Below are 461,373 nucleotides of genomic sequence, written 5' to 3' on the forward strand. Positions count from 1 at the left end.
GTCATCGGAGGCACTGACTTGGTCGATCAGCCACTCATAACGAGCAAGCAGCGAGGACGCCAGATCTGGCGTATCAGCGGAAGTCACATCCGGGTTCCCGGTTTGTAAAAATAAATCCGTGCCCGGATACCGTGCATGTACACGACGGGCGTAGTCCAGGTCTGTCTCATCGAAGATCACGATCTTCAGACTGTGACTTCGTTCTACCGATCCAGCGGCCAGCCGTTCGATCAGATCATCCAGCACGGCCCAATCGGTGTCCATGCCGGAGCTTGGTGGCTTGGGCGAGACGGTGACTTCGTCAATGTTCGCCAGCCAAGGCTGCCAGCGGGAGCCCTGTGTCTCCACCGCAGTGCGGATGCCGTTCTCCCGCAGCAGGGCAACCAATCCGCCCAGCGAAGCGAGCAGGGCGGGATTACCGCCGGAGATGGTGACATGGGAGAAACGGGTGCCGCCAACGCGGCGCAATTCTTCCCATACATCCTCTGGCGTAATCATTCGAATCTGGTCCTTGCCGCTGCCGTCCCAGGTAAAGGCCGAGTCGCACCAGGAGCAGCGATAATCGCAGCCCGCGGTACGAACAAACATCGTTTTTTGCCCGATAACCATGCCTTCGCCCTGAACTGTCGGTCCAAAAATCTCCATCACGGGAATACGAGCTTCTTTGCGAGCTCCCGTCTCATTCACCTGTTGTGTCACACTACTCATCGATCATCCACTCCCGTCTCGCTTCCGCGTAACTGGTTGGTGTCTCGAAGAGTAGGACAAACTCCGTCCGCCCACCATCGGTCAGCCCGGCATAAGGCTCCGTCTGGAGCGCATGTTCCATCTGTTCGAACAGCCAAACGACCATATTTTCAGCCGTTGTATTCATTAAAGGAAGTGTCTCGTTGAGGTACTGATGATCCAGATATCCCTCAATCTGAGTTTTCCATATATCCTTGATATGTCCAAAATCAACCGTCAGCCCGGTTTCACCCGGATAACCGCTGATGCCAAAAATAACTTTATACGTATGACCGTGCAAGTTCTTGCACTTGCCTTCATAACAATGTAGATGATGTGCCGCGTCAAAAGTAAACTCTTTGCTGACGAGCACACGTTTGCGGTGATAGCGCAGCTGGGTGGGCAGAATATCTTCTCCGATGCGTTGCAAATGCTCTACAATACGGAACGTTCCGGGTTCTCTCATCGCACATCCGCTCCCGCAGATTCAGCAGCAGTACGCTGTTGCACATAGCGATCCAGTCCGGCTTTGCGCAGTTTGCAAGCAGGGCATTCTCCGCATCCATCGCCGATCACGCCGTTATAGCAGGTTAAGGTACGCTCGCGCACATAATCAAAGGCACCGAGATCATCGGCCATCTTCCACGTTTGGGCTTTATCCAGCCACATGAGCGGGGTATGAATGACAAATGGATAGTCCATCGACAGGTTAAGGGTCACATTCATCGATTTCACAAATGAATCCCGGCAATCCGGATATCCGCTGAAATCCGTCTCACATACACCTGTAACCAGGTGGCGTGCTCCTTTTTGCTTTGCCATAATGGCTGCAAAACTGAGGAACAGCAGATTCCGTCCATCCACAAAGGTACTCGGCAGTTCGCCTTCTTCATGGGTAATCTCCACATCTGTGCGAGTGAGTGCATTGGGTGCAAGCTGGTTTAACAGGCTCATATCCAGTACCGTTTGCTGTACGCCCAGATCACGTGCGATATCCGCTGCGCATTCAATCTCCAACTTGTGACGCTGACCATAATCAAACGTAACGACCTCGACTTCGGCAAACTGTTGCTTGGCCCAGAACAGACACGTGGTACTATCCTGACCGCCGCTGAATACAACGACTGCTTTTTCTTCGTTCAACATAAAAAAACCTCTCCATCTTCTTGAGATCAAACCATGCACGTATGCATAGAGTGTCGGAAGAACAGAGAAGTTCATGAACTGGCATCCATCAAAAAACACACCTTCTCGATAACCGCTTCAAAAAAAGCAGGCATGAGTAAGTGTCCTTAGTTTTTTACGTACATTCCGTTAAGCAACGTGTACGCAAGACTTATACTGACCATCAGATGGTCAAGTCTTATAGAGGGAGTTCGCGAACCTCTCCCATGCCGTAGGCATGGATTTTCTTCTTCAATTGTCTGAACCATTATAACATGAAACCGCGTGGTGACCACCCCACCTGAGCATAGTGGCAGCTGGTCACACTGCCCCATCATGTAACAGCTTATTTGATAAGTACATTACCGAAAGGAATAACTTCTTTCAGAATTCGTTTGAACAGTCCCTCATCGTTGAGATCCTGTTCCAAGCGGTGATTCTCACGCCCTGCCTGAAAGAGTACTGAGCCATGTCCCGTCATCTTCCAATGATAGTTCATATGCTGACTGGCAAGGTTGTTACCATAAACGGTTAGTTCCAGATGTGCATTTTCGGGATAGGCAATAATGCTGCCAGCATCTACATAAAGCGGGGCAGTCGGATGCAGTTCCTGCTGGCAGACCTGACCTTGGGTTAGCAATCCGATTTTGCCTTTGCCGGAAAATTTCATTTTCACTGCATCACGGGTGATGAGCATATTTTTAATTTTCTGAATTTTGGTATGCATGGTTACACCATCAGAGTAGAAGAAGAGGTGGCGGAAGTCATAGAGCAGGTCACTGTCCTCCGTGAGCTCTACTTCTTTCATGGTGAATCCGGGAGGCAGGGCGGCCACAAATTGGCAAGGTCCGGTAATTTCGGATTTAATCAGCTTTTTTTTGCGATATATGCCCGTGATATTCATGAATTTATCATTGCGACTACCACTTGGACCGCGGAAGGCCACAATTTGCTGCGGATGCAAAATATGAAGGCGGTCATCTTTAATCAGCGAGAATGTGACGACTTGTCCAGCTCCGCCTGCTTCAGCGTTGTTCAGGTGTATGTTCATGCAGTTGCTCCTGTTCTTTTATACTCGGCCCGAACGGCGACGCATTCCCCAGCGCATCACACGAATCAGAATAAAGTAACCTAATATGAGAGAAACGACAGTGATGATCATCGTCTGAATTCGTTTGGTGGTAGCTGCTTTGGCATTCTGGTCATCCTGCAATTTACTTACCATCTCAGTAAGTTTCTGGTTCTGAGCCAGTAGCTGTTCGTTCTGGGTCTTGAATGCTTCGACATTAGCCTGGGCTTGTCCCAACTGGGCGGACGTTTGATTTAGTTGCTCCATCGTTTGCTTATAGCTTTCCTGCAGAGCGTTCACTTCTCCGGGCAGTTCGGAGACTCGCTCCCATCCGCTGTATATATCCGTGAAAATATTGGCACTGGCTGCACTTACTGTGGAAGCTATTGAAACGGTAAATAGAATGCATGTGGTGAATAACACCCGAATGAAATAACCCTGAATGGATTTTGGCATTGTTAACACCTCTTTCTTCGGTAAATAATATAGATCGCCGAATTCGTCGTCTATTGTTGAAATACGCTCTTACATTATACGTCAAAACCGGGACGATGGGTTCAACATGATATCGTTTTATTACCCGAAATATTTAAAATTATTTATAGTAAGAGCTGTTTAGCTTATAAAACTGTGGGGTAATAGTACGATAGGCAAGCACACCGGACCGTTCTTACAGATCTTTTACTTCAGTTCCGGGTGCATGCTATTCACAAATACGCAATTTAATGAACGATACTAATATATCCGATTGAATATAAGATCGTGAACATGAAGGAGTAGAAACATATGTATACAGCAGATCAGAACACATCAACCAAAACCATTATGATCACTGTTAACGGAGAGCCAGTGGGACGGAAGCTGGTCATTGACAGTGTCACCTATGCTCCGGTAACCGAAGCAGATGGTACACATTTTTTACACAAAATGGGAATCGATCATCCTACGGTTTAATTTAGGCCTTGTCATAGAGAAGTGATTGAAAAGCTTGGCATAACGCCAGGCTTTTTCGTCGTTTATTGTCGTATTGAGACGGATTTAGGGGTATAAAACTAATATATTGGAAAAATTTAATACGAACATGCGTTCCGTGACAATATAGTGTCCATTCACCCTGATAACTTAGAAGATAATACATATAAATCGGGGGAGAGACTACCAGTGAACTCAGTCTTTGAAGTATCTTATTCGTGGAATAAAGAGGCCATACCGACAGGGGGAGCCGACCCCGTATATATGATGGTAGAGTGGCGTAACGGTGCCCCTGCCAAAAGACTTAGGAAAATAGCACCCAAAATTGTATCAAGAGATTTGGAACTTTTGCTCAAACCGGAATTTGGAGTACAGCTAAAAGGCATTTATGGATGTCGTTCCAAAGAAACGGATATTGGCTGGTTACTGAGGCTTGGCGATATGTACAAGGGGGAAAGCAAACAAATTTTGCTTGAATTCGTCATGGGACCCCGTGTATCTGGAAAAGCAGCCGTATGTTCAGCCTACTGGAGCACAAGGAAGTTGAAACAAAGTCAACGCGTATTGTTACGAAGAGAACAGCTGTATATTCAATACACCAGTCATCTCGGCATGCTGCGACAGCCGGAAGATCCAAAGGTAGAGAAGACGATCAAATTAAGTGAAACCGTACCGCTGATCAAACAAGCCCTGCGCGCTTATGAAAGAGGCCGGGTTCAAGAGGGAAGCAATATGTTGCGTCGTCATGCCGATGCGCTGTTAATTGAAGCTGCGAGGAAGCAGGATCTGGATTATTACGCGGAAGCCGAGATCATTGAAAAGCTTCGTTATCACTATGAGATCACGTTTACAACCGGATATCATGATCGTAAAAAAAAGATATTAGGCGAATAGGGTTGATTTCAGATGGTAACGGTATAGAGAGAACGAGTCTACATATATTTTGAAGGTGAAGTTTAGGAGAAGGTCGAATGTATGTATCAATATCATATTAAACAATGGATGGAGTTGTATCAAATTTATTGAAACAACATCGTGGAGGGTCCGGCAAAATGACAGACCGACTAATCCGATTAATGCGCATTATAACGCTGGTGCAGGCCAAGCCTGGTATTTTGGCACGTGAGCTCGCCCAGCGATGCGAGACGACGGAAAGGACGATATACCGCGATATGGAGGCCCTCAGTGCAATGCATATCCCAATCGCCAATATGGGACACGGGCAAGGGTACATGTTCATCAGCCATTTTGCCATGTATCCGCTAAATTGGTCTGATGAAGAAGCCCAAGCTTTCATGCATCTTGCTGAAGTTATGGAGAACATTCGTCCTTTGCTGAAACCTGCTTTTGAGAGCGCTTATGAGAAAGTGGTTGCTTCGAGTCAGAAAAACAAAACAGAACGAGTGGAATGGTCGGAGCAGATTAGTGGGTTGTTTAGAATGGGGTTGCCTGCATGGCAAAATGAGAGCAACGATCTACAGAATCAATCCCTGATTACTTTGCTTCAGGCTGGCATTTCACAGAACACCATTGAAGGGGAGTATCTGTCTCAAGGTAAAAAAGGGATCGTACGTATAGATCCTTACTGTCTTATCCCTCGTGAATACAGATTTGAGCTGTTAGCGTATTGTCACCTGTCGGAGAAACTTCGAATATTTCAGGTGAGCCGGCTGCAAAAGATACGGATATTGCCACGCACGTTTCGCAAAGAGGATTATCTGATCCAATCGCACTTCCGTATTCCTTGGGCATACGAGGGAAGTACGGAGTGGACAGCGTTCAAAATTCGATTTGCACCCCATGCTGTGGAGCGTGTGATGCAGGAGCAATTCTTTATACGCCCCATCTTGACCATAGAGCCAGAAGGTAGCCTGTTATTTGAAGCCATATTAAGTGATGTTGAGGAATTTCTCGTATGGATTTCTAAATATGGACCTGATGCGGAGATCCTTGAACCTGAGATCTGCCGCATCAAGATGAAAGAACGCCTGAACTGTTGGCAACAAATGTACGATAGAAGTTGAGATTTGCATGCAATCTGAATCAAAAACACGGATGCTAGAACACAGAAGCTAGAAATCCAATAAATTCCATGCTGTAGACGGCTACTCTTTGGTTTTGAAAAGGGTCGCCAGATTGCCAAAAGGTGATTCTTTCTCTTCATCTTCTGTGGAGCTGGAATAGACGACCTTGGATGCAATGCCCTCATCATCCGCTGCACAGTTGTTTTCCAGCGTGAATCGGTCAAATTGATGCATGAACACCTTGGCTGTATTGATGGCATCATCCAATGCGCGGTGCTGGGTACCATCGAATTCGATGCCACAGATTTCAAGAGCCTGCGCGAGTCCGAGTTGACGGAACTTGCCTTCTTTGCGAACGGTGCGGGACCATTGCTGCTGGAGATCGTTATGATTGGTGATCCAGGCTACATCGAGCTCATGGGTACGACAATGAGAGATTAATTTGCTGCGGTCGTCGGGTCCCCAGGAACACATGTAATAGGATTCGGTTCCCATCCAGGCGATGAATTGATTCAGTGCTGCCGGAAAAAGAGGTGCTGCATCAATATCTTTCTGCGTGATACCTGTAAACTGAATCGTGTCGGTGGACAGAACGGACTTGTTGGAAGGACGAACATACGTATGGAATGTATCTGTAACGGTCAATCCATCCGCATTTTCCGTAACTTTGACGGCGCCGATATCGATAATTTCAGAAGAATAGCGAGTATTACGGCTTACTGTGAATTCAAGATCATATATAATATATGGCATAGGACAAGCTCCTTTATCGATTAATACCAAGGGTATATTTCTATTCCTCTATATTACAGGGAACGCGCTGTCATGTCAGCCATCGTTACGGAATTCATTGTACTTTATGTTAACTCGGTATGGTTGACAATTTCTTGTAAATGAACTAATGTGATCAAAAATGATAACAGCGTTATAACGAGGACATGATTGTGTTGGTCAGCTTCAACAGAGAGGGAACAGTGTGGTGCAAGGTTCCTGTGGCTGCTTCGTAATTCCTACCTCGCGAGCTGCGGAAGAGAATACCCGTCCAGGGTTGCAACCTCCGCCGGAAGGGCCCGTTATGCCCTGTAGGACTGCATGTCACAGATCGCATAGATTGCGAGCGAACGATATAAATTGCAGTTAAACAAGGGTGGTACCACGACACATTCGTCCCTTGACGGATGTGTCTTTTTGCTGTTTATACTCAAGATCATAAATATGAGGAAGATTAGGAGTGTGTTCAGATGCGTCAAAGTGAAATGCTTGTTCCAACATTACGTGAAGCGCCAGCGGAGGCAGATGCAGCGGGACATCGCTGGTTACTACGTTCCGGTATGATTCGCCAACTGGCGGCGGGGATCTACAGTTACCTGCCCCTCGGACGGCGCATATTGTTGAACGTTGAACGGATCGTTCGTGAAGAGATGGATCGTGCCGGATGTCAGGAAGTGTTGCTACCGATTATGCAGCCTGCTGAGCTGTGGGAAGAATCCGGAAGATACACACAGTATGGTCCTGAATTGATGCGTCTGAAGGATCGTCATGCACGGGAATTTGCTCTTGGACCAACACATGAGGAAGTCGTAACTGCGTTAGCGCGGGACGAGGTGAGTTCGTACCGTAAGCTGCCATTCACCCTATATCAGATTGGAACCAAGTTCCGGGACGAGCGCCGTCCTCGATTTGGATTGCTGCGCGGTCGTGAGTTCATCATGAAGGATGCGTACTCTTTTGCTTCGGATTGGGAAGAGCTCGATCGTACGTATCAGGCGATGAACACAGCGTATAGCCGCATTCTGGAACGTTGTGGTCTCGACTATATCCGTGTTGAGGCGGACGCGGGAACGATTGGCGGTCAAGGGGAAACGCATGAGTTCATGGCTCTTGCTGACGTGGGTGAGGACACGATTGTAACCTGCAAACATTGTGGATATGCTGCAAATCTGGAGAAAGCTGATTATCAGACTTCCGTAGATATTGGGAAAAAAGAAGGAAGCTCTGAAGTTTCGGCTGTTTCTGTGAACGCAGACTCTGCGTTTCAACTGGAAGAGCAACCAGGAGTGGAAAGCGTAGTACGAATTTCGACACCTGGTGTTCGTACGATTGCAGAGTTAAGTTCCTTTGTGGGCGAAGGTGCTGAACATATGATCAAAACGTTGCTTTATGTGGCAGATGGTGAGCTCATCGCTGCCCTTGTACGTGGAGATCATGAACTGAATGACATCGCATTGAAGCAGGTGTTGGGTGCAAAGGAACTGATCCTTGCAGACGATGCAGCCATTGCGGCACATCCGAGTCTGAAGGTAGGTTTTCTGGGTCCGATTGGACTGAATCTGCCGATGGTGGTGGACGCTGACGTGGCAGGGATGAAGAGCGCAATTACAGGAGCCAATGAAGTGGATATGCATGTTTCTGGCGTACGCCCAGGCATTGATTTTGCATTGGAGCGAGTAGAGCGCATTCGTTTTGCTGCCGAAGGGGATGCTTGCCCAACGTGTGCATCGCCGCTTGTGTTTACCAAAGGTATTGAGGTTGGACATATTTTCAAATTGGGAACGAAATACAGTGATGCCATGGGTGCTTCATTCCTGGATCGCAATGGTCGCCAGTGCGCGCCGGTCATGGGATGTTACGGAATTGGCGTATCCCGCCTGATGGCCGCGATAGCTGAACAATATGCAGGAGATGAAGGCATTCGCTGGCCGGCCGCTGTTGCGCCATATGATGTGCATCTGATTACAGTGAGCTGGAAGGATGAGCAGCAACGTCAGCTTACCCTCGAACTGGAACAACAATTAGTCGATGGCGGTTACACTGTACTGGTCGATGACCGGGATGAACGTCCGGGTGTGAAATTCAAGGATGCCGAGCTAATCGGATTGCCTGTGCAGATCGTCATTGGCAGAGGTGCAGCTGAAGGACAGGTTGAATTGGGATCACACGCGCTTGCGGCATTGGGTGAATTGAAACGAATCGGGTTGACTGCACAGGAGGCTGTGCTTTATGTGAAGGAACAGCTTACTTCCTAGATTTAGAGATTCGCTAATTGTATGAGTTCATATAATAGTACCGAATATGATGCGGTAGCTGATTTTGATTGCTGAAATTCCAATGAGAGCATGAAAAAGAGGGCTATAGGCATACAAATGGGTAGGATTTTATGAGTAAAATCATACGAAATAACTAAATTTGGATAGTTGTATTCAGTATACAAATGATTTTAAAATTAAGGGTATGTGGATGATCGTACTCGGGCAGATTTATGTGCAAGTATGCAATTTTGAGAAGACAGAGATGTCGAAATTAAATGTACAATAACCGCATGAACACGGTGATTCCAGAGAATTTTATATAGTTCGTTGTCGAAGGCGCGTGATAAAGTTGGTCCATGAAGCCCTCACTGGGATTTATTTTTTTCTCAGATGATTGCCAAGATCAGCAGGATATGTCCACATGGAATATTCATGTACCTGATGTGGATTGCCGTGTAAGAATAACATACAAAAGGGTGTCCCCTTAACCAGTAATCTGGCCTGAGGGACACCCTTTTTGTTATGACAAGATGGATCCATTATGCTGCTGCTCTGTATTGAACTTAAGAAGCTGCAGGCAATTTCAGTTGTTGACCTGGATAAATCCAGTGTGGATTTTTGATATTGTTCAGCTTTTGCAATGCCTGCCAAGTTGTGCCGTATTGTTTGGAGATGGAGTACAGGGAATCTCCGGATTTCACAACATGCAGTTTGGCTGGAGCTGGTTTGCTTGATGTTGGTTTAACTGGTTTTTCCGGTTTTGGTGTTTCTGGTTTTGGCGTAGTTGGAGCTGGTGTTTCGGTTGCAGGAGTTTCCGGCTCTACTGCAGGTTTCTTCGCTTCACTGATCCGACCATCTGTTTTGATGTCTACAGCGCCAAGCTTTTGCATGTAGTTGATCAACGCTTCATCCAATGCGCCGTACATACCTGTTGTAGCATATTTGGTGAACATGGTGTATTCGTCACCGCCAACAGCAGTGAAATCATTGGTTGCCAGCGTGTATGTTGCTTCCGGATCAAGGGCTTTATCGCCAACGATTACGGAATGTACACGGCTACCTTCAGCAGCGGAAGTATCGATTTTGAACTTGATTCCAGATACTTGCGGGAATCCACCGCTTGGTTCCGGATAGGAAGCTACACCGACTTCAAGGGCTGCCAGAATATCGGACCCTTTCACTTCAAGCGTTACAACTTGGTTACCAAAAGGAAGCACTGTGATGATATCACCTTTGGTTACGATACCTTTTTCAATGGAAGCACGGATACCACCACCGTTAGTCAGTGCGATATCTGCGTTGCTGATATCACGAATTGCATCTGCAAGCAGGTCACCCAGGTTGGTTTCACCTGCACGTACCTGTTCACGTTTACCATCCAGCAGAATAGCTGTGTTGGCTACTTCTTCTTTCAAGATAGGCTCTTGTTCTTTTTGAATGGAGTTCACGAGAGTCGCAACTTTCTCATTCGGTTTGATGTCTTTTGCTTCAGTTTCATCAATCAATGTTGCTTGTTTCTTCGTTACTTTACCACCATCTACCCACAGATCGATGACACCTACATAGTTGGTGTATTCTCCTGCACTTGCGATCAATGTTCCGTTATCGGATACAAGGCCATCTTGCAGTATTGTGTGACTGTGCCCATCGATGAATACGTCGATGCCAGGAACTTCTTTAACGACTTTAAAGCTAGTATCGGTGCTGGACGCGTCTTGTCCAAGGTGTCCCAGAACAACAACAACATCTACTTTGCTGCGGATTTCGTTCACCAGAACTTTAGCTTCCGCAGATGGATCTGTAATATCAAGACCTTCTACGTTTTTCGGATTCGTTTTGTACAACGTTTCCGGTGTAGTCAAAGCGATGATACCAATCTTCACGCCATCGACTTCCTTAATGAGATAAGGATCGAAGAGACGTGTTCCGTCTTTTTTCTTCACGTTGGCACTCAGCATTGGGAAGTTCATCATGTCTGCCAGTTCGATCAGGCGATCCGAACCATAGTTGAATTCGTGGTTACCCGGTACGATGGCTTGGTATCCCATTTCATTCATGACTTTCACGATGCTCTCACCATTCACAAGAGTGGCAAATGTTGTACCATGCACAGCATCTCCAGCATCGAGCAAGAGCGTGTTCGGGTTTTCGCTACGATATTTGTCAGCGATTCCAGCTACTTTGGCAAAACCCATAGCAGGTGAAGATTCAACTGCACGGGCATGCGTATCATTCGTATGTAGAATGGTAATGTGTTTGCCTGTGCCCGGAGTGGTGTCCGTTGCAGCCGCGGCAATACCTACACTGCCAAACAGCAAACAGACCGTTAGCAGAAGTGAAACATAATTTTTCCAGATTTTCATATGAATCCGAAACCTCCCAAAATAATAATCTACTTGAGCGTTTACACAGCTCAAATAGTATTTTAACAGACTATTATTAGGAAATCTCGCGATTTACGTAAAAATAAGTAACCTGAAAGTGACATGTGATTCTGCTAATGGAAAATAGAGAAAAAATAATCCTGCGAAAGAACATATGTTCTTAAATGGTGTAAAAAAAATGCTGCGCTTCACGCGGCAGTCCGGTACGTAAACAGAATTTCTCCAGAGATTCATCCGGTTCAGGCATCACTCCGGACGTTAACAACTGAATGGCAAAACGATTGGCCTGTCTTTCCAGCTTGCCTGGTGCAAAATAGGAGTGCTCCTCCAGAAAGAAACGATTGATTCCTTTGTGAAGCCGATCATGGCCAAGCTCATGGGCGCACACGAACCGCTGCCATTCCGGCGGCAAATCATTGTGTATGACGATAAACCTGCGCCGGAGCTTGCGAAAGTACAGCCCTTTGGTGGATTTCCCCAAATTGGTGAAACGAATCTGTATTCCAACCGCGCGGGCAATGCTGAACGGGCAGTTGGTCCGGTGTTTTCGAATCAGCTTTGTTACGATGTCATCCATATGATCTCACCTGCTGCCTCATTAAATTCAGTTCGTCATGCCTCATGGGCGCTTGTCCGATTTATCTGTCTTCTTGCGTTTGTTCATCTGTTTGGCTTCCCAGAACAGACCTGTCAACACATCCTTGATTCGTTTCTTGTCATCTTCATCGAGTGGAATGCCGTCAAACATCAGATCATCATCGTCCTCCAGCATCTTTTTGAAATCACGACGGTCTTTGTATGTAGCCCATTCCGGTACGTCCTGAAGTTCAGTGGAACTCCCTGGTTCAATATAGCCGGCTTGCTTCATCATCTCTGTATAGGGAACCGAGAGTGCATCTGCAATCTTGCGAATGGTTGCAGGTTTGGGCACACCCCGTACCCCATTCTCAATGCGTGAAATCTGTGAGTTGCTTATTCCGGCTGCTTCGGCGAGCTGATTGATGCTGTATCCTTGTTGCTCGCGCAGTTGTTTCATATAAGGACCAAAAGCGTGCTCCACAATTTATGCCAACTCCTTCGATTCGTACAAGTGCTTGAAATTATAAATTAAGAGAGCTCGTGCTGCACAGATCACTTCGATGACAGAACAACCTTCCGATCGCTGTTATCCCCGAATTTCCTGAATGTATATCTTCATAGGTAGAATTTCGGGGATAAAGGCGAACGCTTCGCTTCTTCAGGTTCTTTCTGTCCTCTCCGTTAACGTGCATATTTAATCCAAATCTTAACTTATAAAATCAAAGGACTTATACGGAAGTTCATTAATTAAACAGTACTATAACGTATATATACCATTAGGTAAAGAGATATGAAACAATTATGCCAAAAGGCATAGGAAATGAGAGCGAAGGTTTTATTTTATCGTCAAAATGAACCAAAATGGAGGTTTACTCCGATCTCCAGAAAGTGGTATCCTCAAATAGAAATACGAACAGTATGCGAACAAAATGTAAACTTGATACAGCTTAGAGTTTGGGGAATTAACCTATGAACAATGGAATTCCCCGGATTATAGCGGTTTGGAGTGATTCCAAAAGGCAACAGGGGAAATATGAAGAAATGTCGTTATTTTTTTAGAAAACTGGACAACTCTATGATTAAGAGCATTTTGCTATCGTGCAAAGAACGATGGCAAAACAATATGATGTGAACGATATAGTTACACGAAAACGTAGAGGGCAGAAATAACCTGAATAAGCGAAGCTAAAAACTTTCTGAAAGAAAGCTGCATCCGAAGAATACGCTTCGCCTTTATCCCCAGATGAAGTGAATCAAAAAATAAGGGGATAACAGTGAGTCGGAAGGTTGTTCTGTCATCGGAGTGATCAAGCGAAACTATTAGAAATTTATTTTATAAAGAATACTAAAGGAGGAAGATAAATATGGAATTGATGCTGCCCGAATTGGACCGACGTAAAACGCAAACAGCTGTTGAGGCTGCGCTGGAAAAATACCGCATTTATAAGACCATTGCATTTGAAGAACGAGAGGTTATGGTGACGGCAAGTTATGCCGAGCGTTTCCACGGTGCAACCAATGTGACAGGGGATTCCACGGCCAGAACGGCGATCTATAATGTGGACGTGCAGCGCGCGCGTCAGGCATACTGCGATACGATTGATTTTGTTGTGTCCCGGTTGAGTGAGAAAGAACGTGTACTCGTATGTGAACGGTACTTGAAAGACGATGATGTGTTCGACTATAAAGTGTATAACCATGTGTTTGATCCGCCTGTCAGCAAGGATACGTATACGAAGATTCGTACGCGTGCTTTCTACAAAATGGCGCTAGCTCTGTCGGACCGCGGACTGATTAATATGGAGCCTTTGTCCGTGTCCCGTAAAGAGAGGCAGAAGCTGGGCTAAGCGAAACGAGTAAGAAGTTGATCCTTTAATATCCAAGGTGGATTGGTTACAATAGTTGAACAAACCACAGTTGGCATCAGTCAAAGGAGAGAAGTCTGTCATGTCGGAAGAACTCGGAATGCAGGAAATGGTCACGCTGAAGACCATCGCGGAAACGCTCAATACGTCCAATGATCTGAGTCTAATGCTTGATACGGTGGTCGGCAAATTACTGGAGTTGACCGGATTAACTGCCGGCTGGGTGTTTCTCATCAATGAACGCGGAGACTATACCTGTGTTTCGGATTATAACCTGCCCCCTGCATTACTGCGGGACGATAAAGAGCCCATGCGAACGGGTACCTGCTGGTGTGTGAACCGCTTCAAGGATGGTCGATTGAATTATGCGGTCAACATCATTAACTGTAAGCGGTTGGAGGATGCGGTGGAATTCAAATGGGGAGATACCCATGATATTACCCATCATGCGACCGTTCCGCTAAGGTCAGGTGAGAAGATGCTGGGCCTGCTCAATGTTGCTGCGCCATCTAAGGAACATTTCAGCGACAGCGAACTGGCACTGTTGCAGGCCGTGGCATACCAGATCGGTAGCGCAATGGAGCGGATGCGATTGTATCGTGCGGAGCAGCGACGAGCTGATCTGTATGCCAAGCTGGGGGAGTTCAGCACGGCTTTGGGTCTCGCAGTCAACGAATGCAGCAATTCAGAGGCTCTGTCTGTAAAAGTTGTGCAACTGCTTGGGCAGCATTATGACTGGCCTTTGACAGCAATTATTCAGCAGAAAAATGGCGTATATACGGTGCAGGCAGCTTATGCAGGTGGCATCGTTCAAGCGTTATCAAGTGCGATTCTATCTTCGGAAGCGGCAAACCACATGAATCGTGTGATCAATAGTCACAGGGCTGCGTCCCTGTCTGCGATAGAAATGACTGAGATTTTCACGGTGTGCGAGCCGGAGAAAACGATAAATCTCCTTACTTCGGGGATTGCTGCTCCCCTTCCATACCATGCGCTTGGGGAACCGGGAATTCTGCTGATCGGACTTGGAACATCAGGTCCTGCGCAGGCAGACGCTGAAGTGCTGGAGGCATTGGCTGAGCATATTACGGCCTCTTGGGAGAGTCTCAAGCTGGCGGAGAATCGCCGCGAACTGGCACGACTGGAAGAGAGGAATCGGCTGGCTCGCGATCTGCATGATTCGGTCAATCAGATTTTATTTTCACTATCGTTAACTGCTAAAGGTGTGGAAAGTATGTTAACCGGCTCCGAACAGTTACACCCGGCAGTAGAAGCGATGAAGGATATTCGGACCTTGTCTCAGGAGGCTCTTAAGGAAATGCGCGCATTGATTATGCAGCTCCGTCCCGCGGGGCTGGAAGCAGGGCTGCTCCATGCGCTACAGGAATACGGCACCAGCCAGGGTCTTCAAGTGGTGATGAATCGGACGGGAATGCGGTCTTTACCGCGTAATATAGAAGAAGCAATGTGGCGAATCGGGCAGGAAGCGCTGAATAATGTACGGAAACACGCTGGTGTTCGTTCTGCTGAGGTCACCCTCAAGTTAAGTGAACATGAAGCGATGCTCACCGTCACAGACAAGGGAACAGGCGGAGCGAACAGGCGTAAAGCACCGTCTGGAAGTTCACTTGGTCTGTCCATTATGAAGGAACGGGCTGAATCACTTGGAGGCAGGTTAGAAATAGTTAGTTCTTCCCGAAAGGGAACGACAGTAACGGCAGTCATTCCACTTCCGTTCGAATCTGTATAAAGTCAGGGGGAAGAGAGATGCCGATTACGATTTTGCTCGCAGATGATCATGCGATGGTGAGACGCGGGCTGCACGTTTTTTTGACCACGCAGCAAGATATGAAGGTTGTCGGTGAAGCATCAAATGGGCAGGAAGCATTGGAGCAGGCGGAAGCGTTAAAACCCGACGTGGTATTAATGGATATGCATATGCCGGTCATGGACGGGATCGAAACAGCCAGACGGTTGCGTGCATTAATGCCAGAAACGCGAATCATTGTGCTCACCTCGTTTTCGGATCAGGATCATGTCGTTCCTGCTGTTCGCGCAGGGGTGAAAGGATATCTGCTCAAGGATATAGAACCGGAGGATCTGGCTGTGGCTATTCGTAATGTGCATGCAGGTCAGGTGGAATTGCATCCTGCCGCAGCAGGTCAATTGATGCATGTGATGGCTTCATCCGATTGGTCCATAAATGAACAACGACCACAGCATATACCGACAGATCGGTCAGTAGACAATCAACATCAGGAGCCAAAGCAGAAGGGGAAATCAACTGAAGCGTCTCTTGGCGGACTGGATATGCTCACTCGCCGTGAACAAGAGGTCTTGGGGCTGATTGCTCAAGGGCTGAGTAACAAGGAAATTGCGGTTCAATTGGTCATCACAGAAAAAACGGTCAAAACACATGTCAGTCACCTGCTGGACAAACTGGGGCTGGCGGATCGGACGCAAGCGGCCCTTCATGCCGTGAGAAACGGCTGGGTCGTCTGACCAATTCCGACATATCCTCATACTTAAGTCGTATAAACTCAACCTAAAGGTTGAGTTTTTTGGTATTTCAAGTTAAGTCTATCTGCTGACGATTTGGCTGTCGAAGAAAGGTAAGATAAAGATAGCAAAAGTCAGATCGGTTGAAGGAAACGTGAAAGTAAAAACAATAAAAAAACCAAGGAGAGTGACATGAATGAATATTGTTATTTTGGCAGGTAGCAATCGGAATAATGCAACCAGTACACGTTTGGGAGAATACGCAGTGGAGATTATTCGTGGACAGGGACATCAGGCCAGCCTGTTTGATCTGTATCAGACGCCCCTCCCATTCTACGCACCCGATGAAAAACAGGCGGATCATGAACATCTGGCAGACCTGAATACACGTATGCTCGCGGCAGATGCCATCATCCTATCTACGCCAGAGTACCATGGCAGTATTAGCGGTGTGCTCAAAAATGCACTGGATCACCTGAGCCAGGCTCATTTCAGTGGCAAGCCCGTCCTGTCCATCAGCTCCTCTGGTGGAGCGGTGGGGGTAAGTTCGCTTTTACAATTACAAGCGATTGTTCGCAATCTGCATGGTATCAATGCCCAAGAGTGGATCTCCATTGGGGGTGCGCAGCGCAGACGATTCGAAGCGACATTTGACGGATACGAAGAGTACGAAGGCAGTCAGGATATAGAGGACCGGGTGCAGCGGGTTATTGGATCGTTTTTGAATCTGGCCCAGACGTTAACGAATGCGCGGAACTCATCGATGAGTTAAGAACGAACGAAGAGGAAATTGGGAAAAGGAAAAGAGGTTGAACATCATGATTACAGGCATATTTGAAACACATTTGAACGTAACAGATCTGGAGAGATCCCATCATTTCTATGAAACGGTCCTGGGTTTACCCCATGCTTATGGGCAGAAAGAACGTGGGAACTCCTTCTATTGGATCGGTGGAAAAGGCAATGCCATGCTGGGATTGTGGCAAAAGGAACCTTCCGAGGTGAAGCGTCAGCACTTTGCTTTCCATGTATCTCTGGAGGATATGAAACATGCGGTGGCTCACTTGGAGAACAAAGGGATCAAGACACAGAATTTCCTGGATGATGATATCGGTGAATTGTACGTCTTCAGCTGGATGCCTGCAGTATCTGTGTATTTTACCGATCCGGATGGTCATTCGCTTGAATTCATCGCCATGCTCCCGGATGAAGCGAAACCTGAGCTTGGCATGGTGCCATGGAGTCAGTGGGAGGAGATGCAGGAGAAGACCGTATGATGATCGAAGAATTACAGTTATATACAGCACGGCTGGAGGACCTCAAGCATTTTTATCGCGATACGTTGGGAATGGAGGTATCCAGTGAGACTGATCAGGCCTTCAACCTACAGGTTGGAAGGACTAAGATGATTTTCAATCCGTGTGAAACAGATCGTGAGCCCTTCTATCATGTGGCCTGGATGATTCCGACGAATCGGTTCAAGGAAGCGAAGCAGTGGGCTGCATCACGTGTTGTTTTAAGCAGGGAAGAAGATCGGGATGAGACGTATTCTGCTACTTGGAACTCTGATTCTCTCTATTTCGAAGATCCGGCAGGCAATATTATCGAGCTAATTGCTCATCATCGTATTAAGAACGAGAGTGATCATGACTTCTCTGCTAAAGACATATTACAGGTGTGTGAGGTTGGATTGGTGACGGATGATGTTCTGTCTACGGTGAATAAGCTTCAGCAGATTGGACTCGCGCGCTGGGGTGAGGTTAGTGAAACCTTTGCCCCTGTAGGGGATGTGCATGGTCTGTTTATTGTGGTGAAGAAGGATCGGACGTGGTTTTTCTCTACGCAAAAAGCGCAGATCTATCCGCTGGAAGTGTCCATTCGTGACGTGGGCAGGCTTCGAATAGGCTAAACTTTGCATTCCAGGGCAAAACGGGCATATGTGGAGCAATTCCATCATGTTATAGAAGTAAACGCTTTATTTATTAATTTCAGGGTAGTTCCTGTGATGGGCTTACATAATATGAAGGGTGGTGGCAAGCTTGGATCGACGTTTGTTGGAAGAAGGACTAGCGATTATCGTTTCCAGTCGGGAGCGTACAGGAGATCTGTGGCATGCTCATTATGGGGCGGGTGCGATTGCGGCATATTTTTGGGTGCGGGAAAATCGTCTCACTGCCCTTGCCGCCGGCAGTGTTACCGCCGAAGCAAAAGCCATGCTTCGCCAACATGGAATCAGCCCTGGTCAGACCTCTCCGATTGGTGAAATGATGCCCAGGGAAGATGCCGAAGCGCGTATTACGGACGCATTGGATCGAACCATTGGAGAGTTGCACTGGGTTGGACATCAGGCCATTTACGGGGCAATCAGTCTGAAAGCCATTCGCGAACTGGATGGATGGGGTACTGCGGAGGAGATTGGTCAGCTGGTTGAATTGATCGATTCATTCGATCGAACCATCCCAGGAAGATCCTGGATGAACACAACCGTGAAAGAAATTCGTAGTCTGAAGCCTGAGAAGAGCGATGGTTTCCCCGAGATTGAAGATCCAACGCAGTTGTCACGTCTGATTCTGGATGAGCTTGGTGCGTTCCAGACCATATATCATGCGGAAGCGCATCATGACCTGATCGGCCATATGCTGACCTACGGACATGCGCTTAATATATTATATGAACTGGGTTATCCGGCATTGTTCCATAAAGGCATTCCGCCTTTCCTTACTATGGTGAAGGCGCTACGTTTAAGCCGAGATGTGAACAGCGAACAGAAGATGCCAACACTGCAATCACCTGTAGACCTACTGCCATTATCGCGGGCGGAACGTTCGGTAGCACTGCCCCATGAACTGGAGTACTGGCTCACCGATAGACGTTCCCGTGACTGGTACGGAGGTCATGTGTTCAAATTCCCGTTCAGCTTCTATCATCATGCCAAGAACGGGGATCCTGTACCGGAAACATGGGAGAACTTTCGTTATATCATCGCGTGAGATAAAACATACAATATGAATGGAACCAATATATAACCAACGATATGGAGCAAAAATGAAGAGCACTTGCCAAAGCTGGCAGGTGCTTGTTTTATGGATGTTCTAGATTCGTTCAGATTTAAACCGACAATTAACCACCATGGAGACGACCACATTCATGCGTAATTCATCCCGATTACCATCAGCGTGAGTGGGCAAAGGCGGTAAAATGGTATTATCGGATCAGCCGCAAGGAAGACAAACCGACAGCTCATACGCTAAAGTACAGACCGGCTATGGAGCCGGTTTTTTTAATTCGGTGATTGCATCCTTGCCCTGATCGGGTACTAAAGACTAAACAGATAACAGGAGGCTACGTGATATGAAAACAGTATTGTATGTTCCACTGGATGATCGTCCAGCGAATCTGGATGATGTGATTGTGCAAGGGAAAGCAGCCGGTATCCATATCGTTACACCGAACCTGAGTGATCTTAAGAATCGTCTGGACTCGGAGAAAACCGTAGATGGCACAACGTTGCTCGGCACCTCCACGCCGGTGTATGGTAAACCGTCCAACATTCATGATTTTATTCTGAAACATGCTGCCAAAGTTGATGGATTTATTATTTCATCCGATATGCTCTCCTATGGGGGTCTGATTGGCAGTCGTCAACTTCGAGAAGATGGGGGAGGTTCCTATCCGGAATACGATGAGGAAACTACTCGTTTGCTGGATGTGATCCGCGTGATCAAGCAGAAATATCCACGCAAACCCGTATTCGTAATGGATACCATCATGCGGTTGGCTACAACCTCGTTTGCAGATGCCTTGGCGCTCGATGCCTATAATGAATCCCGTGCGTTGATGCAGCAGCCACGTCAGACTTACACCGAGTTTGAGGATATTATTCAAGGTTATAACCAATCCCCCGATGGAGTGGAATATGGGGCAACGACCTATTTTGATAAAGAACAGTATTACAACACAAGACAACATAAATTCAAAACAAATCTGTACATTCTGGATCAGCTGGCTCGCACAGGTTATATCGATTTCCTTGCAGTTGGTGTTGACGACGCTAACACCCAGGGGGTTCAGATCAATGAAATCAAATATGTAGAAGCGCGGATCAATGAATGGCTGGGTGGAACCAATGGACAAAATCCGGATCGTGCTATCATCTTGCCGGATGCAGATGGTCTGGGGCACGCTTTGGTTGCTCGCATGGCGAACCAGTTGTTCCGAGGTGGTGCGAAGACACGTTACGGAGTGAAATATTTTGGTCCTCACGGAAACTCCATCATTAACACGTATGAATACATGGATGTACACGAGAATGTGGTTCGTCATGTGGATATTGTAGGTGGTGTGCTTGTGGCGGATTCGGCATATCCCGAACCGGAGGTGGTAACGGATGCGAGTGCTGGCTTGGAAAATGAACAGCTGGTGGCTGTATCAGCCGAGCAAGTTGTCCCATTTGACATGGCCTCCGAACTGGATCGTATGACGAAGGGTCATCCGGGAAATTCCGGAGAGAACACAGGCATCGACATTGAGATTATTGCCATTACGGCTCTGGATCAGGTGCAAGCTGCGTTGGAGCAATTGACGCTGAATGGGGAGCAAGGTTTGCCTTCGGTATTGATTGATTTTGTGGGTAAAGGACCAGCCAATGTTGATGTTGCTGAAGCGTTGCTAAACAGTCCATATACCGGACGCGTGCTGGGATATAGTGCCTGGAATACGCCAGGTAACAAGATCGGTATGGCCGTAGGCATGGGGCAGTCGAGGTACGCGTTGATCACAACAGAGAAGCATGAGCACAAATTGCGAGATGCGATGAATGCACATGGCTCGTTGTTGTTTAAGCGTTTTCTGAAGGATTACTACTACAAAGCGGTAGCGATTGCGGACATCCGCACATATTCCCGAGCCCATGCGCTGTATACCAACGTGGCTACCCTGTCGGATCAGAATATGTTGCTGTTCAACTCAGAGGAAGACTATGCCCATTTGCAAACATTGCTCCGTGATTTAATGCAGACTTATACTACGGCGCTTGCGAATAAAACTGCCTTCCAGACAGGCAATGTGGCGATCAAAGAGATCTGTGATGGCGAATTGTCTTATGCGACGTATGGCAGTGCGCTGCTGGAATATGCGAACCCTGATTTTATCTGGGGCCGTGCATTTGAGATTACGTTGAACCCCCAAGTTAGACTGAACTAAACTGCTATCTCACCATGGGCTCCTCATGTTTAGGGTGATCACTGGTATGACTGTATTGCTTAATCTCGCCGTTGTTAAAAATGATATATTGGTACTTCGCTTCGGGTTCATCCGCGAATGTTACGGAGGCACCGTAAGGTGCTTCAGAGCTCTTTGAAGAGTACGTACCTTGTACTTCGATAAACTGTTCAAGTGAATAACCCTTCTGATCAATCAGGTAAGTGGTTACCTGTTGTTCAGCATCATTTTTCTTGAGCGAATTACCAAGCAGTCCGAAATAAGCCCAGCAGGATATCCCGAGTATAAATGCTAAGATGACAAGTGAAGTGATCTTGAATGTTTTACTCATAGATATTCCTCCTTCTTGTACGTAAGCGACAATGGATTTGATAATGAAATATTAATATATTTGGATAAATTTATCAATTCATTGATCTTAATCTTAATGCTTACTTAGGTATCCTTTAAAATGATGATTCCAGAATCGTCTTTTTTCCACCCGAACGACTCCCTTAATCGCACCGAAGTCGTACGGAACACCATCCGCGCTAGGGATGAGAGGGTGTAAGATTGTATTATCGGATTAATAGCAAGGGACGCACCGAAAGCACATACGCTAATGTATAGACCGGCCAGCTGGCCGGTCTTTTTGATGCGGTGAATGTAGTCCCGGCACTGGTTCGATAGCAATACAGACTCTGAGTTAAAAGGGGGAGTCTACTGCTGCTGCACTGTCGCTGCAAGGTGTGGGCAGATCTCAAACTTGCAGCCAAAGGGGGCGAAATGAATGTGTCTATGAGAAATGAGATTAACACTGACATGAGCACCAGTAAATTGAGTACGCTCATTAAAAAAACGCTGAAACAGAAGCTCGCGGTACTTGTTCCAGATTGGGGCGGTCGTGTGCTGGATGTACCTGGGCCAGGCGAAGTGTTTGCTGGGCCTTGTGCAGTCGTTGCGTTTGCCGAAGAGGTGCCGAAGTCTGCTTGGGCGGGATATCGACGGATTATTAAAATCTCACCCTACGCTCGCCCGGAAGATGGTGGCGCTGAACAAGTGGAAGCTTGGTCAGCTGATCTAATCGAAGGGTTGCACCAGGTAAGACTGGTGGATGAAGCAGGTGAGGCCTTCACTTGCATCTATTTGGGTTCTTCAGATAGTGACCGGGTGGATGCAGGGTCTGGAATGTTTACGCGCAGTCTGCGGTTCGGAGTGTATGTTCCCGAAGACTCGGGAGCTGCTCTCGTTGAATCAGAGGATGCGTGGTTAGCTGCGCTTCAAGGCTGGACACAGCAGGAACTTGGCTCGAACTGGTCGGTATATGGGGATATCTGGCCTGGTGGGTACGAGAAGCCGTCTGTGTTATGGCGATTGGCCGGATGCAGCACTTCTGTGGCGGGGACTTCAGCATTGGAGGTTCGACAACAGTGGATTGGGCATGTGCTCACCGATCATTCGGTGTTAACACGCCAGACCGTTACTCGGTTGGTCCAGCAACTTGCAGTGCAATCTCGTCTTGCCATCACTGAAACGGGTGGCGAAGAGCACAAAAGTAACACACGGTATGTGACGGTGGATGAGGTAACGGCAGATCTGCAGACGGATGCGTATCTGAACGGTCAGATTCGCCTGACGTTGCAACAGCGGATTCGTCGTCCGGGTACGAATGTACCCTTCATCCGTGAGATTCACCATAGCAAAGGCATGGAGTAAATGTTAGCCCAGAGGAACTTCAGTTTAAAGGTTGGTTCCAGATTATAGCTTTGAGTAGATTGGTTTAGCTTCAACATTATAGCTTTAAATTCATAGGTTCATAGGATCGAAAATTCATAGGTCAACCTTAAAGATCAACGATTCACGAAATCAGTAGTCCAACAATGAGGTGAGATGGCAATGGCAAGTTCAGTGAAAAAAAGCAAACAGACAGCCCCGCGGTATACACGGGCAGAACTGATGAATCATGCAGAAGCCCTCTTTGCCGTTAAGGCAGAGGTGCTGTACGGTGCGCTGTACGAAGCAGTGCAAGAGACGTTTTCCATTGAAGAAACGCAGGAACGAATTAACCAATTTATGAAAGCGAAGGTGAAGGGATAATGGCAGGTGGAACTTGGGAGCAAACGAATCGTCCGGTCCTTCCGGGCTTATATATGAATTTTCAGGCGGCAGCATCTTCGGCCATTCAAGCGGGTACGCGGGGAACGGTCGTTGTGCCGATCAAGGCCAACTGGGGTCCGGCAGGGACTTTTGTTGAGGTAGGGAGTGAAGCGGCAATTGAACGTATCTATGCGGCAAATGTGCTGGACAACGGTACGGCTTATACGTCCTTGAAGCTCGCCCTGTTGGGTGGACCGAAGAAGTTGCTCGCTTATCGTGTAGCAAGTGCTGCGGCCAAAGCAGCCACGCTTACTTTGAAGGACAGCAGTGATGCCAATGTGCTGCAGCTGGATGCGAAGTATCCGGGGGATCGTGCAAATGGATTCTACGTCACCATCCAGCCAGGCGTGATTGATAATACGAAGCATGAAGTGCGTCTCTTTGAAGGTAACCGGATGTTGTATGCGCTCCTGACAGCGGATATTACAGCAGCGTCTCTGGCGAAAGAGATTAATGCCGATGAACGAAATGTCTGGGTAACGGCGCAGGCGATTGGCGATGGTACAGGCGCGGTTGCTACTGTTGCGGGCGCGGCATTCAAAGGCGGCGTAAGTGGTAACGATGACCTGACCAATGCAGAGTACATTGCTGTACAGGGTGCGCTGGAAGGGGAGCAATTCGACGTCTTGGCTTTGGATCAGGCGGCTGATGCACCCCTGCTTGCGAGTTTTGCGGCATGGGTGAAACGTGTACGTAGTGAAGGCAAACCGGTGATGGCCGTATTTGGCGGTTCCGTAGCGGACGACACCTCAGCTACAGCAGCGCAAAAAGCGGCAGCACGTTCGCTTGCGCTGAACCATGAAGGTGTGATTAATGTTGGTACAGGCGTTCGCCTTGGAGATGCATTCTACAGCTCGGCGGAAACGTCTGCCTATGTTGCAGGTCTGATCGCCGGACAACGTCTGAACCAATCCACAACCTATGCAGCTACTCCGTTCGATGATGTGACACGTCGCTGGACGCGTGCAGAACAGGAGCAGGCGGTACAGAATGGCGTATTTATTTTCTTCCATGATGGACGTCAGGTGAAAGCACTTCGCGGTGTAAACACACTGGTAACGCCAGCCGCTGGACAGAATAATGCTTGGAAAAAAATCCGTTCCATTCGTGTGTTGGACGCCATTAACACAGATTTGCAGCGTTCTGCGGAAGATACGTATATCGGTAAGGTAAACAATACCGAAGAGGGTCGTCAGGCGCTGATTAGTGCCATGAAGGCCTATTTGGCGTTGCTTGCACAGAGCAATGTGATTGAAGCTGACGGTTATGATGTCATTCTTGACCCGGCGTATTATGGAGCAGCACCAGTTCTCAAACCGGAAGCGGATCAAGTATTCCTGCAATGGAATGTGAAGCTGACGGATGTGATGGAGCAGTTGTTTGGTACATTTTACGTGCAATAAGGTTGTGTGAAAGGAAAGAACGATATTTTATAATTTCAAGGAGGAAAATATATGTTGGATGCGTCAAGAGTGATTCTCGGTACCCATGGTCAGCTGCATATCGATGGTGTGTGGCAGACAAACATTAACAAGTTGGAAGCGAGTGTGGAGATTGAAAAGCGTGAGCTGAACCTGGTCGGTAACGACTGGAAGGTGCACAAAAACGGCGCGAAAAAAGGAACAGGCACGATGACGGGTTACAAAGTCACTTCCGATATGATCCAGCGCGGCTTCACCAAATTCGAGATCATTTCCAAGCTGAATGACCCTGAATCGTATGGACATGAGAGTGTTTTGCTGAAAGGTTGCATGGTGGACAAAATCCAACTTGCCAACTGGACAGCGGGTGAGGAAGTACCGGAGGAAACAGGCTTTACGTTTGAAGGATTTGAATTGCTGAATCCGATTGTGGCGAACTAAAGGTTGAAATAGGCACGTTATTGAGCTGGTTTGCTCAAGCGTGATTGCATAGTTACTTCATATCATATGGACACCAATGCAGGCCGAGATGATCTCGGTCTCTTTGTTGTCTCTACAGGCTTGGAAGCTGGCATAGCTAAACCCATTTTTGAAATAAGAAGGAGATAACGCCCGATGAGTATGAATGAAAATATGTCCGAAGAACAGATTTTGGATCAGTTGTTTGAAGCAGCAGAACGTTTGCCAGAGGAAAATGTGCGCATTCAGCGTCTGGATCTGCTGTTGACCTTGCGTGGACTGACGTCCTCCAAAGTGGATCACATTCGCGAACGCTGTACGATTCGAAAAACGACCAAAGGCCGCACTGAGGAAAAGGTGGATACCGAAACGTTTAACGCACTACTCATTTCCGAAGCAACGGTGAAATTGAAGGTCCGTAGCCTGGAATTGTCCGGTTGGGGAGACACCCGTATTACCGGCCGCATGAAGCTATCTGGTGGAGAACAGGCGGTTCGGCGCATGCTGCTCGCGGGTGAATTGGATGCCGTAGGGGATAAAGTGCTGGAGCTGTCCGGCTTCGGTGTGGAGATTGAAGACCTAAAAAACTGATTCACTCCGGCGGGATGACCACGTTTCTGTATCACATGTGGGTACGTCATCATCTCCGGCCCGGAGAGTTCTGGTCTTTGCCACGCGGGGAGCGCTCGCTGTTAATTGCGTTCTCGGAAGAGGAAATGTCAGCGATAACTTCGCAAATGAATCGATAACGATATAGGGCAGGAGGTGAAAAAATGGCAGAAATGATTGTAGGTCTATCCAAATCCAATGCGGAAATGCGGACAACCCTTCGTTATCTGGATCAGATCCAGCGCTCGACGGAACGTCTGGGCAGAGTTCGTTATCAGAGTCTGATCAAGGTAAACAATGAGCTGAGAACGACAGGACGCAGGTTAGAACATATTTATAGTATGGCTGTGCGAATCAGCAGGCTGCGAATCACACCGACAATTGGGTTGATTGATAAGCTGAGTCCAGCGTTGGATCGCGCATGGGCGAAACTGAACAGTTTCAGGGACCAGATGGTTACGGCTTCGGGAACAGTATCCCTTGAAGTTCGGCAGAAGATTGAAGTGGCGATGGGTAAGATAAATCCGGCGAGTGTGTCGTCCACGTCAGTTGTGATCGGGAGTCATAATACAACGATTTATAATGTGGCTAAAGAAGAAGATAAAAAGTGGTGGGAAAAAGCACTGGAATGGACCAGTACTGGATTAGATATTGCAAATAACTTAACTGATTTGATTGGGAAGGGAAAGAAAGCTTGGTCTGATCGAAAGTCTAAAAAGGATAAGGCTTCTAATCCCAGTAAGAGTACAGAAGTGGCGGAGGGCAAGAAAGGTAAAAGCCAAACTCGTAACAGTTCAAGATCTGGTAATTCTAATCCGAGTGAAACTCCCTCACGGAGAGTAGGTGGACGACGCGGTGGAAGGAATCGATCATCAACAGCAACTCCTGTCCCAACGCCAAGTCCTATCATTACAGATACTTCAGATCGTTCTTTTAATGAAGCCAGAAATGCAAGCAACAGGAGAAGTGGTGGTGGCAGGAGATCCAATCTCATCACTGGCATCATGTCCAGTTCACCAACGGCAATGTCTAATCTTTTTTCAGGTGATGGGATGCTTGGTAAATTGGGTGGTGGCTTTGCCAAAGGAGCCAAAAGGTTGCTTGGACCCATCAGCATGCTTGCTGATGTGGCGAACGTAGCGACAGCACCTCCAGAAGAGCGTGGCCGAGCGGTGGGTTCGATGATTGGCGGTACAGCAGGTACTGCGATTGGTAGCGCCATCGGTAGCGTTCTTTTGCCCGGCATCGGAACATGGGTTGGTGGTGCAGTAGGTGGTTGGGCTGGAAGTGCAGCAGGTGGTTGGATCGGTGATCATGCTAAAGATATTGGAAACTTTATGTCTAGTGCTACCGAGGGTGTAGGGGATGCTTTGTCGGGTGCAGCTGATTATGTTTCTGAGAAAACAAAAAAAATCACCGATGGCATATCCGGCTTCTTTGGGTTTGGTTCCAAAAAAGAAGAAAAGACGGTCTCGGCAGCAACGGTGGCTGCACCGTCGCAAGTACCAACAGGCCCGCAGATGGCACCTGCCTATATGCCACCGGCACTGACCATGACAGGCCCAACGGCTTATATGAACAGCAAAGTCGGTCAGCCTACATCTGCTGGATTCATGGGAACAAGCATGATGCAGAGCCAAGCGATGGCGCTTGGTAACGGTGCGCAAACGAATGGGAAATCGTCCACGATGACGGTACAGATATCCGAAGAGCAGATGAACAGTCTGTCCGGTTACTTGAAGGATTTCAAAACCGAAACTACCAATCAGATTGCGATCAATATTCCACCAGGTGCGGTGCAGGTGACCGTGCGCGAAAATGCGATTGATTATGACGCAGTTTCTCACCAGGTGGGGCAACGGATCTCTAACGAGTTCCGCCGTGCGATGCAAAATCGCAAAACAATTATGGCCTAAGCAGAAAGGAGGCCGCAGATATGTCAGTACTTGAAGATAAAGTTGGTCCTAACAAAATGTCATTTACGTTGAAGGACGGCAACACTCCATTTCAATTCCCAGTGAACCCTGAAGAAGTTAATATTTCCAGGTCTAAGGGATATGAAACGGTCAATATGTTGGAGCATGGCGAGTTTGATTTTGCACAAGGGGAGAAGGTGAAGGAGATCACCTTCTCTTCTTTTTTTCCCAAAAGATTTGATCCGTCCTATTGCATGGATGAAAAATCTTTTCTAGATCCACGTGTGGCGATGAATGTGCTGAACACCTTTCTGATCTCCAAAAAGCCGCTGCGTTTCATCATTTCAGAGACGGGCGTGAACGTACCTGTTTTTATTGTTTCGCTTAATTCGAGCTTTCGTGGGGGGGAGACAGGGGATATTTATTTTGACCTGACCCTGCGAACATGGCGGGATTCTAAGGTGGAAAAGGTGGGCTCTGCGGCATCCGGGAGCAAGTCAGGCTCTCGTACCGATTTGAAAAAGAGTAGCAAGACCTACACCGTCAAATCTGGCGACTCCCTGTCCAAAATAGCAAAGCTGGAGCTGGGCAGCAGTTCCAAATGGAACGAGATCTACAAGCTGAACGCGAAGATCATCGGGAGTGATCCAAACCGGATCAAGCCCGGGCAAAAGCTGGTGATGCCATGACCTACAAGGTCATTGTCGACGACAAATATGACATCACCAAGCTGGTGGAGACCATTACGCTGAAGGACTCGCTGGACCAGATTGCGTATCAGGCCAACATCCGGCTGGCGGTGTCTGCGTCTTCCGGTCTGCCTTCGATCTCACCAGGCATGGCGGTGCGAATTAGCGGGGTTCCTTTTGGTGAAAAATCCATGGTTCATCTGTTGCATCCTGCGGTCATCTGGGAGGTGGAGAGTTCCAATAGCGGCACCAAGCGGCTGTCTCTCACGGTGTATGACCGGATGATTTATCTGGAAAAGTCGGAGGATGAGTTCCTGCTGCCGAAGGATCAGACCGCTACGCAGCGACTAAAAACCTACGCCAAAGAGTGGAAGATTCCATACGCTACATTGCCAGAAACCAAGACAAAGCTGGGAAAAGCTGTGTATCGGTCACAGACGATCTTTTCGATGATGTTTGCTGATCTGAAAGAAACGGCAAAGTCCGGCGGGGACATGTACCATCCACGGATGATGCCCGGTGGGTTGCAGCTCTTCAAGGTCGGAAGTAATGCAAAGGTGTATGAGCTGGATCGACTGATTGATCTAACCCAGATGCGTACGCTCGAAGGGGCGGTTACCAAAGTTAAAGTCATGGCAGCTTCGGAGTCCACGAGTGGCAAAGAGGTCCCTTCCAAAGTGCTCGCGATTGAGCAGAATGGTGTGGAAGAACTGGGCACATTGCAAAAGCTGATCGAAGACGATCAGGTGAAATCAACAACCGCCGCGAAAAAACTGGCGAAAAGTCATCTGACGGGTATTCAGGAGACCTTTACGATATCCGCACCGGATGTGAATACGATTCGCGCCGGGGACGCAGTGTTGTTGAAAGGATTGAAGCTAATCGTGATGTCGGTCAGCCGTGATCTGTCTGCCGGACCTGGAACGATGACGTTGGAGCTGGGGACGGTTGAGCTGGTGAAAAGGAGGTATTACCTTGAATAAAGATGATCCGTATGGGCATTTTGCCGACGTCATGCGGGGTGCGATGAGTACACATTCCCGTCAGGCCGTGAGTGGGCTGGGAGCAGTACTGGGTACGATGACCTCATCCGGCGTGAAGCTGGATGATTTCAAGCACGAAGTGCAGGATTATCTCGTGGCCGAGTTGCCGGGCACGCTTGGACTGCCGGAGCGCGAGGCTGCTGGCGCGATCTCCGGTATACCTGACGTGGCAAACGGCGGAACGACGGGCACGGGACGGTTTCTTTTGCAAGAAGAGGAAGTGGAAGAAACGGTGTTGTCTCTTGGCAAAGGTCTGAAAGCGGGAGATCGTGTGCTGGCGATGCGCGTGAATGGCGGTAACGACATTGTGGTGCTGTGTAAGGTGGTGAGTGCACATGCCTAGTTTGTTTCCGGAAACGGGTGTGGTCTGGGGAGATGAGGAGGATCTGTCGGGGGCGGCTTCGGATGAGGTACGCTTTGGATGGAGCTGGCGATTTGATTACGATGCAGGGGATTTTGTACTGACCCCAAGTGGCAAAGTAGCCGCGGCTGGTGGGCATGAAGCCTGGGTGCAATGGTGCATTAAGGCAGTGAAAACGCCACGTTACAGACATGTGATCTATTCCCGAAACTATGGTTCGGAGCTGGAGGATCTGGTGGGTCAGGGTGATAGCCGAGGTGTGATGGAAAGTGAGATTACCCGGATGGTGACGGAAACGTTGCTGGCTGATCCACGCACGGAATCGGTAGACCAGTTCACGTTTGATTGGAATCGGGAGCAGTGCATGTTCTCGTGTCGGGTGGCGAGTGTGCAGGAAGAGATGTTTATTCTGGAAAGTGAGGTGATCTGACGGGATGGCTGAGATTCCGCGTTATTTGGAGGACCAGACGGAGGAACAGATTATGCAGCGTATGCTGGATCGTCTGCCCGCGGATCTGGATAAATCGGAGGGTTCGTTCTTGTGGGATGCGGAGGCTCCGGTTGCGTTTATGCTGTCTGAGGCAGCTTTGTGGGCGCAGGAATTACTGCGGCGAGGGTTTGCAAGTACGGCTGCGAGTAGTGATCCGAATTTTCGTTCGGAAGAGCTGGATCTACGGGCAGGAGAGCACGGCATCACACGGCGAGCTGCAGTGGCGGCACAAGGTGCAGTGAGGTTCATGGGTACGCCGGGGAAAGTGGTGCCTGCGGGAACAGTCGTGGCTACGCTCGCAGATGAAGTGTCTGCTGAAGCTTCGCTCGAATATGAGACAGTGGGACGATTGGAACTGGATGCAGAGGGCTCCGGGATGGTAGGCGTGCGAGCGCTTGTTGCTGGGAAAGAGAGCAATGTACCTGCGGGCACGGTAACTGTGTTGTCTACACCTGTAAGTGGCGTGACTTCTGTCACGAACATTGAGGTGATCAAAGGCGGTGCGGATATTGAGGCCGATACGGCGTTGTTGGAACGCTTTTATGCCAAAGTCCGCAACCAAGGGACAAGCGGCAACAAAGCACAATATGTGCAATGGGCCAGTGAAGTGCCGGGTGTTGGTGCAACGCGTGTTATTCCTTTATGGCAAGGGCCAGGCACGGTGGGATTGTATCTGTTAGACACGGAAAAGCGCGCTGCGGGCACCGATCTGGTGACGGCGGTACAGAAGTATGTTGACCCAACGCAGGATGGACAAGGTGAAGGTGTTGCGCCCGCGGGGCCAGTGGTATCCGTTATGCCAGCCGAGGAAGTGCCGATGAATATTCAGGTGAAGCTGACGCTGGCAAGTGATGCGACACTCGCCGATGTACGAGCATTGATCGAAAGCGGGGTGACCGCGTATCTGAAGCAGTTGGCTTTTGCCGATCCACTCGTTCGTTACACTCGCATTGCCGCGATTCTGCTGGACATTCCGCCGATTATCGACTATTCGGAGCTTACCGTGAACGGTGTGAGCGACCAGAATATAGAGATGACCGCGAGCCAGGTGGCCGTGCTGGGGACGGTGGATGTGCATGAGTAGTGTTGGGCAGATGGTGGATGAGGAAGTAGTTAGGGAGTGCGGAGACCAAGAAAGATTGGGAGAAGTGCGCCTATACGGATTGGAGCTGGTGAGCGAGACGCTCCCTGTTGATGTGCAAGGAAGGGAGGGGACAGGGCATGAGTGCTCCTTCTATTGTAGATGTTGGACTGACGAGTGAGAAAGGGCGGGAGCTGTTCTCGTATTTGCCCAGGTATTATGAGACTTCTCGTGTAATGCAGGCCGATATGCAGACCAAGGGCAGCGAGATGGATCTGCTGTATCAGGCGCTGGATGAGACGCTGGAGCAGTTTTTTGTCCGCACGGCCACGTGGGGGCTGGACTTTTGGGAGCAGGAGCTAGGTATTGAGACGGACCGTCTCAAACCTGTAGAGCAGCGGCGTGCCGTGGTGGAATCGAAACTGCGCGGTGCCGGCAAGTTCTCTGGAAGATTGGTTGCGAATGTGGCTGAGGCGTATGCCGGGGGCAAGGTGGATGTGACTTTTCAACCGGAAGTGTGGAGTTTTACGGTGAGCTTTGTGGACACGATGGGCATTCCGCCCAATATCGACGATCTCAAACGTGCGATTGAAGAATTGAAACCGGCCCATATGGTTGTGGAGTATGAATATCGTTATCTGGTCTGGGATGATCTGGACGACAAACAGATGACATGGGACGAACTCGATGCCGCGTCCTTGATGTGGAATGAACTGGAGGTGTGGGCGTAATGCCACAGGAAACAGAACGATTGAAATTGCCACTTCCCTTGGGGAACGAGAATGTGACCCGGGAGAGTATTAATGGGATTTTTGAAAAGATTGATGCAGGTGTGGCGACACAGGCAGATTTGGATGCGCTGCGTGAAGCGGTGAGTCAGATGGGTATTCCCGATGCGTCATTGACGCAGAAAGGGAAGGTGCAACTTGGAAGTTCCACAACGAGCAATAGTGAATCACACGCAGCAACATCAAAGGCAGTTAATGATGCTAGGCAAGCGGCCATAGCTGCAAGTGTGCCACGCACTGGAGGATCTATGACGGGGCGTTTGACTATGAATGCATGGGGAACTTTTTCTGGCTCAACAAACGGTTCAACATTGTACGGAAGTAATTGCTATCTTGACGGTAATACGTTCAAGTACGAGAACACTCATTCCAACTTAGGGGCTCGCGGTATCTATATGAGATATTCAGGTGGAGGTTCTCAACCAGAAGTGTACATGTTCGATACTGGCCCCATCTCGACAACTGCTGGAGCAACATTCACGCCGACATTGAATCGTATTGTTAATGCGGGTGAATCGTTTCAAAGACATAAAGTGACCAATGATAATGGTGTAGTACTAAATATATCTAATCAAAATATAAACAACCTCGTAGTAACAGGGTTCTATGCAGGAGAAAACATCGAAAACGCACCAACGACTGCTGTAGGTGCATGGTGGTACATTGAAGTAATTGCAATGAGCGGGACACACATTAAACAAATTGCAATGGATCTTTTCAATAACACCTATCAACAACGTACCAACAACGGTAGTGGATGGTCTGCTTGGAGTCCTGATGTTTTTCAATCTGGCGTTGACGCGAAGCAAGGCATAGTAAATGCCATCAACGCCAAGGGTGGAAGTGCTTCGACCAATGATACATGGGCACAGTTGGCAACTAAGATCAACTCCATACAACAAGGTAACTACCAAGCTGGAGTACCGGGTTCTTCGGGAGGTTTCACGGTTCCAGGAGCGGCAAACAATCATATTGTCGCCACACTTGCAACCTTTAGTGCGGGCACTAAATTGATATCACTTGTGCCCAAGAACACGAATGGCTGGCTTTCGTATATAGCATTAGCTGATCCGAGTAGGTCTTATGGAGCGCAATTTGCTTTGCGGGACAACGGAGGAAGAACATGGATTGTGGGAGAAGCGGTACACAGCACATCAGTGCTAAGAAAGAGCTTATTATATTGTACTATTGATCTTGTTGCTAAGACTCAGGTAGCTCAACTTACTTTGGAGAATAACTTATATGCAAACAGTAGTCGATCTTGGACGTATGTTGCTCCTACTCCTCCTGTTAATTTTAACGCAGCAGGTCAGCTAACGTTGGTACTGTTATGTTACTCCAACGAAGCATCATCCGTTTCTCAAAACAACTATCTTTTTGGTCACTCAGTAATTTCCATATAAATTTCAAAAATAGGAGGTAAGTATTTATGGAAATAGGAGCTAAAGTTTATTACGAAAAGTCTACGGGCAACGTCGCTCATTTTATTGGAGAAAGATTCGGAAAAGTATCAGAAACAACAAAAGAACAAGACTTCGCTTCTTACGTTGCGTTAGCGAATAGAGTCCCTGATTCCATTGGCATGATCCAGTTGACTTATGGCTCTCATTACGGAGATTACGAAGCAGGTGGTATTGTCACTCAGGTTGACCTGGAAACAAAGGAGCCGTTGTTTACCTATCCAAAGTCAGTTGATCCAGAAACACCAGAACCCCGCCCTGCACTATCCGAACAGGTTGGTTCTCTGGGTGGTCAAATGGCTGAAATTAAGCTTCAAGACATCGAGAATCAAACTGTAATAAACAGTCTAGGCGGTGAACTGGCTGTTGTGAGAATGCAGAGTATTCAGCAACAACAGACAATCACATCGTTAGGTGCAGAATTGGCAATCGCCAAACTGGAAATCATCCAACTGAAGGGAGGTGAACCGTGACCACAAATCAACTAACAACCGCCATCACTAACACACTCACACAGCACTTTCCCAACATCCAAATCCATCCGTCAACGGGCAACACTAGTCCTATCCCGGACAGCCAAGGCATCACCTACCGCCTGCTATCCGCGCAACTCACTCGGGAACGAAGTGATCGTTTCGTGCAATCGCATACTTTTGAAATTCGCTGGCTTGACGCAGACAACATCCCGGCAACCCTGCCGGACAATCTTTTTGAAGCATTGGAAACCATCGACGTGGAGGGCACACCTTATCGGGCAACAGAACTGCGTTGGGAGAACGAGAACAATACTCCGCGAATGCTGGTGTATTACACGATGCTAACCACCAAAGTGTCGGAGTCCGCCATGACCATGCAGCAGCTGGAACAGCGACCTACCGAACTTAAAGCTGCTAACCAATAAACTTATAAAATGAGGGGTCTAGATGAAAGGAATAGGAGGCGCATTGGCGATGTTCACCAAAAAAGAAGCAAGTCATAAGAACGTGCAATCGGAACAGAGCAACCATCCGAAGTACAGCAAAGCACAGTTCGCCGAATCCCGGCAACTCAGCCGGATGGAGAAAGACATTTTGGTAGCGGTGCTGCTGGAACAAGAGACTTACACCATGGAAGAAGCACAGCAACACATCCAACAATTCATGAATGGGGAGGCACAATAATGGCTGGAGGAACATGGACGACACAAAACAAGGTACGCCCCGGCGTATACATGAATTTTGCATCAGAGGGCTCATTACCCGGTACGGTAGGAGAGCGGGGAACGGTGGCTTTGGCACTTCCATTGTCATGGGGACAAGCAGGCACAATCCTGACGGTACAAGCAGGTGAAGATGTACAAGACAAATTAGGCTATGACTGGACAGCACCGCAAATGCTACTGATCCGCGAGGCATTGAAACGAGCGCAGACATTGCTTCTGTATCGACTCAATGCAGGGACCAAAGCCAAGGCAACCTTGGACAAATTGACAGTGACAGCTCAACACGGTGGTGTGCGTGGTAATGACCTGGCAGTTGTAATCTCCGCAAATATTAATGAACCGGACCAACTGGATGTCTCCACTTTGCTTGCGGGTAAAGAAGTGGACAAACAAACTTTATCCACCATCGAAGCTCTGGAATCCAACGCATACGTTACATTTACTGGTGAAGGGACACTCACAGCTACAGCTTCACTTCCACTAACAGGTGGATTGGATGGTACGGCAACGAACCAGGAGAATTCCGATTTCCTGACCAAGCTGGAAGTACTGGATTTTAACACGGTCGGTCTGGTCTCAGACGATGCCACACTCAAGTCAGTCTACACAGCCTACATCAAGCGTTTGCGTGATACCGAGGGCAAGAAAGTGCAACTGGTTCTGTCCGATTATCCTGCTGCAGATCATGAAGGCATTATCAGTGTCAAAAATGGTGTTGTGCTCGCAGACGGTACCGTTCTTACGCCGAAACAAACTGTAGCATGGACTGCTGGTGCAACAGCGGGTGCTAACCTGAATGAATCCCTGACGTTCCGTGCGTATGACGATGCCGTGGATGTGAACGGACGATTGACACACAGCGAGACAGAAGCAGCATTGCGTAATGGTGAGTTTGTGTTTACGGCGAGCAGCAACCGTGCGGTGGTGGAGCAGGATGTGAATACATTCCGTTCCATCACACCGGATAAGGCACGTCATTTTGCCAAAAACCGTGTTGTCCGCCTTCTCGATGGTATCGCTAATGATATGAAACGTATTTTTGAGTCCTATTACATCGGCAAAGTGAACAACAACGAAGATGGGCGCAGCCTGTTCCGTTCCCAATGTGTCACTTATCTGAAGCAGCTTCAAGATATTGGGGCTATTCAAAATTTTGATTCTAAAACAGACATCACTGTTGCTCCGGGGAATGAGACTGACAGTATTCTGATCGAGATTCAGGTCCAACCTGTGGATTCCGTTGAAAAAGTATATATGAAAGTGAAGGTGGTTTAAGATGGCATTTTTGAAAGCAAGCGACACAATCTCCGGCCAGGAGGGCCGCGCATACGCAACGATTAACGGACAGACGGAAGAAATGTTCTATGTGAAGACGCTGGAAGCAACAGTGGAGAAACAAAAAGCAGAGGTCAAAACCTTGGGTCGCCGCGGTGTACAGCACAAAGCAACCGGTTGGTCCGGTTCGGGTTCCATGACGATCTTTTATACCACTTCCCGTTTCCGCGAGCTGATGCTCCAGTACATGCAGAACGGTGTGGATACGTACTTCGACATTGAAGTGACCAACGAAGATCCTTCCTCTACGATTGGCAAACAGACGGTGACCCTCAAAGGCGTCAACCTCGACAGTGTGATCATGGCATCCCTGGATACCGAGGCGGAGGCGTTGGAGGAAGAAGTGAGCTTTACCTTTGAAGATGTCGATATGCCGGTATCGTTCAATCTGCCGAAGTAATGTAGCGTGGAAAGCATAGTGATTTAAGATATAAAGAGTATAACTTAGCAGCGGGTTTGTAAAAGAAACCTGTTCAACTTGCCTGTGTTACGGGCTATTTGGCGTGTCATAATTCTGCTCTTCGCCGCTTCTTGCGGCGGGGAGCCTAACTTTAGAGGAGGAACAATACATGAGTGGATTGAGTATGTTTTTTGCCCAAAATGCAGCAACGGATACAACGGAGGAGTTTATCGTATCCCCCCGTTTCAAGGATGAGAAGGGCGAACCGGTTGCCTGGAAACTGCGCAGTATGACCGAGGATGAAAACCAGGAATGCCGTAAAGCAGCTACCCGCAAAATCAAGGGTAAGAACGGTGTCTACACACCCGACATCGATGCGAATGATTACATGGCTCGCCTGATGAGTGCAAGTGTCGTGTATCCCGATTTGAAAAACGCAGAACTCCAACGTTCATATGGCGTAATGGGGGCGGAATCGCTTTTGCGGAAAATGCTATTGCCTGGGGAATTTGCTTCGCTCGGTGAACAAGTTCAGAAGCTGAACGGCTTCAATCAGGACATGAACGAACTGGTGGATGACGTAAAAAACTAATTAAAGAGGGCGATTCCGAAGCCAATCTGGCTTATTACGCTCTCCATGAACTTAACATTTTGCCGCATGAGCTAATGGCCTTCTCCATGCGAGAACGAGCTGCCATCTATGCGATGATCTCCATCCGGGTGGATGAAGAGAAGAAAGAAAGGTCCAAGAGCCGTGCCCGGAAGAAATAAAAAGGAAAGGAGGGAGAAATGAATGTCCGATACAAGTATCAATGTAATCAATCCTCCGTCCATGAATACCCTGATCAATAATCTAAATCTGGTTCAAGTAAGAACTACTGAGATCCTTAATAATTTCAACCAGATTAACCGGATTAATCTGAACCAATTTAACCAGACGAACACGACCAACCATTTTAATCAAATAAATCAACAACTAAATGTAACGATTAATTTAATGGAAAAGTTGGAGGATAAAGCAAAGGATACTGGCAAGTCATTAAGCGATAACTTGAACGAGCTCTCCAAGTGGTTTCAAATGATAAAGTCAGCTGGAAGTGTCGTGGTAAAGGCGGCTGCTGAGGAAGAAGACTTCAAGTACCGTTATATGGTTGCAGCTGAAGACCCCGTTCTCGGGGAAGGATTATATAATAAGTTTCGAGATCAAGCCTCCAGGAGTGGTCAAGACGTCAATAATTCGCTCAAGTCTTCTCTAGGGTTTGTGCCGTTGGCACAGAATACAGGGCAGGTAGATCAGTTAAATGAAATGACTCAACGATTAAGTATGTTGTCACCAGATAATAAAAGTCTGTCAGATGCGTCTGGTGCAATTGTTAGTGCCATGAATGGCGATAACGGAGATTTGGCTAGTCAATTTAACATCCCAGAAAGTGCATTGACCGGGGCTGGATTAGGCGAATTTATTCAGACTAAAGACCTTGACGGTTTTATACAGGGTTTGCAGACGGTTCTTGAAATGCAAGGTTACACACAAGAAGCCTTTGATACGATGCTGGATTCTCCATTGCAAAAATGGACGGCTCTCGTGAATCAGTTCAATGGAATACTATCTGAAATCGGGACAAGAGCTTTGGAAGTTTTATCTCCTGTGCTTGACCGATTAAACGAAGCCATAAGCTCAGGTCAGTTCAGTGCTTTCATCGAATGGATTGGTGGGGCCTTCGCAATTATTGCTCAAGTGGTGGCATTTATCGTGGATGGGTTCATCAATTTTGCTACAGTTGTGCAAGAAAATTGGGCTATCATAGCACCTATTTTGACTGCTATTGCTATGGTGCTGCTTTACAACATGATTATCTCACTTGGCATTGTGATCGCTGAAGTGTTTTTGCTTGCTGTAGCATGGTTGGCTGTAAACTGGCCTATATTGCTGATCATCGCAGCAATTGCTGCAATGATTATGATTTTCCAAATGTTCGGAGCAACCGGTACCGATATTCTCGGGGCTATTATTGGTACATTTATGATGCTTGGCGAGATCATCAGAGTGGTAATTGCTACCGTGTGGAACATATTTGCTTCATTGGCAGATTTCTTGATTAACCTGTTTATTGATCCTGTCTACGCAATTCAAAAGTTGTTCTATGACCTAGGCATGTTTGTTTTACAAACTCTTTACAATGTTATGGTAGGTATCGAGGATTTTCTTAAAAGAGCTGTAGGGGCCATTAGCGATGTTGCTTCATTTATCAATGATACCTTTGGTACGAACCTGAGTGTGATGTCCGAATCGGATATTAACATTGGCAGCAAGAGCATTAAGAGTTGGATGGACACTCTGAAGTCTATGGAGCCACAGAGCGACAAAAATGTATTTGAGTCTATGCGAATGGACGGAGAATATAATCCCAGTGTATATGGGGAGGGTCAGATAAAGGCTGAGGAGTGGGTTTCTAAGTTCTCTTCCAACCCGACGGATGACTCCAAGGATAAAGGTCTACCAGGTAACTTTGGCAAAGACTTCACACCCGAAACTCCCAAAACCCCTTCTATGCCATCGATGCCAACTGCACCAGCTCCCACCGTTGTTCCCAACAACAATATGAGTAACATCAACAAAATCAACAATATCGGACAGGTGGACAAGATCGGTGACGTGGACGGCACAGTGGATGTGACGAGCGAGGACCTGAAACTGATGCGCGAGCTTGCCGAGATGCAGGCGATTCAGCGATTCGTCAGTCTGACGCCAACCGTTCAGGTTACCACGGGGGATATCAACAGCGGACATGACGTGGACAGCATCATCAGCAAAATCACCGATGGACTGAACAGTCAGATCGTCTCCAGTGCCCAGGGGGTGTATGGATAAGTGGAATATTATATTCAACTAAGCTTCAATAACCGCTCCGAATACATGTTTTTCCCGGTGACACCAGAGAGCATTGAGTTTTCGGATTCGGGAGACGGCAGTACGTTTAACGTTAGCGCTTTGGGTGAAATTAACGTGATCAAGTCGCCGAAGCTGCGCGAAGTCAGTTTCAGCGGAATTTTTCCGGCAGACTACAGCCCGTATCATCTGAACTACGATGCAAGACATCCGGCAATTCAGAAGCAGTTTTACCGTGATCCCTATGAATATGTGAAAAAGATCATCCGTTGGATGCAGACGGGCAGACCCGTCAGACTGTTCTTTTCCAGTGCAAGGTACACCATTAATATGGCGGTTTCCATTGAGAGCTTCGACTGGAAGGAGACAGCGGGTACGGTGGGGGATATCCAGTATGATATCAAGCTGAAGCAGTTCATTTTCTATTCCGCCAAAAAAGTAGTGCCACTCAAGGAAAGCAAGGATACGGCTGCTTCGAAAACAAAAACCAAAGCCTCCCGGCCCAATGAAAAAATCCAACCCAAGACTGTCACACTCAAAGCCGGAGACTCCTTGTGGTCTGTAGCTAAAGCCCATCTGGGAGATGGCTCTCGCTGGAAAGAGCTGCAAAAGCTGAATAGCATCAAAGATGCACAACTGAAGAAGCTGCCGATTGGACTTGTGATCAAGCTTCCGTGAAAGGAGAGGGAATATGCAAGAGCAGATCAGGCTGGATGATAAGCTGGCAAATATGAAGGAACGGTTATTGCTGGATGACAAGCAGGGCAACATCTGGGACATTAGCGAAATTGCTGGCGATATTACGTACAAAACCTCCCGCATCGGCAAGCCTTCTTCTCTGGAATTCACGTTGATCAAGGGCAGTCTGTACCAGAATAAGAAATTCACCTATGAGAATGGATATGTCGTGAAATATATCAGCAACGAGGTAGGCATATTTTACGGATATATCTTCTCGGTGGATAGTGGCAAGGACGAAAGTGTCAATATCAAAGCCTATGACCAGACTCGTTATCTGACCGCGAATCAGACGTACAAGTTCGTGAACGCCACCGCTACGGATGTGATCAAACGAATTGCTACTGACTTTCAGTTGAAGGTGGGCGATTTGATTCAGCCAAAATATGTTATTCCGCGTATGTTGTTTGATAACAAAAAGCTGATTGACATGATCTGTGAGGCTTTGGACCGAACGTTGATCTATGGCGGAAAAAACTACATCTTCTACGATGATTTCGGCAAGCTTGTGCTTCGGGATGTGGAAGAGATGCCTTACGGCTTTGTTATTGGGGATAACAGTCTGCTCACGGATTACAGCTATACGCGGTCGATTGACGACCAGACGTATAACAAGATCAAGCTGTATCGGGATAACAAGGATACGGGAAAAAGAGAAACGTTTGTTCATCAGGATTCAGGCAGCATCCGTCAATGGGGGCTGCTTTTTTTGTACCAAAAAGCGGATGATGGCCTGAACGAAGGTCAGATTGATGAAATGCTCAAGACCCTGATGACCCTCCGTAACCGCGAGACGCAGACGATGAAAGTGGACGCGCTTGGTGATTTCAAGGTGAGGGCAGGCAGTTTTGTCAACATCCAGATCAATGAACTCAAGATTAATCAATATTTTCTGGTAGACGAATGTACGCATAAGGTACAGGGGGGCGTGCATACGATGTCACTGGATTTGAAGGTGGTGTAATGATAAATGATGCTGGACGTGATTAAAAAGGCGGCGGTGGCCGCTGTAGATGCCAAGTCTCCCGTTCAGGTAATGTACGGAAGTGTGACAAACACCCAGCCTCTGGAGATCACCGTTGAACAACGGCTGGCATTGGCTGAGCCTTTTCTTGTACTGCCGGAATCCGTAGTGAACAAAGCTTGGACCGTGGGTGACCATGTCTTGTTGTTACGTGTTCAAGGTGGAGACAGCTTTGTTGTGCTGGATCGGCTGGTGAATCCATGATTCCACAGGGGGCGCAGATTAGCGCAGAAGATCAGGAAGAAGCTGCTGTGCTTCCAAGTCTGACGTATGTGTTTCAAGCTTCAGGACAGCGAATTGGAAGACTGCAACTGGATGGAAAAGATGCGGTAAAACAGGCGGTGTACAAAGCGTTGTCTACACGCCGCTACGAGCATCTAATCTATTCTTCGGATTACGGCATGGAATGGTCTTGGGAAGGAATGGCCGGGAGATCCATGGTTGAATCGGAACTGGAACGCTGGATTCGTGAAGCATTGCTTCCGGATGATCGTATATCGGATGTAACGGAGTTCGATTTTGTCCACGAGGCTGACGGGGTACGGGTTTCTTTTACTGTGGAAACGGATTTTGGCAGCTTTAGGGAAGAGACGGAGGTGAACATGAATGTATGAAGAGCAGACGTTTGAAGTCATTTTAAATCGAATGCTGGACAGAGTGCCGGATGGTGTGGATAAACGTGAAGGCAGCATTATCTATGATGCGCTTGCGCCAGCGGCAGTGGAAATGGCTCAGATGTATATCGAGCTGGATGTGAACTCCAACCTGAAGTTTGCGGATACAGCATCTGGAGAGTATCTGGATCGTGCGGTGGCTTGGTCTGGCATTAGTCGGAAAGCGGCCACGAAGGCACGTTGGGTTGGTAGTTTTCGGGATAACGAAGGGAAGCCTGTTGAGGTTCCTTTGGAGAGTCGTTTTTCCACGGGGGATCGCGTGTACGTTATTGTGGAGCGCATCGCGGCAGGGCGATATGTGTTGGAATGTGAAGTCGCGGGAGCGGAAGGTAATGAATATACGGGGGCGCTGCTGCCCATCGATTATATTGCCCGCCTGACGACAGCTGAATTGACACAGTTGCTGGTTCCTGGCGAAGACGAGGAAACGGACCAAGCCTTGGTTGATCGATATCAGGATAAAGTTTCCCGTCCGGTTACGAGTGCCAACAAATATCAGTATGAGTTATGGGCACGGGAAAACTCTGGTGTTGGCAAAGCCAAAGCTTTTCCACTATGGGATGGTCCGGGTACAGTCAAAGTAGCATTGCTGAATAACGAAATGCAAACACCTGCTGAGGCGGTCATTAAGGCGGTGCAAGAGTATATCGATCCAACCCAGGATGGAATGGGAGAAGGCGCATCTCCAATCGGACCTGTGGTCACAGTGGTGGGGGCGGAAGAAATACCCATCGATGTCGAGGTACAGGTTACGCTTGCTTCCGGTTCAACGTATGAGGGCGTGAAGACACTGATTGAAACGGGAGTTACGGCGTATCTGAAAGAACTGGCCTTTGCCGATCCGTTGGTTCGTTGGACACGTATTGCCAATGTCATTCTGGATATCCCACCCGTGATCGATTATAGCGATCTGCTGGTGAATGGTGGTATGTCCAATCTGGAGATCGCCCCTGGCGCAGTAGCCGTTCTCGGGACGGTGAAGGTGACATGAGTAAAGCGGACGTATTAATGACTCTTTTGCCCCCGTTGTATGAAAATGTGCTGGAGATGCAGCTTCTTACGGAGACCGAAGGTGTTGAGCTGGACAAGCTTACGGTGGGTTTGGAAAGTGTGCTGGATCAATTCTACCCGGAGTCTGCGACCTGGTCATTGGAACGTTATGAGCGGGATTTGCAGATTCCGACAAATCAAGCCAAGCCGGATGATCAGCGAAGATCCGTAATCATTTCCAAAATGCGCGGCAGCGGCAAAGTCTCTGGTTCCATGCTCAAGAACGTGGCTCAGGCCTACGAAAGTGGCGGGATTGATGTATCCGTGTCGCCAGAGGAATACTTGATCCGAATCCGTTTCAGCGATACTTGGGGCTTGCCGCCCAATCTGGACGATCTGAAGGCAGCGATTGAGGATATTAAACCAGCACACATGACCGTGGAATACCGTCTACGGTATTTGACGATTGCGGAGGTTGAAAGCATGACGCTGGAGGAGATTGAACAGACTCGACAGGATAAATTTGCAGGAGGTGGAGCTTAAATGAATGAACCAAAAACACCGAATTTGGGATTGAATAAGATTGACCGATCCTCGCCATCGACGACCTATTTTGATCTGGACAAGTATCTGGATCAGAACTGGGAGAAGGTCGATGAGGGTGTAGCCACAAAGGTTGATTTGGAAAAAATGAACCAATTGATAAACGAAATGGATATTCCGGATGCATCCCTTCTCCGTAAGGGGAAGGTTCAACTCTCCAGTGCGGTTGATGGTACATCCGAGGAACTAGCAGCAACACCAAGAGCTGTTAAGACAGTTAATGATGCACTTACTGCACATACGGCGGATTATATTCAACACCTTGCGGACTATGTGCGACAAACCGGGTATGCGATTACAGAAGGAGTTGCCAATGCTTACACAGTGACAACAGATCCCACACCAACTAGATATGTGGATGGCATGGGAATTGTGATTCGAGTCCACAAATCAAACACAGGGGCATCTACTCTGAAATGGGGATCACTTAAAACGGTTCCAATTCTAGACAGTAAAGGCAGTGAACTAACAACTGGAAAGCTTCCCGAAGGTGGGATGTTTACCCTCCGTTACAATGAGGAGGCTATAAATTTTCAATTACAGGGTGAGGAAGGGGTGTCAGAAGAGTTCGGAGATGGCAGCGACGGGGTACTAAATACTACCAGTAATGTCATTATTCCAGTAGCCCAACAGGACGTAACAACTGTTATAAAAAACTATAAAAGCCTAACAATTAACGCGGGACATACTATGTCACTGGCGTCTAGATGTAGGGGGCTAATTATATATGTAGATGGGGATGTTGTAATTAATGGAACTATAGACGTCACTGGTAAAAGTGCCTTTGTAAATCCAAACAGCGTTGAGCCAATTCTTATTCCAATCACAATAAAGAAGATGATGGCTTGGGACGCAACAAATAAAATATTCACAGTTCCAAGGGGGGGGAGCGGTGGAAGAGGTGGTAGTGGAGGAGGAGGTTACCAAGGCACTTATCCAATTTCTGGTGGGGATGGTGGTGGAGGTAACTGGTTTGGTGGTGGCCAGGGAGGCGGAGGCGGAGGCGGCACCGCATCGGTAACCTCTGGAGCAGGAACTAACGCTACGACATCGACTGGTGGCATGGGAGGTGGAGGTTCTTCAGGTCCTGGAGCAGGAGGAGGAGGAGGAGGTACTCAAACTAACATAGCTACTACTTCTTCAGGTTACCCCGGGGGAATTGGTGCGGGTGGTGGTGGGGCTGCTGGGTACAGAGCCAATATAGGGTTTGTTGCAAAAGGGGGCACTGGTGGTAGTGGAATCAACGGAGGAGGAGGAGGAGGAGGAGGAGCTGCTGTAGTTGGCGCTGCTTCAGATGCCACCGCAGGCGACGGTCAAGATGGAAAGAATATTGGTGGTGGATTGGTTGTCCTAGTCGCTAAAGGAGACATAACAATAGGTTCCAATGGTAAAATACTTGCTAACGGATTAAATAGTGGTTCAAACGGCGGTTATTCTTACTTGCACGGAGTCGACACCTATGCAGGAGCCGGCGGTGGAGGCGGCGGTGGTGGCGCTGGTGGTGGTGTAATTGCCTTATTGTACCGTGGCACATATAGGACATCAGGAACTTTGCAAGTAAACGGGACGGCTGGAGGAATTGGTGGAAGTTACACCGGAGGAAGCGGCTCGGCTGGAGGCATTGGTTCAATATTAACTAAAAAAGTTTAGGGAGGATAAACCGTGTTGAGAGTAATTTTGATAGACAATCCACACGACAGCAGAACCGGGGTTCTCAAAGATCAATTATGGCAGCTTGGATTGACAGATGAGACACATGTGATACCGTTTGATGAAGCGGCGAAAGTTCTCCCAATACAGTCAGCTCCGTGTGTTTTTTTGGTAGGGACTGAGGATTTGTTTGATACAGTTACTGGTGAAACAGTTAAGGATTATGTTGATTTTTTGCGAAATAAACATAAAACAGAGGCCAATATTTCATACCTTGGTGAACTTGCAATTAAAGCTAGAAAGGTGGGTATTCGGTGAGGGATTTTGAGTTTTGGAAAATGGCTTATGAAAATGAAAGGGGCGAAATGCCTAATGATCTTAAATGGGCCATGAAAATGGGGAAATCTCGGTTGAAGAATATAAAGAAATTTTTGGCGAGAATTCTTATTTCTTAGCGTAATTCTTGAAAGGTCGAAATGAGTCAACCTCTTAATTATAAATGTCTGAAAAAGGAGGTGAAACCATGGAACGATGGGATACCCTATGGAAATGGGGAATTGCACTCATGAGCAGCTCAGTAACCTACTTCTTCGGAGGCTGGTCAGGCGTGCTCGGCGTATTGCTTGTATTCGTCATCCTCGACTACCTAACTGGGATTGCGGCAGCGGGCATGAGTGGCAAGTTAGAAAGTAATGTTGGCATGTTCGGCATCGCGCGAAAGGTATTTATATTTGCAATGGTATCGGTGGCTCATCTGGTGGACGGTGTTCTGGGAGACGGACATTTGTTCAGGGATGCGGTCGCCTTTTTTTATATCGCAAATGAGTTGTTGTCCATTATCGAAAACGGGGGCAAGTTAGGTGCTCCAATCCCGCCGGTGATTCGGCAAGCCATTGAAGTGCTCAAGGGTAAAGGGGGGACCGGGGAACTCCCCGGTAACTTCTCCCCGAGTGCCAAAGACTCTTTTTCACAGGCAGATCCGGATGACATAGATTCAAAGGCTGAAGATAGTAAGAAGTAATGCGACTATAGCAAGCTAGCACTTGAAACTACACATAACTCAACATATAAGGGACACGCACACAAGCAACCCCTGATCCAACTGCATTAACTATATACAAACGGCAAATTGCCGCACAAAGGGTGTGAGAAATATGCAAACGAGAAGTCCAGGCAACACACAGGGCATTGACGTCTCCCGATACCAGGGCAATATTGACTGGGCGAAGGTGAAGGCAAGCGGCATGACATTTGTATTCATCAAGGCAACCGAGGGACAGACGTATACCGATCCGAATTATCAGAAAAATGTAACTGGCGCACTGGCGGCGGGCATGCTGGTCGGAACATATCACTTCTTCCGCGCGACATCTACCGATGGTGCCAAGGCAGAAGCTGCACATTACGCCAATACACTTAACAAAGTTGGAGGCGCCAAGGCGCTACAACTGCCACCTGTTATGGACTACGAGAACAACCCCGGCAACCTGAGCAAAGCGCAGATGAATACAGTTGCCAAAGCTTTTTTAACCGAATTACAACGTCTGACAGGTGTAAAACCGATCATATACACGGGCAATTCATTTGCCGGGAATTTTGACACATCACTCAGCTCATACGATCTGTGGATCGCGCGTTACAGCAACACCCGTGTACCGGACGACCAGCCGGCATGGAAGCGTTGGACGTTCTGGCAGTATACGGATTCAGGCAAGGTGAATGGCATTAGCGGCAACGTGGATATGAATGAATTCGAGGGAACAGCGGCACAGCTCAGAGCAAGGTACGCAGCTGCCACTCCGAAACCACCGGAGCCATCCAATCCGACCAATCCAAGTAATCCGAATCCACCAACCGTACCACCGAAAGGGGGCGAACCGATGACAGCCGAAGAGAAAGCAGCGTTTGATGCGCTCAAATCCCAGGTCGACAAACTGCAGGCGCGTCAGCAAATGGAAGTTCCAGTATGGGCGAAAGCAGCTGTGGATGCAGCACTTGCATATGACACCAAAAATCCATTGTTCAGCATCGATAATGGGGCGAGTTATGATTTTTACCGTTTTATTACCGTGATGCATCGCAGAGGTTTGTTTAAAAAGTGAGCTGATTCTTAGCAAATGACAGGTTGATCTTATCTGAATGTGGATTGAGAAGAGAAGGGACATGGGACGCTTTTTGTCGAACCATGTTCCTTTTTTGTTTTTTGTGTAAGTAATACTAACGCATATAATAAAGTTGAAGACTTATGTCTGTAAATCTCTTGTCTAATTGATTAATGTGATGTAAAGTAAGTTACACGAAATTGTTTTTCACTACGGTTTATTTACATAATCCTCCTCATCATGACAAAACCATAACATACGAAGTTATTGTAATGTCTCCCGTTGTACAATCCAACATCTCAAGATGACTCGCTCATACGTTTTACACATCCAATCTGCAAGAGAAAGCCACCGTATTAAACAACTTACACGATTCATCAAACAACCTAGCCTATGTTGAGTTTCTTTCGTCCGTCCGTATCTTCGATCTACCAACTTAAACTTGCACTTTCCAGTCCGTACCCATTCGCTGTTGCTTATTGACCTAAGTTCAAATAAAACGCAACACCTCCATAGGATCCATCTCAGAAGATACATAGTTGAACGGTTTCTTTTTCTATAAAAGTAATCAAACAACGTCCTCAATCCATGTGCACGATCTGAAATTTACCTGTATTCCATACGTATCCCATGCTGTTTTTACATTTCATATACATGCCTTACTTTTCCCGGAATTTTAATTCAGGTATCGCAGGCATCCAAAGCCTTTTATATGATACAGAGCACCAAACCGATTGCCAACATTGGAGATCTTTCATGCCAGCATCACACACATTATGAGACAGGGAAGGGTGTTGTACGTATGCGAATGAGAAAAAAATGGATGTCCGGTGTTCTAACGATGGCTTTGAGTACCGTATTGGTGTTGTCAGGTTGCTCCAGTAACGAGAGTGGAGAGGCTACGCCTGCTCCGGCGGAAGGAACCGACCCTCCAACCGAAACGGTAGCGCAGGATACGATGATTATGGGGCGTGGTGGGGATTCCGTAGCACTCGATCCGGCGATTGTGACAGATGGGGAGTCACTCAAGATTGGGCATCAGGTGTTTGATTCGTTGCTGGACTACAAGGAAGGCGGAACAGAGGTCGTTCCTGGACTAGCAGAGAGCTGGGAGATTTCGGCGGATGGGCTCAAGTATGTATTTAAGTTGAAGTCCGGTGTGAAATTCCATGATGGAACTGACTTCAACGCAGAGGCTGTTGTGTTCAACTTCAACCGCTGGAGCGATCCGGCGAGTGAATATAAATTTGAAGGAGATTCCTTCGATTATTACGATTCCATGTTTGGTCCAGAGGACGGACGTGTGATCAAGGAAGTGACGGCGACGGACGAGACTACGGTGGAGTTCACATTGAACCAGTCACAAGCGCCTTTCCTGCAAAATATTGCGATGACGCCATTTGGCATTGCCAGCCCAACCGCGATTCAGGAGAAAAAAGAAAACTTTAAGAGCGAGCCTGTGGGCACCGGCCCATTTGTATTCAAAGAGTGGAAGCGTAACGACTCCATTACCCTGGAGAAAAACGCGGATTATTGGAAAGAAGGACTGCCGAAGCTGAACAAAGTGATCGTGCGTTCGATTCCGGATAATACGGCTCGCTTCAATGCCCTGCAAAACGGCGAGATTGATGTCATGGAAGACCTGAACCCGGACGATCTGTCCATCCTTGAAGGCAACAGCGAGTTGCAGAAGATCGAGCGTCCACCGTTCAATGTGGCGTATATCGGCTTTAACTTCAAGAAGAAACCATTTGATAATGTCAAAGTCAGACAAGCCCTCAATCATGCGGTGAACAAGCAGGCCCTTATTGATGCGTTCTTTGCGGGACAAGCTGAGCCTGCCGTGAACCCGATGCCGCCAACGCTGTGGGGGTACAACGATACCATTGAGGATTACCCATATGATCTGGAAAAAGCAAAAGCTTTACTGGCCGAAGCTGGCTTCCCAGACGGATTGCCTGAACCGGTAACTTTCTATGCAATGCCAGTATCCCGTCCGTATATGCCAGATGGCAAGAAAGTAGCGGAAGCGATCCAGGCTGATTTTGAGAAAATTGGTGTGACTACGAACATCGAATCTCCCGAGTGGGCGACGTATCTGGATGATGCCAAAGCCGGGGAGAAAGACGATATCTACATGCTCGGCTGGACGGGTGACAACGGGGATCCGGATAACTTCCTCTACACGTTGCTGGACAAAGACGCCATTCCGGGTAACAACCGCAGCTTCTATGTCAACGAAGAGTTGCATGTGTTGCTGACGGATGCGCAGAAAGAAACGGATCAGGACAAACGTGCCGAACTGTACAAGCAAGCGCAGGTAATTATCAAGGAAGATGCACCGTGGATCCCACTCGTGCACACCACGCCAATTCTGGCGGGTAAATCGAACCTGAAAGGTTTCGTACCATCCCCACTAGGCAGTGAATCCTATGCCAGTGCCTACTTTGAGTAACGTAGAGGTAAGTTGAATCTGAATATGCATCTAACGCATTAACCATTCTTTCTTTTAAAGCGCTGGTGAGACGCAATGCTTGGCAGAACCCACATCCGGACGTAACTATCCAAAGCATGCGTGTCTGCCAGCGCTTTTTATTTTTGCACGATATGTCGAAGGCAGGTGAACAGGATTGAACAGCTATATTGTCAAACGTGTGCTTGTGTTGCTGCCCGTGCTGCTGGGTATGACTCTGATTGTCTTTTCCATCATCCACGCGATTCCGGGTGACCCGGCCGAGACCATACTTGGGCAAAAGGCAACCGAACAATCCAAGCAGGCCCTTCGTGACCAGCTCGGTCTGGATAAACCATGGTTCCAGCAATATTTCGCCTACTTGGGCGATTTACTTAAAGGAGACCTGGGAACGTCCATCCGCACCAAGGTGCCTATTGCCCAGGAAATTGTGCCTTATCTGACAGCAACCCTTGAATTAACGATGGCAAGTATGTTGTTTGCTGTCATTATTGGGGTGAATGCCGGGATTGTCAGTGCGTGGAAGCATAACTCCTGGTTTGATTATTGCTGCATGGTCATTGCTTTGGTGGGGGTATCCATGCCGATCTTCTGGCTCGGTCTGATGGAACAATGGTTGTTTGCAAACAAGTTACAGTGGCTGCCATCTATTGGACGCATGAACGCACGCGATCCGGTGGAAGCCATTACAGGCTTGTATGTGTTGGATACGATGATTGCTGGACAATGGAATCAGTTGTGGACTGTAACGAAACATTTGATTCTGCCAAGTGTTGCACTGGGCACGATTCCGATGGCTGTTATTGCCCGGATGACTCGTTCCAGCATGCTGGAAGTGATGAGTTCCGATTACATTCGTACAGCAAAGGCGAAGGGACTGGGTCCGTTTTTTGTCGTATATGGACATGCGCTCAAAAATGCGTTTATTCCCGTGCTAACGGTTATCGGTATCCAGACCGGATCGTTGCTTGGGGGTGCGGTGTTGACCGAAACGATCTTTGCCTGGCCGGGCGTGGGACGTTATATATATGAAGCGATTAGTTCGCGGGACTATCCGGTGATCCAGAGTGGCATTCTGATCGTGGCGTTCTTTTTCGTGGTGATTAATCTGATTGTGGACTTGCTCTACGCCGTGTTCGATCCTCGAATTAGTTATAAATAGGGCATTTATCATTCATTCATATCCGAGAAGGGAGACGCCTCATGGCCAAATTATCGACCAACACCGGACCATCCATTAATGCTGCGACAGCGAGCACAGCCGGTCCATGGCGGGAAGCGTGGAGAACGTTTCGGAAAAATAGGCTTGCGCTTGCGGGCCTGATTATCATTGTATTTTTCATCATTTTGGCCTTTCTAGCCCCATACATCGCTCCTTACGATTATAAGGAACAGGTGCTAGTGGATCGGCTCCAGGCTCCTTCGGCAGAGCATTGGTTTGGTACGGATGATCTGGGACGTGACGTGTTTTCCAGAGTGCTGCATGGAGCACGTATTTCATTGTGGGTGGGCTTCTTTTCCGTCATTGGATCCATTATCGCGGGTACGTTGCTTGGTCTGATTGCCGGATTTTATGGAAAATGGGCGGACATGCTCATCTCACGTCTATTTGATATTTTGCTCGCATTTCCCGGAATTTTGCTAGCCATCGCCATTGTGGCGATATTGGGCCCGTCGTTGCAAAATGCACTGCTCGCTATTGCTATCGTGAACATACCTACCTACGGAAGATTGGTGCGTTCAAGGGTACTCAGCTTGAGACAGGAGGAATTCATAACGTCAGCACGGACACTGGGAGCGGGCAACGGGCGAATCTTGTTTCGTCACATCTTGCCCAACAGCCTTACTCCGCTGATCGTGCAGGGTACACTCGGAATTGGAACGGCGATCATCGAGGCTGCTGCGCTCGGATTTCTGGGCATGGGAGCGCAACCACCCGACCCGGAATGGGGCAAAATGCTGTCGGACTCCCGTCAGTTTATACAAAAAGCACCATGGACACTGATCTTCCCCGGCGTTTCCATTATGTTGACCGTGCTCGGCTTCAACCTGATGGGCGATGGACTGCGCGATACCCTTGATCCGAAAATGGCGAAAAAGTAATGTTTTTAAATTTGACCGTAAATGTCTTTCCCCAAGCCGGTTCGAACTTTGGTTCGAGTCGGCTTTTGTTTTACTAGCGTGATTACGTTAAAATATGGAGGTATGTTCCAAAACGAAAGGGTTGTTCGATCTTTTTGTTAAAATAACCGCCTTCGTATTGACACCCAATTTTCCCATATGTTATATAAAAGGAAGGGATTAGCACTCCGATCACTAGAGTGCTAACAAATGATGTTTTTACTACACGACTACATATGGAATGATTCTGTTTTTGACAAGTAGGTAAAGTTCACCTTGGGATATGACATGCGCGTGAAGTGGCTAGAAAAATTTTTCTGAAATCGAAATGTGTTCGGTGAATTATTTCCATTTGAAAATGTCTCGTATCATTAAGTTGTTTGTCGGAACACCTCGGTAGTGAAGGGGACGGAATCGATTCTGAAGAAGCGGTAGCGTTCGCCTTTGTCTCTGAATTTCTACAAATAAAAAATAGTTCAAGAAATTTCATAGACAACAGCGATCAAAAGAACGATCCGTAACCGGAACGGCCATTAGAGAGCGACAATAACTGAGGTGCTGAGTTGTGAAATGGGAATTTAATAATTAGGGGAACAATCGATAGGAAGGTTTTCTAGTGACCTAACCTTTTGCATGTGAAATTCAGAGGTTTACTTTCTATTTTCAATCAAATCATTCGATATCCAAATTTGAAAGGAGTCCACCCAATCATGGCTAAGAAAGAATTCCAGGCAGAATCCAAACGTTTGCTGGATATGATGATCAACTCCATTTACACCCAAAGAGAAATCTTTTTGAGAGAATTGATCTCCAACTCCAGTGACGCCATTGATAAAATTTATTACAGAGCACTTACGGACGATACGCTCGTTTTCAACAAAGAGGACTACTTCATCAAGCTCACGATCGACAAAGAAAACCGCACACTTACACTGACAGATACCGGTATTGGTATGACGCAGGAAGAGTTGGAGAACAATCTGGGGGTTATCGCGAAGAGTGGTTCCCTGGCGTTCAAGAAGCAAAATGAAGCTAAAGACGGTCACAACATCATCGGACAATTCGGGGTAGGTTTCTACTCGGCATTCATGGTGGCGGACAAGCTGACCGTAACAAGTAAAACGCTAGGCAGCGACGAGGCTTGGAAATGGGAGTCCGAAGGCGCGGACGGTTACACGATTACACCAGCTGAGAAGGATTCCGTAGGTACTGAGATCGTCCTGACGATCAAAGAAAATACCGAAGAAGATTCGTATGACGAGTTTTTGGAAGAGTACCGCCTGAGATCCATCATCAAGAAATACTCCGACTTCATTCGCTACCCGATCAAGATGGATGTAACGGGTCAACGTCCGAAAGAGGGCACGGAGAACGAATTCGAGGAATACCAAGAAGAACAAACCGTGAACAGCATGGTGCCGATCTGGCGTAAAAATAAAAGCGAACTGACCGAAGAAGACTACAATAACTTCTATATGGAAAAACGCTACGGTTTTGACAAACCGCTCAAACACCTGCACATCAGCGCAGATGGCGCAGTGGTATATAATGCGATCCTGTTTATTCCAGAGAACACACCGTTTGACTACTATACGAAAGAGTATGAAAAAGGCCTTGAGCTGTACTCCAACGGGGTATTGATCATGGATAAATGCGGAGATCTGTTGCCGGATTACTTCGGATTTGTTAAAGGTATGGTTGATTCCGAAGATCTGTCCCTGAACATCTCCCGTGAGATGTTGCAACATGACCGTCAGCTGAGCCTGATCGCGAAGAACATCAAGAACAAAATTAAGAGCCAACTGCAAAGCCTGTTGAAGGACGAGCGTGAGAACTACGAGAAGTTCTACCAAGCGTTTGGCCGTCAGTTGAAATATGGCGTATACAGCGACTATGGTGTGAACAAGGATACATTGCAGGATCTGCTGTTGTTCACGTCTTCCAAAGAGAGCAAGCTGGTGAGCCTGGACGAATACGTCTCCAGAATGCCGGAAGATCAGAAGTACATTTACTATGCATCCGGTGAGTCTATTAGCCGTATTGAGAAGCTGCCGCAGATCGAGGGTGTTCTTGAGAAAGGGTACGAAGTATTGTACTTTACCGATGACATCGACGAATTCGCAATCAAGATGATCACGAACTACAAGGAGAAAGAATTCAAATCCATCTCCAGTGGTGACCTGGGCATCGAAGATAGCGCGGATAAAGAAGAAACGGATGCTCAGGACAACGACAACAAAGAGTTGTTTGAAGCGATGCAAGTTCAATTGGCGGGTAAAGTCAAAGCCGTTAAAGCTTCCAAACGTCTCAGAAGCCACCCGGTATGCTTGTCCACCGAAGGTGAGTTGACGATTGAAATGGAGAAAATCCTGAAAGCTATGCCAAACAGCGAAAATGTACAGGCTGATAAAGTGTTGGAGATCAACGTGAATCACGATGTATTCAAATCGTTGAAAGACGCTTTTGCACAGGATCAGGAAAAGCTGAACCTCTACACTAGCCTGCTGTACCATCAAGCATTGCTGATCGAGGGATTGCCAATTCAAGATCCAGTAGAGTTCACCAACGATATCTGTAAGGTTATGGTGTAACATCGTTGCACCCACTATCTCCACCCCGACAGGGCATTTCCGTCCTGTCGGTTTTTTGTCTTTTTACCCACAACGGGGAGGGCGCGGGGGAGGCAGACTATCATTGTAGTGATGGATGAACATTTTAATGGATTTTTTAGCCTTTCATAATTTTGAAGATTTACCCTTTTACTAGGGAGTGTAATTTCATTTAGATTGGGTGTGAATCAAACAGCAAAAGTAGTGAAGGGGACGGAATAGATTCTGAAGAAGCGAAGCGTTCGCCTGAAAGCTTTCTGTAAGAAAGCTGCATCGGAAGCATATGCTATTTCCGAATTTCTCCCTTTTTAAAGGGAATCAAAGAAATTTGGGAATAACAGCGATCATAAGAACGATCCGTAACCGGAACGGCCACCTGGCACAGTTATTACTTATGATTGTTCTGCCATGGGAGCGAGCATATGTGAATAATGAGTTCAATATGAATCATTATCATTTAGATGCACGGATGATAGTCTGACAGGGTATAATAAGAGAAGATGACTGTTCATTACAAGTTGATGTAAGAAGAGATGACAATCGCAGACAGGTTTTACTTTTCGAAACCACAGATGTTGTGTATAATCACTCAAAATAGAGACAGTCGGCTAGGAGTGATCCCCATGCAATGGAACGATCTGAGAGAACATAGACAATATCCCGAATTAACCAAATTGGATGGATCTCGTGCAGCGTATGAACGGGACTATTCCAGACTCATTCATTCACCAACCTTCCGTCGGTTACAGGGCAAATCGCAGGTGTTTGGCGCAGGAACGGGTGATTATTATCGTACTCGCTTGACCCATTCCCTGGAGGTGGCACAGATTGCACGAGAAGCGGCCAGAAGTCTGATTCGTCGTTTTCCCGAGGTAGACTGGGACCAGGCGGATAGCCCCGGCCTTATTATTGATTCAGAAGTGGTGGAGTGCGCTGCAATCGCACATGACTTCGGTCATCCGCCTTTTGGACATAAAGGTGAAGAAGTATTGGATGGCATTCTCGATGACCTCATTAACACCGAGGCTAAGAAAATCATGAAGAAAAGCCGCGGCGCCAAAGTTCCCAAGGTGGAGTCTGAGGTGCGTGCCGAGCTTAAACGGAAATACGAGCATTTTGAAGGCAATGCGCACAACTTCCGCCTCATTATGCACTTGGAGAAACGTGAAGATATCGACGGGCTGAACCTGTCTGATGCAGTATTGCTGGGAATTAACAAATATCCCTACCCTGGGACGGAGAGCAAGAAAGGCATGTATCATCATGAGTGGCAATATATTCGTGAGATCCGTGATCGCTGGAACGTGCCGGCAGGCAAGAAGACGCTGGAAGCGCAGCTGATGGACCTTTGCGACGATATCGCGTACTCCTCGCATGACCTGGAGGATGGCATCAAAGCCGGCAAAATTGAGGTGCATGAGCATTTCCTACAAGATCCGCATGTGAATCGACTGATTGTGGATAAGATTACGACGTTGGAGGATCTGTTCTGGAACGGATGGACCCGAGAAGCCATTGGGCAAAAGGTAGAAGAGGTACTCGCTTCCTTCCTGCGCATCTGGAATGAGAAGATGCCGTTCTGCGAGCATGATTACTCGCGTACCCGCCGTGAAGTAAAAGCCTATTGGGTGAGCTTTTTTGTAGGCAGTCTGGGCGTTATTGACGACGGCGACTGGAAGAAGGTAACCTTTGTCCGTGAAGGGGCTGAAGACCTCGATATGCTGCGTACGGTGAGCGTGCTCAAGAGCTTTGCCTGGGTGACGATGATTCGTGACTTGCGTGTGCAGCGGCTACAGAAGCGCAGTGAGTGGATGATTAAGCGGTTATGGGATGCATTCCTCGATCCGGAAACGTCCAAATCGATTATTCCATCCGACTGGCTGCAACGGTATGAGAAGGATCAAGCCAAATCCCAGCCGATCTGGACTTGGGAACACATGGTGATCGATTATATTGCAGGAATGACGGATGCATTTGCCGAGAAAATATACAATGAACTCTACGGTCTGAAGGTGGGTTCCATCTACGATCTGGATTAGAGTTAACCAAGATAAAGGGAGATGAGACGCTTGGCTACAAGAATGAGTGAGAAGTTCAGTCTGGGCGTACTTGACCTTGTTCCAAGGTTAAATGATGCAACAGCGGAACAGGCGCTTCAGCAATCGGTGACACTTGCGCAACATGCTGAGGCGTGGGGATACGCCCGATACTGGACGTCAGAGCATCATGATATGGCTGAACTGGCCTCAGCTTCTCCCGAAGTGCTGCTCTCACACATCGGAGCAAGGACAACAACGATTCAACTTGGCTCTGGTGCGGTCCTGTTGCCGCATTACAGCCCGCTCAAGGTGGCGGAGTCGTTCCGTCTCCTAGCTGCGCTCTATCCGGGGCGCATTGAGCTGGGGCTTGGACGCGCTCCTGGTGGTGGACCCCATGCGACGATGGCACTCAGTGGCAATTACTTGCAGCATGTGTCCAAGCTGCCTGAATCGCTCGCAGCACTGACGGAACTGCTCGAAGACCGCTACATGTACGAAGATCATCCCGTGACGGCTCGTCCGATTCCCAAGCTTCCGTTATCGCTTTGGATGTTGGGGACGAACGTGAAGAGCGCAGAGTTTGCGGCACGGTTTGGCATGGGGTATGTCTTTGGACAATTCATGAGTGATGCCGATGGAACAGAGGCTGTAAAGCGATACCGTGAAGGGTTCATACCCAGTGCAACCATGAAGGAGCCTGAGGTTATGGTGGCCGTTAGCGTATTGTGTGCCGAGTCAGAGACGGATGCTTTGGCTTGGAGTCGTGACATGGCGGAGAGACGCAAGGCGGATGGAAAAGAACGTTCATCCGAGCAGAGTTCAGGTGCGGTCTCGGCCAAGAACACGAATGATGAAGCGGTGCGGCACTATGCAGGTACACCTGAGCAGGTATGGGATCAATTGCAACAGGTCAGCCGTAGACTGGATACGCAGCGTTTGCTGCTGGTTACGACTGGGCCGGATTACGAGCGCAGGCTAGATTCTTATCGATTACTGGCTGAAGCATGAATCCGAACAAATCGAAGAGCTGCAGAACGGGAATTTGCCGTATGCTGCAGCTCTTTTTTTGACTTTGTTAAAATTCAACAATCTTTTACAAAATAAAGCATCTCTCTAACAAAATAATGTTATAATACTTTACGTCTATTTTCCTATCGATATAATATAGATAAGTACTTTTGACAAGGGGTCAAAAGAAGGGAAAAACAATGACAAAACACCTGAATTCGGGATGGCCGAAGAGGTCGAGGGGGAAATCATATGTTCAGCAGATTCAAGATCAAGAGTATCGGTCTGCGTATCAGCATCGCGTTCTACTTGTTAATCCTCTGTTTAATTGTTTTGAGTGTCACGATTGTCACCCGGATGAATTCAATTGAATCCAACACCAACGAAATTACGAACAATTGGATGCCATCAATCCAGCAAATTAACCGGTTAAACTATACTACAGAGCATGTCCTGTCACTAAGTTATCGTCACTTTGACGCGGATGAATCGGACAAGGCATTCTTGTCAGAAGAGCGTACCAAGTATATTCGTGAAACGACGCAGGCGATTAAAATTTATGATCAGCAGGAGAAGTCTCCCGATGAACTCGAACACTGGACTGCGTTCAAGAACAAATGGGAAGCATATCTCAAGATTAATACGCAATCGATCAAGCTGAGTGATGAGGGTCAGACACAACTGGCGAAGGAAGTATCTGAAAAAGGTGCCGATTCCTTTGACGCCATGCAAGTCGATCTGGATTATCTTGTGGAATACAATCAGGAACAGTCCAATCTTGCTGCCGCTCAAACGATCAGATCTGTGCAGGATGGCAGATTGTTCATCATTTTCGGAGTTCTCATCATGATTGTTATTACAGCGATTAGTATTCCAATTATTCGTTCACAGGTCGTAAAGCCACTGCTACGTGTCATTAGTGCGGTGAAACTGATTGCAGAAGGCCAATTGAATGTTCAGGATATACATACCAAACATGAGGATGAAGTCGGTGTTCTGGCCAAAGCGGTCAATGACATGAAAGGTAACCTGACTTCGATGGTGCTGAGCGTCAGACGAATTGCGGAAGCTGTCAATCGGCAGAGCGGTGAACTGGCAATCTCCTCGGAAGAGGTTAAGATTGGTAGTCGCCAGATTGCTGTGACGATGGAAGAGTCGGCTAAGGCCGCGGAAAGCCAAGCAGAGACAGCCGTGGAATCAGCCCGTACGGTTGAAGTTTTGAATGATCACATCCAGAAGCATACGGAACAAGGCAGTCAGTTGCGCGTCATGTCCGATCTTGTACTGGAGCAAGGTCTTAATGGTCGCAAAGCGATGGAACAGTCCGTGCAGCAGATGCAACAGATTTCTGGTTCGGTCTCGGCTTCCATGAACAAGATGGAACGTTTGAATCGTAAAAATGAAGATATTTCCAAGCTGGTTCAGGTCATTCACGACATAGCACGCCAAACCAACCTGCTGGCATTGAATGCCTCTATTGAGGCAGCGCGTGCGGGAGAGAGTGGACGCGGATTCGCCGTAGTGGCATCAGAAGTGCGGAAATTATCTGAAGCTGTGCAGACTTCGGTCGAAGAGATTACGGCGATTACCGAGGACATTCAACAGGATTCACAAGGGGTAGTTGCAGAATTGCGCACGGGTGTTCAGGAGACCGAACTGGGTCAGGAACATGTGCTTGCTTCAGGTCAACTGTTCCGTACAATTAATGAATCGGTGGAAGGCATGGTTGGTGTCATCAGCACCATGACGGATGGTCTCACAGGCATGCAGGAAGCAAGCGGACGCATGAATGATTTCAGTCAGCAGATTTCCGCTGTTTCGGAACAATCGGCAGCCAGTGTGGAGGAAGTTTCGGCATCGGCAGAAGAGCAGGTCAGTTCCATGGAAACGATTAGCGGCAATATTCAAAGTCTGAAAGAATTGTCTGAAGACCTGCTTACATCCATTGAAAAATTAAAAATATAACCTTCTTCTTTTAATAGAAGAAACTGGACTTACACAGGCAGCAATTCGTGAAAATTTAGCATAATTTTGAGCTGTTGGTCTATAACGAAAGTTGACAAAAAGGTATCAATTTCCAATGCTGTAATCTCAAATAAAGTAAGGTGTTCCCGAATAATGGGAATGCCTTATTTTTTTTCTTTCTAATAGATATAAGCAGGGAAAAGACAGTTGTCTAGGAGCCTAACATTGTATACAATGACTACCTGAAGCTAAGTTACAGCCAATATTCGCTATGTCTTCAATAGGCTAGTATTTATATAGAAGTGCGTGTTCAAAAAGGTTGGTTTTCAGTACCGAGAAGATGGGATGAAGCTAGAAATGGAGTAGTGGAGCGTAGGAGGAGACTACGTGAGCAACGGACATTTCGGCTGAGTTCCATATTCAATGCTGATGATGCCACTAGGCATCCTTCGTAATCAAAAGCGAACTTTTTGAACAACCTCTAGAAGAAACATGAGTTTTGCAGGAAGGAGAGGATAACTTTGTCTGAAAAATTACCTGGTATTCACCCTGTTTCTGGGAAATACATCTACACCTTTGCTTGCCATGAGAACGAGCGCGAATTATGCACGCTGGAGCTGGACACACTGCTCGAACCGAGTTCGGAGATTCGCTCAGACGGGGGTTCGTATGTGTGGTCCGAACGATGTATTCCACCTGGACGTAGCCCTTTTATCCACGGCAGATTGGACGTGATCGGCGAAGGGGACACTGTGACGGATCTGCTTCCTCTTGCCAAAGATATTCACCTGCTGCCAGATGAGACATTTAAGGTAGTCTGTCTGAAAGAAGGCGATCATGCCCCTGATTATGAACAGTCTCGTCAACTGGAAAAAGAAGTCGGTATGTGCATTAAAGGCAAGGCACAGATGAAGCAACCTAAGGTGACTTTCGGCCTAATCCAAACAGGAGAAAAATGGATCTTGGGCCAGTGGACAGAAGCGGATCGATCTTGGCAAATTCATAGGCAGAAGCCGCAAAACTACTCGACTGGATTGGGCATCACGCTCGCCAGAGCATTGGTTAATATTGCTGTTCCGAAGGTGGAAAACCATTATTTGCTTGATCCGTGCTGTGGTATGGGAACGGTTGTAATTGAAGCTTTATCCATGGGAATTGATGCAAAAGGTAACGATCTGAATCCTCTGGCTGTCCGAGGTGCACGTATCAACCTACCGCATTATGGATATGATTCGGATCGAATCACACTGGGAGACATGAATGAACTGGAAGGTATGTATGATGCAGCAATTCTGGACATGCCCTATAATCTCTGCTCTGTACTTCCGGATGTTGAGCAACGAGCCATGCTGGAGAGTTTGCGCAGATTGGCAAAACGGGCGGTGATTGTTTCCACAGAGTGGGTAGAAGAGCACTTCTTGGAAGCAGGATGGACCGTAAAAGAGTACCGAACAGTACACAAAGGCACGTTTATACGTCATATTTGGCTATGTATGTAAGCGTAAAAAACAAAAGCTCTACCTCTAGGGAAACTTACCAGAGGTAGAGCTTTTTACTGTGTACATTTCAATTGTACTAACCGTTTACACGAGAACGTAGAGGACAGAAATAACCTGAAGAAGTGGAGCTAAAAGCTTTCTGTAAGAAAGCTGCATCGGAAGCATACTCTTCACCTTTATTCACAGATTTTAACCTTTCTAAAAGTGAATTAAAAAAATCTGGGAATAACAGTGATCGGAAGGTTGTTCTGTCATCGAAGTTGCAAGTGTAAGTTTCTTTAGTTCCATTGATATCGTTGATCTGATTTGCACAATATTGCATGGGAACGGGTGTTTGTGTTAATATTTATGACTATAATCCACAAGGTTCACCGGCAGGGTATCGCCAGCGACGTAAGCTTCCAAATTTTTGACGAAAATATCAACTGCTCGATCCGCGTATTGCTCTGTACTTCCTGCAATATGTGGCGTAATTAACACGTTATCCAAGCCCCATAGCGGATGGTCTGCAGGAAGAGGTTCTTCTTCGAATACGTCCAATGCTGCGAAGGCGACCTGGCCGTTTTGGAGTGCATTCAGTAACGCTTCCGTTTTCACACTGGGGCCACGGCCCACATTGACGAAGCAGGCACCGGATCGGAACTGCTCAAATGCAGTTTGATCATATATATGTTTGGTTTCATCGGTTAGCGGTAAAATGTTAATTACATAATCACCCTGGCTCAAGGCTTCATGTAAACCAGTCATGTCGTACATTTGATCCACATTGGGGACATCCTTACCTGAGCGGCGAACTCCGATCGTGCGCATGCCCAGTGCTTTGAGAATGCGGGCTGTTTCGGTTCCGATCTCACCCACACCAACAATGACCGCTGTTTTGCCATGCAGTTCCGGCAGTGGTTTGGCAGGAGCTTTCCATTCGGCCTGCTGTTGATGCAGCATAGCTTGTTTCAGCCAGCGACTGTGGGATAACATCATGCCCAGAATAATTTCGGTGATTGGAATCGCGTGAACTCCATTTGCACTGGTGACTTGAACATTCTTTTGTTGCAAATCTGCGAAGGGGAGACTGTCCACACCTGCGGACCAGACCTGGACCCATTTCAACAGGCTGTCCTGTTTCAATGCATGTTCAGTGACGAGTGGTGACCAGCCGAAAATAATCTCAGCTTCTTTCAACTCAGCGGGGTCCAATTCCTTAGCTTTTCCAAATTTCAGGGTGTATCCCGGTGCAGCATTCTGAATGCGTTGTTGCTGTTCTTCGGATAGAGATGGAAAACATACAATTTTACCCATAATGTGTGGTCCTCCTGAGATAAATAGTTTGATGAGTTTGATAATTGAAGTGTATCAGATTTAATGTTGGATGTGCATTAAGGTGGAAAATGCAGGAATCTAGCCTTATTTGCAAATTCTGATCTTTGTGTCACTCTATACTTACCCAACTTGAAACAATATGTATAGTTATGAAATAATAGAGCGAACTTTAGAGAGGTGTATGCAATGAATAACCAATCATATCAGGATCATGCATCCCGGCGGGAAAGATTGTTTGTAGCGATTCGTCTTCCTGTAGCTGTTCAGCAGTCTCTTCAGATGGATGCGAGGCTTGTACAGAACAAGCTTGATTTTCGTAAATGGACAGATCATAGAGATTTTCATATAACCTTGCAATTTCTGGGGGATACCTTCGTTAGTGACATTGGACATCTTCGAAAAGTATTGCGCGCAGCAGTAGTTGGATTCCAGGCTTTCGAACTTCAGCCATCGGGCTGGGGCACATTTGGGCTTGAAGAAGCCCCTAAAGTGCTCTGGAAAGGTGTTAGCGTAGAGGTCAATCAATTGCTTTCGTTACAAAAAGAGATCGTGAAGGCTACTTCAACCCTTGGGTATGAAGCTGAGTTAAGACCATTTGCTCCGCACATTACAATCGGCAGAAAGTTTATGGGTCAGCTTCCAGGTAATGAGAATAAAGGGGTGTCAGGAGTGCTTCCGGAACATTCCACAGGTGCTAATTCATGGATGGTGGAGGACGTTGTACTTTATGTGACAAGGCTTGAACAATCGCCAATGTATGAGGTCGTGGATACGTTCTCTTTTTCCTGAAAATCATTTTTATGCCATAAAATCACATTGACATAACGTTTATCCCTATGTAATATTAGCCATCGTTATTCAAATTCTTTTTTTTGGGTTACTTAGATTAGGGAATTGTTTCGACAGGAGGAATCTTCGAATGAACATTATAAGCAAGAATCGTTGGGTAGCACCGATGTTATCAGTGCTGCTTGTATGTATAGTGGGGGTAAATGTCGTTCAGGCGACGGGGAAGTGGAATGAAGCTAGTGATAGTAAACAGATGACCGAACTTGCGGCTTCTGTGCAAAATAACCAATCATCTACGCAAGAAGAGAGGCGCATGATGGAAGATGGGACAAGTCTGTCCTCTAATCTGTCTACCCAAACCGTAGCGTGGACTGAAACTCTGCCAGCCAAGAACTGGCTAACGACTGCTCAAGAAGAGCAGGAACTGCAAGAAGCCAAGGCCAAGAACAAAGCTAGAGCAGTAGCTGCGGCCAAAGCTAAAAAAGAAGCTGCACTGAAATTGGCCAAAGTGGAACGAGCCAAGGCGGTAGCTGCTGTAACAACCCCCCCAAAAAAACTATACTTTACGCGGACCGAACTTTTGAACCAGGAAGACTCGAAACTTGCAACCTGGTCATACAGTGTGTCCGATAAAGAACTGCATCTGCTGCAAAAAATTGTCATGGCAGAGGCAGAAGGTGAACCGTACGAAGGCAAAGTGGCAGTTGCCAATGTTGTCTTAAACCGGCTGCGGTCAGCCAATTTTCCCGATACCATTTACAAGGTGATCCATCAGAAATCCCAGTTCAGTCCTGTAGCGAACGGACGGTTGAAACGTGTGGTTCCCAACGAGGACAGTATCAAAGCAGTAAATGCTGCGCTGAATGGGAAGAAGGAAGTTGCCGATGATACGTACTATTTCTTGTCATTGACGCTTGCCGACGATCTGACAGTTGCTCGCTCGAAGAAAAAAGTAAAAACGATCGGTCATCATACTTTTTACAAGTAATCGACCCGTAAATTCTGCAAACAGGCAGGGTAGTCAACTGTGTGTGTATCACACGGACCTTGAAAAAGCCTGAATCGTAGTTTTATTTCGTTATTTTCAAATATCGTTATACTCTAAATTACCCTTTTTTCTGCCAAATCATACGGTGGATCCAGTGAAAATAAAAGAAGGTTCCCTTCCAAAATTACGGAAGGGAACCTTCTTTGTATATAGGGAGTATTTGTCTTGTCCCCTATAACACCTCGTGAGAGCTATTCTATAGGTCCATAGAGGCATCAGAATGGCATTCTGGTACCTGACAAGGATGTGGCAGTAATTCCGGCTGTGAAGCGCTCTACGGGCGTTGTTGTGACTTCGGATGTTGTTGGGAATAATAAGTCATGAACAGCTTGTGCACAACACGTTGGATCGTAGGCCGAACGGTTACCTGAATTGTGCGCTACGTTCAGCGGGCTTTCAGCTTGAGAGGATGCCTGCACACATAATTGTCTGAAACGATTGGTGATTACGTTGGCAGAGTGAATGACCTGGCCGTATCCGGCTTGTACAAAGTATTCACAGTTCTCTTCCTCTTGACCCGCCAGCGGAGGGATGAACAGCATCGGTAGACCCTTGGCTAGTGCCTCAGTGCATGTCATGCCACCTGGCTTCGTGATCAGCACATCGGATACATCCATCAGTTTGCTTACTTCCCGCGTATATCCCAGAATGCGAATATTAGGGTGCTGGAAGCAAGACATTTCCTTCATTTTCGCGATCATTTTCTCGTTGCTTCCTAGACAGAATACCAATTGAACACGATCTGCCCAGGACGTGAGAGCTTTCATATGATCCTCATCAAACGAAAGTCCCCAGCCTCCACCCATGAGCAGCGCGGTAGGCATGTTCTGAAGCCCCATCTCTTCTCGTAGCTTCACCTTGTCGCCAGCTTCCCAGAAGTCTGGATGCACAGGGATTCCTGTGATCTGAATGTGGGAGGGATCGACACCCCGGATCTCAAGCAATGCTTTGACCTGAGGGGTAGAGACCAGATATTTGTTCACTTCCGGGTTAATCCATGTTCCATGCACATCATAATCCGTCACGACGGTATAGAGCGGGATATTCAGACCCTGCCGTTTAAGCCGGGAGATCACTGCATTTGGAAAAGGATGAGTACAGATCACCGCATCCGGTTTCAGCTGGGATACGACTTGTGCCGTTTGTGTATAGAAAATCCGGTGCAACGCCAGCTTGGTAAAGCCGTTTAATGATTTGTTATACTGTGTGCGATACAACAGGCTGACCAGTTTGGGTTGAACCGATAGTGTCTTTCGATATGCAGAAAAGATTAGCGGAGCCACTGTCGGATTTAAAAATTTGCCTAGTTCAATGACACGACTGTGAACATGTGGACTGACTTTTTTGATGCCATGTGCCAGCGCATGAGCGGCCTGAGTGTGACCGGTACCGAAACCTTCCGATAATAAGAGCACTCTTGGTTTTCGCATGAGTTCACCTTTATTCATAAGTTTTAATTCAAAATGAAGATATTCATTGTTTATTCTAGCTATGGAATGCGTTACTACATAAATATACATTGAAGCGCAAAATCATGTTTCTTCTATGAATATTTACACCTTATATCTTACAATGAGACAACCTAAACTTCATTATATATACGTATTATTTGAGTCATCTTACACTATAGACGACGACAGAAGGAGTTTCCACTGCATTTAGGTTAAAAAATATTAACACAATTTTTTAATTGTTAGGGTTGCAATCTGTTTTCGAAGGTGGTATTGTAGTTTTTGACCGAATGACTGAATTGTATTTTTGGTCATTTATATAGAACGTTTAAACAATGAATCAGCATAAAGGAGGGATACGATGGCTCCGATTGACAGGAGACAGCAGGTTATTCATGCAGCAGCCCAGTCGTTTGCCATGTTTGGATACAAAGCAACCACGATGGATCAGGTCGCCAAGATTGCGAACGTTGGCAAAGGAACGATCTATACGTTTTTCACGAATAAAGAACAATTGTTTGATCAGATCTTGGTAGAAGTGATTCAGGAAATGAAGAACATCGCGCATCGTGAAGTACATCAGGAAAGTGCATTTTTCGATAATCTGTTTCGAGTACTGGATGCCTTGTTGGAGTTTCGTCGTGATCACGATCTGCTCGTTAAGTTATCTCAGGAACTGAAGGACTTTGGTACACTGCAGGCCAAGGAAGGTTTGGACAAAGTGGAGAAAGTGATCTCCGACTTTCTGGCTAAGGAACTTGAGAAAGCAAAAGACAATGGAGAGATTCGAGATTGTGATCCGCAAGTCGTCGCATTTATGATGATTCGCCTGTACATTGCACTCACCTCAGACTGGAGCAAGCAACATCAACCGCTGAGCAAAGAGGAAATCAAGACTTACTTTCGCCTTTTCTTAATGGAAGGAATTGCTGCTGTAACGTAATCCGAATTTAATCTACTATAATATAAGGATTTTCACGCGTATCAAGCAGGGAGGCTTGTCGGAAGACAGGTTGTTTTTTTGCTCTAAATTGACCGTTTGAGGAAAGTGGTCATTTCGTGTTTCAGTATATTTTCTGGAATGTGACATTGTATTTCATTATGGTTATTCCTGCTCACAGAGCAGAGAGATTAAGGGGAGAAAATGACATGAAATCTTTATCCGTGTTTTTCAAGGATGTGGGATCGGCCGTGAGAAACCCGAAGGTGTTGATCCCTGTTATTGCAATTATGTTTATACCGATCCTGTATAGTGGCATCTATCTGGCAGCCTATTGGGACCCGTATGGTCATGTGGATGAGATGCCGGTTGCCGTTGTCAATCTGGATAAAGGTGCTGAGCTGGAGGGCAAATCCCTCCATGTAGGTAGTGATCTGGTGGATGAGCTGAAGAAAAATGCAGATTTCAAATGGGATTTTGTCAGTGCCAGTCAAGCTAAAGAAGGCATGAGTAATGACAAATATTATATGCAAATTACAATTCCGGAGAACTTTTCATCCCAAGCAACAACGTTGCTCGATGACAAGCCAGAGCCGGCTGATCTGATCTATGAACCCAATGGCAATTATAGCTTTGTGGGTGCACAGATCGGTAAGACTGCCATTAAAGATCTGAAAGCGAAGGTCTCGGCCAAAGTTACGGAATCCTATGCAGAGACATTGCTCGATAAGTTCTCCGAGGTATCTGATGGTTTAGCGGAGGCAGGCGACGGAGCAGGGGAACTGAATACGGGTGCAGGTAAACTGGATGATGGTGCAGTGAAGCTGAAGGATAATTTGGCGAAGCTCGCATCTGGAACGCTTGAACTTCAGGAAGGACTTTCTCCATTAAGTGATGGCGTTAATGCATTGCATACGGGGGCGACCAAGCTTGAGAGTGGAACATCGAACCTCGTCTCCGGTTTGCAACAGCTTCAGGCAGCCGCTTCGAGCCAGCTTCAGAGCGGAGCTGATCAGTTGACGGATGGCAGTGCCAAGCTGGAAACGGGACTGCAGTCCTCACTGGATGGCACAGGTAAGCTGCAAGTTGGCTTGCAATCGTCCGAACAGGGCAGTGCCAAGCTGTCCGAAGGGCTGCAAACGGCCGTTCAGGGCAGCGGTACACTGGCAACAGGCCTGCAATCGGCTGTAGATGGCAGCTCCAAGGTTGCTGATGGCGCACAGGGCGTAGAAGCCGGATTGAAACAGCTCGCTGCATCGAACCCGGAACTGGCTGAAAATGCGGATGTACAGAAACTGCTTGCGGCAAGTGAAGCTGTTGCTGATGGCAGTGCGCAATTGCATGAGAGCGAGCAGAAGCTGGCACAGGGTGCAGATCAGTTGCATCAGGGTAACCAGCAACTGGCTGCGGGTGCAGCCGAGCTTCATGGAGGTCAGGAGCAACTTCTAGCTGGTGCGAACCAGCTGCTGGATGGCCAGAAGCAATTACTGGCTGGTGCCGGACAGCTTAGTCAAGGAGGCGCGAAGCTCTCTGATGGCCTGAAGCAGTTTAGCGGCAAACTGGGCGATGCTGCAAGTGGCGGTACATTGCTTGCGGATGGTGCCAAGCAGCTGGATACAGGTACAACAGCTTTGCAAACGGGTGTAGGTAAACTCAGTGGTGGCGTTAGTTCACTAACCGATGGTTCCAAGCAACTGGGTGATGGCGCAGGCAAACTGGCTGACGGCCTTACTGAATTAAAAGATGGTTCTAGTGAACTGGCCACCAAGTTGAATGATGCCGCACAGAAAACATCCGAAGTTAAGAAAACGGATGATGTGGTGAACATGTTTGCTGAACCTGTCAACTCTTCGGAGAACACAGCAGAGAACGTGAGCAATTATGGTACAGGATTGACACCATTCTTCCTGTCCATCGGTCTGTTCGTGGGATCGTTAATTTCGACAATAGTATTGAAAATGCGGGAAACGTCCGTACCTGGTGCAACAGGCTGGAATCGTTTTGTTAGCCGGACACTGGTATTTGGCTCCGTGAGCATTTTCCAATCGGTTATCGTGGCCAGCTTCATGTTATACGGTCTTGGACTGGAGACGCACAGCGTCGGGTTGTTCTATCTGTTCACCATTATTACGGGGCTGACCTTCATGTTTATTGTTCAGGCACTTGTAACTTGGCTGGATCTGCCTGGACGTTATGTTGTCATTCTGCTGCTGGTCTTCCAGCTTGCGGCTAGCGCAGGTACTTTCCCTGTAGAACTGATTCCATCATGGCTTCAAGCATTTAGTCCTTGGTTGCCAATGACACACAGCATTATGGGCTTCAAGGCTGTTGTATCGAGTGGCAATCTGGATGTGATGTGGCATCAGGCAGGAATTCTTAGTATCTATGCGGGTGTATCCATCGTGTTGACGCTGGCCTACTTCCTCTGGAATGGCAGACGTCCGAAAAAAGAAGTCGAACGGGCTGATTCTGGTCAAGTTGTGACGGCATAAGTCCAACCGGATCTTCAGCAACGTGAGATTTACGAAAAAAAACTTTATTTTCATGTAGCGAAATTATGCAATATAGTAGTCAAATAGTGCAAATAGCCTGCGGCCCCAAAATGGGGTTGCAGGCTATTTTGTATACAAATGCATAGAGAAGCAAAGATTCGCTGGATCAAGCGGTGACAATTTGGTGGAATAATGGATAAACACAGGCTGCATATGGAACGATTTTCTTCTGTCAGCAATTTAATTCAGTTGTACTCTGGCTTAAAAAGTGTATAATTATTCGAAAAAGAGATGAATTTAAACGTCATTACAGTAAAGCTGTACTGCAAAACATTTCTTATCAGAGGTATTAAAAAGTTTAAATTGCGCTGATGTTAGGTCGGTGTTAAAATAATAGAACTATATCAAAAAACGTCGCTCCTTATCAGTAGCCGTGCCAGCGGCTGCGTGTTGATTTATACATGCTGTTTGCCGGATCGTCCGGATCAGCTCATCTCATTTAATGGCTTCTGCCCAATAGCAGGCACATACTTTTGACAGTCTCATGCTGTCGCCTCTTCTATCTAGCAGGCTCTATCGCAAGCGAAAGGCCAGCTCCTCCCGTTTCATTGTTGCCTGTTGCCTATGTTCTTGATCTTTCCGAAATACTTCATTATAGAAAGGTTGCGTTCCATGAGACACATCGGATTACCTCCAAAACAGGGTCTGTATGACCCGCAGTTCGAAAAAGACGCATGCGGAATGGGTTTTGTTGCCAACATCAAAGGAGTACCTTCACACGATATCGTTAGTCAGGCACTGACTATGCTTAGTAACATGGAGCACCGTGGAGGACAGGGAAGTGAACCGAATTCCGGTGACGGAGCAGGTATCCTGATTCAGATTCCACATCGTTTTTTTGCACAGGAAGCGGAACGCCTTGGTTTTGTATTGCCTGAACAGGGATTCTATGGCGTAGGGATGTTGTTCCTTTCCCAGGACCCTGCCATTCGCAGTGCGCATGAAGAGAGCCTTAAGAAGATTATTGAAGAAGAAGGTCAGACGTTCCTGGGTTTCCGGGATGTTCCTACTTTTGATGAAATGCTGGGCCGTTCTGCACTTGCAGCGAAACCTTATGTACGTCAGGTGTTCATTGGAAGATCCACAGATGTGAAGGATGAGCTTGGATTCGAGCGTAAGTTGTATGTTATTCGCAGACGCGCTGAGCTGGCTATTCGTTATTCGGCAGATGAAGCAGAAGGTGGTTCATTCTACCTTCCGAGCATGTCTTGTCGCAAAATTGTATATAAAGGCATGCTGACAACTGAGCAAGTTGGCGGGTTCTATCTGGATCTACAGGAAGAACTCGTGGAATCGGCCATTGGACTTGTGCATTCCCGTTTCAGTACCAACACCTTCCCAAGCTGGGAACGTGCCCACCCGTATCGTTTCATGATCCACAACGGTGAGATCAACACGATGCGTGGTAACGTGAACTGGATGCATGCTAGGCAGTCCTTGTTCGAGAGCGAGTTGTTCGGTAACGACATCGCAAAAGTAAAACCGGTCATCAATCCGGACGGTTCGGATACAGCCATGTTCGATAACACGCTGGAGTTCCTGTATCTGAGCGGTCGTTCCCTGCCACACGTGGCGATGATGATGGTTCCTGAACCTTGGAGCACAGATGAGGGCATGGACCCTGCCAAAAAGGCATTTTATGAATATCACAGCACAATGATGGAGCCTTGGGATGGACCAGCAGCAATGGCCTTTACAGATGGTTTGCAAATTGGTGCAACACTCGACCGTAATGGATTGCGTCCAGCTCGTTATTATGTAACCAAGGATGACCGTATTATCTTGTCCTCTGAAGTTGGGGTATTGGATATCGCACCGGAAGAGATCCTGTACAAAGACCGTCTGCGTCCAGGTCGGATGTTGCTCGTGGATACACAACAAGGCCGCATCATTGCGGATGAGGAAGTAAAAGCAATCATTGCAGCCGAGAATCCGTATCAGGATTGGCTTGATGAGCATTTGATGGATCTGAGCGAGTTGCCGGAAGCACCGGAACTTCCTGATCCAAAACATGATAACGTGACCCAGCTTCAGCTGGCATATGGTTATACATTTGAAGAGCTTCGTAAAATCCTGGAGCCTATGGCAACAACAGGTATGGAAGCTACCGGTTCGATGGGGTATGATGCACCGCTGGCTGTCCTTTCGGATCGTCCACAGCGTCTGTACAACTACTTTAAACAGATGTTCGCGCAGGTAACCAACCCGCCAATCGATGCAATCCGTGAAGAGATTGTAACGTCTACGGCAACAACCATTGGTCCTGAGCGTAACTTGCTGAACCCTGAACCGGAGAGCTGTCGCCAGATTCGTCTGGATACACCGGTATTGTCCAATGAAGACTTTGCGAAGATTCGCCATGTGCGTCGCCCAGGCTTCCGCTCCATGACGATTCCGATCTTCTTCACCGCTGCGGAAGGAGCAGAAGGACTTCGCAAAGCGATGGAACTTCTCTTCGAAGCTGCAGACCGTGTCATCGACAAAGGTCATAACATTCTGATCCTGTCTGACCGTGGTGTGGACGCTGAGAATGCTGCCATTCCTGCATTGCTTGCTGTAGCAGGTCTGCATCACCATCTGATTCGTCAGGGAACCAGAACAAAAGTCAGCATTATGCTCGAATCCGCAGAGCCGCGTGATATTCACCACTACGCATTGCTGCTGGGTTACGGTGTAAGTGCGGTGAACCCTTATCTGGCCTTTGAAACGTTGGATGACATGATTCAGCAAGGGTTGCTGCGTGGTATCTCGCATGAGAAAGCAGTGAAAAACTACATTAAAGCAGCTACCAAAGGCGTTACTAAAGTGTTGTCCAAAATGGGGATTTCTACGATTCAATCGTATCGTGGAGCTCAAATCTTCGAAGCAGTGGGTCTGAAATCGGACTTCGTTGACCGTTACTTTACCTGGACACCTTCCCGGATCGGCGGAATTGGGTTGGAAGAAGTGGCAGCCGAAGCGTTGACACATCATAACCGTGCCTTTACGGAAAAAGACGGTAACGATAAAGTATTGGATTCCGGTGGCGATTATCAATGGCGTAACGACGGAGAAGAGCATCTGTTCAATCCGCAAACCATTCATACCCTGCAACACGCAGTACGTACTGGTGATTACAAGCTGTATAAAAAATATTCCAAGCTCGTGCAAGGTGAGAATGATCAACTGTTGACTATTCGCTCCATGCTGAAGCTGAAACCGGTTGGAGCTTCCATTCCACTCGAAGAAGTTGAATCTGTAGAAGATATCATGCGTCGTTTCAAAACGGGTGCGATGTCCTTCGGTTCGATCAGTAAAGAAGCACATGAAGATCTTGCCATTGCTATGAACCGTGTTGGTGGTAAATCGAATACCGGTGAAGGTGGAGAAGATCCGGCTCGCTTCATTAAAGATAGTAACGGGGATTCCCGTCGCAGTGCGATCAAACAGGTAGCATCCGGACGTTTCGGTGTTACATCCAACTATTTGGTTAATGCCGACGAGATTCAGATCAAAATGGCTCAGGGAGCAAAACCTGGTGAAGGTGGACAGCTGCCAGGACGTAAAGTATATCCTTGGGTTGCTGAAGTTCGTGGATCAACACCAGGCGTAGGTCTGATCTCACCACCACCACATCACGATATCTACTCGATTGAGGATTTGGCGGAGCTAATCTATGACTTGAAAAATGCCAATCCGCGTGCTGAGATCAACGTGAAGCTTGTATCGGAAGTGGGCGTAGGTACCATTGCAGCGGGTGTAGCCAAAGGCCGTGCTGATATTATCCTCGTCAGCGGTTATGACGGTGGTACAGGTGCATCACCGCAAGGTTCGATTCGCCACGCAGGTATGCCTTGGGAACTGGGTCTTGCAGAGACGCATCAAACGTTGATGCTGAACAACCTGCGTGACCGCGTCGTCCTCGAAACAGACGGCAAAATGTTGAACGGACGTGACCTTGCGATTGCAGCCTTGCTTGGAGCCGAAGAGTATGGTTTCTCTACAGCACCACTCGTTGCACTTGGTTGTATCATGATGCGTGTCTGTCAAATGGATACCTGCCCAGTTGGTGTAGCGACACAGAATCCGGAGTTGCGTAAAAATTATATGGGTGATCCAGCTCATGTGGTTAACTTCATGCGATTTGTTGCAGAAGATATGCGTGAGATTATGGCTGATCTTGGTTTCCGTACCATTCAGGAAATGGTCGGACGTACAGATTGCCTCGAAACGGTAGAAGCCGTAGATCACTGGAAGAAAAAAGGTGTGGATCTGTCTGTATTGCTGCACGTGCCTGAAATGCCGGAAGGCTCTACACGTTACCGCACACAGCATCAGAACCACCAATTGGAAGAAACGCTGGATATGCAGCAATTGCTGCCACTTGCACACTCTGCGATTGAATCCGGTCAACCGGTTGAAGCGGTACTTCCAATTACGAACGTTAACCGTGCAGTAGGTACCATTTTGGGTAGTGAGATCACACGCAAATATGGACTCGCAGGATTGCCTGAAGATACGGTTAAATTCAAATTTGTTGGCTCTGCTGGACAAAGCTTTGGGGCCTTTGTACCTAAAGGTATGACCTTGACTGTTGAAGGGGACTCCAATGACTACGTGGGTAAAGGACTGTCCGGTGGTAAACTGATCGTGATGCCTTCTCCGAAAGCAACATTCGAGGCGGAAGACAACATCATCATCGGTAACACGGCTCTCTACGGCGCAACAAGTGGTGAAGCGTATATCCGTGGTATTGCGGGTGAGCGATTTGCTGTACGTAACTCGGGCGCCAAAGTCGTCGTTGAAGGTGTCGGCGACCATGGTTGTGAGTATATGACGGGTGGACGTGTCGTTGTACTCGGCGATACAGGTCGTAACTTTGCAGCAGGGATGTCCGGAGGTATTGCCTACGTGTATGATCCGGAAGGCACATTCCTGAAACGTTGTAATCTGGAAATGGTTCTTTTGGAGCGTATCGAAGATGTGGCTGAAAGTGCAGATCTTCGAGGCATGATTCAACGTCACGTTGCCAACACGGGAAGTGCTGCGGGTCAGCGCATTCTGGATAACTGGCAAGATGCGGTGAATCAGTTCGTTCGGGTTATTCCGAAGGACTTCAAACGCATGACAGAGCAGATTGAACGGATTCAGGCGACTGGTTTGACTGGAGAAGCAGCATTGCTCGCAGCATTTGAAGCGAACATGCGTGAACTTGCACGTGCTGGAGGCTAATAACTTCCTTGTTCAAGTGTAAGTGCATGAACAGGTTGTATTAAGAATAATAGGAGCAATATGGTTGCCATTTTGGCGCCATATTGCTCCTATTTGGCTTTCGACAAAATTAGAACCCGTTCAAAAAACGTTATCGCCATGAGACGACAACATTGAGGAAGTTTCTCAAGTATAATAAGGCTAGTTTTGGAGTGCAGGGAAAGTATAAAGATAAGAGAGGTTAGAGGAATGAATATGAAGCATCCAAACAGGGGCGATCGTAAGCCGACAGGTAAACAAGTCGAAGCAACCCAGATGGACATCATGAAGGTGTTACTGCAATGCGGAATCGACCCGGAGCGTTGGAACCAATTCGTATCCTCCGTCAACAACAAGCGTCCTTGACACAATAGACAACCATAGAATGGAGGGAATTCAAGACACAAAAAAAGCCCAGCAGCCGGAGAGTGCATCTCTCGGGAACTGGGTCCTCTTTTCGGGTTTAGTCCATGCTGCGTTCCATTCGGACAAAAGCAATAAAACGACGTGCCTCTTCTTCCGTTAAGGACTTACCATCAATCATCAGATCAAAGCGCTCCAGCACTTCCTTGTCCGATAACTCCAGAGTGTCAACGAATTCACGTACGTCTTCATCCATCTCGACATCACTTTGCTTCGTACGTCCAATGAGATAATCAATGGACACGTCAAAGATGTCGGCAAGTCTCGTTAACACTTCGAAATCCGGTTTACGTCGGTTCTTCTCGTAGTGGGAGAGAGCAGCTCTTGTAATATGAATGGAGCTCGCAAGTTCTTCTTGAGTAAGTCCCCGCTGTTCCCTTAATTCAGCAATGCGATTTCCGTAGCTCATAAGCTATTTCCCCCTGAACGACATCAAATATATATTGAAACAATCCTGAGCCAAGTTTTTGATCAGGGCAGCTTTCCTGCAAAAGAGTAACTCCTCATGTGTTTCCTTTAACCCATTTCCATTTGTAAATAGGTCTGTCTAAGGACATCTCAAATTGTCGTAAATCAAAAGAACCATGTCCAAATACCGCTTGACATGATACGTATTGTATCGTAAATTGGACGTATGGAGTTACAAAATGTATCATTTGGAATATTTTAAGTATCTCCTTGTTGCCTCCACCATATACCTGTGAGAAGGAAGTAGAGGCAGTCCATGTAGGCTAATCCATTCTAAAGGAATGAAACCATGAATTCAATAATTCAAGAATGGGCTGATATGAAATTAAATGTCCATATGTACATTCAGGAGTTTCATGGGAAAATGATAGACCGCAAAAGACGTCCCGTTCTGTTACTTGGAATGGACACGCAAGCGATTACCTTCCTGAGCGACCTGAACTTGCCAGTATCATCAGAAATGCTCATTGGTTTGGATGTTGAAGATCATCATGTATGTGTAAGACTTCACGCAAGGTTGCAATGGAAACAGCCCTTCGGAGAGCTCACAATGTATCATTCAAACTTGCATATTCAGCACGAACAGAAACTATATATAACTGGACAGTTAAACGCAATGATTACTGAAGTTCAGTTTCCAACGGTTTCCCGTTTTCAGTATGAAAAGGCGACAGAGCAAAGGGCTCTGCAAAAAACCTATCATTACATTAATTTCACCATATAATTCCAAGTCGAATCTTAACATTTTCTGAATAAAACATGTACTTAACGCCATTTTACTATATTTCATAGCGTTATGCATTAGTTCTTTAACACCAAAAGCATTTGCGCAATGAATAAAAGGGCGAGGGGGATCATACTATTTCAGGAAGTTTGGATATGGTTGAAATGCACTGCCACATATTATCCGGTCTGGATGATGGTCCTGTTCGAATGGAGCAGTCCGTTGCGATGGCTGAGAAGGCGGCAGCCTCAGGAATTACCTCCATTATTGCTACTCCGCATCACCTGAACGGGCAATACAACAATGAACCGATGGTGGTCAATCAGGCCGTGAACCTGCTTCACGCAGAACTTCGCAAACGTAACATTCGCCTGGAGATCCGTCCCGGACAGGAGATCAGGGTGCATGACAACCTGATTGGAGACTTATATGCAGGAAAGTGCTGCACACTCGCCGGAAGCCGTTACATGTTGCTGGAACTGCCCTTTGGTCATATTCCCTCACAGTTCCCCAGGATACTGCATGAATTACGAATAGCGGGAATTACCCCTATTATTGCTCATCCGGAACGCAATCGTGTCATTTTGAAGAAGCCAAAGCTGTTGGCTGATTATTTGAGTCAAGGTGGGTTATGTCAGCTCACGGCTCAATCTTTCACAGGGCTTTTCGGTCGAAAAGTTCGGCAGTGGTGTTTTCATTTTTGCAAAGAAAACGGGTTTCATTTCATTTCATCAGATGCACATGATACGTGCAAAAGGACGTTTGCCATAAGTGAAGGAGAGCGGGTCATCGAGCGTCGATTCGGACCTGAAGCCGTCAAAAAGCTGGCAGAGAATGCATCCCACATTCTATCGAATTCGAACCTGGTCACAGAACGCTGGAAACCTCGCAAATGGCTACTGTCCATCTGGTAGTTACATAGGTTTGATCACAACATATAGGAGGAATGAAAGTGGAACTTAAAGGATATTTTCGACTCTTACAAAAGAAACTGTGGTTGATTGTTGCAATAGCTTTAATAGCCGGTGTGGGTGCAGGGGTCAAAAGCATTTTCTTCACTCAGCCCATCTATGAGGCAAGTTCTAAACTGATCGTGAACCAGACCTCTACCGTTCAAGGTCAAGCGATGATGGACTTCAGCATGATTCAAACGAATATCAAACTCATTAACTCGTACAGAGAAATTATTAAATCTTCCGCCATTATGGATAAAGTCGCTACTACGTATCCGGACCTAGGCTTAACCTCTGCACAGCTCATGAATAGCACCTCCGTCTCTACAGCCAGCGAATCCCAAGTGATGAGCATAACTGTACAAGGGACTACCTACGAAAAAGCCGCAAAAACGGTCAATGCCATCTCCAACGTGTTCCAATCTCAAATCCCCCTGATCATGAAAATCGATAATGTGGCTATCCTCAGTGAAGCAAAAGTGGATAGTAACGTACCTCCAATCAATATGAAAACCACATTAAGCATCATTGTCAGCCTGTTCGCAGGTCTTGTGCTTGCGATTGCACTCGTATTTCTACTGGACTATCTGGACGATACATTCAAATCCGAAACTGAACTGGAAAAAGAGCTGGGGCTGCCTGTGCTTACCGTGATATCCAAAATGAAAAAAGATGATCTGAAAAATACGAAAAATTACGTATCTCAACAGAAAGTGGGGGATGGCAAATATGTCGCGGCTAACCAATGAAAATAACAGTCTGGTGACCTATTTTAACTCCAAATCTCAAATTTCGGAAGGATACCGTAAATTACGGACCAACATCCAATTTTCTTCGATCGATAGTCATATCAAAAAAATCATGGTGGCTTCGGCCGAAGCCGGCGAAGGAAAGACCACAACCATTAGCAACCTGGCGGTGACCTATGCCCAGGAAGGCAAGAAAGTTCTGCTGATCGATGCGGATCTGCGTAATCCTTCTTTGCACAAGGTGTTTTCCGTACCCAATCATGTCGGTCTCAGCAGCGTACTGTCCAACCAGTACAGTGTGGAAGAGGTGCTCAGAGAAAGTTATATCGACAATCTTCAGTTGTTCACGTCTGGCCCAATTCCGCCGAACCCATCCGAGATGATCGGCTCCAACCGGATGAAAAAGCTGATTGAAGAGTTAGAGGACCAATATGATGTGATCATGTTTGATACGCCTCCGGTGCTCGCTGTAACGGATGCACTCATTGTGAGTTCGCTGTGTGATGGTGTGCTGCTGGTCGTGAACTCAGGCAAGGTCAAGAAGGAATTGGTGAAGAAGACCAAGGCTGCTCTGGAGCATGTGAATGCACGAATTTTGGGCGCCATCTTGAACAATATCAAAAACGCCGCAGTTCCGGTGGGCTACGGAGAGAAGTAAAACTTCTATCGTATCTTCCCAATTAAACAGGTAATGTCTACTGCACCTCTATCACCGTAGGCACTCGGTCATGCTGTGGGTTCAATGAACCTTAGACGTTAATCGTCAAAGGTATGACGTGAGGACGGGTTAGATGCCCTGGTTCAACTTTTATCAAACTAAAAAAAGAGGATAGGGTGGTATTTATGAAAAAAGTGAGAAAAGCGATCATTCCTGCAGCTGGATTGGGTACACGTTTTTTGCCAGCCACAAAAGCGATGCCCAAAGAAATGCTCCCTATTGTGGACAAACCAACTATACAGTATATCGTTGAGGAAGCCATTGCCTCTGGAATTGAAGACATTATCATTGTAACCGGTAAAGGGAAACGGGCGATTGAAGATCATTTCGATAATGCCTTTGAACTGGAACACAATTTGCTGGAAAAAGGGAAACTGGGCTTGCTTGAAGAGGTACGTAAATCTTCTAATGTGGATATCCACTACATAAGACAAAAAGAGGCCAAAGGACTTGGTCATGCTGTCTGGTGTGCACGTAACTTTATCGGTGACGAACCTTTTGCCGTGTTGCTCGGAGATGATATCGTCGTATCGGAAGTGCCATGCACCAAACAATTGATCGATCAATATGATCAGGTTCAACATTCCATTGTTGGCGTACAGACCGTACTTGCTGAACAAACAGACAGATACGGCATAGTAGACCCGCTACAATCGGATGGCCGTTTGACAGAGGTTCTCAGGTTCGTAGAGAAACCTGCCCAAGGCACAGCGCCTTCCAACCTGGCGATTATGGGGAGATACGTACTGAGTCCAGAGATTTTCGAACATCTGGAGCAACAGGAGATTGGTCAAGGGGGAGAGATTCAATTAACAGACGCGATTCAGCGTCTAAATGAGACACAAGGAGTGTATGCTTACGATTTCGAGGGTGTACGTTATGACGTGGGCGAGAAACTGGGATTCATTTTGACGACCATCGACTTCGCTCTGCAAAAGCAGGAACTTAGAATTCCAATGCTGCAAGCTCTGCAACAGATTCTGGAAAAAGAGTCGGTAGAACATGTAGCCGGGGGGGAGTTTGAATGAGTCCATCTCCCCAAACGAAGGAAGCGGAGATCGTTATGGACCCAAGTCTGGGGTACAATGCATCAACGATGGCAGGACAAAATGCAGATAAAGTGTATCTATTTATGAAAAGAATGCTCGATTTGCTGGGTTCTTTCATAGGTTTGATCATTTTGTGCCCCTTGTTTGCAGTCATCGGATTACTGATCAAAATCGAGGCCCCGCAGGGGTCTGTTTTTTTTCGTCAGGTGCGGGTCGGACAGAATGGGAAAGAGTTTCATATGTACAAATTCAGGTCCATGGTGGCGAATGCAGAAGATCTGCTGGAACAGTTGATTGATCAGAATGAAGTGAACGGGAACATGTTCAAAATGAAAAATGATCCCCGCATTACCCGGATCGGCAAGTTTATTCGCAAAACCAGTCTGGATGAGTTGCCACAGTTGTGGAACGTGTTCCGAGGAGAGATGAGTCTCGTTGGACCCAGACCAGCTCTGCCCAGAGAAGTGGAGAACTACACTTCCTATGACAGACAGCGCCTGCAGATGATTCCCGGATGTACAGGGTTATGGCAAGTCAGCGGTCGAAATAGTGTCGGTTTTGATGAAATGGTAGAGCTGGATCTGACGTATGCCCGTGAGCGCAATATGATGGTGGATATCAAAATTATCTTCAGAACGTTCAGGGTGCTGGTTGGTTCGAAGGATGCGTTTTGAAACACGATTCTGGCTTTGAGGTGGCATAGCAGATATGCAAAAAACAGACTATTTTGCTTCTTCCAGAGGGAATACGTTATATATCATTCTTTCCTCATTGATCATTATTGGCATGGCAGTATACTTACCGATCATTTCAATTATGGCATTGGCGCTACTGATTCTGTTTGGGATATACATGAAACATCCAAGTTGGGTCTATATGATCGTGATCGGTACATTCTCGCTATCCATGGACAAAATCTTCAGAATGCAAATGATGGGTTTTGACGCTTCTTCCTTTTACAAACTGTTGATCCTGTTTTTCATACTCCCTATCTTTTTGAGATATGGACTGAAGAAACAATTCATTTATCCAGCTTTGGCTGTAGGGTATCTCTTTGTTCAGAGTTACTTTTTATCCGTGATGCCAGGCAAGATGAGCCCACTGGATCCCTTTAAAGCTTTTTTGGGATTAGTGGTGCCCTTCCTGTTACTAATGGTGAATTTTCCGAAGGATGTTAGCAAAAGGATCATCAGAGTTCTGGCCTGGCTTCCGGTGTTTAGTTTGATTGGTGGTCTCATCCTGCAGCAAACGGGTATGTTATCCATCACCAATCTGGAGGGTTCAGGCGTCAGTCGTTTACAGGGAGCCAATATTGCGGCACATTTGGGGATGCTTTGTTTTATTTCCATCTGTGTTTGTCTGATGGAGATTCGATACAAAAATCAGGTGATCTTGAATTATGCTCTTACGCTAACTCATTTTATTATTTTGATTCAAACGGGAACCCGCGGCCCTTTACTTGCGCTGATTCCCATCGTGTGTATGTATTTATTTGACCATGTTAGGAAATTTGTGAAGGGCAGAACGAGTGCTCTTCTTCCTGTTGTTTTATTTCTGGCTGCCGTCTCCGTGATGGTTGTTTTACAGTGGGACAATTATGAATTGAGGCAAGAGAGCAAGGGATTATCAGGTAGAGATTCTGCGTGGGCCTTCTTTATCAAAAAAGCGAATGAGTACCCCATTTTTGGTCAGGGACTGGGTTCCGCCTTGGTTGCCAATGATGGTAGTATCTTTTCAGGCTTTACTGTTCCCCATAATGAATACATCCGCTTTTATTATGATGGAGGACTGGTGGGGGCTTTGCTGATTTTTGGAGCCTTATTATTTGTATACAAAAAGGTGTACAGCAAGTTGAATCGCCTCGTGAAACCTTATTTTGTTGGCATGATTGTGGGCTTCTCCATTTACTCTTTTGTCGACAATACATTGTCCACCATTCATTTAATTGCTCCTTTTTGTGTGTATCTTAATGCGTTATATCAGATCAGTGATGAGAAACGTGTTGTCCCTGATCATCCTCAGGAGTTCGTCCATCGAAAGGAGATCGTGCAATGAAAGTCTGTCTAGTAAGTTCCACAGGAGGCCATCTGAATCAATTGTTAAATCTAATCCCTGCGGTGGAAGATCATGATTACTTTTTGGTAACGGAAAAAAGCGAAGCGAGCAGTAAACTGAATCTTTCCAATCGAACCTATTTCCTGTCTCAGCAGGAGCGAAAGAATATCCTGTTCCTGTTTATTGTGCTGCGCAATATCATAGCTTCGTTGTTCATTTTGCTGAAAGAACGCCCGAAAGTTCTGATCACCACTGGAGCGGGAGCGGTATATCCCTTATGTTTACTTGGGAAATTGATGGGAGCTAAGCTTGTTTTTGTGGAAAGTTACGCCAAAATATATTCGCCAACCCTGACGGGGAGAATGATATACAAATTTGCCGATGAATTTTATATCCAATGGGAGACACTCCAAGAGGCTTATCCGAACGCGAAGTATAGGGGGGCTTTATTTTGATCTTTGTCGTGCTTGGAACACAGCGATTCCAGTTTAACCGACTACTGAAAGCCGTCGACAATCTCATCCAGGAGGGGCAGATGCCTTCGGAGGTTCTTGTGCAATCCGGTTACAGTGAATATAAGCCGCTTCATTATCAACAAAAGCCTTTTTTTAATCAGGAAGAGATGAATGAGCATATTGAGAAAAGTGAATTTGTCCTGGCCCATGCGGGAGTAGGGGTCATTACCAGTGCACTGCAGATGAACAAAAAGGTAATCGTGATGCCAAGGCGGAAGGATCATGGGGAGCATGTGGATAATCATCAACTGGAGATCGCAAAGGTGTTTCAAGATAAAGGGTATATTTCGGTAGCTCAGAACGAGGACGAACTCCACGCATTAATAGCCAATATTGATAAACTCGACTTTCAACCCTATGTGAAAAGTAACTCGCAGTTGCTCTCCTCTATTAAGGGTTATATTAATTCTCTATGATGGGATGGGTTCGTTACGATTCAAAAGGAGTGGAATGATGAAACCTAAGGTGCTGGTCATCGGTTCTTCTACGAAGGACATGGGCGGAATTGTAAGTGTCATTGTAAATATTGAGAATTCATTGATCGCCGAGCAGTACCATTTACAGCGGATTGAAACCTACATTACGGGTAGTGTGCTCGCACGACTAATCATCTTCATCAAAGGATTTCTTCAATTTCTCGTGAAGCTCGTTACATTCAAACCGGACATGATTCATATTCATATGTCTTACAATGGGAGTTTTTATCGTAAGGCGTTGTTCATTTTTGTTGGCCGTAAAATATTCAGGGTGCCAGTGATTGTGCATATTCATGCTTCCAGCTTCGATGTGTTCTATAATCGGCATCCGTTGCAACAGAAGCTATGCAAGTATGTATTGAATCAAGTGGATAAATTAATTGTACTGTCGTATACATGGAAGAGCTTTTTTTCCCGGATCGTGCCTGAATCCAAAATCGAAGTGCTCTATAATGGGGTATTCATTAAAGAACCTCCGGTTAGAGAAGAACGTCAGGTTCCACGATGCTTGTTCATGGGCCGTCTTGGCAAGAGAAAAGGTGTGTATGATCTCCTGTTAGCTATTCAACTATTGAAGAAACGAGGGGTCGAAGCAGTATTTACACTGGCTGGCGATGGGGAAGTTAATGAAGTTCGCGCGCTGGTTGAGCGTTATGGCATCACCGAATATGTGGAAGTGCCAGGGTGGATTAGAGGCGAGGAGAAGGAACGTTTGCTTCACCATGCGGATCTGCTGGTTCTACCTTCCTATCATGAAGGGCTTCCGATGGCCATTCTGGAGGCTATGAATGAAGGTTTGCCGATTGTTTCTACTCGGGTGGGTGGCATACCTGAAGTCATTACAGATGAGCTAAATGGTTTTCTTGTTGAACCAGGGGATGTAGCAGAGATGGTTCATGTGCTAGAAAGACTTATTCTGGATAAGGAACTGAGAGTGCAAATGGGATTGAACAATAAGGAACTGGTCACATCCAAGTTCAACATGAACAGTCTCATTGAAAATTTATCGTCCATCTATGACAAGGTGCACATGAAAGTGTCCTAGTTTCAAGGGAAAGGTGGTTCTATGGAAGCATTGGTAAGCTGTATTATAACAACGCATAATCGCGCTGAATTGTTGAAAAAGGCCATGGCAAGTGTGCTGGAGCAGACCTATCCCTTTCTGGAAATTATTATTGTAGATGATGGCTCACAGGATCATACCGAAGAGGTATGCAGAGCATGGACCAAGGAAGATCACAGAATACAATATATCCAGGTTCCTTATGCTCAAGGTGCCAATCATGCTCGAAATTTAGGGATACAACGTGCCAATGGGAAATATATTGCGTTTCTGGACGATGATGATCAGTGGCTGCCTGATAAAATTCAATCCCAGACTCGAGCCCTGGAGCAAAATAAAGGCCTCTTCTGTTTTTGCAGTAAAGTCCTTGTCTATGTGGATCAGGATCACAAGGTGACTCGCAGGAAGGTATCGGTTGAATCGCGTGATCTCGTATTCTATGCGGATTTGCTGACCTACAACTGGATCGGTGAAACCTCCAAAATCATGGTGCAGACCCAGTTGGCACGCTCCGTCATGTTTGATGAACAATTAACCTCGGCACAAGACTATGATTTTTATCTTCGTATTCTGCAAAGAGGATATCATGCAATCAATATCAGGGAACCTCTTGTGCATATCTATATCCATCAGGGGCCACGCATCTCGACTTCATCCAAGAAAAAGTTTCAGGGACAACGCAAAGTACTGATTAAGTATTACAAGGATATGAGCGAGGAACAAAAGCGGCGTCAGCTTCATCATTATCGCATGATGGAGTGGTCCAAGAATCCGAAGCGAAATGTTCTTTTTCTCAAAAATACGTTGGCTCTTTATCCATGGTGGAAAAACTTCACCTTGTTCAAGCGTAATATCCGGACCATATTGGTCGGTTACCGTTTGAGAAAACAGTTCCGAAGCGAAACGTTGAGCAAAGAAGAGTATAAAGGAACAGCCTAAAGCAGAGGTGTAGTCATGCGTGAACCTGTAGTTTACATGTTGCCCAAAATGATCAAGACGAACAAATTCAATGAATTATTATCGCAGTCCATAGAAGATCAGGGATGGGATGTGAAGCATTTTTCCAAAAAAGACTTAAAACATGTCCGTAAGAATGATGTACTTCATTTTCACTGGCCGAGTTTTTATTACAAAGGAAGCAACGCGTTCTCGACATTCATCAAGTCCATATTTTTCATTCTCATGATTATGTATGTACGACTAAAGGGTGCGAAGTTGTTCTGGACGGTTCATAACATATGGCCGCATAACAGTGGTAGAACGTGGCATGATTACTGGATGAGAACGTTTCTGGTGCGGAATTGTACCAAACTGATCGTGATGGGCAAACCGCTCATTCGCAGCGTAAGTGAGACGTTTCATGTGCCTGAGCACAAGATTGAAGTTATCCCTCATGGACATTATCAGGGGGTATATGGACGAACAGGGCAGAACATCAGAGACCTCTTTAACATCCCGGCAAATGACTATGTCTTTGCTTTTTTTGGTCAGGTTTCGCCGTATAAAGGGGTGGATGATCTAATCAAGGCGTTCAACCGTCTGGATTGGAAGGATTCTCATCTGTTGATTGCTGGCAAGAAGGCAGCTGACTATGATCTGGAGGATTCAATACGTCATTCGGATCGCATTCACACGTATTTCAATTTTATTCAGGATGGGGAGTACTCGGATTATTTTGAAGCCATTGATTCGATGATTCTTCCGTATAAAAATATTGCGACATCAGGCAGTGCAATTCTGGCACTGTCTTTTGGTAAACCTGTCGTTGCCCCAAGAATGGGGCTTATGGAAGAGTACTTGCCCGAGAACTGTGCAGTATTATATGACCCTTCGGATCAAGAGGGACTGGAAGAAGCTATGAAAAAGATCCGTGCCAAGGATGACGAGTTCAGGGAAGGAAATGGATTCCAATCCATGCTAGATAAGTTGGAATGGTCAGGGATCGCGAAGCGAACGATTTCGCTCTATACGATCTAAATCAATGAGGATGCGGGGACGATCGAATGAAAGCCACTGTAGCCATTTGCACGTATAACAGAGCCTATGATCTGAGTGAATCCATTCATAGTGCCATCAGACAACATGTTGAATATGACGTTGAAATTATCGTGATCGATAACAATTCAACCGATGGTACAGCTCAGCTTGTGCAGGAGATTCAGGCGAGCGAAGGCGTAAATAACGTCAAGTATGTTCTGGAGAAAAAGCCGGGCTTATCGGCGGCAAGGAATCGAGCCATCCGTGAAGCACGCGGCGAGTACATCCTTTTTCTAGACGATGATGCTATCGCATCTCCGCTATGGATTCAACATATCGTTGACGTATTCGAAAGTGACTCTTCCATCGGATGTGTGGGGGGCAAGATTGAACCTCTCTGGGAGAGCCAGAAGCCAGAATGGATTCCTAGCGAGAACCTGTCGCTGTATACCATTCTGGATTATGCAGACCATGTGGTTGAGATGCCTAATCCATCGATACCGTTCGGTGCGAATGTAGCGTTTCGTACACAGCTCTTTCAGGACATCGCGCCTTTTCGTGAGGACCTGGGAAGAGTGGGGAAGAACCTGTTATCCAATGAAGAGAGTGAACTGATCGCGCGGATCAGAGTCCAGCATAAAGTGTTCTATACGCCCTTCGGCTCCGTTCAGCACAAGGTATCCAAAGAACGAACGACCAAGAACTGGTTTTTGCGACGTGTCTTCTGGCAAGGGGTCAGTGATGCTGTTCGCAAAAAAGACAAGGGTACGATTCGAACGGTAAAACACGCTATTCGTTTGGGGCAAGGGGTTATTCGAGCCTTATTATGCATATACAGTCCGAAGCGTTTCACCCGGCAACTGGCTCAAATCTGCTACCGGAACGGTCTGATCATCGGGATACTCAGATATAACAGTAAGGAATGAGGAATAGTTCATGTCACAACTCGCGCTCCCAAAACTCTTAAAAAGCAATAGTCTGTTACAGACCATTGTGCATACCAGTGGAACAAACGTCATTATTATGGTCTTTACCACGATTACTTCGATCATTACTTCTCGGATGTTTGGTGTTGAAGGTAAGGGAGCTTTTTCGGCGATCTTGTTCTGGCCGACATTTCTCATTGGTCTGGTAAGTTGGGGACTTCCAACCTCGATTATCTATAACCTGAAAAGGGAAGCTGCAGAGAAAAGCGCTGAATATTTACGACTTAGCTTCATGGTCCAAATTCCGATTAGCTTTATTCTTGGAGCGATTGCCTGGATCTATATGCCTTCCTGGATGGCGGATTACCCGCCAGAGGTCATTACGATTGCCCGCTGGTTTACCGTCACCAGTATTCCGGTACTGATCCTGATTAATCTGTTATCTGCCCTGTCGCAGAGTCGTGACAGATTCCAGGTCTATAACGGGATACGGTTATATAATCCGGTGTTGAAAGTGATTGTCATGATCTCTTTATGGTTGCTTGGTGCGATGAGCATTGGAATGGCTTCTTTTGTGTCCATAGCAAGTTCAGTGATCGTTGTCGCATGGGCAGCATATACGCTCAGAGATAGCCTGAAGTTTAAGTGGTTCACCAAGGCTATTGATCGAAAGGCAGCCCAAAATCTGTTTGGTTACGGCAGTCGGGTATTTGGTGTGGAACTCCTCGGTACCCTCTACACCCAGTTTGACAAGATTATTATATTGGCCCTGCTTACGCCTAGAGATTTCGGACTCTATTCCGTCGTCTTTGCGTTATCTCGCATCTATAATGCGGTGCAAAATGCAATAAGCAGTGTTGTATTCCCCAAGGTCACCGGATTACCACAGGAACAGGTCATTCGTACCGTGGGGCGAGCATTCCGACTCTCTTTAATTATCATGACAATCATCGTCGTGCCAACCATGTTTGTAGGGAATTGGCTGATGGGTGTTTTGTTCGGTAATGAGTTTTTGGAGGCGAGTCAGGCATTTTATATTTTGGCTTTTGAATGTATTATTGGCGGCGGTTCCTGGATTCTCGCTTCTGCATTCAATGCTTTGGGAAGACCGGGGCTGGTTATGATCAGACAACTCATTGCGTTGTCAGTCACGATTGGTCTGTTTTTTGTGCTTACTCCCCTATGGGGATTAAACGGTATCGCCATTGCCCTGCTCATCGGCTCGATCGTGCGCATGATGGTCACCGTTGCAGCGATGAAGATCGCGTTTAAAGTCAAGTTTAGTGGCATGTTTTTCGACAAAAAGGATATTTCTTTCCTAACTGAACGGTTGAATAAAAAAAGAAGAGTCACCCAAGGAGGAGATGGAGATGCTGGGCACTAACAATATTCATCCCATGGAAGAGTTGAAGGGACACTTACTTCAGATTCTGAAGGTCATTCCCCCGCGTACCGATATCTATTATCTGGATTACCCGGTTCACAGCAATGGTGGAGACTTGTTGATTATGAAAGGTACGGAAGCTTTCTTCCGAGACAATCATATTAATGTACTTGCCAGATACAGCATTCTGGATTGCCCTTTGTCCCTTAAGGTACCAGAAGGTATCACGATCGTGCTGCACGGTGGGGGCAACTTTGGTGATCTGTACCCGGCTCATCAGAAATTGAGAGAACGAATGATTGCCCAGCATCCGAATCACCGGATTGTTATTCTGCCTCAGACGATGTTTTACAAAAGTGATATTGAATTGAAAAAGACAGCACAGGTATTCAATCGTCATAAGGATGTACACTTTTTTGTCCGGGATACATTATCTTATGAGATTGCCAGTAAAGAGTTTCAACAAACGAACGTATACCTTTCTCCAGACATGGCGCATCAGTTGTGGCCTCTCAAATCCAAAAGCCAACCTGTTGCCGATATGCTCTATTTCTTCCGGAAAGATATTGAGAAAACTCAGAATCAGGTACATTACGAATCCATCAGTGGGCCTAAGGCCACATTCAAAGACTGGGAGACATTGTATAACCGGGTAGATCGGAAGATCATTCGCATGATCTCATCCCGGTTGAAATCAGGGAAAGGTAACGCTCTCTCCCGCTGGTTGTGGTACAAATACTCTGATCGGATGGTACATACGGCCGTAAAGGAATTCAATAAATACAAAACCATCACGACATCTCGTCTGCACGGACATATTCTGGCTTGTCTCCTGGATCAACCGAATATCTTGCTGGACAATTCGTATGGCAAGAACTCGAATTATTATACAGCCTGGACGCGGAACAATCCGGTGGGCAGACTGGAAGCTGGTCAGACCAGCACATATAACCAAGCAGCTAAGGCAGGTAAAGGGTCTGGGGCGGTTGTGCTCTCGGATGGAGCAGCCCTATGAGAAGTATTTTGTTATCCGGTGGTTCGGGCAAGCGTCTCTGGCCTTTATCCAACGATTCAAGATCCAAGCAATTCCTTAAAGTGCTCCATGGACCCGAGGGCAACCCGGAATCGATGGTGCAACGGGTATGGCGGCAACTGAATTCTGCCGGACTTGCATCACAGGCGTTGATTGCAACCAGTCTGCCACAGGTCGAGATTCTGACTTCACAGCTTGGAGACGATGTGAAACTGGTAGTGGAGCCTGAGCGCAGAGATACGTTCCCTGCTATTGCACTCGCAGCTTCCTATCTGTATTCGGTGGAGAGTGTGAGTCTGAGTGAAACGGTTGCTGTACTGCCTGTAGATCCTTTTGTCGAAAAGGAGTTCTTCGAGGTTCTGACCACCTTGCCTGAGATGCTCGATAAGTCAGGTGCGGATCTGGCTTTAATGGGAGTGGTGCCGACCTACCCGTCAGAGAAGTACGGATATATCATTCCGCAATCCTCATCTTCCAGTGGAAGTGGCAACGAATACGTTCATGTAGCGAAGTTCCAGGAGAAACCCTGCGAATCCGATGCAACCCTCATGATTGAGCAGGCTGCATTATGGAATTGCGGGGTTTTTGCTTTTAAGCTGGAGTATTTGATCAATTTGCTCATTGAGATGGAGCTACCCATACAGTACGACGAGATGCTGAAACAATATGGACGATTGCAAAAAATCAGTTTTGATTACCAGGTTGTCGAGAAGGCAAATCAGGTTATTGCCATTCCTTACAATGGATTCTGGAAAGATCTTGGAACCTGGAACACCCTTACCGAAGAGATGGGAACTCCTGTTGTAGGTAAAGGCTGGATTACGGATGATTCTCACGATACTCACCTGATCAATGAATTGAATATTCCGGTTGCCGTCTTGGGGCTGTCAGGTGTGGTGGTTGCTGTAAGTCCGGATGGCATTCTGGTCAGTGACAAAGAAGCGAGTCCGCGGATTAAAGAGATCGTGAAAAACGAGGATCAACGTCCTATGTATGAGGAGCGCCGATGGGGGTGCTACCGGGTGCTGGATTATACGAGAAATGAAGCCGGCGGTGAGGTGCTTACCAAACGAATCTGCATCAGTGCTGGGAAGAACCTGAGCTATCAATATCATCTGCTTCGCAATGAGGTATGGACGGTTGTATCGGGTTCAGGGGAATTGATTCTGGATGGCAAGCGGCGAACGATAAGCCAGGGAGATACAGTAATTATCGATAAAAGCATGCTTCATTCGGTCAGAGCGGTTACTGAACTGGAGATCATCGAAGTGCAGATCGGAAGTCAGCTGATTGAAGAAGATATCGTTAGAGTATCCACCGAATGGCAGGACATTGTTCAGACTTATATGAAGCACGTTTAACCAAGACTTTATGATATGGGGGAGATGTTGGAATGAATATTACGGTGATTGGAACAGGTTATGTAGGTTTGGTATCGGGCGTATGTTTTTCGGAACTGGGAAATAACGTGATATGCGTCGACAATAATGTAGAAAAAGTGACTATGCTGACGGATGGTCATGTTCCAATCTATGAACCGGGACTCAAGGAAGTCATGACTTCCAATATGGAAGCGGGCAGGCTGACATTTACCACCAACATTCAGGATGCCATCCATCGTTCAGATATCATTATCATCGCGGTAGGAACACCATCACTGCCGAATGGCGAAGCGAATCTGAGTTATATTGAGCTTGTTGCGCGAGAAATTGGTTCTTTTATGGATAATTATAAAATAATAATGACTAAAAGCACTGTTCCTGTCGGAACCAATGATCGCATTCAGGAATGGATCAGCAGTTTGACGAGTCATCCGTTCGATATGGCATCGGTACCTGAGTTCCTTCGGGAAGGCACGGCTGTGAAGGATACATTGTATCCTGACCGAATTGTAATTGGAACAAACAGCGAGAGAGCGGTCACCACGTTGAAGGAGCTGCATCAGCCACTAACCGATCAGATTATTGTAACGGATATTCGTTCGGCTGAGATGATTAAGTATGCATCTAACGCTTTCCTGGCAACCAAGATTTCCTTTATCAACGAGATTTCTAATATCTGTGAAAAGGTAGGAGCGGATGTTAGTCGCGTTGCTGAAGGCATGGGGTATGACAGACGAATCGGTGCATCGTTTCTCAAGGCAGGCATTGGTTATGGAGGTTCCTGTTTCCCAAAGGATACACAAGCTCTGATTCAAATTGCAGGTAATGTAGATTATGACTTCAAACTGCTGAAATCGGTGGTGGAAGTGAACAAGGATCAACGTTTTAATGTGATTCGTAAACTGGAAGAGGCATTAGACGAACTGGATGGCAAACAAATTGCAGTCTGGGGTCTTGCTTTCAAACCGGACACGGATGATGTACGTGATGCACCAGCGGTTGAAATCATTCAGCGTCTGCTTGATCAGGGAGCAACGGTTAAAGCTTACGACCCCATTGCTACGGAAAATTTCCGAAAGGAGGTTGATTCACCGGCAATTACATGGACCTCTAGTGCAATGGAAGCCGCCGAGGGTGCTGATGCACTCTGTGTCCTCACTGAATGGAAGGAGTTTATGGAGGTAGATCTGACCGAACTGGCAGCCCATATGAAGCAACCGATTTTAATCGATGGAAGAAATATTTATGAAGAAGACCAGATCAAGGATACCGCTTTTCAATATTACTCTGTAGGTCGTCCAGGGTTAACGAATATCGATGGAAGAAAAACCGCAGTTCTGTAACCGGAGGCATGAACATGAAACTCAAACTGGGGATCAAAATTTCGTTGGCAGTTCTCATCCTTATGATAGCCATTGTACTTGGTTACGCAATCTATCTGTACCTTCATGTGAAATCAGCTGCAGAGAACATCTATGAGCCCCGGGACCCTATCAAACAGGTATCTATTGTGGATAACAGAGGAGGAAGGTTCCCGATTGACATGGAGAATCAGGAACCTTTCAACGCCTTGATTCTGGGTGTTGATGAGCGAGCTAATGATCGTGGACGCTCGGACACCATGATCGTGCTCAGTGTGAATCCAGCTCAAAAATCGGTACTCATGTTCAATATCCCTCGCGATACGCACACGAGCATCGTGGGGCATGGAACAGAGGATAAAATCAACCATGCCTATGCTTTTGGCGGTGTGAACATGTCTGTGCAAACGGTTGAACAATTCCTCGGAGTACCCATAGACTATTATTTGAAGGTGGATATGGAAGGATTCGCTAAGGTCATCGATTTGGTTGGTGGGGTAGATGTCCACAATCCTTTTGCCTTTGAATATGAAGGTCATCGATTTGAGAAGGGCACCGTCCACTTGGATGGTGCGACTGCACTGGGATTTTCACGCATGCGTTATGATGATCCCAAGGGTGATCTTGGACGAAATGACCGGCAGCGTGAAATTATCAAACAGGTATTGAAAAACACTGTTCAGATATCTACTGTATTTCAGTTGGAGTCATTACTTGGAGAAGTGAGCGAACATGTCAAAACAGACGTTTCCTTTGATGAGATGAAGCAAATGATCAGTAATTATCGCAACGTGCTGGAACATGTAGAATCGGTTGAGATTAAAGGTACAGGTAAGAAAATCGACGGAGTATACTACTATATGGTGGAACAGTCTGAGAAGAATCGGATACATCAGTTGATCAAAGAACACTCCGGTTAAATGGATAAGGGGTGAACCACATGCGTATGTTCAGGCTGCCTAAATTGGTATTGATCGTCATTTTAATGTATACACTTATGATTCCGACAAACCAAAATGTTGTTCAGTCTGCTGAAAGTTATCAATGGGATCAAATACCCATTGGCGGTGGAGGTTACGTTACAGCGGTTGTTGTTCACCCAACAGAGCCTAACTTAGTCTATGCTCGTACGGATATTGGCGGTGTCTATCGGCTCGACCCCGTATATAACAGGTGGATTCCTTTGTTGGATCATATTGAACCTGACGAAAGTAATCTATATGGCATTGATGGCATCGCACTGGATCATCAGAATCCGGATATCGTCTATGTTGCTGCCGGAAAGTATGCGAATGGAAGTCCCAGTGACATCCTAAAGTCGACAGATCGAGGCGAGACATGGACACGAACGGGATTGAATCTTCGTAATGTTTCGAATGGCAATATTCATAGGGCAATGGGGGAGAGTATTGCTGTCAACCCATCAAACTCGAACTATCTGCATGTGGGCACAAGATATGATGGATTATATACATCCAGTAATGGTGGAGATACATGGAGCCATGTGCGTGAGGTCCCCTATGGACTCTCAGGGCAGGGGATTCGGAGCGTTGCATATGGAGTTAACCCTGCAGCCAAGCATGAGCAAGTTGTGTATGCGGGGGTAAGAGGTATAGGAATCTTTTCCAAAATGAAACGAAGCAATGGTCAGATGACCTGGGAATTGATCAGGAATAGCCCAGAGAGTACAGCACGGATGACGGTATCCAAAAGTGGGATTTTGTATGTGACTACGGATAACCGTGGAGTTCTGAAATACAATGGAAAGCAATGGACCAATATTACCCCGAGTTCTCAATATTCATCCTACTATGGTATAAGTATTGATTCCTCCAATGATAATCACATTTTGGTTGCTGTTCGTACGGGCGGCAGTAACTTACCCTTATATCGCTCCACCAATAGTGGTCAAACCTGGACCAACGTGAACAAAACGTTAAACGACAGACCCCCATGGTGGACATCCAACATGTTCTTTTCGGCGACATCAAGTGTTGTGTTTGATCCCCATCATCCCGGAAGAGTATATGCTTCCGATTGGTCAGGGGTATTTAAGACAGATAACATTACACAGGCGATGACGCAATGGGATGCGATTACAGATGGACATGAGGAAGTCGTTGCCCTATCAGCTACGACACCACCTCAAGGGGCTTCTTTCTTTAGTGGTGTGGCTGATCAGATTGGGTTCAGGCATTCGGATGTGTTCAATACACCGATTAGAAAGCTTCCGCTTTCAGGCATGCAGGAAGTCGTGAGCATCGATTATCACGAGGCAGACCCCAATCAGATTATTTATTTGGGAAGTAATGATTGGTATGGAACCATTACAAGGCTATTTTTGTCATCCGATAACGGGCTGACGACTACCTCTGTGAATGTGCCGCCTGGCTCCCAATTGGGACGTGTAGCATATTCGGCTGCGAATCCAAATTTGATTATTTATTTACCACAAACCGGTAACGCAGTGAGAAGCACGAATAAGGGCGTAACCTGGCAAAGTATGAATGGACTTCCACCCAATAATACTGGAGGAGATTCCATATTCACGTATAACCAGACGTTAGCCGCTGATCGAACAAATGGAAATAAGTTTTATGTGTATTCCGCTGGACATTTATATCGAACAACTACCGGCGGGGCTAACTGGATCAAGGCGAATACAGCTGCATTGCCGCAGAGTGAGAAAATCAAGGTGGAGGCTGCACCAGGCATGGAAAATGTAGTCTGGGTGAGTCTGGGGGGAGCAGGCTTATATGCTTCCAATACTTCCGGGGCTACGTTCACCAAAATACAAAATGTACAATCGTCTGAGCTATTTGCTTTTGGAAAAGGGAAATCAGGAGCGGCTAATCCTGCTGTCTTTATCTATGGCACGGTCAATCAGGTCAAAGGATTCTTCCGTTCCGATAATATGGGACTCACCTGGAATAACATCACACCTGCGACCGGCATCGGTCTCGGTAATGAGCCCCAAGTGATGGAGGCTGATCGTCAGACATATGGGAAGGTCTATGTAGGTACGAATGGCCGTGGATTATTTACAGGCTCTTTTGTTCAATAATCTGTACCTGGCACTATAAGAAGTATAGAAAGAGATATGAAAGTGGTGATTACAATCCTAATAGAGGAGGGCTCCCGGCGACAGAATCATAAGCGGAGAAGATACGGATACGTGATCTCCGTGCTTCTGATTATGTCGTGGATTTTGTTCATCTGGTCCATGTCCGCACAATCCTATCAGCAACAGACCATTCAGCCTTGGCTCCATCAATGGTCTGAGAAAATACAGTGGGTGTTATTGCTGCCTGATATCCAGTTCACTTATGGTGAGCATCATTATTCATTAAACCAACGACCCTATGACTTTGCCGAGTTCGTATTTCGTAAAAGTGCGCATGTATTTGTCTATGCTGTCTTGGCTGTACTCGTCTATTGTGGGATGCGATATCAGAGAAGCGGCATGAATACATCTATAGGAGTTGCATTGGCTACTGTTATCGTGATCGCATCCATCGATGAATATATCCAACGTTTCAGTCCCAATCGGACGGCTTCCATTCGAGATGTGGGAGTTGATCTGGTCGGTGGTTTCTGTGGTGTGATGTTATGGATAGCGGGCGTAGCGATCTATCAGAAATTAAGATCATTTAGACGCTCTCATCGCTAAAGAACGTGATTTCCCAGGAAATTAGATGCATCGTTCAGCTTCTACTTGTCTACCATTCATCATAAATATGGATGGAGGACAAGGAGGACTGGACATGCTGCGAAGAAGAAACAGGAATGCTTTGCTCAAGAAAATCGGGTTCATAGCGATTATACTGATCCTGCTATGGTTGATCGGTAGAACCATTCCGTATTTGTTTCGGGCAGATACACCGGATGAAGCTGCGGCTGTTGCCGAAGAATTTTACAAATATGAGCAGACGGGTGACTTCGGCAGTTCATGGGAACTGTTTCATCCCCTGATGAAAGAGCGGTTTCCAAAGAGTGCTTACGTACAGAACAGAGCACATATATTCATGCAGCACTTTGGCGTGGAAACTTTTGAGCTGGAGATGGAGCAGCCGGAGCGTGAGTTCGATGTCACGGTGGTGGATGGTGTGAAGCCATTCTCAGAAGCTTACAGAATCCGGGTCACTCAGAAGTACTCAGGTACCTTTGGACAATTCGATATTGTGCAGACCTGTTATCTGGTAGAGGATGGGGATGAATGGACCTTACTCTGGTATTATCCGAATCAGAAGAATGAGGGTGCCTCACAGGATAACAACAGTGAATAATCATACATCAGTGTCAAAGCAACTGGAACTCCGTCATAATGATATTCACCCATACGTTGCACCGAATTGTATCATTTACCTAACATGAGGCTCCATAAATGCGAGACTTTTGTCGCATTTATGGAGATTTTTTTGTATTTTACTCGATTTTATGGCTGTGAAGCCTTGACATTAGTCCCGGTGTCAAGTAAATTACGAGGTAGATACAAAATGTATCAATTTTCAGCGTCTAACGACAAATAACAGGGACTTCTAAGCTCCTTGTGAGGGGAAGGAATATCATTGATCGAAACGGGCCGCTTTTACTGTGTCAGTTGTGGGATGATTGTGTCGGTCGCTAGAAGCTCTGTCGAAATGAAGGAAGAGGGCTATGGAGGCAATCACGTATTTCGCACCGGATTCTATCGGAGTGAAATGCCGCTTGGATGCTGTGAAGCGTGTGTAGTTGAAGTGAAACGTCAGGGGAAAACCCAGTTTGCGGGACAATATACTAAAGATTATGATACACTATGTGCATATGAGAAACGGGCATGAGCTATATGCTCGTCCATGAAGGAGGGGATTGAATGCAGCAGGAGCCGGTCGTCCGGATTCAGGGCGTCAGCAAGATCATATCCTCCCGATCATTGGTCAGCGACCTGACTCTGGATATTTCTCCGGGGCAGGTTTTTGGTTTTTTAGGACCTAATGGCGCGGGAAAAACAACGACGATTCGAATGATGGTTGGACTGATGTCCATCAGTAAAGGTGATATTTTCATCTCGGGACACAGTGTGAAGAATGAGTTTGAGCAGGCGGTAGCGCAGGTCGGAGCCATTGTGGAAAATCCGGAGATGTACAAGTTTCTGACTGGATACCAGAATCTCGTTCACTTTGCCCGCATGTCGCCGGGAGTGACGAAAGAACGTATTGCGGAAACAATTGAGCGTGTGGGGCTTACGGCCCGTATTCACGATAAGGTTAAAACCTACTCACTGGGCATGCGCCAGCGTCTGGGTGTCGCGCAAGCGATATTACATAAACCGAAGCTGCTTGTACTGGATGAGCCGACCAATGGTCTGGACCCACAGGGTATACGGGAACTGAGAGATTATTTGCGTCAGCTCACCCAAGAGGAAGGCATTACGGTCTTCGTATCCAGTCATCTGCTGTCGGAGATGGAACTGATGTGTGATACCGTAGCCATCATCCAGAACGGCAAGTTGATTGATGTAAGAAACCTTCGGGCTGAAGCTGGTTCGGATGCATTAATCGAAGTTGCCTTTGAGCTGAATGATGCAGACCGCGCTGTCGATCTGATTCAGGATGCTACAGTACAGGGCAATGTCCTGGTAGCACGGGTGTCTCGTGAGCAGATTCCGGATATCAATGCCAAGCTGGTTAGCGAAGGGTTTCAGGTATACGGTATTCGTAACGTGACTCACACCCTGGAAGAACAATTCTTGCAAGTCACTGGGGGTGGAGGCATTGGGTAGTTTCGGTAATCTGATATTGAATGAAAACATGAAAATTTTCCGTCGTCCTCGTACCTGGATCATGTTATCGATTCTGGCACTGATCTCGCTGTTAATGCCAGTGTTACTGCGAGAAGGCATGGGGTCCAATGAAGTCTTGTACTGGGAAGCGGCTGTGACGACCATCCAGATCACGTTTTTCCTGAACACGATCTTCTGTGTTGTGATTGCAGCGGAATCGGTCGCAGGCGAATTCACCTGGGGAACCATTAAGCTATTGCTGATCCGTCCATGGTCACGAAGCAAAGTTCTCGCTTCCAAATACCTGACCGTCATTGGCTTCAGTATTGTCAGTACATTGCTGGTCATCGCGATGGCCATGCTAACGTCCTATATTCTTTTCTCGCATGATGCTCCGGGAGGAAGCAATAGTCCGGCTACGAATGCTCTGACGCTATGGGGATATCTGTACGTCGATCTGTTCATTACGCTTGCGATTGCCTTCATGGTGTCCTCCGTCTTTCGTTCAGGCGCACTTGCGATTGGATTATCCCTGTTCATTATGTTCTCACAAAGTATATTCTCACTCATATTCAATCCGGACCGTTATGAGTGGGCCAAGTATGTTTTATTCAACAACATGGATCTTAGCAAATACATGACTTCCGGAGCGGAATTTACGCTCATGGGTGGTCCGAGTGCAGGAATGACACTTGGTTTCTCCATTGCAGTCCTGGCAGTGTATTATGTTATTTTCATGGTGATTTCCTGGGTTGTATTCAGCAAAAGAGATGTGGCAGGCTAACGCCTGCTTCTTTTTTTTGCTCCAATGCTGTTTTGGGAAGAAAAAAGTGTATATTCAGCATCGGCTGTGGCATGACTGTCATTTAAGGGTACTTATAAATGACTAGATATACATATCAACGCCGCAGTCACTTTGGCAACGCAGCGCATGGAGGGATCACGTTTCTTGATAAACAACAAGTTCTACCGCATCTGCACAGCGATTATTCTGCTGCTGCTCATCGTGTATCTGGGGGATAAAGTGAACTTTATTTTCAGCCCCCTGACCTCACTGATTCACATCATCATCATTCCGCTGCTGATTGCTGGTTTCTTCTATTATCTGCTGCGCCCGCTCGTCGATTACATGGAAAGGCATAAGATCAAGCGTGCATTGTCAGTTCTGATTATTTATGTCGTGACTGCATTAATACTTGCTGGTTTCAGTGTGTTGGTATGGCCTTCATTGAGAGAACAACTGATGAATTTTGTGGAGAATGCTCCAGCGTTGGTTACTTCGCTCAGCGACCAGTTGAATGCACTTGAAAAGAGTAATTTCGTTTCCAGATATCTGCCTGACGATTCCAATCTATTCTCACGACTTTCTGATATTCTAAGCCAAGGGATCACTCAGGTAACCGATTATGTCTCCGGGTTATTCTCCGTGGTATCCAATCTGGTTATTATTCTGGCTACGTTCCCGATCATGTTGTATTACATGCTTAAGGAAGGCAGCAAGTTTGGAACGAATCTGACCTTATTGTTGCCAAGACATTATCGGAAGGATGGGGAAGAAACCGTCCATGAGATCGATGAGGCACTAAGCAACTATATCGTCGGCCGGGTTATCGTTAATGTAGCCCTGGGGATTCTGATGTACATCGGTTTTCTCATCTTAGGTTTGCCGTATGCGTTGCTGCTGACCGTTGTATCGATTATTCTGAACTTTATTCCTTATGTGGGAGCTTTGCTGGCAGCTATCCCGGTTGTCATTGTCGCGTTTATCGAATCACCTTCGATGGCGATCTGGTCCCTGGTCATTATTGTAATCGCACAGCAAATTCAGGATAACCTGATCTCACCTTACGTCTACGGCAAGCAGCTTGATATTCATCCACTGACTACCGTTATTCTTTTGCTTGTAGGTGCCGATCTGGGAAATATCTTGGGTATGATTATCGTGATTCCGCTATATATGATTCTGAAAATTATAGTTCGCAGAATCCATTATCGGATTGTCGAAGATAAGACTGAAACTTAAATGGAATTAGAAATATAACTCTGTTATGTGTCTCCACTAATGTTTGCTCTTGAATCACATCGATAAGCTCAACAGGATAAGCCGCATATCCATGGTGAAGGGTTGGTAACTTGCCCTCGCGATGAATATGCGGCTTATTTTTTATTTTCAGAATTATTGCTCACTCATGTTATACCTGTTATACTTGATATATAACAGATAATAAAAAGAAGGTGAACCCTTGATTATTCAACTGGATATGCAATCCGAACTTCCCATCTATTCGCAACTTGTTTATCAAATTATTGAAGGCATTGCTAGTGGTGAGTTACAGCTAGGTGAGGCGCTACCCTCGGTTCGGAATTTGGCAGCAGATATTGGTGTTAACCTTCACACGGTCAACAAGGCTTATACACTACTCAAGCAAGATGGATACATTCTTGTTCATAGACAAAAGGGAGTCGTGGTAAACCCTGATGGAATGCCTGATTTAACGGATGATTTTTTGAAAAAGCAGCAAAGCGAATTAAGACCGATTATTGCCGAAGCGATATGTCGTGGAATGACCAAAGAAGAGCTAACTGCGGTATTAGACCAAATGTATGATGATGTAAAGATGGGTCACAACAGAGAATAAAGAATCAAGGGAGTGTGTTATGTATGCAACTATTTAGTATATTACCTATCATCTTAATCTTTGCTCCATTAGCCTTACTTCTATCCTTTACACCTTATTTGACAAGGGAAACAATTAGCTTTGGGGTTACGGTAAGTGAATATAATTACCACACACCCATCTTACGTAAGCTACGGAGTACGTTTGCTACAGTAAGTTTGATCGGGAACGGGTTGGTTATCCTTGTCTGTCTGTATTTACTTCGATCTGCTAATGAAGAGTCAACCGCAATAATCACCGGTGTTTGCACAATGATATTCATTGTGTACTGGTCAGCACTGCACATCTTATTTCATTTCAAGATGAAAAAGATAAAGGGAACACTTACAACTGTAGAAACACCTCAAAGGGTTAAAATCGATACTACCTTCCGCCAAAATAAGCTCACCTATTCCAACTATTGGTTTCTCATTCATATTGCTATTATTGTAGCCATTGCGATCATTTCGATCCTGAATTATAAGGCACTCCCTAACATCATTCCAATGAAATATGATTTTCAGGGCAATGTCACTTCCAGTGTGCCTAAAACCTACCTTTCGGTACTGGCTATTAATCTTGTACAGCTAGGAATTATTGGACTTATGATGTTGGTGAACTGGAGTATTAAAACAAGCAAACAACAGCTTACTACGTCTAATCCTGCCAAATTTGCTGCTGAAAATATTCAATTCCGCCGTAAATGGTCCCTATTTACGATCATAACAGGGTTCCTTCTTACCATTTTATTTGCCTTCATTCAGATCAATATGTTCGTCCCTAATCTGGTCTTGTTAACAGCGATTAGCTTTATCACCCCCGTGGCGATCGTATTAGGCGCTATATTGCTGTCTCTCACAGGCAGACAAGGCGGTGGGAAAATTCGTAATCATCAAGAGGATCGCGAACGATCCAAGGAGCAGCCTGTGAATGACGATGAATATTGGAAGCTTGGTTTTATTTACTTCAATGCCAATGATCCTTCTTTTACCGTAGAAAAACGTTATGGAATAGGCTGGACGATTAACTTCGCTCGTCCGCTATCTTGGGTCCTGTTGTTATTCATCATTGCTATTGTTGTTATAAGTATAGTCCTGAGCCAATAAATGCTCATAGATCTATGCATATCATAAAAATAATTAGGAGGATTTATGATGATGAACAATTGGAAAAAGCTATTACTGTCTCTTACTTTCGTATGTCTCATCCTTCCGGTGACAGCCATCTCAGCAGCTGCTGAGAAACCCGCTGGTAGTGAAAATCTAGTTCCTATTCGTGAGATTGCAGAAAAGAATGGGGCAGAGGTATCTTGGCAACAACAAACAGGAGAAATCACAATACGAAAAAATGAGCTTACGATTGTAGTTAAGGTAGGAGAGAAACAGGCGATGGTGAACGGGCAGGTCATATCCTTAGACAATCCTGTTCAGTTAACGAAAGGAGTTACCTTTATGGATGAGGGATTTCTTACTGATACGCTGAAAGCAACACCGGAGGACATATTCATTTCACTTATAAGTGAGGGCGATGGCAAGGAGGCTGCCAAGTATGTTCATACCTCTGTGAGTGGAGTGTTGTCACCCACGTTGTTGAGTCAGCTATGGGGAGCTTTAGAAGGACAAAATGGCAAAATTACAAGTGAAGCCATAGCTAAACACGTAGAAAATAACACAGTACATCGTAATGTCACCTATACTTTTAAGACAGAGCTTACTCGTATAAATATTACAGTCAGAATGAATGATGACGGACTTGTGGATGATTTGTATATTGCTGCCGCCACGCCAGATGTGTATCAAAAACCAAGCTACGACGACCCATCTGCCTATACAGAACAAGATATTACCGTTGGTCAGGGTGATTTAGCTTTGCCAGGGACATTAACTTTGCCCAAGGGAGAGGGATCTTTCCCGGTTGTCATTCTGGTACACGGATCTGGGCCTAGCAATCAAGATGCTGCCATTGGTGGTACAAAGCCGTTTCGCGATCTTGCGGTAGGTTTGGCTTCACAAGGAGTTGCTGTATTAAGATACGATAAGGTCACGTATGAGCATACCTATAAGGTGGCTTCACAGCCTAAATTCACATTAAAACAAGAGAGCGTAGATCAGGTAAACGATGCGGTGGAATTGCTTAAAAAGAATGCACATATTGATTCTACAGCGATTTTTGTAGCTGGACATAGTCAAGGCGGGTTTGCAATGCCGTTAATCATTGCTGAGGATAAACAACATGATATTGCAGGAAGTATTCTACTTGCTGCACCAAGTAGTAGCTTTGTGGATGTGCTTACCGAGCAGCAGGACGAATTGGTAGAGCGGATGAAGCAGCTTGGATTGGACACGGAGATCATTCAAGGGCAAGCTGATTTTTATAAAAATGTGGCTGCGATGGTTAAAGATCCAAAATATTCTGTAGATCATCTTCCTGAGGCGTTTCCACTTCAACCTGCTTATTGGTGGTTTGAGCAGAGAGATTATGTGCCTGCGGAACTGGCTAAAACACAAAATACACCTATGCTTGTTATACAAGGCGAAAACGATGTGCAGGTGTCTATGAATCAATTCCAAACCTGGAAATCGTCTCTTCAAGGTCATTCCAATGTAACGTACAATAGCTATCCAAAGGTAAATCATCTGTTATCCAGCTATGATGGACTTTCGATTGGTCAAGAGTACGCTGAGCCATCTAATGTCTCTAAAGCCATTATCGATGATATTGCAAAGTGGGTATTAAACCTTGATTGATACCTTGGGAAAGTGACATATTGAGCGAGAAATAATAAGAAGAGCACTTACCGATGTAGGCAAGTGCTCTTCTTATTGCATAAAAAGTTACTTTATTTAGCCAAATTAGGAGACTCTTTCTCGTCTTCATCGGTGTAGTCAGACATGGTCAGTGGTTCCTTGGGAACAACAGCAACTTTGTAGAACCGATTTTTGTCTTTTTCCAGCAAAACAAAGATTAGATTATCGAACTCATATTCTTCCTGTTCGTTCATCTCGGGACGATGGCTGTAGAGCCACCCACCAATGGTGTCCCACTCATCTGCATCCAGGCTGGACATAAACATGTCGTTCACCTTCGATAAGGAAACCTTGCCATCCATAATGACATAATTCTCATTGATGACTTGAATATCTTCCACTTCGTCTGCGTCGAACTCGTCGCGAATCTCACCAACAATCTGTTCAAGTACATCCTCGATGGTTACAATTCCGGAAGTTCCTCCATATTCGTCGACAAGTACGGCGATATGTACGCCATCCTTCTGCATTTTCTTGAGCAAGTCCTTCACAGGAGTTGTTTCGTGAACAGCCGATACAGGCTGAATCAGGGAGGACAGATCGACAGGTTCATCGTTTCCGTAAAGCTCCAGGAAGAATTGCTTTGTATTAATGATTCCGATGATATCGTCTTTACTCTCATTGACTACTGGAAAACGGGTATATTGTTCTTCACGAATGATCTCCAGATTTTCCTCGTTCGTTCTATTCACATAAAGGCAGACCATATCGGTCCGAGGTACCATGATTTCTTTGGCTAACATCTCATCAAAAGCAAAGATCCGGCTTACATAACCGAACTCGGCTTGGTTGATTTTACCACTTTCAAAGCTTTCATTAATAATGATCTGCAACTCTTCTTCGGAGTGAGCATCTTCATGTTCAGAAGCAGGTTTGATTCCGAACAGTTTCACCAGTTGGTTCGCTGAGCCGTTTAGCAGCCAGATAAAAGGATACATAATTCGGTTAAACCAGATGATAGGTGTAGACGTCAGCAGTGCAACAGTCTCGGCTTTCCGGATTGCAATCGTTTTTGGAGCGAGTTCACCAACCACAACATGCAGATACGTGATGGAAGCAAACGCGATAACAAATGATAAGAATGAAGAAACCGCCTCAGGAATTTGCATGCTTTCGAACACAGGGTGGAGAATCTTCTCTACCGTTGGTTCACCCAGCCAGCCCAGTCCCAGAGATGTAATCGTGATTCCAAGCTGGCAGGCAGACAAATATCCGTCCAGATTGGCAACGGCTTGTTTCACAGCCAGCGCACGCTTGTTTCCTTCTGCAATCATTTGATCGATCCGGCTTGGACGAACTCGTACCAGAGCGAACTCCACTGCAACAAAAAACGCCGAAAGTCCTATCAAAAAAGCAACCAATACTAAATTTAACGCATACCTCTCACTTTCCATTCACTGCTCTTCTCCTTTAGGTAATAAGTTTTTAACGAGTATTATATCTAATTTTACGTAAGAAGACCACCTTCTCATGAATAAAAGAGGGAGAGTCTGGAAGCAAAATTGAGCAGATTGGCGTCACAATGCGGTTCTGTTCGATCATTAATCTGATATGTAGAAGGTAACACAGTCAAAATATACAATCGATGAGCAGAAGTTCGGATTACCAGAATCAAGTATTTCGTATGCTTATGTAAAGTTTTATCTAAGTAAACGTTACGAACAGGGGTTACATTGGGTATCTATGATTAGCTGCAGGCTTAATCGTCAAAGCTGTGTAAGTGAGAGATTGGCAAGGTGATGAAGCTTGCCAACTGAGGAGGAAGCCGAATGTTCTGGCTGGTCATTATATTAGTCGTATTTATTTTTCAGGCAGCCACGATTCTTTTGCTGGAATTTCGGAATCCGGCCAAAGCTGTGGCTTGGCTGTTTATTTTGTTCTGTGTGCCGCTGGTCGGTTTTGTGGTGTACTATTTCGTGGCCCAGGACTATAACAAACGCAAAAAACTTCGCAAGGGCGGATCACGGATCTTTCGGGAAATGAGGGGAACGATCTGGGAACAAGCCCACATCATTGGAGATGTTGAAGAGATGCCTGGCAATCGTTACAACCATCAGCATCGATTGTTTAACCTGCTATCCCATCTGTCGGAGAGCCCCATTACGGGTTGTAATCACAGCACAGTGCTTACGAATGGGGAAGAGGCATTTGCAGCGATGCTGAGGGAAATGGAAAAAGCAAAGCATCATTTGCATGTGGAATTTTACATTTTCCGTGATGATGTGATCAGTACGAAGTTTCAGGATGTCATGATTCGCAAGGCACAGGAGGGCGTGAAGGTTCGGTTTATCTGTGACGGTCTTGGCAGTCACAAGATGAGCTGGAGTTTTATCCGCAAACTGCAGGATGCAGGTGTGGAGTTTCATTATTTTCTGCCTCCACTAATTGCAACAATTGACCGAAGAGTTAACTACCGGAATCACCGCAAAATTGTCGTTGTGGATGGACAGGTTGGCTTTGTGGGCGGCATTAATGTAGGCGATGATTACCTAGGACAATATCCTGAGATCGGTTTCTGGCGGGATACACATGTGCAGATTGAGGGAGATGCCGTGTACTTCCTGCAAAGTACGTTCCTGAACGACTGGAAATTGGCTTCGGGTGAGCGAATTACCGAACCTCAGCTTGCGGAATTGTTTCCACCTCATATCTGTAGTGGAGAAGAACGAATTCAGATTCTGGCCAGTGGCCCGGATCAGGACTGGGATGCCATTCAGGAGATGTGTTTTGGTGCCATTTCGGTAGCCTGTGACCGGATTTACATTACCACACCATACTTTATCCCGGATCCTGCGCTGTATGAGGCACTCAAAACGGCTGCTGTCAGTGGGGTCGATGTGAGAATTATCATTCCTTATCAATCCGATTCCAAGCTCGTGCATCTGGCGTCACTTTCATACGTGGAGGAGCTGTTGCGAGCAGGTGTGCAGTTTTTCCAATATCGCAAAGGTTTTGTACATGCCAAAGTGATGATTGTAGATGAGTTGCTCGCAACGGTAGGTACGGCCAATATGGACATGCGTAGTTTTTTCTGTAATTTCGAAATGACGGCCGTATTGTTTGAAAGCACTCCGATTGACCGTTTGGTTGCTGACTTTGAACGGGATCTCGGGGAATGTAGTCAGATCGATGTGCGGGTATTTCAGAAGCGTTCGCGGTGGCAAAAAGGCGCAGAAATGCTTTCTCGGATGCTTTCTCCGCTTCTTTAGCCGATTTAGGGCAGATTTCTGAAGATAAGTTCACTTTTTGTGAATTTATCTTCTTTTTGCTAAGTATTTTGCTCAAATTTGATCTTTTATGATATAATAGATATATAAATCATGTCTTGGCGAAGGAGGGGAGTCTGCGGGAAAACAGGCTCCCTTTTGCTCTCTTTTGAAAGTGTAAACCGGAATTAAGACAATCTTGAATCCATTTCATATAGCCTTTAGATGCTTGTGCTCGTACTGACAGGGTACGTATAGAATCGATCTTTGTGAACACGCACTTCTATATGTAGGTTCCCCCGTGGAGTATTTAAATGATTTATGAAATGGATTCACATACTGATCCAACGGGGGGGATACCATGTCCAATGTAACGGTTAAAGAACTGACATCCAAGCCTGACCGGGGCGTCAAAAGCTCGGTGTTTACATTAAAGCTGCTGCAACGTATTGTGATGATTCTGATCGGTGCTGCACTGATGGCTGTATCGCTTGAAGTGTTTCTCGTGCCAAATGGTGTTATTGATGGTGGGATTACAGGTATTTCAATTATGGTGTCGGAGCTTACACATCTGCCACTGGGAATATTCCTGACTTTGCTCAACTTGCCGTTCCTGATTCTGGGTTACAAGCAGATTGGTAAAACGTTCGCGTTATCCACGCTGCTGGGGATCGTGGTCATGTCCATCGGGACTTCATTATTGCATCATGTTCCTGCACTAACACCAGGGGAGCCACTGCTCGGAGCTGTATTTGGCGGATTGATCCTGGGTGTAGGGGTTGGACTCGTTATCCGGTCTGGTGGTTCACTGGACGGTACAGAGATTGTGGCGATCCTGCTTAGTGAGAAATCACCGTTGTCTGTAGGACAGATCGTATTGTTCATTAACGTATTTATTTTCGCAGGTGCAGGATTTGTATTCGGCTGGCCGAATGCCCTGTATTCCATGATTGCATATTATATTGCGATGAAGATGATTGATATTGTGAATGAAGGACTTGACCAGTCCAAGTCGGTATGGATCATTAGTGAGAAATATCGTGATATCGGTTCAGCTCTGACAGACCGTCTCGGTCGCGGGGTGACTTTCCTGGATGGAGAGGGTGGATTCAGCGGGGACGAGAAGAAGATCATCTTTGTCGTAATCACCCGTCTGGAAGAAGCGAAGCTCAAGACCATCGTTGAAGATTGGGACCCGCAAGCCTTTGTGGCTATCGGTAACATTCATGATGTGAAGGGCGGACGTTTTAAGAAAAAAGGTATCCATTAGCGATGTATATACGCATGAATGATAATAGCCGACACCCTTGTGATGAGGGAGTCGGCTATTTTTTCTTCAAGTGCTTGAGAATGAGCTCAACCGGTTGGGGTTCAACGGCTGCAATCAGATCACCGATGTCATTCAGGCGCTCAACAATGTTCATCAGATGGTAATCCTGGATGGAGACATTGTTTCGAACCTCATCCCAGGTTAGTGGAGTAGAGACGGTGGCTCCTGATTTGGCACGTGGTGTATAGGGAGCCGCAAGGGTCTTGCCCCCATAATGCTGGAGGTAGTCAAAATAAATCCGGTCTCCACGGTCCTTTTTGAGTCGTTCCAGTGTGAATAGATCCGGGTGCTTCTGAGTGACATATTTACCAACAAAATACCCGATATCCCGCAATTCGTCAAAGGATATCCCTTGCACTATCGGAACAATGATCTGAACGCCTGTGGCGCCTGAAGTTTTGGGGATGGACCTCAGACCAAGAGAAGTCAGGGTCTCGCCAACGATGAGTGCAGCTTCCATAATCCGTGGCTCATGCTCCTGAGAGGGGTCCAGATCAATCATCCATTCACAGGGCAGAGTGCTTCCAATCGCATGCAGGGAGGGGTGGAATTCAAGTGCAGCCAGATTGCCGAGCCATAACAATTCGGGGAGTCCATTCATGACCACATAGCGGATACCGTCGTGTACTTGAGTCCGAACATAATCCGGGACAGGCTCAGGGGCATTCTTTTGATAGAAAAATGTCCCTCCAGCTCCGTGAGGATACCTTATGGTTGTAAGCAATCGATTGCTTGTATATGTGAGCAGATACGGAGCCAGGGCGGCCAGCTTTTGCAGATAGATGGCTTTCGTAACACCCGCATCCGGCCACAACAGCTTGTCCGGGTTCGTGACCGTTAGCTCAGTTCCATCTATTATGATGGTTCCTTGGATCTTTGGGGCCATAACAGTACACCTCCTATTGTCTAATCAATCGTTGGAATCATGGGCTGAAACACGCGTGCAGCGATCTTTTCATCATTGAAGAAGCTGGTTCGCCAGACAATCCTCGCGGGTTACATCTGCGAAGGTCTGGATACTGGGATGACGCAATGTGCGATGATGAGTCAGTTCCATATATTGAACTTTGACACCTAATCGTGGTTCCACCCAGGTGGTCTCTGCACTACGCTCGGGTACATTGTGGAACGGCCTATCCTGCCTGACCAGAGGCTCCACTTGATGTGTAAGTTCCCGCCAAGTATTGGAGTTCAGCTTGCCAGTCCCGACATGACCAATATAGACAAAGTTAGGCCCATCATATACACCAATCGCGACGGCATTCACGATACCGCTCCGGTAAGTGACTCCTCCGATCATGGCATATACATCATGCATGATTTTGACCTTCTGCCAGCGCTGATCCTTACCCTGAATGCCGTAGCTGCTGGTGAGATCCTTACAGACGATACCTTCCATCTGGTGCTGTCTAATGACCGTAAGCAGGGAAGCAGCATCAAGCGTATTGGTGACCTCCTGAACATGGGGAGCGGTGTTGAGAACCTCGTGCAACAGGCGTTGTCGATCTGCCAATGGCTGATCCGTCACCCATTGTCCCTCATAGAAGAGGATATCAAATACCATATAAGTAACCGGAATCTGATGTATGGCCTGGGCGATACCTTCGGGCCTGCTCATGCGATCCCGCCGCAGAACGTGATAAAACGAAGGTTTTCCGGTGTCCGGGTCCAGCGCAATCACTTCTCCATCCAAGATATAGGAGGAGCCTGAACATAAATTGCGTGGTGTTACTAGCTCGGGATACTGTGCGGTTCGATCATGCAATCTGCGATTCACCAGACGCAGCTCCTGCCCGTCCTCATAGGCAAGCATACGGACTCCGTCCCATTTGACCTGGGCAATCCATTGCGGTCCTGTGGGCAAGGTGGCCCGGGATATGGGTTCGAACGGAATCAACGGTTTGAACATGGAGAACTCCTTTCACGTACCAACCCCTTGGCACAGGTTAATTTGGAATCTTGTTGTATTTTTGAAAACGGGACTTCATATGATGCACCAGAATGAGCAATAACGGAAGCGCTATGCCACAGGTCAGATCCCAGTCAATCCAATAGGGAATGATGACCTTGAGGTAAAAGTTCTCGTCCGGAGCGATCAGAATGGACATGGCGAGAATAAGCATGGAACCCGGCAGAATCAGTGAACGATAACTGGACAAGCGAAATAGGTGAGCCGTGCCAAGGACAAAACTGTAGAAGAACAGTGCGGCTTTGAAGAAAACGGCAATAATCCAGACCGATGCCATGAAGGCTTCAATCCGTTGCAGGAAGTTTCCGATATTGATCTTCTGTGAAAGGTTGAATGAGGCGAACCAGTGATGCTGTGTCATCCATGGTCCCATGACGAGCAGACACATACTCAGCGTCAGTGTAAGTAACAATCCGCCAATCGTGCCCGCTAACAGGATGTCCTTCTCCAGATGGGGTTCCTTTTTCGTGTAGGGGAAGAGCATCATGAAGATGCACAGCTCGCAGTAGGGATATGTGAGTACAGCTACAAAACCTTTGAGTGGATTAAGAAATCCTTGTGCAAGTACCGGTTGGATATTGGCCAAATGTACATGGGGGATTAGACACACCGTCAGAATAAGCAGAAACAACACGACCAGAGGAAGAAAGACTTCGGCACTCTTACCGATGCTCTCCAGACCCGATAGAAGCCCCCAGACAAGCGCACACATAAAAGCCAAATGCAGAACCAATAATGGAGATTCAGGCAAGATCTGAGTAGCCATAAAATCGCCAATCTCTCTGATGAACGTTGAGGTACTGATCAGGAAATAAAAAAGGTAAAAAGAGCTAAACAAGGCCCCAATCCAAGGTCCCAGTGTGCGAAGGGCATTCTGAATCAGACTTAATCGGGGATGCAGTTTGTAGGTAACAAGCATAATGATGAGTATGCCGAAGCCACCTGCGACTCCTAACAAGGCGGATAACCAGGCATCCTGCTGTGCGTAGGATGTAATCATGGAAGGAAAGACCAGAATTTGTTCCCCAATCGTGCACAGAAACATTAGTGAAGCGAGCTGCCTAACAGTTAAGCGCCCCTTTTCAATCATAAGGTATCTCCTTAACGTATCTCGTCTGTGTATATGGATAGGATGCGCCAATTGTTCCAGTTATATAAATAGGCAACCAAAAAGCCCGGATAGCTGACCTCTCTCTGTGATGAAGAGAACTCAGTTACCCGGGCTTGCTTATGTGACCCGTGAGCGATTGAAATTGAATGATGCAGAATGCGGGATGTTAGTTAAATTAAAGTACTGCGCAAACAAAGTCAGTTTGCGGTGGTCAGACGGATACGGATATTCTGTGGGTCTACCGTAAACCAGCTGTCCTCCACTTGTGTAACAGCTGCGCCGGATTGACGCAATTGTTCAAGTGCCTGTTGCACTTCTTCCTTCGTGGCGTAAACAATGGTGAAGTAGTCAATTCCTGTAGCGTTATCGGGATTAATAGGCGCGTGTACTCCTGCCCAGATATTGAGTCCCAGATGGTGATGATATCCGCCGGCAGAAACAAATAAAGCGGACATGTTGGCGAAGTTACCTACGATATCAAAACCAAGAGTGCCGGTGTAGAAGTTGCGCGCTTCTTCCAGGCTGCGGACGTGGAAATGCACGTGACCAATGACTGTGCCAGCAGGCAGACCCTGCCAAGGTTCATTCTCCGATATGGCAAAGAGGCTTTCTACATCAACAGGATCACTTGCCATCACGTAATTATTGTCGCTATCCCGTTTCCAGGTGTCACGTGCACGGTCAGCATAGATCTCAATCCCGTTCAGATCGGGATCGGAGATATAGAAGGCTTCACTGACCAGATGATCGCCTTGGCCGATTTCGATACCGGATGCGGCCAGATTACGCAGAGCAAGACCCAGGGACTTGCGGTCAGGTAGCAGGATGGCGAAATGATACAAGCCTGCGTGTGAGCGTTCAGGCAAGGTAATTCCATCCGTCAGCTCTTCCAATCGCAACAGGGACTGTTTGCCGTCCGCTGTTAATGTAGCTACTTTGCCGCTCTGCTCCAACAATTTTAGTCCGACCACATCAGTATAGAACTGAATCGAACGGTCGAGATTCTTAATTCGTAGACTCACTTCGCCCAGATGGGTTGTGGCAGGGATTTGATACGTCGTATTCATAATGGTTTCCTCCTGATTGTTTGATCATTAGATAATTGGGCTAATCGTTTGATTGCGTATATGCGTTGAATCGAATGATTGAATTGTACTCGTCACTTGGCTGAAGTAGAAAATGTAGGATAACTGTATATTCATAAATAAGTTACTTTTCATAAGTAAATATAAAATATAAATTACCTTTCGTCAATCGTATTTTATGATGATAGCTGGAGTTTTATCGGCAAGAATAGTTTCAATAATTCCGTCAAATAAAAAAATCCGACTGAAAAGCCGGATCTGAGTTGAACGTATTACATGGGCATAGGCATATAACGGAATCATTCTTGCCTGGGCGACAATTAACCCTTTGGTTTGGGTGTGGCCTTTTTTCTTTTCGCTGGAGCAGGTGCATCGGTTTCTCCACCCGCAACAGCTTGAGCGGACGTTTTCCGTGGTGCACGTTTCTTAGGCTTGGCGGTTGTTGTCCCAGGGTCAACTGGAATGGGTTTTACAGCCTCGATGCTTGCCTGTAAAGCAGCCATCAAATCCATCACATTGGCTTCAGGTTTGGCTGGAGCAATCTTGATTTCTTCGCCTGCCACTTTGTGCTGGATCAGATCCAGCAGTTTGCTGCGATAGTCATCGTTGTATTTACCAGGTTCAAAAGGCGTAGAAAGTTGATCAATCAGCAGCTTTGCCATCGTGAGTTCCTTCTCATTCACGTTCTGCACTTCTGGCAGGTTGGGCACCTGGGAGACAGGACGAATCTCGTCCGGATAGAAAATCGTCTCCATCGACAGGCAATCTTCCAGCACACGTATGGCAGCGAGACTGCTTTTCGAGCGGATGGAAATTTTGGCGATGCCAATTTTGCCGGTATCCCGCATCGCATTCATCAACAGCTGGTAGGCGTTACCCCCAGCCTGATCGGGCGATAGGTAATATGTTTTCTGAAAATAGATGGGATCAATCTCAGTCAAGTCAACAAAATCCAAAATGGTAATGGTTTTGCTGGTGGAGTCATTTAGCGCTTCCAATTCATCTTTCTCGAAGAGTACGAACTTTCCTTTTTCATATTCATAGCCTTTGGTGATTTCCTCCCACTTCACGTCCACTTCACAGGATGGACATTGGCGAACATAAGCGAGCGGGCTGCCGCAGACTTTATGGATGTAGCGCATGGAGATGTCTTTGTCTTCGGTAGCCGAGAACATTTTGACAGGCACATGCACAAGGCCAAAACTGATTGCGCCTTTCCAGACGGTATGCATAAGTCGGCTCCTTTCGAAAGGGTACATTTTTATTCAATAGTATGGGCATCTGGTGCGAGGGATAATCGTCTTATAAACGAATGAATTCGTATGGTTAAGCGAGACTCGGGGATCATAAGAGAAGTGATCTTGTAATTGAATAAGCCGGGAGGTGCCGAAATGAGTAACAGACGGGATGAAGAGGAAGCGCACAAGCATGCTTTTACTCCGTATCCTCTTGCTGATGCCGAAAGCGCTGAAGAATTTTATACACCAGCTACAGCTGTGAATTGGGAAGCAGTCACTTCTGAAGAATTACCCCTTGATCGGGAGTCATTCATGCTCGACATTGACCGGATGGTGAATGAAGGGTTAGGTGGAGGACAGGTTACGGAAGATAACGGTCATATTGGTGAAAGTACAACAGATAGCATGGTTCGTGAATCACATGATGATCCGGAAGGGGAGTATGAATAAGATGATGGATGCAAAGCGTGCCAAAGCGATCTATGATTCCAAGGATACCATTGCTGTAACATTGGAAGGGGATCCGGTGTGGATTGAGAATGTGGATGAAGCCAATGGCATGGCGACCGTTCAGGTTGGCAGCAGGCCGGGAAATACCCAGACGGTACGTGTGGATCGGTTGGAGGAGTAGTTACAAGTAGCGTGTAGTTATTGTGGAATCGGTGAGTGAATAAAAGCTAAAATATGTGCGTAGGACGGCCGGTACCGAGAGGTGCCGGTTTTTTGTTTTTCCTAGTGGGTGTCTGAAAACTCCGAAGGAAGCAAGTTTCCAGACCCGTCTAATAATGCACGTTTATATTTGCGCTTGTTCCTTCGATGTTGCGGGGGAAGAAAGGGACCGATATAATAAGGTTCAAAGTGAACTCAGGCGGCTGGACCGCCAAAGGTGGGGCGTATATTGAATCAGACGCACGAGCAGTGGGTGTATCAATCCCATGGCATTGCAGATACAGAAGCGCTCGCGTCCGCACTCGCCAGACAGGCAAACGCCGGCATGGTGATTGCGCTGGATGGTGATCTGGGCGCGGGGAAAACGGCATTTTCACAGAAATTTGCTTGGCATTTGGGTGTACGTGATGTGGTGAGCAGTCCCACATTTACGCTAATCAAGGAATATGAAGGGCGCCTGCCCTTGTATCACATGGATGTATATCGCATTTCGCTGGAAGAAGCGGATGAGCTTGGACTTGATGAATATTTCTATGGAGCCGGAGTCAGTCTGGTGGAGTGGTCAAGCATCATTCCCGAATTGCTGCCGCAAGAGCACTTGCATGTACAGATTGAGACAACGGGCCTAGAGGATCGAACGATTACACTGGATGGGTACGGCGAGACTTATGCAGCCATGTGCCGACAGTTCAGACAGAATGGAGTCAAATGATGATGGAAGATTTACAAAAAGAGCCGCGTCAGCGGTTTTTGGCGTTGGATACATCCACCGCAGTGATGGCAGCTGCGATGATGGAAGATCATGCGCTTCTGGAAGAACGCAATGAACGGGCAGAGCGCAATCATTCGGTACACGTTGTACCCGTAATGGAGCAGCTGCTGGCCGCCAGCAACACAGAGCCTGGTCAGCTGGACGGTATTGCCGTCGGCGTTGGCCCAGGCTCATACACGGGCATCCGCATTGCGGTGACCGCGGCGAAGACACTGGCCTGGGCGTGGGACATCCCCGTAGCCGGGGTGTCCAGCCTTCAGGCTATCGCCTGGGGCGGCTGGCACAGCGGCCTCGCCGCCAGGGCAGCAGCTGCGGCAGAGGATGCCGCAGCAGGGGCTGGCGGAACGCCATCCGCGGACCAGGGCAGCACAGGTGCTGCCCCTGTCCACTGGATCGTTCCGCTTGTGGATGCACGGCGCGGTCAGGCATGCACCGCGCTGTTTGCCTCCGCCGGGAGCGATGCGCCCCGGCGTCTGGCGCCTGATGCCATCCGCAAGATGGACGGATGGCTGGAAGCCCTCGCCGCCCGCATGGCGGAGGCGGCGCCGGAAGAGCGGCCCGTAGCCGTCTGGATCGTCGGCGAGACGGGCCCCCATGCTGCGGCAGCGGCGGAGCTTCGCTGCCCCGCAGGAACGGCGCTCCAGCTCGTACCTTATGAGCTGGAAGGCCGCTGGGTTGGGCGCCTTGGCGCCGCCGCGCTGCTTGCAGGTCAGCGTGATGACGTGCATGCGCTGGTGCCGAATTACACCCAGTTGTCTGAAGCGGAAGCCAATCTGCTGCGCAAAGGCTAAAAGAGGTTGTTCAAAAAGTCCGCTTTTGATTACGAAGGATACCTGGTGGCATCATCAGCATCGAATATGGAATTCAGCCGAAATGTCCGTTGCTCACGTAGTTTTCCCTACGCTCCGCTACTCCATTTCTAGCTTCATCCCATCTTCTCGGTACTGAAAACCGGTCTTTTTGAACACGCACTAAAGGGGGAGGGGAAGCAGATGGACAACGTGGTGAATAATAAGCAGGAAGCAGCGCTTCAGTTCAGGTTCATGACACTCGCGGATATTCCCGATGTGATGGAGATCGAACATGAGGCCTTTACCCTGCCCTGGACGGAAGAAGCATTTCAAAATGAATTGACGCACAATCATTTTGCTAAATATATGGTGATGGAATTAGAAGGAAAAGCCATTGGCTATGCAGGTATGTGGACAATCATGGATGAAGCCCATATTACCAATATTGCAGTTAGAGGCGCGTATCGTGGACGCAAGCTTGGTGAAAAGTTACTGGATGAAATCATGAGTACAGCGGCTTATCTCGGCATGGAACGAATGACGCTGGAGGTTAGAGTCTCGAACATTATTGCTCAGCGTTTGTATCAGAAAAAAGGGTTTGAATCGGCGGGTCTTCGTAAAGGATATTACTCCGATAATGGGGAAGATGCGATGATTATGTGGGCGAACTTGCCGTCTGCAGGCCGGAGCGGCGAAGAGGAAGGAAGCGTACTGGATTCATGAACGAACTCAATGAAAAAACAAATTCTGCACCATCCTATATATTGGCGGTGGAGACAAGCTGTGATGAAACAGCGGTAGCGGTAGTCAAGGATGGACGGGAAGTGCTGTCCAATCTGATCTCAAGTCAGATCGAGACCCATAAGGCATTCGGCGGCGTTGTACCTGAAGTGGCCTCACGCAAACACGTTGAAGTCATTACGCTGATGCTAGAACAAGCGATCGAGCAGTCCGGCATTCGTCCGCGTGATCTGAGTGCGATTGCTGTGACGCAAGGTCCGGGACTGGTGGGGGCATTGCTGGTAGGAATCGTTGCGGCCAAAACGCTGGCGATGGCACTGGGCAAACCGCTCATTGGCACACATCATATTGCTGGGCATATCTATGCCAACCGACTTACTCATGAACTGAAATATCCGGCAATGGCACTGGTCGTATCAGGTGGACATACAGAACTCGTGCATATGGAATCCGAGGGCAAGTTCAAACTGATTGGTCGTACTCGTGATGATGCTGTAGGTGAGGCGTATGACAAAGTAGCACGTGCATTGGGCTGTCCTTATCCAGGAGGTCCGCATGTTGACCGGATGGCATCTGAAGCGGAGAATGTAGTGCCGTTGCCACGGGTATGGCTGGAAGCGGGTTCGTACGATTTCAGTCTCAGTGGTCTGAAGTCTGCTGTACTGAATGCGCTCAATCAGGCCAAAATGCGCGGAGAAACGTTGGAGCCATCTGCGGTTGCACGTGGTTTCCAGGAAGCTGTCGTAGAAGTGTTGGTGGAGAAAGCCGTAAGAGCAGTTCGTGAGTATGGTTCACGTCAACTGTTATTATGCGGTGGCGTCGCAGCTAACCGGGGGTTGCGCTCGGCATTACAGGAGCGTTGCGCAAAGGAAGGGCTTGAACTGTTAATCCCGCCAATGGAATATTGTACGGATAATGCGGCCATGATTGGAGCGGCTGCGTATCTGAAATGGCAACGGGGAGAAATTGCTGAGTTTGATGCCAAAGCAGACCCTGGACTTTCTCTGGAGCAATGGTCCGTTCAGTCCTTATAGAGGTTGTTCAAAAAGCCCGCTTTTGATTACGAATGATGCCTAGCGGCATCATCAGCATCGAATATGGAATTCAGCCGAGATGTCCGTTGCTCACGTAGTTTTGACTACGCTCCGCTACTCCATTTCTAGCTTCATCCCATCTTCTCGGTACTGAAAACCGATCTTTTTGAACACGCACTTATAGTTTATATAGACAGGCAGTTTGAGATTAAGAGTTGACAGCCTGGATGTGAAGAATGTATATTAGTTACAAATTTAAACAGGAATTTATCTTCCTGAACTGATAAACGCGATGAACAGGAATAGTAAGGTCAATCCCGGTCTTAGAGAGCTGCGGTATGGTGCAACGCAGTCGAAGGAAACCTGAAACTCACCTGGAAGCGGAACGATGGAACACGGTGACTCCCCGGGAGAATCCGAAGGCCGATCATGGCCCAAAGTACATGGTTACGGGTTGCCTCCGTGAATGGGCCGTTGTCGGTAGGGCCGTTATTACAAGGATCGACTGACGATAACTGAGGGGGCTTCCAGGCTGCTTCAAGTAATCCGGATGTGCGAAAGCATTCAGGGGTTGTCTTGAATGAACAGGAAGGAAGTCAACAAGAGTGGTACCGCGAAGGTGAACAGCCTGTCGTCTCTTGCATTATTGCATGAGGTGGCAGGCTTTTTTGATTTTCAAAATAAGGATGAATGAAATTAGGTCATATGATAAATGTGATGAACGGGAGCAGTAGAATGATAAAGCGCTCAGAGAGCTGCGGGGTGGTGCGACGCAGTGGCTGGAATCATTCGAATCTCGCCCGGGAACAGAGCTGTGGAAGCGTAGGGACGATATCAATTGCCCAGTTGTCCTGATGGACAACGACATGTGTTACACAGCAACGGTTAACCCCCGTTATAGGGTGTTTCTCCGAATTCCAGTGGTGTCGTGCGTGCATGCACAATCCAGCGGATCTCGGAGACGACGAGGTGGATGGAGTCCGGCGTAAGTCTGGCCCATCAAGCGAGAGTGGTACCGCGGAGGGGATAATAACCCGCCGTCTCTTATATGAGATGGCGGGTTATTTGTGTTTGCTGCCGGCAGCAGGGTGGGCAAGGGAATGAACCATATGGAGATTGAAGAATCAGAAGGTCAGGGTGTAAGTCGACGTACACTCTGTTGTAATGAAGCTACAAACAACATACGCGTTTACAAAAAAATATATAACAACAGGGACGGCGATCAGCGGGTGTTTTGTGGCTCGTGGATCGTAACGAACATGATCTTAAAAATTTGATGGAGGTTGATGGATATGACAACAACTAATAACAAACGCATGATTGAGATTTTTGATACAACGCTGCGTGATGGAGAACAGGCACCAGGGGCAAGTCTGCAACCCGAGCAAAAGATCGAACTGGCACACCAACTGGCTTCTCTGGGCATCGACGTCATTGAGCCTGGATTCCCGATCTCCAGTCCGGGTGAGTTCGCGGCGGTTCAGGCGATTTCGAGACAGTTGCAGAACGTGGAGATCTGTGGATTCGCGCGGGCGGTCAAAGGCGATATTGATGCAGCCGTTCAAGCAACGGCGGATGCAGCACGGCGCCGAATTCACCTGTTTATCTCTTCCTCGGATATTCATATTGAGCATCAGCTGCGTCGTCCGCGCAGTGAAGTGGTGGCTACGGCCCGTGAGATGGTGTCTTATGCACGACAGTTCACGGACATCGTAGAGTTCACCGCGATGGATGCGGCACGGACGAAGATGGATGATCTGATTGAGATGGTCGAAGTAGCGATTGAAGCAGGAGCCAGCATTATCAATCTGCCAGATACCGTGGGTTATGCTCTGCCACATGAGTATGGAGAGATGTTCCGCCGGGTACGTGAGGGTGCAAGAGGCGGCGATCAGGTTCGTTATAGTGCCCACTGTCATAATGATCTGGGCCTGGCAGTAGCCAATAGCCTAGCTGCGATTGCCAATGGTGCTTCCCAGATTGAAGTGACCATCAATGGAATTGGAGAGCGGACGGGGAACTGTGCACTGGAAGAGCTGATTATGGCGCTGGAGACTCGAGGAGATGTAATTGGTGCAACGACCAATATTAAGCTGAACCAACTGTATGAGACATCTCGTCAGATCAGCCGTGCGATGCACTTCCCGATTGCATACAACAAGCCGGTGGTGGGACGTAATGCATTCCAGCATGAATCCGGCATTCATCAGGATGGTCTGCTGAAGAATCGGAGCACCTATGAGATTATGGACCCGGAAGCGCTGGGTATCCCACGCAGCATGATTATTCTGGGCAAACACTCTGGTCGTCACGCCCTGAAGGATCGGGTTCGCAAATACGGTTTTGAGCCGGATGAGCAACAGATGGAGCAATTGTATGAGGTGTTCAAAGAAACCGCAGACCAGCAGAAGGTGGTCAGTGACGACCAGTTATTGCAGATGGTTAGCCAGACCATGAATATTCCTGCACAGGACTATGAACTGGTTGAATTGCAGGTGACGGCGGGCAGCATGACGGATCGAATGGCCGCCGTTCGCATTCGCACAAGCGCTGGAGAGCAGTCCTACTCTGCCGTTGGCGGAGGACCCGTGGATGCAACCATTCGTGCGATTGGTCAGAGCATTTCCGATGATATTGCGTTTGTCGATATGGAGATGCATGCCTTGAGTGGCGGAGAAGGTGCAAGCGCAGAGGCGGTAGTTACTGTGGAGCGTGCAGGACGTGAGTTCCCGGGAACGGCAACACATAATGATATCGTCATGGCTGCCGGCCTTGCTTATGTAGCGGCTTGTAATGCTGCTGGGCTTAAGGCCGAGTCTTCCGAACAGCATGAACAAGTACATGCGTAGATCATCTTGGTCAGATCGCATTTGCAGCAGCAATAGGAGCAATCCCGTTTCGATGTAAATGTGCATGGCATATAGGTAGTAAGCAACGGGCAGGCCTTGAACGACAGAGGTCTGCTTTTGTCTTATTATGGAGGAACATTGAAGAGTGGACGAATACATTTGTCAAGGTGTGACTATAGTTATCCACATATCCAGTGTAAAATGTGGGTAACTATCATAAAGTCAAACCAGGGATGTTTTCGAAACGAAAAGGGTTTAGGGGATAGAATGGCTCATTGCTATCCACAAAGTTGTGGATAAAGTGGATAACTTGGTGGATAAATATGGTTTTTGTGTGAAAAAGTCTATTCTACCGCTGTATAATTAAGCTTATTAATGTGCTTGCTATCTTGCTTTCTTGTGGATAAGTTTGAGTGGAGAGTGCACAAAAATATTTCTCTTTATTCGAGTAAATTTGACAAAACACAAAACATTCTCTTGAACCTCCGCATACGTTAGTCCTTACTTAATGAACATAAGGAGCATCGCTTCAATCTATTCAATCTCGACCCAAAAAGCTGATCCCCATAAGGAATCAGCTAGTGGTACGACTATACTTTTCAGAACAGAATCAGTCAGGGCTAAGCCCGTACTATTCCATGGCTAGTTCTTCCCATTCTTCGTACGCCTTGCTGAGTTGTGTCTTATGTTCCTCCGACTGTTGCTGGAGTTCTTGCAGCTTCATATAATCCTGATAGATTTCAGGCAGAGCCATCTGTGCCTCAAGTTCGGTAATCTTCGTTTCCAGGTCCGCAATCTGCTGTTCCAGAGCTTCCTGCTTGCGTTGACGGTTACGCTCTTCACGCTTCGCCTGTTTTTCCGCTTCGAATGAAGCAGCTCCTGATTTTTCGGTTGTGGCTGTATTCGAATCGGACTTGGACGAGTTCTTGGATGAAGCCTGACGTGCCTCAGCAGCTTCGCGTGCGATGTCCTCAAGCTCCTGTTTCTTCTCCACATAATCATCATAATTTCCGAGGTAGTGTTCCGTCCCACCTGGATGAAGCTCGACAATGCGCTCAGCCATTTTGTTGAGGAAGTACCGGTCATGGGAGATGAACAGCAGAGTGCCTTCATAATCCATTAACGCCGCTTCCAGCACTTCTTTGGCAAACAGGTCGAGATGGTTCGTAGGCTCATCCAGAATGAGCATGTTCGCTTCCTTCAGCATCAGCTTGGAGAGAGACACACGTGCTTTCTCGCCGCCGCTGAGGGAGGAAATCTTCTTGAGCACATCGTCACCGCTGAACAAAAAGTTCCCCAGTACGGTCCGAATGCGTGCTTCTTCCATCCCAGGATAGGCACTCCACAGTTCTTCCAGAACCGTATTGGACGGATTGAGCCCAGTCTGCTCTTGATCATAATAGCCAATCTGCACTTTCGTTCCCCATTGGATATCCCCGGTTACCGGACGCAAACTTCCCGTAAGACACTTCAGCATGGTGGATTTACCAATACCGTTTGGACCAATCAGAGCAACTGTTTCCCCGCGCCGCAGATCGAAGGATACATTGCGGAACAATGGAGAAGCCTCGTCATAAGCGACAGACAGCTGATCCACACGAAGTACTTCTTTGCCGGACATAACGGCGGTTTCGAAGGAGAAATGGGCTTTTTTCAGATCACCCATCGGTTTATCGAGGCGCTCCATTTTGTCGAGGGCCTTGCGGCGGCTTTGCGCCCGCTTGGTCGTCGAGGCACGCACGATATTTTTCTGGACAAAATCCTCCATCTTGGAAATTTCACCCTGTTGTTTCTCATATTGCTTCATCTGAATTTCATACTCGGCAGCTTTGAGTTCCATATAACGACTGTAATTGCCCGTGTATTTTTTGGAGCGGTGACGTTCGATCTCCACGATGGTCGTTACGAGTCGATCCAGGAAGTACCGGTCATGGGATACCACGAGCAGTGCGCCTGAATACCCTCTCAGATAATCTTCCAACCATGTAAGAGTGGCGATATCGAGATAGTTGGTAGGCTCGTCCAGCATGAGCAAATCAGGTGCCTGAAGCAAAATACGAGCAAGCGCAAGGCGTGTCTTCTGCCCGCCACTAAGTGTGGCAATAGGGGTATCTGGCGAAAATTCACCGAATCCCATCCCGTGCAGTACACTGCGAATGCGAGTTTCCATCTCGTAGCCGCCATGGTCCTTGAACCAGTCGGAGCGTTTCGCATAACGTTCCAGCAGGTCCGCGTATTTTTTCTCGTCTTCCATCTGGGCAGGGTCGGCAATGTCGCGTTCCATCTGACGCAAATCGGCTTCAGCCTGTGTCAGGTGAGCGAACACGTTCATCATTTCTTCCCAGATGTTACGGTCGGATTGCAGTCCGCTGTTCTGAGCGAGGTAACCAAGCGTCGTTTCTTTGGATTTGAAAATCTGTCCTCCGTCATAAGACATTTCACCCGCCACAATTTTGAGCAAAGTGGATTTCCCTGCACCGTTTACACCAACGAGTCCGATGCGCTCGCGTTCTAATATTTGTAAGTTCACGCCGTCCAGGATTGGATCGACACCAAAACGTTTGATAATTCCGGATACTTGCAGCAGCATAAAATTAAGTTCCTCCATAGGTCCAGTTCTTGATTTGACAACTACATCTCAGTTTACATGAAATACAGAGCAATTGCACCGATTGGGAACGCATGGGGCATGTAGTCTTTTTGATCAATCAATGATAAACTGAAAGAAGGCATGTTATTACATGAGGATTTTGCAGAAAATGAATCATTTTAACCATTTCAACAAGATGACATCTGGTCATAACATATAAAATGTTTTTAATGAGAGCTTTTTTCTACCTTCCCTATCAACAGGAGGTTATTCAAGGATATGCAGGATCATGCGGAACTGAAAAGCCAGCTTCGTTCCAGACTGAGACAGAGCCGTGATCTTATGGATGCGAGCATGCGTCAGCAGGCAATGACTAAGATTAACGTTGGATTGAAGCGGGAGTTGGAGCGCCTTAGACAGGCCAAGCGTAAGGTCGTGAACAGACCACTCGTCATATTCAGTTATTTGTCCTATGGAAGCGAAGCATCCACAGCTTTTTTGTTTGAAGAGGGCTGGAAGCATGGAGATGTGATGTTAGCACCGAAAGTATTGGCGAATCCACCCCGAATGGAACTACGGCAAGTAACCGGAGAACAGGATCTGGAGCCAGGCATATGGGGGATATCAGAACCCAAGGATTCCTGTGAAGTTCTTTCACCTGAAGATTGGCCGGATATCGATCTCGTTCTGGTACCTGGGCTTGGTTATGATCTACATGGAGGGCGTATTGGTTATGGTGGCGGTTATTATGATCGTTTTGCCGAGACGCTTGTAGCAACATGTGCGATGACGGGCAAGAAACCATTGATGGCTGCGATGGTGTTGCCGGGTCAGCTACAGGAGGAGATCCCGATGGACCTGCTCGATCTGCGGATTGATCTGTTGATAACAACCGAAGGTATATTACATATCGAATAAAGGGTTGTGATGTGATTGAGTTCAGAAGTGAACAACGGCCAGGCTTCCGGTGGTAAACTGACCCATTTTAATGAACAGGGGCGGGCCCGGATGGTTGATATCTCAGGTAAGGAAATTACCGTACGTACGGCTGTGGCTGTAACCAAAGTGACGATGAATCCAGATACACTGGAAGCGATTCGGGAGGGCCGAATCGGCAAAGGTGATGTTCTGGCTGTGGCTCAGATTGCCGGGATTCAAGGCGCGAAGAAAACGTCGGACTGGATTCCGATGTGCCATCCGCTGGCACTGACGGGTGTGGATATTCGTTTTCATGATAACGGAGTGGATGAATTACACATTGAAGTTACTGTCAAAACCGAAGGCAAAACGGGTGTTGAGATGGAGGCGCTCACGGCTGCCTCAGCTGCAGCACTGACGGTCTATGACATGTGCAAGGCCATGCAAAAAGATATGATTATCGGTCCAACCATGCTGAATTCCAAGAGTGGTGGCAAAAACGGTGATTACAGCCGATAGGCAATATTTATTTTCATAGAGGAGAAGGGTGATCTTTATGGTGTGGAGAACAGCAATCCTGACAGCCAGTGACAAAGGAGCCCGCGGGGAACGTGAGGATACGAGTGCACAAGTCATTCGGGAGCTGGTGGAAGAAGAGCTGGGTGGTCAAATCGTGGAGTACCGTATCGTTCCGGATGAACCCGATGAGATTATTGCGGCTTTGATTGAGATGACGGATTATTTTCACGCCGATTTGGTGCTGACTACCGGTGGCACGGAGCTGGCCATTCGTGATATTACTCCGGAAGCGACCCGGCGCGTAATTGAGCGGGAAGTTCCCGGGATGGCAGAGGCCATGCGGTACAGTGTAATGAGCAAAAACCGTTCTGCAATGCTGTTCCGTGGGGTATGTGGCATTCGTGGACGCACGCTGATTGTTAATCTGCCAGGTACACCAAAGGGTGTGCATGAACATCTGGCTGCCATTATGGATCAGCTTCCGGAAGCGCTGCTGATGGTTACGGGTCAGTTCAAGCAATAATCGAGCACGGACTCTGGGGCAAGATATCCGATTAGCCATGAACCGGTGTTAGATTGTTCTAGTGACATCTCTTATCTTATTTGTGAATTTTGCGGGTTATGTAAGTGGTTACATCTATGGTATGATGGGCTTAAATTAAGAACGCAGCAGAGACATCTATGAACATCTGGCCGAGTATGCGCATCTTCAAAGCTTGAGACGAGGAGGAATATCAATGTTTAGTTCCATTGGGCCAACGGGCTTTATTTTGCTGGCCGTGATTGCATTGTTGTTGTTTGGACCCAACAAACTTCCGGAACTGGGACGTGCAGTTGGGCGTACCTTCCGTGAATTCAAAGAGGGCGCTCGCGAGATTATCTCTGAGGATGACTCATCCAATCGCAAAGAGCAGGAGAAAGCGAAACCGCTGGCGGCTGAGAGCACACCTGCAGACAAGCCTGCTGATAAACGCCTGCCGGAATAATCTTGACGGCAATGAAAGAGAAATCCCTTCCTGCCGGAAGGGTTTTGTATTTTAAGCTGGCAATAATGGGGGGCAGGCATGACGCAGCAAATGGAAGAAATGTCGATTACGGAACATCTGAGCGAGCTGCGGAAGCGGCTGATTTATGTACTAAGCATTTTTGTGCTGGGACTGATTGCAGGATTTTTTGTGGCGGACCCGGTATACCAATATCTGACCAAGGCAGAGTCGGCAAAAGGTTTTGTATTACATGCCTTCTCGTTCTGGGACGGGATTGGCATCTATATGAAGATTGCAGGGTTGTTCTCACTTATTATTACGCTGCCGTTTACGGTGTATCAGATCTGGAAGTTTGTTAGTCCAGGGCTAAAGCCGCGCGAGCGAAAAGCAACGCTGAAGTATGTGCCCTATGTGTTTCTTTTATTTCTGACAGGTATGGCTTTCTCGTATTATGTTATTTTTCCAATGGCACTCGCCTTCACGACAGCGATTACGGAGAAGATGGGGCTTGTGGAGACCTACGGGATGAAACAGTATTTCAGCTTCCTGTTTGGCATTGTGTTGCCTGTGTCCCTATTATTTGAACTTCCTTTACTTATTATGTTTCTGACAGGACTGCGGATACTGAATCCAATTCGTCTTCGCAAGATGCGCAGAGTCTCTTATTTTGTCTTGATCTTCATTGCAGTGGTCATTACACCGCCAGACTTCATATCCGATCTTCTGGTGATGATTCCCTTGCTCCTGTTATATGAGATCAGCGTTCTTCTATCCGCAATCGTATATCGCAAGCAGCTTGCGGCCGATCAAGAGATCGAATCCCGCTACGTTCGTGCAGAGGATAAGAAACATGCGGGCTGAATGAGGATAAGCTGTAATGTGCCCGGAAAAGACGGTCTGTTCTTATCCGGGCTATTTCTGTAGACTGCCGACCACCACGACAGGACAAGCAGGCATATTATGTTCAACAATGGATACAATGGGAAAGGGACTGTCTGCTAACGTTGCAGAAGGGCACAAGAATTTCGTAGAATAAGAGTAGCGAGTTGCAACATTTATCCAGGCACACCGGGTGTTATTTGGTTGTGTTGGTGTAAATTCAACGTAAATTCTCGCAGGAATTCGTCAAAAGGACTTGAAATCATGCTTCAAGTTGAGTATCATAAAGTTGGTTGTTAGCACTGAACACTGTCGAGTGCTAATACATATGGCTACAACCTACAATGTAACGTTATATAATTTCAAAAGGAGGCTATTTTTCATGATCAGACCTTTAGGTGAACGCGTATTGGTAGAACCACTGGAGCAAGAACAAACAACTTCTTTCGGGATCGTACTCCCGGACTCCGCCAAAGAAAAACCGCAAGAGGGTAGAATCATTGCAGTTGGTGCAGGAGTATTGAAAGACGGCGTACGTGTGGCTCTGGAAGTGAAAGAAGGAGATCGCGTTATTTTCTCCAAATATGCCGGTACAGAAATCAAATTCGAAGGTAAAGAATATTTGATTATGAAAGAAAGCGATATTCACGCGATTCTCGACTAATTCAAATTTAATCGGATAACCGAACCATATAGCACTACCATTTTCCAACAAAAACTAGGGAGGTTTTCTTAACATGGCTAAAGACATTAAATTCAGTGAAGACGCTCGTCGCTCTATGCTTCGTGGTGTGGACGCATTGGCTAATGCAGTAAAAGTAACACTCGGTCCTAAAGGCCGTAACGTGGTTCTGGAGAAAAAATTCGGAAGCCCGCTCATCACTAACGATGGTGTAACCATTGCTAAAGAAATCGAACTGGAAGATGCATTCGAGAACATGGGTGCACAACTGGTTAAAGAAGTAGCAACGAAAACCAACGATGTTGCCGGTGACGGTACTACAACAGCAACTGTATTGGCGCAAGCGCTGATCACAGAAGGTCTGAAAAACGTAACTGCAGGCGCTAGCCCCATCGGTATCCGTAAAGGTATCGACAAAGCGGTTAAAGCTGCGGTTGCTGAATTGCAATCCATCTCCAAACCAATTGATTCCAAACAATCCATCGCACAAGTTGCAGCAATCTCTGCAGCTGACGAAGAAGTAGGCGAACTGATCGCTGAAGCTATGGAAAAAGTAGGTAAAGATGGCGTAATCACAGTAGAAGAATCCAAAGGATTCGCTACTGAGCTTGAAGTGGTTGAAGGTATGCAATTCGACCGTGGATACATCTCTCCTTACATGATCACAGATACGGACAAAATGGAAGCTGTTTTGGACAACCCGTACATCTTGATCACAGACAAAAAAATCTCCAGCACGCAAGACATCTTGCCATTGCTTGAGAAAATCGTTCAACAAGGTAAACCGCTGGTATTGATCGCTGAAGATATCGAAGGCGAAGCACTGGCTATGCTGGTTGTGAACAAATTGCGTGGTACTTTCAATGCTGTAGCTGTTAAAGCTCCAGGATTCGGTGACCGTCGTAAAGCAATGCTGCAAGACATCGCTGCCCTCACTGGTGGCCAATTGATCACGGAAGAACTGGGTCTGGACCTGAAATCCGCTGTTGTGGAACAATTGGGTACAGCTCGTCAAATCCGTGTAACAAAAGAAAACACAATCATCGTTGACGGTGCTGGTAACAAATCCGATATCGATGCACGTGTTAGCCAAATCCGTACACAACTGGAAGAAACAACTTCCGAGTTCGACAAAGAGAAACTGCAAGAGCGTCTGGCTAAATTGTCCGGCGGTGTAGCAGTAATCAAAGTTGGTGCGGCTACTGAAACAGAATTGAAAGAACGCAAACTTCGCATCGAAGATGCCCTGAACGCAACTCGCGCTGCGGTTGAAGAAGGTATCGTATCCGGTGGTGGTACAGCGCTCATGAACGTATATAGCGCGGTTGCGGCTGTAGCTCTGTCCGGTGACGAGCAAACAGGCGTAAACATCGTCCTGCGTGCTCTGGAAGCACCAATCCGCACAATCGCAGCTAACGCTGGCGAAGAAGGTTCCGTAATCGTGGAACGTCTGAAAAAAGAACAAACAGGAATCGGCTTCAACGCTGCAACTGGCGAGTGGGTTAACATGATCGAAGCGGGTATCGTTGACCCTGCGAAAGTAACTCGTTATGCATTGCAAAACGCTGCTTCCGTAGCAGCAATGTTCCTGACTACTGAAGCAGTTATCGCTGACAAACCAGAACCTGCAGGTGCTGGTGGCGGAATGCCTGACATGGGCGGTATGGGTGGAATGGGCGGCATGATGTAATAAAGGTGTAAAAACCTTTAAAGCATTATGTGCCTAGCAGAGTGAATTCTCGTTGCGATGCGACGAAAATTTGTGAAGCAGTCACTGATACAAATTATAAATGAATCAAAAACCACTTCTTAATTTATATTAAGGAGTGGTTTTTTGTGTTGTTGAATACTATCATAATTCAAGTTCACTAATTTTGGAGAGTTCCCATTTTTTCTTTCTTAGAGTTACCTGATATGTCTTCTTCCTATTGCAAAGGGAATATTTGCAGTTGTATGATGAAGGTTAGTATTAAGAGATACGGAGGCCAGATATCATGAAACATGTTAGAAAAATGATAGTGGCAGTTTTGGTGTCTGCTGCTGTTATTATCTTAATTTATAATTTCACTTCCAATTCTAAAGGAAGATTCGTAAAAGAAAATGAACCTAGAAATACTCCATCAACTACATTAAGAGTAATTAATAATGAAGATTTCGCAGGTACTGCTAACACGCATCGGTTTGATATTCCAGCAGGATTTGGATATGTAAAAGCAAGTTTTAAAAACACGGGTTCGAAACACTTCACGTTTACGATCAATGAAGGATCTACTAGTGGAACCGCAATAACGTCGGGCAGTGTCCCAGCAGATGGAAAAGAGCATACATATTATAGCGACAAAGCGTTGTCGACTGGTTGGTATTATGTGAGCACCTCTTCTGCACAAGGGATGTCTGGCGTATTGGATGTTTCTCTGGGAACTGATGCTAATAAATGATTCGAGAATCCGCTCTAAATGCAGATTTTAAGCCCTGAGATTGAAACCTTGTTTCTATGATTTCGTATGTACAGTGATACATAGACAGGTTATGAGTAACGACTTGAGGAGGAAATGAATTGAGAAAGGGTACGAAGTGGGTATTATGGATTCTGGGCTTGATGCTCGCTGCAATTTTTATCAACTTTTTTATGAATCTATATAGCTTTGCTTATGCGCTGATTACCGTGCTTTTACTTGCCTTTATGGGGTGGGGATTCTTAGCAAAGTTAAAGAATGACGTTCGTCAGCATGAAGATCATCATAGAAGAGAGCATCAGTCTGCGAACGATGACATCGATAGATACACCAGGTAATAACTAACTAACGAACAAAAGAACATAGCATACTTAGAATCAAAGTTAAGTTACATGCAACCTACGCTGCAATAATTAATGGCTCCCGAGAGGTAGTCTTTTTAATGTTGATTTTTTCAAAAAAGTAGTGTGGTTTTCTTCTATTGCTAAACAGACAGTTGTTAAGTAAAATAAATATATGAATAAGTGCTCATATATTAGTATATAGACGATATTGGAGATGATACATATGTACGATGTATTGGTTATCGGAGCTGGACAAGCAGGTTTGGCAGCAGGTTACTATCTTCAGCGGTCGGGGTTAACCTTTTTAATCGTTGACGCTGCCTCATCAGTCGGGCAATCTTGGCGTAAACGGTACGATTCCTTACGTCTTTTTACCCCACGAATGTATGATGGGTTACCTGGAATGCCGCTTAGTGGAAATGAAAGTGGCCTGCCAAGCAAAGATGAAATTGCAGATTATTTTGAAAGTTACGCCAAGCAAATGCATCTTCCTATAAAGTTAAACTGTTTAATCTCTCGTCTCTCGAAGCAAGATGAGGTGTACTATGCTGAAACCAATAATGGAATGATCGAAGCGCGCAATATTATCGTTGCGACGGGACCTTTCCAGACGAAGAATGTTCCTCAGTTTGCGAAATCATTATCCGAGCAAGTGATTCAGCTTCATTCTTCAGAGTATAAAAAAATCTCTCAATTGCTTCCTGGAACAACAGTAGTTGTAGGCGGAGGCAATTCAGGTGCTCAAATCGCCGTAGTGTTAGCAGCAGATGATAAACAAACCGTATACATATCCATAGCTCAAAATATAACCTTTAGGCCTTTGCATATCATGAAACGAAGTATATTCTGGTATTTTGAAAAGCTCGGAGTATTACGTGCAAGTGCAGATCGTATGGTTGGAAAATGGTTGCGAAATCAGCCTGAGTACGTCTATGGTTATGAGTTAAAAGAATTGATGACCCAGGGAAAAGTTAACATGCGCCCACGTGCTGTAAATGCGATAGATGACCGTATCCTATATGAGGATGGTAGTGAGACACGAATAGACAATATTATCTGGGCGACTGGGTTTAAGCGAAATGACAGTTGGATCGATATCGATACTGCTTTTGATTCCAAAGGTGTAATTTTACACGAGACAGGAGTCTCACCCGTTGTTGGACTGTACTTTGTAGGTCTACCTTGGCAAACATCACGAGGTTCTGCATTGTTGGGATGGGTCAAGTACGATGCTCAGAGAATCGTTAGTCATATCAAAGGTAAGTCACATTAAACTATATAAAGCGATTGGAAGGGTTATTCTGTCATCGTAGTGTCTGTGTAAATAACTTTAGTTCAACTTATATAGATTAGATATCAGGAATGATTAGCAAATATCACAACTCACATTTTTGGGTATATTCCTAAAAGGAGGGATATTATGAAATTATTTAAACTGCCATTGATTCTTTGTGTTATAGTGCTTGTATCTATTGTCTCAGCTTGTGGTGCGGATGATATAATCCGCGGAAAGAGCGATAACTGGAATATATCTCTTCAGAGATCGACAGGGATCTATACTATAACCTACATCGGTGATGAAAAGCGTATAAAGGATTTTGTGTTTGACCTTACTGGCAACAATTTATCACAACAGGGGAAATCACTTGAAGAAGAAGGGGTACCGTTCACGATGTCGGGAACAATTACGGAGACGGAGAAAATGAAAAATCCGATTACCTTTAAAATGAGTTGGAACAATCAAAGCGAGATTGTAACTTTTGAATAACTCTCGCATGGTGGAGGTGTTCATCATTGGTTTGGTGGCAACTACACTCCTATAGTACATACCACACGTTATGCCGTTCCTTCATGGAGCGGCCTAACGTGTGGTATCTTATTTCGCAACAGTTATTTCAAACGTCGAGTGATCATGATCCTGTACGCTGAAGCGATATTCCAATCCATTTCGAACTGTCGCCCCATCAAAATCAGACTGATTCACATCGCGATCCAATAGACCGATATCCTGGATGACATCTTGTGCATCGTTATACGTGTACTCACTATTGGTTGTGAGAATGAGTGTGGCGATAGCAGTCAAAAAAATTCCACCCGTTGGTTCGCTCGTATCACCAGTTCCATATAACCTGATTTCCTGTATGCTCTCATCTGCATTCACTACACCAACCAAGCGCAATTCGTCATTGAAAACATACTCGAAAGTGTCAGTGTCCTGCGCTGAAGAGTTTTTCATATCCAAGCGGGTAATACTCAAACCATTCAGTCGATATTTACCAACGGCGCCATTAAACTTGTTTTTAAATTCATCGGTAGTCATGTGGAGGCCAGAAAGTTTAATCTGGGGTGAAGGGGTCTGATCTATTGCAGGCTGAGTTGAGTTTGATGATAAAGTCAGCATGCCATACAACCCTATTGAAGCAATCGCAAAACAGGCCGTCGTTAGAAAAATGTATCTGATCGGCAACCTATTACCCTTTCTCATGGGTAGGATCATCCATACAAGAAATACCAAGAAAGAAAGTAAGCCAAGAATAAAGATTATTGTAAAAAGATATTGCAAAATCTCACCTCGTAATAGAGTAATAGCTGGTAAAAATCTTTCTTGCACCTCATTCATTATAATGTTCCGTTGAAAAACTTCAAACTCATACTACTCACCACTCCACAAAAAAAGCACTGCCGGCGTACTGCCAGCAGTGCTTGCTTGATGTTATACGGGTCTTACCGTAAAGGTGAAATGATACGCGCGGTTGGCTGGCAAGGTGTATTCAGCATGTGTGCGAGCACCCCAGCTGTCATCTCCACCGACACCCATTTGTTTGTAATTGATACGCGCCACAGTCTGTGTGCTCTCAGGTAATTTGTACACATGGTCGTTTGCTTCCAATTCCTCAGGTGTCCACGGTAACGCATTGATTTCATATGGTATGGTGGCTTCTACGTGCAGACCACTTTGACCATCCGCTGATGTAACTTCAGCAAAGCGTACATCCGTTTTGTTACCACACTCTTGTGGTTTCAGGTATGGAACGAATTGATCTCGAACCGCACCTGTGTAATAGCCGAGACGTGCACTGGTCAGACGGTCTGCGTAGTTGTCGTGCGGCCCTCTGCCGTACCAAGATATGGTATCCAAGCTGTTATTCAGCTGCAGCAGCATACCGAATTCCGGTAGATCGGGTAGGCCTTCGCCTGGAATAAGGGTTTGACTGATTTCCAATACGCCATCCGGATCAATTCGGTATGTGATGGACAGCGTACATCCCGGATGTTGATCCCACGTATAATCGGTCGTCACGAGAATGCCTTGTTCGTCTGCATGGTGCTCGAAACGAATTAGTCTGCTGGTAGCGTGAGCATCTCTCCAGAACGCAGAACGCTCATTCAAGCGGTTCCCCATATCGTTGTCTGTCATGGCTCTCCAGAAATTCGGGCGGACAGGTGCGAGCAATTGCTCCTGATTATTGATCTGATAGGACGTGAGCGTGCCAGTAGCTGGATTGAAGCTCAACGTGACTTGGCCTGCAGCCACTTGCAATTCATCTTGTAGATCCTGTACCTGCGGAGCATTGCCTTGTCCTTGATACACCGGTTGGATTGGACGCAATCGTGGAGATACCACGAACTGATCCCAGGCAATCTCATGACCTGTTCCTGCCCATTTGGTTGCAACTTTCGTAACCAAGGATATAGTCAGCACCGCTTCCTTGAGCAAATCAGACGATGGCGTGTATGGGATACGGACTTCAGCCGATTCGCCAGGAGGTAACGCGATATCGAGCGTGCCGTTCTCTACGGATACACCATCGTGTGTTACTGTCCACACGAGTGAATATTCGCTCAGATCCGTGAACAGGAACTGGTTTCGGATGCGTAGCAGGCCATCTTTTATATCAACGGCTTCCATACGAACGTTCTGATAACATTTCTTCACTTCTTCCAGCTTCGGTGTAACTGTCTTATCGGCCAGAATCAGTCCGTTTCCGCAGAAATTGCCATCATGAGGGGATTCACCGAAATCACCGCCATAAGCGAAATATTCGACACCGTCTGCCGTAGTGGTACGAATGGACTGATCGACCCAGTCCCAGATGAATGCACCCTGCAACACATCATATTTATCGAACAAATCCCAATACAGATGCAGACCACCGCAGGAGTTACCCATGGCATGGCTGTATTCGCAGATAATATAAGGTTTCTTCGGTCCTGGCATGCGAGCATAATTCTCCACATTTTCAGGGCTGATATACATTGTCGATTCAATGTCGCTTGCTGAATCAGAAGGGCGATAATGGAAGGTCCCTTCATAATGAACGAGACGGGTTGGATCGACTTGTTTCAGATAATCGTACATCGCGATGAAGTTATCACCGCCGAAGGACTCATTACCGAGAGACCAGATAATCACGGACGCATGGTTTTTGTCCCGCTGGAACATCGAGTTACAGCGATCGATTACGTTGTTACGCCATTCCGGCTTGCTCGCGGGAATGTTGTCCTCATTCATTTCCTTTTGCCCATAGTACCACGTGCCGTGAGTCTCCAGATTCGTCTCATCAATAACATAGAGGCCGTATTCATCACAGAGTTCGTACCAGAGTGACTGATTCGGATAATGGGATGTGCGCACGGCGTTAACGTTATAGGACTTCATCAGCTCGATGTCACGGATCATGTCTTCCCGCCCAATAGCCCGACCGGTATCCGGAGAAAACTCATGACGATTCACACCTTTGAATACAATGCGTTTGCCGTTGATTTGCATCAGGCCGTCCTTCAGTTCAAACTTGCGGAATCCGATCCGGCTGCGGACCGCTTCCAGTGTTTCGCCTGATTCGTCCTGAATGGACAGCACAAGTGTATATAGATGAGGGGACTCGGCGCTCCATAGAAGCGGATTGATAACCTCTGCTGACAAATTAAATGAAAGTTCATCCTCGCCCTGGAACGTAACGGCCGCAGTAAGTGGCTGTTTCAATACAGTCTGTTGCTGTGCATCATAGAGCTGGGCTTGGACGGACAATCCGGCAGTGGTCTGCGCGGCATTATGATTAAATAATTTCAAATCCAGCAGTAACTCCGCATCCTGATACGCGTCATCCAGTTCGGTACGAACAAAGAAATCGGCGATCTGAACGGGTGAAGGTGAATGCAAGTATACACCACGGAATATGCCGCTTAACCGCCAGAAATCCTGATTCTCCAGCCAGCTCGCATCACACCAACGATATACCTCCACAGCGAGCTTGTTCTCACCTTCCGTTAGATACGAAGTGATATCGAATTCTGCCGGTGTGAAAGTGTCCTCGCTATAACCGACGAGCTCCCCGTTGACCCATACATAAAAGGCGGATTCAACGCCCTCAAAGTGCAGCAGGACAGGCCGGTCTTTCCAGTCTGTAGGCACAGTAAACGTACGGATATACGAACCCACTGGATTATAAGTTGTTGGTGCAAATGGGGGCTTCAGTTCAGGCTCACGCTCGACCCACGGATACGTCATATTCGTATATTGGGGATAATCGTAACCTTGTAGCTGCCAGTTGGAAGGAACGGCGATCTCGTCCCAGTCACTGGCATCATAGTTGTTCTCATAAAAGGATGAAATCCGTTGCTCCGGTGTCTCCGCAAAGGCAAACTTCCACTGACCATTCAGTGATTCGTACCATGGCGATGCGCTGGAATCATTGGACAATGCTTCTGCTATAGATGGAAACGCTACCATAGAAGCATGTGCGGGTAGACGGCCTACTTGAAAAGTCTCGGGATTATTGTTCCATTCCGGGTATCCATTTGCCGGAGGGGTGTGTACCAGTTTCTTTCGCATAACAGCAACTCCTTCTGAAATGTTATAATATTGTCATTATAGAATTGAATTGAGACTTAGAAAATAAAGAATATTGCCCACATATATAACAATATGAAACTAACGACAGAGAGAGTGGTGTACTGGATGGATACCCGGATTTTTTTTGGTAAAACAGAAGAAGCTGCTCGCCTGCCGATCTATATGACCACGGTTGGATACTGGGAACACCAATATGAAACCGAGCGTCCAGAGGGATTCCCGGATTATCAGATCCACCAGATCATTCATGGTCAGGGGAGACTGATTATACAAGACGAAGAGTACATCGTCGGACCGGGGGATGTTTTCGTTCTGTACCCTGATGTCCCACATCGATATATGCCCATCAGTGACCGCTGGGAGCTGGCTTGGGTCTCGTTTCAGGGGAGAGAAGCCAGTCAGCTATTATCTTATGCGGGGATTACCGGTTCACGGGTATGCAGACTCAGGACAGCCACGCTGTTGCATGGCCTGGAGCAACTTCTGGTTAGAGGTGAGAGTGGGGGGGATACGGATTATGCAGATTACGATGTGGAGTGTTCCAAACAATTATATGCTCTGCTGCTGGATCTGAAGCCACTGCTCATCGTATCTGCCAATTATAATGATGAACTGGAGCGCTTGAAGCCTGTGCTGCGTTATATCGCAGAGCATCTGGATCGTTCACTGTCGCTGAAGGAACTGGCCGCTGTGGCTGTGGTGTCTCCTCAATATTTGTGCAGACTGTTTCAGAAGGCGCTCCATACCAGACCTGTATTTTACGTAAACCAGGAACGAATCAATCGGAGCAAACAGCTCATGTTCAGTGAGAGAGAACTCCGAATCTATGAAGTTGCTGATCGGGTGGGCTACGAGAACGCCAGTTATTTCTGTGCGATGTTCAAAAGGCATACAGGCATGAGTCCGGAGCGTTTTCGCAAACTGCACGGACTGAGTTGAAAATTGAGTAATTTTGATCTGATACTCATCCCAATTTCAGTTTCCATTAAGGTTGTGAAGGTAAGATAAGTCTTGTAAACCCCTTCTCGTGTTAAATAGATGTGTGACTGGCCCTATCGGATTGTCCTCCGGTAGGGCACTTTTTTTCTTCCTTTCTGCGGTTGATGGTATGATAGATGAATACATAATGTGTAACCAACTCTAGTGATCGGAGGATGGAATTGTGGATCACAGCCTGCACCCGTTGTTTAAGCCTATTCAGATAAATGGAACGTACCCTGACAGTTATTATGTTGAGAAAATACCTGCTGCCGGCTTGATGGCTTATGTGGCCTGTTATTGGGAATCAGGATCTCTTCCGAACACGCATGCAGATGTTACTTGGGGAGAAGGTCGAGAGCCATCGGTGATGACTGTCCCTGCACGGGTATTGCCGGATGGTTGCACGGATATGCTGATTACATACGACCCGGTCTGTTCAGAGCACTCCTATGCTTACTGCGGCAATTATACACAGCCGTTCGCTGTACCTGAGCGATCCGATGATGGTTCGCCTGCTGGAGATTACACCTTTGGCGTCCGATTCTTTCCAGGTGGAGCGCATGTCTTCCATGGCATGCCTCTGGAATGGTTTACAGATAAGCGAATTGCCCTTCAGGAATGTTGGCCGGAGAAGCTGAACGAGCTTCAGGAACGGATGGCCGAAACGAATCGTTTTGCAGAGCGGGTAGAAGTTATGAACGCGTACTTGAGTCCGTTGTCCATGCAGGCAAGCACATCTGAGAACGATCTGATGAAAAACGTGCTGCACCGCATCTTTATAGATGGGGGACGTATGACTGTCCAGGAGCTGGCGATGCGTGAAGTGATCAGTGAGCGGCAGCTGCATCGCAAGTTCTCGGAGTGGGTCGGAATCAGTCCCAAACGGTTCAGTGAGGTGGTTCGTTTTCATCGTGTGCTGAATGATATCCATCAGGGGAACACGGCAGACTGGGCAATGCTTGCCCAGAATCATGGGTTCTTTGACCAAGCCCATCTGATTCGGCAATTTCGCAAGTTTTATGGAGAGACTCCGTTGACGGCAGCCAAGGAGCATGGCAGGATGTTGTCCGATTTGTACAATAGATCTGTAGAACCTTCGGTTATACTTAAATCGTGAGAATAAAAGATAAGGGAGACATCATATATGAATGGAACATTGCAGATTCGGGATCATTTGTTAAATGAATTGGAAACAGGAGTGCGGACGGGGGCTTCGTTAATTCGCTTAATCCGTTCGGAGGATTGGTCGTATCGTCCACAGGAGAATATGCGTTCATTGGTGGAGCTTGTGCATCACTTTATCCAGATCACGGCATCGGATCTTGCCATTATGCAGGAGAAAGGTGAAGCAGAGGTTGGTCTGGTGGAGAACAGTTTGTCTGAAATCGAGGATATCGAAAAGCTGGAAGCAACGTTGTGGAGCAATTTCGAATCCTACAAAGCATATATCACAGGATTGAGTGAAGAAGATTATTTAAACCGCTCTACCAAAGCTTTCTATATGGAACATGGTCATTTGCAGGCGCAATGGCAGATTGAAACGTTAACGCATGTGTTCCATCACCGTTCGCAGCTGTATAACTACCTCAAGCAGCAGGGTCATGAACTGAACTTTTTCATGCTGTACGCCTAAAGCAATTCCTTGAAAAGGGGGACACAATATGTGTCGCCTTTTTTGTTTTGCATGGATATCTAACCCATTTGACAGAACACGATAAGCATCGTTATAATTGAGAATTATTATCATTTAAAACGAACGGATGGATTTCAAAGGGGTTATGCAATGAATATAGACAGGTATATTGAGCTATGGAATCAGGCGGCGGTTCAGGTCGTGGATGTGCAGCATCATATGTTGGGATACGGGCAGGACCCTATGATACATGAATTGCCGACCAGTGGACTAATCTACACGGTTCGTGGCGGTGGCTTGATTTACGTGGATTACAACCAGTACAGAACAGATCGCTATCATCTGATTCATGGCGGAAAGGGGAGCCTTCTGCAGATTGATGTTCTTGAAGAACAATTGGAGTATTATCTGATTTTGTATCAAGCACACATCTTGTTATCTGCTGGAACAGCTGCTCGACTACTACCGGATGGGAGCCCGTTGTTAGAGAGTCACTATGACCTGAAGCCCACTCACCCAGTGTTGTTACAGGATAAAATAAGTCAACTTAGACAGATGTGGACATCTCCACACCGTTTGCAGGAAATGCAGGTACGTTCCATCTTTTTGCAGATCATGATGGAGATTCTGGAACAACTGCAGTCCGCAGAAGTCTCGTCTGAACCTCCTGATCTGGTGGCACAGGCGATGAGCTACATTCAGGAACACTATCACCTTCCAATCACCATCGATTCGCTGGCTGCCAAGCTGGAATGCAGCCCAAGACATCTGGGACGCTTGTTCCGCAATAGCGAGATTGGTCAGAGCCCATCGGATTATCTTGTGCAATTCCGGATGAGCAAAGCAAGTGAATTGCTTGTGCAGACCGATCTTGCGCTGAAGGATGTGGCGAGTAGCATCGGTTACGAGGATGTATATCATTTTAGCCGTATGTTCAAAAAGTACTGTGGTTTATCTCCGATTCACTATCGTAATCAGTATCTTCAATCGCCAACAGGTCTGAATACGACATCAGCTATGTCCGATATATCCATTGTTGAGTCGCTAATACCCCGTTATATTGATAATGGTTCTCAAAACAAACAAGTAAGCGGGGGTTCTTTCATGATGTACAATTGGTCCAGACGTTCAACGGTGATGATGCTGTTGCTGAGTTTTAGTCTTTTAATGAGTGCGTGCGCGAGTCCATCTCCATCTACCAATGCTCCGGCAGTATCAAGTGGAAGTGAACAGGCAACCGCAGATACTACTTCTTCCCGCACGATCAATCATGATCTGGGAAGCACGAAGGTACCGGTTGAGCCCACACGGATCGTGGTGTTGGAGCAAGGATTTACACAGACCATTGCAGCGCTTGAAGTGAAGCCTGTTGGGGTTGCTGATGATAACAAACCTGAGCGTTTCCCCAAGGACACGCTTGCTTATATTGAGGGATATACCTCGGTGGGTACCCGTTCTGAGCCGAATCTGGAAGTGATTCGTACGCTCAAACCAGATCTGATTATTGCGGATACGAGCCGTCATGGCAATGTATATGATGAATTGTCGGCCATTGCACCAACGATTGTATTCAAGAATGATACAGCCAACTACGAGGATATCTTGGTGTCGACTGAGAAGATCGGTGAAGCGTTGGGCAAAACAGAGGCTACCACCGCCTTGCTGGAAGAGCATCAGAAGCGATTGGATGAGTTGAAGCAAACCATCAATCCTCAGCAGTCGGTTCTGATCGTGGCTGCGGATGAAGATGAGACGCAATCGTTTCAGGTTCGGACAGATCAGGCCTTTCATTCTTCTTTCTTGTCTGCGGCAGGTCTGAATTATGCCCTGAAGGATGAGAAAGAAGTTAATCAATTGATGACGACAGAGCAGCTGCTTACCATCAATTCGGATCAGATGCTGATTCTGATTAATGAAGATGGGCCCTCCGTGCTCGAAGGTCAGAAGGATAATCTGCTCTGGAATCAGTTGAAGGCAGTACAGAATGGTAATGCTCATGAAGTGGAATTGGCAACGTGGTCAAGACAACGTAGTATACCTGCATTGAACAATATTATGGATGAAGCGGCTGCATATTTTAGATGAATAGAACGCTGACTGCGGCCTTGGTTGGCATAATCGGATTGATTGTGCTTTTTCTGGGCTCGCTGATGATCGGTACTTCCTGGATACCCTTATCCACTGTGCTGGATTATATGTTCGACTATTCTCCAACGGTCAAAGAACATGTCATTCTGCATGTATTGCGAATGCCACGTGCCTTGGCTGTGCTGTGCATTGGCGCCAACCTGAGTATTGCTGGTTGCATTATGCAGGTGCTGACCCGTAATCCGCTTGCATCTCCGAGTATATTCGGGATCAATGCAGGCGCCTCCTTTATGATCGTCCTGTGCACGATTGTTTTCCCAACGGTTAGTGGCCTGGCGCTGGCAGGTGCAGGCTTTGCAGGGGGATTACTGACGGTGAGCATTGTCCTGTTGATGAGCTTTGCCATGCGCGGAGGCCAAGCCGAAGTACGGATGGCACTGATCGGTGTGGTGGTACAGGCATTGTTATCTTCATTTACGCAAGGACTGTTGATCTTCAATGAGGAGTCCGCCGGTAAAATCATCTTCTGGCTCGCCGGTTCGGCTGCTGGCGTCAAATGGGAAGAGATTAACCTTTTGCTGATATTCAGTTTAACGGGTCTTTTCATGGCTTTGTTGATTAGTAAATCATTATCCTTATTGAATCTCGGCGAAGACATCGCCCGCGGATTGGGACAGAAGATCTGGACTGTTCGGATAGTGGGCAGTGTAATTGTGATCATTCTGGCAGGCATATCCGTGTCAGTTGTGGGGCCAATCGGTTTCGTGGGATTAATCGTGCCACATATAACCCGATATCTGTTGGGTACAGACTATCGGTTGCTGATCCCTTTCTCCGCCTTATTCGGAGCGATCCTGTTAACCATAGCAGATATTGCTTCCCGCTTTGTTCATTTTCCATCAGAGACACCTGTAGGCATTATTACGGCCCTGGTTGGAGCACCTTATTTCGTATATCTCGCAAGGCGACAGAGCAGGAGTGCATCATGAAGAGCATACTAAGGAATAGGAATCTTATGGTGCTTGTGGCGCTTGTTATTCTATTGGGTCTTCTCATGATGGCGAATATTCAGGCAGGAGCGGTAGGGATTAGCTGGCGGGAGATTTGGGCTTCCTTTACAGGTGAGGGAGATCCGGATCTTACTTATATCATACTGAATTATCGTCTTCCTCGTATTGTACTGGCCATGCTTGTTGGCTGTGGTCTGGCTGTTTCGGGTCTGGTCTCCCAGAGCATTCTTCGCAACCCGTTAGCCGCACCAGATACGCTGGGAATTTCGGCGGGGGCTGCCTTGGGAGCCGTATCTACGGTATTGTTATTACCTGTTGAGATGCAGAGTGCATGGCTCACTTCACTGGCTGCATTTGTTGGTGGAGGAGCAGGGGCGCTGCTTGTATATGTATTCTCTTACCGAAATGGGGTAGATCCGGTACGACTGGCTCTGGTTGGTGTAGCGGTTAGCGCTTGTGGGAGCACCTTGGTGCAACTACTGATTACACGATCATCGGCGAACACCAACACCGTCTTGCTCTGGCTCAACGGTTCATTATGGGGACGTAACTGGGATCAAGTATTGCAATTAGTACCCATTATTGTTCTGGTTATTCCTGTGGTCTGGATGCTGGGCAAAGTTATGGATCTCTTCGGCCTGGGCGAACAGTCTGTCAAAGGTTTGGGTCTGCGTGTGGAGAGGATGCGTGCTGTACTGCTTCTGTTGGCCGTTCTTCTCGCAAGCGGTTCGGTTGCTGTGGTTGGTATGATTGGATTCGTTGGTCTGGTCAGTCCGCATATCGCTCGCCGTCTGGTCTCGGGAGGACATCGGTATTATGTACCTGTAGCCGGGCTCGTAGGGGCAATCATGATGTTACTGGGGGATTATATTGGACGTGTGTTGGCCCCACCACTGGAATTCCCCGTCGGATTGGTAACATCGATCATCGGTGCACCTTACTTTCTATTTTTACTGTGGCGCCAATATCGGACTAAAAGCAGACCGGATAAGAACATCTAATCGGTCATCATAGGTTTTCGTATTTTATAGGGTTGGACTGGCTCCATCGGACGTTCCGGTGGGGCTTTTTGCGTACAGTTGTCTATCAATCTATGCTGTCTATTAAAAATGGACGTTATAACACGGTCATTTCACCGTGACTTTACTAGTTTCTGAACATAGAATACCGTATCAAAGCAAAAGGAGGTGATTTCAATGGCCATCCTTTTACCATTACAGTATTACAATCTTCCAGCTGGCGTAGGCAAGTCCTACTACGAAAACCTGTCTGGAGGAACCAATGCCAGCGTTACAGTAAACAACTACGGACCTTTCCCAGTATCTCTCGTAATCACTCGTGTTAATGCACCAGTAGTCACTTACGTGGTTCCAGTAAACAGCAGTCTTACAATTACTGCAAGTGCAGTCCTGGTTTTTGCATTACAAGCCAACCTTGGAGGCGCAGCTTCCGGAACAGTTCAATTCGCCGTAGCAGATTTCTAATTGGTGTAATACAGTAGATGGGCCTCTGCCGGACATGATGTCGGCAGGGGTCTTTCTTTTTTTGGTGGAACCTTCTGGATTGAAAGTGATATTATACTAGGGTCTTTATACATATTTGTTTATCCTGACGGTCATTCGATTAATTTAAGGTATAGGCGGCACGCAGATTTGTGTTGGCATACAGGAGGTTAGTGGATGATGAACAGAACAATCTTATTTGAAACTGAACGGTTGGAATGTGCGTCGTGGAACGAAGGGGATCGTGCGCTGGCGTTTGCGCTGTGGGGCGATCATGAGGTTGCCAAGTGGATTAGCAGTAAGGGATTTCTAAGCGAGGATGAAGTAGAAGCACGATTAACACAGGAAATTCAAAGGCAAAAGGAAGCGGGGGTGCAATATTGGCCCCTTTTTGAGAAAGAGTCCGAGGTGTTTGTGGGCTGTTGTGGCCTGCGTCCGTATTCTTCAGAAGAGGATATGTATGAACTGGGATTCCATCTAACCCGGGATCACTGGGGCAAAGGGTATGCCCAGGAAGCAGCGCATGCGGTGATTGCGTATGCCTTTGACGAAATGAAGGCGAAGGCACTGTTTGCCGGGCATCATCCAGATAATGAAGTGTCACGTCACATCTTGATCAAGCTGGGATTCAAATATACAGGTGACGAACGGTATGAACCGACTGGAAAGATGCATCCGACCTATGTACTGAAAAAATCATAAATATGCTTCGAATAGGAACAGGCCACATCGTATCCGCTTAACGTGAAATAGATCGAAAGAGGTACGTTGTCCATACCTGCTCAACCCGCTTTTCATGCTTTTTTTATTCTGTTTTCAGCTTCTATTAAGGTAGCCGAGGTATGATAACTCTTGTAAACCCCTTCTCGTGTTAAATAGATGTGTGACTGACCCTGCCGGGCGCCGGTGGGGTATTTTTTTGTTTTATTTTCAAATAAACAAAACTAAACAAAAATAAATAAAAGATTATTTCTGTGTTTGTTATTGACTATCAAAGATAAACAAAGGTATAATTAATGTGAAAAAAAGAACTTACTATGTACGTGGCAAGCCATATTATTTTCAATATAAGGAGAGATTGATCATGAACGTGACCCTTACGAATGAAACAACGCAGGCTGCAGGTTTCCATATTCCATTTATCCGTGAGATGGCCGAAATTACACAACATATGTGGAAAAATGGCTGGGATGAGCGCAATGGCGGTAATGTCAGCTATCTGCTGGAGGAAGAGGAAGTTGCCCAATATATCGATATCCATCATGTGATTCGCAAGATCAAACCGGCATTTTCGGTGCATGAGCTGGCAGGCAAGTATTTTATCGTGACCGCATCGGGCAAATATTTCAAAAATGTACTCGCTGATCCGGAGAGTAATCTAGGGTTGCTGCGTGTATCGCAGGATGGACAGGAGCTGGAAGTACTCTGGGGATTGAAGTCCGGGGCGAATCCAACAAGTGAGTTGCCTACACATTTCATGAGCCATATCGAACGTTTGAAATTGGACCCGAACCACCGGGTTGTCATGCACAACCATGCCACTCATGTATTGGCTATGACGTTTATCCACGAATTGGATGAAGCAAAATTCACGAAGACCCTCTGGCAGATGTGCACGGAGTGTGTGGTTGTATTCCCGGATGGGATCGGTATTATTCCATGGATGATTCCTGGATCGAACGAGATTGGCCGCGAAACGGCTGAGAAAATGAAAGAATATCACGCGGTCATCTGGCCACAACATGGCATCTTCGGAACAGGTACAACGATTGACGAGGCTTTTGGTCTGATTGAGACGATTGAGAAGGCAGCCCAAGTGTATATGCTGGTTGCCGGTCACGAGATCCGGCAGAGAATTACGGACGAACAGCTGATCACACTGGCGCAAGCGTTCGGTGTTACCCCTCGTCCCGGCATTTTGGGCAGTTAAGGAAAGCTGTATTGCAATATAGTCAACGCATAGATCGAGGAAGTGGTCTTTGGTTCATTGAACCGAAGGCCATTTCCTTTTTTTTGACGAACAATCGTCATTTTGGTTCAAAAAAGTTCAAATTGCTGAACAAGAATGGCTTTGTTATCGATTATTGAATCGTAGAATGCATTATCACGCGCTGGCGAATTTCGGGTGAAATGACGTATTGTCAATGGCTCTGCGATTTTGCATAATAACAATGCTTCACAGATGAGAGACGGAAGGAAGTTATGATCATGCTTGGCAAAATGAAGAGAATCTTAATAGGCAAGCCCATGAAATCGGCTGAACTGGATGGAGAAAAATTGGGGAAATGGAAGGCACTCGCCATCCTGTCCTCGGATGCCCTATCGTCCGTTGCCTACGGTACGGAACAGATTTTGCTGGTGCTCGTTGCGGCCGGATTCGCCGCCCTATGGTACTCCGTTCCGATTTCCATCGCCGTGCTGGGATTACTCGTCATTTTAATTTTTTCCTATCGCCAGACGATATTTGCTTATCCAACAGGGGGCGGCGCTTATATCGTAGCCAAGGATAATCTGGGTACAACATCCAGTCTGATTGCCGGAGGATCTCTGCTGGTGGATTATATTCTGACCGTTGCTGTGAGTTCGTCCGCAGGCACGGATGCGATTACATCGGCTTTTCCAATGCTGCATGACTACAGTGTCGTGATTGCACTCATTATGATTGTTTTTCTAACGATTATGAATTTGCGGGGAGTGACGGAGTCAGCGTCTGTGCTGGCGATCCCCATCTATCTATTTATCTTCTCGATTGCGGTTCTGATCATCTCGGGCGGAATCAAATTTCTTGCCGGGGGGATGGAAGCAGCTGCACCTGAATTCGGAACAAGTCTATCCCATGTGAGTATGTTTCTGTTACTGAAGGCATTCAGCTCTGGATGTTCGGCCTTGACTGGCGTAGAAGCGGTAAGTAACGCGATCCCGAACTTCAAGCAACCTGCCGAGAAAAATGCTGCCGGTACGTTACTGCTCATGGGTTGTATATTGGGGGCCATGTTCATTGGCATCACCTTACTGGCTTATGGGTACGGAGTGAAGCCTGATCCCAAAGCAACGGTCATTTCCCAGATTGCTGAGGCGACGTTTGGCAGGGGCACGATGTATTTTATCATCCAGGGTGTAACGGCACTGATCCTGTTCCTCGCAGCCAACACAGCTTATTCGGCTTTTCCACTGTTATCCTTCATGATGGCAAAGGATAAATACATGCCGCATGCATTTATGGTCAGAGGAGACCGCCTTGGCTTCTCGAACGGCATTATTTTTCTCAGTGTGATGTCTGCGCTGCTGGTGGTCGGGTTCAAAGGAAATACGGAAAGCCTGATTCCGCTCTATGCGGTAGGGGTGTTCATTCCATTTACCCTGTCTCAGCTCGGCATGATGATTCGCTGGATCAAAGTGAAGCCGTCGGGCTGGCAGATGAAACTGCTGGTCAATACAGTCGGTATGCTGACTACGCTATCGATTACCCTGATCTTTATTTTCACCAAGTTCACGCAGACATGGGTCATCTTTATCTTTTTGCCGCTCGTTGTCTATGTGTTCATGCGTATTCACCGTCACTATTGCAATATTGCAGATGAACTGCGGATTGATATTCAGGTCGATAAGCCGGCCAAAAAAGGCAATACCATTGTCATTCCAGTTGCAGGCATTACCCGGGTCGTCATGAATACGATCAGTTACGCCCAGACGATGTCGGATCATGTGGTCGCACTGTACATTGGATTCGATGATGAGGCGATACGCAAGATGGAGCAGAAGTGGGAAGAATGGAATCCAGGCGTTCGTCTGGTTGTGATCAAATCGAGGTACCGTAGCATTATGGGGCCGCTCAAGAAATTCATTGATACCGTAGAGTGGAAAACGGCGGAGACCGATCATATCACCATTCTGATTCCGCAATTCATCACCAAGCACTGGTGGCAAAATGTACTGCACAACCAGACCAGCTTTATGATCCGGGCTTATCTGATTAATTACAAAGACGTGATTGTCACCACAGTACCATATCATCTTAATCGTTAACTCGAACGGTTAATCGCTTCACCTCGTTTGGAAGATTTACAGATTAATGTAAAATGAGTCACTTTCATTAATAGGAAAACGTTCATATTCCATTTACACATCGAACCGCAGGGACATCTCCAAACAGGGGAGTTCTTGCGGTTTTTTGTCGTGAAATCCGGTCTGGATTTCGCTTTCGAATTGATGCACATTTGCGTAAACACCCTTGTCCATGATTAACGTTACGTTGATTCAGAACGGATTTTGCTGTGACATTCGACTCTTACACTAGATAACGTGGTGCTGAAGTGGATGTAACATCTCACACACACTGAATGCGTGAAACAAGGGGGAAGAAAATCCGATGAGTGAGCTTGATAACCGGATCAGCTTGCCCGCCGCCAAACGGCGCGTATCCGGTACGAGTGAGCGCCGGACAGTCTCGCTGCGTGTGCAGCGAATGCGGGAGAATATGCTGGCCTATGGTTTCCTGGCACCATCGCTGCTTTTGTTTGCAGTGTTTCTGTTTTACCCGATGTTTAAGTCCGTGTACCTGAGTCTGCATTCCACAGATCCGACGGGACAGATTGCGGCTTACGTAGGGCTGGATAACTTCAAGGCGGTGTTCCAATCAGGACTGTTTATGCAAGGGATGAAAGTGACATTATTATTTGTCCTGTTTACAGTGCCTACGGGTATGCTGGCTGCTCTGATTCTGGCTGCACTGACCCACAACCGGTTCAAGGGAATGCGTGTGTTCCAATTTGTATTCTCGCTGCCCGTGGTGTTATCCGTCGGTTCGTCAGCGGTGATCTGGAAGTTTCTATTCCATCCGACCCTGGGCATGCTGAATTATCTGCTTGGCAAAGTAGGCATCGATCCAATTCCCTGGCTCACCAGCCCGGATTGGGCATTGATCTCGATCTCCATCATGACAATCTGGATGAACCTCGGATTCAACTACATTATTCTATCCAGTGGTTTGGCAGGCATCCCGGATGAGATCTACGAGAGCGCCAAGATTGACGGTGCAGGACCCTTGCTGACGTTTCGCAAAATCTCGATGCCCCTACTGTCACCAACGTTATTTTTTGTTACGGTCGTATCGATCATTGGTGCTTTTCAATCGTTCGGTCAGATCAACATTCTAACCCGGGGTGGCCCGATGGACAGTACGAATGTTTTCGTCTATTCCATCTATCAGGAAGCTTTCGTTAATTTCCGCTTTGGTACAGGTAGTGCACAGGCACTGATCCTGTTCGTGGTGATTATGCTGCTGACCCTGATCCAGTTCAAATGGGTAGAAAGGAAAGTGCATTACCAATGAGTGCGACATGGACCAAAACGCTGTTGTATGTATTACTGACGATCTGTGCAGCACTTGTGCTGTATCCGGTGATGTACACCTTTTTCATGGCCGTCATGACGCCGGAAGATGCGAGCGCTTATCCGCCGCATATCATTCCAAATTCAATCGATCTGTCCAACTTTAGCGAAGTGTTCGATATTGTTCCGATCGGTCGATTTATCGGCAATACCTTTCTTGTCGCAGGACTGACGACGCTTGGTCAATTGATTACAGCGAGTATGGCAGCCTATGCTTTTGCGAAAATGCAGTTCAAAGGCAAAAACGTCATCTTCAGTATGTTTGTCGCAACGATGATGATTCCATGGGAAGTAACGATGATCCCAAATTACCTCACGGTTCGCAGCTGGGGCTGGCTGGATAGTTATCAAGGACTGACGGTGCCGTTTCTGGCAACGGCGTTTGGTACATTCCTGCTAAGACAGTTCTTCATGCAGCTACCCAAGGAATTGTTCGAGGCGGCGAGGATCGACGGTTGTGGTCATATTCGCTATTTCATATCGCACGTCTTGCCTTTGTCCCGTCCGGCACTTGGTACACTGGCAATCTATTCATTCTTAAGCATGTACAATTCGTATCTCTGGCCGTTGCTGGTGACAAACACACCGGAAATGAGAACCGCGCAGATCGGAATCTCGATGCTGGAGTTCCAGGAATCAACAGCATGGAATCTGGTATTTGCCGGAACAGCAATGGTGATTCTACCATCCTTACTGCTATTGATCTTCGGATTGAAACAGCTTGTCCGCGGAATGGCCGCAGGCGCGCTGAAGGGGTAAGGAAGAAAGTTTTACAACTATTTAATTGAAGTGGAAGCTCTGAAGGTTTTGATCTAAAGATTTTGATTTAGAGGTTTCGAATTAAACATTGTATCTTCGTACAAGGTCTACGGTTTTAGATACCAGGAGCGAATAAAATGAGGCTCGCCTTTCAATAAGTCTTTGAATAGCTGCAAAAGTAGTGAAGGAGAAGAATCGATTCTGAAGAAGCGAAGCGTTCGCCTTTATCACCGGATTTTCCCCTTGAAAGGGGGAATGAAAAAAATCCGGGGGTAACAGCGATCAAAAGAACGATTCATATCCGGAACGGCCACCTTGCAGCACCTACAGCACTTATTATTACGCGAGCCATATAAAAGGAGAGCGATTTCGGTTGAAAAAAAGAGGAACATTTGCATTAATGCTGGCTGCACTCATGTTGGTCATCTCCGCTTGCGGAACGAAAGCAGAAACGAGCAGCCCGGCAAGTGGAGCTCCAGCAGAAGCCGCCGCCGCTGAAACAACACAATTGACGTGGTGGCATTCCATGTCTGGCGCAGGGGAGAAAGCCATTAATCAACTCGCTTCCGACTTTAACGCTAGTCATCCAGAGATTCAGGTGAAACCCATCTATCAAGGGAAGTACGATGAAAGTCTGAACAAACTCAAAGCATCCATGGGCTCAGACAGTGGTCCTGACATTATCCAGGTCTACGAGATCGGTAGCAAGTTCATGATCGATTCGGGCATGATTACGCCAGTACAACAGTTCATCGACAAGGACCAATTCGACCTGTCCCAACTGGAGCCGAACATCATCCGATACTACACCATCGATGGCAAATTGAACGCGATGCCATTCAACACATCGAACCCGATTCTGTACTATAACAAGGATATGTTCAAAGCAGCAGGTCTGGACCCGGAGAACCCGCCGAAGACATATGAAGAGTTTGAACAAGCAGCAAAAGCATTGGCGAAAGACGGTAAGCCAGGTGCATCCATGGCGATCTACGGCTGGTTTATGGAACAGTTCTTTGCAAACCAGAATGCAGATTATGTAAACAATGGAAACGGAAGAACCGAAGCAGCCACGGAGTCTCTGTTGAACTCCGAAGCTGGAGTGAAGACATTAACGTGGTGGAAAAAGATGATCGACGAGAAAACCCTCTCCAATCTGGGACGTAGCACAGACGATACAACAGCGGCATTTACAGCTCAGCAAATCGGTATGACCCTCGATTCCACGGCTGGCCTGCGTAAAATCGTAGAAGGTTCAGGTGGCAAGTTTGAACTGGGAACAGGCTTCCTGCCTCGTCCAGCGGATGCCAAAGAAGGCGGCGTTGTGGTGGGTGGAGCGAGCTTGTACATCATGAATAACAAATCCGAAGCACAACAGCAAGCAGCATGGGAGTTCATCAAGTACTTGGCTACACCAGAGGTACAAGCGAACTGGAGCGTTGCGACAGGATACTTCCCTATTACGACAGCAGCCTACGAAGAGCAAGTATTAAAGGATAATATGACGAAGTACCCGCAATTCCAGACAGCAGTCGACCAATTGCACGCTTCCGCGGATTCGACAGCAACATCCGGGGCATTAATGGGTGTATTCCCAGAAGCCAGACAACTTGTCGAAGGAGCGATTGAAACGGTCCTGAATGGACAAGGTACACCACAGGAAGCGCTGGATGCAGCAGCCAAACAAATTACAGACAAGATTGCGCAATATAATAGCACGGTGAAGAAATAATTTTAGGTTAATCTCAAAATAAAGATGCGGCGATCAATCCTGATCGTCGTATTGTTATGCCTGTGTCTTGAAATTCTATAAGACTTAAGTCTGATTTTTCTTAAAAAGGGATAGATAGATGTTGTCATTAAATGTCGAAATAATAAACAATTCATATCTATTATGTTAATTTATCTAACCTAAATAGTTTAATGTGCACATAAACATGACTCAAAAAGATCAAAAAGACATGATTTTGATCATAAATTAGTCCTATTTATCTTTAAAGAAGAGAAAATGATTTCTTCCTGTAATGTATATGTTCTATTTTCTTTCATAATGAAGAAATATTGTTTACACGAGTCTGTTATTCAGTTATCTTATATTTGAACTAATGTACAAGCTGTCTGAACAAATGATTGCCAAGTTGAAAACATGGGGGTAGGAAAAAGATGCAAAGTAAGCAAATAAAGAGTTGGCTCAGATTATTCTTAGCTGTGGTCCTGCTGATTACGGGTGCCATACCTGCTGGCTTATTCAACAACAAAGTTGCAGCGGCGGATGAGCCGCTAACAGTTGCAGAGGCGCTCGCTCTTGGTTCGGATGATTCAACCGCCACGGTTGAAGGTTATGTTGTCGGGACCTACAGCAACGGTCCAAGTGTAAATCTGAATCCACCCTTTACTGTAGACACTAATTTTGCAATTGCTGATAGTCCAACCGAAACAAATCTTAGTAAGATGATGCCTGTTCAAGTACCCACAACTGCTCCTCGCAGCACGTTCGGACTACAAAGCAATTCCTCCTTATATCAATCCAAAGTACGTATTAACAACGGTACGTTATCTCAATATTTCACTTCTAAAGGTATACGATCCGTTACATCAACAACTTTTCAACTGATTGATGAGACACCGGAAACGGAAGTGGCTAATGTCACAGCTAATCCGTCCCCAGGGGCCGTTCCGTCAGGAACACAGGTTACTTTGGGAACAACTACAGTCGGTGCAGCCGTATACTACAAGTTAAATGATGAAAATGCGTTTCTTCCTTACACAGTTCCCATCACGGTTAATGATGCTATGCACATCGAAGCTTATGCACACAAAGAAGGCTTGCTGGATAGTGCAATTGCTTTATTTAATTATACGATCGTTGACAATACTCCAATTTCAATATCTGATGCCAGAAACAAGCCTGAAAACTCTCCGGTTACCGTTCAAGGGATTGTAACCTACCGAGAGGAATCCGGAGGAATGGCGAATCTATATATTCAGGATGAGAATGCTGGAATCGTCATTCGTGGTACAGATTCAACTGTTGAGCCAGGTGACCGGATTGAAGCGTATGGTCCGCTCACCATTTATAACGGTCTACTCCAGGTAGAGAAGGATAAAGCAGGATTTCCAGGCGGTTATATTAAGATCTTGGATAAAACACAAGAAATTCCTGAACCGCTTACGTTGACATCCAAAGACTTTGCGTCTGCTGAAGACGGAGGCAAGGGTTCGGGCGGCATCTATGAAGGGATGCTTGTCGAAGTCAATGGGGTCACGGTGACAAGAAGTAGCAGTTCCACCTTTTTTGCGACAGATGTGGATGGTCGAGAGATCACGATCTATGCCAAAAATAGCCCCACTGCACTGGCAACAGGCAAAACATATGAAAAAGTGACAGGCGTCCTGACTTATCACACAAGCTATGGTCTCGAATTAATCCCACGCACAGCAGCGGATGTTGTCGAGAATCTGCTTTCTGTTACAGCTAGTGTTCCTTCAGGGGGGATTGTAAAAGGATCTACGGTGACTTTATCCTCACCAATGGCGGGAGCAGAAATTTATTATACGGTTAATGGCACTAACCCTACACCAACATCTACGCGGTACACTGTGCCGATTACAGTAGATGAGGATACTGCTATTAAAGCTATTGCAGTGTCTGGTGGAGATACAAGTAATGTATATACCTATACTTACAAGGTTCTTCAGGAACTGAACAATCTTAGAATCCACGATATTCAAGGGGCCACCCATAACTCCTTATACGATGGTTTGGCTGTGCAAAATGTGGAAGGTATTGTGACTCATGTTGTAAATGCAACTTCCTTCTACATGCAGGAGATTCCTGGCATGGAAGATAACGATGACAGAACATCTGAAGGTATTCTGGTCTATAAGTCTTCTCATGGAATGACAGTAGGTAACAAGGTGAGCGTATCTGGACAGGTGAAAGAATATGCAACAGCAACAACGGAGCTGGCGATAACGGAAATTGTAGCTACAATAATTACGGTTGAAGACAGTAATAAAGATCTGCCTGAACCTGTGGTTTTGGGTGCTAATGGTCGCATGATTCCTACCGTAATTGATTCCGATCAATTCGGCGAGTTTAATCCGGATAAGGATGCCATTGACTTTTATGAGAGTCTAGAAGGGATGAGGGTACAACTCGATAATGCTACCATTATCGGTCCGTATTCCAGTGAACCGGGTCTCGCTGTTGTTGTAGATAATGGTCCGAACAATCCGTTGCGCACTCCTGCGGGCGGTGTCATTCTGACAGGGGATGGTGCAGAGCCGTTTGAGAGTTCACTTAATCCGCAACGGCTGTTCATCAATAAGAAACCATCCCAAGCTGTCAAAACGGGAGACAAGCTAGGTGGCTCCGTTAAAGGGGTTATGACATACTCCAATGGGAACTTTAAAGTGATTCCTGAAGGTAATCTTCCAGCAATCACACCGAGTCCCCTTGAACAAGCAATAACAAAAATTCAACCCACCGATGACAAATTGACGATTGCAACTTTCAATGTAGAGAATTTCAGTCAAAAGGATGCGGCTAGAGCTGTTAAAATTGGCGGCATTGTCGTCAATAATCTGAAAAATCCAGATATTATCGGCATTATGGAAGTGCAAGATAATGATGGAGCAACAGACAGTGGAGCAACAGCTGCAGATGCTAGTTTCCAAACCCTAATTGATGCCATTGCAACTAAAGGTGGTCCTGCGTATAAATACACAGATATCGCTCCGGAAAATAACAAGGATGGCGGAGCACCAGGTGCCAATATTCGTGTAGGGTTTCTGTATAATGAATCACGTGTGTCCCTGAAGGAAGGGATTAAAGGAAGTGCTACAACAACAATTCAGGTAGGCGCTGACGGGAGCTTATCCAATAATCCGGGGCGTATTGCACCAGGGGACGAGGCGTTCGCCAGCTCTCGCAAACCGCTGGCCGCTGAATTCGAATTCAATGGTGAACGTGTAGTGGTGATTGCCAACCACTTCAATTCCAAAGGTGGAGACCTGAAACCATTTGGAAGTATACAGCCTGCGACTCGAAGCAGTGAAGTTCAACGTGCGAAGCAAGCTTCATTGGTGAATGGGTTTGTGAAAGAGTTACTGAATAAAGACCCTGAGGTCAATGTCGCTGTTCTCGGTGATTTTAATGACTTCCAATTCTCAAATACCTTGAACATTGTTGAAGGTAATGAACTGGATAATCTGGTAAATGAACTGCCAGAAAATCAGCGGTATTCCTACATCTATGATGGAAACTCTCAGACACTGGATCACATTTTGGTGAGTAAAAACCTGACTGAGACGGCAGCCATTGAAGTGGTACATGTGAATGCCGATTTTGAGACAGCAGATGGACGAGTGAGCGACCATGATCCACTGCTTGCACAATTAAGTATTGGAGATCCAGTGGAAGAAGGGGACTTCAACCTGCGCGTACTGCACACGAATGATACGCATGCACATCTGGATAACATCCCGCGCCGAGTAACGGCAATTAAGGAAGCACGCAATGATAATACCCTGGTGCTGGATGCAGGGGACGTATTCTCTGGTACGTTGTACTTCAATCTGTTTAATGGTCTGGCTGATCTGGAGTTCATGAACATGATCGGATATGATGCGATGACCTTTGGTAACCATGAGTTTGATAAAGGTCCAAGCGTACTGAAAGCATTTATTGAAAAAGCGGAGTTCCCGTTCGTGAGTGCCAACATTGATTATTCAAAGGATGCGAGCTTGAGTGGCTTTTACAACAATAGTATAGGTGATCCGGGTGAGAAAGCTGAGATCTATCCGGCGATTATTACGGAAGTGAATGGTGAGCTAGTAGGTATTTTCGGACTGACGACACCGGACACGGTATCTCTTTCTTCACCGGGAGATGACTTGAAGTTTGTAGATTATAAGGCAAGTGCACAAGCAACTGTAGAGATGCTACAAAATGAAGGTATCAATAAAATCATTGCTTTGACTCACCTTGGCTACTCAGAGGATCTCAAATTGGCTGAAGCCGTAGAAGGGATCGATATTGTGGTAGGTGGTCATTCACACACCATTCTGAAGGAACCGATTGTTGTGGGTAGCCTGGATGAGCCAACATTGGTTGTGCAAACCGGGGAATATGACGTTTCTCTTGGTCAATTGGATGTTACGTTTGATGAAGCGGGTATATTGAAGAAGTGGAACGGCAAATTGCTGAGTTTGGATGCGAAAGATGCTGCCAACCAATTCATCTATGCTGATGATGTGGAAGCCGCAAACAAGCTGAAAGAATATGCTCCTCAGTTGGAACAGTTCAAGAAAACGATTATCGGTAAAACGAATGTCTTCCTGGATGGAGAACGTGGCACTGTGCGGAAACAGGAAACCAATTTAGGAAACTTGATGACAGACGGTATGCTGGAGAAAGTGAAATCCATTGTGCAGGAAAACGACGTCAAAGGATACGTGGCGATCCAGAACGGCGGTGGCATTCGTGCTTCATTCCAGACAGGTGATATTACGCTGGGCAATCTCCTGACTGTGATGCCATTCGCTAATAATCTATCTGCGTTGAAAATGACAGGCAAGGAAATCACAGCCGCGCTGGAAAATGGCGTTAGTGGTGTGGAAACGGGAGAAGGGCGCTTCCCGCAAGTGGCAGGCATGCGTTTCTACTACGATTCCACGAAACCAGGCGAAAAAATTGATGCCACGACCAATACCGTGACCCAAGTGGGTCAACGTGTGGTCAAAGTTCAGATTAAGAATGCAGATGGTACGTACTCGGATATCGATCCGAACGGATACTATATCGTCGCTACCAATTCATTCATGGCTAACGGTGGAGACTTCTATCGTGCTATGAGAACGGCAAAAGATGATAATCGATTCTACGAATTGAATCTGGTCGATTATGAAATCTTCCATGAACATTTGGACCGTGTAGGTACAGTCGATCAAAAGACGGAAGGACGTAGTACGGATCTGAAGGGAGCGCCACTTCCTGGGGATGGAAATGGAAGTAACCCTGGTAATGGTGGCGGCAATGGAAGTAATCCGGGCAGTGGTAACAGTGGTGGAGGTTCTACAACACCTACTACGCCTGTAACTCCAACAACACCCACTACACCAACCAATCCTACGAACCCAACTACGCCAACCGTTCCTGGTAATGGAGGTACTAATCCAACCACTCCGGTCGTAGACCTGAAAGATATCGGGAATCACTGGGCAGCTGCTGCCATTGAGCAGGCCATTTCCCGGGGAATTGTGAACGGGTATCAGGATGGTAATTTCCGTCCGAATGCACCAGCCACACGCGCCGAATTCATTGTGATGTTGGGAAGAGCATTTGAACTTCCAGCCAGCAACAAGGCATTGACATTTAAGGATGCTGCTGGGATACCTGCATGGGCGCAATCCTTTATTGCTCAGGCAGTGGATCAAGGCATCATTAGTGGATATACGGATGATACGTTCCGTTCATCGGGCAAAGTATCGCGGGTAGAGATGACAGTTATGCTTGTCAGAGCTCTCGGCCTCCCGGTACAGTCGAATCCCGCACTGAGTTTCGCGGACGCCGATAAAGTACCGGCGTGGGCTGTTCCATATATCGCTGCTGCATATGATGCAGGACTGGTGAAGGGAACAGGGAAAAATATGTTTAATCCACTCGCCGAAGCAACCCGTGCTGAAGTGGTGACCCTGCTATTGTCGGCAAGCGAGTTGCAAAAGCAATAATACGCATGATACAGACGTAGTAGAACGGCTTGCAGACTTCCATCTGCAAGCTGTTTTTTTTCTAATTTATGCCTGTTAATTTTCACCAAGTGAAGGTATAGTAGACAGGATTATATTATAGGAGTGTTGACGAAATGCAAGAACAACCCGTTTTAATCGCACTATTTGCCATAGCGGCAGGAATTTTTAGTTTACTCGGTGGTATCAACAATTGGGATTGGTTTATGAAGAGCTTTAGAGCAGGAATTTTTGTGAAGACTATTGGACGACAGGGCGCAAGAGTGGTGTATGGTATTCTCGGTGTTGTCATGATTGTCATTGGTGTACTACTATTGCTGATCGGATAGTTGTTGGAAATAATCGAACTCACCAAGTACTATCTACATAGAGTGTTCATGAGCGAAGTAAGAGGATATGTGCGTAGCGTTGAATGGGAAAAAGCATGTGAATGATTAAGGTAGCAGTATGACCAAGATTGAATAGCAAATCAAATTGGCATGCCTGAAAAAATCATAGCCAAAGGAAAAAGACCACCGAAAAATTTCGGTGGTCTTTTTACCAAATTCAGGTGTATTCATCTCAATCTGGTTTAATTATCTTTTAAATCTTCAACGGAGTTGATATCCATGTAAGTTGGAACAACCAGACCTTGTTTGACTCCGGTCATGCTTACAGCAATATCTTCAATCTGGTCACCATACGTCTCCCAATAGTCCCCATGTGTAAGCGGGAGCCAAACGGCTGGAGAAGCATCGATATCACCTGCCGCCAAGCCTGCCCACATTGGACCAGCTTCGACTTGCAGTGCTTTGACTGTGTAACCCAGATCCGCCTCAAGCACATACTTCATCAGGTTGGTACTCGCAATTTCAGAGTCCCATGCCACATAACCAAGACGTAGATTATCACCACTAACAGGAGTTAACCCGGTAGTCCATTCTTTAATCTGGTCAGGATGTTTTTCTGCATAAGTCTTGGCTGCTTCTTCAGGCGAAACGCCCTTTTGAATGTCAGTCATGATCTCACTCATCTGATCCGCAGTCCAATTAAAACGAGAGAAGAACTCATAGGCAACAGGATGATCTTCCTTGATTCCCTTACGTCCCACCGTGTGAACTTCCTCTGCATCGCCGAAAATTAAGTCGGGATCATCCAGATACTTCAGATCATACTGATTGAACATCCAGTGGGGAGTCCAACCCGTAACGATGATGGGCTCCTCATTTTTATAAGCTTTGTCCAGCGATGCAGTCATCGCGGCTCCAGAGCCTTCGATTAGATTCCAGTTAGACAATTCATAATGCTCAATCGCATTTGCCGTAGCTTTCATCAGACCTGCACCTGGATCAATACCAACGATTTGGTGATTAACCTCTTCGCCCACATTGGCACTTGCCGATGGAGCGGAAGAAGCGGCACCTGTCTCCAGATCTGCAATCGAGTTTACTTCAGTCATGTAACTAGGAACCACGAGTCCTGTACGTACACCCGTCATGTTGGCACCCAGATCGTCCACCTGGTCTTTGTAACGTTCCCAGTAGTCAGCATGTGTCAATGGCAGCCAAGCTGCTGGAGAGGCATCTACGTCGCCTGAGGCAACACCCGTCCACATGGGTCCAGCTTCTACTTGCAGAGCGTTAACTTTATAGCCCAGGTTGTTTTCCATCACATATTTCAGCAAGTTCGTACTTGCGATTTCGGAATCCCAAGCCACATAGCTCAGTTTGAAGTCATCGCCGTTGACCGGAGTCAGACCTTTGGTCCACTCATCAATCTGATCGGCATGTTTCTCCGCATAAGCTTTAGCTGCTTCTTCCGGGGATGTACCCTCTTGGATAGCAGTCATCATCTCACCCATTTCATCCGAGGTCCATTGGAAACGGGACAGGAATTCAAAAGCAACAGGGTGATCTTCTTTCAAACCTTTGCGGGCGATGGTGTGAATTTCTTCAGCATCACCGAAAGATTTCTCTGGATCTTCCAGATATTTCAGATCGTATTTGTTGAACATCCAGTGTGGAGTCCAACCTGTAATGATGATTGGATCTTCATTTTTCATGGCTTTGTCCAGTGTGGCAGTCATGGCTGCACCTGAGCCTTCAATGAGAGTCCAGTCAGTCAGGTTATAGTCTTCGATCGCTTTAGCTGCGGACTTCATGATACCAGCCCCTGGATCGATACCAATAATCTGATAGTTCACTTCTTTACCTACAGCATTGGCTGCTGAGTTGTTGCCGCCAGCGGAAGTCGTGCCACCAACGAAGTATTGCGAGAAACCAGCTACTAACACAAGGAATGTTGCAGCAGCAGTGATCCACGCTTTTTGCTTTGTTGTAATGCGAGAGGTCTTTTTGCGACCAGGCATAAATAGATTTTGTGTAAAACGGTCCAGTACAATTGCGAGTACAACAACAGCGAGACCGGCTTCGAAACCTTTACCGATTTGCAGCTGCGTTACTGCACGATATACTTCCGCACCAATACCTTGTGCACCGATCATGGATGCAATAACAACCATGGACAGTGACAACATGATCGTCTGGTTAATACCGGACATCACGGTAGGCAAAGCGAGTGGAAGTTGTACTTTGAACAGTTTTTGCATGGAAGTCGATCCGAATGCATCAGCTGCTTCAACCAATTCGCCAGATACCTGTCTGATACCCAGGTGAGTCAGACGAATCGTTGGTGGAATCGCAAATATAACGGATGCGATAACACCTGGAACGACACCAAGGCTAAAGAATGTAACCGCAGGTAGCAAGTAGACAAATGCAGGCATCGTCTGCATGAAGTCAAGTAGCGGTGTGACGATACGCGCCGCAGTTTTACTGTATGCGAGCCAGATTCCGACAGGCACACCAAGCAGGATCGAAACCAAACCTGAAGTGATAACCAGGCCGAGTGTGTCCATGGATTGGGACCAGTACCCCAAGTTATCAACGAGCAAGAACCCGATAACCGTGAATAATGTCAGTGGGAGTCGACCTACAAGGAACGCAAGAACACCCAATATGGCAATGAACAGAAGCGGATGGGGCAACATGAACAGCCCAGAGAAGAATCCGACTACTGCCTGAATAACAACAGAGATTACATTAAACAATCCGGAGAGCGAGGAGCTCATCCAGTCAACGATGGATTCAATCCACGATGCTAGTGGTATTTTGGGAATCATTCACAAGTTCCTCCTTTACTGCAACTTCACCGCTAAGTGCACCCAGCAGGGCACCGCGGACGATAACACCTTGCAGACGGCCATTCTCACCAACAACAGCGAGCGGCACATGGGCAGAACTTACAATCTCGAACAATTCATGAATCAAGGTCTCAGGCGACACCGTCGGCCCATCCGTGATCAGAATATCGTTCAATACTTTGTTTTCGCGCATGGCACGAGTTGCATCTTCAGCTGTAATGACACCAAGCAATTTTTTCGAACGGTCAATGACAAACAGGTTGGAAATACCACGTTCGCGCATTAATTCGAGGGCAACACGAGGACCACGATCAAGCGTAATTGTTTCAGGGCGACGCATTACGTGAGATGCTGTAAGGACCTTGGACAGATCCACGTCTTCGACGAAGCGGGCCACATATGAGTTGGCCGGTTGAATCATGATTTCTTCCGGTGTACCGATCTGCACGACTGCGCCGTCTTTCATGAGGGCAATACGATCGCCGATGCGCAGCGCTTCGTCCAAGTCATGGGTAATGAAAATAATCGTCTTTTTCATTTTATCTTGAAGCTCGATCAGCTCATCCTGCATATCACGGCGAATCAATGGATCAAGGGCACTGAAGGCTTCATCCATTAATAGTACTTCCGGGTCATTGGCAAGTGCACGGGCCAAGCCGACACGTTGCTGCATCCCGCCACTGAGTTCATCTGGCATTTTGTCTTCCCAGCCTTTAAGGCCAACCAGCTCAAGTGAGGTTTTCGCCTTCTCACGGCGTACTTCTTTGTCTACTTTCTGTACTTCCAATCCATACTCCACATTATCAAGAACGGTACGGTGCGGGAATAACGCAAACTTCTGGAAGACCATGCTGATCGTTTTCCGGCGCACTTCGCGCAATTGTTCTTTGTTCATCTTACGTAGATCCTTACCATGGACCAGAATTTCTCCGGATGTTGGTTCAATCAGACGATTGAACATCCGTACTAATGTGGATTTACCACTCCCGGACAGCCCCATAATAACGAAAATCTCGCCTTCCTTAATCTCCATGTTGACCCGGTTGACACCAACCGTTATCTGTTTTTCTTTGGCCAACTTTTCTTTTCCCCAACCTTGCTCCAGTAATTGCAGACCTTGCTCGGTTTGGGGTCCAAACAATTTACTTACGTTTTTCACTTCAAGTATGGTCATGTTTTCACCCCTTCTGATGTGTTGTGCACTTCGAACGGCTTTCAGCATCCATAAGCCCATACACTTATGCGCCCAGCCACGAAATCCGGTAGTTGTTGCTTCGCTTCCCGTCTTTCTGGGTAACGTTTTGTATTCTAACAATACTTACCCCGTATAGCAACCGAATAAACAGTACATAATGTTTGTACAGTAAAAACTGTACAAAGTTTTCCTCCCATATGCTCCGTCGTTCTCCTTATTCTGTCTAATAAGGTTCCTTTACATTTGATATCGCTTTTCCTACAATAGAAAATGAGCTGAATTGAAGCTGATTTTTTTGGTTAAAAGATAGTCATAGGCAAAAGTAGCCTGGTAAAGTTCCCATTTTCATACATTGGGTGAAAGAAAGCCCTCTGGCATATAGGATGTCCGGCCGGATGCTTTCCCATGTAAGCAGGACTTTTAAAGTGTTGCAATATTTTTGCCAAGACTGTGGAATGTTCAGAATGGAGGTTGCAAGCATGGGCTTGGACCATTTACAAGAGGAACAGCAGGCAACCGTACTGAGGATTCGTAAACGCGTCATTGAAGCCATTGGACGTAATATGGATCTTTACGGCGTTACGCTGTCTACGGGACACTTATATGGATTGCTATTTTTTGCAGACAAGCCAATGACCCTTGACGATATGGGACGGGAAATGGAAATGAGCAAAACGAGTATGAGTACAGGTGTACGAACACTGCTGGATTTGAAAATGGTAAACAAAGTATGGAGCAAGGGCTCCAGGAAAGACCTATATGAAGTAGAATATGACTGGCATCAGACATTTACGGATTATTTTGCGATTAAGTGGAGAAAAGCTGTGGAGAGTAACCTTCAGATTCTACGCAAATCGATTGAGGAACTGAATCGGTTAGTCGAAGATCTGGATGAGCAGGCAGACGCTGAACTTATCCACATTCTGATGGAAGACAAACATAAGGTTTTGCAAGCGGAAGCATACTACAAATGGTTGGATCGGTTGATTGATACCATGGAAGATGAAGAGATATACAAGCTGGTTCCGAAGGAAGAGATCAAGGAACATTCATAATTACATGCAAAGGGCCCTTTCCGTTAGAGGAGAGGGCCTTTTGGTTTGTACAATATCTTAATGAAATATAATGAAGGAACACGATGGGAAAAATAACACTGCACATCGGGCAATTCGTTTCGAGCTGATATTCACATCTAATGTCCGATCAGACCTGCCTGAGGAAAGACCACAGACTGCTGAGCAATCTGCTCCAGTTCGTTCAGAATCTGCAACCGGCCCGCCGGGGTCCAGCATAACAGCTGCCAATTCGAGATATCGTGAACGTCACCATGCAACACGGCAGGGCAGCGATTCCAGGATGCCGTTTGCTTCATACGGCGGAATACCTTTTCACTGGCAGGCTGAAGCGAAGCCCGATGGATCAATAGATAATCCGTGTCCAACACGGGGATATTATCCGCAACATACTCATTTCTGGAACTTTCGGGAGATACAAGCTGGGCAGGATGGAGTCCCAATTCAGCATACAACAAGTGTTTTAATGGATGCTCGCCAGTCCCCTGTAATCGAATGAATTGATTCGTAATCTCCATCAGAGCGATACGTTTTTGTCCGAAATAAGGTTGTAGGCTTAGGCCTGCTTCAAGCTTGCGGAACGCAAGTTCCTTGAAATTCAGCAACGCTTGCTTCTCGCGTCCGACCAGTTCGGCTATGCGAATATGGTTCTCTTTCCAGTCCTCAGTGGATTCTAAGATGATGGTTGGTGCAATACTTTTCAGGCGATCATAATAAGGCTTGTGGTAAAAGTCACCGATGATCAAGTCTGGCTTCGCCTGCCGAAGTTGATCTAATTGTCTGGTTAATCGGCGTTCTTGTTCATAATCATCGGATTCTCGGTCAAGAACTCCTTCCAGTACAGCTACAGGGCGCAGTCCAAGCGAGGCCAGATTCTCGTGGAATCCCATGATGGATGCTGTAGCTACGCGAAGTTGATCTCTTTTCATATATACGCTGGGAGCAATGCCCAAGGTTTGTTTGAATTTGCGGCTAAAATAATACTCGTTGCCATACCCGACAGATACCGCGACGTCTTTGAGGACACATGGTTCCTCTGTCAGCTGTTTTTTGGCTTCGTCTATACGTAAACGGTTCAGATAATCGGTCGGCGACATGCCCTTGGCTTTCTTGAAACTGCGAGAATAGGAGCTGGGTGTGAGTCCAGCAATCTTGGCAAGCTGATCCATGCTGATTCCTTCACTCATGTAACGTCGCATATACATAATACTGCGCTCCAAGGCAGGGTCCACTTTCTCATGATTGGCTTCCAGCCGGTTCTCTGAGAGAAACTGCAGCAGTTCATGCAGCTGGCTATGTATGCTGATAAAGTGATCCGGTTGAAGACCGCGATAGGTTTCATACAATTGTTCCAAGCGTAATACAGCCTGCTGCTCATGACGAACCAGCAACCTGCCTGTCTGCCAATCCAGCGGGAAGGCAGGTGAAGAGGTCATTTTCCATTCGCCGCGCACTTGCTGCAAACGAACCGTATCCATGCTTAGCAATATAAATTCGGTCACTTTCGAGCGTGCAGCGGCCTCGATGGTTGTACCTGACTTCAACACGAACAAGCTGCCCGCTTGCGCCGTATAGACTGTATCATTCAGGACCAGAACACCGTCTCCTTGCAAAATAAGACAGAGCATGGGCCGGGACACCGTCTTGCCTTGCACACGGAAATTCTCCCCACGACGCACACGGCACATGGAGGAGAGGAGCGGTAGAGATGAGGTTTCAGCAATGAAGGGAAACTGTTCAGTCATACGGACCATCCTTTTGTCTTATTTTCTTAATGATAACAATTATCATTCTCATATGGAAGATATTTTTGAAAAATAGTTTTCGACAACCAAAAAAGGACTACCAAGAGCCCGTATGGCTGCAAGGTAATCCTTTTTGTTATGGATAAGTCCGTTGAATGGGCTACACGCCTGAATCAACAGGATATGTTAGTACGGTGTCACCAATAGAATATTGTCGAGGAAAACGTCACTCATTACTTTTTTCCCTGTTCCACCCGTTTGCACATGATACAAGCGATACTGATCTTTGGCATTGATGTAGAACAAGCCGGCAACATCATCTCTGATATGGAATGCATCCCATTCGTCACTGGTAAGTTTCGTTACCTTGAGAGCTGTATTGACCGAATAGAGACCGTTGTTGCCCGAGATGTATGCAGCTGTAGCTGTACCATTGGTCAATTGATTTGCAACATACGTTACATTGTTCAGGTTCAGATTGGCGGACTTGGTCACTTTGTTGCCGGAGACCGTTTTGGCATAAGCCTTTTTGTCTGCATCAATAAGGACAACCTTGTCTGTACCTAAGGCACTTACTTCCCGGACGCTCTTGTTATGAAGCTGAAGCGTTTTGGCTGAAGTCGTTAACGCAAACGCTTTGCCTTTGGCGTAATTGTAATCCTTATTAATGTCGAGATCGATTCCTTTGTTATACACGTAAAGATTATTTCCCCAACCACCGGAATATACAGCATTCACATCCAGTTTGGCTTTGGGATTAACAGCAGTTGCCTTGCCAGTGTTGTAGTTCACTTTATACATGACAACAGCATTGGTGGAATAGAAGTCCTCGTAGGGGTCTGTATTTACCATCAGTTGCAGTTCGTTTTTGGCTTGATTCGTAAAATAACGTCCTTCCACTGCGCCTGCGGCAATCCGCTGCACAGCTCCAGAACCGTTGGACGTTTTGGACACGGACCACGTGTTTCCATTAACCAGCGCATTATAGTAAGCACGCCCTTTGGCTACTAGGAGAAATGGAAAATCAGTGTCTGCTTTGTCAGCAATCTTGGTGACAGCTGAAGCGTCACTGTTGCCATTAGCGCGATAAATTGTACCTGTAGCATCCAGATAATAGATGAATCCGTTATCCGTGTAATAGCTCAGTACATCTGTAGCAAATGTCTCTGCCGCATCGCTGGACCCGTCATTCGGAACCCGGAGCAATGTTGTGGAAGAAGCAGTCTGCGTGTAGTAGAGATAAGAGCCTGCTGCGTGCAAGTCCACCCCTTGGAAATCAATTAATACTTCTGTCGTATTGCTGCCATCAGCCGATACTTTGTACAGGATGCCATCGGACTCATAATACACTGTGGATTGGCTGAGTGAAGCTGCCTGGGCTGCGGTTCCGCCTCCCAATGTCATTGCTGCAATGAGTGTAAATAACAGTAATGTACAGATGGTGCGTTGTAAGTATGTATACCCTGTTTTCATTTTTTCATCGTCCCCTTCGTTCTATATGTATGTAATTAACGCCTTATGTTATATCGGTAAACTATGGAAGATATGTTAGATCTCGAACATGAAAAAAAGAAGAGAATGAAATTGAATTTCATACATTTTCAAACCTGAAATCGAATTGCGCATGATGCTGCCAATCCCGCCTCAAAGCATTCTCCGCCTGACTTGATCGTGATAACATTACACTCAACCAGAGCAGAGGAGTGAGCGATCATGATATTGAATATGGCGATCATCGGATTTGGGAACGCAGTGGTGAACTATCATTTGCCTTATCTGGACAAGAAAGAAAACATCAAGGTGAAGACGATATACCGTCGGGAGGAAGATCGGGTTGGCGATACAGAGCGTGAATCACTCTATCCCGAGATTACTTTTTCAACGAATATCGAAGACATATTGCAGGATAATGAGATTGAATTGATTGTTGTTGCCACCCATGTGGATAGCCATGTAGAGTACGCCAGGCTGGCATTGGAACACGGGAAACATGTGCTGGTGGAGAAACCTTTTGCCTCTACTTCTGCGGAAGCCAAAGATATCTTTGAACTAGCCAATCGTAAACATCTCATCGCCATGGCGAATCAAAATCGCAGATTTGATGGTGACTTTCTGACATTGAGAAAAGTGATTGAGAGCGGCAAACTGGGGAATATTGTTGAAATCCAGTCCCACTATGATTATTTTCACCCACAGTACGCCAGAAGCGGATTTGGATTGCTGCATGGTTTGGCCGTGCATACCATCGATCAGTTAATCTCCATATATGGTGTAGCCGACCGAATTGATTATGATGTTCGGAGTTTGATCGCGCCGGGTGAATCTGATGATTATATCGATATTGATTTTCGTTATGGACGAATGAAGGCTACGATTAAATGCAGCCTGCTTGTGAAGATCGAGCATCCGAAATTCATTGTGCATGGGGATCGGGGAAGCTTCGTCAAATATAGCAGCGGACATCAAACGAAAAGTGGAGATGGACGAACCAAGGTATCCATTGAAGCTGAATCAGAGGATAACTGGGGTACGATTAGTTATGTGGATGAAAAGGGAACATCACAAACAGAGAAAGTTCCTTCGGAAGCAACGGACTATGGCATTTTATATGATCGCCTGCTTCATGCCATTCAACATAACGGTGATAAACCGGTCAAGGATAAAGAGGTTTTATATGTATTGGATATTTTACATGACGGAATCGAAGCGGCGAAGAAAGCCAACTGACAAATCAACGACAGGAGCGAAACAATATGATGAATATAGCAACGATTGGTACAGGGTCCATTGTGGATGCCATTTTGTCGGCGATAAATGAACTGGAAGATGTCACTTGTACAGCGATGTACTCCCGGAAGAGAGAAACAGCACAGGAGCTTGCGGGTAAATATGGGGTAAGTACGATCTATACGGATCTGGAATCCCTATTTTCAGATGCGAATGTAGATCTCATATATATTGCTTCACCAAACAGCATGCACTACGAACAGGCCTATCAGGCACTTCAACATGGCAAGCATGTCGTCTGTGAAAAACCGTTCACGTCCACGCTTCAGGAAGCAGAGACGCTGATTGCACTTGCGAAAGAAAAGAATCTGTTGCTGTTTGAAGCCATCTCCAACATTCATCTGCCCAATATTAAAGTCATACAGGAGCAACTACCGAAGCTTGGTCCGATCAAACTCATCCAGTGTAACTACAGTCAATACTCGCGCAAATACAATGATCTGCTTGCAGGGCAAACACCCAATGTATTTAATCCACAATTCTCTGGTGGGGCGCTGATGGATATCAATATTTATAATCTTCATTTGGTTATGAATCTGTTCGGTAGCCCGAATGCCGTATCCTATACTGCTAACCAGCATGCAAACGGTATTGATACATCAGGAGTTGTGGTTCTCAAGTATCCGGAATTTATTGCGGAATGTGTAGGTGCCAAAGACACGAGCAGCATGAACTTTGTGCTCATTCAGGGAGAGAAAGGTTATCTTCAGGTTGTGGGAGGAGCTAACGGTTGCCGGGAGATCAAGCTTCAGATCGGGAATGAGCCTGCTGAGGAATATAATGCGCAGACCAAATCCAATTGGCTGTACTATGAGTGGGAAGCGTTTAGGGACATCCATGCAAGTGGTGACCACAAGCGGTGTTACGAACTACTCGAACACAGCCAGTCTGTGATGAGTGTACTCATGAGTGCGCGTAAGGATGCTGGGATTGTATTTGCAGCGGACCAGCGTTAATTGTTAATACGCATCGCTAATGCTCCCCATGTACAACATGTCGAAAATATAAAGTACCGAGACCATTGAAGACATTTTGGACAGTCGTAATTGTTCGTTGTATCCATAAGCCAGTAGCGTTTCATCGCAATGTCTGGACAGGGTTGAATGGTTGTTGCCCGTAACCGCAATGACTTTCATTTGTTTGTTGCTGAGCACTTTGGCAGCTTCAATCATGGATTGATTCTCACCTGTGTGCGAGATAACAAAAGACAGCGTCAGGCTGTTGGGATTCATCGTGTTCAAGTAATGCATGTTGGGACTATTGTGAGCAATCGCAGATATGCCGAGTTCATTCCACTTGGCACAAGCCTGTTGAGCCAGATAATAATTCATATCACTGCCATAGATATCGATACGTCCGGATTCTTTGACCCAGTTAGCGATTCGTAGCAAAACAGGAGCATTTAACATCCGGCGCGTATCATCCAGCGCCTGCTGATACAGGTAAGGAACCGAGTCGATGGCAGCCAGCACGTTGCCTTGTTCTGCAATAGCATGATCCTGCGTCTGCAACGCGGAAGGTATCTGTTGGTATTCAAGAGCAAGCTTGAGCTGAAAGTCTGGGTACCCCTTGGTACCCAGCTTTTTGCATAGGCGAACAATGGTAGATGAGCTTGTATAGGTCTGCTGCGCCAGTTCATGGGCTGTAGAATCAAATACAACTTCGGGGTTGTTCAGGATATAGTTCACAATATGCTTCTCCTGTGCCGTTAATTGGGAAGCATATTTTAATTTTTGAAGTAGTTTGGATTCCATGCGGTTGTTCCATTCCTCTCTATAATTATCCCAGTATACATGTCTCCACATCATAACCTGCGTTTGTTTATTTCTCAATCTGCATCACTCAGATCTGACTTCCGCCAGTTGTTGACGACTATTCCATAGCGTGACGAGACGAAGCAGAAGCAAACTTCAAATGCATGACGAAAAAAGATGGATCTCTCCGTCAATAGTCCCGGATGAAGGGTGCGCACTTCCCCTCAATTCCACTTCAAATCGGGTCTAAGGTTTGTTTTCACTATGGCCTGTACCATGTATCCTTATTTTAAGGGTAGAACATCCGTTTCATTGCTCTTTATAACGTGGTAATGAAAGTTAAGGCCTTACGTCTCATGAATGTCTGAAATATTCATCTAACGCCGGTCTTGGTTATCCAGGGCCGGCTTGACGTGATGTTTTGGCGTGCCTGTCACGGGAACGTCGGTTTTTAACGATTACATAATGAATTCGTCTAACACATCCATATGAATACATCGTATGGGTACATATTGTGTTTGGACGTAGAGGAAGGTGAGTGAGTCATGACAGCATCCAATGAGTATCGTTTTCAAGTGAACCTGAGTGGTATGATCCAGATTTTATCCAACCATCTATATAGTAGTCCGAAAGTGTTCTTGCGCGAGCTGATGCAGAATGCGACTGATGCGATTACCGCAAGAACGGAGGCGGAGCCAGGATATCAGGGTGAAGTTCGTGTTGAACTGACAGGAACAGGGGAGCAACTGACCATGATGGTGGAGGACAACGGCATCGGCTTGACTGAAGCTGACATCCATGAATTTTTGGCCATGATTGGACAATCCTCGAAGCGGGGGCAGCAAGCGCTACTGGATGGAGAGACTTCGTTTATCGGACGTTTCGGAATCGGGTTGTTATCTTGTTTCATGGTAAGTCACGAAATTGTCATGCTGACGCAATCCGCGAAGGGTGGCCCTTCGATGGAGTGGCGTGGCAAGCCGGATGGCACCTATACGATTCGGCAGTTGGACACACAGTTGTCCCCGGGCACCAAAGTATATTTGCGCTGCACACCAGACGCGGCTCACTACTTTGAAGCGGATTATGTGAAAGAGGCCTTGTTCTATTACGGAGCGTTATTGCCGTATCCGGTCACGCTGCATCATGACGGTGTGCAACATGTGGTGAATAACGAGACGCCGATCTGGCTGATGGACCCTGCACTCGCACGTTCACGCAGAGCAGAGGTCTTAGCTTTTGGTGAACGTCTGCTTGGCGAGAAGTTCCAGGACTTCATTCCGTTGACGACGGCTTCAGGCCGTACGGGAGGTATTGCTTTTGTACTGCCACACGCGGTTAATCTGAATGCGAAGCGTTCCCATCGGGTGTACCTGAAGCGAATGCTGATTTCGGAGAAAGCAGAGAACATTTTGCCAGAGTGGGCTTTCTTCGTGAAATGTCTGATCTGGACAGATGAGCTTCAACCGACGGCATCACGGGAACATTTTTATGAAAATGAAAAGCTGGAGGAAGTTCGCTCCGAACTCGGAGACGCACTTCGCAAGGGACTGGCTAACATGGCCGAGAGTCAGACGGAACGGCTACAGAAGCTGATTCGCCTGCATGCCTTGTCCATGAAGGCACTGGCTGTGCAGGATCAAGCATTCTACGCAATGATTCACCGCTGGTTGCCATTTGAGAGCACGAGAGGCCACCGGGAGCTGGGTGAGCTGATCGATGAAGGAGAGACATTGTATTTCACGTCCTCTGTCGATGAGTACCGTCAGATTCATCATGTGGCATCGGCACAATCGATGCTGGTGATTAACGGCGGCTACATCTATGACAGCGAGTTGATGATGACACTGCCGATGACCGTGCACAACCTACACACGGAACGGCTAGAGCCGGATCAGGTCTCGATGAGCTTCACGGATGTGCCACCGGCTGAACGTAATCAGTATTATGATGCGTTGCGACTTGCCGATTCCGCTCTGCAGCGCTTCCGCTGTCGAGCTGAGGTGAAAGGTTTCAAGCCATCGGATCTGCCGGTATTGTTCACTCTTTCACAGGAATCCTCAACACTCCGTGCGCTGGAAAAAGCAAGCGAAGAGAGCACGGAATTGTTCTCTTCCCTCCTGGGCTCCTTATCCTCCGGGATCAGTTCGGCGGGATATTCAACCTTGTACCTGAATGTGAACAACCCGATTATTCAGCGTGTGCTAACGTCACCGGATGACCAAATGACGCCGATTGCCATTGAGATGTTGTACGTCAATGCACTGATGATGGGGCATTATGCGATGAACCGGCAGGAACTGGAAGTGCTGAATCAGGGCATTGTTCGTTTTATTGATTGGGGTTTGCGTGGGAATACAGATCGTAAGGGGGATGCCTGATGAAGACAGAGATGGATTTTGAGGAATTGATGGACGAGGCCTACGGCTTGCCTAATGGTCCGGCGAAGCTGGGTATGCTAGAGGAAGCGGCAAGAGTCGCCGATGTGAATGGCATGGAAGAAGAGGCATACGAAGCAAGATCAGAGATTGTGGAGACAGCGACATTCTGCGGTTATCCGATGAAAGCACTGATTGCTTTTTCCTGGCAGCTGGGCAAGTTCGATCAACAGCCGGAAGAATATGATGAAGAAACGTTAATGTGGTCGTATAAATGGATTTTAGGCAAACTATCCAGTTTCCCGGAAGTATCACGCGATAAAATGATGGAGCTGCTTGAGGACTTCGGACAGCGATTCAAGTCATTTGGCTACAGCGAACGTTCGTATTGGTATTATCGATTCCGCATCTCCATGGATCTTGGGGAGCTGGAGGAGGCAGGAAGCAGTTATGCCAAGTTCAGAACGATGGATCGAGACTTTATGAGTGACTGTGAAGCCTGTGAACAGGACGAGATGATGCGTTATTTTATCCTTACTGGTGACGACGAGAAGGTGCTTGAAATGGCAAAACCGATCCTGAAAGGCCGAATGAGCTGTGCGGAGATTCCGCATCTTACCTTGTCGGAGATCTTGATGCCACTCTACCGATTGGGTCGGACTGCGGAAGCAGACAAGCATCAACAAAAGGGCTACCGGTTGATCAAGGGACAAAATGATTTTGTGAGAAGCTTTGCCGAGCAGATGGATTATCTTGCACGTACCAATCCGGCGAAGGGGATTGATGTGCTGGAAGAAAGTCTGGTGTTCGCGATGGATAATGAAGATCCATTTGCCAAAATGTTGTTCTACGGCAGAACGGCACCATTGTTACGCCGCTGGGCGGACGAATCCCCGGAATACCGATTACGTCTTCCTGCGTCCTTCCCATATGAAGGAGATCCAGGAGATTTGCGTAAACTGGCGGATTATTTTGCGGAATATGCCCGAGCAGCGGCAGACAAGTACGACCAGCGTAATGGCAATCGTCATGTCTCTTCGTTGCTCGGATAGAAACGGATATAACCCCGTAACAGATAGATTTATAAGTTGTGAAAAGTAAAAAAACAGGCTTGTTCGAGAAGGTTTTTACCCTTCCGAACAAGCCTGTTTTTTCTTGCATCATAAGCATGATAATTCTAATCGATATGAAGATGTTTTATTTTTATTGTGCTGAAGTCGCAGAAGGGACCGGCGCTGGTACAGGAACCGGCGCAGTTTCAGATGTCTCATCTGCAGGCTCAGCGCCTTCGGCAGGTTCTGCTTGTGGTTGTTGAGCTGCCATCAGTTCAGCGACGATTCGATCTGTTGGTTGTGTAAGCAGCGCATACATAATCGCAGCCTCTTCCTGACGAATCAGAGGTTTGCGGGAAAGGAAATCAACAGAACCGTCCTCCAGTACCTTTACCTCAGGTCCGTGGATACCGAGCGTATACATCATCTGAATGGCTGGTACAGCCCATGCATCTGTGTGCCCCGCAAGTTTCACATCATTGAACAGTTCGCTAGGATATTGCAGTTGCATAATTCTCCACATCATGACCATTGCTTCCTGTCGGATAATCACTTGATCCGGTTTAAACTGCTGTTCGTCCGTGCCAGTAATCATACCCAATTCATATCCGAGTTGAATATATCCGGCTGCTGCATGATCTGCCCAGTCGGTTCCAGCAGGAGGCGTTGTTTTGCTGGGCTTCAATCCACTCAGTTTAAGAATGTTCTCAATAAATTCAGCTCGTGTCACAGCCGTTTTCGGTTGGAAAGACTTGTTAGCACCATTTTCATAATATCCAAGAGATTGTATTGCATAGATTGCTTCAGCATAAGGACTGTTCTCACGAACATCCCGGAAGCCTTGAGGGATCTGTCCTTTTTTCTCATAACCGATTGGGTTGAGATAAGGTTCTTTCATATAGATGGTTCCATCAGCATTTTTCTTGAATGCCGTGAATTGACCGGTCAATTCATCTTTGAAGAGATTATCTTCCACTTGAATCAGGTTGCGTTGACCTAGGAACGCATCCGAAATACTTAATTGTCCAGGCTCTGTGCCGCTATTTTTCAGGGAACTAACGATCGTGCTAATTCGCAGATCCGCGTACAATCCGGTGAGGCGTTGTAACTCTTCGGTGGATTGTGGCGTGTATTCTTTGAATTGGATCGGCTCTGCATATTGCGGGAAGAAGTTCTGGATAAAGGCCGGATAGAACAGATTACGAAGTGCTCCATTCTGATTATAGGTAAGGAAGACGCCTGTATTTTGCTCGGGAATAAGGAAGAGATAAGAGCTGAATCCAGTCAGGTCGCCTCCTTTTGTAATAATTTTTGGACTACTTCCTGCTCCGGGAAGCTGAAATGCAGCTTCAAATCCATACGTGGTGTTTGGTAACAGTGGATGAATGGAGGAACGGTATTGTTCCATACTTTTCACTGTGGATTCTTTGAAAATCCGCTTGTTGTCCTTCACGCCATCATTCAGGAACGCAATCATGAATTTCCCGATGTCCTCAGCGGTAGACAACATACCACCTTGAGGCATTGGTGTTGGAGAGATGGTATACAGATCAAGCGGATTGTGTGCCGCATCATAGCCTGTAGCTAGCTGCTTTTGGAACTTGTCGTTCAGCATGAAGCTGCTGTTATCCATGCCTAGCGGTTTGAAGATATGTTGTTGCATATAAGATTCAAAGGGCTCGCCACTCACATTCTCGACAATCATGCCGAGTAGCAAAAACGAGAAGTTATCGTACATGTAGGCGCTACCAGGCTCTCGAACGACAGGAGGCATGTGTTGCTGGGCGTAATCCTCCATCGCTATGTACTTGTCAAAATCAGTATGGATGTCTTCCTGCTGTGGATCACGGATCTCAAATCCGGTCGTGTGTGTGAGCAGGTTCTCTACAGTTACAGGTTTGTCAAAAGGATTATCAAATTCGAGCCCTTTCACATAGGTCTGAAAGTCAGCTTGCAGATCAACCTTGCCTTGCTCCACCAGCTGCATTACAGCTGCTGACGTGAACGTTTTGGAGACAGAGGCTACACGGAAGGCCGTATTTTTCGGATCGATAGCTGTTTTACTCTCCACATCGGAGAAGCCATATCCTTTTTCCGCCAGAACTTTGCCATCTTTCACAACAACAACGGAGGCTCCAACATAATGGGCTTTTGCCTCAGGTGAATCGAAGAATGAATCCAGAAATGCTGTAGCCGATTCAGTTGTCAGCGCTTTCGTCTTTCCTTGTTCAGAAGCGACTGGAGTCGCGGTCTCCGCCTGAACTGCGGGTACCCACAGACTGAGAGACAGAACCACAGCCATAAAAGCTCCTGTTAGGGAGGTGAACCTGAAACGGGTCTTTCGTTTGGATAAATGCATGCAAACACTCCTTTATGAAAATATTTACAAAAAAAGTTACTCGAATCAATTTCATAACTCACTAAAAATGGAATTGTGTAACTAAATATAGACAAATCAAACCGTTTTTGATCTATATCTAGCCTTCATTGAAGCAGCTAAAGGTATTATGAAATTGATTCACTTACCCATGTATTACTGATTACTCGCACGATAGGTTTCACGATAATAGATTCCGATGTTGGCAATCCAGATAATAGAGAGCATTACAATTGGGAATGGAGCAAAGGTAAAGAGCATCGAATATAGAACCATAGAGACCATTCCGACACCAAGAAGTACATTCATCATCTGAAAAGAACGATAGGCTGCGCGATACACAAGCCATTTCTCGCCTTCATCCAGCTTCTCAAAATGATCCTTCTTCATATTGCGCGAGTTCAGATCCAGAGTACGTTCAGGATAATAACGGTTGTATCGCTTCACAGTCAGAGTTTGCACTACCACGACGATGATAATAGAGATACACGAAGCAACGAGATTCACGAGGTTAAACAGTTCTGGATAATTCGGCATGTTTCTGTTGGATGCGTACAAGGACAAGGCCAGTGCTGCCCAGGTAAACGCAACAATAACACTGAATCCGCTGAGAATCATCGCTTTTCCGAGGGAGCGCTCTGCGGGAGAGATGAGTGAATCAGACTCTCCATAAGTTTCTTCTTCCATCGGAGGAACAGATGGCGTGCGGGAGAGACTGAATATGTTCCACAACATCATAACTACCACAAGAGCCGCAAGGATTGCGAATAAAAGATCATAGTCATAGTACACGGATAGAGTCCAGTTCAGATCAGAAGGGACTTTGCGGACCCCGTTAGCTCCGATAAAACCAACTACAGCGCCACCTGCTGCATACAAGGGAAGACGCAACCGCTTTTTAATGGATGAGGATGATGAATTTTTCAATCTAATCTCCACCTTTCAACTCAAAGATTTTTTCGACTGGTTCACGAAAGACGTGGGCTATTTTTAATGCCAGAACAACCGACGGAGAATAGTCTCCGCGTTCAATCAGGGCAATGGTTTGACGGGATGCGCCAATGAGCTTGGCTAGTTCCGCTTGGGACAGCCGGTCTCTGGCTCGTAACTCCCGAACGTGATTGTGTAATTCTTCCACTTACTCACCTCCATGAACCTAATGTACATGATATTTAACTAAATGTAAACTATAATATACAAAATGTTTATGATAATTTACTTTAAAGTAATGATAATGGGCATAAAAAAGAGAGCCTGCTGGGCTCCCTTGCATGATTATTTTGTTGCCGGAGAAGTGAAATCAAGATGCATCTGCACATGGCAGATGTTCATTCTGTTCCTCTGTCTTGCGAAGTAACATTCGGAAAAAGACGAGCGCTCCAAGCCCCATGAGTACATACAGACCAGCCATCGCATATGAAGGCAGAAAGGCACCAATGGTTAACCCGAGACTTCCGAGGAGGGCAGCTGCGTTATAGCTCAACCCGTCAGCAGTCATGTAGGCAGCACGGTCCGAATCGGGAATCATACCCGCGAGCATGACTAGACGAACAGGAGCGTACATCAATTCTCCAATGGTCAGCAGTATAGCGGATGAGATAAATGCAGACCTGAAATATCTGAGCCGAACAGTTGGGCGGTGAATTCACTTTTTAAACGAACAGCGATGTATTTATCCAACTGGAATTCCAGGGAGACAGAAAGTACTGTAGCCATGAAAAATACCATAAAACGTTTGTCTTGAAAGACCGCCCAGTATGTGTTCAGTATGTTCTTCTGGATTGGAGCATCTGCCTCCATTAGTCTGGTGGATGGACCGGAACCCTTGGAATGCTTTGTACTACTAATTGCACGTTTATCCATTGTTTCACGAACCATAAAGACCAAAATAAAAAGAGAAACCATACTTTCTAGGCATACCAGACTGAACAATAGAAAACGAAATGATTCGAAAAATAGTCCGCCCATCAGTGCGCCAAAGGTTACAGCAACGTTTGTTGTCCAATATTGCAATCCGTATACATAATGGCGTTCATGTTCACTGCTTACATCGACAATCATGGCATTAGCAATGGGGACGGTGATCCCTGAACTGAGACTGCTGAGCAGAAACATGACACAAGTGACGATGATCGAATCCATCCACGGCGAGTTGGCGCTGGCCAAGCATAGTAGAGCCACGACCTGCAGACTTTGTGCGATCACCATTAATTTCTTTCGTCCAATTCGGTCAGACCAATATCCTGCCCACAACCCCACAATCATGGAAACCACAATATTGACCATCAGCAATAACCCCGCCAAGCCTGCGCCAATCTGAACACTCAGATAGATCGCCATGAATGGAATGATGGACTTCTGGGTTAGATCGGTGAAAAAATCAGTAATGATGCGTATCCTGATGTTCAGGTGCAAATCGGCGTATTTCATAAGTCGTTCTTCTTCCTTCCCGCTGGTCATGTTGATGTTACTGAGTATAATGGAGAAAAACCTGAAGAAAAACTGTAGAAGCAACCGAATGGATTTCGTATTTTAGTAGATGGAGCAAAGTACTTAAAAGATAGAAGTTAGAACATAGAAGAAGGGAGGACATATATGGACGTATCAGAACATTACATTCAATTGCGATTGAACTTTCTGCATGTGCATGAGAAACAAGAAGTACATACAACGGTAGGTGAACTCGCCGATCATTTATGTTGTACCATGCGTAACATGAACCTCATTATGAACAAATTCAAGGAGAACGGATGGGTCATGTGGAACCCGCAGCGCGGCAGAGGCAAAAAATCGATACTTGTCTTTTGCGTACCGCTGCTTGAAGTGGCTCGTGAACGATTTGACCATCTCCTGAATGGGAACAGGATCGAGGACGCCTATGAACTGGCCTCCACCTTACCAATTACGATGCGAGAACATCTGATGCAGCAAATGCAGCATCAATTCGGTCTGCATTCGAACGAGGGAGCCAGAGGGCGAATGGATACATTACGGATTCCGCAGAATACACCGTTTAAGACACTGGACCCAACGCAGACGGCGATGTGGGGAGAAGTTTTCATCATTGCAGAGGTGTTCGATCGTTTGGTTCGCTATAATGCTGAACGCCAAGTCTGCGAGCCGAGTCTGGCTATGGCATGGGAGAGTCATGCGGATGGAAGGGAATGGACCTTTTATCTGCACAAAGGCATACCTTTTCATCATGGAAGGATTCTCGATGCAGAGGACGTCAAGTTTACCTTTGATCGTATTATCTCTGACAGGAGTAATCCTTCCAGGCCGCTGTTTGGTTCGATTGAGAGCATAGAGGCGTATGACCAGTTGACTGTACGTTTTGTGTTGAATAAGCCAAACTTCATGTTCCCGGATCTGATGAGCAGTATGTGTGCATCTATCCTGCCTAGAGATGTGGAGATGAACCCGCTTCATCCGATTGGAACAGGACCTTATCGATTGACTCGTCATAATTCGAAACTGCTTGTGCTTGAGGTGTTCCTTGCCTATTTCAGAGGACGGGCTTATGTGGATCGTGTTGAAGTGTGGCAGCTCCCTCACTCAGCAAAGGCGGAGTCCATCATCAAGCATGATTTATTTCCGGATACACAACCTCGTGCCGTACAGCATGAGATGCAGGGCGGTGTGTATATGACGTTTAATATGCAAAAGAAAGGGCCACAGCATGATGTGAATTTTCGCCTGGCTGTCCAACTGCTATTGAATGCACATGAGTTGTCGGAAGCGCTTGGGAGCACAAACACGCAGGCTGCCTATAGTCTGATTCGAGAACGAGTTCAGAACCAGCATCTAACGGAGAGCCCGGATCAAGGGGAGCCGTGGAAACAGCAATCGGAAAGATTGGATCAACCAGAAGGTTCCCCAAAATCAGCAACTTTAATAGAGTCTTCACTGGCGCAGGCCTCAGCATTATTACGTCGTAGCTCTTACCAGGGGCAGATATTAGATCTGTGGGTGGAAGAAGGAGAGAAGATGGAGGCAGACATGATCTGGTTTGCAGAGAGATGTGAACAGATTGGCTTACATATATGCATTATTCCGGGAGACCCGGTCCATGCAGTCTATCAAGATGGATTCAGGGATTGTGATCTGATCTATACAGGAGAAGTGTTCGATGATCATGTCGTGCTGAGTCTGGTGACGATGTATACATTCCAGAACACGTTATTCCTGATTGCGATGAATGATTACTGGAGACATGAACTGGAACAGGAATGCGGACGAGTGGTCATGATCCAGGAACCAGCGGAGCGGTTGAATAGATTGATTCAGCTGGAAGATCGACTTATTCAGGAGGCGTTGCTTCTGCCTACGTACAGCTTCAAGGAAGAACATGCGCATCATTCTTCTCTGCGTGGTTATCACGTTGCGGGGCATGGTCTGCCTGATCTGCGCCGATTGTGGGTGAAGAGAAGACCTGGTACCGCTGAAGAGGATACGAGTTATCCGGTGTATATTCCGTTGTGGTAGGAACGAGTACCACAACGGAAATACACCAGGAATTGTCTATATAAATTGAACTAAACATTTATACAAAACGGAGAGGGCAGAAATAACTTGAGGAAGCAGAGCGTTCGCATTTATCCCCGGATTTCCCCTTTATGAAAAGGAATCAAAAAAATCTGGGGATAACAGCGATCAGAAGGTTGTTCTGTCATCGGAGTGACCCGTGTAAATATTCATTAGTTCAATTTATATAGGTTCAGATCATTTACGAAACTCTGATGAATTCAATAGGCTTCGTACCCGGCTCAAGCAACAAAGGAATGGAGATGGATTGAGCAACTTCTGATGATTCATTCAGGTTGAACGTATACGTAATCTTCAGACCGAATAACACAAATTCGACCGAAAACGTATCTTTTCCAGTGTATTCCATAGGCATTTCGATGGCGTTAAAAGTTGCCTGCAACCCGTTCGTTGTTTCCTGAATGGACATTTCGCCATAACCAGGATGCGTGTAAATACCCGCATAAGCGGTGAGAGCACGATCGCACGGAGCGACTTGAGGTTCTTCAACGGTTTCCTCAACGTCAGTTTCTGGTTGAATAGATAATTCCGAAGAATTCTCCGGATTAGTCTCTGTTTCTGCCGGTTCTTTCCCCATTAATTTGCTCATTCTGGAACTCCAATTGACGGGTTCCAATCCAAGCAGTCGGTCCATGATATGAAAAGCAACTGTATATGGAATAACACTTCCGTTGGTATTGCTCAGTACTACGATCCCGATCTGCTCCTCTGGCAAAAAGGCAACCTGTGACGTAAAGCCGTCAATCCCCCCGCCATGATGAATCATGGCATGTCCACGATACGGCTCGATCATCCAACCCAGACCGTATGTACCCACAGGTAGCTCTTTGCTGTTGAATGCTGAATCACAAGCCATCTGAGGACTGTGCATAACCTTCATTTGTTCCTTGGAGATCAATGATTGTCCTTTCCACTGTCCTGAATGCAATTGGAACTGAAGCCATGCGATCATGTCGACCAGATTACTGTTAATAGAGCCGGCAGGGCCAACAGCGTCAATAGCTCGAAATGGTATTCTTGTATGCTGACCTTCCTGTTCCATATAAGGACAGGCATAGTCAGTCTGAAGCTGCATCTCATCGACAGAGAACAGGCTTGAGTTCATACCTAGCGGGTCAAATATAGATTTTTGAACAACTTCTTCCCACGAATTTTCTTTCAATTGTCCAACCAGATAACCTGCCGTCATGTACATCAGATTCTGATACTGCCATTTGTTTCGGAAATCCTGATTCGGCTCCAGGTACTGTAATGTACGAACAAGCTCTTCTCTTGTACGTGGGGAGTTGTACCATACCAACTCATGTCTTGGAAGGCCGGAGCGATGACACAACATGTCGCGAATGGTGAGACGTTCTGTTGCGACCGGATCGAACATTCGGAAGTCTTTCATATATGTCTTCACAGGTGCATCCCAGTCGAGTATCCCCTGATCCACCAGCATGGCAGCAGTTGTTGCCGTAAAGGCTTTGGTACATGAACCGATGGCAAACAGTGTATTGGCGGTAACTTCAAGTTTAGACTCCAGATCACGGTACCCGTAGCCTTTTTGCCAGATGACCTCATCCTTATGTATTACAGCCACTGCAGTGCCGACACCTTTCCATAGTTGAAGTTGCTCGGTGATGAATTCGTCCAGTCCTTCCAGTGAAGCGCGAAGCTGAGTTATCGTCATACCTTCCCCTCCCGATATTCAATGAATTGGATCGTTTCCTACAATCCACTATGCCTTTTCTGGATAAAGTTAACATCCTCCCCAAGACTGATTTTGCGTAGCAATGCCGTATTAACTGACTTCACTGCATGCTTGTCAAACTAGTCCGCATATATCGAACAAGTCCCTCATAACATGTACTAATCAAGTAGGGGTTCTGCTGCAAGCACAATCCTGAAGTGAAAACATGTGCTAAAGGGGATGATGTCATGCGCCGAATATCATGGATGCTTGCCATGGTATTGGTCTTATCGGTCTTGCTTGCCGCCTGCGGGAAGAAGGATGCGGCAGCTGTGGTCAAAGATCTGAACGAAGTCGTAGGAGAGATGGAAAGTTACCAGGGGGCAGGCGTGATGACGCTGCATACCGGAGATTCGCCGCAGCAGTACAAGGTCGAGGTATGGCATCAGAAGCCTTCCTATTATCGTATTGCGTTAACCAATGCCAAAAAGGATGTAACACAGATTGTCTTGCGTAACGATGAGGGTGTGTTTGTTCTGACGCCTAGCCAGAACAAGAGCTTCCGTTTCCAGAGCGACTGGCCAGATAACCAAGGACAGGTATATCTCTACGAAACATTGATTCGGAGCATTACTGGGGATACGACCCGTCAGTTTGCGGATGAGAAGGAGAGCTATGTTTTTGATGTAGCTGCCAATTATAATACACATGCACTCGTCAGACAGAAAATCTGGCTGAACAAATCGGATTACGCACCGAAACAGGTGGAGGTATCCGACTCCAATGCCAATGTGGTCGTGGATGTGAAGTTTGATTCCTTCAAATTCGGTGCTGCATTTGAGAAAGACGCCTTTGACATGCAACGTAACATGACAGCCAATACAGAAGAAGGCGGCAAAACAGGAACGGACTCTGGTGTGGCTCCTGCGGAGCAAACAGGTAATGAGGGCGGTAAAGAACCTGCCAATCCTCAGACTGCGCCAGAAACAGACGGCGCTGTCACTGATGGACAGTCGGGTGTAGGTGTTGACACAGAGCAGCAAGGTACAGAGGGTGCTGCAACAGGTCAGGAAGGCGAAGAGCCAACACTTGCAGAACCGGAAGGGGCAGACAGCTTCGGGGTGATTCAGCCGACCTATGCGCCGGAAGGCGTGCAGCTCAAGGATGATCAGATTCTGGAGGAAGCAGGAGACTATTCCGTCATGCTTCGTTATGAAGGAACATACAATTACACGATATTCGAAGCCAGACCGCAGGATCGTGCTGTGTCGCTTGCCCCATCCCGTGTACTGGATCTAGGATTCACACTAGGGATGGTCAGCGGAGATGCACTGCAGACACTGACATGGACGACAGATGGTATAGAATATCGGATCACCAGTGCCGACCTGCCTGATAACGAAATGGTACGTATTGCAACATCGATGCAAGAAGAGTCAGGCAAATGATTTTTGAACAAATGAACGAATAGTAGCATAAACATAAGGAATGCTAAGAAGCATCGGAGACCCGTTCTCCGGTGCTTTGCTTTGATGAGAGACATGTGTACATCTGGAACTGATTTTCTTACTCGGAGCACCCAATAATACAAAACGCGCTTCTACGCAGAGGGAACCGGGTAAATAATCGATATAAGCAGATTTTTGTTAGGGTGAAAAGTGAAATTTTGCCTTGCAAATCTCGTTTATCGATCTTCTTCTGTGTTCGCATTTGTTCCTCAAACGGCGCACCTTGCACCTGTTTTTGAATGCGAAACTTCGGTTCATTTGACAGTCACATGCTAGAGCATTACGATGGAGTCTGACGTGAGCCGGATTAAGATGATTAGAGAAGGTGACTTAACGTGCAAGGACAATATCGGCCGACCCAAGCGGAAATCAATTTGGATCATTTGTGTACTAACGTAGAAGCTTTCCGCGAGGCATTGCCTCAGGGCATGAAATTCCTCGCTTGTGTGAAGGCCAATGCCTATGGACACGGAGCGGTGGAGACGGCTAGAGAACTGGAACGAGTGGGTGTGGATTACTTAAGTGTTGCTTTTCTTGACGAAGCTCTGGAACTGCGACAATATGGGATTACGATTCCAATTCTGGTATTGGGTTATACACCGCCTGAAGGGATCGCTGTTGCTTGGAAACATGATGTGACCATCACGCTGTTTAGCAGGGAAGTGCTTGATGCCATTCGACATCTGGATGCGAGCACATTCGCTAACCAACTGAAGGTTCATATCAAAATCGACAGCGGCATGGGCCGATTAGGTCTGTTGCCTGGCGATGAGGCATTGGCTTTCATAGAGGAAGTGGCCTCGCTTGATCAGGTGATGTTGGAAGGCATGTTTACCCATTTTGCCAAAGCGGATGAAGAAGACAAAACCTATACACTGGAGCAGTATCGACGGTTCCAAAGCGTGGTTCATGCGCTCAGGGATCAGGGATGTGTCATCCCGATTATACATACGGCGAACAGCGCCGCTGCCATTGATACACCGGAATTATCCTATGACATGGTACGTGTAGGAATCAGCCTGTACGGATTGTATCCTTCGGCTCAGGTGAATCATCAGGTGGTGAAGCTGTCCCCGGTATTGACGCTGAAGACGAAGGCGGTTCTGGTCAAAACACTGCCACCCCATTGGGGGATCAGTTACGGAACCCGATATGTTACACAAGGGCACGAACGAATAGCGACCCTGCCGATCGGCTATGCAGACGGATTCTCAAGAATGCTGACAGGTAAAGCACAAGTGCTTGTGCGCGGTCGCCGCGTTCCTGTCGTTGGTACGATCTGCATGGATCAGTGTATGGTGTCGTTACAATCTTTCGCGGAAGAAGCGGAAGAAATTCAAGTCGGCGAAGAGGTTGTCCTCATCGGTCATCAGTCTGGTGGCGTTATAACCGCAGACGAGGTGGCAATCCAGCTCGGTACGATTGCTTATGAAGTGATCTGCATGATGGCGCACCGCATTCCACGGGTCTATACCCGTGACAGCGCAGTAGTCGCCAGAATCAATCCACTTTTGACATCCTGACAAGTAAACTGGACGTCATTACCAATAAACTTTTTTCAGAACAGAAGGAAAACTGTCGGAGCATCTCGAATTATGTATGACGATAGGATTTAAATCCTGAAATGAGATGTTTGGTCTGTACGAATATTGTTCCCCGTGTTTATAATGGAGTACAGCATACTTGATATACTCGGGGCATATATATTCCTTTGTATAAAAGTTCTGGAAAAACGTAATACTGGTTCACAATGGCGAAAGGTTTGTGGGGGTGGAAGAAAGGTGGCCAACTTGCAGAACACCAAGCGGATCATGATCAGTTTACCTGATTATCTTTTGCAGGAAGTGGATGGCATCGTAGCGCTGGAGAATTCCAACCGCAGCGAATTGATTAGGCAGGCTATGAAGCTGTATTTGACGGAGCGTAAGAAACGTTACATCCGTGAAACGATGCAGCGCGGGTACATGGAGATGGCAAAAATTAATCTGACCATGGCATCCGAAGCCTTTCATGCGGAGGAAGATGCGGACAGCACTCTGGACCGCTTAGTTAGCGGGGTGTAGACATTGATCGTAAAACGTGGTGACGTTTTTTTTGCGGATCTTTCTCCCGTTGTCGGTTCCGAGCAAGGCGGAGTCAGGCCGGTTCTGGTGATCCAGAATGATATCGGCAACCGGTTCAGTCCAACTTGTATTGTGGCGGCTATTACCGCCCAGATCCAGAAGGCAAAGCTGCCAACGCATGTGGAAATTGATGCGGCGGCACACGGCTTTGACCGGGACTCGGTTATTTTGCTCGAACAAATACGGACGATTGATAAGCAAAGGCTGACTGACAAGATTACCCATCTGGACGAGGAGACCATGAAATTGGTCAACGAAGCCTTACAGATCAGTCTTGGTTTAATCGATTTTTAAGGCAGCAATCAGCGTCTTGTACGCTGTCCTGCCGTCCGTTGGCAATGGATGTTCCTGTAAGGGAACACACTAATTTCAGACTGTAACCAAAAGAGCGTATGGCATCCTTCGGGCTGTTGTACGCTCTTTTGATTAAAGCATGATGAAAGCGTAGAACATTGGCGATCTTTTCGTTATAATGGAACCTGAGAAACCGTTTACCCGAAAGACCTATATATAGAGGTGGAGGAGACATATGAGTATTTATATCAATCAAGAGAAACTTCAGTTTCATTTACAGACCCGTGAGGCCAGTTACGTATTTCAGGTACTGCCTTCAGGATATTTGGTGCATTTGTATTATGGCAAAAAATTACGCGACACCGATCTGAGCTGGTTGCATGTACGGACAGAACGAGCATCTTTCAGTCCGAACCCGGTACCAGAGGACCGTACGATTTCATTTGATACATTGGCAGTGGAACTACCCGTGTATGGCACAAGTGATTTCCGTAATCCGGCTATCCAACTGGAACTTGAGAATGGCTCGACGGTTTCGGAGTTTACGTATACAGGCCATCGATTGGTCAAAGGAAAGATAGCGCTTACTGGTTTGCCAGCAACGTATGTTGAATCCGATGAAGAAGCAGAGACGCTGGTTATTGAGTTGGAAGACCGCGTTGCAGGCATCAAAATCGAGCTTTCCTATACAGCCTTTACGGCATTTAATGCAATTACACGCTCGATGCGTATCGTTAATGAGAGCGCTACCTCAGTGAATGTGGTGCGTGCGCTCAGTTCTTCTGTCGATTTCCCGCATGCAGATTATGAATTGTTGCAATTGTCAGGAGCTTGGACACGGGAACGTGATATCGTTCGCAGACCGCTTGCTTCAGGCTTGCAAGGGATTGAGAGCCGTCGTGGTTCAAGTAGTCACCAGCAGAATCCATTTATTGCGCTGATGACACCAGGCACGGATGAAGATCAGGGCGAAGTCTACGGATTCAGTCTCGTCTATAGCGGTAGCTTCACTGCACAGGCTGAAGTGGACCAGTTCCACACCACACGTGTATCGCTCGGGATCAACCCGTTCGAGTTCAGCTGGAAGCTGGAGCCACAAGAAGCGTTCCAGACACCGGAGACGGTTATGGTTTACTCAGGTGCAGGGCTGGATGGTATGTCTCAGTCCTACCACGAATTGTATCGGGAGCGTCTTGCGCGTGGTAAGTTCCGCAATGCGGAACGTCCGGTTCTGGTCAATAACTGGGAAGCGACTTATTTTGGATTCAATGCGGACAAGATTGAACAGATCGCTCGCGCCGGACAGAAGCTGGGTATTGAGTTGTTTGTCTTGGATGATGGCTGGTTTGGACACCGGGACAGCGACAATTCCTCGTTGGGCGACTGGATTGTAGATAAGAACAAACTGCCACAGGGACTGGATGATCTGGCTAACCGGGTAACAGGTCTGGACATGCAGTTCGGATTGTGGTTTGAGCCTGAGATGATCTCACCAGACAGTGAGCTGTACCGTGCACACCCAGACTGGTGTCTCCATGTGCCTGATCGTCGCCGGACAGAAGGACGTCAGCAACTGGTACTCGACTTCTCTCGTCAGGATGTACGTGATGAGATTGTACGCATGTTAACAGACGTACTTGGTTCTGCACCAATCACTTATGTGAAATGGGACATGAACCGCAATATGACGGAAGTGGGTTCTGCATTGCTTCCGGCAGATAGACAGCGTGAGACCGCGCATCGTTACATGCTGGGGTTGTATGACGTTATGGAACGAATCACTTCGGCATTCCCGAACATTCTGTTCGAGAGCTGTTCAGGTGGTGGTGGCCGCTTCGATCCAGGTATGCTGTATTACATGCCGCAGACATGGACAAGTGATAACACGGATGCGATCTCCCGTTTGCGGATTCAATATGGTACCAGTCTTGTGTATCCGGTGAGTTCCATGGGATCGCATATCTCAGCGGTACCGAATCATCAGGTCAACCGGATAACTTCACTTGAAATCCGGGGACATGTTGCGATGTCAGGCAACTTCGGGTACGAGCTGGACCTGACGAAATTCACGGAGGAAGAGAACGACATCGTGAAAGCGCAGGTTGAACTGTACAAAGAGATCCGTGGAACGGTTCAATATGGAACATTCCGCCGTTTGCTCAGTCCATTTGAAGGCAATGAGACAGCGTGGATGTTTATTGCACCAGACGGAAGCGAAGCCGTTGTATTCTACTTCCGCGTGCTCTCTGAGCCTAATGCGCCACTTCAGCGCCTGAAGCTGAAAGGATTGGACCCTAATGCGGATTACCGTCTGAAAGGCGGCTCTGAGACCTTTACCGGCGATGCCTTGATGTATGGTGGTATTTCGGTAGGCAGTGCATCAGGAGACTATCTGAGCGAAATGTTCCGGTTCGAGCGCGTCTAGATAAGTGAACTACATTTTATTTACACGGATACTACGATGACAGAACAACCTTCCAATCGCTGTTATCCCCAGATTTTTTGATTCCCTTTTCTCAAAGGGGAAATCCGGAGATAAAGGCGAACGCTTCGCTTTTTCAGGCTTTTTCTGTCCTCTCCGTCATCGTGTAAATGAGCAGTTTCACTTATTAGATTGCTATTGTATTTAAAATTTTGAATAAGGAAAGACCGAGGAGCGTCGTGTTGACGTTTTTCGGTCTTTTTTTGCCGTAATGGGGAAGGCTGGAGGATGACATCATTCTGTCAGAACTTGTATGCTTGCGGATTGATGGAAATCTGGACGGGATTTTGTGATAATATAGGGTAGAGTGGATGAAACAAATGGTTTAACTATACTGTAATTACAGCAGCAAAGCTGCCCTGAAATGATTGTAACGAACGATTCAGGAAGGAAAGAGGGATTTATTTTGTCTGAACAGGAAACGGTTCTGGAACCCAATGAAGAAACAATAAAGGCAGAACGCCATGAACGAATCATCAAACAGGTAGCCAAGGAACTGTCACTGTCCTTGAAGCAGGTCCGCACGACGTCGGAGCTTCTGGACGAAGGCAATACGATTCCATTTATCGCCCGCTACCGTAAAGAAATGACTGGAGAGCTGGATGAGAACCAGCTGCGATCGATTGAAGAACGCATTGTCTATCTGCGCAATCTTGAGGATCGCAAATTGGAAGTCATCCGTATTATAGAGGAACAGGGCAAACTGACCGGAGAACTGAAGAAGTCCATTACTCAGGCTGTGAAGCTACAGGAAGTGGAGGACTTGTATCGTCCTTACCGTCAGAAGCGGAAAACGCGTGCCAGTGTGGCCAAGGAAAAAGGTCTTGAACCCCTTGCTGGTTGGATCTGGGGTCAACCGAAACAAGGAGATGCACTCCAGGAAGCTGCGCAATATATCAACGCTGAACTGGGTGTAGAAGACGCGGAGTCGGCGCTTCAGGGAGCCAAAGATATCCTCGCGGAGAACATTGCAGATGATGCTGCCATTCGTGCCTGGATTCGTCGGTACACACTTGATCACGGGATGCTGACTTCGGAAGCGAAGGATGCTCAAGAGGAGTCCGTGTACGAGAATTATTATGATTACCGAGAATTAGCTAAAAAGATGCCTCCGCACCGTATTCTCGCGATTAATCGCGGTGAACGTGAGAGTATTCTGAAAGTCGGCCTGGACGTACAGGCAGAACCGGCCCATCGCCATATGGTAGGACAGATCATTCGTGGTGCTTCTGCCGTGCAGGATATTCTGCGTGATGTGATTGAGGATGCCTACAAGCGGCTTATTGCGCCTTCCATCGAGCGTGAAGTTCGTGGAGAACTCACGGAAAAGGGTGAAAATCAGGCCATATCGGTATTCTCGGCCAATCTGCGTAACCTGTTGCTTCAACCGCCGATTCATGGCAAACGTGTGCTGGGTGTCGATCCGGCCTATCGTACTGGTTGTAAACTGGCTGTAGTAGATGATACGGGCAAGTTGCTGGAAGTGGCTGTGACCTATCCAACGCCACCCCACAACAAGAAACGTGAAGCTGCGGAAGTATTCCACCGCATGATCAAGCAATATGATATCGGACTAATTGTTATTGGTAATGGTACCGGATCGCGTGAAACGGAGCAGTTTGTGGCCGAGATCATTCAGGAGAACGGTGATGAAAGTCTCGTATATCTGATTGTTAACGAAGCTGGTGCAAGTGTGTATTCTGCATCCAAGCTGGCCCAGGACGAATTCCCGGACCTCGATGTAGCCGAGCGCAGTGCAGCTTCCATTGCTCGCCGGGTACAAGACCCTTTGGCGGAACTGGTTAAGATTGATCCAAAAGCCATTGGCGTGGGTCAATATCAGCATGACGTTTCCCAGAAGATTCTGGAAGAAAGCCTGAAGGCTGTCGTGGAATCCGCAGTTAACCATGTGGGTGTGGATGTTAATACGGCTTCACCTTCGTTGTTGTCCTATGTTGCCGGAGTTAACGCTACGATTGCCAAAAACATCGTGAAGTACCGCGAAGAGAATGGCCGGTTCACGAACCGTCGTCAGCTTCAGAAGGTACCGCGTCTGGGTGCCAAAACCTATGAGCAGTGCGTAGGCTTCATGCGTATTGGCGAGGGCGAGAATCCATTGGATCGTACACCGATTCACCCTGAGTCCTACAAGGTAGTGGATCAGCTGTTCAAGGAGCTTCAGGTTGCACTGGACAAGCTGGGCAGCAAGGAACTGTCGGTGTTGCTGTCGGAGCAACAGCCAGAGCAATTGGCCGTGAAACTGGACGTAGGTGTGCCTACATTGCGTGATATTTTGGATAGCTTGCAGCGTCCGGGTCGTGACCCGCGTGAAGAGATGCCGTTGCCGATCTTCCGTACGGATGTATTGAAGATTGAGGATCTGGTGGAAGGCATGGAGCTGCAAGGTACAGTTCGGAACGTAATTGATTTTGGTGCCTTTGTTGATATTGGAATTAAGAGTGATGGGCTTGTCCATATCTCACAGCTCAGCAACGGGTATGTTAAACATCCGATGGACGTTGTGTCTGTCGGGGATAATGTAACGGTCTGGGTTATGAGTGTGGATACCAAAAAAGGCCGTGTCGGCCTGACGATGAAGAAGCCTGCTGCGCAACAGTCTTCTTAAATAGTAGGATTGGAGAACAGCCTTCCCTAACCAGGAAGGCTGTTTGTTGTGGACAGTAATAGTTCCGTTATCCGTTCTAATTCCTCTAGTAAGTACGGTGGGCAATATGTGCATTTTCTTAAAGTGCGTGTTCAAAAGGCCATCCTTCGTAATCCAAAGCAGACTTTTATGAACAACCTCTTAAAGTTCATTCTCCGCGCTGCGCGGTGTGCCACTTGCTGGTTTGTTACGATAAAAGAACCAGCATTCGTTCAGCAGCTTGATTTGCCGGCTGTCCTTTTTGTGAAATGCACGCATCAGTTGATTGCAAAGCCATTGAGGCAAGGGTATCTCCTCCTCTTGCATAATTCATCTGTACGTTAGCATATGTGGTAATAGCCTGGACTGTGCGGGATAAGTGGCAGACCCCGGCAAATCAATATCTCAATACCAAAAAGCACAAATCCCAATTCAGGGAGATGCGCTTTTCGTTCTCATCATTATAAAATGATAACTGCAGTGAATTAGAGAGCTTCCATCTCTTCTTCATACCATTGTTCCAATTGGGCCTGAAGCGCCCGGATTTCGGTAAGCAGAGAAATCAAGGGATAATGGTTTTCACGCAGTGCTGCAAAAGACTCTTCAAGTGCATTGATATAATCAAGGCCACCGATAATGGTGAGATTTTCGTTCAGGAGATCCAGGTTGTCACATTCGGCAATCGCCCAAGGCAGGACAGGGACATCTGCTGCAGTGAGTTTATCGATTTCCTTGTGCAGGCGCAGATTGAGCGCACTGAGTTGATAGGCGTAATCCGCCGGCATTTCCACAAACTGCAATTGTTGTTCCTGCTGCAAGATGACATAGCGCATTGTAGGCATAACGAGTAATAATCTCCCCTCATACATTCTACTTGACAGTGTAGCCTACGAAACGGTTAAAATTCAAGTATATTGCCAGAAAAACCAATACTCCGAGGGGGTGCAAGGAGAGGATACCGATGGAAAATGAGGAGTTGCAACAATGGATCGAACAGATATCACTGGATCATTTCGGAGTGCCGTTCACCCATGAGGCGTTGTTTAACAGTCGCCTGACCACCACAGGTGGGCGTTATATGCTCAAAAGTCACCGGATTGAGATCAATCCGCATCAGCTCGAAGCCTACGGGCGAGATGAAGTTGAGAAAATCATCAAGCATGAGCTGTGCCACTATCATCTGCATATTCGTGGGCGTGGTTATCAGCATCGCGACCCGGAATTCAAAGCTTTATTGCAGAAGGTGGGAGGCTCACGGTTCTGCCAATCCCTGCCTGATGGCAAAGGCAGAAAACCTCTGCCGTATCGTTATAAGCTGGTGTGCAAGAGCTGTGGCACGGAATATTTGCGCAAGCGGAAAATAGATCCGAAGCGTTACCGCTGTGGTCGTTGTGCGGGAAAACTGGGCCTTCAGAATATCTGATGTGTGCATCAATCAATGCGCTGAAGAAAGTGATGGAAGGCATGTTGACTTGGATTATTAATCATGATAAATTAAGTTAATCAAGATTAATTTTCCCTGATAGCTCAGTTGGTAGAGCACTCGACTGTTAATCGAGTTGTCACAGGTTCGAGCCCTGTTCGGGGAGCCATTTCTTGGAGAGATACCCAAGTGGCTATAAGGGGACCCTCTGCTAAGGGGTTAGACTGCGTAAGCGGTGCGAGGGTTCGAATCCCTCTCTCTCCGTTCTGAATTAAACTTCTCTGCAAAGGGATGAGAACCCTAGAGGTTCGTCGGAGCATAAGCTTCGTTAGCAATACTTCGCAGTCTCGAACGAAGTGAGAGTACCCCTCTCTCTCCGTTCTGATTAAACAATAAAATCCTCTTCACATTAGACTGGTTAACGGTCAGTGTGAAGAGGATTTTTTGCGTTTTATTCTTCTTCGTTTATCCCAAGCTGCATCTCCACCTACAGACTACAGTGAGATACCCAACACCTCGTATAAACCTTTCTTGCCAGCTTCCTTTACTTCGACAGAGCGACTTCCTGTTTTTTGACGAATCCAGTCCAGTTCCAGTAATCGATGTCTGAGTTGTTCCCCAAGCATACCTGAGAGATGATGACGGCGTTCGCTCCAATCCAGACATTTACGAGCGATGGCCCGGCGTGACTCCGGCTTCACTTGAAGTTCAATGCCGAACGTAGTGAACCACTGCTTTCCTTTCTCTGTAACTTGATAATCCTTGCTATGTGCCTCTTTGGGGTCTGAAAGATAACCCTTCTGTACTAAGGCCTCACAGAGCGAGATTCCTAATTTCCCGGCCAGATGACCATAACAGGTCCGTGCATAACTCAGTTGTTGAAGCTGATCGGATTGTTTGAGAGAGCGTATCTGCACAGGCGGGGCAATACTGGCCATGGTTTCAATCAGATTAGCAATTTCTTTGCTTGCCAGACGGTAGTATCGGTGGCGTCCTTGTTGTTCGACTTCGAGAAATCCTCCCTCTACGAGTTTGGCGAGATGGCTGCTTGCCGTCTGGGGAGTGACGCCTGCCATATGAGCAAGTTCTCCTGCGGGCAACGCCCGCCCATCCAGCAAAGATGACAGAAAAATAGCGCGGCTTGGATCAGCGATTAACGATGCAATAACGGTAATATTCGGATATACATTCATACTTCGATCATATCTGAACTATTACTGTATTACAATTCTGTTGTATCGTCCCATACGGGTCAGATTGAGCTTATAAACCAATGGAATTGGAACAGGAGAGGTAAGGATGAAAAAGATAACGAAACAGGACTTTGCTATAGAGCAGTTGTCCGAGAGTTCAGAAGTGATACAACATGAAATGCTTAATCCAAGTATTTTATATTATGGTACGCCCGTATTGCTGTTAAGCACATTAAACGAGGAGGGGTCAACCAACCTGTCTCCACTGTCTTCATCTTGGGCATTGGGGGATTGTTTGGTTCTTGGTCTAGGTGTACAGGGCAAAGCCTATGAAAATCTGAGTCGACATCCGGAGTGTGTAATTAATCTGCCGGATGCGACCATGTGGAAACAGGTTGAGGCATTGGGTCGTTATACGGGAGTTACCCCTGTTCCTGAGGAGAAAAGGCAGATGGGCTATACGTTTTGCCAGGATAAATTCATTGCGGCTGGACTGACATCTCAAGCATCGGTTCAGGTGGCTCCAGATAAAATAGCTGAATGTCCGCTCCAGATTGAAGCCGCTGTTCAACACATCCGTATTCCTGAACACACACCGTTCATGGCGATTGTAGAAGTGAAAGTGGTGAAGGTGCATGCGCACACAAGACTAATATCTGGACTGAACAAGATCAATCCGGAGGAATGGCATCCGCTGATATATAATTTCAGACATTATTACGGATTAGGAGAGAGACAAGGGGAAAATTTCCGGGCAGAGAATTGACCAGAGTAGAGGCTTTTATTGTATAAGATGAATTAATCATTTACACGATAACGGAGAGGACAGAAAAAACCTGAAAAAGCAAAGCGATCGCCTTTATCACCGGATTTTCCCTTGAGAAAAGGGAATCGAAAAAATCTGGGGATAACAGCGATTGGAAGGTTGTTCTGTCATCGTAGTGCCAGTGTAAATAATCTTTAGTTCAACTTATATAGTCAGGGAAAGATTGGGTAATAGTAAAGATAGACACATGTAAGCATATACATAATGAAAGAGGTGATGTGCATGGAAGTGGAATATTTGATGCGTGTACTCATAGCTGGAATATGTGGTGTGCTAATCGGATATGAGCGCAAGAATCGAATGAAAGAGGCGGGAATCCGTACTCATTTTGTGGTCGCCGTTGGCGCTGCCCTGATGATGATTGTGTCCAAGTACGGATTCCAGGATCAGGCAGGCTGGGACAATCTGTCCCTTGATCCATCAAGGATCGCTGCACAGGTTGTTAGCGGTGTGGGGTTCATTGGCGCTGGCATGATCTTCACGCAGCGGCATACGGTCAGAGGATTGACCACAGCGGCAGGCATATGGGCTACGGCAGGCATGGGACTTGCGGTGGGTTCAGGTCTGTATTGGACAGGTGCAGGCGTGACGCTGCTTATTGTCGTGGCACAGATGCTACTACATAGACCTACGCGCTGGCTGGTTTCGGCACGAACAGAGACGTTAACCATCCATCTGCAAAAGGAGGGAGAGGCCCTGAAGACTGTTCTGGCACTGCTGGGACAGGAAAAGATCTCGGTCATCGGATTTAAAACAGAACAGCAAAAAAGCACAGACTCCGAAGAAGAGACTGTGCTTGAGTTCACATTGCAACTACCGGGTTCATACCGGGGAGAGCAATTGATTATTTTGTTACAGGATGTGCCTCACGTTCGATCTGCTGAGTTGAAATGAAGCGAACCTGCATGGATCAAAAGACGACCCATCCATCCAGATTCAAATGTTAATTCCGTACAGGTTCGATTACTGACCTTCTCCAACAATGGTTTCCGGTCGAGACACGGGTTTGCCTTCAAGCAGGCACTCAATGGCATGTGCGACACCGTGCTCCACATTAGTCAGCGTTATGGCTTTGGCTAATGCCTGGATTTCGGGTTCGCCATTACCCATGGCGATGCCGAGTCCTGCCATTTTTAACATGGAGACATCGTTGAAGTTATCCCCGATCGCTGCTGTATCTTCCATGGAGATGTTCAGGTGAGCCGCCAGTTTGGTGAGGGCATTACCTTTGGATACGTCCGGGTGCTGCATTTCGAAGTTGTGCTCAAAGGATACAACCATGGCTACATCGGATCGGGAAGCGAAGTGTTCTCGTCCTGTCTTTACTTTGTCCGGATTCATGGAGAAGGCCATAATATTGTAGATGCAGGCTTCTGCCGGAATTTCGATGTGGTTATTTACGCGGTGGTAGTCTTTTTTGTCATAGTGTTTCTTGATGGCCCGAATCATGCGTGCAATGTCTTCACCAGGGTTCGAACCAAGAACGCGTTCCATTTCGGCGAGCAAGGTCTCGTGACTGCTAAGCGGGGCATAGATACCTTGCTGCGTGGAAGCCTCATAATAGAAATCATGATCTTCCAGCCACTGCATGACGGAAGCTGCTGTGTCACGTTCAAGTGGAAGATGGAATAGACGTTCACCGTCTGCATCATGAATCGTGGCTCCGTTGGAGCCGATAATTGGGGTTTTGATTCCGCCTTCGCGGCTGATGGTCACAACATCGGAGTAGACACGTCCTGTAGCGATTGTAACCTTCATACCGGATTGCTGTGCTTTTTGAATGGCTGCGGCATTCTCCGGGCTAATCTGGCTGTCTCTGTTCAATAAAGTTCCATCTAAATCTGTGGCAAATAATTTCATATATTTACAACTCCTTATCATTTGTAGGTTCGGGAATGAGAATCTCAACTTGTTGTTCGGCTAGAAAAACAAGCCATTCTTTGGTTGGCCATTGATCCGTAATCAATACATCCACCAATGACCAGTCGGCAAAACGATAACCATAACGTCTATCAAACTTGGATTGATCTGCAAGAACAACGACTTTCTTGGCAGCTTTCATCATTTGGTGTTTAATTTTCCCTTCCTCTTCGGAAGCACTGAAGCCATCCATGGTGATACCGCCAATTCCGATAAAGGCTTTATCTACATAATAGTGGGAGAGAGTCTCGATAACAGAGGTACCGTAGACATAACGTTGTTCCTTATCCACTTTGCCGCCGAGTAAACGAATCTGGACAGCTGTGTGATTGGAGAGAAGATCAGCGGAATGAATCGAATTAGTAATGACGGTACAGGATTTGCCGTTCAAGTTCTCGGCACAGGCCTGCACAGTCGTGGAAGAATCCAGAATAATGATCTCGCCTTGTCTTACAATGGCCGCAGCGAGTTTGCCGATGGCTCTTTTTTCCTCAGATACATCGAGTAAACGGTCTTTGTAGGATCTGAATTCTTGCGGAGGAGGGGGAAGAATCGCACCGCCACGTGTTCGAATAATGGCATCCTGTTCCTCAAGCTTGATCAGATCCCTGCGTGCAGTATCCCGTGATACATCAAACAAGGTGACAATATCATCGGCTGAGATGCGATTGTGTTTGCGTAGATGTTCAACAATGAGCTGCATTCGTTCTTCTTGAAACAAACATGTCACCTCCGGTTGTATGGATGACCGTACTTATACTGATACTTTAATTATAAGTATTCTTAATGTGCTTTGCAATATTATAAGTGAACATAAGTTTTTATAAGTGTTTTAATGGATGATTTACATTTTTCCTGCACAGTGATGACATTGGCATGAATAGGGAAGGTGGTGATTAATGGGTTTCTGAAGAGAAGTATGCAACGGACAAAAAAGGCTTGGGAAATAAATTTTAAAAAAAGTGTTGCAAGTATAAAATGTCCTGTGGTATACTCATTCTTGTCGCCAAGAAAGACAACTTGTTATTAAGGCCCGTTGGTCAAGGGGTTAAGACACCTCCCTTTCACGGAGGTAACAGGGGTTCGAATCCCCTACGGGTCATATCTTCACCACCTCATGAGATTTATATTTTCGATGAGAAATCCTCAAAGTCATTGCTCTTAGAGACAAGAATGAAGCGTGGCACATCCGGTGAAGTTTACAGCAAGAGCCATTAGCTCAGTTGGTAGAGCACCTGACTTTTAATCAGGGTGTCGAAGGTTCGAGCCCTTCATGGCTCACCATTTTTTACAATTGAATATGCGGTCGTGGTGGAATGGCAGACACGCTATCTTGAGGGGGTAGTGGGTGTATACCCGTGGAGGTTCGAGTCCTCTCGACCGCATCACAGCAACAACGTTATAAGATAGACTCTCATGATCATTCGTGGGAGTCTATCTTTGTGTTATATGATATGCCTCATCATATTCGGGGGATTTAAAGGCTGAGCATTCAGGAATAATGTGGTATAATTTAAGCAGATGAGTTGATTATTACGGTTGGAAGGCGGTTCTTGTATGCAGTCGATCTATGAGCGAATTGAACACCTGATTGCCGAACGAGGAATGACCAAGAAGGCTTTCTGCCAACAGCTGAAGATTAGCACAGGCAATCTGGGTGATTGGAAACGTGGCAAGTCTATTCCGAGTACGAATAAGTTAATTGAAATTGCTTCGTTTTTTGATGTGAGTCTCGACTGGCTCATGATTGGGCGTCCATCGAAGGAAGCGATGGTGCGGGAAAAACGGGAGGATTATTTTTTTGACGTGTTGCGGCAATTGAATTGCCAGGAAAGCGAATTATCGACTGTGGAACAGTCTTTTATCAGTGAATATATCGAGTTTACCCGTTACCGTAAATCCAAGGAAAGCAAAGATGCAGGAGATTATCGCTATAAGCTGGAGAATAATTCAGGGAATAAGATAGAGAATAAGTCTGAGGAAAACGAAGCGTAAACGATATGAGCATCCATAGACTGGATGTACAAAAACCTCTGGACTAATCCGAAAAATAAAGTGTACCCTTTGTAAAGGACATTTTGAAAAAAAACTAGGCAACTTGTTGAAGCTGCTGTCTGTATTTTACAGGCGGCAGCTTTTTCAAATTCTATTGCCCTCGATAATGATTATAGTACGTCATATAACTCTTAATTTCTCGTTTTACTTCTTCTAATGTTTCGCATTCTTTGATATTCGTTTCATCCTTAAAATGCCCAAAGAATGATTCTTGGGGAGCGTTATCCCAACAGTTTCCTCGTCGTGACATGGATTGAGTTAACCCCATTTTTTTCACTACGGATTGGAATTGTGGGTTCGTATAATGAAAGCCTTGATCGGAATGGATTAAGGCATCTTTTGTTATATGTAATCGCCTGTTAACTGACAGCGATTACATTTGGGTTTCGCTTTAGCTGTTCTTGTTCTTTCTTAGTCAGTAATCTTTTTGTCATAAGAGTTCCGCTCCAACCTCTTTTTTCATTATAATCAAAATCCCCTATAAGATGGACTTTTTTCAAAGTGTCCATTCTTATAGGGGATTTTAAACCTTCGCTTATAAAAGCTTTTTTTTCATATCACATAGTTAAATCTAAATGAAGATCTCTAGATTAGCAGAAATTTTTTTGGATAACGAAATTAAAAGCTCCCGCTCCTGTTCCGAAAGATCTTGAGAAGCGACTTTCTCCATTTCCGTCCAAACAGCAGTAGCCTTATCCACAAGTTCTCGGCCAACTTCAGTTAGTTTAACAAGCGTGACACGACCATCCTTGGGCGAACGAGAACGAGTGACTAGCCCTGATTCCTCCAATCGCCGAACTGATTTGGCAATCGTAGAATGATCAAGTCGCATAGTCCGTCCAAGACTTTGCTGCGATTGCCCATCTTGCTCCCCTAACTGCATCAACATAATTTCTTGACCTGGAAACAAACCAGCCTGACGCAACAAATGTGCGGCCAAACCACGGTGTGATCTAGCCATAGAGAAAATTGCGAAATTTATGATAAATTGCTGAATGACTTGCATATCCTTTTCAACTTTAGATGAATTGGAGATATGCTGGTTCTTTTTTTCAAAGTTACTCATCTTTCTTATCACCTTTCCGCACTTACTTATTACCAAGCGTAGTGAATTAATCTACACTTCTAAAGGAGCGGAGTTGTAAATAAAAAAATGCGCCCATACTATAGCTTCAAATGCTGTAGTATGGTGCCGCACAATATGAAACTATAGTCACTGTTTATTTCATGGTTGGATAATCGGTATAGCCGTGACTGTCACCGCCATAAAAAGTTTTAGGGTCGGCTTCATTTAGGGATGCTCCTGATTTCAAACGCTCCACTAGATCAGGATTGGCCAGGGCCAAGGTTCCTACCGATACAATATCGGCCAAGTTATCTTTCAAGTCTCTATCCAGTTCTTCTAAAGGACGTCCCGGTCGATTGACGATAAGTACAGTTGGCCAAGCCAAACGTATATTCTTAAGCGTCTCTTCATCCCCGCCGTGTAGAATATGAAGGTAGGCTAAGTTAAGTTTCGCCAGCTCGGAAATCAAGTATTCATATACTTTGGGACCGTCTGTGCCTTCGATAAGATCCCCTAGAGGAACCCCAGGTGATAGTCGGATTGCTGTACGACTGGCTCCAATTTCCTCAGCTACTGCTTTCGCCACTTCGATGGCAAATTTAGCGCGATTTTCAATAGAACCTCCATAAGAATCGGTGCGTACGTTTGCATTCTCAGAAATAAACTGATGTATAAGATACCCGTTTGCCCCATGAATCTCTACACCATCAGCTCCGGCTTCTATGGCAGCTGCGGCGGCTTTGCGGAAATCCCCAATGGTTTCTTGAATTTCTTCCAAACCTAACTCACGCGGAACAGGAACATCTTGCATGCCTTTTGCAGTATACATTTGTGTCTTTGGGGCAATTGCTGAAGGTGCAACTGGCTGACGGTGATGAGGTGTATTTTCTGGATGTGACATGCGGCCTGCATGCATAAGCTGAATGAACAAATGCCCTCCTGCTTGATGAACACGATCAGTGATTTGTTTCCAGCCTTTAATGTGCTCATCCATATAAATACCTGGTGAAGATAGGTAACCTTGCCCATCCTCTGATGGCTGAACTCCTTCACTGATTAAAAGCCCCATTGAAGCACGTTGTTCATAATACTCTGCACTATGTGTTCCAGGAGTGCCATCATAAAGAGCGCGTGATCTAGTCATTGGGGCGAGTGCCAAACGATGTTGCAAATTTAAGTTTCCTACTGTAACTGATTTCCAAATTGTATTCATATAAAAACTCCTCATAATTTTCTGATTAAATGTTTCCGGCAACATAAATTTAACAGACAGTATTTTGATTGTCAACACATTTACTTTTAACTAACAAGACTTGTTAAAGCAGCAAAAAAACAACTGGCTTAGTTTCAAATTTCTCAAAACCAACAATAAATTTTGGCTTAGTAAAAACTCTTTTGAAAAATGCGTTGACGAAAGCATATCTCATTAGATATATTCATGTTGCCGGAAACGTATTTGTAGTGAAAAGATTCTCTGCATAAAATGGAGATTCTAAAATACTTCAATGACAAGAAGCGCTGGCGACTCGTTATGATAAGTTGACGTGTGGGTTCAAGTTGTTTTTTGATACTAGCATCCATTATGCTGACTTGCTAAAGTTTTAATACAAGCCTAAGAAAGGCTTTTGTGAAGGTGGATACGATGAATAGTGAGTTAAGTGTTGCTTTGTATGTTCTTGTTCTTCTAGGTACAAATAAAGAAAGATTAACAAGTTCTCAAATTTCTGAATGTATTCAGGTACATCCAGCTAGAATACGTCATATCCTCAGTAAATTTAAGAAAAGTGGATACCTTGAGACAAAAGAAGGTAGCGATGGTGGTTATCTTCTATCACAAAATCCACAGGAAATTAATCTAAAAGATCTATATACGATGATTTCATCGAAACCACTTCATATTTCGAAGCGATCACTAAATTCTAAGGAAAGTTTTCCTGCAAAAGTGGACAATCAGTTGGAGTTTATTTTTAAAGCTTGTGAATTAAAGCTTTTACAACAACTTCAGGAGATCACCCTCGCAGATATGATAGATTCAATCAACAATGCTTCAGGTTAACAATGAATCCAGAAAGCAATAAATTCAACATTGGTGAGCCCATGGAGAGGAACATAATATTTATGGAGAAAGTCTACACGCTGTATACTGACGTAATTTATTCTCTGAAAATGGTTAATAATCAACTTAATACTAATCTTGACAAAAAAGGAAAAACCAATTGGACCAGATGTCAAATTTTAAGATATCTAACGGATATGAGTGAATGTACTCAAACATCGTTACAGAGAGCTATTAATATAGATCATGCAGCAATAACCAGACATCTTCAAATACTCGAAGTAAACGGGGATATATTTCGAAAACGTAACCCCGATAATCTTCGGGAAAATATAATTCAGATTACTGAGCAGAGTCTTTCAACCTATAACTCTTATTCTATTAGTCACATGGATTTGTATGAGGAAATATTCAAGGAACTCGACTCGAAAATGCTTGTGACACTTTTAGATAATCTGAAGAAGTTGGACAATAATTTAGAATCTATATAATTATCTTGTTTACATTAACAATTTTAGCCTTAATCCTTACGAGGGTTTAAGGCTTTTCATTTATGTCCCTGTTTAACCCAAAAGAAAAGATGACATCGAATCATGTAGTACATATTGTTTTTATTGACACTAATATAGTCTAATGTTAGGATGTTTTTACCCTAATATTAGGATGAATAATGTTAGGGTAAAAGGGGGGAGTAATGAATATTTTATCAATTGTTCTTCAAGTTATATTGGGGTTAGGATTTCTAATGTTTGGATTTATGAAGTTTGGGTCAAAGCAAATGGTGGAAGGATTTAAGCATTATATGATCGAAGTCATTTCAGCGGTATTCATTATTGCAGGTATTTGGAGTAAGAGTTTAGCTGCATGGGGAGGTTTACTCATCGTAGTGACAATGCTAGGTGCCATAATTACTCATATTAAAATAAAAGATCAAATGAAACAAATGCTAATGCCTATTATTTGATTAATTCTTGGATTAGCAGTATTACTAATAAATTTCGAATCTTTGTTTGCATGAATGCTTAGTTAATCTAAGGAGAAATTAAAATAGGAATTCAAATTATTCAAACTGGCTCTGGTGTGTATCATGCTGAGGCTTTAAAGGAACCAACAGAAGCCTCTCAAATCTGGTTTGAACCACACTTAAGCCAAGCAGTAAAACGTGCACCTATCTATTTACAATACGAATCTAATCATTTTTCCTTAATAGATAAAGATGGTGTAACAATTAAAAGACTTTTAGGAAACCATTCACCAATGCAACTCGTGACGGATGCCCAAATGTGGGATGTAATCATTCCACAGGGAAAAGTATATACCCATAGTCTTTCGTTAAATCGTACATTGGCTGGTTTAGTCATCAGAGGGGATGGAACTCTTTCATCAGACACGATTGAAGCAAATTTTGTAGTTATCTAGCGGGAGATCTGGTGAATGCTTCATGGAGATGAACAAAGTCAGATAGATTTACGGTTATTTCGTGTGGAGGTGAAGGCAAGTAAATAAGAAAAGCTTCCCATGAAATTACGTTAGCCGACGTCTATGTTGCTGTCAAAAAGTGAATACACGGAAGTCTATGAGAATGTCAATTGCATTGAGGCGCAGGTCCGCGCCGCTTAATCATATAAACCGAGAAAATCAAAAAAACAAGGAGTGAGAGCTATGCTACAACCAATGGAGCAATTTTCGATGTACTCTTATCCGGGAATCGTCGCGTCGATCACTTCCCGTCATGATGGTAAACAAAATTTGATGTCAGCAGGATGGCACACATTAATATCGTATCAACCGGCGATATATGGGATTTCAATTCGAAAAGAAACATATTCATACAACTTAATTTTAGAAAGTGGATCTTTCGGAATCAATTTTCTTCCTTCGAGCCGTTCCAACTGGATTCAAGCCGGAGGTACGTTTTCTGGTAACCAGAAGGATAAACTAAAAGAATTTGATATTTCATATCGTGATGGAAAGAAATTGGATATCCCTATTCTCACAGATGCGTACGGTGCATACGAATGCAAAATCCTAGATATCCACTCCTATGGCAGCCACGAATTTATTACTGGTGAAATTGTGCAATCCTATCGCGATGACTCTCTATTCCAAGAGGATGGAATTCCTGATTTGACCAAGCTGCAAATACCACTGTACTTAGGAAGATCAACTTATTTGACGGTTGACGATACATTAAAATCCACAGATCATCCTTTTTATCTAGAGAAAAATGAATAACGAGTCTTTGAAGTCATTATGAAAAGTTGTAGGGCAAAGCTGGTATACTCATCGCTAATGTTGGTCATTTAGGAGGTCCACTGAATGTTTCAAGGAGATGAACAAAGTGAAATTGATTTACAGCTTTTCCGTGTGTGGGTGAAGGCAAGTAAAAGTGTTTTTGGCCATGTCGTAAAAGATATAGAACGATATGGAATTAGTAATATATAAGTGAGAAATTTTCTATCCCTAGTGGGAGTATCACATATGTTGTAGATAAGCTTGAAAAGAAAAAATTAGTGAAAAGGGAGCCAAGTCTAACAGACCGTCGATCTTCAAATGTAGTCCTAACTGACAAGGGCCAAAATTTATTTAAAGAAATCTTTCCTCAACACATTGAAGTCATATCTGAAAATTTGTCTTCTATAAGTAATGAGGAAAAAATACAGTTAACGGATCTTCTCAAAAGACTTGGGCTAGGTGCTAGTAATATTATGTAGGTATCATTTATTAAAAAACACACCAAAATTTTAAAAATAAGCCGTGGGAATCAGGAAGGATATACTCCTGGCAGTCCACGGCTGTTTGTGATTTTCTTACAAAAACACACAAAAAATTAGCTGGCGAGTATATGAAGCAGAGGTGGTCAAGATAGTGATCCTTACCCTAATTATATACAACTTTTCTGTTCCAAATCGGTCAAACAGCTTCCTGCATCCACAATTCAGTGGAACAAAGTGTGGAGTATAGCAAAATTAAATCAGTCAGCCCTCTTCTTTACCTTTATGTGGATATAGCTGATGCAGCTAGAATTTTCTTGAAGAAATCGGTAGGGATCAAACAGGCAGTACTCAGATATTGGGTTTGGTAGAGACGGGCTGTTTCAGGGTGGTACCAGACTAGAGGAGCATAGCCAGCATGCACAGGTATTTGCTGTATTGATATAGGTCATGAGTGAAATTCAAGCACGGAACTTATGGGTGGACTGGTCAAAGTAAATGAAAAAAAAGTTGAGTACAGGGGCATCAATCTCAAGGTAGAGACACCTGGAGGGGGAAATGTTAATTAACTTTATTACTGCGGCCGCCTAAATTGAACCTGCAATTAACTTGGTATTGAAAAAGATACTTGACATAGCAGACTAGTTGTAACTATAATGATTACAACATATGAGTTGTAACTTTTTTAGTTACAATAAATTTATCTGAAAAGGAGTTACCTAAATGAAAATAGAAGTTTGGTCGGATTTTGCATGTCCCTTTTGTTTTATCGGGAAACAAAGGTTCGAAAGAGCACTAGAACAATTTGCTAACAAGGAAGACGTCAAAGTTGTTTTCAAAACTTTCGAATTAGATCCCAAAGCTCCAAAAAGCGTAGATCATGATGTACATGACATGTTGGTCGGCAAATATGGAATGAGCCGTGAGCAAGCCATCACCATGAATAACAATATCGGCAAGGAAGCCGAAGATGCTGGACTTGCGTTTCATTTTGATTCGATTCAACTGACCAATACGTTTGATGCCCACCGAATAGCGAAATACGCATCAGAGCATGGAAAAGTGAGAATAATACAAGACTTTTTTAAGGCATACTTTACGGAAGGTCGGCATTTAGGGGATCATGAAACCTTAATTGAATTAGCTGTACAAGCAGGGTTTAACGAGGACGAGATTCGCCATGTTCTTAACGGAGATGAGTATGCTAAAGAGGTTCGTATGGATGAGGAGGAAGCACAACGACTTGGCGCAACGGGTGTTCCTTTCTTTGTGATTGATCGGAAGTATGCTTTATCTGGAGCACAATCAAGCGATAAATTCCTGCAAACTCTGACAACAGCTTGGAAGGATTCCCAGCCGTTGCAATTGTTAAATGATACCGCTGTGGATTCAGAATCCACAGATACATGCAGTGATGGAGCATGCAGCATCAAGTAATGTAGCGATCAGTTGTGTGTTTGCAGGTCCAGATCATTTCAATATCGGAACAACATATTATTAAAAAAAACGATTTAAAAGGAGTCAATAATTATGTCTAATTTGTCGATTGAAGTATTTACAGGTTCCTCCCAAGCTTTTAACGTTAACTCGGCTATCGTATATGGAGAAAAGGATGCGGTTCTAGTCGATGCTCAATTTTTGCTTAGCGATGCGCACCGTCTTACGGCCAGATTGCTTGAATTAGGAAAAAACTTGACGCACATCTACGTAACCCACTTTCATCCAGATCACTATTTCGGTCTGCAGGTTGTAAAATCGGTGTACCCTCAAGCTCAGGTACTGGCGTTGGCAGAAACAGTTGAGGACATCAAAAATACATTTGCCAAAAAAATTGCTCAATGGAAGCCTACAGTTGGAAACAACGTTCCAGACGTACCAGTAATCCCAGATGTTCTGGATCAGGATATCATCGAACTCGAGGGACATGAACTGAAGATCAAGGGTCGCCTGCAAGGGGACACACCAAATAACAGTTATGTATGGATTCCTTCGATTAAAGCGCTCATTACCGGAGATATTGTTTATAATGATACCTTTGTATGGACGCTTGAAACCAATACAGAATCCCGTCAGGCATGGCATCAGACTTTGGATGAATTGCAGTCGCTGAATCCTGAAATCGTGGTCGCAGGCCATCAGGCTTACAATACGGAAAATACCCCTGAAGCCATCGCACACACTCGTCGCTACCTCGTTGCTTTTGATGAAGTGCTGAGCGAATCACCGACAACAGATCAAATTATTGCTAAAGTGAAATCTCGCTTCCCAGAGCTGAATACTGTCGAAATTGGCTTAATCCTTGCCGCCAAAGCTTTCGGGGTGAACCATGCCGAGTAATCTGGGAATCATAAGAAGCACGTATGAAGGAGATTCTAAAGAAAACGGTGTGAAGTACCAGACCTATTTGGCGGAATATGCGGAATGGACAGAAGCTGCAGGTTTTCCTTACGCTGGAACATATATCGGATATGATGAAATCTTTAAAAATGTTTTCTCCCGTCTGGGAACGGAATGGGACGGATATAAAGCAGAAGTCAGCGAGTTTTATGAAGATGGAGATACCATTGTTGCGGTAGGTGTGTATTCAGGAACTTACAAACAGACGGGTAAATACTTCGAAGCAGATTTTGTGCATATATGGAAGCTTGAAGATCAAAAGATTTTGAAATTTAAGCAATATGTTGATAGTTACCTAGTACAGCGTGCCATGGTGTCTGAATAATTGGTTCATAAATGCAAATAGGCAGAGGATGAATATATCGTTGAAATCATGGTTGGTTTATTATCGTAATCGAAAAAGAGAGGAAGATTTATAAATGTTAAGCAAAAAATCATCAATTGGAGCTCTTTTGTTATTGTGTTTTATGTTAGTACTGAGTGCATGTTCTACAACAGCAAGTGGGACGAATAGTGCCACAGATACTTCGTCGAATACCGATACAACCAGTACGGCAAGTGAAGAAACGGAAAAGTCGTCAGTCGATCTCAAGATCACAACATTTAACCCAGGAGCAAACAGCGTATTCGCAGTCTCCTCAAGCCTGATTGAAGGACCGAATGAAGTGGTGCTCGTTGATGCCCAGTTCCAAAAAAATGATGCACAGCAAGTAGTCCAAATGATTCGTGACACCGGAAAGACACTGACTACAGTTTATGTAAGCCACAAAGACCCGGATTTCTACTTTGGTCTGTCGGAGATCAAAGCAGCATTTCCTGATGTGAAAATAGTCGCTCCCCCGGCCACTGTAGAAGGGATCACAGAAACAATTCAGGTAAAGAATGATTATTGGAATCCAATCTTGAAGGAAAATGCACCGACCGCGCAAATCATTCCCGATGTTCTTGATGGCGATAATCTGACAGTTGATGGGGAAGCAATACAAGTAATCGGTCTCGATGGTCCAGATCCTTCTCATACTGTCCTTTGGGTTCCGTCGAAAAAGACGATCCTGGGTGGTGTTCCGATCTTCGAAAACCAGCATGTGTGGATGGCAGATAACCAGACTCCAGAGAGTCGCGACGAGTGGCGTGAAATTCTGGACCAGATCCTTGCCCTGAATCCAGAGCGGGTTATACCTGGTCATTACCTCGGTGAGAGCGCTGGAGATACATCCAGCATAACATTCACCAAGGACTACATTGCTAAATTCGAAGCTGAAACAGAGAAAACCAAGGATTCCAAAGAACTGATTGCGGCGATGCAAGCAGCATATCCAGATTTCAATAATATTAGTGTCCTGGAAACGAGTGCCCAGGTCATTAAAGGTGAGATTTCCTGGCCATAATTTAACGTGAACTCCGAGAATTAGATTTGGAGGTTTACATCATTGGTTACATCATTAAAACGCCCGGGTTAATACCGAAGCCACTGAAGAACTTTGCTTTTTTCAAGTAGTGGATAACGTTTAGCCAAAAAAGAAGACATTTACACCCAAGTATTGGGTGTTATGTCTTCTTTTTTGGCATTATTTGTTTGTGTTCTCTATTCTCCTTACTCTGCTAACTTCAATATTCGTTTTAAGTTCACAGCAAATATGGCCATTGCACCTTGTAATTGCATGCCAAGTAAACCCGAAGATAGGGCTATATCGTAGCCGTGTCCATGTTTGAGTTCACTGTTTTTTGCTTCAATTTTGTAACGTTCTCTAGATTTCTCTTTGAAATATTCCGTTTCTTGAAATGCCATTTGTTTGGCATGTTCTTCAGATTTTATCGAAACGGAATACGTCTTGCTTTTCGCACCTTCTTTGTAGCAACCTTCCTTCAATGGACAACGTACACATCGCTTTACATCAAAATAATAAGTATGTGTTTGGTTTTACCAATACTTTTCTTGCCTTGCCGAGCCTTGCGGACGGCCATATGCCCAGCTGGACACACGTACCGCCCTGCATCCTTGTTAAACAGGAATTCTTCTTCCTTTTTACGGTTGCCTTGCGTAATCAGTGGATTCAATTTCGCTACAAGTTCAATCTCATTTTTATGGGTGTAAATAATATTATCCCTCTCGGAATAAGCTGCGTCTCCAATGACGGTCTTCACCTGTAAATCGAGTGAATGAGCGAGATCATCATCATACACTCCCGCGAGATCGGTACCTTTAGGGAAAAACTCTCTAAGCAACCCGTTCGCATTCTCGTTGGATCCGCGTTGCCAGGATGAATACGGATCAGCAAAATAAACGTGCAGGTTATGGGTGGTTTCTAGATTGGCATAGTGTGCAAACTCCTTGCCTCGGTCAGCCGTGGCTGCTGTGAGAAAGGTTACCGTGGGATACTGTGAGATCGCTACACCGAGCGCAATCTCCATCGACAAAGCGGTGCGATCGGGCATGAGAACAGCGGTATATAGACGCGTTTTGCGTTCAATCAACGTCGCTACGCGGCCTTTACTATTCCCACGACCCGATACAACGGTATCCAGTTCCCAGTGCTCAAACGTTTCACGGGAACGACTTCTTTCGGGTGATCTGTAATAGTTTTTCCAATGGCGAATTTACCGCGCGTTTCTACGGGTTTCTGACGCTTCCCTTTGTGCCAAAGAACCTGTTATACGCCTCGAACCAGGCGCCCAGCTTAGATCCAGCAATAAATGGTTTTGAAAGAGACTGTACGCCGCCCTTCGGTGATTTGTTCCGGAGACCACTTTGCCTCCAGTTTTTCCAGTGAACCAGCCAAGGCGTCTGACCTATTCCCTGGAAAGACCGAAGCCTTACGACACGCTTCTCATAAGCATTCTGATCTTGTTCTGCCTGGTAAGGATGTGATGAAGCCACACGATCTAACTCACGACAAATCGTTGATGGATGCCTACCTACCCAGTTCTTTCGCAATCGATCTTGAGCTTTTACCTTTGTCTGTGGAGGATCTCTAACTTACTGGTTTCGATTATGCTAAGATGTCTGTAGCTCATGGTTGGATTCTCCTTGTGTGAATGGTGTTGTGGTGACTTCATTCTACACGAATCCGGCCATGGGCCATTTTTTATTTATTTCCAGTAGGTGTCGCACTTCATATTACAATTCGTCTCATTATCAACAAAATACCCTATAAGGTGGACTTTTTTCAAAGTGTCCATCTTATAGGGTACATTTTATAATCCGAACACACTCGGAGACAGTTCAGAGGTTTTTTTGTGTTAACTTATGCTCCATATCTTTATTTACGAAAGACGAGGGTTTCTTTGCCTAGCAGATGGGGGCGGAGTGTATTCCAGATCTGAAGACATTGCTCCTGAAGCTCCCAAGCTGCCATGCCAAGGAGTCGAACGCCGATGCCGCCGGTTGCCAACAAACTCGCCCCTGCGAGCATTCGTCCATCTGGTGGCAGAGCGGATCTGACCTGTTCCAGCTCCGCAGTGCCCAGTCCTGGGGCAATCATCCACAATGCAGCCGTGTGAGTATAGTGAAGGAGGGATGCTGAGTGTTTGGGGTCATCGGTTTCCGGTTCGAGTCCGAATCGATCCCAGACAGCCAGTTTCTCGCCTTGCCATATCTCCGTCAAGCTGCGGTAACGCTCAAATTGGAATGCTTCTCCCCGATGAATCCGTCCGGCAGACCAGATGTCTGCATAGGCCAGAATCGCCTGGTCTTCCAGCTCAAAGGTTACAGCGAGGGATGATGAACTGCCTTTGAAGGGAATCACACATTCAGGAAAGTATTCCAGTGTGGCCCCTTTTCCCAACCGAAAGTGATGATTAACGGATGAAGGAATGGAAGGTGTAGGATGAAGTCTGGTAGCAGATGTGCTGCTCAGCATGACATGGGTGCCTTCCCCTAATTCCCACTGGGAATGATAATGATCCCCGTTAAGGACTCCGGGAGAGACGTCTGACGTGTACACACATAATTCGGTTCCACCTCCGGGAGGTCGAAAGGATCGGCTAAACCGGAGAGGCGCACTGTAATAACGATCGGTCATGACAGTGCGCTCACCTTGAAAGGCAAAGGTGGCTCGAAGCTCGCTGCGGCGCGTGACGGGCTCACTTGCACTTTCGTTCCGATTCATCTCTGTTCCCGTAGGAACGGAAGATGAATTAATGCGAGTGAGTGCCATGCTCATGGCTGTGTGAATGCAGATGTGCAGCGGAAGCATCGTCATCCATATATTGATGTTCAAGCCAGTGGACAATCTCGGATACACCTTCACCGCTCATTAGATTAGACATGACATAAGGACGGCCTTCGCGTACCCGCTCGGTATCATTTTTCATCACTTCCAGGCTTGCTCCAACGTAAGGGGCGAGGTCGGTTTTGTTAATTAACAGCAGATCTGAACGCGTGATGCCGGGACCGCCTTTGCGAGGAAGTTTCTCTCCTTGGGCAACGTCGATAATGTAGATGAACACATCAGCCAGTTCCGGACTGAATGCAGCAGAGAGATTATCGCCGCCGCTCTCGATGAAGATCAGTTGCAGATCCGGGAAGCGTTCAATCAACTCGTCAACTGCTTCAAAATTCATGGAGGCATCCTCACGAATAGCCGTGTGCGGGCATCCGCCTGTCTCAACGCCGATAATACGCTCTGGTGCCAATGCATTCTGACGCAGCAAAATCTCGGCATCTTCTTTGGTGTAAATGTCATTTGTGATGACAGCAAGGCTATAACGTGTACGCAGTGCCTTGGACAGCTTCTCCACAAGGGCTGTTTTACCTGAACCTACCGGTCCACCAATGCCAATTCGCATCGGACGACTCCGATCAAATTCGTTGCGTTTCCACTCCGGATGATGCGTATGATTAGCTCCTCCACACATAACAATTCCTCCTAGGTTAGATAAAAGTTGTAGTTAAGACATAAACAGCCGCGCGGGTAAAGTCTCGTGTCGCATGGCATAGATTTCCTGGGCGATTCCGAAGCTGTGCATGTCTTCCGGTTCATTTTCCCGAATGAGAGCCCATTCCGCTTCAATATCATCAAGCAGTTTCTGAATCAACATCTGCGCTTCGGTCTGTCCGATGGGCAGCAGGCGAAGTGCGCTGTTCACATAAGCGTTCACTGAGGTATACAGATGCCCGGTAACGGCTTCGTCCAATCCAATCTCCAATTGATAGTTGATATAACCATGAATGGTCGTGATGCCACCATACGCGCCGTATTCCCGTATGGCCTCATCGATCAGGGAAAAGTCCATCCATGGATAGAGTGAACGGGCGAGCTTGAGCAATCGCTTGCCCATCTTGTGGCCGCTTTCCCTGAGTTCCCGAGGGGAGCGCTGGGCATGCACGCGTTTGTCGTATAGAGCGAGTAGAGCGGCATCTTGCTGTTTTATCGCTTGATAGACGCCTTTGATGGCAAGACCATCTAGTCGCACGAGACTGGAATGAAGCTGGCTGCGAATAAACTGTTCAAGCTGTGCGGTATTCCGCACGGTGCCATCATGCGTGTAAGCTTCCAGACCGAAGGAATGGGAGAAACCACCGATGGGCAGGGCCGAATCCAGCAGCTGAACGTAACGGAGTAACTTCGTTCCACTGTTCATCATGAGTGCCCCCTTATCAGCTAATCCGTATTCCTATCAAAACATAAAGTACCGCTGTGCCATAGGCAACTCGTCTGCGGGTTCGCATGTGAGCAGTTCGCCGTCGGCGCGTACCTCATAGGTTTCGGGATCGACTTCAATAACGGGGGTGACATCGTTATGAATCATGTCTTTTTTGCTGACCGAGCGGCAGCCTTTGACCGGTTCAACCCGTTTCTTCAGGCCCAATGTCTCTTTGATCCCTGCATCTGCCGCGGCTTGGGAGACAAAGGTGATTGATCCGCTGGCGATGGCGCTACCATAGGCTCCGAACATGGGCCTGCCGAATACGGGCTGAGGTGTCGGGATGGACGCATTGGGATCACCCATCTGGGCGAATGTAATCATGCCACCTTTGATGACGATCTCGGGTTTAACACCGAAGTAAGCCGGTTTCCATACCACCAGATCTGCCAGTTTGCCAACTTCCACCGAACCGACGAGATGACCGATTCCATGTGCGATAGCTGGATTAATGGTGTATTTGGCTATATATCGCTTGATCCGATCGTTATCGGACGGTGAATCCGGGTTGAGTTCGAGTTTGCCGCGCTGTTTTTTCATTTTGTCAGCTGTCTGCCAGGTACGGATAATGACTTCACCCACGCGTCCCATGGCCTGTGAATCGGAACTGATGATGCTGAACACGCCAAGATCATGCAAAATGTCTTCGGCTGCGATTGTCTCTGGACGAATCCGGGAATCGGCAAAAGCCACATCTTCCGGGATGGAAGGGTCCAGATGGTGACAGACCATCAACATATCAAGGTGTTCTTCCACGGTGTTGCGTGTGTACGGTCGTGTTGGATTGGTTGATGAGGGGATGACGTAGGACTCCCCAGCGGCACGGATAATATCCGGTGCGTGTCCGCCACCAGCGCCTTCCGTGTGGTACGTGTGGATCGTCCGGCCGTTGATCGCTGCTAGTGTGTTTTCGAGAAATCCGGTTTCGTTCAGTGTATCGGTATGGATAGCGACTTGAACATCATGTTCCCCGGCGGCAGTCAGGCAGGCGTCGATCGCGCTCGGGGTAGTACCCCAATCTTCATGCAACTTCAGGCCGATTACACCCGCTTCAATCTGTTCGATTAAAGGTGCGGTACTGGAACTGTTGCCTTTGCCGAGGTAACCGATGTTCATGGGAAAAGCCTCTGCCGATTCTAACATCCGGTGGATGTGCCAGGCTCCTGGTGTACAAGTGGTAGCTTTGGTTCCCGTTGCCGGTCCTGTTCCACCGCCGATCATGGTCGTGACCCCGGAGGATAACGCAGTCTGAATCTGCTGTGGACAGATGAAATGAATATGGGTATCGATGCCTCCAGCAGTTACAATCATGCCTTCACCGGCGATGATTTCGGTGGAAGCACCGATGACAAGTGCGGGATGCACACCATCCATTGTGTCCGGGTTACCGGATTTGCCAATGGCGCAGATGTGACCATCCCGAATGCCGATATCTGCTTTTACAATGCCCCAATGATCGATAATGATGGCGTTGGTGATAACAGTATCAGGGGTACCGTCACTACGGAGGGCAGAGGTAGATTGGCCCATCCCGTCGCGGATAACCTTACCACCCCCGAATTTGCTCTCGTCTCCGTAGACGGCATAATCATGTTCAATCTCTGCCCATAGTTCGGTATCCGCAAGTCTGACAGCATCACCGGTTGTGGGTCCGAACATCGATGCGTATTGTTCACGGCTCATTCGTTTCATGAAGGTTCACCCCCATCTTGTATGGGAGGAGAGAACGTCTTCAGGAATGTCTCCAGTTTCTGTGGATCAGGAGCTTGATCCGCAGAACCTTCGGTTAATCCGTTGAACCCGTGAATCTGGCGTTTGCCGCCAAAGGTCGTGAGTTCAACCGGCTTCTCTTCACCGGGTTCGAAGCGGACTGCGGTACCTGCCGGAATGTGCAGGCGATGTCCGAAAGCTGACGTGCGATCAAAGTCCAGTGCCGCATTAACTTCATAGAAGTGAACGTGAGATCCGACCTGGACGGGGCGGTCGCCGCGGTTAAGGACAATCAGGCGTAGGGTTGAACGATCCGGATGACAGATGATGTCGTCATCTGGCTTCAAACGGTATTCACCAGGAATCATGGTTTCTCCTGCCTTTCTCAGCGTATAGGTTCATGTACGGTAACCAGTTTCGTACCGTCAGGAAATGTGGCTTCTACCTGTACTTCAGGAATCATATCGGGAACGCCATCCATGCAGTCTTCGCGTGTCAGGATGGTACCTCCGTATCTCATTAATTCGGCAACACTCATTCCATCCCGTGCTCGTTCCATCAATTCGGAGGTCAACAAGGCGATGGCTTCGGGAACATTCAACTTAAGTCCGCGTGCTCTTCGTTCACGGGAGAGGTTAGCGGCCACGGTAATCAGGAGTTTTTCCTTTTCCTGCTCAGTCCAGTGCAAGGCAATCCGACCTTTCGCTTAAAATGTCTGATATGTTCATGGATCATATTATATGTTAAATATACTCACACAGGGTGAATCCTTTGTCAATAAGCTTCCGGGCTTATTAGCAGTATGCATGAAACGAGTAGGCATGAAATAAAATTATGTAAGCTATATTGACATGAAGAGTGTGACGCTCCATAATTTGGATCAACGAACATTTCGGACATAAATGACCTTAATGTTCGTCAATAGACTAAAAAAAGGGAGTGTAGGCTATTGAAGAAGAGGTCGGTCAAGTTATGGAGTATTTTGCTCGGTGCGGTCATTGTGATGACAGGATGTGTGGAGGGAGCTGCGCCGCCTGAAGCGTCGGGTTCAGGTGGTACAGGAGAGCCGGCGGCATCCGGTGAACCGATTAAAGTTGGCATCCTACATTCCCTCAGCGGAACGATGGCGATCAGTGAGGTGTCTGTTAAAGATGCCGAGATGCTTGCCATTGAAGAGATCAACGCCGCGGGCGGAGTTCTGGGTAAACAGATCGAGCCTGTAGTTGAGGATGGCGCTTCAGATTGGCCTACTTTTGCGGAGAAGGCTGGAAAGCTGCTACAACAAGATAAGGTCGCTGCGGTATTTGGCGGATGGACCTCTGCTAGTCGGAAGGCTATGCTCCCAGTGTTTGAACAGAACAAAGGTCTATTGTTTTATCCAGTGCAATATGAAGGATTGGAATCATCGCCAAATATTTTTTATACAGGAGCAACAACGAATCAGCAGATCGTTCCATCCGTAACCTGGTTGCTGGAGAACAGGGGTAAGACGTTTTATCTGCTCGGTTCAGATTATGTATTCCCGAAAACGGCCAATCAGGTCATTAAGGCGCAACTCGCAGCAGAAGGCGGCGAAGTGGTGGGTGAGGAATATACACCGCTGGGACATACCGATTATAGTACCATCATTAGCAAAATCAAGGCTGCAAAGCCGGATATTGTATACAATACGCTGAACGGAGACAGTAATGTAGCTTTCTTCAAACAATTGAAGGATGCTGGAATCTCCTCGGATCAGATGACAACCTTGTCGGTCAGTGTAGCGGAGGAAGAAATCCGTGGCATTGGTGCAGACGTATTGAAGGGGCATCTGGCTTCATGGAATTATTATCAGACAACGGATACGCCTGAGAATGCAACATTTGTTGCCAAGTATAAAGAAAAATATGGCGCTGATAGAGTGACAGCAGATCCAATTGAAGCGGGATATGTAGCAGTTTATCTCTGGAAGGCGGCGGTGGAAAAAGCAGGATCAACCGACGTGGAGAAGGTGAAAGCGGCTGCCAAGGGTCTGGAGTTTGATGCTCCCGAAGGTAAGGTAACTGTGGATGGAGAGAATCAACATATCTACAAAACGGTGCGGATCGGTGAGGTGCAGGAAGACGGGCAGTTCAAGGAATTGTGGAATTCTGGTGAACCTGTCAAGCCGGACCCTTATCTGAAAACGTATGAATGGGGAGCTTCCCTCAGCGCTAAATAACATAGAAACCTCGGAATAAAACAGGCAACTAGCTTCAAAGCAGCCAATTCATAGACGAGGGTGTGACAACACATCCTCTCACCACATTGCGGTAAAGCGTTACTGTGACGTTTAATATATTCTGCCGCAAATTGAAGTCATGTGAAATATCGAGAGTCACGGTATGGAGGAGGGGATAGCGATGGATATGTTTATCCTGCAGATGTTCAACGGTCTGAGTATCAGTTCAATTCTGTTGTTGATTGCATTGGGGCTTGCAGTAACATTTGGGCTGATGAATGTGATCAACATGGCTCACGGTGAACTGATCATGATCGGTGCGTATGCAACGTATGTAACACAAAATCTGTTTATGTCCTATGCTCCCGCGGCGTGGTTCGGTGCTTACTTTGTTGTGGCTCTGCCGATTGCGTTCATTGTAGCTGCTCTGATTGGCTGGTTGCTTGAAGTGGTGTTGATCAGGCATCTGTATGGCAGGCCGTTGGACAGTCTGCTTGCGACGTGGGGTGTAGGCATGATGCTGCAACAACTGGCCCGTACGATATTCGGAGCGTCGAATGTGGGGGTATCCAGTCCAGCCTGGCTCAATGGTGGATTGGCGATCTCGGGTGGCATTGTATTTCCGTATAAACGAATTTTCATTATCGCACTGGTTGCGGTTGTGCTGCTGTGCATGTACCTCTATATCTATCGAACATCTTCCGGAAGACGAATGAGGGCTGTAATGCAGAATCGGAGCATGGCGGGCTGTCTGGGCATTTCGACACGACGGGTAGATGGCATGACCTTTGCGATTGGTTCGGGAATCGCTGGAATCGCTGGTTGTGCGTTAACGCTCATTGGTCCCATTGGTCCTTCGCTTGGTACGTATTATATTGTGGATGCGTTCATGGTGGTTGTCCTGGGTGGTGTGGGGAAATTGGTCGGAACCGTGTGCGGTGCACTGGGGATCGGTATGTTCAACATGTTGTTCGAAACCTATACCTCGGCTTCCATTGGAAAGGTGCTCGTGTTCGTATGTATCGTTGCTTTTCTGCAATGGAAACCACGCGGCTTGGTCGCGATACGCACACGGAGTCTCGATTAACGTGAAGAAGGGGGTTAGTTCATGTCGGCATTACTCAAGACTGGCAGTCTGAAAATGAGGATTATCTGGGCGGTTGTACTGATCATGATGTGTCTCGCTCCACTGATCTCCACGGAGTTTCGTCTGAGTCTGTTAGCCAAGTTTTTGGCGCTGGCGATCCTGGCCATTGGTCTCGATCTGATCTGGGGATATGGAGGTGTACTGAGTCTAGGCCATGGTGTGTTCTTCGGTCTGGGTGGGTACGCGATGGCGATGTATTTGAAACTTCAGGCTAGCGGTGCAACACTTCCGGACTTCATGGGATGGAGTGGTCTCAGCGGCCTGCCGTGGTTCTGGGAACCGTTTCGCTCTTTCCCGGTGGCGGTGTTATTGGGGATAGCCCTTCCCGCATTGCTCGCCTTTGCTCTGGGCTGGTTTACATTCCGTAACCGGATTACCGGTGTATATTTTACGATCCTGACGCAAGCCCTGGTTCTCATTACGGTGACATTGTTTGTGGGCAAACAGGAATGGACGGGCGGAACGAATGGCATTACCGGGTATAATTCGATCTTTGGATTTACACTTCATTCCGCAGGAACAACGATTGCTCTCTATTATATAACGCTTGCTGTTCTGGTGATTGCTTATGTGCTGTGTCGTCGAATGGTGAACAGCCGGTTCGGTCAGGTGCTGGAAGCTGCGCGGGATGGAGAGAATCGGGTGCGATTTCTCGGATATGATCCGGCAGGATATAAAACACTGGCTTTTGCTTTTTCCGGTGCGCTTGCAGGCATCGCGGGCATGTTGTTTGTTCTTCAGGTCGGTATTATCTCGCCATCGATGATGGGGATTGTGCCTTCTATTGAGATGGTCCTGTGGGTTGCGCTGGGTGGTCGAGGTACGCTTATTGGAGCGGTCATCGGAGCAGTGGTGCTGAATGCAGCCAAAACAGGCATAAGCGAGGCTTACCCTGAAGGGTGGCTGTTCGTCATTGGTGGGCTCTTTGTAACGGTAGTCTTGTTCATGCCAAACGGAATTGTAGGTGTATATCGTCATATCGTTCGTTTGCTGAAGCGGAGAGGAGAGAGTGCACATGTCCAAGTCACGCGGGAAAAACCTGAAGTCTACTGAGGAGTCAACGGTGTTGGTAGCGGAGGATATAACGGTAGCCTTTGGTGGGTTCGTTGCTGTCAAAGGCATGAATCTGAAGCTGCATGAGCATGACCTGCATTTTCTGATTGGACCGAATGGTGCAGGGAAAACGACGATGCTGGATGTGATATGTGGCAAAACCAAACCCATGTCCGGCTCGGTAAAGATGGCGGATGGTACGGAATTGACCCGAATAAGGGAGCACCAGATTGTTCGTAAAGGGGTAGGACGCAAATTCCAGGCGCCATCGATCTTTGCGGGTCTGACGGTGCAGGAGAATCTGACATTGGCGGCGGAGACTCGTCGTTCCCCTTTGCAAGCCATCGGTATTCGACGATATGGGAAGATGAGTGCTGCCATGGAGCATATTAGCCTCCAGATTGGTCTGCAAGACCGCATTAACGCCCGTGCAGGAGCATTATCCCACGGGGAGAAGCAGTGGCTGGAGATCGGCATGTTGCTCTTGCAGGAGCCTCGTGTGTTGTTGCTGGACGAACCAGCCGCAGGCATGACGGATGAAGAAACACACAAGACGGGGCGACTTCTGCAAGAGATTGCGCGTGAGCGCTCAGTTGTGGTGGTGGAGCATGATATGGAGTTTGTACGAGAGTTCGCAGCCAAGGTGACCGTGATGCATGAAGGTAAACTGTTGAAGGAAGGTACGATGGCGGAAGTACAGGCGGATCCGAAAGTGGCAGAAGTGTATCTGGGCAAAAGGAGGGATGACCATGCTGTCGCTGCAACGAATTGAATCCGGCTATGGGGAAAGTAATGTGCTTCGAGGTGTGAGCCTGGACGTACAGCCTGGACAGGTGGTGTGTCTGATGGGCCGTAACGGTGTGGGTAAAACAACGTTGATGAAAACATTGATGGGGCTGCTCAAAATACGCAAGGGCAGTATTCAGTGGCAAAATCAGGAGTTGTCCACGTTGGACACAGCCAAGCGGGCAAGGGCAGGCATCGGTTATGTACCGCAGGGGCGGGAGATTTTCCCGCAGCTTACGGTGAAAGAAAATTTGTTGCTCGGTCTGGAGACAAGTGCACCGGGAGTAAAAACGTTCCCGGAGGATGTACTGGCGATGTTTCCTGTGCTTGCTACGATGTATGGACGGCAGGGTGGAGATCTGAGTGGTGGACAGCAGCAGCAGTTGGCATTCGCCCGGGCGCTGGCTTCGCGTCCGGGGTTATTGCTACTGGATGAGCCGACAGAAGGCATTCAGCCTTCCATCGTGGAGGACATTCGGCAGGTTATTTTACAGCTCAAGGCAAAAGGGAATCTGTCGGTTCTACTGGTGGAGCAGAGTATTGATTTTGTGCGCAGTGCCGCAGATTATATCTATATCATGGACAAAGGTGCCATTACCCTGCACGGGACACCGCAAGAACTGGATATGTCGCAATTTGAACATCATCTATCCGTGTAGTTGTAGTTAGCGTGTCAAGTGGATTGAGTATTCAGGAGCGCTTGTCCAGGATATTCGAGTATTTCGGATATAACCGCCGGATGCATTCCGGGCAGATGTCATGGGTGAATTCGGCGTGGGTATGCTTCTCCAGATAACTTTCCACGGAGTTCCAATGTTCCTCTTCGTCCTTGATTTGTTTGCAGACAGCGCAAATAGGCAGTAATCCGCGCAAGGTGCGCACGTCAGACAGAGCCTTCTTCAATTGGCGTTCTGTCTTTTTCTGTTCGGTAATATCCATGTGGGCAATCAAAGCGAGATCGGTATTCAGGTTTGAGTTAGTGTGAGATAGAGGGGTGAGTTCCACACGAAACCACCTCTCTTCGTTGTATACCGTATACACGCAGATGTCATATGTATGATTTCGACTAAAGGGTGTTCCGCGTTCTTTCAAATTCTGTGCGACAAGTGCCATATTGGCGTTCTTGCCTTGTAATGCCCAGGCTTCCAACAGATGCAGGTAATGTCTATGAGTACTGTTCGCATCCGGGTTGGGTAATAGTTGACCGAGTTCCTGTTGCCAGGCGCGGTTACAACTGTGGATAATCCAATCGTGATCAACGATGATGAGCTGGTGAGTTATGGATTGGAACGACAGCCTCTCCAGATCGGATGTAACATGTCTCATGGATGGGGTCCTCCTTTGGCAAAAATCTTATCTCAGTTCATCTGGAATATCCAAAATATCAGCGACCAGGTGTCTGAATCGGGTTGCTTTGCGTGTGCCGTGAATGAGATTGGATAAACGATAGGGTGGGATGCCGTGCTGTTCACAAAAAGTCTTCTGGTCCACTTGAAGTTCGGTTAGCCGTCGTTTGATGGCCCATCCGAACGGAGTCACTGGTTTTTTCTTGTTCAAAAGGGTTCACCCCTGGTTAGAATGTAGTATTCAGTCGCCCTTTCTTCATGTAGAATATATAGAAATGCGAGCTGTATATTTTATTATATACGTAAATCCGTCATCTAACAATTAAAAAAGACGGAAAAAAGTGTATTTTGTGATGTAAAATGGCGTAAATACGTTAAAAAAACCAATAAAATGACAAAAAACACGTCGGCAAGGAGGTTGCCGCGTGTTTTTTTGTTTGTCTGAATGAAGGGGAGTAGGTGTAGGTGGACAAGGATTAGGCCCTGTAGGCATGAAGTCCAGCTCCAAGCATATGGAAACTGGGGAAAAACGATTTCATGGACATCGAGGTTGGCTGTGCCAGTCCATCCGCAGCCGAGGCGCTGACGGTGTTCCATTCATTCTCCAGATCTGCGGCCAGGCGTACCGTCAGTTCTTTGATTGTATCGGTGTCCAGAGGAATGACTTTGGAGGCTTCGGTTATGCAGGCATTCATGGCTGAATGCAGATAACCAAGAACTGCCGCCTCGACAGGGATATCGAGGTGGTGGTTAATCCAGGCGTGAACAGTGGAGAGGCAGCCAACCGAATCATATTTGGCGAAGATCTGTTCAAGCTGGCTGAAATCAATCCAGGGGTGCAGAGCGCGTGCAAGTCTGATCAATCGTTTACCCATGGTAGCAGCTTGTTCTCTGAGATCTCCAGGAGTTCGCTGAACATGGACGAGCTTGTCGATCAGGGCTATCCGCCATGTATCCTTGTGATCTGCTGCGGTATAGATGCCTTTGATAGCCATGCCTTCAAGACGAACGATGCTGGGGTGCAACTGACAACGCATGAATGATTCGAGATCTTCAGCATTACGAATGGTACCCTCCTTGATATGGATATCCATGCCGAAGGAATGGGTAAACCCTCCAACCTGAATAGAGGAATCAAGCAGTTTAACATAATCGAGCAGCTTATTCCCACGGTTCACGATCATTCGCCTCCTGTGTTCGTTAAATGTAACTTTAAGTAACATTTATATTCCTTTTTTTTTGCTTTATGTTTGAAAATCCGAATTATATGATAGTTATCATCCCATAAATGTCCGCTTTTTGTCAATAGTGTCATTGAAATTCAGCAAATTAAATCTGTAATTCAATATTTGTGTTATTTTATATAACATTTAAAGTTAATTGTTTGCGAAATGTAGGGAGGGCTACGTATAAATGAATCAACAAGATCGGCTCTAACCGGAAAAGAGGGGATCGAATCTAATAATATGCAGTTCATGGGTAAAGATGACGAGAATATGCGATTTTTGATGAAAATGCCTATCTGAAAAAGAAGTAATAGAAAACACTTTACTTTTAGATCAGAACCCGGTATAATCAATTCTGTTGCCGATTATTTACGACATGCGGTCGTGGTGGAATGGCAGACACGCTATCTTGAGGGGGTAGTGGGCGTATGCCCGTGGAGGTTCGAGTCCTCTCGACCGCATCATATGAACGATGAAGAAGAAGCTTTCCGTTATTGGAAAGCTTCTTTTTTTGTCTTTTTTCGAACAGTATGACATTTGGGTTGAAAAAAAGGCCATCCATTACCGGGGGCAATGGTGCTCTACCTTCCGGCTACGGGTGGCCTGTGTATTATTTTTGGAGTAAGTTCTTGATATCTTCTTCAATCTTGTCAGGTGTTGTTTTGGGAGCATAACGTTTCAGTACCTGTCCGTTCTGATCCACAAGGAATTTGGTGAAATTCCATTTGATTGCTTTAGAGCCGAGCAAGCCAGGAGCTTCTGTGCTAAGGTGTTGGAAAAGTGGGTGAGCGCTTGAGCCGTTCACATCAATTTTCTCAAACATGGGGAAGCTCACGCCATAATTCATCTGACAGAACTCGGCAATATCGTCGGAAGAACCTTTTTCCTGTGCAAACTGGTTGCTTGGGAAACCAAGAACTTCAAATGGAGCATCTTGAAACTTGTCTTGCAGTTCTTGCAGACCTTTGAATTGAGGGGTAAGGCCGCATGAGCTTGCCGTATTCACAATCAGGAGCACTTTGTCACGGTAGTCGGACATTTCAACTTCTTGACCGCGAAGGGTATTCACTTTGTAATCGTAGACTGTCATCTAAATCGCCTCCATTGATATACTCTTATATCTTCTATTATATTGGTTGCAATTAAATATTGCAAAACTAATATAGTGTTAAAAGAATCAAAACAGACAAGTTGTGCAGAATACGTGAATGAATTGCGAAGTGATTTTCGTCAGAGTGAGAATTAGATAGCCTTGAAGAGATGGATAGAGTATAACCTTATTGTAAGCGTTATTATGGATGATTATTGGCAAAAATCTGCCGATTCGGTGATCTCTGCGGACTTTACACCGTCATGGCGGGGGTGTATGATTCATAACGTAATTTCAATTTAAACTAAATTGTACTTGAAAAACGAAACAAACGATAATATCGCTCGATCTTACCTTGAGATATACGAACGATGTTTTAATCGCTGAGTTTCCATTCATTGATGAATGGGAAACGGGGGAACCAACGGAATGCGCTGTCCAGGACAGTGGGCATTCATGGGGTGAATTTTCCGGTGACAGCCGGAAATAGGGCGACTCTCGCGCCCGAATCCGTCAGCTAACCTCGTAAGCGTTAAAGGGAGAGGCAACAAGCCGTACGCTGGTTCATGGTGTTTTCGCCATGGGTTATTTAAGAAGCGTTCGGGAGGCCTTGGTCCCCCACGCTTCTTTTTTGTTGTCTTTTCACGCCAAGGGAGGAACGAATGATGGATACTGAGATGATCTTAGTGACTGCTCCAAATGAAGCAGGACGCAAATTTATCAAATTGCTGATGTACAAAAAAATGCCGTTTGCCGTTCTAACCAACAGTGCAGGAGAAGAGCGGAGACTCCGCAGAATCGGGGTAGAGCATGTTATTCGAATGAATACGGCTGCAGCTCAAAAATGGTTTTTGCCGCAGGGTAGCGTAGGCAATGTGTTTATTTTCGAGAACAGTCTGAATCTGACCTGTCGTTATTTGCAGATCTGCCGTTCATGGACATCTAAATCCCTGTGTGTCATTACGGAGCAGAGTAATCCAAAGGGCATCTATCGGGGGATGGGCGCAGACCGGATTGTATATTCGCTCAATGGGGAAGTCGGCTTTCTCCTCAATGGTTGATGCCATAGCTTGTGATTGCTCAGGTGTAAGGTGCCTGTTATAATTGAATGTATTAGAATCAATTTCAGAATTCACTCAAGGTATTATGAAATTGATTCATCGATAAACGGAAATTTGAGGAGACTCATGCATAATGGTGGGTCTTCTTTTTTATGCTTACAAGGAGGAATTGGCGTGCCGGATGTAGGTGGATTAAAGTGGTTGTTTTTTGATGTTGGAGATACGCTGGTGGATGAATGGGAGCCGGTTGATGATATTATCGGACAATTCGTCCGTGAAGCTTGTGCTTTGGGGTATCCGGTGACAATTGAGGCGGTACGCGAACTGTTCGCGAACTGTTACCGGAAATATGAGCAATGGCCCATGAGAGTGGCTATTCGCACATTCATTGAAGACGAGAAGCACCAGAAACAGATTCAGGACAAGCTGAAGTTTCAAAAAGATCTTGAACGTCCTTTTCCTTCAGCGGATTCCGTTCTTCAGCAGTTGTCACGGTATTATCGTATTGGCATTATTGCCAATCAGAGTCCCGGAACGGAAGAGAGACTGGAGAGTTACGGATTACGGAAGTATGTTGACGTTCTGGCCTGTTCGGCTGAAGAAGGGGTGTCCAAGCCAGACCCTGAGCTATACGCTGTGGCCTTGAAACAGGCAGGCTGTGAACCGGAGGAGGCTGTCATGGTCGGGGATCGGATTGATAATGACATTATTCCTGCCCGGAAGCTGGGCATGCGCACGATTCGAATTATGCAGGGTTATGGGAGATTCCAGCCGGAACGATCGGATGACGAACGTGCGGATTGGACCGTTGATTCATTGGATCAGCTCCTGCCTTTACTGATACCAAACCAGGATTAGATGATTGCGTATGAGAGGTTCTACTCTAAATGAAAACACGTTGCTGTACAGCAACAATAAAAGGCTGATCACTTGGGTATAGCATACCGGAGTCGATCAGCCTTTTAATTATTTAGTCGATTAGAACCAGATTAGAACAACCGGATTGTCTGAATGATCAGATATACATTCAGCACAACGATAACAGCGGCAATGACCCATGAGATGATTTTGAGCCATAACTTGTTGGCGAATGCACCCATGCTTTTTTTATCACTCGTGAACATCACCAGAGGGATTACAGCAAAAGGTAATTGAAGAGACAGCACAACCTGGCTCAAAATGAGCAATTCTTCTGTGCCATGTTCGCCTGCAATCGCTGTAACAATTACCGCCGGAATGATGGCAATCAGACGTGTAACCAGTCTGCGCAGCCATGCTGGAATTCGAATGTTCAGAAAACCTTCCATAACAATCTGCCCAGCGAGTGTACCTGTAAGGGTAGAGTTCTGACCTGATGCTAACAGCGCCACACCGAACAGAATACTTGCAACCGTTGTACCCAATAGAGGTGTCAGCAGATGGTAGGCATCAGCGATCTCGGCAACCTGCGTCATACCAGCACTGTGGAATACAGCTGCAGATACAATCAGGATGGCTGCATTAATGAATAGGGCCAGTGTCAGTGCGATTGTAGAGTCCATGGTCGAGTACCGAATGGCTTCTTTTTTGCCCTGTGCTGTCTGTTCAATCTGACGGGTCTGCACAATGGAAGAATGCAGGTACAGATTATGCGGCATCACGGTTGCTCCAATAATACCAATAGCGATATAGAGCATGGCCGGGTTTTGCAAAATCTCAACATTCGGTACAAAACCATGGAGCACACCGCCCATATCTGGTTTCGCCAGGAAGAGGTCAATCCCGAAGCAGAGGGCAATGGTTGCCATCAGCACAATGACGAGTGTTTCCAAAGCGCGGAAGCCTTTGTTTTGCAGTACAAGAATCAGTAGTACATCGACTGCGGTGATGATCACGCCGTATAACATGGGAATGTTAAATAACAGCTTTAACGCGATGGCAGAACCTATAACCTCAGCCAGATCGGTGGCTGCAATGGCAAGCTCACACAGAATCCATAACATCATGACGACAGGCATGCTAAAACGTTCGCGACAGGCTTGAGCCAGATCTCGTCCAGTGACGATGCCGAGCTTGCCAGCCAGCGATTGAAGTACAACGGCCATCAGGTTCGAGAGTAGGATGACGGATAACAAGGTATACCCGAACTGCGAGCCGCCTGCGATATCTGTTGCCCAGTTGCCGGGGTCCATGTAGCCTACGGCAACGAGGTATCCAGGGCCTACAAAGGCGAGGAATTTCTTCCACCATGCAGCATTCTGTGGAACTTTCATGGAGTTATGCGCTTCTCCGAGTGAAGGCGCCATGCCCGCAGTAGATAATGATTCTCTTGAAGGGGCGTTGAACGGATTTTTTTTACTCATACGATAATCACCTGACTTTGAAATATTGATGCGGAATGAACCGCTTATGATATATCTAAATTTTTATGTTTATTGTTACATTGTACCCCTTCAATTATTTTTGTCTAGTGCAACTTTTATGTATCAGCACAAAATTTCTGCTGCAGCTTGAAGATGCCCCTTCGTATATTACCCAACCTTAGAGAAAATACAGCCATGAAGTTGAAATGCATGAAAATAATAAAGATGTAAAAGCTGATAAAGATCCAAAATGCGTTTCAAAATGAGCCAGAAGTTTAAATTGAAAGGAAGGCAGTTAAAAATTATATTGATGAGGGAGAGATTCTTAATGGAAGCTTTATATACAGCAGTAGCGACAGTTAAAGGTGGACGTACAGGTTCGGTGACTTCTTCAGATGGCGTGCTCAAGCATGATCTGAAAATGCCCAAAGAGCTTGGTGGTTCCGGTGGTGAAGGTACCAACCCTGAGCAACTCTTTGCAGCTGGATATGGCGCCTGTTATGAAAGTGCTCTTGCCAATGTAGCACGCAAAGCGGGCGTGAAATTGGAGAATGTGGTAGTAACAAGTAACGTATCCATTGGTAAAGACCCTGCGGATGACGGTTTCCAATTATCTGTTCGTCTGGACGTGAGTATGCCTGGTGTGGATCACAGTCAAGCCGAAGATCTGGCCCGCAAGGCGCATGATTTCTGTCCGTATTCCAAAGCAACACGCGGCAACATTGATGTTGTATTAAACGTAGTCTGAGATTTGACTTCCTGTAAGTAACGGGGAACATATAGAGCAGGGTATCCTGGATACCTGATGTTCAAGTACAAAGCCCTGCTGGCAATCGGCAGGGTTTTGTGTTGATTAAATATTGGACATGATGCAGGATATTCCATGCCAGATCGCGTACTATTTTACATAATTGCACTCCCACTTCATGCTACACATTCCATAAAGGGGGAACGAAGATGAGTATTGAAGAGATGATCGAGCGGCGATTTGTATGTACGAAATGCAGGAGCACAGATTGTAACATTAAGGAAATTTCCATGTCAGGAGCAGGCCTGAGCAAGGTGTTCGATATTCAGCATAACCACTACCTGTTTGTGGGCTGTGCTTCCTGCGGGTATGTTGAAGTTTTTGATCCAGATGTCTTGAAAGGTAAAAAACAAGGGCAGGTAGGGACGATTCTGGATATTCTGTTTGGCGGGTAGACATGCGCGAGTTGACATTGACCTGAATTTTCTTTAATATAACTTAGTACTGAGTAGTGTCATTGCATGAACCAAATTTGAATTAAACAGGTGATATCCATGTCTTATAGACCGCGTATTGCAGATTTAGAATTAGCTTATGGTAACAAGGAAGACGGATTGTATGAATTCAAAATGAATTTGGTAGACGGTACAAAATGCCGTGTATTCTACTCCCGTTCCCCGGAATGGAAGATGACCAATATCAGCCGTCTGCAGAAAACCCCTTGTCCAGTATGTCGCAAAGATTTCATTTGCAAATGTATGGACCAGTGGGCAAGTGACCTGCATCAACAGATGATCGACGACCAATGGATGGAAAAGGCAGTTACGGAGTAATTGTCGGACAGATACGAGCGTGGGCACAATGCCTGCGCTCTTTTTCTTTATATTTTCCATTAATGCGTGTTCAAAAAGAGCGGTTTTCAGTACGAGAAGATGGGATGAAGCTAGAAATGGAGTAGCGGAGCGTAGGGAAAACTACGTGAGCAACGGACATTTCGGCTGAATTCCATATTCGATGCTGATGATGCCACCAGGCATCCTTCGTAATCAAAAGCGGACTTTTTGAACTACCTCTAGAAGAAATAAATTTAGAATTAGTGAACAAGATGGCCCATATTGGGTAAGTTACTCTAACCGCAACAATAGGAGGCAGCCAATATGACAGCAAACCAAACGGATGTGCATCAGGGACATCCCATCGTACTGGTGGATGGCGTCTGTCACTTCTGCCAGGGCTTAACCAAGTGGATTATTAAGCGTGACCCGGAAGGGAAATATCATTTTGCTTCGCTCCAATCGGATGTAGCCAAGGAATTGCTGGAGAAAGGCAATTTGTCGACAGATAGTATGGACACCTTTGTTCTGATTGAAAATGGAACATACTATACACGTTCAACCGCCGCACTGCGATTGGCTAAAGGTCTGAAGTTTCCTTATCCATTGTTATATGTGTTTATGATCATACCGAAATTTATTCGTAATGCAGTCTACAACTGGGTTGCACGCAACCGCTATCGTTGGTTTGGCAAAGATGAAGCGTGCATGTTGCCTACACCGGAGATCAAAGATCGGTTTTTGTGATTAATAACGGGAATTATTGGGTAATCACTACAGATCATATCTATTTTGGGAGGACAACAACTTGAAGAAGTGGACTACAATATTTATCGGGGCATTATTAGCAGTGAGCTTGGCAGCATGCAGTAACGACACAGATAATACGGCAACGCCGCCAGCGACTAACAACGAAACGTCTAACGAGGGCAATACACCTGCAGAGCAGGAAACAAAGATCCCTACCCTGGACGAGTTGATTACCAAAACCAATGCAGCTACGAAAGAAATGAAAAGCTTCACAACTGAAGCCAACATTGATCAGAATCTGAATCTGGATGCTGGTGAACAGTCCCAGGATCAACAGGTTAAAACATCGCTCAAGATGGATATTATCAAAGATCCAATGATGATCTATCAAGAGATGAATATGGAAATGTCGGGACAGGAAGCGCAGAACGTAAAGCAGTATATTACTTCGGATAAAATCTACTCTCAAGTTGGGGAGCAATGGGTTGCGATTCCTGAGGCTCAAACGAGTGAACTGATTGAGCAGATGAAAGCAAGCATGAATCCCGAAGGTGAATTGGAGCAATTCAAAAAGATCGAAGAAGATACTGAAGTGACCGAAGAAGGCGACAATTATGTGATTAACGCTGACGTATCCGGTGATAACGTGAAGGAACTGGCCAAAGCCGTGATGGAGCAAAACGGATCGGATGCCCAGATGCAAGCCATGCTTGATCAGATGAATATCACCAGCATGAAGATGAAATATATGATCAACAAAGAAACCTACCTGCCTGCAAGTACGGACGTCAACATGGTCATGGAGATGGAACAGAATGGACAGAAAATGACGATGGACATGAAGATGACGAGTACATTTTCTAACCACGATCAAGTGGAAGAGATCAAGATTCCACAAGAAGCATTGGATAGTGCAAAATAATTTGGTTATGCCAAATGTGCTGAAGATGATTTAATGCGGTAAGCGAGCATCAATGTATGCCGTTTGCAGGGCACCTCTGAACTAGATCTGTGTGAGCCGTGAGGTTTACCGGATTGGGTTCAGGGGTGCTTTTCTTTTTAATGGAGATTATGGTCAGGGTTCAAGGTGTTATAGTATAGTCATATTTAATTAGAGAGGGGGATATAAAAGATGATTGAATATGCACACATCCACCATGTTAGTCTGGCTGTTCGTGATCTGGAAATCGCGAAGAAGTTCTACTCGGGGTTACTGGGCATGCAGGAGATTGAACGCCCAGCCTTCCGCTCCACGGGTACATGGTACGCTATCGGCAGCCAGCAGCTTCATCTGCTTCAGCACCCGGAAGGTCACACGCTACGCGAGGCTGGTATTGATACAACAGACGGCCACTTTGCGATCTGGGTCACCAGTTATTCAGGGACTATAGCCTGGCTGGAGCAGCAGGGAATTGAGTATGAAGCGAGACCTGAGAGTGTAGCTGGATTCGCACAGATTTTTGTACTTGATCCTGACCGTAACATTATTGAGTTCGATTCACCCTATCACTCTTAAGGGAAAAATGGTTAGAATAAATCCCTTGCTCCACCAGAAATTGTATGCTATATTATCCATACATTCATAGCACGTGACGGAAGCACCGTCCATATACTGCATGTTCATGCGGTTACTGGACGGTGCTTTTTTGTGCTTTTTTTGCAGGGAGGGAAGGAGAAATTGATTGTACTAAAGGCAGTATTGGTTTCCAAAGACAGAGATTATATCAGTGCCTGGCTTGATTATGTACAGGGAAGTTCGTCAGGTTTCCAAGTGCGTTTTACGGCCTTCTCCCAATGGGATTCGTTCAGAGATCACATGAACGAGCAGCAGGAAGGTCGGGAGATGCCGGATCTGGTCGTTGCGGAACCGGAATTCCTGAACAACTGGTTGAGTAACGGCGGAGAAGCATCGGGTGTACCTTGGCTAATGCTGAGTGAAGGGATGGACGAGGTGGACGAGGCGAAGCGGCTGATGAAATACCAACCCTTGCCTACGTTACTGGAAGCTGTGATGAATGCTTGCCGGCAGCCGCGCCGCAAGAAGATGCATCGTCCGGGGCAGGAAACCCTCTCTATTGGTGTATTGTCCGCTTCGGGTGGAAGTGGTAAAACGGCAGTGGCCCTGCACATGGCGAAGCAGTTGGGGCTCGCAGGTTATGCTGTCCTCTATCTGAATCTGGAGACGCTGGATAGCACGCTCCCGTTTCTGGAGAAGGGATTTTCTAGAAGTGGGCAACGCCACCCGGATGCGGAGACGGGGTTGTCACGCCTGCTTTACGATCTGAAGGTGGGCAGAAAGGAATCGGGCAAGCAGCTACAGGTGCAAGCCAAGGCTGTGGATGGATATGTGATCCGGCATGAAGCGTTGAAGTCTGATGTATTCTGGCCATTATCGAATCGGAAAGAACTGTTGCAGATGACTCGTGAGGATACGTCGAATCTGCTTCGTTATTTAACGGATTGCGGACAATATGATGTGCTGGTTCTTGATGGCGATTCCGGTTGGGATGGGCGCAGTGAAGGGGTGCTGGGTGCAGCAGACGCATTTGTCTGGCTGGTTGAGGATGATATATCTGCCATGCATCGATGGGGACAATGGTTACAGCATGCTGAGCGTACGAAGCCGGATCTGTACGAAAGTGTGCTGAACGGTTCACGCTTTGTGGTTAACAAATATCGGGACAATGTCGTCAATGCACTTCCACGGCCTGATCTGCATCTGGATGCGGTGTTGCCCTATATTCCTTCATGGAAGCAACTTAGTCAGGAGGAAGTCATGCTTAGTTCTCCGATCTTCCAGCGCGAAGTGAAAAGATTATGTGCCATGCTGGTACAAGATGGCGAAGAAGAATTGAAGCAGACGGGGCGAATTCAGAAGCAGGATCGGTGGGCGTTATGACGGAGTCATCCAATCGAATACTGGATCGTGAAGAACAGTTTCAGATCATGCGCAGGGAGGTCAGGGCAGGCCTGGATTTAACCTCTTCGGCTGGAGACGATGAACTGTGGCAGGGGATAGAATGTAAAGTTCTCACTGATCCGAAGCTGGATGATCTGACCTCCGGAGAACGTCATACGCTGGTACAGCGATTGTTTGACTCCTTTCGTGGATTGGATATTCTGCAGCCGCTCGTGGATCATCCCGATATTACGGAGATTATGATCAATAGTCATAAGGAGATTTTTGTGGAGCAGGAAGGTGAAGTCAGCCAGATCACCCTAGAATTTGAGTCCAGGGAACGGCTCGAGGATATCATTCAGATGATTGTGTCCGGAGTAAACCGGATTGTGAATGAGTCTTCTCCAATCGTGGATGCCCGGTTAAAGGATGGTTCGCGGGTCAATATCGTGTTGCCTCCCATTGCCTTGAAAGGCCCTACGATGACGATTCGTAAATTTCCGAGTGAGCCGATGAAGATGTCTGATCTGATTGATAAGGGAGCCTTGCATGAAGAAGCCGCAGAACTGCTGCAACAGTTGGTACGGAGCAAATACAACATCTTCATTGGAGGTGGGACTGGCTCGGGGAAAACGACCTTTCTGAACGCCTTATCCCAATTCATCCCTGCCGATGAGCGGATTATAACGATTGAGGATTCGGCTGAACTGCAGATTGTAACGGTACCGAATCTGGTGTCACTGGAGACACGGAATGCGAATACCGAGGGCAAAGGGCAAATCTCCATTCGTGATCTGATCAAGTCTTCCTTACGGATGCGTCCGAACCGGATTGTCATTGGCGAAGTAAGGGGCGCGGAAGCGTTGGATATGTTACAGGCCATGAACACAGGGCACGATGGGAGCTTGTCTACAGGGCATGCGAATACCATTTCGGATATGATCAGCAGACTCGAAACGATGGTGCTCAGCGGTGCGGATCTTCCCATTGCGGTTGTACGACAACAGATTAGTTCCGCAATCGATATATTTGTACATTTATCCCGGTTAAGGGACCGCTCACGGCGGGTGACAGAAATCAGTGAAGTGATCGGTATGCAGAACGGTGAGGTTTTGCTGAATCCACTGTTTCGTTTCCAGGAACAAGAAGAGCGTGAAGGCAAAATTATTGGCGGGTTAGTACAGGTTGGAAAGTTGAATCAGGTGGATAAAATTCAGATGGCTGGGCTCGGGGACTGGCTGGATGAATACATAGAACAATATAGTGTTGAATCAGATTCATCAGATAACAACGTGAATTAAAGCCATTGGAAGGTGATTACTGTTGGGTGAAGCCAGACAGATGTTGACGGATTACACCGTATATACGCTTTCCCGGAGACAACGAATGGTCTGTATGCTGATTAGTGGTCTGCTGTTTTTTGGCATCGGAATTCTGTTCTACCATCATTGGTTGGCTGGAGCGATCTTGGCTGCGGGTTGCATATGGGTACCAAAACATTGGACTAAAGTGCTGTTGGAACGAAAAAGAATGACACTCAGTTTACATTTTAAGCAAGCGTTATATGCATTGTCTTCGGCACTGGCCGCAGGAAAATCGGTGGAAAATGGATTCAAGGAATCCGTAGAGGATCTGCGGATGTTGAACCCGGAAGCGGATACCGATCTGATTCGTGAGTTCACGATATTGCGGACACGGATGGAGTATGGACAACCAATCGAAGAGGCACTACAGGATTTTTCGGATCGGGCGCAGATTGAAGATATTACGAATTTTGCAGATGTGTTCATTACGTGCAAACGAACTGGCGGGGATCTGGTTGAGGTTGTGCGTCGTACCTCTGCGGTGATTGGTGAGAAGCTGGACATTCAGCAGGATATTATGGTCGCGGTATCGCAGAAAAAGTTCGAATCAAAGGTGATGTTTGCCGCTCCATTTATTTTTCTGATATTCCTCAATCTGACCGCCAAGGATTTTATGGAGCCACTATATAGCGGGATGGGGTATCTCATCTCTAGTGGTGCATTGGCAGTACTGGCCTGCTGTTATCTATGGGTTACTCGAATTATGGATATCAAAGTATAAGGAGCTGAAACGATGCTGCTTCCCGTTATAGTTGCAGGGATGCTCGGAGCGGGATGGCTGGTGCTGGATCGAACCCGGGGACAGACCTACCGGCATCTGCGCAAGCTGAATATGGAAGGATTACGACTGAAGAAATTGCATGGCCCGTTCCTATTTGTACTGGACAAGTTCGAGATTGGACGCAGATTGCCTGTGCTCATGTTTCGGATGCAACATGCCATTCAGAAAATGTATGGCATACAGCACAGTGGAGAGAAAACGATGCTTTATTGCGCTGAAATGTTGACTTATACGTGGCTCATGTTGCTGGTAGGTTGTCTGTTAACACTCGTTGGAGATATGGGTATCGGAGGCATGGTGGGTGGACTCGCGTTGGGTATAGCTTTACCTTTTGCACTTTATAAAGACCTCAATACCAAGGTTCAGCGGAGAGATCAGGACATCCTCATGGAGCTGCCCGAGCTGCTGAACCGAATTGTTCTGCTGGTGGGCGCTGGGGAGACCGTTCAGCGTGCCATCGTTCACTGTGTGACAAGCCAAGGGGAACGGGATCATCCGCTGTACAACGAACTCAGAAAGACCGTGGGGGATTGGAATAACGGTTATTCGTTTCAACAATCATTTGAACAGTTCAGCCGCCGTTGTGGTGTGCAGGAAGTGACGATTTTTACGACGACGGTCCTGCTAAATTTCCGGCGTGGGGGAGGTGACTTTGTATTGGCGCTGCGGGATCTGTCACATGTGTTGTGGGAGAAACGCAAGGCTGTTAGTCGGGCGAAGGGAGAACAGGCTTCTTCTAAACTGGTGTTTCCGATGGTGCTAATCTTTTTTACGATTGTAGTCATGATCGGGGCACCTGCTTTTATGATGATGAATATGTAGGAGGAATTGGGATGATGGAAGTATTGAAAAACAAGGTGAACGCATTTTGGAAGGAAGAGGACGGACTCGGCACGTTGGAGCTGATTCTGATTATCGGCGTTATTATCATTATTGCTTTGATATTTAAAGACCAAATAACGGCACTAATCAAGTCTCTTCTTAGCAAAGTGGATACAAAAAGTAATGAATTTTTCCCGGGTTAACAGGCTGAAGAAGGAAGAAGGGAGCTTCACCGTTGAAGCCTCCCTGATCTTCCCTGTCGTACTGTTTATTCTTGTATTGTTGCTCTTCTTTACCATGTACATGTATCAAAAGACATTTCTGAATCAACACGCCTATGCAGCTTCCGAACGTGCAGCATATAGCTGGGACAACAGCAACAAGCAGGCGATGACGGGTGAATTTGTCGCTGGAGAACATGACAATCTGTACTGGAGACTGACGGATGATCGTATGCTTGGAGCGCTGTTTGGCTGGGCGGGAGCGGATAATCAGGTTAGTGTTTCTATACCTGCTGGTGAAGGCGGAAGTCTCTCGGAACAGAAATTAGCACAAGCGGTGCAACATATGCCCTCAGCTATGAAAGGAACAATTGAGTATCAGAATTCTCTGATTCAGCGGAAAGTAACAACCAAGCTGGACCAGGTAATTTCTTTGCCTCTTCCTTCTTTTTTGTTCGATTCAGGTAACCGTGTACTGACTCAAGGATCATCCGCAGTTGTTGAACCGGTGGAATTCATTCGAACGGTCGATCTGGTCCGTTATTATGCAGCCAAGTTTAAAGGCAAAGGCGGAGAAGCCGCGAGTACTGCTGCGGAAGCGGGACAGGTTGTGCAGCATTTTGGCAAAAGCAAAAAGTGAGAAAAGGAGGAGGGCAGAGCTGTTTAGAAAAAAAGACGGTGAGTTGGGGGCCGTAACCCTTTTTTTAATATTAATATTGGCTGGAGTTTATATGTTTGTAGCTATATTCATTGATTACGCTCGTATTGCGGCATTCAAGGTGCAGACTGAACGAATGACACATGCTGCAATGAGGTCCGTTATGTCCGCCTATGACACATCACTCCGAGAGTATGGTTTATTTGGGTATGGCGACAGTAGTGGGGATGCGATTATGGCCAAAGTGCTGAACGATAGTGTGAAGCCTTCATCCGTAAAAGATGGATTCCCTATTCTGGATATCCAGTGGGATACAACTTCGCTGAGCATGGAGCGTGAACTGGGCAGATACGATATTTTCAATCGCCAGATTCAGGAGGATATGAAGTATCGGGCTCCGGTTGATTTTACCCTTGAAGTGATCAATCGGTTCAAACCGATGTCGGACGAGATGAAGGAAGCAGCGCACACGGTAGACTTGCTGAAAAAATTACAAAAGTTATATGACAAACGTGAAGAATTGCTGGACGAAGCCATTGTCAATCAGACGGAGTCCGCGGAGAAGCTGAAGAATCTTCCAAAGTTGATCATGGATCCGCCTTCACAGCCGATCTATGAAGAAATGCTGGAAGAAACACCAGAGACAGCTGCTGAGGCAGCGGCACGTTATGCAGATTATCTGAACAAGCAACGGGCAGATGAGGGTTTGCCGTTCAGAGAGCAACAATACATATTGGAACTGGCTCGTTATCGGACTGGTGTGAGTAATGTGGTGACAGGCATCAGCATGATCATTCAGCCCGCTTTACAGGCCCATCAAACGAAGCTGGAGGAAGCACAGTCCAAGATCGAAGAAGCACGGAAGATTAATGAGGAAATGAAACGTGTGATTGCGGAGGGGGAGAACCGTTCACAGAATGCCAGCTACGACAACGTGGGCAATTCGAATCTGCCTGGGACGAGTCCTGCATCTACTGGATCAGGCAGTGAAGCCAAAAGCACACGTTCTCTTGCTTCGGAGCTTGTGAGGGCAGATAGCCTATTTGATCAGTTGAAGGCACGTGTGGTTTCACAGAATTCGGACTTCGGCAACGTCAGAAGAGACAACATGGAGTTGAATAATCAGCTTCGCAGCGTTACGGGCATGAGTGGGGTTCCGATTAAACCCGCGGTCAGACAGGCAAGTCAGATTACGGAACGATACATGGACACCTATGTGCGTAACGGTCCTGCCAACCTCATCCAACAGAGTAAGCAACAGCTGGAGAGTGGTCGTGGGTCGGATGCCCAGCGCAAAGCGAATGACAAAGAATCCAAAGGCAAATTGAAGGAAGTCAAACGAATCTTGTCGCAGATTCAGAATGGAAGTTCCGGATCTATGGACGCTTTCAAGCAGTTGGAGGAATATTACAACACTAATATTGCTTTTAACGAGGCTAGTCGTGAGGATGCCAAAAAGGCAGAGATTGCGGATGATCCCTATGACTCTGGTAGCGAAGCCATGAAGGGTATGGACAGTTTGTTTGGCGGGATGTCCGGTCTACTGGACAGTCTTGGCGACGAATTATTTCAGAATGAATATGCTTTAGCCTATTTCAACTCCATGGATTTTGGGCAGCTATTTACCTGGACTGAAGGTGGAGATGCTGGTGATGTTTTTAAACTGGAGAATCAGGAACTAGAGTATATCGTTTACGGGTTTCATAACCCTTCGGGCAACATCGCTGCGGCATATGCAGAGATCTTTGGGATGCGACTGGCTATTCGGACAGCAGAAGGGTTAATTGAGCACAGTAAGCTAGGAAATCCTCTTCTCGTGTTATCTGCGGCAATCTTATACGGGATTACAAACGCTATCGCGGATATGGTGAAACTGGCGAAAGAGGGCAGTGTGGAATTGTCCAAGTATATCAAAGTCAAACTGCCGTACAGGGACCATCTCCGATTGTTTCTCTTGATGCATAGTAACAATGAACGCAAAATGTCCAGAATGCTGGCTCTGATCCGATTGAATACCGGTGTGAATCCAGATGAGAAACAGACATATGCTTCGGGTAACATGCGCAGTAGCATCAAGTTGTGGTTTTTGCCTGGGGTGGTTAGAAGCATAGGTGCAGTTATGGGGAGTGCGGATCAAGTTGAAGGTGGACGATTTTTCATTGAGCGGAAGGCGGATTATTCCTATTGAATGATCGGGATTGTTTCGGTGGAGGGATTATGGATAAGCAGCAACGATATGAAAAAGAATGCTCACAATTGCAGATTCGTTTAACACGAATAATTAGATTGCAACGATTGAAGTCTCTGAATAAGCAGATATGTTCTCCGAACAAGGAACAGGGCAGCATGGTTCTGGAAGCTTCACTGGTGTTACCTGTCTTTCTATTCTTTATCATGTTTCTCATCTTCATTGTGCAAATGACTCTAATCTCCACGGCGTTACAGAGCACGGCGGGTGAAGCGGTGAAGCAGTTATCAACGAAAATATATCCGGTATCCCTTGTGTTCACACCTTCTGATTCCGCTGGCGGTGAGGGCTCGGGAGGAGGCTGGAAGATACCGGAGCTGTCTTTGACAGAATGGGCAGAAGGTTATGCTTCTTCTCTGCCCGAGCCATTAAGTGATTGGGTGCGTTCAGCAGCGGTCAGTGGTGAACAGCCACTACAGGAGATCAAGACATCTGTGTTAGAAGCTGTGCTTGATCCGACAGTCAAACCGTTGCTACAACCCTTCATAGAGCCAACTCTGCTGGATATGGAACGTGTTCATGTGAATGGTATTTCGATACCAGATCTCAAAAACAAAACCAATCCATATTTCAGGCTTGAACTAAGTTATGAATTACCGGTAAAGGTGCCCTTTCTCAGCAAACCGCTACGGATTCAGGCTGCTGCGGCAGAACGGGTATGGATTGGTGATACAGGAGAAGGATCAGATGGTAGCGGAGGGGACGAGGATACTGCGGGTTCAGCAACTGTACTATCGAAGCCTGACCCGGCTTACATAGGTAACAATGCAACGATCAAGGTGAAGGTAGAACCAGGAGCGACAGCCAACTTAACGATATTTTACAAGTCAGGTGAAAGTTCTGCAAAGCACATCGGTTGGGCGACCGCAGATGAGAATGGAATTATTGAATGGAACTGGTTTGTTGGTACTCGGACAACAGAAGGAACATGGAGTTTTGTTGTCGAGACAGGTGACGGTGTCAAAACGGAGACTACGTTTACCGTGGCCTCCAGAAAATAAGGAAGGAGATGATGGAGATGGAGTGGTTTTACATTGCCTGTGGTATATACGTAATTGCAGCTTTTATTACAGATATTCGTTCAATGAAAATTCCAAATCGATTGACTTTACCCGTGACTGTTGCAGGCGTATTGGCCCACATCATATGGGGAGGTTGGGATGGTTTCTTGTTCTCAGCCGCTGGATTTGCAGCAGGTTTTGGTATTTTATTCTTGATGTATGCAATTGGAGCGGTAGGAGCAGGAGATGTGAAATTGTTTGGTGGGATTGGGGCATGGACTGGACTCGCTTTTGGCATTCATGTCATTATTTACTCCGTTTTGTATGCGGGAGCAATTGGTCTAGTGATACTTCTATTCCGTAAAGATTCAGCGAAACGAATTCGAGGTATGGCAGGTAGTCTTGCAGGGTTCTTCATGCTCGGTTCGGTCAAGCTGGTAAACAAAGAGAAGACATTGAAGTTTCCGTTTATGCTGGCGGTGTTACCTGGATTTATCACGGTCCTTATCTCAGGACTTTTCCCTTAAGTGAAGGAGTAGAGAAAATCTGAGGATAACAGTGATAGAAGATGGCACTGCAATTGGAGTGGCAAAGTGTAACATATTGTAACTCAACTTATATCAACTAAAATTTTTACACGAGAACGGAGAGGGCGGAAAAAACCTGAAGAAGCGGAGCGCTCGCCTTTATCCCCGGATTTCCCCCTTTATAGAAGGGAATCAAGAAATCTGGGGATAACAGCGATCGGAAGGTTGTTCCGTCATCGAAGTACCCAGTGTAACTTTCTTTAGTTGATCCTATATAACAATGGAAAGAGAGGATTGGCATGTATGGATTAACGAGAGATTTTATCCGTAATGGCGGGGCGTTTATGGTTTTGGAGAAAGCAGACGGGTTACGAATGGAGGAATTGAGCCGGGTACAGATGGGGATGTTGTCCTCTAATCAGATACCGCGCCTTCTTCCTGTACATATTCGTGAAGTGGATCGAAATGTAACTTTGCAGTATGACATATCAGGCTACAAGATGTTATCCCAGATGTTAAAGTCAAGCAAAATTCAATTGCGTGTTCTGTACGGTCTGTTATTCCAACTGGCCGATGCCTTCACGGAATGCCGACAATATATGCTGGAACCTCGTAAATTATTGATTCAGGAGGAGTACTTGTTCATTAATGGTTCATTTGAACAGGGTGAACTTGGGATGGTATATGTACCGATTATGGATACGATTGAAGTTGATTCGACGCCCCAGCAATTCCGAGAGCTAGTGATCAGGTTGATGGCCCATGTACAGGAACTGCAGGGAGAAGGCATTCAACGTGTTCTGCAACTATGCGACAATGAACACTGGGATATCAGACAGTTGCGAGAGCTTTTGCTGGAGTTATACGCTGACGAGCAAGAGAGTGGAGGAAGCGCAGCATTTCTCTCATCCAGAACGTCGGACACAGTGGATGATCCAAGAGGCAATCTTCATTCATCGATTTCTGAGCGGGATAACACGCCGTTTACTGGTCATTCTCGGCCATATCAACCCGGTGCTCCCATTCAAAATGCTTCTGTGGAGCCACAGCTAAATTTCCGTCAGCCGCAGAAAATGAGTGCTTCTGAGGTTGAAGATATTCCGGTGAGATCCCGAACCTTTCCAGGCAGACGCCCATCTGGACAATCTTCATTGGCGGGCTCAAGAAGCGTGGATCAGGGACCAAGTAACCCGTATGATTCGTCGTTAGAGCGTGTTGATATGGACGTGGAGGAGAAGTCTGGATCTTCCAAAGTAACCTATATCATACTGGGCTGCATGGTGGCCATGGCATTGGTATGGAGATTCGTATACATGGAGCAACCTGGGCAGACACAGATGATCATATCGGCGTTACTAAGCCTTGGTTTGCTTGGTGTAGCAGGATGGACGTGGAAGCGTAAGGGGAGCCCTCAGAATGATGCTGTGAATAAGCGCTCTTTTTCATTCAGCCTAGGCAAGAACAAAGACAAGCAAACGGAAGCTGAAGAGGAACTATTTCAGGAGAGTTGGCGCTGGAATACAGCTGATAGGTCTGAGGAACGTGTAAACCAAGCGGTTGAATCCGATTCAGAAGGTAGTGCGCATTCCCGTTTTCAAAATCTGCATATGACCACTGAACATTCCGAACCAACATTCGTTCAACACCAGGATAGAACAGTAGATTCAACTTCGGAGTTAATCCGACATGATACAGTTGCTGAAGCAACCGTGAACTTGCAGAATCTGGATAAAGGTAACTTTACAGGGGAAGGCCCAGTGATGGCGTCTTATTATCTTGAACGAAGATCCGGAAGCAGTGACCAACATGAACGGATGGATGTGCAGGGAGCGTCTTTTGTAATCGGAAGATCAGTGGACATGGTTCAGTGGGTGGATACAGCGACCGGCGTGTCCCGTGCTCATGTGGAATTGAGCAGGAACAAATCGGGCTATGTGATTAAGGACTTGGGTTCCGTCAATGGAACCGTTCTTCAGGGCAATATTCTTGCTCCTTACAAGGAGTATCCATTGGCGGATGGAGATACATTTACCCTGGCTGAATCTGTTTACACCTATCGGTCGGTTGGATAAGCTATGGTTCATTCCCGTGGTTCAATCAGTCCGATAAGCCACGGTGCTTCAGATCTTCAAGAGCCTGAGTCAATGTGGGGAAGGTGAACTGGAATCCGTGGTCGAGTGCTTTTTGCGGAATGACTCTCTGCCCCTGAAGCACGACAACGGATAGTTCTCCGACCAAGGTTTTAATCAGGAAGCTGGGCACGGGGAACCAGTGAGGGCGATGATACACCTTGCCCACCGTGCGACCGAATTCATCATTGGTAACGGGATTTGGTGTGGAAGCATTCACAGGCCCGGAAATCTGTTTGTTCTGAATAGTGAAGTCAATCAGTCTGACGATATCCATAATGTGAATCCAGCTGGTCCATTGCTTGCCACTGCCAATCTTGCCGCCAACACCCAGCATATAAGGCAGTTTCATTAATGGAAATGCACCTTTTTTATGTCCGAGTACCAAGCTAACCCGAATTTTAACAAGTCTCACATTTTTGATTGCATCTGCAGCAACTTCCCATTGTTCGGAGACACGGGAAGGGAAATTCATGGACTTTTGCGGACTGCTCTCATCAAACGTTTCGGAAGGGGAGGTGCCATAGATGGCCATGGCAGAAGCTTGAACGACCACTTCCGGTTTTTGCTCCAGTGATTCCACCAATCGGGCTACCCGGGCGACAGTCGTGACTCTGGATTCAACAATCTCCAGCTTCGCCTTGGTTGTCCAGCGTTGGTTCAACGTTTCTCCGGCAAGGTTAACGAGCGCATCCACACCTTCTATCAATTGCGGTTGTTCTTCGACTTGCTCCCACGATATATATGTAAGATTGTTACTTGGATTATGCAAGTCAGGCAGTTTACGTGTAATGACTTTCACATGGTGTCCGGCTTGCAGCCAGTAATCCACAAGTGCTCCTCCCACAAACCCGGTACCTCCACAAATGGCAATTTTCATATCGAACATCCTCTCTGTACTTTCACTGCGCTGACGTATACCCATGAATCGACAAACAGCCCCGGACGGTAAGTAATGCCTGTTGGGAACGACTTACCTGACGGAGCATATCTGTATCTAATTAACCAAATCCATATATGACTTAACTTATCTTTGTAATTTATTTAATCAAGTGTTGATAAGGAGAGTAATCGATTTTGTTTTTCTCCAAAAATTTCACCAGAAACTTATTATCCCGCTTCGGTGTGGCAATAATGTATCCTTTGATGCAATGATCTCTCGAGACTTCCGTGGCGTTGTCCTCAACTGCAATTTTACCAATCTCTGCAGCAATGGAATGTTTGGCGATGTCACGAAACGGCCCAGGTACAGGCTCCACAAGTTGATCCAAAAAAGCTTTGGCTTCATCAGTCCATAAATGACGGCTGGCTTCAACCCAATAATTCTGCCAATCCAGTTTGGACCTTCCGTCCGCTTTTGGTAGCACTTTCAAAAACTTGCGCATCATAAAAAAACCACCGATACACATGCTGCCAAGCAATAAAAAAGTCCAGAATGCGATCGTATTCATAAACCAATTGCTGGGGGAACTGCTGGTCAGTATCATCGCGTAGGAGTCGAAAATCATTGCGGAGTCACCTCGGTTCATTGATTTTCACGGAAAGACGGATTCCGCCCACCATGTTCCACATATTAGCTGCCAAAAATAGCCTCTATCCCGAATTATAGCGCATTTCTAGATTTATTTCGATAATCGCGTTAGAATAAGGGATAATTCAGATTAAGGGGGATCAATAATGCTGAAAATCGGCTCCCACGTGTCCTTTTCGGACAAGGGATTATTGAGTGCAACGAAGGAAGCGTCTTCGTACGGTTCCAGTTCGTTTATGATATATACGGGTGCACCACAGAATACACGTCGCAAGCCAATTGAGTCCATGTATATTGAAGAAGGCAAGGTTGCCATGCAAGAGGGTGGAATGGAAGATATCGTTGTCCATGCACCGTACATTGTTAATCTTGGCTCATACAAAGAAAACACGTTTAGACTGGCTGTAGATTTCCTTCAGGAAGAGATTCGTCGGACACATGCCATTGGTGTGAAGAACATCGTATTGCATCCCGGCGCATTTACAGACAAAGATGCCCACTATGGGATCGGACGGATCGCAGAAGGATTGAATGAAGTGCTGGAGGGTGTGAAAGACACGGATGTGAACATCGCTCTGGAGACCATGGCTGGCAAAGGTACGGAGATGGGTCGCAGTTTCGAAGAGATCGCTCAGATTATCGAGAAAGTAACATATAACGAGCGCCTGACTGTGTGTATGGATACATGTCACATACATGATGCCGGATATGATATCGTTAATGATTTTGATGGTGTACTTGAACAATTCGATCGTACGGTAGGACTTGACCGCGTTGCCGTAATGCATATTAATGATAGTAAGAATGCTGTGGGTGCGCACAAGGACCGTCATACACCGATCGGCTCTGGATGGATCGGCTTTGAGGCGATTAACCGCATCGTGAACCATGAGAAGCTTCAAGGACGTCCATTTATTCTGGAGACACCTTGGATTGGCAAAGAGGCCAAGACACAGCGTCCAATGTATGAAGTGGAGATTGCGCTGCTGCGTGGGGATGTTGCAGGTCGATTCGGCCAGGAATTCCTGACAGAAGTAGAACAGCTGCAACACTTTTTCAAAGGTAAAGAGATTGAGTCCCGTTCGTATATTCTGGATGTATGGACATTGCTCAAGAATGACGCCAAAGCCAAAAAGGCAGATCCGCGCGAACCGCTGGAACGCCTCTATGACATGGTGGCTGAAGCTGCACTGTTCCCGCATTTGAATGAAGAGCAACTGAATCATCGCTTGATTGCCTGGCTTGCGGGTTAACCCCCGCAGGTCATGGCTTAATTGAAGGAGGAAGAATAACCCGATGGAGATCCATGCTAAACAAGTACGCCCTGATTCTAAAAACCGCGCCGATCGTGCGCGCATGCTCATTTCCTGTCCAGATGGTCCAGGAATTGTTGCTGCCGTGTCTCATTTCCTGCACCAGCATGGTGCAAACATTGTTCAGTCGGACCAATATACAATGGACCCTGCTGGCGGCATGTTCTTTATGCGGATTGAGTTCGATCTTCCGCAGTTGTTAATCAACCTGCCGAAACTGGAAGCTGATTTTGCAGAAGTGGCAAGCCGTTTCCAAATGGAATGGACGCTATCTGCGGTTAGCCGTAAGAAGAAACTGGCTATCTTTGTATCCAAAGAAGATCATTGTCTGGTTGAATTGTTGTGGCAATGGCAGGCAGGCGACCTGGATGCCGATATTGCGCTTGTGGTCAGCAATCATCTGGACATGAAGGACTATGTAGAATCATTCGGCATTCCTTATCATCATATTCCGGTTACAGCAGATACGAAGAAAGAAGCGGAACAGCGTCAACTGGACGTCATCGGCAATGATGTGGATGTGATCATTCTTGCTCGTTACATGCAGATTATCTCTCCAATGTTCATTGAGCACTACCGCAATCGAATCATTAACATCCACCATTCGTTCCTGCCAGCCTTCGTGGGCGGTAAACCGTATGCGCAAGCGTACAACCGTGGTGTCAAAATTATCGGTGCGACAGCGCACTATGTTACGGAAGAACTGGATGGCGGCCCGATTATTGAACAGGATGTGCAGCGTGTAAGCCACGGGGACGATGTAACCGAGCTGAAGCGTATTGGACGTACCATTGAGCGTGTTGTGCTTGCACGTGCCGTGAAATGGCATGTCGAAGATCGAGTTCTCGTTCATGAAAATAAAACCGTCGTATTTTAAGCTTATGCTTTAATACTGCGCAAGGTTGATTCGGAACCATGGAATAGACTAACAAAAAGGCGACCCCAATTCGTTTACGAAGTGGGAGTCGCTTTTTTAGCATTCATATACTTTCCGCACAAGCCAAGCACAATACCAAACAGCAGATGCCCTGCAAACCAGTAGAGGATGGCTGCCACATCGTACAGGTCTGGCACACGCGAAGATAGTTGAGAGAGTGGGATGTAGAGCAGAGACGAAACAGCACCAAGCAAGATTCCTTTGAACATGGGGCGGCCTGTGCGCTGTACCCACCACAAATAGAAGATGCCAATGGCAACAGACACAATTAGGTGCAAAGAAAACTCAATGAATTCGGGTAAGGTTGGCGGAAGACCAGGCACAAAATCGATATTCAGAAGCAGAGTATATACTTGTTCATCGGTGTAGGCCTGAATCATTTTAAGGAAAAATCCCAGGACAACTCCCGACAGAATCCCCGTTAAAATACCGGATATCCAGGGTAATGCGTGTTTTACCGATGGGGATGGGTGAGCAGCAGCATCTGGCATGATTGCGACCTCCTATGATTGACGCATGTTCATTTGAAAAGTAAACCGCAGCCCAACTTTCTAATCCATATTCAGGAATATTATATGTGAATTACGGATGGATATCTAAAAAATGCATGGTTTTCAGCTTAAAGGTTATACTTCATGCGATGGATTTGCGAGGCTCGTTAAGTCTGTTTTTAGGTTTAAGTGCCTTGTATAGTGCGATTTTTGCTTAATTAGCAAGGGGTTATTCATCACAAACAACCGATTTTTCCGGAACTTCTAAAAGAAGGTTATGGAAAAGCTTCACGCCAAGTGATACAATACAAAAGTGAATAAGTCAAAATGAAACACTCAAGCGGATTCACTTATTGTGAAATTCGGTTTGCTTGTATGATGAGAGGGATTCGCTTGCGCACCCGACTTATCTAAAGACATGAGGAGGACAAACCATGACTGACAAGAACGAAGCGATTCAAAAGGACGAGAACACTACAATCGACAACCTGTCGATTACTACCGTACGTACTTTGGCGATTGATGCAATTGAGAAGGCAAATTCCGGACATCCGGGTATGCCTATGGGCTCCGCTCCAATGGGGTACCAACTTTTTGCAAAAACGATGACTCATAACCCGGACCACCCAACTTGGGTTAACCGGGACCGTTTTGTCCTGTCTGCAGGACATGGCTCCATGTTGCTGTACAGCTTGCTGCACCTGAGCGGATATGATCTTCCGATGGAAGAACTGAAACAGTTCCGTCAATGGGGAAGCAAAACTCCGGGTCACCCGGAATTCGGACATACTGCAGGTGTTGATGCAACAACTGGCCCACTGGGTCAAGGTATTGCAATGGCTGTAGGTATGGCGATGGCTGAAGCTCAACTGGGCGCAACATACAATAAAGACAAGTTCAACGTAGTTGACCACTACACTTACGCAATCTGTGGTGATGGTGACTTGATGGAAGGCGTATCTCATGAATCAGCTTCCCTGGCTGGACGTTTGCACCTGGGCAAACTGATCATGTTGTTCGACTCCAATGACATCACGTTGGATGGTAAATTGGATCTGTCTTCTTCCGAAAGCATCGCGAAGCGTTTTGAAGCTTATGGCTGGCAAGTGCTGCGCGTTGAAGATGGCAATGATCTGCCTGCAATCGAAAAAGCAATTCAGGAAGGTCAAGCAGATACACTGCGTCCTACACTGATCGAAGTTAAAACGGTTATCGGTTATGGTAGCCCGAACAAACAAGGTAAAGGTGGCCACGGCGGTACTCACGGATCTCCACTGGGTGCAGACGAAGCCAAATTGACTAAAGAGTATTACAAATGGGTTTACGAAGAAAACTTCCACGTACCAGCTGAAGTTCGCGATCACTTTGCACAAGTGAAAGATCGTGGTATCTCTGCTAATAAAGCTTGGGACGAGAAATTTGCCGAGTACAAAAAAGCATTCCCTGAGCTGGCAGCTCAATTCGAAACAGCGATTAACGGCGACCTTCCAGAAGGTTGGGACCGTGATCTTCCTAAATATGCAGCAACAGACAAAGCTCTTTCCACTCGTGTAGCATCCGGTAACGCTCTGAACGGTCTGGCGCACAACGTGCCACAACTGACAGGCGGATCTGCTGACTTGGAAAGCTCCACAATGACTCACTTGAACAACCTGGAGAACTTCACACCTGAAGATTACTCCGGCCGTAACATCTACTTCGGTATCCGTGAATTCGGTATGGCTGGAGCAATGAACGGTATGGCACTGCACAGCGGTGTGAAAGTATTCGGAGGTACATTCTTCGTATTTACCGATTACCTGCGTCCGGCTGTTCGTCTGGCTGCCCTGATGGGATTGCCTGTAACGTATGTTCTGACTCACGACAGTATCGCTGTTGGTGAAGATGGTCCTACGCACGAACCAATCGAGCAACTGGCATCCCTGCGTATCATTCCTAACCTGACGGTTATTCGTCCGGCTGACGGTAATGAAACTTCGGCTGCTTGGGCTTACGCGCTTGAGAACAAGAGCAATCCAGTTGCACTCGTACTCACTCGTCAAAACCTGCCGATCCTGGAAGGTACGGTTGAAGGTTCACGTGAGAACGTGAAACGTGGTGCTTATGTTGTCTCTGATGCAAAAGATGGCAAAGCGGTAGCACAAATTATCGCTACAGGTTCTGAAGTGCAATTGGCTGTTAAAGCTCAAGCAGCACTTGCAGAACAAGGCATTCAAGTTCGCGTAATCAGCATGCCAAGCTGGGATCTGTTCGAGAAACAAGATAAAGCTTACAGAGAGTCCGTTCTTCTTCCGGATGTTAAAGCTCGTCTTGCGATTGAAATGGCTTATCCAATGGGCTGGGAGAAATATGTTGGAGATCAAGGTGACATTCTCGGAATCAGCACATTTGGTGCTTCCGCGCCTGGCGACCGTGTTATCCAAGAATATGGCTTTACAGTGGACAACGTGGTTAGCCGCGTAAAAGCATTGCTGTAATAGCTTCATAAGCACTGCTATGGTTGGGAGGGCATCATGCTGTCCTGATCCATGGCAGTAAGTTATTTCCGCAGAGATGGGCGGTGACTCGTTATCGCCCTGATCTGTTTGCCTTTTGTTTTCATTAACTTCAGGGGAGCGGGTACGCATGTCACAATTCGATCAAGTCAGTGTAGTGAAAGAGGCCAACATTTATTATGATGGTCAGGTAACCAGCAGAACGGTTATTTTGGGGGATGGCAGCAAAGTGACTCTGGGCATCATGCTTCCAGGCAGTTATGAATTCGGTACGGATTCCCGTGAAATTATGGAGATTCTGTCCGGAGATCTGAAAGTATTGCTTCCCGGAGCAGAAGAGTGGCAAGAGATTCAAGGTCAAGCTACGTTCCACGTGCCTGCCGAATCCAAATTCAAACTGGAGATACGCAGCGTTACTGACTACGTCTGCTCGTACCCGGCGGAATAACATAAGAAGGGTAAGCAGAACCGCAACCCGCGGATTCGGTTTACCCTTTTTGCTTCTTGAATTCTAACGACAAAGTTCGAGTTGCAAGCTTGTCAGCCCCGTGGATTTGAAGTATCCTTAAGGCAAGTTGTTTAGAATGGAATACGCGGAAATAATATAACCGAAATCAGGAGGTTTTTGAGATCATGGCAAAAAAAGTGACATTTGACTATAGCACGGCATTGCAATTTGTAAATCAACACGAAGTGGATTATTTCGCAGAACCGATTCGTCTGGCTCACGAGCAGCTTCACAACGGAACAGGAACAGGCTCCGATTATCTGGGCTGGATTGACCTGCCAACGGCTTATGACAAAGAAGAGTTCGCACGCATTCAAAAAGCAGCTGCCAAAATCCAAAGCGACTCCGAAGTACTGATCGTTATCGGTATCGGTGGATCATACCTGGGTGCACGTGCAGCGATTGAAATGCTGACTCACTCTTTCTATAACAATCTGCCAAAAGACAAACGCAAAACGCCTGAAATCTATTTTGCAGGAAACAATATCAGCTCCACATATGTAACTCACTTGCTGGATCTGGTTGAAGGCAAAGATTTCTCCGTTAACGTCATCTCCAAATCCGGTACAACAACAGAGCCGGCAATTGCTTTCCGTATCTTCCGTGCAGCACTGGAAGAGAAATATGGTAAAGAAGAAGCACGCAAACGCATCTATGCTACAACAGACAAAGCGCGCGGTGCACTGAAAGAACTGGCGAATGCTGAAGGATACGAGTCTTTCATTATCCCGGATGATGTTGGTGGACGTTACTCCGTTCTGACGGCTGTAGGTTTGCTGCCAATCGCAGCAGCTGGTATCAGCATCGAAGAAATGATGCAAGGTGCGGCTGACGCATCCAAGGAATACAGCAACCCGAACGTAGCTGAGAACGAAGCATATCAATATGCAGCTGTTCGTAACGCTTTGTATCGCAAAGGCAAAGGCACTGAGATTCTTGTAAACTATGAGCCATCCTTGCACTTTGTATCCGAGTGGTGGAAACAATTGTTCGGAGAGAGCGAAGGTAAAGACTACAAAGGGATCTATCCTGCATCTGTTGATTTCTCCACAGACTTGCACTCCATGGGTCAATTCATCCAAGAAGGTAGCCGGAATATCTTCGAAACTGTTATTCAGGTTACTGAAGTTGCGGAGCATATTTCAATCAAATCGGATCCGGACGATCTGGACGGTTTGAACTTCCTTGAAGGCAAAACCATGGACTTTGTTAACAAAAAAGCGTTCCAAGGAACACTGCTTGCACATACGGATGGTCAAGTACCAAACCTGATTGTGAACATTCCAGATATGACTCCATATTCTTTCGGATATCTGGTATACTTCTTTGAAAAAGCATGCGGCATCAGTGGCTACCTGCTGGGCGTCAATCCATTTGACCAACCAGGTGTGGAAGCTTACAAGAAAAATATGTTCGCATTGCTGGGCAAACCAGGCTTTGAAGAAGAGAAAGCAGCGCTCGAAGCGAGACTTTCCGAATAATTCATCGGTCTGCTCATATAGTTAAATAAAGTAATGTAAATCTATCGGGGAATCACTGTTCGTGTAAGATGCAGTGTTCCCGGATGTAGATAACCAGGGCAGTTCGTCCGCGTTCGCGCGGGGAACTGCTTTCTTGTAAAATGGATTAAATGGAAAATTGGACTCAGGAAAAGGTCAGAAAGTTGGATTTGGGATGATTGAACGTTATCGCACGGTTCGAGGACCGGGCAATCTGGAAATTGTAATCAAGAAGTCGCGATTTATCGGTCATATTATGCCGGTCACGACAGAGGAAGAGGCTGTTGCCTTTATCGATGAGATCAAGAAAAAACATTGGAATGCGACTCACAACTGCTCTGCGTACATGATTGGGGAGCGGGATGAGATCCAGAAGCAATCCGATGACGGGGAACCAAGCGGAACAGCAGGGAAACCCATTCTTGAAGTGATCAAAAATCAGAAATTGAAAAATGTAGCAATTGTGGTTACGCGATACTTCGGGGGAATTATGCTTGGAGCTGGTGGGTTAATTCGCGCTTATACGGATGGAGCTGTAGCAGCCATTGAAGCCGGAGAAGCCATTACCAACGTGCTGCATCGTGAAGTGTTTGTTGAACTGGATTATACGTGGCTGGGTAAAGTGGAAAATGAGTTAAGGAGCCGGGAAGTCCGTACAGGTGAAACTGGATTCACCGATAAGGTTACGTTGACTTGTCTTCCGCCGGATAGTGAAACCGAGGCTTTTGTAGCCTGGATCACGGATTTGACGCAAGGGCAATCCCGGATCACGGAGGGACAGCGGCTTTATTTTATTGAAGGGGAATAAAATATATGGCTAGAAGAGCAGTCGAACAGGAGTTGTCGAGGGAGCGGATACTGGAGGCGGCGAGGCACCTTTTTATTACCAAAGGATACCGCGCCATTTCGATGCGAAGCATCGGCCAGCATCTGGGCTATAGTCATGGGTCGCTGTATTATCACTTTAAGGAAAAGGCAGAGCTGTTCTATGCCATCGTGGTTGAAGATTTCAATCATCTGGGGCATTTGCTGCTGCAAGCCATGGTCAGGCCGGTTCGTGATGATGTGAGCAAGGTAGAGCACATTATGATGGAGTTTATTCGCTTTGGTCTGGAGAATCCATACCAATACGAAATTATGTTTATGATCAGGGACGAAGAACTGTTGTCTTATTGTCGTACCGAACAGGGACGTTGCTTTGAATTGTTTGCATCGATTATAAGGCAGTATATGAATGAAGAGAACTGTACGGAAGAGGATATTCAAAGGGTACCGCGTACGCTATTTTTGGCTATGCACGGATTCATTTCTTATTACATTCAGGACCGTTTAACGTTTGTGGAGATTGAATCGTCTGCGCTGTCTCATGTCAAAGTGCTGTGCCGCAATCTGGGTCAGCAGCCTGGCGTCCAATAATGGCGCTATTGTTGCACCCCTACACTTCAGGGCGGTGATTTGTCATAACTTTAATTCTTTATAACGTTGTCTCGCGAAAGTTAGTATGCTCCAAAGACCAAGTCAGGCGGCTCCGACCCGAAATGAGGGTGGACCGCCTGTTTGTGTTTGCAAAAATGAATGAGTTGGTGGCAGGTCTGTTGGGCCGAATCTAACCTTCCATGATTTTGAGAAAGTACTCTCGCTCACGTGGTCCATCGAATTCGCAAAAGTAAATGCCCTGCCATCGGCCAAGCAGCAGTCTGCCTTCATGAATAATCACCGTCTGTGATGGCCCCGTTGTGATCGATTTCAGGTGAGAGGCTGTATTGCCTTCGGCATGTCGATACTCGGGATGCTCCCAAGGGTACACTTCGTCCAGGCGCAACAATACATCGTGTTTCACATCCGGATCTGCATTTTCGTTGATGGCAATACCCGCCGTTGTATGTGGACAGTAGATGAGCACAGTCCCATTCTGCACGCCGCTACTTTGGACAACCTGCTTCACGTCCCGTGTGATATCTTTCATTTCATCTCGTGTGGAAGTGGATATATTCTTCGTATATAACATATTAAATCACTCCTTAGGATCTCATTTCTTACCCTCGATTGTACCTTAACCACTACATACCAAACAAACCACATATGACGCTGATTATGGGAATGGCACAATAACGGAGAAGACAGAAATAACCTGAAGAGATTTTTATTAATCGATCTCATATGTGGCCTAATTATATTCAATAAAAGCATTGACGATTAGCACTGCAAACTGGTAAAGTATCAGAAAAGCAAAACCAAGTAGACTAATGGGAATAATATTAAAGTAATATAATCCAACTTAGGAAAAATGTCGTATCGAAGCAGGGAGACTGCCGACCGGAACTAAAGCCGGAGGCTGGGAGGGAACGCAGCAATGAATACCGTTCTTCGTCATAAGGGATGGACTTGGGGATTTCGCAGTACCGTATTGTTATATTTTATCGTACTTATTGTACTTCCAATCATCGGTGTGTACGTCAATTCCTTCTCCGAAGGATGGAGCAACTTTGTTCAGAGCATTACGGACCCGATCGCGTGGAAAGCCGTACTGCTGACCATTCGGCTGGCGGTGATTGCAACGCTGATTAATGTGGTTCTTGGCACGATGATCGCATGGGTGTTGACAAGGTATCGCTTTGTGGGCCGATCGTTTCTCAACAGTCTGGTCGATCTTCCGTTTGCACTGCCAACCGCAGTGGGCGGCTTAATGATTATGCTGCTCTTGGGTCCGGTCAGTGCCATCGGGAAACTGGCAGAATCCATGGGATTCGAGATAGTGTTTCACCAGCCCGCAATTGTTATCGCGATGACCTTTGTCACATTTCCATTTGTGATCCGTGCGGTGCAGCCTTTACTGGAAGAGATTGATCCTTCCGAGGAAGAGGCCTCGTACACGATGGGTGCTTCCAAGGCTCGCACGTTCATGCAGGTTATTCTGCCTTCCATGGCACCTGGCATGATCAGTGGGGGGATGTTGGCTTTCTCCAGAGGACTCGCTGAATTCGGGGCTGTTGTGCTGGTGGCTGGTAACATTCCGGGAAGAACACTGACCGCTTCCGTATTTATCTACGGGGAGATTGAAAGTGATAATCCAACTGGGGCAGCTGCTGTATCCGTGTTGCTCCTGACGCTCTCTTTCCTGATCCTCTGGCTGATCAATCTGGTGCAGATGCGGGGGAGAAGACGATGAGACGACTCTTAATCGGACTGACGTTTGCGGTATTTATTGTACTGCTGATCATCCCGCTCGGACGCATTTTTATTGGCGCATTTGAAGACGGGGCAGGCGGATTCCTGAAAGGGTTAATGCGCCCTGAGGCGCTACACGCCTTGATGATGACCGGACTGGTGGTTCTGGTGGTCACCCTGTTAAATACATTATTTGGCATCATGATGGCCCTGTATCTGGTACGTGCCGGGTGGCTGAGTGAACGGGTGAGAGGGCTGTTGAACAGCATTGTAGACCTGCCTTATGCCGTATCTCCTGTCATTGGCGGCTTGATGATTGTGTTGATGTTGGGACCTAACAGCATTATGGGCGCTTTTTTTGAAGGAATCGGATTCAATGTGGTCTATGCCTTCCCAGGTATGGTGATCGCAACGTTATTTGTTACCTTTCCACTGATGGTCAGAGAGGTTATGCCTGTTCTGCAGGAACTCGGTTCACAGCAAGAGGAGGCAGCATCTACCCTTGGCGCCTACGGCTGGAGAACGTTCTGGAGTGTGACCTGGCCTTCGATCCGCTGGGCGGTGGTGTACGGTCTTGTCTTGACGGTTGCGCGCTCGCTCGGGGAATTCGGTGCAGTGCTGGTCGTATCCGGTAATATTATGAACAAAACGCAGACAGCAACAACGCTGGTCTATCAGGATGTTGAGAATTTTAATGTTGCTGCCGCAAATGGTGTGGCATTGGTGCTGGTCACCTTCTCCGTCGGGCTACTGCTCATGATGGAATGGGCCAAGAAGCGAAAGGAAGTGCATTGATATGCATGTAGAAGTCCGTGATCTGAACAAACATTTCGGTGATTTTCATGCGGTAAAAGATGTCTCATTCGATATTGCCAAAGGCCATCTGATCGGTCTGCTTGGACCCAGCGGAGGCGGAAAAACGTCCATTCTGCGTATGCTTGCGGGTCTGGAGAATCCGGGTTCTGGAGAGATTCGCTTTCACGGAAAAGTGGTGAATCATCTGCCTCCACAGGAGCGGGGGATCGGATTTGTATTCCAGAACTATGCCTTGTTCAAACATATGACGGTATTTGAGAATATTGCTTTTGGACTCAAGGTCAAGAAGACACCGAAAGCCCAGATCCGTGATCGGGTTATGGAACTCGTTGAATTGACCGGGTTAAAAGGTTTCGAACAGCGCTATCCACATCAGTTGTCTGGTGGGCAGCGTCAACGTGTTGCTTTTGCCAGAGCACTTGCCCCTGAACCGCAGCTGTTATTGCTGGATGAACCGTTCGCGGCCATTGATGCGAAGATCCGTCAGGAACTGCGTTCATGGTTACGTGAGTTGATTGAGCGAGTGGGAATTACTTCGATATTTGTAACGCATGACCAGGATGAAGCGATTGAAGTGGCAGACGAAATTATGATTATCAGTCAGGGTCGTCTGGAACAGAAGGGCACACCTTGGGATATTTACAAAAACCCGCAGACACCTTTTGTCGCTACATTTATCGGGGAGTCTACGGTTGTGGAGGATGCTTCGCAGCTGAAAGGATTCGAACATGCGGTTGAGGGTGAAGGTACACGAGCGCTGATCCGACCAGAGTATATTGAGATCGGTTTGAAAAACGAGTTTACCATGTTGTCTGCAACAGAAAAAGGTACAGTCAAACATCTTCATTTCCGCGGCAGTGAATGGATGGTAGAGGTGGAAGTACAGGGTCACAAGTTAATCACCTATCGTTCCCTGGAGAAAACGACATTGGAGATCGGTCAACAGATTAGAGTCCTTGTACACCGTGCATACTTGTTCAATGATTCCAACAGTTGGGTGGTTGAGAACCGACTGAAGGAAGATCCGATGCCGGTGATGATTTAGATCGAGTGACAGAAAGGGGCTGCCCATGCAGACGAGGAAGAAGAAAGTCATACTCTTATATGTTGCCCTCATGCTTCTGCTCGTCTGCATGACCGCTGGATGCAGCAAGCAGGAGGAGTCAAGCGAACAGAACGAGCCCACTGGTAACGATTCGTCCAATACGCTGGTGATCGGTGCTTATAGTGTAGCGAAAGACGCTGTAGGTGAGTTGCTACCCAAGTTCCAGGAGGAGTGGAAGGCGAAGACTGGGCAGACAATTAACTTCCAGGAATCCTATGAAGCTTCGGGTACACAGGCAAGAGCCATCGTTGGTGGATTCGAGGCTGATGTGGCCCTGCTCGCGATGGAGAGCGATATCGATAAGCTGGTCAAAGCCGACTTGGTTAGCTCCGATTGGAAACAGACCCCTAATGAAGGCATGATTACTCGTTCAATTGTTGTTCTGGGAACAAGAGCAGGTAACCCGCTGGGGATTCGTGATTTTCAGGATTTAACCAAGCCGGGAGTGAAGGTACTGTACCCCAATCCAAAGACATCCGGGGGCGCACAATGGGATATTAATGCCATCTACGGTGCCGGATTGAAACTGTCGGAGGAGCAAGAGGGTAAGAAAGACCCTGCCGCAGCCAAGGCTTTTCTCGAACAGGTACATCGCAACGTTGAATCATTGGACAAGAGTGGTCGCTCTTCGATGGCGGCATTCGAGTATGGTGTTGGTGATGTCATCGTCACGTATGAAAATGAATTGCTTGCCCGGATCGCCAAAGGTGTAGATTATGACATCGTCGTTCCGAAGAATACAATCCTGATTGAGAACCCGGCAGTCGTGGTGAATAAATATGCTGACAAACACGGGAATCGTGAACTGGCGGAAGCCTTTGTCGCCTATCTGCGTACACCAGATGCACAGCGTATTTTTGCCAAGCATGGTTTTCGTTCAGTAGATCCGGATGTATTTGCACAGACGGAGTCCACATTCCCAACGCCCGAAGGTCTGTTTGATATCACCTATCTGGGTGGATGGGATGAGGTACGCAGTACGTTGTACTCCAAACGCGGGGTGTGGTATCAGGTGCTCGCGGGAATATGATATGAGTATTGTTGATGCAATCGAATAGGTAGCCGAGCGTGTTGATACTAAACCTTCATTTCAATGGAAGTAGAGATGGAGGTTTTTTACTGCCAAAAGGTTATAATAGAGGTATACTGAATCATGATTGTTACATAGTGCAGGAAGGTGTGAGTTGGATGAGTTCAGAGATCAAATTATCCCAAAGTACAGCGATTCGACTGGAGCAGGCCCGTGGTAAGGGGATGCCTGAGGAAGAACTTTTAAAAGCTATTCAAGCGAAAGACGTTTCCGCTTTTGACGAAGTGTCTGAAGAGGAATACAGATATAACGAATTTTTCTCGTATGCGGACGAGCATGGTGAGAATCTGGAGGCAGCAGTGAAAGACGGGTACCGGATTACCTTTAACACGCGTGGTGGACTGGGAATCTGGTTGGAGAAGGCCTTTAAGGTGCAACCAGAGAAAGACTTCACAGTGGGTGAAGGAATCGTCACCGGATTACAGTTGAAACCGGAGCAGGCAGAGGTGCTGGCGGAGCGACTTGCGTCAAACTGGGTCATTACAGACTCGAAGGATGTACCTGGAGGTCAGGAACTGACATTGAAGCTGCGGGCACTGGTGTAATCCCAGCGCTGGATTAATGTGACTTGAATCAATCGGTCATGGCCTGGCAAAAGGTGAAGCCTGATCTTCATGCGGATGACCCAGCTGTAAGGGGGAGCGCCAGATGTGGATGAGCGCAAGCTCCCGATGGAGCGAAGCATGGAGATGAAGTCTGACGGTGAACGGTCAGACCACAGACTATCCCGAATTGCAGTGAAAAACTGCAGCGGGATGGTCTTTTTTTTTTGCAAAAACAGAGGTGGACGATTACAATCTACATATCATTAATTCAGGGGGAATGCGGATTGAATCAGCTAACATTTCTGGGCACTGGCGATGCGATGGGCGTTCCACGTGTGTATTGTGATTGCGAAATATGTTCAGAGGCGAGGCTTACGGGAGAAAATAGACGGAAACGCTCTTCTGTTCTGATTGACGGTGATGGCGATGGTGCGAGTGAACAGTTCATGATTGACTGCGGGCCGGACTGGAGATCACAGATGGAGGAGCAGGGATTGCGTATGGTGCATACATTACTCATCACTCATGCTCATTTCGATCATATTGGAGGATTGCCGGAATGGGCCGATGCGTGCCGCTGGCTGGGTGTGAAGGGACGTTTGTATGCACCACGTGAAGTGATTGCCACCATTCAGGGACAGTTTCCCTGGTTGGGGCGTCATATGGACTTTCTGGAAACGGATGATGATATTGAATTAGGCGGCTGGAAGGTGCATTCCTGGAAAGTGTGCCATGGACATAACGGGTATTCTTACGCCTATCGATTGGATCGGGGTGGATATAGCTGGGCGTATTGCTCAGATGCCATAGACCTGAAGGTATCCGAGAAAGAGCCGCTGCACGGACTGGATATGCTGGTGCTCGGAACGAGCTTTGTGCATGAGCTTGCGGAATTCTCAACACGTTCCGTGTATGATATGCACGAGGCGCAGGAGTTGCTGAGGGAACTGAAACCGGGTCATACCTATTTTACACATATGTCTCATGACGTCGATGTACGGCAAAATTACAAGCTGGATCAAGGCATTACGATTGCCCTTACAGGGATGAAGGTACCGCTTGGAACCTTATAGCTGGAAACGAATGCGTAACTCAACTTAATGAGTGTAACAAAATAAATTCAGAAGAGCGTATCCTTTACAAGGGGTTCTTCGTTTACATAGTGTAAGTCAAAATCAATCAGGAACCAGCAAAGGGGGGCCCCAAGATGGCCTTTGTGAAGTCCGTGGATTGCAGAATCAACAGACCACATGATGATGGTAAAAAAGCTAAATACAATATTGAATCCGGTGGCAACGACGGAAAAAACCAATTGGACCAAAGCATCCATGCCGTATTACCCGACCTAATGGGTTCGTTGTATGCGTATTGTTTATCTCTGACGAAATCAGTTCCAGAGACGGAGGATCTGGTCCAGGAGACTTGTCTCAAAGTATTGTCGTCGAGTGTCGTTGGAACTTACGGGATTAAAGATATAAACTGGGAAGCTTATCTGATCCGTATGGCACGCAACAGCTGGATTGATATCTTACGTCAGCGTGAGAGATTAGCATATAAACTGGATAGCTTGAAGCCGCTTCTGCACGAGATGGAGGAGGAAAGACGATTCGAGGAGTTGGAGTCTGCTGTTCAACTTCTTGTAGATAAGCTACCACCGTGGCAGCGAGTGATATATGTATTACGTGAATTAATGGGTTATAAGGCGGCAGAGACTGCGAAAATGTTGGATACGACAGAAGGCGCTGTGAAAGCAGCGTTAAGTCGTGCCCGCTCTGCCATAGCCGAAGTGAGGCACAGGTTGGAACAATCGGACGCTGAATTGCAGTATGAAGCAGGCGCAGTGGAAAACAATCGGGAGGAACTGCGCAGCTATCTGCTGGCATTTCGTAATGGAGATACAGCTCGAATCATTGATCTGTGCCTGAATCGGACTGATGATCCGATGGCTGTGGCGGGTAGTATTTTGCAGCAGGCTTTGCCGTCTCCATCCATGCAGCCAATGATGTACGGGTATTCCACTTCTGGCATGAACTCGATGTCATATGGAGGAGGATACACGGTCAACATGGTTGCCTAAACCGAGGAGGCGACACACATGAATGTAGTACCTTATGTGGTGGAACAGACAGCTCGCGGCGAACGGAGCTATGATATTTACTCCCGTTTGCTCAAAGATCGAATCATTATGGTGTCCGGTGAGATTGAGGATCAGATGGCAAATGCCATTGTGGCTCAGTTATTGTTTTTGACTGCAGAGGATCCAGAGAAGGACATCCAGATGTACATCAACAGCCCCGGTGGGTCGGTGACTGCGGGGTTCTCGATCTATGACACGATGCAATTCGTGAAGCCGGATATCTCCACGATCTGCACAGGTATGGCGGCGAGCTTTGGCACGATATTGCTGGTGGGTGGAACAAAAGGCAAGCGTATGGCACTGCCAAACAGTGAGATCATGATCCACCAGCCACATGGCGGTACGCGAGGGCAGGCATCCGATATGCTGATTCATGCTAACCGCATCATTCAGCACCGGCAACGCCTTAACAAGCTGTTAGCCGACCATACAGGACAGTCGATTGAGCGGATTGAAAAGGACTCGGATCGAGACTATTTCCTGACCGCTGCGGAAGCCGTCGAATATGGATTGGTGGATAAGGTCATATCCAGCACATAACAGTAGCCCGGAAGGTCATGTGACCTTTCGGGCTTATTTTGGCTTCTAACGATACGCTTATGTCACACACGCAGGAGTGGGGATCATTTTAAATTTAGACTACATTTCTTTCGCAAGCGTAATGAGCCTGCTCATACCTTCCCGAATCTGCTGCTCATGTGCATAAGAGAAGGACAAACGCAGCTTGCGACTGGCTGAATCATCCGAAGAATCGAATACGGTTCCGGGGACAAAGGCAACGGATTGCTCCATGCATCGATGAAGCAGTCTTCCTGTATCCACGCCCTCGGGAAGCTCCGCCCAAAAGTTGAGTCCGCCCTCCGGCCGGGTCCACGTCCAGTCCGTTTCCAGTAGACATTGTTCCATTACTTCCATCCTTAGCTGGATGGCGGTCCGCAACTTGGACAGATGCTGATGCATGCGGTCTGACTGAAAATAACGGAGGAAAAGCTTCTGGTTCAGAAGGGGCGACCCGTTATCTGTCAGTGATTTTACAGCCTGTAGTCCTGGCATGAATCGTTGACGACATATGATGGCTGCAATCCGTAGCCCGGGTGCAACATACTTGCTGTAACTGCGAATGTACAGGGTGTGACCGGTGGTGTCGTAGGTGAAAATGGGTGCAGGAGGTTTCTCCTTAAAATAGATATCATAGGTGCTGTCGTCTTCGAGTAGAAAACAACCATACTGTTCTGCAAGTTCCGGTAATTGCTTGCGCTGTTCAACTGGAACATTAACGCCGGTCGGATTATGAAAGGTGGGCGTCGTATAGAATAAGCGTGGTTTCTCCGTTTTCATCAGATGCTCAATCTGCTCCAGATCATACCCATCCGAGTGAATATCCGTAAAGATTAGACGAGCACCTTGCTTGCGAAAAATTTCCATTGCAGGCCCGTACGTGGGCCTATCCATCAGAACACGATCACCAGGTCTGACCAGACTGCGAGAGATTACGTCGATGGCCTGTTGGGCTCCCGAAGTAATGAGCACTTCGTCTGCCGAGAGATAGAAGCGTTCTTTTTTCGTTAAATGGCTTGCCAGCGCACTTCGCAATTCCAGATCTCCCTGAATTGTGGAATACGTTCCAAGCAAACGGGGATATTGATCTAGCAGATCACGCATCAGTTCACCCCAATAACGGTTGGGCAGCAGAGAGGGATCGATTAACGATTTGGAAAACTGGTATTCAGCTTCAAGGGACTGTACCCGTGCTAGTGAATCCCAATGTAGCCAGGCAGACACAGCGGGATCATCCGCCTGATCTGTTACAGAGAAAGGGGTAGCTGGACTGACATAGTAGCCAGACTTGTCCTTCACATAAACATTCCCACGTTCTTTTAACTCCTGATACGCTTTGAAAACGGTCAAGCGATGTACGCCGAGTAGCTCGGACAGGCTTCGTACAGATGGCAGTTTTTCATGTTCAGCCCACTCTCCCGCTTCTATACGCACAACGAGATAATGGATTACTTGCTCATATAGTTTAAGGCTGTTATCTGTCATCATCATGGTTTTGCCCACCCGGCTCACACTCCTTTTGAACTCTATTGTAACAGCAAACGGAAGATAACTGTTCTGTTTTGTGCATTCTGTTCTGTAGAGAGTGCTATATGATGGAGAACAGATGAAGGAGGGGCTAGCATGGTTGGGATCGCATTTACCGTAATGTGTCTTATTTTTGGAACAACGTTTCTGGCAATCAAAATTGGAGTGGAAGCTGGCATGCCGCCTTTTCTGTCAGCTGGAGTCCGTTTTATCGTTGCAGGGGCTTTGATGTTTGCATGGATGTGGATGAAGGGGAAGGTCAATATTTCCCTACTGTGGCGTAAAGAAATGCTCATTACAGGTGCAGGACTGACGTTTGGTACATTTGCGACCTTATATTGGGCTGAACAATATGTGAGTTCGGGCGTTGGTGCTATTTTGTCTGCTACAGGTCCACTCATGATTATGCTGATGCAGACAGCTTTGTTGCGACAAAAAACATCTGCACGCATGATAACGGGATGTCTAATCGGTTTTGCCGGAGTAGTGCTTGTGGTTCTGCCTGGTGTATCCATTGGTGGAAGTCCATTATGGCTATGGGGCTGTATTGCCGTTCTGGTGGGCGAAGTGTGTTATTCAGCTGGAGCGATATACTCCAAAAAGGTTATTAATCAGTTCAAAGAAACGAATCCCGTAGCAATCAACGCAGTACAGATGATGTATGGGGGACTGTTGTTAAGCTTGCTCTCAGCGGTGACAGAATCGTGGAATATGTCCGCTCTGGATTGGGTGCCTGCTGTCTCGTCCGTGATATATCTGACTGTAATTGGCTCGATGGTGGGGCATAGTCTGTTCTATTGGATCATGTCTCGTACGAATCCGTTGTTCCCGGCAACCTGGCTGTACATCTCCCCGCCGATTGCGGTTGGTCTGGGTGCCGTTGTCTATGATGAACATGTCAGCTGGATTACGTGGATCGGTGTGGCATTGGTCGTTACAGGTTTGCTGGCGATGAATGAGAAAGTAATGGGTTGGTTAAAACGAGGTGAGCGTTCTAATTCATTGGTCCAAAATTCCAAACCTGTGGTAAAATAGGTGATATGTAATTCTGGACAGGAATGAGGAAGTAACTATGGATAACAGACAAAAACTTGGAGTAGTATTGTTATTTGCAGGTATTCTTCTATATGGTGCAATTCATATTGCGACTGTTATACACATCCCGACCGTAATGGTTTGGTCTGATACGTGGGGGCAGTATTTTGCAGCTGTGTCTGAGACACATGGCTGGGTTGGATTTATACTGGCCATCCTATTATTTATAGTGGGGGCGTTGCTGTTGTTGTCTGTTTTCGTTTCTGGTATTTCCAAGGGGAGTATGATGCAAGAGATCAGGGAACGTGATCAGGAATTCGAAGAGAAGTACAGGAATGGAAGGCACTAGGCGAAAGTGATTGCAAAATAGTATCGGGTGGCATATTGATTGGTCTGATCATAATAACAGCCCTACACAAGCGAGTTATCGCTGTGCAGGGCTGTTTATTTTGTGTTTTGATCAAAACACATGTTAATGCAAAATGCACTTTTCTAAAATGGTTACTCTGCGTTCAATACAAACTTCTCGATAACCTCTTTTACGCCATCTTCGTTATTGCTCGCCGTAATGTAATCAGCCAGCTCTTTAAGAGCAGGGATGGCGTTACCCATTGCTACACCAAGTCCTGCAACTTCCAGCATCTCATGGTCATTCCAAGAGTCGCCAATGGCAATGCACTCGCTCAATTGGTGACCAAAGTGGTCTGCGAGGAATGTAAGAGCATGGCCTTTAGTTCCCTCATTGTGCATGATCTCGAGGAAGTAAGGTTTGGACTTTGTGATATGCACTTGTGGTCCAAGCAACTCACGCAGGTCAACGGCAACCTTATCCAAGTAATCCGGCTCATCGATGATCAGCAGTTTCGGTGTTTTTTGTTCAATTACTTTGATGAAATCAGATTCGATGTAATATTGTGTGCCGTTCAATTTGGCATAATCACGCAGTTTGTCGTTTTCTTCACGAGCATACAGCTTGTCATCAATGTACGTTTGAAGGTGAAGATTATTTTCCAGGCAATAATCGTACAGTTTGCGGGAAGCCTCCTGTGGAACGTAGCGCTCGTAGAGTACTTTTTCGTCTAGCAAGTTCTTCACCAATGCGCCTTGATACGTAATGATCGGCACATTAAGTCCGGTCTGACGAGCAAGCGCTTGTGCGGAAGCATAAGCACGGCCAGTCGCCAGCGTTACAGTTACACCATGAGCAACCGCTTGTTCCAGCGCCGTTTGCGTGGCAGGGGTTACTTCCTTGTTGTCGTTGATCAGTGTGTCATCAATGTCGATTGCGATTAATTTGTAGGTCATCTGAGTTTCTCTCCTTTTTTATCTGTATCTATTCGGGTCTTAATCTATAAATTCAACTTTACTCCTCCAGAAAAACAAGGCCGATAAAGTCTTCCAGCTCAAGGTTGCCGAAGTAGTGTTTTACATCCAGCCCCTCAAGTGCAGTACGCACCTCGGATTCCTCATAACGCTTGCCACGCAGCATATCTTCGATATCCGCCACATCGCCTACGCCGAAGAAGTCGCCGAAGATTTTGATATCTTCGATTCGTCCATCTTTGATGTTCATGCGCAGGTCAATAATGCCGACAGGGAATTTGCGGGTATGCTTCACATTGCTTTCCGGAGACAGACCATAGTTCCAGTCCCAGTTGCTATACCGCTCGGCAGAGATTTCCTTGATCTTGTCCCAGTCTTTCTCTGTGAGTGTATATTGCGGGACATCTTGCGGCTCCATCCGGAAAATGTGACGCAACAGCTCATCGCGGAACTGTTCAATCGTCAGGTTGCTGTCGATCAGATCACGAATGTTGGCAACCCGGCTGCGCACGGATTTGGTACTCTTGGATTTGAATTTCTCGGGATTTACGTTCAGGGATGCTTGAACATGATCCAGATTCAGGTTAAACATCAACGTACCGTGACTGAACATGCGTCCACGCGTGGAGAATTGGGCATTGCCCGAAATTTTCTTTTCTCCTACTTGCAGATCGTTACGTCCAGTTAGCTCGGCATTGACTCCAAGTTCCTGCAAGGCTTCAACCACAGGCTGGGTGAATTTGCGGAAGTTGTGGAAGGATTGACCGTCATCGGCTGTAATAAAACTAAAATTTAGGTTGCCGAGATCATGATATACCGCTCCGCCTCCCGAGAGACGACGGACAACCTGCACACCGTTATCCTGCACGTATTCGATATTAATTTCTTCAATGGTATTCTGGTGCTTTCCGATAATAATGGACGGGCGATTGATGTAGAACAGCAGATAACTGTCATCCTCCATTGGCAGATGCTTCAGAATATACTCCTCAATCGCGAGGTTTACAGACGGATCTGTAATGCCCTGGTTATCAACAAACAGCATGGTCATTCCTCCATTAATGTATGTGAGGGATCAAGATCCCTTATGTAGTGAACCTTGTAAAACAAACGAAACCGAAATTCCTCTTCTATTGTAAACGAATTGTGGTTGGGACACAAAGGAATTAGAAGGGGTACCGAAGGGTCGCCACGAACGAGCAACATACAGCCTGGCAGAAAGACTTGCAAAACGGGATTGACCCGTACCTCCCACGCCATCCATAATAAAAAGGACATGTGGAAAGGGTGACGGAAGAATGACCGGTTATATTGAAGTTTTCGGACATGGCGGTGACGTGGAGACAGCCGCATCCCGGTTTGGAGGGAACGCTGCGGATTTCCTCGATTATAGCGCAAATATCAATCCGTTGGGCCCGCCAAAGGAAGTGTTGGAGGCTTTGGAGCAAGGATTGCAGTCGGTTCTTCGTTATCCTGATCCGGGCCATCGAGGGTTCAAATCATTACTCAGTGAACGTTTGGGTGTGCCACAGGACCATATTTCGGTAGGCAATGGTGCTGCTGAAAGCATGGCTTTGATCTTGCTCGGACTTGCTCCGCAGAAGGTCGGCACAGTGGAACCTGGATTTTCAGAATATCGTTCTTTAGCGCGACAATTCGGTGCGGAAGTCCAGCATGTGGAGGGACGAGAGCAGCTGGAGTGGCGTGCTGAACCTGAGAACATTGAACGACTGATGGAACAGGTAGACCTGCTGTTTCTCGGTCAGCCCAACAATCCAAATGGCGTACAGTATCCGGTGGAGGTATTGCATCGTCTGGCTCGCAAAGCAGAGAAAACGGGTACTGTCTTGGTCATCGATGAGGCATTTATGGATTTCATTCCTGAATCAAGACGACAATCTCTTGCACCAAGATTGAACGAATACTCACAGGTGATCATCATTCGATCAATGACGAAGTTTTATGCCATTCCGGGTCTGCGTCTGGGGTATGCTTTGGGACGTCCGGAATGGATTCGTGCGATGACGGAGAAACAAGTGACCTGGAGTGTGAATGGATTGGCATTGATTGCAGGTGAAGCCTGTCTGCGCAGTGGAGAGTGGTTCGAGCAGGAAACGCTGGCACAGATCGCCGAGGAACGTGTGTGTTTAACGAAAGGCTTGGAGTCGTATGGTTGTGTGGTAACGCCGGGAGAAGCTAATTTTATTCTGGTCCAACTGCCTAAACCCTGGACAGCGGCATCCATGCAGGCAGCGCTGGGCAAGCGTGGCATTCTGATCCGTAGCTGTGCCATGTATCCAGGACTTGGTGAACGACATGTACGCTTGGCAGTAAAGGACGCAGAGGCCAACGAAAGCTTACTCGAAGTGTTAGGAAGTGTAATGGGGCAGCCACATCTCAATAGACATATGATCGGAGCAGGGGGAACGTGCGATGACACTGCCGTTTTATAATTACTACAAGAATGCACAGGCAGGCGAGAACGAATACCGTTCCTCTTCGTGGCCCGGGCTGAAAATTACTGCACACGATCGACATATCCGCGCTGCGAGTCCTTCTGTTGCCAGTGCAATTTCAAGTGCGGTATATGGTGGCGGGATGCTTGAGCTGAATCGGATATTTAACATCTATGTGGATCGGCATTATCGCTGCGATGATCCTCCTCGTGATATCGAACGTTCTCTAAATGAATGGAAGGAGCAGCCTGATCAATGTGCGGGATTGCTGACTGCGGTTCGACTGGAGCATACCTCCATTCAGGAATATACAAGTGAGGAATTCGGAATTCTGTGTTGTACAACAGCCGGGGTGTCCAATGCTGCGCGGGCAGGTTCCGTAAGAACCGTATTTGATACGGAGGGAAACGAGACTGTTGCTGTAAGACCTTTAAAATCCACAACCCAATCTCAAATCATGAAGCCTTACGTCCCAGGCACGATTAACGTCATGTTATGGTTGAACGGACGCATGACATCTGGAGCGATGGTGAATGCCGTCCAGACTGCGGTGGAAGCCAAAGCGGCGGCGCTGGCTGATTTCAGTGTTGCGGACTCGGAGAACGGGCTGCTGGCCACCGGGACGACAACGGATGCTATTGTACTTGCAGTCAGTCAGGTGCACGAGCACAAGCCGCTAATTTCTTATGCGGGAACAGCTACGGTTATTGGTGCAGCCATCGGCAGGTTGGTGTATGACACGATCATGGAAAGCCTACAAGCGGGACAGCAGTGGAAAGAGAGGAACAGGGTGAAATGACATTTCAGATAGGGCAACTGGCCTCCTGGCCGTTCTGGACGGGAATGGCGGGTGCCTGGATTATTATAGGGGCTTACATACTTGATCGATGCATCGGTGATCCGCGTTGGATTCCTCATCCAGTGATCGGCATGGGGAAGGCCATCTCTGCGCTAGAGCGTAGTATTCGTTCCCGTGTGAGCACGGATTCCGGGCTGAAAAGAGCGGGTCTATTATTTCCGTTGCTGATTGCGGGTGGGGCGTTTGTAATCACTTGGGCATTCGTATATGTGCTGGGTTTCATTCATCCAGTCGTAGCGGTAGTGGCTGAAATTGTGCTTATTGCGACTACCATTGCTTCCAAAGGGTTAAAGGATGCAGGGATGGAAGTGTATCAACATCTGATTCAGAAGGATTGGCCTGCTGCAAGACGTTCACTTGGCATGATTGTTGGACGTGACACAGCTCATCTGGATGAACCGGAGGTTGTGCGAGGAACGGTGGAGACGGTAGCGGAGAATATTGTGGATGCCATCGTGTCCCCTTTGTTCTATGCGTTAATTGGTGGCGCACCACTTGCGATGGCCTATCGTGCCGTGAATACATTGGATTCCATGGTTGGTTATAAAAATGAGAAGTACTTGCATCTCGGCTGGGCTTCCGCCCGTTTGGATGATTGGGCAAACTGGATTCCCGCACGGCTCACCGCCATCCTGCTGATCTTGGGCGCATGGGTCATGAAACTGGATGCCAAAGGCGCAGCACGTATGGTGACCCGGGATGCCAGATTGCATCCAAGTCCGAATAGTGGTTTTCCTGAATCGGCGGTGGCCGGAGCACTGGGGATCAGACTTGGTGGACATAATGTGTACCATGGCGTAGCTTCTTTTCGTGCCTATATGGGTGAGGAAACACGTCCGATGGCAGCAGAGGATATTGTGCGAACGACACGTCTCATGTTCTGGTCAGCAGGTTCTTTTGTAATCCTGTGTACACTGGTAACGCTCGGAATATGGCTCGCTGGAGGTACGTTGTTATGGAAGTAACTGCAGGGCAGAATGGATCACAGCAACGAAATATCCTGTTTGTACGTCATGGCACAACCGCATGGAATGTGGAAAAAAAATATTTGGGGCATACCGATATCGCTTTGCTGCCGGATGCAGAAAGAGAACTGGCTTCGCTACGCGAGCAATTGAGCAACGTCTCGTGGGACTCGGTATATTGCAGTGATCTGCTCCGTTGTCAGCAGACGCTGGCAATGATCGGGCCCCATTTATTAGGGCATGTGAAGCTGGACCCACGTCTGCGAGAGGTTGATTTTGGTCAATGGGAAGGGTTGACGTACGATCAACTTAAAGACAACCAACAATACCGGGACTGGATCGATGCTCCGCAGGACGTCACCCCGCCCGAGGGGGAGTCATGGCAGGCGTTCACTGCACGGATCGATTCATTTCTGCAAGAGTGCATAGGGTCTGATTGTCCGTCCATGCTTTCTCCTGAGTCAGGCGTGCCCACCATTATTGTGGTCACCCACGGCGGTGTAATTCGGTATGCTTTATCCCGACTCATTGCCGATCTGGGATTCTGGGATACGCAGGTGATCCCTGGACAAGCCATACAGGTATTGCTGGAGCGTCATGGGGATCAGTGGGCTGGCGAGAGGGTGACTTTTCCGGCAATCGGGTTGTAAGGATGTGCAATATAACCTATAATCACAACAGAAGTGTGACAGCACTGTAGTTTCGTGTGACAGGCAATAATGCCTGCATACGAATGCAGATTGCTCACTTGAATGGTTAATCCATATCAGCGACCAAGGGTCCCGCGTGCATGCAGTAATGGTTCATGGCTGTAAATAGTCATGGATGGCATACGGGTGAAATAGGGAAGCCGGTGCAAGTCCGGCACGGTCCCGCCACTGTAAATCAGGAACAATTCCTGTAAGTCAGGTTACCTGCCCTGGACGTTCAAACCGGTGTTCCTTCGAGGAAAGGACAGCGTTTCGGGCAGTTCTATGTGCGTTCACAACAATATGTTGAACACGTACAGATCGCCATATGCGAGACGTCATCCCTGATCCTGACGTAAGGATTAGGGATTTTTTATTGTTCATATAAGATGAACCAGACATTTACATGAGGTCACTACGATTGCAGTACCATCTTCCGATCGCTGTTATCCCCAGATTTTTTGATCCCCTTTTCGAAAGGGGAAATCCGGTGATAGCATACGCTTCCGATGTAGCTTTCTTGTAGAAAGCTTTAGGCGAACAATTTGTTTCTTCAGATCGGTTCTGCACTCTCCGTAAACGTGTAAATGTTGCGGTTCAAAACCTTAAATAGGAACACCAAGGCAAGGGTAGTAAGAGCTCGAGCACGATGCAAGAAAATAGTACAAATAGAGAAGGGGAGAATAACAGAATGAATTTCAAGAATTGGAAAAGCGTAGCGTCCCTGCTGAGTGCAGCGGCACTGGCACTGGCTTTGGCCGGATGTGGCAATGCAACAACGAACGAGGGCACAGGTACTTCACAGCAACCGGCACAGGAGCAGTCCCAAGGCCAGGCGCAGACGGATCTCAAAACACAATATCCACTTACAATTACCGATGCAACGGGTGAATCGTTCACATTTGAAAAGGCGCCAGCCAAAATCGTATCCGTGTCTCCAGCTGAGACTGAAACGTTATTCGCACTTGGATTGGACGAGCAGATTGTAGGGGTATCCGACTATGATGATTATCCTGAAGCTGCAACAACCAAAGCGAAAATGGGTGGCATAACGAAGCCAAATGAAGAGTCCATCATTGCGGCTGAAGCCGATATTGTATTCACAGGTATCTCGATGAGCGAAGATGCAGTGAAGAAACTGCGTGAGCTGGGCATTACCATTTTCAAAACGGATCCAAAATCGATCGATGATGTGATGAACAACATCGAAACTTTCGGTAAAATCACGGATCATCAAGAAAAAGCTCAGGAGATCATCACACAGATGAAACAGGATGTGACTGATGTAACTGAAGCGGTGAGCGCTGTTAAACCGGAAGAGAAGAAAAATGTATACGTTGAATTCTCCCCAGGCTGGACTGTGGGTAAAGGCGAATTTATGGATGAACTCATTACTGTAGCCGGTGGTAGCAATATTGCTTCGGACAAAGAGGGCTGGTATGAAATTAATGAAGAGAACGTAATTGCCTCCAACCCGGATGTGATTCTGTATGCCAACGATGTCATTGATGAAAACTCCAAAACACTGGATCAGATCATTAAAGCTCGCAGTGGTTGGGATCAAATCACGGCTGTGAAGAACGATGCAGTCATCGGCCTAGATGCCAATCTGCTCAGCCGTCCAGGCCCACGTGTAACCGAAGGTCTGAAAGAAGTAGCCAAAGCGATCTATCCTGACCTGTTCCAATGAGTAAAAAACTGGCCGTGTACGCATCGGCAGGGATCGCGCTGCTTGTGTTAACCGTGCTCATCTGCACGGGCATCGGTTCGGTTTCCTTGCCTATTCGTGACATTGCAGGTATTCTACTTCATCACTTGCCATGGGTCGGAGACTGGATCACGCCCGACTGGAGTGCAGCAGCCGAACAGATTATCTGGAAAGTCAGATTCCCACGTGTACTGCTTGCTGTGCTCGTGGGGGCATCGCTGGCGATTGCCGGTGCGGGATTCCAGGGGGTTCTTCGGAACCCGCTGGCGGACCCGTTCACTCTGGGCGTATCATCCGGTGCTTCGGTGGGTGCAGCCTTCTTGATTTTCTTCGGATTGCAGTATGCACTGATCGGAATCTGGACGTTGCCACTGGTAGCTTTTTTGACAGGTGTATTAACATTATGGTTCGTCATGTCCCTGGCTCGTGAAGGACGCAAAATACCAACACACAGTCTGATTCTGGCTGGTGTCGTGATGCAAAGTTTCTTGGGAGCGGTGGTTTCCTTCCTGTCGACGATGTCGAAACAGACCATTAATGAAATTATATACTGGACGATGGGAAGTCTGGCTCTGCGTGGGTGGTCGTATACGGCCATCCTTTTCCCGTATTTTCTGTTAGGTCTAATCTTTCTCTGGAGCCGTGCACGTTCCTTGAATGTTCTTGCGCTCGGAGAACGTCAAGCTGCGCATATCGGGGTTGGCGTCGATCGACTGAAGTTGTCCGTGCTTGCTGTAGGAACACTTCTTACGGCAGGAGCGGTCTCCGTATCCGGTGTTATTGGCTTCGTTGGATTGGTGATTCCGCATATGCTTCGGTTGCTTGTGGGGCCTGACTATCGATTGCTGGTGCCTTTATCCGCCATTGGTGGGGCCATCTTCATGGTATGGGCAGACACCATTGCCCGATCCTTACTGGCGCCGACTGAAATTCCGCTTGGTGTGGTGACGGCCTTTGTAGGTGCACCATTCTTCGCTTACCTGTTACAACGGAACAAAAAACTGCAGAAGGGGATGATGCCATGAGTATTAATTCGGACGAACCGCTTTTCGCAGTTACCGGGGCAGGTAAAATGTATGGTAGTCATCAAGCCCTGGACGCGGTGACCTGGCAGGTTACGGAGGGGGACTGGTGGGGTGTCGTTGGTCCAAATGGCAGTGGTAAGTCTACCCTGCTCCAGCTCCTTGCTGGAACGGAGCAGTCAAGCGCAGGCAGTATACGTGTTAATGGCCGGGATATCGCCTCATACAGTCGGAAAGATCTATCACGCATGATTGCCGTGTTACAACAGGATGGTCTGCCTGCAATTTCTTATCCTGTGAGGGATGTCGTGGAGATGGGGCGTTATCCATACCAGAATTGGCTTGGGCGAGAATCAGCAGATGGAGCGGCTGTAGTTGACCGTGTACTGGAAGAATTGGGATTGACCGAAATGGCTGAAAGGCCTTTGGATGCACTTAGTGGAGGACAGCGTCAGCGGGTGGCACTCGCCAAGGTCATGGCACAGGAACCACGGTTATTATTGCTGGATGAACCCACTACGTTTCTGGATATCAAATATCAATTGCAATTTATGGAGTTATTATCGACATGGCGGCAAAAAAACAGCATTACGATTGTGGCTGTGCTGCACGATCTAAATCTGGCTGCGCAGTTCTGCGACCACATTCTGGCGCTGCGAGAAGGCAAAGTGGTGGGGAATGGAACGCCCCATACCTTGATGACCGAAGACAACATTCAGGACATCTTTCGCGTTAAACCTGCGATGGTGAACCATCCTGACAATGGAATCCCACAGCTCTTGCTGCGGCGGGAGAAGGAATGAACGAAGCGGGGCAACCCATATTTTGATGAAGGAAGTGCTGGCTGTATGAATAATGAACAGGTGTTGGAACAGTTACTGGGTCGGATCGTGGGTCCTAATGAAGAAATTGCGGCGGAAGCATCCGCACATGTGGATGCATTGACGAAACCACCCGGCAGTCTGGGTAAGCTGGAACAACTGGTTATTCGTCTTGCGGGAATCACTGGCAAGGCTCGTCCACGTTTGGATCGTAGAGCCGTCATTGTGATGGCTGCAGATCACGGCGTGGTGGCGGAAGGTATTAGTGCTTTCCCAGCCGAGGTAACGCCGCAGATGGTCCTTAATTTCCTGGCTGGAGGGGCTGCTGTCAATGTGCTTGCCCGCCACGCCGGAGCCGATGTAATCTGTGTGGATATCGGGGTTAATGCCGATCTGGAACATCCTAACCTGCTTTCCCGCAAAGTTCGTAAAGGTACGGCCAACATGGCAAAGGGTGCAGCAATGACTCGCGATGAAGCAATTCAAGCCATTCTTGCAGGAGTCGACGTGGTATCGGCAGAGGTGACAAAGGGAACGCAGTTGTTCGTTACTGGAGAAATGGGGATTGGCAATACAACCGCGAGTGCAGCGGTGATGTGTGCATTAACCGGGATCGCCCCAGCTTCAGCGGTTGGGCGAGGAACAGGGATTGATGATGCGGGTTTACAGCGTAAAGCCGCGGTGGTTAGCCAGGCACTGAGCGTGAATTCCCCAAATCGGGAAGATGCACTGGACGTACTTTGTAAAGTGGGTGGACTGGAGATTGCCGGACTGACCGGTGTGATTCTTGCTGCAGCTGCGAACGGATGTCCTGTTGTTGTGGATGGATTCATCTCCACTGCTGCCGCATTGATTGCAAGACAGCTTGCTCCCGTGAGCACGGCTTATATGATTGCTTCTCATACTTCACATGAAAGCGGACATGCAACCCTGCTTCGTGAACTTGATCTGAAACCGATGCTGGATCTGGATATGCGGCTGGGCGAAGGAACCGGAGGTGTACTCAGTCTTCATCTGATTGATGCAGCCTGTCTCCTTTTGAATGAGATGGCGACCTTTGCAAGTGCAGGGGTATCGAATGGAACGAACAAGGCTTCGGATGCCGAGGTGGACGCAAGCGAGGGTGATGTAGCAGACTCTGATGTTACAGGTGCTTCGACGGTTCAAGGAGAGGTATCGCTATGAGTGTGTTGGTGACGGGTGGAGCGCGCAGTGGTAAAAGTTCGTTTGCCGAGCGCCTATGTATGCAACGTTCCTCGGAGGCCTGGTATGTGGCTACGGCTCAGGCGTATGATGACGAGATGCGCGAGCGTATAGGTCTACATCAGAATCAGCGTGAGGCATCAGGTTATCTATGGCATACGGTGGAGGAACCACTTGCATTACCTGCACTCATTACACGTATGGGAGAAGACCATACGGGTACGTCTGCACCCACGATTCTGGTCGATTGTCTGACGCTCTGGTTGACCAATGTTCTGCTTGCACATGAGCACGAAGATGAGCAGATTTTGCAAGATCATATGGATGCACTGGTGGAAGCAATCCAGTCTTACCCGGGGCTGCTCGTGCTTGTCACAAATGAAGTGGGGGACGGTATTGTCCCGGAGTATGCGCTTGGGAGAAAATATCGGGATCTGGCGGGCATATTGAATCAGCGGATTGCAGCCATATGTCGTGAAGTGTTCCTGGTGACTGTAGGTATTGCGATTGAGCTGAAAAGCAAGGAGTATCGTTTATGACCGATCTTACTCATCAACGTAAACATGCGGCTGCGGCCGCTTTTCAATTTTTATCCCGATTTCCGGTAAAAATGCAGATTGACTTCGTCCCGTCGCTACTGCGGGAAAGTGTCGTGTTTTATCCACTGGTGGGTGCAACAATTGGAATATGCGTTTGGCTCGCAGGGGCCTTAACGGGTGCGGTACTTCCCGCCTTTCCCGCTGCCGTATTAACCTTAACAATATGGGTATGGCTCACTGGCGGCCTTCATCTGGATGGCTGGATGGATACGGCAGATGGACTACTCAGCTATCGTACACGTGAGCGGATGTTGGAAATCATGAAGGACAGCCGTGTAGGAGCTATGGGCGTGCTCGCCTGCGTCCTACTGCTGATGATGAAAGCAGCTCTGATCGCCGATTTTATCGCACGTGGCAACTGGATCTATGGTGCGCTGTTGATCTTGCCCATGGTCTGGAGTCGTTGGTTCATGGTGTATGCCATCTCAGCCTGGCCGAATGCACGTGGAGATGATGGACTTGCAGTATTATTCAAGGGATTGGGTGAGCGTAAGGAAGTTCAGCGAGCACGCAGCTCTGCGGTTGGGTTGACCCTTCTTGCGGGTGTAATTACGTTTGTTGCTGTATGGATATTTGGGCCGGATGTAGGCACCGCAGATGCCATGGTGAGTAGCCTGGGAACATTGCCATGGTGGTTGTATCCTGTGACGGCTGTCATTGTTGTACCTTTTGCGTGTTACATCATTGGTAAATTCGTTGCTGCACGCATCAGTGAAAGGCTGGGCGGACTTACAGGAGATACGTACGGAGCGATGAATGAGCTGCTGGAAGCGGCTTTACTCACCGTGCTTAGTGTGCTTCAGGGACTCTTTTGGCTGTGAAAAACGCAAAAAATGAGTAAGGTGAGACACTAACAGGAGACTGAGGTGATGGTGTATGGAAGATACGCCTGTACAACAACCGGCGGCAGTACTTATGCTGCAAGGGACGGCATCGGATGTAGGGAAAAGCGTGATTACAACGGCGCTGTGCCGTGTATTCAAGCAGGATGGCTTCAAGCCTGCCCCGTTCAAGTCACAGAACATGGCACTGAATTCCTACGTAACGGAAGACGGCAAGGAGATTGGCCGGGCCCAAGGCGCGCAGGCAGAAGCCTGTGGTATTGAAGCAACGACGGATATGAATCCGATCCTCATCAAGCCGGTGCGCGATATGCATTCGCAGATCGTGGTACACGGTGTACCTTTTGCCCAGATGAGCGCATCAGATTATCGGCAGAAGTTCCTGCCCGAAGCGAAGCAGACGGTCATGGATGCGCTGAACCGGTTGCGGGACACCTATGATGTGGTGCTGATGGAAGGAGCAGGCAGTCCTGCGGAGATTAATCTGAAAGACCGGGATATCGTCAACATGAATCTGGCAGGTTGGGCCGATGCTCCAGTCATTCTGATCTCGGATATTGATCGGGGCGGCGTATTTGCTTCTATTGTCGGCACTCTGGAGCTGCTAGAGCCACACGAGGTGAAGCGTGTAAAAGGTTTTATCATCAACAAGTTTCGCGGCGATCTGTCCCTGTTGCAGCCCGGACTAGACTGGCTCGAAGAACGGACAGGCATTCCAGTATTAGGTGTATTACCTTACATAAGAGATATTCAGATTGAAGCAGAGGATTCAGTGGTTCTGGACTCCATGCGTCATGGAAAATCCGGCAAGACAGAGTTGGATCTGGCGGTGATCCGATATCCGCGAATTTCCAACTTTACAGACTTCGATGCACTTTCCCGTGAACCGGATGTGAATGTGCGTTACGTGACTTCGCCAGAGGAATTGGGAAGTCCTGATGCCATTCTTCTACCGGGTACGAAGGATACGATAGGTGATCTGGCTTTCCTGCGTGAGTCTGGACTGGAGCAAGCGATTGCCAGCCAGACCGAACGTGATAACGTTCAGCTCGTAGGGATATGTGGCGGATACCAGATGCTTGGGAGACATCTGAAGGACCCGTTTGCAGTGGAGGCGAATCAGATCCAGGAAGCGAAGGGACTCGGTTGGCTCCCGCTATCGACAACATTTCTTCAGGAAAAGCAGACGGTGAGGGCTTCTGGACGGGTGCAACTTCAGAATCCGATTCGTCTGTATGGTGAACCAGATGTGAAAGCATCTCCACTACCTATTAATGGATATGAGATTCATATGGGTGTTACGGAGTGCCACGAACCTGAACATGTAACCGCACTATTTGAAATCTCCCATCCAGGTGGTGAAGCATTCCATGAAGGCTGGGGCACAGTGGATGGCAGCGTATGGGGAACCTATCTGCATGGTTTGTTTGAAAGTGATCAATTCCGACGTTCGTGGCTTAATGGTTTGCGTGAAGGAAAGGGACTAGCTCCACTTCAAGAGACATATAGTGCACATGAACGTAAAGAGATGGAGTTCGATCGGGTAGCCGAATCATTGCGGTCCTCATTGGATATGAAGCGTGTGTACGAGATTATGGGTGTTCAGGCACCGGAGTAAGTTGTTATACATAAATACCCCCATGTCCGACAACCCGTTTTCTAGAAACGGAATGTTAGCGGCATGGGGGTATTGCATATCCTATGACTAAATGGGGTTTAAAACAGGGAATGATGGGTTAATGGTATACCTGTTAGTTTATTTTGAAATTCTTCATGGCGGATTGCAGTTCTACAGCTTGTTCATGCAGATGTCGTACCGTATTCGAATGTGAATCCATCTCGCTGAGCTGAAGATCTGCTGTTGAAGCAATCTGTAGCATGCTCTCACGGGATTTGGACGTAATCTGTGCCGTTTCTTCAACAGACGCACTCACTTCTTCTGCACCAGCGGATACTTGTTGCGTAGAAGCCGAGACAGTCTGGATGGTCAGGTTGACGTTCTGAATCAGTTCATTCAGTTGCTGGAAGGCTGAACCTGCCTGTTGAACGACAGTCGTACCTGAACCAATCTCCTTGGTTACGCGGTTCATGGCGTCAACCGAGCGTTCAGCGTCTTCACGAATGGTACCCAGATAATCCGAAATTTCCTCGGTGGCTGTCTTGGATTGCTCCGCAAGTTTGCGAACTTCTCCAGCAACGACAGCGAATCCGCGTCCGTGCTCTCCAGCACGTGCTGCTTCAATGGAGGCGTTGAGTGACAGCATGTTAATCTGTTTGGTAATTTCAAAAATGGAAGCAACAATGGTGCCGATGGCTACTGAACGTTCATTCATGGTCTCAACATACCGCAACGATTCGCTTGCTGTCTGACCTACACGTTCCATCTGCTCCACGGCATTCTGAGCCAGTCGGTTACCATTAACCGCCTCATTGGCTGCTTCGCCAATTTGCTCAGACACTTCAGCAGAAGAAGAAGCGATATGCATGATACCCTGCGTAATTTCTTCCATGGCTCTGGCGTTCTCGGATGCACTGGAAGCAATACTGATGCTGCCTTTTTCTGCATCTTCAGCAGAGCGGCTGGAATTACGAACCATACCGGACATCGATTCAACCCGCTGAAGCAGGTCATTGGAGCCTGCCACAACTTCATCGGACGTGGACAAGGCACGGCTAATCATTTCTTTCAGGTTATGCGTCATCGTCTGGAAGCTTGCGGCAAGCTGGGCAATTTCATCTTTACCTTTGATCTCTAGCTCAGCGGTCAGATCGCCTTGGGATATTTGTTTGCTATGTTGAACGAGCTTGATGATGGGTTTGGTTACTCTTTTGATCATACTAGTTGAGATAAGCCAGCCGAGCACGAAGACTAATGCTGTAATTCCAAGACATAACCAGAAGACCTGAGTAATCTTGTCTTGAATGAACTGGGCGTCCATGCTTACAGCCATAATCATATTACTTCCTGCGATTGGCATAAAGGCTGCTTTATGTACACCGAAGGAATCGGAGTAGACCTCGCTGATTACCATTTGTTTGTTCTCGATCGCTGCATTCATTGTGGGTTCTACATTAATCTCATCTTGGGCTTTCATGCCTGAGGAAGAGTTGGCAACCACCACTTTGGCTGATCCATCTTGAATGGCAACAATGTATGCGGCATCCAGATTGTGTTCTTTTGCTTTATCTGCGAGATACGATTCTACGGTCATAGCAGCACCTTCGGAACCGGCTCCGCCACTCTGTACCTGTAGAATCTTTGAAGCAGAGGTATTCTTGTATATATCCTGAATGGACGTGTTTAGGACTTTATCGAACTGCGGGAGCACGTAACTTTGAATAATATTCATCGATACGGCATAAAAACTGATACTGAACAACAGGGAAGCAACCAGCAAGACGAGGAACAAAGTGCCTCTAATTTTACCGGCAACGGTGCGATTACGAAACATAGAATCATCCTTTCACGTCATGTTCATTAACATTGTCGCTTTTCCGTTATCATAAGACCTATATACCAATGAAGAAAGGCCTAATTTATACGTTGAGAAAACTTGGGAATAAGCGGATATACCTATATTACAGAATTAACCGGAGGTTGAATAGAACAATTTTCACGATTTGGTGTATTTTTTTCAGAAATAGATTAATCTGTTACATGCATATTACATAATATCAATTAATACCTACCAGAATAGTTTGATATATGGTATATTGTAAAATGTCTTGTTGGTCGTATAAAAAATAGAAGAGAAAATCGGATAAGTTCCGGTTACACATGTTGAGGAGGATTTATAGTAATGGATACTTTTCTAGTCATTTTGAATGTAGTGATCATGCTGGCATTTTTGGGTGTGCTCTACTGGATGCAGAAGAAACATATTTCCTTTACGAAACGCGTATTTGCGGGTTTGGGTATGGGGGTTGTATACGGTGTAATTCTTCAATTGATCTATGCATCCGGCTCTGATGTCATCACGAAGTCGGTCGATTGGTTCAATCTGGTTGGTTCAGGATATGTTCGTTTGTTACAAATGGTCGTGATTCCATTGATTATGGTATCGATCATCTCGGCTATTATGAATCTGAAAGGCAAGCAAAACCTCGGTAAAATGAGTGTCTCCATTATTGCGATCCTGTTGATCACAACGGCGATTGCGGCAGGGGTCAGCATTGTAACGAGTCTTGGCTTCAACCTGACTTCTATTGAGATTGAGGGTGGAGATCGGGAGCTTGCACAAGGACAACGCATGGAGGAACGTCTTGTTGATGTACAGGATCAGACGATTCCACAGCAAGTGCTGGAATTCATTCCTTCGAATCCATTTGCGGATATGACTGGAGAACGTCGTACATCTACGCTGGCGGTTGTTATTTTCTCCGCGTTCATCGGTGTGGCTGTACTTGGATTGGATCGCAAAAAACCACAGCAGGCGGAAACATTCCGAGGCATGGTTAATGCGGTATATGCGGTAGTTATGCGGATTGTAACGTTGGTACTTCGATTGACGCCATACGGTATCTTGGCCCTGATTACGAAGGTAACGGCGACCACGAATCCAGACGAGATTCTGAAGTTGATCAAATTCGTTGTCGCATCCTATGTAGCGTTGCTCGTTATGTTCATCATTCACTTGATTATCATTGCGCTGTCGGGCTTCAACCCACTGACGTATCTGAAAAAGGTTCTGCCAACACTGGTATTTGCCTTTACGTCCCGTTCAAGTGCGGCAGCCATTCCGCTGAATGTAGAGACACAGACGAAGAAATTGGGCGTATCGGACGGAATTGCGAACCTGTCTGCAAGCTTTGGTGCTACGATTGGGCAAAACGGCTGCGCCGGGATCTATCCGGCCATGCTGGCGGTGATGATTGCTCCAACGGTCGGAATTGATCCGCTGAGCTGGGACTTCATTGTGACCTTGATCCTCGTAGTTATGATCAGTTCATTCGGCGTAGCTGGAGTAGGCGGCGGGGCAACCTTCGCTTCCCTGATCGTATTGTCCACGATGAACCTGCCGGTAGCCTTGGCAGGATTGCTGATTTCCGTTGAACCGCTGATCGACATGGGTCGTACAGCATTGAACGTGAACGGGTCCATGACTTCTGGACTTGTAACCAGCAAAATTTTGAAAGAAAATGATCAAGACACCTTCAATGATCAAAGCCGTGAACTGGATTCAGCTGTTCAGGTGTAATACAGAATGGATCAGGTAGAGGCTCATATAAGAGCCAAAGCCATCTACAGTTCAAGCAAGTAAAGCCGTCCTTCGGAGAAATCCGGAAGGCGGTTTTTTTTGTAGCAATCGCACCATACCTGTGCTCGGTGTGCGAAGTCGTCTACTTTTTGTTACACGTGGTAAGAGAGATGGAGGTAGGAAAAACGGAGTATGGTCGAGAGAGACAAAGGAGTTATATAAAAGGGACTGGGAGTCACTGTAGGTAGGCTTGGGGTTATTTAGTGCTGTTCAAGGGACGAGAAATGTGGTAGAGTATTCATGTTTTGGCCCTGAGCCAAACCGCGGTTCGTAACCATCCCGCGTAATCAAAACTAGGAAGGCAGTGTATGTATTTATGTTTAATTTAGGGTGGGGAGCGGTATTCGTTCTCGTAACTTATGGATTTTTCCTATTGTGTTACCGCTTGTTCGGTAAAAAAGGTCTCTATGCCTGGATTGGTGTGGCTACGGTTATAGCCAACATTCAGGTGACCAAAACGATAGATATCATGGGAATTGTACTGACGTTAGGCAACACGATGTATGTCAGCATGTACCTGACCAGTGACCTTCTCAATGAGAAGTATGGATCGGGTGAAGCGCGGAAGGCCGTATGGTTCGGATTCTTTACGTTAATCATGACGACGGTTCTGATGCAGATGGTGTTGTACTTTGACCCGGCACCGACGGACTTTGCACAGGATTCGATGAAAACATTGTTCGGTCTGCTGCCACGTCTGGCACTCGGAAGTCTGACCGCGTATTTCATCAGTCAGTTCCTGGATGTGCGACTGTTCAGCTGGTTACGCAAGGTAGCACCTGGACGTAATCAATTGTGGATTCGTACCAATGGTAGTTCGATCATTAGCTCATTTGTAGATACACTGGTGTTCTGCACGATCGCGTTTGCGTTCATCTACCCTTGGGACATCTGGCTGGAAATCTTCCTGACTACGTATGTCATCAAATTCGTACTGACTGCGGTCGGAACACCGTTTCTGTATGCTGCACGTAATTTCAAGTTTAAGGATGAAGCTTAGACAATATTCAAAAAGTATCACTTAAAATCACCCTCTGCGCAGTCAATTGTAATTCGGACTCTGCAAGAGGGTTTTTTCATAGAAAAGACCCGAAACAAGAAAAATACTTTTTACATTTTTATGAAAAAGTTATAATATAAACGACCTGTCGTTATGAGCGTGTATCATTAGCAACGATGATTTCAACCAAAGGGGAATCGCACATGTACTCTACACTGCGTTATAAACTGGAAAGCAATGGAACAACCTATGAGAATGATAACATTAATGCCTCGTTATTGGTGGAGTTGATCACCAATCTGGAATTGCAGGAATACGTAGTACTTGGACCTTCGGAGCTGGTGGAGGGAAGTATGTATATGCAGGCTGCTGCGCTTGAGGAACCAGGGCAGATGGTGGCGGAGATTCGTTTGCAGGAAGGTGAGGACGGTTTCCGGCATTACAGCTACAGCACAGCAGATACGACTGTGATTATTCAATGGTTTCTGGATTACTGGGGGAAGCAACAGCTGCCACAGCTGGAATCCTGGCATGATATCACGCATGAGTTTGATTAATGGTAAATGAGTGAGCAGGAATAAGATCACGTAGAATGCAGACGGAGTAATGTAGGATATGCTTCGTATTAATTAAAATCCCGCGACCCATGATATTATGGGTTTGCGGGATTTTGTTTTTGACATAGATCCAATTGGATTAGTCGGTAAGGATTTGCAGCTCTTTAGGATATGTTGTCAGAACTTCGACACCCGTCTCGGTCACAATTACATCATCCTCGATGCGGACGCCGCCTGCTGCGGTATATATGCCTGGTTCAATCGTGAATACGGTACCTTCATTCAGGATGTCCATGTTTTCTCCATGGAGGGAAGGATACTCATGCACGTCGATACCCAATCCGTGGCCTACTCTGTGCATGAAGCGCTCGCCGTATCCCGCTTCTTCCGTGACCTGGCGTGCTGCACGATCCACTTCGGCGCAGGTGATGCCTGGTTTCACGACTTGGATAGCAGCTTCGTTCGCTGCGAGCACAGTGTTATAGATGGTTTTGAGTTCAGGTGAGATGTCACCAAAGGCAAATGTGCGTGTGATATCCGAAGCATATCCTCCAGCGTACACACCCATATCGAACATCAATAGGTCACCATGTTGCAGTTTCCGTTCACCTGGTGTACCGTGTGGCAGACCTGTTTTGGGTCCGGTGAGCACCATGGTATCAAAGGAAGGGCCATCCGCGCCCAGTTTCTTCATCTGGTACTCCATCTCGGCGACAAGCTCAATCTCGGTTACGCCTGTGCGAACGTGAGAGAGGCCTTGACGCAGTGTTTCTTCGATCAGATAAATAGCGTGGCGAATGCGGGCTACCTCATCTGGTGTTTTTTTCACACGCAATGTGCGAAGCAAGGGGCCGACATCTTCAAAGCTGGCGGCACCCAGCGCGGCGGTCAGCTGCTCATAACGTGAGACGGTCACGTATTCTTTTTCGAGACCTACTCGGCCCAGACGGCCTTGATAACGTTCGAACAAAGCGTACGGATTATCCGTATCCGTATGAGTGGCAATGTTGGATACCGAGGAAGCGGCTGCGGCAGCTTCAGCGTCCAGAGCGGGTACGATCAACAAGGGTTCTTCGCCACGTGCGAGAACTAGGCCAAGGAAACGTTCATGCGGATTGCTCGCGAAGCCAGTTAAATAGTAGATATGTTTCGGATCTGTGATCAGCATGGCGTCCAATCCTTGCCCGGACAGATCGTCTTCAAGACGAGATAAAGGGTTTTGATTCATAAGTGTAGTTGTCCACCTTTCCATTCATACTATCCTTCTATTATAAAAGATTATGGTGGAATTCCAAACTACAGTGATTCCATGCCTTTCGAATCCCTTGAATTCGCCGTTTGAGTGGCTGGTATGAAGGGTAATACAGGGCGAAACCGCTTTACAGAATAATAATAGCACCACAACTATAGAGAACAATACGTTGAAGCTTGGCTTACTTATTTTATACGAAAAACGATATGAGAAGGGAGATGTAATCATGAATAATCGAGTAACCGTTCCACTGTATGCTTCATTATTAAGTGTGGCCCTGTTAACAGCGTCATGCTCTTCAGGTGATCCCTCTACAGGAGGAACAGAGCAGACGTCTCAGGGGCAGGGAACAGGTCAGGGACAGACAGCCAATGGAGGCAATGGCAGTACGAGTGGAAACGAGAGTGGAGCGCAGGGAGAGACGGTTATTCCGTATCAGGCTTCCGTTCTAGTTGAAGGATTGAATGCACCATGGGAGATTGTGAGTGTGCCTGATGGTCGGATGTTTGTAACGGAGCGCCCTGGTGCAATTCGGATTATTGAGGATGGAAAACTTGCTCCTGAACCACTGATTGAATTCTCAGCCCCATTTAATGAAGAAGGCGAAGGAGGTCTGTTGGGTCTTGCAGCTGATCCGGACTTCGAGGATAACGGTTATCTATATGCGTACCACTCCTATCTGGAAGGCGATGATATTGCGAATCGGGTGTTACGCCTCAAGGTGAATGATGGCAAAGCGGTCATAGATCAAGAGTTGCTTGGTAACATTCCAGGCGGAACGAATCATAACGGTGGGCGGATCAAGATTGGCCCAGACAAGTTGCTCTATATTACGACAGGTGAGCGCTATGAACCGGAACTGTCACAGAACGAAGATAGCCTTGGGGGTAAAATATTGCGGATTGGTCTCGATGGATCGATCCCTGCAGACAACCCATGGCCGAATTCGCCTGTATACAGTATGGGACACCGGAACGCACAGGGACTGGCCTGGAATCCGGACAACGGTTATCTCTATTCTACCGAGCATGGTCAGCGGAATCATGATGAGATTAACCGGATTGTGGCCGGGAAGAATTATGGCTGGCCCGAGGTAGAAGGAGACGATGATGACAATGGCGCATATCAGGCTCCGCTTGCACATAGTGGGAATGATACGTGGGCGCCGTCTGGTGTAGCTTATGTTGAAGAAGGACCATGGGCCGGATCACTGATTGCCGCGAATCTGCGTGGAGAGCAGTTGCTGAAGGTTACTCTGTCGGAAGATGGTACACAAGTTAAACAGGTGGAACCAATCTTCGAAGATGAGTGGGGCCGGATTCGTAATGTGAGTGCTGGTGAGGACGGAAAGTTATACGTGCTTACGAACAATCGGGATGGGCGGGGATCGCCACGTGATGGGGATGATAAGCTGATTGTGCTTACTCCGGAGAGCTGAGTCAGGAGTAAGGGGAAAGATAGCGTGCACATGTCGTGATGCAATATAAAATGCTGCGTGTATACCGTACGCAATAGGAGCTACCATACGGTCAACACCAGTGCAGTAGTAGAAGTGCGTGGTTAATTAATTAAAGGAGCTGTCCCGTCAAGTTCATGACATATGGGACAGCTCCTTGATTATAATGTATGTGTCATCCTAATTCTGAATGCGGTACAACGCATAGTGCCGCACTAGTAGAAACAGCGTTAATAGGATGCTTGTGTCATTTCAAAAACACTCACAAGTCCGCGTTCGTTACTTACTCTGCGCTCTCCTTCGCAAGTGTGGCAATGCGCTGAGCGGGATCATTCGTGTACTCTCCACCGTGATAACAGAGAACCTTATTGAGCTTAAGGTTGGTCAGTTTCTGCAGGCTTCGCAGCGCTTCAGGCATGTCCGGTGTCGCGGGTGGCGCAGGGCCAACCAGTTCATCATCAACCACACGAAGTTCATCGGCAGCGAGCAGGAACTGTTGCTCTCCGAAATACAGGCTGATATGACCTGGGGTATGTCCCGGTGTATGAATGACCTGTGTACCGCCTTGAAGGGGCAACAGATCTCCGTCCGCCAGCGTTCTGCTGATGTTCACTTCCGGCAGCTGCAAGAGCAGTTGGTCTGCCAGTGCCAAAACGGGTGCGGGCAGCAAAGCACGACGTTCAGGCGTGAATTTGATCAAAGGTTTCTCACCAGTTAGATACGGAATTTCATCGGCATGTGCCCAGATTTCCAGATCAGGGATGGCATCCAGAAGAGCGCCTAGGTTACCGATATGGTCGATGTCCTGATGGGTAATAATCACACGTTTGACGTCCGAGAGCTGTACATCCTCTTGTTCCAGTGCGGATTGAAGTTCTGCAAATTGTCCAATCATGCCCGTATCTACCAGGGTAACGCCATCTTCGTCATGAAGCATGACGAAGATGGCGTTACCCTGAAGGTGTAGGAATATGAAGATGTAGTGCAGTAATCGAAGTTGTTGGATGGCTCATGGTTATCCGGACCGTAGTCCGGTACACCTCCTTTTCTTTTTTAGCGATGATTGTTGTTATTCAGGGCGATTATATTTCAAGTGTTTTCTATATTTTTTTACCGTATGGAGTAGCGCTTCGAACGTTTCTTCTTCATTACTGCCGTCTTTAACGATGGATACAAACGAGAAATTATCATGAACGAGCTTGTTTCTCGTCTGAAACACCTGACTAAGGGACTCAGCGAATTGTTCTTTTTCGGATTCAAGGGCAATGAATTCTTTACTAAGTTCGGCCTGGATGATCTCCATATTGGAACGCGCACGGTAGGCAGGAGTTTTCATCAGCTGGGTCGAATTAAACTTTTTCTGATATACCTGTCTATACAATTGATTTAACATTTGTTCAGTAATGGCGCATAGTTCGATGACCAGTGAAGCATATCTTCGGTTTTTGCGTTTTCGGGTGAGCTCACGTGTTTCTTCGTCGTCCAAGATACCGTATTTTTCATACAGCGTAGAGTCATCTTTCTGCAAGATCTCCTGATATTCCTGTTCGAGTAGTGCGATTTCAAGTTTGGCTTGTCGTTTAACTTTTTTAAAATCTTCTTTGGTCAGCATACTTGTCCTCCCATGGAAACCGAGATGTGATCCTATCATTATCTCATATTGTACGCTGTAGCGCCTCTAATTTCGGAACCTCAGGTTCAGAAGGGAATTACCTCATGTCCATTCAGACAGCAATTGTAACAGGAGCTAACTCAGGTATGGGTTTGGCAACTACCATTGAACTTGCAAGGCAAGGATATCGCGTAATTATGGCATGCCGCAGTGAGAAGCGCGGACAGGAGGCACTTCAGGAAGCTGTGCGTCAGTCCGGCTCTTCTGCAATTGAATTGATGCTGTGTGATCTTGGTTCACTCGAAAGCATACGCCAGTTTGCCCGCACATTCCGTGAGCGCCATGATCGCCTGGACGTTCTGGTTAATAATGCCGGGGTGGTTATGGTCAAGCGGAAGGAAACTTCAGACGGGTTCGAACAGAGTATCGGTATTAACCATCTGGGTCATTTCCTGTTGACCTTACTTTTGATAGAACCTCTGAAAGCCGCGAAGCAGGGACGGGTTGTGAACGTTTCGTCAGGTGCGTACAAGGCCGGCAAAATCCACTTTGAAGATCCACATCTGCACAAAGGTTATAATCCGATCAAAAGCTATGCTCAATCCAAATTGGCTAACGTGCTGTTCACTCGTGCACTGGCTCGAAAACTGTCAGGTACGTCTGTCACAGTGAACTGTCTACACCCTGGTGCGGTGGGAACGAGTATTGGCGTAGATCGTAATACCGGATTCGGCACACGCATTATGGCTTTTGTAGGCAAGCTTCCATTCTTTCTGTCGCCTGAAGAAGGGGCGCGAACGGCTGTTTATCTGGCCACAAGCCCTGAAGTTGTCGGCATCACCGGGCGTTACTACTATCAACAGAAAGAGCAGCAGCTGAAGAAACATGCCGTTGATGATGCTTCAGCTGAGCGTTTCTGGACGTGGAGCGAAGAACAGGTGGGGCTAAAGCCTGACGAGAAGTTGTAATTCAGCACAAGCTGATGAGTGACCCATGAATAGAGTCGTTACATCTTTTATACTTTTGCCTTCACAGCTTGCTGGATCATTTCAATAACAGCTTCAATACGTTGGATGCCTTGATCTCCCTGACCGTATGCACGGACAGAGGCGGATGAGGCATTTTTCTCATTCTCACCAAGTACGAGCGAATAAGGCACTTTTTCCATCTGGGCTTCACGGATTTTGTACCCGAGCTTCTCGCTGCGCAGATCTGTTTCTACCCGAATGCCCGCAGCCCGGAGCTGGCTCTGTACTTGGAGCGCATAGTTTGCATAATGATCTGATACAGGTAGGAGTTTCACTTGTACAGGTGCAAGCCAAAGTGGGAACGCTCCTGCATAGTGTTCAGTCAGGATGCCGATGAAACGATCGATGGAACCGTAGATGGCACGATGGATCACGACAGGACGGTGTTTCAGACTATCTTCGCCAATGTAAGTGAGGTCGAACTTCTCCGGCATTTGAAAATCAAGTTGGATTGTTCCGCACTGCCAGCTGCGTTTCAGCGCATCGAGGATATGAAAGTCAATTTTCGGTCCATAAAAAGCACCGTCTCCTTCGTTAATGCGATATTCCACGCCTCGACGATCCAGTACATTTTGCAATGCGCGTTCCGCCTGATCCCACAGCTCTTCTGATCCCATGGAATCTTCCGGACGAGTGGACAACTCAATCTTATATTCGAATCCGAAGATATCGTACATACGTCCGATCAGTGAGATCGCCTGATTAATCTCGTCCTCGATCTGTTCTGGCATGACGTAGAGATGCGCATCATCCTGGCAGAACGTCCGTACACGCATCATGCCGTTCAGGGCACCTGAGAATTCATGACGGTGAACCTGACCGAATTCCATCATGCGAATCGGCAATTCGCGGTAGGAATGGAGTGTATTTTTGAAGATCAGCATGTGCCCAGGACAGTTCATCGGTTTCAGTGCAAAAGTCGCATCGTCCACTTCCGAGAAATACATATTGTCCTTGTAATGCTCCCAGTGACCGGATTGCTCCCACAGCCGGTTGTTCATCATGAGAGGAGTCCGAACTTCCTGATAACCTTCCTGCAATTGCAACTCACGGGAGAACTGCTCCAGTTCAGTGCGAACAGTCATACCTTTGGGCAGATAGAAGGGCATGCCGGGCGCTTCTTCGGAGAACATGAACAGTTCAAGCTCTTTGCCAAGTTTACGGTGATCCCGTTTTTTCGCTTCTTCGAGCATGTGCAGGTGTTCATCCAGTTGGGCTTTGTTCGGGAAAGCAGTGCCGTAGATGCGTTGCAGCATCTTATTATCCGAGTTACCCCGCCAGTACGCACCAGCGACATTCAGCAGTTTGAATGCTTTAATCCGACCAGTGGATGGAAGGTGGGGACCACGACACAGATCAAAGAACTCTCCTTGATCATAGATCGAAAGCTCGGCGTCCTCGGGTAAATCCCGAATAAGTTCAAGCTTGTAGGGGTCCTGGATTTCTCCAAAGATGCGGAGGGCTTCCTCCCGGCTAACCACTCGGCGACTGATCTTTTCATTTTCCTGAATGATTTTGTTCATTTCCCGCTCGATGGCAGCCAGATCGCTAATGGACAAGGCATGCTCCAGATCAACATCGTAATAAAAGCCCTCTTCAATGACTGGGCCGATACCCAGTTTCACTTGTTCCGCGCCGTATATGCGTTTGAGCGCCTGTGCCAGCACATGTGCTGCGCTATGACGGTAACGATACAGGCCTTCCACACTGTCCAAAGTAACGATGACGAGTTCGCAATCCTGCTCAAGCACCCAATCAAGATCGACATTCTGACCATCTACAATACCGCCAATGGCTTGTTTTCCAAGACTTGTGCTGATGGACGAGGCGACCGCACCTACAGTGATGCCTGCTTCGTAAGAACGTATCGCGCCACCTTGCAGACGGACCTCAATGGAATGACTGGATTGTTGCAGATCGTTTGCTTGGCTGTCTAATTCGTTACCTGATTTGTTGCTTGCTGAGTTACTGTTTTCTTGTTTGCTCATGTGAACCACTCTCCATTTCTTAAAATGAAAGCGCAAAAAACACCCGTCCCGGAGAAGGGACGAGTGCGCTTGGCTCGTGGTTCCACCCTAATTTGGTTATGGTGCACCCTGATCTCGACCAGCCGCCGTGAACAGGAAACATCATAACCCTCATTGGAATCCGTTATCGGGGATCAGGCGGTGAACTCTACTGGCAGCATGCCAAACATCCGAGGGAAGTTCGAAATGCTGAGGTTCGAGGTCACGGCTGCAGAGGGGTAATTCCGGTCCGTTCGCTGAAGAAGGTTTCACCAATCCCCTCTCTCTCTGGGCAGCACGCAAACGAAATCATGTCTCTGGTCATCGCCAAATATGTTAGATCAACTCATTAAAGTTATCCTGAAATGTGTTGCATTCAATATCAATATATTGGAACAGGTGTTGTTGAGTGTCGATTATATAGACTGAAAATGGAAAGGTCAAGCGGAACATTTTATTTGGTTTCGGATGGTTCATCCCATATTAAGCGAATGATCGTTCCTTCACCAGGCGTGGATTGTACCTCAATACGACCTTTCATGGCTTCGATCAAACCTTTGGTTACCGCCATGCCCAGACCTGATCCAACATCCGATGTACCTGTGTCTGTACCGCGATAGTATCGTTCAAATAACTTCCATACCGTCTCGGAGTCCATACCTCGTCCGTTATCGGCAAACTGAATGCTGAACTCATCAGCCTGCTTACCTGAATGAACACTGACAATCAGGGTGGACTCGGGCGGATTATGGAGAAGGGCATTGGCGGTCAGGTTATCCACGATTCGTTCAAACGATGGAATGTGAACAAGTCCATACACAGGCATTTCGGAAGGTTGGAATAGGATGCGACCTTCTCCATATGCCGGATTCCGTTCAGCGCGCTGAATCAAATCATGAAGTAACGTATTTACGTCAGTCTCTTCCACGACAGGCTGATATCCTCCACTACGTAATCGATAGGTCATCGCAAGGTCATTGACAAGCCTGTCCATATACATGGATTTATCGAGCATTATACCTGCGAATTCCCTGACTTCTTCCTCGGTCCAGCTATATTTATCTGCTTCAAGCATATGGGCATAACCCTGGATGGAGGATAGGGGTGTCTTAAGATCATGTGTTATGCCAGCAATCCATTCCTCCCGGAGGGACTCGGTCTGTTTGCGGAGTTCTTCATCTTGCTCCAACGTGTGGGATAGGGCCTGCATGGAGCGAAGCACTTCAGCATACACGTGATATTTCCGTTTCCACTTTCCGTTACGACGCTGACTTCGAGGCACTCCGAAAGCTCCGGTAGGCTCCTCATACTGCCCTCGCTCCAGACGCTGTAACCATTGGAGCATATGCAGCATGGGCGAGCCGAATCGGTTGGCATACCAGAAGGCGAGCAAAATGAGCAGCATGATGATGGATACAATCAATACGACCAATGCCGGCTCCAAAATAAAGTTGTAGGGGTTCTGATCACTGCTCGCCGCTGGATCAACAGGGATGCTAATCAACCAAGTGGTTTCACTCTGTTCATCGTACCACGTGGCAACAGACAGGCCGGATCGACTCGGATAGCGAACTTGCAGAACGAGTTCCTGAATGGTGTATTCGGTCGGTACGCCCATGGCTGGTTTGTTGTAAGAGGAGAGTTCGCGTCCTGACGGGTCCAATATTTGAAGATAAGCATTGGCAACGCGTAGGGCCTCCTGTTGGTCGGGCTGGAGATTTAGCTTCCCGTTGGTGAGAGCAAGATCTGAACGAATGTTATTCATTAAGGACTTGGCCGGGTTACGCTCCCCATATAACAAGGTAAAATCCTTTCCGTTCTTCTCCCGGATCAGCATGACAATCTGATAAGGGAACGGCTTTTGGCTTTCCCAGTATGCAATCAACTCCCCTGGCTTATAGTGATTAGGAACATCGGCGGGGGTGTGGTATTCATCAATGGCGTAACCTTGTTCATCCAGAACTTGGAGCCAGCCTTGATTTTTATCCACTTGCTTCAGCAATTCGGGGTCATATTGGATGGTATCATCTGGCATGATCTCTGCTGTATTAATTAATTGGTCCAGACCGTTGGCAGCAAAATCATCTACCAGATTCACTTCATTTACCTTTTGCACGACCCAGTAAGTCGCTATAGACCCAAGCAGGATGATAAGAACGACTGCACCGGCAAGCATCCCGATAAACCGGGTCATTAACCTGCGACGAATACTCATGGGCGTGACACATGTTCCGGCTGAATAAGTTTGTAACCCAGACCCCGGACGTTCACGAGAAACACCGGATTGGAAGGATCGGCTTCAATGCGCTCCCGAATGCGGTGAATATGAACCATCACGGTATTGTCATCACTAATGGCTTCAGAGCCCCAGACTCGCTCATATAGATCTGATTTGGTGAAGATTCGATTGGGGTGCTTGCAGAAAAAGAGCAGTAGTTGGAACACAAGTGCCGGACAGGATACGGACTCTCCTTCAACCCGAAGCTCACCAGCCCATTCCAGCACCTGGAATCGTCCAAAGTCGTACACGCCTTCCGATGTGCTGGGAGATGACGTATTTACGTTAGATGGGACGTGATCCGGGATCGCTGTGGTTTTAGTGGGTAAATAACGCTTCAGTAATGATTTAATTCGAGCAACCACTTCCAGTGGATTAAAGGGTTTGGCAACATAATCGTCGCCACCGACGGCGAACCCGGTTAATTTGTCATAATCCGTTGTTTTGGCCGTCAGAAACAGGATGGGCGCATCGGTGACCTGTCGTAGAAAAGGACAGATTTCCAGTCCGTTTTTGCCAGGAAGCATGATGTCGAGCACGATGCAATGATAGGTCTTGTTGTTGCACGCCTCGATGGCAGCTTCGCCTGTTGTAACGGTATCAATATCGAGAAACTGCTCTTTGAGCAGAACGGTTTTGAGCATATGCAGAATAGCCTGTTCATCATCCACAAGCAGTAATGAGACGTTATCCATAGTTTGAAAATGACCTCCTGATCCTTCCGTTGTGTTTATTGCTAATCATACCATCCAAGAGGGCTGTATAGCTTACGAGCTATCTTAACGGAATCTTAATTATGCAGCGTTAGAGGGCGAGACGAGTTTAACTACTGGTAAGTTAGGGTTAGACGAAGGATAAGACTCATTCTGTACACTTAACTGGAAAGTATAACGATTAACGGGAAGGGATGTTGAGAATGAACAGAGAAGGCCATCTGAAATCAGAACAGAATACACATTCGAAATTACACCATAGAAAAGGCTGGAAGGTGCTTGCGATTACCCTTGGAGCTTGCGTGATATTATCTGCTTGCGGCAACAGCAACTCGATTACTTCCGACGAGGCGGAGCAGCGGTCATCCGAACAGACGTCCAATAATGAAGCGAGCGAGAACTCCGATCAGGAGCAGAACTCAAGTTCAGAGGTGAGCACGATGGTTACACCAGACAATTTCATAGATACGTTGATGAACGGTTCAAAGGATGCAATCTATAGTCAGTTTTCTCCGGAATTGAAGGGAACGTTAACGTTGGAACAATTCAAGGAAGCTGCTAACCAGTTTCTGGAGGGTGTGGAATCTTGGGAGCTAGTGGTAGATGCGGAAATGAATCAAATAACCGAGTATAGCTGGAAGGATCAGACTGGAACGAAAGGTGTTCAAGTTTATTTTTCTGAAGAAAATCAGATTGAAGGTCTCTTAATTCAGCCGCTGGAAACTTATGAGGACACGGATGCCAAATTCACCAAAACAGAGTTCCAATTCCCCATGAAGGGGGAATGGTATGTATTCTGGGGAGGCAATGATGTGTTGTCCAACTATCATTATGCGCATGAAACTCAGCGCTACGCCCTGGATATTGTTCGTACACAGAATAATTCAAGTTATGAAGGCGATACAAAGGCAAACGAAAACTACTATGCTTTTGGTGAACCACTCTATGCAGCTGCGGACGGAACAGTCGTCGAAATCAAGAACGATATTCCGGACAATGTACCGGGTGTTATGAATCCGGAAGAGCCGGCGGGTAACTATGTGGTCATCGATCATGGAAATGGTGAATACAGCATCACAGGACACATCAAGGAAGGCAGTGTTTCGGTCAAAAAAGGAGATAAGCTCAAGCAGGGAGACCCTATCGGTGAGCTTGGTAATTCGGGTAACTCCAGTGAAGCTCATCTGCATTTCCAGGTATCGGACGGTCCGGATCTGTTCACATCTCGCTCAATCAACATTCGTTGGGCAGACCAGACTCAGCAGTTAACGCGTGGGAACACAATTCAGGGACTTCCAGAGTAGTGCTCTGTCAGAAGATTAGGGATGACGAAAACTTCTCTTCTCCGTTATAATATCCTCTATGGTAATAGAACGATCTGGAATGATGGAGGAATAGCGATGAAGCTGGAAGATGTGCAGATTGAATATGCGCGCCTGGAGGACTTGCCGAGGATTGTGGAAATCTATAATTCCACCATTGAGAGCCGCATGGTAACAGCGGACTTGGAGCCGGTGACGGTGGAGCAACGTGTTCCGTGGTTCGAGGAACATTCACCGGATCATCGTCCGCTTTGGGTGATGAAGCAGGCAGGACGGGTGGTAGCCTGGGCGAGCCTCAGTTCGTTCTATGGACGGCCTGCGTATAATGGAACAGTTGAAGTCAGTGTATACGTGGATCAGCAATGCCGCGGGATTGGGGCTGGCGGACGTTTGCTCGAAACTGTATTTGCGGCGTGTCCTGCACTTGGAATTACGACGATTCTCGGATTTGTCTTTGGTCATAATGAACCGAGTCTGGGGTTATTGCGCAAGCATGGTTTTGAACAGTGGGGGTATTATCCCGAAGTGGCTGTGCTGAATGGTGTGAATCGGGATTTGGCGATTTTGGGCAAAAAAATATAAGTGTCGTTCTTGTTCGTGAGATAAGAACATTGAAAACCTCCAACCTAAATTAATAGGATTGGAGGTTTTTTGTCGTACAACTATATTCTTCGCTATGTGAAAGTTGAGGTTGTGTTTATATGCCAAGCTTATGCTTAACCCCTTGAATCTGTCCCAGATGACGTTCCTCATGATAACTTGCAAAGTCAATCCACTGGGTAAGATCCATCTCACCGAATACGGGATGAGAAAAGGACTTGCTGCGCAGCAGGTCAGGGTCATGATCCAATGCAAAGTTGTTTAACGCTTGGTGAGATTCGTCCAGATCATTGCGTACGTCTGCGAGTGCTTCGGGCGCTGCTGGAGGCTGTAGGTGGGGTGGCGCCTCGACGGAGCGACTACGATCCAGCGTTAATTCATAAGGTTTTTTGTCCACAGATACGGTCTGTTCCTTCTCGAGCGCAAGACGCGCTTGTTTCCCAATGACATGTTCCATCAGATTCAGATGACGCAGTACTTGCATGATACTCCATTGTTCGGGTGAAGGTTTTCGGTTCAGTTGTTCTTCTTCGAGTCCTGAGACGCTTTCCCAGATTTGGTTGCGTATATCATCATTACGAGTAAACATCGTGCAATCCTCTCCTTATATGGGTTCTATAATGTTGATAGTCTGTGTATGTCCATTACCCAAAATGTGGATGCTTATTCTATAAGCATAGAGAATTGAATAGATGAATGCGAATCATAGGCATGATTAACCTTGTTAGGTGTAATCTGTTGCAAAATAAAAAAGCCGTTCTCCATGAACGGTTCGTTTCAATTATTACGAAGTCCAAAAAAAGATTGACGGGCAGACCCCGGCAAACTATAATCGGTAACAAGTAACTTGATATGTAAGGAGTCCTGACATGATATGTTAGTAATCGACGAGGTGTATCACCATACAGCATTGCAAATATCATCGTCCGATTTATTGTACCTTATCGAACGACTGAAGGTCAAAAAAGAAAATGAGATCCAAACGCTCAAGCAGAAGATCGAACAGTTCGAACAAAAGCGTCGAGCGGAAGAGGTCGCTTATCAATCGTTGTCGACCGTACGCAAATGGTTCGCGGGACACCCCGCATCCCATCATCAGGCGGTAGAATATATGGTTCAGGTGAAGGAACGTTTTCGCAAGATGGAACAGATTCGCAGACGCATACGTGATCTGGAGCAGATTGCAGAACGGATTAAGCATCCGGACAGCATTGAGCGGGACGAGATTGAGCTTGCGCCCGATACAATCCGTGAGCTCAGACAGCTTAGTGAAACGGAGGATGTACAAGCATGACTTTGGAGACGTTAAGCACCGGGATCGATACGGTCTGGGTCGTACTGAGTGCAGCCATGATTTTGTTGATGGAGGGTGGATTCGCCCTGCTTGAGGCTGGCTTTGTGCGTTATAAAAATAGTGTGAACATTATTATGAAGGTTTTTGCTGATATTACGATTGGAACGTTGCTGTTCTATGCGATCGGTTTTGGACTGATGTATGGTTCGGACGTTGGCGGTTTTGCCGGAGTAACGGGATTCTTCCTGAATGGGGATTTGTCTCATCTGGATGTACCGGTATCTCTGGAGACATTTTGGTTGTTCCAGGCTGCCTTTACCATTGCGGTTATTTCTATCGTCTCAGGAGCGGTGGCAGAGCGGATCAACTTCCGCGCTTACCTCCTGTATATCATATTGATGACGGCGATCATCTATCCGATTGGTGGACACTGGGCATGGGGCGGCGGCTGGCTTAGTCAGCTGGGGATGCAGGACTTTGCCGGTTCGGCTGTCATCCATGCGCTTGGGGGATTCTCGGCACTGGCTGCTGCGATTATTATTGGTCCGCGTAAAGGGAAGTACACGCCGCTTGGCGTAAGTGCCATTGCACTACCGAGTAATCTACCACTCGCATCTGTAGGTGCATTTCTGTTATGGTTCGGCTGGTTTGGCTTCAACGCCGGCAGTACGCTGAGTGCGACGGATGTAAGAATCGGTCACATTGCGATTGTTACGATGTTATCTGCGGCTTCGGGTGGTGCGGTTACGTTACTGTACACTTTGTTCCGCTTCAATCGCTCGGATGCGCCATCGGTCATTAACGGTTCGCTTGCGGGACTGGTCGGCATTACGGCGGGCTGTGCATTTGTTGGCGATGTAGCCGCCATATTCATTGGGGCAGTATCCGGCTTATTGATGATGGCTGCCACCAACTGGCTGGACCGTCGGCAGATTGATGATCCGGTCGGTGCTTTTCCGGTGCATGCCGCATCAGGAATGTGGGGCACGATTGCTGTAGGTCTGTTTGCCACGGATGGTGGATTATTCATGGGCGGCGGCTGGAGGTTGCTGGGTGTTCAGGCACTTGGTCTTACAGCCCTAGTCATCTGGGGATTCGCCATGACCTGGATCGGGTTAAAGCTGATTGGCAAAATTGTGCCTGTACGTTCGACGGAAGAAGAGGAAGATCTCGGTCTGGATATCAGCTATCATGGTGTGATGGCAGCACATCAGGCCCATGAATTCCTGGATGGTGAGGAGCATATGCGCGCTTACCAGGAAAAGTCTTCTGATCCAAATCGTTAAATGGAATATAGGATAAAGAAGTAGACTGACAAGGAGTGTCAGTCTCTTTTTTCTATAGCGTGCCCAGCTAAGCACGCATCTTCTAGCCGATGAAAATCCGGTCGCGGGAGAGGCCAAGCCCCGTGTAGCTAGGATACTTGCGTATGGAGAAATCTGTGCGTAAAAGCGTATCGACGAAAGTACCTGTCAGAGACAGGGCGAGCGACAGTCCAGGCCGTAACATCAAGTGAATCCTGCCGCGTCGTCAAAAAGGCCTTGCAAGAGGGAAAAGAGGAAGCCGAGTCTCGTGTAGATGGACGAAGGCCAGGGAAGCTGTTTTGAACTTGGAGCGACAGCGAAGAATCCTCCGGCGTAAGGGGAGCGGCATGGTCTGAAAGAGGATGTAGTGAACTGGGGAGACCCTCCCCTGCACGGATTTTTTTTTTTTATGAATCCGTAAAGTGGTACTCTATAAGCCAGAAGGTGAAGTGAGTGAACAGCAGGAAGGGAGTCCGAGGGGCTCATACTACCTGGGAACGCAGGACAACACAACCTGCGGGAGGGAAGGAGCCCTACTTTGTTCACGTTTCACCAAGAGGTACGAGTTCGTGAATGCCAAAATGGCTAACGACACGCTAGAAAACACTCAACAACTCTTATAGGGGAAACTAGGTCATGAGGCCAAAGCAAATATGCTGCATGCCCATGAAAGATGAACATCGGAAAGCCGTATGAGGGAAAACCTCACGTACGGTTTGATGAGGAGGGGCTGGGTTTTGCCCAGCCTTTTACTCTAGTAAATTGAACTACATATTTACACGAGAACGTAGAGGACAGAAAGAACCTGAAGAAGCGGAGCGTTCGCCTTTATCCCCGGGTTTTTACCTTTGCAAAGGTGAATCTAAAAAATTCTGGGGATAACAGCGATCGGAAGGTTGTTCTGTCATCGGAGTGGTAAGTGTAAAATATTCTTAAGTTCAATTTATACAGAAGCAGGGAAAGACGTCCGGGCGGAAGAATATACAGGTGTGAACCTGAATATGTCTCAGCATAGGTGTATTGTCAAAAGGGGAGGAACTATATGATTAAGCCAGAACAATGTGAACGTCTAACCAGAAAAGCCCGTAAAACACTTGAGGAATATGGTTTGGGAGTCGCTGCCGATCTGTTGTTATCTTCAAGTCGCTGGGGAATCCGCCTCGATGTATCCACTGTAGATGAATATCGAAGAACAGGAAATTCACGTGTGGGTGGACATCCGGATTTGCCAAGTCGCATGGAGTGGCCCGTAACACAAGAGGGGGTACCCATGACTTTCCTGGCCCAGCTGAACCTGGTGGATTTGTCTCCGTATACGCCGAATGATGGGCGTGGGACTTTGCCAGAACGGGGAATGGTATACTTTTTCGTTGGTAGGGATGAATCGGCCTGTCCCATTGAACATCGTGTGATTTTCGAGCCAAGTGCTCATAACCTGATAAGGCGAGAGCCAGAAGGGGATACCGCGCTGGAGGGAGCCCCGTTTGTTGCCCATTCGGTGACCGTACTGCCTAATCTTGAGTTTCCTACATATGCATATATAGACGCCAACGCGCTGAACGAGCTCTCGCCTCCGCGGAATGAGACCGATGAGACTGAGGCGGAAGTGGATCTGTATGACCGATACCTTGAATTCGAGTCGAGCTGGAATCATCCAAGTACGCTGAATTGGGGTGGGATGTTTGGATATCCTGACGGACAGCATCCGGATGCCGAGCATCGGGCCTTGTTACAGATCGCGCTGGGAGAAGAGTACGGTTATAACGAGCAGGAATGTGAGGAGAAGCTAACCAAGCATTACGGCGGAGACGAGGATCGGACATGGCAGGAACTATCCGATACGCTGCTGCTGTTGAAGATAGATACCCATGATGCTATTGGTTTCCAATGGTGGGATTGCGGGGAACTGCAATTTTTTATTCGCAAGTCTGACTTGGAGGCTGGACGATTCGAGCAAACGTATTGTTCGTTATACTCAAGTTGAGCAAAGATTTGAAATCAAATAGGCAACAAAATGTCCTGAATCCCGTCTATATGAAGGAGGAAGGACTTTTTTGTTCGAATATTGTTAGATTTGGTGTGTAGTTTGTTTATATATTAAGGAGGGATATCTTGGTTGATAACCGATCATATGTTCTGTATAATGGGATAAAAAGGAAGTGTGTCTGTTGATTCAATCTGCATTCAAACATATTGATGTGGCAGTAACATCGTTAATTGATATATGTGATCAGCTGTCAGAAGAAGATTTGGCTTTGACGCCAATAGAGGGCAAACGGCCTGTTGGTGAACTGCTTTCCCATCTGTCTGTGATCTGCCGAGCGGATGTCTATATTTCTGAAGGTGCATCGGAAGAAGAGATGACTTTATTTTATGAGGAGAACCAGGTTCATTCGCTCAGTCAGATCAAGCAAGCTCTGATTGATAACCAGATGTATCTGTACCAACGGTACAGGCAGTTTAACACCGAAGAGTTACTGCATGTGACGGATTCATACTGGGGAGCTTCCTATAGTCGGCTAGAGTGGTTACTTGAGATTATGGGACATGTGTATCATCACAGGGGACAATTGTATACGATGCTAACCCTGACGGGCAAAGAACCCAAATCCGTGCTTTTTAAATAGAAAGGTATTATTCAATACTAGACATACGGTAATGATAGGAACGGTTAGATTACATATAAGTACATGTTCAAAAAGAACGGTTTTCAATCCAACAATACTACAAGCTATACTTGAAACACGGAGAATTCCGGCAAGTTTGAACGTATCCGTGAGGTCAAGGCACGGGAAGTCGGGCACGATTCTTTCCTTATATTGAATAACACAGATTCTGGATTTTAATGTATAATATGTTTTTTTTATCTAGCGTAAAAGGAGGAAGGAATGGACTATAAATATAGAAAATCGGAACGGGATATAAGCTCGCTGCAACCCAAAACCGGGATCAGACCGGAACGGCCTGGTATCTCCGGATTGGGTGGATGGCTTATTTTAATCCAGATCAGTCTTTGGCTTGCGCTGGTGTTTCTCATCTCGGATGTATCGCAGGTGAATGTCATCATGGACCCTGCCAGATGGGAAGTAGGCCGTGGTGTCGATCCTCAGATCTACGCGGAGATGATCCGTCCACTCCTATGGTTTGGCTTCATAAGCAGCAGCATTCTATTGATGATCGTTATCGTGAACCTCGTTCTTTTATATAAACGGAAGAGACAGTTTCCACGCATGATGATGGTAATGTACATGATGAATGTGATCATAAGCATCGCGACCTGGATTCTGATTGCACGAAATGAGATCCCAAGAGAACAGCATGTGCTTGATGCAACACCGGCTTTTCATCTGATCGTACGATCCATTCTGGTGTGCTGTATCTTCATTCCGTACTTCTTGAAGTCGATTCGGGTGAAGAATACGTTTGTGAAGTAACTTGCTTCGCTAGTGACACGGTAGAACCCAAATGAAAAGGCCCATGGCATACAAAGCGCTAAGCTTGTATACCGTGGGCCTTTTTGCAACCAAGATATCGATAGAGGTCATTTCGATGATGATTTTGTCCGTATCGAGCCGGGAATTCGGCGTATCATCTGGTTTAATACCTCTGACAGCACGAGGCCTACGGCAATAGCGCCGGATAACATGAGTGCCTTGGCTGCCATCTCCATGGCTGCACCGTAATCATTTTGCACAAAACTTCGCATCGCATTATAAGCCAGTCCACCAGGAACCAGAGGAATGATGCCTGCGACGCTGAAGATGATTACGGGTGCGCGAAACATGCGAGAGAATATTTGGCTGATGACCCCTACGGCTATGGTCGCTGCAAGTGTAGCAGGAACCGCATCCGCTGCATATTCGAGCACGATATAGATAATCCAGCCGATCATGCCGACAAATCCACCGTGGAGCAGCATGCGCCGTGGTGCGTTGAAGATGATCCCGAACGCGGCTGAAGCGACAAAACTGGTTAAGGCTTGTTCAATAAAATGGAGCATATCCTGCATTCCTCCGTCTTACATAAAAAGTGAAAATACAACCGCAATACCGGTACCTATGGCAAAGGCAGTCAGAAAGGCCTCGGCTCCTTTGGATAATCCGGATACGAGATGTCCGGCCATCAGGTCGCGTACAGCGTTAGTAATCAGCAGCCCCGGAACTAGCGGCATAACCGAACCAATAATGATTTTGTCCCGTTCATGACCCACTCCCATGTAGATGAGGAAAAAAGCGAGCAAGCCAATGACGAAGGATGCCGTAAGCTCGGCAAAAAATTTGACCCGTACCAATCGGTGAAAGGCAATCACTGCTGCGTAACCTATACCACCACAGATCAGCGCCGGAAGAAAGTCGCTCCAGCCCCCGCCAAACATAATGGTAAAACACCCACTGGATAACGCTGCAGCCGTGAGCTGCACAGCCGTTGAATAGGAGGAGGGCTTGCCTTCAATCTGAACCAACAGATCATGAGCTTCCTGCACAGTGAGCTCCCCTTGTCCGATACGGCGGGAGACCGCGTTCACCTCGGATACTTTGTCCAGATCCGTCGTACGCTCCGAGATGCGAATCAGCTTGGCGGGTTCGGTTGCATCGACAGAGAAGAAGATGCCTGTTGGCACAACGTAACTGTGCGAATGGGGTAAACCCAGCGCTGCCGCCATGCGTTTCATCGTATCTTCCACACGGTAGGTTTCACCGCCGCTTTGCAGCATGATTTTGCCTGCGAGCAGACAGATTGCAATCACGCGGGATTGTTCAGTAGGGTTGTTGCCAATCATACCCGTCTCGGTCTGAGATACGGGTGATGAATCATGACGTATGTATTCCAACCGGATCAAGCTCCGTTTCATATGAGATAAGGCGTGGTGCCGACACCATTGTATCATATTTCACACCCCCGTAAGGAATCATACCGCACTAGCGCTATGACGTTAAAAAAGCTTCGTTCCCAAGACTTGATTGTCACAGGAGCGAAGCTTCTTGAAGCGGGTTCGGAAACAGACGCATAATACCAGCTACATCAACAGTGTAATAACCAACAATTCATACAGCACGAGTGGCAAAATCGTCGGTCCAAACAAGGCACGCGGCTCAGGATATCCATGCATCGGGGTAACCTGGAGATACAGAATTCCCCGGTCTGCGCTGATGATAACGCCTTCCCATACCTGCCCATCGATATTCTGGACTTGTACCTTCTTGCCTACATGCTGCCGGGCTGTATGATGAAGCATATTCCGCACATTTTGCACGGATTGAAGCATCGGTTGATTAGCTTGATACACGACACGCGTGGACGGCGTGGATGTGGATTCAGACATGATGCACAACCCTTCCTCAAAATAAGTTCTTACTTCAAGGTATGCATCTGCCTACAAAAGGTGATTACACGAACGCCATTTCCAGGCTTCCGCGTCCATTTTCATAAGCCACTTTGCCCAGAGCTCCATTCACAAAGGTTAACTGGGGCGGAATATGACCGAGATCCACATCGTACAGTACAGGGACATCCAGATCTCCAAGTGCAGAGGAGAGGGCATCCATGAAATTGAAATCCGCTGTATCGGAATAACCGGCAGGTCGGCCGAACATGAAACCTTTCACACCTGCAAACCAGCCGGCCTGTTTCATCTGCCACAGATGACGGTAGATATCACCCGCGTTCATCTCACAGCTCTCCAGATACCAGATGGTTCCTTCGTCTGCACAATACTCATTCAGATATGATGCCACGGGTGCATACGGCGTGCCGATCAGACAGGTGATTGTATCCATACAGCCGCCGATCAGCCGACCGGAGAACGACACAGAGGTATCTGCATCTTCCGAGTGGCCGAGCTGTTTCCAGCGCGAAGGTGTATCCAGGTTAAATCCAGGCAGTTCCGGTTTCCATGCCGCTTGATAATGCGTGGAAGACGATTGTGTGATCTCTCCATCGTGTTTCGTCTGTAAAACATCAATCCATCGTGCTGTCACCGGATCGATGGCGCTTGATCTTAAATCCACATAATTGGTGCCATGCGCCGTCGCTGTTCCGGTAAGCAGGGTATAGGCAAATAGGAAGGTACTGATATCCGAATAACCCATGACCCATTTGGGAGGCAACGATTTCAAGGCTTCCCAATCTAGCAGGGGCAAGATATCCATCAAGAACTCTCCACCCCATGGAGGGATAATGGCTTTAATATTTGAATCACGGAAAAACTCATTCATCTCTTCGGCGCGATCCTCTTTGGAGGCACTCACACATTTGATGTTGTGGCGGAGCGATGGGCTTTCCTGCACGGCAAAACCAAGGCGCTCCATATTGCGTTTGCTCTCCTCAAGATAATGGTGCAGGGATTCGCCTACACCGCTGGAGGGTGCTGCCACACCGATGGTATTTCCTGGAGCGAGTGGCTGCGGATAACGGATGGAACGTTGATTCATGTCTAACCACACCTTCCCTATTAACATTATTAATCGTTATTATGAATGTTTCCATTATATAGAATATTTACGAAAATCACAGCCTCCTGACGTAAGATTAAGGATTCACAGGAATGTCCAATGAGAATGGGGACTTCACTTTCATTGGATAGGTGGAAATGTGCATTTGGATTTTCCCCTGCATCGTGGCTCCATTTTCGACAGTAGAGGAAACAATCGTATGACTGTCATCCATCCCATCGCCACTCCCCCAACTGGAGCCAGAAATCTCATATGACTTCCCTGCACTGTCTGTAACATCATCGAAACCTAGAACGTACCCGCCGTTCATACTACCAGCAACAGAAAAGTCGATAATTAGATTTTTGCCTTCAACCTTGCTGCCAACCATTTTCAATCCAGGAGGGCCACCTGTTATCCGACGTGACTTCAGATCAAGGGAAAGATCCAGATCCTTTTTATCTAATCCCGAGAAGCCGGATCCCTGTAAGGTCAGCTTTTTCGGTATGGAGAAGTACATGCTTTCGAAGTAAATGGAGCGTTCATCCCCACCTGTCGAGGTATCTGTTCTCCACGCGCGACCTTGTTCGTCGACCAGTTGAAGATCGCTGAGTCCAAATACCTTTTTGGTATTCTTTGGATCAAAATTCACATCAAGTACAAGACGGGTTGGATACAGAGTAGCCTCTTTCACTTCAATACGCTGCCCATCCACCGTTAACGTCTGATTCACAGGAATAACTTTTTTCATGCCTTTGGTAAGATTTTTGTCTACCGGGAACGTCACTTTCCACTTTTCAGAACCTGCTGTATTTCTTGGATTAAACACAACGCTTAGCTCTTCAGGCGGAGGGGCTCCATCCGAGAAGATCACGTCAATCATATTCTCATATACATTCTCGTCTGAAGTCGGTTTAGGTGAAGAATAACCAAATGCAACAGGAAGATTTTTTCCGTTCTCATCCAGCAAATCAATGTCATAGTTGAATTTCTCGGAATCTTTCATACCTTTCATCGTGTAAAAAATAACCATACGTGACTCGTCTGTGATAATGCCTTCAACGGTCACGGAAGCACCATCATGCTCGTCGCTGACACCGACCTTCTGTAAGAGGGACTGATCGATCGCCATCATTAATCCTTTATCCTGGCGAATCAGGCTCACAATGCCTTCCATGCCAGGCAATTGCTCCACGAAGGACGCAAAGGCGGGAGAGACACGAATACATCCCGTAAATAGCAGGATGAGGGCAGCTGCTGAGATGGAGCTCATATACCAACGCAGCCGGGACTTTCGCTTATGGGCAGCCCGGCGGATTCCGGACTGCACAGCCTGATCGGCGGCGGCATCGGGCACAGGCATTGTTTCGTATTCCGTCTTGCGAGCATTCAGACGTTCTTCCAATGCATCAAATGAGTTTTGTTCATTCGTCATGAGGATACATCTCCTTTCGTTTCAAGTTGATCACGGAGCTGTCCGAGTGCCCGATGTAATCGGGATTTTACGGTGCCGGTTGGAATTTCGAGAATATCGGCGATTTCAGTTAAGGAGAAACCTTCGAAATAACTCAGGACAATAATTGGTTTGCAATCCCGATCAAGGGTAGATACAGCCGCAGCAAGATCGGGGTCCGCAGGACGATCCCAACTGCTGGATTCATGGATCTCGGTGACGGGACTGAACCGACTTTTGCGTTTGCGTTCGTCCGCGCAGTAGTTGAGCAGTATGCGGATGAGCCACGTACCGAAGTAGGAGGGCTCTTTTAATTTTTTGAGTTTGCGGAACGCCCTGAAGGTTGATTCCTGAATTGCTTCCAGCGCATCACCTTCGTTGTGCAGATACGCATAGGCGATACGGTATAGTTGGCTCTGATGCAATTCCATTAAGGCTGCAAAAGCCTCGGCATCCCCTTTTTGTGCGGCGATGGTAAGTTGAGTAGGGGTCACTTGGCTCCTCCTTTCATGGATATGTTGAGTATTAGACCGTGTAAGGCGTCAAACGGTTCTTATTTTCTAAAAAATATAATGTATCGGGATTTCTATAGAAGTTGAACTACGTATGTATACGAGAACGTAGAGGACAACAAATAACCGTCAGGACTCTTTTTACTCCAAAAAGAGTCCTGACGGTTACTCACGGTATTGCTCACGCTACCTGAACATTATTGCTATCTAGCTGCAACGGCTGCTTGCAGGCACGAAGCTGTAGATGTGTTACCACGTTCAAGTGCAATGTCCAATGGGGTTAGACCTGATGAGTTCAATGCACTCGGATCGGCACCATGTTGGAGTAACATCTCGATGAGTTCGGTCTGATCCGTATGAAATGCTGCCGAGTGCAGCGCATATTGTCCATCACTATCCAGAATGTTCGTAGATGCCCCCTGTTCGAGCAAAAGGCGGATCACTTCTGGCGAACGTTCTCCGGCAAGTGCGGCATGCAGTGCAGTATTGGATGGAATAAAGGAAATCTTGGAATGAGAAATGGCGTTAACATTGGCACCGTGCTCCAGAAGAACTCGAACTGCTCCTACTTGTCCATAATGAGAGGCATATCCCAGTGGCGTAAGGCCATCTTGATTTTCAATGTTGGTAAGTTCCGGGTCAGCATCAAGCAGTGACTTGAGTTTCTCAACGTGGCCTTCTTGTACCGCCTGGAATAGATGATTCATCTGTTCTGCATGATTCATAGCGAATACCTCCATCGGATGGAATATTAGAATTACAGGGATTCATTATATAGCTTCTTCGCAGCTTCCAGCCCAGGTACGGCAAAACAGGCGAGTGGAGAGGGGAGATCGTTCAATGGGAACCAGCCGATCTCACCAATGGCTCCGCCTTCTTCCAGATTACGAGCATGGCCGCCAATCACCTTGGTTGAATAGAGAACAGATATCCAATGTTCCTTCTGCTCTGGCTGGATCGTCTCTGCCGTGCAGAGCAAACTGTCGATGGCGATATCCAGATCCACTTCTTCCTTGATTTCACGAATGACGGCGGTCTCCAGTGATTCGTAGGGATCGACTTTCCCGCCGGGAATACTCCAGGTGTGCTGTTCAGGCTTGCGGTTCCGCCAGGCGAGAAGCGCTTCGCCCCGTTCATTCAGGATGACCGCGCCTACGCCGATCCGAGGCGTAATTTCAGATTCATCTTTTGGATCTGAGCTTAACGCCGACATGGACAGCGCAGCTTGTTCGATCGCATGACGTTGTGAGAAACCACCCGCGTCCATTTCCCCAGATTGAGGCGTGCGAGTAGACTGGAATGACAATGGAAGATGAGACTGTACAGACCATTCTTCCGCAAGGATACTCATTGAGATCAGGTCATAATGCATGCCATCCCGCAAAACTGCAGAACGCTGGCGACCCTCTTCCCGAAATCCGGCTTTTAGGTACGCACGTCTAGCCGCTTCATTGTATTCAATGACTTCCAGCGCAATCCGGTTCAGGTTCAATTCGTGGAAGCCATACCGAAGAATCAGAGCCAGGGCGTCGCTGCCGTATCCTTTACCCCGATCATTCTCTTCGCCGATACCGATAGCCAGACGAGCGGAGCGATTGTTCCATTCGATCCGGTACAGGGCCGTGAAGCCAATGAATCGGTTACCCTCCAGTGTACGTAATGCAAATTCAAAACCGTTGTCTCGGCGGACAGACGAGGAACCCGTTTCATCTGGCGTTAACGGAATAGCGATATCGGTATCCATGTTGCGCAAATATTCGTAATCGTCTGTGAAACGGGAGAGACGCATGCAATCTTCCGGGCATGGAGCCGCGAGCCTCACTTTGGAACCATGAAAACCATTTAAATGACGTGGAGCCATGTTGCACCTCTTTTGTTCGATATGAAATCAATCGTTTCTCCCCATTATACTACGAACAGGAGCGGATACCGAAAAATGGCATCAAAGGAGCTACACTCAGGGGAAAAGACCATAAAAAAAAGCAGCCATCGGGGGCTGCTGTACATTCATTATTTCAAATCATTCAGTAAATTTTTCATTTTTTTGTAGTGTCCACTGACCCGATCGACCATGTAGTTATACATGAGCTGATTCTCCGAGAGATTCGCCATTTCCTTGTCAATGTCAACGTTATTGTTGTTATTGTTCATGGCTGTGTCGTTGTTCTCGACAATTCGGTACTGTACGATGGAAGAATTGGGATCACTGATAGGAAAGTGTTTGTCATGAGTCCGTTTCATGGCGAGCTGATCTGTTTTGCCATTTTCAACGATACGTCTAAGCTCTTCCTGAAACTCTACTGTTTTCTTTTTGTAGTTGGGCGTGTCTGCATTGGCAATGTTATTGGTGATGGCATTGTGTTGTGCAGTCAGTGCCTGTAACAGTGATTCGTTACGTCTTGTCGTATTGGTTTCGATCACGGGCTCAGTCTCCTTCACTGCAGATTATACAGTTACTTCTATAATAAAAAATAAAGTTGTACACTGTCAACAAAATCAAAGAAAAAGACAAGCACATGTCGGAGGTCCCCTGAATAGAAGAACCCTGCCTTCATGATATCTTGTCTTAGACTTCGCCCTCATAGATCAGCCATTGAACAGCCTCTTAGGAGGGACGATTGATGTTTTTGCCGTAATAGATCTCATCCATCTCCAGCTTCAGCCACTCGGTAATCTCCTGTTGTTCCTTCTTGCTCAGCTTATCCTTGGTGTACCCAAACAGATAATTGTCGAGATCGAATTCCCTCAGTTTACACTTGGTATGAAAAATGTTCTCCTGATAGACGTTCACGTCAATCATGTCGAAGCTGCTCTTGATCTCGTCCGGAATATAATTCTGAATCGAGCCGATCTCATGGTCAATGAACAGCTTACGTCCGCTCGTATCCCGCGTGAAACCACGTACCCGGTAATCCATCGTCATAATGTCCGTATCAAACGAGTGGATCAGATAATTCAGCGCCTTGAGCGGTGAGATCTCACCGCAGGTGGAGACATCGATGTCTGCACGGAAGGTACTGATACCTTCACTGGGGTGAAACTCAGGATAGGTGTGAACAGTGATATGACTTTTATCCAGCTGCATAACGACGTTATCTGGCAGAGGGCCGGGAGATTCATCGAGTGATTCCTCGGGGATCTCCACGATCGGACCTTCGGAGACCAGCATCGTCACACTCGCACCTTGAGGCACATAATCCTGCTGCGCAACATTCAGAACATGAGCCCCAATGATGTCAGAGACGTTGTTAAGAATTTTGCTCAGCCGGGCGGCGTTATACTGTTCATCAATATATTCAATGTAAGCTTCGCGTTCGTCTTTGGTTTTGGTATAACAAATATCATACATATTGAAGCTGAGCGACTTGGTCAGGTTGTTAAATCCATGCAGTTGAATGCGCTGCTCTGGCGTAATTGTCATGGTTGCAGTTCCCCTTATCCCATACGACATATCATCGCAGTTATAATACTACTTATACCCAACCTGCCTCGAAAAAAAACATATGTACGTCATTCGAAATACGATTCTCCTCTGATCACAGCTATGCATGAAAGGACTTCAGATAATCTACATTTTTTCAGAATGAAGAATCGTCGAAGTCGGCAATATCGTTCATGCGTTCATCCTCAGCTACCGATTGGATATCCTCTGAAGTGACACTGATGATCGTATAGTCCTCATTCTGCTCTTTCTTCACGGCTTTTTCCTTCACAAAACGCGGACTGCCTTCCCCGGCATCTTCGTCATAGACGAGCAGAAGACCGTCGCTTTTACGCAGCAACAGGTCATCCCGTGCAGTGAACTGCCACGGCCCGATATAAGGTTGATTGCTAATCGCACCGTAATAGTCCACACCCGAGAGGATGGAACGGTAATACTCCTGCTTGTCTTCTTTCCATTGCTCCTCCGGGTTCTGAAAGGCAGTGATGATCGATAGCTTCAGATGCGGATACGTCTTCTTCAGATCAATCACCACTTCGCAGGCCCACAGGTCCACACCGTATTGTCCCGGGGTTAGTACCCATTCCAGACCATCCTCGACAAGGGGTGTGAGGCGGGAGGAGATGGCCTTTTTGATAAAAGGAATACCTTCATGCTTTTGTCCAAAAATCTGCAATTCATGTGCCCGGTAACCGGTGATTAACAGGTTTTTCAGTGTCCGTTCCTCCTTTCAGGCATATATAACGATGCAGTTATTTCGCGGGTGGAGTTTCTGCACGGAACGGATACAGGAATGGCTTCGGAATATCCGTCTCAAATGACATCAGTTCATCGGTTGTCGGATGAATAAACGAGAGTATACGTGCATGAAGTCCGAGACGGCCGAGGTCTCTTGTACGTGCGCCGTATTTTCTGTCACCCGCAATCGGATGTCCGAGATCTTCCATATGCACACGAATCTGATTTTTGCGACCTGTTTCCAGGCGCACTTCAAGCAGGGAGAACTCCCGGTTCGACTTCAGTCGTTTGTAATGCGTAATCGCATGTTGTCCATCATTCGGACGCGAGCTGGAGTACATCTTCAGCGTTTTGGTTTCCTTCAGCCAGGAAGAAATGGTACCTTCTTCTTTCGCTACCGAACCTTCAACAAGAGCGACGTAGACGCGATCCTGTACATTTTCTTTCCAGTTGTTTTGCAGCTTCTGTTGTACCTCTTCACTTTTGGCAAACATCATGACACCTGACGTATCCCGATCCAGACGATGGACGACAAAAATCCGGTTCAGCGGATTGGTGCGGCGCACATGCTCTGTCAGTTGGCGATAAGCCGTCAGGTCATCTGTCTTGTCAGCAGCAATGGACAACAGTCCAGCTTCCTTACGGATCACAATGATATCATCGTCTTCATGCAAAATGTTAATGCCTGTCAAGGACGGAGCAGCGACTGCACCTTCTTTTCTAATATATACAATCTGGCCTGGCGTCAGCGCCTCATTAAACTTGGTTACGACTTTCTGATCCACGGATACCTGTCCGCGACCCAAAATGGATTTTACCGCATTACGTCCCGATTTCAGATGTTGCAGCAAGAAATTCAACAGTTCATCCGGTTCCGTTACTTTGTACTGGCGCGGTGGTTCCTGCTTGCGATAATAGGAATTGCCCGGGCGTTTAGAAGCACTGGCGTTTTTGGATTTGTTGCCTCCGGCTTTCTTGGGCGCGGCCGACGATTTCGCGGCTAATGGCTTCTTGTTCTCTTCTGTATTGCGTGATGCGGAAGCACCAGCATATGATTTCCCCTTGGCCGAAGCCGATGTTTTGCCTGTTGGACGTTTGCGTTTATTCATGAATAATAATCTCCTTCTGAACAGCCTGTACCGCTTGTGTGCATACGATCCGTTCATTTCGTTATGCAGTTCAATATACCACTAACAGTCGACAAATAAAAATAGGTTCATGGAATCTGCTATACATCCAATCCGAAGAGTTGTGAGATTCATAGGATATGGTATCCCATAGCATTGGAGGTGTTACTCATGGGCGTGTTTCTCGATATGAGAACTTCGATGAACTCGGGAACCGTAGGACAGCCCGGAATATCTCTAGGTCCATCCCCGGAAGCATTCGGCGCGATTGGTCTTCAGACACAGGGCGTGGCGAATCCCATTATTACGTTGAACGGGACAGTAGGTGTTACTGGAGAACTGGGAGATACCTTTGTTGTGGAGCTGGTACGGGGATTCCTATATGATCCCTTCTATGTCATCTACCGTGCTGAAGGTACGGTTGGACAGAACGGCGGTGCCGAATTTCATTCGTTCACAGCTCAGGATCTGTCTGCACCACCAGCAATGGAAAGCGTGTATACTTCGTTCATCTCGGGGGTGTCCACAGCAGTAAGAACCGGGCCGGAATTGTTTTATGGCATTGCAGCCACCAACTAGTTGTGAAGGACGTAATGTGAGAACAGCAGAGTGCTTCAATATCGCTTCGCCCACGGCAGAGTTCGCTTCATACCCAGAAACCAAGAAGTATAAGGCAATGTAGCGATAGGTTTCGACTAGCGCTCAGCATGAACCCCCCGGCTCAAGGAGTCGGGGGTTTTTGTCATACAAGCATCAGTACATCTCAATGTAGCTCGCTCATCTGAAGGAGGTGTCCGTGTGGATCAGTTGGCGCGACCCTTGAGAATGATGTTGTTGGCTTTGCCAAAGTCGATGGCAACTTTGCCTGCGAGTGCAGCTGTTCGCTCAGCAAGAATAACGGCGTTAACACCACAGGAGAAGAGAGCAACATCAAAGGTATCTTGATTTGCCTGAATCCACTCAAGCGTATCCTCCTTCTGATCATAGCTGTCGAAGGGCAGTGCAGTCACAATGTTCAGATGATACGGCTCACGTTCAAGCGTGGCACGCAGTGCCTCAACCTCACGGGTAACGAGAAGCACTCGCTTGCCTGCAAGCATCTGCCAGAAACGCGGGTTCTGCACCAGCTCCCGATTGACACAGGCATGACAAGTCAGTGGAGGAGAGATGCCAAAATGTGCAAACACCATATCGGTCAGGGGTCTTTTGAGATAATCCGGAGCGTTAATGGTGCTATCACCGCGGGGAAGAATGCCGACGATATCGGCCCGTTGCAAGGAAGCCGCGACCTCATCCCGTAGCTGCGGGTTGGGAAGGCTCAGTCCTTTTTGTCCTAGATTGGCCTTAATGGCCCAACGCTCCTGAAGAACCTGTTCTGTGGGCCATACGGTTTCTTGAGACATGACGATATTCTCGCCATCGCCAACTCGCACCAGAGAAAGAGGACGCTGTTCAAGAAGCGCCGCTTCAAGCTGATCAAGCACACCTTCCATTTCAAGATAGATCGAATTCATTCCAGTGGTTGCCCCCTTTGAAAATTGAACTGCTCTATTCTATGTTGCGGCTACAGTAACGATATGTACGTTCGACCCGCAGGGCACCATCTTCAAGTGTATATCAATCTATTTCATTGAAAGGTAGTACATCTGTCGTTACCGCTTCTATCAGCGATTCATATGTTATAGAGTGCTGGGTTGGTGAGCGGGATGTTTCTCGTAAGCAATCAGTCAGGTAGAAGAGGTTTTCGTAGAAGACGGTATCATCACATTGAAAAAGGTCTGTATCCGGTAAACGGAATTTGCAGCGTTCATGAGGAGGAATGTTATGTCCAGGAAAGTTGTGATTGAGATTAACTTCAACAATTACGGGATGGACCCGCAGCGATTGACGCGGGAATGGCTGGAGCGTCGGATGAGCATCTTCCGCACGTTCACATTGCATTGCCTGAAGGCACAGACGAATCAGGATTTCCTAACGGTGGTGAAGCTGTCCAAGGAATCGGGGGACTTGATGCAGGAAATTCTGGCAAGTCAGGAGCCGCTTCCTTCCAATATTCGTTTTGGAACCAATATCGAGAGTGTGCGTGCCATTCTGGCATTTGCCGAAGGTGCGGAGCAACTCTATATTGCCCGTCTGGATTCGGATGATCTGTACCATAAGACTTTTGTTCAACAGCTCTACGATATTCAGCCACAACCGCAGACGATGGCCCTAATTAATCAGAATGGTTATCTGTGGGATAGCGTGAATAATGAGATGGCCCCGGCATTTCACCGTTCTCCGCAATTCTATGTCTACTTGTACCAAACGACCGAATATGCAGCGGGGTACCGGGTGAAGCTTCCGGGCAGGGGTACACATGGCAATGTCATCGAACTGCTTCACGAGCTGCTTGCTCCGCGCAATTATGTCAACATCGTGCATTCCAATAATACTTCAGTCAAAAGGGTACCGCCCAATGACCGGTTAAGCCGGGATGAGATGGCACAGGTATTACGCGAATTCATGATCTGAGCTGGGAGGGATTCATCCATGATTCAAGGACAAACGATTCTGATCACCGGAGGAACAGGCTCCTGGGGTCAAAAGCTGACCGAGGTGCTGCTGGAGCAGGACCCGGCTGAGATTCGTCTTCTGTCACGTAATGAATACGCCCAGATTGCGATGCAGCGTGAGTTCAACCATGACCCGCGTCTGCGATTCGTCATTGGGGACATCCGGGATTATCGGGCAGTGGAAGATGCGTGCAAAGGCGTAGATGTGCTCTTCCATCTAGCTGCGTTGAAGCATGTTCCAGTCTGCGAGGACCAGCCAGATGAAGCGTTCAAGACCAATGTGATCGGGACGCAGAACATTATTCGGGCTGCGATCCGCATGCAGGTTCCCAAAGTCATTGATGTGTCCACCGATAAGGCGGTAGATCCGATTAACGTATATGGCATGACAAAGGCCTTGGGTGAAAAAATGATGATTCGCGCCAACTGGCTGAGTGAAGGCACTCGGTTTGTCTGCATCCGCGGGGGCAATGTGCTTGGAACCAGCGGCAGTGTCGTGCCTTTGTTCCATCGTCAGATCGATGAAGGCAAGAGCCCGACCATTACGGACAAAGGCATGACCCGCTTTTTCCTAACGCGTACCGAAGCCATACATCTACTGCTTAAGGCGGCTGAGGCGGCGGTGGGCGGGGAGACGTTTGTGATGAAAATGAAAGCTTGCAAGATGACGGAACTGGCCTCCGTCATGTTGGAACAGGCAGGTCGTCCATCCTTCGATTATAAGGTGACAGGCATACGTCCAGGCGAGAAATTGCATGAAGTGCTCATTTCGCCCTATGAAGCACCGCGCACGTACCAATACGATGCGCAGTATTATGTCATCCTGCCTGAGCATCAGGACAAGGGACTGACCGATCAGTACAGTAGCCTGTCTCGTGTGAACTTCTCCGAGTATCGTTCGGACAGTGCCATGATGAACAAGCCAGCGATCGCCCGGTTTTTGCGTGCAGGCGGATATATCGACTAATGGAAGGGAGGTGGAGCGTTTGGAGGTGGAAGGAATGGAAGAGAATCATCAGCACAAGCAGCACGAAGGAAAAGAAGAGTTACAGCAACGCAAACTAATACAACATATTAATGACCGCTCCCTGAAGGCTGTCGTCATTGGTCTCGGTTATGTAGGTTTACCTATGGCCGTGGAGATGGCACAAGCAGGTTATCAGGTTCATGGGATTGACATCGATACCTCCAAGATAGCGAAGCTGACCGCCGGGCATTCGTATGTCATCGGTATAGAAGATGATGTCCTGCAGTCTCTGATGCAGGCAGGCTTATTCGCGGCAAGCACTGATTATGCAGCAGTGGAGCAAGTCAATATCATTGTCATCTGTGTGCCGACTCCGCTGACCGCCGAGCATCAACCGGATATCTCGTATATTTCGGCAGCGGTGGATGGCATGACTCCTTATCTGCAGGAGGGTAGCCTGGTTATTTTGGAAAGCACGACCTATCCGGGCACGACGGAGGAACGCGTGAAACAACCGATTGAAGCGGCGAACGGCTGGCGAGCTGGAGAACAGTTCTACGTCTGTTATTCTCCAGAGCGGGTAGATCCGGGCAGTGTGAATTATGGTGTGAAAAATACCCCGAAGATCATTGGCGGCTCTACACCTGCCTGTCTGGATTATGGTAAACAGTTCTACGGCTCGTTCCTCAATGAAGTTGTGCCGGTCAGTTCAACGACGGTAGCGGAGACGGCGAAGCTGTTCGAAAATACGTTTCGCAGTGTCAACATTGCACTCGTGAATGAGCTGACTCCGGCCTGTGAACAGATGGGTGTAAACATCTGGGAGGTGCTGGGTGCGGCGGCAACCAAGCCATTTGGTTACATGCCATTCTATCCAGGTCCCGGCATAGGCGGACATTGTATTCCAATCGATCCGATCTATCTGTCCTGGGCTGCAAACCGGCAGGGGTCGGAGCTGCAATTCATCCAGCTGGCAGATGCAACCAATCGGCAAATGCCAGAGAGAGTGGTGAAGCGTGCAACGGAGCTGCTGGAGCAGAATGGTGTATCTGTTCAGGCAGCGCATGTTGTTCTGGCGGGTATGGCTTATAAAAAAGACATCGACGACTTGCGCGAATCGCCAGCGCTGGACGTCTTCCGGCTACTGAGCGCAGCGGGTGCAGAGGTGATTTTCACCGATCCAATGGTGCCTGTCTTCCGTAAGGATGACGGTACGATGCTCCAGTCTCGGCCTGCTGCGCCAGAATTGTGGACAGGGGCTGATCTGGTGATTATCACCACGGATCATTCGGGATTCAATTATCAGGAGATGGCGGATCATGCGAAGCTGATTTTTGATACACGCAATGCAACGGCCGGATGCCACGGGGGAAATATTGTGGTGCTGGGCCAACCTGTTCGGCAAGGAAAAACGGGAGAAGTCTATGGCAAATTATGACCGGGTGAGTGAACGCTATTACGGCGAAATCAATTCGGAAGATTCTCATGAAGCAACCCGGACACGCGTCCACTGGATGTGCCGCGAGACCACAGGTAAACGCATCCTGGATGTTGGTTGCAGTCAGGGCATTACGTCCATTTTGCTGGCGCGTGAAGGATTTCGTGTAACAGGGGTCGATTTGGAAGAAGAAAGTATCCGATACGCGCAAGCCGAGCTTGCTAAAGAGTCCAAGCCAGTTAGGAACAATGTGGATTTTCGAATGCTGGACATTACGCAATGGAAAGTAAGGACTACCTTTGACACGGTGCTGCTTGGAGAAGTGCTGGAGCATTTTGCTCATCCGGAGACGCTATTGGTGCAGATTCATCGGCTGTTGCAAGAGGATGGGACGCTGGTTGTGACTGTGCCGTATGGATATCACCCGTTCTATGACCACAAGCAGACCTTCTATGCAGGAAGCCTGGCGATGTGTCTAATGCCGTATTTTGAAGTCTTGAAACTGGAAGTTCATCATAAATATCTATGTTGCGTGGCCCGCAGACGGCAGAATACACAGCTGCATATGTCGCCAGAAATGGATCAATTGTTGGAGTGGATGGAGCTGGATCATATCCATTTTGCTGAGGTGGAACAACAGCATCTTCGCGTAATGAAGCAGCGCAAGAAGGTACTGGACAGTGCGGTGGAGCAGGTGAAACGTCTTCGCCGTCAGGGGAGTGGGGAAGTGTAGTGGTGAAGGTATGGACAGGGCGGGGAACAGGACAGATACAGCGGTAAGGGGGAGGTTAGAGCCAAAGCCAAGGATACTTTAACTGTGTTGCAAGTAAATGGAGCATTTCTATTCCAAACTGCTGATAAGTGTGAAGACAGAGCTACTCTATGTTCTAACGAATCTCACACGTCTTATGTTGGTGATTTTGGAGAGGGGAAGAATGTAACGAATCTAGGCGGCGCTATTTCATCCGGTAGCTGCTATAAACGACCAATGGTTGCCCTAAAATGCGAGAATAGCGCGCCTCAGATTCGTTAGATTTTCCAATTGGCTGAAATGCACAAAATAGCTTCACCTCAGTTCGTTAGCCACGGTGAAAATGATATGTGTTTTTTATTGAACTTTGAGAATTGTGGTACTTGTACCAATACTAACTTCTAAATACCAATGCTAGTACTTTGTTCGAAGTATCTAGTCAATGAAAGAACAAACCCGTTATGAAATTTCGCAATACGCGTACGACAGGAAGGGGCTCAAAACGTGATCACCATCAGTCTGTGCATGATTGTGAAGAACGAGGAACGCACGCTGGCACGCTGTCTCGATTCGGTTGCTGGCATCGCGGACGAGATCGTCATCGTGGATACCGGTTCATCAGATCGTACGATGGACATCGCTGCGCAGTATACCGACCAGGTCTACACGTATGAATGGAAAGAAGACTTTGCCGCAGCGCGGAATGAGTCATTCGCCAAGGCCACGCAGGAGTATATTCTGTGGCTGGATGCGGATGATGTGCTGCTGCCCGCGGAACGGGCGAAGCTTGCGGTGTTAAAGCAGCAGTTGCCGTCTGAGGGGGAGACGGCGGCTGTGATCTTGAACTACACGCTGGCCGAGGGGCCGGAGGGAAGTCCGCTCGTGACGGACCGACGCCTTCGCCTGGTCAAGCGGGATGCCGGGTGCCGCTGGCATGGCCGGCTGCACGAGCAGCTCAGCTTCCCGCCGAGCGGGGTCATTACGGCAGATATTGCCGTCACGCACCGCCGCGAAGCGGGACATCATTCGGCGCGAAACGTGCGCATTCTGCGCAAATGGATCGCCGAAGAGGGCGTAGCCCAAGGTCGCCTGCTGTTCTATTATGCAGGCGAATGTTATGACCGCCAGCGTTATGCGGCGGCGGCACGCGGGTACGCGAAGCTGCTGGAGCAGCCGAGCGGTTACCGCGAAGATCGTCTCATTGCCTGCGCGCGGCTGGCGGAATGTCATGAGCGGCTTGGCGAGCCGGGCCGTAAGCTTGGCGCATTGCTGCAGTCGTTCCAATATGACCTGCCCCATGCCGATTTTTGCTGCGCCATTGCGGCTTGCTTCCATGAACGGCAAGAACCCGTCTCGGCGATCTATTGGTATATGCAAGCCGTAGACGTGAGCAGCCGCGATCCCGGTCTGCGCCCGGTGCCCGTGGCTTGCCGCACCTGGCTACCACATGCCCGTCTTTCCCTATGCTATGCCCATCTGGGCAACTGGGAACAGGCACTGATGCATAACACCAAAGCCCGTGAGTATCTGCCGAACGATCCCGGATTGCTTGCCAATCGGCAGAAGCTCGAAGTGGTGGTGCGCAAGGAGATAAAGGAGCGGGAAGATCGTGGTGAAGTGTCACCTCGCAAGTAGGGAGACGAACTGGGACAGATGAGTACAGAAGGGTTTGAAGCGGATTAGGAAATAGGGGGAATAGATTGAAGTAGAAGTGAAATAACAACAAAAACTAATTCGTTGCTGGTAGATGCGATAGGGCGGATCAGTGAAAATAAGCGTTGAGTGGAAATAGAGTGTAAGGCACAATTGCGAGCAGAAGCAGAAGCAGAAGCAGAAGCAGAAGCAGAAGCAGAAGCAGAAGCAGAAGCAGAAGCAGAAGCAGAAGGTGCTTATGATTAAGCGGTAGAATAGATGTGATAGATAAGTTATGTGCTGCCTTATGTTTAAAGTTCTATAGTACGAAGTTGTTAGTGAAAAAGCATATCAAACCACCAATGAAGTATAAGTAATTATACGATAACATGTAGAACAAGCGTAGCCCCGCTTAACCGAAAGAGTCGGTGAGTGGGGCTTTTAATGCTTCACGTGCCGCGTGTATCTCCTGCCATGGTGTAATGAAAGTAGCATTTGGTGAAATTTTCACAAGGCATACAGAGCGTTGGAACTTCTGACATGCGGTGCAGTGAGGATTACTCATCAAGATGAGACCTCGAGTGTTCAGAGCCGTCATATTAGCGGCTAAGTTGTTTTATTTTTCGGGTGCCAGGCATCGCACAGACTGATCTTTCATCCGTAAGCTCTTGCACGCCCAGCCCCATCCATCATATATTTCGTCATCGATGTTGAGGGTGATGGTCTCATCCGTATATTCATTCCAGTTTTCAATCCGGAGTGTGTTTTCACTTTCCCATTCAAGATGATTATTTCCGTGGGGCTCGGCACGATAGATCGTTTTTACTGTGGAGTCCTCAGGGGCATTCGTCTTCTTCACATCGACCCACATCGTAACCCCGCCTGCCGCACCACCATAGGGCACACCATAAATCTCGGCGGTATATTCACCGTTCCGCGAAGGCATGGAATAGCTCAATTCTCCTTTCTCAGAACGGTCAAACGTGGAGAAGTAAGGACGGAGCCAGAAATACAGGAATACGGCGGCAAACAGTACAAGAATCAACAATGTAAATGTAATGAGAATTGGGTGTCTACGTATCCAAGGTTTGCGAGAATTTGTATGGGATGAACTTGAATTAGCTTGAGTCTTTGAATCCATAAGGTTGAACCTCCAATTGTAGCTTACAGTGAAATTTGCTTTGCAGGAATATAAATGTCCATTTCTCCGTAGTGGTCCTGAGCCAGACTGCCATCAATTCTTTCAAAATAGTATGGATCACTCTTCTCATACCCCGAATGGCCCTGCCAATATTCATCAATAAATGTCCAGACACTGTCCAAGTGATCAATATTGATGAGACTTGGATGGAAATCACAGACGAATTTGAATACGGCATACTGGTTGGCCGGGACCTCAATTCCGTCCAGCTCTTCAGGGACATGATCTAGACTAGTTACTTCTACAGACGGCTGGTATGTACTGTAATCCTCATTAATCTCATTGGTAAATCCAATATATACGTTGGGTTGCAACACGTTAGGAATCGAATGAAAGTGTTTTTCAAAAAAGTCGTTGCCTGCTGAATTAGCTTCATAGTGCTCTTCATTGTCTGCATACCGAATGTGGGATCGTTGCCCAATGAGTTTCATGGCCGGTTTTCGTACATATGTTGGTTTGAAAATATATCCATATGGAAGCATTGTGATCATGGATGAAGTCATGCGGGCTGTGAATTCAAGATCTCCAGCTCCCTGTTTGCGATATTGCAAAGGTGTGATGCCGAAGGCTTGTTTGAAAGCACGTATGTAGGATTGTTCATGTTCAAAAGCATAATGTCCACTGATATCGATAATCTTCCAGTTCAGATTCACCAATTGCTCCAGGCTGCGTGCCAATTTGCGTGAGCGAATGTATTCTCCAGGCAGTTGTCCGCTCACATGTTTGAACATGCGATGCAGGTGGAACTTGGATATATGAGTCACGGATGCCAGATGATCCAGCGTTAATTTGTCTTGAATATGATCTTCTATGTAGTCGAATAGCTTATCCAATGTATTCAGCAAATCATGTTGCATAGCGATCTCCTTACTTCTGATAGTACTTACAGCAAGAAATGTTCATTTTTTCCTTATCACCGATGATATCATAACCAAGTACATAATTTAATTACAAGATTGGAGAAACCATCCATGTTTGCTGACAAAAGAACTTATACGACGTTAGGCATGCTAACTCGATTATGGACATTAACAGGCAAGTACCGAATGTTCATCATCCTGTTGCTTTTTGCCGCATTTATGGTTTCCCTGATTGAGGTCGGATATCTGGAATCGATCCGAAGATTGGTCAAAGGCGCTACAGAATCGAAGTTTCCGTTACTCTACTCAGGTTTGATCATAGGCGTATCCATTGTCGTATTACGATTGATTGTAACCGTATTCATGACGTGGGTCGAGACGTTATTTCAGCAAAAGACACTATTGTCTATGCAGTCTCTATTGCTCAAGTCCCTTGGCATCACAGAGACGCGTGATCTGGCAAACTATCATACGGGGGATCTATCTTCCAGGGTTTGGACTTCTGCCAAGGAAGCACAAAAAGGGATAAATCAACACGGCATTGAACTTGCAAAAAATGTGATACAACTTATTCTTGCTTTTGCTTATTTCAGCTGGGTGAGCCTGCCATTGTCATTGGCTATTATTGCATTCACATTGATCTATCCTCTTGTAACGGTAGGACTGGGTAGACGTCTGCAACGACAACATGATCAGTTGAATGTCAGTGCGGCGTCAAGAGATGAGATGCTGACTGAAATCATTCAAGCCCCTGTGGAGATCCGGAGCTATGGACTCGGGGGTTCTGTGCACCAACATTTTAAAGATCGAATGGATCGAGTGTTCAGACATACGATGTCCGTATCTGTGTTACAACGTCTTTCGGAGGCAGCCGGACGGGTCTCGACGTATGGTGGCATGATTCTGATTCTCTATCTAGGCGGCATGCAGGTGTTGAATGGACATATGGATGTGGGAGGTTTGGCGGCTTTTTTGGTGGCAAGCAGTCAGTTAACTCGTCCGATTGAGTCTCTGTCCGGTTTGTGGAATGATTTTATCGGTTCAGCTTCTCATGCGTCCAGGGTCTTTGAAGTTCTGGATCTGGAGAAAAAGAACACGGATGCTAATACTAGTACCAATGCATATGTACAACGATCCGAACCGGGTTCAGGTGAACTTGTGAAGCAATCTAAACCGAATGGCATTAAGGTACAGCACGTGTCTTACAGGTATGCAGAGCAAGAAGAAGTGCTAACGGATATTTCTTTTGTAGCCACGAAAGGAAAGCTCACTGTAATCACTGGGCCAAGTGGATGTGGAAAGACCACGTTATTGGAATTAATAGCGGGATTAGATACACCTGTCATTGGTTCGATCCAGGTAATGAATCAGAAGAATTCATCAAATGATACGCAAGAAGTTAAAGCAGAGCATCTCAATCAGGTATATGTTCCGCAACAATCCTTTATTTTCACAGGTACAGTGGAAGAAAATATTGTTTTTGGACAAGAGGGGATATCTGCCGATCAAGTAAAGGTTGCGGCCCATATGACGCATGCACATGACGCGATTATGCGTCAATCGCTCGGCTATGGGACAGAGCTTCAGCCGCAAGGCGGGACGATGTCGGGTGGTGAGCTTCAGCGTATTAGTTTAGCCAGAGCGATGCTGAGGAACCCGGATATTCTATTGTTGGATGAACCGACGTCATCTCAAGACCCGTGGCATGAGCAACGATTGAATGATCTCTTTGCCCGAATCACTGCTGACAAAGGCACAACGGTTATTGCAGTTACTCATCGATTATCGCTGATCGAACGGGCAGATCAGGTCATCTATATTCAGAAGGGACGCGTCGAAGATACGGGGACTCATCGTGAATTGCTGGATCGTGCAAACGGATATCGAAGCTATATTACGGAGCAGGATACGGAAGTGGAGGGACAGCATGAGTAACAAGAGTGAAACCGTAGCGTATGCCGATAAGGTTGAAATGAAGAGCAGCCATGAGAAGCGTGGAGCAAACGAAATGAAAGAAGATAATGAAATAGATACTGGACATAAAACGGATGAAAATCATGTTCCAGATGATCCAAAGCAAGTTGTATCACTGAGAACAGTGTGGCCTGTTATTTTCCGTTGGATGAAGCCTTATGGATTAGCTGTAGCGATCTTGCTCATTTTTATCTCAGCAGATGCGGTCTTTGATTGGGGACTTGCCTTTGTACAGGGATTCTTCGTGGATGCTATTCATGATGGGGGACAGGAACAGCTTAATGCCACCGCAATAATTTTCATCGCCATTTTGGCAGGATTTATTGTATTGCTCGCGATGCATCGTTATGTACTGGTATGGCTCAAGGAGTCCCTGTACAGAGACATGTCTATGGACTTGCTGAAGTTATTAAACAGGATGCCTTATGCGTGGGTTCGCAGACAGAAGTCCGGAGATGTAATGCTTCGCATCAAAGAAGACACCAAGCATGGTGCAGAAGTGGTCGAGGCCATTGCAGAGGGTGTTACGGTTGTATTCATTATTATATTATCACTGGGATACTTGTATAAAGCCGATGCATGGGTTGCAGTTATCGCCTTAGTGAGTGCAGGGATAATTTGGTTCACGGCGAGGTTGTATGATCAGCGAATTGTACATCTGTCCGATGAGGTCGAATCCAGAGAAGGCGAGTCACAACAGCAGATCCAACAGTACGTTGAAGGAATCCCAGTGATTCAGATGTATGATGCTTCACCTTGGTTTCTCGCTCGATTTCGAACACAACAGCAATCACTGAATCGTGTTCAGGCCAAGTTGCAGATGACTTTGAGCATGTCGGATAACGTGGCGATGGCGGTATTTGGTTTGGCTCAGTTGGCAGCGTTGTTTCTAATTGGTTTGTCAGCAGCTAGAGGAACCTTGTCTCCGGGTATGGTTGTTGCAAGTAGTCTGCTGTTCGAATTGGTGGTGTGGCCCGTGCTCGGCTTGTCCAGCCAGTGGAGTCAGATGCAAGCCAGCGTGGGCGCATTTGGACGTATCTCTGCATGGTTGAAATTGGCGGAGAACAAGAAGACAGACGCAACCAGTACTAAGCAGGAGACGCGTGCACAGGGAAGTTTTGACCAAGATCAAGGGTACACACAACAAACAGCATATCAAGAGAAAGAAATTGCTATGCTACGTCTTCAACAGGTTACAGTAATAGATGATGACAGTGGTCGGAGGATTCTGGATCAGATTACGCTAAATCTGGTTCCAGGTGAATTGGTTGCGGTAGTTGGTGCCAGTGGTGCAGGCAAATCTACACTATGCCAAGTGTGCGCAGGGCTGATCGAGCCAACAAACGGAAACGTATTGCTGGGTGATAAACATGTTGCAGAGTATATAGAGATGGATAATAAATCTAGACTGACGTATATGCCGCAGACACCAACTTTTTTTACAGGAACGATCGAGGACAATATCCGTCTCAATATAGACGCTACGTTGGACAAGGTAAAGCTTGCGGCAGAGCAGGCAGGTTTGCATGAATTCATTGAGGCCAATGAAGAGCAATACGCTGCGATGTTGCAAGAGAAAGGGGCCAATCTATCCGGAGGCCAGCAACAGCGACTATCGCTTGCCAGACTCTTTATGAGATCATCCGATCTGTATATTCTGGACGAACCAACGTCATCATTGGATATTCAGACAGAACAGAACGTAATGAATCACTTGCTGAACTTTATGAAAGGCAGAATAGGATTACTTGTCACACATCGGATGGAGGTCGCTCGTCAGTGCTCTCGTATCCTTGTGATGGAGCATGGCCGAATTGCCGAGGATGGAACGCATGAACAACTGATGCAGAGGAAAGGATTGTATTATCGCATGAATGTTAGAGGCGCTGCTGCAAATGAATGAACCTACTTTGAAGAAGGCGATGGATACGTTAGATTTCTTGAGTCAGGATCGGGAAGCACGTCGTTTGTATGAAGAGCGGCAGAAGTATTTGCATGACGAAGCTTCCATGATTGAATGGGCTACGGAAAAGGGCATAGCTAAGGGATTAGTGGAAGGGGAAAAAAGAAAGGCGATTGAGATTGCAAAAAACATGCTCTCATTTGGAATTGAAGTTTCAGTTATTGCCAAAACAAGTGGTCTAACTGTGTCTGAAGTTGAGGCGTTGAAAGATTAGAAATACCACCAGTGTGAAACAGTTATTGTATGACTTAATAGTTTTGTCAAAATTAAATGCAATCGTTTTGTCCAACTAGGGCAGGACGGTTGTTTTTATTTTAATGAAGAAGCTTCAAACGTTTTACAGTAAAACGCGGTTGCTCATTCGGGGCTGGGCCGTTAAACTAAAGGGAGCGGCGTTTGCTTGACGGACAAGTCATGAGAACGCCATTTTGTTGTCAAGGATGCGGCATATGAGCCGCTTTCGGATGTCAGAATCGGATCGGACCAAGCTGGTGGAAGAACACCGGTGATAAGTAAGGAGTCTTTACATGAGTGTGCAAACACCTACATTAGAAGAAGCGCAGGGTCTCCTGCAAAAATATTATGGCTACCCCGACTTCCGTGAGGGACAGAAAAAGATTGTAGCCAGCCTACTCGAACGTGAAGATACGTTGGGGATTATGCCAACTGGGGGCGGTAAGTCGATCTGTTATCAGATCCCCGCTCTGTTATATTCGGGTCTGACACTTGTTGTCTCCCCGTTGATCTCATTGATGAAGGACCAGGTCGATGCGTTGACGACCGCCGGAATTGCTGCCGCGTATATTAATAGTACACTTAGCGGCAAAGAAGTGAATGATCGCATCCGCGCGGCGCAGCGCGGTGAGCTGAAGTTGCTCTATGTCGCGCCTGAGCGACTGGAGCTGGATTGGTTCCGCGAGGAGATGGGCTATTTGCCGATCTCTTGCGTTGCTGTGGATGAGGCCCACTGTGTATCGCAGTGGGGGCATGATTTTCGGACAAGCTACCTGGCGGTAGCGCCGTTTGTGGACAGTTTGCCGGAGCGGCCGGTGGTTGCGGCCTTTACGGCTACAGCGACGCCCGAGGTCATGGGCGATATTCTGCGTTTGCTGCGTTTGCAGGACCCGCAGACGTATGTGACCGGACTTGGGCGGGATAATCTGGCGTTTAGCGTGCTTCGCGGCGAGAGCAAGAAGGACTTTGTCCTGAATTATGCGCGCGAGCATGCCAGCGAGCCGGGGATTATATACGCCGCGACCCGTAAGGACGTGGACGATCTGCATCAGCGTTTGTTGCAGGCGGGATTGCCCGCAGGACGCTACCATGCCGGGATGACGGACGATGAACGGTCCCAGAGCCAGGAAGCTTTTTTGTATGATGATATACGGGTGATGGTGGCGACCAATGCGTTCGGGATGGGGATTGATAAATCGAACGTGCGTTACGTTATTCATAACAGCATGCCGAAGAACATGGAAGCATATGTGCAGGAAGCTGGACGTGCGGGTCGGGACGGTGAGCCAAGCCAGTGTATTCTGTTATTCGGGGCACAGGACATTATCACCCAGAAATTCTTGATCGAGCAGAATCCGATGGAGGGCGACCGGAAACAGAACGATTACCGGAAGCTACAGCAAATGGTGGATTACTGTTACACGACACGTTGTCTGCGCAGTGCGCAGCTGGATTATTTCGGTGAGGTGCATGACGATACACCGTGCGGTACTTGCAGTTCCTGTACGGACGACCGTGAGTTGGTAGACATGACGATTGATGCACAGAAAATATTCAGCTGCATTCACCGCATGCGTGAACGGTATGGTGTATCATTGGTAGCTTCGGTGCTCAAAGGCTCTCGTGCCAAAAAGGTACTCGATTACGGCTTCAACTCTCTGCCAACCTATGGCGTGATGGGTAATCGTACGGAGCGTGAAATTTCGGAGATCATCAACGTGATGGTATCCGAAGGATATCTGATGCTGTCCGAGGGACAGTATCCGGTCGTTCGTCTGCAACCACTGGCGGTCGAAGTACTCAAAGGCCAGCGTGAAGTGATGCAGCGTGTGGTCCGCAAGACAGCGGCAACGGCTTCGGGTACGAACTACGGCGGACGTCGTGGTCGCGATGCGATGCCATCTGCGGTCAACGAGACCGTATTCGAACAGCTGCGTCTGATCCGTCGTGATCTGGCAGCCAAAGAGCATGTGCCATCGTACATTATTTTCAATGATGCGACTCTGCGCGAGATGAGTGTGGTATGTCCACAGACAGAACGTGACATGCTGGATATCAAAGGGGTCGGTGAGGTCAAGTACCGCAAGTACGGACTGCCGTTCCTGGAGTTTTTCCAGAAGCAATCGGGCGAAGAAGTGGATACGGATGACGATGCGTTTTACGAGTATGAGTAGGTATGAGCACGTATAAGTAAGTATGATCAATTATGAGCGAGTTTGGCTGGATGGGATGGAGTGAGAATTTTTGTTACATTCGCCCTTTCAAGTCTTTGAAGTTCGTGACACGTAAAGCTTAATTGATCTAAAAGTTGGTAGATATGCTTCATGCAAGTCGATGGTTCGTCCATGATACGGGGGAAGCGTTCGGCAGAGGTTCGAGGCTAAAACCTAGAGGCTAAAGGCAGTAAAATGTGGATATCGAATTGCGGATGGAATGCGAATGAGGTCTTTTACAGGTTGAAGTTGAGTTTGAGGTTAATTATGATGTCTCCTCATTGTGGACAAAAGAAGGTAAATTGTCTTTTAAAGGGTGGACATTGCCGATCGCATTGGCCGATAGTAGATTATACAGCATGTAGTTTGGTTGGAGACACTTTATGCTGTATGTTGTGGTCTGGGTTTGGTGGGGTGTATATGCCTTTTTGAAAAGAGTGTCCACTCTTTGAAAGACAAAAGTTGAATATGTCCATGAGACATGGAATGGCTAGTACAAAAGGGGTTTAGATGAACAGCATCCGGGGCAGGATGGCTGCGATGCTTTCCTTTTATAAAAAATATGTGGTCTGGGTGTCCAGGCAAAGGTTGTGAACCATGAAGGTTATTCTTTCTACATTAAATGCAAAGTACATCCATACCTCTTTGGCCTTGCGGTGTCTGAAAGCGTACAGTGAGAAGGATTTTGATATTGACCTGGCGGAGTATACGATCAAGGACCCGGTGATGAATATTGTGTCTGATCTGTATCAGCGCGGCGCGGACGTGATTGGTTTCTCGTGTTACATCTGGAACATTGAAGAGACGATCAAGGTCATTGATAATCTGAAAAAGGTTATGCCGAACGTGAAAATTCTGCTTGGCGGGCCGGAAGTGTCCTACGACACGGAATATTGGATGAACCGGATTCCAAATGTCGATTTCATCGTGATGGGTGAAGGGGAAGAGACGTTGCATCAGCTCTTGACGGAGCTGGAAGGAAGCAAGAAGTTCCACTTTGTCTATGGACTGGCGTATCGCAAAGGGGAAGAGGTCATTCTCATGCCAGGACGCCCGAAAGCGGATCTGAACGATCTGCCGTCACCGCATCGATTTGATGAGGATATCCCGGAGCTTGGGAAGCGGGTTGTTTATTTTGAGACCAGTCGGGGCTGTCCGTTCAGTTGTCAGTTCTGTCTGTCCAGTATTGAGGTCGGCGTGCGGTATTACGATATCGAGCGGACGAAGTCAGATATTCTGTATCTGATCGAGAAGGGTGCAAAGCTAATCAAGTTTGTGGACCGGACATTCAACATCAAGCGGGATTATGCGCTCGAAATGTTCAAATTCCTGATTGAGAATCATCAGGGGACAGTATTCCAGTTTGAAATTACGGCAGATATTATGCGTCCCGAAGTACTGGACTATCTGGCAGAGAATGCGCCGCCGGGCACATTCCGGTTCGAGATCGGGGTACAGTCCACGAACGATCCGACGAATGAACTGGTGAAACGCCGTCAGAATTTTACCAAGCTGAGCCGTACCGTCAATAAAGTCAAAGCTAGTGGCAAAATCGACCAGCATCTGGATCTCATCGCCGGACTGCCGGAGGAAAATTACGATACGTTCCGCAAAACGTTTAATGATGTGTTTGCACTGGGGCCGGAAGAGCTTCAGCTCGGATTCCTCAAAATGCTGCGTGGTACAGGTCTGCGTCTGGATGCGGAGAAGTACAACTATACGTACATGGATCACGCGCCGTATGAGATTCTGGGCAGTGACGTGCTGCCGTTCAGCGACATTGTGCGCTTGAAGCGGTTGGAAGATGTACTGGAGAAATACTGGAACGCACATCGGATGGACCATACGCTGAAATATCTGATGGAGCAGGAGTTCAACTCGCCGTTTGATTTCTTCCAGGCATTTGGGGATTACTGGGAAGGTCAGGGTTGGCAGAAGATTGGTCACCAACTGGAGGATCTGTTTACTCGTTTGCACAGCTTCCTGGAGTCGCGGAATACGCCGCATATGGATATCGTGCTCGGCCTGATGAAGCTGGACTATTTCCTCGGTCACAAATACAAACCACGCAAAATCTGGTGGGAAGATCCGCTTCAGAAAGACCAGTGGGCGGGTTATATGAAAACGTTGGCTGAACGTCCGGAAGACGTTCGCCTGCCACGTGTTGCCGGCGCCGCAGGCACGGCATGGCTGGAAAGCAGCGGCACGGGTGCGAGTGCCGCTGGGGCAAGTTCGGCTGCTGCCGGAGAAGACTCTGCCGCAGATGCGGCGGGTGTGATCGGCAGTGAAGCCGGGGGTACAGCGTCGCGCGTTGCGGGCGACGCAGTTGGGTCAGCCGTCGATGGAGCGGCGGACATGGAGGACGGCAACGCTTCGCGTGCGTTGCCGATGACCTCGGCCATGACCGCACAGACGGTCATGGGTGCCCGTGCTTTCGCCGACCTCGGTCTCGGCGAAAAGGAATTGCAGAAGCACACCGTATTGGATGTGCTTCCGTTCCGGCTTGAGCGTGTGCTAGCTGGCGCCAGCCCGCTTGCCGCGAAAGGCCAGACGCTGCTGGTCGTTGTATACCAGCAGCATGAAGGGCAGCAGGCGCAGTATTACACGCTGCCGCTGGGAGAAGAAGCCGCTGCAATATAGATGCAGCGGCCTGATACGAGCTGCATGGCCTATTGGCATCATTCAGCAGGAAGATGTGCCACGGCTTTACGGTCCGTGGCACGTTTGGGGCAGGCATCACCGCTATGTGCGGGGGATGCCCGACTTGATGAGCACCGCGCTATTGACCGCGGTGCTTCTCCATGAGGTGCTGCCCATTGGGCGCAGCACCTCATCCTTACGCGGCTTGTCATTGCACAAGTCGCGCTCCGCTTCACTTTAACCCAAATATATATGTTCCGAAAGCATCGGAAGGTCGTCTGATTCCCTAGGGGATGAAGAAGGGCCTTCCTTTTTGTTTTTCAGAAAGAGTTTCCTATGAATGAACATGCTACTACCACAGAGACGATTACCATAACAAAAGGTTCCGCTGAATTACTGCACATCTACATCCCGTATAACCCTGCATATATTGAGCGCATTCGTCGGATTAAGGGCAGAAGGTGGGAATCCAAACCAAAAGTGTGGATCATCCCTTACACCACAGCTGCTATACAGGAGTTCATGAATCAATTTGATCCAGTTGATGTCCAGATTGCCCCGGAGTTGTGGGTGGAAAGCGAAGATTTACAGCATTGGAAAACTAGCAAGGGAAGTAATGTATGGAGTAAAGAGTCACTTCAGAAGGAATTAACATTACGAGGATACAGCCGTAAAAGAATTAAAGCGTATTGTAATCAGGTCGAACGTTTTCTGAGTAGCCTTGCGCTTAAAGATACCGATGTGACTAGTTCCAAAGTTCAGACGTATTGTTTAGGTTTGCTAGAGCAAGGGATCTCCCATTCAAGCGTGAATCAGACGATCAGCGCAATTCGTTTCTATTGCAAACATGTACTCCATCATCCTACAGAAATCCAGTATATTCGTCCCAAAAAGCAGATAAAATTACCTAAAGTCATGTCAGAAAAAGAAGTTGCTCAACTACTCAAATCTGTTACCAATCTAAAGCATAAGACGATTCTGTTTCTTACGTATTCTTCTGGTCTTCGTGTTGGCGAAGTCGTTCGTCTTCAATGCAGCGATCTGGATATTGAGCGTCAGACACTTATTGTACGGCAGGGAAAAGGTCAGAAGGATCGGAGAACTCTTCTCTCTAACCTAGCTTGGGAAATTGTGCAGGAATACATTACGGAGTATAGACCCAATCGTTGGTTATTTCCGGGACAATCTTCGGATCGGCATCTTACCGAACGCAGCGTACAGAAGGTTTTTGAAGAAGCTAGACAACGCGCAGGTATTGTAAAAAAGGTTAGTATTCATGCCTTAAGGCACTCCTTCGCTACGCATTTACTGGAAAACGGAACAGACTTGCGCTACATTCAGGAGCTACTTGGTCATACGAGTGCACGAACAACTCAGCGATATACGCATGTGAGTATGAAAAATATCCAGCGTATTCAGAGCCCGCTGGATCGTTTGGATCTGGGAGAGTGAGTTCTCCTATAAATCTACCTTTTTCACCAAATTCTTCTTCGCAAATACCACAGCATCGGTTATCATAGACGTAGTTCGGATATCAGGCAAGATCCGTGGTATTTACGAAGTGCATAAATTAGATGTTAGGTGAAATTTCTGAAAATGGAGGAACTAATTTGTGGGATAAATTAATACAGCTCGATGGTGAAACATTAAAATCAGTAATTTCGCTTTTCGCGTTATTTTTTTCATTACTAGCTATAGTAATTACTTTTTGGAATGTAAATAGACAACGAGTTGCTAATCTAAAGAATGACACTGAAAAATTTAAAAGAGAATTAAATCTAAAAACATGTGATGAGTTCATTGAAAAGATATTTAGTGCTAAACAACTGCTGCAAAGGACGCGAAGTCTTGAGGGACAATTAAGGTGGATGATATTTGGAGCTAAGTCGCAAGAAGAATTTAATGAAGATTTATGGGGGATTATTGAAGATAAGAGCATAGAGGATTTATGGCTGTACATTCTGAAGAGAGAAATAATTCTTAAAAAGTACAAGGGAGATTGTGAAAAACTGTATAAGGAATGGGATAGATCTACACAAGAAATTTGGAAATTTAAGAACTTTTGGATTCCAGGGAGAACAGATCAAGAACTTTTTGAAGAAATCATAAAACCTAATGAGGTAGCTGAACCTTTAATTGAACTAACTGAAAAATTACAGAGACAGATTCAGAATGATTTTTTAGGTCATATTTATCAAAATAAGATTTGAAATATAGACCAGTTATGTTTATGAATGAAGTCAGAAACATCACCTAACATAACATTCCTGCATCGTCGCTGACGCTCCTTGGTCGCCAAGGGGGATTTCGAAGTAGTGATTTCATGCGACACATTCAACCAGCTAAGTCTGACGACCCGGACCTACGGTCCTTAAGCTGCTTGAACGTCAGGAATGCACAAACGTTATCAGAAAATACTGAAAAGAGGTATAGTAAAATCAATTCCAAAAACTTAATTGAATGGTCAGAGAAGTATGCGGTTATAGAGCGGACAAAAAAAGGTTTTATAACATATATGGAAAATTGGAAAAAAGAAAATAGAGGTGACTTCTGGGACACTTTTAAGGGCAAGTCAAATTTAAAGTTAATCAATTCAGAATTTTATTCTTTGCAACTGACATACATTAATGAATCTAATGACTTCGTGTATTGTAATTTAAATATTATGTACATTGGAGAGTATGTAGGGAGCTATAGAATGGTCTTTACACTTGATGGTGAAGTTGCTGACGATTCAATTGATATTGATAGATTTATGGATAAGATTATTAATGAGGGTACTACAAGAGTAGAGATTATTAAAAAAGCTATAAAACATGGGTATTTAATAGATGAAATAGCTGGACTTGTAGAACTAGATAAAGATTTAATAAAACCATTATTTGAAAGTTAATCAAAGAAGTTAGTAACTTCTGATAACATAATATTCATGCTACGGCTCCAAGTGGAGCCTTGGTCTGCAAGAGGAATTTCGAGGAGGCATTTCAGCAGACAACCCTGTGGGGTTTCATGAATACAGGAACGTTAGATGAAATTACCGAAATATGAATTCAAATTACTATCAAGAAGGAAGCTGTCGTACAAGATGATTATAAAAGATCAAGTTATGGAAATGCTATTAATTTCGAGTCCATCTTATAAAAATAGATATGATAAATACATTAAAGAAAATTATAAACCGGGAGAAGAAAGATTGATTTATATAGAAGTATGTGATTTTATCCATCATCTATTTGATAATTATCTGAAGCGCGAAGTGGATGAATTCGATAAAATCTTTGAACTTATTGAAAGATTACATACTGATGGAGACGATTTTGTAAAAGAATTAGCTACCGTAGGATTTTTGGAAGATCTTCAGAACATATTATTGCGGCAGAACATTGATTTAATTGTTTTTGAAGTCTATTTAAGACCAGTATCAAGAACTTGGTGGAATAATTTAATTGATTTTTGGAATGGAAAAACGGGATACCTTGGAGGGCCATTAAGAGAATAATAGGATTTGAAGTTAATTCAAAGAAGTCGGTGACATCATCTAACATTATATCCACGCATCGGAGCCTGACGGCTCCTCGGTCCGCCCGGAGAGATTGGCAGGAAATGGAATCAGGCGGACACATCTGCACCGACTAACCGCGTCGCGGCCGGCTGCTGGCGCAGCCTTAAGTCGGTGAGACGTCGTGGATACAGAAACGTTATGGGAAATTGACCAAGACACTAACAAGATTTAATACCAATGTAAAAGTTCATATCATTTTTCGATATTTATAGCTTTCTCAATTTTCGCTTCCAACTTATCAATGTTACTAGGCCGAACATAGTGAATAACTACAATATTTTTATTTCTATATTTATCTACTACAGGCTGTGGGCTGAGCCGTTGCGGGAGCCGGACACATAGTTGGAAGGGTACAGGGAATTATGGGAAGATCGGTTTGACAGACTGTGCGATTATAAGGATCAGGGCAACGGCATGGAATCCTGGGGCAAAGCGCTGTATAAGGAAATTGAAGCGCCGGCGCGTATTGTGATGATGGATGTATTCTCCGACGCGGACGGCAATATTACTGAAGGCATGCCGAAGGGCATTACGGAAACCTGGGAGCGTTTGGCGGTGCGTCTGTCTGGCCAAGCTTCAGCAGGCTTAAGCAGTCCAAGGCAAATTATTATCTTCGCAGACATAATAGACCGACTGGAGACCGCCCATATGTTGCGGTTTTTTGTTTATAAGGAGCAAGAGTCGATAGAATGCATCGGATCGGTTTTTCAAGCTCCTTCATCCCACTTGCAGGTTATCTTCCGACATTAACGATTTTTCTGACCCATGTCGGCTCATCCGTCGCAGCGCGTACAAGGCAGTCGGCACAATCTGCGAAGGGCAGCGGCCGGAACGGGGCAATGCGTGCCGACGGACCTGCGGTATAGCTCAGAGTGGCAGCAGCATTACTCAGCCCCGACGGTCTTACAATAACCCAATCCAGATCACTCCGCTGCACCGCATACTCAGCCGCAGCCTTATCCTTGATCGCTTTTGAGAAGATACGGCGATTAATACCCATCGCCCACCGATTGCCTGCGGACAGCTCTTTGCCGTCGCTCAAACCAATGCCGCTCTGCATGACCAGGCGCTTAACGCCGGCACGCTGACAAGCCTTAAGAATATTCGGAATTCCCTCAGACATGACTGTACCCGGTGAGAAGTTTGCCGCAAGGATATTCAGGATTCCCTTTGACACGACGGTACCCGGCGAGGAGTTACTGGCCGGACCAATGCAGCTGATTACCACATCCGTACCAGCGATGACTGCGGCCATACTCGACGCATCGAATACATCCCCCTGCCGGATGATGAGCCGCTCTGCGGGGGGAATGACTTCCGGCCGGCGGGCTACGGCTATAACCTCATGTCCCAACTCGAGTGCCCGTTCCACCACTTTTCTTCCAGTTCCTCCTGTTGCTCCAATAATCGCAATTTTCATTAAAACGTCTCCTCTTTATTAGTGATTATAGTTATTTTCATCCCCTTACACGTACATAAATGCACAGTAGAGTGCTAAGGAACTTATATGTATAATTGTAAAGAGGAAAAGAAAGTCTGCAATTAGCAAAAAATCAGGTTCCGTGCATTAGTACACAAAACCTGTAGCATTGTGCATTTATTCTCAGGAAAGTCGGTGATTCTCCAGTGTTAAAGATAGATCGAAGGATACGCAAATCACAGGAAGCCATAAAAAAGGCTGTTGTTGAACTGATGATTGAAAAAAACTTTGATCAAATTACGCTACAAGATATTTCCGATAGGGCAGATGTTAGCCGAAGGACCATCTACCTACACTACATGGACAAATTTGATCTTCTGGATAAGCTCCTCGAAGAACATATTGACGAGCTGCGGGAACTCTGCGATACGGCAGGCCAGGACGCCGAGTATATGGATGTAGGGTTGTTATGGTTCGAGTATTTGGAGAGGCATTATTTATTCTTTTCCGCGATGCTGGCAAGTAAAGGAAGTCCATTTTTTCGTAATCAATTTCTTGCGTTTTTCCTCCAAGAGTTAGGGAAGAAAGAGAACAATTTGCCTGAAGAGAGCAATCAAGAATTGGCTGATGGGGAGATAGTTGATATTCAATTTTTGGGATCAGCTATCGTGGGGATAGTGGAATGGTGGTTCAAGAATAAAAAGCCTCTCTCGCCTTTGTTCATGGCTGAGCGGTTGGGAACGCTGCTTGAACGGAATCTTGAAGCTGATTTTCCGCGTGCCTGAAGCAAGCTTCTACGTGGTGTCCATGCACAAATTTCAAGTTTTGTGCCGCCTCGCAGGCTGCATACACGCCGTGAAACTGGTCATTCCGCCGAAGAAAAACCGCAAGCAGCTGGGTGAGTATGACAAGGAACTGTACCGTGTCCTTCACCTGATAGAGAACGCGTTTTCACATTTGAAGCGCTGGCGTGGAATTGCTACGCGGTATACTAAGCATGCAGCTTTTTTTGTTGCTGCCGTTCAGATTCGTTGTATTTCCTTATGACTCAAGGTATTAACCTAACTAATGTCGACACGATCTAGCGTTTCTGTCGTTGTAGTAATTTTTTTTCTTGAAATGCCTCAATGGCTTCCTTAGATGAGTTGAAATTAAAACATTATCAGGATTTTTGTTTTCTTGAGACATTTTAAATTGATAGGGTAATTTTCCTTTCATTTTTATCTCAAAGGGAGGATTTACTTCAGCGTATTCAAAGAAGAGGTCAACATCCCATAACAATATATTCACGCTGCGGGCATACGCCCTGGGTCCGGCATACGCCGGATACCCAGCCTGCGCTGGGTCGTGAATACAGGAACGTTAGATGAAATTCCTGAAAACGAGATAAAAAGATGAAGTAGGTGAAGTTTAAGTTGTCTTATATGAAACCAGTAATCCGAGAACCTTATTACGATAAACCTAATTGGATTGAGAATGAAGTGAATCGAAAGGAATTTACTTTTTTATCCTCAGAAAGTAGTGAAGCAGAAGTTGAATTGTTTTTACTGCATTTATTTGGATACAACAGCATTGATGTATCGAAGTCTTTCGAGGAATCTTTTGAAGAGCTATTTGAGCAAGATGAAGTAGCGCTACTAGGTGGGGCAGCTTTTATAAAGGATGATGAGACATGTATCATGCCTAGCTGCTGTTGTGGGCTAGAAGAAATACAATCAATAGAACATTCAATCCAAGCTAAACAAAGTCCATGGCTTGGGCATGACCCATCGCCTGGAATTCAGTATTTTGATGATTACGCCTTAGTATGGTCAGATGATCCGGAACCACTTAAGGAAGAACTCATAAGCATTAAGTTTACCTATAATGAACTGGCAGAAAGCCTTAAGAAATGCAAAAAGGACTTATTGGAATTTATAGAAGAACCATTATATAAATGGATTAAGGTAAGAGATGGTGACATAGCGAATCGAATGAAGCAAAAGATGTTTCATTGGTTTTTGAAAGAAAATTCAAATAAAGAATAGTGGTGAACCAATATGGATATTCGATCCTTGATTTACTTATATGGCAACAAGACATGAATTGGCCAATTGCACTAGAAATACTTAAACCAGAGCTAGAAAGAATAAGGAACTACCCAACAAGTGATGAGATACAAAGTGATTTAATAGAAGAAGTAGAAGTAATACTAAAACGACTCTTGTAGGTAGTACATAGAAGGGGAGTACTTCTGATAACAGAACATTCGAGCTGGGGCTCCTGATGGAGCCTTGGTCTGCGGGTTAAATTTCAAGGAAGTAGTCTATTAGAACAACGGTACAAGAAGCATAAGAAGGAGTTTATATGAAATATACTAAAGCATGTCTTATAGTCATTCTTATCATCTTGTGTAGTACGGGATGTGGAACAAGAGAAATGATAGAAATTAATTATAATGTGCAAGAAATACCTAATCATGATTTTATGCTTACTGTGAATAACTACTTTCAACATTTTGATGATATCCGGAGATGGAAAGACTACACGACAGAAACATATGTGAAAAGCGTATATGCATGGTGTACAGGAGACTATACAGAAGAAGCAACAGTCGATGAGATGGTTAAAGTATATTATCAATTGAACAAGGATTCTCTTAAGTTAGAATCGGTAGATATAAATAACATTGAAGTAAGTGAAAATGATGAGATCTTAATTGAAGTATCTAGAACATGGGAAGATGGCCAAAAAGATGAATCCACGTATTCCATACTCTTCGAAAACGAGGGATGGAAAATTGACGATCGAATGTGAACGTTGATTGGAAAGCACTAGCATATGTATGAATGGTTTGAATGAACTGAAGGTATACTTGCGAAAACAAAGAAGCCGGGGCATTAAATGTCCGGCTTTTTTGTCGATCCTATGTCTCTAAACTCGCACAACAAGAAGACTTTCCCGACACAAAATATGGTGAATAGGGAATCGTGTAATCGTACCCATTGAATAATTAAATTTACATATAGAATAGTTCTATAAGTATACCCGTTGACGATATTCCCACTGGGATGATATTTTTAGATCAATTAATTCCTACTTAACATGTATGAATTGGTGGTTTAAAAATAATATAAAACATAACGGGGGATAAAAACATGAAAAAATGGTCTGTTTTAACACTAACTACTGCACTAGTTCTGGCGTTGACAGGATGCAACACCGGGGGAGAAGCGAAGACGGCATCGGGAGCTGAGGGGGCAAACGAACCAACCCAGATTATTGTGGGAACAGGCACACAGTTTCCAAATGTAGCCTTTATTGACGAAAATGATAAGCTGACGGGTTACGATGTAGAACTGGTCAGAGAAATTGATAAACGGCTTGATGATTACGAGTTCGAGTTTCAGACACTGGAGTTCACCAACTTGCTGCTGAGCCTTGAAACGAACAAGATTGACATGGTTGCACATCAAATGGAAAAAAATCCGGAGCGCGAGGAGAAATATCTGTTCAACAAAGAAGCGTATTCCCATTGGAAAAACAAAATTGCCGTTCTTAAAGATGACAACTCCATTCAATCCATTGACGATTTGAAGGGCAAGAAAGTATTTACTACAGCAACCAGTGCACAAGCCATCTTGCTGGAAAACTACAACAAGGAGCATGACAATGCACTTGAGATTGTGTATTCAAGTGGTGTGGCCAACGATTTAATCTCACAACTCAAGTCCAAACGGGTTGTAGCGTCTATAGCTGCAGACTTTACCCTTCCACTTATCGATCCAAACAACGATTTGAAACTGGTCGGTGCGCCGCTTAGTGAATCAGACACGCTGTTTATGTTCCGCAAAAACGACCCTGAGCAGCAAAAACTCGCTGACCGTGTCGATGAAGTGCTGAAGGAAATCAAGGCTGACGGCACATTGAAGCAACTGAGCGAGCAATGGCTTGGTTTTGACGCTACGCAATCGGAAGCCAAATAACACGTAGAGGAAAGGCAGGTCGCTGCGATGGGTGCACCATTTGAATTCAGTTATGTCATTGACTACTTTGTAAAGCTCCTACCCACCATCAGTACTACGCTTCTAATTGTAGTTAGTGCAATGGTGCTTGGACTTATCATCAGTTCCATCGCGGCACTGCCGCAGATGTATAATATTCCGGTGCTGAAACAGCTGTCTAAGCTGTATGTATCCTTTTTTCGCGGTACACCGATCCTGATTCAACTGTTTTTGTTCTATTACGGTGTACCGGAAATTTTAGGTTTGTTCGGTATTAATGCCAATCGTGCACCTGCGCTGTATTTTGTCATTATGACTTACTCGTTGAATAGCGGAGCGTTTATGGTAGAGATGATTCGGGCTTCAGTCGCATCTGTGGATCGGGGGCAGGTCGAGGCTGCTTATGCGCTGGGCATGTCCGGCCCACAAGCCTTTTTCCGGATTGTATTGCCGCAGGCATATGTGACGGCACTGCCTATATTCTCCAATATGGTGATTGGCAGCCTGAAGGATACATCACTTGCTTTCAGTGTGGGTGTCATGGAGATGACCGGTAAATCCTCCACACTGGCGACGATCTCTCGTCATTTTATCGAAGCGTATATCTCACTGGCTCTCATTTATTTTGTTCTAAGCTTTGTGCTGGATCGGGTGTTCCGTGTGCTTGAGCGGAAAGTACAGAAGAGGGGGTTTGCTCCGATATGAGCTTTGATCTTTCCTTTGTATGGACCGCTTTCGTGGAGCTTCTCGGTGTCATCCCGATTACGCTGGCGATTACCGCTGTATCGGTTGTCTTCGGTTTTATCATCGGCACAGCCGTTGCGCTTGTCCGCCAATTTCGGATTCCTGTGCTGAGTCAGCTGGCGGCTGCCTACGTTACATTTATTCGCGGTACGCCAATGATTACGCATTTGCTTCTGATCTATTTCGGTCTGCCCATGGTGATTGACAGTGTGACAGCATCGCTCGGACTTGGATTCAACTCCGCGTCGATTCCGTTGATCGGCTTTGCCTACCTCGCATTTTCGATTACGGCTGGGGCTTATGCGTCAGAGATTGTTAGATCCGGCTTGCTCTCGGTTGATCGCGGGCAGATCGAGGCTGCTTATTCCCTTGGCATGACAGCATCGAAGGCGATGCGCCGAATTGTGCTGCCACAGGCTTTTTCGGCGAGTCTGCCCAACATTTCGAACATGCTGATTGGTATGCTGCATGGTTCAACGCTGGCATTTGCGGTCTCAGTGGTGGAGATTAACGCCAAGGCGCAAATTGTCGCATCGACCAACTGGAAGTTTTTTGAGGCGTATGTAGCGGCAGCTCTCATTTTCTGGGGTCTGACCATAACTATTGAAAGACTGACCGCGCTGGCAGAGAAGCGGTTCAGGGCGTACAGCCGGGGAGGCGTGTCATGATTGAACTAAAGCAAATACACAAAAGCTTCGGGGATAACAAAGTGCTTTCGGGAATTGACCTGAGCGTAAAGCGCGGAGAGGTTGTTGCCATTCTGGGACCAAGTGGTTCTGGCAAAACAACACTTCTACGCTGCATTAATTATTTGGAGAAGCCGGATTCTGGGCATATCAGCATCGGAGACTTTACCCTGAATTACAAGCAGCATAACAAAAAGGATATCCATGCTCTGCGCCAAAAGTCAGCGATGGTATTCCAGCAATATAATTTATTTCGCCACAAAACGGCGCTGCAAAATGTGATGGAGGGGCTTGTCGCTGTCCGTAAAGTGCCGAAGGAGGAAGCAAAGGCGCGCAGCGCGGCCTTGCTGGAGAAAGTTGGCCTCGGAAACAAGCTCGATGCGTACCCTAGCGAGCTGTCTGGTGGACAGCAGCAGCGCGTCGGCATTGCACGGGCGTTGGCGATGAATCCAGAGGTCATTTTGTTTGACGAGCCGACCTCTGCTCTGGACCCCGAACTTGTAGGCGAGGTGCTGGCTGTCATTCGCCAAATTGCGGAGGAAGGAATAACGATGATCATCGTTACTCACGAAATGGGTTTTGCGCAGGAAGTAGCGAACCATGTTGTATTCATGGATGGCGGTGTCATTGTGGAGGAAGGCGATCCGAAGCAGTTATTCCGATATCCGAAGGAAGAACGCACGAAGCAATTTCTCAAACGCATTACGCCTGACGCCGCATATTCGATATAAGAGAATCAATTTCATAATACCTTTAGCTACTTCAATCAAGGCAAGATATAGATCAAAACGATTCAATTTGTCTATATCTTGTTACAAAAAACCATTTTTAGTGAGTTATGAAATTGATTCAAGCAACATTGGAGGGGGACTGTACATGTCATTTACATTAGGAATTTTGGACCAAAGCATCGTGTTTCCCGGCCAGACGGCTGCGGAGGCGCTGAACAATACAGTAGAACTGGCGAAGCTCGCGGAGTCGCTTGGCTATGATCGGTTCTGGGTAGCAGAGCATCATGACTCGGAAGGTGTTGCCGGATCATCGCCAGAAGTGCTCGTATCGTATTTGCTGGCACAGACCCATACAATAAGGGTCGGCTCCGGTGGTGTAATGCTCCAGCATTACAGTCCATATAAGGTAGCGGAAAACTTCAATATACTTGCGACGCTGGCCCCGGGACGGGTTGAATTGGGCATCGGGCGAGCGCCGGGCGGCTTACCTCGTTCCACGAAGGCGCTGCAAAAGGGAGTCGCAGAGCCGGAAACGCTGGAAGACAAATTGGTGGAACTTAAGGACTTCCTGCATTCTCCGGCGAGTGAATCCCATGCGCAGCCAGGGCTGACGGCTCATCCGTTACCAGGACAGCCAGCGGGTATTTATATGCTGGGTACGAGCGTTTCCAGTGCAGAGCTGGCTGCAAGGCAGGGGCTTCCTTATGCGTTCGCCCTATTTATTAACAGTGATCCCGAGACGGCACGCGCTGCGTTGGATGCTTACCACACACAGTTTAACGCTGAGCAAGGCGGGGAGCCACAAGCGATTCTGGCTTTGTCTGTCATAGCAGCAGATACGGAGGAAGAGGCTAATGCGCTGGCGGGACAGCATAAAAGTGTACGTGTGACGCTGGCCAGTGGCAAAACCGTTAATGTGCAGACGTTAGAGCAGGCAGCGGAATTCGCAAGGCAGGCGGGAGAAACGTATACGGCGGTTGAGCGCGAAGCGGACATTACTCGCGGTACGAAGGAAACGGTGCGAAAGCGGCTGCTCGAACTATCGGAGGAATACGGTGTGAACAGTTTTGTATTCACAACGATTATTCCTGATTTTGATAAGCGGACCCGTTCCTTCCAGTTGCTTAGAGAAGCATTTACAGAGGAACTGGTGCAACGTTAATAATGTTCACAATCGAATTCATTTCATAATACAGATCGGAGAGCGGTAATCATGGGGAACGCAACAGGGAAGACAACATCAATCATATCGGCGTATGTAGACGCTTATGAAGAGATTGAACAGGAAATCGCGGGACTGACCGAGCGGCAGTTGAAATGGAAATCGTCTCCATCCTCCTGGAGTGTTACCGAAGTGCTGGCGCATCTGGTGGACCACAGCATCGTCGTTTCCTTTCGCATCCGGGAAATACTAGCAGGATCTAAAGCGACGTTACCCGGTTTTAACCAAGATGCGTGGGTTGCTGGACAGAAAGCAAATGAGGAGCAAATCTCTCACCTGATTACGATTGCTCATGGCCTGGTTCAATACAACTCAGGGCTACTGGAGCGCCTGGGCGATGAGGAATGGAGCAAAACCGGCATCAACTTCAAAGGGGAGGCGGTATCTCTTTCTGCGATCATCCCGGCTTTTGTAGCTCATGTGGAGAACCATCTCAACCAGATTCGCAGAATCAAGCAAGAAGCGGCTGAAAAGCAGGTGCAATGATGGGAAAGACTGAGGCGCAATCAACGGAAAAGCAACAACCGAATCCGAGCAATGACGGCCGGGAACTGATCATCAGGGAAGCGGCAGCCGATGACGTTCGCTTGCTGGAGGCCATCCTGTTTGAGGCATACAGCCAATATGAACAAGAGCTTCCTCAGGATGTATGGCTTGCCTATAAAGCAAGCATTGTAGAAGCTATTAATAAATCGTCAACGATAGCCAAGCTTGTAGCAGAACTGGACGGAGAAGTTGTAGGCAGTGTGTTTGTATATGCTTCATCCGAGACAGCATACGGTAATGCAGAGCTTGGCATCCATTCCCCGATTATCCGTCTGCTGGGCGTGACTGGTAAGGCGCGCGGCAGAGGTGTGGCTACAGAGCTCATTCGAGCCAGCGCCAAACTTGCGAGAGAACAAGGTGCGGATACGTTGTACCTTCATTCCTCGGACATGATGGGAGAGGCCATCCGTCTCTATGAGCGACTGGGCTTTGAACGAGCCCATGATAAGGAGTTTACTACAGGGCAGACGTTAGTCAAAAGCTATCGTTTGCAGTTGGCTGACACTACACTGCTTCAATAAATGGATCAATGCGGGAGGGTGACCATGAGTAAAGCGAAACAGCTTAAATTAGGCAGCATTATTTTGGGTGTTGGTGGAACGATGTCCAGTTGGCGTCATCCCAGTGTGCCGGTGGATGCCAGCGTTAATCTTGAGTTTTACACACAGCAGGCCCAAACAGCGGAACGAGGCAAATTCGACCTTGTGTTTATTGCCGATGGGCTGTTTATCACTGAAAAATCAATTCCTCATTTTCTAAATCGCTTCGAGCCACTTACGATTTTGTCTGCGCTTGCGGCAGTAACCACCCGAATTGGGCTGGTTGGCACGCTATCCAGCTCGTATAGTGAACCCTTTAACGCGGCCCGTCAGTTTGCTTCTCTCGATCATATCAGTAAGGGGCGCGGAGGCTGGAATCTGGTCACATCGCCGTTAGAAGGCTCGGCAACAAACTATAGCAAAGAGTCGCATCCGACCCACGGGGAGCGTTACGAGATTGCCGAGGAGTTTTTGGACGTTGTGCGCGGTTTGTGGGACTCCTGGGAGACGGACGCCTTTGTGCGAAACAAGGAGACGGGCGTCTTTTTTGATCCTGCCAAGCTGCACCGTGTCAATCATGAAGGTAAGCATTTTAAGGTAGCGGGGCCGCTCAACATTGCACGTACGAAGCAGGGACAACCTGTAGTGTTTCAGGCTGGCTCGTCGGAGCCTGGAAAACAGCTTGCGGCGAAGGGTGCCGATGCAGTTTTTACAGGGCAAAACTCGATTGAGGACGCAAGAGCATTCTATGAGGATGTGAAGCGGCGTACCGTGGAGGAAGGACGCGCGGCAGACGATCTTGCCATTATGGTAGGCATTGTTCCGATTATCGGGAAAACCGACGAAGAGGCGGAGCAGAGATATCAGGTGGCTGCGAGACAGACTCCGATTGAGGAAGCGCTGGACGTGTTGGGCCGGTTTTTCGACCATCATGATTTTCACCAATATGCACTGGATGAGCCATTCCCGGAGCTGGGGGATCTCGGTCAGAACTCGTTTCGTAGCGGCACGGACCGAATCAAAGCAAGAGCCCGCGAGCATGGACAAACTTTGCGGCAGGTTGCTCTTGAAGCGGTGGCCCCACGTTCTCCGTTCATCGGCTCGGCCGAGACGGTAGCGGATACGCTGCAGCATTGGTTCGAGACAAAAGCAGCCGATGGCTTCATCGTACACCCGATTACGCCAGAGGATCTTAATATTTTTGTGGATAACGTCGTGCCGATTTTGCAGGAGCGCGGTGTGTTTCGCACGGAATATGAATTCGATACACTGCGGGGACATCTGGGTTTGCCTGTGCCGGAAAACCGTTATGCAAAGCAGCCGACAGCAGCTGAAGCACTTTGAACAAAACGTTTGCAGATAGAACGGATATAAAAATGAGATTACATTAACTGAGAGGGGAACCGTAATGTCGAGAGAGGGTCAATTAAGGCTGGGAACATCACTGCACGGCGTCGGCTCCAGCGTTTCGGGCTGGAGACATCCCGAGCTGCCATCAGATGCAAGCATCAATATCGATTTTTACATCCAGCAGGCTAGACAGGCGGAGGCCGGCAAGCTTGATTTTGTATTTATTGCCGATGGCTTGCATATTACAGAGCAGTCCATCCCCCATTTTTTGAATCGTTTTGAGCCACTTACTGTCCTGTCTGCTCTTGCCGCATCGACCAGAAACATTGGACTGGCAGGAACACTCTCCACATCCTATAGCGAACCGTTTACGGTGGCTCGTCAGTTTGCATCCCTGGATCATCTCAGCGGTGGACGCGCAGCGTGGAATGTAGTGACTTCGCCGTCGGAAGGTGTAGCGGACAACTTCAACAAGGGGGGCCATCCGGACCATGAAACCCGTTATCGTATGGCGGAAGAGTACGTGGAGGTAACACGTGGATTATGGGACTCCTGGGAGGACGATGCGTTGATTCGGGACAAGGAAAGCGGTGTGTTCTTTGATCCGGAGAAGCTGCACAAGCTGAATCATAAAGGCGAATTTTACGAGGTGGCCGGACCGCTGAACATTGCGCGTTCGAAGCAGGGGCATCCCGTCGTTTTCCAGGCAGGCGCGTCGGAATCGGGCCGGGATTTTGCTGCAAAAACGGCTGATGCTGTATTTGTCCACGGTCAATCGCTGGAGGAAGCCAAGGTGGTATACGATGATCTGAAGCAGCGCGCGGTCTCCTTCGGACGTAAGCCTGAAGACATACTGATTCTGCCGGGCATTGCACCCATTGTGGGACATACCGAAGAGGAAGCCCAGCGTAAATATGATGAGGTTCTCCATCTGGGCTCCGTTGATGATGCGGTTCAATATTTAAGTCGTTACTTTGATTATCATGATTTTACCCAATATGATCTGGATGAGCCTTTTCCGGATTTAGGCGATTTTGGTTCCAATGGATTCCGAAGTTTTACGGATCAGATTAAGCGGGAAGCACGGGAGCAAGGATCGACACTACGCGAGGTTGCGTTACATGTTGCACAGCCCCGATCCCCGTTTTTTGGTACACCTGAAACAATTGCCGACAAGATGCAGCTATGGTTCGAAGAGGGGGCAGTGGACGGATTCATTATCCTGCCGACTGTACCGGATGGACTCGAAGCTTTTGTAGAGTTGGTCGTGCCTGTGTTGCAACAGCGTGGACTGTTCCGTACGGAATACGAGCATGATACGCTGCGGGGAAATCTGGGACTTTCAGTGCCTGTTAATCGATACGTGAAGCAGGGTGGGTGAATCATTAGGCAAGAAAAGTTGATTCATAGTATATTGATTATAAAAAGAAACCGTCTCTATCCAATGGTTGGGTGGTACCTCCATTTCACCAAAGAACGGTTTCTTTTTTGTTTTGTCATTTGAGTACGTTTTACAGAGAGCGTCTATTCATTCATAATCTGTTAATGAATGATTTCTCCAGATTAAGTTTAACGGTCAATGGAATTAGAACGAATCAGGCCAGTAAACTGGCAACCATCTTTAAAGATAATTTGGAGGCCTATTTGGCTGTTGAGGAAATCCCTGATTACCTGGCGAACTTTTTTTTGTAAAAGAGCTTCAAACAAGATATGAAATGGAGAGCTAAAGAATTAATTAGATGAAATCCGAGAAAATAATGGAGGTAACAGAATGGATCTGAAAACGTACTTGGCAGAATATTTTCCAAACCTGACCTTAGAACCGCCTCTTTTTTATAATGGGGATGTTGGAATACGATTCGAACTTGGCAATTCTCTGATGTTTGGAATGAGTACGGAGTATTACATGGAACAAGTTTATCATCGATCACTTGAATTATTTAAGGCTCTTCATGATCAAGAAGATGAAGTCCTATTAATAACTCAAGCTTATTTGGGAGATAGGCCTAAACACAAAGTGAAAAAATTGAACCTGTACAGAAAATATATCAAGAAGAAAGGGCCGATTAGAGCCTTGAGCCTTGAGATATTTCCAGGTTTGGATTGTGAACCAGATGACATGCAAGATCCAAGAAACACCATGTATAGGTACTGGACTAAATGTAGAGTTGAGGACTTGAAATATAATCAGTTAATCAAAGCTATATGTAATCATGATGTTGGAATTAAGCCAAAGATTTATCATAGGGTGTATTTTGTTAATATAAGTAAGAAAACGATATTTCATATCTATGATGATAGAGGTTGCGATGTTATTTCAGCATCAAGGGAAGAACTAATGGGTATTTATAAAGAATATAACGATTGGATTCTAGATTATGATCGAGAGATAATTAACAATGTATTTCTAGGATAATGCGGGAAAAACCTGAAATTTAATCGAACATAATTCCTAATGGAATGCATGGTCGATGAACCAAGACCGTGTTCAGATGTAAGGAGTAAGGATTATGGATAAAAAAGAAAAGAATTTTATTATTGCTATAATTGTACTTGCTGTAGTTGTACTGGGGACTATATGGTACCTAAAAGTGGGATATTTATTAAGGAAACCAGAGATGCCCGAGGCAAAAATTGCAATTCAGACCCAAATGGTCGATGGTGGTGCGATTAGTTTACGAAATGCTGATTACACGGAAAATCAAATCAAGGTTGGATATGAAGTGAAAGGGTTTAGTTTGATGGAGTATAACATTTCTTGTGAGCTTTATCGTGACGGGAATTTGATTTCAACTTCTGGCTCAACAGGTGGCGGTTTGATAGAACTGGACGAAAAGCATTATTACTTCATTGGTAGTGAGAATATAACTCAAATGAATCTGCCTGAATCTATACATCTAAACGTGGAGATTAAAGTGATACCCAATGATTTTAGACAAAAATCGATAACTTCATCCTTTGACGTAAGCCTTGATAAAGAAGTGCAATAGATAGAAGAGGGCAGCTATTCCCGGTGATTCAGACAACTGTTAGAGGGATGATTGTTGTATGGTGAATGCCTCAATTCAAATGGTACTTCTTCATGACAGAGTTACGGAAAGTTTCGTATTCTGATAACGCTTGTGCAGTGGAGGATTGAGGTACACTATATTGACTTATCCCTTCAAGGCTGAATTTGCCTAAGTTATCATTAATTAATCCATAATCACCAAAGGAGTTTTTCATCAAGAAGAGCACACTTTTATCACCTTTCTGCAGTTCTACATAGTCATTAACTGTGTACTTGACGTCTCCTTCCAGGCTGACGGGTTCAATGATTGTTAATTCGTTCTGATCAGTAGGAAAATCGTTCGGTTGCTTTAATATCTTTTCAATCTTGATGTTTGTATTGGTGTGAAAGGATTGCATAGTCCCATCATCAAATGCAGTAATAACATGCTCTCGATCTCTGACATCTGCTGTGGCATAACCAATGACGATCAGTTCAGCGAACGCATCCAGCTTATCAATTTTATGAAATGTTAAGGAGTTGGACGAAAGGTTGACGACTTTATGAATGGCTACGTCCGGTTTCGATTGACCATTTACGTAAGCGATTGCACCAGAGAAGATAGCCGATAAGATTAATACAGAGACTAGTACAACCTTCCTTTTGAAAAAAGACATGATATCATCCTCTCCGTTAGATTTAGTATTTTGAAAGTATTTTGCTTCATTTCTACTATACACATATCTGATAATTATTGTGAATTAATAATATAAACCTAATAGAATATCACTATTAAATTTAACATCGAAAATATAGTGGAACCAATGAAAAGGTGGGAACGCTTGTACGTAGGAATGGTTACAGATAAAATATATACATAATTAAAACTTGAAGGAGAATGATTCCCAATGACGTTACTAAACTTATTTCATGAAAAACCAACCAAACTATGGAGCGAAAGAATGATTGAAGGCGGAGATGAGATTTTTACGGAAGAGAGATTACTCATGTCTGACAAAGCCTTGGATAACTTTTTAAACCAGTTAATAACATTACAAGAAACGAAACATCCTGAGCATATTATGAAAGCTGTAGAAGAAGTTGTGGTTACATTTAATGAGATGAATGAGGAAAATGGCTATTTCATTGAAACGATGGAACGTGAAGAATTGGCCGATTTTATCGACAAGGCAGCTAGGCTTGCTGGATTAGACATTGAGGACGATGAAGATATTACGGAAGAATGGAGAGAGTGGTAATTCAGTTGAATTGTAGCAATAATTTTAATTATAAGGGTGATAGATATGGAACGAGGACTCATTATATTTTTGAACGGAACGTCAAGTTCGGGGAAGACGAGCATCGCGATGGAAATGAAAAATCAGGGAGAGGTTCCGTTTCACCATCTATCTGTAGATCAATTTCTTCATAATTATGATCAGTTTATCGACAATACATATCCAGATATGAAACCAACAAGAGAAGTGGAACACCATGTGATGACAGATATCCTGTTCGACCCATCAATTCGTTGTACTGTGCAACCATTAAGCTGTTTTCGGAAATGAGTTTGAATGTCATCGTGGATACGCTGATCAGCAATGACAAGTGGTTTAACGATTTTTATAATTTACTATCGGATTATCCGATATTGTTTGTAGGCGTGCATTGCTCCAAAGAAGAACTCACCAGAAGAGAGCAGAGCAGGGGAGATCGCGAGATTGGACTGGCCCATTCCCAGTTCGACTACATATACTCCTATGATGAATATGATCTGGAAGTGAATACGGAAGAACTCAGTTCAGCTGCATGTGCGGAAAAGATACTAAGTTATATGAAGTCCGAAAAGGAATACTCGGCATTTAAGAAGTTAAGCAGAAGAGAGGTAAAAACATCGTAAAAGAAATGAATTTAAGACCAAGGCTGGTAAGCTGGCGTTTTGATGATGAGGTAAGATCGGATAACTTGGAAGAATGGAATTGGATAGAGATCACGATAGTTTTTACAGATGGTTCCAGACGATGGAGCATCTTATATACACCAGAACGTTTGCTAAATAACTTGTCTCGACCGGACATAGACCCACCAGGTCTTCATATGCAGCAACTGATTGTTGTTAGAAGCTATGAAGTGGATGACATTGAGAGAGTGCTGAACGTTTTTGATGAAGAAGATAAATTGATCGAGGCATCAAGGGAATATCCAGAGTAGCTTCGAAATGATGAGTTCTATATCAGATGTGTTAATACATGTTTATGTTTTATGTCTTGAAAAGAAGATTGGAAGGTTGTCTGATCTCTATGGAGTAGAGAAGGACCTTCCTATTTGTTTTTAAACCTTTGGTGTACAAGGGGGAGAACGTTATGAATCCCGAAGATCATATTCAACAAATGTTACAGGCGATCATTAAAAAAACACAATCCATCATCAACGATACTGGTAAACAATCCTTCGGCTCTTTGGCGTATTTCATGGAGCACATGATAGCCTACCGGGATGAACAGCAATACATGTCTAACGAGTGGCATATCCGCACACCGCGCTGGCTAGGGGAGTATGGAAATACGCCGGAGGAAGAAGAGCTTCTTTCAGACATTTACCGATTGCAAGCGTACATTGCAGAAAAGTTAAAGGGCGGATAAGCAGCTCGCGATGTCGCATTAGTCCGGCTGAAATGTCGCAAAAGTACATGGTAACACGATACGAAGATCGTATATACTCTCTTTATGTTTCGATAATGAAAATCATTATCACCAGTATACATAAGGGGGATTTACAAATGAAACAAGGAACAAAGGGGCAAACGGCTGGTAACAAAGCCTACACTGCTCACAAATCACGATTACTCATGGGCTTGATGATGGCCCTTATTCTAGTCCTGACGGCTTGCGGTGCCGCAACAGGTACAGATAGTGGTAAGCAATCTGCTGCAACGCCAGCGGAGACACCTGCGAATGCGGAAACGCAGACGGAAGGAGCTTTTCCCGTAACGATCAAGGGTATGAAGGGTGACATCACTCTAAACGAAAAACCACAGAAAATTGCAGTGCTGGATGTTAAGTTTCTGGATCAAATGTTAGCCGTTGGCGAGAAGCCAGCAGGTAGTGTTATCGCTGGAGGTAACACTGATTTTCCAGAATACTTAGGCGATCAACCGAGTGATGTACAGGTTCTGGGTACACGGGATGAGCCTAACCTGGAAGCGATTGTTGCACTCGACCCGGATCTGATCATCATGACCGACTTCCAGGAGAAACAGTATGAGAGTGTAAGCAAAATTGCACCTACCCTGGTACTCGATTTCTACGAAGACTGGCGTGATACGTTAGCCACGGTTGCTAAAATTACAGACAAGCAGGACGAGGCAGAGAAAGTGCGCACAGCCTATGAGGAAAAAGTTGCTGGCCTGAAGGCACAGCTGACAGAGAAAATGGGAGATGAGACAGTCGCTCTGATTCGTCCGCGTAAAGAAGGTATCCGTGTCCATGGCATCGAGCACCGCACAGGCGGCATTTTGTATAATGATTTGGGCTTAAACATGCCTGAACTCGTAAAAGAGATCAAGGATGATACCTCTGTTGAAATCTCGATGGAAAAAGTCCCTGATATTAAGGCAGATCGTTATTTTGTGCTGTCGGATGAGCTGTTTGCAGCAGAGGCAGAGGCTATGTTGACTAATCCAGTGTGGAAGTCCCTCGATGCTGTGAAAAATAACCTCACGTATGACGTAAACTCAACTCTGTGGATCGCTTATTACGGACCGCTTGCGATTAATCTGATTGTAGATCAGGCATCGGAAGCCCTGCTCGGATCGAACTAATATGAACCCATATCTCTCGACAGACTTATGGAAAGAGACGGTAGAGGATCATTCGATTTTGCTTGGTGAGCCGCCTGAACATAGTGTCCGTACCATTGCTTTGAGTGAGTTGCATGACGAAGAGGCGTGTCGAGAGTATATCAGCTGGTTTCAGAACTATATCGATGCGCCTGACATGAAAGTCGCAGCCTCCATGTTAGCCAAGCGGCTTGGCTATCTATGGACGGCTCCGCTGGTGACCGCGATGACTTTTCATCATCAGCATGTTTCGTTTCAGCTGGAGAACAGCTTTCTCTATCATCCGGCGCTCTCAGATCATGAGGGCGGCACACGATTTCCTTTTCTAGCGGTGAATGGGCTTCAGGCTGAAGAACTGACTGGAGACAGGATCGTATGGCGGGAAAAGGCAGTCCAGAGCATGTTTGCGGTACAGCTTACACCTCTGTTAAAGACACTTGCTGCGATTGCGCCTCTTTCGATGAGTATTCTCTGGGAGAATATCATGGTACGTATCGGCCGACTATTCGCTCCTGATGAAGCCGAGACAGAGCAGGAAAGTAAGATCATTCGAGAGGACTTCTCCTATCTGACGCAGGTGGCATCCGGGGAAGTGTTTGGTGAGAGGAAGAATCCGTTAACCCGCTTCACCGATTGTAAGGATAATGTACATGTTGCCAAAAGCGAGCGAATTACCTGTTGTTTCTATTATCAGATGTCAGGCGAATATTGTCTCAAATGTCCGAAAATTGACAATGAGAAAGAATCTCAACTAAAATGACAACAGCAAGAATTTTACCTTTGCGATTGTCAGGAGATGAGAGAAATGTCGCTGCAAGAACAGACAAGTCTATGGAGTGATACAACGATCAAGATGCTTGACGGGTATAGCGGTACTTTGCAGACAGGCAGCGTTTTACACGAAACGGATTTAACTTCAAATGTGCTGCTGTTGGCATATGGAGGCGAAGGGGAGCTTGCAATGGATGGCGAGGGTTGCCACATTGGAGCTTCTTTTGCCTGTCATGTGGTGAAGGGATCATCCTTTACGCTGACGGCCAGATCAGAGGACATTCATTATATTGTCATTATGTACAAGGCTTCTTCCATAGAGGGAGCTTCCCTTGTTGTACCTTCATATCGCAAGCATCCGCTGCGCAGGTCATTTGTTCAAAACTCGGCAACCCATGCGGAATGGATCGAAAACGCCGAAAAAATCGTTGCCAAATGGCGACGCGGTGAAGGACTGGAACGTTTCTATGCCAACGCTTTGCTCCAAGGAATGATCTACGAGCTGATCATGGAGTATGAACGTGGTCAAGGGGGAGCGGAGTCCGACATGGTGGATGTAGTCGCTTCTTATATCACATCGCACTATCGTCAAAACTTGGAGCTAAAAGAGCTGGCAGCTCTGGCGGGCTGTAGTGTAAGACAGCTGCAGCGACGATTCAAACAAGAGAAGCAGCTTGGACCGATGGAATACGTCATTCAGCTGCGTATGGAAAGTGCCTCACGCATGTTGTGTCATACGGATGCTTCCATCGGTGAAATTGCGGACAAAATGGGCTATCGCGATATGTATTACTTCAGCAGAGCATTTAAAAAATATAATGGCGTCCCACCGCTACATTACCGGCATGCCGCCGCTTCGAGAAGAGATGCAGACTATGCGAATGCTTTGCTGCAAAATCGCACAGCTTCTTCCTATGAATCAGCAGAAGGCCCGGTCATCTGCCATATGCGCGGGGAGTACACCGTCACCGAAATACCACAGCGTATCGCTGTCCTCGATGTGCAATATGCTGATCATTTGCTTGCACTGGGCTTGTCTCCGGTAGGAAGTGTCGGACTAGGAAGTACCGTGTTAACGTTCCCTCAATCACTCCGGGCAGGACTCCAGCATACAGCATTACTTGGTACGTATGAATACCCCGATCTCCCGGCGGTAGAGCGACTTGCGCCGGATCTGATTATTTGCACCGAGGTGCATGATCAGCATCATGAACGGTTAAGCCAGATCGCTCCAGTGCTCATGTTCAAGCGTAATGAAAACTGGCAGACCATCCTGAGTCTATTCGGTGAACTGACAGGCAAGCGAGCAAAGGCCAAGCAGATTATCGCGAATTATCATCGCCGAACAGCTTTGCTGTCCGAGGAATTGTCCTCTGTACTGGCAGGAAAAAGTGTGGCATTGATACGTCCACTGGATTCCCTCGTGCGCGTCCATTCTGCTGCTCATCGCACAGGCGCTGTGCTGTACCGGGATCTGGGTCTGCCCGTTCCGTTATTTGTTGCAGATACCACCGACACGGCCTATCATATCTCGGTTGAGAGATTACCGGCAGTACAAGCTAGCCACTACTTTTTGCTGAGTAATGAGCTTATGCAGGATGGGATATCTGCGACAGAGACGAGGGTTTTGGAAATGCTGGATGGGAGCGAGCAACAGTGTGTACATTCTGTTGATGCTGCAACATGGATCGGCTGTTATGGGCCGATAGGTGTTAAGGGGATTGTGGATCAGATCGAGCAGGCGTTGTTGGGATGAGAGGGAGTTCTGATATGACTCCCTCTATTTCTGTATATTCAGAATTCATCGAATTAGTGGATAACTTCTTAAAACAGAGGTGTATCTTAACTTAAGAACACAATCATTCTATTATGTAGGTCGCATTTGTTTCTTCATATTATTGTTACGAAGAACGTTGACAGAAGTAATTGACGAAAGATACAATCCATATATTCCCTATAGTTTCAAATTGTTTATATAGATTGATCGTTTTGAAAATAACTTCAACTCTCTATTTGGAATTTGATTTTTTGGATATACCTTCAGGAAGAGATAGTGTCTTAATACTTAAAGGATCGTAGTTCACGAAAACAAATACCTTCTTTTTCTTATCGCCTTCAATGTAGCCATGGAGGCCTAACGACTTGGCTAGATCGGGAGGAGAGAATTTATACTCCGTAAAACGAACGCTTACACCGTATTTTTCAAGAACATAATTTGCAGCGAACTTCTCGGCGGAGGATACAATCATCTTTTCCTCTTCGGAGGCACATGCTCCAAGCAAGAGAGATGAGATAATTAAGATTACAAACAGGAAGAAAGGTTTTCTCAAAAGGGACACCTCTACTTTCATAGACTGGTATTAATATACTATAAAGATTGAATTATCACTAGTTTACATAATCATATTGAAATGTTCAATTCAGGAGGTATTTATGCGGAACGATTACATTAGCGATGAGTTGTATAAGGAAATATCTGATCTTGCCTACCAGGACAACGTTACTGCCGGAGCACCGCTTACAGAAGAGGGAGATTATGCACAATGGAAGGTCATTGAACCTGAAGGTGCCGAGCTCCACAATAAAGTGTCGGGTTTCGATTCCGTCATCCTCCACAACAATCAGACGAATCAAATTGTCATCGGTTACCGCGGAACAGAACCAGGTGGGAGCTGGCTTGGGAGAGCAGCCGATTACGAAACAGACGTGTTCGATGTTTTAGGTGGACGCACCAGAGAACTGGAGGATGCCGTAACTGCCCCTAATCATCATAACATTTTCAAGAAAAGCTTTATTCAATCCATTAAGGACGATATCAATTGGGAGAACAATCAATTTCATCAGGCGGAAGTGCTTTATGAACAAGTCAAAGCAAAATATCCTGACGCAAGTATCTCTCTTACGGGACATTCGCTTGGAGGTGGTTTAGCGCAATATGTGGCAGCGCGACAGGATTTGTCGGCCATGACATACAGTGCTCCGAGTGTAACCAATCTGCTGGACGATGCAAGCTTGGCGAAAGTGAACGAAGGTTACTATGATAAAAAAGTGGTGAACATCGTTCAGCCAAATGATTCAGTAGGTGCAGGAGGACTTTTTGAATATGACAGACATGTTGGCAGTACGTACTACAAAGGCCAGGATTTTGACTCGGCCAATGCGATGTACCAAAACTGGAGGCTGCAATTCCAGCTCACGGTGCCGATTAGTCCGATGGGGCCCAGCGGCCCGTTAGTCACATACAATTTCCCAATTGATATCGATCTGGACAAGTTTCAGGTCGGTAATATTGTTCGATTGATGGACTCGTTTTCCAAGGAAGAAGGCAAAGGATATCACTCGATGAACCAGTATCAGTTTGATGAACAGGGTAACTTGGTAGGTCCACTTATCGATCGCGCAACAGGAAAAAAAATTGACATCTCACCACGCTGGAATGCTTATCAGGAATCACGGATGGCTTTGTCAAATCTCGTTGGCGGGTTGGTGGCTCCCTTGATTGCGGCTGTATCCAATGGAAAGTCAGGTCAAGGTGGTGGGACAATCCGACTAACGCCGGAGGAATTGGCACAGGCAGCCAAGGAAATGCGCCTTAGTCTGAGCGGGTTTTCCAATGATGCACAAGCTTCCATCCGAATGTTCGAGGCTTATACTTCCACAAGTGAAAGCCATTCCTTCACGTCAATCGCTTACGAAGCTACGGCGACACTGGAACGAATTAACCGTTGGTATCAGGAATCCATCAGCGAGATTGCCGAGTACATTGAACGCAAGCACGAAGATTTCGTTCAAGCAGACCAGTTCTTAACGGGAGGTAATTGACATGGGAAGAATATCGGTATCTTTATCCGATCTGAGAAGAGCCGTTCAGCAATGTGAGCAGTTGCAGGAGCGCTTAGTGCAGCAGGAGCAGAAGATGCGTTCAATACATAGTAGACTGGAGCAAGATTGGGCTGGGAATGCTGCGACCACGCTAGGGTTCAAGATGCAATCATTTCTAGATGGGACATCCGCCCGAATGGATGAGTTGGAGGCGCATAAAGAAGAACTCCGACGGTATATCTACAGGATGGAGGAAGCTGATCGTGAGGATCGTAGAGATCACAGGGAACACAGTATGTTAAGATGAGAATTTCGAACAGTGGTATGCAGATTCTGTTGAAACAAAGATCGGCACAGGGTTGTAATGTAGAAATCCTGAATGTCAATCCACGAAGTTATGACATTCAGATGATGTGGTGAAGCGATACGCTCTACCTTTTTTAAAGTTGATAGGTTCCAAAGCATCGGAAGGTCGTCGGATTCCCTATGGGATGAAGAAGGACCTTTTTGTTTTATTACTATAACGAAAGGTTCGACTGCATACTCCCGTCCTGTACAACCCTGCATATATTCAGCGTATTCAGAACCCATTGGATCGATTGGATAAAGGTTTGAGAAAACTAATATATTTCCCTTATTCGCCAATTCACCTTCGCAATTGTAACAATATGGGTTATCATATACGTAGTTCAGGCACTAGTAGGAGGTAATTCAATGAAAAAAAATATAGCAATAATCGCACTAATGGTTGGATTGATAATAAGCATGTTTTTCAACTATCAATTCAAAGTGTACAAAGACAATCGAGAAGTTGATTACGCGGTTAAACTAAATCATGGAACTCAAATGGGTATAAAAGAATCCATTTTCAATTTAGATAATGTGATAAAAAGCTTAGAGGACGGCTCTTCCAAGGAAACAGTCATACACGCATTAGGAAATGTGGCAGTATCTTTGAAAGTGGGTGAAGAATCATTTGTCTTTCTGAAATCCGACTTCAGGGAAGATCAATTATCATCAACTTATTTAATCTATAATGTGTTTAGAGATATGTATACGCATATAAGAGTAGAAATCATAGGCGAAATTTTATCGAATAAGATATCGCTAGAAAAAGAATCGAGAAATCAACTGATTAAGGATATAGGAGTGCTTAAACAAGATTTGGAGTATATTGATAGCCAATTTAACGAGGATATTCTGAAAGAACAAAGTCCTAGGTGGATTGAAAACAAATGGAAAGAGTTAATTGGAGAGATTGTAAATCGAAATACGGATTATAAATTATATGAAAGAATGAAAATGAAATACAATTTATAAGCATGTTGTGGAAGGCAATGATATCTAAAGAACGGATGAAACCATTACAAATTATCAAAATGTCAAATCCGGAGAACCAGAATGAATAAATCACTTCCAATAAAGAAAGTAACAACTAAATTAGGTTCAAGGGATGTCACCACAATGATATTAAAGCAAAAAGAAATTAATATCATCGTTAAAGAAGAACAAGGTCACTTACTAATAATCGATACAGCCGATTCTCATGAAATGTTTTTATTGGCGAGTTTATTCGATTATTCAATGAAAAGTGGTGATGTGATTTATTTAGCACGAGAAGACCCAAAGGCTACAAACTTATTTATATTTAACGGAGCCATCAATCCTTTAGCAAAAAAAGAATTGAAAAAAATTAGATTATCTATGAAATTTTCTAAATCAGAAATATATCATCTACCTCTACTAGACACATATGATGAAACCATTTGGGACACATGGGAGCATTGGAAGTACGATGAACAACTTAGAGTAAAGGCAGATCAAGATATAGCCATAATTAATTCAACAAAGCTTGGATTTGAAATGTTAGTGCATAGTTGCTTATTTCTTGCGACTTCAGATTCCGGACATTCTCATTTTGACTATTATTCTACCAAGTCGTCACCAGAATTAATGATAAGAAACATAGCGAGAAATTAAGTGATTTGTATGGGGAGCAATACCACATAACCTATGAGGAGAAACTATGAACGAAAAAGTTGAAGAAAAATTAAAAAAGCAATTGCTACTCATCGTTTTATTTATTTTTATAATAGGAATTCAAGCAGCTACTAGATACTTAGTATATCATCCTCCTGCATGGACAACTGTAGGATATATGATTGGCTGCATTATACTTTGTACACTTGGACTTTTAACATACCTTGATCTCAAGAAACAAGAGCAGTTCATAACGATCGGACAAATTGTAGATGTGAAGAAAAATAAAAATATCATTATAGTTAAAGGATTGGGACGAGGTAATAGCAAAGTTTTAATCAAAGATAGTCCTATCCTGAATATGATGCAGCCAAATGACCTGATTGAAATCACGAGATTAAAGTATACAAAAATGATAACGAAAAAAGTGTATAAGGACCAAGAGATACAACTTTGAGCAAATGGATCTAACTAAAACCCTTGAAGAGCTAGAAGACGAAAGGTGGGATGAACCGAATTTTGCTTCTCGATTAGTTCTCCGAGCAAATGAATTAAGAAAGAAACCTCTCTGTGAATTGAATAATGAGGATTTAAGGCTTTTGATCGGGCAACAAATGAGTCTAGATTTTCTTTTACCTCTAGCTTTGGAGAAATTAGTGGAGAACCCATTGAGATCAGGAGATTTGTACATGGGAGATTTATTTTGTTCGGTGCTCAAGATAGGGCAAGGATATTGGGAAGAACATAGAGAACTGAAGAACGAATTAGATGAAGTGATTAGAACATATGAAGACGCGAGAAAGACATTAGAAGAGTACATAAATAAACACAGATGTGATCCTATGTAAGGATATTCAAGAAGTCCGGTACACCACATAACATAAATACTCAAGAAGGTGAAAACAATAGGACTTAAATTCGTTCCACTAATTATTCCAAATGATTGGAAAGTCGTGTGGAATAACTTCACACAAGCTGAACCAGAACATTTTGTTAATGCGGATTACATTCATGTTTGGGAGTTCCAAGAAGACATTATTTACTTCAGAAATGAGAAGAAAAAAAGAATATTAGATCTTGGATGGTACCCTGCCCATCAACCTGAAGGACAGTATACAGTCATGCTGATTCGAATAAAAGAGATTGAAAATCATACAGAAGATGAACTAAACGAAGACTGGGAAAATCCTTTTTTAACGTACAAAACCAGAAATATCAATGAATTAGAAAAGAGAATAAATTGGATATTGAAAGAAGTGAGTGAAGACAGATTGTAAGGATATTCAAGGAGGATAAGTACTATAAAGCTATTGTGAAAGGAATTCCGAAGAAGTGAACCCATTTCCCAAAGACTATGAATTAGTGGATTTATTCGAGTCAGAACCTAAAGTTTTTGATGAAGAAGTACCGTGGTATTATAATAATTTGTTTTTTTCTCTGAACAGGAATGATGTTACTCTAGTATGTCTGCTTCAACCAGCATATGGAACTTTATCGTTACATCTTAAGGTGAATAATAGGCCTGTTTATGATCTTAGTCTTGAAAAAGTGGTTGGAATAGAAATAGAAAAGTCTTATGGAAAGGAAATATTAAAGATTATACTAAATGATGAAGACGCCATAAAAACCTTATTATTAGAAACCAAGCCAAACATCTACTTGATGTCTACAACGGATAACAGCTTTAGAATGTAACTCAATGATGCTGGTAATAAGAGATAGAAGATGCCAGTGATGCAATTAAGTGGGTGCAATTTTATGTAAGCGACACAAGCAATTATTATACATCCAAGCAAGGAGACGTATGGATTAAAGAGAGTCTAAATAGTAAGCAAAATATTGTGGAAAAGATTTTTGAAGAAATAGATCAGGAAGACAATGCTGAGTAGAGAGCTTTGCAATTCAGCAGACACTTCTGACTACGACAAACGTCTTGAATGCAGGAACGCTATGTGCAATTGTATTAAAAGAGTTGGAGTAGGTGAGTTCAGTGGTGGAGAGGAAATTCAAAAGTCATTTTTTGTACATTGTTCTACTGTCAGTTCCATTTGTAGTATTAGAGGTTTTACTTTTATTAAAATATCCTAACACCGGATTAGGCAGGATTATAAGCTTGCCCATGACCTTTTTGATGAATGGTATGATTATTCTGATCTCATCTAGTTTAGTTTATTATTTGCTTAAATACACCAAATTTAGAGTTGTTGGGCGAGTCATTCTAGGATTAATGATATGTCTGACTCTTATCGTAACAGTATGGTTGTATCCGCAGGATGCATCCAAACATATTTCAAAAATTATAGTAGAAGATATTAAGAGTTTATGGAGTGAAAAAGGTATTTAATTGTGAAACAGACAAAGTCAACTTACTAAGGTATTGGATGTGACTCTATGAATCATGAACTGTTTAGCAAAATCAATGGATATTTAGAAGGAGTAAGTAATTTAATTACGTACTTTGGAGGATGCTATGGACACGAATATAAGTTTATAAATATTGATCAGCCAATTGAACGAGCAATAGAACTTCATAATACTAATAGTAATTTAAAAAATCACAAAGATATTAAATATGTAGGACTAAGCGAAGTAGATGATTGGAAGGATGAGATATTTAATATTACCGCAAAATGGTTTTTCTCTTTATTTCGCGTACAAGATTTTGGCGTAAGTGTTAAATATCCAGACACTGATGGAGAAACACCTGCAGAACTAGATAAAGAGTCAAATAAAGTGAGTAATAACCTGATTAGACTGTTGGAAGAATTGTTTGAAGGGTCAAATGTTAAAGCTTATAGACTGGTAACAGAGATTGAATGGAAAGATGAGTTTGATTGGGAACAGATTTATTTTGCGATAGGTGATGAAGTATTTATCTTAGACCTATATCAGTGGGGTTAATGGGCAAATTTTCACTTCTCAGTCTGTCGAATCATTTTCGTTGGTATCTAGTAAACGTTACAGGAAATTAACAAGCAAGTCCAAAAAATTAAAGGAGCTCCCAAATTGATAAATCAAAAGCGTTCAATGATTTTACTATTTCTTTTAATGATACTAGCCCTAAGTGGTTGCATTTCATACAGTGTGAAGACGGATAAAATTGTTGAGGACGGGTTGATAATAAACTCAAGTTCATTTGGACTGGGAGAGAGCGAAGAAGATGCAGGTATTACAGTCGTAACATACAATTTCAATCTTCGGAATAGAACCAATACATCAATAATGTTAAAAACAGTTGAACCGATCTTGAGTAAGGATATTCAGGAGCGATTAATTGATAGGGACATTAAATTGGACATAAATGAGAAAGTTGATGGTAATAGCTCGGAAGAACTGACAGGTACTTTTAAATTAGACACTAGAGGGCTGGATAAAGAAGGAATAATCAATTTAAACATTAATGTTAACGAATTTAATGTAGCAATTGAACAAGTCATAGGAATGAATGAAGTCAATAACTAATTTGAGATATCTCCAAGAAAACATACTTAACAACGAGGTGTATCTTTATGGAAAGAAAAAAAGATGAAAACAATGAGATGGCTGTAATTCCAGAGCATCATAGCCCTGTTCGACATATGCTTAATGAAGTAAATGGACTACCGAACAATCAGTTTATAGACAGTTTTAATAAAGCTGTGGATACTCCAGATGCATATGTAATTATGGAGGGTGATTATGGAGGACAAATCTATTTGTCTTGCCCTATGAAACTAGTAAGCTGCAGTGAAGAGACATTACATACTCTATTAAAAGATTTAGATACCATTGCATGGGACTGTAATGAGGGAGATGGCCAAGGACTATTTTACGAAAAACTCTTTCCTGGTGATAGGATTAGTGGAGGTATGGGGGGAGGAGATGTTGAGGAAGGACTATGGATTCATAACGAATTTATAGATTTACAATTATATGATGAAATTCATGAAGTCATATTAGGGAATAAAGAAAGAATAACAAAGTAATAAAATGAATGATCATAAGGCCTATCAACATCGGATAACAAAGTGTTCATGTGGATGGGCAAACTGTTGAAGTACTGCATACAGAGAAAAAGGAATATGTGAGGTGAGTTATGGGCGTAAGAAAAAAATATAAACGTAAAATCGTTCGCTCCAATCGATTATTTTATTGGTATGTTGAACCGGATATAGACGATGAAGGGATAATCAAATTACATATCGTTTCTGAGGATAAGAAGTTAATCGTCACTTATGAAGTGGGACAACATAGTATTAAGAACAAGCCCCCATTTATAGTCATCATCGGAGAAGAATTCGAAGGCTGGACGTTAGAATATATAGGATACAGAAGAGTACTAACACCGAAATGGAGCGATGAGATCATCACGCCAAAATTGATAGGTGAAATCATTGATTGGTGTCTCTTGAAAGACAAAGAAATAAACATCGTTAATTGGAAGGGCGAAATTCTCCGACATCTCTCCTAAATGGAGTGTAAATGCATTGGAGAAATAACTTAGATTCGTGTGGACTCTTTTGAAAACGCATACGTGAAAACAAGAGAATGTAATTAACATTTAAGATAAAAGGAGAGAAGAAATGCAGATGAATTGTAGACATCACACGGTAAACAAAGTAATTGCTTGTGTTCTGTCATTCATATTTATCATTATGGCAATAGCGGTACCTGCCCGCGCTGAAGAGAAACAGGTTGAGACTACATCATCCAGGATTCCTTTATCCAATTTAGAGGAAACGATTGATGCTTATGTTGCCTCGTATGAGAAGTACACCGCTGCCGTTTCGGTTGTGGCTATCAAAGATGGTGAAACCATTGTGAATAAGGCGTATGGTTACGCAGATATTGAGAATCAGCGAAAGGCGGATACCTCTACTGTTTTTGAATGGGCTTCCATCTCGAAACTGTTGGTCTATACGAGTGTGATGCAACTTGTCGAACAAGGAAAGCTTGATTTGGAGACGGATATCCAAGAATATCTGCCAGAGGGATTTTTCAAAAAGCTGAAATATGATGATCCGATTACGCTAATGAACCTGATGCATCACAATGCGGGTTGGGAAGATCAAACAGCGGCCGAGGTATTTTATTACTCCGAGAATGAAACGTTAGAATTAGGAGAAACGTTGCGTAGAAATGAGCCGAAACAGATCTATAAACCGAATAGCATAGTGGGTTATTCGAACTACGGCGTTGGCTTAGCCGGTTACATCGTGGAAGAGATAAGTGGCCAACCTTTTTATGAATATGTCAATCAACATATATTTAAACCGCTTCATATGAACGACACCTCGATTCATCCAACGGGGCAAGATCATCCAGACCTAGTACAAAGAAGGAATGAGATTGAAGGGTATACGAAAGATCTGAAACTGATACCTGAGAACAGAGTATACTTAACATTCTATCCTACAGGGGCAGCGATCGGGACAGCAGAAGATTTAGGGAAATTCCTTGCAGCGCTGATGCCTGTCGATGATAGCCATGTATTATTTGCGAAGAGGGATACGTTAGACGAAATGTTGTCAACAAGTCTGTATTATGATGGGACTTCGATTCCTCGATTTGCGCATGGGTTCGTTGAGATGGAATACTGGGTGCCTACACTGATGCACGAGGGGAATTTGAAAGCATTCTCCAGTAAACTTGTTTTTGATCCCGAATCTAAATTTGGAATGGTGGTCATGACAAACCAGTCTTTTGAGGAAATTTATTATTATGGACTTATCAAAGAAATTTTTGGTGATAATGTCAATTCTAATAGAGTTACTTCGGAGGGGGGAGGGTATTTTCAACCCGCACGACGGGCAGCCGCTAGATTTACTAATTTATTTACGTTTCTCGATATAACGAAATATACAAAAGCTGATTTAGCAAAGTCTTATAATGTTGTCGAGCATAATGGTATTATTGAGAAAATTTCAGTCACTCCTTACATTGATTATTTGCCTGTATCGAATGTAAAGGTGAACTTACTTAAGATATCTCTTGTTCCTGTTGCGCTAGCCGCCATTTTCAGTTTATGTGCTTTGATCGGCTATGTAATCCGGATGCTTCTTAACAAGCTATATAAACGAGCAAATCCTACTACCAATTTTAGTAAATATCATCTTGCAATTAACTTTGCAGGTGTGGCACTCCTTCTTAATCTTTTCATCATACAGAAGAAGATTAGTTTTCCAAATTATCCTGGTTATTCTTCGTTACGGATCAATTTAATGTTTAATCTACTTTATGTGGTTCTAGCAGTAGCGTATCTTGGCTTGCTTATTTACAAACTGCGGAAGAGCAGTTACAGCAAAAAGCAAAAGGTGATGTACATCATGTCTGGCATCTCGGCGTTCATCTTGGCTGCTTTTATTGTGGGATGGAATTTGTATGTTTAGAGTGTTGTAGAAGATACTATATCTGGAGAATAGGAGTTCAATTACGTGTTGATCTTTCAAGAAGTTTTAAACAAGGTTAGTTTTGAAGAAGTTTGGAGTAAGATGCTTGAATATTATCCCGATCTGGGTCAAACCAATGAAAAATATTCAACCGTTTATGAATCATTGTTTTCAAAAAAATTAATCACAAACTTAGAGAACATGATTATTCATATAGATGCGGTTGATTCTGATGATTCTCCTAACAGAGAATATATTGAATATCGTGTTCATGGAAAGAATAATTCGCCTGAATGGAATGGATACTGGGATATTTCTGCAAATAACTGGGATGAGTGGTTAGGTTTTTATGTAGATCATAAAGCAATTGATAATTTTTCGAGTGAACAAATTGTAGCGCTTTGTTTATATGAAATGACTTGGTTTGGTTTTACTGAAGAACAAATCAAGAGCAAGACCGATAACTTGGAGAACGACAAATCATCTTAGCAAGCACTACTCAACACAGGAACGTTATCTGAATTCCAAAAAAACTTACACATTCATGAAATGAGTGATCTTATGAACATACAAGATTTAAGGGATTGGTCGGATATGCATAATGCAAGAAATCGGGCACTGTAGGCTTTCTGGCATAACTTAGAAACCTATAGAGTTGAAGATCCTGAGGAGTTTACAGAGGTATTCTGGGATTACGACAAGAAGTATTTGAAGATTTGGATAGTGGATATATCACTCCATATCAAGAGTCTGGAATACCTGGACCCAAGTAATAAAGAGCTTGAATATATTGAAGTGAAGGTCAGAATTGAATATAGAGCAAATCATATAGGATATTACAGAATAATTTTCGGTATAGACGGCCAGGTTGAAGATGATTATTTTATTTCGGATTGGACTGGATTAAGACTGTATCAAACAAGGAACTTGTTAGAAGATATGAGGGAAGAGATCGAAAACGACCTGATCAATGGGGAAATAAAAGAAAAAGAAGCTTGAGGAAGGTCGACTGATTCCCTGTGGGATGAAGAAGGGCCTTCCTTGTTTGTGAGTGTATTAAAAAACCATTGGACTGTATGGATATGTGAGACTAAGCATCCTGGTAATTTTCCCATTTTCACCAAATTTTCCTTCGTAAATATTACCACATAGGTTATCATATACGTAGTTCAGATATTACGATGAATGTGTAGTATTTTCGAAGTGAATGAATTAGATGTTATAAGAAAGCCACAATTACATATGGAAGAGGGACAATCATGGAAGCAAAGGTAAGCCAAACGATTATTGAAGTTATTAAAGGAGATATTACTAAGTCTCTTTTAGATTGTATAGTCAATGCAGCAAATACAAGTTTGCTGGGTGGTGGTGGAGTTGATGGAGCTATTCATCGAGCTGGAGGAAAGGCAATATTAGATGAATGTATTAAGATTCGAAATAAACAAGGGAATTGTCCTATTGGTGAAGCTGTAATTACAACAGGAGGAAACTTGAAAGCAAAATATGTGATTCATACAGTTGGGCCAGTATGGAATGGCGGTAATAACAATGAAGCTGAGAAACTAAAGGATTGTTATATGAATTCTTTGAAACTGGCACTAAATAATCATCTCCGAAGTATTTCAATTCCAAATATAAGTACTGGAATTTACAGATACCCTAAGAAAGAAGCAGCAAATGTAGCAATCAACTCTGTAGTAGAATTTATAAATAGAAATGAATCGATTTCGCATGTCCAATTCGTCTGCTTTGATGATGAGAACTATGAAATATATGAAGAGATCCTAAAGAGCTATATGTAAGAGTCTCAAGAAGTGTCACTTTCAGATTACATCATATCCACGCTTCGGAGCCTTAAGTCGGTGGGACGTCGTGGATACAGGAACGTTATAAGAAAGGCCAGAAGAATATATAAATCATGAAAATCAAAGGATGAAAGTGATGGATAGTTTAATTGAATTAATTTTTGAGCCTGTATTTAACCGAGTTATATTCAAAATTAAACAATTGAAAGCTCAAGTAATATATGGAACTTATTCAAAGAAGAATGATTGGATAAATGGAAACTCGAATAATAAAACGTATAAGGAAATAATTTTAAGTGACGAGAATCTCTTGAACTTATTTTTAAATAAAGAATACAGAAATAATAATTTAAAGGATGAAGAAACACGGATAGTCTATATTGAAAACATCAAAAAAGCGATACAGAAATAAATAATTATTTTGATCGTAAAACAAGAAGCATCAGCAGCACAGAACATAATATTCATGCATCAGGGTATTCGCCCGTCGGTCCCAGAAGCGGGTTCAAAGAGGTGGTTGCTTTGTACATTTCTGACTACGACAAACGTCCTGAATGCACAAACGTTATGTGCAATTGTATTAAAAGAGTTAGAGTAGGTGAGTTCAGTGGTGGAGAGAAAATTCAAAAGTCATTTTTTTATATTGTTCTACTGTCAGTTCCATTTGTAGTATTAGAGAGTTTACTTTTATTGGTATATCCTAACACCGGATTAGGCAGGATTATAAGCTTGCCCATGACCTTTATGATAAATGGTGTGATTATTCTGATCTCATCTAGTTCAGTTTATTATTTGCTTAAATACACCAGATTTAGAAAGAGTTACAATTAGAATAAAAACAGACGCATAAAAGTGGGAGAGCAAAGACCATGAAGTTTAACTATAAGAATTTTTCTTGTGATACTGAGATCTATCTCAAAGACAATGACATTATAATAAGGTTTTTTGATCGTTCTAAAGAACAAGCAGAAGTTGACATAATAAATCTAGTAATAGTTGATCCTGGGTATGGATATCTTTGCTTGAAAAATAAAGATGATGCAGCACTCTTAAGTGGATTCCTAGATGAGGATGTTTTTTCATCAGATGGGCATATAGATGCAGCAATTAGTTTAATTGAAAAAATCAGTCCAGCTACTAAGAATATGTATACTCCTTATCATATTACACGGTTTAAACAAACCAGTTTCGTTGAATATAACGGTGAATACTAACATTAAATTGAAAGATTCTCGAAGATGACATCGTCATCATAGATCTAACTAAGATACTGATTAGGATGTGTGGATAGTCCAAAGATTCTTGAATTCAGTTGCTTTCTGTAGAGGAACTGATCGATTCGTATTAGGGAAAGTAAATATGAAAAAGAGAAATATAGTGGTCTTGTTATCCGTCAGTTTTATCTTATTCTTCTCATTCATTTATAAATACTACACGTTAAACTATACGAATGAGGGTATAACAAACTCAGCGGATAACGTTTATTAAGAACAAGACCCCATATGTATAGTCATTATCGGGGAAGAATTGAGGGCTGAATAAATGATCTTGGTTTATCAATGTAACCATTCCAAAGTTATTGAAATTAGGGAAAGCGGAAGATGTTAGATTGATTTTCTGGTTTGGTTAGACCTTATTGAAAACGCATACGTAAAGGCTGGGCAAAGCTCATTATTATCTTTAGATCCTGTGTTTTATTTAGCTGAATCAATTGGAGGAGTATGAAGCATGAAATATATGAAGTGGTTTACAACTGGAGCTATTCTTATGTTGATCGTTGGTTCGATTCTTCTCGGATTATCGCAAGTTCAGGCGCCCAACGCCGCAGATTTGAATGCACCTCTAGACACTTTCTCTGCTGAGCGGGCCATGGAAAAAGTGGAACGGATCGCGCAGGAGCCACACCCTATTATGACGGATGAACATGATAAGGTACGTGATTACCTCATTGCTGAGCTTGAAAATCTTGGATTAACGCCCGAGGTGCAGTGGGGGATGGTCAACTCCAAGTATTATTCTTCCAGAGGAGTTGTCGAGAATATCATTGCACGAGTTCCGGGAGAGGATAATAGCAAAGCTGTAATGATTTCCGCTCACTACGATTCGGTTAACAACAGTCCAGGTGCGGCTGACGATGCTTCGGGCATTGCCGCCATGCTGGAAACTGTACGTGCGATACGTGAATCCGGTCCACTTCAGAATGATCTGATTCTGCTCATGACGGACGGGGAGGAGATGGGGTTGCTGGGCGCGCAGGAATTCATTTTAGAACACCCATGGGCAAAGGATGTCGGGGTTGTGCTGAACTTTGAGGCCCGTGGTAACCAAGGGCCTTCCTTCATGTTTGAAACAAGCGAAGGTAATGGATGGCTGATTAAAGAATTTATTGATGCTACTCCGTACCCGTTGGCTAACTCACTTCTTTCGGATGCTTACAAGCTGCTCCCCAATGATACGGACTTTACAGTTTTTCGTGACGGTGGAATGGCAGGTTTGAATTTCGCCTTCGGTATGGGGCTTGATGCGTACCACACGGTGCTCGACACTCCGGAAAACCTGGATCGGGGCAGTCTTCAACACCATGGGGAGTATATGCTGAGCTTGACTCGGCACCTCGGCAACTTGAACTTAATCGATATTGTGGAAGAGGATTATATATATTTCAATGCTATACGTAACTGGATGGTACACTATCCGCAATCGTGGGCGATCGGGCTTGCGATTATTGGAATCTTCGCTTATATCATAACGATATGGCACGGTATGAGTCGCAAACAATTATGTGTGAAAGGCATGATCGGCGGGTTCCTGGTATCTTTACTTAGCATCGCAGTGGTTGGGATGATCGTCACTCTTCTATGGATGGCCGTTCAATTCGTCGTTTCACAGGAGCAATACGAACATATAGTGATGGATTCGTCAGCAAGCCTTCCATATCTGATCGGGTTATTCTTGGTCATGGCACTGATCATTTATATCCTCAACCGTTGGGTGTTGCGTCGGGTTCAGGCCTTTAATCTATGGGCAGGGATTTTATTCCTGTGGCTACTGCTCGCAATTACAACTTCGATCTTTTTGCCCGGAGGGAGCTATTTGTTCGTATGGCCGTTGCTGTTTAGCGTCATTGGATTTAATGTGTCCTTTCATCTGGAAAAAGGCCACTGGAGATGGGTTGCTATACTGTTTGCGTTACCGGCTTTTCTGCTGTTCGCGCCTATCTGTTACATCCTTCTGATGATGTTGACCTTAAATGCAGCGAGTGTGTTGTTTGTACTTATCACATTTGCGTTCACCATCATTTTCCCGGTGCTGTCATCGGATCGGCGGGTGAGCAACAGAGCTCATGTAAAGAATTCGTATGACTATGAAAAGCCTAGTGTAGGACTATGAGGTTGCTCTGCCCTAATACCTTTATAACGTAATGAGATCACAGTTAATTTTAATGTTAAGGAGAGTAGCTAATGCAAATAGATCGAAGGTATCGCTATGTTAACAAAGTGGTCGCCTGTGTTCTGTCACTCGTGTTTTTCATTATGGCATGTGCGGTACCAGTATACGCTGAGATAGAGAATGTGGAGACCACGCCTTCCAGAATTCCGTTGTCCTCGCTAGAGGAGACGATCGATTCTTATGTGGCTACGCATGAGAAAAACACCGCTGCTGTTTCAATTGTGGCTATCAAGAACGGGGAAACGATTTTTAGTAAGGCCTATGGCTATGCAGATATTGAGCAACAGAGAAAGGCGGACAGCTCTACTGTTTTTGAATGGGGTTCCGTCACTAAACTGTTGGTCTGGACGAGTGTAATGCAGCTTGTCGAGCAGGGAAAGCTTGATCTACATACTAATATTCAGGAATATCTACCGAAAGGGTTTCTAAAGAAGCTGGAGTATGGTGCCCCCATTACGCTATTAGATCTTATGAATCATCAAGCGGGTTGGGAGGATAGGATGCTTGAGTTATGGTATCTATCCGAGAATCAAGTTATGGATCTGGGAGAAACATTGCAAAAATTTGAACCAAGACAGATCTATGAACCGAGGAGTGTATTTGCTTATTCAAACTATGGTGTTGCTATGGCTGCCTACATCGTAGAAGTGCAGAGCGGACAACCTTTTTACGAATACGTGAATGAACATATATTTAAACCACTGGATATGAAAGAAACTACGATTCATCCGTCACATCAAGATCGTCCAGACCTCGTGCTGAGAAGGGATCAGATTCAAGGCTATACTGCTAATGCCGAACTCATCCCCAAAACCAAAGTATACATGAACATATATCCTGCAGGAGGTGCCATGGGCACCGCAGAAGATGCAGCAAAATTCCTAGCAGCCCTGATGCCAATCAATCGTGGTAATTTATTATTCAAGAACAAAGAAACCTTAAACGAAATGCTGTCAACCAGTTTGTATTATGATGGAACTTCTATCCCTCGAATCGCACATGGATTCATTGAGGTAGAGTACTGGACACCTGCACTGGAACACGGTGGGAATACATTGGGGTTTTCGAATAAATTGATCTTTGACCCGAAATCTAATTTTGGGTTAGTGGTGATGACCAACCAGTTCGAAGAAGAGGTATATTGTTTCGGTCTTGTCCAGAAATTGTTTGGGGATAATTACAGCACTAGCTCTGTAACCTCTGGAAATGATGGATATTATCTCACTACACGACGTTCTGGTTCTGGATTTACGAAGCTCTATTCGATTCTCTTGCTGAAAAAGTATTCCACATTTGATCTTAGTAACTTCACCAATGTTGTTGAGAAAGATGGTGTCGTCGAGAAGGTATCCTTTACTTACAATGATTATGTACGTGTATCAAGCTCAACGATGATCTGGATCATTGCCTCTTTAATAGCTCTTGCAATAGCCACCGTATTCAATTTGAGAGCTGTGATTGGCTATTTTATCCGATTATGTTTTTACAGATTGAAAAAATGGGAAAGACCCGGGACAGGGTTTGATAAATATCATGTTGCCATTAATATTGCAGGTCTGGCATTCCTACTGAATACTACAGTACTAGCCATGCGAGCATTGAGTTTAAACGCCTCCTATTCTTCATTACGAGTTCATCTCATCTTTAACCTGATTTATGTGATTCTAGCTTTAGCATATCTTGTCTTGCTAATCTACAAACTGTGGAAGATAAGTTACAGCAAAAAGCGAAAGGTCGTATATATCATGACCGGAGTGTCGGTGTTTCTATTTACTGCTTTTATTGTGGAATGGGATTTGTACTTTTAGAAGGGCACTTATGGAGATGTATTGGAGTGAAAGACAGCAGTTCCTCATCGGGGACTGCTGTCTTTGTGTTTATATGCTCTTTGGCTTTTGAAGAAACTGTAAATGACCATTAGAATATTCAATAATAATAGACCTATATATCCATCTGTTAACTTTGTGCGTTCAATCCACTTGTTCACTAACTCTCCAGAGAGAGCTTGTTTTCCTAAATATTTATTTATATCATTCGGATGGATTTCATCTATATATATAAGTGGAAACTCCATGCTGTTGGAAGAAGCAGCTAGCGGCGGATAGAACTCCACCCATTTTTGACCTGCCCATCGATCATACTTATAATGCAAGTCTGCGCTGGATTCAAGATCATCCCACCTGAGAAAACCCAATATGATTAGAATACAAAGTGTAAAGACGCTAAATATTAACTTCTTGTTATTCAAATATACCCCATCCTTAAGTGTGTACTACTAACAATATCACTGTGTGAAAACAATTTTATCATCCGTGTATATTCTATCAGCATTTTCCGTTATCTGTAAGTAGATTAATTCAATGAAATGCTAATAAGTAAAAAACCAATCGATCAAAGAATCGTTGCAGCAGATTTTTGAAGAAGCTAGATAAAGCCGCAGGAATTGTGAAAAAGGTAAGTATTCATGCGCTGAGACACTCCTTCGCCACTCATTTGCTGGAAAACGGGACAGACCTGCGCTACATTCAGGAGTTACTTGGTCATACGAGTGCACGTACAACTCAGCGATATACGCATGTTAGTACGAAAAATATCCAGCGTATTCAAAGCCCGCTGGATCGGATGGATTTGGGAGATTGAATGCTTCAATAAATCTCCCTTTTCCACCAAATTCTTCTTCGCAAATACTACACCATAGGTTATCATATACGTAGTTCACATATCATGCAGGATGTGTGGTATTTACGAAGTACATAAATTAGATGTTATATGAAATTAGGGCAATACCAAACTCTCAAATTCTTTATTCTATACCCAATACATGATAAGAACCAAAAAGAAAAGGTGGAATTTCACATGAGTTTTTTATCTACAGTAATAACAGGAAATTATCTTATAGTTATGGCAGATCGAAGAGCAACGCAACTTCTCCCTGATGGATCTTACGGAGACATTGTAGATGAAGATGCTCATAAAATCATTGAAGTGTCTAAACATTCATTTCTTTCTTTTGTAGGCGCCGTTGAAACTGCTCAATCATTTATGCAAGTCACTAAATTTGAAGAAATAATCTTTACAAGACGTGGAATCATTAATGAAGCTAAGTTGCAATCTTGGTATTTAGAAAATCAGGAAATGCTTCAACAAGTACCAAGCTCATTTCAACTCATCTTTGGTGGCTTAACTACGCGCGATACATACAAAGTTTTCTCCTTAGACAGCAAGGATGGATCACTTAGTTTCATTGAAAGGGAAGATGGGAAGCTCAATTACTTGTTATACCCAAGTTCTTTCTTCGAGAAAGAAGAAGTAGCCGCTGAATGGTTTGAGGATCTAGTCAATAGTAACACCGTAAATTTACAAGAGGATATGATACGAATACAAGCATTACTTAATGATAAAATTGCCGCTCATGACCGATCAGTAAACACAAAAAAAACGATGTTTATTATTAACTTTTAGATAACTAATCTATAAATCATAATCTTTTTTGTTAATAATCTGAGATAGTTGATTCGAGGATGGCCCTAACGTCATATAACATAATATTCACGCTGCGGGCATACGCCCTGGGTCCGGCATTCGCCGGACACTCGACATGCGTCGAGTCGTGAATATAGGAACGTTAGATGAAATTACCGAAATATGAATTCAAATTACTATCAAGAAGGAAGCTGTCGTACAAGATGATTATAAAAGATCAAGTTATGGAAATGCTATTAATTTCGAGTCCATCTTATAAAAATAGATATGATAAATACATTAAAGAAAATTATAAACCGGGAGAAGAAAGATTGATTTATATAGAAGTATGTGATTTTATCCATCATCTATTTGATAATTATCTGAAGCGCGAAGTGGATGAATTCGATAAAATCTTTGAACTTATTGAAAGATTACATACTGATGGAGACGATTTTGTAAAAGAATTAGCTACCGTAGGATTTTTGGAAGATCTTCAGAACATATTATTGCGGCAGAACATTGATTTAATTGTTTTTGAAGTCTATTTAAGACCAGTATCAAGAACTTGGTGGAATAATTTAATTGATTTTTGGAATGGAAAAACGGGATACCTTGGAGGGCCATTAAGAGAATAATAGGATTTGAAGTTAATTCAAAGAAGTCGGTGACATCATCTAACATTATATCCACGCATCGGAGCCTGACGGCTCCTCGGTCCGCCCGGAGAGATTGGAAGGAAATGGAATCAGGCGGACACATCTGCACCGACTAACCGCGTCGCGGCCGGCTGCTGGCGCAGCCTTAAGTCGGTGAGACGTCGTGGATACAGAAACGTTATATGTAATAGGCCTAGAGCATTCAATAACAAGCAAGGGGAGATCCAATGAAGAATTGGATAGAAATAAATGAAAATGAAGAAAATGAAATATGGGATAAGATATATAATGATTTGAAATTTAAGCCCAGTGTTCATCCTAATGATTGGCCTAGCTTACAGATAAGTGCTCCATATATAAAATATGATGTTAGTGATATATATAAGGATAATAAGTACGAAGAATTATATAAGGACTTAGAAGAAAAAATGGAAAATATCTTTGTTGAATGTACTAAAGAGAATGAGTACGTTTTAGCGCTTGATTGGCAGCATCGGTGTTACTATTTTAATCCAAGAATAGAGAGCATAAGAGATGAATTTGGAGAATGGCCAGTGCCTATTTTTCCGAATGGTGATTATTATTTCTTTATACAGAAAGAATTCAAATGGGGATTTTTGGGTCATCCCTGGGAGAAATCGATAAGTATATTTGGAGAAGAACTAATTCAAAGTATTGAACAAAAGAAACCGAAATTATTAAAAAAAATTGTTGATAAAAACTTTTGATTGTGAGTGTTGCTTCGAAGCGGCCTACTACATATAACATCATATCCACGCTTCGGAGCTTGCCGGCTCCTCGGTCCGCCCGAAGGGGAATGGCAGGGGAGTGGAATCAGGCGGACACATCCACACCGACTAACCGCATCGCGGCCGGCTCCTGGCGGAGCCTTAAGTCGGTGGGACGTCGTGGATACAGGAACGTTATCGGAAATTCATGTGAAGTAATTAAATATTATTTGGAGGGCTCAAAATGAAAGAAACAGTTATACCTGAACATAAATTAGGTTTGTTTTACGTGTCGGGGTCTATTGAAGAAAGCGATCTTTTATTGATAAGCTCTGATTTGAAAGAGAATGGAATTCAATTTATAGCGTTAGATAAAAGTGGGCAAATTAATGCTTCGATTGATGAATTTTCTAATGTTTTTTCATTTTTAGTTAGTTCTCCATTAGCTATGGGATTGGTTTCAGGTATTATTGCTAGTGCAACATGGGATAGCATAAAAATCGTAATATTACGGACTTTTAAAAGAGTGAAAAACAAAAAATATAACAAGATAACGAAAAATGGCGTGGAGGAGAAGCAAATAACATTTGGGTTTGAAGTGAAAATTAATGATGATCATTACAACTTTAAATTTAATGGAATATCATCGGATGAAGCAATGCGCGAAGCTCTAGATAATATTATGTCTTTGCTACGGAGCAAAAAATCGCTATCCAGTGAAACAAACCAGTTGTCAGGATCTGGTTTACCTAATTATATTGCAACTTATGACGAGGTATCGAAAATATGGATCGTTAGAGATACCAATAAAATCATATTAGAAAAAATAGAGAACTCCAAGTAATTAAGCTAATTCGAAGAGGACAGGAACATCCGTTAACATAGTATTCAAGCGGCGACTCCTTACGGAGTCTTGGCCTGCTGGATAGAATTAAAGGAAGTAATTTAGCAGACACATCCGCCATTTGTCGGACGTCGTGAATACAGGAACGTTATCTGAAACCGGTACAAATACTTATTGAAACGATGGAGGATATGAGGAATGAAAAATCATGTGTTTTATTCTTGGCAGTCAGACTTGCCGAATAATACAAACCGGGGATTTCTTGAAACGTGTATAACTGGTGCCCTGAAAGAACTGAATGTTTCAGATACATACGATATTGAGTTTAGTATAGACAAGGATACTAAAGACAAAGTGGGCACGCCTCATATCGCAGAAACAATTTTTTCTAAAATAGAAAATGCAAAATTATTTATTGCTGACGTTAGTATTATTAACTCTATTAGTGAGGGGAGAAAAACTCCAAATCCTAATGTTTTAATAGAATTAGGTTATGCAATCAGGACGTTAGGATGGGACAGAATAATATGTATATATAATCAATCATATGGTGATTTTGACGATCTTCCATTTGATCTTAAGTATAGAAGGCCATTATGTTATGAATTTAGTGTTGACAACGTCGAGGAGAAAAAGAAAGCGAAAAAGACCATAATAGACGCTATCAAAAGTAATATAAATTCAATTGATCCTAAGAATTTCACCTCCATTAACGAAGTTGGTACATATCTTATATATGAGGCATCTGAATTTTATAATCAGTTAGAAATCAAAATCGGCAACATATTTTCAGATAGAAAGCTTCAAGAGAGATTTGGATATACAGACGAAGATTTTAGTATAGATATATGGGACGATTTTGAATATAGATTCGAAAACGACCAGCCTTATGGGGAGAATGATATAGATCATCATATATCGGTAGTTTTCAATGACGATTCTTATTCTCATAATGATGTTGAAGGCAGAGAGTGCTCAGTGTTTTTTACTTTAAATCAAAAATTCAAACAAATTAATTTTAGTAACAATAAAGTATATTGTGGGTTCGAGATTATTACCCGTGGCTATTCTCCTTCTGGAAAAGGAAGAGACTACAGCGAACTTTCTGATGAATTCATGAAAAGAACTTTATCTTAATTTAAGAATAAATTCAACATTAGTAACTCAATGATGATACCAGCGTCAGATAACATAATATTCAAGCAGCGGCTCCTTAGGAGACTTGGTCTGCGGATGGATTTCGGGAGGAATTTCAGTAGACAACCCTTTTGGGGTTCATGAATACAGGAACATTATCGGAAATTAGCGAAAAAATAAAAAAGATAAATTCTGTCAAGTGCGTTTGAAGATCTTCAACTAACGGGCAGTTTACGTTGGTGAAGGTCATCTGAGTGAGTTAAACAATTGTGGTGAACGTACTCCACCTCCCAACTAAGGATATAGATATGGCTTAAATAGCACCCCAATTTTTGGTGTACTAGATTTTAGCTTAAGCAGACAATAAGATAGGGGGCAACAATGGATAGTCAAGAAATTATTGCATTATCAAAAATTGCAACATTAATCAGCGAAGAAAAAATCATTTCAACTGATAACAACTCCATATGGGACAAAATATTGTCTAACGCAGGCCAGAGTGAGCTTTTTGATCGTTTTGACGATTACCTTAAACCTCATTCTTACAATTATTCAGGCGGAAGAACATACGAGAATCCCAATCCTCAATTCGGAGGTTTCTTTTCTGCTATTAAATCAATCTTGAAGAAGGTCTACCATGAAGGATATGATAACGGAGAATTTAATAAGCTGATGGCATCTATTGCGGAGAATATTAATCCAAACTTGATATTTGACGGAGATTTCGATGAGTTTAATAAAGGATCAATATGGAACAATTATTACACGTTTGAATCCTTCTTGAACAAAGAAGACGAAGAAACGATCAATAAAGTCTTGAGGGAGAACACGACAGAAGGATACAAGGAGTTTTTACTTTCTCTTCAGGTGTTAAACTTTGAGCTCACCTTTAAAAACAAAAAATTTGTTTTAGCTCCATATACGGAAAGTTTATCGGATGGCCAAGGGAGAGACGTGTCGAGTATTGTTCGTTGGTTAACAACCAACCATCCCGACATAGCCTCCTTATATAATGAGGCGGTTCGAAATTACATTGATGGAAGCGCTGTTTCATGCATCACCAGTTGCAGAAGTCTTATCACTGGATTGTTTTCTAAATTCCAGAATGACGGACAGGACAAATGGTTAAGGGGACTGCAAAACTTTAGTAAAGACATGAATGTAGACAAGGTTACGCCAAAGGAAATCACGGGTGGAGTAGTAAATACGAAATATGTGTTTCCGAATGGCGGTCAGTTCAATTATCCGCGCTTTATGTTCGTTTATGGGGCGTATAAATATACATGCGATTTGGGCGCTCATGCCTTGGAGGCACCTATGATCGATGGGAATTTACAGACCGAAACGACTACTGTTAACGATGCATTTTTGGCTCTTCGAACAGTAGAAGATATTATTGTTTGGGTGAAGAGCGATTTATCGACATAATCAACTTCAGATGGGACTTTACTATTAAGTATTAGGCTATCGAGGAACGTTAGTTTAGAGCCAGCCAGGAGCAGTTTGCCATCGCGGTAGCAGCTTCATTAAGCTAAAGGCAGTTTACAACAAAATTTATTATTAATTTGCACTATATGGAATAATATTAGATTATATTGAAAATGATGGGAGTTATTTGTATGAACGATAATTTTATAGAATTGATAGAGCTTATCAAGAAGAGAAATATGTTGTTATCTGAACTTATGCACTCTAGCGAGTCATCTAATACTGAGTTAGATCCCATTCTTTTTAGAGAATTTATATTTAGGGATGAATACGATCATCGTATCCTCGTTGCACTCCATGAGTTAAGGGATCTTATTGAGCGACTAGAGAACAACCAAAGAAAAGAAGTCCTTTGTCCATTAGTTGGAGAGAGTGGAGACTCAAATCCTTTACACGCAGTTATTGCGGAAACATTTGATAAAAGCAAAAAGGAAGCACGAAATGAGGGACTTAAGGAAATAAGGGATTTTACAAGAGAGGCTGAAAGTTTGATAATAATAGATCCATACATGTATGGCGGTGAAGCAAGCAAATCAAGGGAATATGTTGATGAGTTTGCTAGGGTAAGTCGTATTAAAGCTCGGCATATGAAAAGAATACATATTATTTATAGTTCTAATCACGGGAAAACCAAAAAAATCATGGATGATATTAAAGATCTAGCAAGAGAAAATGATTGTATTCTTACTGATTACGACACGGACAAAATACATGATAGAGTATGGATTGCTGACAGGAAGAGAGCAATAGTTGTTGGTACATCCCTGGGAGGGATAGGGAACAGACTATCATTCATATTAGAGTTGCCCAAGTATGATTTAAGTGCCTTGATTGAATACTTGAATGATAAAAACTTAATATGACGCAGTGAATTCGTTCAGGAGAAAGGCTGTCTTTTCATTAAACTAACGGGAAACGATAGTTGAAGAACTTCAGTAAGTAATTCGAAGAAGTCGCTGACATCCGATAACATCGCATTCAACGCTGTGGTCCGGGACGAGCCCGGCCCTTGTTCTGCCCGAGGCATTTCGGGGAAGTAATTCTCAGGTAGACACATCCGACCGCCTAACTGCCGCAATCGGCAGCCGGTTCTTGGCGGAACCTTAAGGCGCTAGGACGTCGTGAATACAGGAACGTTAGCTGAAATTGCAGAATGAGAGGAAAAGATAAATGACAACAAATAATTATAATCCATTTGATAGCATGAGCTTCTCTTCGGATGAATGTTTTTTATGCGGACAAATACTCACTGATAATGCTAGTGCTGAACATGTATTTCCTAAATGGTTACAAACTAAATATAATTTGTGGAATCAAAAAATTTATTTACTCAATGGTACAGAAATTCCTTATAGACAATTAACAATTCCGTGTTGTAAAACATGCAATGGCACTTACTTGAGTGAATTAGAGAAAAAAATAGAGAAAGCATTAGAGAATGGTTACGAATCTTTTAAAGAGTTAGATGAATTATATATTTTTCAATGGGTATCTAAGCTTTTTTATGGTCTTTTATTTAAGGAACTTTCGCTTGCAGCTGATCGAAGAAATCCAGAAGCAGGGAAAATTATGACCCCTGAAGTGCTTGAGAATTTTAGATTGATTCACAAATTCCTACAGTCAGTGAGAACTCCTTATGATTTTTCGGAAGGAGTCCCTTGGTCGATATTTGTACTTGAAACTTTTGAATACGAAGATAGTAGGAGTTTTAATTACATCGATGGAATCACAACATTAACGTTTCACATAAAATTAAACGATGTTGCGATATTTGTTTTTTTACAAGACAACGGTATCCATAAAGAATTTCAAAATGATTATTTCGAACAATTTCGGGGAGAAAAATTACATTCCGTACAGCTCCATGAAATCATGGCTAAAGTAGCATATGGGTCAACACTAATGAATAGAGTCCCTAAATTTATAATTATTGAACAAGAAGACTCAAATATGAGTTCTGTAATAAGCTTACCACTACAAGGCATGACAAATAAGCCTATTTTTGATCCTTGGATCGAAGAAGATTACTGTAGGGCATTAGAACATTTTTTACAAGGCTGGGGTATTCCTTACGAAAATCTTTATTATGGACCAGGAAAAGTCGCTACTTATTTATTTAATAAAGATGGTTCTTTTAAGAAATTTCATCCTGATGCAACGATCGCACCTACTTAATACAAAATTTGAAGATTATTCAAAGATGATGTAACGTCAGCTAACATAATATTCACGCTGCGGACATTCGTTCTGGGTCCGGCATTTGCCAGACACCCTACATGCGTCGGGTCGTGAATACAGGAACGTTATATGAAATCACCTGAAATCCATGACTAATCAAAAGAGAAAATATGCTATGTCAGCATAGATAAATAGTAATTCTAAAAGTAATAATGAAAGAGATAAACTTATAATTGAACCTGGGAATAGAATTGGAAAATTAAAATTGCGAATTTAAGGTTGTAGTCAAGGTGACAAGAGTTTGGTTGTAGGAGAGAAAGGCAATTAAGTAGGTCGTAGGATGAATTAGTATTAGGGAGTGAAGAGCTAAATGCCAAGGCAAGAAACAAATATTGAAGAAATGGTCTCAAACATTATAAAACTTCGTGAAGACCTTTCTCCTTACTTGGTTCATTTAACAAGAGATTTCGAAGGAAATGAAGCCAAAGATAATCTAATTTCCATGCTTAATTCTGCAAAGATAGAAGCGAGAAATGTAGATCCCTACTTCAAATATCGTTTAAAACAAGAATTAAAAAAACACTTTAAAGTACTATCTTTAACAGAAACGCCTTTAAAGCAATTGCATCATTTAACTAAAATTCCTTACAAGCGTAAGATAAATCTCAAACCCTACGGTATTGCATTTCCAAGAAGCGATCTTATTAACAAGAATGCTGCTCCAGTCTATTATATTTATAATGAGCAACAAAAAAACTTCTTTGATCATCTTTTAGAAAATTTTATAGAATCAATGCAAGTAGAAGGAACACAAATAGAGAATTCTGTATTCTTATCTGTCGGTCCCTTCCTAAAACGGATTTATGAAAGAGAAGATTTTCACTGGGAAAGAGAATGGAAAGTAAGGGGAGATCTTCTTTTTGATTTCGATAACATTGTTATTATTGTTCCTAGTTTAGCGTTGGCAAAAGAGATATATGAAAAAACGGGTTATAATCAAAATATAATTAATTTTTATTTGATGGAAGAAAATGAATGGCGATTCTTTATCCGTAGTGAATTTATAGGTAGGGATGATGGAACTTTCGTCTATCTAAATGAAGTGTACTCAATATATGAAGAGATAGAGGTAGAAGGGGAGTCAGAGTTTTCAATGAATACGATTGAGACAGTCTTTATTGAAGAAACCAAAGTTCCCAGAACAGAATTTTATAGTTGGTAAGAAAATACGGGTGATATCATATAACATAATATTCACGCTGCGGGCATCCGCCCTTGGCCCGGCATACGCCGGACACTCAGCATGCGCTGAGTCGTGAATACAGGAACGTTATACAAAACCTCTAAACCAAACAAAACAAAACAAAAAGATACAACACATTTGAAAGTTGAGGATGAGATTAATGGAGGATCGAGTAGGAGCTTTTTAAAGCCTAGGTTGGAGGGGGGGAATCTTAACAGACCAGTGAATTTGCTGTGACTGTGAGGATGGATAGGAAGCTGAGAGTTGGTCTTATTATTGACACCGAAAGTTTATATCGGTGTTTTTTTATTTTTAATTCGATTGCCGCATTAAAGCAATCATAGTTTATCTTAAAATTTGGATTAGATAAAAATATTAGTATTAAACATCTGGTAGAGATAATCGCATTAAAATTGACTGTTCACGTCTAGTCTTAACAAGACATGGCGTAGTTTAGACCCATCAGAGAGGTGGATGTATGAGCCGGTTGCTTGACGTATTGGAAGAGGAACGGCGCAAGCTTAATCAGCTTGGTGAGGCATCCTTGAAGCAAGCGATTCCGTTGTGGGAGAACCCTGAGGTTCAGGAACAGAGCCGAAGGGTGGACGAACTGGTGGCACGAGTTAGTGAACTGAGGGCAAAGCATAGTCGAGTGGTACGGTGATGAGTACGGTACATATAGGGGAGGAGAAGCAATGAATTTTCCACCGTGGATGCAACGAGCGATTCAAGCAAGGCTGGATGAGGTGACTTCCCGGATCGAACATGATCCTGAACTGAGTAGAGTACGTGGGCGAACAGACGAAGCATTTGAAGTTTTGTTTGCAGGTAAGGATGTCGAGCAGACACCTGAATATATCGAGTGGGAGAATCGTTATATTGTCAGCAAAGGCATAGAAAATGAGCGGTTGTATATACAGGGACTACGAGATGGCATTGAGCTCACAGTATCCTTGCTGGGTCAGTCGATGCCAGAGGAGACCGAGACAGAGGCTTGATCCACTAAGGCGAACCCATAAGTCAGGGGAAGCAGCATTGATCTTAACTCAATAACCGGAGCCGAAGCGTGAATCTATTGCTTCGGCTCCGGTTTTAATGCTCTACTTTTCCAAATTCTAAATTAAGGAAAGGAGGGCTTTGAGTATGTGTTAAGCTTAAACAAACAAAGGCAGAAGTGAGGTATGGTTATATGAAAAAAAATTCTAAATACTTAATCCTGCTTTTTATGTTTATTTTGATTGTGTTTATTCTGCTTTTTTTAAATACCAATAAAAATGAAGCCAATGAGCCAGTGGTTAATGGCAAAATCATTCACGTCAAAAACTTTGATCTGGATGCCAAATCAACGAATTTAAAGACAATGACAGAAGGATCGATATTCGTTGAAGGTGAGCAGGAGCATATTGATCATATCAAAATAGTAGCACATGTAAAGATTGACCCCGCTGACTGAGGTGGTGTTGCATTTTATATCCCTGATCAATGGAGTGTCTCCAGCATCACCAGCAGTTATCCTGAACATCAATCGAAGTTAAAGTCTGCTGAGTATGTATCCACCTGGATGAATTCTTCTGATGACTCTTCATGGCGCACAATGATTGAAATTGGGAGAGAACGAAATTACATAGCAAATGGCGGAGGTACTGGAACGATTGTGATCGAATTAAGTCCAGATAAAAAGGGTGAGTCCCCCTCTAATTCATTAAAAATTGGTATTGAGGTCGGGTCAGAAGATAAAGCTAAAAAAAGAGTTATGGGTACAGATTCTGTTGAAGTTCATGTATTTTAAAGTGCCGGGTTAACTAGATATAGAAAACAAGCCGAAGCGATGGCAATGCACGCTTCGGCTTGTTTTTTTATTCTTTTATTTTACCCAGTGTTACTTCTTTAATTCTTACTTACCACTCACAGACTTAAACCATTCATTCACTTCTTGCGTGATTTGATCTCCGCCATTGGATTTCCAGTTGGCGACGAATTGGTCAAAGGCATCAACTGGCAGTTTGCCGTAGATGATTTTGTTGAAGGTTTCCATCTCGGACTGGCGGAGCAGGTTCCATTTGGATACCATGGTTGGTGTTGCAGCGCCAGTAAAGTAGTTTTGTTTACGAATGTCGATTTGCGACATTACGACTTTACCTGCATACCAGTTTTCCGGTTTGCGGAACTCGGCCATTTGTTTCTCGTAAGGCGTTTCGGGCTTCTCGCCGTCAGCCAGCTTCACGAGGGTTTTCATGAACAGATCCGGGATACGGGCTGGCCCTGTCAGGAACGGGAACTCGTTGGAGAAGTCTTTGATCTTCTCTTTGTCACTGGTTGGTTTGCCGTCTACGATATCCCAGTCGTAACCTTTGGCAAAGCCGTATTCATACTCACTGCCCGCAGCCGGGTTAGCCAGGTTATCGAGCAAGTAGTTGTAGTACAGGAAGATGGCTTCTGGATGCTTCGCATCCTTGTTGATCATGATACTTGCGTTGACACCAGAGTTCTGCCACTTCGTACCGATCTTGCCGTCTGGGCCAGCAGGAACAGGGTAAGCTTTATATTTTGAGCCAGGTACGTTCTTCAGCAGGTCAGGTGCAGGCCAGTCCGGTACCCAGTTTGCGCCAGGCAGAATGCCCGCTTTGCCAGCTGTCCAGCTTTCAGCGGATTTGCCTTCGTCCCACAGAGCGGAGTCAGCGTGGATATAACCTTTATCCATCCATTCAGCCAGCTTGGCAAGGGCTTGTTTGGCACCCGGGTTAACGGAGCCGTACTCGAGGTTGCCGTTCGCGTCTTTGTTCCATTGCTCCTCGATTGTGCCGTATGCACCGAACAACCAGTCGAGCTGACCCATCCAGGTGTTGGTGTTATTTTTCAGCGAGATCGCCAACGGGAATACTTTGTCTGGAGACAGACCGTCCGGGTTCTCGTTTTTGAATTTGTCCATGATGTTCTCAAGGTCTGCGATGGTTTTCGGAGCTTCCAGGTTCAGCTTCTCCATCCAGTCCTCGCGGAGCCAGAGCAGTGTGTCGTCGTTATCGGTGTACTCCATGATCGGCATGTTGTATTTCTTGCCGTCCTTGGTGAACGGATACCACAGTTCAGGATGTGCTGCTGCGTGATCTTTCAGGGTCTGACTCGCGTACTTGTCGAACAACTCATCGATCGCGATGAATTGACCGGAGTCGATCAGCTGATTAGTCAGTACCGCATTGGTGGGTACGGATACAAAATCAGGCAGCTTTTCGCCAGAGGCGATAGCTAGTTGCAGCTTTTGTCTGTATTGATCGTCATTTGCCGGATACCAAGTATCTTTATGCTTCATACCCAGCGTTTCGAGCATCCAGCGATCGTGCACGTTATTTTCTTTGGTATCTCCTTGCACGTATTTCTTCGGCATCAATACCGAACTGAACTCGATGGGTGGGTCATATTTTCCTTTGGCAAAAGCAGCTTCTGCTTCCGCTGAGCCGACAGTTCCCGGCGTATTATCGCTACCATTGTCACTGGCTGTCTCGCCACTGCCGCACGCAGTGATCGTGATGAGCGCGATAACCATGAGCAGTGACCACCATGTTTTTTTGAATTTGATCATTGTTCAATCCCCCTACGGTGTATGATCTTTACAATGTAACTGTACCAATTTGGGCGGGAGGGCATCTATATGAGTTTGTTAGTTTCGATAGGACTCTATTAGTGAATGTTCAAATGAAGTTCAAAAAATTCGGTTTTCAGTACCGAGAAGATGGGATAAAGCTAGAAATGGAGTAGCGGAGCGTAGGAAAACTACGTGAGCAACTACAATGTTTCCAAAGGAAACATACTTCGTAAGCCTCGCGCTTATTTCGGCTGAATTCCATATTCGATGCTGATGATGCCGTGAGGCATCCTTCGTAATCAAAAGCGGATTTTTTGAACAACCTCTAAGATGTTATTTATGCTGGTCTCTGTATTCTTGCGGCGTAACGCCGAATTGACGCTTGAACACTTTGATAAAATAAGCCGGGTCCATATAACCAATCTCCATGCTGATTTCATACACCTTTTTGGTGGTCGTGACCAGCTTGTGACAGGCCCGATCCATGCGCAGGCGCGAGATATAATCACTGATGCCTTCGCCGGTTTCTATCTTATAGATCTTGGACAAATGGGTCGGGTGCAGATTGACATGGTCAGCGAGCACACGCAAAGACACATCCAGATGCAGATTCTTATCTGTAAAATCCTGAATCTTCTTCACATACTCGGAACGGATGTCCTTGATCTCGTTGGACGTGCCTTCCTTGAGTTTGCCAAGCACACTGAGCGACCATTTACGCAGTTTGCTGATGGTAGCGAAAACTTCCCCACTTTGCAAATCCTCGACATCATTGCCCATTAAAGTGGTCAGAGTCAGTTTGTTCCGGTGGGCAATATTGGTGAATGAAGCCGTAATAAGAAATCCTGCCTCCATGCAGTGCTCCCATGATTCCGACCATTTCTCATCCAGCTCTGCGCAGACCGCGCGTATTTTCTCTTCCGCTGCATCCCACTGTCCGCTCTCTAGCAAACTTATAAAGGTGGGCGGGGTATACAGTACATCCAAGGGACCTTGTGCCGCAGGTGTCTCGACATCGCTGACACGCATGACAAATTCGCGTTCGTCGCCGACGATCTGCCGGAAATAGGCGGAAGCCTGACGGAAACGATCGTAAAGCTGATCCGGAAAGGTGAACCACTCAGTGATAACGATGGAGAGGGAGCCTTTCAGAAACTGTTTTACTTTGGATTGAAGCTGAATGGACAGCTTCTCCAGAATGGTTTCTTTGCCAATATCGCCTTTCCGTTTTTTCAACTGAAGTAAAAACACCAGATATCCGTGCTCCTCCTTGACGCCCCACACTTCCATAAACTCACCCATAATCTCTTCCGCCATATTGATGATTGCATATTCGATCAGGGTCTGATCATTGCTGTCATAGTGTCCGAATTCTTCTTCCAAACGAACCAACATTAATGCGGCATCTCCGGTATGAAAGGGCAGATCGTAATTGGCGAGTTTCCGCTCCCATTCGGCAGCGGCGATTCGTTGTCCCTGTAAAGCCCCTAGAAGCAGTCGTCCCCGCAAATGGGGGAGATTCTCTCGCAACGTAAACTGCGTTCGTGTCAGTGAACTGACAAGTTCCCATTCGTTGTTCAATTGATCGATGGCCTTCTGAACAGCACCCATTAATTCATCGTCAGTAGGCGGCTTCAGCAGATAGTCCACGGCTTCGAACTGGATGGCTTTTTTGGCGTAATCGAATTCGGAATACCCGGATAACAGAATACATTTTATTTTTTTGTCCCGGATGCGGATGCGTTCGATCAGTTCTATGCCTGTCATTTCGGGCATCTGGATGTCCGAGATCACGATATCGATGGGGTGGGTGTCGATCATTTGTAGTGCTTCGTGTGCTGAGTATGCTTTATGCACATGTTCGATCCCCAGCGTACGCCAGGGCTTGGTCATGGACAGGTTATCGACCCAGTGTGCTTCATCGTCTACGATCATCATTTGCATGGTGTATTGTCTCCCTTGGTGGTTGAACTAAGGCATATTTACACTTGCCACTCCGATGACAGAACAACCTTCCGATCGCTGTTCAAGCCCCATTTTCTGACTTAATTGATATAAGGTTAAAATGGTGCTTGAAAGGCGAACGCTTTGCTTCTTCAGGTTTTTTCTGTCCTCTACGTTCACGTGTAAATGGTTCGTTCAAAATCAAATAGTCAACTTATCGTTAGTATCGAAATTAATTTGTAGCGGTATTTCCTTTATCGGAATCTGTGTCCTCTTTTGGTATCTCCCAGATGATTTCGGTTCGGAATCCGCCAAGTGGGGATGGGCCGAATAGGAGGTAGGAGTGACTGCCGAACAGGTGCGTGATTCGTTGGTACGTATTCCAAAGGCCGCAGCCCATTTCTTCTTGTAAAGGTTCCTGCATCTTCAAGTTTAGCGCTTCGTATTGTTCCGGGCTTAAGCCTGGGCCATCGTCGTCGATGTATATTCTGCCAAACCCATTCAATCGCTCCCCGGTAATTCGGATTTCCCCGGATGAATAGGACTTCGCCACGCCGTGTATCACGGAATTCTCGACCATCGGTTGAAGCATTAATCGTGGTACAGACTGGGCAAGCATATCCTCTGGGATATCGATGTGATACTCAATGCGACCATTGCGCAGTTTCTGGATATCCAGATAGTTGATCAGTAACTTGATCTCTTCTTGTAGCGACGATGTCTCCCGTTCCATACGGGTGGTGTAGCGATAATACGCACTTAGGTTATGCGCCATGGACACTACGGCTTGCTCGTCTTTCATCTGGGCCATGTTGATGATATAACCAAGACAATTATATAGGAAATGCGGATTGATCTGCGCTTGTAATTGCTTCAGTGTAGCTTCCCGGGCTCTAATTTTCTCATGGAAAACATTCTCGATCAGATCCTGAATCTGATGGGACATATCGTTGAATCGGCGGAACAGGAATGAGAATTCATTCTGGTGTTTGCTATGCAGTCGGACAGAATAATCCCCTTGCTCGACGCGGCGTAAGCCTTTGATCAGCTTTTTGATCGGATATTGCACATTCCGGTACAACAAGATTGAAGCAGAGATACCCACGACCAGCAGCAAAATCATACAGGTGTAGAACAGATTCTGACTGAGCGAGATGGGTTTCAGAATCTGATACAGCGGGATCACGTCAACCAGATGCCAATCTAGATAAGTGGATTTCATAGAGCTAACCAGATAGTTCTTCCCGTTCAACTTCACGACATCCTGGGTGGTATCTTCTGGAGAGTGTGTATCCAGATACTGAATGAGTTCTGCGGATAACTGCTTGTCCGCGCTACGATTCAGAATGGGTGAATTTCCTTTGTGATATAAGAAAGGATCGCCTTGTCCGCCCGCCTTATACGTATCCAGCATATTTTGAATGTTTTCATAACTGAAGCTGGCTTCAATCACCAGGTTACTTCCTGTGAGCATCCCCGGCTGTGCCAAGGAATCGGTATAGAACCAATAGAAGGATTGCAGCTTGTCTTTCGATTGCGCACCTTGGTCCCCGTAGGTCCATTGTCCGCTCATATTTTTTTCCAAATACGCCTGATCATACCCTGTAGTTCGGTTGTAGTTGGCGATGACATCCTCATTCTGCTGTGAATGCACCGCATATCGGGTGGGCCATATATCCGTAACGCCGGTTTGCAGCATCATCTTCTCTTGTATCACATAACGGGTCTGCATCCGGTCATACCGATCATCCCACATGTTGAGGCCGTTGAATGCTCTGACATTCGGGTCTCGGGAGAGAATCAGGCTGAAATCCATCATCTGATTGATACGGGAGTCGATCTGACTGGACAGAAAGGTGAGCTGTTTTGTGTTGGAGATCTGCAGTTCTTTGCTGACGACATCATAGGTGACGTTATTCGAGTAGGTGTACATGATTAGAATGGGGATGAACAAGACCACAATTAACAAGTTTATTTTGGAAAACAGACTGAATGGGGATCTGGTTTTACCTTGAAAAGGCATTAAGCGCTTCCATATATGCATGAAAAGTCTCCTTCTAATTCGTGTGTAAACAACCTCTTCTGATGATACCCTAACAAAACACTATCAAGCCTAACAATGTTATATAGCAGACCTCAGAATGGCTTGATACTATTTATATCAGAGAACCCGATCACACACAAAAACTTTTTTTGGGAACAGGAGAAGCGCTATGGAGGCTAAATTGGAGGGTAAGCGGATCCCGCAGGCAAACGTTGGGAACAAGCTGGATAAAAAGAGAAAAAAACGCTACAAACAGCCATGGATTCTGCACTTTATGGTGTTGCCGGCGGCCATTATGGTCTTTATATTTTCATACATTCCGATGTCCGGGATTTTGATGGCATTTCAAGATTATAAACCTGCACTGGGATTTTTCAATTCCGAATGGGTAGGACTGAAACACTTCAGGTACATGTGGGAAAATGATTATTTCCTGCAAATTACGTGGAACACGCTATTTTTTGCCTGTACGAAGATCGTCATGAATCTCATCATTCCGTTTATCTTTGCCTTATTACTCAACGAGGTACGGAAGATGGCGCTGAAAAGAACGATTCAAACGCTCGTGTATCTTCCACACTTTCTGTCCTGGGTTACACTATCAGGTATTCTGATCGACATTCTGGCGCAGACGGGTATTGTCAATCAGTTCCTGGTATCCGTATTTGGTATCAAGCCGATCTTCTTCCTGGGGGATGGCAGCTGGTTCCGGTTCACGATTATTGCGAGTGATGTCTGGAAAGAGTTTGGTTTCAACACGATTATCTTCCTCGCGGCACTGTCTGGCATTAACCCTGCACTCTATGAAGCGGCTGAAGTGGATGGAGCGGGACGTTGGAAGCAAACGATGTATATTACCATCCCGGCACTGATTCCCATTGGGATCGTAATCGCAACGCTGGCACTGGGGAATGTGCTTAACGCCAACTTTGACCAGATCTTTAACTTATATAGTCCGTTGATTTATCAACAAGGAGATATTATCGATACGTTTGTGTATAGAGAAGGTCTGTTAAGTGGGCAGTTCAGTTTCGCTACCGCTGTGAATCTGTTCAAATCGGTCATCAGCCTGATCCTGATTGTGATCTCGTACCGACTGGCTTACCGATTCGCCGGATATCGAATTTTCTAGAAAGGATGACAAACGAATGTACCATAAAACGATGCCTTACCGCATATTCAGCATATTCAACAATGTGTTACTGACCATCCTTTCACTGCTCTGCTTGCTGCCTTTGTATCACTTGCTGATGGTATCACTTAGCGCATCTGCACCTGCAAATGCTGGTCTCGTAACGTTCTGGCCAATTGGATTTACACTGGAGGCGTATGCCAAGACATTTGCCAATACCAATTTCCTTTCCTCCTTATGGGTATCTGTGGAGCGGACGGTACTTGGTACTGGACTTGCGTTAATCGTTAACACGATTGCAGCCTATGCGCTTTCCAAAGAGACGCGGGTGTTCCGCGCACGTAACATCTATCTGTGGTATTTTGTCATCACGATGCTGTTCAGCGGTGGCCTCATTCCGGGGTACATCCTGATTCTGAAGCTGGGACTGATGAACACGTTGTTGGCCTTGATCCTGCCAGGATTGGTTGCCGTGTTCAACATCATTCTGTTGCTGAATTTCTTCCGTACCGTTCCGAAGGATCTGGAGGAAGCGGCATTTATCGATGGCGCAGGACATTTTCAGACGTTTATCAAAATCTATCTGCCTGTCTCCGTACCCGTTATTGCAACGGTTTCGCTCTTCATGATGGTTGGGCATTGGAACGCATACTTTGACGGAATCATCTACATCCGTGATGCGGAAAAACTGCCACTCGCGACATTCATGCAGACGATCATCGTGCAGGCCGACATGTCGAAGCTTGATCCGGAAGCAGTAGCGAACCTGTCCCAACGGACGATTCGGGCTTCGCAGATCTTTATCAGCGCACTGCCGATCCTGCTTGTGTATCCGTTCCTGCAACGTTATTTTGTAACGGGAATCGTGGTTGGTGCTGTTAAGGAGTAGTTGAATGTAGGGGTTAGAATAGGGTTGTGAAAAAGGAGTCACTGAACTGGGGAAGGCCAGGGAGGTGGCTTCTTTGTGTTAATATTTTCAATCCTATTAATTTGTTGTAAGATAGTACCAATCCATATCTTATTGTTCAATGATAACGACGAAATGCAAGCATGGCAATTGCAACAGCTAGGCAAGAACCTGGATACATGGAAGAGAATTAAAAGAGATTTCGACCCCAGAATCAAGAAATTAAATGAGTATCGAAATCACAGAAAAACCAAGCATTATTATAATAATGAGGTTAAGGACATTCGAAGACTCACTCAAAAAAGCTTTCGAAAACAATTCAAACAGAACATGGTTCATGAAGAATTCTATCGTCCAGTACCTCATGATTATCGAACTTATGGTCGGATGTCTTACTAAAATGGAAAGAGAGAAGAAATTCTCTCTTTTTCTTTGAGAGAATGTTGGACAAGAGAAAGAGTACAGGCTATTTACAAGAGACATGGATTTTAACACGGAGGAGCAAAAATCATGATGGACAAAGAATATTATGTAAAGCTTAGTCAAGATGCTCAAGAGAATTATACGTTTTATAAGGAAGATGCTGAAGCATCAATACATAGAAGAGAATATACCACCAGCAAGCGTTATGACATTGCTCCGTATTGGTATGCACGCCAAGGCGAAGTCCCTGGAGATATCTCAGATGAAGAGACGGATACATATTATGAGTTTGATCAAGATGACAGAATTAGAGTCTCGGCTTGTGATGAGTTAATTGATGGGTATGCTTATATTACTTATGAAGAAAATAAAATGACTACCAGAACGTTTGTGGATGGGATTTTGGATTCCATCAAAGAGTACTTGTTGCAAGGTGGATTGATTGATCGGTCTATGGAATATTTCCCTCGATTCGATAAATTAGAGGTTGAAGACTACATCTACGAGGGGACTACTCTGGTTCAAATATACCAACCCCAATACGAAAATGATGCTTATTTTGATCACCTTCTTCGAACCCATTTCGAATATGATGAGCAAGGAAATCTCCTGCGAGTGTTAGATGGGGCCAAAGGTGTTATCTACATAAGGATGCCATCTGAGGAAGTTTTAATACTCAGAGAAACGGTAAAGGAGGAACTCTTTCAAGCTTTAAAAGAAATCATTAGCGATCTCTGTGAGAATCAATCAGGTAAAGAATATTGTTTTATGTCGATCTACTTGCATGATGAAGTGCATACCGTATACTCACCTATTTTCCATCCTGGTTTGAAAGAAGTAAGAGATGAACAAGTAGAAGAAAATGATAATAATGAGGATGAATATTATTACACGATCTGGAATTCAGGAGATCATCCAATGAACGATCAACAAGAACTTACGGATCAACATTTAATTCAGAAACTTCGAACTCTTATTATGTATTGGCGTAGCAACGGAGATTGGTGGGAGGAAGGCATGAGCTTGTGGAAAGAGGTTGCGTATGCCCTTAATGAAAAGACGAATTGGTCCGATTATTCCATACTCACGGAAAACTTTGTTGTATTCGTCGAATGGGAAGCGATCGATGTTATGAATGGAGATTTGCAAGAAAGCATCCCTCATGCCAAGTTACTGAGGTTGCAGTCTGAGAACTTGGCTCCAACGGTTTAAAATAAATAAATTAAAGATGGATCTTCAAAGCTTTGCTGTCTCCTCTAAAGCCGTTGCCTACACTATGCGGCCCCTGTTATAATTCCGATATATCTACTGCATTGGGGGTTATGACGTGGCAATATCGATGATGCCGGATTGCTCGTTCGCTAGAAAGCCTTACGCAAAGCCTGAATAGGGGCGGACTTTGTGTAGGGCGCGACAAAAATGAGATCGTTTGCCCTGGAATCAACATCAACATAATGGTTCAACCCACAGGTTTTGCACCTTATTTGTTCTTCCAATTAAAATAAGGGGCTGAAAGCCATGCAAACACCATTTATTTATAATCATCAATTTAATTATATTCAAAAACAAGCTGATTTCCTGCTCAAAACGCTACGCTCGGTCGTGGATCGAAAAGTATTGGAAACCGTCCGTTATACGGTCGGCACGAATGCAGTTGGCATCTTCAATGAATTGACTCCAGAACAAAAACAACTGCTGGAGCAGTTATCCACGTATGAGACGGCACATGAACTTCAGACGCATCTGAACCAGCTCGAATCATATCTGATTCCATATCCGCAAGTATCAGCCAAGCAGATCCAAAAGCTGTTTCCAAAGGCCAAGAGGCTCAAAGTGCCGGATCTGGAGTTAGTCGATTACGCACGTACTACCTATCTGAGATGGACTGACATTGCGACGAGTCGTTTGTTCATCGTGTACCCGTACGAAGGCAGATTCCTCGGTATTGAGGGACGGATTACACCCACGAACAAAAAAGGGTACTGTATGTTCTGTCATCGTCATCAGGAGCTCGGATTCTTCAACGTGAAGACCAAGGCTCATTCGCCGGACAACTTTTCTTCCATTGCCCAGTACGTATGCATGGATAACACAGCTTGCAACCATAGTATTACCGATATCACTATGCTGGAGAAGTTTCTTCTCTCGACAGTAAAATAATGCAAGACACACAGGCAGGGTCGCTCTTCGGAGCGACCTTTTTGCCGTGTTCAAGCGTAGTGATTCGCCATTGAACGTACCACAAAACTTCAGAATTCATATTCGGGTCATACCTTTTTTCTCATACGATCATGGAGTCGAAGTATCGTTGGCATAGTTCAGTCCCAAGTGATGTGCATGGTTCAGCAGTGCCTCATAATGCTCAGGCTTGGATTCCAACGTTTCATATAAAAACTCAACCCTTGATTGGGATACACCGCAGTAATCGGCAATACCCACATTGAGCAGATTGGCGATCGATTGCCCATAGTTGCGCTTATGCATCTGTTCTTCCGTCACGCCGGAAAGAGCGATCCACAATATCTGCTGATGAGGAAGTTTGTTCGTGCCATAGGCAAATCCGTTGTTCATGACACGATCCACATAACCTTTCAACATGGCTGGCAGATGCCACCACCAGAGAGGAAACACAAAAGCCACAGCATCGTGTTTCTTCAACCGCTTCATCTCCGTTTCAACCTCAGGTGAGAACACCTGATTTTCTTGGGTATAGTCCGGTTCATCCATCTCTCGAAGAATGGGGTCGAATCCAATTCCATGCAAATCCAATATCTCATAACCGTGACCAGCCTCGGTAAGACCTTGTACAAAACGATCAGCAACCTGGAAGGTCAGGGAATCTTTTCTCGGGTGGGATACTACTACGAGTACGTTCATCTTATCTTTCACTACCTTTCTGGATTGCGGTCTTGTAGCCATAAATCAATGGCTGATGCTATTATAAACAAGTATGAAAACATCTGGAAGTACGCACTTTGATGTTCTCTAGGAAGAATGAAGTGCCATAGGAACATTAAAGTACCCTAAATGAATGCCTCGAAATGAGCTTAAATAATATAAAGAAGAACAGCAAAAAGTGTATATTTTCACTTAGGATACAGCCTGATTATGGAGGGGTTCAAAAATGACGGAACATGGAGAAACAAGCACTCCAAAGAAATATAAAGTTGGGGTGGAAGCGGCCTTGGAAGTGATGGGTGGAAAATGGAAGCCTTTGATTATTTACCACTTGATGACAGGTCGGAAACGCACGTCGGAGATTCGAAGATTGATACCTGACATTACGCAGAAGATGCTGACAACACAGCTCAGAGGTCTGGAAAAGGACGAAATTGTGCAGCGAAAGGTATATTCGGAGGTTCCTCCCAAAGTGGAATATGAGTTAACGGACTACGGTTGGGGGCTCAAGCCTGCACTGGACCATTTGTGTTATTGGGGAGAAGAGCATCTAGATAAAATCCACGGGGATAAGTTCAAAGTATTGGAGGATTTCGATTCTCAGGAAAGTTGAAGAGAGGGGCACGAGAAGGTGGATGGTACAGAGCACGTGAAACAGGCAGTTCCCATTCGTTGTGAAGGCGTGGCTGTAGTTCTGTTGAAGAAGAGCCTGGATCAATACCGTGTACTGATGCTGAAACGGGCTGGTCGTATTTTGCATAACGAGTGGTGTTATGTTGGGGGCGGGATAGAAAAGGGCGAGAAGGCATGGGAAGCTGCACTTAGAGAAGTTCATGAGGAAACAGGTATTACGGAAGTCCGGTTGTATTCTGCCAATCAATTCGAACAATATTATTCACCAAAGGAGGAGTATATCTATATTGCTCCCGTATTCGTAGGATATGTGCATGAAGACCAGCCTGTCCGGTTAAATCATGAACATACCGAATACCAATGGATGACGTTTGACGAAGCCAGAGAAAACGTGGCATTGCCTGGCATTGATGACATTTTGGATTTTGTTGAAAAGCATTTTGCCAGAAAAGCCCCTTCCGAGTGGCTTCGGATTAATGGAGAGAATGATTAGGAGGTAGAACTCATCACATACAAAACGATCTATCCAAGAGCATGGTTGAGCCTACTATGTATGTTGGTCATTGAAGCTATACTTTTCAGGGATGGTATTTACGATAAAAATGGTATTTCGAAGTACTCCCTGATCGTTATATTGACCTTTATTCTGGGTTATATCATTTTTCTGATCTGGCGTTTGTTTTTCACTAAACCCAGTATTACGCTAGAAAGTGATCATGTGATTTCTATGAAACATCAGAGATATGATGCATCTCAGATTGAGTGTATTTATATGAATTACAGACGGATTGGCATCAAACTCTATGGTAAACGGTTAGTGCCGATGGATCTATGTTTTTATTTTCAACGAGGTCAGGAGTCCGCAGGCGTAGAAGCTGTGCATGAATGGGCGGCGCGAAACGACAAAGAGATCAAACATAAATTTTTTCAAACCTTGGGGTAGACCAGTACGTCTGTTGAGTATAAGGAATCGTTGAGGCTGAAGATTTTGGAGGAGTAGCGGTGAAAACAATAGCAATTTCAAATGAGCGGTGAGTACTTATGTGATGATCCAGATGGGGAATTCCCGGAAACAGAGGAGTCTGATGCAGGAGTTCGTATCGTCACTAATTAAAGCGTTCTATGCTCCAATAGCAAAGTAGATTTAGATTCCTAAAAATTAGCAGGAGAGATGCATATGAGATATCGAACGAAAGAATGGTATGAGCTTTGTCAGCGGACAGGGCTTCATTTTGGGATGAGGGTACATAGAGGAACTTACGAATTGGACGAAGCACTTTTCCTGCGACGTTATAAAAGAAAAGAAAAAGAGTATGTAGAGTTTCAGCGTGAGATGTATAATACAGATCCTCGTTTTTTGCTGGAGCAACATGGCCATGTTTTTGTGCCTGCTGAAAAGTTCTTTAGTGGAAATGAAATATTGGAAAACGATAAAAGAATATACCAGATGCCTGCTGAAGAAAAAGAGCGGATCGAAAAATTAATCGCAGATTATGATGTGAGGCCTCCTTTTGATGAGTTGAGCCACAAGCAAGAGTTTAAAAACAATCTGGAATGGGATTGTAAAAACCAGAAAGAGCGTTTACCTAAAGAAATCGTTGAGAAAATTGCGGATATCCGTGTATTTACGTTGGGTTATTGCACGAGAGAAGTGATGCTACAGTTAAAGAAACAGAGTGCAGAAAATAGGAGAGAGATGGAGCGTGTATCGAATGAATACAGGGAAGCCATTTTAGCGCAGGATATTCCCGATGAAATTCGTAGCCGGATTCAATATCATGATTGTACAGTGACAGAACTACTGACAGGGGATGAAGTGGTTATTCGTTTTGACACCCGTGGGGGCTTCACCAACATAAATAAACTTACGCTCGTTGCACCCGAAATCATCAAGCAAGACGGTGAGATTGTCGGCAGTTACTGGCTGTATCAAGAGCTGTATCGGATCGATAACGGATATGAACTTCACGTTCTATTTGATGGAGAGGATATGCCTGAATTGATTGTTCGCTGTGCTGATATTCTTGCAGAAGAGGAGTAGGGTGCAGTGATGCTAAGCAAGAGTCGTCAATTTGGTAAAGTAAATGTACACAACGAACTCTACCGATAAAGTGACGACTCTGATGAGAAAGGTAAATATACAATCCGGTTTATCTTGCAATCGGTTTGAAGCGTGTAGAACACGTATCATCGTTTCGCGAGTATATTAATCCCGTCATCCAATTGTCCCGATAATGATAGAACATCATAATAGATCCATTTTTCCGAATCCATGGTTTGTACTTTACCTTGACGGACAGCGGACAACTGCCTCCACACAGGGTTGTGCTGCAGTTGCTTATAGGTTAGGGCAGCTTCGGCCCCATATACAATGACAAATAACCGGTCTGCTTCATATTGCCAGAGCTGTTCCACCTCTACTTTTCTACCATACTGGTTAGGGTGTTCTACAAGCAAATGTTGAATAAGTGGCGGTGGCTGCAATCCGAAGGAACGGTACATGATCTCGCCCGCATTCCGGTCTCCCAGCACATATATTTCTGACCCTTCAATCACGAGCAGGCCAACGGTCTCATCCTTACTTACATACCTCTTGATTCGCTGATGTGCCACCTCACGCTTCAGTTCGTAATCGTCAATCCAGCTCTTTGCTTGTTTCTCCATCCCAAATACATCACCAATGGCTTGTAAATGTTCCGTGGCGTGGAGATCCATCCAAGGGATCGTCACTATGGGAGCGATATGCTCCAGTTGTTGTTGTGTTTCTTGGTCTATCGTGTCACAACTGATAATTAGGTCCGGTTTCAGAGCTTTCATTCTGTCATAATAAAAGATCGATTTGTCTCCAATGTTCGTAATGTTCTGTCCTAAACGCCCAGCATAATAACCCAAATGATAGGCAGGTGCGCCAATCGGTTTGATGCCAAGTGCCAGTAGCGCACATACATAACTCATCGACATGATTTTGTACTGTTTCGTGTTCACATATACTCGCGGCGGGACGCCTGTGATCTGCTTAAAGCGACGGTTAAAATAATAACTGTCCAGATAGCCGACCTGCTCTGCAATTTCAGCAAGCGGTTGTCTGGAAACGATCAGTAGTTCCTTTGCCTTGCGTATACGGAGCGTTGATATATATTCATGAGGCGTTACGCCTGTGATTTGTTTGAACAAATGAATGAATTGCTTGACACCAATCCCGGCCTGTTCAGCCAATTGTTTCGTACTAATTTCTTCATTGAAATGGTCTTTCAAAAATAAAACACTCTGTTCCACCGCATGCAAAGATGTCACGGTTTCGGATTTAATTATATTTTGCTTAAGCAATGTGTGCATCCATTTCTGGAAACGGAAATGGTAGCTTAGATGTTCTTCTTCGCTCTCAGGATGCTTCAGGGCAATTAGCTTGCGTAGCACTGCAAGTGTACGAACAAAAGGATTGATGGTAATTTTGTTATTCGCGAAAGGATGCCGCATGCCGTCGTCAGGCTGAGCAGAAATGATGTCAAAGGTGACATCAAAATAATGAAAATCCCTCTTTTCTACAGATGAAGTGACAATAAGCTTAGCGCCAGGAGAGACTGCATAACAATCTCCAGTGATAGCAGGGTAACAACTGTCGTCTATAAGTATGCTGCCTGAGCCTTCAGATACAACAATCAGCCTGTAACTCAGACTAACGTCGGGAAGTAGCTGATGCGTAGTGTTAATTGTTACGGATTCAATATCAACAAACCTAAAGAAATATGAATGAAAGGCAGTAGGAGGGTGGGGGGAGTTCCTATTCGCGGTGCTTTTGTTCATGAAGTCACAGATTCCTCCTGCATACAATGAGAATTATTATCATTATATTAAATGACAAAGAAGAAGCTAGTCAACCATGAGGTGAACTAGCTTCTTCTTTGTGATTGTTTATTAGTCAGGAATGATCGCATTCATGACATCTTGCATTTTTTTCTCATAAGCGAGTGGACCATTGGTGATCCATACATCACCACGGACTTCATAGACATGACCTTGTTTAACCGCAGGGATCGTCTTCCATAACTTGCTTTCTTTAAGCTCTGTAGCCTGTTCTTCTCGTCCTTCATCTACAGCGAGGAAAATATAGTCTGCATCGATCTGTGGAATAGTTTCCATCGAGATGGCTTGGATATCCATATCCTCTCCCCATGCCAACTTGCGTACAATCGGAGCAGGCTCCAATCCAAAGTCGCCATATAATGCTGTGCCTACCTGACCTCCGGGACCTCCATATAATCGCATTTCTTTACTGGCATGAATGCGAATCATAGCTGCTGTTTTGCCTTTAGCGGCGACCTGTAATTGCTCTTTGGCAAGCTTCGTTTCTGCTTCGCGCTTCTTGATTACGTCTTGTGCTTGTTCTGTCTTTCCGAGTAGATCAGCTACAGTAAGCAGGTTCTTTTTCCAGTTCTGAGGGTATTGAATTTCGCTACCTGTAAATACATAGGTGGGAGCAATTTTAGACAATTTCTCATACGTGCCGCCATCTGCCCAACCTTGGAAGCCCAGAATAATGAGATCTGGCTGTGCCGCCATGATTGCTTCAAAGTTAAATGCAGCTGTGTCGAACTTCGGTACATCTTTTAAATAATCCTCAAGATAGGTCTGGTAATAGGTCCCGCTTGAGTACTGCATAATTGGTTTAACACCAAGTGCACTCATCTCGTCTTCAACGAATAATCCAAGAACACGCTGAGGCTCGGCAGGCACTTCAATTTTTCCAAGAATATGCTCCACAGTACGCGGTTCTGTAGATGTATTTTCAGATGATGCCGGTGCTTGTTCTGTTTGTACCGCCCCAGCCTCCTCCTTCACAGTTCCCCCGCCGCATGCAGTAAGTACGAAGATAAGCACAAAGATCATGCTAATTATAGAAAAGCCTTTTTTAGTAAATGTCATTCATCTGCCACTCCTTCTACTGATATCTATTCTCATTTAGGTGCTTTGCTTATCTTAAGTAGCAGGACGGATTAATTCAATGGACTTTTGAGTAAAAATGATCCTTTTTCGAAATATGTCTTAAATGTACATTTAACAAGAGCGGTTCCGTTAATGAATTTAAAAAGTATATTTCCTTTATTTTAATTTCAATAAAATGGTACTATTAACCAATGTTCTTTGTGCTGACATTCTCATAGAGGAAGAATGAGAGAGGTCAAGAAGCAAAATAGGAGGGAATGTAGTGAAGATTAGCACCCTAGAAACGAAATTAGCTTCAAGATACGACGAGTTCGATCCTGAACAGGATGGGAATAAAAACACGAAATTTGCTGACATCATTATTGATGGTACATCGCTTTATCAAAGGCTGAAAAAACATGATTTGGTACCTTGTCTCGGATGGGGAAGCGATGAATATCAAAGGCTTCTTATTGATTATTTTTTACTTAAGAAACCACATGAATCCATGTATTATAGATATCCCATTTTAGTGTGTCCCTGGTGTGGAGATGAGGAGTGTGGATTTATTTCTGTAAAGATTGATAGGGAAGATGATATTGTGATCTGGAGAGATTTCATATTGAACGACAAGAACCTACAGGTAGGCCCGTTTTATTTTGGTTGGGAAAATTATAAACAGGCCATCGAAAATACGTTTGGTACGGCAGGAATTCAGTAAGGAAAAAGGAGGATGAAGGAAATAGAGATGGAATGGACCACCAGTACCTTTGGTTATTTATCTACTCCCGTATTTGTCGTGGGCATTGCGTGTTACTTCTTTCCTGATTTTCTATACAAAATATTTGTTCTGATGAGATATCGAGAAATAAAACCAAATCACGCGTTTGAAGATAACCCTCCTAACAGTGATATCCCTAAACATATAGAAGTGATCTTAAAAGTGCTAGGAAGCATTATGGTTACACTAGGGATCATATGGTTTTGGTTTTCGGAAGAGTTTTACTATTTATTATTTTGACAGCAAGGAGTTGGACACCATTTTGGAATTTATCTGGACTTTAGTGATCTCAATTATAAGTTTAATTGTCGTTCTTATCTTTGCTGCAATTGTACGTTATGCGATAGATTCATCTAAAACATCGAAAAAGTTGGATATATTAATTAAAGAAGTACACTATCTGAAAACTGAAATTAAAAAGCAACAACACCATAAGCAGCAAGATGACAGCAAGCATATTATTGACGAAAAAATATAAGAAGAAAACGGAGGTAGAGCTGTATGGGCATATAATGAATCAACCTGGGGACTGATTGCCGGAGCAATCGAGCTTGGTGAGACACCGGCGCAAGCGATGGTAAGAGAGGCACTGGAAGAGACAGGTCTAGTTGTTGAACCCGAGAAGATTATCGGAGTATACGGGGGTGAAGCAAGACGGTTTACATACAGTAATGGTCATCAGGTTGAATATTTGACTATCGTATTTGAATGCAGGATCAAATCGGGTCAACTCACGCCGGATAATGAAGAGATGAAGGATTTGCAGTTTTTCCCCGAGGATCAGCGCCCACCCGTGGCAAACCAGTATTCAGATTACATTTTTAGTTCCAAGCAAGAAGAACGAGCTCATTTTGATAGATAATTCATTGAACCTGTATCGAAATAAAATAGAAATGATCGATATGGAGTGGACCAGCAGTACATTTGGTTATATATCAATCCCGATGTTTCTCATGGGTGTAATCGTTTATTTTTTTTCGGATATTCTATATAAGTGTTTCGTCCTCTTGAGATACAGACGTATTAAACCCAATTGGGAATTTGAAGACAATCCACCGAGCAGTGAGATTCCAAGATGGGTAGAAGTGCTATTAAAAGTAATTGGAAGTATTATGATGATGCTGGGGATTTTATGGTTTTGGTTTTCGGAAGAGTTTTACGATTTTTGGTTTTGAAAAATGAGTGAGAATATCCCTAAAGGAAGAGTGACCTTGAGAAGTTCAAAATACACACCGTATTATAGTTACATTGGCATTGTTTTATTTATCCTAACCCTAGTCGTAAATTTGAGTTTTGGATTTAAAGTGTCTTCGGATGAGGGCGTACTCTTTCTATTGTCTGTTTCAAATGCTGGATTATTGCTGTTTACTTTGGGCTGGGGAGTATTCGGAATTATAGAGGTATATTTAATATTGAAAACAAAGACTAGACTTAAATCCCGATTACATCATGGTAAGATCAGTACAGAAGAGTATATGATTAGCGATAAAAGTTTTACATTCAGTCTCGTTGTAAGTATAAGTTATCTGTTTTTGATTTTAATTCAAATTGGATACGTCATTATACACTGGGACGAGGTTAATGTATAAGAAGAAATGTAATGACTTGTATTAAAGTTTTGCTCTATTGGGCTAAGAGCAGTAGAACAAATGATACCTATAGGAGAGAATTAAAATGAATTATCAATGGCAAATCAACAATGTGCTAGATGAATGGACATGCCCATCCGAAATTGGAAAGGTAATTAAGGGGAATGTGTTCACTTTTGAACAATATCTTATCGTTGAAAATGCTTACATAGATACAATCATGGAGTTTTTAAAGGCAGTAGAACAGCAGACTCTACGGGCTATTCAAGTATCGGATCGATCGATCTCACAAGAAGATAAACGATCTGTGTTATATGAACAAGAATTTAGCGACATCGGTATTAAGGAAGATATGACGTATAGCATTATTGAAATTCGCACGATATGTAAGATGATATTAAGAAATTATGCGGACTGTCAGTTGTATGCCAAAGATCATTTTTTTGTGCATTTTAGTTGGGACTATTATATGTTCATCGGTAGTAGTCATGATTCATATCAGGCCATTGAACTTGCTGAAAGTAAAAACTTATCCGTTGAAGAATGTACTTCACCCTATTATTTTGAGGAATCTGATGTAACAAGATCGGTTGAATGGAGTGAAGTGGGTGCAGATGTTCCAGTCATTATTGGTGAAGAGGAAGTTCATCAAGTGTCATTAGAGGAATACCGCGAGGTATTTGGTTTATCAGAAGAGCATCCTGTTTTTGGATATTTTAGAATAATGCAAGATCATCAAGATTTCTTTCAATCCAAGTTAAAGCATAGGTTGAATTTCACTAAATATAGGTATGGACTATGTGCTAGATGTTAATGCAAATAAGCCGCTTTGCTAACTTTCAATCGATAGTTGAATCCAAGAAGGCATAGCATCGGATAACTAATATTCAAGCATTGCGCTCTACTTTCGCCAATAGTGATGTTCTTTTTCATATAGAGGAGGTTAGATCAAATGTCTTTGATGAGATATTTAAGATACCTGCAGGTTTTGCTGTATGATATAACAAGTTTGTAGACATCGAATCTGAGAAATCTGAAGAAGATCAGTTCGTTATGCTCAGCCAGCGAGCTCCAAAAGCTAATTTCATAATTCCTTAAACGGCTCTATCGCTTGTTGGAAAATCGCTTTATAGATTTCTAGGAAATACAAATAGAAGCAAATTTAATCGTAGGAGATGGCGCGGTGAAGAAGAAAACGTTCATTTATATAGGCTTTGTGTGCATCGTTGTTTTAATAATTAGTGTTTTAATATTTAGAGAAAAAGTTATGATATCCATTCATCCTGATGAAATCGTTAGCGCTGAGATTTATAGTGAAGGTATTCGTAAGAATGAAGTTCAAGTGATGGCAGTAACTAGGAAACCTGACGTTGCAGAAGTGATAGAACATTTAAGTGAAATCAAACCAAGTGATCATTCACTGTCATTAGACGGAAATTATATAATCCTTTTCAATAAAACAGACGGTACCCGATTAATCTATAGCTATGCGAATGGGATCGTTACAACTTCAAATGGATTTAAAGGTAGAACGAATGATGATAACATTATTAATAGGCTATGGGCTAAGCTTGATTATCCTGTACGAAATTTAACGGAGAAAGAAACTTCATCTTTAAATGGATTAATAGCGAAATAAAAAACACAATGAACAGACTTCATCCCTGGGGTAATCGCACTGGTGAGACATCGGCCCATGTGATGGTGAGAGTGTCGTTGGAATAGACAGGCCTTGTTATTGAACCCGAGAAGATTATCGGAGTATACGGGGGTGAAGAACAAAGGTTTACATACAGTAATGGTCATCAGGTTGAATATTTGACTATCGTATTTGAATGCAGGATCAAATACGGGCAACTCACGCCCGATAATGAAGAGATGAAGGATCTGCAATTTTTCCCCGAGGGTCAGCTTCCACCCATGGCAAACCAGTACCCAGATTATATTTTTAGCTCCAACCAAGAAGAACGAGCCCATTTTGAAAGATAACCCAACCCACTGTGCAATTGGAATCTAAACTCACCTTATGTTTACCAAATGAGATAAGATCCTAGTTATTATGAGGAGAACCACATGTTAATCAATCCAACGATAAATGAGATCAATGACTTATTCAAGATGCATCATATCAACGAAGAAATCACTGGAGTTCAAAGTTTGTCAGGTACCACCGCTGGACGTGTTTATCGGTTGAGCACGAATCTGAATAAGCAATATATTCTAAAATCGGATGAACCGGAGCAGATTCACATTGCCCAGCAGTTCCTGGACACGTATAAGAATTCTTCGTTACTGCCTGAAGTTTTGTTGACTGATCCGGATAACACTTATTTTATTTATACCTATATGCAGGGCACGACTCATTTCAACTGTGGACAAAAAAGAGACTGGTTATCTCGTCTGGTGAAAGAGCTGTTCAATACATATGTGTGTTCTTCAGATACGGAATCATGGGGTAGAACAGAGTTCCCACAGAGGACCTGGAAAGAATTCAATCAGATTAGCATTCATGAAGCAAAGATGAATATCGGAAGTATTTTAACGACAGATGATTATAATCTGGTCCAATCCAAAGTGGATCGCCTGTTTCATGAGCAAGAAGAGAAGTTTCTTTTACATGGCGATACGGGGGTTCATAATTTTGTATATGATCAAAATGAACTCATCGGCGTCATTGACCCATCTCCATTGGTTGGACCTATCCTCTATGATTTTTTGTATGCTTTTAGCTCTTCGCCAGATGATATCACCACCGAAACATTATTTGCTACGTTCGAACTTTTAGAGCAAGTTGATATGGATAAATCCAGATTGATAGAGGAAGCTCTGGTCCATCTGTATTGCAGAATTGGGCTGAGTAACAAGCATCATCCGGATGATCTGCCTGAATACTTGAAAGCATGGCAGGAATGGAAGCGATTATGTCATGAATTTTGAACTAGCAAATTTTTTACAGCTATCGCAAATGCCTTAGATCAGACTATACAAGACAGGAGAGATATCACAAGTTGGATAACAAAAATAGTTTGAATCGTCCGAATGCTTGGACGACCTTCGATATGCATCATGGCGACTTACTTGCCAGTAAAGAACTTATCTATGACAAGTGTGGATTTGATTGCTCTCAACCACATGAAGAAGAACAAAATGCAGAATATGGGGCATATGTGTTCACCTTAAATTCTCTCTCCATTCGATTCCGTGTGGCCAAAACCACGCCAACCAAGATTGGACAGTTTGTTACCCTATGGCAGCGGAGTGAAGATGGATCGACACAGCCATATGACATAGCAGATCCAGCAGATGTGTATGTCATTAGTACGCGCGCAGGCAGCCACTTTGGTCAGTTTGTATTTCCGAAGCATGTATTGTTACAGCGAGATATCCTATCGGATCAAGGCGAAGGTGGCAAGCGGGCTATACGTGTATATCCGCCCTGGGACAATCCAACAAGTAAGCAGGCTCTCAAAACGCAGCAGTGGCAACTTGAATACTTCCTGGAAGTACCTGTTACCGAACCATTGAACTGTGATCAAGCCCGGGTACTTTATGGCACCCAGCGATTAAGTTAAGAGAAACAGTAGTCCAGCATCCCCAGGTTTTTCCCCTCTAAATATCAGCTTTTCATAGATCTTTCGATATATCTCCTCTATTCGTTATTTCCTAGCAATGAAGCGTGTGGGATGTCCTCCATTTGATAAAAAATAGTGAACGTCAGTCAATTAAATTATTTTTTTGAAATTTGTGCTTGCCTTAATGTGAACATTAAGCTTTAGGATGTAAAAGAACCGGCCAAATGCTTCCAAAAATGAAAATAAAGGAGGGGTCAGCATCATGGCTTTCTCGACGGGGATTCAACCATTCCACAACGGAAAGCGATCCTTCACGAATATCAAGAAGAATTACATCGCCGCCAACTTAAAATTGCCGAAGCCCTTGCAGCGGTGATTAACAAATTGACCATCTATGAAGACATAGAAACAGGCAAGCTTCCTTCAGAAAGCAAGCTGCTAGACCAAATGGAAAGCATCGAAAAAGACTAATATTAACAGATGGAGCGATGAAGAGATGAAGCAAAGATTGCTGGGAAATAGCGATATCGTCGTATCTTCGATTGGACTGGGTGTTATGGGCATGTCTCCGGGGATGTACGGGGAAACCAATGACGAGGAGTCAATGAAGAGCATACATCACGCGCTGGATATTGGCGTTACACTCCTAGATCCAGCAGATGTGTATGGGAATGGTCATATTGAACTGACACCGGATGACTTAGCTCACATTGAAATGGTAAGTCCCAAAAATGAAGTCCATGGAACACGTTATATGAAAGAAATGATGACTCAGCTTAATGGGTAAAGATGTAATACAAAAGAGACTTTCATTCGCGAAAGTCTCTTTTACGCAACGCTTATATTACAACGCTTATTTCGTAAAGAACGGCAAAGCTTCCTTCAGAATCTCCGCTCCAGACAACGGGCCTTTACCCAAAGCCCATACTTCATCATTTACAACCAGGACGTGGTTGTTTTTAACCGCGTTGATGGATTGGAAGCTGCTATTGCCCATCCACTTGTCGAGGTCGGCTTGGGCGCCGTAGATGACAAGGTAGTCCGGATTTTCCTGTACGAGCGTCTCCAGATCTACATCTGCAACGTCAATCTTGCCCGGCGTTTGTTGCTGATTGGATTTGGTTTCATCGAAGCTGTACTCCGCACCGATATTCTCCAGCAAAGTAGCAATATAGGACGTTTTCATCCAAATGTAGAAGTTTTTCTCCAGCACTTTAACGACCATGACTTTAGGCGTGCCATTCATTTGAGAATGAGTTTGCTCAATGTTTTGGTTCAGATCACTCATGACCTGATCATGCTCTTTTTCTTTGCCAAGTAACGTTCCCAGCACAGCGAAGTTTTGTTCCATGTCTCCATAACCGTTGGTGTAGAGCGCGATGGTTGGCGCAATTTTCTCCAGGTCATCACGAATGGCTCCATGTACATCGGCATTGGCGATAATCAGATCAGGTTGGAGTGCAGAGATCACTTCAAGATTGGGCTGCTGGTGATTACCTACAAACGTGTAGTCCTCAACTTTATCTTTCAGATAACCAAGCACTTCCGCATTATAAGAGCCTGCAATCCCCACAGGAGTAACTCCCAGCGATACTAATTCATCCGTAAAGGAAAAGTGTAGTGCTACGATTTTGTTAGGTGAGCTAGGCAAAGTGGTTTCTCCCCAGGCACTCTTCACGACAAAAGAGCCATCTGTATTGGATGTAATAGATGGACCGCCTGCTGCATTTGTATCGTTTGCGCCTTGAGCCGACGAATTATCAGCAGCAGTTGTTTGCCCGGTATCTTCGGTAACTCCAGCAGTGTTTCCTGCTGTCTGTCCCCCGCAGCCTGCGAGTACTAGTGTCATGATCAGGATAAAGCTCCAAAGTAATGATTTACGATTCATTGTGTATGAGTCCTCCATGTGTAATTATTTCTTCTTTCCTTGCTTGATGATCAGGTATACAAAATAAGGTGCGCCGATTAACGATGTAATGATGCCGACCGGAATCTCCATCGGTGGTACGAGAACACGGCCGATGAGATCTCCCAGCATGACGAGTAACGCACCCAGAGCTGCGGTAAATGGCAGTGAACGGATGAAGTTCTCACCCACCAGCTTGTGAGACAGATGTGGAATGATCAGTCCAACGAAGCTGAGATTACCCGATATGCTGGCAGCGCTTGCGGACAAGGCCAATGCCACGATTAGCAGTGATGTGCGGACAGTACGAATTCGGGTGCCTAATGAGACAAGCACGGATTCATCGAGCTTCAACACATTCAGGTATCGCACGAGCAGCATGGCGGCTACGAGTCCCGCAACCGTCCAAGGCCATAACAGCTCGGCATGCTGCAAATTACGTGCGTAAAGACTGCCCTTGAGCCAGACCAGTGCCTGACTGGAGCTCATGGCGTATTTGACGATCAACATTTTAATAACGGCCTGTAATGCCGAACTAACGGCAATTCCCACGAGCGCGAGCCGAATCATGGAACTGCCCTGACGCTGATAAGCCAAAAGGAAAATAATCAGGCTTGCCGCCACGGAACCCGCCATGGAATAAAACGGAAGCCAGATCGCCGGTGTTAATGGTGCGAGCAGAATGACGACGACCGTGACAAGTCCGCCACCCGCTGTTGCGCCTATGACGTCAGGGGATGCAAGTGGATTACGAAGTACCGTTTGCAAAATGGCTCCCGCCACAGAGGCAGAAATCCCTACGAGAATGGCACAGAGGACGCGTGGTAAACGAAGTTCGTAGATGGTACCTGAATGAGCCTGGAACTGGGCTATAATCTGGCTGAATGTGACGGGGGTAGCCCCGAAACGTAACGATAGAATAAATACCAATACGATCATGACCAGGACTGTTGTCATTAGAACCGGATAACTATTGCTACGTAAGGTTAGACTTCTCAAACTTTTCATGAATTCTTCCTCCCACGCATGCGCATAAGGACAATGAAGAATGGTGCTCCAATGAACGCTGTGATTAGTCCTACAGGTGATTCCAGCGGGTAGAAAAGCATGCGTCCAATCAAGTCAGCGTATACCAGTAGAACGCTGCCCGTAAGCGCTGCAAGAGGTACAATAATTCGGTAATTAATACCGACTAGAGTCCGAATAATATGTACCGCCATCAAACCGATGAACCCAATCGGTCCGCATACAGCGGTTGCTGCACCTACCAGTACGATAATGCCAACCATGATTCCGGTTCGAATGACCGTTAACCGCTGTCCCACGGAGATGGCTGTATCTTCACCCATGGATAACACATTCAATTGGCCTGCGAACAAGCAGCAAACGATGCATACAGGCACAAGAGTGAATAGGGAGAAGATCACATCGTCCCAGGACATGCCAGACAGATCTCCAGCCATCCAACGAAGAAGCTGATACAGGTCCGTGTCATGGAAGATGATCAGAGTAGTGGTCATCGAACTGAAGAACAGACTGTTGACGAGTCCGGTTAGCACCACGCTGCTGGAACTGAACCGACTGCGTAAGCTGAGTACATAGATCAATATGCCGCTAAGCGCTGTTCCCAGCATGGAAGCTGTAACGGTGAAGAAACGGAACGTCTGGAACTGGAGCAGCACCATCAGCACAGCTATAGCCATATTGGCGCCCTGATTAATCCCCATGACTTCCGGATCGGCTAGATCATTCGATGTTAGCGACTGTAACAGACAACCAGCTATGCCAAGCGCAGCGCCAACGAGAGCTGCCGTTATAATCCGTGGTAGACGAATCGTCGTTATGGAACGGATCAGTGATTCGTTATCATACCAGCCAAACCAGTTGAACAGGATGGGGTCTTTACGACTGGGTTGCAGATGAAATATCATGGCCAGATAACACCCGCACAGAAGAAGGACAACTAACGTCAGACTGATCCAACCTTTTTTTGACATAGCAAAGCGCTTCCGAGCAGAAGAGGAACGAGATGAGTTATGAAGTGAAAGAAACATGCTGGATTACCTTCATCCCCTTTTTGCGTTTTTAATGAAAATGATTATCATTGTTGCTATAATACATAACAGTTGTGTGATTCATGTGTTTTTAGGAGGAAAATTGTGAGACGTTCCGTTTTATTAATAGAAGACGAGGAATCCATTCGTGAACTGGTAAGCGATTATTTTACGCAATCCTCTTGGGATGTGATCGAAGCAGCTAACGGGGAAGAGGCACTGGAGTTATTTGAAACCGGTCCAGCGGATCTCGTTATTGTTGATCTGATGATTCCGAAGGTGAGTGGCTGGAATGTGTGTCGTCAGATTCGCTCACGATCCACCGTGCCCATCATCATCCTTACTGCCAAATCAGAGGAAGAGAATAAATTGCTTGGCTTTGAACTCGGAGCTGATGATTATGTGACCAAGCCTTTTAGCCCGAGAGTACTGGTTGCCCGTGCAGAGACACTCATGAAACGTGTGGACAACACAGTGGGACAGGAAGATCCGATGATCACATTTGGCAATACGGTGGTCTACGAAAGAAAACGTATGGTTGAGTTAAACGGCCAGCCTGTCGATCTGTCTTATAAAGAATATGATGTGCTGCTGCATCTGCTGAAACATAAAAACTTCCCGTTAACGCGTGAACATCTGTTAAATCAGGTATGGGGAGTGGACTATTTTGGTGATTCCCGCGTGGTAGATACGCATATTAAAAACCTGCGGAAAAAACTGGAGGCAGATGCTCGTTACATCCGGACCGTGTTTCGCATCGGTTACAAGTTTGAGGTCGAATCATGAAACCCAGAGGTATTGTATTTAAGCTTTTTGTTGCGAACCTGATCTTTTATATCGTCTTTTTCGCGGCTGTTGTGGCAGGGCATTTCTGGTTCTTTGAACGTTTTTACGAGCATGAGCGAACGTCAGATCTAGGGAAAAAGTTAGCTTCATTCGCTTCAGATTACACCCAGCAGAAATGGGTTGCTGAGAAAACACCAACGGTTATGGGGAGTTTTATTACACAGAATCATGTGCAGATGGCGATTCTAAGTAAGGATGGAGAGGTGCGTTATGATAATCCTTTCCGTATTCAAATACATACAGACACAGGACAACCGTTGTCTATTGCGGTCTCCTTCTTTCCGGACATCTCTTCCTTAACGGCGTATGGCTTGCAGCCTGGTGACCGTATAACCGTGCAAGGAGAATACTATGCGGAGCAAGGGCACTCGTTATTCTCCCCCTATGTTATTCACAAGAAGGGCTCCCCAGCAGTGGGAACACTTCCGAATAATGCGAATAAAGATCGTGTGATCGAGTTAAACGGAACGATTGACTCGTTATTACTCCCGGCAGCGGGGCAGTGGAATAACCGGGAAGGCATTATGGCAGCTGCACTGAAGGTGTGGTTTCCTTTGCCACAAGAATATAACGATCAGGTGAACCGGGGGGAAGCCATCCATATTGAGTGGAAAGAACCGGTCAGCGGAGTGCACAATCTCGTGTTTGTGCAGCCGATTCTGCGCAATGGTGAGGTGGTCGAGTACCTATTTGCCTTAACCCCGTTAACACAGCTTGGCGAGGCATTTGGCGCACTGGAGGTATATTATGCTTTCTTCAGTATTACGGGAGGATTGTTGCTCATTGTGGTTCTTTCGTTTTTATTCTCCAAATTGGTCTCACGTCCGCTCTTGGAGTTGAATCGCAACGCAGCACGAATGGCGAAGCTCGATTTCTCGGCGATTTCATCTATTCATAGCAAGGATGAGCTGGGGAGTCTCTCAGAAAGCTTAGTCAGTCTTTCTTCCAATCTGGATCGTACCTTGAAGGAGCTTCAATTGACCAATGAGAAGTTGGTGCTGGAGATGGAATACAAGAGCAGGATGGAAGAGCTGCAAAAGCGCTTTGTTTCCGATGCTTCTCATGAGCTGAAGACACCGATTAGTGTTGTTAAAGGGTATGCCGAGGGACTTCTGGATCAGATTGCTGAAAATAAAAGAGAGCGTTATATCCGTACGATTTTAAGAGAAGCGGATCGGATGGAGAAGCTGGTGCTGGACATGCTGGAGCTTACTCGGCTTGAAGCTGGAGCGGTGAAGTTGCATCAAGCGTTGTTCCCAGTGGACCAGCTCGCATTAGAGTCCGTGGAGAAGATGGAGCAACTCGCCAAGGCCAAACAAATGCAGATTCAGATTCAAGGAGATCGGAACATACATGCTTGGGCTGACGCAGAAAAAATAGAGCAGGTGCTCCTTAATTACTTGAGTAACGCCATTCGAAATGGTGCCAAAGGAAACATCATTCAGATGCATATCCAGTATGATATAGAGAAAGACCAAGTCTGCATTGCTGTAGAAAATGAAGGGCCCACGATTGCAGAGAGTGAGTTATCCCTGATATGGGATCGTTTCTATCGAGAGGAAGATGCTCGCAGCCGTCAAGCCGGGGGAACTGGACTGGGGCTGTCCATCGTGAAGGAAATCATGCAGCTGCATGAGCAAGCTTATGGTGTGATGAACACGCCGAGCGGGGTCAAGTTTTATTTTACACTGGATGTCCCAAGAGAGTAGCAGAAGAGCCAACACTATGAGTATGGATGTAGGAGTGTGGTCATGATCGTATTGACGTCAGCAATCGTGTTCATCGTCCTGATTCTGATCGTGATTCTCTTTCAGATTGCATTGGCTGCGGGTGTGCCCTGGGGAGAGTACGCCATGGGTGGGAAGTTTCCCGGGAAATACCCCATTTCTATGCGTTTTGCCTGCATATTTCAGATCGCGATTTTGGCATTCATGGGTATCATTGTTCTGAGTAAATCAGGCTTACTTTTACCACGATGGTCTTCGTTCTCAGATATAGCGATTTGGTGTGTCGTTGGTTATTTGGTGCTGGGGACCATATTGAATCTGATCACGAGAAGTGTATGGGAACGAAGGATTTGGGCGCCCGTAACGTTGTTGATGCTGGTAAGTAGTGTAATAGTAGCTATGTGATAACAGTGGAAAGAAAATGAAATGAACAACATAGAGCCCTGGCATGTATGCCCAAGGGCTATTTCATAGTGGACTGTCGTCATTTATACTAATGGGAGTTTCGTCCATATACTTCTGGATTTAATAGGGGCATCTACAGGATAAGACAGGTAGGTGGATTCATCAAACAGTGGTTGCACGAGCAGCTCCAGCTGTTCCTCTTGTGTCAGTTGTGGAGATTAACTGTAGGAGGTAAGGTATGCCGGGGAATTTGCAATCTGGACTGAAACGGATGAAAACGAATAGGAGTGGAAAAGAGGGCTGAGTACGGTGAATAGTATATCAATGCCACGGCAACTTGACCTTATGTTTGAATCAATACGCATGACTAACGGATTAACGTCAGTTTTTTTAGAGGTGCTTACGATCAGTGGGTCAATGTTAGCCAAGTCGAATCGGGAGAGAGAAATGACGATCTGGCTGGCACAGCGAGATCAGTCTGTCGTGGGGATCGGTACGGTTGGTTTCGATATTGATGAGATGCCATGGACTATAGACACCTTTGATGAAGAAAAAGAGTTTATGCTGCGCATGATTACCACTGCAATCACCGAAGCAGGGTGGAAGAAATTAAGTTATGAACCACGTAAAGACTGGGTCATACAATGTTTGGAGCAGTTTAGGGTGATGATTTATGCCTTCGAGAAATATAATGTTAATCTGGATCATTATCTGCAATGGTCTGAGATTGAAGAGGATGATGATCAACCAACTATTCCGAGAGGGTACCCTAAATGTGGAAAACATGAAACGTATTTGTCATGCCATGGCTGCATTTTATGTAACAATGAAAGTTAGTGAGGAGGAGAATCCGATGAGAGCCTATATACAAACAAATAACAATGGAGACTTCTATAATGTCAATGCTTTTATTGCTAATGAAGGCTTTAGTTCATTGGGTTGGGAAACCATTAAGTTTTTTGATTTACGAGAGATCCAGGATAATAGCCCCGAAAGCCTACTGGTGGGAGGCATAGGCAATGTAAGAAAGCGTCTAGAACAATTAGGATGTGGAAGAACACAAGGAGAAATAGATTATCCAAACGTCTTAGCAGGTTACCTGGGAAGAAAAGTGTGGAGTACAACGATTAATGAACTTTTTCAAGATAAAGAAAGTTGGAATGTGTTCATCAAACCAAAGGATACGACCAAAAAGTTTGCAGGAACAGTGGTGAAAGAATACATCGATTTTATTGGACTTGTGGTGGAGAATGAGGATACTAGCGTATGGTGTTCTGAGATTGTCGATTTCAAAACAGAGTGGCGCTGTTTTGTTCGTTACGGAGAAATTCTCGATATCAGGCGCTATAAAGGGGTATGGGATTCAACGTTGGATGCTAGCGTTATCGAAAAAGCAATTAGCGATTTTAAGGATGCACCGGCTGCATATGGAATGGATTTTGGCGTGGATCAAGAAGGAAATATGAAACTGGTAGAGATCAATGATGGCCATTCTCTAGGAACCTATGGAATCAGTCCAGTAAACTATGCGAAATTCCTCTCAGCAAGATGGTCAGAATTAACGAGAACCACAGATTATCTAAGAACTTTATAGACAAATAGAAATTGCCGGAAAGGAAGAGCACATGCGAAGCAACAAATTCACACCGTATTTAAGTTTCATAGGTTTTGGATTAGTCATTCTGACCTTAAGCGTGAATGTAAGCTTTAAGCTAGGAATTGAGAAAGGTTTGGATGAAGGTTCCCTTATGCTATTGTCAGTTGCTAATGCAGTGTTACTGGTATATCCATTGGCATGGGGAGTATTTGCTATACTTGAGTTCTACATGTTATGGAAAGAAAAACAAAAGATGAAGTCCAAGCTGGAACACGGAAAAATGAACAAAGAAGATTTCTTAGATCAGATCAAGAAAGTTAAGACCAGCTTGGGAATCAACATCAGTTATATTGTGATTCTGATGTTTCAGCTGGATACGTCATTATAAACTGGGACGAGGTTGATGTTTAGTCTTCTGACCGACCTCTCCTGATTTTGAATAGAGACATACATAACCTTTAGGAGGAATATTCATTGAAAGCATTATCGATCGTCAGTCTTATTTGGTACGTACTTAACTTTTTATTAATAGCAGTTCTTTTTCTAGACGATTCACCAGACGGTTCAGATGCCGCAGCAGGCATGGGAATTCTGGGTGTCCTGTATGGTCTACTTTTCTCAATTGTAGCTTTAATCATATCAAGTAAGAGAAAAAAGGCCCCTGTGAATGTTCATGAACAACTGCTACAGTTGGGTGAATTAAAAGAGAAAAATATCATTTCGGAATATGAATTTGATCAGAAGAAAGAGAAGCTACTCTACAAATACAAGTAGTACAGAGGATTGCGGATAAGGTAAAGGCTATTCCTTTTCTGCTCATGCAAAAAGCTGAACTTCTGCAAACAAAAACAGGGCGTTCCCTTCACCGGGGAACTGCCCTGTTTTTGTTTGCAACTCTATTTTATAACCATCTCAATGGTGATGATGCGCATGAGCATCTGGTGCGTCGCCTTTGACGGTACATAGTACCGAGGTATCATGCAGATGTTTCTCGGACTCCACTTGGAGCGTTACATGTTTGATTTCTTTATGTTCCAGCATATGTTCAATCTTCTGAACAAGGATCTCGGATGCATAGACATCCATCGTTCCATCCACCACGATATGTGCGGTCAGCGCATTCAGCTTACTGGTAATGGACCAGACATGCACATCATGAACGCCTTTGACGCCATCGACTTGTTTGATGGTCTGCACCAGTTCATTCACATCCACATTGGCCGGAGTACCTTCCATCAAGATATGCAGGGATGATTTGGTGACATAGAAACCACTTCGCAATACCAACGCCGCGACAATTACACTCGCAAGTGGATCGGCCCAACCCCAGCCAAAGAACATCATGAGTAGTGCTGCCGCAATGGCCCCAACCGATCCCAACATGTCACTGATGACATGGAGATAAGCACCACGCATATTCAGGTTATTCTCCGTATCGCTACCACGCATCATGATCCAGGCCACCAGAATATTGATGAGCAATCCAATGACGCTGATGATTAACATACCTACGGTTGCGACTTCTGGCGGGTTGATAAAACGACCAATCGCTTCGTAGAAAATGTAGAGCGCAATGGCAATTAACGTAATTCCGTTTAACGTGGCGGCCAAAATCTCAAATCTTCTATACCCGTACGTTTTACCTGTATTCACCGCTTTTTCACCAAAGGTAAACGCCAGTAAAGCGATCCCAAGTGCAATGGAGTCGGACAGCATATGGCCTGCATCCGAGATAAGCGCGAGACTGTTGGTGATGAATCCACCAACGGCTTCAACGATCATATAGATGGTAATAATAATGAAGGAAAACAACAGCACTTTCTTATTATTGGTGGTGTGAGCGTGGTTGTGTCCATGATCGTGCCCATGGTTATGACTGTGATGATGTCCGGACATATAAAATCCTCTCCTTTGGAGCCTTGCTCCGTTATGTAATATGATTTCTGATGTAGCTATAAATGATTCTTAACAATAATTAATTGCCAACAAATGAATATATGAGCGTTTGTTCATATGTTATGGTTTTATTATAATTCTGCCTCATAGTAGTGTCAACCAGATTTAAGGAAATATAAACATGACCGGTGTCTCAGCGCGTATGTACTAGCTAATGCGTTTGTTTTTATGCTACCATCTGTGCAGAATCAAAGTGAGATGTACTTGTTACATAGAAAGGCGGACAACCATATGAAACATCTGCTGCTGGCAGACGATGATGCCAATATTCGAGCACTCCTGCGGCATGTCATGACCAAGGAAGGATACCGGGTCCATGAAGCGCAGAATGGATTGGAAGCGGTCAAACTGATGCAAGAAACGCCGATCGATCTGGCGATTCTCGATGTCATGATGCCAGGCATGGACGGACTGGAGTTATGTGATTTCATTCGGCAGCATTACGACATTCCAATTATGTTGCTGACGGCACGTGATCAGCTATCCGACAAGAGAGATGGTTATTTGAAAGGAACAGATGAATATGTAACCAAGCCATTTGAACCGGAAGAACTGGTCTATCGGGTAAAGGCGTTATTTCGTCGGTACCATCGCACATCCAGCGATATCATCCGTATGAACCGGATCGTCATTGACCGTAACAATGTGGAGGTTACGGACGGGCAATCCATTCTCTTTTTACCGATGAAAGAATTTGAATTACTCTCACAGCTTGCCCAGTTTCCAGGGCGGTTGTTCTCGCGGGATGAGCTCATTCGGCTCGTCTGGGGAGCAGACTACGAAGGAGATGACCGTACCGTTGATGTGCACATCAAGCGGCTGCGTGATCGTTTTGCGGACTATACGGACGATTTCGTCATTCAGACTGTGCGGGGCATTGGTTACAAGATGGAGGTGAAAGCACCTTGAGGACCTTGTACGTCCGGGTATTTCTCATTACGATTGCGGTGATTATGGTCAGCGGCATGCTCGGTTTTCTTTTGTCCAACATCTACTATCACACGAAGCTCAAGGATTTCAATGATGAGAAGCTGGTGGGCATCGCAACGCAAATGAAGCAATTTGTGGAACAGCAACCCGGTACGATGGAGGATTATCTGAACAATGCGGCCGCACTCGGGTACGAAATCTATGTGACGGATGGAAAAGGCAACGACCAATTCTACGGCCGCGAATTCCGTGAGAAAGATCTTGACAAGCAAGCTGTGGAACTGGTGCTGAATGGAGAGGTATACCATGGCGTCGCCCAGTTTCCAAGCAAACCGTTCATTACCGGTTTCTTCGATAATCAATTAAGCAATACCGTGGGTGTTCATCTACAGCTAGGCAATGCGAATTATGCCCTCTTTATGCGTCCGGATGTAATCCTGCAATTCGGTGAGCTGCGAATCTTTTTTGCACTGATTGGAGCATTGACGATAGGTATTAGTATTGTGATTTTTCTGATTAGTACCCGCTATCTGGTCAATCCCATTGAACGTCTGTCCGAGGCGACCAAGCGCATTGCGCAAGGAAAATATAATCTGAAATTGCCTACCGCAAGACGGGATGAGATTGGACAGCTGGCCCAGCATTTCATGACCATGAGTCGTGAATTGGAAAGGGTAGATCAGGCGCGACAGCAGTTTGTATCGAATGTATCGCATGAGATTCAATCACCGCTGACCTCGATTCAGGGGTTTGCCCAATTGGTGGCGGATCGGGATCTGCCCGAACAGGAACGAGAGCACTATGCATCGATCATTGAGGAGGAGAGCCGTCATCTCTCTTTGCTCAGCAAACAACTGCTTCTCCTGTCTTCCCTTGAACAAGGCAACGAAGATCTGTCCAAAGTAAAGTTCTCTCTGCGAGATCAATTCCGGCAAGCGGTTCAGGTGCTGCAATGGCAGCTTGAGGAAAAAGAACTACTGCTTCGGATTTCGGTACCCGAATCCATCCAGCTAGTGGGCAATGAAGTGCTACTCATGCAGGTGTGGATGAATCTGCTGGGCAATGCGGTAAATCATCTACCGCAGGGAAGAAGCATCGAGATTCATGCCGAGCAGACAGATAACCAGTGTGTAATTCAGATTCGGGATACAGGAGACGGAATTGCTGCAGTGCATCTGCCTTTCCTGTTCGATCGATTTTATCGGGTGGACCGTGCGCGTGAACGTTCTTCCGGACGAACTGGACTTGGACTTGCCATTGTGCAGAAAATAATCCGAATTCATGACGGTACGATCGAGGTTTCCAGTTCGCCTGAGGGTACGGTCTTTACGGTGACACTTCCGCAGATGTAATCTGTTATTCATTTGCCGTTCATTTTCGCCTCCTATACTTGGGTTATCAAGAGGGAGGTCACAGAACATGTACTTGGCTATTCGGGAAATGAGGTATGCCAAAGGGCGGTATGCCTTAATTGCTACAATCATGGTACTGGTTTCATTTCTGGTACTGTTTGTTACAGGTCTTGCACAGGGGCTGGCGTATGATAACGCAGCTTCGGTCAAAAATATGGCAGCAACCCACTTTGTGCTGGAACAGGATTCGAATCATCGATTTACCCGGTCACAAGTGGATCAGGATCAACTTAATCAAGCTCGCTCCGTGGTGGGGCAAGAGAACGCTGAGCCACTCGGTGTGAAAATGACAACCGTCAGTCCAATCGGCGACACAAAAAAGATCGATGTCACGCTGTTCATGGTTAATCCGGAGGGCTGGCTTGCTCCAACGGTGACCGAAGGATCTCCGATTACCAGTCAGACGGATGGGCAGGTTGTGGTGGACCATAAGTTGTCTGAATCTGGCGTCACAATTGGCACCGTCCTGGTAGACCAAGCTTCGGGAACGGAGTGGACCGTTGGTGGATTTGTCCAAAATGAGTCTTTCAGTCACTCTCCGGTGGTATTCCTGAATGAACAGGAATGGCTTACGCTTCAAGGAGGTTCACGAACTTCGCAAGGTTCAGCAGACACCAATGCTAATGCTCCGGTGTACAATGCCATTGCGATTAAGGGTGCAGGCGAGCAGGTAGACGGCTTGAGTGCTGCCATGCCTAATACGGAAGTCATCACAAAGTCGGATGCCGTATCGGCCATCCCTGGATATAAGGAAGAGCAGGGATCGTTGCTCATGATGATCGCTTTTCTATATGTCATCTCGGCGTTTGTGCTTGCGGTATTTTTCTATGTCATCACGATTCAGAAAACGAGTCAGTTCGGTATATTAAAAGCCATTGGAACGCGGAATGCTTATCTGGCGGGTAGTGTTTCGTTACAAGTCTTGGTTCTGTCGGTTGGCAGTCTGGTGATTAGCGTACTATTGGTTCGACTGTTCGAGTCCATTCTACCAGCATCGATGCCGTTTCAATTAGGCTTGTCCACCCTCGCTCTGACCTGTATGTTATTCATACTCATGTCTGTGGCGGGTTCATTATTCTCGGTGTGGAAGGTTACCAAAATTGATGCGCTTGATGCGATTGGGAGGACAGCAGCATGAGAAACCGATTGGTATTGCAGGGAATTACACAGACCTTTGAAGATGGCGGTAGCAAACGCACGATTCTGGACAAGCTGGATCTTGAGGTTGCTGAAGGGGAACTTGTAGCTGTGATGGGGCCTTCCGGCTCGGGTAAAAGTACATTCCTGTCCATTGCTGGCGCACTTCTTGAACCGACGGAGGGGCAGGTTCTACTGGATGGGGCCTCTATTATGGGCAAAGGCAAACAGGAGATATCCGATATGCGGCTTCAGCAGCTCGGTTTTATTTTTCAAAGTGCTAACCTCATTCCGTATCTGAAAGTAGAAGAACAACTGATGGTGGTCGCAAAGCTCGCCGGAACGGAAAAAAACAAGGCGGAGAAGCGCGTTCATGAGCTATTAGACACGGTGGGGTTGACCCATCGGCGGAAGGCATATGCAGAGAAGCTGTCTGGCGGGGAACGCCAGCGGGTCGCCATTGCAAGGGCGTTGATGAACGATCCGGCTGTCCTGCTCGCGGATGAACCGACAGCCAGTCTGGATGCGGAACGTGGACTGGATATTGTCGGTATGATTGCACGGCTCGTGAAGGAGCAGGGCAAGAGTGCAGTGATGGTTACGCATGATGAGCGGATCTTGCCGCTCTGTAGCCGGGTCCTTTTTTTGGAACATGGGAAACTGGTGCAGCATTAGAAGGAGCATGGTCTGAGAGTCCGGAGAGAATACTGATCCAGCGCTTAAGGGCAAGAGCGTAAGGTGAGGGTCACGTATTCCCGGTGGGAAGGTGGCCTTCTTTCTGTGTTTTCGACTATAATTGGAAGAATAGTGGAATTAGATAGAGAGGATCGGGTGCGGATGAGTAGCTTGAGTGCGGAATTATTTCCGGCGCTGAGTACGTCAATTCATTGGGGAATTATTGAGGCGGAGTTCAGATTGAACGAGATCGTGGATGAAACGCTGGTGAGTAATATTAGCATCATTCCGTTTGTCGGGGATCAATGTGTTGTCTTTCAACTGGATAATGGAGATTGGGAGCTGCCTGGAGGAACGCTTGAAGCAGGTGAGCAGTATATGGAAGGGTTAAAACGCGAACTGATGGAAGAACTCGGAGCAGAAATGCGGTCCTATCAGATTTTCGGTCAATTCCACTGTACATCCAGTGCGTTGGAACCGTATCGACCGCATATCCCGCATCCCCATTTTGTACGAATCATCGGATATGGAGATGTTGAACTTGTCGGTGATCCACTGAATCCGGAAGATGGCGAGCAGGTGGTTGCAGTTGAAGTGGTAGAGATTGATGAAGCGATCCGAAGATTTCAGGAACAGAGTAGACATGACATTGCGGAGATGTACAAACTGGCTTATATGCTGCGAGAAGAAGCTAAATAGTATTTTTATAAAATTGAACAAGCATGATTCTGAACAAAAAAGGGTAACAACGTATTAAATAAACTTTGCCTTGGGAGTGATATCTAATGCAGGAACTCTTTAAGAAGATCATCAGTACAGAAGTCAAACCCGTATTTGCCAAACACGGCTATTCCAAGAAAAATCTGAATTTCTACAAAGCGGATGGAAACCTCGCATATAAGTTCAACATTCAAAGAGCAAAGTATAACACCAGTAGTCAAGTCCAGTTTTATGTTAATTGTGGTGTTCATTCCACCGAACTTGCGGAGTTGCATTCCGTTGGATTGAATGGAGACATATTGGAGTTCGTATCTCACTTCACCTGCCGAATCAGAGAAATAGTCCCTGCCGCTCCGGCCCACTATACCTTAACGCCTGATATCGATCCAGACGCTCTATCTAAAGAACTGGTGTCACATTTGGAAGAGGGCATGTCATTCCTACACTCGCTAACAGGTGCCAGAGATATAGTCCATTATTATATGGACAAGACAGCGCTACATTTAAGCGAAGTAACCTTCCGCTTCCTGCTAAAAGCCGGCGATACGGAAGAAGCCAAGCATTATTTACAGCAACTGCACGCCAAATACGGAGCCGAAAAGCGCTGGACGATATTGGAAAAGAAATATGTAGCCGTTTTTGCCGAGTTCGGATTGTAATCTTTGATTCAGGAGGGGGATGCCCATATGGTAAACGATAAAGGAACACTCAGAATATGCGAACAAGGACATTCGTATTATAAAAAAAGCGACTGCCCAACCTGTCCGATGTGCGAAGCTGAACGTAAACCGACAGAGGGATTTCTAGCCTTGCTGTCTGCTCCCGCCAGACGTGCCTTGGAGAATGAAGGTATTGCAACACTACAGCAACTTGCGGAGTACACGGAGAAAGAGATCTTGAAACTGCACGGAATCGGGCCATCTGCCATGCCTAAACTGCGAAACGCATTGGAAGAAGAGGGATTGTCTTTTAAGAAATAACCCTCTTCACTCCTTTCCTTTAATCCACAACGGAAGTAATCTCCTCCATCGTTACCTGGTACAACAAGTTACCTTCACTGAGTAGCAGACGATGTTGGCGAAAATCCTGCCGTGCCTGCTTGAAGGGCTGATTTTCTTCGTTTAGCAAATCAATCTTCTGCCCCTTGCTCAATCTTCCGGGCTTCTCCATTTTCTTAAGTACAAACGTACCATGTTTACCGTACCCGGCATCGAACAAGAAATGATAACCATCCGTACTGAAGCCGGAGGAACCGGAGATGTTTGGATTCATGAATGTAACGTCGGGTTCACTGGTTCCCCCTGAGATACAACCGAGTTCAAAATCGGTATAGAAGTAGAACCAGACCTGCTTTTCATTCACCACATTGAGTGCGTAACAATCTGCAATGTCAGCTGCGCGGTTTTCGTACACTTTATTACCGTGCTCATCCCAGGCCAACAGACCGTTTGATCCAATTGGATCGCTCCATCCGTAGTTACCAAACACCCCTTCATCGAAGTAACTGGTCCAGATCGTTCCCTTCTCTGCGACCTGTTGACTTTGGATACCATCTCCCAACAGAAACTCGCGGATCGTATTTCCGTCCAGATCACACACTTTGGCATTCAGATCAAACTTTTCATTTCCGTAATTCGCACACCGTGCTCCGACGAGCAGCAGATGATCATGTAATGGTTGTACGTAATGATAATTGAACGTCTGTCCCCAGATGACAACTTCCTCGATAGTTTGATCTGTCACAATAAGCACTTTGTACGTATAGCTTTGATTCAATGTACTTTGGACGAACATACCTCGTTTTCTTTCAGGGATCTGATTCAGCAGCAGCACATAGGCAAGGCCATCACCGCCCCACTGGGTGGAAACGATATCGAAGCCCTCGACATAATTCGAAATGTCGGCAAAAGGTAAAAGTTTTACTTTAGGATTGGGCATATCCATATCCTCCTTCGTAGTCCCAATGCAGAGTCACCATCTGCATCTGTATAAGAGCATTATGACGTACGTGTACTTTGCTGAACATGGTGGAAGTATAGCGAAGGTCTTTTTTGGCTTTTGCAGCATCTGAATACGATGGTTTAAAATGGATGCTTCGTCCTTGACACTCGTAGTACAATAAGGAAGTTGTGTAAAATTCTATATAAGAGGAGGGCGGAGAGGTCGCTATAAGAAGAGTGTGAAAATACATACAACGCACGTGAAGTAACGGAGTGAAGCACCCGTAGATTCAATTGGCAATAGTACGAGGAAGACTCATCTCAGAAAAACAAAACTACATAAGGAAGTGTTACAAGGTGGAACCACATATTGAAGAGCAAAAGACAGATTACCGTCCACTAGGCGTCTCGGGATTGGGCGGTTGGCTGATTCTCATCCAGATTGGATTATTTCTTACGGTAATTCTGCTTGTAGTGCAATTATTTCAACAGATAATACCCACATTCACTACGGAGACTTGGGAAATGCTAACTTCCAAACAATCGGACTACTATCACCCGTTATGGGGTCCAGTACTTATTTTTGAGATGGTGTACAATACGCTGTTTTTATTATTCAGTGTCTACACAATTTTTGCGTTTTATAGCAAGAAAGCAATATTACCCCGTCTGATGATCATCCTCTATGGTCTCAGTCTGATTGTTGGAATTATTGATTACCTATTATTACTCCAGATTCCGTTAGCAAGAGAATTGGAAGATGGAAGCTCGATCAGAGAAATTGCTAAATCTGTAATCACTTGCGCCATCTGGATTCCTTACTTTATCAAATCTGAGCGAGTTTATAATACATTTGTAAGATAAAGTTAGGCAGGAAATTCCCGATCTTGGATAGAAGCTATCTGAGGTCGGGTTTATTTGATACATATTAAGAAGATGGCACATGGGGCTTAGAATGGAATACGGAGACACTAATTTTATTGCATTAGTCAACGCGGATCAATACAAGACGTACGTAAGTGAAGACTGGGAGCTGGATGTGCTGTTAAACCATTTTGTTCAGGAGATGCAGGTTGGAAACATATTAGTTCTCCAAATGACTAATGAAGGTGTTGAGCATTCATGGACAACGGAGTTTACTTTTGAAAATAATATAGACGTTGAAAGCTGCTATAGAAGAGCTAAAGGATACATTCAGGTTACTGATAATCAGTTATATCTGGTGGACTACACCTGTCTGACCATGGCAGCCCAATTTGAAGATTGTATCGTACCAGACGATAATTGCGCCAGATATAGAATTGAGTTACAAAACGGAACATATCAGGTAGAGATCATTCAGTATTATAATCCAGATCTTGGAGAGTACGTTGGAATAAAGGAAGCAGAACTTATTATGAATTTTAAGAAAGTAACTGAGCTTGGAAAAAATGAGGATAAAGTGATCTGGTGCAGTTATATGTAGACGGAATGGGTGAACCACGGATGCTCTTGGGTATTTATTTGGAAGAAGACAATGATCTGCTTACATGGGAAGCGGAGAGTAAAGGATATAGATCCGACATTTATGTAAAGGTAGACGCAGAGATGTTTCAAGTTGTGGCTTATGATATGGTGAGAATTACTCAGGATTTCAACGATGAGTTACAGAATTCAGGCTTTTATAGTATCGATCCTAATCTGATTTTATTAAAATCAGTCACCAAAGATGAGATTATATTGACCATCACTAGGCTACATCAACATCATTTTTTTAAGGCATTGAAACCGTTAGCGGAAGAGGACATATCGAACCTATCTCTTGTTAAAATAAACGAATAGATTAAAGAGAAGATGGAGGCGATGACATGAGCGATAAACCAATTGAACTGTTGCAACGTTTAAAATCTTTATCCGGCCCATTTCCAACGTGGGATATGGGGCAGTTACCGGATCGGCCGGGGAAGCTGTTTTTGGATTGGTTGAGATTGGCGGTTGAGAACGAAGTGAAGGAACCTCATGCTATGACGATCTCCACCGTGGATCAAGAGGGTTATCCTGATGCGAGAGTATTGATTTTGAAAAACGTAATCGACGAAACGTTCTATTTTGCCTCCAGTTCGGAGAGTCGAAAAGGGCAACAGTTGAAGGAGAACTCTCATGTGGCCCTGACATTCTACTGGCCTTTACTTGGAAGACAGATTCGGATAAGGGGAATTGCCGAGGATCGGGGAGATGAAGCGGGCGCCGATGATTTCCGCAAACGTTCAGCTGGAGCAAGAGCAGTTGCTATGACAGGGCATCAGAGTGAGGTTTTGGATAGCGAGGAAGTGTTGGATAGTTCCATTGAAGCTCAGAAGGAAAAGATAAGACGTGACCCTAGTGTTGTTACATCTCATTGGCGTTTATATGCCGTGAATGCACAAGAGGTGGAGTTTTGGCAGGGAGATTCGGAGCGCAAGCATGTACGAGTCCAATATGTAAAGCAATATGGGCAGTGGAAGACACTCAGATTGTGGCCTTGATTTTACAACAGATGAGTTAGGCAATATGGAGCGAGCTGCTGTATCCGAGTTCTATTTTAAAAGAAGACTTCTATACTCGTATTAAATAAAGAACGTATTTTTGAAAGGGCGATCGAGGTTGAACAAAGGAATTCTGTATTTATTCTATTGATGACTTTTTTAAGTAGCTCAGAAGTGGCTTACAATCGTAATGCCGTTTCAAAAGAACCTCCTGCATCTCATGCAACTAAGATATTTACTGAGGATGAATTCCAATTTGAGATTAAGTCCAAAGATATTACGATTAAATTAGGAAGTACTCGTGAAGTGGTTGAGCAGCAACTTGGACCCCACGTTGATTATTTCAACTATACGAATGTCTACCAGTACAAAGATATGAGAATTCATTACAAATATGGCATTGTGGATGGCATCATGATTGATGACCCGGCAAAGTTCAAAAAGTATAAAACGCCAAGAGGGATAGGTTATGGAAGTACAGTCCAGGAGGTCTTCCAACAATACGGCAAAAAAGCTTTTATAGATACTAAAAAAGGAAAAGTAAAAAGTATTACATATGTCATGGAGAAAAATAAACAAGGCAATTACTATGTCATACCGTCATTTGATCATGCAATATTGGAAGGAGGATTTGAGAACATGAAAGGGTTGTCCATGAATTTTGATCAAAATGGGCGTGTGTCATTCATCATGCTGGCGAGCCATGAGTTTGCCTATAATCCTGAGCTCAATATGGATGACATACAATAGAGGATTATGGGGTTACCTTATATCACTCCCGATCATTAAGAAAATGGGTTTTATTTTTGTTTTCAGCAACCAACGTACATAATGTCATATCGTCAACCGGGTGCCTTCCGCTATAATCTTCAAGTTATTAAAACATGGATTGAATGAAGGAACCAGGAGGTACAACGAATTGATAGCCAAAAACAAATATAAATCACTCGAACTGGAAACCCCCGGCGTATATGAATTGGAAGGGCTTGAGGTGGGAGTGACATCGAACTGCAATTATAAATGCGACTATTGCTGCGCCTACAATCGGGATGATGGAGCATGCATTGATAGTCAGGAAGTCATCCGTATTATTAGTGAGTTGCCTCATCTCAAGCGAGTTCGATTGTCCGGTGGGGAAGTCACTCTAAAATACCAGGATTGCCTGGAGATCGTGAAGTATTGTACGGCACATGGTATTGATACGCAATTGAACAGTAACGCCAGTCTGCTGACAGAAGAACGGATTCTCGCGTTGCGTGATGCAGGCTTGTCCAACATTCATATCTCGTTCAATTATACGGATGCGGAGTCCTATGCTGCGTACTACTGCGTGCATCCTCGCATGTATGAGAGACTCGAGCAGAATATCCGTTTGTGTACAGAAGCCGGTCTGGAAACGGTATTGGAAACGTTACTGTTTGAAGGTAATCAAGCGAACATGCAGGCCATTAGCGATAAGGTGTATGACCTGGGTGTGCGCATCCATGAGATCCAGAACAGCATTAAGATGCCGCATACCGATTGGAGTCAGATTGTATCCAAAGAGTCTCTCGTTCGATCTGTAACGGAACTGATAGAACATAAAAAGCCGGATACAACGCTCTATTTTACCTGTATGGATCGGTTCGCTGAACAGTTGAATTTGCGTGAACAACCCGGTGTGTATTTCTCTAATTGTGTGGATGGCACGAAACAGCTGCACCTGCACGGCAACGGGGATATTCTCATCTGTGAGTTATGCCACCCTGTTGTGATTGGCAACATCTACAACGGCACGTCGTTGAAGGATATCTATGCCCAACAGCCACCGGCGTTAACAGAATTCTTGGAAAAGCGGCCTTGTCCCGCATACGATGCTCTTTTTGCAGATGCATAACAGAACAGGAAGACCTGTTGAAGATATGCGATATGTATGTTGAACGAATATGTACATGATATTAGTGGCCTTTAGGGTTGTATAGATTAAAAATCAAGGTGATCTGATTTCCTCAATGGGAAAACGGATGACCTTTTTTGATATCTTTCATTTGGTTTCAGATTCATTTAAGCTATCCGGCCTAATATGGCCTTAAGAACTTAGATGAAGAGGTGAGCTTCACATGATGAAGATTGATGAGAAACCAACCCGGAAAGACCCACATAAAAGTCCCATCTCTCCAAGAAAGCGCAGATGGCTCATCATCACACTTGTCATCGTGCTCGCGGTAGGTGGAATCCTGTATAGTCTGGCTGACCGTTACCTGATCCGGCATGTGCAGGTTGTTGTAGCGGATGAGAACACAGAAACGGCAACAACTGGCACCAACAATGATTCCAGCAGTACTTCGACCACCGCAACTGAAGTGAGTGCAACGTCAGATGATTGGAATTATTCAAGTGATGATATGAAAGTCAGTATTGAAAAGGTACAGACGAGTTCAGGCTCGGATCAGATTACGTATTATGTCGCTGATGTTCAGCTAACGGATGCAAGCAGCCTGCGAACTGCGCTGGCAGACAATAGTTTTGGAACGAACATTACTGAAAATACATCGGACATTGCCGCTGCCAATAATGCGATTTTTGCCATTAACGGTGATTACTACGGATTCCGCGATGATGGTGTCATTATCCGCAATGGAACATTGTATCGAGACAGCCCAACGCGGGATGCGCTTGCCCTGTTCAACGACGGTACGATGAAAACATATAACGAGAATGAGATTTCTTCCTCAGAACTTCTGGCTGAAGGTGCAACCAATACGTTATCCTTTGGACCCATTCTGATTCAGGATGGCGAGATCGTCAGTGATTTTAGCAGTGTGAAAATCGATAACAACTTTGGCAACCGCTCCATTCAGGATACGAATCCAAGAACAGCGATTGGCATGATTGCTCCGAATCATTACGTCTTCGTGGTGGTGGACGGACGGCAGGACGATAGCCGTGGCATGACTCTAGCAGAACTGGCGGATGTCATGAAAGGCCTTGGAGCAACGGAAGCCTACAATCTGGACGGTGGCGGTTCATCCACGATGTATTTTATGGGCAGAGTCGTCAATAACCCGCTGGGGCGTAACCAGGAACGTGGCGTAAGTGACATTCTATATCTGACGGAGGGACAAGGATCATGACGATATTAATTCCATCATATGAACCCGATGTACGTTTACTGAATCTTGTTCTTCAACTGCAAACATTTAAACTTGGACCCATTGTGATTGTGGATGATGGCAGTGGCCCAGGTTACCGTGGGATTTTTGAAACGGCAGAAGCCTATGGCTGTACGGTCCTGACACATCCCGTCAATCTGGGTAAGGGCAGGGCGTTGAAGACGGGATTTCAGTATATTAAGGAGTACGGACCTCAGGGCGGTGTAGTGTGCGCAGATAGTGACGGACAGCATCTGCCACATGATATTAAGCGTATCTTCGAAGTATTGCTCGCACAAACGACACCGGGAATTGTACTCGGCAGCCGTCGTTTCAGTGGAAAAATCCCAGCACGCAGCCGTTTTGGCAACACAGTCACACGGGCGGTCTTTTCACTCACGACAGGTACCAAAGTATATGACACGCAGACCGGTCTACGCGGTTTTCCTTACTCCATGCTGGACTGGTTGAACCAAATTCCGGGGGACAGGTTTGAATACGAGATGAACATGCTGTTAACGGCACACAAAGAAGGGTATGAAATTATAGAGGAGTTTATTGATACGGTGTATCTGGATCACAATGAGTCCTCTCATTTCCGCCCGCTGGTCGATTCATTCCGAATCTATATGCCAATCCTGATGTTCAGCACATCTTCAGTGTTGTCGGCACTGATTGATTTTGGATTACTGTTCGTCATCCAGTATTTCACGCACAATCTGTTTCTGTCGGTTGTCGCAGCAAGACTGTGCAGCTCCATCTTCAACTATACGATTAATCTGAAGTACGTGTTCTCCGCAGGACGGACCTCGAAGGTTCGGCAGTCTTTGCCCAAATACTTCTCACTTGTCCTACTGGTGCTGCTATTAAACTATGGTTTACTGTATTTTTATAATGAAAAACTAATTATCCCGCTGCTCGCAGCCAAGTTATTGACTGAAGTATCCATCTTCGTATTCAGCTATTGGGCGCAGCGCAGATTTGTCTATTAACCCTGAAGAGAGAGCAGGCCTAGGGCTTGCTCTTTTTTGGTTGAAACGGTTTCATATTCACCCCGAAATAGGTTACGATGGAGTGGGAAATAAGGAGCCTTATTTTAGGCGAAATGGACGTGAAACGATATTGAATCGTGTGCGCAAGGACTTGCGTTATTACTGTGAAATTTAATCGTAGATTGAAATAGAGGAATAATGGGAGGATGATTATGTACCTTCGAAGTGTAGAACTCATGTCGGCCAAGATCGAGAAACGAGACCAATATCCTTTTGACATCCCCACGATACAATCCTTGGAACGCTTGGAGTTTACGAATAACATTACTTTTTTTGTAGGTGAAAATGGTTCTGGGAAATCTACGCTGCTGGAAGGCATCGCTCATCAATGTGGATTCAATACCGCAGGGGGCGGCAGGAATAATGCTTATGAGACACATGCTTCGGAATCCTCGCTCGGGAATTACTTAAGACTGGCATGGCTTCCCAAAATAACGAATGGCTTCTTCATGCGCTCGGAATCTTTCTATCAGTTTGCATCACATGTGGATGAGATGCCAGAGTCGCTTCAATATTATGGCGGGCGTTCATTGCATGAACAATCCCATGGAGAGTCTTTTCTCAACCTGTTCGTCAACCGCTTCAGTTCCAAAGGCATCTATCTGCTCGACGAGCCCGAAGCCGCTTTATCTCCAGCAAGGCAACTGTCCTTGTTGCGTATTCTCCACGATCTGTCAGGCACTTCGCAATTCATTATTGCGACGCACTCACCGATTTTGCTGGGATATCCGGGAGCGGAAATTTTAAGTTTTGACGATAGCCATATTCAAGAGGTAGCCTATGAGGATACTGATCACTACCAGATTACCCGTAGCTTTCTGGAGAACCCTGACAGGATGCTGAATGAATTATTTAAGGATTAAGTTAAGTTATCCGTGTAAACAAGGGAAGATACTAAACCATGCAACGTAAAATTTATTGTTGAGGAGAGATGGGATGAAAGTAGGTTTGCTAATTGTTGATATGCAAGAAAGTATTGTACGGAAAAAGATGGACCAGAGATCGATAGACCATGCCTGCGAGTACATTAACCATGTGGCTAACGTGCTGCGCTCGAATAATCATGTAGTTGTTCACGTGCAGGATGTGGAGGGCATGGAGGAGGCAGAACCGGAAGAGTATCGTATTATTCCCGAGGTGGATGTGACGGAGAAGGATCTCACCGTTACCAAGGAAGCTTCAAATGCCTTCTGGCAAACTCATCTGGAGCAGGTGTTGAAGAGTCATGGAATTGAATTGGTGATCATCGCCGGGTTTGCTGCGGAGGAATGTGTTCTATTCACCTACAACGGAGCAATGGAGCGAGGCTTTCGTCCGGTGATGTTGCAAAATGGAATTCTTAGTACCCATCCCGAAGCGGTGGCTTCAATGTACAGAGATCGCAATGTGATCTCATATCCTGTAGTTGATTATCTGATTCAATAAGTGTTGGCTAAATGCCAGTGGATACTTGGTGAAAAATAAAGATTAGAACAATAATCGGACTCTATAGGGAGTCTTTTTTTGCACAAATAAACATTTCCACTACGACAGTTAAGGTTACTTCATGGTTTAAATCAAACTTTGCTTATATCTGCTGGGGTTGAAAGGATATATTGAAAGCAGGGCGCAGGAAACGCGCTGTGGACATTGGTAAGGTCGTGTATGGATCACTAACTAACTCATTAACTAAGGGAGATATGTAATGAAGATGAACGTACAAATTGCGAGTATTTTGCCAGAACAAAAGGAATTGTTTCTCAACCTGTACAACTTGTATTTATATGATCTGTCCGAGTTCTCGGGTGAAGATTTGCTTGAAAAAGGCACATATGATCCAACGAACACCTATCTATATCTGGAACGCGAAGAATTACATCCGTTTTTGATTCAGTATGAAGGAAAGGTTATTGGATTCGTACTGGTCTGCTCACCTCCATATGTGCCAGAAGATGTGGATTATACGGTGCAAGAGCTATTCCTGGTCAAAAAGTATCGCGGACAGGGGCTGGCAGCACAAGCGGTTGACTTGGTTTTTGCTCAATTTGAGGGTACATTCAAAGTGGAGCAACTTGCTAACAATGCAGCAGCAGTTTCATTCTGGAAAAGATATTATGCGCAACATCAGATTGAATATACTGAGTCTGAATATAACATTGAGATTGACAACATCGCTGGCAGCCACCAGATTTTGTCCCAGACTTTTGTGCGTGGAAGAGAGAGAGAATATAACTTAGAAGGTGAATAGCTTGTTTATTATCGTAGCAACTAAGGGGAATTTGAAGTGGATATCAGGTGTGTTTCAGGCAGAAGATGCAGCTAGGCAGTACATGGATCTCATACCTGATGAGCTTAAGGGATACCAGGAATTCGTTCAGGTAGAGAACATCACATATCCTTTTTATATTATAGAGCGTCAGGCATCTCCATTTAGGTTTCTCGGCGAAGCTGAAGTGATTTCACTTTTTGATAATACCGATGTGTCAGATGACGAAGATGAGGTGCACTTCAATATCTACACGATTGATTCCGATTACAGACCGAAGAAACTAGGTACAGACTATATGGGCACACTGAGACATGATCATGTGACCAATGAATTTATAGCGATGTATCGTGAAGAAGGAGCAGTGATTCTGAGTAAACGAAGGATTTTCTAAATGTAATGAATTTTTTCTCAAGGTCCGATTTGCTTCTCCTGAGTTAGGAGGTAGATAGGATCTTTTTTAATTTCCATTTACCAATACATGGGTTATGATGAATTAAGAGGAGTCTATGGGAGTGAAGTGTTTGAGGGGGCATAAGCATGCCGAAGCATCATTTTGTTATTGAGAACAAAGCGGATGTAAACGAGTATATCCATACTTCCTACTCTTGGGACTCTCACGGAAGGATACATAAAAGTGGGTTAACGCCAGAGAAACATGCGACCCTGGAAGACGAATTTATTGCATACATCTATGATTCCCTTCAATGGTTGGATACATGGAATCCGTCCACCTGTACGAGATGTAGCGGACTGAACAACTATGGAATAACCGTTATTGAAGAACAGAATGCATTGTTGAAGTTTCAACAACTGATTCAAGTCTGGATTGATCTATTTAGCCATGCGACTGATCCGATTGTTCTTACAGGGAATTACAGTATTGATGGAGAAGATCAAAAGGGATACTACGAGAAACTCATGTACAACAAAGTACAATTAATCAACGAATTATACACGCTTGCGAACATGGCAAAGTATGCTGAGATAAATGGGAGATGCATTGTGCATTTTGGGATATAAAATTTAATTCTTTTATTTGGGGATAAACAAAAAAAGAATTGCTATACTTGTTGTTTTCAAAAGTCTATATGAGATTGATATTATCACTAAGAGGTGTAGGAATGGAACAAAACAAAATTAAAGCATACCAAACATTAATATACCAAGCCTTTTTAGATATACGTGTGATTTCATCCAAGTTAGCATATCCCTCAGTTGTAGGTGTCGAGGATACTAAAAGAAGTAGTTTGCTCATATTTCATATGACAAACGCTTTTCACAATCTTGCATTGTCCCTGGCTGAAGACACAGTTTCAAATTGTGAAGATGACTTTTGGAGTAAAATAAAGTTTATCAATGAAAAATTTCCTGAGACGATACATTATAAAGACATATTTAATCAGTTGATTCAAAATTCAGACTGTTAATGTAAATTCATTTCAATATAGAAAGGAGTTTTTATATTGCCTTGGCCGATGGTTCATTTTGCAATTGCATCCGAATTGATATCCGAGCCATCCCCTGAATTGTTACTGGGAAGTCTCGCTCCTGATTCTATCCATGTAAGAACCAATACCCGTACCGAAAAGGCAAAAACTCACCTCATGCCAGAGGCAGGAAGGTTCGCAACAGACGAAGAGCTTGAACCTTTTTCGAGTCCAACAAGCAGTTAGCTTATAGTGATCCCAAATTTATGCAATATCTGTGCGGTTACATCGCCCATATCTATACGGACCGTGTGTGGACATTCGATATTTATCCTACATATGAAGTTCATCCCAATGGAAGAAGCGTTTATACACAGGATGTCACGAAGCTGGAGTTTATGATTCTACGGAATTGGAACGGGGCCCATGAATGGTTAAATGAGCTGAACAGGGGAAGAGCATTTGATTTAGGTGGATTGCTAGAATCTGAGGTGTATCAGTATAGGGGAGAGAAACTTGAGTTATTAGTTAACTCTGACAATGAACCCTTGGGTGATTTAAATATTTTATCCATGGAAGCTATGGAAGAGTTCATACATACAACCGGCTTGGCGCTAAAACGATTGTATACAGAATGGAATGTTTATAAAGATTTACGTAGCAATGTGTAAGTAAGGGAGGGATTTACCTGAAGGTATACAGGAAACAAGTCCGCAAAATTGTAGTGAATGATACACTGTTTTTGTATGTTGTGGATGAGCAAGCATACGATATTGTTATTCGGATCTATTCAAATACATTTAATTCTACATTTGTAGAGTTCGATGTGGCTTGGGAAGATACAGGGGATATATTTGTCTATGAACCTAAACTGATATCCAACCTTATTCAATATGCAATAAAACATGGGTGGGACTACCAACAGAAGAATAACAGAATGAAATTCAAAAACATGACAAGTATCGTAAGAATTTTAATGGCAGAGAAACAAACATAATAACAAGGAGCGTGAACACAAATCAAAAGGACGTTTTACATATGTATTTTGCTGTTGATTATAGTCGCTGGATGTAGTTCACCAAGTAAAGAGATTGATCCGATCCAACGTTTGAAAAAGTACGATACTGCCCAAGAAGCCATTATGCAATATGTTAAGTCATATCATATGACTGGTCCAGTAGCACAGATTAGTATAGGAAACGAAGATCGTCAGTTGGTTTTCACGGAGTCCAGCAAAAGAACGTATTCTATCGCTGAATTAATCGAAGTCGAAGGACAATATGCAGTAGCTAAGCTTTCAGCTGAAGTGAGACTAAGCGAGCTCGCGTGGGCCAAATGGAGTTTCCCTACATTGGATGAGCAGGTATACACGATAACCATTTCCAATGAAGAAGAGCCGGATTTTGCAGAATATATCAAGGAATTCGGATTGTATGTACATCTTAGTGACGCACCTACCGACAAGAATTTGTTCACAACTTCACCTAATCTCATTAACTTTTATAATTCGGTTGAAGTGACAATGTAGAAGAATACGATTGTAATTTTTATTTAAAAAGGAGACCCTATCATGCAAAAAACAATAATAGAACTATCTGATCTGATGAAGAAGTATCCTAAGAGTGCGGCATTTTTATTATCTATCATTGTGTTAAATTTGGTTTATGCCTTTGGTAAAGATATCGGGGCGTGGCTTTACCACCTGACTCATTAGAATATAATCCAAATGAAAGGAGAGGTGTACGGAAATGGGAAATTCCATTCGTTTGGCTCTTTATCATGAGCAATATGATCAAGATTTGAATGATATCTCGCTGAAAGGGGAGCAGATTCAGTTTACTGCAATGCCTGCGGATGTGATTGAGGAAGCGATCCAAAATCTGGACAAAGATCCTATAGTTATCCTTCATGAAGAGAAACCCGTTGGGTTCTTTATTTTACATAAAAATTCTGAGTACGCTCAAGAAAAAGATGCATGTCATACGATATTGGTGCGCGCACTATCCATTTCGGTGGAACACCAAGGAAACGGGTATGCGAAGGAAACAATGAAGGCACTGCCTAAATTCGTTCGCCAGCTCCATCCGGAGATCAATGAGATTATTTTAGCAGTAAATGAAGGAAATATTACGGCTCAACAGTTATATCTGAAAGTGGATTTTCTCGACAGAGGCGTTCGAAAGATGGGCATCCATGGTCTCCAGTTAATCTTGCATCATAGAATCACATAAAGAAGGATGGCTGTGGATCCAAGGAATATCACAAACGGTGGAGTTTTGAGTTTCCCCTGAATGCCTATGAGCGGATAGGAAGGGTCGTCCAGATCCGATGAAATCGAATGTTTTTGAAGAGAAGGAGGGGTAACGTGGCGAACATACATAAGGGAAGATATTCAGCTCAGATCGAGGGAGAATTTGTTGTTTTTATCATCGGTATGAGGATCAATCGTCTGTGGGCTATACATAAATGGCTGCCTGTTTTTAAGTCCATGGGCCCGATGATTAAAGAACTGTATATGAATCCGGAGACCGGATTTCTGAGTACAGAGTATTTTATAAGCTGGCGTGGGGTGACGCTACTACAATACTGGCGCTCTTACGATGAATTGGAGAAATACGCACGAGGTGGACTGCACTTGGAAGCTTGGAAAAGATTTAACCGTTCCATTGGTTCTGATGGAACCGTAGGGATCTATCATGAGACATACAAGGCTCAGTCAGGTTCCTTTGAGACCATATACGCCAACATGCCAAAATTCGGATTAGCTAAAGCGTCTGACCATGTGCCTTCGACAGGGAAAATGGAGACATCCAGACGCAGAATGGGCGGAGAGAATGACCCGGCAGTGGAAGCACCAGAGAAGTCTTAAAGCATTGAACAGAGAGGGGGATGTTATTGAAGGCTAGAGTGCGAGTAGAAGATATACATTCAAAGCAACTTAGCTGGTTATGTATTGAACCGATGCTTGTTTCTGTACGGGGCAGAGATATGACCGCCAAAACAGAGATATACCGACAGTTACATGAAGGGCAACAAGCCTTATTTCTGTTCTATTCCTATCACAATCACACGAAGAGTATGGCAGAGTTTTATTGGTTTTCGGCATATAACATCATCGAGATCAAGAGCTGGAATGGAATTAAAAATGGGATGCACTTTTTTCATTTATATGAAATGGTAACTGTACTGGACCAGATAGAAAGTCTGATCACGGACAAAAACAGAGTGGATGAAGTGTGGCGTGAGGTACTGCCAACGGATCTGGAGAAGGACCCGATCTTGCTCCAGAGAACAGAGGCATTATATGCTGCATATCAGACTGTGGCACAAGTAGCTATTGCACACATGAATGAGATAATCCTGCAAGATCAGGAGATGTATCTGGAGATTGAGTAAGGTTATATGAATGCATAGGGGCTACTCATGAGTGAGTAGTCTTTTTATCATGTCTGAGAACATTGGCTGCACATCATCGCTTTTTATTTTTATGCTAGAATGGATAGCAGGAAAAAAGCGGAAGAGTTAAATAACATTCTCAAGTAGGTAAGGAGAACAAGGATGAACGAGGAAGAACTGCTGGAGTTATACGAATTGGAGCCTGATGAGGTAAACCGGGAGGCCATCCGACAGCTGCTTCATCAAGAGATGGAGGACCGAAACTCAGAGGATAACGAAACTCTGAAATTGTTGTGCATTATGTTGTTCTGTATCGGAAATGTGGAGGACACCACGCTGATCTGGCAAGCCAAACGAAAGAATCAGGATGCGGGTAGTTATATTGATGTGCAGTTACTATGTGGTGCGGGATATGATCAGACTTTATTTTATCTGGAAAAAATAGACGGGGAACAGGCGCATGAAGAGTTGCTTTACCTTAGACAGTGCGAGCCGCATGACTTTGTTGATTTTTCCAAAGCGGAATGGGTCTCAGACTATAAACAATATTACGGTGATTAATATATGAGCACACCAGAAGGAGAGGTACTATGCCAAGTTTGCATGACAATATCATACTAAGTTACGAAGTCGATTTAGAGAACAAAAGGATCAGGATGAGCACTCGTTCGAGTCATTCTGTACCGAAAAATATGGATGTTATATTCTCTGGTGTAATGGCCCATGCGTTTGATACACCGCTGCATGGCAGCATTATTTTGGATTTGGATGAGTGGGATATAGAGCATTTTATCCCTTATAATCGCGAGTTGTTAGAGTCGGGAAAAGGCTATGGTTGGCCTGTCAGCTATGATTCCTATGACGAATTGCAAACTCGACTGATCGAGGAGAAATACAAGTACATGGTGATCTCATCCTCGTATGGATTGAATGGTTGGGTTTTGGCGAAGAACGTAGAGATTTCTGTTCAAGAAACGGGGTGATCGGGATGAAGCGTGAGCACAAGCAGCACGTTAGCAAGAGGGGTGCGGGACTAAGAGCGGGCATTTTTGTGCTGGTTGTTCTGCTCGTAATTCTAGTAATGACCAATCCAAACGAAGAAGATTTTGTTGCATGGCTCGCAAGTGAACATGACATCCATTTTTCGTATGATGTGAATGAAGGCAGGCCGTTTACGCAGACAATTGACGGTGAGGGAAAGAAGCTTCATTTTAAAGGTGGACATATACGTCATATGGGGATTTTTTCAACATATAGTTACCGTTTTGCGGATACTGAAGAAAAGGAGATTCAGATTGAAGCGGTCGGCATAATCAATATGTTATTGAATAGATAGCTAGATAGATTGTGGACGGTTACAAAAGTTGGATGAAAGTTCTGCTGATATCCACGCGCTTTGCATGATGTAACAGTAACACGTGCAGAGTAGCGTGTTTTTGGCTAGAAATGCGATAGAAACAGAGATGGTTTACTTCGTTTATTCGCAAATCCCACATTATGGGTTATGATGTACCTTGAGAGAAAATTTTACATACATAGGAAGTCTTCTTCTTTTAAAATAAAAGCAAGTAAAGTCATAACCGGGATGGTGTGTTCCGTGGATGAATTGAAGAAACATTTGAGTACGCATCGGGCAGGGCAGGTATTGGACGTAGGCACGGGATCGGGGAGATTTATTCCTACCATACTTGAACTATTCAGTGGTATCGAACAGATTACCGGAATGGATTCGGATATGGATTCATTACGTCATGCAGAGGCTGCTTATGCGGGCCATGGAAAGATTCAGTTTAAGCCGATGGATGCGGGTAACATGGGATTTGCAGATGGTACAATTGGTTACTAATGCCTGCAAACAGTATATGGAACGGGCCAGGGCGTTTGAAGATTATGCGGCTTTTGCAGAACAAGGTAATTCTATCATCAAACGTTTGAAAACAGTCGGAATTCAGCGCCCAACGCAGCTCATGATCGTGGGAGGTTTGGAAGATTAGACGACTGCTGATCGGAGGATGGAATATGAAGAAGTTAATGATAGTTTCATTATTATTGTTACTTCTGGTGGCCTGTCAGAACAAAGGAAACACTGAAGATGCACAGCAGGATGAAGAAATACCGACTTCCCAAGAGAAGGAAGACATTCCACCTGTGTACCTTGATGAAACAAACTATACAGGGGATGAATTGGAAATCGTCAAACTTATGAATGCCCGAATGCGTTATTTATACGAGAGGGACGAAAAGGGATATATGAGTTTGATTGATCCTGAATCACCCGTCTCAGGCATGGCAGGTTCTAAAGTCCGAAAGATCATCTCAATGGATGAAATCATTATTCAAGAGCAAAAAAAGCTTTATCAGGGAGTCGTGACGATTACAGAATTAAGAGAGAATGACGAGGAAGCTAGTCATATCATGGTGTTTTGGAAAAAGAAAGAAGATGGCGATAACGCGCAATGGATTTTTGCAGATATCGATTAATAGCATAGTGGCTGATAGATGGAAGATCCATATCATCACACAAAATAAAGGATGATGTAATGATGGCTAGGAGATTAGTACTCATTGAAGGATTACCGGGTTCAGGTAAGTCAACGATTGCCAAGATGGTATCCGAAATCCTGATAGGTCAAGGCAAGCGGGTACAACTATTTCAGGAAGGAAACCTGGATCACCCTGCTGATTACGAAGGCGTTGCTTTTTATCATGCTGGAGAATTCGAGGCTTTATTGAGTACGTATGAAGATTACAGAGAGATTCTGGAAAGTAATGCGATTGCCTATGATCAAGGTTTCCTGATTCCATACCGTAAAATGAAAGAACAGTGGGGAATAGATATTCCCGACCATGTCTTACAGGATATATTCAGACGGGATATTTACGAAACTTCTTTTGCACAAAATGTTAAACTGATCACCGAGAAGTGGAAGAATTTCACTGAAAACCTGTTAAGCACGAATGATGATTCCATCACGATATTTGAATGTTGTTTTATCCAGAATCCACTGACCATGGGTCTTGTCAAATGTAATCAATCCAAAGAGCAGAACGTGCAGTATGTATTGGGACTGGGGCGTATCATTCATGCTCTGAATCCGCTTCTCATCTATATCGACCAGAAGGATATATCATATACATTTGATAAGGCGGTCAGTGAAAGACCAAAAGAATGGTCTGAGGGCTTCATTAATTATTATACGAATCAGGGATTCGGGCAAGCGCAGGTTTATCATGGTGTTCAGGGTACGGTACGGGTTTTGCAGGAAAGAAAGAAGTTGGAGTCCGAAATCTATGGGTTACTTCAGATGGATAAGGTATGGCTGGACAATTCGGATTATGACCGCGAGGCTTCAAGGCGCAAATTAGAAAAGATTCTGGAGTAACCATACGGTGCTAGGATTATCGAAAGCAGGTGAACAAAACAACATGAAAAAAACGTTATTTGAGCTTGTAAATGAAGTCGAAGATGAAGTGACCTTTATGGCTTTCCTGCAACAATTAAGCAAGGATCGGAAAGATCATGCAGATGAATGGCAGAATGATTCGATAGCGTCATTTCTGGAAGCGGCAGCCGAGTGGGGGCAAGAGTCGGTGGATGGATTACTGCATTACGAGAAGCCGAATAACCCATGGAAGAGATGTGCTCAGATCATGTATATGGGCAAGGTTTATGAATAGATTGGTAGATTAAAACGAGTGGAGGAAGTTAGTAACATGATGCATATTCAGCTGACAGAAGAAGATTACTGGCAAATGAACAAATTTGCGATGTTTAAACTGTATGGGAAGGGGATGCTGATCGCTGTATGTGTGCTGCCTGTAGCTATAGCCATAATATTTAGACAATTAGATTTTTCATGGGTACAAGCCATTATTGCTGCGCTACTCTGTAGTACATTCGCCAATGGTATGACCTACATACGAACCAAAAAGAAAATTAAGAAATTGGCAAGTGAGAGCAAAGGGATACTGGGTGATCATCAGCTAGAAATCTCAGAGCAGGAGATTCGCTGGAGCAATGATATGACTTCAGGTGCAACACAATGGAAAGGTTTGGAGAGCTTCAGTGAGACAAAACACTATTTCTTTATTTTCATTAATAAGGCAAGTGCGCATGTGATTCCAAAACGATTTTTTGAAACTGAGACGGAAGAAGTTCAGTTTGCTGAACAGGTTAGAGCACATATGAAAACTGCTAATCATAATACATAACGGAGGTTTATTTTCATGGCTTTTTTTGAAGTAGCATTAATCGTTGTAACGGCTCTATTGTTAGTATTCGGTGCAAAAACGAAACGTAAACCATTGCTTAAATGGGGCATAGCCAGTTTGATTTTATTGCTCGTACTCATTATCCCGTCATTCATCATGGGATTCATGGATGGACTGTCTGATGGATGGTCAGCGAGATGAGTAATTCAGAAAATAAAAATATATCGTATGAGCAGCATAATAACAAATTCAACTTTCGTGTGGCAGGTATTGTGATAGATAAAGGACGAGTTCTTTTGCATACGACTGAAAAGGATGATTTCTGGAATCTGCCCGGAGGGCGGGTAGAATTGAACGAGACAACAGAAGCGGCTATTGTGCGAGAGATGATGGAGGAACTGGCTGTTCATGTAGAAGCGCACAGGCTCGCATATGTTAGTGAAGATTTCTTTGAATATGATGGCCTGAAGTATCATGAAGTTGGTTTTTATTATGTCATCACATTGCCGGAAGCCCATAAGCTATATAGCGAAGTTGAGTTCAATGGTCTAGAAGACAACGGTAAGCTAATCTTCCGATGGTTTTCCTTGGAGGAACTAGAGCAGATGGAAGTATATCCTGTGTTTTTGAGAAAGGAACTGACTAATCTCCCCGATGCAAAAGGTATCAAACACTTCATTCAGGAATAGAGGTTCTATGGATATTACATTTATTCGTCATGGTCATGGTGAACACTTGATAGATTACCCTAACCAATTAAATTGCCTGCACCCCGGCCTCACTGAATTGGGAAAAAGTCAGGTCATAGCGTTGCGTAAACAAGTGGTTTTTACGCCTGAGGACGTCATTTTGGTAAGTCCAACGAAACGTACTATTGAAACTGCACTCCTTCTAGCCTCAAACACCAATCTTGCGTTCAGCCCGCTGGTTGGCCCAAGAATGTTCCCTCAGAATCCGGAGTTCTTTCCTTTCGTCTGCGATCAGATCTATTCCAAGGAAGAACTCAGTAATCAGTATAGTGACATAAAAATGGTTGAATTGGGTTTGGATTGTTGGAAAGAAAGTATTAATCAGATGGATGCACATCGATTCAAGAAATTAGCTGAACAGCTTCTTGAATGGTGCAGGCAACAGAGCGGCAATACGTTTATCATTTCACATGACGGTACGATATCGAACTACAGGATGTTACTCGGAGAAAAAGGGTTAACCAAAAGTGATTTTCTTGGTGAAGCAGGGCAGTACACGATCAAGAACTTTTAATGTTTAAGGAGATTCCGTCATGACTTATTTTCCTAATGTAGAGTCTGAACGATTGTACCTCAGAGAGTTAACCCTAGCGGATCGACAGGTTGTATATGAGCATTTCGCTGAACCAGATGTACCCGGTTTATGGATATTGAGCCTTGTCGTGACGTAAAAGAAGCAGAAGAAATCATACAATTCCACATTGATGATTCGGGTTGCAGGTATGGTCTATTCCATAAATCAGATGGTGAGTTCATAGGCACAGCTGGATTTCACTGTTGGAATCAGGAGTCACCATCGAAGGCAGAGATTGGCTTTGATTTATCCCCATCCTATTGGGGGCAGGGGTTGATGCAAGAAGCCTTAATCGCAATCATCGAAATCGGATGGAACGAGATGAATCTTGATTTTATTGAGGCGACAGTGGAGCAGGAAAATGTCCAATCGCAACATTTGTTGAATAAGCTGAACTTTTTGAAGTCCACTGAATTAGTAGACAATCTCTTCTACTACACATTACAGAAAAAATATGTTGGGACTGACATATATCGTTTTTGAGGAGGGAGGGATTACATGAAATCTGTTCCGTTCTCCATACTTTTAGCCAGTATCATTTTGGGTATCTCGTTTATTATTGGCTGCATATTGTTAACGATTCAGGAGAGAAATAGTGAACTGACTCATGCAGTAGAGCAAGAAGTACCTAACGATAAAGTATTATTGACGATGCAAGAAACTGCCGAATATTTGAGTATGACTGAAGAACAGGTGATGAGTATTATTAAGGCTGAACAAGGGAGTTTCACGGTGTCTGGTTTCTTTGATGGGAGAATGTTTCCGTTCATTAAGATTCAGGATGAATTTTTTGTTAGTAGAGTGGAGTTGGATTTGTGGGTTCAGGAAGCATCTGCAAGTCACAGAAGATATATTAATGGGCAAATGCAGTAGTCCTATGGGAACGCTGCATAATCCAAAGGAGATGAATCCACATGGAATTCGTGGGAGAGAAGGTAAGAATAACAACAGTCACAGAGCAGGACCTCGACTTCATAGGTCAACTGGAATGTGATACAAGCATATGGAGTTTTGAAGAGACCGTTGAGACGGATGAGGAGAAGGTCCGTGAGAAATACCGCAGTCATTTTGCAGTCGTAGATGAGAAACCGTATGCCTATGATTTCGTTATACGCCGCTTGAATGATCCGGAGGATACACCTCTTGGTATTGTTCAAATGTGGAGTTATGTGGATTACCGAAAAAGCTGGGAACTTGGATTCGCTGTACTTTCGGAATATGCAGGTAAAGGATACGGGAGTGAAGCTACCCGACTTTTGCTACAATTTGCATTTCAAGAGTTACAAGTTCATAAGGTGGTTGGCATGTGTAATTCACAAAACGTTCGCTCAGCCGCACTTATGCAGCATGTGGGTATGACACGGGAGGCCGTCTTCACTGAAGAACTATTGTGGAATAATCAGTGGACAGACCAGTATTTTTACTCCATTTTGGATAAAGAGTTTAAGCCAGTCTCATAGGTACAGGAGGAGATAAGATGACGTTGGTTCTGCTAAGTGATTTGGTTTTTGAAACTAACGATAAATTGGATCAGAGAATACGAAGCTTATTCGACAGTGAACAGCCTTCCATCGGATATATCCCTTCATGTTCCGACCTGGAGCGGAAGTATTTTGAACATACTAGACGTTACTATAATCAAATAGGAATAGATAACATTCAATATTATGACCTTGATCTGGAGTATAAGGAGAGCACATTTGGCGCTATTTTCGAATGTGATGCGATTCATCTATCCGGCGGAAATACGTTTTATTTTCTAAGTTTATTACAGAAGAGAAATGCACTTGGTTTGCTGCGTTCCTATGTGAATAGTGGCGGCATTTTGATCGGGGTCAGTGCAGGCAGTATTCTGACGACACCTACGATTGAGATAGCCGGGTATGGTGAAGATGCAGATGAAAACGATGTGGGTTTGGATGATATGAAAGCACTGGGGCTCGTTAAATTTGAGTTTGCACCGCATTGGGACGGTTCGGAAGACACTCTGAATTCATTAAGAGAGTATACACGCGTTAATCGTACGGCGGTTTATGCGTGCCAAGATGGTGGCGGGGTTGTAATTGATTGTGAAAATGTAGAGTTATATGGAAATGTACGTCTCGTACATTACAGAGAGAGTGGGTCTGATCATGAGTGATGTTACGGTCTATCATTATGATGCTTTCTCCACAGTTCCCGGCCAAGGTAACCCGGCAGGAGTGGTTTTTGATGCGGATCATTTAAGTGAGACGGAAATGCAGCAGATCGCTTATAAGGTTGGTTTTAATGAGACGGTATTTGTGTTGAACTCTAAAGTAGCTGACGTCAGATTACGTTATTTTACGCCAGGTCATGAGATTAATCTGTGCGGTCATGCCACAATGGCATCACTGTATGGTATGAAGACACGTGGTATGTTGGGTGACAAAGAGTTAATCGCGATTGAAACCAATGTAGGCATATTACCCATACGATTTGAGCGGAATGCCGACACCATTTACATGGAAATGAAACAGGATCAGCCGCAGTTTGTACCGTTCCAGGGTGACATCGAGAAGCTGGTAAGCGCCTTAAACCTCACTCTGGATGATGTCGACCATTCTACGCCAATCGTTTATGGAAGTACAGGAACCTGGACGTTATTAATCCCAATTCGTGAACTAAGCTCTTTTATGAAAATGAAACCGGATTCTTCCCTGTTCCCTGGTATTTTACTTGAAAACCCCAAAGCTTCGCTACATCCCTTTTGTTTCGAAACCCGTGATTCCGATGCGATGATGCATGCGAGACATTTCTCTTCACCGTACTCAGGTACGACGGAAGATCCAGTGACTGGAACAGCCTCCGGGGTGATGGGTGCTTATTATTTAACCTATGTGAAACCGGAGATCGATGAGGTACAGTTTGTGGTAGAACAAGGGCATGAGATTGGTAGAGATGGAAAGGTTCAAGTGAGTGTGATTCGGGATGGTGAGGATATGGATGTCGAAATTAAGGGGACGGCTGTTTTTGTCCGTGAACTTAACGTTGAAAATATAAAAGTATGAAGGGAGATTAACATTTTGCAAATTATTGATATTCGGCAGAAGCCGGACGTGCTGCAAGAAGCAGTACAGTATTTCTGGAAACAATGGGGCTCAGAAACGAGCTTCCATTTCTATCGAGATTGTATAGAGCGTTCTTTGGATACAGAGAGTGATGTGCCAAGATTTTATGTGATGCTGGACGGAGACCGAATTATTGGTGGGTACGCATTGTTACGAAGCGATCTGAATAGCAGGCAGGATCTCTTTCCATGGTTTGCGTGTCTTCATGTTGATCCGGAATATCGGGGCCAGAACCTGGGTGGACAACTTCAGACCCATGCAATGAATGAGGTGAAAGCTAAAGGGTATGACAAGCTGTATTTGTGTACTGATCTGACCGATTATTATGAGAAAAATAACTGGGCCTATATCGGTAAAGGATATCTGCTTGATGATGAAGAGACGAGAATCTATGAACATAAGATTTAATAGAGGTTATACACGCTTTTAGGGCTTTGTCTTGAATTCGGGAGGAATGAACCTATGATTACTGAGATTAATAAACATGAATTCCATAAAGTAAAACATCTCACGGACTGGTGTCAGAATATTGAAGTCAAAGCGGTGGCGTATGGCTTGAACCCGGGACGGATCTATGTAGATGATGCAGAGAATATAACAGCAGCACTAATTTGGATACATGGACAATCTGGTTTTCAGTTGATCGGAGACTCTCGAAGTGAACCCTTTCTCAATGAATTGAAAGAGTACATGCGGGAACGTATTGAACCTGAGTTATTGAACTTACATATTCATGCTGTGGAAATTGGTGTGGTGGACGAAGCCTGGGAAGATGTTCTTCAGCACATCTCCGGGAAAAGAGAGATCTCCAGTGATATTCAGCATGTATTCAAATTGAATCCAAATCCGATAAGTTATCAAGTAACTCTCGACGTATGTGCTTCTCAGGACGAGGAAGTCAGAATTCTCAGAATAGAACAAGTACTATTAGGAGAGAAAAGGTATAAAAATTCCTCTTTTCTGAAGGATAAAATCTCTCACTTCTGGACGACAATAGATGATTTTTTACAACATGGCTTTGGCTACATTGCAGTGCATAACGATGATATCGCGAGTGTTTGCTTTTCGGCATTCACTGCAGATCAGACACATGCGGTTGATATTGAAACGGTTGAAGTATACAGAAGAAGAAATTATGGTGCGATGGTGGCAAAAGCTTTTGTAGAAGAATGCGGACGTGTAGGTATACATCCGTATTGGGATTGTTCACCGGACAATGCGGGCTCAATTCGTCTGGCACAGGGTGTGGGCATGTCACTGGATTTTAACTATAGAGTCTACTGGTATGACCTATTCACGTAGATGGGTATGAAGGAGGATGTGCTGTGAGCGAATCGTTACAGGATCAGATTCACTTTCTCATTGAGATTGATAAACTCAAAACGATTGAACGAAAGACGAAGATTATCCATGGTGAGAGATTTGAAAATGATGCGGAGCATTCCTGGCATCTGGCGATGATGGCCTTGGTTTTGCAGAGTCACGCCAACAAGGATGTGGATATCCTCAAAGTCATTAAGATGCTTCTCGTTCATGATCTGGTTGAGATCGATGCCGGTGATACTTTTGCCTACGATTCGGTGGGGAATACGGATAAATATGATCGTGAACTCAAAGCGGCTTATCGGCTGTTTGGTATGTTGCCTAAGGAACAGGCTGAAGAACTACTCCAGTTATGGTTAGAGTTTGAAGCAAAGCAGACGCCTGAAGCACAATTTGCCTCATCTCTTGATCGGTTGCAGCCTCTTATCCACAATCATCAGAATGAGGGAGATACGTGGCAGAAATATAACATTACAAGTGAACAGGTGTTAAACAGAAACCGTGAGATTGCAAACGGTTCCGAAACATTGTGGGAGTATGCGCAGCAGCTTATTCAGAAATCCGTGGATCAGGGAATCTTGACCAAATCATAAGGGTACGTTTCACGTATGCACTTTGAAGATGGGGGAGAAGCATGTATGAGATATATCATGGAGCTAAGAAAATTGGTAGGCCCGCGTCCTCTAATCATGGCGGGCTCATGTGTACTCGTGTTCAATGAGGAAGGTCACCTTCTGCTGCAAAAACGTACAGATAGCTTGGATTGGATGATGAAGAGCTGCTCCGATATTTTAATCTGAACCAGCCAATATTTGAGATTAATCCGTTTACGAAAGATACTGACAACGAAAGAAGTTGAGCTCGTTGTCTAAACGGTCGGTTACGTAGACAAGGCTCGGAAATTCACCGTGTATAACTTCTTACAGTATTGGTGTACTGCCGCAAGTGAAGAGCGGTCCAGTTATCTCTTCGGTGCAGACTATGCCACCCATAGTGGCTTGCCCTAAGTTCACTATTCCTGTTTTTAAGGAGCTTTACATCTACTCATCCGTAAATGTAACTGGGAAACTAGGAGGAAACTTGCCTTCCCCAAAGAATTATTCCTTATTCACTCTAAGACCATGATCGTTGGAAAAACACGTTTACCTTGGTCCTTATCATAGAGAACATACTGCAATGAAGTTGCATGTAGCTTTACAGGATCGAAACATGCAGCCGTTTAAAGTTAAGGAAAAGGTGGGGTGAAAATATTTATTTGTTATTTTTATTGATTGAAAATACTGTCAATTGGATCGGTTAGATCGGTTTAAACATGATAAGCATCCTTTGTGGTTCGGCTTCGTGATCATGTTTGATATTGAAAAAGCCAAGTGCACAACAACATCGAGTTGTCTAAGACTCTTCTGTCATCCGCGATATGATATCTCTCAACTGGACATACCGCAGTTCTGTTCGAAGAAGCTCCACCGTGTGGTCATCTTTGGTGATTTCGAGGGAAGGAAATCTCGTAGTTACAGATTTAATGTGAGTGACAGGTGAATCAATTGCTAACATCTACAAAGCACGCTAGCAAATAGAAGTCTTCTATCGCTGGATCAAGTAGCTTTTAGTAATCCCGACCTTTGCACACCAGAAATTACCGTTCATGGACAACTATTCTTTACAATGATCGTGTTTGTGCTGCTAAAATAGCTATTTGATCAGGCTGAGCCATTGTCACGTCATGTGAAACTTTTGTTTGTTTGATTTACTAGCTTGCTTTTACTGGGGAGATTACCGATTAAATGGGGATGCACATCAAAAGCATGCTTTATGTGGAATATAAATCTATTTAAATTACAAATTTCGGTTATTGAATAGACCTGAAGACAAAGGTTATTTTGTAAATATAAAAAGCATTCCCATGATATTAGGAATGCCGTAAAATGAGTCTTAAATTATTTAACATCTCCAGTTGACAAAACTGGTTTTTCACTTCCTTCCCAGGGGAGATGTCCGAAAAAATCCTCCAAATCCCTGTTCAATGCAATCATATCTTCGATAGTTTTAGGATTGTTGGTTTCGATAATTGTGTTTAGGTTCTCTAAGTGCAGATCAATTTTATTAAGGATTTCTTCAACTACTTCATTTAATCCAGTCTTGCTGTCATCCCAAAATTTTGTAATTGCATCGGAATAGGAACTAATTACGTTTTCCTTCTCCAATGTTTTAACTACCACTTTAGCAAGTCTTTTTTTCCACCCATCCCCGAAGAGAGAAGATGCAATAGCAAACACTCCCAATGCTAATGCGATACCAATAGTGATTGGACCACCGATCATTGCTACGAAAGAAGCCGCTGCTGCAGTGCCGCCTACTGAAATTCCTAATGCGCTGAGTAAGCTGACTCCTTTTGCCACAAGAATATAGCCGCCAAGATTGCCTACAGTAGCCGCCCATAATCCTAAACCACCAAGTATACTTGCCCCAGCAATTCCACCCGCGAGTGCACCTTTAAAATCAAATGGAATTTGGACGTTACCGACAGTTATCTTACTTAATGAGTTTACTTTCTTCTCAACATCCTCAAAAAATTGAGTCAACATCGTGTTGAATTCTGAAACACTACCTTTTAGTATCTCTTGCATTTTCGCATAATAGAGATCAGATATGTTAGAAAGAAGATACTCTTTAGCTTGTTTTTTATCGTATTTTTTCTCATTAATTAAGTCCACAATAAACTTTTCGGTTATGTTTTCCTTTTCCCAGAGTTTTATTTCAAGTATGTTGTTTTCATGAGATTTATCAATGAAAGAGATGAGTTGGTTTCGAAGAGAATTAATTTCGTCGAATTTATGAGGTTTTTCTCTGACAGCTTTCTCATACTCTTTTTTGGAGTTTTCACGGTCTCGTAAAATGGTCTCATATTTTTGTATTTCATTTGAAAATAAGGTGCGAGATTCTTTTTTGAAATCCTCTATAGCTCTATTTAATCTTGCTTTTTGAATAGTCGGCAATGAATTTACAAGCAATTCTCTAAATGTATTTTCAAATTTCTCTCGGAGAACTGGAGTGTCAAGAGAGTATGGGAAAAATCTTGTCGTAAATATCTCAACAAATGTTCTTTTATCAATATTGAAAATTTGTTTTATTAACTCGTCTGAGAGTTGCTCCGAAAATGCCATAGATCTGGTTTCTATTACTTGCGCTATCTTTTCAGGACCTACAATATGTGCCTGAGATGCAATCACAAATAGGTTTGAAAGTAATGGTACTTCTTTCGTATTAATGATTGGCAAAGTTCGGATTACGTCTTTTAAGAATAATATATCAGAGTGCTTATTCAAGAAACTGTTGCTCTGACATAGGAACAGAACAATATCTGCCTCATCTTTAGCTCTTTGTGCTTTAAGCGTATCGTCCATTTCTTCAGTTCCAAAGCCTGGAAGATCAACAATATCGCAAGACAGTAAGATATTCGAATCTAAATAAACGACTGCAGAATCCACGTCTTTATGAGATTTGTCTGAGGTTCTATTGCAGTATTTTTCTAAGATATTATAGTTCCCAATGTGTAGAATATGTTCCCTACAATACTCCATGTCGTGAATTTTTCTGGAGTTCCAGCCTTTGTCATGAGCTTCCGCTTTGAAAATACTAGCATTATTTTCACCCATCCAGGCTGGTTTATCATCAATATGTTTTACGTAGACTGTTGATGAGGTTGTTGGTGTCCATTGTGATAACAATGCATCGATACCTGTTAGGCTATTGATCATCGTACTTTTTCCTGCATCAGATGGACCAAGTAAAGCTACGAGAGGTTTTGCACCATAAATGTTGACTATTTCATCTAATTCGGAGATCTTATTTATTGCAGTTCGACATTCAGAATTTTTACTAAATTCCTCCATTTTTGGAGCTATGTAATATTTTAAGGCTTCTTTCTTCAAGGCTTCTTCTGCATACACGTTAGGGATATCAAGAGCCTTTGGTTGTTCTAGCTTAAAGTTACTTAAAACATCGTTTGGTAGCATACGTACTACACTGCATAGATCCATAAAGAATTCGAGGGACATGTTTCCAGGGTTGCTTTCCATTCTGGAAATGTAATCTTGTCCACATTGTAGAGCAGAAGCAAGTTCAACTTGGGTATAACCTAATTTTTCTCTAAGAGCTTTTAGATCAAAATCCTTCATTTTAGGCACGCCTTTCAATTGGTAATTTTATGAACAAGATATTTATACCACACCAATCAATAAATGTAAATATTGGATATGCGAAATTGCATATTAATATTGAAGAGAGCTAAGAATATTAAAACTGAGTAGAGAGCGGAGGGGAGCTTTAATAGAAGATTTTTATTGAAGCAAGTCCTCAGTGGTGAACGAACTTAGGAATTATTATGGCTCAAAACCATAATTAGTGGTTGATTACGATCTGATCTTTAATCGCTTTTAATATCACAGTCAAATACAGTCCCAGAGTCATAAAATGATTTGGATCTGTCAACCGCTATTTTTAGATTGAGTCATTACATATGGTCTGGGAGATTTTTTCGTTTTTCAACCAATAAGCACGCTAAGCGACTCTCACATCTACCCAAAAAGTTAACTGAGGAAAAATATGCTAGAATAGGGAGTGAACATTTAAAAGGGTCAAATAGGAGGAATAACAATGATGATTACGATATTTCTAATGTTGATTAATGTGTTGTTGTACGGACTGGGTATATATGCACTGATCCTGTTTATTAAACTTGCCCGACGCGGGATTCAGGCACTGGATATCTACCTGTATGAGAAACGCGGAGAACGTTTCTAACGTTCAGCAACTCATACTCGAACAGAATTATCATTTTTCTCTCAGTGTTTTATCTTTTCTATTCTTGTATGATTAACGCATCATTAGAGTAAAGAGAGGTTAATAACATGGAGGCTTTTTTAGAGCAAATTAATGAGTTAAACGAGCTTCAGAAAGACTTGGTTAGCCTGCATCCTTTGTTTGCAGAACATTATCCAGTGATTGTAGCCTATGAAGCTTTATTATATATCTATGATTATTCGTTCAAAACGCAGCAATATGAGTGGGTGAAGACAGTACCGGACGATTTATATATTCCAGATGAATGCCTTGCCGCAATGCCGGTGCATCATATGGACGGAAGAATGTGTGCGATTGTAACGGATGCAGCGTTCAAAGATCTGGAGCAGAAAGTCTATCTATTCCATGAATATGTTCATTGCTATGTATATGAGAAATATGATGAACGGATCGTGAACCGTCTTCAGATTAAGCACAAAATGGACCAACTGAAGCGCGTGACATGGGAACTGGATTATGAATTTCCGTATGAAGATGAAATCGTTGTGGAGCGGATTAACTCATTGTTGTCTGCTTTGAAGAGTAAAGACCTAACGGAAGTGCAAACAGCTAGAAAGGCGTTGTTCCGTGCATTAAATGAAGAACAAGCCGAGTACTGGAGCTGGCTGGAGTGGAACGAAGGTTACGCAAGGTATGTTGAGAATCTGATTCGGGCAAAATTTGGACAGGAAAGTAACCATTTTGGAGATACTGCTCCGTTCAATCGTCTGGTATTCTATGAGTGTGGCTCGGAATATATTAGCCTGCTCGCGAAGGAACAGCCGGAGTATCATACGGAGCTAGAGCAGCTGTTTGACCGCATGCAAGTGGAGAGAATTCAGGGATAATCACGCATCTACGGTGAAAAAAGGTGGAACCTAGCGAAGTCTCACTATTCGCGAGATCTGTACGTTGCACCAGTAAGTTATATCGTTTCTTTTTCTAAGTATAGTAGAATACTTCCCGATAAAAGGAGATTAACTCTATGCCGTTACCTATGGTTCATCTCAATATTGCTAATCGAATTGCAGAATCTCTGCAAATGCAGTCTGATCGAGGTTCATTCTATCTGGGGAATATCGCCCCAGATTCCATACATATGCGTGAAGGCACAACCAGAGAGGATAAGGAATACACCCATTTCAACCCGAAAGATGATGGAGATTACGTTGGCGGACTGAACGAACTCTACTCATCCTATATGCAACAACTCACCGATGAAGGATGGAAGTGGTTTGTGCGAGGATACTTTATGCATGTGCTGACAGACTATTACTGGTTCCGAAGTGTGCATCCTGAATTCGTCGAACGGGTCAACAAGGCAGACCAACATAGAGGCATTAGCAGATCGAAAGATGAACTGGCGCGTTTATATTACCAGGAGACGGACCAGATCGATTTTAATTTCTATCAAGGTTCAAGTTGGAGTGAAGAAGTGTGGCAGGTGCTCAACAGTTCACCAGGCTATGTCATGACGGATCGTTTAACTGCTGATGAGATTATTCGCTGGCGGGACCACACGTTTTCTTTTCTAAATGGGGAAGAACCGGGAATTACTCCTGAGTTCATTACGGGTGAGAGGGTTCAAGCATTTGTGGAAGAGACTGTTGAGCGACTGATCTCTATGTTGTCTTCATGGGACCCGGAGTTACGTAACTGGATATGACTACAGAAAGTTAGTGCAGTTGTGCCATTAGATACTGTATTTATTACTTCTCTATTCATTAATTGTCTATTCATTACGAAGTCAGGGAGGCAAGAGGTATGGTGAAATATGGAGGTTGGTTGATGGTACTCGTCATTGCTACGTTCATTACAGGATGTAGTCAACCGAATGAATCGGACTCGGAAGAAGGGCTTCCTGTGCTGATCACTTTAACCTGTAATCCAAACCTCACTTTGGAACCATGCCAAGATGTTGAGTTTGATCGATCTGACGAGATTCGGATCATGATGGAGGCCATACATAAGGCTGAGCGTTTGCCGGGGAATCTGAATTATGGTACACAGTACATGATGAGTATAAAGAATGTAGACGGCTCGGTTACCAAGTATGATTTTTCATTAGGAATGGATCCCAAGATGCAGGGCCTCTTAGTAAACCAGGAAGACACGTCTACCGGTTATAGTATATCCCTTGAGGATGCTAACCAATTAAGAAGATTGATCCAGCGACGTACAGATTAAGAAGGTATATGGAACGGAGAAGAACCTGTGGATGACAAAATTATCATTGAACCTTTGACGCGAACGGATGCGGAGGCAGCGTGTCAGGTGTTTGAGACAACGATCCCCGCAGCATTCGAACAGGAGGGCATAGGCTCGCTACTGGATGATATCCAGCATGAAATAGCACATAAGAGAGCATTAATTCACACTGCATTGCAGCCAGATCATAACAAGGAAGCAAATGTATTTTTCCTCGTGGCCAAAATGGACGATGTTATCGTAGGCACAATCTCATATGTACCTTGTGGTGCGGAGATTCGAGAATGCGCAGAGGGCCGACTGAACAAGATCGGAGAACTGGGGAGCCTGTACGTGTTGTCCGATGTTCAAGGTCAGGGGATTGGTTCGGCGCTCATTCTTGCACTGGTTACCGAACTGCAGCGGCTGGGAATTCAGCAATTTTGCCTGGATAGCGGCTATCGAATCGCACAGCAGAAGTGGCAACACAAATTCGGTGAACCCTATGTCGTGGCGAAGAACTACTGGGGCGAAGGAACAGACCATATGGTTTGGTTGTGTAGAGTGCAGGATTTTGCTGATAAAATAAACAGATGTAAAAGATGACCACCTGCTTGGCAACAGGAGTCATCTTTTTTATTGCGTTCATCTTGGAGAATCCACCTTGTTACATGTGATCGTTCTTATTTCCTTATTTCGATGGCATTTCTTCTTCAGCGATCAATTCATATTTTTCAGTATAGGTACCTTTGGCGAGCACTTTTAAGAAGGTGCCTTGATTAAGTGTACTGCTGGTGGTAAATACTACTCGTTTAATTTCTCCGCTTTCGGTGATTCCTTGCAGCCTATATTTATATCTACCGTTATCATCTACAGGTTCATCTTGAAGCTTAACATATACATATTCCTCTTTAATCATTGGATTAAAACGATCAAATGGCTCACGCATGAAGAGATAGAGGCAAGCAATCATAACAATTACAACGAGACAAGAAATGAATATCCTTTTTTTCATCATTTTCTTCCTTTCTATAGAGCATTGGTGACGATGTTTTTGTAATACCGGATGGTAACGACGGTGAACACTAGATAGATAAGAACATATACTGCCATACTTATGAGGATTGGGGTTAGCATGCTTGCTGCAAGGAGTATAGAGCTTACCTTCAAGGCAAAAGCAGCATGGGTTAATCCGATACCCAGCGGAATTAAATAAACAAAGAGCTGTTTACGGATAATGCCTTTCATCATATCGCTTACTTGAAATCCGAGTTGTCGCAGTGTCCGATAATGGTTTTTTTCTTGTTCAGCCTCTGTCATTTGTTTGAAATACAAAATACTTCCCGTTGAAAGGATAAATACCAAGCCTAAAAATCCGGCAATAAAAATGAGCAGCCCGAAGTTTTGACGCGATCCCTCGTATGTGGAATAAAAGTCCCTGAGTAACAGGTCACTGTCTACACTCGTTCGAAAGATGTCCGAAGCGGTATCTGTTTTCTCACGATCTAATACGTTAAAAACCTCAAAATTCAAAAGTTGTTTGGATTCATCCTCCTGAATGCTGCTTCTCATTCTTTCGAAAGTTGCTTGAGAAACAAGTAATTGATAGCCATAGTTAATGTAATTCATCATATTGTTAAGCTTATACTTGGAGACGGTTAGTAGATTTGTTTCATCATTTGATGCGTATTGCACTTCTTTTGGAGATGAAATCTCCATTCCTTCTATAATGGCTCGCGAACTATGATAGATGGCTTCACCATCTTGGGGACGCTCAAGATCTACTCCAACCTGAGTCATCTGCTCTGCTGAGAAAAGCAAAAACGGTCTGTTACGATGGCTTGGTTTTGAATTCTGATTCTGATCCACCCATGCGCCATTAAATCGGATGGCATTCACTTGATAATGATCGAATTCAATCTGCGCATCTCTTAACTTATTTGATATCACAGCGGCTTCCTCCGGCATATTTTCCACTGCAAAATCAAAAGGCATCGCCAATCTTACATCCTTTTCGATGGAATAATATAAGGAATAGGAAAGAGAAATCATCGTAATCGTCATCGCAGACAATATCGTGATTAAGGTTAACGAATTGGCGTGACCTTTCATTCTGTGCATTAATGGTGCTACCGAAAGGCTATTAACCAAGCCGAGATTCCCATTTTGCTTTTTTCGATAAATATATAATATCCAGCTTATGGTTGTATGGAAGACTAAATAGGTTCCAAGTATGGTACTGACGAGAACGATTAACATCAGAAAAATGAGAGCATCTGCATTGTATCCAATAAAGGTAGACACATAATAACCAAATCCGATCAGACTTACGCCTGCTAAGCCTAAAATGCCTGAAACGATGCTTGGACGTTTGACAAAGGCCTCATTTTGATGAGTAGCCTGAAACAATTGCAGTAATGTACTGCGATACACCGTCCATATCATTTGTAAGGATGTAACCGCAATCAGGCAAGTAAACACAGCAATCGTTTGAATGAGTGCTTGGGTAGAGAAGGTTAAGCCAAACTTGGCATCAAGCCCTAACAGGTTTATTAACAGTAAGAGAAACAGTCGCGAGAGTAAAGTTCCAACTATCGTTCCGATCAATAAAGCACCTAGACCAAGAATCGTGTGCTCCAGGATCAGTACCCGAGCGACCCAAGCCTTGGACAAGCCAATTAACTGATACAATCCGATTTCTTGACTGCGCCTTCTAATAAAGATGTTTGTCGCATACATCGTAAACACAATCGTAATAAGAATGAGTAATATGCCTGCGATTTGAAAAGCCGTTGAGAAGTTCACGCTAGATTGAACCGTTTCAACAACGGTTTGATCATTTTGCAGGGTAGAAAAGATAAAATATAAACTTATGCTGAAAATCATCGCGAAAAAATAAAGATAATACATTTTGATGTTTTTCCGCATGCTGCGCATCACTAGTTTCCGTATGTTCATTTCGGGCTGCCCCCTCCAAGAACGGCCTGCATATCCAGAATGTCTTTGAAAAATGATTCTCTCGTTTTCTCTCCCCGGTACAATTCAGCAAATACTTTGCCATCCTTTAGAAAGACCACCCGGTTACAATAGCTAGACGCTAGCGGGTCATGAGTAACCATGACAATGGTGACTTGTCGTGACTGGTTGATCTCATGTAAATTCTCTAACAGATTGGAGGCTGCTTTGGAATCCAGGGCACCGGTAGGTTCATCCGCAAATACAAGCGAGGGCGAATGAATTAACGCTCGTGCCGCAGAGGTACGTTGCTTTTGGCCGCCTGAAATTTCAGTAGGATACTTATCAGCCAATTCATGAATGCCTAAAATCTCTGCAATCTCATTAAACTCATGTTCAGCTTCAATTTTGCTTATTTTTGTTAAAGACACAGGCAGCAAAATATTTTCTTTTACCGTTAACGTATCGAGCAAATTGTAATCTTGAAAGATAAAGCCCAAATGTTGACGACGAATATCGGAAAGCTGCCTATCCTTCATTTTAGAAATCTCGTGCTCATGTATAAAAATCTTGCCATCTGTGGCTCGGTCAATCGTCGCTAACGTATTGAGAAGAGTGGTTTTACCTGAGCCTGAAGGTCCCATAATTCCGACAAACTCACCCTCAGTCACTCGAAGATCAATTCCTTGTAACACCTGTTGAGCATTTCCCTTTGAACCATAAGATTTACGTACGCCCTCAGCATTTAAAACGGTTTTCGGTGTCATTTGATGTGTCATTCCATACACTCCAATCGAGTTGTTCTATATACAGTGTAGTTCTTTTAAACCTTCAGGTCGTAAGCTCTAGATGATAAAACAGGCTCGAATGTGATATTTTCGTCACATTGCAACGATAAAGCAGTCAGGCTTTATACATATCCTGACTGCTTTTATGATTACCCGGTTTATAGTAAAGTTCGTCTAAGCATTTCAAACGGATTATCACTCGTGAATACCATCGAAATAGATGTTCCTTCTCCAACAGCCGAATCAACTTCAAGTCGAACATGTAACTTCTTGCATATTTCTTTTGCAAGATAGAGTCCCATTCCAGTCGCTGAGTTCTGTATCCTCCCATTTTCACCCGTAAAGCCCTTATCAAATATGCGAGGCAGGTCATGTGCCTGAATGCCAGGTCCTTCATCTTTAATGATTACGATCACGGACTCATTTTCATGGAGACCCATGTGAATGAATAGTTTTCCATTGGTTGGACTGTACTTAATCGCATTCGTTAAAAGCTGTCTTATCACAAACCTGCACCACTTTTTGTCCGTGTACACGGCAGACACCGTATTCGCCGTCAAATCAATGGATATATTCTTTTCCATGCACCATGTGGATAGCTCACGAATCTCTTCTCTTAGCAAATCTTTCACTTCCAGCTTTTCGGGGAGTAAGTCGGAGTCCAAGTTGGCTAATCGCGAAATGTATAGCTGTTGATCAATTAATAAGTGCATTCTAAGCCAAGACGCATTTAACCTTTGAGCTAGCTCATTAGAACGATGAGCATCAATGGTTATCTTCATCGCTGTGAGGGGTGTTTTCATCTCATGAACCCATGAAGCAAGATCCGTATGTTCCATGAGTTGGGTAGACTGTTCCTCTCGCCGCTTGTTTTGATAATGTTGATGAATGTTTTGTAAAAGAGTATAAACCATTGGGGCAGGAAAAGAGCTGTGAGGTTTGGGCACATCTTCAAACCAGTCCTCTCCGACATCATCAGAAAGGGTGCGAAGGGATTTATAATAGGCGGTTTCCTTGTTATACCTCCAAATAAAGAAGCTCAAAGTGATAATTAGGAACAACGAATTTAGATAGATGAGAGAATGAGGCTCCACACGAATGCCAGCATCTAATTGTATTAAAGCATTGGTGAGCAGAAGTAGTAACCCAATCAAGACAATCCAACTTTTTTTATACATGAGATAAGCGATAAACAATGGGGAACCTCCTAAAGAGTAACGGCCATATACCCCAGACCTTTTTTAGTCACAATCCCATCAGCTAAGTTGAGACAGGAAAGCTTTTGACGTAATCTTGTGATGTTGGCTGTGAGCGTATTGTCATTAATGAATTGATCATCATCCCAGAGCATTTTCATCAGTTCATGACGTGAGATAATTTTATTATTGGATTTAACTAAAACCGATAGTATAAAAAATTCATTTTTTGTCAGGCCAATGGTTTGCCCATCCTTATGAATTTCACCGCTTTTTAAATCAAGAATCGCTTGATTCCACTCCAAGACATTGGAGGAAGCCTCTTCATATGTATAGGTTCGACGAAGAATAGCCTGTACCTTGGCGATCAGTACATCCATATGAAAAGGTTTAGGAACGTAATCGTCCGCCCCTAAGTTCATCGCCATCACCATATCCATCGGATGATCTCTTGATGAAAGAAAGATAATAGGAACTTTGGACACGGCACGTATTTCTCTACACCAATGAAAGCCGTCAAACTTGGGAAGCTGTATATCAATAATCACTAAGTGAGGTCGATGATCTACAAAGGAATCCATCACATGTGAAAAATCAGTAGGACTACTTACCTCATATGACCACTGATTTAATCCTTCTCTAAGCGCTTCCAAGAGGAGAGAGTCATCCTCAATAATAAAGATATTCATATTCAGACATATCCCCTCCTTCAGATGCCACTCCAGTATATCAACGGACAGTTCGAATTACCAGAACGACAACTTCGTACCCTACAGCATTCGATCAGGAAGGAATAGGCTCCTTTTGTGTGAAGTACAGGATTATATAGTAAACTGAAATGAACAAAAGAGATGACGACCTGAACTGTACAGGGACGAAAAGGCGGTAAAAGATGCACCTCAGCGAGTTTTGAGACACGCCCTAACGGAATCTTTCTGCATCGATCGTGGGCGATTGTTCGTACAGTGTATCATGTGTGTTTTTATGTACCCGAGGAAAAAAGGAGTGAACATATGTCAATGCAGTGGAAGCCACCCGAGCAACGGTTATCTCCTCATGCAGTAAACCTGTGGAGAATTAGCGCTATCATATGGAATATGATAGGTCTTCTGATACTTGCCGTACTGTTAATACTTGACTCCATCTATGGATGGAAGACGTGGATTGGTTGGATTTTGTGGGGCGTTACGGCCATATCTGTGCCTTATGCGGTGTGGGATATTTTCATCCAGCCTTCATGGTTATACAAGCGTTGGTACTATGATGTGAATGAGGAGTTCCTACAACTGAAGCACGGGGCACTAACCAAGGTACATCAGATCATTCCCATGGCGAAAGTGCAATCGGTTACAACGAATCAGGGACCTTTGATGCGAAAATATGGACTTTATTCCGTATCGGTGGGCACGATGGGTTCATCCCATGATATTCCGGCATTGCCGGAGGAAGTAGCGCTCGCACTCCGTCATCAGATCGCATCTTATGCGCGGATTAATGAGGTGGATGAATGATCGATATGAAACGACATCACCCATTAACCATGCTGTGGAGCTTATGGAAACTGGTGAAGAATTCGTTCGCGATCATCCTGTTTTTGTTTGTTTTCCGTCAGGGCTCAGAGTCCCAATGGCTCTTCTATGGAAGAATTGCCTTTTATGCAGGTATTTCCATCGGTATCGTGTCGATCATCTGGAAGTGGTTTACCTCTCGTTATACAGCAGATGATACGGCTTTTCATATCTATAGTGGTGTGTTCAACCGTACTCGTAGAACGATACCGTATACCAAGGTCCAGAATGTGAATCGTCATACGACAGTGTTTCATCGCTTGTTCCAGGTAACGTCAATTCGATTCGAGACTGGAATCAAGGGAGAAGATGCTACTTTTCAGTTACATGTTGTTTTACTTTCCGAAGCCGAACAGTTGGAGAAGATTGTAGCAGGTTACATGGCAAAAGACGCAGAAACAGTAGAAGCAACAGAGGAACCTGTTACGTTGGATGCTGTTGAGTCCATGGAAGAGGGAGAGGCGCAATCTGAACCTGTTATAACGGATGAAGTGATGTCTTCACCTGTAAAAGAAAAACAGGAACGGATTGTTCATTATCATTCCACCCGGAAGGATATATTCAAAGCCTCTTTTACTTCGCTTAGTTTTCTCGTACTTATTCCGGTTCTGGGCACGCTTTATTCTTGGGTGAAAGATTTCTTCCCCGATGAAGAAGTAACCGAAAGTCTATTATTAACCTGGCTCGATTCCTGGTGGATTGCCGGTTTGATGATTTTAGTTTTATTGATCATATCTATTGCTTTGGGTATTGTCAGAACCTTCGTAAAGTATGGAAATTTCCAGATCACCTCGGATACCAAGCGGATCTATATTACGAAGGGCATGATGGAGCAAACGTCATTTTCAATCCTGAAAGAGCGAGTCCAAGCCGTGAAGATCACACAGTCTCCGATGAAAAGGCTGCTTGGATTAGCGGAAGTAGAACTGACCACCGCAGGTAGTCTGGGAGAATCCGCTCAGGAGGTAAACTCACTCTATCCCTTCTTGCCTGTGAAACAAGCCTATACGATGATAGAGGAGATCCTGCCATCCTATCGGGTTACGCAGGAAATGGAAAGACTTCCGAGAATATCATTATGGTTGCGCCTGCTTAAACCAAGTTGGGGATGGATCATTATCACGGGTTTACTGTGGTATTTCAAACCATTCGTGTTAGGACAGAAGCATGCCTGGTGGATGATTTCGGCGATTCTGTTAGTATGGATTGCAACATGCAGAGTGGTGGACTTTTTCCATACCAGATACATTCTGAATCAGAATTTCATTCAACTTCGGACCGGCGCGCTCACATCAACCCTCTTCATCTCCAAACGTGAGAAAGTCATCGAAGTGCAGATCACCCGTAATGTGTTACAGCGTTGGTTTGGTGTTGCTTCCATTCATACGGTAAACCGTGCCAAACCTGTTCTACATCATCGGGCACATGACATCCCCCTGGATACGGCGGAGTCATTTCAATCATGGTACATGGGACGTACCCAAGATGTTCAGACCCGTTAATCACAAGAGCAAGTGCAGGAAGACCAACCAAGGTTATTCTGTACTTGCTCTTTTTAATTGAAGACAGAGGAGGAGTAACATTTTGATTAAAGCTGTGTTCTTTGATGTGGACGGTACATTGCTGAGCGAAATAGATCGGAGTTTATCACCGAGTACAGCTGAGTCTATCCGGGAATTGATTCGTAAAGGAGTTCAAGTCGTACTCGTCACAGGCAGGCCCTATAATTTATGCGAAGAATTCAGAAATCTCGGAATCGATACGATCATTTCGGCTAATGGAGCATTGATCAAAGCAGGTGATGAAGTGATACATAAGTCTGTACTTTCAGCACAGATGGTTAGAGCATTTAGTGAGTTTGCCGAGTTGCATGGGCACAGTATTTCATATTTTACAGAGTCATTTGAGACGAACGGGTTGTGTACAGCAGATGGTCGTGTTACTAACGCCTTAAGAGATACGCTTGGACTCATGAATTCCCCGCAGAAAATTAGCACGTTGGAACAGGACGTATATTGCATTTGCTTATATGCGGATGAAGCGGAGACGGAGAAATTCCAGTCCAGATTTCCTTCCTTACGATTCGTGAGATTCCATCCGTATGTAGTGAATGTGCTGGAAGCGAGCGAAGTCAGCAAATCTATAGCCGCAGAGAAAGTTCTCGACTACCTGAAGATATCCAGAGAAGAGATGATGGCCTTTGGTGATGGAGAGAATGATGTGGATCTGCTAGCGTATGCGGGAATCGGAATTGCGATGGGAAATGGCAGAGAGCGGATTAAACAAAGCGCCGATTATATTACCCTGCGGGCAAGTGAAGATGGAGTCACCCATGCGTTGAAGCAATTTAAGATTTTATGAGATGCACATTAAATAGATGAAGGATATCCCATTTGTGGATTTTCATGTAGAATGGTATAGCACGTATTAAGCCCTAAAGCATAGGGTGTTTATCGAAGGGTGACTTATGAAAAAGGTTGTTATCGTAATCCTGTCTCTTGTTGTACTTGTTGGTGTATCCTCTTCTGCGTATGCTCATCCAGGCAGACTGGATAAGAACGGTGGACATAACTGTTCAGCCAAATCCAAGCAAAAGGGCCTGTGCACGGGCTATCACTATCACAAAAAGAAAAAATAAGCACTGCTTCACATTCTTGAACTGGGGGAAAGAAGCGGTGGATCATATTAAAGCGGTTATTTTTGATTTGGACAATACGATTCTGAACAGAACGACGACCTTTGACGGCTTTACGCAGCGTTTAATCAAGACGTATTTTGGTCATCTTGAGTCAACCGAAGGTATAAGTAAGCGAATTATTGAACTCGACCAGGATGGTTATAAGGACAAATCCCTTCTGTTCAACGAGTTGTTGCATGAACTGCCCTGGGCAGAGCATCCGCCACATGCAGAATTGATGGAGTTTTATGGCAGAGAGTATGTGAGAAGTTCAGTTTTGATGGAACAGGCGCGAGAAGTCGTTCAGCATCTTCGGGGGAAATATCGAATCGGGTTAATTACCAATGGGCAGACCGATATTCAGTATGGGAAAATCGATCAACTCGGTATCCGGGAGGATTACGACCATATTATTGTTTCAGAAGAGGCTGGAGTCAAAAAGCCTGATCCTCGGATATTTCAGCTTGCACTCAATCATTTCGGTCTCACTCCCGAGCAATGCATTTACATTGGCGATCATCCGGTGAACGATATTCAAGGAGCGGCAAGCGTTGGCATGAGTACGATCTGGATAAAGGTTAACCAGCCATGGCAGGACAGCATTACGACTGGTCCGTTACATACGATTGAGCATCTAAGCGAGCTAAAAAAATTGCTTTAAAAGACGGTTAGAAAAGTAAATTTCAATATCACAGTTTTGAAAGCGAGGTACATATGGAGATTAGACAGATGGCTACAGCGTTTTTGAGCAATGGCTCAGACATGCTGATGATGAAGAAGGCAGGCAGCAGACTGTTTGATTTTGAATTCTGGGGTGGCATTGGAGGGCATCTGGAACAAGGAGAACTGAACGCACCTATGACCGCCAGCTATCGGGAGATAGAAGAAGAGACCGGATTCAAGCCAGAGAATGTCGAACACTTTCGACTTCGATATATTCTGTTAGAGGTTAGCGGAGGTGAGATTTGGCAGCAGTTTGTATATTTTGGTGAGACCAAGCATCGACGGTTTGTGCCCTCGGATGAAGGGGAGTTATTCTGGATACCGCTGGATGAGGTGCTGGATTTACATGCGTCTATTCTGATCAAAGCGACACTTAGGCACTATTTACAACATCCGGGAGCAGAGGATATCTGGATTGGCAACGTTCAGAACGGAACAGACCTAAAAGGTACACCACAGGTAATATGGAAAAGAATGCAGGAAACGATATCATTTGAGCCAAGGAATGCCCCGCAAATTTTCTAATTTGATACGAATAAACGTTTGAAAATAGTAAGCGTCTTCATTGGAGGAGAACTCTGCGATGAATTCCCAACCTCAGCGACCGAAAAGCCAACTGTTCAGAGGAATAGTACTGCTGATACCAACAATCTTGCTCTTATTTGTACTATTCCAACTGTTCCCTTATACAGGAATCTTGGTCATAGTCGTGTTTCCTATCATTGTTTTGATGAATGCAGCCCTGATCTACGCTATGATGAAAAAAGCAGGTAAGAATCACGCTCGGTTAACCAAGCGTAGATATGTACTAACCCTATTGCTGACGATGTGTCTGGTAATCGCACTCTTTCCTCAATCATCGGGGACACATATTGTGGTTCAGGCCACAGATGGATTTAATGCTATACAGCATTTGGAAGACATCAGCTTAGATGATCTCAAACTGAAGAAAGACAAGAGTGGCTATGTTATCGGAGACTCGAGTGAGAGATATGTTGCAGCCTTATATAAGTTTCGACAGGAGATTCCTATGGATGGGTCCTTTCACATCTATGAGAGAGATGGTAATCCAAAGTTTGATCCAGTGATTACTGAAGTGGG

General features: G+C 45.5%; 467 protein-coding genes, 6 tRNA genes, 5 pseudogenes, 2 riboswitches and 2 other annotated features (2 of these 482 only partly in view). Of the genes and pseudogenes, 371 read left to right on the forward strand and 107 right to left on the reverse strand.

Features of this window, described 5'->3' with window-relative positions; genetic code table 11:
* From queE to MHI06_RS06040, 5 genes are all read right to left on the reverse strand, one after another.
* Positions 1 to 708 carry the 5' portion of a 7-carboxy-7-deazaguanine synthase QueE gene (gene queE, locus MHI06_RS06020; RefSeq protein WP_340400824.1) on the reverse strand. It extends 66 nt beyond the left edge of the window, so only the first 708 of its 774 coding nucleotides appear in the window; it begins with the start codon at positions 706 to 708; its stop codon lies beyond the left edge, outside the window.
* Entirely contained in the window at positions 701 to 1,192 is a 492-nt protein-coding gene (gene queD / locus MHI06_RS06025; RefSeq protein WP_340400825.1) for a 6-carboxytetrahydropterin synthase QueD, read from the reverse strand. The genes queE and queD overlap by 8 nt, the downstream gene beginning before the upstream one ends.
* Positions 1,189 to 1,869, reverse strand: a complete 681-nt coding sequence (queC, locus tag MHI06_RS06030) for a 7-cyano-7-deazaguanine synthase QueC (protein WP_340402064.1) — start codon at positions 1,867 to 1,869, stop codon at positions 1,189 to 1,191. Before queC ends, queD begins: the two co-directional genes overlap by 4 nt.
* 367 nt (positions 1,870 to 2,236) lie before the next feature.
* Positions 2,237 to 2,941 carry an AIM24 family protein gene (locus MHI06_RS06035; protein WP_036668803.1) on the reverse strand — a complete coding sequence of 235 codons (705 nt, stop codon included), beginning with the start codon at positions 2,939 to 2,941 and terminating at the stop codon, positions 2,237 to 2,239.
* Positions 2,942 to 2,959: 18 nt separating this feature from the next.
* Complete coding sequence (locus MHI06_RS06040) at positions 2,960 to 3,415, reverse strand: hypothetical protein (protein WP_340016014.1); 456 nt, start codon at positions 3,413 to 3,415, stop codon at positions 2,960 to 2,962.
* A gap of 330 nt (positions 3,416 to 3,745) precedes the next feature.
* Here MHI06_RS06040 and MHI06_RS06045 point away from each other — a divergent pair, with 330 nt between their 5' ends.
* The 3 genes from MHI06_RS06045 (at position 3,746) to MHI06_RS06055 (ending at position 5,955) form a co-directional block, all read left to right on the forward strand.
* Positions 3,746 to 3,913: a hypothetical protein gene (locus tag MHI06_RS06045; RefSeq protein ID WP_169480239.1), complete on the forward strand. Its 168-nt coding sequence runs from the start codon at positions 3,746 to 3,748 to the stop codon at positions 3,911 to 3,913.
* A gap of 207 nt (positions 3,914 to 4,120) precedes the next feature.
* Complete coding sequence (locus MHI06_RS06050; RefSeq protein ID WP_169480238.1) at positions 4,121 to 4,825, forward strand: hypothetical protein; 705 nt, start codon at positions 4,121 to 4,123, stop codon at positions 4,823 to 4,825.
* Positions 4,826 to 4,983: 158 nt separating this feature from the next.
* Positions 4,984 to 5,955 (forward strand): WYL domain-containing protein, encoded by a 972-nt coding sequence (locus tag MHI06_RS06055; protein WP_169480237.1) that lies wholly within the window; start codon positions 4,984 to 4,986, stop codon positions 5,953 to 5,955.
* Between the two features lie 81 nt (positions 5,956 to 6,036).
* Here the strand turns inward: MHI06_RS06055 and MHI06_RS06060 are convergent, their stop codons facing one another.
* The gene (locus MHI06_RS06060) at positions 6,037 to 6,708 is read right to left on the reverse strand and encodes a 3'-5' exonuclease (protein ID WP_340400826.1); all 672 of its coding nucleotides are present in this window, start codon (positions 6,706 to 6,708) and stop codon (positions 6,037 to 6,039) included.
* 488 nt (positions 6,709 to 7,196) lie between these two features.
* On the opposite strand from MHI06_RS06060, the gene MHI06_RS06065 reads away from it, so the two are divergent.
* Positions 7,197 to 8,981, forward strand: coding sequence for a proline--tRNA ligase (locus MHI06_RS06065; protein WP_340400827.1), 1,785 nt, complete (start codon positions 7,197 to 7,199; stop codon positions 8,979 to 8,981).
* Between the two features lie 566 nt (positions 8,982 to 9,547).
* On the opposite strand, the gene MHI06_RS06070 is transcribed toward MHI06_RS06065, so the two are convergent.
* The 3 genes from MHI06_RS06070 to MHI06_RS06080 all read right to left on the reverse strand — a co-directional run bounded on the left by MHI06_RS06070 (position 9,548) and on the right by MHI06_RS06080 (position 12,431).
* Entirely contained in the window at positions 9,548 to 11,347 is a 1,800-nt protein-coding gene (locus MHI06_RS06070; protein ID WP_340400828.1) for a 5'-nucleotidase C-terminal domain-containing protein, read from the reverse strand.
* A gap of 181 nt (positions 11,348 to 11,528) precedes the next feature.
* Positions 11,529 to 11,945 carry an ImmA/IrrE family metallo-endopeptidase gene (locus tag MHI06_RS06075; RefSeq protein WP_101314157.1) on the reverse strand — a complete coding sequence of 139 codons (417 nt, stop codon included), beginning with the start codon at positions 11,943 to 11,945 and terminating at the stop codon, positions 11,529 to 11,531.
* Between the two features lie 42 nt (positions 11,946 to 11,987).
* Positions 11,988 to 12,431 carry a helix-turn-helix domain-containing protein gene (locus MHI06_RS06080; RefSeq protein ID WP_340402065.1) on the reverse strand — a complete coding sequence of 148 codons (444 nt, stop codon included), beginning with the start codon at positions 12,429 to 12,431 and terminating at the stop codon, positions 11,988 to 11,990.
* An 880-nt stretch (positions 12,432 to 13,311) separates the two neighbouring features.
* Here MHI06_RS06080 and MHI06_RS06085 point away from each other — a divergent pair.
* The 8 genes from MHI06_RS06085 to MHI06_RS06120 all read left to right on the forward strand — a co-directional run bounded on the left by MHI06_RS06085 (position 13,312) and on the right by MHI06_RS06120 (position 21,513).
* Entirely contained in the window at positions 13,312 to 13,794 is a 483-nt protein-coding gene (locus MHI06_RS06085; protein ID WP_017690187.1) for an ArpU family phage packaging/lysis transcriptional regulator, read from the forward strand.
* A gap of 100 nt (positions 13,795 to 13,894) precedes the next feature.
* Positions 13,895 to 15,562: a GAF domain-containing sensor histidine kinase gene (locus MHI06_RS06090; protein WP_340400829.1), complete on the forward strand. Its 1,668-nt coding sequence runs from the start codon at positions 13,895 to 13,897 to the stop codon at positions 15,560 to 15,562.
* A 17-nt stretch (positions 15,563 to 15,579) separates the two neighbouring features.
* Positions 15,580 to 16,314, forward strand: a complete 735-nt coding sequence (locus MHI06_RS06095) for a response regulator transcription factor (protein WP_340400830.1) — start codon at positions 15,580 to 15,582, stop codon at positions 16,312 to 16,314.
* Between the two features lie 193 nt (positions 16,315 to 16,507).
* Positions 16,508 to 17,083: an NAD(P)H-dependent oxidoreductase gene (locus MHI06_RS06100; protein ID WP_215080022.1), complete on the forward strand. Its 576-nt coding sequence runs from the start codon at positions 16,508 to 16,510 to the stop codon at positions 17,081 to 17,083.
* A 46-nt stretch (positions 17,084 to 17,129) separates the two neighbouring features.
* Positions 17,130 to 17,588 carry a VOC family protein gene (locus MHI06_RS06105; RefSeq protein ID WP_340400831.1) on the forward strand — a complete coding sequence of 153 codons (459 nt, stop codon included), beginning with the start codon at positions 17,130 to 17,132 and terminating at the stop codon, positions 17,586 to 17,588.
* Positions 17,585 to 18,220, forward strand: coding sequence for a VOC family protein (locus tag MHI06_RS06110; RefSeq protein WP_340400832.1), 636 nt, complete (start codon positions 17,585 to 17,587; stop codon positions 18,218 to 18,220). The genes MHI06_RS06105 and MHI06_RS06110 overlap by 4 nt, the downstream gene beginning before the upstream one ends.
* Positions 18,221 to 18,350: 130 nt before the next feature.
* On the forward strand, positions 18,351 to 19,301 hold the full coding sequence (locus MHI06_RS06115) for a hypothetical protein (RefSeq protein WP_340400833.1): 951 nt from the start codon (positions 18,351 to 18,353) through the stop codon (positions 19,299 to 19,301).
* Between the two features lie 361 nt (positions 19,302 to 19,662).
* Positions 19,663 to 21,513, forward strand: a complete 1,851-nt coding sequence (locus tag MHI06_RS06120) for a DUF4127 family protein (protein ID WP_340400834.1) — start codon at positions 19,663 to 19,665, stop codon at positions 21,511 to 21,513.
* 4 nt (positions 21,514 to 21,517) lie between these two features.
* Here the strand turns inward: MHI06_RS06120 and MHI06_RS06125 are convergent, their stop codons facing one another.
* Complete coding sequence (locus MHI06_RS06125; protein WP_340400835.1) at positions 21,518 to 21,862, reverse strand: DUF3139 domain-containing protein; 345 nt, start codon at positions 21,860 to 21,862, stop codon at positions 21,518 to 21,520.
* Positions 21,863 to 22,302: 440 nt separating this feature from the next.
* On the opposite strand from MHI06_RS06125, the gene MHI06_RS06130 reads away from it, so the two are divergent.
* The 38 genes from MHI06_RS06130 (at position 22,303) to MHI06_RS06315 (ending at position 61,305) form a co-directional block, all read left to right on the forward strand.
* Positions 22,303 to 23,226, forward strand: coding sequence for a hypothetical protein (locus MHI06_RS06130; protein WP_340400836.1), 924 nt, complete (start codon positions 22,303 to 22,305; stop codon positions 23,224 to 23,226).
* Positions 23,227 to 23,406: 180 nt separating this feature from the next.
* Positions 23,407 to 23,607, forward strand: coding sequence for a hypothetical protein (locus tag MHI06_RS06135; protein ID WP_340400837.1), 201 nt, complete (start codon positions 23,407 to 23,409; stop codon positions 23,605 to 23,607).
* Positions 23,607 to 25,070, forward strand: a complete 1,464-nt coding sequence (locus MHI06_RS06140) for a phage tail sheath subtilisin-like domain-containing protein (RefSeq protein ID WP_340400838.1) — start codon at positions 23,607 to 23,609, stop codon at positions 25,068 to 25,070. Before MHI06_RS06135 ends, MHI06_RS06140 begins: the two co-directional genes overlap by 1 nt.
* Positions 25,071 to 25,121: 51 nt before the next feature.
* On the forward strand, positions 25,122 to 25,529 hold the full coding sequence (locus tag MHI06_RS06145; protein WP_124117078.1) for a phage tail tube protein: 408 nt from the start codon (positions 25,122 to 25,124) through the stop codon (positions 25,527 to 25,529).
* A gap of 174 nt (positions 25,530 to 25,703) precedes the next feature.
* On the forward strand, positions 25,704 to 26,138 hold the full coding sequence (locus MHI06_RS06150; protein WP_017690174.1) for a hypothetical protein: 435 nt from the start codon (positions 25,704 to 25,706) through the stop codon (positions 26,136 to 26,138).
* Between the two features lie 182 nt (positions 26,139 to 26,320).
* Positions 26,321 to 28,072 (forward strand): hypothetical protein, encoded by a 1,752-nt coding sequence (locus tag MHI06_RS06155; RefSeq protein WP_340400839.1) that lies wholly within the window; start codon positions 26,321 to 26,323, stop codon positions 28,070 to 28,072.
* 56 nt (positions 28,073 to 28,128) lie between these two features.
* On the forward strand, positions 28,129 to 28,761 hold the full coding sequence (locus MHI06_RS06160) for a LysM peptidoglycan-binding domain-containing protein (protein WP_076209869.1): 633 nt from the start codon (positions 28,129 to 28,131) through the stop codon (positions 28,759 to 28,761).
* Positions 28,758 to 29,744, forward strand: coding sequence for a phage portal protein (locus MHI06_RS06165; protein ID WP_340400840.1), 987 nt, complete (start codon positions 28,758 to 28,760; stop codon positions 29,742 to 29,744). Before MHI06_RS06160 ends, MHI06_RS06165 begins: the two co-directional genes overlap by 4 nt.
* A complete protein-coding gene (locus MHI06_RS06170) occupies positions 29,737 to 30,147 on the forward strand; it encodes a hypothetical protein (protein ID WP_036668841.1) in 411 nt (136 codons plus the stop codon). The genes MHI06_RS06165 and MHI06_RS06170 overlap by 8 nt, the downstream gene beginning before the upstream one ends.
* Complete coding sequence (locus MHI06_RS06175) at positions 30,140 to 30,595, forward strand: DUF2634 domain-containing protein (protein WP_340400841.1); 456 nt, start codon at positions 30,140 to 30,142, stop codon at positions 30,593 to 30,595. The genes MHI06_RS06170 and MHI06_RS06175 overlap by 8 nt, the downstream gene beginning before the upstream one ends.
* A gap of 4 nt (positions 30,596 to 30,599) precedes the next feature.
* Positions 30,600 to 31,739 carry a baseplate J/gp47 family protein gene (locus MHI06_RS06180; protein WP_340400842.1) on the forward strand — a complete coding sequence of 380 codons (1,140 nt, stop codon included), beginning with the start codon at positions 30,600 to 30,602 and terminating at the stop codon, positions 31,737 to 31,739.
* 137 nt (positions 31,740 to 31,876) lie between these two features.
* Positions 31,877 to 32,467: a YmfQ family protein gene (locus tag MHI06_RS06185; protein WP_340400843.1), complete on the forward strand. Its 591-nt coding sequence runs from the start codon at positions 31,877 to 31,879 to the stop codon at positions 32,465 to 32,467.
* The gene (locus tag MHI06_RS06190) at positions 32,467 to 33,927 is read left to right on the forward strand and encodes a pyocin knob domain-containing protein (protein WP_340400844.1); all 1,461 of its coding nucleotides are present in this window, start codon (positions 32,467 to 32,469) and stop codon (positions 33,925 to 33,927) included. Before MHI06_RS06185 ends, MHI06_RS06190 begins: the two co-directional genes overlap by 1 nt.
* A 26-nt stretch (positions 33,928 to 33,953) precedes the next feature.
* A complete protein-coding gene (locus MHI06_RS06195) occupies positions 33,954 to 34,457 on the forward strand; it encodes a hypothetical protein (protein ID WP_340400845.1) in 504 nt (167 codons plus the stop codon).
* Positions 34,454 to 34,885, forward strand: a complete 432-nt coding sequence (locus tag MHI06_RS06200) for a DUF6838 family protein (protein ID WP_340400846.1) — start codon at positions 34,454 to 34,456, stop codon at positions 34,883 to 34,885. Before MHI06_RS06195 ends, MHI06_RS06200 begins: the two co-directional genes overlap by 4 nt.
* Before the next feature lie 22 nt (positions 34,886 to 34,907).
* Positions 34,908 to 35,144, forward strand: coding sequence for a hypothetical protein (locus MHI06_RS06205; RefSeq protein WP_340400847.1), 237 nt, complete (start codon positions 34,908 to 34,910; stop codon positions 35,142 to 35,144).
* Positions 35,144 to 36,460: a phage tail sheath family protein gene (locus tag MHI06_RS06210; RefSeq protein ID WP_340400848.1), complete on the forward strand. Its 1,317-nt coding sequence runs from the start codon at positions 35,144 to 35,146 to the stop codon at positions 36,458 to 36,460. The genes MHI06_RS06205 and MHI06_RS06210 overlap by 1 nt, the downstream gene beginning before the upstream one ends.
* A gap of 1 nt (position 36,461) precedes the next feature.
* Positions 36,462 to 36,920, forward strand: a complete 459-nt coding sequence (locus tag MHI06_RS06215; protein WP_017690162.1) for a phage tail tube protein — start codon at positions 36,462 to 36,464, stop codon at positions 36,918 to 36,920.
* 169 nt (positions 36,921 to 37,089) lie between these two features.
* A complete protein-coding gene (locus MHI06_RS06220) occupies positions 37,090 to 37,512 on the forward strand; it encodes a phage portal protein (RefSeq protein ID WP_036611390.1) in 423 nt (140 codons plus the stop codon).
* A gap of 201 nt (positions 37,513 to 37,713) precedes the next feature.
* The gene (locus tag MHI06_RS06225) at positions 37,714 to 39,792 is read left to right on the forward strand and encodes a hypothetical protein (protein ID WP_340400849.1); all 2,079 of its coding nucleotides are present in this window, start codon (positions 37,714 to 37,716) and stop codon (positions 39,790 to 39,792) included.
* Entirely contained in the window at positions 39,793 to 40,488 is a 696-nt protein-coding gene (locus MHI06_RS06230; RefSeq protein WP_340400850.1) for a phage baseplate protein, read from the forward strand. It abuts the gene before it with no gap.
* A gap of 13 nt (positions 40,489 to 40,501) precedes the next feature.
* Positions 40,502 to 41,512, forward strand: a complete 1,011-nt coding sequence (locus MHI06_RS06235) for a hypothetical protein (protein ID WP_340400851.1) — start codon at positions 40,502 to 40,504, stop codon at positions 41,510 to 41,512.
* 6 nt (positions 41,513 to 41,518) lie between these two features.
* Positions 41,519 to 41,776 carry a DUF2577 family protein gene (locus MHI06_RS06240; protein ID WP_175383663.1) on the forward strand — a complete coding sequence of 86 codons (258 nt, stop codon included), beginning with the start codon at positions 41,519 to 41,521 and terminating at the stop codon, positions 41,774 to 41,776.
* Positions 41,773 to 42,186, forward strand: coding sequence for a DUF2634 domain-containing protein (locus tag MHI06_RS06245; RefSeq protein WP_145146399.1), 414 nt, complete (start codon positions 41,773 to 41,775; stop codon positions 42,184 to 42,186). Before MHI06_RS06240 ends, MHI06_RS06245 begins: the two co-directional genes overlap by 4 nt.
* Positions 42,179 to 43,237: a baseplate J/gp47 family protein gene (locus tag MHI06_RS06250; RefSeq protein WP_340400852.1), complete on the forward strand. Its 1,059-nt coding sequence runs from the start codon at positions 42,179 to 42,181 to the stop codon at positions 43,235 to 43,237. Before MHI06_RS06245 ends, MHI06_RS06250 begins: the two co-directional genes overlap by 8 nt.
* Positions 43,234 to 43,779: a putative phage tail protein gene (locus MHI06_RS06255; protein ID WP_340400853.1), complete on the forward strand. Its 546-nt coding sequence runs from the start codon at positions 43,234 to 43,236 to the stop codon at positions 43,777 to 43,779. Before MHI06_RS06250 ends, MHI06_RS06255 begins: the two co-directional genes overlap by 4 nt.
* Positions 43,780 to 45,489: a phage tail protein gene (locus MHI06_RS06260; protein ID WP_340400854.1), complete on the forward strand. Its 1,710-nt coding sequence runs from the start codon at positions 43,780 to 43,782 to the stop codon at positions 45,487 to 45,489.
* A gap of 12 nt (positions 45,490 to 45,501) precedes the next feature.
* On the forward strand, positions 45,502 to 45,807 hold the full coding sequence (locus MHI06_RS06265) for a hypothetical protein (protein WP_340400855.1): 306 nt from the start codon (positions 45,502 to 45,504) through the stop codon (positions 45,805 to 45,807).
* Positions 45,808 to 46,012: 205 nt separating this feature from the next.
* Positions 46,013 to 46,510 carry a phage holin family protein gene (locus MHI06_RS06270; RefSeq protein ID WP_340400856.1) on the forward strand — a complete coding sequence of 166 codons (498 nt, stop codon included), beginning with the start codon at positions 46,013 to 46,015 and terminating at the stop codon, positions 46,508 to 46,510.
* 133 nt (positions 46,511 to 46,643) lie between these two features.
* Positions 46,644 to 47,591: a glycoside hydrolase family 25 protein gene (locus tag MHI06_RS06275; protein ID WP_340400857.1), complete on the forward strand. Its 948-nt coding sequence runs from the start codon at positions 46,644 to 46,646 to the stop codon at positions 47,589 to 47,591.
* Between the two features lie 808 nt (positions 47,592 to 48,399).
* On the forward strand, positions 48,400 to 50,046 hold the full coding sequence (locus MHI06_RS06280; RefSeq protein WP_340402066.1) for an ABC transporter substrate-binding protein: 1,647 nt from the start codon (positions 48,400 to 48,402) through the stop codon (positions 50,044 to 50,046).
* Between the two features lie 175 nt (positions 50,047 to 50,221).
* Positions 50,222 to 51,226: an ABC transporter permease gene (locus tag MHI06_RS06285; RefSeq protein ID WP_017690144.1), complete on the forward strand. Its 1,005-nt coding sequence runs from the start codon at positions 50,222 to 50,224 to the stop codon at positions 51,224 to 51,226.
* A 41-nt stretch (positions 51,227 to 51,267) separates the two neighbouring features.
* On the forward strand, positions 51,268 to 52,167 hold the full coding sequence (gene nikC, locus MHI06_RS06290) for a nickel transporter permease (RefSeq protein ID WP_340400858.1): 900 nt from the start codon (positions 51,268 to 51,270) through the stop codon (positions 52,165 to 52,167).
* Positions 52,168 to 52,895: 728 nt separating this feature from the next.
* A complete protein-coding gene (htpG, locus tag MHI06_RS06295) occupies positions 52,896 to 54,776 on the forward strand; it encodes a molecular chaperone HtpG (RefSeq protein WP_340400859.1) in 1,881 nt (626 codons plus the stop codon).
* Positions 54,777 to 55,417: 641 nt separating this feature from the next.
* The gene (gene dgt, locus MHI06_RS06300; protein WP_340400860.1) at positions 55,418 to 56,833 is read left to right on the forward strand and encodes a dGTP triphosphohydrolase; all 1,416 of its coding nucleotides are present in this window, start codon (positions 55,418 to 55,420) and stop codon (positions 56,831 to 56,833) included.
* A gap of 42 nt (positions 56,834 to 56,875) precedes the next feature.
* Positions 56,876 to 57,841 (forward strand): MsnO8 family LLM class oxidoreductase, encoded by a 966-nt coding sequence (locus MHI06_RS06305; RefSeq protein WP_340402067.1) that lies wholly within the window; start codon positions 56,876 to 56,878, stop codon positions 57,839 to 57,841.
* A 252-nt stretch (positions 57,842 to 58,093) separates the two neighbouring features.
* The gene (locus tag MHI06_RS06310) at positions 58,094 to 59,806 is read left to right on the forward strand and encodes a methyl-accepting chemotaxis protein (protein WP_340400861.1); all 1,713 of its coding nucleotides are present in this window, start codon (positions 58,094 to 58,096) and stop codon (positions 59,804 to 59,806) included.
* A gap of 521 nt (positions 59,807 to 60,327) precedes the next feature.
* Positions 60,328 to 61,305: an RNA methyltransferase gene (locus MHI06_RS06315; RefSeq protein WP_340400862.1), complete on the forward strand. Its 978-nt coding sequence runs from the start codon at positions 60,328 to 60,330 to the stop codon at positions 61,303 to 61,305.
* A gap of 339 nt (positions 61,306 to 61,644) precedes the next feature.
* Here the strand turns inward: MHI06_RS06315 and MHI06_RS06320 are convergent, their stop codons facing one another.
* Positions 61,645 to 62,601, reverse strand: coding sequence for a D-2-hydroxyacid dehydrogenase (locus MHI06_RS06320; RefSeq protein ID WP_340400863.1), 957 nt, complete (start codon positions 62,599 to 62,601; stop codon positions 61,645 to 61,647).
* A 207-nt stretch (positions 62,602 to 62,808) separates the two neighbouring features.
* On the opposite strand from MHI06_RS06320, the gene thpR reads away from it, so the two are divergent.
* Positions 62,809 to 63,411, forward strand: a complete 603-nt coding sequence (thpR, locus tag MHI06_RS06325; RefSeq protein WP_340400864.1) for an RNA 2',3'-cyclic phosphodiesterase — start codon at positions 62,809 to 62,811, stop codon at positions 63,409 to 63,411.
* 130 nt (positions 63,412 to 63,541) lie between these two features.
* Positions 63,542 to 64,399 carry a cell wall hydrolase gene (locus tag MHI06_RS06330; RefSeq protein ID WP_340400865.1) on the forward strand — a complete coding sequence of 286 codons (858 nt, stop codon included), beginning with the start codon at positions 63,542 to 63,544 and terminating at the stop codon, positions 64,397 to 64,399.
* Between the two features lie 275 nt (positions 64,400 to 64,674).
* Here the strand turns inward: MHI06_RS06330 and MHI06_RS06335 are convergent, their stop codons facing one another.
* Complete coding sequence (locus MHI06_RS06335) at positions 64,675 to 65,889, reverse strand: glycosyltransferase (protein ID WP_340400866.1); 1,215 nt, start codon at positions 65,887 to 65,889, stop codon at positions 64,675 to 64,677.
* 382 nt (positions 65,890 to 66,271) lie between these two features.
* On the opposite strand from MHI06_RS06335, the gene MHI06_RS06340 reads away from it, so the two are divergent.
* The 4 genes from MHI06_RS06340 (at position 66,272) to MHI06_RS06355 (ending at position 74,997) form a co-directional block, all read left to right on the forward strand.
* Entirely contained in the window at positions 66,272 to 66,853 is a 582-nt protein-coding gene (locus MHI06_RS06340; RefSeq protein WP_036611349.1) for a TetR/AcrR family transcriptional regulator, read from the forward strand.
* Positions 66,854 to 67,059: 206 nt separating this feature from the next.
* On the forward strand, positions 67,060 to 69,342 hold the full coding sequence (locus tag MHI06_RS06345; RefSeq protein WP_340400867.1) for a YhgE/Pip domain-containing protein: 2,283 nt from the start codon (positions 67,060 to 67,062) through the stop codon (positions 69,340 to 69,342).
* Positions 69,343 to 70,014: 672 nt separating this feature from the next.
* Positions 70,015 to 74,613 carry a glutamate synthase large subunit gene (gene gltB, locus MHI06_RS06350; RefSeq protein ID WP_340400868.1) on the forward strand — a complete coding sequence of 1,533 codons (4,599 nt, stop codon included), beginning with the start codon at positions 70,015 to 70,017 and terminating at the stop codon, positions 74,611 to 74,613.
* A 228-nt stretch (positions 74,614 to 74,841) separates the two neighbouring features.
* Positions 74,842 to 74,997 carry a hypothetical protein gene (locus MHI06_RS06355; RefSeq protein WP_167350832.1) on the forward strand — a complete coding sequence of 52 codons (156 nt, stop codon included), beginning with the start codon at positions 74,842 to 74,844 and terminating at the stop codon, positions 74,995 to 74,997.
* Positions 74,998 to 75,094: 97 nt separating this feature from the next.
* Here MHI06_RS06355 and MHI06_RS06360 read toward each other — a convergent pair whose 3' ends face one another.
* A complete protein-coding gene (locus tag MHI06_RS06360) occupies positions 75,095 to 75,463 on the reverse strand; it encodes a helix-turn-helix domain-containing protein (RefSeq protein ID WP_169480192.1) in 369 nt (122 codons plus the stop codon).
* 348 nt (positions 75,464 to 75,811) lie between these two features.
* Here MHI06_RS06360 and MHI06_RS06365 point away from each other — a divergent pair, with 348 nt between their 5' ends.
* The 28 genes from MHI06_RS06365 to MHI06_RS06500 all read left to right on the forward strand — a co-directional run bounded on the left by MHI06_RS06365 (position 75,812) and on the right by MHI06_RS06500 (position 103,052).
* Positions 75,812 to 76,246 (forward strand): hypothetical protein, encoded by a 435-nt coding sequence (locus MHI06_RS06365; RefSeq protein WP_340400869.1) that lies wholly within the window; start codon positions 75,812 to 75,814, stop codon positions 76,244 to 76,246.
* Positions 76,247 to 76,401: 155 nt separating this feature from the next.
* On the forward strand, positions 76,402 to 77,160 hold the full coding sequence (locus MHI06_RS06370; protein ID WP_340400870.1) for a CpsB/CapC family capsule biosynthesis tyrosine phosphatase: 759 nt from the start codon (positions 76,402 to 76,404) through the stop codon (positions 77,158 to 77,160).
* A 32-nt stretch (positions 77,161 to 77,192) separates the two neighbouring features.
* Positions 77,193 to 77,948, forward strand: a complete 756-nt coding sequence (locus tag MHI06_RS06375) for a Wzz/FepE/Etk N-terminal domain-containing protein (protein WP_211175593.1) — start codon at positions 77,193 to 77,195, stop codon at positions 77,946 to 77,948.
* Positions 77,929 to 78,606, forward strand: a complete 678-nt coding sequence (locus MHI06_RS06380; protein WP_169480189.1) for a CpsD/CapB family tyrosine-protein kinase — start codon at positions 77,929 to 77,931, stop codon at positions 78,604 to 78,606. The genes MHI06_RS06375 and MHI06_RS06380 overlap by 20 nt, the downstream gene beginning before the upstream one ends.
* 185 nt (positions 78,607 to 78,791) lie before the next feature.
* Positions 78,792 to 79,694: a UTP--glucose-1-phosphate uridylyltransferase GalU gene (galU, locus tag MHI06_RS06385; RefSeq protein ID WP_036611572.1), complete on the forward strand. Its 903-nt coding sequence runs from the start codon at positions 78,792 to 78,794 to the stop codon at positions 79,692 to 79,694.
* A 35-nt stretch (positions 79,695 to 79,729) separates the two neighbouring features.
* Positions 79,730 to 80,389, forward strand: a complete 660-nt coding sequence (locus tag MHI06_RS06390; protein ID WP_248278117.1) for a sugar transferase — start codon at positions 79,730 to 79,732, stop codon at positions 80,387 to 80,389.
* 34 nt (positions 80,390 to 80,423) lie between these two features.
* Positions 80,424 to 81,770, forward strand: coding sequence for an O-antigen ligase family protein (locus MHI06_RS06395; protein WP_340400871.1), 1,347 nt, complete (start codon positions 80,424 to 80,426; stop codon positions 81,768 to 81,770).
* Positions 81,767 to 82,225 (forward strand): PssD/Cps14F family polysaccharide biosynthesis glycosyltransferase, encoded by a 459-nt coding sequence (gene pssD / locus MHI06_RS06400; RefSeq protein ID WP_127551231.1) that lies wholly within the window; start codon positions 81,767 to 81,769, stop codon positions 82,223 to 82,225. The genes MHI06_RS06395 and pssD overlap by 4 nt, the downstream gene beginning before the upstream one ends.
* Positions 82,222 to 82,701, forward strand: a complete 480-nt coding sequence (pssE, locus tag MHI06_RS06405; RefSeq protein ID WP_264931800.1) for a PssE/Cps14G family polysaccharide biosynthesis glycosyltransferase — start codon at positions 82,222 to 82,224, stop codon at positions 82,699 to 82,701. Before pssD ends, pssE begins: the two co-directional genes overlap by 4 nt.
* A gap of 34 nt (positions 82,702 to 82,735) precedes the next feature.
* Positions 82,736 to 83,806 (forward strand): glycosyltransferase family 4 protein, encoded by a 1,071-nt coding sequence (locus MHI06_RS06410; RefSeq protein ID WP_340400872.1) that lies wholly within the window; start codon positions 82,736 to 82,738, stop codon positions 83,804 to 83,806.
* A 21-nt stretch (positions 83,807 to 83,827) separates the two neighbouring features.
* A complete protein-coding gene (locus tag MHI06_RS06415; RefSeq protein WP_340400873.1) occupies positions 83,828 to 84,763 on the forward strand; it encodes a glycosyltransferase in 936 nt (311 codons plus the stop codon).
* A 15-nt stretch (positions 84,764 to 84,778) separates the two neighbouring features.
* Positions 84,779 to 85,801 carry a glycosyltransferase gene (locus tag MHI06_RS06420; RefSeq protein ID WP_340400874.1) on the forward strand — a complete coding sequence of 341 codons (1,023 nt, stop codon included), beginning with the start codon at positions 84,779 to 84,781 and terminating at the stop codon, positions 85,799 to 85,801.
* Positions 85,802 to 85,827: 26 nt separating this feature from the next.
* The gene (locus MHI06_RS06425) at positions 85,828 to 86,727 is read left to right on the forward strand and encodes a glycosyltransferase (RefSeq protein WP_340400875.1); all 900 of its coding nucleotides are present in this window, start codon (positions 85,828 to 85,830) and stop codon (positions 86,725 to 86,727) included.
* A 10-nt stretch (positions 86,728 to 86,737) separates the two neighbouring features.
* Positions 86,738 to 88,111: an oligosaccharide flippase family protein gene (locus tag MHI06_RS06430; RefSeq protein WP_340400876.1), complete on the forward strand. Its 1,374-nt coding sequence runs from the start codon at positions 86,738 to 86,740 to the stop codon at positions 88,109 to 88,111.
* Entirely contained in the window at positions 88,098 to 89,126 is a 1,029-nt protein-coding gene (locus MHI06_RS06435; protein WP_340400877.1) for a polysaccharide pyruvyl transferase family protein, read from the forward strand. The genes MHI06_RS06430 and MHI06_RS06435 overlap by 14 nt, the downstream gene beginning before the upstream one ends.
* On the forward strand, positions 89,123 to 90,505 hold the full coding sequence (locus tag MHI06_RS06440; RefSeq protein ID WP_340400878.1) for a sugar phosphate nucleotidyltransferase: 1,383 nt from the start codon (positions 89,123 to 89,125) through the stop codon (positions 90,503 to 90,505). The genes MHI06_RS06435 and MHI06_RS06440 overlap by 4 nt, the downstream gene beginning before the upstream one ends.
* A 32-nt stretch (positions 90,506 to 90,537) precedes the next feature.
* Positions 90,538 to 91,869, forward strand: a complete 1,332-nt coding sequence (locus MHI06_RS06445; protein WP_340400879.1) for a UDP-glucose/GDP-mannose dehydrogenase family protein — start codon at positions 90,538 to 90,540, stop codon at positions 91,867 to 91,869.
* Positions 91,870 to 91,883: 14 nt separating this feature from the next.
* Complete coding sequence (locus tag MHI06_RS06450) at positions 91,884 to 92,807, forward strand: LCP family protein (RefSeq protein ID WP_340400880.1); 924 nt, start codon at positions 91,884 to 91,886, stop codon at positions 92,805 to 92,807.
* Between the two features lie 20 nt (positions 92,808 to 92,827).
* Entirely contained in the window at positions 92,828 to 94,951 is a 2,124-nt protein-coding gene (locus tag MHI06_RS06455) for a YCF48-related protein (RefSeq protein ID WP_340400881.1), read from the forward strand.
* A gap of 111 nt (positions 94,952 to 95,062) precedes the next feature.
* Positions 95,063 to 95,557 (forward strand): VanZ family protein, encoded by a 495-nt coding sequence (locus MHI06_RS06460; RefSeq protein WP_340400882.1) that lies wholly within the window; start codon positions 95,063 to 95,065, stop codon positions 95,555 to 95,557.
* Positions 95,558 to 95,651: 94 nt separating this feature from the next.
* On the forward strand, positions 95,652 to 96,173 hold the full coding sequence (locus tag MHI06_RS06465) for a hypothetical protein (protein ID WP_340400883.1): 522 nt from the start codon (positions 95,652 to 95,654) through the stop codon (positions 96,171 to 96,173).
* A gap of 282 nt (positions 96,174 to 96,455) precedes the next feature.
* Positions 96,456 to 96,707, forward strand: coding sequence for a hypothetical protein (locus tag MHI06_RS06470; RefSeq protein WP_340400884.1), 252 nt, complete (start codon positions 96,456 to 96,458; stop codon positions 96,705 to 96,707).
* A gap of 32 nt (positions 96,708 to 96,739) precedes the next feature.
* A complete protein-coding gene (locus MHI06_RS06475; protein ID WP_340400885.1) occupies positions 96,740 to 97,648 on the forward strand; it encodes an ABC transporter ATP-binding protein in 909 nt (302 codons plus the stop codon).
* Positions 97,641 to 98,432 (forward strand): DUF2705 family protein, encoded by a 792-nt coding sequence (locus tag MHI06_RS06480; RefSeq protein ID WP_169480173.1) that lies wholly within the window; start codon positions 97,641 to 97,643, stop codon positions 98,430 to 98,432. The genes MHI06_RS06475 and MHI06_RS06480 overlap by 8 nt, the downstream gene beginning before the upstream one ends.
* Positions 98,433 to 98,597: 165 nt before the next feature.
* The gene (locus MHI06_RS06485; RefSeq protein WP_082762678.1) at positions 98,598 to 99,671 is read left to right on the forward strand and encodes an AI-2E family transporter; all 1,074 of its coding nucleotides are present in this window, start codon (positions 98,598 to 98,600) and stop codon (positions 99,669 to 99,671) included.
* A gap of 220 nt (positions 99,672 to 99,891) precedes the next feature.
* Complete coding sequence (locus MHI06_RS06490) at positions 99,892 to 100,287, forward strand: GntR family transcriptional regulator (protein WP_169480171.1); 396 nt, start codon at positions 99,892 to 99,894, stop codon at positions 100,285 to 100,287.
* 290 nt (positions 100,288 to 100,577) lie between these two features.
* Positions 100,578 to 101,411: a DUF5808 domain-containing protein gene (locus MHI06_RS06495; RefSeq protein WP_340400886.1), complete on the forward strand. Its 834-nt coding sequence runs from the start codon at positions 100,578 to 100,580 to the stop codon at positions 101,409 to 101,411.
* Positions 101,412 to 101,456: 45 nt separating this feature from the next.
* Positions 101,457 to 103,052: a stalk domain-containing protein gene (locus MHI06_RS06500; RefSeq protein WP_340400887.1), complete on the forward strand. Its 1,596-nt coding sequence runs from the start codon at positions 101,457 to 101,459 to the stop codon at positions 103,050 to 103,052.
* A gap of 92 nt (positions 103,053 to 103,144) precedes the next feature.
* On the opposite strand, the gene MHI06_RS06505 is transcribed toward MHI06_RS06500, so the two are convergent.
* Entirely contained in the window at positions 103,145 to 104,506 is a 1,362-nt protein-coding gene (locus MHI06_RS06505; RefSeq protein WP_340400888.1) for a hemolysin family protein, read from the reverse strand.
* A 375-nt stretch (positions 104,507 to 104,881) separates the two neighbouring features.
* On the opposite strand from MHI06_RS06505, the gene cls reads away from it, so the two are divergent.
* Positions 104,882 to 106,321, forward strand: coding sequence for a cardiolipin synthase (gene cls, locus MHI06_RS06510; RefSeq protein ID WP_169480168.1), 1,440 nt, complete (start codon positions 104,882 to 104,884; stop codon positions 106,319 to 106,321).
* A gap of 358 nt (positions 106,322 to 106,679) precedes the next feature.
* A complete protein-coding gene (locus tag MHI06_RS06515) occupies positions 106,680 to 107,588 on the forward strand; it encodes a YitT family protein (protein ID WP_062833061.1) in 909 nt (302 codons plus the stop codon).
* Between the two features lie 55 nt (positions 107,589 to 107,643).
* Here the strand turns inward: MHI06_RS06515 and ligD are convergent, their stop codons facing one another.
* From ligD to MHI06_RS06540, 5 genes are all read right to left on the reverse strand, one after another.
* On the reverse strand, positions 107,644 to 108,534 hold the full coding sequence (ligD, locus tag MHI06_RS06520) for a non-homologous end-joining DNA ligase (RefSeq protein WP_340400889.1): 891 nt from the start codon (positions 108,532 to 108,534) through the stop codon (positions 107,644 to 107,646).
* Positions 108,535 to 108,606: 72 nt separating this feature from the next.
* The gene (locus MHI06_RS06525; protein WP_340400890.1) at positions 108,607 to 109,557 is read right to left on the reverse strand and encodes an RNA ligase family protein; all 951 of its coding nucleotides are present in this window, start codon (positions 109,555 to 109,557) and stop codon (positions 108,607 to 108,609) included.
* A gap of 37 nt (positions 109,558 to 109,594) precedes the next feature.
* The gene (locus MHI06_RS06530) at positions 109,595 to 110,707 is read right to left on the reverse strand and encodes an endospore germination permease (protein ID WP_169480165.1); all 1,113 of its coding nucleotides are present in this window, start codon (positions 110,705 to 110,707) and stop codon (positions 109,595 to 109,597) included.
* A gap of 218 nt (positions 110,708 to 110,925) precedes the next feature.
* Positions 110,926 to 111,795, reverse strand: coding sequence for a VOC family protein (locus MHI06_RS06535; protein WP_340400891.1), 870 nt, complete (start codon positions 111,793 to 111,795; stop codon positions 110,926 to 110,928).
* Between the two features lie 338 nt (positions 111,796 to 112,133).
* Positions 112,134 to 113,045, reverse strand: a complete 912-nt coding sequence (locus MHI06_RS06540) for a Ku protein (protein ID WP_340400892.1) — start codon at positions 113,043 to 113,045, stop codon at positions 112,134 to 112,136.
* A gap of 159 nt (positions 113,046 to 113,204) precedes the next feature.
* Here MHI06_RS06540 and MHI06_RS06545 point away from each other — a divergent pair, with 159 nt between their 5' ends.
* From MHI06_RS06545 to MHI06_RS06575, 7 genes are all read left to right on the forward strand, one after another.
* Positions 113,205 to 113,501, forward strand: a complete 297-nt coding sequence (locus MHI06_RS06545) for a hypothetical protein (RefSeq protein ID WP_175623716.1) — start codon at positions 113,205 to 113,207, stop codon at positions 113,499 to 113,501.
* Between the two features lie 4 nt (positions 113,502 to 113,505).
* Positions 113,506 to 113,682, forward strand: a complete 177-nt coding sequence (locus MHI06_RS06550; protein WP_026081228.1) for an H-type small acid-soluble spore protein — start codon at positions 113,506 to 113,508, stop codon at positions 113,680 to 113,682.
* A 267-nt stretch (positions 113,683 to 113,949) separates the two neighbouring features.
* Positions 113,950 to 114,432 carry a tRNA (adenosine(37)-N6)-threonylcarbamoyltransferase complex ATPase subunit type 1 TsaE gene (gene tsaE, locus MHI06_RS06555; RefSeq protein WP_017690089.1) on the forward strand — a complete coding sequence of 161 codons (483 nt, stop codon included), beginning with the start codon at positions 113,950 to 113,952 and terminating at the stop codon, positions 114,430 to 114,432.
* A gap of 2 nt (positions 114,433 to 114,434) precedes the next feature.
* Positions 114,435 to 115,283, forward strand: coding sequence for a tRNA (adenosine(37)-N6)-threonylcarbamoyltransferase complex dimerization subunit type 1 TsaB (gene tsaB, locus MHI06_RS06560; RefSeq protein ID WP_340402068.1), 849 nt, complete (start codon positions 114,435 to 114,437; stop codon positions 115,281 to 115,283).
* Between the two features lie 201 nt (positions 115,284 to 115,484).
* Positions 115,485 to 116,006 (forward strand): ribosomal protein S18-alanine N-acetyltransferase, encoded by a 522-nt coding sequence (gene rimI, locus MHI06_RS06565; protein ID WP_169480162.1) that lies wholly within the window; start codon positions 115,485 to 115,487, stop codon positions 116,004 to 116,006.
* Positions 116,003 to 117,058 carry a tRNA (adenosine(37)-N6)-threonylcarbamoyltransferase complex transferase subunit TsaD gene (gene tsaD / locus MHI06_RS06570; protein WP_340400893.1) on the forward strand — a complete coding sequence of 352 codons (1,056 nt, stop codon included), beginning with the start codon at positions 116,003 to 116,005 and terminating at the stop codon, positions 117,056 to 117,058. The genes rimI and tsaD overlap by 4 nt, the downstream gene beginning before the upstream one ends.
* Before the next feature lie 283 nt (positions 117,059 to 117,341).
* Positions 117,342 to 117,700 (forward strand) — a binding site (T-box leader).
* Between the two features lie 66 nt (positions 117,701 to 117,766).
* Positions 117,767 to 118,106 (forward strand) — a binding site (T-box leader).
* A gap of 244 nt (positions 118,107 to 118,350) precedes the next feature.
* Positions 118,351 to 119,907 (forward strand): 2-isopropylmalate synthase, encoded by a 1,557-nt coding sequence (locus MHI06_RS06575; RefSeq protein ID WP_340400894.1) that lies wholly within the window; start codon positions 118,351 to 118,353, stop codon positions 119,905 to 119,907.
* Between the two features lie 631 nt (positions 119,908 to 120,538).
* Here the strand turns inward: MHI06_RS06575 and MHI06_RS06580 are convergent.
* On the reverse strand, positions 120,539 to 122,497 hold the full coding sequence (locus MHI06_RS06580; protein ID WP_340400895.1) for an ABC-F family ATP-binding cassette domain-containing protein: 1,959 nt from the start codon (positions 122,495 to 122,497) through the stop codon (positions 120,539 to 120,541).
* Between the two features lie 279 nt (positions 122,498 to 122,776).
* Between MHI06_RS06580 and MHI06_RS06585 the strand changes: the two genes are divergently transcribed.
* From MHI06_RS06585 to MHI06_RS06635, 11 genes are all read left to right on the forward strand, one after another.
* Positions 122,777 to 123,415 (forward strand): 5-formyltetrahydrofolate cyclo-ligase, encoded by a 639-nt coding sequence (locus MHI06_RS06585; RefSeq protein WP_340400896.1) that lies wholly within the window; start codon positions 122,777 to 122,779, stop codon positions 123,413 to 123,415.
* A gap of 15 nt (positions 123,416 to 123,430) precedes the next feature.
* Positions 123,431 to 123,934 carry a cyclic pyranopterin monophosphate synthase MoaC gene (gene moaC / locus MHI06_RS06590; RefSeq protein ID WP_223869015.1) on the forward strand — a complete coding sequence of 168 codons (504 nt, stop codon included), beginning with the start codon at positions 123,431 to 123,433 and terminating at the stop codon, positions 123,932 to 123,934.
* 37 nt (positions 123,935 to 123,971) lie between these two features.
* Positions 123,972 to 124,457: a MogA/MoaB family molybdenum cofactor biosynthesis protein gene (locus MHI06_RS06595; protein WP_017690080.1), complete on the forward strand. Its 486-nt coding sequence runs from the start codon at positions 123,972 to 123,974 to the stop codon at positions 124,455 to 124,457.
* Positions 124,458 to 124,671: 214 nt separating this feature from the next.
* Complete coding sequence (tatA, locus tag MHI06_RS06600; RefSeq protein ID WP_036668966.1) at positions 124,672 to 124,920, forward strand: twin-arginine translocase TatA/TatE family subunit; 249 nt, start codon at positions 124,672 to 124,674, stop codon at positions 124,918 to 124,920.
* A gap of 78 nt (positions 124,921 to 124,998) precedes the next feature.
* Complete coding sequence (gene tatC / locus MHI06_RS06605; protein ID WP_340400897.1) at positions 124,999 to 125,781, forward strand: twin-arginine translocase subunit TatC; 783 nt, start codon at positions 124,999 to 125,001, stop codon at positions 125,779 to 125,781.
* A 400-nt stretch (positions 125,782 to 126,181) separates the two neighbouring features.
* Positions 126,182 to 126,463, forward strand: coding sequence for a co-chaperone GroES (groES, locus tag MHI06_RS06610; RefSeq protein WP_017690077.1), 282 nt, complete (start codon positions 126,182 to 126,184; stop codon positions 126,461 to 126,463).
* A gap of 73 nt (positions 126,464 to 126,536) precedes the next feature.
* Positions 126,537 to 128,171, forward strand: a complete 1,635-nt coding sequence (gene groL / locus MHI06_RS06615) for a chaperonin GroEL (RefSeq protein WP_036611259.1) — start codon at positions 126,537 to 126,539, stop codon at positions 128,169 to 128,171.
* 304 nt (positions 128,172 to 128,475) lie between these two features.
* Complete coding sequence (locus tag MHI06_RS06620; RefSeq protein WP_340400898.1) at positions 128,476 to 128,919, forward strand: hypothetical protein; 444 nt, start codon at positions 128,476 to 128,478, stop codon at positions 128,917 to 128,919.
* A gap of 119 nt (positions 128,920 to 129,038) precedes the next feature.
* Positions 129,039 to 129,275 (forward strand): hypothetical protein, encoded by a 237-nt coding sequence (locus tag MHI06_RS06625; protein ID WP_169480155.1) that lies wholly within the window; start codon positions 129,039 to 129,041, stop codon positions 129,273 to 129,275.
* A gap of 229 nt (positions 129,276 to 129,504) precedes the next feature.
* A complete protein-coding gene (locus tag MHI06_RS06630) occupies positions 129,505 to 130,554 on the forward strand; it encodes an NAD(P)/FAD-dependent oxidoreductase (RefSeq protein ID WP_340400899.1) in 1,050 nt (349 codons plus the stop codon).
* Positions 130,555 to 130,701: 147 nt separating this feature from the next.
* Positions 130,702 to 131,049 carry a hypothetical protein gene (locus MHI06_RS06635; RefSeq protein ID WP_169480153.1) on the forward strand — a complete coding sequence of 116 codons (348 nt, stop codon included), beginning with the start codon at positions 130,702 to 130,704 and terminating at the stop codon, positions 131,047 to 131,049.
* A 108-nt stretch (positions 131,050 to 131,157) separates the two neighbouring features.
* Here the strand turns inward: MHI06_RS06635 and MHI06_RS06640 are convergent, their stop codons facing one another.
* Together MHI06_RS06640 and MHI06_RS06645 are read right to left on the reverse strand one after the other, a co-directional pair.
* Positions 131,158 to 131,766, reverse strand: coding sequence for a hypothetical protein (locus MHI06_RS06640; protein WP_340400900.1), 609 nt, complete (start codon positions 131,764 to 131,766; stop codon positions 131,158 to 131,160).
* A gap of 228 nt (positions 131,767 to 131,994) precedes the next feature.
* Positions 131,995 to 135,114, reverse strand: coding sequence for a glycoside hydrolase family 2 TIM barrel-domain containing protein (locus MHI06_RS06645; protein WP_340400901.1), 3,120 nt, complete (start codon positions 135,112 to 135,114; stop codon positions 131,995 to 131,997).
* A 126-nt stretch (positions 135,115 to 135,240) separates the two neighbouring features.
* Here MHI06_RS06645 and MHI06_RS06650 point away from each other — a divergent pair, with 126 nt between their 5' ends.
* The 15 genes from MHI06_RS06650 (at position 135,241) to MHI06_RS06720 (ending at position 156,580) form a co-directional block, all read left to right on the forward strand.
* Positions 135,241 to 136,074, forward strand: coding sequence for an AraC family transcriptional regulator (locus MHI06_RS06650; protein WP_340400902.1), 834 nt, complete (start codon positions 135,241 to 135,243; stop codon positions 136,072 to 136,074).
* 223 nt (positions 136,075 to 136,297) lie between these two features.
* Positions 136,298 to 137,233, forward strand: a complete 936-nt coding sequence (locus MHI06_RS06655; RefSeq protein ID WP_340400903.1) for a helix-turn-helix domain-containing protein — start codon at positions 136,298 to 136,300, stop codon at positions 137,231 to 137,233.
* A 27-nt stretch (positions 137,234 to 137,260) separates the two neighbouring features.
* On the forward strand, positions 137,261 to 137,749 hold the full coding sequence (locus MHI06_RS06660) for a DinB family protein (protein WP_340400904.1): 489 nt from the start codon (positions 137,261 to 137,263) through the stop codon (positions 137,747 to 137,749).
* 150 nt (positions 137,750 to 137,899) lie between these two features.
* Positions 137,900 to 139,834 (forward strand): ABC transporter substrate-binding protein, encoded by a 1,935-nt coding sequence (locus tag MHI06_RS06665; protein WP_340400905.1) that lies wholly within the window; start codon positions 137,900 to 137,902, stop codon positions 139,832 to 139,834.
* A complete protein-coding gene (locus tag MHI06_RS06670; protein ID WP_340400906.1) occupies positions 139,831 to 140,826 on the forward strand; it encodes an iron ABC transporter permease in 996 nt (331 codons plus the stop codon). Before MHI06_RS06665 ends, MHI06_RS06670 begins: the two co-directional genes overlap by 4 nt.
* A complete protein-coding gene (locus MHI06_RS06675; RefSeq protein ID WP_340400907.1) occupies positions 140,823 to 141,848 on the forward strand; it encodes an iron ABC transporter permease in 1,026 nt (341 codons plus the stop codon). Before MHI06_RS06670 ends, MHI06_RS06675 begins: the two co-directional genes overlap by 4 nt.
* 195 nt (positions 141,849 to 142,043) lie before the next feature.
* A complete protein-coding gene (locus MHI06_RS06680; protein WP_169480147.1) occupies positions 142,044 to 142,331 on the forward strand; it encodes a hypothetical protein in 288 nt (95 codons plus the stop codon).
* Between the two features lie 195 nt (positions 142,332 to 142,526).
* Entirely contained in the window at positions 142,527 to 143,051 is a 525-nt protein-coding gene (locus MHI06_RS06685) for a GNAT family N-acetyltransferase (RefSeq protein WP_340400908.1), read from the forward strand.
* A gap of 382 nt (positions 143,052 to 143,433) precedes the next feature.
* Positions 143,434 to 144,279 carry a rhamnulose-1-phosphate aldolase gene (rhaD, locus tag MHI06_RS06690; RefSeq protein WP_340400909.1) on the forward strand — a complete coding sequence of 282 codons (846 nt, stop codon included), beginning with the start codon at positions 143,434 to 143,436 and terminating at the stop codon, positions 144,277 to 144,279.
* A 278-nt stretch (positions 144,280 to 144,557) separates the two neighbouring features.
* Positions 144,558 to 146,375 carry an APC family permease gene (locus tag MHI06_RS06695; protein WP_036669004.1) on the forward strand — a complete coding sequence of 606 codons (1,818 nt, stop codon included), beginning with the start codon at positions 144,558 to 144,560 and terminating at the stop codon, positions 146,373 to 146,375.
* 343 nt (positions 146,376 to 146,718) lie between these two features.
* Entirely contained in the window at positions 146,719 to 147,681 is a 963-nt protein-coding gene (locus tag MHI06_RS06700; RefSeq protein ID WP_062833088.1) for a sugar ABC transporter permease, read from the forward strand.
* Positions 147,678 to 148,499 (forward strand): carbohydrate ABC transporter permease, encoded by an 822-nt coding sequence (locus MHI06_RS06705; protein WP_036669010.1) that lies wholly within the window; start codon positions 147,678 to 147,680, stop codon positions 148,497 to 148,499. Before MHI06_RS06700 ends, MHI06_RS06705 begins: the two co-directional genes overlap by 4 nt.
* 373 nt (positions 148,500 to 148,872) lie before the next feature.
* Positions 148,873 to 150,231, forward strand: coding sequence for an ABC transporter substrate-binding protein (locus tag MHI06_RS06710; RefSeq protein WP_340400910.1), 1,359 nt, complete (start codon positions 148,873 to 148,875; stop codon positions 150,229 to 150,231).
* Positions 150,232 to 150,662: 431 nt separating this feature from the next.
* Positions 150,663 to 156,233 (forward strand): S-layer homology domain-containing protein, encoded by a 5,571-nt coding sequence (locus MHI06_RS06715; RefSeq protein WP_340400911.1) that lies wholly within the window; start codon positions 150,663 to 150,665, stop codon positions 156,231 to 156,233.
* A gap of 134 nt (positions 156,234 to 156,367) precedes the next feature.
* Positions 156,368 to 156,580, forward strand: coding sequence for an immunity 17 family protein (locus MHI06_RS06720; protein WP_076216916.1), 213 nt, complete (start codon positions 156,368 to 156,370; stop codon positions 156,578 to 156,580).
* Between the two features lie 242 nt (positions 156,581 to 156,822).
* Here MHI06_RS06720 and MHI06_RS06725 read toward each other — a convergent pair whose 3' ends face one another.
* Both MHI06_RS06725 and MHI06_RS06730 read right to left on the reverse strand, forming a co-directional pair.
* Positions 156,823 to 159,411, reverse strand: coding sequence for a glycine betaine ABC transporter substrate-binding protein (locus tag MHI06_RS06725; protein ID WP_340400912.1), 2,589 nt, complete (start codon positions 159,409 to 159,411; stop codon positions 156,823 to 156,825).
* On the reverse strand, positions 159,377 to 160,606 hold the full coding sequence (locus MHI06_RS06730) for a glycine betaine/L-proline ABC transporter ATP-binding protein (protein ID WP_340400913.1): 1,230 nt from the start codon (positions 160,604 to 160,606) through the stop codon (positions 159,377 to 159,379). Before MHI06_RS06730 ends, MHI06_RS06725 begins: the two co-directional genes overlap by 35 nt.
* 500 nt (positions 160,607 to 161,106) lie before the next feature.
* Between MHI06_RS06730 and MHI06_RS06735 the strand changes: the two genes are divergently transcribed.
* Positions 161,107 to 161,682, forward strand: a complete 576-nt coding sequence (locus tag MHI06_RS06735; RefSeq protein ID WP_062833093.1) for a hypothetical protein — start codon at positions 161,107 to 161,109, stop codon at positions 161,680 to 161,682.
* A gap of 137 nt (positions 161,683 to 161,819) precedes the next feature.
* Here MHI06_RS06735 and MHI06_RS06740 read toward each other — a convergent pair whose 3' ends face one another.
* Both MHI06_RS06740 and MHI06_RS06745 read right to left on the reverse strand, forming a co-directional pair.
* Entirely contained in the window at positions 161,820 to 163,445 is a 1,626-nt protein-coding gene (locus MHI06_RS06740; protein ID WP_340400914.1) for a helix-turn-helix domain-containing protein, read from the reverse strand.
* A gap of 186 nt (positions 163,446 to 163,631) precedes the next feature.
* Entirely contained in the window at positions 163,632 to 164,918 is a 1,287-nt protein-coding gene (locus MHI06_RS06745; protein ID WP_340400915.1) for a DUF5050 domain-containing protein, read from the reverse strand.
* Between the two features lie 240 nt (positions 164,919 to 165,158).
* Here MHI06_RS06745 and MHI06_RS06750 point away from each other — a divergent pair, with 240 nt between their 5' ends.
* Positions 165,159 to 166,172 carry a Gfo/Idh/MocA family oxidoreductase gene (locus tag MHI06_RS06750; protein WP_340400916.1) on the forward strand — a complete coding sequence of 338 codons (1,014 nt, stop codon included), beginning with the start codon at positions 165,159 to 165,161 and terminating at the stop codon, positions 166,170 to 166,172.
* A gap of 29 nt (positions 166,173 to 166,201) precedes the next feature.
* On the forward strand, positions 166,202 to 167,188 hold the full coding sequence (locus MHI06_RS06755; protein WP_340402069.1) for a Gfo/Idh/MocA family oxidoreductase: 987 nt from the start codon (positions 166,202 to 166,204) through the stop codon (positions 167,186 to 167,188).
* A 3-nt stretch (positions 167,189 to 167,191) separates the two neighbouring features.
* Here MHI06_RS06755 and MHI06_RS06760 read toward each other — a convergent pair whose 3' ends face one another.
* The gene (locus MHI06_RS06760; protein ID WP_340400917.1) at positions 167,192 to 167,986 is read right to left on the reverse strand and encodes a MurR/RpiR family transcriptional regulator; all 795 of its coding nucleotides are present in this window, start codon (positions 167,984 to 167,986) and stop codon (positions 167,192 to 167,194) included.
* A 545-nt stretch (positions 167,987 to 168,531) separates the two neighbouring features.
* Between MHI06_RS06760 and MHI06_RS06765 the strand changes: the two genes are divergently transcribed.
* Positions 168,532 to 170,367, forward strand: coding sequence for an HSP90 family protein (locus MHI06_RS06765; RefSeq protein ID WP_340400918.1), 1,836 nt, complete (start codon positions 168,532 to 168,534; stop codon positions 170,365 to 170,367).
* Positions 170,367 to 171,416: a hypothetical protein gene (locus tag MHI06_RS06770; RefSeq protein ID WP_340400919.1), complete on the forward strand. Its 1,050-nt coding sequence runs from the start codon at positions 170,367 to 170,369 to the stop codon at positions 171,414 to 171,416. The genes MHI06_RS06765 and MHI06_RS06770 overlap by 1 nt, the downstream gene beginning before the upstream one ends.
* Before the next feature lie 151 nt (positions 171,417 to 171,567).
* Here MHI06_RS06770 and MHI06_RS06775 read toward each other — a convergent pair whose 3' ends face one another.
* From MHI06_RS06775 to MHI06_RS06795, 5 genes are all read right to left on the reverse strand, one after another.
* On the reverse strand, positions 171,568 to 173,775 hold the full coding sequence (locus tag MHI06_RS06775; RefSeq protein WP_340400920.1) for a serine hydrolase: 2,208 nt from the start codon (positions 173,773 to 173,775) through the stop codon (positions 171,568 to 171,570).
* Between the two features lie 174 nt (positions 173,776 to 173,949).
* Complete coding sequence (locus MHI06_RS06780; protein ID WP_340400921.1) at positions 173,950 to 174,720, reverse strand: DUF3169 family protein; 771 nt, start codon at positions 174,718 to 174,720, stop codon at positions 173,950 to 173,952.
* Position 174,721: 1 nt separating this feature from the next.
* The gene (locus MHI06_RS06785; RefSeq protein WP_017690042.1) at positions 174,722 to 174,931 is read right to left on the reverse strand and encodes a helix-turn-helix transcriptional regulator; all 210 of its coding nucleotides are present in this window, start codon (positions 174,929 to 174,931) and stop codon (positions 174,722 to 174,724) included.
* Between the two features lie 162 nt (positions 174,932 to 175,093).
* Positions 175,094 to 175,357, reverse strand: coding sequence for a hypothetical protein (locus MHI06_RS06790; protein ID WP_340400922.1), 264 nt, complete (start codon positions 175,355 to 175,357; stop codon positions 175,094 to 175,096).
* Positions 175,358 to 175,371: 14 nt separating this feature from the next.
* Positions 175,372 to 176,223, reverse strand: coding sequence for an MFS transporter (locus MHI06_RS06795; protein WP_340400923.1), 852 nt, complete (start codon positions 176,221 to 176,223; stop codon positions 175,372 to 175,374).
* Between the two features lie 165 nt (positions 176,224 to 176,388).
* Here MHI06_RS06795 and MHI06_RS06800 point away from each other — a divergent pair, with 165 nt between their 5' ends.
* Complete coding sequence (locus MHI06_RS06800) at positions 176,389 to 178,278, forward strand: ABC transporter substrate-binding protein (protein ID WP_340400924.1); 1,890 nt, start codon at positions 176,389 to 176,391, stop codon at positions 178,276 to 178,278.
* A 241-nt stretch (positions 178,279 to 178,519) separates the two neighbouring features.
* Here the strand turns inward: MHI06_RS06800 and MHI06_RS06805 are convergent, their stop codons facing one another.
* Positions 178,520 to 180,013, reverse strand: coding sequence for a serine hydrolase (locus tag MHI06_RS06805; RefSeq protein ID WP_340400925.1), 1,494 nt, complete (start codon positions 180,011 to 180,013; stop codon positions 178,520 to 178,522).
* A gap of 248 nt (positions 180,014 to 180,261) precedes the next feature.
* Between MHI06_RS06805 and MHI06_RS06810 the strand changes: the two genes are divergently transcribed.
* The 6 genes from MHI06_RS06810 (at position 180,262) to MHI06_RS06835 (ending at position 189,046) form a co-directional block, all read left to right on the forward strand.
* Positions 180,262 to 181,461 carry a DUF4367 domain-containing protein gene (locus MHI06_RS06810; RefSeq protein ID WP_340400926.1) on the forward strand — a complete coding sequence of 400 codons (1,200 nt, stop codon included), beginning with the start codon at positions 180,262 to 180,264 and terminating at the stop codon, positions 181,459 to 181,461.
* A gap of 395 nt (positions 181,462 to 181,856) precedes the next feature.
* On the forward strand, positions 181,857 to 183,044 hold the full coding sequence (gene alr / locus MHI06_RS06815; RefSeq protein ID WP_340400927.1) for an alanine racemase: 1,188 nt from the start codon (positions 181,857 to 181,859) through the stop codon (positions 183,042 to 183,044).
* Between the two features lie 258 nt (positions 183,045 to 183,302).
* A complete protein-coding gene (locus MHI06_RS06820; RefSeq protein WP_017690037.1) occupies positions 183,303 to 183,584 on the forward strand; it encodes a ribbon-helix-helix protein, CopG family in 282 nt (93 codons plus the stop codon).
* 3 nt (positions 183,585 to 183,587) lie between these two features.
* Entirely contained in the window at positions 183,588 to 183,938 is a 351-nt protein-coding gene (locus MHI06_RS06825; RefSeq protein WP_024630714.1) for a type II toxin-antitoxin system PemK/MazF family toxin, read from the forward strand.
* Positions 183,939 to 184,173: 235 nt separating this feature from the next.
* Entirely contained in the window at positions 184,174 to 186,363 is a 2,190-nt protein-coding gene (locus MHI06_RS06830; protein ID WP_340400928.1) for an alpha-galactosidase, read from the forward strand.
* A gap of 463 nt (positions 186,364 to 186,826) precedes the next feature.
* The gene (locus MHI06_RS06835; RefSeq protein WP_340400929.1) at positions 186,827 to 189,046 is read left to right on the forward strand and encodes a Tex family protein; all 2,220 of its coding nucleotides are present in this window, start codon (positions 186,827 to 186,829) and stop codon (positions 189,044 to 189,046) included.
* 180 nt (positions 189,047 to 189,226) lie between these two features.
* On the opposite strand, the gene cmpA is transcribed toward MHI06_RS06835, so the two are convergent.
* Both cmpA and MHI06_RS06845 read right to left on the reverse strand, forming a co-directional pair.
* Positions 189,227 to 189,370, reverse strand: a complete 144-nt coding sequence (gene cmpA, locus MHI06_RS06840) for a cortex morphogenetic protein CmpA (protein ID WP_105408244.1) — start codon at positions 189,368 to 189,370, stop codon at positions 189,227 to 189,229.
* Between the two features lie 179 nt (positions 189,371 to 189,549).
* The gene (locus MHI06_RS06845) at positions 189,550 to 189,906 is read right to left on the reverse strand and encodes a hydrolase/acyltransferase (protein ID WP_169480127.1); all 357 of its coding nucleotides are present in this window, start codon (positions 189,904 to 189,906) and stop codon (positions 189,550 to 189,552) included.
* Between the two features lie 119 nt (positions 189,907 to 190,025).
* On the opposite strand from MHI06_RS06845, the gene MHI06_RS06850 reads away from it, so the two are divergent.
* From MHI06_RS06850 to MHI06_RS06860, 3 genes are all read left to right on the forward strand, one after another.
* Positions 190,026 to 190,487: a SprT family protein gene (locus MHI06_RS06850; protein ID WP_340400930.1), complete on the forward strand. Its 462-nt coding sequence runs from the start codon at positions 190,026 to 190,028 to the stop codon at positions 190,485 to 190,487.
* A gap of 93 nt (positions 190,488 to 190,580) precedes the next feature.
* A tRNA-Asn gene (locus MHI06_RS06855) sits at positions 190,581 to 190,656 on the forward strand.
* A gap of 6 nt (positions 190,657 to 190,662) precedes the next feature.
* Positions 190,663 to 190,751 (forward strand) — tRNA-Ser (locus MHI06_RS06860).
* A gap of 230 nt (positions 190,752 to 190,981) precedes the next feature.
* Here MHI06_RS06860 and MHI06_RS06865 read toward each other — a convergent pair.
* The gene (locus tag MHI06_RS06865) at positions 190,982 to 191,680 is read right to left on the reverse strand and encodes a winged helix-turn-helix domain-containing protein (RefSeq protein WP_340400931.1); all 699 of its coding nucleotides are present in this window, start codon (positions 191,678 to 191,680) and stop codon (positions 190,982 to 190,984) included.
* A gap of 106 nt (positions 191,681 to 191,786) precedes the next feature.
* Between MHI06_RS06865 and MHI06_RS06870 the strand changes: the two genes are divergently transcribed.
* On the forward strand, positions 191,787 to 192,446 hold the full coding sequence (locus tag MHI06_RS06870) for a flavin reductase family protein (protein ID WP_340400932.1): 660 nt from the start codon (positions 191,787 to 191,789) through the stop codon (positions 192,444 to 192,446).
* 282 nt (positions 192,447 to 192,728) lie between these two features.
* Entirely contained in the window at positions 192,729 to 193,400 is a 672-nt protein-coding gene (locus MHI06_RS06875) for an MgtC/SapB family protein (RefSeq protein WP_340400933.1), read from the forward strand.
* A 69-nt stretch (positions 193,401 to 193,469) separates the two neighbouring features.
* On the opposite strand, the gene MHI06_RS06880 is transcribed toward MHI06_RS06875, so the two are convergent.
* A complete protein-coding gene (locus MHI06_RS06880; protein WP_169480122.1) occupies positions 193,470 to 194,366 on the reverse strand; it encodes a Cof-type HAD-IIB family hydrolase in 897 nt (298 codons plus the stop codon).
* Between the two features lie 4 nt (positions 194,367 to 194,370).
* Positions 194,371 to 195,147 carry a DeoR/GlpR family DNA-binding transcription regulator gene (locus MHI06_RS06885; RefSeq protein ID WP_169480121.1) on the reverse strand — a complete coding sequence of 259 codons (777 nt, stop codon included), beginning with the start codon at positions 195,145 to 195,147 and terminating at the stop codon, positions 194,371 to 194,373.
* A 309-nt stretch (positions 195,148 to 195,456) separates the two neighbouring features.
* Between MHI06_RS06885 and MHI06_RS06890 the strand changes: the two genes are divergently transcribed.
* From MHI06_RS06890 to MHI06_RS06905, 4 genes are all read left to right on the forward strand, one after another.
* A tRNA-Glu gene (locus tag MHI06_RS06890) sits at positions 195,457 to 195,528 on the forward strand.
* Positions 195,529 to 195,634: 106 nt separating this feature from the next.
* A tRNA-Lys gene (locus tag MHI06_RS06895) sits at positions 195,635 to 195,710 on the forward strand.
* An 18-nt stretch (positions 195,711 to 195,728) separates the two neighbouring features.
* Positions 195,729 to 195,811, forward strand: a tRNA-Leu gene (locus MHI06_RS06900).
* 172 nt (positions 195,812 to 195,983) lie between these two features.
* Positions 195,984 to 196,421: a helix-turn-helix domain-containing protein gene (locus MHI06_RS06905; protein ID WP_340400934.1), complete on the forward strand. Its 438-nt coding sequence runs from the start codon at positions 195,984 to 195,986 to the stop codon at positions 196,419 to 196,421.
* Between the two features lie 151 nt (positions 196,422 to 196,572).
* Here the strand turns inward: MHI06_RS06905 and MHI06_RS06910 are convergent.
* The 3 genes and pseudogenes from MHI06_RS06910 to MHI06_RS06920 all read right to left on the reverse strand — a co-directional run.
* Positions 196,573 to 196,827 (reverse strand): annotated as a pseudogene (locus MHI06_RS06910) (integrase core domain-containing protein); the annotation flags it as partial.
* A 225-nt stretch (positions 196,828 to 197,052) separates the two neighbouring features.
* Complete coding sequence (locus tag MHI06_RS06915) at positions 197,053 to 197,547, reverse strand: MarR family transcriptional regulator (RefSeq protein ID WP_340400935.1); 495 nt, start codon at positions 197,545 to 197,547, stop codon at positions 197,053 to 197,055.
* Between the two features lie 154 nt (positions 197,548 to 197,701).
* The gene (locus tag MHI06_RS06920) at positions 197,702 to 198,760 is read right to left on the reverse strand and encodes an alkene reductase (protein ID WP_340400936.1); all 1,059 of its coding nucleotides are present in this window, start codon (positions 198,758 to 198,760) and stop codon (positions 197,702 to 197,704) included.
* A 429-nt stretch (positions 198,761 to 199,189) separates the two neighbouring features.
* On the opposite strand from MHI06_RS06920, the gene MHI06_RS06925 reads away from it, so the two are divergent.
* From MHI06_RS06925 to MHI06_RS06970, 10 genes are all read left to right on the forward strand, one after another.
* Positions 199,190 to 199,603, forward strand: a complete 414-nt coding sequence (locus MHI06_RS06925) for an Rrf2 family transcriptional regulator (RefSeq protein WP_340400937.1) — start codon at positions 199,190 to 199,192, stop codon at positions 199,601 to 199,603.
* Positions 199,604 to 200,297: 694 nt separating this feature from the next.
* Positions 200,298 to 200,567 (forward strand): DoxX family protein, encoded by a 270-nt coding sequence (locus MHI06_RS06930; protein WP_340400938.1) that lies wholly within the window; start codon positions 200,298 to 200,300, stop codon positions 200,565 to 200,567.
* A gap of 116 nt (positions 200,568 to 200,683) precedes the next feature.
* A complete protein-coding gene (locus MHI06_RS06935) occupies positions 200,684 to 201,022 on the forward strand; it encodes a hypothetical protein (protein WP_340400939.1) in 339 nt (112 codons plus the stop codon).
* Between the two features lie 243 nt (positions 201,023 to 201,265).
* Complete coding sequence (locus MHI06_RS06940) at positions 201,266 to 201,838, forward strand: flavin reductase family protein (RefSeq protein ID WP_340400940.1); 573 nt, start codon at positions 201,266 to 201,268, stop codon at positions 201,836 to 201,838.
* Between the two features lie 84 nt (positions 201,839 to 201,922).
* A complete protein-coding gene (locus MHI06_RS06945) occupies positions 201,923 to 202,048 on the forward strand; it encodes a hypothetical protein (RefSeq protein WP_340400941.1) in 126 nt (41 codons plus the stop codon).
* A 29-nt stretch (positions 202,049 to 202,077) separates the two neighbouring features.
* Complete coding sequence (locus MHI06_RS06950; protein ID WP_340402070.1) at positions 202,078 to 202,317, forward strand: hypothetical protein; 240 nt, start codon at positions 202,078 to 202,080, stop codon at positions 202,315 to 202,317.
* Between the two features lie 723 nt (positions 202,318 to 203,040).
* A complete protein-coding gene (locus MHI06_RS06955) occupies positions 203,041 to 203,754 on the forward strand; it encodes a DsbA family oxidoreductase (RefSeq protein ID WP_340400942.1) in 714 nt (237 codons plus the stop codon).
* 93 nt (positions 203,755 to 203,847) lie between these two features.
* Complete coding sequence (locus MHI06_RS06960; protein ID WP_340400943.1) at positions 203,848 to 204,654, forward strand: MBL fold metallo-hydrolase; 807 nt, start codon at positions 203,848 to 203,850, stop codon at positions 204,652 to 204,654.
* Positions 204,644 to 205,039 carry a nuclear transport factor 2 family protein gene (locus tag MHI06_RS06965; protein WP_340400944.1) on the forward strand — a complete coding sequence of 132 codons (396 nt, stop codon included), beginning with the start codon at positions 204,644 to 204,646 and terminating at the stop codon, positions 205,037 to 205,039. The genes MHI06_RS06960 and MHI06_RS06965 overlap by 11 nt, the downstream gene beginning before the upstream one ends.
* 94 nt (positions 205,040 to 205,133) lie before the next feature.
* The gene (locus MHI06_RS06970; RefSeq protein WP_340400945.1) at positions 205,134 to 206,102 is read left to right on the forward strand and encodes an MBL fold metallo-hydrolase; all 969 of its coding nucleotides are present in this window, start codon (positions 205,134 to 205,136) and stop codon (positions 206,100 to 206,102) included.
* 206 nt (positions 206,103 to 206,308) lie between these two features.
* On the opposite strand, the pseudogene MHI06_RS06975 reads toward MHI06_RS06970, so the two are convergent.
* The 8 genes and pseudogenes from MHI06_RS06975 to MHI06_RS07010 form a co-directional block, all read right to left on the reverse strand.
* Positions 206,309 to 206,865, reverse strand: a pseudogene (locus MHI06_RS06975) (transposase); the annotation flags it as partial.
* Positions 206,866 to 206,907: 42 nt separating this feature from the next.
* Positions 206,908 to 207,729, reverse strand: a pseudogene (locus tag MHI06_RS06980) (IS30 family transposase); the annotation flags it as partial.
* 245 nt (positions 207,730 to 207,974) lie between these two features.
* Positions 207,975 to 208,946: an urease accessory protein UreD gene (locus MHI06_RS06985; protein WP_340400946.1), complete on the reverse strand. Its 972-nt coding sequence runs from the start codon at positions 208,944 to 208,946 to the stop codon at positions 207,975 to 207,977.
* The gene (gene ureG / locus MHI06_RS06990; protein WP_062833117.1) at positions 208,852 to 209,571 is read right to left on the reverse strand and encodes an urease accessory protein UreG; all 720 of its coding nucleotides are present in this window, start codon (positions 209,569 to 209,571) and stop codon (positions 208,852 to 208,854) included. Before ureG ends, MHI06_RS06985 begins: the two co-directional genes overlap by 95 nt.
* A gap of 33 nt (positions 209,572 to 209,604) precedes the next feature.
* Complete coding sequence (locus tag MHI06_RS06995) at positions 209,605 to 210,300, reverse strand: urease accessory protein UreF (RefSeq protein ID WP_340400947.1); 696 nt, start codon at positions 210,298 to 210,300, stop codon at positions 209,605 to 209,607.
* Positions 210,301 to 210,333: 33 nt separating this feature from the next.
* Positions 210,334 to 212,052: an urease subunit alpha gene (ureC, locus tag MHI06_RS07000; protein ID WP_340400948.1), complete on the reverse strand. Its 1,719-nt coding sequence runs from the start codon at positions 212,050 to 212,052 to the stop codon at positions 210,334 to 210,336.
* Positions 212,049 to 212,438 (reverse strand): urease subunit beta, encoded by a 390-nt coding sequence (locus MHI06_RS07005; protein WP_062833120.1) that lies wholly within the window; start codon positions 212,436 to 212,438, stop codon positions 212,049 to 212,051. The genes ureC and MHI06_RS07005 overlap by 4 nt, the downstream gene beginning before the upstream one ends.
* A 17-nt stretch (positions 212,439 to 212,455) precedes the next feature.
* Positions 212,456 to 212,758 (reverse strand): urease subunit gamma, encoded by a 303-nt coding sequence (locus MHI06_RS07010; protein ID WP_036669066.1) that lies wholly within the window; start codon positions 212,756 to 212,758, stop codon positions 212,456 to 212,458.
* A gap of 261 nt (positions 212,759 to 213,019) precedes the next feature.
* Here MHI06_RS07010 and urtA point away from each other — a divergent pair, with 261 nt between their 5' ends.
* The 5 genes from urtA to urtE all read left to right on the forward strand — a co-directional run bounded on the left by urtA (position 213,020) and on the right by urtE (position 217,915).
* Entirely contained in the window at positions 213,020 to 214,270 is a 1,251-nt protein-coding gene (urtA, locus tag MHI06_RS07015) for an urea ABC transporter substrate-binding protein (protein WP_340400949.1), read from the forward strand.
* A 181-nt stretch (positions 214,271 to 214,451) separates the two neighbouring features.
* The gene (gene urtB, locus MHI06_RS07020; protein WP_340400950.1) at positions 214,452 to 215,357 is read left to right on the forward strand and encodes an urea ABC transporter permease subunit UrtB; all 906 of its coding nucleotides are present in this window, start codon (positions 214,452 to 214,454) and stop codon (positions 215,355 to 215,357) included.
* A gap of 21 nt (positions 215,358 to 215,378) precedes the next feature.
* Positions 215,379 to 216,470, forward strand: coding sequence for an urea ABC transporter permease subunit UrtC (urtC, locus tag MHI06_RS07025; RefSeq protein WP_340400951.1), 1,092 nt, complete (start codon positions 215,379 to 215,381; stop codon positions 216,468 to 216,470).
* Positions 216,433 to 217,242 carry an urea ABC transporter ATP-binding protein UrtD gene (gene urtD, locus MHI06_RS07030; RefSeq protein WP_340400952.1) on the forward strand — a complete coding sequence of 270 codons (810 nt, stop codon included), beginning with the start codon at positions 216,433 to 216,435 and terminating at the stop codon, positions 217,240 to 217,242. Before urtC ends, urtD begins: the two co-directional genes overlap by 38 nt.
* Positions 217,220 to 217,915, forward strand: a complete 696-nt coding sequence (gene urtE / locus MHI06_RS07035) for an urea ABC transporter ATP-binding subunit UrtE (protein WP_169480110.1) — start codon at positions 217,220 to 217,222, stop codon at positions 217,913 to 217,915. Before urtD ends, urtE begins: the two co-directional genes overlap by 23 nt.
* Positions 217,916 to 217,946: 31 nt before the next feature.
* Here the strand turns inward: urtE and MHI06_RS07040 are convergent, their stop codons facing one another.
* The 3 genes from MHI06_RS07040 to MHI06_RS07050 form a co-directional block, all read right to left on the reverse strand.
* Entirely contained in the window at positions 217,947 to 218,582 is a 636-nt protein-coding gene (locus MHI06_RS07040; RefSeq protein ID WP_169480109.1) for a hypothetical protein, read from the reverse strand.
* 27 nt (positions 218,583 to 218,609) lie between these two features.
* The gene (locus tag MHI06_RS07045; RefSeq protein ID WP_017690011.1) at positions 218,610 to 218,813 is read right to left on the reverse strand and encodes a hypothetical protein; all 204 of its coding nucleotides are present in this window, start codon (positions 218,811 to 218,813) and stop codon (positions 218,610 to 218,612) included.
* Positions 218,814 to 219,078: 265 nt separating this feature from the next.
* Positions 219,079 to 219,780, reverse strand: a complete 702-nt coding sequence (locus MHI06_RS07050; protein ID WP_340400953.1) for an urease accessory UreF family protein — start codon at positions 219,778 to 219,780, stop codon at positions 219,079 to 219,081.
* A 426-nt stretch (positions 219,781 to 220,206) separates the two neighbouring features.
* Here MHI06_RS07050 and MHI06_RS07055 point away from each other — a divergent pair.
* Positions 220,207 to 220,289: transfer RNA gene (locus tag MHI06_RS07055), tRNA-Leu, on the forward strand.
* A gap of 149 nt (positions 220,290 to 220,438) precedes the next feature.
* On the opposite strand, the gene MHI06_RS07060 is transcribed toward MHI06_RS07055, so the two are convergent.
* Positions 220,439 to 220,918 carry a glutathione peroxidase gene (locus MHI06_RS07060; protein WP_091015296.1) on the reverse strand — a complete coding sequence of 160 codons (480 nt, stop codon included), beginning with the start codon at positions 220,916 to 220,918 and terminating at the stop codon, positions 220,439 to 220,441.
* Between the two features lie 371 nt (positions 220,919 to 221,289).
* Positions 221,290 to 221,465, forward strand: a riboswitch (cyclic di-AMP (ydaO/yuaA leader).
* 115 nt (positions 221,466 to 221,580) lie between these two features.
* On the opposite strand from MHI06_RS07060, the gene MHI06_RS07065 reads away from it, so the two are divergent.
* Together MHI06_RS07065 and MHI06_RS07070 are read left to right on the forward strand one after the other, a co-directional pair.
* Entirely contained in the window at positions 221,581 to 221,979 is a 399-nt protein-coding gene (locus MHI06_RS07065; protein ID WP_248278103.1) for a hypothetical protein, read from the forward strand.
* A gap of 174 nt (positions 221,980 to 222,153) precedes the next feature.
* Positions 222,154 to 222,837, forward strand: coding sequence for an HAD family hydrolase (locus MHI06_RS07070; RefSeq protein ID WP_340400954.1), 684 nt, complete (start codon positions 222,154 to 222,156; stop codon positions 222,835 to 222,837).
* Positions 222,838 to 222,968: 131 nt separating this feature from the next.
* On the opposite strand, the gene MHI06_RS07075 is transcribed toward MHI06_RS07070, so the two are convergent.
* On the reverse strand, positions 222,969 to 224,264 hold the full coding sequence (locus MHI06_RS07075) for an Nramp family divalent metal transporter (protein WP_340402071.1): 1,296 nt from the start codon (positions 224,262 to 224,264) through the stop codon (positions 222,969 to 222,971).
* A 385-nt stretch (positions 224,265 to 224,649) separates the two neighbouring features.
* Here MHI06_RS07075 and MHI06_RS07080 point away from each other — a divergent pair, with 385 nt between their 5' ends.
* The 16 genes from MHI06_RS07080 to MHI06_RS07155 all read left to right on the forward strand — a co-directional run bounded on the left by MHI06_RS07080 (position 224,650) and on the right by MHI06_RS07155 (position 239,245).
* A complete protein-coding gene (locus tag MHI06_RS07080) occupies positions 224,650 to 225,069 on the forward strand; it encodes an organic hydroperoxide resistance protein (RefSeq protein ID WP_017690005.1) in 420 nt (139 codons plus the stop codon).
* 209 nt (positions 225,070 to 225,278) lie between these two features.
* Positions 225,279 to 225,524, forward strand: coding sequence for a zinc ribbon domain-containing protein (locus MHI06_RS07085; RefSeq protein ID WP_169480105.1), 246 nt, complete (start codon positions 225,279 to 225,281; stop codon positions 225,522 to 225,524).
* A gap of 99 nt (positions 225,525 to 225,623) precedes the next feature.
* Positions 225,624 to 225,902, forward strand: a complete 279-nt coding sequence (locus MHI06_RS07090) for a hypothetical protein (protein WP_017690003.1) — start codon at positions 225,624 to 225,626, stop codon at positions 225,900 to 225,902.
* 324 nt (positions 225,903 to 226,226) lie between these two features.
* Complete coding sequence (locus tag MHI06_RS07095) at positions 226,227 to 226,649, forward strand: thiol-disulfide oxidoreductase DCC family protein (RefSeq protein WP_340400955.1); 423 nt, start codon at positions 226,227 to 226,229, stop codon at positions 226,647 to 226,649.
* Between the two features lie 61 nt (positions 226,650 to 226,710).
* Positions 226,711 to 227,574: a DUF6612 family protein gene (locus tag MHI06_RS07100; protein ID WP_340400956.1), complete on the forward strand. Its 864-nt coding sequence runs from the start codon at positions 226,711 to 226,713 to the stop codon at positions 227,572 to 227,574.
* 210 nt (positions 227,575 to 227,784) lie between these two features.
* Positions 227,785 to 228,168 carry a VOC family protein gene (locus tag MHI06_RS07105; protein WP_145320399.1) on the forward strand — a complete coding sequence of 128 codons (384 nt, stop codon included), beginning with the start codon at positions 227,785 to 227,787 and terminating at the stop codon, positions 228,166 to 228,168.
* 162 nt (positions 228,169 to 228,330) lie between these two features.
* Positions 228,331 to 229,551 (forward strand): ParA family protein, encoded by a 1,221-nt coding sequence (locus tag MHI06_RS07110; protein ID WP_340400957.1) that lies wholly within the window; start codon positions 228,331 to 228,333, stop codon positions 229,549 to 229,551.
* Entirely contained in the window at positions 229,548 to 230,852 is a 1,305-nt protein-coding gene (locus MHI06_RS07115) for an ATPase, T2SS/T4P/T4SS family (protein WP_340400958.1), read from the forward strand. Before MHI06_RS07110 ends, MHI06_RS07115 begins: the two co-directional genes overlap by 4 nt.
* A gap of 22 nt (positions 230,853 to 230,874) precedes the next feature.
* Complete coding sequence (locus tag MHI06_RS07120; RefSeq protein ID WP_017689997.1) at positions 230,875 to 231,636, forward strand: type II secretion system F family protein; 762 nt, start codon at positions 230,875 to 230,877, stop codon at positions 231,634 to 231,636.
* Positions 231,637 to 231,648: 12 nt separating this feature from the next.
* Positions 231,649 to 232,518, forward strand: coding sequence for a type II secretion system F family protein (locus tag MHI06_RS07125; protein ID WP_340400959.1), 870 nt, complete (start codon positions 231,649 to 231,651; stop codon positions 232,516 to 232,518).
* Positions 232,519 to 232,529: 11 nt separating this feature from the next.
* Positions 232,530 to 232,721, forward strand: coding sequence for a Flp1 family type IVb pilin (locus tag MHI06_RS07130; RefSeq protein WP_169480099.1), 192 nt, complete (start codon positions 232,530 to 232,532; stop codon positions 232,719 to 232,721).
* Positions 232,702 to 233,379, forward strand: coding sequence for a TadE/TadG family type IV pilus assembly protein (locus MHI06_RS07135; protein ID WP_340400960.1), 678 nt, complete (start codon positions 232,702 to 232,704; stop codon positions 233,377 to 233,379). The genes MHI06_RS07130 and MHI06_RS07135 overlap by 20 nt, the downstream gene beginning before the upstream one ends.
* Positions 233,380 to 233,470: 91 nt before the next feature.
* Positions 233,471 to 235,585, forward strand: a complete 2,115-nt coding sequence (locus tag MHI06_RS07140; protein ID WP_340400961.1) for a hypothetical protein — start codon at positions 233,471 to 233,473, stop codon at positions 235,583 to 235,585.
* Between the two features lie 29 nt (positions 235,586 to 235,614).
* Complete coding sequence (locus tag MHI06_RS07145; protein WP_340400962.1) at positions 235,615 to 236,646, forward strand: pilus assembly protein; 1,032 nt, start codon at positions 235,615 to 235,617, stop codon at positions 236,644 to 236,646.
* Between the two features lie 17 nt (positions 236,647 to 236,663).
* Positions 236,664 to 237,173: a prepilin peptidase gene (locus MHI06_RS07150; RefSeq protein WP_340400963.1), complete on the forward strand. Its 510-nt coding sequence runs from the start codon at positions 236,664 to 236,666 to the stop codon at positions 237,171 to 237,173.
* Between the two features lie 299 nt (positions 237,174 to 237,472).
* Positions 237,473 to 239,245, forward strand: coding sequence for a DUF6382 domain-containing protein (locus tag MHI06_RS07155; RefSeq protein WP_340400964.1), 1,773 nt, complete (start codon positions 237,473 to 237,475; stop codon positions 239,243 to 239,245).
* A 25-nt stretch (positions 239,246 to 239,270) separates the two neighbouring features.
* Here MHI06_RS07155 and MHI06_RS07160 read toward each other — a convergent pair whose 3' ends face one another.
* Positions 239,271 to 240,182: a TIGR01777 family oxidoreductase gene (locus MHI06_RS07160; protein WP_340400965.1), complete on the reverse strand. Its 912-nt coding sequence runs from the start codon at positions 240,180 to 240,182 to the stop codon at positions 239,271 to 239,273.
* A 160-nt stretch (positions 240,183 to 240,342) separates the two neighbouring features.
* The gene (locus MHI06_RS07165; protein WP_062833141.1) at positions 240,343 to 240,810 is read right to left on the reverse strand and encodes a DUF2621 domain-containing protein; all 468 of its coding nucleotides are present in this window, start codon (positions 240,808 to 240,810) and stop codon (positions 240,343 to 240,345) included.
* A 169-nt stretch (positions 240,811 to 240,979) separates the two neighbouring features.
* Between MHI06_RS07165 and MHI06_RS07170 the strand changes: the two genes are divergently transcribed.
* Positions 240,980 to 242,086 (forward strand): deoxyribonuclease IV, encoded by a 1,107-nt coding sequence (locus MHI06_RS07170; protein ID WP_340400966.1) that lies wholly within the window; start codon positions 240,980 to 240,982, stop codon positions 242,084 to 242,086.
* Between the two features lie 43 nt (positions 242,087 to 242,129).
* The gene (purU, locus tag MHI06_RS07175; RefSeq protein WP_062833143.1) at positions 242,130 to 243,023 is read left to right on the forward strand and encodes a formyltetrahydrofolate deformylase; all 894 of its coding nucleotides are present in this window, start codon (positions 242,130 to 242,132) and stop codon (positions 243,021 to 243,023) included.
* 74 nt (positions 243,024 to 243,097) lie between these two features.
* Here purU and MHI06_RS07180 read toward each other — a convergent pair whose 3' ends face one another.
* Positions 243,098 to 243,574, reverse strand: a complete 477-nt coding sequence (locus MHI06_RS07180) for a hypothetical protein (protein WP_340400967.1) — start codon at positions 243,572 to 243,574, stop codon at positions 243,098 to 243,100.
* A 434-nt stretch (positions 243,575 to 244,008) separates the two neighbouring features.
* On the opposite strand from MHI06_RS07180, the gene tkt reads away from it, so the two are divergent.
* The 5 genes from tkt to MHI06_RS07205 all read left to right on the forward strand — a co-directional run bounded on the left by tkt (position 244,009) and on the right by MHI06_RS07205 (position 249,492).
* Positions 244,009 to 246,051 (forward strand): transketolase, encoded by a 2,043-nt coding sequence (gene tkt / locus MHI06_RS07185; protein ID WP_062833145.1) that lies wholly within the window; start codon positions 244,009 to 244,011, stop codon positions 246,049 to 246,051.
* Between the two features lie 148 nt (positions 246,052 to 246,199).
* A complete protein-coding gene (locus MHI06_RS07190; RefSeq protein ID WP_340400968.1) occupies positions 246,200 to 246,517 on the forward strand; it encodes a pyrimidine/purine nucleoside phosphorylase in 318 nt (105 codons plus the stop codon).
* A gap of 185 nt (positions 246,518 to 246,702) precedes the next feature.
* The gene (locus MHI06_RS07195; protein ID WP_017689982.1) at positions 246,703 to 248,058 is read left to right on the forward strand and encodes a glucose-6-phosphate isomerase; all 1,356 of its coding nucleotides are present in this window, start codon (positions 246,703 to 246,705) and stop codon (positions 248,056 to 248,058) included.
* A 193-nt stretch (positions 248,059 to 248,251) separates the two neighbouring features.
* Positions 248,252 to 248,884 (forward strand): YigZ family protein, encoded by a 633-nt coding sequence (locus MHI06_RS07200; RefSeq protein WP_036610785.1) that lies wholly within the window; start codon positions 248,252 to 248,254, stop codon positions 248,882 to 248,884.
* Positions 248,885 to 248,889: 5 nt separating this feature from the next.
* Complete coding sequence (locus MHI06_RS07205) at positions 248,890 to 249,492, forward strand: TetR/AcrR family transcriptional regulator (RefSeq protein WP_017689980.1); 603 nt, start codon at positions 248,890 to 248,892, stop codon at positions 249,490 to 249,492.
* Positions 249,493 to 249,682: 190 nt separating this feature from the next.
* Here MHI06_RS07205 and MHI06_RS07210 read toward each other — a convergent pair whose 3' ends face one another.
* Complete coding sequence (locus MHI06_RS07210; RefSeq protein ID WP_145320375.1) at positions 249,683 to 250,084, reverse strand: secondary thiamine-phosphate synthase enzyme YjbQ; 402 nt, start codon at positions 250,082 to 250,084, stop codon at positions 249,683 to 249,685.
* 345 nt (positions 250,085 to 250,429) lie between these two features.
* Between MHI06_RS07210 and cysT the strand changes: the two genes are divergently transcribed.
* From cysT to clpP, 8 genes are all read left to right on the forward strand, one after another.
* Positions 250,430 to 251,245 (forward strand): sulfate ABC transporter permease subunit CysT, encoded by an 816-nt coding sequence (gene cysT / locus MHI06_RS07215; protein ID WP_169480092.1) that lies wholly within the window; start codon positions 250,430 to 250,432, stop codon positions 251,243 to 251,245.
* Complete coding sequence (locus MHI06_RS07220) at positions 251,242 to 252,039, forward strand: sulfate ABC transporter permease subunit (protein ID WP_340400969.1); 798 nt, start codon at positions 251,242 to 251,244, stop codon at positions 252,037 to 252,039. Before cysT ends, MHI06_RS07220 begins: the two co-directional genes overlap by 4 nt.
* 1 nt (position 252,040) lies before the next feature.
* Positions 252,041 to 253,105, forward strand: a complete 1,065-nt coding sequence (gene cysA / locus MHI06_RS07225; RefSeq protein ID WP_169480091.1) for a sulfate ABC transporter ATP-binding protein — start codon at positions 252,041 to 252,043, stop codon at positions 253,103 to 253,105.
* Between the two features lie 25 nt (positions 253,106 to 253,130).
* Complete coding sequence (locus MHI06_RS07230) at positions 253,131 to 254,195, forward strand: sulfate ABC transporter substrate-binding protein (protein WP_340400970.1); 1,065 nt, start codon at positions 253,131 to 253,133, stop codon at positions 254,193 to 254,195.
* Between the two features lie 158 nt (positions 254,196 to 254,353).
* Complete coding sequence (locus MHI06_RS07235) at positions 254,354 to 254,800, forward strand: hypothetical protein (RefSeq protein WP_169480089.1); 447 nt, start codon at positions 254,354 to 254,356, stop codon at positions 254,798 to 254,800.
* Between the two features lie 284 nt (positions 254,801 to 255,084).
* The gene (locus MHI06_RS07240; protein ID WP_340400971.1) at positions 255,085 to 255,873 is read left to right on the forward strand and encodes an MBL fold metallo-hydrolase; all 789 of its coding nucleotides are present in this window, start codon (positions 255,085 to 255,087) and stop codon (positions 255,871 to 255,873) included.
* Positions 255,874 to 256,007: 134 nt separating this feature from the next.
* Complete coding sequence (locus tag MHI06_RS07245; protein WP_340400972.1) at positions 256,008 to 256,877, forward strand: RNA polymerase sigma factor; 870 nt, start codon at positions 256,008 to 256,010, stop codon at positions 256,875 to 256,877.
* 18 nt (positions 256,878 to 256,895) lie between these two features.
* Positions 256,896 to 257,477 carry an ATP-dependent Clp endopeptidase proteolytic subunit ClpP gene (gene clpP, locus MHI06_RS07250; RefSeq protein ID WP_036610761.1) on the forward strand — a complete coding sequence of 194 codons (582 nt, stop codon included), beginning with the start codon at positions 256,896 to 256,898 and terminating at the stop codon, positions 257,475 to 257,477.
* 99 nt (positions 257,478 to 257,576) lie between these two features.
* Here clpP and MHI06_RS07255 read toward each other — a convergent pair whose 3' ends face one another.
* Positions 257,577 to 258,998 carry a PLP-dependent aminotransferase family protein gene (locus tag MHI06_RS07255; RefSeq protein ID WP_340400973.1) on the reverse strand — a complete coding sequence of 474 codons (1,422 nt, stop codon included), beginning with the start codon at positions 258,996 to 258,998 and terminating at the stop codon, positions 257,577 to 257,579.
* 120 nt (positions 258,999 to 259,118) lie between these two features.
* Here MHI06_RS07255 and MHI06_RS07260 point away from each other — a divergent pair, with 120 nt between their 5' ends.
* Both MHI06_RS07260 and MHI06_RS07265 read left to right on the forward strand, forming a co-directional pair.
* Complete coding sequence (locus tag MHI06_RS07260; protein ID WP_340400974.1) at positions 259,119 to 260,057, forward strand: EamA family transporter; 939 nt, start codon at positions 259,119 to 259,121, stop codon at positions 260,055 to 260,057.
* 37 nt (positions 260,058 to 260,094) lie between these two features.
* A complete protein-coding gene (locus MHI06_RS07265; RefSeq protein WP_340400975.1) occupies positions 260,095 to 260,406 on the forward strand; it encodes a hypothetical protein in 312 nt (103 codons plus the stop codon).
* A 152-nt stretch (positions 260,407 to 260,558) separates the two neighbouring features.
* Here the strand turns inward: MHI06_RS07265 and MHI06_RS07270 are convergent, their stop codons facing one another.
* Both MHI06_RS07270 and MHI06_RS07275 read right to left on the reverse strand, forming a co-directional pair.
* Positions 260,559 to 261,362 (reverse strand): Cof-type HAD-IIB family hydrolase, encoded by an 804-nt coding sequence (locus MHI06_RS07270; protein ID WP_062833159.1) that lies wholly within the window; start codon positions 261,360 to 261,362, stop codon positions 260,559 to 260,561.
* Between the two features lie 58 nt (positions 261,363 to 261,420).
* Positions 261,421 to 262,425 carry a lipoate--protein ligase gene (locus tag MHI06_RS07275; protein ID WP_062833160.1) on the reverse strand — a complete coding sequence of 335 codons (1,005 nt, stop codon included), beginning with the start codon at positions 262,423 to 262,425 and terminating at the stop codon, positions 261,421 to 261,423.
* A gap of 253 nt (positions 262,426 to 262,678) precedes the next feature.
* Between MHI06_RS07275 and cobD the strand changes: the two genes are divergently transcribed.
* From cobD to MHI06_RS07330, 11 genes are all read left to right on the forward strand, one after another.
* Positions 262,679 to 263,833, forward strand: coding sequence for a threonine-phosphate decarboxylase CobD (gene cobD, locus MHI06_RS07280; RefSeq protein WP_340400976.1), 1,155 nt, complete (start codon positions 262,679 to 262,681; stop codon positions 263,831 to 263,833).
* Positions 263,814 to 264,635: an adenosylcobinamide amidohydrolase gene (locus MHI06_RS07285; RefSeq protein ID WP_340400977.1), complete on the forward strand. Its 822-nt coding sequence runs from the start codon at positions 263,814 to 263,816 to the stop codon at positions 264,633 to 264,635. The genes cobD and MHI06_RS07285 overlap by 20 nt, the downstream gene beginning before the upstream one ends.
* Positions 264,636 to 264,679: 44 nt before the next feature.
* On the forward strand, positions 264,680 to 265,660 hold the full coding sequence (gene cbiB, locus MHI06_RS07290) for an adenosylcobinamide-phosphate synthase CbiB (RefSeq protein ID WP_340402072.1): 981 nt from the start codon (positions 264,680 to 264,682) through the stop codon (positions 265,658 to 265,660).
* Positions 265,651 to 266,310, forward strand: a complete 660-nt coding sequence (locus MHI06_RS07295; protein WP_340400978.1) for a histidine phosphatase family protein — start codon at positions 265,651 to 265,653, stop codon at positions 266,308 to 266,310. The genes cbiB and MHI06_RS07295 overlap by 10 nt, the downstream gene beginning before the upstream one ends.
* A 139-nt stretch (positions 266,311 to 266,449) precedes the next feature.
* Positions 266,450 to 266,597, forward strand: a riboswitch (cobalamin riboswitch).
* A gap of 443 nt (positions 266,598 to 267,040) precedes the next feature.
* The gene (locus tag MHI06_RS07300; protein ID WP_340400979.1) at positions 267,041 to 268,039 is read left to right on the forward strand and encodes a helical backbone metal receptor; all 999 of its coding nucleotides are present in this window, start codon (positions 267,041 to 267,043) and stop codon (positions 268,037 to 268,039) included.
* A complete protein-coding gene (locus MHI06_RS07305) occupies positions 268,036 to 269,082 on the forward strand; it encodes an iron chelate uptake ABC transporter family permease subunit (RefSeq protein ID WP_340400980.1) in 1,047 nt (348 codons plus the stop codon). Before MHI06_RS07300 ends, MHI06_RS07305 begins: the two co-directional genes overlap by 4 nt.
* Before the next feature lie 47 nt (positions 269,083 to 269,129).
* The gene (locus tag MHI06_RS07310) at positions 269,130 to 269,882 is read left to right on the forward strand and encodes an ABC transporter ATP-binding protein (RefSeq protein ID WP_340402073.1); all 753 of its coding nucleotides are present in this window, start codon (positions 269,130 to 269,132) and stop codon (positions 269,880 to 269,882) included.
* A 45-nt stretch (positions 269,883 to 269,927) separates the two neighbouring features.
* Entirely contained in the window at positions 269,928 to 271,085 is a 1,158-nt protein-coding gene (gene cobT, locus MHI06_RS07315) for a nicotinate-nucleotide--dimethylbenzimidazole phosphoribosyltransferase (RefSeq protein ID WP_340400981.1), read from the forward strand.
* A complete protein-coding gene (gene cobU / locus MHI06_RS07320) occupies positions 271,082 to 271,642 on the forward strand; it encodes a bifunctional adenosylcobinamide kinase/adenosylcobinamide-phosphate guanylyltransferase (RefSeq protein ID WP_340400982.1) in 561 nt (186 codons plus the stop codon). The genes cobT and cobU overlap by 4 nt, the downstream gene beginning before the upstream one ends.
* Positions 271,639 to 272,523 (forward strand): adenosylcobinamide-GDP ribazoletransferase, encoded by an 885-nt coding sequence (gene cobS, locus MHI06_RS07325; protein WP_340400983.1) that lies wholly within the window; start codon positions 271,639 to 271,641, stop codon positions 272,521 to 272,523. The genes cobU and cobS overlap by 4 nt, the downstream gene beginning before the upstream one ends.
* Before the next feature lie 55 nt (positions 272,524 to 272,578).
* Positions 272,579 to 274,162: a cobyric acid synthase gene (locus MHI06_RS07330; RefSeq protein ID WP_340400984.1), complete on the forward strand. Its 1,584-nt coding sequence runs from the start codon at positions 272,579 to 272,581 to the stop codon at positions 274,160 to 274,162.
* Between the two features lie 133 nt (positions 274,163 to 274,295).
* Here the strand turns inward: MHI06_RS07330 and MHI06_RS07335 are convergent, their stop codons facing one another.
* Positions 274,296 to 275,996 (reverse strand): methyl-accepting chemotaxis protein, encoded by a 1,701-nt coding sequence (locus tag MHI06_RS07335; RefSeq protein ID WP_340400985.1) that lies wholly within the window; start codon positions 275,994 to 275,996, stop codon positions 274,296 to 274,298.
* A gap of 348 nt (positions 275,997 to 276,344) precedes the next feature.
* On the opposite strand from MHI06_RS07335, the gene MHI06_RS07340 reads away from it, so the two are divergent.
* The 3 genes from MHI06_RS07340 (at position 276,345) to MHI06_RS07350 (ending at position 279,359) form a co-directional block, all read left to right on the forward strand.
* On the forward strand, positions 276,345 to 277,742 hold the full coding sequence (locus tag MHI06_RS07340) for an L-cystine transporter (protein ID WP_169479091.1): 1,398 nt from the start codon (positions 276,345 to 276,347) through the stop codon (positions 277,740 to 277,742).
* 376 nt (positions 277,743 to 278,118) lie between these two features.
* Positions 278,119 to 278,802: a queuosine precursor transporter gene (locus MHI06_RS07345; RefSeq protein ID WP_340400986.1), complete on the forward strand. Its 684-nt coding sequence runs from the start codon at positions 278,119 to 278,121 to the stop codon at positions 278,800 to 278,802.
* Positions 278,803 to 279,005: 203 nt separating this feature from the next.
* Positions 279,006 to 279,359: a hypothetical protein gene (locus MHI06_RS07350; RefSeq protein WP_340400987.1), complete on the forward strand. Its 354-nt coding sequence runs from the start codon at positions 279,006 to 279,008 to the stop codon at positions 279,357 to 279,359.
* Positions 279,360 to 279,498: 139 nt separating this feature from the next.
* Here MHI06_RS07350 and MHI06_RS07355 read toward each other — a convergent pair whose 3' ends face one another.
* Positions 279,499 to 280,587: a Xaa-Pro peptidase family protein gene (locus MHI06_RS07355; protein ID WP_340400988.1), complete on the reverse strand. Its 1,089-nt coding sequence runs from the start codon at positions 280,585 to 280,587 to the stop codon at positions 279,499 to 279,501.
* 250 nt (positions 280,588 to 280,837) lie between these two features.
* Between MHI06_RS07355 and MHI06_RS07360 the strand changes: the two genes are divergently transcribed.
* Positions 280,838 to 282,049 carry a PQQ-dependent sugar dehydrogenase gene (locus MHI06_RS07360; protein ID WP_340400989.1) on the forward strand — a complete coding sequence of 404 codons (1,212 nt, stop codon included), beginning with the start codon at positions 280,838 to 280,840 and terminating at the stop codon, positions 282,047 to 282,049.
* Between the two features lie 301 nt (positions 282,050 to 282,350).
* On the opposite strand, the gene MHI06_RS07365 is transcribed toward MHI06_RS07360, so the two are convergent.
* Both MHI06_RS07365 and MHI06_RS07370 read right to left on the reverse strand, forming a co-directional pair.
* Positions 282,351 to 283,004: an MBL fold metallo-hydrolase gene (locus MHI06_RS07365; RefSeq protein WP_340400990.1), complete on the reverse strand. Its 654-nt coding sequence runs from the start codon at positions 283,002 to 283,004 to the stop codon at positions 282,351 to 282,353.
* A 132-nt stretch (positions 283,005 to 283,136) separates the two neighbouring features.
* Positions 283,137 to 283,679 (reverse strand): hypothetical protein, encoded by a 543-nt coding sequence (locus tag MHI06_RS07370; protein WP_340400991.1) that lies wholly within the window; start codon positions 283,677 to 283,679, stop codon positions 283,137 to 283,139.
* A gap of 104 nt (positions 283,680 to 283,783) precedes the next feature.
* Between MHI06_RS07370 and MHI06_RS07375 the strand changes: the two genes are divergently transcribed.
* The gene (locus MHI06_RS07375; RefSeq protein ID WP_340400992.1) at positions 283,784 to 284,647 is read left to right on the forward strand and encodes an SDR family oxidoreductase; all 864 of its coding nucleotides are present in this window, start codon (positions 283,784 to 283,786) and stop codon (positions 284,645 to 284,647) included.
* A gap of 47 nt (positions 284,648 to 284,694) precedes the next feature.
* On the opposite strand, the gene thrS is transcribed toward MHI06_RS07375, so the two are convergent.
* From thrS to MHI06_RS07390, 3 genes are all read right to left on the reverse strand, one after another.
* Positions 284,695 to 286,695 (reverse strand): threonine--tRNA ligase, encoded by a 2,001-nt coding sequence (thrS, locus tag MHI06_RS07380; protein ID WP_340400993.1) that lies wholly within the window; start codon positions 286,693 to 286,695, stop codon positions 284,695 to 284,697.
* A gap of 472 nt (positions 286,696 to 287,167) precedes the next feature.
* The gene (locus MHI06_RS07385; RefSeq protein WP_340400994.1) at positions 287,168 to 288,928 is read right to left on the reverse strand and encodes a HAMP domain-containing sensor histidine kinase; all 1,761 of its coding nucleotides are present in this window, start codon (positions 288,926 to 288,928) and stop codon (positions 287,168 to 287,170) included.
* The gene (locus tag MHI06_RS07390) at positions 288,925 to 289,686 is read right to left on the reverse strand and encodes a response regulator transcription factor (protein ID WP_340400995.1); all 762 of its coding nucleotides are present in this window, start codon (positions 289,684 to 289,686) and stop codon (positions 288,925 to 288,927) included. Before MHI06_RS07390 ends, MHI06_RS07385 begins: the two co-directional genes overlap by 4 nt.
* Before the next feature lie 221 nt (positions 289,687 to 289,907).
* Here MHI06_RS07390 and MHI06_RS07395 point away from each other — a divergent pair, with 221 nt between their 5' ends.
* Together MHI06_RS07395 and MHI06_RS07400 are read left to right on the forward strand one after the other, a co-directional pair.
* Positions 289,908 to 291,008: a peptidoglycan DD-metalloendopeptidase family protein gene (locus MHI06_RS07395; protein WP_340400996.1), complete on the forward strand. Its 1,101-nt coding sequence runs from the start codon at positions 289,908 to 289,910 to the stop codon at positions 291,006 to 291,008.
* A gap of 96 nt (positions 291,009 to 291,104) precedes the next feature.
* Positions 291,105 to 291,608, forward strand: a complete 504-nt coding sequence (locus tag MHI06_RS07400; protein ID WP_340400997.1) for an N-acetyltransferase family protein — start codon at positions 291,105 to 291,107, stop codon at positions 291,606 to 291,608.
* A gap of 115 nt (positions 291,609 to 291,723) precedes the next feature.
* Here MHI06_RS07400 and MHI06_RS07405 read toward each other — a convergent pair whose 3' ends face one another.
* Positions 291,724 to 292,215 (reverse strand): DinB family protein, encoded by a 492-nt coding sequence (locus tag MHI06_RS07405; protein WP_340400998.1) that lies wholly within the window; start codon positions 292,213 to 292,215, stop codon positions 291,724 to 291,726.
* 285 nt (positions 292,216 to 292,500) lie between these two features.
* Between MHI06_RS07405 and MHI06_RS07410 the strand changes: the two genes are divergently transcribed.
* Together MHI06_RS07410 and MHI06_RS07415 are read left to right on the forward strand one after the other, a co-directional pair.
* A complete protein-coding gene (locus MHI06_RS07410) occupies positions 292,501 to 292,920 on the forward strand; it encodes a hypothetical protein (protein WP_340400999.1) in 420 nt (139 codons plus the stop codon).
* Complete coding sequence (locus MHI06_RS07415; protein WP_036610695.1) at positions 292,917 to 294,206, forward strand: ammonium transporter; 1,290 nt, start codon at positions 292,917 to 292,919, stop codon at positions 294,204 to 294,206. Before MHI06_RS07410 ends, MHI06_RS07415 begins: the two co-directional genes overlap by 4 nt.
* Positions 294,207 to 294,288: 82 nt before the next feature.
* Here MHI06_RS07415 and MHI06_RS07420 read toward each other — a convergent pair whose 3' ends face one another.
* Positions 294,289 to 294,429: a hypothetical protein gene (locus tag MHI06_RS07420; protein ID WP_340398421.1), complete on the reverse strand. Its 141-nt coding sequence runs from the start codon at positions 294,427 to 294,429 to the stop codon at positions 294,289 to 294,291.
* Between the two features lie 837 nt (positions 294,430 to 295,266).
* Between MHI06_RS07420 and MHI06_RS07425 the strand changes: the two genes are divergently transcribed.
* From MHI06_RS07425 to MHI06_RS07435, 3 genes are all read left to right on the forward strand, one after another.
* Positions 295,267 to 296,208: a YwqG family protein gene (locus tag MHI06_RS07425; protein ID WP_340401000.1), complete on the forward strand. Its 942-nt coding sequence runs from the start codon at positions 295,267 to 295,269 to the stop codon at positions 296,206 to 296,208.
* A 175-nt stretch (positions 296,209 to 296,383) separates the two neighbouring features.
* Positions 296,384 to 296,851, forward strand: a complete 468-nt coding sequence (locus tag MHI06_RS07430) for a DinB family protein (protein WP_340401001.1) — start codon at positions 296,384 to 296,386, stop codon at positions 296,849 to 296,851.
* Positions 296,852 to 297,112: 261 nt separating this feature from the next.
* Positions 297,113 to 297,658 carry a DUF2569 family protein gene (locus MHI06_RS07435; RefSeq protein ID WP_340401002.1) on the forward strand — a complete coding sequence of 182 codons (546 nt, stop codon included), beginning with the start codon at positions 297,113 to 297,115 and terminating at the stop codon, positions 297,656 to 297,658.
* Positions 297,659 to 297,765: 107 nt separating this feature from the next.
* On the opposite strand, the gene MHI06_RS07440 is transcribed toward MHI06_RS07435, so the two are convergent.
* The 13 genes and pseudogenes from MHI06_RS07440 to MHI06_RS07500 all read right to left on the reverse strand — a co-directional run bounded on the left by MHI06_RS07440 (position 297,766) and on the right by MHI06_RS07500 (position 307,909).
* Entirely contained in the window at positions 297,766 to 298,224 is a 459-nt protein-coding gene (locus MHI06_RS07440; RefSeq protein ID WP_340401003.1) for a threonine/serine exporter family protein, read from the reverse strand.
* An 18-nt stretch (positions 298,225 to 298,242) separates the two neighbouring features.
* A complete protein-coding gene (locus MHI06_RS07445; RefSeq protein WP_340402074.1) occupies positions 298,243 to 299,004 on the reverse strand; it encodes a threonine/serine exporter family protein in 762 nt (253 codons plus the stop codon).
* 237 nt (positions 299,005 to 299,241) lie between these two features.
* Positions 299,242 to 299,547, reverse strand: a complete 306-nt coding sequence (locus MHI06_RS07450) for a hypothetical protein (RefSeq protein ID WP_076327230.1) — start codon at positions 299,545 to 299,547, stop codon at positions 299,242 to 299,244.
* A 64-nt stretch (positions 299,548 to 299,611) separates the two neighbouring features.
* Positions 299,612 to 300,655, reverse strand: coding sequence for a S66 peptidase family protein (locus tag MHI06_RS07455; protein ID WP_340401004.1), 1,044 nt, complete (start codon positions 300,653 to 300,655; stop codon positions 299,612 to 299,614).
* 97 nt (positions 300,656 to 300,752) lie between these two features.
* The gene (locus MHI06_RS07460; RefSeq protein ID WP_340401005.1) at positions 300,753 to 302,090 is read right to left on the reverse strand and encodes a DUF4179 domain-containing protein; all 1,338 of its coding nucleotides are present in this window, start codon (positions 302,088 to 302,090) and stop codon (positions 300,753 to 300,755) included.
* Positions 302,087 to 302,602 carry a sigma-70 family RNA polymerase sigma factor gene (locus MHI06_RS07465; RefSeq protein WP_340401006.1) on the reverse strand — a complete coding sequence of 172 codons (516 nt, stop codon included), beginning with the start codon at positions 302,600 to 302,602 and terminating at the stop codon, positions 302,087 to 302,089. The genes MHI06_RS07460 and MHI06_RS07465 overlap by 4 nt, the downstream gene beginning before the upstream one ends.
* A 221-nt stretch (positions 302,603 to 302,823) precedes the next feature.
* A complete protein-coding gene (locus MHI06_RS07470; RefSeq protein WP_340401007.1) occupies positions 302,824 to 303,345 on the reverse strand; it encodes an ankyrin repeat domain-containing protein in 522 nt (173 codons plus the stop codon).
* A gap of 32 nt (positions 303,346 to 303,377) precedes the next feature.
* Positions 303,378 to 303,833: an NUDIX domain-containing protein gene (locus tag MHI06_RS07475; RefSeq protein ID WP_340402075.1), complete on the reverse strand. Its 456-nt coding sequence runs from the start codon at positions 303,831 to 303,833 to the stop codon at positions 303,378 to 303,380.
* A 159-nt stretch (positions 303,834 to 303,992) separates the two neighbouring features.
* Positions 303,993 to 304,481 (reverse strand): annotated as a pseudogene (locus MHI06_RS07480) (GNAT family protein); the annotation flags it as partial.
* Between the two features lie 149 nt (positions 304,482 to 304,630).
* A complete protein-coding gene (gene flgB, locus MHI06_RS07485; protein WP_062833196.1) occupies positions 304,631 to 305,041 on the reverse strand; it encodes a flagellar basal body rod protein FlgB in 411 nt (136 codons plus the stop codon).
* Positions 305,042 to 305,225: 184 nt separating this feature from the next.
* On the reverse strand, positions 305,226 to 306,041 hold the full coding sequence (speD, locus tag MHI06_RS07490) for an adenosylmethionine decarboxylase (protein ID WP_036610662.1): 816 nt from the start codon (positions 306,039 to 306,041) through the stop codon (positions 305,226 to 305,228).
* Between the two features lie 157 nt (positions 306,042 to 306,198).
* Positions 306,199 to 306,777 (reverse strand): DUF1273 domain-containing protein, encoded by a 579-nt coding sequence (locus MHI06_RS07495; RefSeq protein WP_340402076.1) that lies wholly within the window; start codon positions 306,775 to 306,777, stop codon positions 306,199 to 306,201.
* 37 nt (positions 306,778 to 306,814) lie between these two features.
* On the reverse strand, positions 306,815 to 307,909 hold the full coding sequence (locus tag MHI06_RS07500; RefSeq protein WP_340401008.1) for an RluA family pseudouridine synthase: 1,095 nt from the start codon (positions 307,907 to 307,909) through the stop codon (positions 306,815 to 306,817).
* 189 nt (positions 307,910 to 308,098) lie between these two features.
* Between MHI06_RS07500 and MHI06_RS07505 the strand changes: the two genes are divergently transcribed.
* A complete protein-coding gene (locus tag MHI06_RS07505; protein WP_169479071.1) occupies positions 308,099 to 308,506 on the forward strand; it encodes a hypothetical protein in 408 nt (135 codons plus the stop codon).
* Between the two features lie 224 nt (positions 308,507 to 308,730).
* On the opposite strand, the gene MHI06_RS07510 is transcribed toward MHI06_RS07505, so the two are convergent.
* Positions 308,731 to 309,441, reverse strand: coding sequence for a GT-D fold domain-containing glycosyltransferase (locus MHI06_RS07510; protein WP_340401009.1), 711 nt, complete (start codon positions 309,439 to 309,441; stop codon positions 308,731 to 308,733).
* A gap of 310 nt (positions 309,442 to 309,751) precedes the next feature.
* Here MHI06_RS07510 and MHI06_RS07515 point away from each other — a divergent pair, with 310 nt between their 5' ends.
* The 5 genes from MHI06_RS07515 to MHI06_RS07535 all read left to right on the forward strand — a co-directional run bounded on the left by MHI06_RS07515 (position 309,752) and on the right by MHI06_RS07535 (position 315,273).
* Positions 309,752 to 310,441 carry a glycosyltransferase gene (locus MHI06_RS07515; RefSeq protein WP_340401010.1) on the forward strand — a complete coding sequence of 230 codons (690 nt, stop codon included), beginning with the start codon at positions 309,752 to 309,754 and terminating at the stop codon, positions 310,439 to 310,441.
* Between the two features lie 18 nt (positions 310,442 to 310,459).
* On the forward strand, positions 310,460 to 311,449 hold the full coding sequence (locus tag MHI06_RS07520) for an SDR family NAD(P)-dependent oxidoreductase (RefSeq protein ID WP_340401011.1): 990 nt from the start codon (positions 310,460 to 310,462) through the stop codon (positions 311,447 to 311,449).
* A gap of 25 nt (positions 311,450 to 311,474) precedes the next feature.
* Positions 311,475 to 312,887, forward strand: coding sequence for a nucleotide sugar dehydrogenase (locus tag MHI06_RS07525; RefSeq protein ID WP_340402077.1), 1,413 nt, complete (start codon positions 311,475 to 311,477; stop codon positions 312,885 to 312,887).
* Positions 312,874 to 313,620 (forward strand): methyltransferase domain-containing protein, encoded by a 747-nt coding sequence (locus MHI06_RS07530; RefSeq protein ID WP_340401012.1) that lies wholly within the window; start codon positions 312,874 to 312,876, stop codon positions 313,618 to 313,620. Before MHI06_RS07525 ends, MHI06_RS07530 begins: the two co-directional genes overlap by 14 nt.
* A 522-nt stretch (positions 313,621 to 314,142) precedes the next feature.
* A complete protein-coding gene (locus MHI06_RS07535; RefSeq protein ID WP_340401013.1) occupies positions 314,143 to 315,273 on the forward strand; it encodes a glycosyltransferase family 2 protein in 1,131 nt (376 codons plus the stop codon).
* 613 nt (positions 315,274 to 315,886) lie between these two features.
* On the opposite strand, the gene MHI06_RS07540 is transcribed toward MHI06_RS07535, so the two are convergent.
* Together MHI06_RS07540 and MHI06_RS07545 are read right to left on the reverse strand one after the other, a co-directional pair.
* On the reverse strand, positions 315,887 to 316,411 hold the full coding sequence (locus MHI06_RS07540) for a DUF5412 family protein (RefSeq protein WP_340401014.1): 525 nt from the start codon (positions 316,409 to 316,411) through the stop codon (positions 315,887 to 315,889).
* Positions 316,412 to 316,434: 23 nt separating this feature from the next.
* Positions 316,435 to 317,328, reverse strand: a complete 894-nt coding sequence (locus MHI06_RS07545) for a helix-turn-helix domain-containing protein (RefSeq protein WP_340401015.1) — start codon at positions 317,326 to 317,328, stop codon at positions 316,435 to 316,437.
* Between the two features lie 114 nt (positions 317,329 to 317,442).
* On the opposite strand from MHI06_RS07545, the gene MHI06_RS07550 reads away from it, so the two are divergent.
* The 10 genes from MHI06_RS07550 (at position 317,443) to MHI06_RS07595 (ending at position 330,667) form a co-directional block, all read left to right on the forward strand.
* The gene (locus tag MHI06_RS07550) at positions 317,443 to 319,266 is read left to right on the forward strand and encodes an ABC transporter ATP-binding protein (protein WP_340401016.1); all 1,824 of its coding nucleotides are present in this window, start codon (positions 317,443 to 317,445) and stop codon (positions 319,264 to 319,266) included.
* Positions 319,259 to 321,208, forward strand: coding sequence for an ABC transporter ATP-binding protein (locus MHI06_RS07555; RefSeq protein WP_340401017.1), 1,950 nt, complete (start codon positions 319,259 to 319,261; stop codon positions 321,206 to 321,208). The genes MHI06_RS07550 and MHI06_RS07555 overlap by 8 nt, the downstream gene beginning before the upstream one ends.
* Positions 321,201 to 321,482: an Rpn family recombination-promoting nuclease/putative transposase gene (locus tag MHI06_RS07560; protein WP_340401018.1), complete on the forward strand. Its 282-nt coding sequence runs from the start codon at positions 321,201 to 321,203 to the stop codon at positions 321,480 to 321,482. The genes MHI06_RS07555 and MHI06_RS07560 overlap by 8 nt, the downstream gene beginning before the upstream one ends.
* A gap of 313 nt (positions 321,483 to 321,795) precedes the next feature.
* The gene (gene recQ, locus MHI06_RS07565; protein ID WP_340401019.1) at positions 321,796 to 323,676 is read left to right on the forward strand and encodes a DNA helicase RecQ; all 1,881 of its coding nucleotides are present in this window, start codon (positions 321,796 to 321,798) and stop codon (positions 323,674 to 323,676) included.
* A 636-nt stretch (positions 323,677 to 324,312) separates the two neighbouring features.
* Positions 324,313 to 326,355, forward strand: coding sequence for a B12-binding domain-containing radical SAM protein (locus tag MHI06_RS07570; protein WP_340401020.1), 2,043 nt, complete (start codon positions 324,313 to 324,315; stop codon positions 326,353 to 326,355).
* A gap of 336 nt (positions 326,356 to 326,691) precedes the next feature.
* On the forward strand, positions 326,692 to 327,807 hold the full coding sequence (locus MHI06_RS07575) for a tyrosine-type recombinase/integrase (protein ID WP_340401021.1): 1,116 nt from the start codon (positions 326,692 to 326,694) through the stop codon (positions 327,805 to 327,807).
* A gap of 122 nt (positions 327,808 to 327,929) precedes the next feature.
* Positions 327,930 to 328,565, forward strand: a complete 636-nt coding sequence (locus MHI06_RS07580) for a hypothetical protein (protein ID WP_340401022.1) — start codon at positions 327,930 to 327,932, stop codon at positions 328,563 to 328,565.
* A 113-nt stretch (positions 328,566 to 328,678) separates the two neighbouring features.
* A complete protein-coding gene (locus MHI06_RS07585) occupies positions 328,679 to 329,248 on the forward strand; it encodes a hypothetical protein (protein ID WP_340401023.1) in 570 nt (189 codons plus the stop codon).
* 192 nt (positions 329,249 to 329,440) lie between these two features.
* Positions 329,441 to 329,854 (forward strand): hypothetical protein, encoded by a 414-nt coding sequence (locus tag MHI06_RS07590; RefSeq protein ID WP_340401024.1) that lies wholly within the window; start codon positions 329,441 to 329,443, stop codon positions 329,852 to 329,854.
* 405 nt (positions 329,855 to 330,259) lie between these two features.
* On the forward strand, positions 330,260 to 330,667 hold the full coding sequence (locus tag MHI06_RS07595) for a hypothetical protein (protein ID WP_340401025.1): 408 nt from the start codon (positions 330,260 to 330,262) through the stop codon (positions 330,665 to 330,667).
* Here the strand turns inward: MHI06_RS07595 and MHI06_RS07600 are convergent.
* On the reverse strand, positions 330,651 to 331,337 hold the full coding sequence (locus MHI06_RS07600; protein ID WP_340401026.1) for an NAD(P)H-binding protein: 687 nt from the start codon (positions 331,335 to 331,337) through the stop codon (positions 330,651 to 330,653). The genes MHI06_RS07595 and MHI06_RS07600 overlap by 17 nt on opposite strands.
* A gap of 206 nt (positions 331,338 to 331,543) precedes the next feature.
* Here MHI06_RS07600 and MHI06_RS07605 point away from each other — a divergent pair, with 206 nt between their 5' ends.
* The 15 genes and pseudogenes from MHI06_RS07605 (at position 331,544) to MHI06_RS07675 (ending at position 344,128) form a co-directional block, all read left to right on the forward strand.
* On the forward strand, positions 331,544 to 332,122 hold the full coding sequence (locus MHI06_RS07605; RefSeq protein WP_340401027.1) for a TetR/AcrR family transcriptional regulator: 579 nt from the start codon (positions 331,544 to 331,546) through the stop codon (positions 332,120 to 332,122).
* A gap of 73 nt (positions 332,123 to 332,195) precedes the next feature.
* Positions 332,196 to 332,384: pseudogene (locus MHI06_RS07610) on the forward strand (IS5/IS1182 family transposase); the annotation flags it as partial.
* Between the two features lie 377 nt (positions 332,385 to 332,761).
* The gene (locus MHI06_RS07615; protein ID WP_340402078.1) at positions 332,762 to 333,364 is read left to right on the forward strand and encodes a hypothetical protein; all 603 of its coding nucleotides are present in this window, start codon (positions 332,762 to 332,764) and stop codon (positions 333,362 to 333,364) included.
* 319 nt (positions 333,365 to 333,683) lie between these two features.
* The gene (locus MHI06_RS07620) at positions 333,684 to 334,133 is read left to right on the forward strand and encodes a hypothetical protein (RefSeq protein WP_340401028.1); all 450 of its coding nucleotides are present in this window, start codon (positions 333,684 to 333,686) and stop codon (positions 334,131 to 334,133) included.
* A 341-nt stretch (positions 334,134 to 334,474) separates the two neighbouring features.
* The gene (locus MHI06_RS07625; protein WP_169479053.1) at positions 334,475 to 335,302 is read left to right on the forward strand and encodes a transporter substrate-binding domain-containing protein; all 828 of its coding nucleotides are present in this window, start codon (positions 334,475 to 334,477) and stop codon (positions 335,300 to 335,302) included.
* Between the two features lie 27 nt (positions 335,303 to 335,329).
* A complete protein-coding gene (locus MHI06_RS07630; protein WP_076330079.1) occupies positions 335,330 to 336,025 on the forward strand; it encodes an amino acid ABC transporter permease in 696 nt (231 codons plus the stop codon).
* Entirely contained in the window at positions 336,022 to 336,732 is a 711-nt protein-coding gene (locus tag MHI06_RS07635; RefSeq protein WP_340401029.1) for an amino acid ABC transporter permease, read from the forward strand. Before MHI06_RS07630 ends, MHI06_RS07635 begins: the two co-directional genes overlap by 4 nt.
* Positions 336,729 to 337,481: an amino acid ABC transporter ATP-binding protein gene (locus tag MHI06_RS07640; protein ID WP_340401030.1), complete on the forward strand. Its 753-nt coding sequence runs from the start codon at positions 336,729 to 336,731 to the stop codon at positions 337,479 to 337,481. The genes MHI06_RS07635 and MHI06_RS07640 overlap by 4 nt, the downstream gene beginning before the upstream one ends.
* Positions 337,482 to 337,626: 145 nt before the next feature.
* Positions 337,627 to 338,643 carry an LLM class flavin-dependent oxidoreductase gene (locus MHI06_RS07645; protein ID WP_340401031.1) on the forward strand — a complete coding sequence of 339 codons (1,017 nt, stop codon included), beginning with the start codon at positions 337,627 to 337,629 and terminating at the stop codon, positions 338,641 to 338,643.
* A 51-nt stretch (positions 338,644 to 338,694) separates the two neighbouring features.
* Complete coding sequence (locus MHI06_RS07650) at positions 338,695 to 339,189, forward strand: DinB family protein (protein WP_340401032.1); 495 nt, start codon at positions 338,695 to 338,697, stop codon at positions 339,187 to 339,189.
* A complete protein-coding gene (locus MHI06_RS07655) occupies positions 339,186 to 339,770 on the forward strand; it encodes a GNAT family N-acetyltransferase (RefSeq protein ID WP_340401033.1) in 585 nt (194 codons plus the stop codon). Before MHI06_RS07650 ends, MHI06_RS07655 begins: the two co-directional genes overlap by 4 nt.
* A gap of 24 nt (positions 339,771 to 339,794) precedes the next feature.
* Positions 339,795 to 341,132, forward strand: coding sequence for an LLM class flavin-dependent oxidoreductase (locus tag MHI06_RS07660; RefSeq protein ID WP_340401034.1), 1,338 nt, complete (start codon positions 339,795 to 339,797; stop codon positions 341,130 to 341,132).
* Between the two features lie 64 nt (positions 341,133 to 341,196).
* Positions 341,197 to 342,519 carry an LLM class flavin-dependent oxidoreductase gene (locus MHI06_RS07665; RefSeq protein WP_340401035.1) on the forward strand — a complete coding sequence of 441 codons (1,323 nt, stop codon included), beginning with the start codon at positions 341,197 to 341,199 and terminating at the stop codon, positions 342,517 to 342,519.
* A 390-nt stretch (positions 342,520 to 342,909) separates the two neighbouring features.
* Entirely contained in the window at positions 342,910 to 343,554 is a 645-nt protein-coding gene (locus MHI06_RS07670; RefSeq protein WP_340401036.1) for a DUF3885 domain-containing protein, read from the forward strand.
* A 94-nt stretch (positions 343,555 to 343,648) separates the two neighbouring features.
* Positions 343,649 to 344,128 carry a hypothetical protein gene (locus tag MHI06_RS07675; protein ID WP_340401037.1) on the forward strand — a complete coding sequence of 160 codons (480 nt, stop codon included), beginning with the start codon at positions 343,649 to 343,651 and terminating at the stop codon, positions 344,126 to 344,128.
* A gap of 70 nt (positions 344,129 to 344,198) precedes the next feature.
* Here MHI06_RS07675 and MHI06_RS07680 read toward each other — a convergent pair whose 3' ends face one another.
* Positions 344,199 to 344,804, reverse strand: a complete 606-nt coding sequence (locus MHI06_RS07680; RefSeq protein ID WP_169479044.1) for a hypothetical protein — start codon at positions 344,802 to 344,804, stop codon at positions 344,199 to 344,201.
* Positions 344,805 to 345,035: 231 nt separating this feature from the next.
* Here MHI06_RS07680 and MHI06_RS07685 point away from each other — a divergent pair, with 231 nt between their 5' ends.
* From MHI06_RS07685 to MHI06_RS07720, 8 genes are all read left to right on the forward strand, one after another.
* Positions 345,036 to 345,386, forward strand: a complete 351-nt coding sequence (locus MHI06_RS07685) for a hypothetical protein (protein WP_340401038.1) — start codon at positions 345,036 to 345,038, stop codon at positions 345,384 to 345,386.
* Between the two features lie 114 nt (positions 345,387 to 345,500).
* Positions 345,501 to 345,695 (forward strand): hypothetical protein, encoded by a 195-nt coding sequence (locus tag MHI06_RS07690; RefSeq protein ID WP_340402079.1) that lies wholly within the window; start codon positions 345,501 to 345,503, stop codon positions 345,693 to 345,695.
* Positions 345,692 to 346,027, forward strand: coding sequence for a hypothetical protein (locus tag MHI06_RS07695; RefSeq protein ID WP_340401039.1), 336 nt, complete (start codon positions 345,692 to 345,694; stop codon positions 346,025 to 346,027). The genes MHI06_RS07690 and MHI06_RS07695 overlap by 4 nt, the downstream gene beginning before the upstream one ends.
* 65 nt (positions 346,028 to 346,092) lie before the next feature.
* The gene (locus MHI06_RS07700) at positions 346,093 to 346,338 is read left to right on the forward strand and encodes a hypothetical protein (RefSeq protein ID WP_340401040.1); all 246 of its coding nucleotides are present in this window, start codon (positions 346,093 to 346,095) and stop codon (positions 346,336 to 346,338) included.
* A gap of 152 nt (positions 346,339 to 346,490) precedes the next feature.
* Positions 346,491 to 346,769, forward strand: coding sequence for a hypothetical protein (locus MHI06_RS07705; protein WP_340401041.1), 279 nt, complete (start codon positions 346,491 to 346,493; stop codon positions 346,767 to 346,769).
* A 137-nt stretch (positions 346,770 to 346,906) separates the two neighbouring features.
* Positions 346,907 to 347,947 (forward strand): iron-siderophore ABC transporter substrate-binding protein, encoded by a 1,041-nt coding sequence (locus MHI06_RS07710; RefSeq protein WP_340401042.1) that lies wholly within the window; start codon positions 346,907 to 346,909, stop codon positions 347,945 to 347,947.
* A gap of 1 nt (position 347,948) precedes the next feature.
* A complete protein-coding gene (locus tag MHI06_RS07715; protein ID WP_340401043.1) occupies positions 347,949 to 348,725 on the forward strand; it encodes an IucA/IucC family C-terminal-domain containing protein in 777 nt (258 codons plus the stop codon).
* A 45-nt stretch (positions 348,726 to 348,770) separates the two neighbouring features.
* Complete coding sequence (locus MHI06_RS07720) at positions 348,771 to 350,492, forward strand: helix-turn-helix domain-containing protein (RefSeq protein ID WP_340401044.1); 1,722 nt, start codon at positions 348,771 to 348,773, stop codon at positions 350,490 to 350,492.
* A gap of 253 nt (positions 350,493 to 350,745) precedes the next feature.
* Here the strand turns inward: MHI06_RS07720 and MHI06_RS07725 are convergent, their stop codons facing one another.
* A complete protein-coding gene (locus MHI06_RS07725; protein ID WP_340401045.1) occupies positions 350,746 to 351,066 on the reverse strand; it encodes a hypothetical protein in 321 nt (106 codons plus the stop codon).
* Between the two features lie 103 nt (positions 351,067 to 351,169).
* On the opposite strand from MHI06_RS07725, the gene MHI06_RS07730 reads away from it, so the two are divergent.
* From MHI06_RS07730 to MHI06_RS07830, 21 genes are all read left to right on the forward strand, one after another.
* Positions 351,170 to 352,558, forward strand: a complete 1,389-nt coding sequence (locus MHI06_RS07730) for a lipase family protein (protein WP_340401046.1) — start codon at positions 351,170 to 351,172, stop codon at positions 352,556 to 352,558.
* Between the two features lies 1 nt (position 352,559).
* Positions 352,560 to 352,865 (forward strand): WXG100 family type VII secretion target, encoded by a 306-nt coding sequence (locus tag MHI06_RS07735; RefSeq protein WP_340401047.1) that lies wholly within the window; start codon positions 352,560 to 352,562, stop codon positions 352,863 to 352,865.
* A 407-nt stretch (positions 352,866 to 353,272) separates the two neighbouring features.
* The gene (locus MHI06_RS07740; protein ID WP_340401048.1) at positions 353,273 to 353,878 is read left to right on the forward strand and encodes an oxidoreductase; all 606 of its coding nucleotides are present in this window, start codon (positions 353,273 to 353,275) and stop codon (positions 353,876 to 353,878) included.
* An 81-nt stretch (positions 353,879 to 353,959) separates the two neighbouring features.
* Positions 353,960 to 354,538: a hypothetical protein gene (locus MHI06_RS07745; RefSeq protein ID WP_340401049.1), complete on the forward strand. Its 579-nt coding sequence runs from the start codon at positions 353,960 to 353,962 to the stop codon at positions 354,536 to 354,538.
* 46 nt (positions 354,539 to 354,584) lie between these two features.
* A complete protein-coding gene (locus MHI06_RS07750; protein ID WP_340401050.1) occupies positions 354,585 to 354,995 on the forward strand; it encodes a hypothetical protein in 411 nt (136 codons plus the stop codon).
* 4 nt (positions 354,996 to 354,999) lie between these two features.
* Entirely contained in the window at positions 355,000 to 355,386 is a 387-nt protein-coding gene (locus MHI06_RS07755; protein ID WP_340401051.1) for a contact-dependent growth inhibition system immunity protein, read from the forward strand.
* 48 nt (positions 355,387 to 355,434) lie between these two features.
* Positions 355,435 to 355,815 carry a hypothetical protein gene (locus MHI06_RS07760; protein WP_340401052.1) on the forward strand — a complete coding sequence of 127 codons (381 nt, stop codon included), beginning with the start codon at positions 355,435 to 355,437 and terminating at the stop codon, positions 355,813 to 355,815.
* 55 nt (positions 355,816 to 355,870) lie between these two features.
* Entirely contained in the window at positions 355,871 to 356,233 is a 363-nt protein-coding gene (locus tag MHI06_RS07765) for a hypothetical protein (protein ID WP_340401053.1), read from the forward strand.
* A gap of 286 nt (positions 356,234 to 356,519) precedes the next feature.
* Positions 356,520 to 356,882: a hypothetical protein gene (locus MHI06_RS07770; RefSeq protein WP_340401054.1), complete on the forward strand. Its 363-nt coding sequence runs from the start codon at positions 356,520 to 356,522 to the stop codon at positions 356,880 to 356,882.
* 47 nt (positions 356,883 to 356,929) lie between these two features.
* A complete protein-coding gene (locus MHI06_RS07775; RefSeq protein ID WP_340401055.1) occupies positions 356,930 to 357,439 on the forward strand; it encodes a hypothetical protein in 510 nt (169 codons plus the stop codon).
* 105 nt (positions 357,440 to 357,544) lie between these two features.
* Complete coding sequence (locus tag MHI06_RS07780; protein ID WP_340401056.1) at positions 357,545 to 358,000, forward strand: hypothetical protein; 456 nt, start codon at positions 357,545 to 357,547, stop codon at positions 357,998 to 358,000.
* A 47-nt stretch (positions 358,001 to 358,047) separates the two neighbouring features.
* A complete protein-coding gene (locus MHI06_RS07785) occupies positions 358,048 to 358,503 on the forward strand; it encodes a hypothetical protein (RefSeq protein WP_340401057.1) in 456 nt (151 codons plus the stop codon).
* 110 nt (positions 358,504 to 358,613) lie between these two features.
* Positions 358,614 to 358,988, forward strand: coding sequence for a hypothetical protein (locus MHI06_RS07790; RefSeq protein WP_221822583.1), 375 nt, complete (start codon positions 358,614 to 358,616; stop codon positions 358,986 to 358,988).
* Positions 358,989 to 359,100: 112 nt separating this feature from the next.
* Positions 359,101 to 360,906, forward strand: a complete 1,806-nt coding sequence (locus MHI06_RS07795) for a serine hydrolase domain-containing protein (RefSeq protein WP_340401058.1) — start codon at positions 359,101 to 359,103, stop codon at positions 360,904 to 360,906.
* 45 nt (positions 360,907 to 360,951) lie between these two features.
* The gene (locus tag MHI06_RS07800; protein ID WP_340401059.1) at positions 360,952 to 361,395 is read left to right on the forward strand and encodes a DUF6557 family protein; all 444 of its coding nucleotides are present in this window, start codon (positions 360,952 to 360,954) and stop codon (positions 361,393 to 361,395) included.
* A 234-nt stretch (positions 361,396 to 361,629) separates the two neighbouring features.
* Entirely contained in the window at positions 361,630 to 361,905 is a 276-nt protein-coding gene (locus MHI06_RS07805) for a hypothetical protein (RefSeq protein WP_340401060.1), read from the forward strand.
* Between the two features lie 260 nt (positions 361,906 to 362,165).
* Positions 362,166 to 362,708, forward strand: a complete 543-nt coding sequence (locus tag MHI06_RS07810; RefSeq protein ID WP_340401061.1) for an O-acetyl-ADP-ribose deacetylase — start codon at positions 362,166 to 362,168, stop codon at positions 362,706 to 362,708.
* Between the two features lie 139 nt (positions 362,709 to 362,847).
* The gene (locus MHI06_RS07815; protein WP_340401062.1) at positions 362,848 to 363,123 is read left to right on the forward strand and encodes a hypothetical protein; all 276 of its coding nucleotides are present in this window, start codon (positions 362,848 to 362,850) and stop codon (positions 363,121 to 363,123) included.
* 457 nt (positions 363,124 to 363,580) lie between these two features.
* Entirely contained in the window at positions 363,581 to 363,925 is a 345-nt protein-coding gene (locus tag MHI06_RS07820) for a hypothetical protein (RefSeq protein ID WP_340401063.1), read from the forward strand.
* Positions 363,926 to 364,439: 514 nt separating this feature from the next.
* The gene (locus MHI06_RS07825; protein WP_340401064.1) at positions 364,440 to 366,101 is read left to right on the forward strand and encodes a M20/M25/M40 family metallo-hydrolase; all 1,662 of its coding nucleotides are present in this window, start codon (positions 364,440 to 364,442) and stop codon (positions 366,099 to 366,101) included.
* Between the two features lie 242 nt (positions 366,102 to 366,343).
* Positions 366,344 to 367,969 carry a serine hydrolase domain-containing protein gene (locus MHI06_RS07830; protein ID WP_340401065.1) on the forward strand — a complete coding sequence of 542 codons (1,626 nt, stop codon included), beginning with the start codon at positions 366,344 to 366,346 and terminating at the stop codon, positions 367,967 to 367,969.
* A gap of 44 nt (positions 367,970 to 368,013) precedes the next feature.
* Here MHI06_RS07830 and MHI06_RS07835 read toward each other — a convergent pair whose 3' ends face one another.
* A complete protein-coding gene (locus MHI06_RS07835; RefSeq protein ID WP_340401066.1) occupies positions 368,014 to 368,409 on the reverse strand; it encodes a hypothetical protein in 396 nt (131 codons plus the stop codon).
* Positions 368,410 to 368,576: 167 nt separating this feature from the next.
* Between MHI06_RS07835 and MHI06_RS07840 the strand changes: the two genes are divergently transcribed.
* The 14 genes from MHI06_RS07840 to MHI06_RS07905 all read left to right on the forward strand — a co-directional run bounded on the left by MHI06_RS07840 (position 368,577) and on the right by MHI06_RS07905 (position 379,689).
* On the forward strand, positions 368,577 to 368,801 hold the full coding sequence (locus MHI06_RS07840; protein ID WP_340401067.1) for a tyrosine-type recombinase/integrase: 225 nt from the start codon (positions 368,577 to 368,579) through the stop codon (positions 368,799 to 368,801).
* Between the two features lie 216 nt (positions 368,802 to 369,017).
* Positions 369,018 to 369,623, forward strand: a complete 606-nt coding sequence (locus MHI06_RS07845) for a hypothetical protein (protein ID WP_340401068.1) — start codon at positions 369,018 to 369,020, stop codon at positions 369,621 to 369,623.
* A gap of 224 nt (positions 369,624 to 369,847) precedes the next feature.
* Complete coding sequence (locus MHI06_RS07850) at positions 369,848 to 370,261, forward strand: hypothetical protein (protein WP_340401024.1); 414 nt, start codon at positions 369,848 to 369,850, stop codon at positions 370,259 to 370,261.
* A gap of 248 nt (positions 370,262 to 370,509) precedes the next feature.
* The gene (locus MHI06_RS07855) at positions 370,510 to 371,010 is read left to right on the forward strand and encodes a DUF2716 domain-containing protein (RefSeq protein WP_340401069.1); all 501 of its coding nucleotides are present in this window, start codon (positions 370,510 to 370,512) and stop codon (positions 371,008 to 371,010) included.
* Positions 371,011 to 371,254: 244 nt separating this feature from the next.
* Positions 371,255 to 371,854 (forward strand): hypothetical protein, encoded by a 600-nt coding sequence (locus MHI06_RS07860; RefSeq protein WP_340401070.1) that lies wholly within the window; start codon positions 371,255 to 371,257, stop codon positions 371,852 to 371,854.
* 198 nt (positions 371,855 to 372,052) lie between these two features.
* Positions 372,053 to 372,991, forward strand: coding sequence for a hypothetical protein (locus MHI06_RS07865; protein WP_340401071.1), 939 nt, complete (start codon positions 372,053 to 372,055; stop codon positions 372,989 to 372,991).
* Positions 372,992 to 373,372: 381 nt separating this feature from the next.
* Positions 373,373 to 374,419: a hypothetical protein gene (locus MHI06_RS07870; RefSeq protein ID WP_340401072.1), complete on the forward strand. Its 1,047-nt coding sequence runs from the start codon at positions 373,373 to 373,375 to the stop codon at positions 374,417 to 374,419.
* Positions 374,420 to 374,610: 191 nt separating this feature from the next.
* Positions 374,611 to 375,342, forward strand: coding sequence for a hypothetical protein (locus MHI06_RS07875; RefSeq protein ID WP_340401073.1), 732 nt, complete (start codon positions 374,611 to 374,613; stop codon positions 375,340 to 375,342).
* A gap of 307 nt (positions 375,343 to 375,649) precedes the next feature.
* Positions 375,650 to 376,654, forward strand: a complete 1,005-nt coding sequence (locus MHI06_RS07880; RefSeq protein ID WP_340401074.1) for a hypothetical protein — start codon at positions 375,650 to 375,652, stop codon at positions 376,652 to 376,654.
* Positions 376,655 to 377,027: 373 nt separating this feature from the next.
* Positions 377,028 to 377,879 (forward strand): hypothetical protein, encoded by an 852-nt coding sequence (locus MHI06_RS07885; RefSeq protein ID WP_340401075.1) that lies wholly within the window; start codon positions 377,028 to 377,030, stop codon positions 377,877 to 377,879.
* A 499-nt stretch (positions 377,880 to 378,378) separates the two neighbouring features.
* Entirely contained in the window at positions 378,379 to 378,564 is a 186-nt protein-coding gene (locus MHI06_RS07890; protein ID WP_340401076.1) for an aspartyl-phosphate phosphatase Spo0E family protein, read from the forward strand.
* A gap of 31 nt (positions 378,565 to 378,595) precedes the next feature.
* Positions 378,596 to 378,898: a hypothetical protein gene (locus MHI06_RS07895; protein WP_340401077.1), complete on the forward strand. Its 303-nt coding sequence runs from the start codon at positions 378,596 to 378,598 to the stop codon at positions 378,896 to 378,898.
* A 191-nt stretch (positions 378,899 to 379,089) separates the two neighbouring features.
* Positions 379,090 to 379,353 (forward strand): hypothetical protein, encoded by a 264-nt coding sequence (locus tag MHI06_RS07900; protein ID WP_340401078.1) that lies wholly within the window; start codon positions 379,090 to 379,092, stop codon positions 379,351 to 379,353.
* A gap of 108 nt (positions 379,354 to 379,461) precedes the next feature.
* Positions 379,462 to 379,689: a hypothetical protein gene (locus tag MHI06_RS07905; RefSeq protein ID WP_340401079.1), complete on the forward strand. Its 228-nt coding sequence runs from the start codon at positions 379,462 to 379,464 to the stop codon at positions 379,687 to 379,689.
* 105 nt (positions 379,690 to 379,794) lie between these two features.
* Here the strand turns inward: MHI06_RS07905 and MHI06_RS07910 are convergent, their stop codons facing one another.
* From MHI06_RS07910 to MHI06_RS07920, 3 genes are all read right to left on the reverse strand, one after another.
* A complete protein-coding gene (locus MHI06_RS07910) occupies positions 379,795 to 381,477 on the reverse strand; it encodes an ABC transporter substrate-binding protein (RefSeq protein ID WP_340401080.1) in 1,683 nt (560 codons plus the stop codon).
* 336 nt (positions 381,478 to 381,813) lie between these two features.
* The gene (locus MHI06_RS07915; RefSeq protein WP_340401081.1) at positions 381,814 to 383,424 is read right to left on the reverse strand and encodes a response regulator; all 1,611 of its coding nucleotides are present in this window, start codon (positions 383,422 to 383,424) and stop codon (positions 381,814 to 381,816) included.
* 232 nt (positions 383,425 to 383,656) lie between these two features.
* Positions 383,657 to 385,468: a histidine kinase gene (locus MHI06_RS07920; protein ID WP_340401082.1), complete on the reverse strand. Its 1,812-nt coding sequence runs from the start codon at positions 385,466 to 385,468 to the stop codon at positions 383,657 to 383,659.
* Positions 385,469 to 385,742: 274 nt separating this feature from the next.
* Between MHI06_RS07920 and MHI06_RS07925 the strand changes: the two genes are divergently transcribed.
* From MHI06_RS07925 to MHI06_RS07940, 4 genes are all read left to right on the forward strand, one after another.
* Positions 385,743 to 386,600: an ABC transporter permease subunit gene (locus MHI06_RS07925; RefSeq protein WP_175623691.1), complete on the forward strand. Its 858-nt coding sequence runs from the start codon at positions 385,743 to 385,745 to the stop codon at positions 386,598 to 386,600.
* Positions 386,601 to 386,616: 16 nt separating this feature from the next.
* Positions 386,617 to 387,489, forward strand: a complete 873-nt coding sequence (locus tag MHI06_RS07930; protein ID WP_169479013.1) for a carbohydrate ABC transporter permease — start codon at positions 386,617 to 386,619, stop codon at positions 387,487 to 387,489.
* A 528-nt stretch (positions 387,490 to 388,017) separates the two neighbouring features.
* Positions 388,018 to 389,142 (forward strand): hypothetical protein, encoded by a 1,125-nt coding sequence (locus MHI06_RS07935; protein ID WP_340401083.1) that lies wholly within the window; start codon positions 388,018 to 388,020, stop codon positions 389,140 to 389,142.
* Between the two features lie 306 nt (positions 389,143 to 389,448).
* Positions 389,449 to 390,090, forward strand: coding sequence for a FusB/FusC family EF-G-binding protein (locus MHI06_RS07940; RefSeq protein ID WP_340401084.1), 642 nt, complete (start codon positions 389,449 to 389,451; stop codon positions 390,088 to 390,090).
* 129 nt (positions 390,091 to 390,219) lie between these two features.
* Here MHI06_RS07940 and MHI06_RS07945 read toward each other — a convergent pair whose 3' ends face one another.
* Complete coding sequence (locus MHI06_RS07945; protein WP_340401085.1) at positions 390,220 to 390,807, reverse strand: NAD(P)H oxidoreductase; 588 nt, start codon at positions 390,805 to 390,807, stop codon at positions 390,220 to 390,222.
* A gap of 247 nt (positions 390,808 to 391,054) precedes the next feature.
* Here MHI06_RS07945 and MHI06_RS07950 point away from each other — a divergent pair, with 247 nt between their 5' ends.
* The 4 genes from MHI06_RS07950 to MHI06_RS07965 all read left to right on the forward strand — a co-directional run bounded on the left by MHI06_RS07950 (position 391,055) and on the right by MHI06_RS07965 (position 393,502).
* Entirely contained in the window at positions 391,055 to 391,441 is a 387-nt protein-coding gene (locus tag MHI06_RS07950) for a helix-turn-helix domain-containing protein (RefSeq protein WP_169479009.1), read from the forward strand.
* Positions 391,442 to 391,459: 18 nt separating this feature from the next.
* Complete coding sequence (locus MHI06_RS07955) at positions 391,460 to 391,954, forward strand: NUDIX domain-containing protein (protein ID WP_340401086.1); 495 nt, start codon at positions 391,460 to 391,462, stop codon at positions 391,952 to 391,954.
* Positions 391,955 to 392,014: 60 nt separating this feature from the next.
* Entirely contained in the window at positions 392,015 to 392,404 is a 390-nt protein-coding gene (locus MHI06_RS07960; RefSeq protein ID WP_340401087.1) for a hypothetical protein, read from the forward strand.
* A gap of 321 nt (positions 392,405 to 392,725) precedes the next feature.
* Positions 392,726 to 393,502: a DUF4085 family protein gene (locus MHI06_RS07965; protein WP_340401088.1), complete on the forward strand. Its 777-nt coding sequence runs from the start codon at positions 392,726 to 392,728 to the stop codon at positions 393,500 to 393,502.
* Between the two features lie 146 nt (positions 393,503 to 393,648).
* Here the strand turns inward: MHI06_RS07965 and MHI06_RS07970 are convergent, their stop codons facing one another.
* Together MHI06_RS07970 and MHI06_RS07975 are read right to left on the reverse strand one after the other, a co-directional pair.
* Positions 393,649 to 395,265: an AraC family transcriptional regulator gene (locus MHI06_RS07970; protein ID WP_340401089.1), complete on the reverse strand. Its 1,617-nt coding sequence runs from the start codon at positions 395,263 to 395,265 to the stop codon at positions 393,649 to 393,651.
* Positions 395,266 to 395,376: 111 nt separating this feature from the next.
* The gene (locus MHI06_RS07975; RefSeq protein WP_340401090.1) at positions 395,377 to 396,384 is read right to left on the reverse strand and encodes an ABC transporter substrate-binding protein; all 1,008 of its coding nucleotides are present in this window, start codon (positions 396,382 to 396,384) and stop codon (positions 395,377 to 395,379) included.
* A 283-nt stretch (positions 396,385 to 396,667) separates the two neighbouring features.
* Here MHI06_RS07975 and MHI06_RS07980 point away from each other — a divergent pair, with 283 nt between their 5' ends.
* From MHI06_RS07980 to MHI06_RS08015, 8 genes are all read left to right on the forward strand, one after another.
* Complete coding sequence (locus MHI06_RS07980; RefSeq protein ID WP_340401091.1) at positions 396,668 to 397,105, forward strand: oxidoreductase; 438 nt, start codon at positions 396,668 to 396,670, stop codon at positions 397,103 to 397,105.
* A gap of 322 nt (positions 397,106 to 397,427) precedes the next feature.
* Positions 397,428 to 397,643 carry a hypothetical protein gene (locus tag MHI06_RS07985; RefSeq protein ID WP_340401092.1) on the forward strand — a complete coding sequence of 72 codons (216 nt, stop codon included), beginning with the start codon at positions 397,428 to 397,430 and terminating at the stop codon, positions 397,641 to 397,643.
* Between the two features lie 51 nt (positions 397,644 to 397,694).
* Positions 397,695 to 398,027, forward strand: coding sequence for an NUDIX domain-containing protein (locus MHI06_RS07990; protein ID WP_340402080.1), 333 nt, complete (start codon positions 397,695 to 397,697; stop codon positions 398,025 to 398,027).
* 812 nt (positions 398,028 to 398,839) lie between these two features.
* On the forward strand, positions 398,840 to 399,568 hold the full coding sequence (locus MHI06_RS07995; protein ID WP_340401093.1) for a hypothetical protein: 729 nt from the start codon (positions 398,840 to 398,842) through the stop codon (positions 399,566 to 399,568).
* A 369-nt stretch (positions 399,569 to 399,937) separates the two neighbouring features.
* Positions 399,938 to 400,393 (forward strand): hypothetical protein, encoded by a 456-nt coding sequence (locus tag MHI06_RS08000; RefSeq protein ID WP_340401094.1) that lies wholly within the window; start codon positions 399,938 to 399,940, stop codon positions 400,391 to 400,393.
* A 434-nt stretch (positions 400,394 to 400,827) separates the two neighbouring features.
* Positions 400,828 to 401,691, forward strand: a complete 864-nt coding sequence (locus MHI06_RS08005; RefSeq protein ID WP_340401095.1) for a phosphotransferase — start codon at positions 400,828 to 400,830, stop codon at positions 401,689 to 401,691.
* Between the two features lie 71 nt (positions 401,692 to 401,762).
* Positions 401,763 to 402,326, forward strand: a complete 564-nt coding sequence (locus MHI06_RS08010) for a MepB family protein (RefSeq protein WP_340401096.1) — start codon at positions 401,763 to 401,765, stop codon at positions 402,324 to 402,326.
* 496 nt (positions 402,327 to 402,822) lie between these two features.
* Entirely contained in the window at positions 402,823 to 403,113 is a 291-nt protein-coding gene (locus MHI06_RS08015; protein WP_340401097.1) for an aldo/keto reductase, read from the forward strand.
* A gap of 66 nt (positions 403,114 to 403,179) precedes the next feature.
* On the opposite strand, the gene MHI06_RS08020 is transcribed toward MHI06_RS08015, so the two are convergent.
* From MHI06_RS08020 to MHI06_RS08030, 3 genes are read right to left on the reverse strand one after another with little or no spacing between them, the layout of a single operon-like run.
* Positions 403,180 to 404,214, reverse strand: a complete 1,035-nt coding sequence (locus MHI06_RS08020) for an ABC transporter substrate-binding protein (RefSeq protein ID WP_340401098.1) — start codon at positions 404,212 to 404,214, stop codon at positions 403,180 to 403,182.
* Between the two features lie 24 nt (positions 404,215 to 404,238).
* Positions 404,239 to 405,240, reverse strand: a complete 1,002-nt coding sequence (locus tag MHI06_RS08025) for an iron ABC transporter permease (protein ID WP_340401099.1) — start codon at positions 405,238 to 405,240, stop codon at positions 404,239 to 404,241.
* Entirely contained in the window at positions 405,237 to 406,229 is a 993-nt protein-coding gene (locus MHI06_RS08030; protein ID WP_340401100.1) for an iron ABC transporter permease, read from the reverse strand. The genes MHI06_RS08025 and MHI06_RS08030 overlap by 4 nt, the downstream gene beginning before the upstream one ends.
* A 162-nt stretch (positions 406,230 to 406,391) precedes the next feature.
* Between MHI06_RS08030 and MHI06_RS08035 the strand changes: the two genes are divergently transcribed.
* The 7 genes from MHI06_RS08035 (at position 406,392) to MHI06_RS08065 (ending at position 411,635) form a co-directional block, all read left to right on the forward strand.
* Entirely contained in the window at positions 406,392 to 407,072 is a 681-nt protein-coding gene (locus tag MHI06_RS08035) for a response regulator transcription factor (protein WP_340401101.1), read from the forward strand.
* Positions 407,069 to 408,841, forward strand: coding sequence for a HAMP domain-containing sensor histidine kinase (locus tag MHI06_RS08040; RefSeq protein ID WP_340401102.1), 1,773 nt, complete (start codon positions 407,069 to 407,071; stop codon positions 408,839 to 408,841). Before MHI06_RS08035 ends, MHI06_RS08040 begins: the two co-directional genes overlap by 4 nt.
* Positions 408,842 to 408,883: 42 nt before the next feature.
* Positions 408,884 to 409,264: a hypothetical protein gene (locus MHI06_RS08045; RefSeq protein WP_340401103.1), complete on the forward strand. Its 381-nt coding sequence runs from the start codon at positions 408,884 to 408,886 to the stop codon at positions 409,262 to 409,264.
* A gap of 309 nt (positions 409,265 to 409,573) precedes the next feature.
* The gene (locus MHI06_RS08050; RefSeq protein ID WP_340401104.1) at positions 409,574 to 410,101 is read left to right on the forward strand and encodes a hypothetical protein; all 528 of its coding nucleotides are present in this window, start codon (positions 409,574 to 409,576) and stop codon (positions 410,099 to 410,101) included.
* A 16-nt stretch (positions 410,102 to 410,117) separates the two neighbouring features.
* On the forward strand, positions 410,118 to 410,858 hold the full coding sequence (locus MHI06_RS08055) for an ATP-grasp domain-containing protein (protein WP_340401105.1): 741 nt from the start codon (positions 410,118 to 410,120) through the stop codon (positions 410,856 to 410,858).
* Between the two features lie 31 nt (positions 410,859 to 410,889).
* Positions 410,890 to 411,249: a hypothetical protein gene (locus MHI06_RS08060; RefSeq protein WP_340401106.1), complete on the forward strand. Its 360-nt coding sequence runs from the start codon at positions 410,890 to 410,892 to the stop codon at positions 411,247 to 411,249.
* A gap of 86 nt (positions 411,250 to 411,335) precedes the next feature.
* Complete coding sequence (locus MHI06_RS08065; RefSeq protein WP_340401107.1) at positions 411,336 to 411,635, forward strand: SHOCT domain-containing protein; 300 nt, start codon at positions 411,336 to 411,338, stop codon at positions 411,633 to 411,635.
* Positions 411,636 to 411,773: 138 nt separating this feature from the next.
* Here MHI06_RS08065 and MHI06_RS08070 read toward each other — a convergent pair whose 3' ends face one another.
* Positions 411,774 to 412,757: a cation diffusion facilitator family transporter gene (locus MHI06_RS08070; RefSeq protein ID WP_340401108.1), complete on the reverse strand. Its 984-nt coding sequence runs from the start codon at positions 412,755 to 412,757 to the stop codon at positions 411,774 to 411,776.
* Between the two features lie 291 nt (positions 412,758 to 413,048).
* Between MHI06_RS08070 and MHI06_RS08075 the strand changes: the two genes are divergently transcribed.
* The 7 genes from MHI06_RS08075 to MHI06_RS08105 all read left to right on the forward strand — a co-directional run bounded on the left by MHI06_RS08075 (position 413,049) and on the right by MHI06_RS08105 (position 418,671).
* Entirely contained in the window at positions 413,049 to 413,726 is a 678-nt protein-coding gene (locus tag MHI06_RS08075) for a response regulator transcription factor (RefSeq protein ID WP_340401109.1), read from the forward strand.
* A complete protein-coding gene (locus MHI06_RS08080) occupies positions 413,723 to 415,099 on the forward strand; it encodes a HAMP domain-containing sensor histidine kinase (RefSeq protein ID WP_340401110.1) in 1,377 nt (458 codons plus the stop codon). Before MHI06_RS08075 ends, MHI06_RS08080 begins: the two co-directional genes overlap by 4 nt.
* A 67-nt stretch (positions 415,100 to 415,166) precedes the next feature.
* Positions 415,167 to 416,297 carry an ABC transporter permease gene (locus MHI06_RS08085; protein WP_340401111.1) on the forward strand — a complete coding sequence of 377 codons (1,131 nt, stop codon included), beginning with the start codon at positions 415,167 to 415,169 and terminating at the stop codon, positions 416,295 to 416,297.
* Positions 416,294 to 416,971, forward strand: coding sequence for an ABC transporter ATP-binding protein (locus tag MHI06_RS08090; protein ID WP_340401112.1), 678 nt, complete (start codon positions 416,294 to 416,296; stop codon positions 416,969 to 416,971). Before MHI06_RS08085 ends, MHI06_RS08090 begins: the two co-directional genes overlap by 4 nt.
* Positions 416,972 to 417,133: 162 nt before the next feature.
* Positions 417,134 to 417,670: an NUDIX domain-containing protein gene (locus MHI06_RS08095; RefSeq protein WP_340401113.1), complete on the forward strand. Its 537-nt coding sequence runs from the start codon at positions 417,134 to 417,136 to the stop codon at positions 417,668 to 417,670.
* A gap of 86 nt (positions 417,671 to 417,756) precedes the next feature.
* Positions 417,757 to 418,350, forward strand: coding sequence for a DUF4304 domain-containing protein (locus tag MHI06_RS08100; RefSeq protein WP_340401114.1), 594 nt, complete (start codon positions 417,757 to 417,759; stop codon positions 418,348 to 418,350).
* A 27-nt stretch (positions 418,351 to 418,377) separates the two neighbouring features.
* A complete protein-coding gene (locus MHI06_RS08105) occupies positions 418,378 to 418,671 on the forward strand; it encodes an RNA polymerase alpha subunit C-terminal domain-containing protein (RefSeq protein ID WP_340401115.1) in 294 nt (97 codons plus the stop codon).
* A gap of 19 nt (positions 418,672 to 418,690) precedes the next feature.
* Here the strand turns inward: MHI06_RS08105 and MHI06_RS08110 are convergent, their stop codons facing one another.
* Positions 418,691 to 419,629 (reverse strand): hypothetical protein, encoded by a 939-nt coding sequence (locus MHI06_RS08110; RefSeq protein WP_340401116.1) that lies wholly within the window; start codon positions 419,627 to 419,629, stop codon positions 418,691 to 418,693.
* Positions 419,630 to 419,988: 359 nt separating this feature from the next.
* Between MHI06_RS08110 and MHI06_RS08115 the strand changes: the two genes are divergently transcribed.
* The 41 genes from MHI06_RS08115 to MHI06_RS08315 all read left to right on the forward strand — a co-directional run bounded on the left by MHI06_RS08115 (position 419,989) and on the right by MHI06_RS08315 (position 443,929).
* Positions 419,989 to 420,495, forward strand: a complete 507-nt coding sequence (locus MHI06_RS08115) for a DUF2569 domain-containing protein (protein ID WP_169478984.1) — start codon at positions 419,989 to 419,991, stop codon at positions 420,493 to 420,495.
* 79 nt (positions 420,496 to 420,574) lie between these two features.
* A complete protein-coding gene (locus MHI06_RS08120) occupies positions 420,575 to 421,096 on the forward strand; it encodes a hypothetical protein (RefSeq protein ID WP_340401117.1) in 522 nt (173 codons plus the stop codon).
* The gene (locus tag MHI06_RS08125; protein ID WP_340401118.1) at positions 421,081 to 421,452 is read left to right on the forward strand and encodes a hypothetical protein; all 372 of its coding nucleotides are present in this window, start codon (positions 421,081 to 421,083) and stop codon (positions 421,450 to 421,452) included. The genes MHI06_RS08120 and MHI06_RS08125 overlap by 16 nt, the downstream gene beginning before the upstream one ends.
* Before the next feature lie 26 nt (positions 421,453 to 421,478).
* Positions 421,479 to 422,135: a pyridoxal 5'-phosphate synthase gene (locus tag MHI06_RS08130; RefSeq protein ID WP_340401119.1), complete on the forward strand. Its 657-nt coding sequence runs from the start codon at positions 421,479 to 421,481 to the stop codon at positions 422,133 to 422,135.
* A 174-nt stretch (positions 422,136 to 422,309) separates the two neighbouring features.
* Entirely contained in the window at positions 422,310 to 422,885 is a 576-nt protein-coding gene (locus MHI06_RS08135; RefSeq protein WP_340401120.1) for a hypothetical protein, read from the forward strand.
* Positions 422,886 to 423,054: 169 nt separating this feature from the next.
* Positions 423,055 to 424,011, forward strand: coding sequence for a radical SAM protein (locus tag MHI06_RS08140; RefSeq protein ID WP_340401121.1), 957 nt, complete (start codon positions 423,055 to 423,057; stop codon positions 424,009 to 424,011).
* A 223-nt stretch (positions 424,012 to 424,234) separates the two neighbouring features.
* Positions 424,235 to 425,248 carry a phosphodiester glycosidase family protein gene (locus MHI06_RS08145; RefSeq protein WP_340401122.1) on the forward strand — a complete coding sequence of 338 codons (1,014 nt, stop codon included), beginning with the start codon at positions 424,235 to 424,237 and terminating at the stop codon, positions 425,246 to 425,248.
* Positions 425,245 to 426,258, forward strand: a complete 1,014-nt coding sequence (locus MHI06_RS08150) for a bifunctional glycosyltransferase family 2/GtrA family protein (RefSeq protein ID WP_340401123.1) — start codon at positions 425,245 to 425,247, stop codon at positions 426,256 to 426,258. The genes MHI06_RS08145 and MHI06_RS08150 overlap by 4 nt, the downstream gene beginning before the upstream one ends.
* Before the next feature lie 212 nt (positions 426,259 to 426,470).
* The gene (locus MHI06_RS08155; RefSeq protein ID WP_340401124.1) at positions 426,471 to 427,181 is read left to right on the forward strand and encodes an AAA family ATPase; all 711 of its coding nucleotides are present in this window, start codon (positions 426,471 to 426,473) and stop codon (positions 427,179 to 427,181) included.
* A 73-nt stretch (positions 427,182 to 427,254) separates the two neighbouring features.
* Entirely contained in the window at positions 427,255 to 427,743 is a 489-nt protein-coding gene (locus MHI06_RS08160; protein WP_340401125.1) for an isochorismatase family cysteine hydrolase, read from the forward strand.
* A 259-nt stretch (positions 427,744 to 428,002) separates the two neighbouring features.
* Entirely contained in the window at positions 428,003 to 428,545 is a 543-nt protein-coding gene (locus tag MHI06_RS08165; protein ID WP_340401126.1) for a GNAT family N-acetyltransferase, read from the forward strand.
* Between the two features lies 1 nt (position 428,546).
* Positions 428,547 to 428,957 (forward strand): hypothetical protein, encoded by a 411-nt coding sequence (locus tag MHI06_RS08170; RefSeq protein ID WP_340401127.1) that lies wholly within the window; start codon positions 428,547 to 428,549, stop codon positions 428,955 to 428,957.
* A gap of 146 nt (positions 428,958 to 429,103) precedes the next feature.
* Positions 429,104 to 429,586 carry a hypothetical protein gene (locus tag MHI06_RS08175; protein WP_340401128.1) on the forward strand — a complete coding sequence of 161 codons (483 nt, stop codon included), beginning with the start codon at positions 429,104 to 429,106 and terminating at the stop codon, positions 429,584 to 429,586.
* Between the two features lie 101 nt (positions 429,587 to 429,687).
* Complete coding sequence (locus MHI06_RS08180) at positions 429,688 to 429,993, forward strand: hypothetical protein (RefSeq protein ID WP_340401129.1); 306 nt, start codon at positions 429,688 to 429,690, stop codon at positions 429,991 to 429,993.
* A gap of 36 nt (positions 429,994 to 430,029) precedes the next feature.
* On the forward strand, positions 430,030 to 430,239 hold the full coding sequence (locus tag MHI06_RS08185; protein WP_340401130.1) for a hypothetical protein: 210 nt from the start codon (positions 430,030 to 430,032) through the stop codon (positions 430,237 to 430,239).
* Between the two features lie 152 nt (positions 430,240 to 430,391).
* Positions 430,392 to 430,664, forward strand: a complete 273-nt coding sequence (locus tag MHI06_RS08190; RefSeq protein WP_340401131.1) for a hypothetical protein — start codon at positions 430,392 to 430,394, stop codon at positions 430,662 to 430,664.
* A 380-nt stretch (positions 430,665 to 431,044) separates the two neighbouring features.
* Positions 431,045 to 431,521 (forward strand): hypothetical protein, encoded by a 477-nt coding sequence (locus tag MHI06_RS08195; RefSeq protein WP_340401132.1) that lies wholly within the window; start codon positions 431,045 to 431,047, stop codon positions 431,519 to 431,521.
* A 42-nt stretch (positions 431,522 to 431,563) separates the two neighbouring features.
* The gene (locus tag MHI06_RS08200) at positions 431,564 to 431,707 is read left to right on the forward strand and encodes a hypothetical protein (protein ID WP_167350839.1); all 144 of its coding nucleotides are present in this window, start codon (positions 431,564 to 431,566) and stop codon (positions 431,705 to 431,707) included.
* A gap of 34 nt (positions 431,708 to 431,741) precedes the next feature.
* Entirely contained in the window at positions 431,742 to 432,224 is a 483-nt protein-coding gene (locus tag MHI06_RS08205) for a GNAT family N-acetyltransferase (protein ID WP_340401133.1), read from the forward strand.
* A 134-nt stretch (positions 432,225 to 432,358) separates the two neighbouring features.
* Positions 432,359 to 432,862 (forward strand): DUF4188 domain-containing protein, encoded by a 504-nt coding sequence (locus tag MHI06_RS08210; RefSeq protein ID WP_340401134.1) that lies wholly within the window; start codon positions 432,359 to 432,361, stop codon positions 432,860 to 432,862.
* A 26-nt stretch (positions 432,863 to 432,888) separates the two neighbouring features.
* Positions 432,889 to 433,389, forward strand: a complete 501-nt coding sequence (locus tag MHI06_RS08215) for a hypothetical protein (RefSeq protein ID WP_340401135.1) — start codon at positions 432,889 to 432,891, stop codon at positions 433,387 to 433,389.
* A gap of 162 nt (positions 433,390 to 433,551) precedes the next feature.
* Positions 433,552 to 433,950 (forward strand): hypothetical protein, encoded by a 399-nt coding sequence (locus MHI06_RS08220; protein ID WP_340401136.1) that lies wholly within the window; start codon positions 433,552 to 433,554, stop codon positions 433,948 to 433,950.
* A 95-nt stretch (positions 433,951 to 434,045) separates the two neighbouring features.
* Positions 434,046 to 434,372, forward strand: coding sequence for a hypothetical protein (locus MHI06_RS08225; RefSeq protein WP_340401137.1), 327 nt, complete (start codon positions 434,046 to 434,048; stop codon positions 434,370 to 434,372).
* A 5-nt stretch (positions 434,373 to 434,377) separates the two neighbouring features.
* Positions 434,378 to 434,725 (forward strand): hypothetical protein, encoded by a 348-nt coding sequence (locus MHI06_RS08230; protein ID WP_340401138.1) that lies wholly within the window; start codon positions 434,378 to 434,380, stop codon positions 434,723 to 434,725.
* A gap of 261 nt (positions 434,726 to 434,986) precedes the next feature.
* Positions 434,987 to 435,235 carry a class I SAM-dependent methyltransferase gene (locus MHI06_RS08235; protein WP_340401139.1) on the forward strand — a complete coding sequence of 83 codons (249 nt, stop codon included), beginning with the start codon at positions 434,987 to 434,989 and terminating at the stop codon, positions 435,233 to 435,235.
* Positions 435,216 to 435,383, forward strand: coding sequence for a hypothetical protein (locus MHI06_RS08240; RefSeq protein ID WP_340401140.1), 168 nt, complete (start codon positions 435,216 to 435,218; stop codon positions 435,381 to 435,383). Before MHI06_RS08235 ends, MHI06_RS08240 begins: the two co-directional genes overlap by 20 nt.
* Before the next feature lie 25 nt (positions 435,384 to 435,408).
* Positions 435,409 to 435,870, forward strand: coding sequence for a hypothetical protein (locus MHI06_RS08245; protein ID WP_340401141.1), 462 nt, complete (start codon positions 435,409 to 435,411; stop codon positions 435,868 to 435,870).
* 62 nt (positions 435,871 to 435,932) lie between these two features.
* The gene (locus tag MHI06_RS08250; RefSeq protein ID WP_340401142.1) at positions 435,933 to 436,772 is read left to right on the forward strand and encodes an adenylyl-sulfate kinase; all 840 of its coding nucleotides are present in this window, start codon (positions 435,933 to 435,935) and stop codon (positions 436,770 to 436,772) included.
* 43 nt (positions 436,773 to 436,815) lie between these two features.
* Complete coding sequence (locus tag MHI06_RS08255) at positions 436,816 to 437,067, forward strand: hypothetical protein (RefSeq protein ID WP_340401143.1); 252 nt, start codon at positions 436,816 to 436,818, stop codon at positions 437,065 to 437,067.
* Between the two features lie 36 nt (positions 437,068 to 437,103).
* Positions 437,104 to 437,601, forward strand: a complete 498-nt coding sequence (locus MHI06_RS08260) for a YcxB family protein (protein ID WP_340401144.1) — start codon at positions 437,104 to 437,106, stop codon at positions 437,599 to 437,601.
* Between the two features lie 15 nt (positions 437,602 to 437,616).
* Positions 437,617 to 437,802 carry a hypothetical protein gene (locus MHI06_RS08265; protein WP_264930360.1) on the forward strand — a complete coding sequence of 62 codons (186 nt, stop codon included), beginning with the start codon at positions 437,617 to 437,619 and terminating at the stop codon, positions 437,800 to 437,802.
* Entirely contained in the window at positions 437,799 to 438,290 is a 492-nt protein-coding gene (locus MHI06_RS08270; RefSeq protein WP_340401145.1) for an NUDIX hydrolase, read from the forward strand. Before MHI06_RS08265 ends, MHI06_RS08270 begins: the two co-directional genes overlap by 4 nt.
* A 7-nt stretch (positions 438,291 to 438,297) precedes the next feature.
* A complete protein-coding gene (locus MHI06_RS08275; protein ID WP_340401146.1) occupies positions 438,298 to 438,864 on the forward strand; it encodes a histidine phosphatase family protein in 567 nt (188 codons plus the stop codon).
* Between the two features lie 129 nt (positions 438,865 to 438,993).
* Positions 438,994 to 439,407, forward strand: a complete 414-nt coding sequence (locus MHI06_RS08280; protein ID WP_340401147.1) for a GNAT family N-acetyltransferase — start codon at positions 438,994 to 438,996, stop codon at positions 439,405 to 439,407.
* Between the two features lie 15 nt (positions 439,408 to 439,422).
* A complete protein-coding gene (locus MHI06_RS08285) occupies positions 439,423 to 439,797 on the forward strand; it encodes a hypothetical protein (RefSeq protein ID WP_340401148.1) in 375 nt (124 codons plus the stop codon).
* 41 nt (positions 439,798 to 439,838) lie between these two features.
* Positions 439,839 to 440,384 carry a GNAT family N-acetyltransferase gene (locus MHI06_RS08290; RefSeq protein WP_340401149.1) on the forward strand — a complete coding sequence of 182 codons (546 nt, stop codon included), beginning with the start codon at positions 439,839 to 439,841 and terminating at the stop codon, positions 440,382 to 440,384.
* A gap of 17 nt (positions 440,385 to 440,401) precedes the next feature.
* Complete coding sequence (locus MHI06_RS08295) at positions 440,402 to 441,064, forward strand: Type 1 glutamine amidotransferase-like domain-containing protein (protein ID WP_340401150.1); 663 nt, start codon at positions 440,402 to 440,404, stop codon at positions 441,062 to 441,064.
* Positions 441,057 to 441,953 carry a PhzF family phenazine biosynthesis isomerase gene (locus tag MHI06_RS08300; protein ID WP_340401151.1) on the forward strand — a complete coding sequence of 299 codons (897 nt, stop codon included), beginning with the start codon at positions 441,057 to 441,059 and terminating at the stop codon, positions 441,951 to 441,953. Before MHI06_RS08295 ends, MHI06_RS08300 begins: the two co-directional genes overlap by 8 nt.
* Positions 441,954 to 441,968: 15 nt before the next feature.
* On the forward strand, positions 441,969 to 442,421 hold the full coding sequence (locus MHI06_RS08305) for a GNAT family N-acetyltransferase (RefSeq protein WP_340401152.1): 453 nt from the start codon (positions 441,969 to 441,971) through the stop codon (positions 442,419 to 442,421).
* A 54-nt stretch (positions 442,422 to 442,475) separates the two neighbouring features.
* Complete coding sequence (locus tag MHI06_RS08310; RefSeq protein WP_340401153.1) at positions 442,476 to 443,315, forward strand: GNAT family N-acetyltransferase; 840 nt, start codon at positions 442,476 to 442,478, stop codon at positions 443,313 to 443,315.
* 23 nt (positions 443,316 to 443,338) lie between these two features.
* The gene (locus tag MHI06_RS08315; protein WP_340401154.1) at positions 443,339 to 443,929 is read left to right on the forward strand and encodes an HD domain-containing protein; all 591 of its coding nucleotides are present in this window, start codon (positions 443,339 to 443,341) and stop codon (positions 443,927 to 443,929) included.
* Positions 443,930 to 445,273: 1,344 nt separating this feature from the next.
* Here MHI06_RS08315 and MHI06_RS08320 read toward each other — a convergent pair.
* Positions 445,274 to 447,514, reverse strand: coding sequence for a dynamin family protein (locus tag MHI06_RS08320; RefSeq protein WP_340401155.1), 2,241 nt, complete (start codon positions 447,512 to 447,514; stop codon positions 445,274 to 445,276).
* Positions 447,515 to 447,992: 478 nt separating this feature from the next.
* On the opposite strand from MHI06_RS08320, the gene MHI06_RS08325 reads away from it, so the two are divergent.
* The 5 genes from MHI06_RS08325 to MHI06_RS08345 all read left to right on the forward strand — a co-directional run bounded on the left by MHI06_RS08325 (position 447,993) and on the right by MHI06_RS08345 (position 450,971).
* Positions 447,993 to 448,139 (forward strand): hypothetical protein, encoded by a 147-nt coding sequence (locus tag MHI06_RS08325; RefSeq protein ID WP_169478952.1) that lies wholly within the window; start codon positions 447,993 to 447,995, stop codon positions 448,137 to 448,139.
* A gap of 107 nt (positions 448,140 to 448,246) precedes the next feature.
* Complete coding sequence (locus MHI06_RS08330) at positions 448,247 to 449,026, forward strand: hypothetical protein (protein ID WP_340401156.1); 780 nt, start codon at positions 448,247 to 448,249, stop codon at positions 449,024 to 449,026.
* Between the two features lie 137 nt (positions 449,027 to 449,163).
* The gene (locus tag MHI06_RS08335) at positions 449,164 to 449,844 is read left to right on the forward strand and encodes a zinc dependent phospholipase C family protein (RefSeq protein ID WP_340401157.1); all 681 of its coding nucleotides are present in this window, start codon (positions 449,164 to 449,166) and stop codon (positions 449,842 to 449,844) included.
* A gap of 98 nt (positions 449,845 to 449,942) precedes the next feature.
* Positions 449,943 to 450,365: a hypothetical protein gene (locus MHI06_RS08340; RefSeq protein WP_340401158.1), complete on the forward strand. Its 423-nt coding sequence runs from the start codon at positions 449,943 to 449,945 to the stop codon at positions 450,363 to 450,365.
* 27 nt (positions 450,366 to 450,392) lie between these two features.
* Complete coding sequence (locus tag MHI06_RS08345; protein ID WP_340401159.1) at positions 450,393 to 450,971, forward strand: GNAT family N-acetyltransferase; 579 nt, start codon at positions 450,393 to 450,395, stop codon at positions 450,969 to 450,971.
* An 85-nt stretch (positions 450,972 to 451,056) separates the two neighbouring features.
* On the opposite strand, the gene MHI06_RS08350 is transcribed toward MHI06_RS08345, so the two are convergent.
* The 5 genes from MHI06_RS08350 to MHI06_RS08370 form a co-directional block, all read right to left on the reverse strand.
* Positions 451,057 to 451,383 (reverse strand): YxeA family protein, encoded by a 327-nt coding sequence (locus MHI06_RS08350; protein ID WP_340401160.1) that lies wholly within the window; start codon positions 451,381 to 451,383, stop codon positions 451,057 to 451,059.
* 11 nt (positions 451,384 to 451,394) lie between these two features.
* Positions 451,395 to 453,323, reverse strand: coding sequence for an ABC transporter permease (locus tag MHI06_RS08355; RefSeq protein ID WP_169478946.1), 1,929 nt, complete (start codon positions 453,321 to 453,323; stop codon positions 451,395 to 451,397).
* Positions 453,320 to 454,099, reverse strand: a complete 780-nt coding sequence (locus MHI06_RS08360; protein ID WP_169478945.1) for an ABC transporter ATP-binding protein — start codon at positions 454,097 to 454,099, stop codon at positions 453,320 to 453,322. The genes MHI06_RS08355 and MHI06_RS08360 overlap by 4 nt, the downstream gene beginning before the upstream one ends.
* A gap of 167 nt (positions 454,100 to 454,266) precedes the next feature.
* A complete protein-coding gene (locus tag MHI06_RS08365) occupies positions 454,267 to 455,304 on the reverse strand; it encodes a sensor histidine kinase (RefSeq protein ID WP_340401161.1) in 1,038 nt (345 codons plus the stop codon).
* 11 nt (positions 455,305 to 455,315) lie between these two features.
* Positions 455,316 to 455,993 (reverse strand): response regulator transcription factor, encoded by a 678-nt coding sequence (locus MHI06_RS08370; RefSeq protein WP_340401162.1) that lies wholly within the window; start codon positions 455,991 to 455,993, stop codon positions 455,316 to 455,318.
* Between the two features lie 324 nt (positions 455,994 to 456,317).
* Between MHI06_RS08370 and MHI06_RS08375 the strand changes: the two genes are divergently transcribed.
* The 7 genes from MHI06_RS08375 to MHI06_RS08405 form a co-directional block, all read left to right on the forward strand.
* A complete protein-coding gene (locus tag MHI06_RS08375) occupies positions 456,318 to 456,815 on the forward strand; it encodes a PH domain-containing protein (RefSeq protein ID WP_340401163.1) in 498 nt (165 codons plus the stop codon).
* Complete coding sequence (locus MHI06_RS08380) at positions 456,812 to 458,374, forward strand: PH domain-containing protein (RefSeq protein ID WP_340401164.1); 1,563 nt, start codon at positions 456,812 to 456,814, stop codon at positions 458,372 to 458,374. Before MHI06_RS08375 ends, MHI06_RS08380 begins: the two co-directional genes overlap by 4 nt.
* A gap of 82 nt (positions 458,375 to 458,456) precedes the next feature.
* Positions 458,457 to 459,233 carry a Cof-type HAD-IIB family hydrolase gene (locus MHI06_RS08385; protein ID WP_340401165.1) on the forward strand — a complete coding sequence of 259 codons (777 nt, stop codon included), beginning with the start codon at positions 458,457 to 458,459 and terminating at the stop codon, positions 459,231 to 459,233.
* Positions 459,234 to 459,339: 106 nt separating this feature from the next.
* Positions 459,340 to 459,510, forward strand: a complete 171-nt coding sequence (locus tag MHI06_RS08390; protein ID WP_094030640.1) for a YHYH domain-containing protein — start codon at positions 459,340 to 459,342, stop codon at positions 459,508 to 459,510.
* A gap of 37 nt (positions 459,511 to 459,547) precedes the next feature.
* Positions 459,548 to 460,210: an HAD family hydrolase gene (locus MHI06_RS08395; protein ID WP_340401166.1), complete on the forward strand. Its 663-nt coding sequence runs from the start codon at positions 459,548 to 459,550 to the stop codon at positions 460,208 to 460,210.
* A 68-nt stretch (positions 460,211 to 460,278) separates the two neighbouring features.
* A complete protein-coding gene (locus MHI06_RS08400; RefSeq protein ID WP_340401167.1) occupies positions 460,279 to 460,797 on the forward strand; it encodes an NUDIX domain-containing protein in 519 nt (172 codons plus the stop codon).
* Positions 460,798 to 460,855: 58 nt separating this feature from the next.
* A protein-coding gene (locus MHI06_RS08405) for a hypothetical protein (protein WP_340401168.1) crosses the window boundary here: on the forward strand, positions 460,856 to 461,373 show its 5' portion. The gene runs 61 nt beyond the window's last position; the window shows 518 of its 579 coding nt (coding positions 1–518); it begins with the start codon at positions 460,856 to 460,858; the stop codon falls past the right edge of the window.

The sequence above is a fragment of the Paenibacillus sp. FSL H8-0079 genome (assembly GCF_037991315.1).
Taxonomy (GTDB): Bacteria; Bacillota; Bacilli; order Paenibacillales; family Paenibacillaceae; genus Paenibacillus.

Bases quoted from the DNA above. Each gene is read 5' to 3' on its own strand.
- queD (WP_340400825.1), bottom strand. From the start codon at position 1,192: ATGAGAGAACCCGGAACGTTCCGTATTGTAGAGCATTTGCAACGCATC.
- MHI06_RS06035 (WP_036668803.1), bottom strand. From the start codon at position 2,941: ATGAACATACACCTGAACAACGCTGAAGCAGGCGGAGCTGGACAAGTC.
- MHI06_RS06040 (WP_340016014.1), bottom strand. From the start codon at position 3,415: ATGCCAAAATCCATTCAGGGTTATTTCATTCGGGTGTTATTCACCACA.
- MHI06_RS06045 (WP_169480239.1), top strand. From the start codon at position 3,746: ATGTATACAGCAGATCAGAACACATCAACCAAAACCATTATGATCACT.
- MHI06_RS06055 (WP_169480237.1), top strand. From the start codon at position 4,984: ATGACAGACCGACTAATCCGATTAATGCGCATTATAACGCTGGTGCAG.
- MHI06_RS06060 (WP_340400826.1), bottom strand. From the start codon at position 6,708: ATGCCATATATTATATATGATCTTGAATTCACAGTAAGCCGTAATACT.
- MHI06_RS06065 (WP_340400827.1), top strand. From the start codon at position 7,197: ATGCGTCAAAGTGAAATGCTTGTTCCAACATTACGTGAAGCGCCAGCG.
- MHI06_RS06070 (WP_340400828.1), bottom strand. From the start codon at position 11,347: ATGAAAATCTGGAAAAATTATGTTTCACTTCTGCTAACGGTCTGTTTG.
- MHI06_RS06075 (WP_101314157.1), bottom strand. From the start codon at position 11,945: ATGGATGACATCGTAACAAAGCTGATTCGAAAACACCGGACCAACTGC.
- MHI06_RS06085 (WP_017690187.1), top strand. From the start codon at position 13,312: ATGGAATTGATGCTGCCCGAATTGGACCGACGTAAAACGCAAACAGCT.
- MHI06_RS06090 (WP_340400829.1), top strand. From the start codon at position 13,895: ATGTCGGAAGAACTCGGAATGCAGGAAATGGTCACGCTGAAGACCATC.
- MHI06_RS06095 (WP_340400830.1), top strand. From the start codon at position 15,580: ATGCCGATTACGATTTTGCTCGCAGATGATCATGCGATGGTGAGACGC.
- MHI06_RS06100 (WP_215080022.1), top strand. From the start codon at position 16,508: ATGAATATTGTTATTTTGGCAGGTAGCAATCGGAATAATGCAACCAGT.
- MHI06_RS06105 (WP_340400831.1), top strand. From the start codon at position 17,130: ATGATTACAGGCATATTTGAAACACATTTGAACGTAACAGATCTGGAG.
- MHI06_RS06110 (WP_340400832.1), top strand. From the start codon at position 17,585: ATGATGATCGAAGAATTACAGTTATATACAGCACGGCTGGAGGACCTC.
- MHI06_RS06120 (WP_340400834.1), top strand. From the start codon at position 19,663: ATGAAAACAGTATTGTATGTTCCACTGGATGATCGTCCAGCGAATCTG.
- MHI06_RS06125 (WP_340400835.1), bottom strand. From the start codon at position 21,862: ATGAGTAAAACATTCAAGATCACTTCACTTGTCATCTTAGCATTTATA.
- MHI06_RS06135 (WP_340400837.1), top strand. From the start codon at position 23,407: ATGGCAAGTTCAGTGAAAAAAAGCAAACAGACAGCCCCGCGGTATACA.
- MHI06_RS06140 (WP_340400838.1), top strand. From the start codon at position 23,607: ATGGCAGGTGGAACTTGGGAGCAAACGAATCGTCCGGTCCTTCCGGGC.
- MHI06_RS06145 (WP_124117078.1), top strand. From the start codon at position 25,122: ATGTTGGATGCGTCAAGAGTGATTCTCGGTACCCATGGTCAGCTGCAT.
- MHI06_RS06150 (WP_017690174.1), top strand. From the start codon at position 25,704: ATGAGTATGAATGAAAATATGTCCGAAGAACAGATTTTGGATCAGTTG.
- MHI06_RS06155 (WP_340400839.1), top strand. From the start codon at position 26,321: ATGGCAGAAATGATTGTAGGTCTATCCAAATCCAATGCGGAAATGCGG.
- MHI06_RS06160 (WP_076209869.1), top strand. From the start codon at position 28,129: ATGTCATTTACGTTGAAGGACGGCAACACTCCATTTCAATTCCCAGTG.
- MHI06_RS06165 (WP_340400840.1), top strand. From the start codon at position 28,758: ATGACCTACAAGGTCATTGTCGACGACAAATATGACATCACCAAGCTG.
- MHI06_RS06175 (WP_340400841.1), top strand. From the start codon at position 30,140: ATGCCTAGTTTGTTTCCGGAAACGGGTGTGGTCTGGGGAGATGAGGAG.
- MHI06_RS06180 (WP_340400842.1), top strand. From the start codon at position 30,600: ATGGCTGAGATTCCGCGTTATTTGGAGGACCAGACGGAGGAACAGATT.
- MHI06_RS06185 (WP_340400843.1), top strand. From the start codon at position 31,877: ATGAGTGCTCCTTCTATTGTAGATGTTGGACTGACGAGTGAGAAAGGG.
- MHI06_RS06190 (WP_340400844.1), top strand. From the start codon at position 32,467: ATGCCACAGGAAACAGAACGATTGAAATTGCCACTTCCCTTGGGGAAC.
- MHI06_RS06195 (WP_340400845.1), top strand. From the start codon at position 33,954: ATGGAAATAGGAGCTAAAGTTTATTACGAAAAGTCTACGGGCAACGTC.
- MHI06_RS06205 (WP_340400847.1), top strand. From the start codon at position 34,908: ATGAAAGGAATAGGAGGCGCATTGGCGATGTTCACCAAAAAAGAAGCA.
- MHI06_RS06210 (WP_340400848.1), top strand. From the start codon at position 35,144: ATGGCTGGAGGAACATGGACGACACAAAACAAGGTACGCCCCGGCGTA.
- MHI06_RS06215 (WP_017690162.1), top strand. From the start codon at position 36,462: ATGGCATTTTTGAAAGCAAGCGACACAATCTCCGGCCAGGAGGGCCGC.
- MHI06_RS06220 (WP_036611390.1), top strand. From the start codon at position 37,090: ATGAGTGGATTGAGTATGTTTTTTGCCCAAAATGCAGCAACGGATACA.
- MHI06_RS06225 (WP_340400849.1), top strand. From the start codon at position 37,714: ATGTCCGATACAAGTATCAATGTAATCAATCCTCCGTCCATGAATACC.
- MHI06_RS06235 (WP_340400851.1), top strand. From the start codon at position 40,502: ATGCAAGAGCAGATCAGGCTGGATGATAAGCTGGCAAATATGAAGGAA.
- MHI06_RS06240 (WP_175383663.1), top strand. From the start codon at position 41,519: ATGATGCTGGACGTGATTAAAAAGGCGGCGGTGGCCGCTGTAGATGCC.
- MHI06_RS06245 (WP_145146399.1), top strand. From the start codon at position 41,773: ATGATTCCACAGGGGGCGCAGATTAGCGCAGAAGATCAGGAAGAAGCT.
- MHI06_RS06250 (WP_340400852.1), top strand. From the start codon at position 42,179: ATGTATGAAGAGCAGACGTTTGAAGTCATTTTAAATCGAATGCTGGAC.
- MHI06_RS06255 (WP_340400853.1), top strand. From the start codon at position 43,234: ATGAGTAAAGCGGACGTATTAATGACTCTTTTGCCCCCGTTGTATGAA.
- MHI06_RS06260 (WP_340400854.1), top strand. From the start codon at position 43,780: ATGAATGAACCAAAAACACCGAATTTGGGATTGAATAAGATTGACCGA.
- MHI06_RS06270 (WP_340400856.1), top strand. From the start codon at position 46,013: ATGGAACGATGGGATACCCTATGGAAATGGGGAATTGCACTCATGAGC.
- MHI06_RS06275 (WP_340400857.1), top strand. From the start codon at position 46,644: ATGCAAACGAGAAGTCCAGGCAACACACAGGGCATTGACGTCTCCCGA.
- MHI06_RS06280 (WP_340402066.1), top strand. From the start codon at position 48,400: ATGAGAAAAAAATGGATGTCCGGTGTTCTAACGATGGCTTTGAGTACC.
- nikC (WP_340400858.1), top strand. From the start codon at position 51,268: ATGGCCAAATTATCGACCAACACCGGACCATCCATTAATGCTGCGACA.
- htpG (WP_340400859.1), top strand. From the start codon at position 52,896: ATGGCTAAGAAAGAATTCCAGGCAGAATCCAAACGTTTGCTGGATATG.
- dgt (WP_340400860.1), top strand. From the start codon at position 55,418: ATGCAATGGAACGATCTGAGAGAACATAGACAATATCCCGAATTAACC.
- MHI06_RS06305 (WP_340402067.1), top strand. From the start codon at position 56,876: ATGAGTGAGAAGTTCAGTCTGGGCGTACTTGACCTTGTTCCAAGGTTA.
- MHI06_RS06310 (WP_340400861.1), top strand. From the start codon at position 58,094: ATGTTCAGCAGATTCAAGATCAAGAGTATCGGTCTGCGTATCAGCATC.
- MHI06_RS06320 (WP_340400863.1), bottom strand. From the start codon at position 62,601: ATGGGTAAAATTGTATGTTTTCCATCTCTATCCGAAGAACAGCAACAA.
- thpR (WP_340400864.1), top strand. From the start codon at position 62,809: ATGAATAACCAATCATATCAGGATCATGCATCCCGGCGGGAAAGATTG.
- MHI06_RS06330 (WP_340400865.1), top strand. From the start codon at position 63,542: ATGAACATTATAAGCAAGAATCGTTGGGTAGCACCGATGTTATCAGTG.
- MHI06_RS06335 (WP_340400866.1), bottom strand. From the start codon at position 65,889: ATGCGAAAACCAAGAGTGCTCTTATTATCGGAAGGTTTCGGTACCGGT.
- MHI06_RS06340 (WP_036611349.1), top strand. From the start codon at position 66,272: ATGGCTCCGATTGACAGGAGACAGCAGGTTATTCATGCAGCAGCCCAG.
- MHI06_RS06345 (WP_340400867.1), top strand. From the start codon at position 67,060: ATGAAATCTTTATCCGTGTTTTTCAAGGATGTGGGATCGGCCGTGAGA.
- gltB (WP_340400868.1), top strand. From the start codon at position 70,015: ATGAGACACATCGGATTACCTCCAAAACAGGGTCTGTATGACCCGCAG.
- MHI06_RS06355 (WP_167350832.1), top strand. From the start codon at position 74,842: ATGAATATGAAGCATCCAAACAGGGGCGATCGTAAGCCGACAGGTAAA.
- MHI06_RS06360 (WP_169480192.1), bottom strand. From the start codon at position 75,463: ATGAGCTACGGAAATCGCATTGCTGAATTAAGGGAACAGCGGGGACTT.
- MHI06_RS06365 (WP_340400869.1), top strand. From the start codon at position 75,812: ATGAATTCAATAATTCAAGAATGGGCTGATATGAAATTAAATGTCCAT.
- MHI06_RS06370 (WP_340400870.1), top strand. From the start codon at position 76,402: ATGGTTGAAATGCACTGCCACATATTATCCGGTCTGGATGATGGTCCT.
- MHI06_RS06375 (WP_211175593.1), top strand. From the start codon at position 77,193: ATGAAAGTGGAACTTAAAGGATATTTTCGACTCTTACAAAAGAAACTG.
- MHI06_RS06380 (WP_169480189.1), top strand. From the start codon at position 77,929: ATGTCGCGGCTAACCAATGAAAATAACAGTCTGGTGACCTATTTTAAC.
- galU (WP_036611572.1), top strand. From the start codon at position 78,792: ATGAAAAAAGTGAGAAAAGCGATCATTCCTGCAGCTGGATTGGGTACA.
- MHI06_RS06390 (WP_248278117.1), top strand. From the start codon at position 79,730: ATGGACCCAAGTCTGGGGTACAATGCATCAACGATGGCAGGACAAAAT.
- MHI06_RS06395 (WP_340400871.1), top strand. From the start codon at position 80,424: ATGCAAAAAACAGACTATTTTGCTTCTTCCAGAGGGAATACGTTATAT.
- pssD (WP_127551231.1), top strand. From the start codon at position 81,767: ATGAAAGTCTGTCTAGTAAGTTCCACAGGAGGCCATCTGAATCAATTG.
- MHI06_RS06410 (WP_340400872.1), top strand. From the start codon at position 82,736: ATGATGAAACCTAAGGTGCTGGTCATCGGTTCTTCTACGAAGGACATG.
- MHI06_RS06415 (WP_340400873.1), top strand. From the start codon at position 83,828: ATGGAAGCATTGGTAAGCTGTATTATAACAACGCATAATCGCGCTGAA.
- MHI06_RS06420 (WP_340400874.1), top strand. From the start codon at position 84,779: ATGCGTGAACCTGTAGTTTACATGTTGCCCAAAATGATCAAGACGAAC.
- MHI06_RS06425 (WP_340400875.1), top strand. From the start codon at position 85,828: ATGAAAGCCACTGTAGCCATTTGCACGTATAACAGAGCCTATGATCTG.
- MHI06_RS06430 (WP_340400876.1), top strand. From the start codon at position 86,738: ATGTCACAACTCGCGCTCCCAAAACTCTTAAAAAGCAATAGTCTGTTA.
- MHI06_RS06435 (WP_340400877.1), top strand. From the start codon at position 88,098: ATGCTGGGCACTAACAATATTCATCCCATGGAAGAGTTGAAGGGACAC.
- MHI06_RS06440 (WP_340400878.1), top strand. From the start codon at position 89,123: ATGAGAAGTATTTTGTTATCCGGTGGTTCGGGCAAGCGTCTCTGGCCT.
- MHI06_RS06445 (WP_340400879.1), top strand. From the start codon at position 90,538: ATGAATATTACGGTGATTGGAACAGGTTATGTAGGTTTGGTATCGGGC.
- MHI06_RS06450 (WP_340400880.1), top strand. From the start codon at position 91,884: ATGAAACTCAAACTGGGGATCAAAATTTCGTTGGCAGTTCTCATCCTT.
- MHI06_RS06455 (WP_340400881.1), top strand. From the start codon at position 92,828: ATGCGTATGTTCAGGCTGCCTAAATTGGTATTGATCGTCATTTTAATG.
- MHI06_RS06465 (WP_340400883.1), top strand. From the start codon at position 95,652: ATGCTGCGAAGAAGAAACAGGAATGCTTTGCTCAAGAAAATCGGGTTC.
- MHI06_RS06475 (WP_340400885.1), top strand. From the start codon at position 96,740: ATGCAGCAGGAGCCGGTCGTCCGGATTCAGGGCGTCAGCAAGATCATA.
- MHI06_RS06495 (WP_340400886.1), top strand. From the start codon at position 100,578: ATGATATTCATTGTGTACTGGTCAGCACTGCACATCTTATTTCATTTC.
- MHI06_RS06500 (WP_340400887.1), top strand. From the start codon at position 101,457: ATGATGATGAACAATTGGAAAAAGCTATTACTGTCTCTTACTTTCGTA.
- MHI06_RS06505 (WP_340400888.1), bottom strand. From the start codon at position 104,506: ATGGAAAGTGAGAGGTATGCGTTAAATTTAGTATTGGTTGCTTTTTTG.
- cls (WP_169480168.1), top strand. From the start codon at position 104,882: ATGTTCTGGCTGGTCATTATATTAGTCGTATTTATTTTTCAGGCAGCC.
- MHI06_RS06515 (WP_062833061.1), top strand. From the start codon at position 106,680: ATGTCCAATGTAACGGTTAAAGAACTGACATCCAAGCCTGACCGGGGC.
- ligD (WP_340400889.1), bottom strand. From the start codon at position 108,534: ATGGCCCCAAAGATCCAAGGAACCATCATAATAGATGGAACTGAGCTA.
- MHI06_RS06525 (WP_340400890.1), bottom strand. From the start codon at position 109,557: ATGTTCAAACCGTTGATTCCGTTCGAACCCATATCCCGGGCCACCTTG.
- MHI06_RS06530 (WP_169480165.1), bottom strand. From the start codon at position 110,707: ATGATTGAAAAGGGGCGCTTAACTGTTAGGCAGCTCGCTTCACTAATG.
- MHI06_RS06535 (WP_340400891.1), bottom strand. From the start codon at position 111,795: ATGAATACGACGTATCAAATCCCTGCCACAACCCATCTGGGCGAAGTG.
- MHI06_RS06540 (WP_340400892.1), bottom strand. From the start codon at position 113,045: ATGCATACCGTCTGGAAAGGCGCAATCAGTTTTGGCCTTGTGCATGTG.
- MHI06_RS06545 (WP_175623716.1), top strand. From the start codon at position 113,205: ATGAGTAACAGACGGGATGAAGAGGAAGCGCACAAGCATGCTTTTACT.
- MHI06_RS06550 (WP_026081228.1), top strand. From the start codon at position 113,506: ATGGATGCAAAGCGTGCCAAAGCGATCTATGATTCCAAGGATACCATT.
- tsaB (WP_340402068.1), top strand. From the start codon at position 114,435: ATGGAAGATTTACAAAAAGAGCCGCGTCAGCGGTTTTTGGCGTTGGAT.
- rimI (WP_169480162.1), top strand. From the start codon at position 115,485: ATGGACAACGTGGTGAATAATAAGCAGGAAGCAGCGCTTCAGTTCAGG.
- tsaD (WP_340400893.1), top strand. From the start codon at position 116,003: ATGAACGAACTCAATGAAAAAACAAATTCTGCACCATCCTATATATTG.
- MHI06_RS06575 (WP_340400894.1), top strand. From the start codon at position 118,351: ATGACAACAACTAATAACAAACGCATGATTGAGATTTTTGATACAACG.
- MHI06_RS06580 (WP_340400895.1), bottom strand. From the start codon at position 122,497: ATGCTGCTGCAAGTATCCGGAATTATCAAACGTTTTGGTGTCGATCCA.
- MHI06_RS06585 (WP_340400896.1), top strand. From the start codon at position 122,777: ATGCAGGATCATGCGGAACTGAAAAGCCAGCTTCGTTCCAGACTGAGA.
- MHI06_RS06595 (WP_017690080.1), top strand. From the start codon at position 123,972: ATGGTGTGGAGAACAGCAATCCTGACAGCCAGTGACAAAGGAGCCCGC.
- tatA (WP_036668966.1), top strand. From the start codon at position 124,672: ATGTTTAGTTCCATTGGGCCAACGGGCTTTATTTTGCTGGCCGTGATT.
- tatC (WP_340400897.1), top strand. From the start codon at position 124,999: ATGACGCAGCAAATGGAAGAAATGTCGATTACGGAACATCTGAGCGAG.
- groES (WP_017690077.1), top strand. From the start codon at position 126,182: ATGATCAGACCTTTAGGTGAACGCGTATTGGTAGAACCACTGGAGCAA.
- groL (WP_036611259.1), top strand. From the start codon at position 126,537: ATGGCTAAAGACATTAAATTCAGTGAAGACGCTCGTCGCTCTATGCTT.
- MHI06_RS06620 (WP_340400898.1), top strand. From the start codon at position 128,476: ATGAAACATGTTAGAAAAATGATAGTGGCAGTTTTGGTGTCTGCTGCT.
- MHI06_RS06630 (WP_340400899.1), top strand. From the start codon at position 129,505: ATGTACGATGTATTGGTTATCGGAGCTGGACAAGCAGGTTTGGCAGCA.
- MHI06_RS06635 (WP_169480153.1), top strand. From the start codon at position 130,702: ATGAAATTATTTAAACTGCCATTGATTCTTTGTGTTATAGTGCTTGTA.
- MHI06_RS06640 (WP_340400900.1), bottom strand. From the start codon at position 131,766: ATGAGAAAGGGTAATAGGTTGCCGATCAGATACATTTTTCTAACGACG.
- MHI06_RS06645 (WP_340400901.1), bottom strand. From the start codon at position 135,114: ATGCGAAAGAAACTGGTACACACCCCTCCGGCAAATGGATACCCGGAA.
- MHI06_RS06650 (WP_340400902.1), top strand. From the start codon at position 135,241: ATGGATACCCGGATTTTTTTTGGTAAAACAGAAGAAGCTGCTCGCCTG.
- MHI06_RS06660 (WP_340400904.1), top strand. From the start codon at position 137,261: ATGAATGGAACATTGCAGATTCGGGATCATTTGTTAAATGAATTGGAA.
- MHI06_RS06665 (WP_340400905.1), top strand. From the start codon at position 137,900: ATGAATATAGACAGGTATATTGAGCTATGGAATCAGGCGGCGGTTCAG.
- MHI06_RS06670 (WP_340400906.1), top strand. From the start codon at position 139,831: ATGAATAGAACGCTGACTGCGGCCTTGGTTGGCATAATCGGATTGATT.
- MHI06_RS06675 (WP_340400907.1), top strand. From the start codon at position 140,823: ATGAAGAGCATACTAAGGAATAGGAATCTTATGGTGCTTGTGGCGCTT.
- MHI06_RS06680 (WP_169480147.1), top strand. From the start codon at position 142,044: ATGGCCATCCTTTTACCATTACAGTATTACAATCTTCCAGCTGGCGTA.
- MHI06_RS06685 (WP_340400908.1), top strand. From the start codon at position 142,527: ATGATGAACAGAACAATCTTATTTGAAACTGAACGGTTGGAATGTGCG.
- rhaD (WP_340400909.1), top strand. From the start codon at position 143,434: ATGAACGTGACCCTTACGAATGAAACAACGCAGGCTGCAGGTTTCCAT.
- MHI06_RS06695 (WP_036669004.1), top strand. From the start codon at position 144,558: ATGCTTGGCAAAATGAAGAGAATCTTAATAGGCAAGCCCATGAAATCG.
- MHI06_RS06700 (WP_062833088.1), top strand. From the start codon at position 146,719: ATGAGTGAGCTTGATAACCGGATCAGCTTGCCCGCCGCCAAACGGCGC.
- MHI06_RS06705 (WP_036669010.1), top strand. From the start codon at position 147,678: ATGAGTGCGACATGGACCAAAACGCTGTTGTATGTATTACTGACGATC.
- MHI06_RS06715 (WP_340400911.1), top strand. From the start codon at position 150,663: ATGCAAAGTAAGCAAATAAAGAGTTGGCTCAGATTATTCTTAGCTGTG.
- MHI06_RS06720 (WP_076216916.1), top strand. From the start codon at position 156,368: ATGCAAGAACAACCCGTTTTAATCGCACTATTTGCCATAGCGGCAGGA.
- MHI06_RS06725 (WP_340400912.1), bottom strand. From the start codon at position 159,411: ATGATTCCCAAAATACCACTAGCATCGTGGATTGAATCCATCGTTGAC.
- MHI06_RS06730 (WP_340400913.1), bottom strand. From the start codon at position 160,606: ATGACCATACTTGAAGTGAAAAACGTAAGTAAATTGTTTGGACCCCAA.
- MHI06_RS06735 (WP_062833093.1), top strand. From the start codon at position 161,107: ATGGGCTTGGACCATTTACAAGAGGAACAGCAGGCAACCGTACTGAGG.
- MHI06_RS06740 (WP_340400914.1), bottom strand. From the start codon at position 163,445: ATGACTGAACAGTTTCCCTTCATTGCTGAAACCTCATCTCTACCGCTC.
- MHI06_RS06745 (WP_340400915.1), bottom strand. From the start codon at position 164,918: ATGAAAACAGGGTATACATACTTACAACGCACCATCTGTACATTACTG.
- MHI06_RS06750 (WP_340400916.1), top strand. From the start codon at position 165,159: ATGATATTGAATATGGCGATCATCGGATTTGGGAACGCAGTGGTGAAC.
- MHI06_RS06755 (WP_340402069.1), top strand. From the start codon at position 166,202: ATGAATATAGCAACGATTGGTACAGGGTCCATTGTGGATGCCATTTTG.
- MHI06_RS06760 (WP_340400917.1), bottom strand. From the start codon at position 167,986: ATGGAATCCAAACTACTTCAAAAATTAAAATATGCTTCCCAATTAACG.
- MHI06_RS06765 (WP_340400918.1), top strand. From the start codon at position 168,532: ATGACAGCATCCAATGAGTATCGTTTTCAAGTGAACCTGAGTGGTATG.
- MHI06_RS06770 (WP_340400919.1), top strand. From the start codon at position 170,367: ATGAAGACAGAGATGGATTTTGAGGAATTGATGGACGAGGCCTACGGC.
- MHI06_RS06775 (WP_340400920.1), bottom strand. From the start codon at position 173,775: ATGCATTTATCCAAACGAAAGACCCGTTTCAGGTTCACCTCCCTAACA.
- MHI06_RS06790 (WP_340400922.1), bottom strand. From the start codon at position 175,357: ATGTACGCTCCTGTTCGTCTAGTCATGCTCGCGGGTATGATTCCCGAT.
- MHI06_RS06795 (WP_340400923.1), bottom strand. From the start codon at position 176,223: ATGAAATACGCCGATTTGCACCTGAACATCAGGATACGCATCATTACT.
- MHI06_RS06800 (WP_340400924.1), top strand. From the start codon at position 176,389: ATGGACGTATCAGAACATTACATTCAATTGCGATTGAACTTTCTGCAT.
- MHI06_RS06805 (WP_340400925.1), bottom strand. From the start codon at position 180,013: ATGACGATAACTCAGCTTCGCGCTTCACTGGAAGGACTGGACGAATTC.
- MHI06_RS06810 (WP_340400926.1), top strand. From the start codon at position 180,262: ATGCGCCGAATATCATGGATGCTTGCCATGGTATTGGTCTTATCGGTC.
- MHI06_RS06830 (WP_340400928.1), top strand. From the start codon at position 184,174: ATGAGTATTTATATCAATCAAGAGAAACTTCAGTTTCATTTACAGACC.
- MHI06_RS06845 (WP_169480127.1), bottom strand. From the start codon at position 189,906: ATGCCTACAATGCGCTATGTCATCTTGCAGCAGGAACAACAATTGCAG.
- MHI06_RS06850 (WP_340400930.1), top strand. From the start codon at position 190,026: ATGGAAAATGAGGAGTTGCAACAATGGATCGAACAGATATCACTGGAT.
- MHI06_RS06865 (WP_340400931.1), bottom strand. From the start codon at position 191,680: ATGAATGTATATCCGAATATTACCGTTATTGCATCGTTAATCGCTGAT.
- MHI06_RS06870 (WP_340400932.1), top strand. From the start codon at position 191,787: ATGAAAAAGATAACGAAACAGGACTTTGCTATAGAGCAGTTGTCCGAG.
- MHI06_RS06875 (WP_340400933.1), top strand. From the start codon at position 192,729: ATGGAAGTGGAATATTTGATGCGTGTACTCATAGCTGGAATATGTGGT.
- MHI06_RS06880 (WP_169480122.1), bottom strand. From the start codon at position 194,366: ATGAAATTATTTGCCACAGATTTAGATGGAACTTTATTGAACAGAGAC.
- MHI06_RS06905 (WP_340400934.1), top strand. From the start codon at position 195,984: ATGCAGTCGATCTATGAGCGAATTGAACACCTGATTGCCGAACGAGGA.
- MHI06_RS06915 (WP_340400935.1), bottom strand. From the start codon at position 197,547: ATGAGTAACTTTGAAAAAAAGAACCAGCATATCTCCAATTCATCTAAA.
- MHI06_RS06920 (WP_340400936.1), bottom strand. From the start codon at position 198,760: ATGAATACAATTTGGAAATCAGTTACAGTAGGAAACTTAAATTTGCAA.
- MHI06_RS06925 (WP_340400937.1), top strand. From the start codon at position 199,190: ATGAATAGTGAGTTAAGTGTTGCTTTGTATGTTCTTGTTCTTCTAGGT.
- MHI06_RS06930 (WP_340400938.1), top strand. From the start codon at position 200,298: ATGAATATTTTATCAATTGTTCTTCAAGTTATATTGGGGTTAGGATTT.
- MHI06_RS06940 (WP_340400940.1), top strand. From the start codon at position 201,266: ATGCTACAACCAATGGAGCAATTTTCGATGTACTCTTATCCGGGAATC.
- MHI06_RS06945 (WP_340400941.1), top strand. From the start codon at position 201,923: ATGTTTCAAGGAGATGAACAAAGTGAAATTGATTTACAGCTTTTCCGT.
- MHI06_RS06955 (WP_340400942.1), top strand. From the start codon at position 203,041: ATGAAAATAGAAGTTTGGTCGGATTTTGCATGTCCCTTTTGTTTTATC.
- MHI06_RS06960 (WP_340400943.1), top strand. From the start codon at position 203,848: ATGTCTAATTTGTCGATTGAAGTATTTACAGGTTCCTCCCAAGCTTTT.
- MHI06_RS06965 (WP_340400944.1), top strand. From the start codon at position 204,644: ATGCCGAGTAATCTGGGAATCATAAGAAGCACGTATGAAGGAGATTCT.
- MHI06_RS06970 (WP_340400945.1), top strand. From the start codon at position 205,134: ATGTTAAGCAAAAAATCATCAATTGGAGCTCTTTTGTTATTGTGTTTT.
- ureG (WP_062833117.1), bottom strand. From the start codon at position 209,571: ATGTGTGGAGGAGCTAATCATACGCATCATCCGGAGTGGAAACGCAAC.
- MHI06_RS06995 (WP_340400947.1), bottom strand. From the start codon at position 210,300: ATGATGAACAGTGGAACGAAGTTACTCCGTTACGTTCAGCTGCTGGAT.
- ureC (WP_340400948.1), bottom strand. From the start codon at position 212,052: ATGAAACGAATGAGCCGTGAACAATACGCATCGATGTTCGGACCCACA.
- MHI06_RS07005 (WP_062833120.1), bottom strand. From the start codon at position 212,438: ATGATTCCTGGTGAATACCGTTTGAAGCCAGATGACGACATCATCTGT.
- urtB (WP_340400950.1), top strand. From the start codon at position 214,452: ATGGATATGTTTATCCTGCAGATGTTCAACGGTCTGAGTATCAGTTCA.
- urtC (WP_340400951.1), top strand. From the start codon at position 215,379: ATGTCGGCATTACTCAAGACTGGCAGTCTGAAAATGAGGATTATCTGG.
- urtD (WP_340400952.1), top strand. From the start codon at position 216,433: ATGTCCAAGTCACGCGGGAAAAACCTGAAGTCTACTGAGGAGTCAACG.
- urtE (WP_169480110.1), top strand. From the start codon at position 217,220: ATGCTGTCGCTGCAACGAATTGAATCCGGCTATGGGGAAAGTAATGTG.
- MHI06_RS07040 (WP_169480109.1), bottom strand. From the start codon at position 218,582: ATGAGACATGTTACATCCGATCTGGAGAGGCTGTCGTTCCAATCCATA.
- MHI06_RS07060 (WP_091015296.1), bottom strand. From the start codon at position 220,918: ATGACAGTCTACGATTACAAAGTGAATACCCTTCGCGGTCAAGAAGTT.
- MHI06_RS07065 (WP_248278103.1), top strand. From the start codon at position 221,581: ATGATGGATACTGAGATGATCTTAGTGACTGCTCCAAATGAAGCAGGA.
- MHI06_RS07075 (WP_340402071.1), bottom strand. From the start codon at position 224,264: ATGGCGCCTTCACTCGGAGAAGCGCATAACTCCATGAAAGTTCCACAG.
- MHI06_RS07080 (WP_017690005.1), top strand. From the start codon at position 224,650: ATGGAAGCTTTATATACAGCAGTAGCGACAGTTAAAGGTGGACGTACA.
- MHI06_RS07085 (WP_169480105.1), top strand. From the start codon at position 225,279: ATGAGTATTGAAGAGATGATCGAGCGGCGATTTGTATGTACGAAATGC.
- MHI06_RS07090 (WP_017690003.1), top strand. From the start codon at position 225,624: ATGTCTTATAGACCGCGTATTGCAGATTTAGAATTAGCTTATGGTAAC.
- MHI06_RS07095 (WP_340400955.1), top strand. From the start codon at position 226,227: ATGACAGCAAACCAAACGGATGTGCATCAGGGACATCCCATCGTACTG.
- MHI06_RS07105 (WP_145320399.1), top strand. From the start codon at position 227,785: ATGATTGAATATGCACACATCCACCATGTTAGTCTGGCTGTTCGTGAT.
- MHI06_RS07115 (WP_340400958.1), top strand. From the start codon at position 229,548: ATGACGGAGTCATCCAATCGAATACTGGATCGTGAAGAACAGTTTCAG.
- MHI06_RS07125 (WP_340400959.1), top strand. From the start codon at position 231,649: ATGCTGCTTCCCGTTATAGTTGCAGGGATGCTCGGAGCGGGATGGCTG.
- MHI06_RS07130 (WP_169480099.1), top strand. From the start codon at position 232,530: ATGATGGAAGTATTGAAAAACAAGGTGAACGCATTTTGGAAGGAAGAG.
- MHI06_RS07135 (WP_340400960.1), top strand. From the start codon at position 232,702: ATGAATTTTTCCCGGGTTAACAGGCTGAAGAAGGAAGAAGGGAGCTTC.
- MHI06_RS07140 (WP_340400961.1), top strand. From the start codon at position 233,471: ATGTTTGTAGCTATATTCATTGATTACGCTCGTATTGCGGCATTCAAG.
- MHI06_RS07145 (WP_340400962.1), top strand. From the start codon at position 235,615: ATGGATAAGCAGCAACGATATGAAAAAGAATGCTCACAATTGCAGATT.
- MHI06_RS07150 (WP_340400963.1), top strand. From the start codon at position 236,664: ATGGAGTGGTTTTACATTGCCTGTGGTATATACGTAATTGCAGCTTTT.
- MHI06_RS07155 (WP_340400964.1), top strand. From the start codon at position 237,473: ATGTATGGATTAACGAGAGATTTTATCCGTAATGGCGGGGCGTTTATG.
- MHI06_RS07160 (WP_340400965.1), bottom strand. From the start codon at position 240,182: ATGAAAATTGCCATTTGTGGAGGTACCGGGTTTGTGGGAGGAGCACTT.
- MHI06_RS07165 (WP_062833141.1), bottom strand. From the start codon at position 240,810: ATGATTTTCGACTCCTACGCGATGATACTGACCAGCAGTTCCCCCAGC.
- MHI06_RS07170 (WP_340400966.1), top strand. From the start codon at position 240,980: ATGCTGAAAATCGGCTCCCACGTGTCCTTTTCGGACAAGGGATTATTG.
- purU (WP_062833143.1), top strand. From the start codon at position 242,130: ATGGAGATCCATGCTAAACAAGTACGCCCTGATTCTAAAAACCGCGCC.
- MHI06_RS07180 (WP_340400967.1), bottom strand. From the start codon at position 243,574: ATGCCAGATGCTGCTGCTCACCCATCCCCATCGGTAAAACACGCATTA.
- tkt (WP_062833145.1), top strand. From the start codon at position 244,009: ATGACTGACAAGAACGAAGCGATTCAAAAGGACGAGAACACTACAATC.
- MHI06_RS07190 (WP_340400968.1), top strand. From the start codon at position 246,200: ATGTCACAATTCGATCAAGTCAGTGTAGTGAAAGAGGCCAACATTTAT.
- MHI06_RS07195 (WP_017689982.1), top strand. From the start codon at position 246,703: ATGGCAAAAAAAGTGACATTTGACTATAGCACGGCATTGCAATTTGTA.
- MHI06_RS07200 (WP_036610785.1), top strand. From the start codon at position 248,252: ATGATTGAACGTTATCGCACGGTTCGAGGACCGGGCAATCTGGAAATT.
- MHI06_RS07205 (WP_017689980.1), top strand. From the start codon at position 248,890: ATGGCTAGAAGAGCAGTCGAACAGGAGTTGTCGAGGGAGCGGATACTG.
- MHI06_RS07210 (WP_145320375.1), bottom strand. From the start codon at position 250,084: ATGTTATATACGAAGAATATATCCACTTCCACACGAGATGAAATGAAA.
- cysT (WP_169480092.1), top strand. From the start codon at position 250,430: ATGAATACCGTTCTTCGTCATAAGGGATGGACTTGGGGATTTCGCAGT.
- MHI06_RS07220 (WP_340400969.1), top strand. From the start codon at position 251,242: ATGAGACGACTCTTAATCGGACTGACGTTTGCGGTATTTATTGTACTG.
- cysA (WP_169480091.1), top strand. From the start codon at position 252,041: ATGCATGTAGAAGTCCGTGATCTGAACAAACATTTCGGTGATTTTCAT.
- MHI06_RS07230 (WP_340400970.1), top strand. From the start codon at position 253,131: ATGCAGACGAGGAAGAAGAAAGTCATACTCTTATATGTTGCCCTCATG.
- MHI06_RS07235 (WP_169480089.1), top strand. From the start codon at position 254,354: ATGAGTTCAGAGATCAAATTATCCCAAAGTACAGCGATTCGACTGGAG.
- MHI06_RS07245 (WP_340400972.1), top strand. From the start codon at position 256,008: ATGGCCTTTGTGAAGTCCGTGGATTGCAGAATCAACAGACCACATGAT.
- clpP (WP_036610761.1), top strand. From the start codon at position 256,896: ATGAATGTAGTACCTTATGTGGTGGAACAGACAGCTCGCGGCGAACGG.
- MHI06_RS07260 (WP_340400974.1), top strand. From the start codon at position 259,119: ATGGTTGGGATCGCATTTACCGTAATGTGTCTTATTTTTGGAACAACG.
- MHI06_RS07265 (WP_340400975.1), top strand. From the start codon at position 260,095: ATGGATAACAGACAAAAACTTGGAGTAGTATTGTTATTTGCAGGTATT.
- MHI06_RS07270 (WP_062833159.1), bottom strand. From the start codon at position 261,362: ATGACCTACAAATTAATCGCAATCGACATTGATGACACACTGATCAAC.
- MHI06_RS07275 (WP_062833160.1), bottom strand. From the start codon at position 262,425: ATGCTGTTTGTTGATAACCAGGGCATTACAGATCCGTCTGTAAACCTC.
- cobD (WP_340400976.1), top strand. From the start codon at position 262,679: ATGACCGGTTATATTGAAGTTTTCGGACATGGCGGTGACGTGGAGACA.
- MHI06_RS07285 (WP_340400977.1), top strand. From the start codon at position 263,814: ATGACACTGCCGTTTTATAATTACTACAAGAATGCACAGGCAGGCGAG.
- cbiB (WP_340402072.1), top strand. From the start codon at position 264,680: ATGGCGGGTGCCTGGATTATTATAGGGGCTTACATACTTGATCGATGC.
- MHI06_RS07295 (WP_340400978.1), top strand. From the start codon at position 265,651: ATGGAAGTAACTGCAGGGCAGAATGGATCACAGCAACGAAATATCCTG.
- MHI06_RS07300 (WP_340400979.1), top strand. From the start codon at position 267,041: ATGAATTTCAAGAATTGGAAAAGCGTAGCGTCCCTGCTGAGTGCAGCG.
- MHI06_RS07305 (WP_340400980.1), top strand. From the start codon at position 268,036: ATGAGTAAAAAACTGGCCGTGTACGCATCGGCAGGGATCGCGCTGCTT.
- MHI06_RS07310 (WP_340402073.1), top strand. From the start codon at position 269,130: ATGTATGGTAGTCATCAAGCCCTGGACGCGGTGACCTGGCAGGTTACG.
- cobT (WP_340400981.1), top strand. From the start codon at position 269,928: ATGAATAATGAACAGGTGTTGGAACAGTTACTGGGTCGGATCGTGGGT.
- cobU (WP_340400982.1), top strand. From the start codon at position 271,082: ATGAGTGTGTTGGTGACGGGTGGAGCGCGCAGTGGTAAAAGTTCGTTT.
- cobS (WP_340400983.1), top strand. From the start codon at position 271,639: ATGACCGATCTTACTCATCAACGTAAACATGCGGCTGCGGCCGCTTTT.
- MHI06_RS07330 (WP_340400984.1), top strand. From the start codon at position 272,579: ATGGAAGATACGCCTGTACAACAACCGGCGGCAGTACTTATGCTGCAA.
- MHI06_RS07335 (WP_340400985.1), bottom strand. From the start codon at position 275,996: ATGTTTCGTAATCGCACCGTTGCCGGTAAAATTAGAGGCACTTTGTTC.
- MHI06_RS07340 (WP_169479091.1), top strand. From the start codon at position 276,345: ATGGATACTTTTCTAGTCATTTTGAATGTAGTGATCATGCTGGCATTT.
- MHI06_RS07345 (WP_340400986.1), top strand. From the start codon at position 278,119: ATGTTTAATTTAGGGTGGGGAGCGGTATTCGTTCTCGTAACTTATGGA.
- MHI06_RS07350 (WP_340400987.1), top strand. From the start codon at position 279,006: ATGTACTCTACACTGCGTTATAAACTGGAAAGCAATGGAACAACCTAT.
- MHI06_RS07355 (WP_340400988.1), bottom strand. From the start codon at position 280,587: ATGAATCAAAACCCTTTATCTCGTCTTGAAGACGATCTGTCCGGGCAA.
- MHI06_RS07360 (WP_340400989.1), top strand. From the start codon at position 280,838: ATGAATAATCGAGTAACCGTTCCACTGTATGCTTCATTATTAAGTGTG.
- MHI06_RS07365 (WP_340400990.1), bottom strand. From the start codon at position 283,004: ATGCTTCATGACGAAGATGGCGTTACCCTGGTAGATACGGGCATGATT.
- MHI06_RS07370 (WP_340400991.1), bottom strand. From the start codon at position 283,679: ATGCTGACCAAAGAAGATTTTAAAAAAGTTAAACGACAAGCCAAACTT.
- MHI06_RS07375 (WP_340400992.1), top strand. From the start codon at position 283,784: ATGTCCATTCAGACAGCAATTGTAACAGGAGCTAACTCAGGTATGGGT.
- thrS (WP_340400993.1), bottom strand. From the start codon at position 286,695: ATGAGCAAACAAGAAAACAGTAACTCAGCAAGCAACAAATCAGGTAAC.
- MHI06_RS07385 (WP_340400994.1), bottom strand. From the start codon at position 288,928: ATGAGTATTCGTCGCAGGTTAATGACCCGGTTTATCGGGATGCTTGCC.
- MHI06_RS07390 (WP_340400995.1), bottom strand. From the start codon at position 289,686: ATGGATAACGTCTCATTACTGCTTGTGGATGATGAACAGGCTATTCTG.
- MHI06_RS07395 (WP_340400996.1), top strand. From the start codon at position 289,908: ATGAACAGAGAAGGCCATCTGAAATCAGAACAGAATACACATTCGAAA.
- MHI06_RS07400 (WP_340400997.1), top strand. From the start codon at position 291,105: ATGAAGCTGGAAGATGTGCAGATTGAATATGCGCGCCTGGAGGACTTG.
- MHI06_RS07405 (WP_340400998.1), bottom strand. From the start codon at position 292,215: ATGTTTACTCGTAATGATGATATACGCAACCAAATCTGGGAAAGCGTC.
- MHI06_RS07410 (WP_340400999.1), top strand. From the start codon at position 292,501: ATGTTAGTAATCGACGAGGTGTATCACCATACAGCATTGCAAATATCA.
- MHI06_RS07415 (WP_036610695.1), top strand. From the start codon at position 292,917: ATGACTTTGGAGACGTTAAGCACCGGGATCGATACGGTCTGGGTCGTA.
- MHI06_RS07420 (WP_340398421.1), bottom strand. From the start codon at position 294,429: ATGTTACGGCCTGGACTGTCGCTCGCCCTGTCTCTGACAGGTACTTTC.
- MHI06_RS07425 (WP_340401000.1), top strand. From the start codon at position 295,267: ATGATTAAGCCAGAACAATGTGAACGTCTAACCAGAAAAGCCCGTAAA.
- MHI06_RS07435 (WP_340401002.1), top strand. From the start codon at position 297,113: ATGGACTATAAATATAGAAAATCGGAACGGGATATAAGCTCGCTGCAA.
- MHI06_RS07440 (WP_340401003.1), bottom strand. From the start codon at position 298,224: ATGCTCCATTTTATTGAACAAGCCTTAACCAGTTTTGTCGCTTCAGCC.
- MHI06_RS07445 (WP_340402074.1), bottom strand. From the start codon at position 299,004: ATGATTGGCAACAACCCTACTGAACAATCCCGCGTGATTGCAATCTGT.
- MHI06_RS07450 (WP_076327230.1), bottom strand. From the start codon at position 299,547: ATGTCTGAATCCACATCCACGCCGTCCACGCGTGTCGTGTATCAAGCT.
- MHI06_RS07455 (WP_340401004.1), bottom strand. From the start codon at position 300,655: ATGAATCAACGTTCCATCCGTTATCCGCAGCCACTCGCTCCAGGAAAT.
- MHI06_RS07460 (WP_340401005.1), bottom strand. From the start codon at position 302,090: ATGACGAATGAACAAAACTCATTTGATGCATTGGAAGAACGTCTGAAT.
- MHI06_RS07470 (WP_340401007.1), bottom strand. From the start codon at position 303,345: ATGAATCATGCAGAACAGATGAATCATCTATTCCAGGCGGTACAAGAA.
- MHI06_RS07475 (WP_340402075.1), bottom strand. From the start codon at position 303,833: ATGTCGGCGTTAAGCTCAGATCCAAAAGATGAATCTGAAATTACGCCT.
- speD (WP_036610662.1), bottom strand. From the start codon at position 306,041: ATGACAATTACGCCAGAGCAGCGCATTCAACTGCATGGATTTAACAAC.
- MHI06_RS07500 (WP_340401008.1), bottom strand. From the start codon at position 307,909: ATGAATAAACGCAAACGTCCAACAGGCAAAACATCGGCTTCGGCCAAG.
- MHI06_RS07505 (WP_169479071.1), top strand. From the start codon at position 308,099: ATGGGCGTGTTTCTCGATATGAGAACTTCGATGAACTCGGGAACCGTA.
- MHI06_RS07510 (WP_340401009.1), bottom strand. From the start codon at position 309,441: ATGAATTCGATCTATCTTGAAATGGAAGGTGTGCTTGATCAGCTTGAA.
- MHI06_RS07515 (WP_340401010.1), top strand. From the start codon at position 309,752: ATGTCCAGGAAAGTTGTGATTGAGATTAACTTCAACAATTACGGGATG.
- MHI06_RS07520 (WP_340401011.1), top strand. From the start codon at position 310,460: ATGATTCAAGGACAAACGATTCTGATCACCGGAGGAACAGGCTCCTGG.
- MHI06_RS07530 (WP_340401012.1), top strand. From the start codon at position 312,874: ATGGCAAATTATGACCGGGTGAGTGAACGCTATTACGGCGAAATCAAT.
- MHI06_RS07540 (WP_340401014.1), bottom strand. From the start codon at position 316,411: ATGGATTCAAAGACTCAAGCTAATTCAAGTTCATCCCATACAAATTCT.
- MHI06_RS07545 (WP_340401015.1), bottom strand. From the start codon at position 317,328: ATGCAACATGATTTGCTGAATACATTGGATAAGCTATTCGACTACATA.
- MHI06_RS07550 (WP_340401016.1), top strand. From the start codon at position 317,443: ATGTTTGCTGACAAAAGAACTTATACGACGTTAGGCATGCTAACTCGA.
- MHI06_RS07555 (WP_340401017.1), top strand. From the start codon at position 319,259: ATGAGTAACAAGAGTGAAACCGTAGCGTATGCCGATAAGGTTGAAATG.
- MHI06_RS07560 (WP_340401018.1), top strand. From the start codon at position 321,201: ATGAATGAACCTACTTTGAAGAAGGCGATGGATACGTTAGATTTCTTG.
- recQ (WP_340401019.1), top strand. From the start codon at position 321,796: ATGAGTGTGCAAACACCTACATTAGAAGAAGCGCAGGGTCTCCTGCAA.
- MHI06_RS07570 (WP_340401020.1), top strand. From the start codon at position 324,313: ATGAAGGTTATTCTTTCTACATTAAATGCAAAGTACATCCATACCTCT.
- MHI06_RS07575 (WP_340401021.1), top strand. From the start codon at position 326,692: ATGAATGAACATGCTACTACCACAGAGACGATTACCATAACAAAAGGT.
- MHI06_RS07580 (WP_340401022.1), top strand. From the start codon at position 327,930: ATGTTAGGTGAAATTTCTGAAAATGGAGGAACTAATTTGTGGGATAAA.
- MHI06_RS07585 (WP_340401023.1), top strand. From the start codon at position 328,679: ATGCGACACATTCAACCAGCTAAGTCTGACGACCCGGACCTACGGTCC.
- MHI06_RS07590 (WP_340401024.1), top strand. From the start codon at position 329,441: ATGATTATAAAAGATCAAGTTATGGAAATGCTATTAATTTCGAGTCCA.
- MHI06_RS07600 (WP_340401026.1), bottom strand. From the start codon at position 331,337: ATGAAAATTGCGATTATTGGAGCAACAGGAGGAACTGGAAGAAAAGTG.
- MHI06_RS07615 (WP_340402078.1), top strand. From the start codon at position 332,762: ATGAAACCAGTAATCCGAGAACCTTATTACGATAAACCTAATTGGATT.
- MHI06_RS07620 (WP_340401028.1), top strand. From the start codon at position 333,684: ATGAAATATACTAAAGCATGTCTTATAGTCATTCTTATCATCTTGTGT.
- MHI06_RS07625 (WP_169479053.1), top strand. From the start codon at position 334,475: ATGAAAAAATGGTCTGTTTTAACACTAACTACTGCACTAGTTCTGGCG.
- MHI06_RS07630 (WP_076330079.1), top strand. From the start codon at position 335,330: ATGGGTGCACCATTTGAATTCAGTTATGTCATTGACTACTTTGTAAAG.
- MHI06_RS07635 (WP_340401029.1), top strand. From the start codon at position 336,022: ATGAGCTTTGATCTTTCCTTTGTATGGACCGCTTTCGTGGAGCTTCTC.
- MHI06_RS07640 (WP_340401030.1), top strand. From the start codon at position 336,729: ATGATTGAACTAAAGCAAATACACAAAAGCTTCGGGGATAACAAAGTG.
- MHI06_RS07645 (WP_340401031.1), top strand. From the start codon at position 337,627: ATGTCATTTACATTAGGAATTTTGGACCAAAGCATCGTGTTTCCCGGC.
- MHI06_RS07650 (WP_340401032.1), top strand. From the start codon at position 338,695: ATGGGGAACGCAACAGGGAAGACAACATCAATCATATCGGCGTATGTA.
- MHI06_RS07655 (WP_340401033.1), top strand. From the start codon at position 339,186: ATGATGGGAAAGACTGAGGCGCAATCAACGGAAAAGCAACAACCGAAT.
- MHI06_RS07660 (WP_340401034.1), top strand. From the start codon at position 339,795: ATGAGTAAAGCGAAACAGCTTAAATTAGGCAGCATTATTTTGGGTGTT.
- MHI06_RS07665 (WP_340401035.1), top strand. From the start codon at position 341,197: ATGTCGAGAGAGGGTCAATTAAGGCTGGGAACATCACTGCACGGCGTC.
- MHI06_RS07670 (WP_340401036.1), top strand. From the start codon at position 342,910: ATGGATCTGAAAACGTACTTGGCAGAATATTTTCCAAACCTGACCTTA.
- MHI06_RS07675 (WP_340401037.1), top strand. From the start codon at position 343,649: ATGGATAAAAAAGAAAAGAATTTTATTATTGCTATAATTGTACTTGCT.
- MHI06_RS07680 (WP_169479044.1), bottom strand. From the start codon at position 344,804: ATGTCTTTTTTCAAAAGGAAGGTTGTACTAGTCTCTGTATTAATCTTA.
- MHI06_RS07685 (WP_340401038.1), top strand. From the start codon at position 345,036: ATGACGTTACTAAACTTATTTCATGAAAAACCAACCAAACTATGGAGC.
- MHI06_RS07690 (WP_340402079.1), top strand. From the start codon at position 345,501: ATGAAAAATCAGGGAGAGGTTCCGTTTCACCATCTATCTGTAGATCAA.
- MHI06_RS07695 (WP_340401039.1), top strand. From the start codon at position 345,692: ATGAGTTTGAATGTCATCGTGGATACGCTGATCAGCAATGACAAGTGG.
- MHI06_RS07705 (WP_340401041.1), top strand. From the start codon at position 346,491: ATGAATCCCGAAGATCATATTCAACAAATGTTACAGGCGATCATTAAA.
- MHI06_RS07710 (WP_340401042.1), top strand. From the start codon at position 346,907: ATGAAACAAGGAACAAAGGGGCAAACGGCTGGTAACAAAGCCTACACT.
- MHI06_RS07715 (WP_340401043.1), top strand. From the start codon at position 347,949: ATGAACCCATATCTCTCGACAGACTTATGGAAAGAGACGGTAGAGGAT.
- MHI06_RS07720 (WP_340401044.1), top strand. From the start codon at position 348,771: ATGTCGCTGCAAGAACAGACAAGTCTATGGAGTGATACAACGATCAAG.
- MHI06_RS07730 (WP_340401046.1), top strand. From the start codon at position 351,170: ATGCGGAACGATTACATTAGCGATGAGTTGTATAAGGAAATATCTGAT.
- MHI06_RS07735 (WP_340401047.1), top strand. From the start codon at position 352,560: ATGGGAAGAATATCGGTATCTTTATCCGATCTGAGAAGAGCCGTTCAG.
- MHI06_RS07740 (WP_340401048.1), top strand. From the start codon at position 353,273: ATGAAAAAAAATATAGCAATAATCGCACTAATGGTTGGATTGATAATA.
- MHI06_RS07745 (WP_340401049.1), top strand. From the start codon at position 353,960: ATGAATAAATCACTTCCAATAAAGAAAGTAACAACTAAATTAGGTTCA.
- MHI06_RS07750 (WP_340401050.1), top strand. From the start codon at position 354,585: ATGAACGAAAAAGTTGAAGAAAAATTAAAAAAGCAATTGCTACTCATC.
- MHI06_RS07755 (WP_340401051.1), top strand. From the start codon at position 355,000: ATGGATCTAACTAAAACCCTTGAAGAGCTAGAAGACGAAAGGTGGGAT.
- MHI06_RS07775 (WP_340401055.1), top strand. From the start codon at position 356,930: ATGAATCATGAACTGTTTAGCAAAATCAATGGATATTTAGAAGGAGTA.
- MHI06_RS07785 (WP_340401057.1), top strand. From the start codon at position 358,048: ATGGAAAGAAAAAAAGATGAAAACAATGAGATGGCTGTAATTCCAGAG.
- MHI06_RS07790 (WP_221822583.1), top strand. From the start codon at position 358,614: ATGGGCGTAAGAAAAAAATATAAACGTAAAATCGTTCGCTCCAATCGA.
- MHI06_RS07795 (WP_340401058.1), top strand. From the start codon at position 359,101: ATGCAGATGAATTGTAGACATCACACGGTAAACAAAGTAATTGCTTGT.
- MHI06_RS07810 (WP_340401061.1), top strand. From the start codon at position 362,166: ATGGAAGCAAAGGTAAGCCAAACGATTATTGAAGTTATTAAAGGAGAT.
- MHI06_RS07815 (WP_340401062.1), top strand. From the start codon at position 362,848: ATGGATAGTTTAATTGAATTAATTTTTGAGCCTGTATTTAACCGAGTT.
- MHI06_RS07820 (WP_340401063.1), top strand. From the start codon at position 363,581: ATGAAGTTTAACTATAAGAATTTTTCTTGTGATACTGAGATCTATCTC.
- MHI06_RS07825 (WP_340401064.1), top strand. From the start codon at position 364,440: ATGAAATATATGAAGTGGTTTACAACTGGAGCTATTCTTATGTTGATC.
- MHI06_RS07845 (WP_340401068.1), top strand. From the start codon at position 369,018: ATGAGTTTTTTATCTACAGTAATAACAGGAAATTATCTTATAGTTATG.
- MHI06_RS07850 (WP_340401024.1), top strand. From the start codon at position 369,848: ATGATTATAAAAGATCAAGTTATGGAAATGCTATTAATTTCGAGTCCA.
- MHI06_RS07855 (WP_340401069.1), top strand. From the start codon at position 370,510: ATGAAGAATTGGATAGAAATAAATGAAAATGAAGAAAATGAAATATGG.
- MHI06_RS07860 (WP_340401070.1), top strand. From the start codon at position 371,255: ATGAAAGAAACAGTTATACCTGAACATAAATTAGGTTTGTTTTACGTG.
- MHI06_RS07865 (WP_340401071.1), top strand. From the start codon at position 372,053: ATGAAAAATCATGTGTTTTATTCTTGGCAGTCAGACTTGCCGAATAAT.
- MHI06_RS07870 (WP_340401072.1), top strand. From the start codon at position 373,373: ATGGATAGTCAAGAAATTATTGCATTATCAAAAATTGCAACATTAATC.
- MHI06_RS07875 (WP_340401073.1), top strand. From the start codon at position 374,611: ATGAACGATAATTTTATAGAATTGATAGAGCTTATCAAGAAGAGAAAT.
- MHI06_RS07880 (WP_340401074.1), top strand. From the start codon at position 375,650: ATGACAACAAATAATTATAATCCATTTGATAGCATGAGCTTCTCTTCG.
- MHI06_RS07885 (WP_340401075.1), top strand. From the start codon at position 377,028: ATGCCAAGGCAAGAAACAAATATTGAAGAAATGGTCTCAAACATTATA.
- MHI06_RS07890 (WP_340401076.1), top strand. From the start codon at position 378,379: ATGAGCCGGTTGCTTGACGTATTGGAAGAGGAACGGCGCAAGCTTAAT.
- MHI06_RS07895 (WP_340401077.1), top strand. From the start codon at position 378,596: ATGAATTTTCCACCGTGGATGCAACGAGCGATTCAAGCAAGGCTGGAT.
- MHI06_RS07900 (WP_340401078.1), top strand. From the start codon at position 379,090: ATGAAAAAAAATTCTAAATACTTAATCCTGCTTTTTATGTTTATTTTG.
- MHI06_RS07905 (WP_340401079.1), top strand. From the start codon at position 379,462: ATGAATTCTTCTGATGACTCTTCATGGCGCACAATGATTGAAATTGGG.
- MHI06_RS07910 (WP_340401080.1), bottom strand. From the start codon at position 381,477: ATGATCAAATTCAAAAAAACATGGTGGTCACTGCTCATGGTTATCGCG.
- MHI06_RS07915 (WP_340401081.1), bottom strand. From the start codon at position 383,424: ATGCAAATGATGATCGTAGACGATGAAGCACACTGGGTCGATAACCTG.
- MHI06_RS07920 (WP_340401082.1), bottom strand. From the start codon at position 385,468: ATGCATATATGGAAGCGCTTAATGCCTTTTCAAGGTAAAACCAGATCC.
- MHI06_RS07925 (WP_175623691.1), top strand. From the start codon at position 385,743: ATGGTGTTGCCGGCGGCCATTATGGTCTTTATATTTTCATACATTCCG.
- MHI06_RS07930 (WP_169479013.1), top strand. From the start codon at position 386,617: ATGTACCATAAAACGATGCCTTACCGCATATTCAGCATATTCAACAAT.
- MHI06_RS07935 (WP_340401083.1), top strand. From the start codon at position 388,018: ATGATGGACAAAGAATATTATGTAAAGCTTAGTCAAGATGCTCAAGAG.
- MHI06_RS07940 (WP_340401084.1), top strand. From the start codon at position 389,449: ATGCAAACACCATTTATTTATAATCATCAATTTAATTATATTCAAAAA.
- MHI06_RS07945 (WP_340401085.1), bottom strand. From the start codon at position 390,807: ATGAACGTACTCGTAGTAGTATCCCACCCGAGAAAAGATTCCCTGACC.
- MHI06_RS07950 (WP_169479009.1), top strand. From the start codon at position 391,055: ATGACGGAACATGGAGAAACAAGCACTCCAAAGAAATATAAAGTTGGG.
- MHI06_RS07960 (WP_340401087.1), top strand. From the start codon at position 392,015: ATGTTGGTCATTGAAGCTATACTTTTCAGGGATGGTATTTACGATAAA.
- MHI06_RS07970 (WP_340401089.1), bottom strand. From the start codon at position 395,265: ATGAACAAAAGCACCGCGAATAGGAACTCCCCCCACCCTCCTACTGCC.
- MHI06_RS07975 (WP_340401090.1), bottom strand. From the start codon at position 396,384: ATGACATTTACTAAAAAAGGCTTTTCTATAATTAGCATGATCTTTGTG.
- MHI06_RS07995 (WP_340401093.1), top strand. From the start codon at position 398,840: ATGAATTATCAATGGCAAATCAACAATGTGCTAGATGAATGGACATGC.
- MHI06_RS08005 (WP_340401095.1), top strand. From the start codon at position 400,828: ATGTTAATCAATCCAACGATAAATGAGATCAATGACTTATTCAAGATG.
- MHI06_RS08015 (WP_340401097.1), top strand. From the start codon at position 402,823: ATGAAGCAAAGATTGCTGGGAAATAGCGATATCGTCGTATCTTCGATT.
- MHI06_RS08020 (WP_340401098.1), bottom strand. From the start codon at position 404,214: ATGAATCGTAAATCATTACTTTGGAGCTTTATCCTGATCATGACACTA.
- MHI06_RS08025 (WP_340401099.1), bottom strand. From the start codon at position 405,240: ATGAAAAGTTTGAGAAGTCTAACCTTACGTAGCAATAGTTATCCGGTT.
- MHI06_RS08030 (WP_340401100.1), bottom strand. From the start codon at position 406,229: ATGTCAAAAAAAGGTTGGATCAGTCTGACGTTAGTTGTCCTTCTTCTG.
- MHI06_RS08040 (WP_340401102.1), top strand. From the start codon at position 407,069: ATGAAACCCAGAGGTATTGTATTTAAGCTTTTTGTTGCGAACCTGATC.
- MHI06_RS08045 (WP_340401103.1), top strand. From the start codon at position 408,884: ATGATCGTATTGACGTCAGCAATCGTGTTCATCGTCCTGATTCTGATC.
- MHI06_RS08055 (WP_340401105.1), top strand. From the start codon at position 410,118: ATGAGAGCCTATATACAAACAAATAACAATGGAGACTTCTATAATGTC.
- MHI06_RS08060 (WP_340401106.1), top strand. From the start codon at position 410,890: ATGCGAAGCAACAAATTCACACCGTATTTAAGTTTCATAGGTTTTGGA.
- MHI06_RS08070 (WP_340401108.1), bottom strand. From the start codon at position 412,757: ATGTCCGGACATCATCACAGTCATAACCATGGGCACGATCATGGACAC.
- MHI06_RS08075 (WP_340401109.1), top strand. From the start codon at position 413,049: ATGAAACATCTGCTGCTGGCAGACGATGATGCCAATATTCGAGCACTC.
- MHI06_RS08085 (WP_340401111.1), top strand. From the start codon at position 415,167: ATGTACTTGGCTATTCGGGAAATGAGGTATGCCAAAGGGCGGTATGCC.
- MHI06_RS08090 (WP_340401112.1), top strand. From the start codon at position 416,294: ATGAGAAACCGATTGGTATTGCAGGGAATTACACAGACCTTTGAAGAT.
- MHI06_RS08095 (WP_340401113.1), top strand. From the start codon at position 417,134: ATGAGTAGCTTGAGTGCGGAATTATTTCCGGCGCTGAGTACGTCAATT.
- MHI06_RS08100 (WP_340401114.1), top strand. From the start codon at position 417,757: ATGCAGGAACTCTTTAAGAAGATCATCAGTACAGAAGTCAAACCCGTA.
- MHI06_RS08105 (WP_340401115.1), top strand. From the start codon at position 418,378: ATGGTAAACGATAAAGGAACACTCAGAATATGCGAACAAGGACATTCG.
- MHI06_RS08110 (WP_340401116.1), bottom strand. From the start codon at position 419,629: ATGCCCAATCCTAAAGTAAAACTTTTACCTTTTGCCGACATTTCGAAT.
- MHI06_RS08120 (WP_340401117.1), top strand. From the start codon at position 420,575: ATGGGGCTTAGAATGGAATACGGAGACACTAATTTTATTGCATTAGTC.
- MHI06_RS08130 (WP_340401119.1), top strand. From the start codon at position 421,479: ATGAGCGATAAACCAATTGAACTGTTGCAACGTTTAAAATCTTTATCC.
- MHI06_RS08145 (WP_340401122.1), top strand. From the start codon at position 424,235: ATGATGAAGATTGATGAGAAACCAACCCGGAAAGACCCACATAAAAGT.
- MHI06_RS08150 (WP_340401123.1), top strand. From the start codon at position 425,245: ATGACGATATTAATTCCATCATATGAACCCGATGTACGTTTACTGAAT.
- MHI06_RS08155 (WP_340401124.1), top strand. From the start codon at position 426,471: ATGTACCTTCGAAGTGTAGAACTCATGTCGGCCAAGATCGAGAAACGA.
- MHI06_RS08160 (WP_340401125.1), top strand. From the start codon at position 427,255: ATGAAAGTAGGTTTGCTAATTGTTGATATGCAAGAAAGTATTGTACGG.
- MHI06_RS08165 (WP_340401126.1), top strand. From the start codon at position 428,003: ATGAAGATGAACGTACAAATTGCGAGTATTTTGCCAGAACAAAAGGAA.
- MHI06_RS08175 (WP_340401128.1), top strand. From the start codon at position 429,104: ATGCCGAAGCATCATTTTGTTATTGAGAACAAAGCGGATGTAAACGAG.
- MHI06_RS08180 (WP_340401129.1), top strand. From the start codon at position 429,688: ATGGAACAAAACAAAATTAAAGCATACCAAACATTAATATACCAAGCC.
- MHI06_RS08190 (WP_340401131.1), top strand. From the start codon at position 430,392: ATGATTCTACGGAATTGGAACGGGGCCCATGAATGGTTAAATGAGCTG.
- MHI06_RS08200 (WP_167350839.1), top strand. From the start codon at position 431,564: ATGCAAAAAACAATAATAGAACTATCTGATCTGATGAAGAAGTATCCT.
- MHI06_RS08205 (WP_340401133.1), top strand. From the start codon at position 431,742: ATGGGAAATTCCATTCGTTTGGCTCTTTATCATGAGCAATATGATCAA.
- MHI06_RS08220 (WP_340401136.1), top strand. From the start codon at position 433,552: ATGAACGAGGAAGAACTGCTGGAGTTATACGAATTGGAGCCTGATGAG.
- MHI06_RS08225 (WP_340401137.1), top strand. From the start codon at position 434,046: ATGAGCACTCGTTCGAGTCATTCTGTACCGAAAAATATGGATGTTATA.
- MHI06_RS08230 (WP_340401138.1), top strand. From the start codon at position 434,378: ATGAAGCGTGAGCACAAGCAGCACGTTAGCAAGAGGGGTGCGGGACTA.
- MHI06_RS08240 (WP_340401140.1), top strand. From the start codon at position 435,216: ATGGTACAATTGGTTACTAATGCCTGCAAACAGTATATGGAACGGGCC.
- MHI06_RS08245 (WP_340401141.1), top strand. From the start codon at position 435,409: ATGAAGAAGTTAATGATAGTTTCATTATTATTGTTACTTCTGGTGGCC.
- MHI06_RS08250 (WP_340401142.1), top strand. From the start codon at position 435,933: ATGGCTAGGAGATTAGTACTCATTGAAGGATTACCGGGTTCAGGTAAG.
- MHI06_RS08255 (WP_340401143.1), top strand. From the start codon at position 436,816: ATGAAAAAAACGTTATTTGAGCTTGTAAATGAAGTCGAAGATGAAGTG.
- MHI06_RS08260 (WP_340401144.1), top strand. From the start codon at position 437,104: ATGATGCATATTCAGCTGACAGAAGAAGATTACTGGCAAATGAACAAA.
- MHI06_RS08265 (WP_264930360.1), top strand. From the start codon at position 437,617: ATGGCTTTTTTTGAAGTAGCATTAATCGTTGTAACGGCTCTATTGTTA.
- MHI06_RS08270 (WP_340401145.1), top strand. From the start codon at position 437,799: ATGAGTAATTCAGAAAATAAAAATATATCGTATGAGCAGCATAATAAC.
- MHI06_RS08275 (WP_340401146.1), top strand. From the start codon at position 438,298: ATGGATATTACATTTATTCGTCATGGTCATGGTGAACACTTGATAGAT.
- MHI06_RS08280 (WP_340401147.1), top strand. From the start codon at position 438,994: ATGGATATTGAGCCTTGTCGTGACGTAAAAGAAGCAGAAGAAATCATA.
- MHI06_RS08285 (WP_340401148.1), top strand. From the start codon at position 439,423: ATGAAATCTGTTCCGTTCTCCATACTTTTAGCCAGTATCATTTTGGGT.
- MHI06_RS08290 (WP_340401149.1), top strand. From the start codon at position 439,839: ATGGAATTCGTGGGAGAGAAGGTAAGAATAACAACAGTCACAGAGCAG.
- MHI06_RS08295 (WP_340401150.1), top strand. From the start codon at position 440,402: ATGACGTTGGTTCTGCTAAGTGATTTGGTTTTTGAAACTAACGATAAA.
- MHI06_RS08300 (WP_340401151.1), top strand. From the start codon at position 441,057: ATGAGTGATGTTACGGTCTATCATTATGATGCTTTCTCCACAGTTCCC.
- MHI06_RS08310 (WP_340401153.1), top strand. From the start codon at position 442,476: ATGATTACTGAGATTAATAAACATGAATTCCATAAAGTAAAACATCTC.
- MHI06_RS08320 (WP_340401155.1), bottom strand. From the start codon at position 447,514: ATGAAGGATTTTGATCTAAAAGCTCTTAGAGAAAAATTAGGTTATACC.
- MHI06_RS08325 (WP_169478952.1), top strand. From the start codon at position 447,993: ATGATGATTACGATATTTCTAATGTTGATTAATGTGTTGTTGTACGGA.
- MHI06_RS08330 (WP_340401156.1), top strand. From the start codon at position 448,247: ATGGAGGCTTTTTTAGAGCAAATTAATGAGTTAAACGAGCTTCAGAAA.
- MHI06_RS08335 (WP_340401157.1), top strand. From the start codon at position 449,164: ATGCCGTTACCTATGGTTCATCTCAATATTGCTAATCGAATTGCAGAA.
- MHI06_RS08340 (WP_340401158.1), top strand. From the start codon at position 449,943: ATGGTGAAATATGGAGGTTGGTTGATGGTACTCGTCATTGCTACGTTC.
- MHI06_RS08350 (WP_340401160.1), bottom strand. From the start codon at position 451,383: ATGATGAAAAAAAGGATATTCATTTCTTGTCTCGTTGTAATTGTTATG.
- MHI06_RS08355 (WP_169478946.1), bottom strand. From the start codon at position 453,323: ATGAACATACGGAAACTAGTGATGCGCAGCATGCGGAAAAACATCAAA.
- MHI06_RS08360 (WP_169478945.1), bottom strand. From the start codon at position 454,099: ATGACACATCAAATGACACCGAAAACCGTTTTAAATGCTGAGGGCGTA.
- MHI06_RS08370 (WP_340401162.1), bottom strand. From the start codon at position 455,993: ATGAATATCTTTATTATTGAGGATGACTCTCTCCTCTTGGAAGCGCTT.
- MHI06_RS08375 (WP_340401163.1), top strand. From the start codon at position 456,318: ATGTCAATGCAGTGGAAGCCACCCGAGCAACGGTTATCTCCTCATGCA.
- MHI06_RS08380 (WP_340401164.1), top strand. From the start codon at position 456,812: ATGATCGATATGAAACGACATCACCCATTAACCATGCTGTGGAGCTTA.
- MHI06_RS08390 (WP_094030640.1), top strand. From the start codon at position 459,340: ATGAAAAAGGTTGTTATCGTAATCCTGTCTCTTGTTGTACTTGTTGGT.
- MHI06_RS08400 (WP_340401167.1), top strand. From the start codon at position 460,279: ATGGCTACAGCGTTTTTGAGCAATGGCTCAGACATGCTGATGATGAAG.